This is a genomic window from Rhizobium sp. AN80A (genome assembly GCF_030053015.1).
GTDB lineage: Bacteria > Pseudomonadota > Alphaproteobacteria > Rhizobiales > Rhizobiaceae > Rhizobium > Rhizobium metallidurans.
The window spans coordinates 1,817,545-2,272,172 of record NZ_JASJPX010000003.1; the positions used below are offsets into that span (position 1 = coordinate 1,817,545).

Annotated in this window: 428 protein-coding genes, 5 tRNA genes and 20 pseudogenes (2 of these 453 only partly in view); 192 read left to right on the forward strand and 261 right to left on the reverse strand. The window is 62.3% G+C overall.

Going from position 1 to position 454,628, the window contains the following annotated elements:
• Window positions 1-465: the 5' end (the start) of a Gfo/Idh/MocA family oxidoreductase gene (locus P3R82_RS20555; protein WP_283195128.1), read on the reverse strand. The gene continues 750 nt to the left of window position 1, outside the view; the window shows 465 of its 1,215 coding nt (coding positions 1-465); the start codon lies at window positions 463-465; its stop codon lies beyond the left edge, outside the window.
• Window positions 466-468: 3 nt separating this feature from the next.
• Window positions 469-1,584, reverse strand: coding sequence for a Gfo/Idh/MocA family oxidoreductase (locus P3R82_RS20560; protein ID WP_283195129.1), 1,116 nt, complete (start codon window positions 1,582-1,584; stop codon window positions 469-471).
• 324 nt (window positions 1,585-1,908) lie between these two features.
• Between P3R82_RS20560 and iolE the strand changes: the two genes are divergently transcribed.
• A complete protein-coding gene (gene iolE, locus P3R82_RS20565) occupies window positions 1,909-2,808 on the forward strand; it encodes a myo-inosose-2 dehydratase (protein WP_283195130.1) in 900 nt (299 codons plus the stop codon).
• A gap of 92 nt (window positions 2,809-2,900) precedes the next feature.
• Here iolE and P3R82_RS20570 read toward each other — a convergent pair whose 3' ends face one another.
• Entirely contained in the window at window positions 2,901-3,518 is a 618-nt protein-coding gene (locus P3R82_RS20570; RefSeq protein ID WP_349294081.1) for a substrate-binding domain-containing protein, read from the reverse strand.
• Between the two features lie 81 nt (window positions 3,519-3,599).
• On the opposite strand from P3R82_RS20570, the gene P3R82_RS20575 reads away from it, so the two are divergent.
• From P3R82_RS20575 to P3R82_RS20585, 3 genes are read left to right on the forward strand one after another with little or no spacing between them, the layout of a single operon-like run.
• The gene (locus tag P3R82_RS20575; RefSeq protein WP_283193908.1) at window positions 3,600-4,022 is read left to right on the forward strand and encodes a transposase; all 423 of its coding nucleotides are present in this window, start codon (window positions 3,600-3,602) and stop codon (window positions 4,020-4,022) included.
• Complete coding sequence (gene tnpB / locus P3R82_RS20580) at window positions 4,003-4,356, forward strand: IS66 family insertion sequence element accessory protein TnpB (protein ID WP_076846215.1); 354 nt, start codon at window positions 4,003-4,005, stop codon at window positions 4,354-4,356. Before P3R82_RS20575 ends, tnpB begins: the two co-directional genes overlap by 20 nt.
• A gap of 51 nt (window positions 4,357-4,407) precedes the next feature.
• The gene (locus P3R82_RS20585) at window positions 4,408-5,994 is read left to right on the forward strand and encodes an IS66 family transposase (RefSeq protein WP_283193606.1); all 1,587 of its coding nucleotides are present in this window, start codon (window positions 4,408-4,410) and stop codon (window positions 5,992-5,994) included.
• A 15-nt stretch (window positions 5,995-6,009) separates the two neighbouring features.
• Here the strand turns inward: P3R82_RS20585 and P3R82_RS20590 are convergent, their stop codons facing one another.
• Window positions 6,010-6,477, reverse strand: coding sequence for a LacI family DNA-binding transcriptional regulator (locus tag P3R82_RS20590; protein WP_283195132.1), 468 nt, complete (start codon window positions 6,475-6,477; stop codon window positions 6,010-6,012).
• 441 nt (window positions 6,478-6,918) lie between these two features.
• Here P3R82_RS20590 and P3R82_RS20595 point away from each other — a divergent pair, with 441 nt between their 5' ends.
• Together P3R82_RS20595 and P3R82_RS20600 are read left to right on the forward strand one after the other, a co-directional pair.
• Window positions 6,919-8,838 (forward strand): PQQ-binding-like beta-propeller repeat protein, encoded by a 1,920-nt coding sequence (locus P3R82_RS20595; protein WP_283195133.1) that lies wholly within the window; start codon window positions 6,919-6,921, stop codon window positions 8,836-8,838.
• A gap of 113 nt (window positions 8,839-8,951) precedes the next feature.
• The gene (locus tag P3R82_RS20600; protein WP_283195134.1) at window positions 8,952-9,341 is read left to right on the forward strand and encodes a hypothetical protein; all 390 of its coding nucleotides are present in this window, start codon (window positions 8,952-8,954) and stop codon (window positions 9,339-9,341) included.
• A 392-nt stretch (window positions 9,342-9,733) separates the two neighbouring features.
• On the opposite strand, the gene P3R82_RS20605 is transcribed toward P3R82_RS20600, so the two are convergent.
• A complete protein-coding gene (locus tag P3R82_RS20605; RefSeq protein ID WP_283195135.1) occupies window positions 9,734-10,255 on the reverse strand; it encodes a thermonuclease family protein in 522 nt (173 codons plus the stop codon).
• A gap of 488 nt (window positions 10,256-10,743) precedes the next feature.
• Between P3R82_RS20605 and P3R82_RS20610 the strand changes: the two genes are divergently transcribed.
• Entirely contained in the window at window positions 10,744-11,091 is a 348-nt protein-coding gene (locus P3R82_RS20610) for a hypothetical protein (RefSeq protein WP_283195136.1), read from the forward strand.
• 55 nt (window positions 11,092-11,146) lie between these two features.
• A complete protein-coding gene (locus tag P3R82_RS20615; RefSeq protein WP_283195137.1) occupies window positions 11,147-11,464 on the forward strand; it encodes a hypothetical protein in 318 nt (105 codons plus the stop codon).
• Between the two features lie 14 nt (window positions 11,465-11,478).
• Here P3R82_RS20615 and P3R82_RS20620 read toward each other — a convergent pair whose 3' ends face one another.
• The gene (locus tag P3R82_RS20620; RefSeq protein ID WP_283195138.1) at window positions 11,479-12,165 is read right to left on the reverse strand and encodes a hypothetical protein; all 687 of its coding nucleotides are present in this window, start codon (window positions 12,163-12,165) and stop codon (window positions 11,479-11,481) included.
• Between the two features lie 917 nt (window positions 12,166-13,082).
• On the opposite strand from P3R82_RS20620, the gene P3R82_RS20625 reads away from it, so the two are divergent.
• A complete protein-coding gene (locus P3R82_RS20625; RefSeq protein WP_283195139.1) occupies window positions 13,083-13,361 on the forward strand; it encodes a hypothetical protein in 279 nt (92 codons plus the stop codon).
• Window positions 13,362-13,476: 115 nt separating this feature from the next.
• On the opposite strand, the gene dcm is transcribed toward P3R82_RS20625, so the two are convergent.
• The gene (gene dcm / locus P3R82_RS20630) at window positions 13,477-14,967 is read right to left on the reverse strand and encodes a DNA (cytosine-5-)-methyltransferase (protein WP_283195140.1); all 1,491 of its coding nucleotides are present in this window, start codon (window positions 14,965-14,967) and stop codon (window positions 13,477-13,479) included.
• A 658-nt stretch (window positions 14,968-15,625) separates the two neighbouring features.
• On the opposite strand from dcm, the gene P3R82_RS20635 reads away from it, so the two are divergent.
• Window positions 15,626-16,192 carry a hypothetical protein gene (locus tag P3R82_RS20635; protein WP_283195141.1) on the forward strand — a complete coding sequence of 189 codons (567 nt, stop codon included), beginning with the start codon at window positions 15,626-15,628 and terminating at the stop codon, window positions 16,190-16,192.
• A 137-nt stretch (window positions 16,193-16,329) separates the two neighbouring features.
• On the opposite strand, the gene P3R82_RS20640 is transcribed toward P3R82_RS20635, so the two are convergent.
• Window positions 16,330-16,647 carry a hypothetical protein gene (locus P3R82_RS20640; RefSeq protein WP_283195142.1) on the reverse strand — a complete coding sequence of 106 codons (318 nt, stop codon included), beginning with the start codon at window positions 16,645-16,647 and terminating at the stop codon, window positions 16,330-16,332.
• Between the two features lie 738 nt (window positions 16,648-17,385).
• Here P3R82_RS20640 and P3R82_RS20645 point away from each other — a divergent pair.
• The 4 genes from P3R82_RS20645 to P3R82_RS20660 all read left to right on the forward strand — a co-directional run bounded on the left by P3R82_RS20645 (window position 17,386) and on the right by P3R82_RS20660 (window position 20,105).
• Window positions 17,386-17,661 carry a hypothetical protein gene (locus tag P3R82_RS20645; protein WP_283195143.1) on the forward strand — a complete coding sequence of 92 codons (276 nt, stop codon included), beginning with the start codon at window positions 17,386-17,388 and terminating at the stop codon, window positions 17,659-17,661.
• A 68-nt stretch (window positions 17,662-17,729) separates the two neighbouring features.
• Entirely contained in the window at window positions 17,730-18,833 is a 1,104-nt protein-coding gene (locus P3R82_RS20650) for a hypothetical protein (protein WP_283195144.1), read from the forward strand.
• Window positions 18,830-19,240, forward strand: a complete 411-nt coding sequence (locus P3R82_RS20655) for a type II toxin-antitoxin system VapC family toxin (RefSeq protein WP_283195145.1) — start codon at window positions 18,830-18,832, stop codon at window positions 19,238-19,240. The genes P3R82_RS20650 and P3R82_RS20655 overlap by 4 nt, the downstream gene beginning before the upstream one ends.
• Before the next feature lie 58 nt (window positions 19,241-19,298).
• Window positions 19,299-20,105 (forward strand): BglII/BstYI family type II restriction endonuclease, encoded by an 807-nt coding sequence (locus tag P3R82_RS20660; RefSeq protein ID WP_283195146.1) that lies wholly within the window; start codon window positions 19,299-19,301, stop codon window positions 20,103-20,105.
• On the opposite strand, the gene P3R82_RS20665 is transcribed toward P3R82_RS20660, so the two are convergent.
• Complete coding sequence (locus P3R82_RS20665) at window positions 20,106-20,822, reverse strand: MT-A70 family methyltransferase (RefSeq protein ID WP_283195147.1); 717 nt, start codon at window positions 20,820-20,822, stop codon at window positions 20,106-20,108.
• Window positions 20,823-21,023: 201 nt separating this feature from the next.
• Here P3R82_RS20665 and ligD point away from each other — a divergent pair, with 201 nt between their 5' ends.
• Both ligD and P3R82_RS20675 read left to right on the forward strand, forming a co-directional pair.
• Window positions 21,024-22,067, forward strand: coding sequence for a non-homologous end-joining DNA ligase (ligD, locus tag P3R82_RS20670; protein WP_283195148.1), 1,044 nt, complete (start codon window positions 21,024-21,026; stop codon window positions 22,065-22,067).
• A 55-nt stretch (window positions 22,068-22,122) separates the two neighbouring features.
• Window positions 22,123-22,232, forward strand: a tRNA-OTHER gene (locus tag P3R82_RS20675).
• A 743-nt stretch (window positions 22,233-22,975) separates the two neighbouring features.
• On the opposite strand, the gene P3R82_RS20680 is transcribed toward P3R82_RS20675, so the two are convergent.
• Window positions 22,976-23,052 (reverse strand) — tRNA-Pro (locus tag P3R82_RS20680).
• 270 nt (window positions 23,053-23,322) lie between these two features.
• Here P3R82_RS20680 and P3R82_RS20685 point away from each other — a divergent pair.
• A complete protein-coding gene (locus tag P3R82_RS20685) occupies window positions 23,323-23,739 on the forward strand; it encodes a hypothetical protein (RefSeq protein ID WP_283195149.1) in 417 nt (138 codons plus the stop codon).
• A 156-nt stretch (window positions 23,740-23,895) separates the two neighbouring features.
• Here P3R82_RS20685 and P3R82_RS20690 read toward each other — a convergent pair.
• Window positions 23,896-23,970: transfer RNA gene (locus P3R82_RS20690), tRNA-Gln, on the reverse strand.
• A 172-nt stretch (window positions 23,971-24,142) separates the two neighbouring features.
• Between P3R82_RS20690 and P3R82_RS20695 the strand changes: the two genes are divergently transcribed.
• From P3R82_RS20695 to P3R82_RS20705, 3 genes are read left to right on the forward strand one after another with little or no spacing between them, the layout of a single operon-like run.
• Window positions 24,143-24,439: a cupin domain-containing protein gene (locus P3R82_RS20695; RefSeq protein ID WP_283195150.1), complete on the forward strand. Its 297-nt coding sequence runs from the start codon at window positions 24,143-24,145 to the stop codon at window positions 24,437-24,439.
• Window positions 24,440-24,480: 41 nt separating this feature from the next.
• Window positions 24,481-25,398, forward strand: coding sequence for an MBL fold metallo-hydrolase (locus P3R82_RS20700; protein WP_283195151.1), 918 nt, complete (start codon window positions 24,481-24,483; stop codon window positions 25,396-25,398).
• Window positions 25,399-25,402: 4 nt separating this feature from the next.
• Entirely contained in the window at window positions 25,403-25,852 is a 450-nt protein-coding gene (locus tag P3R82_RS20705) for a DCC1-like thiol-disulfide oxidoreductase family protein (protein ID WP_283195152.1), read from the forward strand.
• A gap of 55 nt (window positions 25,853-25,907) precedes the next feature.
• Here P3R82_RS20705 and P3R82_RS20710 read toward each other — a convergent pair whose 3' ends face one another.
• Entirely contained in the window at window positions 25,908-26,822 is a 915-nt protein-coding gene (locus P3R82_RS20710; protein WP_283195153.1) for a DUF1499 domain-containing protein, read from the reverse strand.
• A gap of 242 nt (window positions 26,823-27,064) precedes the next feature.
• Here P3R82_RS20710 and P3R82_RS20715 point away from each other — a divergent pair, with 242 nt between their 5' ends.
• Window positions 27,065-27,451: a hypothetical protein gene (locus tag P3R82_RS20715; RefSeq protein ID WP_283195154.1), complete on the forward strand. Its 387-nt coding sequence runs from the start codon at window positions 27,065-27,067 to the stop codon at window positions 27,449-27,451.
• Between the two features lie 11 nt (window positions 27,452-27,462).
• Here P3R82_RS20715 and P3R82_RS20720 read toward each other — a convergent pair whose 3' ends face one another.
• Window positions 27,463-27,708, reverse strand: a complete 246-nt coding sequence (locus P3R82_RS20720; protein ID WP_018899034.1) for a hypothetical protein — start codon at window positions 27,706-27,708, stop codon at window positions 27,463-27,465.
• A gap of 109 nt (window positions 27,709-27,817) precedes the next feature.
• Between P3R82_RS20720 and P3R82_RS20725 the strand changes: the two genes are divergently transcribed.
• Window positions 27,818-28,015, forward strand: coding sequence for a hypothetical protein (locus tag P3R82_RS20725; RefSeq protein WP_283195155.1), 198 nt, complete (start codon window positions 27,818-27,820; stop codon window positions 28,013-28,015).
• Between the two features lie 91 nt (window positions 28,016-28,106).
• Window positions 28,107-28,382: a hypothetical protein gene (locus tag P3R82_RS20730; RefSeq protein WP_283195156.1), complete on the forward strand. Its 276-nt coding sequence runs from the start codon at window positions 28,107-28,109 to the stop codon at window positions 28,380-28,382.
• Window positions 28,383-28,398: 16 nt separating this feature from the next.
• On the opposite strand, the gene ppdK is transcribed toward P3R82_RS20730, so the two are convergent.
• From ppdK to P3R82_RS20765, 7 genes are all read right to left on the reverse strand, one after another.
• Window positions 28,399-31,062, reverse strand: coding sequence for a pyruvate, phosphate dikinase (gene ppdK, locus P3R82_RS20735; protein WP_283195157.1), 2,664 nt, complete (start codon window positions 31,060-31,062; stop codon window positions 28,399-28,401).
• A gap of 395 nt (window positions 31,063-31,457) precedes the next feature.
• Complete coding sequence (locus tag P3R82_RS20740) at window positions 31,458-34,919, reverse strand: chromosome segregation SMC family protein (RefSeq protein ID WP_283195158.1); 3,462 nt, start codon at window positions 34,917-34,919, stop codon at window positions 31,458-31,460.
• 135 nt (window positions 34,920-35,054) lie between these two features.
• Entirely contained in the window at window positions 35,055-35,747 is a 693-nt protein-coding gene (locus tag P3R82_RS20745; protein ID WP_283195159.1) for a DsbA family protein, read from the reverse strand.
• 143 nt (window positions 35,748-35,890) lie between these two features.
• A complete protein-coding gene (locus P3R82_RS20750) occupies window positions 35,891-36,160 on the reverse strand; it encodes a type II toxin-antitoxin system RelE/ParE family toxin (protein ID WP_183901029.1) in 270 nt (89 codons plus the stop codon).
• The gene (locus P3R82_RS20755; RefSeq protein ID WP_283195160.1) at window positions 36,144-36,368 is read right to left on the reverse strand and encodes a DUF6290 family protein; all 225 of its coding nucleotides are present in this window, start codon (window positions 36,366-36,368) and stop codon (window positions 36,144-36,146) included. Before P3R82_RS20755 ends, P3R82_RS20750 begins: the two co-directional genes overlap by 17 nt.
• Before the next feature lie 57 nt (window positions 36,369-36,425).
• Window positions 36,426-36,926, reverse strand: a complete 501-nt coding sequence (locus P3R82_RS20760) for a DUF721 domain-containing protein (RefSeq protein WP_283195161.1) — start codon at window positions 36,924-36,926, stop codon at window positions 36,426-36,428.
• An 18-nt stretch (window positions 36,927-36,944) separates the two neighbouring features.
• On the reverse strand, window positions 36,945-37,397 hold the full coding sequence (locus P3R82_RS20765) for a hypothetical protein (protein WP_283195162.1): 453 nt from the start codon (window positions 37,395-37,397) through the stop codon (window positions 36,945-36,947).
• Window positions 37,398-37,492: 95 nt separating this feature from the next.
• Between P3R82_RS20765 and mutY the strand changes: the two genes are divergently transcribed.
• From mutY to P3R82_RS20785, 4 genes are all read left to right on the forward strand, one after another.
• Entirely contained in the window at window positions 37,493-38,596 is a 1,104-nt protein-coding gene (gene mutY, locus P3R82_RS20770; RefSeq protein WP_283195163.1) for an A/G-specific adenine glycosylase, read from the forward strand.
• Complete coding sequence (locus P3R82_RS20775; RefSeq protein WP_283195164.1) at window positions 38,597-39,205, forward strand: HAD family phosphatase; 609 nt, start codon at window positions 38,597-38,599, stop codon at window positions 39,203-39,205.
• A gap of 2 nt (window positions 39,206-39,207) precedes the next feature.
• The gene (locus tag P3R82_RS20780; protein WP_283195165.1) at window positions 39,208-39,573 is read left to right on the forward strand and encodes a nuclear transport factor 2 family protein; all 366 of its coding nucleotides are present in this window, start codon (window positions 39,208-39,210) and stop codon (window positions 39,571-39,573) included.
• A 231-nt stretch (window positions 39,574-39,804) separates the two neighbouring features.
• Window positions 39,805-40,716 carry a hypothetical protein gene (locus tag P3R82_RS20785; protein WP_283195166.1) on the forward strand — a complete coding sequence of 304 codons (912 nt, stop codon included), beginning with the start codon at window positions 39,805-39,807 and terminating at the stop codon, window positions 40,714-40,716.
• 207 nt (window positions 40,717-40,923) lie between these two features.
• On the opposite strand, the gene P3R82_RS20790 is transcribed toward P3R82_RS20785, so the two are convergent.
• The gene (locus tag P3R82_RS20790) at window positions 40,924-42,054 is read right to left on the reverse strand and encodes a site-specific DNA-methyltransferase (protein ID WP_283195167.1); all 1,131 of its coding nucleotides are present in this window, start codon (window positions 42,052-42,054) and stop codon (window positions 40,924-40,926) included.
• A gap of 181 nt (window positions 42,055-42,235) precedes the next feature.
• Between P3R82_RS20790 and P3R82_RS20795 the strand changes: the two genes are divergently transcribed.
• Entirely contained in the window at window positions 42,236-42,421 is a 186-nt protein-coding gene (locus P3R82_RS20795; protein WP_283195168.1) for a hypothetical protein, read from the forward strand.
• On the opposite strand, the gene P3R82_RS20800 is transcribed toward P3R82_RS20795, so the two are convergent.
• Both P3R82_RS20800 and P3R82_RS20805 read right to left on the reverse strand, forming a co-directional pair.
• Window positions 42,404-42,781, reverse strand: coding sequence for an antibiotic biosynthesis monooxygenase (locus tag P3R82_RS20800; RefSeq protein ID WP_283195169.1), 378 nt, complete (start codon window positions 42,779-42,781; stop codon window positions 42,404-42,406). The two genes, P3R82_RS20795 and P3R82_RS20800, sit on opposite strands and share 18 nt — an antisense overlap.
• Window positions 42,778-43,107 (reverse strand): NIPSNAP family protein, encoded by a 330-nt coding sequence (locus P3R82_RS20805; protein WP_283195170.1) that lies wholly within the window; start codon window positions 43,105-43,107, stop codon window positions 42,778-42,780. Before P3R82_RS20805 ends, P3R82_RS20800 begins: the two co-directional genes overlap by 4 nt.
• A 102-nt stretch (window positions 43,108-43,209) precedes the next feature.
• Here P3R82_RS20805 and P3R82_RS20810 point away from each other — a divergent pair, with 102 nt between their 5' ends.
• Window positions 43,210-43,908 carry a metalloregulator ArsR/SmtB family transcription factor gene (locus P3R82_RS20810; RefSeq protein WP_283195171.1) on the forward strand — a complete coding sequence of 233 codons (699 nt, stop codon included), beginning with the start codon at window positions 43,210-43,212 and terminating at the stop codon, window positions 43,906-43,908.
• 77 nt (window positions 43,909-43,985) lie between these two features.
• Here the strand turns inward: P3R82_RS20810 and P3R82_RS20815 are convergent, their stop codons facing one another.
• The 3 genes from P3R82_RS20815 to P3R82_RS20825 all read right to left on the reverse strand — a co-directional run bounded on the left by P3R82_RS20815 (window position 43,986) and on the right by P3R82_RS20825 (window position 45,864).
• Complete coding sequence (locus P3R82_RS20815) at window positions 43,986-44,411, reverse strand: DUF1284 domain-containing protein (RefSeq protein WP_283195172.1); 426 nt, start codon at window positions 44,409-44,411, stop codon at window positions 43,986-43,988.
• A 1-nt stretch (window position 44,412) separates the two neighbouring features.
• Entirely contained in the window at window positions 44,413-44,991 is a 579-nt protein-coding gene (locus P3R82_RS20820) for a biotin transporter BioY (RefSeq protein ID WP_283195173.1), read from the reverse strand.
• A gap of 201 nt (window positions 44,992-45,192) precedes the next feature.
• Complete coding sequence (locus P3R82_RS20825) at window positions 45,193-45,864, reverse strand: GntR family transcriptional regulator (RefSeq protein ID WP_283195174.1); 672 nt, start codon at window positions 45,862-45,864, stop codon at window positions 45,193-45,195.
• 185 nt (window positions 45,865-46,049) lie between these two features.
• On the opposite strand from P3R82_RS20825, the gene P3R82_RS20830 reads away from it, so the two are divergent.
• Window positions 46,050-46,739: an HAD family hydrolase gene (locus tag P3R82_RS20830; protein ID WP_183901015.1), complete on the forward strand. Its 690-nt coding sequence runs from the start codon at window positions 46,050-46,052 to the stop codon at window positions 46,737-46,739.
• A 245-nt stretch (window positions 46,740-46,984) separates the two neighbouring features.
• On the opposite strand, the gene P3R82_RS20835 is transcribed toward P3R82_RS20830, so the two are convergent.
• The gene (locus P3R82_RS20835) at window positions 46,985-47,644 is read right to left on the reverse strand and encodes a hypothetical protein (RefSeq protein ID WP_283196390.1); all 660 of its coding nucleotides are present in this window, start codon (window positions 47,642-47,644) and stop codon (window positions 46,985-46,987) included.
• Between the two features lie 233 nt (window positions 47,645-47,877).
• Between P3R82_RS20835 and thrC the strand changes: the two genes are divergently transcribed.
• Genes thrC through P3R82_RS20855 form a run of 4 tightly spaced genes read left to right on the forward strand, consistent with a single transcriptional unit; the run spans window position 47,878 to window position 54,157 of the window.
• Window positions 47,878-49,278 carry a threonine synthase gene (gene thrC, locus P3R82_RS20840; RefSeq protein ID WP_283195175.1) on the forward strand — a complete coding sequence of 467 codons (1,401 nt, stop codon included), beginning with the start codon at window positions 47,878-47,880 and terminating at the stop codon, window positions 49,276-49,278.
• Window positions 49,279-49,305: 27 nt separating this feature from the next.
• On the forward strand, window positions 49,306-50,604 hold the full coding sequence (locus P3R82_RS20845; protein ID WP_283195176.1) for a pitrilysin family protein: 1,299 nt from the start codon (window positions 49,306-49,308) through the stop codon (window positions 50,602-50,604).
• Window positions 50,605-50,633: 29 nt separating this feature from the next.
• Window positions 50,634-51,248: a GNAT family protein gene (locus tag P3R82_RS20850; protein WP_183901012.1), complete on the forward strand. Its 615-nt coding sequence runs from the start codon at window positions 50,634-50,636 to the stop codon at window positions 51,246-51,248.
• Entirely contained in the window at window positions 51,245-54,157 is a 2,913-nt protein-coding gene (locus P3R82_RS20855) for a sensor domain-containing phosphodiesterase (protein ID WP_183901011.1), read from the forward strand. The genes P3R82_RS20850 and P3R82_RS20855 overlap by 4 nt, the downstream gene beginning before the upstream one ends.
• Before the next feature lie 21 nt (window positions 54,158-54,178).
• Here P3R82_RS20855 and P3R82_RS20860 read toward each other — a convergent pair whose 3' ends face one another.
• The 3 genes from P3R82_RS20860 to P3R82_RS20870 form a co-directional block, all read right to left on the reverse strand.
• The gene (locus tag P3R82_RS20860; protein WP_283195177.1) at window positions 54,179-55,264 is read right to left on the reverse strand and encodes a putative zinc-binding metallopeptidase; all 1,086 of its coding nucleotides are present in this window, start codon (window positions 55,262-55,264) and stop codon (window positions 54,179-54,181) included.
• Between the two features lie 80 nt (window positions 55,265-55,344).
• Window positions 55,345-55,542, reverse strand: a complete 198-nt coding sequence (locus tag P3R82_RS20865; protein ID WP_283196391.1) for a CsbD family protein — start codon at window positions 55,540-55,542, stop codon at window positions 55,345-55,347.
• A gap of 82 nt (window positions 55,543-55,624) precedes the next feature.
• Entirely contained in the window at window positions 55,625-56,230 is a 606-nt protein-coding gene (locus tag P3R82_RS20870; RefSeq protein WP_283195178.1) for a YqgE/AlgH family protein, read from the reverse strand.
• Between the two features lie 190 nt (window positions 56,231-56,420).
• Here P3R82_RS20870 and P3R82_RS20875 point away from each other — a divergent pair, with 190 nt between their 5' ends.
• Together P3R82_RS20875 and P3R82_RS20880 are read left to right on the forward strand one after the other, a co-directional pair.
• Entirely contained in the window at window positions 56,421-57,218 is a 798-nt protein-coding gene (locus tag P3R82_RS20875) for a protein-disulfide reductase DsbD domain-containing protein (protein ID WP_283195179.1), read from the forward strand.
• Window positions 57,219-57,267: 49 nt separating this feature from the next.
• The gene (locus tag P3R82_RS20880) at window positions 57,268-57,753 is read left to right on the forward strand and encodes a peroxiredoxin (protein WP_183901006.1); all 486 of its coding nucleotides are present in this window, start codon (window positions 57,268-57,270) and stop codon (window positions 57,751-57,753) included.
• 93 nt (window positions 57,754-57,846) lie between these two features.
• Here the strand turns inward: P3R82_RS20880 and P3R82_RS20885 are convergent, their stop codons facing one another.
• Entirely contained in the window at window positions 57,847-58,155 is a 309-nt protein-coding gene (locus P3R82_RS20885) for a Dabb family protein (protein WP_026283108.1), read from the reverse strand.
• Between the two features lie 244 nt (window positions 58,156-58,399).
• Here P3R82_RS20885 and fdhA point away from each other — a divergent pair, with 244 nt between their 5' ends.
• Window positions 58,400-59,590 (forward strand): formaldehyde dehydrogenase, glutathione-independent, encoded by a 1,191-nt coding sequence (fdhA, locus tag P3R82_RS20890; RefSeq protein WP_283195180.1) that lies wholly within the window; start codon window positions 58,400-58,402, stop codon window positions 59,588-59,590.
• A gap of 34 nt (window positions 59,591-59,624) precedes the next feature.
• Here fdhA and P3R82_RS20895 read toward each other — a convergent pair.
• From P3R82_RS20895 to P3R82_RS20910, 4 genes and pseudogenes are all read right to left on the reverse strand, one after another.
• Window positions 59,625-59,822, reverse strand: a pseudogene (locus P3R82_RS20895) (hypothetical protein); the annotation flags it as partial.
• Window positions 59,823-59,871: 49 nt separating this feature from the next.
• The gene (locus P3R82_RS20900) at window positions 59,872-60,375 is read right to left on the reverse strand and encodes an AAA family ATPase (RefSeq protein ID WP_283195181.1); all 504 of its coding nucleotides are present in this window, start codon (window positions 60,373-60,375) and stop codon (window positions 59,872-59,874) included.
• 157 nt (window positions 60,376-60,532) lie between these two features.
• Entirely contained in the window at window positions 60,533-61,483 is a 951-nt protein-coding gene (locus P3R82_RS20905; protein WP_283195182.1) for an IS110 family transposase, read from the reverse strand.
• A 286-nt stretch (window positions 61,484-61,769) separates the two neighbouring features.
• Window positions 61,770-62,672, reverse strand: coding sequence for a LysR substrate-binding domain-containing protein (locus P3R82_RS20910; RefSeq protein ID WP_283195183.1), 903 nt, complete (start codon window positions 62,670-62,672; stop codon window positions 61,770-61,772).
• A 100-nt stretch (window positions 62,673-62,772) separates the two neighbouring features.
• Between P3R82_RS20910 and P3R82_RS20915 the strand changes: the two genes are divergently transcribed.
• Window positions 62,773-63,711, forward strand: coding sequence for an AEC family transporter (locus P3R82_RS20915; protein ID WP_283195184.1), 939 nt, complete (start codon window positions 62,773-62,775; stop codon window positions 63,709-63,711).
• A gap of 205 nt (window positions 63,712-63,916) precedes the next feature.
• Here P3R82_RS20915 and rnhA read toward each other — a convergent pair whose 3' ends face one another.
• The 5 genes and pseudogenes from rnhA to P3R82_RS20940 form a co-directional block, all read right to left on the reverse strand.
• A complete protein-coding gene (gene rnhA / locus P3R82_RS20920; protein WP_018902017.1) occupies window positions 63,917-64,357 on the reverse strand; it encodes a ribonuclease HI in 441 nt (146 codons plus the stop codon).
• Window positions 64,354-65,319 carry a homoserine kinase gene (locus P3R82_RS20925; protein ID WP_283195185.1) on the reverse strand — a complete coding sequence of 322 codons (966 nt, stop codon included), beginning with the start codon at window positions 65,317-65,319 and terminating at the stop codon, window positions 64,354-64,356. Before P3R82_RS20925 ends, rnhA begins: the two co-directional genes overlap by 4 nt.
• Window positions 65,320-65,544: 225 nt before the next feature.
• A pseudogene (gene ispH, locus P3R82_RS20930) lies at window positions 65,545-66,550 on the reverse strand (4-hydroxy-3-methylbut-2-enyl diphosphate reductase).
• A gap of 220 nt (window positions 66,551-66,770) precedes the next feature.
• Complete coding sequence (locus tag P3R82_RS20935) at window positions 66,771-67,523, reverse strand: SURF1 family protein (protein WP_283195186.1); 753 nt, start codon at window positions 67,521-67,523, stop codon at window positions 66,771-66,773.
• Window positions 67,516-67,899 carry a DUF983 domain-containing protein gene (locus P3R82_RS20940; RefSeq protein WP_283195187.1) on the reverse strand — a complete coding sequence of 128 codons (384 nt, stop codon included), beginning with the start codon at window positions 67,897-67,899 and terminating at the stop codon, window positions 67,516-67,518. Before P3R82_RS20940 ends, P3R82_RS20935 begins: the two co-directional genes overlap by 8 nt.
• Window positions 67,900-68,020: 121 nt before the next feature.
• Here P3R82_RS20940 and P3R82_RS20945 point away from each other — a divergent pair, with 121 nt between their 5' ends.
• Window positions 68,021-68,662, forward strand: coding sequence for a chloramphenicol phosphotransferase (locus tag P3R82_RS20945; protein WP_283195188.1), 642 nt, complete (start codon window positions 68,021-68,023; stop codon window positions 68,660-68,662).
• A gap of 144 nt (window positions 68,663-68,806) precedes the next feature.
• On the opposite strand, the gene P3R82_RS20950 is transcribed toward P3R82_RS20945, so the two are convergent.
• Entirely contained in the window at window positions 68,807-69,253 is a 447-nt protein-coding gene (locus tag P3R82_RS20950; protein WP_283195189.1) for a GNAT family N-acetyltransferase, read from the reverse strand.
• Between the two features lie 176 nt (window positions 69,254-69,429).
• Between P3R82_RS20950 and P3R82_RS20955 the strand changes: the two genes are divergently transcribed.
• Entirely contained in the window at window positions 69,430-69,723 is a 294-nt protein-coding gene (locus P3R82_RS20955) for a hypothetical protein (RefSeq protein ID WP_283195190.1), read from the forward strand.
• A 538-nt stretch (window positions 69,724-70,261) separates the two neighbouring features.
• Here the strand turns inward: P3R82_RS20955 and P3R82_RS20960 are convergent.
• Window positions 70,262-71,464, reverse strand: coding sequence for an MFS transporter (locus P3R82_RS20960; RefSeq protein ID WP_283195191.1), 1,203 nt, complete (start codon window positions 71,462-71,464; stop codon window positions 70,262-70,264).
• Window positions 71,465-71,571: 107 nt separating this feature from the next.
• Between P3R82_RS20960 and P3R82_RS20965 the strand changes: the two genes are divergently transcribed.
• The 4 genes from P3R82_RS20965 (at window position 71,572) to P3R82_RS20980 (ending at window position 74,973) form a co-directional block, all read left to right on the forward strand.
• Window positions 71,572-72,513 carry an AraC family transcriptional regulator gene (locus tag P3R82_RS20965; protein WP_283195192.1) on the forward strand — a complete coding sequence of 314 codons (942 nt, stop codon included), beginning with the start codon at window positions 71,572-71,574 and terminating at the stop codon, window positions 72,511-72,513.
• Between the two features lie 39 nt (window positions 72,514-72,552).
• Window positions 72,553-72,744, forward strand: coding sequence for a hypothetical protein (locus P3R82_RS20970; protein ID WP_283195193.1), 192 nt, complete (start codon window positions 72,553-72,555; stop codon window positions 72,742-72,744).
• A gap of 162 nt (window positions 72,745-72,906) precedes the next feature.
• Window positions 72,907-73,692 (forward strand): SDR family oxidoreductase, encoded by a 786-nt coding sequence (locus P3R82_RS20975; RefSeq protein ID WP_283195194.1) that lies wholly within the window; start codon window positions 72,907-72,909, stop codon window positions 73,690-73,692.
• Window positions 73,693-74,022: 330 nt separating this feature from the next.
• Window positions 74,023-74,973 carry an IS110 family transposase gene (locus P3R82_RS20980; RefSeq protein ID WP_283195195.1) on the forward strand — a complete coding sequence of 317 codons (951 nt, stop codon included), beginning with the start codon at window positions 74,023-74,025 and terminating at the stop codon, window positions 74,971-74,973.
• Window positions 74,974-75,201: 228 nt separating this feature from the next.
• Here P3R82_RS20980 and P3R82_RS20985 read toward each other — a convergent pair whose 3' ends face one another.
• From P3R82_RS20985 to coxB, 6 genes are all read right to left on the reverse strand, one after another.
• A complete protein-coding gene (locus P3R82_RS20985) occupies window positions 75,202-76,080 on the reverse strand; it encodes a cytochrome c oxidase subunit 3 (RefSeq protein WP_283195196.1) in 879 nt (292 codons plus the stop codon).
• 57 nt (window positions 76,081-76,137) lie between these two features.
• Window positions 76,138-76,743, reverse strand: a complete 606-nt coding sequence (locus P3R82_RS20990; RefSeq protein ID WP_283195197.1) for a cytochrome c oxidase assembly protein — start codon at window positions 76,741-76,743, stop codon at window positions 76,138-76,140.
• A gap of 12 nt (window positions 76,744-76,755) precedes the next feature.
• Window positions 76,756-76,890: a hypothetical protein gene (locus tag P3R82_RS20995; protein WP_281393629.1), complete on the reverse strand. Its 135-nt coding sequence runs from the start codon at window positions 76,888-76,890 to the stop codon at window positions 76,756-76,758.
• Entirely contained in the window at window positions 76,881-77,837 is a 957-nt protein-coding gene (gene cyoE, locus P3R82_RS21000) for a heme o synthase (RefSeq protein WP_283195198.1), read from the reverse strand. Before cyoE ends, P3R82_RS20995 begins: the two co-directional genes overlap by 10 nt.
• A 73-nt stretch (window positions 77,838-77,910) precedes the next feature.
• On the reverse strand, window positions 77,911-79,605 hold the full coding sequence (ctaD, locus tag P3R82_RS21005; RefSeq protein WP_183902120.1) for a cytochrome c oxidase subunit I: 1,695 nt from the start codon (window positions 79,603-79,605) through the stop codon (window positions 77,911-77,913).
• A 17-nt stretch (window positions 79,606-79,622) separates the two neighbouring features.
• Window positions 79,623-80,516, reverse strand: a complete 894-nt coding sequence (gene coxB, locus P3R82_RS21010; protein ID WP_283195199.1) for a cytochrome c oxidase subunit II — start codon at window positions 80,514-80,516, stop codon at window positions 79,623-79,625.
• 339 nt (window positions 80,517-80,855) lie between these two features.
• Here coxB and P3R82_RS21015 point away from each other — a divergent pair, with 339 nt between their 5' ends.
• Complete coding sequence (locus tag P3R82_RS21015) at window positions 80,856-81,440, forward strand: invasion associated locus B family protein (RefSeq protein ID WP_183902122.1); 585 nt, start codon at window positions 80,856-80,858, stop codon at window positions 81,438-81,440.
• Window positions 81,441-81,563: 123 nt separating this feature from the next.
• Window positions 81,564-82,979, forward strand: a complete 1,416-nt coding sequence (gene tldD, locus P3R82_RS21020; protein WP_283195200.1) for a metalloprotease TldD — start codon at window positions 81,564-81,566, stop codon at window positions 82,977-82,979.
• A 47-nt stretch (window positions 82,980-83,026) separates the two neighbouring features.
• Here tldD and P3R82_RS21025 read toward each other — a convergent pair whose 3' ends face one another.
• Window positions 83,027-83,347: a pyrophosphatase gene (locus P3R82_RS21025; protein ID WP_283195201.1), complete on the reverse strand. Its 321-nt coding sequence runs from the start codon at window positions 83,345-83,347 to the stop codon at window positions 83,027-83,029.
• Window positions 83,348-83,418: 71 nt separating this feature from the next.
• Entirely contained in the window at window positions 83,419-84,744 is a 1,326-nt protein-coding gene (locus P3R82_RS21030; RefSeq protein WP_183902124.1) for a D-alanyl-D-alanine carboxypeptidase family protein, read from the reverse strand.
• A gap of 314 nt (window positions 84,745-85,058) precedes the next feature.
• Between P3R82_RS21030 and P3R82_RS21035 the strand changes: the two genes are divergently transcribed.
• On the forward strand, window positions 85,059-86,024 hold the full coding sequence (locus P3R82_RS21035) for a polysaccharide deacetylase family protein (protein WP_283196392.1): 966 nt from the start codon (window positions 85,059-85,061) through the stop codon (window positions 86,022-86,024).
• A gap of 208 nt (window positions 86,025-86,232) precedes the next feature.
• Here the strand turns inward: P3R82_RS21035 and pdxH are convergent, their stop codons facing one another.
• Window positions 86,233-86,853: a pyridoxamine 5'-phosphate oxidase gene (gene pdxH / locus P3R82_RS21040; protein WP_183902126.1), complete on the reverse strand. Its 621-nt coding sequence runs from the start codon at window positions 86,851-86,853 to the stop codon at window positions 86,233-86,235.
• Window positions 86,854-86,919: 66 nt separating this feature from the next.
• Here pdxH and P3R82_RS21045 point away from each other — a divergent pair, with 66 nt between their 5' ends.
• The 4 genes from P3R82_RS21045 (at window position 86,920) to P3R82_RS21060 (ending at window position 90,481) form a co-directional block, all read left to right on the forward strand.
• The gene (locus P3R82_RS21045) at window positions 86,920-87,378 is read left to right on the forward strand and encodes an RT0821/Lpp0805 family surface protein (RefSeq protein ID WP_183902127.1); all 459 of its coding nucleotides are present in this window, start codon (window positions 86,920-86,922) and stop codon (window positions 87,376-87,378) included.
• A 263-nt stretch (window positions 87,379-87,641) separates the two neighbouring features.
• Window positions 87,642-88,871 (forward strand): DnaJ C-terminal domain-containing protein, encoded by a 1,230-nt coding sequence (locus P3R82_RS21050; RefSeq protein ID WP_283195202.1) that lies wholly within the window; start codon window positions 87,642-87,644, stop codon window positions 88,869-88,871.
• A 121-nt stretch (window positions 88,872-88,992) separates the two neighbouring features.
• A complete protein-coding gene (gene fabI / locus P3R82_RS21055; protein WP_112430040.1) occupies window positions 88,993-89,811 on the forward strand; it encodes an enoyl-ACP reductase FabI in 819 nt (272 codons plus the stop codon).
• Window positions 89,812-89,890: 79 nt separating this feature from the next.
• The gene (locus tag P3R82_RS21060) at window positions 89,891-90,481 is read left to right on the forward strand and encodes a histidine phosphatase family protein (protein WP_283195203.1); all 591 of its coding nucleotides are present in this window, start codon (window positions 89,891-89,893) and stop codon (window positions 90,479-90,481) included.
• Window positions 90,482-90,499: 18 nt separating this feature from the next.
• On the opposite strand, the gene P3R82_RS21065 is transcribed toward P3R82_RS21060, so the two are convergent.
• The gene (locus P3R82_RS21065) at window positions 90,500-90,760 is read right to left on the reverse strand and encodes a DUF1344 domain-containing protein (RefSeq protein WP_018902046.1); all 261 of its coding nucleotides are present in this window, start codon (window positions 90,758-90,760) and stop codon (window positions 90,500-90,502) included.
• 285 nt (window positions 90,761-91,045) lie between these two features.
• On the opposite strand from P3R82_RS21065, the pseudogene P3R82_RS21070 reads away from it, so the two are divergent.
• The 3 genes and pseudogenes from P3R82_RS21070 to ribB all read left to right on the forward strand — a co-directional run bounded on the left by P3R82_RS21070 (window position 91,046) and on the right by ribB (window position 96,556).
• A pseudogene (locus P3R82_RS21070) lies at window positions 91,046-94,177 on the forward strand (EAL domain-containing protein).
• Between the two features lie 170 nt (window positions 94,178-94,347).
• Window positions 94,348-95,445 (forward strand): chorismate synthase, encoded by a 1,098-nt coding sequence (gene aroC / locus P3R82_RS21075; RefSeq protein ID WP_283195204.1) that lies wholly within the window; start codon window positions 94,348-94,350, stop codon window positions 95,443-95,445.
• Window positions 95,446-95,455: 10 nt separating this feature from the next.
• Window positions 95,456-96,556 carry a 3,4-dihydroxy-2-butanone-4-phosphate synthase gene (gene ribB / locus P3R82_RS21080; RefSeq protein WP_183902132.1) on the forward strand — a complete coding sequence of 367 codons (1,101 nt, stop codon included), beginning with the start codon at window positions 95,456-95,458 and terminating at the stop codon, window positions 96,554-96,556.
• Window positions 96,557-96,607: 51 nt separating this feature from the next.
• Here the strand turns inward: ribB and P3R82_RS21085 are convergent, their stop codons facing one another.
• Entirely contained in the window at window positions 96,608-96,817 is a 210-nt protein-coding gene (locus P3R82_RS21085) for a KTSC domain-containing protein (RefSeq protein ID WP_026283647.1), read from the reverse strand.
• Between the two features lie 256 nt (window positions 96,818-97,073).
• A complete protein-coding gene (locus P3R82_RS21090; RefSeq protein WP_283195205.1) occupies window positions 97,074-98,264 on the reverse strand; it encodes a winged helix-turn-helix domain-containing protein in 1,191 nt (396 codons plus the stop codon).
• A 230-nt stretch (window positions 98,265-98,494) separates the two neighbouring features.
• On the opposite strand from P3R82_RS21090, the gene P3R82_RS21095 reads away from it, so the two are divergent.
• The 3 genes from P3R82_RS21095 to P3R82_RS21105 are packed head-to-tail and all read left to right on the forward strand — an operon-like array spanning window position 98,495 to window position 100,365.
• On the forward strand, window positions 98,495-99,169 hold the full coding sequence (locus P3R82_RS21095) for an ABC transporter ATP-binding protein (protein ID WP_283195206.1): 675 nt from the start codon (window positions 98,495-98,497) through the stop codon (window positions 99,167-99,169).
• The gene (locus tag P3R82_RS21100; RefSeq protein WP_283195207.1) at window positions 99,169-99,777 is read left to right on the forward strand and encodes an energy-coupling factor transporter transmembrane protein EcfT; all 609 of its coding nucleotides are present in this window, start codon (window positions 99,169-99,171) and stop codon (window positions 99,775-99,777) included. The genes P3R82_RS21095 and P3R82_RS21100 overlap by 1 nt, the downstream gene beginning before the upstream one ends.
• Window positions 99,778-99,801: 24 nt before the next feature.
• The gene (locus P3R82_RS21105; RefSeq protein WP_283195208.1) at window positions 99,802-100,365 is read left to right on the forward strand and encodes a biotin transporter BioY; all 564 of its coding nucleotides are present in this window, start codon (window positions 99,802-99,804) and stop codon (window positions 100,363-100,365) included.
• Between the two features lie 20 nt (window positions 100,366-100,385).
• On the opposite strand, the gene P3R82_RS21110 is transcribed toward P3R82_RS21105, so the two are convergent.
• Window positions 100,386-100,787, reverse strand: a complete 402-nt coding sequence (locus P3R82_RS21110) for a thioesterase family protein (protein ID WP_047507960.1) — start codon at window positions 100,785-100,787, stop codon at window positions 100,386-100,388.
• A 171-nt stretch (window positions 100,788-100,958) separates the two neighbouring features.
• Here P3R82_RS21110 and P3R82_RS21115 point away from each other — a divergent pair, with 171 nt between their 5' ends.
• Window positions 100,959-101,894 carry a histone deacetylase family protein gene (locus P3R82_RS21115; RefSeq protein WP_283195209.1) on the forward strand — a complete coding sequence of 312 codons (936 nt, stop codon included), beginning with the start codon at window positions 100,959-100,961 and terminating at the stop codon, window positions 101,892-101,894.
• A 2-nt stretch (window positions 101,895-101,896) separates the two neighbouring features.
• Window positions 101,897-102,149 (forward strand): annotated as a pseudogene (locus tag P3R82_RS21120) (exodeoxyribonuclease VII small subunit).
• 31 nt (window positions 102,150-102,180) lie between these two features.
• On the opposite strand, the gene P3R82_RS21125 reads toward P3R82_RS21120, so the two are convergent.
• Entirely contained in the window at window positions 102,181-102,672 is a 492-nt protein-coding gene (locus P3R82_RS21125; RefSeq protein ID WP_283195210.1) for a hypothetical protein, read from the reverse strand.
• Between the two features lie 4 nt (window positions 102,673-102,676).
• On the reverse strand, window positions 102,677-103,468 hold the full coding sequence (locus P3R82_RS21130) for a hypothetical protein (RefSeq protein ID WP_283195211.1): 792 nt from the start codon (window positions 103,466-103,468) through the stop codon (window positions 102,677-102,679).
• 274 nt (window positions 103,469-103,742) lie between these two features.
• Between P3R82_RS21130 and P3R82_RS21135 the strand changes: the two genes are divergently transcribed.
• The 4 genes from P3R82_RS21135 (at window position 103,743) to dxs (ending at window position 108,080) form a co-directional block, all read left to right on the forward strand.
• On the forward strand, window positions 103,743-104,510 hold the full coding sequence (locus P3R82_RS21135) for an SDR family oxidoreductase (RefSeq protein WP_283195212.1): 768 nt from the start codon (window positions 103,743-103,745) through the stop codon (window positions 104,508-104,510).
• Window positions 104,511-104,579: 69 nt separating this feature from the next.
• Entirely contained in the window at window positions 104,580-105,077 is a 498-nt protein-coding gene (locus P3R82_RS21140; RefSeq protein WP_283195213.1) for a nucleotidyltransferase domain-containing protein, read from the forward strand.
• A gap of 30 nt (window positions 105,078-105,107) precedes the next feature.
• Window positions 105,108-106,028 carry a pirin family protein gene (locus P3R82_RS21145; RefSeq protein WP_283195214.1) on the forward strand — a complete coding sequence of 307 codons (921 nt, stop codon included), beginning with the start codon at window positions 105,108-105,110 and terminating at the stop codon, window positions 106,026-106,028.
• Between the two features lie 135 nt (window positions 106,029-106,163).
• Window positions 106,164-108,080, forward strand: coding sequence for a 1-deoxy-D-xylulose-5-phosphate synthase (gene dxs / locus P3R82_RS21150; protein ID WP_283195215.1), 1,917 nt, complete (start codon window positions 106,164-106,166; stop codon window positions 108,078-108,080).
• Window positions 108,081-108,325: 245 nt separating this feature from the next.
• Here dxs and P3R82_RS21155 read toward each other — a convergent pair whose 3' ends face one another.
• On the reverse strand, window positions 108,326-109,063 hold the full coding sequence (locus tag P3R82_RS21155) for an SDR family oxidoreductase (protein WP_283195216.1): 738 nt from the start codon (window positions 109,061-109,063) through the stop codon (window positions 108,326-108,328).
• A gap of 149 nt (window positions 109,064-109,212) precedes the next feature.
• On the opposite strand from P3R82_RS21155, the gene P3R82_RS21160 reads away from it, so the two are divergent.
• Entirely contained in the window at window positions 109,213-110,100 is an 888-nt protein-coding gene (locus tag P3R82_RS21160; RefSeq protein ID WP_283195217.1) for an AraC family transcriptional regulator, read from the forward strand.
• On the opposite strand, the gene cax is transcribed toward P3R82_RS21160, so the two are convergent.
• A complete protein-coding gene (cax, locus tag P3R82_RS21165) occupies window positions 110,097-111,173 on the reverse strand; it encodes a calcium/proton exchanger (protein WP_283196393.1) in 1,077 nt (358 codons plus the stop codon). The two genes, P3R82_RS21160 and cax, sit on opposite strands and share 4 nt — an antisense overlap.
• A 231-nt stretch (window positions 111,174-111,404) precedes the next feature.
• On the opposite strand from cax, the gene P3R82_RS21170 reads away from it, so the two are divergent.
• A complete protein-coding gene (locus P3R82_RS21170; RefSeq protein WP_283195218.1) occupies window positions 111,405-111,686 on the forward strand; it encodes a hypothetical protein in 282 nt (93 codons plus the stop codon).
• Between the two features lie 36 nt (window positions 111,687-111,722).
• Complete coding sequence (locus P3R82_RS21175; protein WP_283195219.1) at window positions 111,723-112,151, forward strand: potassium channel family protein; 429 nt, start codon at window positions 111,723-111,725, stop codon at window positions 112,149-112,151.
• Window positions 112,152-112,155: 4 nt separating this feature from the next.
• Here P3R82_RS21175 and P3R82_RS21180 read toward each other — a convergent pair whose 3' ends face one another.
• Entirely contained in the window at window positions 112,156-113,052 is an 897-nt protein-coding gene (locus P3R82_RS21180) for a DMT family transporter (protein WP_283195220.1), read from the reverse strand.
• Window positions 113,053-113,223: 171 nt separating this feature from the next.
• Here P3R82_RS21180 and P3R82_RS21185 point away from each other — a divergent pair, with 171 nt between their 5' ends.
• Complete coding sequence (locus tag P3R82_RS21185; RefSeq protein WP_283195221.1) at window positions 113,224-114,114, forward strand: LysR family transcriptional regulator; 891 nt, start codon at window positions 113,224-113,226, stop codon at window positions 114,112-114,114.
• A 69-nt stretch (window positions 114,115-114,183) separates the two neighbouring features.
• On the opposite strand, the gene P3R82_RS21190 is transcribed toward P3R82_RS21185, so the two are convergent.
• The gene (locus P3R82_RS21190) at window positions 114,184-116,118 is read right to left on the reverse strand and encodes a methyl-accepting chemotaxis protein (RefSeq protein ID WP_183902152.1); all 1,935 of its coding nucleotides are present in this window, start codon (window positions 116,116-116,118) and stop codon (window positions 114,184-114,186) included.
• Between the two features lie 84 nt (window positions 116,119-116,202).
• Between P3R82_RS21190 and P3R82_RS21195 the strand changes: the two genes are divergently transcribed.
• From P3R82_RS21195 to P3R82_RS21205, 3 genes are all read left to right on the forward strand, one after another.
• Window positions 116,203-116,343, forward strand: a complete 141-nt coding sequence (locus P3R82_RS21195; RefSeq protein ID WP_283195222.1) for a hypothetical protein — start codon at window positions 116,203-116,205, stop codon at window positions 116,341-116,343.
• Window positions 116,344-116,572: 229 nt separating this feature from the next.
• Entirely contained in the window at window positions 116,573-117,319 is a 747-nt protein-coding gene (locus P3R82_RS21200) for a TlyA family RNA methyltransferase (RefSeq protein WP_283195223.1), read from the forward strand.
• On the forward strand, window positions 117,316-118,566 hold the full coding sequence (locus P3R82_RS21205) for a class I SAM-dependent RNA methyltransferase (RefSeq protein ID WP_283195224.1): 1,251 nt from the start codon (window positions 117,316-117,318) through the stop codon (window positions 118,564-118,566). The genes P3R82_RS21200 and P3R82_RS21205 overlap by 4 nt, the downstream gene beginning before the upstream one ends.
• A gap of 27 nt (window positions 118,567-118,593) precedes the next feature.
• Here P3R82_RS21205 and P3R82_RS21210 read toward each other — a convergent pair whose 3' ends face one another.
• Window positions 118,594-119,166: a TetR/AcrR family transcriptional regulator gene (locus tag P3R82_RS21210; RefSeq protein ID WP_283196394.1), complete on the reverse strand. Its 573-nt coding sequence runs from the start codon at window positions 119,164-119,166 to the stop codon at window positions 118,594-118,596.
• Between the two features lie 224 nt (window positions 119,167-119,390).
• On the opposite strand from P3R82_RS21210, the gene P3R82_RS21215 reads away from it, so the two are divergent.
• Together P3R82_RS21215 and P3R82_RS21220 are read left to right on the forward strand one after the other, a co-directional pair.
• A complete protein-coding gene (locus P3R82_RS21215) occupies window positions 119,391-119,795 on the forward strand; it encodes a RidA family protein (protein ID WP_283195225.1) in 405 nt (134 codons plus the stop codon).
• Between the two features lie 239 nt (window positions 119,796-120,034).
• The gene (locus tag P3R82_RS21220; RefSeq protein ID WP_283195226.1) at window positions 120,035-120,250 is read left to right on the forward strand and encodes a hypothetical protein; all 216 of its coding nucleotides are present in this window, start codon (window positions 120,035-120,037) and stop codon (window positions 120,248-120,250) included.
• Window positions 120,251-120,331: 81 nt separating this feature from the next.
• Here P3R82_RS21220 and P3R82_RS21225 read toward each other — a convergent pair whose 3' ends face one another.
• The 3 genes from P3R82_RS21225 to P3R82_RS21235 all read right to left on the reverse strand — a co-directional run bounded on the left by P3R82_RS21225 (window position 120,332) and on the right by P3R82_RS21235 (window position 124,905).
• Entirely contained in the window at window positions 120,332-122,152 is a 1,821-nt protein-coding gene (locus P3R82_RS21225) for a HAMP domain-containing methyl-accepting chemotaxis protein (protein WP_283195227.1), read from the reverse strand.
• Between the two features lie 200 nt (window positions 122,153-122,352).
• Entirely contained in the window at window positions 122,353-123,105 is a 753-nt protein-coding gene (locus tag P3R82_RS21230) for a crotonase/enoyl-CoA hydratase family protein (protein WP_283195228.1), read from the reverse strand.
• A gap of 9 nt (window positions 123,106-123,114) precedes the next feature.
• A complete protein-coding gene (locus P3R82_RS21235) occupies window positions 123,115-124,905 on the reverse strand; it encodes an acyl-CoA dehydrogenase (RefSeq protein ID WP_283195229.1) in 1,791 nt (596 codons plus the stop codon).
• A 292-nt stretch (window positions 124,906-125,197) separates the two neighbouring features.
• On the opposite strand from P3R82_RS21235, the gene P3R82_RS21240 reads away from it, so the two are divergent.
• A complete protein-coding gene (locus P3R82_RS21240; protein WP_183902160.1) occupies window positions 125,198-126,193 on the forward strand; it encodes a transporter in 996 nt (331 codons plus the stop codon).
• Window positions 126,194-126,322: 129 nt separating this feature from the next.
• Here the strand turns inward: P3R82_RS21240 and P3R82_RS21245 are convergent, their stop codons facing one another.
• Window positions 126,323-126,820, reverse strand: a complete 498-nt coding sequence (locus P3R82_RS21245; RefSeq protein ID WP_283195230.1) for a BA14K family protein — start codon at window positions 126,818-126,820, stop codon at window positions 126,323-126,325.
• A 157-nt stretch (window positions 126,821-126,977) separates the two neighbouring features.
• Between P3R82_RS21245 and P3R82_RS21250 the strand changes: the two genes are divergently transcribed.
• Window positions 126,978-128,027, forward strand: a complete 1,050-nt coding sequence (locus P3R82_RS21250) for a GH25 family lysozyme (protein ID WP_283195231.1) — start codon at window positions 126,978-126,980, stop codon at window positions 128,025-128,027.
• 67 nt (window positions 128,028-128,094) lie between these two features.
• Here P3R82_RS21250 and P3R82_RS21255 read toward each other — a convergent pair whose 3' ends face one another.
• Entirely contained in the window at window positions 128,095-129,339 is a 1,245-nt protein-coding gene (locus P3R82_RS21255) for an aromatic ring-hydroxylating dioxygenase subunit alpha (protein ID WP_283195232.1), read from the reverse strand.
• A 417-nt stretch (window positions 129,340-129,756) separates the two neighbouring features.
• Here P3R82_RS21255 and P3R82_RS21260 point away from each other — a divergent pair, with 417 nt between their 5' ends.
• The 3 genes from P3R82_RS21260 to P3R82_RS21270 all read left to right on the forward strand — a co-directional run bounded on the left by P3R82_RS21260 (window position 129,757) and on the right by P3R82_RS21270 (window position 132,859).
• The gene (locus P3R82_RS21260; protein WP_283195233.1) at window positions 129,757-130,362 is read left to right on the forward strand and encodes a DUF6656 family protein; all 606 of its coding nucleotides are present in this window, start codon (window positions 129,757-129,759) and stop codon (window positions 130,360-130,362) included.
• Window positions 130,363-130,439: 77 nt separating this feature from the next.
• Complete coding sequence (locus P3R82_RS21265; RefSeq protein WP_283195234.1) at window positions 130,440-131,414, forward strand: L-threonylcarbamoyladenylate synthase; 975 nt, start codon at window positions 130,440-130,442, stop codon at window positions 131,412-131,414.
• A gap of 17 nt (window positions 131,415-131,431) precedes the next feature.
• Window positions 131,432-132,859, forward strand: coding sequence for an FAD-binding oxidoreductase (locus P3R82_RS21270; protein ID WP_283195235.1), 1,428 nt, complete (start codon window positions 131,432-131,434; stop codon window positions 132,857-132,859).
• A 5-nt stretch (window positions 132,860-132,864) separates the two neighbouring features.
• Here the strand turns inward: P3R82_RS21270 and P3R82_RS21275 are convergent, their stop codons facing one another.
• Window positions 132,865-135,612 (reverse strand): DUF1217 domain-containing protein, encoded by a 2,748-nt coding sequence (locus P3R82_RS21275; protein WP_283195236.1) that lies wholly within the window; start codon window positions 135,610-135,612, stop codon window positions 132,865-132,867.
• 299 nt (window positions 135,613-135,911) lie between these two features.
• Here P3R82_RS21275 and P3R82_RS21280 point away from each other — a divergent pair, with 299 nt between their 5' ends.
• Window positions 135,912-136,478: a DUF6101 family protein gene (locus P3R82_RS21280; protein WP_112944656.1), complete on the forward strand. Its 567-nt coding sequence runs from the start codon at window positions 135,912-135,914 to the stop codon at window positions 136,476-136,478.
• A gap of 78 nt (window positions 136,479-136,556) precedes the next feature.
• On the opposite strand, the gene ubiA is transcribed toward P3R82_RS21280, so the two are convergent.
• The 4 genes from ubiA to P3R82_RS21300 form a co-directional block, all read right to left on the reverse strand.
• Window positions 136,557-137,516: a 4-hydroxybenzoate octaprenyltransferase gene (gene ubiA / locus P3R82_RS21285; protein WP_283195237.1), complete on the reverse strand. Its 960-nt coding sequence runs from the start codon at window positions 137,514-137,516 to the stop codon at window positions 136,557-136,559.
• A 320-nt stretch (window positions 137,517-137,836) separates the two neighbouring features.
• Entirely contained in the window at window positions 137,837-138,415 is a 579-nt protein-coding gene (locus P3R82_RS21290) for a histidine phosphatase family protein (RefSeq protein ID WP_283195238.1), read from the reverse strand.
• Window positions 138,416-138,486: 71 nt separating this feature from the next.
• Window positions 138,487-139,746, reverse strand: coding sequence for a cyclopropane-fatty-acyl-phospholipid synthase family protein (locus P3R82_RS21295; protein ID WP_283195239.1), 1,260 nt, complete (start codon window positions 139,744-139,746; stop codon window positions 138,487-138,489).
• 135 nt (window positions 139,747-139,881) lie between these two features.
• Entirely contained in the window at window positions 139,882-142,191 is a 2,310-nt protein-coding gene (locus tag P3R82_RS21300) for a Tex family protein (RefSeq protein ID WP_283195240.1), read from the reverse strand.
• 266 nt (window positions 142,192-142,457) lie between these two features.
• Here P3R82_RS21300 and P3R82_RS21305 point away from each other — a divergent pair, with 266 nt between their 5' ends.
• Both P3R82_RS21305 and glyS read left to right on the forward strand, forming a co-directional pair.
• The gene (locus tag P3R82_RS21305) at window positions 142,458-143,114 is read left to right on the forward strand and encodes a transglycosylase domain-containing protein (protein WP_283195241.1); all 657 of its coding nucleotides are present in this window, start codon (window positions 142,458-142,460) and stop codon (window positions 143,112-143,114) included.
• 296 nt (window positions 143,115-143,410) lie between these two features.
• Window positions 143,411-145,588, forward strand: a complete 2,178-nt coding sequence (glyS, locus tag P3R82_RS21310) for a glycine--tRNA ligase subunit beta (RefSeq protein WP_283195242.1) — start codon at window positions 143,411-143,413, stop codon at window positions 145,586-145,588.
• Window positions 145,589-145,594: 6 nt separating this feature from the next.
• Here glyS and P3R82_RS21315 read toward each other — a convergent pair whose 3' ends face one another.
• Complete coding sequence (locus P3R82_RS21315; RefSeq protein WP_183902701.1) at window positions 145,595-146,035, reverse strand: YqaA family protein; 441 nt, start codon at window positions 146,033-146,035, stop codon at window positions 145,595-145,597.
• Window positions 146,036-146,175: 140 nt separating this feature from the next.
• Between P3R82_RS21315 and P3R82_RS21320 the strand changes: the two genes are divergently transcribed.
• On the forward strand, window positions 146,176-146,496 hold the full coding sequence (locus P3R82_RS21320; RefSeq protein ID WP_283195243.1) for a type II toxin-antitoxin system RelE/ParE family toxin: 321 nt from the start codon (window positions 146,176-146,178) through the stop codon (window positions 146,494-146,496).
• Between the two features lies 1 nt (window position 146,497).
• Window positions 146,498-146,812, forward strand: coding sequence for a transcriptional regulator (locus P3R82_RS21325; RefSeq protein ID WP_183902703.1), 315 nt, complete (start codon window positions 146,498-146,500; stop codon window positions 146,810-146,812).
• A 318-nt stretch (window positions 146,813-147,130) separates the two neighbouring features.
• Here the strand turns inward: P3R82_RS21325 and P3R82_RS21330 are convergent, their stop codons facing one another.
• The 6 genes from P3R82_RS21330 to P3R82_RS21355 form a co-directional block, all read right to left on the reverse strand.
• Window positions 147,131-148,951 (reverse strand): methyl-accepting chemotaxis protein, encoded by a 1,821-nt coding sequence (locus P3R82_RS21330; protein WP_283195244.1) that lies wholly within the window; start codon window positions 148,949-148,951, stop codon window positions 147,131-147,133.
• 331 nt (window positions 148,952-149,282) lie between these two features.
• The gene (locus P3R82_RS21335) at window positions 149,283-149,771 is read right to left on the reverse strand and encodes a plant virulence effector HPE1-like domain-containing protein (RefSeq protein WP_283195245.1); all 489 of its coding nucleotides are present in this window, start codon (window positions 149,769-149,771) and stop codon (window positions 149,283-149,285) included.
• Window positions 149,772-149,876: 105 nt separating this feature from the next.
• Window positions 149,877-151,148: a phosphoribosylamine--glycine ligase gene (purD, locus tag P3R82_RS21340; protein WP_283195246.1), complete on the reverse strand. Its 1,272-nt coding sequence runs from the start codon at window positions 151,146-151,148 to the stop codon at window positions 149,877-149,879.
• Between the two features lie 243 nt (window positions 151,149-151,391).
• Complete coding sequence (locus tag P3R82_RS21345) at window positions 151,392-153,347, reverse strand: DUF2207 domain-containing protein (RefSeq protein ID WP_283196395.1); 1,956 nt, start codon at window positions 153,345-153,347, stop codon at window positions 151,392-151,394.
• A 67-nt stretch (window positions 153,348-153,414) separates the two neighbouring features.
• Window positions 153,415-154,671, reverse strand: coding sequence for a 3-phosphoshikimate 1-carboxyvinyltransferase (locus P3R82_RS21350; protein ID WP_283196396.1), 1,257 nt, complete (start codon window positions 154,669-154,671; stop codon window positions 153,415-153,417).
• A 123-nt stretch (window positions 154,672-154,794) separates the two neighbouring features.
• Entirely contained in the window at window positions 154,795-155,346 is a 552-nt protein-coding gene (locus P3R82_RS21355; protein WP_018898637.1) for a LemA family protein, read from the reverse strand.
• 47 nt (window positions 155,347-155,393) lie between these two features.
• Here P3R82_RS21355 and P3R82_RS21360 point away from each other — a divergent pair, with 47 nt between their 5' ends.
• On the forward strand, window positions 155,394-155,693 hold the full coding sequence (locus P3R82_RS21360) for a hypothetical protein (protein ID WP_283195247.1): 300 nt from the start codon (window positions 155,394-155,396) through the stop codon (window positions 155,691-155,693).
• Between the two features lie 4 nt (window positions 155,694-155,697).
• On the opposite strand, the gene P3R82_RS21365 is transcribed toward P3R82_RS21360, so the two are convergent.
• The gene (locus P3R82_RS21365) at window positions 155,698-156,660 is read right to left on the reverse strand and encodes a glycine--tRNA ligase subunit alpha (RefSeq protein WP_183901941.1); all 963 of its coding nucleotides are present in this window, start codon (window positions 156,658-156,660) and stop codon (window positions 155,698-155,700) included.
• Between the two features lie 60 nt (window positions 156,661-156,720).
• Window positions 156,721-156,957 carry an AbrB family transcriptional regulator gene (locus tag P3R82_RS21370; RefSeq protein ID WP_183901940.1) on the reverse strand — a complete coding sequence of 79 codons (237 nt, stop codon included), beginning with the start codon at window positions 156,955-156,957 and terminating at the stop codon, window positions 156,721-156,723.
• A 148-nt stretch (window positions 156,958-157,105) separates the two neighbouring features.
• Between P3R82_RS21370 and P3R82_RS21375 the strand changes: the two genes are divergently transcribed.
• A complete protein-coding gene (locus P3R82_RS21375) occupies window positions 157,106-157,381 on the forward strand; it encodes a hypothetical protein (protein WP_283195248.1) in 276 nt (91 codons plus the stop codon).
• Window positions 157,378-157,698 (forward strand): type II toxin-antitoxin system RelE/ParE family toxin, encoded by a 321-nt coding sequence (locus P3R82_RS21380; RefSeq protein ID WP_283195249.1) that lies wholly within the window; start codon window positions 157,378-157,380, stop codon window positions 157,696-157,698. The genes P3R82_RS21375 and P3R82_RS21380 overlap by 4 nt, the downstream gene beginning before the upstream one ends.
• Window positions 157,699-157,707: 9 nt before the next feature.
• On the opposite strand, the gene P3R82_RS21385 is transcribed toward P3R82_RS21380, so the two are convergent.
• On the reverse strand, window positions 157,708-157,899 hold the full coding sequence (locus P3R82_RS21385) for a hypothetical protein (protein WP_283195250.1): 192 nt from the start codon (window positions 157,897-157,899) through the stop codon (window positions 157,708-157,710).
• A 75-nt stretch (window positions 157,900-157,974) separates the two neighbouring features.
• A complete protein-coding gene (locus tag P3R82_RS21390; RefSeq protein ID WP_283195251.1) occupies window positions 157,975-158,835 on the reverse strand; it encodes a S49 family peptidase in 861 nt (286 codons plus the stop codon).
• A gap of 187 nt (window positions 158,836-159,022) precedes the next feature.
• Between P3R82_RS21390 and P3R82_RS21395 the strand changes: the two genes are divergently transcribed.
• A complete protein-coding gene (locus P3R82_RS21395) occupies window positions 159,023-160,363 on the forward strand; it encodes an Nramp family divalent metal transporter (protein ID WP_283195252.1) in 1,341 nt (446 codons plus the stop codon).
• A gap of 1 nt (window position 160,364) precedes the next feature.
• Here the strand turns inward: P3R82_RS21395 and P3R82_RS21400 are convergent, their stop codons facing one another.
• Window positions 160,365-161,165 carry a methyltransferase gene (locus P3R82_RS21400; RefSeq protein ID WP_283195253.1) on the reverse strand — a complete coding sequence of 267 codons (801 nt, stop codon included), beginning with the start codon at window positions 161,163-161,165 and terminating at the stop codon, window positions 160,365-160,367.
• A gap of 8 nt (window positions 161,166-161,173) precedes the next feature.
• On the reverse strand, window positions 161,174-161,401 hold the full coding sequence (locus P3R82_RS21405; RefSeq protein WP_183901933.1) for a DUF2007 domain-containing protein: 228 nt from the start codon (window positions 161,399-161,401) through the stop codon (window positions 161,174-161,176).
• A 109-nt stretch (window positions 161,402-161,510) separates the two neighbouring features.
• On the opposite strand from P3R82_RS21405, the gene P3R82_RS21410 reads away from it, so the two are divergent.
• From P3R82_RS21410 to moaB, 4 genes are all read left to right on the forward strand, one after another.
• On the forward strand, window positions 161,511-162,527 hold the full coding sequence (locus tag P3R82_RS21410; RefSeq protein WP_183901932.1) for a polyprenyl synthetase family protein: 1,017 nt from the start codon (window positions 161,511-161,513) through the stop codon (window positions 162,525-162,527).
• 128 nt (window positions 162,528-162,655) lie between these two features.
• The gene (locus tag P3R82_RS21415; protein ID WP_283195254.1) at window positions 162,656-164,488 is read left to right on the forward strand and encodes a tetratricopeptide repeat protein; all 1,833 of its coding nucleotides are present in this window, start codon (window positions 162,656-162,658) and stop codon (window positions 164,486-164,488) included.
• A gap of 5 nt (window positions 164,489-164,493) precedes the next feature.
• Window positions 164,494-165,399 carry a 4-(cytidine 5'-diphospho)-2-C-methyl-D-erythritol kinase gene (locus P3R82_RS21420; RefSeq protein WP_283195255.1) on the forward strand — a complete coding sequence of 302 codons (906 nt, stop codon included), beginning with the start codon at window positions 164,494-164,496 and terminating at the stop codon, window positions 165,397-165,399.
• Window positions 165,386-165,940, forward strand: coding sequence for a molybdenum cofactor biosynthesis protein B (gene moaB, locus P3R82_RS21425; protein WP_283195256.1), 555 nt, complete (start codon window positions 165,386-165,388; stop codon window positions 165,938-165,940). Before P3R82_RS21420 ends, moaB begins: the two co-directional genes overlap by 14 nt.
• A gap of 21 nt (window positions 165,941-165,961) precedes the next feature.
• Here the strand turns inward: moaB and P3R82_RS21430 are convergent.
• Window positions 165,962-166,481: pseudogene (locus P3R82_RS21430) on the reverse strand (glycosyl transferase).
• A 141-nt stretch (window positions 166,482-166,622) separates the two neighbouring features.
• On the opposite strand from P3R82_RS21430, the pseudogene P3R82_RS21435 reads away from it, so the two are divergent.
• Window positions 166,623-167,777, forward strand: a pseudogene (locus P3R82_RS21435) (PA0069 family radical SAM protein); the annotation flags it as partial.
• A 168-nt stretch (window positions 167,778-167,945) separates the two neighbouring features.
• Window positions 167,946-168,617 (forward strand): ribonuclease HII, encoded by a 672-nt coding sequence (locus tag P3R82_RS21440; protein ID WP_283195257.1) that lies wholly within the window; start codon window positions 167,946-167,948, stop codon window positions 168,615-168,617.
• A 95-nt stretch (window positions 168,618-168,712) separates the two neighbouring features.
• On the opposite strand, the gene P3R82_RS21445 is transcribed toward P3R82_RS21440, so the two are convergent.
• The 11 genes from P3R82_RS21445 to P3R82_RS21495 form a co-directional block, all read right to left on the reverse strand.
• Window positions 168,713-169,198, reverse strand: a complete 486-nt coding sequence (locus tag P3R82_RS21445) for a F0F1 ATP synthase subunit B (protein ID WP_183901925.1) — start codon at window positions 169,196-169,198, stop codon at window positions 168,713-168,715.
• Window positions 169,199-169,200: 2 nt separating this feature from the next.
• The gene (locus P3R82_RS21450) at window positions 169,201-169,839 is read right to left on the reverse strand and encodes a F0F1 ATP synthase subunit B (RefSeq protein ID WP_183901924.1); all 639 of its coding nucleotides are present in this window, start codon (window positions 169,837-169,839) and stop codon (window positions 169,201-169,203) included.
• Between the two features lie 77 nt (window positions 169,840-169,916).
• Window positions 169,917-170,144 carry a F0F1 ATP synthase subunit C gene (locus P3R82_RS21455; RefSeq protein WP_037106138.1) on the reverse strand — a complete coding sequence of 76 codons (228 nt, stop codon included), beginning with the start codon at window positions 170,142-170,144 and terminating at the stop codon, window positions 169,917-169,919.
• A 69-nt stretch (window positions 170,145-170,213) separates the two neighbouring features.
• A complete protein-coding gene (locus P3R82_RS21460; RefSeq protein WP_283195258.1) occupies window positions 170,214-170,966 on the reverse strand; it encodes a F0F1 ATP synthase subunit A in 753 nt (250 codons plus the stop codon).
• A gap of 75 nt (window positions 170,967-171,041) precedes the next feature.
• Window positions 171,042-171,386 carry an AtpZ/AtpI family protein gene (locus tag P3R82_RS21465; RefSeq protein WP_183901922.1) on the reverse strand — a complete coding sequence of 115 codons (345 nt, stop codon included), beginning with the start codon at window positions 171,384-171,386 and terminating at the stop codon, window positions 171,042-171,044.
• Between the two features lie 281 nt (window positions 171,387-171,667).
• Complete coding sequence (locus P3R82_RS21470) at window positions 171,668-172,756, reverse strand: cell wall hydrolase (RefSeq protein WP_283195259.1); 1,089 nt, start codon at window positions 172,754-172,756, stop codon at window positions 171,668-171,670.
• Between the two features lie 289 nt (window positions 172,757-173,045).
• Entirely contained in the window at window positions 173,046-174,944 is a 1,899-nt protein-coding gene (locus P3R82_RS21475; RefSeq protein ID WP_283195260.1) for a potassium transporter Kup, read from the reverse strand.
• Between the two features lie 18 nt (window positions 174,945-174,962).
• Window positions 174,963-175,940: a magnesium transporter CorA family protein gene (locus P3R82_RS21480; protein WP_183901920.1), complete on the reverse strand. Its 978-nt coding sequence runs from the start codon at window positions 175,938-175,940 to the stop codon at window positions 174,963-174,965.
• A gap of 417 nt (window positions 175,941-176,357) precedes the next feature.
• Window positions 176,358-177,509 carry an iron-sulfur cluster carrier protein ApbC gene (gene apbC / locus P3R82_RS21485; RefSeq protein ID WP_283195261.1) on the reverse strand — a complete coding sequence of 384 codons (1,152 nt, stop codon included), beginning with the start codon at window positions 177,507-177,509 and terminating at the stop codon, window positions 176,358-176,360.
• A 548-nt stretch (window positions 177,510-178,057) separates the two neighbouring features.
• Window positions 178,058-178,789 carry an autoinducer binding domain-containing protein gene (locus P3R82_RS21490; protein WP_283195262.1) on the reverse strand — a complete coding sequence of 244 codons (732 nt, stop codon included), beginning with the start codon at window positions 178,787-178,789 and terminating at the stop codon, window positions 178,058-178,060.
• A 239-nt stretch (window positions 178,790-179,028) separates the two neighbouring features.
• The gene (locus P3R82_RS21495) at window positions 179,029-179,832 is read right to left on the reverse strand and encodes an IclR family transcriptional regulator (protein ID WP_283195263.1); all 804 of its coding nucleotides are present in this window, start codon (window positions 179,830-179,832) and stop codon (window positions 179,029-179,031) included.
• Between the two features lie 135 nt (window positions 179,833-179,967).
• Here P3R82_RS21495 and P3R82_RS21500 point away from each other — a divergent pair, with 135 nt between their 5' ends.
• The 6 genes from P3R82_RS21500 to P3R82_RS21525 all read left to right on the forward strand — a co-directional run bounded on the left by P3R82_RS21500 (window position 179,968) and on the right by P3R82_RS21525 (window position 184,540).
• On the forward strand, window positions 179,968-180,738 hold the full coding sequence (locus tag P3R82_RS21500) for an SDR family oxidoreductase (protein WP_283195264.1): 771 nt from the start codon (window positions 179,968-179,970) through the stop codon (window positions 180,736-180,738).
• Window positions 180,738-181,655: a 2-dehydro-3-deoxygalactonokinase gene (locus tag P3R82_RS21505; RefSeq protein ID WP_183901915.1), complete on the forward strand. Its 918-nt coding sequence runs from the start codon at window positions 180,738-180,740 to the stop codon at window positions 181,653-181,655. Before P3R82_RS21500 ends, P3R82_RS21505 begins: the two co-directional genes overlap by 1 nt.
• Before the next feature lie 24 nt (window positions 181,656-181,679).
• On the forward strand, window positions 181,680-182,312 hold the full coding sequence (locus P3R82_RS21510; RefSeq protein ID WP_283195265.1) for a 2-dehydro-3-deoxy-6-phosphogalactonate aldolase: 633 nt from the start codon (window positions 181,680-181,682) through the stop codon (window positions 182,310-182,312).
• Between the two features lie 4 nt (window positions 182,313-182,316).
• Window positions 182,317-183,204 (forward strand): SMP-30/gluconolactonase/LRE family protein, encoded by an 888-nt coding sequence (locus tag P3R82_RS21515; RefSeq protein ID WP_283195266.1) that lies wholly within the window; start codon window positions 182,317-182,319, stop codon window positions 183,202-183,204.
• Window positions 183,205-183,460: 256 nt separating this feature from the next.
• On the forward strand, window positions 183,461-184,066 hold the full coding sequence (locus tag P3R82_RS21520; RefSeq protein ID WP_183901912.1) for a PRC-barrel domain-containing protein: 606 nt from the start codon (window positions 183,461-183,463) through the stop codon (window positions 184,064-184,066).
• A gap of 258 nt (window positions 184,067-184,324) precedes the next feature.
• A complete protein-coding gene (locus P3R82_RS21525) occupies window positions 184,325-184,540 on the forward strand; it encodes a hypothetical protein (protein ID WP_113238589.1) in 216 nt (71 codons plus the stop codon).
• 10 nt (window positions 184,541-184,550) lie between these two features.
• Here the strand turns inward: P3R82_RS21525 and P3R82_RS21530 are convergent, their stop codons facing one another.
• Together P3R82_RS21530 and P3R82_RS21535 are read right to left on the reverse strand one after the other, a co-directional pair.
• Complete coding sequence (locus P3R82_RS21530) at window positions 184,551-185,909, reverse strand: EAL domain-containing protein (RefSeq protein ID WP_283195267.1); 1,359 nt, start codon at window positions 185,907-185,909, stop codon at window positions 184,551-184,553.
• Between the two features lie 123 nt (window positions 185,910-186,032).
• A pseudogene (locus P3R82_RS21535) lies at window positions 186,033-187,750 on the reverse strand (response regulator).
• A 179-nt stretch (window positions 187,751-187,929) separates the two neighbouring features.
• On the opposite strand from P3R82_RS21535, the gene mutL reads away from it, so the two are divergent.
• The 4 genes from mutL (at window position 187,930) to P3R82_RS21555 (ending at window position 191,211) form a co-directional block, all read left to right on the forward strand.
• Entirely contained in the window at window positions 187,930-189,792 is a 1,863-nt protein-coding gene (gene mutL, locus P3R82_RS21540) for a DNA mismatch repair endonuclease MutL (RefSeq protein ID WP_283195268.1), read from the forward strand.
• Window positions 189,793-189,862: 70 nt separating this feature from the next.
• Window positions 189,863-190,093 (forward strand): DUF2093 domain-containing protein, encoded by a 231-nt coding sequence (locus P3R82_RS21545; RefSeq protein ID WP_183901908.1) that lies wholly within the window; start codon window positions 189,863-189,865, stop codon window positions 190,091-190,093.
• Between the two features lie 61 nt (window positions 190,094-190,154).
• Window positions 190,155-190,367 (forward strand): hypothetical protein, encoded by a 213-nt coding sequence (locus P3R82_RS21550; RefSeq protein WP_283195269.1) that lies wholly within the window; start codon window positions 190,155-190,157, stop codon window positions 190,365-190,367.
• Window positions 190,368-190,464: 97 nt separating this feature from the next.
• Window positions 190,465-191,211, forward strand: a complete 747-nt coding sequence (locus tag P3R82_RS21555; RefSeq protein ID WP_283196397.1) for a phosphodiester glycosidase family protein — start codon at window positions 190,465-190,467, stop codon at window positions 191,209-191,211.
• 214 nt (window positions 191,212-191,425) lie between these two features.
• Here the strand turns inward: P3R82_RS21555 and P3R82_RS21560 are convergent, their stop codons facing one another.
• The 7 genes from P3R82_RS21560 to P3R82_RS21590 all read right to left on the reverse strand — a co-directional run bounded on the left by P3R82_RS21560 (window position 191,426) and on the right by P3R82_RS21590 (window position 198,028).
• Window positions 191,426-191,767: a YciI family protein gene (locus P3R82_RS21560; protein ID WP_283195270.1), complete on the reverse strand. Its 342-nt coding sequence runs from the start codon at window positions 191,765-191,767 to the stop codon at window positions 191,426-191,428.
• A 310-nt stretch (window positions 191,768-192,077) separates the two neighbouring features.
• The gene (gene lpxK, locus P3R82_RS21565; RefSeq protein ID WP_283195271.1) at window positions 192,078-193,121 is read right to left on the reverse strand and encodes a tetraacyldisaccharide 4'-kinase; all 1,044 of its coding nucleotides are present in this window, start codon (window positions 193,119-193,121) and stop codon (window positions 192,078-192,080) included.
• A gap of 106 nt (window positions 193,122-193,227) precedes the next feature.
• Window positions 193,228-193,941 (reverse strand): HAD family hydrolase, encoded by a 714-nt coding sequence (locus P3R82_RS21570; RefSeq protein ID WP_283195272.1) that lies wholly within the window; start codon window positions 193,939-193,941, stop codon window positions 193,228-193,230.
• A 14-nt stretch (window positions 193,942-193,955) separates the two neighbouring features.
• Entirely contained in the window at window positions 193,956-195,275 is a 1,320-nt protein-coding gene (gene waaA, locus P3R82_RS21575; RefSeq protein ID WP_283195273.1) for a lipid IV(A) 3-deoxy-D-manno-octulosonic acid transferase, read from the reverse strand.
• Between the two features lie 159 nt (window positions 195,276-195,434).
• The gene (locus tag P3R82_RS21580) at window positions 195,435-195,680 is read right to left on the reverse strand and encodes a DUF4170 domain-containing protein (protein WP_183901948.1); all 246 of its coding nucleotides are present in this window, start codon (window positions 195,678-195,680) and stop codon (window positions 195,435-195,437) included.
• Window positions 195,681-195,748: 68 nt separating this feature from the next.
• Window positions 195,749-196,543, reverse strand: coding sequence for a 3'(2'),5'-bisphosphate nucleotidase CysQ (locus P3R82_RS21585; RefSeq protein WP_283195274.1), 795 nt, complete (start codon window positions 196,541-196,543; stop codon window positions 195,749-195,751).
• A 138-nt stretch (window positions 196,544-196,681) separates the two neighbouring features.
• Entirely contained in the window at window positions 196,682-198,028 is a 1,347-nt protein-coding gene (locus P3R82_RS21590; protein ID WP_283195275.1) for a TldD/PmbA family protein, read from the reverse strand.
• 118 nt (window positions 198,029-198,146) lie between these two features.
• On the opposite strand from P3R82_RS21590, the gene P3R82_RS21595 reads away from it, so the two are divergent.
• The gene (locus P3R82_RS21595; protein WP_283195276.1) at window positions 198,147-199,955 is read left to right on the forward strand and encodes a monovalent cation:proton antiporter-2 (CPA2) family protein; all 1,809 of its coding nucleotides are present in this window, start codon (window positions 198,147-198,149) and stop codon (window positions 199,953-199,955) included.
• Window positions 199,956-199,975: 20 nt separating this feature from the next.
• On the opposite strand, the gene P3R82_RS21600 is transcribed toward P3R82_RS21595, so the two are convergent.
• Genes P3R82_RS21600 through P3R82_RS21610 form a run of 3 tightly spaced genes read right to left on the reverse strand, consistent with a single transcriptional unit; the run spans window position 199,976 to window position 203,491 of the window.
• Window positions 199,976-200,875, reverse strand: a complete 900-nt coding sequence (locus P3R82_RS21600) for a patatin-like phospholipase family protein (protein WP_283195277.1) — start codon at window positions 200,873-200,875, stop codon at window positions 199,976-199,978.
• 23 nt (window positions 200,876-200,898) lie between these two features.
• The gene (rsmD, locus tag P3R82_RS21605) at window positions 200,899-201,459 is read right to left on the reverse strand and encodes a 16S rRNA (guanine(966)-N(2))-methyltransferase RsmD (RefSeq protein ID WP_112944550.1); all 561 of its coding nucleotides are present in this window, start codon (window positions 201,457-201,459) and stop codon (window positions 200,899-200,901) included.
• Window positions 201,440-203,491: a pseudouridine synthase gene (locus tag P3R82_RS21610; protein WP_283195278.1), complete on the reverse strand. Its 2,052-nt coding sequence runs from the start codon at window positions 203,489-203,491 to the stop codon at window positions 201,440-201,442. The genes rsmD and P3R82_RS21610 overlap by 20 nt, the downstream gene beginning before the upstream one ends.
• Window positions 203,492-203,580: 89 nt before the next feature.
• Here P3R82_RS21610 and P3R82_RS21615 point away from each other — a divergent pair, with 89 nt between their 5' ends.
• Window positions 203,581-204,012 (forward strand): nucleoside deaminase, encoded by a 432-nt coding sequence (locus P3R82_RS21615; protein ID WP_283196398.1) that lies wholly within the window; start codon window positions 203,581-203,583, stop codon window positions 204,010-204,012.
• A 734-nt stretch (window positions 204,013-204,746) separates the two neighbouring features.
• Here the strand turns inward: P3R82_RS21615 and P3R82_RS21620 are convergent.
• Both P3R82_RS21620 and ileS read right to left on the reverse strand, forming a co-directional pair.
• Window positions 204,747-205,376, reverse strand: coding sequence for a hypothetical protein (locus tag P3R82_RS21620; protein WP_283195279.1), 630 nt, complete (start codon window positions 205,374-205,376; stop codon window positions 204,747-204,749).
• Window positions 205,377-205,514: 138 nt separating this feature from the next.
• On the reverse strand, window positions 205,515-208,415 hold the full coding sequence (ileS, locus tag P3R82_RS21625; RefSeq protein ID WP_283195280.1) for an isoleucine--tRNA ligase: 2,901 nt from the start codon (window positions 208,413-208,415) through the stop codon (window positions 205,515-205,517).
• A 318-nt stretch (window positions 208,416-208,733) separates the two neighbouring features.
• On the opposite strand from ileS, the gene P3R82_RS21630 reads away from it, so the two are divergent.
• Window positions 208,734-208,988 (forward strand): DUF1902 domain-containing protein, encoded by a 255-nt coding sequence (locus tag P3R82_RS21630; protein ID WP_037186714.1) that lies wholly within the window; start codon window positions 208,734-208,736, stop codon window positions 208,986-208,988.
• Entirely contained in the window at window positions 208,989-209,186 is a 198-nt protein-coding gene (locus tag P3R82_RS21635) for a type II toxin-antitoxin system HicA family toxin (protein WP_283195281.1), read from the forward strand.
• A 43-nt stretch (window positions 209,187-209,229) separates the two neighbouring features.
• Here P3R82_RS21635 and P3R82_RS21640 read toward each other — a convergent pair whose 3' ends face one another.
• The 5 genes from P3R82_RS21640 to chrA all read right to left on the reverse strand — a co-directional run bounded on the left by P3R82_RS21640 (window position 209,230) and on the right by chrA (window position 214,509).
• The gene (locus tag P3R82_RS21640; RefSeq protein ID WP_283195282.1) at window positions 209,230-210,705 is read right to left on the reverse strand and encodes a monocarboxylate uptake permease MctP; all 1,476 of its coding nucleotides are present in this window, start codon (window positions 210,703-210,705) and stop codon (window positions 209,230-209,232) included.
• Complete coding sequence (locus P3R82_RS21645; RefSeq protein ID WP_183901892.1) at window positions 210,695-210,892, reverse strand: DUF3311 domain-containing protein; 198 nt, start codon at window positions 210,890-210,892, stop codon at window positions 210,695-210,697. Before P3R82_RS21645 ends, P3R82_RS21640 begins: the two co-directional genes overlap by 11 nt.
• A gap of 172 nt (window positions 210,893-211,064) precedes the next feature.
• On the reverse strand, window positions 211,065-212,069 hold the full coding sequence (locus P3R82_RS21650; RefSeq protein WP_283196399.1) for a bifunctional riboflavin kinase/FAD synthetase: 1,005 nt from the start codon (window positions 212,067-212,069) through the stop codon (window positions 211,065-211,067).
• Window positions 212,070-212,122: 53 nt separating this feature from the next.
• Entirely contained in the window at window positions 212,123-212,971 is an 849-nt protein-coding gene (locus P3R82_RS21655; protein WP_283195283.1) for a TIGR01459 family HAD-type hydrolase, read from the reverse strand.
• A gap of 119 nt (window positions 212,972-213,090) precedes the next feature.
• Window positions 213,091-214,509: a chromate efflux transporter gene (gene chrA / locus P3R82_RS21660; protein WP_283195284.1), complete on the reverse strand. Its 1,419-nt coding sequence runs from the start codon at window positions 214,507-214,509 to the stop codon at window positions 213,091-213,093.
• Window positions 214,510-214,951: 442 nt separating this feature from the next.
• Here chrA and groES point away from each other — a divergent pair, with 442 nt between their 5' ends.
• The 3 genes from groES to P3R82_RS21675 all read left to right on the forward strand — a co-directional run bounded on the left by groES (window position 214,952) and on the right by P3R82_RS21675 (window position 218,178).
• Complete coding sequence (gene groES / locus P3R82_RS21665) at window positions 214,952-215,248, forward strand: co-chaperone GroES (protein ID WP_018898571.1); 297 nt, start codon at window positions 214,952-214,954, stop codon at window positions 215,246-215,248.
• Window positions 215,249-215,303: 55 nt separating this feature from the next.
• On the forward strand, window positions 215,304-216,944 hold the full coding sequence (gene groL, locus P3R82_RS21670) for a chaperonin GroEL (protein ID WP_283195285.1): 1,641 nt from the start codon (window positions 215,304-215,306) through the stop codon (window positions 216,942-216,944).
• A 787-nt stretch (window positions 216,945-217,731) separates the two neighbouring features.
• Window positions 217,732-218,178: a hypothetical protein gene (locus P3R82_RS21675; protein WP_283195286.1), complete on the forward strand. Its 447-nt coding sequence runs from the start codon at window positions 217,732-217,734 to the stop codon at window positions 218,176-218,178.
• A 75-nt stretch (window positions 218,179-218,253) separates the two neighbouring features.
• Here the strand turns inward: P3R82_RS21675 and P3R82_RS21680 are convergent, their stop codons facing one another.
• The gene (locus P3R82_RS21680; RefSeq protein ID WP_183901887.1) at window positions 218,254-218,964 is read right to left on the reverse strand and encodes a glutathione binding-like protein; all 711 of its coding nucleotides are present in this window, start codon (window positions 218,962-218,964) and stop codon (window positions 218,254-218,256) included.
• Between the two features lie 208 nt (window positions 218,965-219,172).
• On the opposite strand from P3R82_RS21680, the gene P3R82_RS21685 reads away from it, so the two are divergent.
• Window positions 219,173-219,619: a DoxX family protein gene (locus P3R82_RS21685; protein ID WP_183901886.1), complete on the forward strand. Its 447-nt coding sequence runs from the start codon at window positions 219,173-219,175 to the stop codon at window positions 219,617-219,619.
• A 90-nt stretch (window positions 219,620-219,709) separates the two neighbouring features.
• On the opposite strand, the gene hisG is transcribed toward P3R82_RS21685, so the two are convergent.
• The 3 genes and pseudogenes from hisG to hisS form a co-directional block, all read right to left on the reverse strand.
• Complete coding sequence (gene hisG / locus P3R82_RS21690) at window positions 219,710-220,405, reverse strand: ATP phosphoribosyltransferase (protein WP_283195287.1); 696 nt, start codon at window positions 220,403-220,405, stop codon at window positions 219,710-219,712.
• Window positions 220,405-221,523, reverse strand: a complete 1,119-nt coding sequence (locus P3R82_RS21695; RefSeq protein WP_283195288.1) for an ATP phosphoribosyltransferase regulatory subunit — start codon at window positions 221,521-221,523, stop codon at window positions 220,405-220,407. The genes hisG and P3R82_RS21695 overlap by 1 nt, the downstream gene beginning before the upstream one ends.
• Before the next feature lie 180 nt (window positions 221,524-221,703).
• Window positions 221,704-223,283: pseudogene (gene hisS / locus P3R82_RS21700) on the reverse strand (histidine--tRNA ligase).
• A 128-nt stretch (window positions 223,284-223,411) separates the two neighbouring features.
• Between hisS and P3R82_RS21705 the strand changes: the two are divergent.
• The 6 genes from P3R82_RS21705 to P3R82_RS21730 all read left to right on the forward strand — a co-directional run bounded on the left by P3R82_RS21705 (window position 223,412) and on the right by P3R82_RS21730 (window position 225,870).
• Entirely contained in the window at window positions 223,412-223,612 is a 201-nt protein-coding gene (locus tag P3R82_RS21705) for a hypothetical protein (RefSeq protein WP_283195289.1), read from the forward strand.
• Between the two features lie 12 nt (window positions 223,613-223,624).
• Entirely contained in the window at window positions 223,625-224,380 is a 756-nt protein-coding gene (locus tag P3R82_RS21710; RefSeq protein ID WP_283195290.1) for a hypothetical protein, read from the forward strand.
• A 65-nt stretch (window positions 224,381-224,445) separates the two neighbouring features.
• Window positions 224,446-224,724, forward strand: a complete 279-nt coding sequence (locus P3R82_RS21715) for a BrnT family toxin (protein ID WP_283195291.1) — start codon at window positions 224,446-224,448, stop codon at window positions 224,722-224,724.
• A complete protein-coding gene (locus tag P3R82_RS21720) occupies window positions 224,687-225,001 on the forward strand; it encodes a BrnA antitoxin family protein (protein ID WP_283195292.1) in 315 nt (104 codons plus the stop codon). The genes P3R82_RS21715 and P3R82_RS21720 overlap by 38 nt, the downstream gene beginning before the upstream one ends.
• A gap of 49 nt (window positions 225,002-225,050) precedes the next feature.
• Window positions 225,051-225,425, forward strand: a complete 375-nt coding sequence (locus P3R82_RS21725; protein WP_283195293.1) for a hypothetical protein — start codon at window positions 225,051-225,053, stop codon at window positions 225,423-225,425.
• Between the two features lie 73 nt (window positions 225,426-225,498).
• On the forward strand, window positions 225,499-225,870 hold the full coding sequence (locus P3R82_RS21730) for a DUF305 domain-containing protein (protein ID WP_283195294.1): 372 nt from the start codon (window positions 225,499-225,501) through the stop codon (window positions 225,868-225,870).
• Window positions 225,871-225,934: 64 nt separating this feature from the next.
• Here P3R82_RS21730 and P3R82_RS21735 read toward each other — a convergent pair whose 3' ends face one another.
• Window positions 225,935-226,984, reverse strand: coding sequence for an aldo/keto reductase (locus P3R82_RS21735; protein WP_283195295.1), 1,050 nt, complete (start codon window positions 226,982-226,984; stop codon window positions 225,935-225,937).
• 326 nt (window positions 226,985-227,310) lie between these two features.
• Between P3R82_RS21735 and P3R82_RS21740 the strand changes: the two genes are divergently transcribed.
• The 4 genes from P3R82_RS21740 to P3R82_RS21755 all read left to right on the forward strand — a co-directional run bounded on the left by P3R82_RS21740 (window position 227,311) and on the right by P3R82_RS21755 (window position 230,481).
• Window positions 227,311-228,654 carry a pilus assembly protein gene (locus P3R82_RS21740; RefSeq protein ID WP_283195296.1) on the forward strand — a complete coding sequence of 448 codons (1,344 nt, stop codon included), beginning with the start codon at window positions 227,311-227,313 and terminating at the stop codon, window positions 228,652-228,654.
• The gene (locus tag P3R82_RS21745) at window positions 228,654-229,184 is read left to right on the forward strand and encodes a TadE/TadG family type IV pilus assembly protein (protein WP_283195297.1); all 531 of its coding nucleotides are present in this window, start codon (window positions 228,654-228,656) and stop codon (window positions 229,182-229,184) included. The genes P3R82_RS21740 and P3R82_RS21745 overlap by 1 nt, the downstream gene beginning before the upstream one ends.
• Window positions 229,184-229,711 (forward strand): TadE/TadG family type IV pilus assembly protein, encoded by a 528-nt coding sequence (locus P3R82_RS21750; protein ID WP_283195298.1) that lies wholly within the window; start codon window positions 229,184-229,186, stop codon window positions 229,709-229,711. The genes P3R82_RS21745 and P3R82_RS21750 overlap by 1 nt, the downstream gene beginning before the upstream one ends.
• 65 nt (window positions 229,712-229,776) lie before the next feature.
• Complete coding sequence (locus P3R82_RS21755; RefSeq protein ID WP_283195299.1) at window positions 229,777-230,481, forward strand: HAD family hydrolase; 705 nt, start codon at window positions 229,777-229,779, stop codon at window positions 230,479-230,481.
• A gap of 8 nt (window positions 230,482-230,489) precedes the next feature.
• Here P3R82_RS21755 and P3R82_RS21760 read toward each other — a convergent pair whose 3' ends face one another.
• Together P3R82_RS21760 and P3R82_RS21765 are read right to left on the reverse strand one after the other, a co-directional pair.
• Window positions 230,490-230,999, reverse strand: a complete 510-nt coding sequence (locus P3R82_RS21760) for a hypothetical protein (protein ID WP_183901871.1) — start codon at window positions 230,997-230,999, stop codon at window positions 230,490-230,492.
• Window positions 230,996-231,625 (reverse strand): DNA-3-methyladenine glycosylase I, encoded by a 630-nt coding sequence (locus P3R82_RS21765; RefSeq protein ID WP_183901870.1) that lies wholly within the window; start codon window positions 231,623-231,625, stop codon window positions 230,996-230,998. The genes P3R82_RS21760 and P3R82_RS21765 overlap by 4 nt, the downstream gene beginning before the upstream one ends.
• 213 nt (window positions 231,626-231,838) lie before the next feature.
• On the opposite strand from P3R82_RS21765, the gene P3R82_RS21770 reads away from it, so the two are divergent.
• Together P3R82_RS21770 and P3R82_RS21775 are read left to right on the forward strand one after the other, a co-directional pair.
• Window positions 231,839-232,600 (forward strand): L,D-transpeptidase, encoded by a 762-nt coding sequence (locus tag P3R82_RS21770; protein ID WP_283195300.1) that lies wholly within the window; start codon window positions 231,839-231,841, stop codon window positions 232,598-232,600.
• Between the two features lie 121 nt (window positions 232,601-232,721).
• Entirely contained in the window at window positions 232,722-233,393 is a 672-nt protein-coding gene (locus P3R82_RS21775) for a L,D-transpeptidase (protein WP_183901868.1), read from the forward strand.
• A 75-nt stretch (window positions 233,394-233,468) separates the two neighbouring features.
• Here the strand turns inward: P3R82_RS21775 and P3R82_RS21780 are convergent, their stop codons facing one another.
• The 4 genes from P3R82_RS21780 to P3R82_RS21795 form a co-directional block, all read right to left on the reverse strand.
• Window positions 233,469-233,906 carry a hypothetical protein gene (locus tag P3R82_RS21780; protein WP_283195301.1) on the reverse strand — a complete coding sequence of 146 codons (438 nt, stop codon included), beginning with the start codon at window positions 233,904-233,906 and terminating at the stop codon, window positions 233,469-233,471.
• Between the two features lie 83 nt (window positions 233,907-233,989).
• Window positions 233,990-235,321 (reverse strand): glycolate oxidase subunit GlcF, encoded by a 1,332-nt coding sequence (gene glcF, locus P3R82_RS21785; protein WP_283195302.1) that lies wholly within the window; start codon window positions 235,319-235,321, stop codon window positions 233,990-233,992.
• A gap of 256 nt (window positions 235,322-235,577) precedes the next feature.
• Window positions 235,578-236,783: an FAD-binding protein gene (locus tag P3R82_RS21790; protein WP_283196400.1), complete on the reverse strand. Its 1,206-nt coding sequence runs from the start codon at window positions 236,781-236,783 to the stop codon at window positions 235,578-235,580.
• A gap of 11 nt (window positions 236,784-236,794) precedes the next feature.
• Window positions 236,795-238,234, reverse strand: a complete 1,440-nt coding sequence (locus P3R82_RS21795; RefSeq protein WP_283195303.1) for an FAD-linked oxidase C-terminal domain-containing protein — start codon at window positions 238,232-238,234, stop codon at window positions 236,795-236,797.
• 134 nt (window positions 238,235-238,368) lie between these two features.
• Here P3R82_RS21795 and P3R82_RS21800 point away from each other — a divergent pair, with 134 nt between their 5' ends.
• The 15 genes from P3R82_RS21800 to P3R82_RS21870 all read left to right on the forward strand — a co-directional run bounded on the left by P3R82_RS21800 (window position 238,369) and on the right by P3R82_RS21870 (window position 252,388).
• Window positions 238,369-239,265, forward strand: a complete 897-nt coding sequence (locus P3R82_RS21800; RefSeq protein ID WP_283195304.1) for a LysR family transcriptional regulator — start codon at window positions 238,369-238,371, stop codon at window positions 239,263-239,265.
• Between the two features lie 378 nt (window positions 239,266-239,643).
• Complete coding sequence (locus P3R82_RS21805; RefSeq protein WP_283195305.1) at window positions 239,644-240,156, forward strand: NUDIX hydrolase; 513 nt, start codon at window positions 239,644-239,646, stop codon at window positions 240,154-240,156.
• A gap of 64 nt (window positions 240,157-240,220) precedes the next feature.
• Window positions 240,221-241,720 (forward strand): inorganic phosphate transporter, encoded by a 1,500-nt coding sequence (locus tag P3R82_RS21810; RefSeq protein WP_283195306.1) that lies wholly within the window; start codon window positions 240,221-240,223, stop codon window positions 241,718-241,720.
• A 12-nt stretch (window positions 241,721-241,732) separates the two neighbouring features.
• Window positions 241,733-242,473, forward strand: coding sequence for a 16S rRNA (uracil(1498)-N(3))-methyltransferase (locus P3R82_RS21815; RefSeq protein ID WP_283195307.1), 741 nt, complete (start codon window positions 241,733-241,735; stop codon window positions 242,471-242,473).
• A 145-nt stretch (window positions 242,474-242,618) separates the two neighbouring features.
• Window positions 242,619-243,992, forward strand: a complete 1,374-nt coding sequence (locus P3R82_RS21820; RefSeq protein WP_183901860.1) for a glutamate--cysteine ligase — start codon at window positions 242,619-242,621, stop codon at window positions 243,990-243,992.
• A gap of 23 nt (window positions 243,993-244,015) precedes the next feature.
• Window positions 244,016-244,243, forward strand: coding sequence for a hypothetical protein (locus P3R82_RS21825; RefSeq protein ID WP_283195308.1), 228 nt, complete (start codon window positions 244,016-244,018; stop codon window positions 244,241-244,243).
• Window positions 244,244-244,442: 199 nt separating this feature from the next.
• Window positions 244,443-245,468: a 4-hydroxythreonine-4-phosphate dehydrogenase PdxA gene (locus P3R82_RS21830; RefSeq protein WP_283195309.1), complete on the forward strand. Its 1,026-nt coding sequence runs from the start codon at window positions 244,443-244,445 to the stop codon at window positions 245,466-245,468.
• A gap of 65 nt (window positions 245,469-245,533) precedes the next feature.
• Complete coding sequence (locus P3R82_RS21835; RefSeq protein ID WP_246400330.1) at window positions 245,534-246,523, forward strand: tripartite tricarboxylate transporter substrate-binding protein; 990 nt, start codon at window positions 245,534-245,536, stop codon at window positions 246,521-246,523.
• 72 nt (window positions 246,524-246,595) lie between these two features.
• Window positions 246,596-247,084: a tripartite tricarboxylate transporter TctB family protein gene (locus P3R82_RS21840; RefSeq protein WP_183902746.1), complete on the forward strand. Its 489-nt coding sequence runs from the start codon at window positions 246,596-246,598 to the stop codon at window positions 247,082-247,084.
• Between the two features lie 18 nt (window positions 247,085-247,102).
• Window positions 247,103-248,617, forward strand: coding sequence for a tripartite tricarboxylate transporter permease (locus P3R82_RS21845; protein WP_183902747.1), 1,515 nt, complete (start codon window positions 247,103-247,105; stop codon window positions 248,615-248,617).
• Window positions 248,618-248,670: 53 nt separating this feature from the next.
• Window positions 248,671-250,053: a flagellar biosynthesis protein FlgA gene (locus tag P3R82_RS21850; protein ID WP_283195310.1), complete on the forward strand. Its 1,383-nt coding sequence runs from the start codon at window positions 248,671-248,673 to the stop codon at window positions 250,051-250,053.
• 78 nt (window positions 250,054-250,131) lie between these two features.
• Window positions 250,132-250,894, forward strand: a protein-coding gene (locus P3R82_RS21855; protein ID WP_283192853.1) for an IS5 family transposase whose coding sequence is annotated in 2 segments (ribosomal slippage) — window positions 250,132-250,463 and window positions 250,462-250,894 — 765 coding nt in all. Because the reading frame shifts where the segments join, the coding sequence is not laid out codon by codon here.
• 131 nt (window positions 250,895-251,025) lie between these two features.
• Window positions 251,026-251,754, forward strand: a complete 729-nt coding sequence (locus P3R82_RS21860; RefSeq protein ID WP_283196401.1) for a sulfite exporter TauE/SafE family protein — start codon at window positions 251,026-251,028, stop codon at window positions 251,752-251,754.
• A 101-nt stretch (window positions 251,755-251,855) separates the two neighbouring features.
• Entirely contained in the window at window positions 251,856-252,101 is a 246-nt protein-coding gene (locus tag P3R82_RS21865) for a CopG family ribbon-helix-helix protein (RefSeq protein ID WP_183902749.1), read from the forward strand.
• On the forward strand, window positions 252,098-252,388 hold the full coding sequence (locus P3R82_RS21870; RefSeq protein WP_283195311.1) for a type II toxin-antitoxin system RelE/ParE family toxin: 291 nt from the start codon (window positions 252,098-252,100) through the stop codon (window positions 252,386-252,388). Before P3R82_RS21865 ends, P3R82_RS21870 begins: the two co-directional genes overlap by 4 nt.
• Before the next feature lie 102 nt (window positions 252,389-252,490).
• Here the strand turns inward: P3R82_RS21870 and P3R82_RS21875 are convergent, their stop codons facing one another.
• From P3R82_RS21875 to P3R82_RS21885, 3 genes are all read right to left on the reverse strand, one after another.
• The gene (locus P3R82_RS21875) at window positions 252,491-254,203 is read right to left on the reverse strand and encodes a dihydroxyacetone kinase family protein (protein WP_283195312.1); all 1,713 of its coding nucleotides are present in this window, start codon (window positions 254,201-254,203) and stop codon (window positions 252,491-252,493) included.
• A 10-nt stretch (window positions 254,204-254,213) separates the two neighbouring features.
• Window positions 254,214-255,152, reverse strand: coding sequence for a sugar phosphate isomerase/epimerase family protein (locus P3R82_RS21880; protein WP_283195313.1), 939 nt, complete (start codon window positions 255,150-255,152; stop codon window positions 254,214-254,216).
• Window positions 255,153-255,262: 110 nt separating this feature from the next.
• Window positions 255,263-256,252, reverse strand: a complete 990-nt coding sequence (locus tag P3R82_RS21885; RefSeq protein WP_283196402.1) for a 4-hydroxythreonine-4-phosphate dehydrogenase PdxA — start codon at window positions 256,250-256,252, stop codon at window positions 255,263-255,265.
• A 212-nt stretch (window positions 256,253-256,464) separates the two neighbouring features.
• On the opposite strand from P3R82_RS21885, the gene P3R82_RS21890 reads away from it, so the two are divergent.
• Together P3R82_RS21890 and P3R82_RS21895 are read left to right on the forward strand one after the other, a co-directional pair.
• On the forward strand, window positions 256,465-257,145 hold the full coding sequence (locus tag P3R82_RS21890) for a GntR family transcriptional regulator (protein WP_183902562.1): 681 nt from the start codon (window positions 256,465-256,467) through the stop codon (window positions 257,143-257,145).
• 85 nt (window positions 257,146-257,230) lie between these two features.
• The gene (locus P3R82_RS21895; protein ID WP_283195314.1) at window positions 257,231-258,106 is read left to right on the forward strand and encodes a DUF937 domain-containing protein; all 876 of its coding nucleotides are present in this window, start codon (window positions 257,231-257,233) and stop codon (window positions 258,104-258,106) included.
• A 98-nt stretch (window positions 258,107-258,204) separates the two neighbouring features.
• Here the strand turns inward: P3R82_RS21895 and P3R82_RS21900 are convergent, their stop codons facing one another.
• On the reverse strand, window positions 258,205-258,504 hold the full coding sequence (locus P3R82_RS21900) for a DUF1127 domain-containing protein (RefSeq protein ID WP_283195315.1): 300 nt from the start codon (window positions 258,502-258,504) through the stop codon (window positions 258,205-258,207).
• A gap of 201 nt (window positions 258,505-258,705) precedes the next feature.
• Between P3R82_RS21900 and P3R82_RS21905 the strand changes: the two genes are divergently transcribed.
• On the forward strand, window positions 258,706-259,662 hold the full coding sequence (locus P3R82_RS21905; protein ID WP_183902559.1) for a LysR substrate-binding domain-containing protein: 957 nt from the start codon (window positions 258,706-258,708) through the stop codon (window positions 259,660-259,662).
• A 27-nt stretch (window positions 259,663-259,689) separates the two neighbouring features.
• Here P3R82_RS21905 and P3R82_RS21910 read toward each other — a convergent pair whose 3' ends face one another.
• The 3 genes and pseudogenes from P3R82_RS21910 to P3R82_RS21920 form a co-directional block, all read right to left on the reverse strand.
• Complete coding sequence (locus tag P3R82_RS21910; protein ID WP_283195316.1) at window positions 259,690-260,337, reverse strand: TetR/AcrR family transcriptional regulator; 648 nt, start codon at window positions 260,335-260,337, stop codon at window positions 259,690-259,692.
• Window positions 260,338-260,627: 290 nt separating this feature from the next.
• Entirely contained in the window at window positions 260,628-261,050 is a 423-nt protein-coding gene (locus P3R82_RS21915) for an MAPEG family protein (protein ID WP_283196403.1), read from the reverse strand.
• Window positions 261,051-261,175: 125 nt separating this feature from the next.
• Window positions 261,176-261,950 (reverse strand): annotated as a pseudogene (locus tag P3R82_RS21920) (SDR family oxidoreductase).
• Window positions 261,951-262,047: 97 nt separating this feature from the next.
• Here P3R82_RS21920 and P3R82_RS21925 point away from each other — a divergent pair.
• Window positions 262,048-262,962, forward strand: coding sequence for a LysR family transcriptional regulator (locus P3R82_RS21925; protein ID WP_283195317.1), 915 nt, complete (start codon window positions 262,048-262,050; stop codon window positions 262,960-262,962).
• Between the two features lie 4 nt (window positions 262,963-262,966).
• Here P3R82_RS21925 and P3R82_RS21930 read toward each other — a convergent pair whose 3' ends face one another.
• The 3 genes and pseudogenes from P3R82_RS21930 to P3R82_RS21940 all read right to left on the reverse strand — a co-directional run bounded on the left by P3R82_RS21930 (window position 262,967) and on the right by P3R82_RS21940 (window position 266,462).
• The gene (locus P3R82_RS21930; protein WP_283195318.1) at window positions 262,967-263,533 is read right to left on the reverse strand and encodes a hypothetical protein; all 567 of its coding nucleotides are present in this window, start codon (window positions 263,531-263,533) and stop codon (window positions 262,967-262,969) included.
• Window positions 263,533-265,016 (reverse strand): annotated as a pseudogene (gene guaB, locus P3R82_RS21935) (IMP dehydrogenase). The gene P3R82_RS21930 and the pseudogene guaB overlap by 1 nt, the downstream one beginning before the upstream one ends.
• A 453-nt stretch (window positions 265,017-265,469) precedes the next feature.
• Entirely contained in the window at window positions 265,470-266,462 is a 993-nt protein-coding gene (locus P3R82_RS21940; RefSeq protein WP_283195319.1) for an MBL fold metallo-hydrolase, read from the reverse strand.
• Window positions 266,463-266,714: 252 nt separating this feature from the next.
• On the opposite strand from P3R82_RS21940, the gene P3R82_RS21945 reads away from it, so the two are divergent.
• Complete coding sequence (locus P3R82_RS21945; RefSeq protein ID WP_283195320.1) at window positions 266,715-268,139, forward strand: DHA2 family efflux MFS transporter permease subunit; 1,425 nt, start codon at window positions 266,715-266,717, stop codon at window positions 268,137-268,139.
• Window positions 268,140-268,149: 10 nt separating this feature from the next.
• Here P3R82_RS21945 and P3R82_RS21950 read toward each other — a convergent pair whose 3' ends face one another.
• The 3 genes from P3R82_RS21950 to P3R82_RS21960 all read right to left on the reverse strand — a co-directional run bounded on the left by P3R82_RS21950 (window position 268,150) and on the right by P3R82_RS21960 (window position 270,906).
• On the reverse strand, window positions 268,150-268,545 hold the full coding sequence (locus tag P3R82_RS21950) for a VOC family protein (protein WP_283195321.1): 396 nt from the start codon (window positions 268,543-268,545) through the stop codon (window positions 268,150-268,152).
• Window positions 268,546-268,616: 71 nt separating this feature from the next.
• On the reverse strand, window positions 268,617-269,336 hold the full coding sequence (locus P3R82_RS21955; protein ID WP_283195322.1) for an RlmE family RNA methyltransferase: 720 nt from the start codon (window positions 269,334-269,336) through the stop codon (window positions 268,617-268,619).
• A 10-nt stretch (window positions 269,337-269,346) separates the two neighbouring features.
• Window positions 269,347-270,906, reverse strand: coding sequence for a Ppx/GppA phosphatase family protein (locus tag P3R82_RS21960; protein ID WP_283195323.1), 1,560 nt, complete (start codon window positions 270,904-270,906; stop codon window positions 269,347-269,349).
• A gap of 259 nt (window positions 270,907-271,165) precedes the next feature.
• On the opposite strand from P3R82_RS21960, the gene P3R82_RS21965 reads away from it, so the two are divergent.
• The 4 genes and pseudogenes from P3R82_RS21965 (at window position 271,166) to P3R82_RS21975 (ending at window position 273,489) form a co-directional block, all read left to right on the forward strand.
• A tRNA-Gln gene (locus P3R82_RS21965) sits at window positions 271,166-271,239 on the forward strand.
• 158 nt (window positions 271,240-271,397) lie between these two features.
• Window positions 271,398-271,505: pseudogene (locus P3R82_RS30310) on the forward strand (integrase); the annotation flags it as partial.
• 60 nt (window positions 271,506-271,565) lie between these two features.
• Complete coding sequence (locus P3R82_RS21970; protein ID WP_283195324.1) at window positions 271,566-272,186, forward strand: hypothetical protein; 621 nt, start codon at window positions 271,566-271,568, stop codon at window positions 272,184-272,186.
• Between the two features lie 19 nt (window positions 272,187-272,205).
• On the forward strand, window positions 272,206-273,489 hold the full coding sequence (locus tag P3R82_RS21975) for a hypothetical protein (RefSeq protein WP_283195325.1): 1,284 nt from the start codon (window positions 272,206-272,208) through the stop codon (window positions 273,487-273,489).
• Window positions 273,490-273,510: 21 nt separating this feature from the next.
• Here P3R82_RS21975 and P3R82_RS21980 read toward each other — a convergent pair whose 3' ends face one another.
• The 8 genes from P3R82_RS21980 to P3R82_RS22015 all read right to left on the reverse strand — a co-directional run bounded on the left by P3R82_RS21980 (window position 273,511) and on the right by P3R82_RS22015 (window position 283,582).
• Complete coding sequence (locus tag P3R82_RS21980; protein ID WP_283195326.1) at window positions 273,511-275,841, reverse strand: hypothetical protein; 2,331 nt, start codon at window positions 275,839-275,841, stop codon at window positions 273,511-273,513.
• A 221-nt stretch (window positions 275,842-276,062) separates the two neighbouring features.
• Window positions 276,063-276,374, reverse strand: a complete 312-nt coding sequence (locus P3R82_RS21985; RefSeq protein WP_136883213.1) for a hypothetical protein — start codon at window positions 276,372-276,374, stop codon at window positions 276,063-276,065.
• 400 nt (window positions 276,375-276,774) lie between these two features.
• Window positions 276,775-277,701, reverse strand: a complete 927-nt coding sequence (locus P3R82_RS21990; protein WP_283195327.1) for a DUF429 domain-containing protein — start codon at window positions 277,699-277,701, stop codon at window positions 276,775-276,777.
• 26 nt (window positions 277,702-277,727) lie between these two features.
• Window positions 277,728-278,543 (reverse strand): ATP-dependent Zn protease, encoded by an 816-nt coding sequence (locus tag P3R82_RS21995; RefSeq protein ID WP_283195328.1) that lies wholly within the window; start codon window positions 278,541-278,543, stop codon window positions 277,728-277,730.
• Window positions 278,540-280,405 (reverse strand): ATP-binding protein, encoded by a 1,866-nt coding sequence (locus tag P3R82_RS22000; protein WP_283195329.1) that lies wholly within the window; start codon window positions 280,403-280,405, stop codon window positions 278,540-278,542. Before P3R82_RS22000 ends, P3R82_RS21995 begins: the two co-directional genes overlap by 4 nt.
• Window positions 280,405-280,761, reverse strand: coding sequence for a hypothetical protein (locus P3R82_RS22005; protein WP_283195330.1), 357 nt, complete (start codon window positions 280,759-280,761; stop codon window positions 280,405-280,407). The genes P3R82_RS22000 and P3R82_RS22005 overlap by 1 nt, the downstream gene beginning before the upstream one ends.
• A gap of 125 nt (window positions 280,762-280,886) precedes the next feature.
• A complete protein-coding gene (locus tag P3R82_RS22010; protein WP_283195331.1) occupies window positions 280,887-281,978 on the reverse strand; it encodes a hypothetical protein in 1,092 nt (363 codons plus the stop codon).
• A 371-nt stretch (window positions 281,979-282,349) separates the two neighbouring features.
• A complete protein-coding gene (locus P3R82_RS22015) occupies window positions 282,350-283,582 on the reverse strand; it encodes a hypothetical protein (RefSeq protein WP_283195332.1) in 1,233 nt (410 codons plus the stop codon).
• Window positions 283,583-283,835: 253 nt separating this feature from the next.
• Between P3R82_RS22015 and P3R82_RS22020 the strand changes: the two genes are divergently transcribed.
• The gene (locus P3R82_RS22020) at window positions 283,836-284,603 is read left to right on the forward strand and encodes an HNH endonuclease (RefSeq protein WP_283195333.1); all 768 of its coding nucleotides are present in this window, start codon (window positions 283,836-283,838) and stop codon (window positions 284,601-284,603) included.
• 190 nt (window positions 284,604-284,793) lie between these two features.
• Here the strand turns inward: P3R82_RS22020 and P3R82_RS22025 are convergent, their stop codons facing one another.
• The 11 genes from P3R82_RS22025 to P3R82_RS22075 all read right to left on the reverse strand — a co-directional run bounded on the left by P3R82_RS22025 (window position 284,794) and on the right by P3R82_RS22075 (window position 304,594).
• The gene (locus tag P3R82_RS22025; protein WP_283195334.1) at window positions 284,794-287,988 is read right to left on the reverse strand and encodes a type I restriction endonuclease subunit R; all 3,195 of its coding nucleotides are present in this window, start codon (window positions 287,986-287,988) and stop codon (window positions 284,794-284,796) included.
• A complete protein-coding gene (locus tag P3R82_RS22030; RefSeq protein ID WP_283195335.1) occupies window positions 287,988-288,560 on the reverse strand; it encodes a hypothetical protein in 573 nt (190 codons plus the stop codon). Before P3R82_RS22030 ends, P3R82_RS22025 begins: the two co-directional genes overlap by 1 nt.
• Window positions 288,561-288,699: 139 nt before the next feature.
• Window positions 288,700-289,596 carry an FRG domain-containing protein gene (locus P3R82_RS22035; protein ID WP_283195336.1) on the reverse strand — a complete coding sequence of 299 codons (897 nt, stop codon included), beginning with the start codon at window positions 289,594-289,596 and terminating at the stop codon, window positions 288,700-288,702.
• An 8-nt stretch (window positions 289,597-289,604) separates the two neighbouring features.
• A complete protein-coding gene (locus P3R82_RS22040; protein ID WP_283195337.1) occupies window positions 289,605-290,918 on the reverse strand; it encodes a restriction endonuclease subunit S in 1,314 nt (437 codons plus the stop codon).
• A 66-nt stretch (window positions 290,919-290,984) separates the two neighbouring features.
• A complete protein-coding gene (locus tag P3R82_RS22045; RefSeq protein WP_283195338.1) occupies window positions 290,985-292,469 on the reverse strand; it encodes a class I SAM-dependent DNA methyltransferase in 1,485 nt (494 codons plus the stop codon).
• A 221-nt stretch (window positions 292,470-292,690) separates the two neighbouring features.
• A complete protein-coding gene (locus P3R82_RS22050; protein WP_283195339.1) occupies window positions 292,691-293,995 on the reverse strand; it encodes a restriction endonuclease in 1,305 nt (434 codons plus the stop codon).
• Window positions 293,995-296,472: an AAA family ATPase gene (locus tag P3R82_RS22055; protein ID WP_283195340.1), complete on the reverse strand. Its 2,478-nt coding sequence runs from the start codon at window positions 296,470-296,472 to the stop codon at window positions 293,995-293,997. The genes P3R82_RS22050 and P3R82_RS22055 overlap by 1 nt, the downstream gene beginning before the upstream one ends.
• A 231-nt stretch (window positions 296,473-296,703) precedes the next feature.
• Entirely contained in the window at window positions 296,704-300,315 is a 3,612-nt protein-coding gene (locus P3R82_RS22060; RefSeq protein WP_283195341.1) for a DUF3427 domain-containing protein, read from the reverse strand.
• Between the two features lie 672 nt (window positions 300,316-300,987).
• A complete protein-coding gene (locus P3R82_RS22065; protein WP_283195342.1) occupies window positions 300,988-302,748 on the reverse strand; it encodes a diadenylate cyclase in 1,761 nt (586 codons plus the stop codon).
• Between the two features lie 12 nt (window positions 302,749-302,760).
• Window positions 302,761-303,648 (reverse strand): nucleotidyltransferase, encoded by an 888-nt coding sequence (locus P3R82_RS22070; RefSeq protein WP_283195343.1) that lies wholly within the window; start codon window positions 303,646-303,648, stop codon window positions 302,761-302,763.
• A gap of 10 nt (window positions 303,649-303,658) precedes the next feature.
• Complete coding sequence (locus tag P3R82_RS22075) at window positions 303,659-304,594, reverse strand: patatin-like phospholipase family protein (protein WP_283195344.1); 936 nt, start codon at window positions 304,592-304,594, stop codon at window positions 303,659-303,661.
• 659 nt (window positions 304,595-305,253) lie between these two features.
• Here P3R82_RS22075 and P3R82_RS22080 point away from each other — a divergent pair.
• Window positions 305,254-305,397 carry a hypothetical protein gene (locus P3R82_RS22080; protein WP_018898523.1) on the forward strand — a complete coding sequence of 48 codons (144 nt, stop codon included), beginning with the start codon at window positions 305,254-305,256 and terminating at the stop codon, window positions 305,395-305,397.
• The gene (locus P3R82_RS22085) at window positions 305,387-305,794 is read left to right on the forward strand and encodes a type II toxin-antitoxin system death-on-curing family toxin (protein WP_283195345.1); all 408 of its coding nucleotides are present in this window, start codon (window positions 305,387-305,389) and stop codon (window positions 305,792-305,794) included. The genes P3R82_RS22080 and P3R82_RS22085 overlap by 11 nt, the downstream gene beginning before the upstream one ends.
• Before the next feature lie 22 nt (window positions 305,795-305,816).
• On the opposite strand, the gene P3R82_RS22090 is transcribed toward P3R82_RS22085, so the two are convergent.
• The 4 genes from P3R82_RS22090 to P3R82_RS22105 form a co-directional block, all read right to left on the reverse strand.
• Complete coding sequence (locus P3R82_RS22090) at window positions 305,817-306,551, reverse strand: class I SAM-dependent methyltransferase (protein ID WP_283195346.1); 735 nt, start codon at window positions 306,549-306,551, stop codon at window positions 305,817-305,819.
• A 136-nt stretch (window positions 306,552-306,687) separates the two neighbouring features.
• Window positions 306,688-307,353, reverse strand: coding sequence for an NTP transferase domain-containing protein (locus tag P3R82_RS22095; RefSeq protein ID WP_283195347.1), 666 nt, complete (start codon window positions 307,351-307,353; stop codon window positions 306,688-306,690).
• Window positions 307,329-308,003, reverse strand: a complete 675-nt coding sequence (locus P3R82_RS22100; protein ID WP_283195348.1) for an HAD family phosphatase — start codon at window positions 308,001-308,003, stop codon at window positions 307,329-307,331. The genes P3R82_RS22095 and P3R82_RS22100 overlap by 25 nt, the downstream gene beginning before the upstream one ends.
• Before the next feature lie 2 nt (window positions 308,004-308,005).
• Window positions 308,006-309,526 (reverse strand): CDP-glycerol glycerophosphotransferase family protein, encoded by a 1,521-nt coding sequence (locus tag P3R82_RS22105; protein ID WP_283195349.1) that lies wholly within the window; start codon window positions 309,524-309,526, stop codon window positions 308,006-308,008.
• A gap of 296 nt (window positions 309,527-309,822) precedes the next feature.
• Between P3R82_RS22105 and P3R82_RS22110 the strand changes: the two are divergent.
• The 3 genes and pseudogenes from P3R82_RS22110 to pepT form a co-directional block, all read left to right on the forward strand.
• Window positions 309,823-311,790 (forward strand): annotated as a pseudogene (locus P3R82_RS22110) (DUF4118 domain-containing protein); the annotation flags it as partial.
• Window positions 311,787-312,515 carry a response regulator transcription factor gene (locus P3R82_RS22115; protein ID WP_283195350.1) on the forward strand — a complete coding sequence of 243 codons (729 nt, stop codon included), beginning with the start codon at window positions 311,787-311,789 and terminating at the stop codon, window positions 312,513-312,515. The pseudogene P3R82_RS22110 and the gene P3R82_RS22115, both read left to right, overlap by 4 nt.
• A gap of 44 nt (window positions 312,516-312,559) precedes the next feature.
• Window positions 312,560-313,792 (forward strand): peptidase T, encoded by a 1,233-nt coding sequence (gene pepT, locus P3R82_RS22120; protein WP_283195351.1) that lies wholly within the window; start codon window positions 312,560-312,562, stop codon window positions 313,790-313,792.
• A gap of 241 nt (window positions 313,793-314,033) precedes the next feature.
• On the opposite strand, the gene P3R82_RS22125 is transcribed toward pepT, so the two are convergent.
• The gene (locus tag P3R82_RS22125) at window positions 314,034-315,656 is read right to left on the reverse strand and encodes an ABC-F family ATP-binding cassette domain-containing protein (RefSeq protein ID WP_283195352.1); all 1,623 of its coding nucleotides are present in this window, start codon (window positions 315,654-315,656) and stop codon (window positions 314,034-314,036) included.
• A gap of 217 nt (window positions 315,657-315,873) precedes the next feature.
• On the opposite strand from P3R82_RS22125, the gene P3R82_RS22130 reads away from it, so the two are divergent.
• Together P3R82_RS22130 and P3R82_RS22135 are read left to right on the forward strand one after the other, a co-directional pair.
• Window positions 315,874-317,943, forward strand: coding sequence for an ATP-dependent helicase (locus P3R82_RS22130; protein ID WP_283195353.1), 2,070 nt, complete (start codon window positions 315,874-315,876; stop codon window positions 317,941-317,943).
• Between the two features lie 250 nt (window positions 317,944-318,193).
• The gene (locus P3R82_RS22135; RefSeq protein ID WP_283195354.1) at window positions 318,194-318,358 is read left to right on the forward strand and encodes a hypothetical protein; all 165 of its coding nucleotides are present in this window, start codon (window positions 318,194-318,196) and stop codon (window positions 318,356-318,358) included.
• A gap of 252 nt (window positions 318,359-318,610) precedes the next feature.
• On the opposite strand, the gene P3R82_RS22140 is transcribed toward P3R82_RS22135, so the two are convergent.
• The 3 genes from P3R82_RS22140 to P3R82_RS22150 are packed head-to-tail and all read right to left on the reverse strand — an operon-like array spanning window position 318,611 to window position 320,586.
• Window positions 318,611-319,399, reverse strand: coding sequence for an anti-sigma factor (locus tag P3R82_RS22140; RefSeq protein ID WP_283195355.1), 789 nt, complete (start codon window positions 319,397-319,399; stop codon window positions 318,611-318,613).
• Window positions 319,396-320,001 (reverse strand): RNA polymerase sigma factor, encoded by a 606-nt coding sequence (locus tag P3R82_RS22145; protein WP_283195356.1) that lies wholly within the window; start codon window positions 319,999-320,001, stop codon window positions 319,396-319,398. Before P3R82_RS22145 ends, P3R82_RS22140 begins: the two co-directional genes overlap by 4 nt.
• Before the next feature lie 39 nt (window positions 320,002-320,040).
• On the reverse strand, window positions 320,041-320,586 hold the full coding sequence (locus tag P3R82_RS22150; protein ID WP_283195357.1) for a tetratricopeptide repeat protein: 546 nt from the start codon (window positions 320,584-320,586) through the stop codon (window positions 320,041-320,043).
• Between the two features lie 200 nt (window positions 320,587-320,786).
• Here P3R82_RS22150 and P3R82_RS22155 point away from each other — a divergent pair, with 200 nt between their 5' ends.
• From P3R82_RS22155 to P3R82_RS22170, 4 genes are all read left to right on the forward strand, one after another.
• Window positions 320,787-321,836 (forward strand): type III polyketide synthase, encoded by a 1,050-nt coding sequence (locus tag P3R82_RS22155; RefSeq protein ID WP_283195358.1) that lies wholly within the window; start codon window positions 320,787-320,789, stop codon window positions 321,834-321,836.
• A gap of 2 nt (window positions 321,837-321,838) precedes the next feature.
• Window positions 321,839-322,339, forward strand: coding sequence for an isoprenylcysteine carboxylmethyltransferase family protein (locus P3R82_RS22160; RefSeq protein WP_283195359.1), 501 nt, complete (start codon window positions 321,839-321,841; stop codon window positions 322,337-322,339).
• 76 nt (window positions 322,340-322,415) lie between these two features.
• Window positions 322,416-323,663 carry an FAD-binding oxidoreductase gene (locus P3R82_RS22165; RefSeq protein ID WP_283195360.1) on the forward strand — a complete coding sequence of 416 codons (1,248 nt, stop codon included), beginning with the start codon at window positions 322,416-322,418 and terminating at the stop codon, window positions 323,661-323,663.
• Between the two features lie 132 nt (window positions 323,664-323,795).
• Window positions 323,796-325,016 carry a YeeE/YedE family protein gene (locus P3R82_RS22170; RefSeq protein WP_283195361.1) on the forward strand — a complete coding sequence of 407 codons (1,221 nt, stop codon included), beginning with the start codon at window positions 323,796-323,798 and terminating at the stop codon, window positions 325,014-325,016.
• 12 nt (window positions 325,017-325,028) lie between these two features.
• On the opposite strand, the gene P3R82_RS22175 is transcribed toward P3R82_RS22170, so the two are convergent.
• The 9 genes and pseudogenes from P3R82_RS22175 to P3R82_RS22215 all read right to left on the reverse strand — a co-directional run bounded on the left by P3R82_RS22175 (window position 325,029) and on the right by P3R82_RS22215 (window position 334,417).
• Window positions 325,029-325,986, reverse strand: a protein-coding gene (locus tag P3R82_RS22175) for an IS630 family transposase (RefSeq protein ID WP_283193551.1) whose coding sequence is annotated in 2 segments (ribosomal slippage) — window positions 325,029-325,643 and window positions 325,645-325,986 — 957 coding nt in all. Because the reading frame shifts where the segments join, the coding sequence is not laid out codon by codon here.
• Between the two features lie 77 nt (window positions 325,987-326,063).
• On the reverse strand, window positions 326,064-326,597 hold the full coding sequence (locus P3R82_RS22180) for a gluconokinase (protein ID WP_283195362.1): 534 nt from the start codon (window positions 326,595-326,597) through the stop codon (window positions 326,064-326,066).
• A gap of 52 nt (window positions 326,598-326,649) precedes the next feature.
• Entirely contained in the window at window positions 326,650-327,486 is an 837-nt protein-coding gene (locus tag P3R82_RS22185; RefSeq protein ID WP_283195363.1) for a dipeptide ABC transporter ATP-binding protein, read from the reverse strand.
• Window positions 327,483-328,331, reverse strand: coding sequence for an ABC transporter ATP-binding protein (locus P3R82_RS22190; RefSeq protein ID WP_283195364.1), 849 nt, complete (start codon window positions 328,329-328,331; stop codon window positions 327,483-327,485). The genes P3R82_RS22185 and P3R82_RS22190 overlap by 4 nt, the downstream gene beginning before the upstream one ends.
• Before the next feature lies 1 nt (window position 328,332).
• Window positions 328,333-329,220, reverse strand: a complete 888-nt coding sequence (locus P3R82_RS22195; RefSeq protein ID WP_183900317.1) for an ABC transporter permease subunit — start codon at window positions 329,218-329,220, stop codon at window positions 328,333-328,335.
• Between the two features lie 9 nt (window positions 329,221-329,229).
• Window positions 329,230-330,234 carry an ABC transporter permease subunit gene (locus tag P3R82_RS22200; protein WP_283195365.1) on the reverse strand — a complete coding sequence of 335 codons (1,005 nt, stop codon included), beginning with the start codon at window positions 330,232-330,234 and terminating at the stop codon, window positions 329,230-329,232.
• A gap of 89 nt (window positions 330,235-330,323) precedes the next feature.
• Window positions 330,324-331,920 (reverse strand): annotated as a pseudogene (locus P3R82_RS22205) (ABC transporter substrate-binding protein).
• 337 nt (window positions 331,921-332,257) lie between these two features.
• Window positions 332,258-332,740, reverse strand: coding sequence for an iron-responsive transcriptional regulator RirA (rirA, locus tag P3R82_RS22210; RefSeq protein WP_283195366.1), 483 nt, complete (start codon window positions 332,738-332,740; stop codon window positions 332,258-332,260).
• A 180-nt stretch (window positions 332,741-332,920) separates the two neighbouring features.
• Entirely contained in the window at window positions 332,921-334,417 is a 1,497-nt protein-coding gene (locus tag P3R82_RS22215; RefSeq protein ID WP_283195367.1) for a CoA-acylating methylmalonate-semialdehyde dehydrogenase, read from the reverse strand.
• Between the two features lie 120 nt (window positions 334,418-334,537).
• Between P3R82_RS22215 and P3R82_RS22220 the strand changes: the two genes are divergently transcribed.
• Window positions 334,538-335,419, forward strand: coding sequence for a LysR family transcriptional regulator (locus P3R82_RS22220; protein ID WP_283195368.1), 882 nt, complete (start codon window positions 334,538-334,540; stop codon window positions 335,417-335,419).
• Between the two features lie 53 nt (window positions 335,420-335,472).
• Here P3R82_RS22220 and P3R82_RS22225 read toward each other — a convergent pair whose 3' ends face one another.
• The 4 genes from P3R82_RS22225 to P3R82_RS22240 form a co-directional block, all read right to left on the reverse strand.
• On the reverse strand, window positions 335,473-335,631 hold the full coding sequence (locus P3R82_RS22225) for a hypothetical protein (RefSeq protein WP_283195369.1): 159 nt from the start codon (window positions 335,629-335,631) through the stop codon (window positions 335,473-335,475).
• A 42-nt stretch (window positions 335,632-335,673) separates the two neighbouring features.
• Window positions 335,674-336,129, reverse strand: a complete 456-nt coding sequence (locus P3R82_RS22230; RefSeq protein WP_283195370.1) for a DUF4174 domain-containing protein — start codon at window positions 336,127-336,129, stop codon at window positions 335,674-335,676.
• Between the two features lie 85 nt (window positions 336,130-336,214).
• On the reverse strand, window positions 336,215-336,676 hold the full coding sequence (locus tag P3R82_RS22235) for a hypothetical protein (RefSeq protein ID WP_283195371.1): 462 nt from the start codon (window positions 336,674-336,676) through the stop codon (window positions 336,215-336,217).
• Between the two features lie 210 nt (window positions 336,677-336,886).
• On the reverse strand, window positions 336,887-337,132 hold the full coding sequence (locus P3R82_RS22240; protein WP_183900308.1) for a helix-turn-helix transcriptional regulator: 246 nt from the start codon (window positions 337,130-337,132) through the stop codon (window positions 336,887-336,889).
• A gap of 365 nt (window positions 337,133-337,497) precedes the next feature.
• Between P3R82_RS22240 and P3R82_RS22245 the strand changes: the two genes are divergently transcribed.
• Entirely contained in the window at window positions 337,498-338,379 is an 882-nt protein-coding gene (locus tag P3R82_RS22245) for a universal stress protein (RefSeq protein ID WP_283195372.1), read from the forward strand.
• A gap of 55 nt (window positions 338,380-338,434) precedes the next feature.
• On the opposite strand, the gene P3R82_RS22250 is transcribed toward P3R82_RS22245, so the two are convergent.
• Together P3R82_RS22250 and P3R82_RS22255 are read right to left on the reverse strand one after the other, a co-directional pair.
• Window positions 338,435-338,511: transfer RNA gene (locus tag P3R82_RS22250), tRNA-His, on the reverse strand.
• 127 nt (window positions 338,512-338,638) lie between these two features.
• Window positions 338,639-339,082: a phasin gene (locus tag P3R82_RS22255; protein WP_283195373.1), complete on the reverse strand. Its 444-nt coding sequence runs from the start codon at window positions 339,080-339,082 to the stop codon at window positions 338,639-338,641.
• A 213-nt stretch (window positions 339,083-339,295) separates the two neighbouring features.
• On the opposite strand from P3R82_RS22255, the gene P3R82_RS22260 reads away from it, so the two are divergent.
• Window positions 339,296-343,318, forward strand: coding sequence for an ATP-binding protein (locus tag P3R82_RS22260; protein ID WP_283195374.1), 4,023 nt, complete (start codon window positions 339,296-339,298; stop codon window positions 343,316-343,318).
• 219 nt (window positions 343,319-343,537) lie between these two features.
• Here the strand turns inward: P3R82_RS22260 and P3R82_RS22265 are convergent, their stop codons facing one another.
• A complete protein-coding gene (locus P3R82_RS22265) occupies window positions 343,538-345,502 on the reverse strand; it encodes an acetoacetate--CoA ligase (RefSeq protein WP_283195375.1) in 1,965 nt (654 codons plus the stop codon).
• Between the two features lie 161 nt (window positions 345,503-345,663).
• On the opposite strand from P3R82_RS22265, the gene P3R82_RS22270 reads away from it, so the two are divergent.
• Entirely contained in the window at window positions 345,664-347,559 is a 1,896-nt protein-coding gene (locus P3R82_RS22270) for an AsmA-like C-terminal region-containing protein (RefSeq protein ID WP_283195376.1), read from the forward strand.
• Here P3R82_RS22270 and P3R82_RS22275 read toward each other — a convergent pair whose 3' ends face one another.
• The 5 genes from P3R82_RS22275 to P3R82_RS22295 form a co-directional block, all read right to left on the reverse strand.
• Complete coding sequence (locus P3R82_RS22275; RefSeq protein WP_183900302.1) at window positions 347,560-348,378, reverse strand: ABC transporter permease subunit; 819 nt, start codon at window positions 348,376-348,378, stop codon at window positions 347,560-347,562.
• Between the two features lie 3 nt (window positions 348,379-348,381).
• Complete coding sequence (locus P3R82_RS22280) at window positions 348,382-349,293, reverse strand: ABC transporter permease subunit (protein ID WP_283195377.1); 912 nt, start codon at window positions 349,291-349,293, stop codon at window positions 348,382-348,384.
• 4 nt (window positions 349,294-349,297) lie between these two features.
• Window positions 349,298-350,440, reverse strand: coding sequence for an ABC transporter ATP-binding protein (locus tag P3R82_RS22285; protein WP_283195378.1), 1,143 nt, complete (start codon window positions 350,438-350,440; stop codon window positions 349,298-349,300).
• A gap of 81 nt (window positions 350,441-350,521) precedes the next feature.
• Entirely contained in the window at window positions 350,522-351,619 is a 1,098-nt protein-coding gene (locus P3R82_RS22290) for a polyamine ABC transporter substrate-binding protein (RefSeq protein ID WP_283195379.1), read from the reverse strand.
• 143 nt (window positions 351,620-351,762) lie between these two features.
• Window positions 351,763-353,172, reverse strand: a complete 1,410-nt coding sequence (locus P3R82_RS22295; RefSeq protein WP_283195380.1) for an XRE family transcriptional regulator — start codon at window positions 353,170-353,172, stop codon at window positions 351,763-351,765.
• A 195-nt stretch (window positions 353,173-353,367) separates the two neighbouring features.
• Here P3R82_RS22295 and aceA point away from each other — a divergent pair.
• Together aceA and P3R82_RS22305 are read left to right on the forward strand one after the other, a co-directional pair.
• Window positions 353,368-354,656, forward strand: a pseudogene (aceA, locus tag P3R82_RS22300) (isocitrate lyase).
• 24 nt (window positions 354,657-354,680) lie between these two features.
• Window positions 354,681-354,917, forward strand: coding sequence for a hypothetical protein (locus tag P3R82_RS22305; protein WP_018898479.1), 237 nt, complete (start codon window positions 354,681-354,683; stop codon window positions 354,915-354,917).
• Between the two features lie 102 nt (window positions 354,918-355,019).
• On the opposite strand, the gene P3R82_RS22310 is transcribed toward P3R82_RS22305, so the two are convergent.
• The 4 genes from P3R82_RS22310 to P3R82_RS22325 form a co-directional block, all read right to left on the reverse strand.
• Window positions 355,020-356,870 carry a methyl-accepting chemotaxis protein gene (locus P3R82_RS22310; RefSeq protein WP_283195381.1) on the reverse strand — a complete coding sequence of 617 codons (1,851 nt, stop codon included), beginning with the start codon at window positions 356,868-356,870 and terminating at the stop codon, window positions 355,020-355,022.
• A 191-nt stretch (window positions 356,871-357,061) separates the two neighbouring features.
• Window positions 357,062-359,590: a methyl-accepting chemotaxis protein gene (locus P3R82_RS22315; RefSeq protein WP_283195382.1), complete on the reverse strand. Its 2,529-nt coding sequence runs from the start codon at window positions 359,588-359,590 to the stop codon at window positions 357,062-357,064.
• Between the two features lie 304 nt (window positions 359,591-359,894).
• On the reverse strand, window positions 359,895-360,038 hold the full coding sequence (locus P3R82_RS22320) for a hypothetical protein (protein ID WP_183900294.1): 144 nt from the start codon (window positions 360,036-360,038) through the stop codon (window positions 359,895-359,897).
• Between the two features lie 167 nt (window positions 360,039-360,205).
• Entirely contained in the window at window positions 360,206-361,339 is a 1,134-nt protein-coding gene (locus P3R82_RS22325; RefSeq protein WP_283196404.1) for an NAD(P)/FAD-dependent oxidoreductase, read from the reverse strand.
• Between the two features lie 174 nt (window positions 361,340-361,513).
• Here P3R82_RS22325 and P3R82_RS22330 point away from each other — a divergent pair, with 174 nt between their 5' ends.
• From P3R82_RS22330 to edd, 5 genes are all read left to right on the forward strand, one after another.
• Window positions 361,514-362,950, forward strand: coding sequence for a glutamine synthetase family protein (locus P3R82_RS22330; protein ID WP_283195383.1), 1,437 nt, complete (start codon window positions 361,514-361,516; stop codon window positions 362,948-362,950).
• A 10-nt stretch (window positions 362,951-362,960) separates the two neighbouring features.
• A complete protein-coding gene (locus tag P3R82_RS22335; RefSeq protein ID WP_283195384.1) occupies window positions 362,961-364,259 on the forward strand; it encodes an FAD-binding oxidoreductase in 1,299 nt (432 codons plus the stop codon).
• Window positions 364,260-364,393: 134 nt separating this feature from the next.
• Complete coding sequence (gene zwf, locus P3R82_RS22340; protein ID WP_183900290.1) at window positions 364,394-365,869, forward strand: glucose-6-phosphate dehydrogenase; 1,476 nt, start codon at window positions 364,394-364,396, stop codon at window positions 365,867-365,869.
• A 12-nt stretch (window positions 365,870-365,881) separates the two neighbouring features.
• Entirely contained in the window at window positions 365,882-366,580 is a 699-nt protein-coding gene (gene pgl / locus P3R82_RS22345) for a 6-phosphogluconolactonase (protein WP_283195385.1), read from the forward strand.
• 78 nt (window positions 366,581-366,658) lie between these two features.
• Window positions 366,659-368,479 carry a phosphogluconate dehydratase gene (gene edd, locus P3R82_RS22350; RefSeq protein WP_283195386.1) on the forward strand — a complete coding sequence of 607 codons (1,821 nt, stop codon included), beginning with the start codon at window positions 366,659-366,661 and terminating at the stop codon, window positions 368,477-368,479.
• Between the two features lie 83 nt (window positions 368,480-368,562).
• Here edd and P3R82_RS22355 read toward each other — a convergent pair whose 3' ends face one another.
• From P3R82_RS22355 to P3R82_RS22380, 6 genes are all read right to left on the reverse strand, one after another.
• Window positions 368,563-368,916 carry a hypothetical protein gene (locus tag P3R82_RS22355; RefSeq protein WP_183900287.1) on the reverse strand — a complete coding sequence of 118 codons (354 nt, stop codon included), beginning with the start codon at window positions 368,914-368,916 and terminating at the stop codon, window positions 368,563-368,565.
• 173 nt (window positions 368,917-369,089) lie between these two features.
• Window positions 369,090-370,181 carry a sn-glycerol-3-phosphate ABC transporter ATP-binding protein UgpC gene (gene ugpC / locus P3R82_RS22360; protein WP_283195387.1) on the reverse strand — a complete coding sequence of 364 codons (1,092 nt, stop codon included), beginning with the start codon at window positions 370,179-370,181 and terminating at the stop codon, window positions 369,090-369,092.
• 24 nt (window positions 370,182-370,205) lie between these two features.
• Entirely contained in the window at window positions 370,206-371,858 is a 1,653-nt protein-coding gene (locus P3R82_RS22365; RefSeq protein ID WP_283195388.1) for an alpha-glucosidase, read from the reverse strand.
• Window positions 371,859-371,903: 45 nt separating this feature from the next.
• Window positions 371,904-373,067, reverse strand: coding sequence for an ABC transporter permease subunit (locus P3R82_RS22370; RefSeq protein WP_283195389.1), 1,164 nt, complete (start codon window positions 373,065-373,067; stop codon window positions 371,904-371,906).
• Window position 373,068: 1 nt separating this feature from the next.
• The gene (locus P3R82_RS22375) at window positions 373,069-374,082 is read right to left on the reverse strand and encodes a sugar ABC transporter permease (RefSeq protein ID WP_183900283.1); all 1,014 of its coding nucleotides are present in this window, start codon (window positions 374,080-374,082) and stop codon (window positions 373,069-373,071) included.
• 165 nt (window positions 374,083-374,247) lie between these two features.
• Window positions 374,248-375,609 carry an ABC transporter substrate-binding protein gene (locus P3R82_RS22380; protein ID WP_183900282.1) on the reverse strand — a complete coding sequence of 454 codons (1,362 nt, stop codon included), beginning with the start codon at window positions 375,607-375,609 and terminating at the stop codon, window positions 374,248-374,250.
• Between the two features lie 273 nt (window positions 375,610-375,882).
• Here P3R82_RS22380 and P3R82_RS22385 point away from each other — a divergent pair, with 273 nt between their 5' ends.
• The gene (locus P3R82_RS22385; protein WP_283195390.1) at window positions 375,883-376,905 is read left to right on the forward strand and encodes a substrate-binding domain-containing protein; all 1,023 of its coding nucleotides are present in this window, start codon (window positions 375,883-375,885) and stop codon (window positions 376,903-376,905) included.
• A gap of 14 nt (window positions 376,906-376,919) precedes the next feature.
• Here P3R82_RS22385 and folD read toward each other — a convergent pair whose 3' ends face one another.
• The 26 genes and pseudogenes from folD to P3R82_RS22515 all read right to left on the reverse strand — a co-directional run bounded on the left by folD (window position 376,920) and on the right by P3R82_RS22515 (window position 402,244).
• Window positions 376,920-377,819, reverse strand: a complete 900-nt coding sequence (gene folD / locus P3R82_RS22390; RefSeq protein WP_283195391.1) for a bifunctional methylenetetrahydrofolate dehydrogenase/methenyltetrahydrofolate cyclohydrolase FolD — start codon at window positions 377,817-377,819, stop codon at window positions 376,920-376,922.
• A gap of 123 nt (window positions 377,820-377,942) precedes the next feature.
• Entirely contained in the window at window positions 377,943-379,409 is a 1,467-nt protein-coding gene (locus P3R82_RS22395; RefSeq protein WP_283195392.1) for a succinoglycan biosynthesis protein exop, read from the reverse strand.
• 454 nt (window positions 379,410-379,863) lie between these two features.
• A complete protein-coding gene (locus P3R82_RS22400; protein ID WP_283196405.1) occupies window positions 379,864-380,676 on the reverse strand; it encodes a WecB/TagA/CpsF family glycosyltransferase in 813 nt (270 codons plus the stop codon).
• Window positions 380,677-380,924: 248 nt separating this feature from the next.
• Entirely contained in the window at window positions 380,925-381,458 is a 534-nt protein-coding gene (locus P3R82_RS22405) for a hypothetical protein (protein WP_183900278.1), read from the reverse strand.
• Window positions 381,458-381,823, reverse strand: a complete 366-nt coding sequence (locus P3R82_RS22410) for a hypothetical protein (protein WP_183900277.1) — start codon at window positions 381,821-381,823, stop codon at window positions 381,458-381,460. The genes P3R82_RS22405 and P3R82_RS22410 overlap by 1 nt, the downstream gene beginning before the upstream one ends.
• A gap of 17 nt (window positions 381,824-381,840) precedes the next feature.
• Window positions 381,841-382,404 (reverse strand): rod-binding protein, encoded by a 564-nt coding sequence (locus tag P3R82_RS22415; RefSeq protein WP_283195393.1) that lies wholly within the window; start codon window positions 382,402-382,404, stop codon window positions 381,841-381,843.
• A 32-nt stretch (window positions 382,405-382,436) separates the two neighbouring features.
• Window positions 382,437-382,850: a hypothetical protein gene (locus P3R82_RS22420; protein WP_183900275.1), complete on the reverse strand. Its 414-nt coding sequence runs from the start codon at window positions 382,848-382,850 to the stop codon at window positions 382,437-382,439.
• Between the two features lie 4 nt (window positions 382,851-382,854).
• Window positions 382,855-383,607, reverse strand: coding sequence for a flagellar biosynthetic protein FliR (gene fliR, locus P3R82_RS22425; RefSeq protein ID WP_283195394.1), 753 nt, complete (start codon window positions 383,605-383,607; stop codon window positions 382,855-382,857).
• Complete coding sequence (gene flhA / locus P3R82_RS22430; RefSeq protein ID WP_283195395.1) at window positions 383,604-385,691, reverse strand: flagellar biosynthesis protein FlhA; 2,088 nt, start codon at window positions 385,689-385,691, stop codon at window positions 383,604-383,606. Before flhA ends, fliR begins: the two co-directional genes overlap by 4 nt.
• A gap of 88 nt (window positions 385,692-385,779) precedes the next feature.
• Window positions 385,780-386,046: a flagellar biosynthesis protein FliQ gene (gene fliQ, locus P3R82_RS22435; RefSeq protein WP_183900272.1), complete on the reverse strand. Its 267-nt coding sequence runs from the start codon at window positions 386,044-386,046 to the stop codon at window positions 385,780-385,782.
• A gap of 69 nt (window positions 386,047-386,115) precedes the next feature.
• The gene (gene flgD / locus P3R82_RS22440) at window positions 386,116-386,556 is read right to left on the reverse strand and encodes a flagellar hook assembly protein FlgD (RefSeq protein WP_183900271.1); all 441 of its coding nucleotides are present in this window, start codon (window positions 386,554-386,556) and stop codon (window positions 386,116-386,118) included.
• Entirely contained in the window at window positions 386,547-386,996 is a 450-nt protein-coding gene (flbT, locus tag P3R82_RS22445; protein ID WP_018898450.1) for a flagellar biosynthesis repressor FlbT, read from the reverse strand. Before flbT ends, flgD begins: the two co-directional genes overlap by 10 nt.
• Entirely contained in the window at window positions 386,993-387,340 is a 348-nt protein-coding gene (gene flaF / locus P3R82_RS22450) for a flagellar biosynthesis regulator FlaF (RefSeq protein ID WP_283195396.1), read from the reverse strand. Before flaF ends, flbT begins: the two co-directional genes overlap by 4 nt.
• 41 nt (window positions 387,341-387,381) lie before the next feature.
• Complete coding sequence (locus P3R82_RS22455) at window positions 387,382-388,503, reverse strand: flagellar hook-associated family protein (RefSeq protein WP_283195397.1); 1,122 nt, start codon at window positions 388,501-388,503, stop codon at window positions 387,382-387,384.
• A 3-nt stretch (window positions 388,504-388,506) separates the two neighbouring features.
• The gene (gene flgK / locus P3R82_RS22460) at window positions 388,507-389,967 is read right to left on the reverse strand and encodes a flagellar hook-associated protein FlgK (protein WP_283195398.1); all 1,461 of its coding nucleotides are present in this window, start codon (window positions 389,965-389,967) and stop codon (window positions 388,507-388,509) included.
• Window positions 389,968-389,986: 19 nt separating this feature from the next.
• Window positions 389,987-391,273 (reverse strand): flagellar hook protein FlgE, encoded by a 1,287-nt coding sequence (locus P3R82_RS22465; protein ID WP_283195399.1) that lies wholly within the window; start codon window positions 391,271-391,273, stop codon window positions 389,987-389,989.
• A 128-nt stretch (window positions 391,274-391,401) separates the two neighbouring features.
• Entirely contained in the window at window positions 391,402-392,073 is a 672-nt protein-coding gene (locus P3R82_RS22470; RefSeq protein WP_018898445.1) for a winged helix-turn-helix domain-containing protein, read from the reverse strand.
• A 282-nt stretch (window positions 392,074-392,355) separates the two neighbouring features.
• Window positions 392,356-392,940: a transglycosylase SLT domain-containing protein gene (locus P3R82_RS22475; protein ID WP_283195400.1), complete on the reverse strand. Its 585-nt coding sequence runs from the start codon at window positions 392,938-392,940 to the stop codon at window positions 392,356-392,358.
• On the reverse strand, window positions 392,861-394,282 hold the full coding sequence (locus P3R82_RS22480) for a flagellar hook-length control protein FliK (protein ID WP_283195401.1): 1,422 nt from the start codon (window positions 394,280-394,282) through the stop codon (window positions 392,861-392,863). The genes P3R82_RS22475 and P3R82_RS22480 overlap by 80 nt, the downstream gene beginning before the upstream one ends.
• Window position 394,283: 1 nt before the next feature.
• Window positions 394,284-395,711 carry a chemotaxis protein MotC gene (gene motC / locus P3R82_RS22485; protein WP_283195402.1) on the reverse strand — a complete coding sequence of 476 codons (1,428 nt, stop codon included), beginning with the start codon at window positions 395,709-395,711 and terminating at the stop codon, window positions 394,284-394,286.
• Window positions 395,712-395,714: 3 nt separating this feature from the next.
• Complete coding sequence (locus P3R82_RS22490) at window positions 395,715-396,986, reverse strand: MotB family protein (RefSeq protein WP_283195403.1); 1,272 nt, start codon at window positions 396,984-396,986, stop codon at window positions 395,715-395,717.
• Entirely contained in the window at window positions 396,983-397,615 is a 633-nt protein-coding gene (locus P3R82_RS22495; RefSeq protein WP_283195404.1) for a hypothetical protein, read from the reverse strand. The genes P3R82_RS22490 and P3R82_RS22495 overlap by 4 nt, the downstream gene beginning before the upstream one ends.
• A gap of 158 nt (window positions 397,616-397,773) precedes the next feature.
• Complete coding sequence (locus tag P3R82_RS22500) at window positions 397,774-398,739, reverse strand: flagellin (protein ID WP_283195405.1); 966 nt, start codon at window positions 398,737-398,739, stop codon at window positions 397,774-397,776.
• A 287-nt stretch (window positions 398,740-399,026) separates the two neighbouring features.
• Window positions 399,027-399,936, reverse strand: a pseudogene (locus P3R82_RS22505) (flagellin).
• 258 nt (window positions 399,937-400,194) lie between these two features.
• Window positions 400,195-401,079, reverse strand: coding sequence for a flagellin (locus P3R82_RS22510; RefSeq protein ID WP_283195406.1), 885 nt, complete (start codon window positions 401,077-401,079; stop codon window positions 400,195-400,197).
• A 274-nt stretch (window positions 401,080-401,353) separates the two neighbouring features.
• On the reverse strand, window positions 401,354-402,244 hold the full coding sequence (locus P3R82_RS22515) for a flagellin (protein WP_283195407.1): 891 nt from the start codon (window positions 402,242-402,244) through the stop codon (window positions 401,354-401,356).
• Window positions 402,245-402,622: 378 nt separating this feature from the next.
• Here P3R82_RS22515 and P3R82_RS22520 point away from each other — a divergent pair, with 378 nt between their 5' ends.
• Window positions 402,623-404,530: a glycosyl transferase gene (locus P3R82_RS22520; protein WP_283195408.1), complete on the forward strand. Its 1,908-nt coding sequence runs from the start codon at window positions 402,623-402,625 to the stop codon at window positions 404,528-404,530.
• 107 nt (window positions 404,531-404,637) lie between these two features.
• On the opposite strand, the pseudogene fliP reads toward P3R82_RS22520, so the two are convergent.
• The 13 genes and pseudogenes from fliP to flgF all read right to left on the reverse strand — a co-directional run bounded on the left by fliP (window position 404,638) and on the right by flgF (window position 413,599).
• A pseudogene (gene fliP / locus P3R82_RS22525) lies at window positions 404,638-405,374 on the reverse strand (flagellar type III secretion system pore protein FliP).
• Entirely contained in the window at window positions 405,371-405,874 is a 504-nt protein-coding gene (locus P3R82_RS22530) for a flagellar basal body-associated FliL family protein (RefSeq protein WP_283195409.1), read from the reverse strand. The pseudogene fliP and the gene P3R82_RS22530 overlap by 4 nt, the downstream one beginning before the upstream one ends.
• An 11-nt stretch (window positions 405,875-405,885) precedes the next feature.
• Entirely contained in the window at window positions 405,886-406,605 is a 720-nt protein-coding gene (flgH, locus tag P3R82_RS22535) for a flagellar basal body L-ring protein FlgH (protein ID WP_283195410.1), read from the reverse strand.
• The gene (locus P3R82_RS22540) at window positions 406,602-407,150 is read right to left on the reverse strand and encodes a MotE family protein (RefSeq protein WP_183900254.1); all 549 of its coding nucleotides are present in this window, start codon (window positions 407,148-407,150) and stop codon (window positions 406,602-406,604) included. Before P3R82_RS22540 ends, flgH begins: the two co-directional genes overlap by 4 nt.
• Complete coding sequence (locus tag P3R82_RS22545; RefSeq protein ID WP_183900253.1) at window positions 407,147-408,268, reverse strand: flagellar basal body P-ring protein FlgI; 1,122 nt, start codon at window positions 408,266-408,268, stop codon at window positions 407,147-407,149. Before P3R82_RS22545 ends, P3R82_RS22540 begins: the two co-directional genes overlap by 4 nt.
• Window positions 408,265-408,750, reverse strand: a complete 486-nt coding sequence (gene flgA, locus P3R82_RS22550; protein ID WP_183900252.1) for a flagellar basal body P-ring formation chaperone FlgA — start codon at window positions 408,748-408,750, stop codon at window positions 408,265-408,267. Before flgA ends, P3R82_RS22545 begins: the two co-directional genes overlap by 4 nt.
• 17 nt (window positions 408,751-408,767) lie before the next feature.
• A complete protein-coding gene (gene flgG, locus P3R82_RS22555) occupies window positions 408,768-409,556 on the reverse strand; it encodes a flagellar basal-body rod protein FlgG (RefSeq protein WP_283195411.1) in 789 nt (262 codons plus the stop codon).
• 20 nt (window positions 409,557-409,576) lie between these two features.
• Window positions 409,577-409,903, reverse strand: a complete 327-nt coding sequence (locus tag P3R82_RS22560; RefSeq protein WP_283195412.1) for a flagellar hook-basal body complex protein FliE — start codon at window positions 409,901-409,903, stop codon at window positions 409,577-409,579.
• A complete protein-coding gene (flgC, locus tag P3R82_RS22565; protein ID WP_183900249.1) occupies window positions 409,903-410,319 on the reverse strand; it encodes a flagellar basal body rod protein FlgC in 417 nt (138 codons plus the stop codon). Before flgC ends, P3R82_RS22560 begins: the two co-directional genes overlap by 1 nt.
• A gap of 4 nt (window positions 410,320-410,323) precedes the next feature.
• Entirely contained in the window at window positions 410,324-410,716 is a 393-nt protein-coding gene (gene flgB / locus P3R82_RS22570) for a flagellar basal body rod protein FlgB (protein ID WP_283195413.1), read from the reverse strand.
• 167 nt (window positions 410,717-410,883) lie between these two features.
• Window positions 410,884-411,429: a flagellar protein gene (locus P3R82_RS22575; RefSeq protein WP_183900247.1), complete on the reverse strand. Its 546-nt coding sequence runs from the start codon at window positions 411,427-411,429 to the stop codon at window positions 410,884-410,886.
• 27 nt (window positions 411,430-411,456) lie between these two features.
• Window positions 411,457-412,848 carry a flagellar protein export ATPase FliI gene (gene fliI / locus P3R82_RS22580; protein ID WP_183900246.1) on the reverse strand — a complete coding sequence of 464 codons (1,392 nt, stop codon included), beginning with the start codon at window positions 412,846-412,848 and terminating at the stop codon, window positions 411,457-411,459.
• A gap of 16 nt (window positions 412,849-412,864) precedes the next feature.
• On the reverse strand, window positions 412,865-413,599 hold the full coding sequence (gene flgF / locus P3R82_RS22585) for a flagellar basal-body rod protein FlgF (protein ID WP_283195414.1): 735 nt from the start codon (window positions 413,597-413,599) through the stop codon (window positions 412,865-412,867).
• 92 nt (window positions 413,600-413,691) lie between these two features.
• Between flgF and P3R82_RS22590 the strand changes: the two genes are divergently transcribed.
• From P3R82_RS22590 to P3R82_RS22615, 6 genes and pseudogenes are all read left to right on the forward strand, one after another.
• On the forward strand, window positions 413,692-413,985 hold the full coding sequence (locus P3R82_RS22590) for a hypothetical protein (protein WP_283195415.1): 294 nt from the start codon (window positions 413,692-413,694) through the stop codon (window positions 413,983-413,985).
• A gap of 37 nt (window positions 413,986-414,022) precedes the next feature.
• Window positions 414,023-414,961, forward strand: a complete 939-nt coding sequence (locus P3R82_RS22595) for a FliM/FliN family flagellar motor switch protein (RefSeq protein WP_283195416.1) — start codon at window positions 414,023-414,025, stop codon at window positions 414,959-414,961.
• A gap of 62 nt (window positions 414,962-415,023) precedes the next feature.
• Window positions 415,024-415,593, forward strand: a complete 570-nt coding sequence (fliN, locus tag P3R82_RS22600) for a flagellar motor switch protein FliN (RefSeq protein WP_283195417.1) — start codon at window positions 415,024-415,026, stop codon at window positions 415,591-415,593.
• A gap of 29 nt (window positions 415,594-415,622) precedes the next feature.
• Window positions 415,623-416,664 (forward strand): annotated as a pseudogene (fliG, locus tag P3R82_RS22605) (flagellar motor switch protein FliG).
• A 125-nt stretch (window positions 416,665-416,789) separates the two neighbouring features.
• Window positions 416,790-417,869 (forward strand): flagellar biosynthesis protein FlhB, encoded by a 1,080-nt coding sequence (flhB, locus tag P3R82_RS22610; RefSeq protein ID WP_283195418.1) that lies wholly within the window; start codon window positions 416,790-416,792, stop codon window positions 417,867-417,869.
• 4 nt (window positions 417,870-417,873) lie between these two features.
• Complete coding sequence (locus tag P3R82_RS22615; RefSeq protein WP_283195419.1) at window positions 417,874-418,314, forward strand: hypothetical protein; 441 nt, start codon at window positions 417,874-417,876, stop codon at window positions 418,312-418,314.
• 21 nt (window positions 418,315-418,335) lie between these two features.
• Here P3R82_RS22615 and P3R82_RS22620 read toward each other — a convergent pair whose 3' ends face one another.
• From P3R82_RS22620 to P3R82_RS22690, 15 genes and pseudogenes are all read right to left on the reverse strand, one after another.
• Window positions 418,336-419,085: a helix-turn-helix transcriptional regulator gene (locus tag P3R82_RS22620; protein WP_283195420.1), complete on the reverse strand. Its 750-nt coding sequence runs from the start codon at window positions 419,083-419,085 to the stop codon at window positions 418,336-418,338.
• A gap of 12 nt (window positions 419,086-419,097) precedes the next feature.
• Window positions 419,098-419,844 (reverse strand): helix-turn-helix transcriptional regulator, encoded by a 747-nt coding sequence (locus P3R82_RS22625; RefSeq protein WP_283195421.1) that lies wholly within the window; start codon window positions 419,842-419,844, stop codon window positions 419,098-419,100.
• Window positions 419,845-420,157: 313 nt separating this feature from the next.
• Window positions 420,158-421,042 carry a flagellar M-ring protein FliF C-terminal domain-containing protein gene (locus P3R82_RS22630; protein WP_349294077.1) on the reverse strand — a complete coding sequence of 295 codons (885 nt, stop codon included), beginning with the start codon at window positions 421,040-421,042 and terminating at the stop codon, window positions 420,158-420,160.
• A pseudogene (locus P3R82_RS30315) lies at window positions 420,963-421,256 on the reverse strand (flagellar M-ring protein FliF C-terminal domain-containing protein); the annotation flags it as partial. The gene P3R82_RS22630 and the pseudogene P3R82_RS30315, both read right to left, overlap by 80 nt.
• A complete protein-coding gene (locus tag P3R82_RS22640) occupies window positions 421,229-421,750 on the reverse strand; it encodes a hypothetical protein (RefSeq protein WP_283195422.1) in 522 nt (173 codons plus the stop codon). The gene P3R82_RS22640 and the pseudogene P3R82_RS30315, both read right to left, overlap by 28 nt.
• Window positions 421,751-421,956: 206 nt before the next feature.
• On the reverse strand, window positions 421,957-422,349 hold the full coding sequence (locus tag P3R82_RS22645; protein ID WP_283195423.1) for a hypothetical protein: 393 nt from the start codon (window positions 422,347-422,349) through the stop codon (window positions 421,957-421,959).
• Between the two features lie 12 nt (window positions 422,350-422,361).
• Window positions 422,362-422,915: pseudogene (gene cheD, locus P3R82_RS22650) on the reverse strand (chemoreceptor glutamine deamidase CheD).
• On the reverse strand, window positions 422,912-423,301 hold the full coding sequence (locus P3R82_RS22655; protein WP_183901567.1) for a response regulator: 390 nt from the start codon (window positions 423,299-423,301) through the stop codon (window positions 422,912-422,914). The pseudogene cheD and the gene P3R82_RS22655 overlap by 4 nt, the downstream one beginning before the upstream one ends.
• Window positions 423,301-424,341 carry a protein-glutamate O-methylesterase CheB gene (gene cheB / locus P3R82_RS22660; protein WP_283195424.1) on the reverse strand — a complete coding sequence of 347 codons (1,041 nt, stop codon included), beginning with the start codon at window positions 424,339-424,341 and terminating at the stop codon, window positions 423,301-423,303. Before cheB ends, P3R82_RS22655 begins: the two co-directional genes overlap by 1 nt.
• Window positions 424,338-425,249 carry a protein-glutamate O-methyltransferase CheR gene (gene cheR / locus P3R82_RS22665; protein WP_283195425.1) on the reverse strand — a complete coding sequence of 304 codons (912 nt, stop codon included), beginning with the start codon at window positions 425,247-425,249 and terminating at the stop codon, window positions 424,338-424,340. The genes cheB and cheR overlap by 4 nt, the downstream gene beginning before the upstream one ends.
• Entirely contained in the window at window positions 425,246-425,713 is a 468-nt protein-coding gene (locus P3R82_RS22670) for a chemotaxis protein CheW (protein WP_183901564.1), read from the reverse strand. The genes cheR and P3R82_RS22670 overlap by 4 nt, the downstream gene beginning before the upstream one ends.
• 3 nt (window positions 425,714-425,716) lie before the next feature.
• A pseudogene (locus P3R82_RS22675) lies at window positions 425,717-427,984 on the reverse strand (chemotaxis protein CheA).
• A gap of 17 nt (window positions 427,985-428,001) precedes the next feature.
• Window positions 428,002-428,367 carry a chemotaxis response regulator CheY1 gene (gene cheY1 / locus P3R82_RS22680; RefSeq protein WP_183901562.1) on the reverse strand — a complete coding sequence of 122 codons (366 nt, stop codon included), beginning with the start codon at window positions 428,365-428,367 and terminating at the stop codon, window positions 428,002-428,004.
• Entirely contained in the window at window positions 428,367-428,660 is a 294-nt protein-coding gene (locus P3R82_RS22685) for an STAS domain-containing protein (RefSeq protein ID WP_283195426.1), read from the reverse strand. The genes cheY1 and P3R82_RS22685 overlap by 1 nt, the downstream gene beginning before the upstream one ends.
• A 63-nt stretch (window positions 428,661-428,723) precedes the next feature.
• Window positions 428,724-430,337, reverse strand: a complete 1,614-nt coding sequence (locus tag P3R82_RS22690; RefSeq protein WP_283195427.1) for a globin-coupled sensor protein — start codon at window positions 430,335-430,337, stop codon at window positions 428,724-428,726.
• 647 nt (window positions 430,338-430,984) lie between these two features.
• On the opposite strand from P3R82_RS22690, the gene P3R82_RS22695 reads away from it, so the two are divergent.
• Window positions 430,985-432,409 (forward strand): glycosyltransferase family 39 protein, encoded by a 1,425-nt coding sequence (locus P3R82_RS22695; protein ID WP_283195428.1) that lies wholly within the window; start codon window positions 430,985-430,987, stop codon window positions 432,407-432,409.
• A gap of 4 nt (window positions 432,410-432,413) precedes the next feature.
• On the opposite strand, the gene P3R82_RS22700 is transcribed toward P3R82_RS22695, so the two are convergent.
• A complete protein-coding gene (locus P3R82_RS22700; protein ID WP_183901558.1) occupies window positions 432,414-432,719 on the reverse strand; it encodes a transcriptional regulator in 306 nt (101 codons plus the stop codon).
• A gap of 34 nt (window positions 432,720-432,753) precedes the next feature.
• Between P3R82_RS22700 and ybaL the strand changes: the two genes are divergently transcribed.
• The 4 genes from ybaL to P3R82_RS22720 all read left to right on the forward strand — a co-directional run bounded on the left by ybaL (window position 432,754) and on the right by P3R82_RS22720 (window position 438,554).
• Window positions 432,754-434,568, forward strand: coding sequence for a YbaL family putative K(+) efflux transporter (gene ybaL, locus P3R82_RS22705; protein ID WP_283195429.1), 1,815 nt, complete (start codon window positions 432,754-432,756; stop codon window positions 434,566-434,568).
• Between the two features lie 54 nt (window positions 434,569-434,622).
• Entirely contained in the window at window positions 434,623-434,961 is a 339-nt protein-coding gene (locus tag P3R82_RS22710; protein ID WP_283195430.1) for a hypothetical protein, read from the forward strand.
• A 142-nt stretch (window positions 434,962-435,103) separates the two neighbouring features.
• Window positions 435,104-437,644 (forward strand): protein translocase subunit SecD, encoded by a 2,541-nt coding sequence (gene secD / locus P3R82_RS22715; protein ID WP_183901555.1) that lies wholly within the window; start codon window positions 435,104-435,106, stop codon window positions 437,642-437,644.
• A 211-nt stretch (window positions 437,645-437,855) separates the two neighbouring features.
• On the forward strand, window positions 437,856-438,554 hold the full coding sequence (locus P3R82_RS22720; protein ID WP_283195431.1) for an ATP-binding protein: 699 nt from the start codon (window positions 437,856-437,858) through the stop codon (window positions 438,552-438,554).
• A gap of 4 nt (window positions 438,555-438,558) precedes the next feature.
• Here P3R82_RS22720 and P3R82_RS22725 read toward each other — a convergent pair whose 3' ends face one another.
• The 3 genes from P3R82_RS22725 to P3R82_RS22735 all read right to left on the reverse strand — a co-directional run bounded on the left by P3R82_RS22725 (window position 438,559) and on the right by P3R82_RS22735 (window position 440,494).
• The gene (locus P3R82_RS22725) at window positions 438,559-438,984 is read right to left on the reverse strand and encodes a response regulator (RefSeq protein ID WP_283196407.1); all 426 of its coding nucleotides are present in this window, start codon (window positions 438,982-438,984) and stop codon (window positions 438,559-438,561) included.
• 26 nt (window positions 438,985-439,010) lie between these two features.
• Window positions 439,011-439,715 (reverse strand): helix-turn-helix transcriptional regulator, encoded by a 705-nt coding sequence (locus tag P3R82_RS22730; RefSeq protein WP_183901553.1) that lies wholly within the window; start codon window positions 439,713-439,715, stop codon window positions 439,011-439,013.
• 377 nt (window positions 439,716-440,092) lie between these two features.
• The gene (locus tag P3R82_RS22735) at window positions 440,093-440,494 is read right to left on the reverse strand and encodes a response regulator (RefSeq protein WP_283196408.1); all 402 of its coding nucleotides are present in this window, start codon (window positions 440,492-440,494) and stop codon (window positions 440,093-440,095) included.
• A 222-nt stretch (window positions 440,495-440,716) separates the two neighbouring features.
• Here P3R82_RS22735 and P3R82_RS22740 point away from each other — a divergent pair, with 222 nt between their 5' ends.
• The 7 genes from P3R82_RS22740 to P3R82_RS22770 all read left to right on the forward strand — a co-directional run bounded on the left by P3R82_RS22740 (window position 440,717) and on the right by P3R82_RS22770 (window position 450,589).
• Entirely contained in the window at window positions 440,717-442,804 is a 2,088-nt protein-coding gene (locus P3R82_RS22740) for a PAS domain S-box protein (RefSeq protein WP_283195432.1), read from the forward strand.
• Window positions 442,791-443,216, forward strand: coding sequence for a response regulator (locus P3R82_RS22745; RefSeq protein WP_018898394.1), 426 nt, complete (start codon window positions 442,791-442,793; stop codon window positions 443,214-443,216). The genes P3R82_RS22740 and P3R82_RS22745 overlap by 14 nt, the downstream gene beginning before the upstream one ends.
• Before the next feature lie 2 nt (window positions 443,217-443,218).
• Window positions 443,219-444,832, forward strand: a complete 1,614-nt coding sequence (locus P3R82_RS22750) for a response regulator (protein ID WP_283195433.1) — start codon at window positions 443,219-443,221, stop codon at window positions 444,830-444,832.
• Window positions 444,833-444,894: 62 nt separating this feature from the next.
• Window positions 444,895-446,448 (forward strand): VOC family protein, encoded by a 1,554-nt coding sequence (locus P3R82_RS22755; RefSeq protein WP_283195434.1) that lies wholly within the window; start codon window positions 444,895-444,897, stop codon window positions 446,446-446,448.
• A 606-nt stretch (window positions 446,449-447,054) separates the two neighbouring features.
• Window positions 447,055-447,972 (forward strand): glycosyltransferase, encoded by a 918-nt coding sequence (locus P3R82_RS22760; protein WP_283195435.1) that lies wholly within the window; start codon window positions 447,055-447,057, stop codon window positions 447,970-447,972.
• A gap of 55 nt (window positions 447,973-448,027) precedes the next feature.
• On the forward strand, window positions 448,028-449,518 hold the full coding sequence (locus tag P3R82_RS22765; protein WP_183901548.1) for a lipopolysaccharide biosynthesis protein: 1,491 nt from the start codon (window positions 448,028-448,030) through the stop codon (window positions 449,516-449,518).
• A gap of 48 nt (window positions 449,519-449,566) precedes the next feature.
• Window positions 449,567-450,589, forward strand: a complete 1,023-nt coding sequence (locus tag P3R82_RS22770; protein ID WP_283195436.1) for a polysaccharide pyruvyl transferase family protein — start codon at window positions 449,567-449,569, stop codon at window positions 450,587-450,589.
• 6 nt (window positions 450,590-450,595) lie between these two features.
• Here P3R82_RS22770 and P3R82_RS22775 read toward each other — a convergent pair whose 3' ends face one another.
• Both P3R82_RS22775 and P3R82_RS22780 read right to left on the reverse strand, forming a co-directional pair.
• Window positions 450,596-451,492: a DMT family transporter gene (locus P3R82_RS22775; RefSeq protein ID WP_183901546.1), complete on the reverse strand. Its 897-nt coding sequence runs from the start codon at window positions 451,490-451,492 to the stop codon at window positions 450,596-450,598.
• Between the two features lie 157 nt (window positions 451,493-451,649).
• Complete coding sequence (locus P3R82_RS22780) at window positions 451,650-452,078, reverse strand: OsmC family protein (RefSeq protein WP_018898387.1); 429 nt, start codon at window positions 452,076-452,078, stop codon at window positions 451,650-451,652.
• A 270-nt stretch (window positions 452,079-452,348) separates the two neighbouring features.
• Between P3R82_RS22780 and P3R82_RS22785 the strand changes: the two genes are divergently transcribed.
• Window positions 452,349-452,555 carry a hypothetical protein gene (locus tag P3R82_RS22785; RefSeq protein WP_183901545.1) on the forward strand — a complete coding sequence of 69 codons (207 nt, stop codon included), beginning with the start codon at window positions 452,349-452,351 and terminating at the stop codon, window positions 452,553-452,555.
• 58 nt (window positions 452,556-452,613) lie between these two features.
• Here P3R82_RS22785 and P3R82_RS22790 read toward each other — a convergent pair whose 3' ends face one another.
• The gene (locus P3R82_RS22790; RefSeq protein WP_183901544.1) at window positions 452,614-453,018 is read right to left on the reverse strand and encodes a hypothetical protein; all 405 of its coding nucleotides are present in this window, start codon (window positions 453,016-453,018) and stop codon (window positions 452,614-452,616) included.
• Between the two features lie 229 nt (window positions 453,019-453,247).
• Between P3R82_RS22790 and P3R82_RS22795 the strand changes: the two genes are divergently transcribed.
• Complete coding sequence (locus tag P3R82_RS22795; protein WP_183901543.1) at window positions 453,248-453,496, forward strand: hypothetical protein; 249 nt, start codon at window positions 453,248-453,250, stop codon at window positions 453,494-453,496.
• Between the two features lie 23 nt (window positions 453,497-453,519).
• On the opposite strand, the gene P3R82_RS22800 is transcribed toward P3R82_RS22795, so the two are convergent.
• The gene (locus P3R82_RS22800) at window positions 453,520-453,753 is read right to left on the reverse strand and encodes a hypothetical protein (RefSeq protein WP_183901542.1); all 234 of its coding nucleotides are present in this window, start codon (window positions 453,751-453,753) and stop codon (window positions 453,520-453,522) included.
• 133 nt (window positions 453,754-453,886) lie between these two features.
• Window positions 453,887-454,156 carry a hypothetical protein gene (locus P3R82_RS22805; RefSeq protein ID WP_047507331.1) on the reverse strand — a complete coding sequence of 90 codons (270 nt, stop codon included), beginning with the start codon at window positions 454,154-454,156 and terminating at the stop codon, window positions 453,887-453,889.
• 330 nt (window positions 454,157-454,486) lie between these two features.
• Here P3R82_RS22805 and P3R82_RS22810 point away from each other — a divergent pair, with 330 nt between their 5' ends.
• Window positions 454,487-454,628, forward strand: partial view of a flagellin gene (locus tag P3R82_RS22810; protein ID WP_283195437.1) — the 5' end (the start) only. Its footprint extends 839 nt past the window's final position; the window shows 142 of its 981 coding nt (coding positions 1-142); it begins with the start codon at window positions 454,487-454,489; its stop codon lies off the right edge, out of view.

The following is a 454,628-nucleotide window of genomic DNA, read 5'->3' on the forward strand; positions in this document are numbered from 1 at the left end:
ATAGGCAGCGAAGGCGTGGGGAACAGCAAACAGGAGATCGGAATCCGCAGCCCGCTGAACCAGGTCCCTCGCGTCTTCCAACGTCGTCGTTATAGGTTTATCGCACACGACATGAATGCCGGCCTCGAGGAACGTCCTCGCGATGTCATGGTGGGTGAAATTCGGGGTGGTTATCGCCACGACCTCGATACCGTCCGGCCGATCGGCTTCCTTTCGGGCCATATCCTGATAGCTCGCGTAGCACCGTTCAGGCGATAGGAACCACTCCGCCCCTGCTCGCTGCGCCGTTTCCGGATTGGAAGACAATGCGCCCGCAACCAGCTGATAGCGATTATCCATCCGAGCCGCGATTGCATGGACGGGACCGATGAAGCCGCCGCTTCCTCCTACAATGCCCATGCGTATGGGACGGCTCGGCTTGGGAAGTTGAATGTTCGAAGTGCGTCCCCGCTTCTCCTCCTGCATGATCTACTCCACCGTCAACCAGGACTGTTCGCGCGACGAACGCTGGATCGCCTCGATTACCGTCTGAATTCTCAGGCCCGCCCGGAAGTTGAAAGGTTCGGGTCGCGCACCCGCGATTGCCTCGATGTAGCCAGCCACTTCGATGGCTTTCAGGTCATTGAAACCGAGTTGATGCCCTGGAGCGACGCAAAAGCGGCCGTAGGGTGCATGGTCAGGCCCTGCTTCGATCTTGCGAAAGCCCTGGCGTCCCTTGGCGTCCGCCGTCGAGTAGAAATGCAGCTCATTGAACCTTTCTTGTGTGAACGAAATCGCTCCCTTTGTCCCGTAGACCTCGAAATCGTGCTGCATCTTGCGGCCGGTAGCGATCCAGTTGCCCTCGATCGATCCGCTAGCGCCGTTCTCAAATCGAACGAATGCCCGCGTCACGTCGTCCGTCGTAACAGTCTTGCGGCCGCCTCGCCCGTCCGGTCGATCGTGGATCATCGTAACACAATCGCCCATAACCTTCCTGATTGGCCCGAGCAGGAACTCTGCTGTCGCCAGCGCGTGGCTACCGATATCTGCCAGCGCTCCGCCACCTGCCGGATCGTGTCGGAAAGTGAACGGGCTGCTTTCGTCGACCATGTAGTCTTCGGCATGAAGACCACGATAGCCCCGAATATCACCAAGTTCGCCAGCGGCAATCATCTGCTTTGCAAGGACGATCATCGGATTGCAAAGGTAGTTAAAGCCGACCTGTGTCTTGATCCCTGCGCGTTCTGCGGCCTCGGTCATCTCCCGCGCGTCAGCGGCTAAGGGAGCCAGCGGCTTCTCGCAGTAGACATGCTTCCCCGCCGCAATGGCCGCGAGCGCCATTTCCTTGTGAAGCGCGTTGGGAGCTGTGATATCGATGATGTCAATCGAGGGATCGTTGACGATTGTACGCCAGTCGTCTGTCGCATGGGCAAAGCCAAGGGCAGACCGGGCAGCTTCGGCCTGCGCAATACTTACGTCGGCGATACAGGCAAGTTCGACGTCATAGGGAAGCTCGAAGACCCTTTGGGCTGCGGCAAAGCCGAATACGTGGGTTTTCCCCATGAAGCCCGATCCAATGAGCCCGAGCCGAAGTTTGTTTTTCATCTGGTCAATCCTTTGATTGTAGAGCGTATCAGCCTCGTGCACGCGTATAGGCGCGGCTTAGCACCCTGCTTAGAAGCTCGGAGGTGTGATCGGATAATTTAAGGGTTTGCCGCTAATCGCGACGGCAGGTCAGCAAGATAAGGTCAAGCAAGGTTTCCTCCACCCTCCTCGTAAATTCGATTGCTGCTGTCTCGACTGATGTCGACGGTAGCTCGCAACAAGTTTGCAACATTTTTTGCAAATTTCTTGATCTGTCAATATATATTCTGTAGGAGCGGATCGCGAGGAGTTTGATCACATTGATCGCTTATTGAGGAGGGTCGCATGAAGGCTAAACTGGGAATCGCGCCAATTGCTTGGTGGAACGACGATCTCGCGGAGATCAGCAGCGATATCTCGCTTGAGGGTTGCCTAGCGGAGGCCAGCCAAGCGGGCTTTACCGGTATGGAGACTGGTCGCCGCTTTCCGATGGACCCCAAGGTACTGACGCCTATTCTCAATCAATACGGTATCAGCGTTTGCGGCGGCTGGTTTTCGGGTCTTCTTCTCGACGGCAACATCGAAGCGGAAAAAGACCGAATCGCGCAGCAGATGGAGCTGTTCAAGGCGGTGAACGCACCCTGCATCGTCTATGGCGAAACGGCCGGCACTATCCAGGGTGACCGTACCGCGCCGCTGGCCACGAAGCGAAAGCTCACGGACGATGAAGTGAAGGTCTACGGTCGCAAGATGACCGAGTTCGCGGAATGGTGCGCCGAGCAAGGGATGCCTATCTCCTACCACCACCACATGGCGGCCCCGATTGAAACCGAACATGAGCTTGATCTTCTGATGAAGCATTCGGGCGACGCTCTTCCGCTGCTGTTTGACGCCGGTCACATGGCGTTCGCTGGCGGCGATGTTCTCCGCGTAATCGACAAACATCATGGCCGCATTACCCACGTTCACACGAAGGACGTCCGCCTCGACGTAATCAACGGGCTGGATCGGACCAGAGAGAGCTTCTTGGACGCGGTGATCAAGGGAGCGTTCACGGTGCCAGGAGATGGCAGCCTGGATTTCGAGGTCATCGTGAAGCGTCTGGCGTCCTACGGCTATGAGGGATGGTTCGTCGTGGAAGCCGAGCAAGACCCGGTCAAGAACCCGCCTCTGGAAATGGCGAAGAAGGGCCACAAGGAGCTTCTGCGAGTGATGGCCGCGGCTGGCTACCAAGTCCAAGCTTAGGGCACCGGTCACGCATTGCGACGAGATTTCTGCGTCGCAATGCGTGTTACCGAGCACTCCATGAGCCTCGTGGCTAGTGCATTAGTTCGGCTCTACACCGTATCAAGGTTCGCCGCGCAGAATAGATGCAGTTCGGGTCTGCGGACGTTCGAGAAGGCAGATTTCTCAATACCGAGCCTCGCGAGCACGTCACCAAGCGCCCATTTCGCTTGCCGGAGCGGGTCCTGATCGATGACGAAGTCGAGTACGCCTTGACGCATCAGTTCGTCATGGACCTCGTTCCGCTCGTGTCCAATCCAGATTGGCTTGTCATGCAGCGTCTCCATGATTGACGCTATTTCGTCGCCAGGGTCTCCGGTTTCATAAACCGCCGCCGGCTTCCGACCTTCGGCAAGCATGGCTGCGAAGTGTTCCCGAGAAGCGCCAGGCGTCTCGTTTGTCAGGAATATTTCGACAGTTGCCAACTTATCCAGATGTCCGACAAAACCTTCGATCCGGTCACGATGTGATTGCATTGTGGAGTTCGCTTGGAGGACCAGCACGTGCCCACCGTTTGCCCGAAGCCCGAAGTTCACAAGAGAGGCCGCAGTTCTGCCCGCAGCAACGTTGTCGATGCCACTGAATGCATGTGCTGGAAGCCCCGAGATCATTGTGGAGATGCAGACCAAAATCCCTCCCTGCTCGATGAAGTCACTAAGACTTCGTTCGATCGTAAGCGCGAATTTCTATGCGCCTTTTGAAGCGGAGTGCTCTGATGCATGAAGTGTCCACCAAAAACAGGTGGACACCAAATCATGGACGATGCTCCTAAACTGCAGGTGCGGCTTGTTGGCCGCGACGGTCGCCGTCGATATGACCCTTCCTCCCGAGATCAGCTTGTCGCAGCGTGTTTAGAGCCCGGCGTTTCGGTTTCGCGTCTAGCTCTGGAGTACGGCGTCAACGCCAATCTCGTTCGCAAGTGGGTGAAGAGAGCTAAAGAAGATAGTGCATTGCCTGCGGTATCTAGGTTCGTTCCGGTTCAGATAGCTACGGATATGCACTCGTCTTCTGCCAGCGGTCCACTGACGAAGGTGGAGCCGGTGGGCAAGCGATCTCATGCATCCAAGCTGAGCGCGGTGCTGCCGAACGGGGTCAGCCTGACGCTGGAATGCAGCGATGTCGATGGTCTGGCGGCAATCATAGGAGCGTTGAGCCATGTTCAGACTGGGCGCTGATCTGAAGGTCTACCTCCATCGGGAACCCATCGACTTCCGCGCGGGCATCAACAGCCTAGCGGTCCTTGTGCAAGAGGTGATGGAGCTAGACCCGTTTGCTCCATCAGTGTTTGCCTTCTGCAATCGCAGGCGTGACCGGGTGAAGCTCTTGTTCTTTGATCGGTCCGGGTTTGTTATGGTCCTGAAGAAACTAACGGAAGACCGGTTCAGGTGGCCCCGCCGGGAAACCGCAGTGGTGACGCTGACGACAGAGCAACTCCACTGGATCCTCGATGGCATCGATATCGATGCGATGATCCGCCATCCCGTGCGGCAGTATCAGATTGCTGGCTGAGGATGGCGAATTGAGATTGACGCGCAGGGGCGGTTCAGATTCAAGAATCTGATGACGCGCACCGGCGAACCGAGCATTGCAGAACTGATGGCGCAATTAGCAGCCAACGCTGCCGAAATCGCTGCGCTCAAAGCCGAGAAGGAAGCGCTCTCGCAGCGGGTCGTCAAGCTGGAAGAAGAACTGGCACTGGCAAAGCTCCATCGCTTTGCACCCCGCAGTGAGAAGCACATTGATCGTCTCTTCAACGAGGCCGAAGAGGCTGCGGTCGAAGGTGGTCGCGAGGAAGACGATGTTGTCGAGCTTCCGGATACTGGCTTGCCTGCGGCCGAGGGCGTTACGGGCAAAAAGCGGGGACGCAGGCCTCTGCCGGCAGACCTGCCGCGCGAGCGTGTCGAATACGACCTTGCTGACGATCAGAAGGCTTGCCCGTGCTGCAAAAGCCCAATGCATCGCATGGGCGAAGCCGTTAGCGAGCAGCTCCATATCGAGGTCAAGGCAAAGGTCCTGCAAAATGTGCGGTTCAAGTACGCTTGCCGCCACTGCGATCGTACCGGGATCAACACGCCTGTGGTAATCGCACCGATGCCACCGCAACCCTTGCCGGGCAGCATCGCTACTGCTTCGACGCTGGCCTTCGCGCTCGTGCATAAATACGTCGACGGCACGCCGCTCTACCGCGTGGCGCAAACATTCGAGCGTGCTGGCGTTCCGATCAGCCGTGGCGCTCTTGCGCATTGGGTCATCGGCTCGAGCGAGAAGCATCTATACCGCATCTATGATGCTTTGAAGCTGCGACTACGATCGCATTCTCTCATCCATGGCGATGAGACGACGGTTCAGGTGTTGAAGGAAAAAGACAAGGAAGCGACCAGCACGTCGTACATGTGGGCCTATCGCAGCAGCGAGGACAGTGACGAACCAATCGTGCTTCTCGACTACCAGCCCGGCCGCGGTCAAATCCACCCACAGACCTTTCTCGGTGACTACGACGGCATATTGGTGACCGACGGCTACACAGCCTGGCGCACATTGCATGGCGCAACCCATGTCGGATGCATGGCGCATTCACGGCGGCGCTTTGTCGAGGCCCTCAAAACCAGGAAGAATGGAGGCGGACCGCCGGAGCAGGCGCTCCGGTTCTTCGAGCAGCTCTATCGGATCGAAAAGCAGGCAAGAGACAAGACCCCAGATCCAGGGGAGACAAAGGCCGATTGCATTCGCCGTTTCCGCCAGCAGCACAGCCTGCCTGTCCTGAACGCCCTAAAGACGTGGCTCGATAACATCGCGCCGAAGGTCGTACCGGATACCAAGCTCGGCGATGCTGTGTCCTACACCCTAAACCAATGGGATTATCTGACGCGCTACACCAGCGATGGCAGGATGCCGATCGATAACAACATTCTGGAACGCGAGATCAGAGTTTTTGCCACCGGAAGAAAATCGTGGCTGTTCAGCGATACCGCTGACGGAGCCAGGGCCAGCGCTGTGATTTACAGTCTGATGCTGACCTGCCGCGCCTGTGGCGTCGATCCGCTCTCTTGGCTGCGCCACGTCCTCACTGAGCTGCCCCAGCTTGACGAAGCCGACGACATCGGCGACCTGCTGCCCTTCAATTACTCCAAGACCACGGCGGCCTGATAAAGCTGGGTACTGCTACCCAGCTAAGCGCAAGTGTCCGTCAACTGCCGTCAATGCGCATTGAAAATCGCGCTTACGTTCGATCTCCGCATCTATTTCCGCCGCGACAATTAGAGCACTCTTTTTCATCTCTGCGCTCGTAATTGCGCGGATCATAGCGTCTCGATCATTCTCCGGAACGAATGTTCGATGGAGTGTGACACCTCGCGGTAGGAGCTTTTTTGCATCCTTCAGTGCAGCAGATAGCTTTTGCCAGTAAGGCGTCGGGTTTGAAGGCAAGATTGCCTCGATACGGAGGTTGCCAAAATCAGGGTTTGGCAAAACCCGCCTGAGCGCGATTTGGCTTGCGGCTTCGAGCACCTTCATTCGGGTCGTGGGCGAGACACTACCCCGTTCGTTCAGAACACGCTCGACGGTGGTCACGCTGACGCCCGCCAGTTCAGCGACGTCACGAAACCCTGGAGGCCGACTTTGTATCCCCATGTTCGCTCTTCCTAATCATCGCTGCGACACGAAGCTGATCCATCTTCCTCCTGAAAAAAGGGACGCCGTCAACGCGTCGAAATGTCAATCATTTTGATGACGTGAATCCGTCCAGCCTAGCATCGGTGGCGACTTGTCGCACCGCATATCCCGGTTCTATAGAAAGGCCTTCCTCCCAAGGAAACCTCTACTGCGAAGCAAATTCGTCGAAATCTCCCGGCCATTCGCCGGGCGGGCGTATTTGTGCGTGGTTCTAACCAGGACACTGGTTGCTGAGCCAAATGGTCCGGCAACCAACAACCGGAATCAATCGAAATGCGCGAGCGGGTCTCCACGAATGTAGATAATCGGCGAAAAGCTACCCGAAGCCGTTTGATCCCGATTGCTTGCTCGCACTGTTGGAACGCACTCCCACGTTCCTGAATCTAACGGATACTTCAGATGAAAATCTTTATTGAGTGGATACTTCGTGTCCTCGGGGTCGTTGTTGCCCTGCTGGGGCTGGGGCTGGCCGCGGGGGGCGTCAAGCTCCTGACATTGGGCGGCTCCTGGTTCTATTTCGCAGCCGGCGTCATCATGATGGCGATCGGCTATTTCGCATTCCGCCGTCAGGCCGCAGCGTTGTGGACAGCACTAGGTCTTTTGATCCTTAGCGTCGCCTGGGCGATATCCGAGGTCGGGATCGACTTCTGGCAGCTGGTGCCGCGCACTGTGACATTTCTCGTCATCGCGTTGGGAGCGGCCTTGATATCGCCGCTTCTCGCTCGCAGATCGGGAGCACCGGCGCTGACAATTCGCTCAGGCGGTCTGCTCGTCGTCGTGCTTGCCGCCGCTTTCGTCGGAACCGTGGCTGGCATGTTCCGCCCTCACCCGACGGTTGTCGCCACCAGCCATCAGCCAGCGCCCGTAATCAATGCTGATGCAGGCAAGGAAAGCGGAAACGACTGGCCAGCCTGGGGTCGAGGAACGACAGGCAATCGTTTCGTCCAGTTCGACCAGATCAACAAATCGAACGTCAAAGACCTGAAAGTCGCATGGACATACCACACCGGCGACCTCGCTGTTGACGGAAAAGAATATCAGGTCACGCCTCTCAAGATCGATGACACAGTCTATCTTTGCACACCGTCCAACATCGTGATTGCACTCGATCCAACAACCGGCAAGGAACGCTGGAAGTTCGATCCGCATGCAAAGATATCGCAAAGCACCGCTGGCTGGAGACGTTGCCGCGGTGTCGGATATGCCGATCTCACGGCATCTACCGCACCGGCGGGCGACACATCTACCCCTGACAGCGTCCAAGCGGTCGCCCCACTGCCCGAGGTTTGCCGCAAACGCATTCTGACGTCCACAACGGATGCACGGCTGCTGGCGATCGATGCAGAAACAGGTAAGCTTTGCCAAGACTTCGGCGTCAACGGCGCAGTCGACCTCAGCGTTGGTCTCACGAAAGACCCGGTTGGAGGTCAGCAAGGATCGTACAACGTGACGTCCGCACCGCTGGTCGCCGACGGCGTCGTGATGGTCGGAGGCAGGCTTAACGACAACCTCACGGTTGGCGAACCGTCTGGCGTCGTGCGCGGTTTCGATGTCCGTACGGGTAAAATTTTTTGGGCATGGGATGCCGCGCGTGGCGCAACCGACAGCACGCCCTTGCCTGAAGGTGAAACCTACGCTCCAGAGACCCCGAATTTCTGGGGCACCGCAGCTTATGATCCCGCTCTCGGATTGGCGTACTTCCCAACCGGGAACCAGACGCCTGACTTCTGGACCGGCAATCGTCACTCCTATTCCGACGAGTATAACGACGCCATCGTCGCCGTTGATATGAAGACGGGCAAGGAACGGTGGCACTTCCGCACCGCCAACGTCGACCAGTACGACTACGACGTCTCCTCGCAACCAATCCTCTACGACCTGCCTAAGGCTGACGGCACGAAGACACCCGTGCTCATCCAGTTGACCAAACGCGGGGAGATTTTCGTCCTCGACCGTCGCACCGGCGAGCCGGTTTTCCCTGTAGAGCAGCGTGGGGTTCCGACGGACGCAATGCCCGGCATGGAAGTATCGCCCACACAGCCTTTCTCCGCGATCTCGGTCGGGGCCGAAAGCCTTAAAGAGTCCGATATGTGGGGCGCGACGATCTTCGATCAGCTTTATTGCAGGATCGAATTCAAGGAAATGCGCTGGGAGGGACCGTTCACGCCTCTCTCCGACAAGAAGCGCACCTTGATTTACCCGGGCTACTATGGCGGCTTCAACTGGGGTGGCGGAGCGATCGACGCGTCGACCGGTACGCTGATCTGGCCCAATGGGGTCGCTTCATCAAGCAGGACGAGGCGAAGCGAATTGGACTGAAGCCTTCGACTGAAGGCGAATACTCCGAGCAACTCGGGACGCCCTGGGGTGTCGAGCGTTCGATGTTCGTGTCTCCACTCGGAGTGCCCTGCTTCAAACCACCGTTTGGATCAATGACCGCGATTGATCTTACTACCGGCAAGACCAAGTGGCAGGTTCCGATGGGTTCGATCCAGGACGCTCCGGTTCACGGAATCGTACCGGGCGTTCTCATTCCGCTCGGAATGCCGACAATGGGCGGTCCTCTCGTGACCAAGGGTGGGCTGACGTTCTTCCACGGCACGTTGGACTACTACACGCGCGCACTCGACAACGACACCGGCGAGGAATTGTGGAGAGGTCGACTTCCTGTAGGCGGTCAAGGTGCTCCGATGAGCTATATCGGCCACGACGGAAAACAGTATGTAGTCGTCGTCGCTGGCGGTGCCACGAGGACCGGCACCAACGATAACCGCGGCGATGACGTAATCGCCTACGCCCTCCCGAACGGGGAAACTAAGTAAAAGAACAACCCCGGCCCGCAGAGGGCCGGGTTCGCATCGCTTGTGGAAGCTAACATCCCTTTGGTTCCAAACAGAAGTATGATTCTTCGGAACCCTGGCTTCCGATAACATTCATTATCGGAATTCAACAAAACCGCTCGAAAGCGGCATTCTGGAAAAGACTAGTTCGACTCCGCTTGGAGCGAGCAATCACTAGAACGCACGCTCGACAAATCGCCGACGCCGTCGCGTGCATCAGCGCGTCGTGGACGAATTTGGCTAGGATATCTACGATGACATCGACTGATCCCGGCCCGGAGGATTGGGGCGAATGGTGGCCTGAGGCTTGGGCGCTGCGCGACCTCGACAATGCCTCGTCCGAGGCTCCGTCGGGCCTCCCTAGCGAGTGGTGGTCAGCACCACGGCTGCCGACGTCCCGTCCACGTCCTAGCAAGCCCTTCGGCTACGAGGATATCACCGAGGCTTCGACCGTCGCGGACGAGAACGCGTAACTTCCGCCCATATTTGTCCTCATCACGCCCGGGCCAAGCTCGCATTTCGAACGGCCCCTCGTTTACGAGTTCGACGAGGCGAGCCGTAGCTCTGTTGCCAAGCGCCAATTCCGATGCGCAGCGCGGTTCACTGACCTCGGGCGTGTCGATGTCGGCAACACGGATTTTCTGCCCACCGATCCAGAGTGTGTCTCCATCGACTACACAATGATATCGCACGCTGCCGGAACAGACACCGTAAGCCGTTAGAGGCTTTGCGATGGTCGCGGCCGCCTTGGCGAGCGGGATATCGCCGAGGAGGTAGTAGCCGCCCGCTCCGCCGCCGAACGCGATGACGACCGCCGCGATCACTGTCTTGGCGAAGCCGTCGGATGACTTAGCATGATGCACGCTTTGCTTTTGGAATTTCACGACGTCGCCCATTGCCCACCCCCAATACCGTAGATCGATCATACCCGGAAGGGTTGAATTCCAAGTTCATGAGTTCGGTTGCATTTTAGACGTCGCGAAATCCTGCCGGCGAAGCCGCGGCATGCCGATTGTCAGCACATCATAGTCTCAGACAACAACACAGGGAGAGATTTGATGTCTGAATTTTTTAAGCCATGGGACCTGCTTCTGCTCGCAGAAATCACTTACTCGAGAAGGCGAGCTCATGCCTCGTACTTCGAAAAGGGCAGACCTACGGCAGTTGACAAACATGTCGACATCGGCGGCGCGGGCCTGAGCCATGAATCCATTAGATGTAGCGTCTCCGATGCACTCAGCAGACTTTTTGCGAACCACACCTGCGGGATCGTTATAGACCCCGGCGTCAACGAGATGACACGGTAATCTGGGTATACGAACTGCCAGAGAAGGCTGGCACGCATCTCTGGCATGTTTCCAAGACAGTACCAGGTCTACTGCCGGTGGAAAGCGCCGACAAATGGTTGGTGAGCTTCTTCCAGACTGTTCCCGTCGCCTATTGCAAGGATGGGATCGAAGCTCGCACCGGGTTGGCCTATTATGATCGGCCGCCTTTTGCCATGCCGAAGTACCGATTAAGAGCTGCCAAGGAAGCGGTGCCACTGGATGAACTCACCGAGGATCAACATCGATCGGAGACAAGGAACCTGCTTCTCCGCAAGCTGCGCGCAGAGACGCTGATCGAGGAGTTGAAGGCTTACCAGCTCATCGAAGATATCGGCGAGGCCGACGTGTTCCATGTCCTCTCGACCGTGAGGGAATGGGCGGAGCCGGCCGAGCAAGCTGAGTGAATTGCGTCGAACCCTTTGTTCACAGGACCCCGCGATCAATGCGGGGTCTTTCTTTTTGTTCCTGCTGCATGCAGATTTCGGCACCGATCCCGTCAACCAGGATGCGCCAATGCCGCCCGAACTTAATTTTCACATCGCGGAACTTGCCGTAAAAACCAGAGCACGAAACCGCGAAGACCTCTGGAACACGGCGATCATGACGGTCATCGCCGCCGGCTTGGCGTACTGGGCGTACAGGACCGTTGCCCACGCCGCACTCTTCGGTTTCATGGCCTTCGTAGTGGTGGCGATGGGCAATCGCATTTCAGGCGAGCTGTACCGCTGGCGAACGAAGATCGAGGCTAGCAAGCTGATGGACAAGCTGGGCATGTAGGCTAGGCCCGCCGATCACGCCTTACCCCTTAGTAGGTCGATCCAGATGTCCTTGCCGAGCCAGACCAACAGTGCAGCCACGAGCACGATGGCAATTGGCCTCATTAGAGCCGTCAGAAACGCCAACATCAGGGATTTGCTCGCGCCGCCCATGAGTGCCTTGATCTTGGGTGCCTCGTGCTTGTCGCCGACACGCATCGCACTGACAAACCTCAGCCATCCGATCCGCCGTCTTTCCCACCATGTGGTCTCGGCCTCTATACTGGACACATAGGCGTAGGCCACCAGGTCGTCGAAGTCTCGCTTGAGACTGCCGAAGACCTGGTGGCCTGATCGAGGTCCGATCCCCCTGAATACGAAATCTTCTTCGGTCTTGCCAAACGTGCTTTTCGCCGGATACAGGATCGTGGCGATGTCACCCATTGCGCCAAGGGAATAAAGAAGCGACGCTCCGTCTTCGGTGGCGGTTTGCTTTCCGTCGTAGTCCTTCCGAAACATGCTTCGCCTGCCGAACCGTAGCTCCAGCCGGATGTCGTCGCGGTTATCGACGTGGAAGCCGAAGTAGGCATCAAGTGCCTCGAACCTCGGGTTGGCAGCCTTCAGCGTGTCGATCTCGGCCATCGCCAACGCCTTGAAATGCCGGAACTCAATTTCGGCATCGCGCTGACGTCTCCGGGCCTGTGCAAAGATGTTCTCGACCATTTCGGCTCCCATTGTTGTGGTGCGGAGCTAGCACAACCGAAAGCCGACAGCATCAACATTCTCGTCGGCCGATTTGTGCCGGTCCGCCGGCCGTCACACCATTGATGTCAGACACCAACGACAGGGAGAGTTTGATGTCCGAAGATTGTAAACTGAAGGTCGTCGACGACATGGCTGATAGCGTCTCCATGACCGTGACGAGGTTGTGGTATTCGAACAGTTACGGCGATGTCGAAGTCGTTGGACCTGGACCGTTGACCGATCGCTTTCGAGGGGAGACTTCGACGGTGACGATTTGCAAATAATTCACCACGCCGATGAAGCCGAACTTGCCTAAAGGAACATTTTTCTGACGCCCGTGCATTAGACGGCCCGGATATACGTGCGGAATCCGGGCTGTAGTGCAAGAACTGTAAAATCCGATCGACGTCTGCACCGGCCTCGTAACCAGTTATCTTTACAGGCTCTTAGCCGCCCCCGGATAGACCCCTCCTCGTCGAAACGAACTAGAGGAGCCGACGATTGTCTGACTTCATTTCCTTCCATGAGCGAATAGGTGCGACCCTGTAGCTCATGCCCGGATCATCGCACCGATCCGGGATCGAAAGGACTTGGCATGGCCAAGCTGAACAACCTCAACCGTCACGCACGTCGTAAGCAGAAGGCCCTCAACTGCGCTAGCTCTTACGAACTTGCAAAGTCCATCCTCGCCGACTTCCCTCCTGAATTGGAGGCGGTGCGCAATACTGCGCTCGCAATGGTCAAGCCTGGCGAGGCTGTCGCTCGCAAATTCCTCGATGAGGTTTTTGCGAACGAAGTGGATGCAATCTGCCATGTTCCGCTGTTCGCAGTTAAGCCTCACCGCTTCGCGTTCGTAGACATGACGAGATCCTCCATCGGACTTTGCGGAGACGTTCTTGGCGGAGGGGGTGCGTGCTCGCTACGTCTTCCCCATCACGCCCTTGCGCGGCATCACCTTCGGGGCGATCGCGGACATGTTCCGCTTCGACCAAGAAGGAATGCTGATGTCGCTCACCTGCCTCGCGGCGATCCTCATTCGCTCCATCGAATGCGACGATGAGGAGGAAATGGCGAAAATGGAGAAGTTCACGCTGTACTTCGTCCAGCAGGTCTTCAACCGCTTCAACGGGGCGCTTGAAGCCAACGGAGCTGCGGACCCGGCGCGTACGCACTAGATTTCGACAACCAAGGCCCCGGGTGAAACCTCGGGGCCTTTTGCGTTTTCGCCGGCCGATGGGGCTGCGCTGAATCTTGCAGATCACTTTGTCAGGCTTCCTGAAGATCAATTTCTCAGGAAGCCGCATGCCGCAGATCAGAAAAAGAGGTGTCGGGATTTCGAAGCGCGCCATCTCGGTGCAGCCGGAATCCGTAGACGATTCTGCCGGCCGTTTTCCTCTCATCGCGACGACGGCCCCCCCGTCCCCACGATGATTCCCGACCCGAACAATCCCGAGGCGATGATCGAAGTCGACGAGGTTCTCCTCGCCGAAGGTCTGGACTTCTTGAGGCTCTCAGGAAGTCCGGGTTTGGAGGTGCAAAATGAAAACCCCGAAACGTCTCGCCTGGATCGTGGTCTTCACCATCGTCGCATTCAATGTCCTGACATCCTGCACTACCACGGCCCCCAAGACCATCTTCCAGGTCGTCGAGCGGAAGGTCGAAGTCCCGAATTTCCTGCTGACCTGCGACGCCGAACCTATTGCCGGAACCGTCTGGCTCAAGGAACGCGACGTCGCGCGGTTCATGTTCAAGCTTGCTGAGGCGGGAGAGGACTGCCGAGTTAAGCTGGCGGCCGTGAAGCGCCTCTTCGACGCCAGATAGTCGCTGCAAGCGATAGAATTCGTATACCTGGTGGGCTGTCGAGCCAATAATGGCTCGCAGAACTGAGACAACGATCGAGTTACCGAATTGCCTGATCGCTTGACGCTCGCGAGGATGAAGAATGAAGTCCTCCGGAAAGCCCGAAATCCGAGCGCATTCTCGCGCAGTGAGAGTTCTCGGCTCTCCGTTCACGAGATAGACACCCGTGTTCGCGCCACCGCCTCCGCCGCCAGAGCACAGCGTTGTTCCCAAGCCCCGGGGATCGTAGACACGATATCCTTGGCCGCCGTTGCCGAACCGTCCAACACGTGCGATCCGGTTTTTCCGACCGTCGAAATCTTTTTCCGGAATAAACTCCTGGGACATCGGCTTCACGATTTCGAGGTCAAGCATATCCTCGACGCAGTACTGAATGACTGTCTTCCAAGGCCAAGAGAACCGATGCTCGAGTTTGATGTCATCGCGCAACGCAACGATGAAGATGCGTTCACGCTTCTGTGGGGACCCGTAGTCCGATGCGTCCAGGACTTTGCTGTGCACGCAATATCCGAGGTCCAGAAGGCACTGTCGCATCATTGCAAACGTCCGACCGCCATCGTGAGCTTCAAGATTTCGGACATTCTCCAAAAACATAACGCGCGGCTTGTGGTGCTTCGCAATACGAACAATCTCGAAAAAGAGCGTGCCGCGGGTATCTTCGAAGCCCAGCTTACGGCCTCCGATTGAGAAAGCCTGACACGGGAAGCCCGCGCAAAGGATGTCGTGTGCTGGAATATCCGTCTCGGAAATCTTTGTGATGTCGCCGGCTGGACGCAGGCCGTGGTTCTGCTCGTAGACATTGGCGGCACATTCATCGATTTCCGACGCGAAGACGCAGTCCGCGCCTATAGCTTTCAGGGCCAAATGAAATGCGCCGATGCCCGCAAAAAGATCGATAAATTTCCAGCCCTTGAATGACATGCTTCACCGCAAGAATGTTTCCTTATCAAAATGGTGTGTCGAAAATCTCGGGTATGCAAGTGAAGCCGAAGACATTTATTCTCAAACAATTTCCGCCGGCGGACTTGTGCAGGGCAATGGCCGACCGCACTATAAATACAGGCGATCAACGAGCAGATGTCTCCCGATATCAAGCCCGATCGATCGACTGAAACATCTTGGATGTTCGCGAGCCCGGGGTTTCTTTCCCCGGGCTTTTTCTTTGCGTAGATTAGTCGAGTCCCAGCTCGCGACCGCGCGCAAGATGTTCTGTTGAGCCGCGCCAATAATATCCGTCGGGCAAGACAATGTTGCCTGCAGGCGACTTCGGATCGCGGAAGAGAAAGGCGGGCCGTGCGGAGCGCTCGAAGACGGTCCCGTCTTCACGGCGCTTGAGGACGACGACCCTCGTCGGCGGCGCTGCGAGGGGCCGCGTTCGGACAACGTTAGCTGTCTGCTTGAGGTCTGCGAATGGGTTTGGTCGTTCAAACTTCATTGTCATTGTGATGTCTCCCTGGACCCAAATGGTCTCCGTCAATGTTGTTCCGGCCGGCGGATCGACACAAATCCGCGACCACATTTGTCAGTTGCCGCCGTTGGACAAAGACTAGGGCTGTCAACAAAGACAGGGAGACATATGATGTTTAAGGCGCTTGCGGCCGCTATAGCGAGACTTTTCAAGATTGGGGTCAGCGGTTTAAGGTGGTGCGAAAATCTCGTTCTGTCTCCATTCAAAGCGATTTTCGGCGGCGGTGGAGCTATGCCCAATCCGGAGTTCACGCCCACGATGACGAGCACGGAGCTGCTCGAGGAGTACGATGCCAACCGCAAAGCCCAGGCGACGTCTCAGCACTCCAATCGCGATAGCGTCGAATGCGTCGTCAAGTACGCAGGCGCGTCTCCAGCCGCTCGCGCTACGACCGATCTGTCGGCCGTTCCGGCGGACGCGAGGATTACGCTCCTGACTATGGACGATCTTGAACTCAAAGCTCTCGCCAACGCAGGTCCTGCAAAGGTCCGTAAGTGGCTTGAAGGCCGCAATCACGGAATTTTCGGGGTACCGACTGTGACGCCAGTAGACACGGCGAAGTCAGCTACGCCTGTGATGCCGCCGAGGGCCGTAATGACACCGCAGGAGCAGATGATCTGGCGTATACAGTCCCAACTGGGCAAGCCAGATCATTCCAAGGAATTCAGGCTCGCCTAACGCGATTGGCGGGCTTTCTCATTTGTTTTCTTCGAGAGATCGAAGCAGGACCGGAGCCAAATCTGGTCTCTCGTTGAGCAGTTCCCAGCCGAAAACCTCAGCGAGACGCTCCCATTCATCATCGGAAATCTCATGAATCATGCGCGGCGACCCTTCAGCGCGTTGAGCGCTTGCTGACGTTGCGCGCATGCGGCGCGCAGGCGCGCGTTGTCGGCCTCAAGTTCCGAGAGCATCGTCAAAGCTAGTTGAGCCAGTTCTTCCATGTCGTTTGCATGGCGGGTCGCAGACGTGAGAGCATCGTCATAACGACGCTCGTATCGGGCGCGTGCTGTTGCCGCGATTGCGTCGCCGAGCGCATTGGCAAAACCGACGCCTGCAGCGGCGAGAACCATCATCCCGCCCGCGTTGCCGATGGCCGCGCTGTATGCTGGATTCCCGAAGTTCGCCATGTCCATGCCTCCGTCGTTTCCTATCGGACCGCAGATATGCCGGGCTCGATTCCTTTCGGCAAGCCGTCCGCGAAAATATAGCGATCGACTTATTAACGGAGCCCATGTAGATCGCGCGCGTTATCTGGGGGAAAGGCGCACGACATGAAACATCCTAAGTTCATTCATGACTGGAGGAATTTTTGGGACCCGCCGAGATCATTGGGCGGCTCACCAGGCTCGGAACCAAGTCGGCCAAGCGCCGAGCGAGACACGCAAGCGACTGGAAGAAATAGAGCGTGAACGCCAGGCCGATATGCCCGCATTCTGGATGTCATACTGCCAAATAGCCGCCTGCGTCGTCCTGATCGGCTCGGTCCTCGGGGCAATCGTGTATTTCGCGTTCTAATCCCGAGGCAGGCGACCGAGGATGATGCGATTGCCCTCGGTGTTGCCGCATGCTCGGCACCGCAATCGTTTGGCGACCTCGGCAAGCACTATGCTCGACCGACCCCGCTGAAGGTCCCACCGATCCAGCCATGCCTCTCGCTCGCACTTGACGCATCGACCACCGACGCACTCCCACTCCATCATCTTTCTCAAGTCGGTCGCAACGTCTTCGAGCTCTCCGACATAAATCGGCGAGCCACGGCCACCGCGGGTCAATTCGATACCTTTCCGATGTTTCATGTTCTTTTTTTGTTCCGGATAGCAACGCGAGTCAAGCAATGATAGCTTCAAGCTCAGGTAGAACCGGGGGATGCCGTGGCCAGACCAAAGGCGAAGAAGCGCACTGTGAAGAAGAAGCGCGTTGCAACCGAACCTGTGCCGCCGCCGTCGCGTCCGCTTGAGGAAGTCTATCTGACGTTTCGACAGGGGCTTCGGGCGAAGACGCAGGGGAAACGCATCCTCTCCGACACTACGGCGGATATCTCCAAATATGCCGACGACCGCGAGCCTCAAATGCCTGGCACGACTATTCGCAATTCATTTCGGGCCTACCCTTGGCGGCCGACGCCATTCAACACGGTCAAGGGCTGACTTGTTCTTGAAGTTGTATTTTTACGATTGCCGGATAGGTTCATCGCCGAAACGGCTTGTGGAATTTGATGGCTACTAATATCCCAAATACTGACATCTGGCGGCCTGGAAGCTTCACCAAAAACTTCAGCTGGGGTAGTCCTTCGGCTGGGCTATCGGAACTTCATTCGATCATACGTCTTGGGTTCAACGACGAGATGAAGGATGTGCCAAGGCACGAATTCCGAACTCGCGTTCGGTCGGCCGGCCGGCCGGAATACATCCCAGTCAATTTCTTCCTATTCAACAAGTCCATCGGCGGCGTCGACCATCTCTGCGCCGATGAACTCGTTTTCCAGGCGCTCAATTGGGACCACTCCCCGCGCTTCGACAAGTTGGCACTGTTCGCGTTCCTGCTCAGCCTTGCCGGGCGATGGTCCCGCGCACGCAGAGAGCAACGACGACCAGCACTCTGGGCCAATGCGTATGTGCGAGAACTCATCGCCGGCAAAAGGAACTGGGAGACGAAGGGCATAAGCGCTGATGACATCGAACGCTTCGTGCGGGCTGATCCTCGGTACCAAGCTGAGACCACCCGCAAGCTCGCGACGAACCTGAACTACCTCTTCATTGGCGGCCGCCTGAAAGAGATGAACACCACCAGGATCGAACGTTGGTGGGTCGACTGCCTGTTTCTTGCCCTCGATCGGATAATCGAGGAGCGTCGCATTGATCGACTGGCTACGCCGCCGTCTGAATACGCGGACCTGCTCACCGACTACGGATTCCTGGAATTGACCGGGCCATCGACGCTCGAAAAGCGACTGGCTATCAAACATCTGGTCACGCTTTACGATGCGTGCGGCGGGCGAGGTCGCTTCTCCGAAGACGCCACCAAAGAACGGACGCTGACATTGGTCCCCGACGTCCAGTTTTTCGTGAAGAATGACCCGCGTCCTCGGGGAGCTGTTCACAGCACCAACCCCCGCGTCCTCAAGAGCATACCCGCCGCCTGCGCCATGCTCGCCAAATACGCAGGCTTCAACGATCTTTCACCCGATGACCTTGAAGAGTTCGACCTTGCTGAATTCGTAAAGCGAAACACGCAGGCAGCGCTCGACCGACTGAAGCAAGAAAACATCGAACCCAGCATGACAGCCGAGGAGCTTATGAAATTGATGAGGGGCGAATGACCACTTTCATGGACTCCAGCATCTTGATCTCCCTGATCAACACCAACGAGCCTAATCACCAGTGGTCGCTCGAGAAATTCAATGCCAGAAAGGAAGTTGGACCGGTCGTGATTTCGGACGTCGTTTACTCGGAAGTGAGCGTTTCGATGAAGGACGTCGGCGAGATCAACCAGGTTCTTACAGAACTCGGCGTCGAACGATACCCTGGCAGTGACGACGCGCTGTTTGGCGCTGGGCGTGCGTACCACACTTACAAGAAGGCCAATAAAGGCCCGAAGAAGAGCCTGCTGCCTGACTTTTTCATCGGTGCAGACGCGCATCAAGAAGGCGCGCCGTTGATGACCGACAATGCCCGAGATTTCACGAAGTACTTTCCGAACCTCGTGCTGATCGTTCCTCCTCCGTGAACAGAGACGCAACGACTGGCTGTGGTAAGATTGGGGACCGAATCACAGCGATAGATCAATGTTCGACGCACTCATAGAACGCGGCTTCCAAGTCGACATCCACAGTCACGCCCGAGCAATCCTCAGCGTCGATTTCCCGCAGGCTGTAGCCGAGCTTGAAGAGACGATTGGCTCCTTGTCGATCCCGATCGAGGAGATCGTCGGTTCCGGCGGCGGAGAGTCTCAAGGCACCCAGCGTCTTCGTCGAGCTCTTGCCGAGCGCGGCTGGGAGAAGATGAATTTCACCGTCGAAAAACGGATCAATGGCGTTGCTCGCGAGGCTATTTCGCACGAGATCGATCACGTTAAGGCGTTTGGTCCCGGCGTCATTGCGGCCGAGATAGAATGGAACAACAAAGACCCTTTTTACGACCGCGACCTCGAAAATTTCAAACGCCTTCACGCCGATGGCGCGATATCGGTCGGCGTCATCATCACCCGCGGCACGTCGATGCAAGATGAGTTGAAAGCGATGGTGCAGCGTTTCGCGACGGAGCGCGGCCTGAACTCACATGAGGCCGTCACTGCCTTCGGGATGAGCCGAACGGCGCGTCAGAACAAGGAAGTCGAGCGTCGCATGCGAGCCGGGCAATCTTACGAGGAGGCTTGGGCAAGCCAGTTCGTGTCGGACAAGTACGGACAGGCGACGACGCATTGGTCTAAGCTTGAGGATAGGGTCCACCGTGGCGTCGGAAACCCCTGCCCTCTCGTACTCATCGGGCTGCCTTCCAGCATCGTTACGTTCGACGAAAACCTTCAGCTCGAGGACATCGAGCGCGAGGAAGAAAGCCTTATCGAAGAAGGCATCGCAGACGCAGCCGACTGATTATTCGGCTGCCACTCGGTCAGTGGCGGAATTGTAGCCGTAGGTCTTCCAATCTGGCTCATATGCCTCGTCGGCCTGGTTACCCCAAGTCGCCCATCCCTTACGGACGCCGCGACCGAACATCTCGAGGTACGGCCCGGGCGAGCAAGCCTCGATCAGGGGATACTGCTCATCTGGCTTGCGAGAATGCTCACGCTTTCGAGAGGACAGGTAGTTGACCTGTGATCGGCCCGGATCGAGGGTGCGCGCGTTCTTTCCGCGAACACCGAACAGGATTAGTTCGGTGACGTTGCGGAAATAGAAACCGACGCCACGACCGTCAGAGCCGCCGTCCTTACGGATTTTGTGCCAGACGAGGTTAGACTTGTACTGGAAGCCCCACGCCTTCATGACTTCAAGGCCTTCAGGCAGAAGAGCGTTTGGTACCCAAAGATACAGGTGCGACGTCGCCGCGGCCGCCTTCGCAACAGGAAGGTCCATGATCTCGGGCAGCGCCATGGTGCCGTAGCGGGACAGGCGCTTGTGTTCGGGAGCGACCTTGCCCGTGCGATTGATGAATTGCCACGGCGGATCGGCCATAATCGTCGCGAACTTGCGACCGGCGGTGAAATCCAGGAAGTCCTGAGACGGTGTTGGAGCGGCTGGGCGGTCTAACATCAAAATCTCCTTAGAATCCCGGGAGTTTGCCAAGGCTACAGAATCGGCAAGATCGGGCATTAACATTTCCGCATCGTTAAGATCGATTACCACAGGAAGCTGGAGCGGTCCTTGTGGATATCTCACTTTCCAAGATTTTGCGGGTTCTGTTGCTAAACGATCGCGTTCCTCTTCTGTTCTCTTTTTCGAGTCGCGTCAACCCACCGAATGGAATCGCCCCCTAAACTTCGACTTAAACTTTACCTGCTGTACTCACCACAGATGGTAAAACGCCCTAGTAAACCTCTGTTGCAACACCAGGATACTTCCCTCCGGGGACGGCCTCGGCGACGTCGCGATCCCGCGCAGCCGTCCCTGCCGTTCGATCCTATGCCGGATCGCATCGAACCCTGTCTCGCGCTGCTCAAGCAGAAGCCCCCGATCGGCGATAGGTGGGCATTCGAGGTGAAATGGGATGGGTACCGCATTGCGGTCCATTTGGATCACGGCAAAGTCCGCATCCTGACCCGCGGCGGACATGACTGGACCGACCGATTTCCCGCGATCGCCGAAGCCGCCAGGAACCTTGTTGTAGAGATGGCTATCCTGGACGGCGAGGCGGTCGTCCTCGACGAACAGGGACGATCCGATTTCGGCGCGCTCCAGCAGTCGCTCGGCGGACGCGGCGGGAAGAAGACTTCCGACGCCTCGGTGCTAATGGTGTTCGATCTGCTGTACTTTGATGGGCACTCCCTGCTGAACACCGAATTGTCGGTGCGGCGTCATCTGCTCGAAGGGATCATTCCCAACGGACCCGAGGGCGCGATCCGCCTGTCCGAGGAAGTCGAAGCCAACGGTGCAGCACTTCTCGCGGCGGCGTGTGAGCACGGCCTCGAAGGCATCATAGCGAAGGACAAGGACAGTCCTTATCGATCCGGCCGAGGCGGCGATTGGGTCAAGATCAAATGCATCCAGAGCGACACGTTCGCTGTCGTTGGCTACGAGCATTCGTTGTCCGCTCGAGGTGGGATCGGCGCGCTGCTCCTGGCAGCGCGCAAGGACGGCAACCTGGTCTACGTCGGATCGGTTGGCACGGGTTTCAAAGAGGCGGCGGTATGGAAGCTGCGCGAGCAACTCGACAAGCTAGTGACGAAGAAGCCGGCGGTAAATTACAGCGGTCGACGCAAGGATGTCATTTGGGTGCGCCCTCGTCTATTCGCCGAAATCGAGTACCGGGCTTGGACGCATGATGGAAAGCTCAGGCATGCCTCGTACAAGGGGTTGCGGGATGCGGCCGATGTGGCGGATGTCTACGAGATCGGGTGATCAGATTTCCGCCGGCTATTTCGTCTGGCAAACGCGTCCGGCACCAATGCTCCGTGGTGGCAGTAGCTCAGTTGGTTAGAGCGGCCAAACGACCCGATCCTGACCTGCAGGCGGTGAGGGTCAGCATTCGCGGCAGGTCGAAGGTTCGAGTCCTTCTTGCCATCACGATGCGACTGCGGTCGCGGCGGGCTTCAGCCCTAACGTCATGGCGACCGAGGTCGCGCCCAAGGCGGCTCGTGTACGGTGGCCGACGCGGTCAAGCGCCGCCCGGAACCTGGGTTACCCGCTGGTGTACATCAGTGGTTTGACGACCCTCTCGAGCCGCCTCCATTCTCTGCCGGCGAAAATTCGAAGCTCTTTTCCAGGTCACAACATCTCTCGGTCGCCGGCTATGGCGCACAGGGAGAACAGATATGCACGACATGAGATTCCGAAATTGGGTATGGGACGAATACGGTCCCTTTCCAGACACCGACACGTTGGACGCCTTTGCCTACGATCGAGGCGACGAGCTCCAGGAGGCTTTCGATCAATGGTGTCGGGATAACGACGAGGAAGAAGAGGCAGTCTGCGGATGAGAACCTTCACCTCGACACAGATCGATGAAGCTATCGAGCTTCGCATTACGGACCTCTTTAGAGAGATCGAAGAACTTGGCGGCGACGACGTCGAGTTCGCTCAGAAGATGGAGGCGATCTATCAATTGGATCGGCTACGGTCTGACCTTTTGAACGTCGCTTGCAGGTACTAGAACTGAGAAGCCCTCTTCGGAGGGCTTCTATATTTGGCCGGAAGACGCGGCGTAAACCGGAGTTTCTGTCAGCGTTTCTGTCAGCAAGCCTCGATGACACGCCCAAAAAATCAATTAGGTTTAGCTAAAAAGCCTTTCGGGACAAGGCGTTATAGGCTGGTCGGAGTGAGAGGATTCGAACCTCCGACCCCCACGTCCCGAACGTGGTGCGCTACCAGACTGCGCTACACTCCGTGACCAGCGGCGCCTCTATAGACCGGCCCAACGGCTTGCGCAAGCACCAAAATCCAAAGCGGGTTGCATTTTTATGACGGCGGCTGCGAGAAGCGCGGCCGGGCCTGCGCGCGAGCAAAAAGCCACACCCGCCGCAAATTTCGCGATCGCTGGAAAGAGCCGATTTTCTTTTTCCGGGTTCCGCGCTAAAGCGCTCGTCAGGACAGGCTGAAACGCTGCAGGGGCAGTGATTCCCGCCGCCGAATGCGCGACAAATTCAGGGACGACATCATGAAACTCCGCACTTTCGCAGCCGCAGGGCTGGCCATTGCCCTGGCCGGCTGCACGACCATCCCGACGGCCGCCGATCCGATCTCCAGCCGCTGGGTCGGCCAGTCCGCCGGCAAGTTCTTCGCCGCCTACGGCCCGCCGCTCACCGATGCCGACACGGGCAGCGGCAACGTCTACACCTGGAAGGGCGGCTACAAGACCGTCAACGTTCCGGCGAAGTATGCCGATGGCACTGAGGGCAAGCGCGGCAAGCAGATCGCGCCCGCCCGCAAGCAGTACCTGCGCTGCCAGGTCGAGATCACCACAAACGCCGACTACACGATCCGCACCATCCGCGTTTCCGGCGACATCCCCGGCGTGAACGGCCCCTCCTACTGCGCCGAATTCCTGGCGCCTGCCCAGCCGGCCGCGCAGTAAGGCGCAGCGAGGCGAGAGACATGAGAGGCGGGACACGGGTTCCGCCTTTTTTGGTTTTTGGGCTGTGTTGCGACAACAGAGCTGGAGGCTCAGCAACGATACGTGCTGATCGGCGTGATGATGTCTTGGGATATTGCTGGCCGAGAATTACCGCGGTGGCTGGGGCGCCAGGATCCGAACCTGGGAATGCCGGTACCAAAAACCGGTGCCTTACCGCTTGGCGACGCCCCACCAGAGACTGGCAGCGAGAAACGCTTGCCAATTGCGTCGCCTGATTAGCAAAGGTCCGTTGACGTCACAATCATTAAGTTTCGGGGCGAGCATATTTCTGTGCGCCTTTTTTGTGCGCTGCTACGGGCGGCATGCTAGGTCTGTTGCGAGACAATACCGCCTCGGAGTGACAATGAGCCAGTATCGCGCCCGTCCGCCTGCCCTTGCCACGCTTCTCGTCGACGACGCCGTGGTCCGGATCACGCGCTGGGACTTCGAGCCCGGCGCCGATACCGGCGTGCATACGCATGGCATGGGCTATGTCGTCGTGCCGATGACGGACTGCCGGTTCCTGCTGGAGGAGAAGGACGGCAGCCGGCGGGTGGATATCGCGGCGGGCGCCGCCTACCGGCGCGATGCGGGCATCGAGCACAATGTCGTCAATGCCGGCGACAAGCCGATGTCCTTCATCGAGATCGAGTACAAGTAATTGGTCGGCCCCTTGCCGGGGCGCACGACCGCAGGAACGACATGGCCAATCCAGACTTCAATCTCGCCTTCGAGCCTTCTTATGGCCAAGCCGTGCCGGTGGCACCAGGCGTGCAGCGGCTTACGGTCAACAATCCGAGCGCTTTCACCTTTCACGGCACCAACAGCTATATCGTCGGCGACCGCTCCGTCGCGGTGATCGATCCCGGCCCCGATGACGACGCGCATCTCGCGGCCCTGATGGCGGCGCTCAAGGGTCGCGAGGTCACGCATATTCTCGTTTCCCACACGCATCGCGACCACTCGCCGCTCTCGCGCCGGCTCAAGGAGGCGACGGGGGCGATCGTCGTCGCCGAGGGGCCGCACCGGGCGGCGCGGCCGCTGCATGCGGGGGAGACCAATCCCTTTACCGAAAGCTCCGACATGGCGTTCCGCCCCGATATCGCGCTTGCGGATGGGCAGGCGATCGAGGGCGACGGCTGGCGGCTGACGGGTATCCACACGCCCGGACACGCCGCCAATCACATGGCCTTCGCGCTCGAGGACACCGGCATCCTGTTTTCGGCCGATCACGTCATGGCCTGGGCAACGTCTGTCGTCGCGCCGCCGGATGGATCGATGGCCGATTACATGGCCTCGCTCGACAAGCTGATCGCAAGGCGCGACCGGCTGCTCCTGCCCGGCCATGGCGGCCCGGTGCGCAAGCCGATCTCCTTCATGCGGGCTTTGAAGACGCACAGGCGGATGCGCGAGCGCGCGGTGCTGGGGCGGATCAGGGCCGGCGACACCAATATCCCCGACATGGTCAAAGTCATCTACCGCGACACCGATCCGCGCCTGCACGGCGCCGCCGCTCTTTCCGTGCTCGCGCATATCGAGGACCTGATCGAGCGCGGCGAGATCGAGACCGATGGCCCGCCGGCGCTTCTGGGGTCGTACCGGATGGCCGGGAGAGGATGAGACGATGCGGCCGGATTACAGCTATCGCCAGGATGCGGCCGTTCCCGATTTCCCCGACGACAAGCCGCTGATCGTGTTCGACGGCGAGTGCGTGTTCTGCTCGGCCTGGGTGCGGTTCGTGCTGAAACACGACAGGCGCGAGCGCTACCGTTTTGTCGCCGCGCAGACGCCGCTTGGCGCGGCGCTCTACCGCCACTACGGGCTCAACGAGCGCGACTACGAGACCAACATCCTGATCGAAGGCGGCCGCGCGTATTTCAAGTCGGATGGGACGATCCACATGGTGGCGGGGCTGGGCGCCCCCTGGTCGGCGGTGACGATATCGCGGCTTTTGCCGCGCGCGATCGCCGATCGGCTCTACGCATTCGTGGCGCGCAACCGGCTGCGGATCTCAGGGCGGCGGGCAAGCTGCTTCGTGCCGACGCCGGCGCAACGCGATCGTTTTCTCGGATGATCGACAACCCGCAGGGGCCAGCCACGCGCGCCAACCACACGGGCTGGCCAGTGCGTCAGCTGCCGGCGGCGATGCCGAGCAGCTCCGCGTCCAGCGCCTTCAGGTAATCATCCGCGATATCGGCGCTGAAGCCGAGGTCGGAGGGGCCGTAGCGCGAGGCGACGCGGACGTCGACGAACGTGGTCTCCGCCTCCTCGCGCAGGCGGATGATGACGTCGAAGCGCAGGCCGAGAACCAGCGTGCGCTTTTCGCCCTGCAGCGTCACGCCATTGGCGCGGCGGATCAGCTGGGCGACGTCGTCGTCATAGGGGCGCGGCGTCGGAACGGGAACGATATCGGGGGCCGCGTCGGGGATGGCGCCATTGTCCGCCTGCGACTTGCCCGCCGGCTTGTCCTCCGGATCGCGCGTCGGCATGCTGTCGCCCTCGGCCCTCGTGATGCGGATGCCGTTCATCCTGGCGACCTTCTTGACGGCCTCCAGTACGCGGTCGATGGCGCCGTCGTAACGGCGGCCTGTCAGTTCGGGATAGGCTTCCAGCTGCTTTTCGCGATCACCAGGCGTCACCGGCACTCGCTTCAGCCAGATCTGGTCGGCGCTGGGCGTCTTCAGCCAGTCCGGCGCGGAGACGGGATCGGTGGAGACGTCATAGATGACGGGCATGCTGAGATAGCGTTCAACCGCCAGTCCACCGATGACGAGCGGCAAGGCGGCGAAGATCAGCGCCTTCAGCGCGTCATGCCCGCCCTCGGACCCCATCAGCCACAGGCTGCGCAGGCCGGCCGCGGCCAGAACGGCGGCCAGGATGCCGAACCCGGTGGAGACGATCAGGACGAGCACGAGATAGGGCGTGGCGAGGCCGGCGAAGCGGTGACCGATCAGCGCCGCCAGGCACAAGACCAGCGCAAAGGCCGCGAACCGCCTGGAGAAGCGGGCGGCATTGGAAACGGGGCGGTCGAAACGGATTGCCATCAAACTTACCGGTTAGTCGCAAGCGGCGCGTCCCGCATGAACGCGCAAATCGCCCAAGCACTTGTTTAGTGCAAGATTCGCCTAAATTGAAACTGTTGTCTTACGCGAGCGTGTCCAATCCACGATGAAGACCAATTTCCGCGGCCAATACGGGCATGGCTTACGTGAGCATTTTCTGATATTGAGTTGATTTCCCGCAATTGCAGCATCCTCATCGGTCGCGGACGAACAGGAGAAGAGCAATGATCGCATCCGAGCTTGCAATGGAAAGCCCCATGCCGACGCTTGCCGGGGCCGATGCGAGCGATCCGCTTCTGCCGATGGAGCTTCTCGAGCTCGAGCTTTCGCTCGAAGGCTATGACGGCGACACCGACTTTTGCGATGCGGTTCGCACGGCGGCGGGAAAGAGCGGCGGCGAATTCCTGTTCGACCTGCCGGCCGAAGGACTGATGGACGATTGCAAGCGGATCGCGGTGCTGCGCATCCCTTCCGCCTCCACCGACATGCGGATCGTGCTCGCGGTGCTCGACCAGAACGGCACCGATATCCGCATGGAAAGCCCGGCGCCCGAGACCGCCCATATCGCGCAGTTCGCCGATGCCTTCATCGAGGTGCTGGAGCGGTTCTAATCTAGTCTAGTTCAATCGCGGCCGGATGCGGCTTCGGCCAGCGTGCGGAACGCGAACTTGCGGCCGCATTCGCACTTGATCACGCTGGTTTCCTGAAAATTGGTCTGGCGCTGGACGAAAAGCCCGCGCGGCAACTGGTCGATGTTGAAGCCCGGATGCTTGCGCTTCGGATCGTCCGTCTCGGAGGCTTCGGCAAAGCCGCTATTGCCGCATTGCGGGCAGGTCAGCTTTTTCGAGAATCGATCACGCAGTGCCATCAGTCGCTTCCATTTCCGTGAGGCGTCTTCATATAGCGGTTCTCGGCCGGGCGAAAGCGGGAACCAAAGCGAAGGGGCATCGTTTTCCTTGGACCAGAAGGAGACAATCATGCCCAATCGCGATCCGATCCCCGTACCGACGCCCGAGACGCCCCGCGGCCCGACGCCGACACCCGGTATTCCCGACCGCGTGCAGGAAAAGCCGCCGCGGACACCCGCCCAGGATCCCGGCGACAGCAAGAACCCGAACGACCCGACGCTCGATCCGGCGCTTCTGCCGATCGGCGATCCGGCCGGCGCCGCCTGACAAGTTTTTCGGCGGACGGAGTTTTTTGTTGACGGGTGCGCGGCGTTGGCGTCTGCTACATCAGCAAGATCAATCCGTTGAAGACAGAACGATGCGCATTCTCCCGCTGACGCTCACCATGGCCGCCATTGCGATCGGCCTTTCGGCCTGCCAGACCATGACGCCGGAAGAGCGGCGGGCGGCGGACGACCGGCAGTGCCTGAGCTATGGCTTCAAGCGCGGGACCGAAGGATTCGCCACCTGCCTGCAACGCATCGACCTCAACCGCCAGGCGCAAGCGCGGGCCGACAGCGATTACGCGATGGCGGACATGGCGTGGCGCATGGGTGGCCCGTATTACGGCGGCCCCTACTACCGGCATCGGTAGCTGTCCCTGATAACCCCTATCTTGCCTTGATCGCGGCCTGCGCCGCCGCCAATCTTGCGATCGGCACGCGGAAGGGCGAGCAGGAGACGTAGTCGAGACCGATGCCCTCGCAGAAATGAATCGAGGCCGGATCGCCGCCATGTTCGCCGCAGATGCCGAGCTTCATGTCGGCGCGGGTGCGCCTGCCGCGCTCGGTGGCGATGCGGATCAGCTCGCCCACCCCATCGAAATCCAGCGAGATGAAGGGATCATGCTCGATGATGCCCTTGCGCTGGTATGTCGGAATGAAGGCCGAGGCGTCGTCGCGCGAGATACCGAAGGTGGTCTGCGTCAGGTCGTTGGTGCCGAAGGAGAAGAATTCGGCGGCTTCCGCGATGATGTGGGCGCGCAGTGCCGCGCGCGGCAGCTCGATCATCGTGCCGACGAGATAGTCGATCCGCATGTCGGCTTCCGTCATCACGTCGCGGGCGATGGCGTCGATGCGCTCCTTGACGTAATCGAGCTCGGAGCGCAGGCCGACGAGCGGCACCATGATCTCGGGGACGACAGCAGCACCCGTCTCGCGCGCCGCTTGGACGGCTGCCTCGAAGATGGCACGCGCCTGCATCTCTACGATCTCGGGATAGGAGATCGCCAGACGGCAGCCGCGATGGCCGAGCATGGGATTGAACTCGTGCAGCGCATCGACGCGCTGGCGCAACGCGGTCGCGTCCATGTTCATGGCGGCCGCGACGTCGGCGATTTCCTCGTCCGTCTTCGGCAGGAATTCGTGCAATGGCGGATCGAGCAGGCGGATCGTCACCGGCAGGCCGTGCATGACGTTGAACAGGCTCTCGAAGTCCTCCCGCTGCATCGGCAGCAACCTGTCGAGCGCGGTGCGCCGGCCCGCCTCGTCCTCGGCCAGGATCATCTCGCGCATCACATGGATGCGCTCGCCCTCGAAGAACATGTGCTCGGTGCGGCAAAGACCGATGCCCTCGGCGCCGAAGGAGCGCGCAGCGCGCGCGTCGGCCGGCGTGTCGGCATTGGTGCGCACCGTCATGCGGCGGACGCGATCGGCCCATTCCATGATACGGCCGAAATCACCGGAGAGCGCCGGCTGCACCATCGGCACCTCGCCCTTCAGCACCTGCCCCGCCGATCCGTCGATGGTGATGATGTCGCCCTTCTTCAGCGTCACGCCCATGCCGATCAGCCGCTCGTTGCGCAGATCGATGCGCATGGTGCCGGCGCCGACGACGCAGGGGATGCCCATGCCGCGGGCAACGACGGCCGCGTGGCTGGTCATGCCGCCGCGCGTCGTCAGGATGCCTTCGGCGGCATGCATGCCGTGGATATCCTCGGGGCTGGTCTCGACGCGCAGCAGGATGACCTTGCGCCCCTCCTCTTCCGCCATGACCGCCTCTTCGGCGGTAAAGACGATCTCGCCGGATGCAGCACCGGGCGACGCCGGAAGGCCGGTGCCGATCACCTCGCGCGCGACGCGCGGGTCGATTGTCGGGTGCAGCAGCTGATCGAGCGAGGACGGCTCGATGCGCAGCACCGCCTGTTCCTCGGTGATCATCTTCTCGTCCACCATATCGACGGCGATCTTCATCGCCGCGCGGGTCGAGCGCTTGCCTGACCGCGTCTGCAGCATCCACAGCGTGCCGCGCTCGATGGTGAACTCGATATCCTGCATGTCGAGATAGTGGGCCTCGAGCCGGTCGCAGATCGCCACGAATTCCTTGAAGGCCTCGGGCATCAGCTTTTCCATCGACGGCCGGTCGGAGCCGGAGGAGATACGCGCCTCCTCGGTGATGCTCTGCGGCGTGCGGATGCCGGCGACGACATCCTCGCCCTGTGCATTGACCAGAAACTCGCCGTAGAGCGCCTTTTCGCCGGTCGACGGGTTGCGGGTGAAGGCGACGCCGGTGGCAGACGAATTGCCGAGGTTGCCGAAGACCATGGCCTGGATATTGATGGCGGTGCCCCAGCTTTCGGGGATATTGTGGAGATGGCGATAGGTGACGGCGCGGGCGCTCATCCAGCTCGAAAACACAGCGCCGACAGCGCCCCAGAGCTGCACCTGCGGGTCCTGCGGGAACTCCTCGCCGAGCTCCTCCTCCAGCACCGCCTTGTAGAGATGGACGACGTGCTGCCATTCGCTCGCGGTCATCTCGGTGTCGTATTCGTAGCCGTGGCGCGCCTTTTCGTCCTCCAGGATTTCCTCGAAGACCTCGTTGTCGAGACCCATGACGACATCGGCATACATCTGGATGAAGCGGCGGTAGCTATCCCAGGCGAAGCGCGCGTCGCCGGCATCGTGGCCGAGCGCCTGAACGGTTTCGTCGTTGAGACCGAGGTTCAGCACCGTATCCATCATGCCCGGCATCGATACGCGGGCGCCGGAGCGAACCGACAGGAGCAGCGGGCTGTTGCCCGCGCCGAAGCGCCGGCCGGTGACGGCCTCGATGCTTGCGATGCCTGACAGCACCTGCGCGCGCACCTCATCCGCTATGCGACGGCCATCGCGATAATAGGCGGAACAGGCGTCGGCGGTGATGGTCAGGCCGGGGGGAACGGGCAGGCCGAGGCTGCACATCTCGGCGAGATTGGCCCCCTTGCCGCCCAGCATCTCATGTTCGAGCGCCCGCCCCTCCGCAGCGCCGTTACCGAATGTGTAGACCCACTTGGTCATGCTCTCCCCAACACCAAAATCGGGATCAGCTTAATCCCTTGGTGTTAAAATGAAAATCGGACAAATGCGGCCAAAATGTTGCAGCGCACAACATCCGCGCATTCTAACCGTTTGAACTCTAGGGAAGAGTAATAAAGCTTTGCGGGACTGCAACAAAGTCCCGCAAAGCCTTATTTCCGTCCGGCCAGGAAAACCGGACGGGGGGTTCAGCATGCCGACACGACGAGGAGGAAGCCTCACCACATGCGCACGGCAATCTGTACGCAAAACCGGTGGCGCGATCCTCTCGGACCGCACGTACAGTTTCTTCTAATGCAGTATGAGTAAAAACGCATCACCTTATTGGGTGAGAAGCCTACTCAGAGGCGACTTTTTTTGGGTGTTTCGCCTTGACCTCAGGCGATCTCGCGCAATTGTTCAGCGGTTTGCAGGTCGACCGAAACCAGCTGCGACACGCCCTGCTCCGCCATCGTCACGCCGAAAAGGCGGTTCATGCGGGCCATGGTGATCGGATTGTGGGTGATAATGACGAAGCGCGTCTCCGTCGAAGCCGCCATCTCGTCCATCAGGTTGCAGTAGCGCTCGACGTTATGATCGTCGAGCGGCGCGTCCACTTCGTCGAGCACGCAGATCGGCGCCGGGTTGGTGAGAAACACCGCGAAGATCAGCGCCATCGCCGTCAGCGCCTGCTCGCCGCCCGACAGCAGCGTCATGGTCTGCGGCTTCTTGCCCGGCGGGCGGGCGAGGATTTCCAGGCCTGCTTCCAAAGGATCGTCGGATTCGATCAGCTGCAACTCGGCCGTGCCGCCGCCGAACAGGTGGGTAAAGAGGCGCTGGAACTGGGTGTTGACCACATCGAAGGCGGCGATCAGGCGTTCACGGCCTTCGCGGTTCAGGCTCTGGATGGCGCCGCGCAGCTTGCGGATCGCGTCGATGACGTCGTCGCGCTCCTTGATCAGCGCCGCCAGCCGGTCACTCAGTTCCTTCTGCTCTTCCTCGGCGCGCAGGTTGACGGCGCCGAGCCGTTCGCGTTCCATCTTCAGCCGCTCCAGTTCGCGCTCGACCTCGCGCAAATCGGGCATCGCCTGCATGGCATCGAGACCGGCCAGCCTGAAGGCTTCGTGCGGCGCGACGTTCAGCGCCTCGCGGATGCGCGCCTCTGTCTCCACGCGTTTTTCGCGGGCCGAGACCAGGCGCTCCTCGGCGCGGCCGCGACGCTCGCGGCTTTCGGCGAGTTCCGACAGCGCAATCGCCGCCTTGTGATCGACATCGCGCTGCGCCAGCTCGGCCTCAGCCAACAGATCGGCGGCAGCGCGGCGTGCGTCGTCGGCCTTCTGCAGTTCGTTCAACAGCCCACGGCGCTTGTCGTCGAATTCGTCGGGCGCCATTTCGAGATCGGCCGCTTCCTCGCGCGCTTCCTCCTCGCGGTCGCGCAGCGTCGCGATATGGTCCTGCGCGCTCGCCGCGCGCTGGCGCCACGTTTCGCGCTCCTGGCCGATGGCGACGATGCGGCGCTGGCGGGCGTCGTTTTCGCGGTTCAGGCTCTCGTGGCGGGCGCGCGCCTCGGCAAGGGCGCCGCGATCGGTCGCCACATCGGCCTGCTGCAGCCGCAGGCGTTCGTCGAGCGCGGAGAGATCCGGCGCGTCGTCGAGCTCGATGCGGGCGTTTTCTTCCTGGATGGCGATGTCTTCGAGCTGGCTCTGCAGCTGGCTGACGGCCTCGGCGATGACATCGCGGCGACGGATGAGATCACCCGAGGCGCGCTCGGCAGCAGCCAGCGCCTCACGGGCTTCCGCCAGCTGGCGTGCCGACATGCGCGCGGTATCGCGGGCCTCGGCCAGGCGATGCTCCTCGCCCGAGATGGCTTCGGCCGCGATCGCCAGCTGCTCTTCAGCCTCAGTGAGCACGTCGCGGGCGATGGATGCTTCGCCTTCGAGCTCGGAGAGACGGTTCTTCTGGGCGAGACGGAGTGCCGCGGCACTCGGGGCGTCGGCACCGGTGACATGGCCATCCCAGCGGTAGACGGCGCCATCGCGGGTGACGAGGCGCTGGCCGGGCTTGAGGCTCGCCATCAGGCCTTCGGCATCCGCGTCGGAGACGAGGCCGATCTGCCTGAGGCGGCGGGCAAGTGCCGCGGGCGCGCGGACATGCGTGATCAGCGGCGTGACGCCCGGTGGCAGCGCCGGATCGGCCGCGCCATCGCCGTTTTCCGACCAGTGGGCGGGCGCCTTCGGGTCGAGCGGGGATTCGAGATCGTCGCCAAGGGCAGCGCCCACGGCGGTCTCGAAACCGCGATCGACCTTGAGATCATCGGCGACAGGCGTGAATTCGCCGGCGCTGGCGCCGGATGCCAGCATGCGGGAGATGGTGCGCGCTTCGGTCTCGATGGCATTCAGCTGGGCGCGGGCCTGATCGACCGGCGCACGCGACATCGCTTCCGTCTGACGGGCAGCGGCAAGCGCCTGCTCGACCGCCTGGATGGCGGCCTCGGCCTCGGCGACGGCGCTTTCGCCGGCTTCGACGACCATGCGCTTTTCATCGGGATCGGGCAGCGTCGCGATACGCTCGCCGATACCTGACAGCTCGCGATTGGCCTCGTCCATCTGGCGCTCGAGGCGCATCTTGCGGTCGGCGAGATCGCGGATGGCGCGTTCGAGCTGGTTGCGACCGGCGGCGGCCTCGGCGCGTTCCGACGTCAGGCCGGCGAAGATGCGCTCGCTGTCGGCAAGCCTGGCGGCGGCTTCCTCGAAGGCCTCGCGGGTCTCTTCCGCGTAACGGCCGGAATCGGCGAGGATCTCGCTGATCTCGGCTTCCTCGGCGTCGAGACGCTGGAGAATCTCGGCATTGTCGGCGACCAGCCGTTCCTCGCGCCGGATGTCTTCCGAGAGCTGCGCCAGGCGGCGGGTGAGTTCATCGCGGCGGCGCAGGATGCGGTTGGCGTCTTCTTCCAGCTGGGTCTTGGCGATCTGCAGGCGCTGCAGGGCGGCAGCCGCGCGGGCCTCGCCCTCGCGCAGTTCCGGCAGCTTGAGGCTCGATATGCCTTGCGACTTCGCCGCTTCCATCTGCATCTGCGCCTTTTCGGCGACGATGGAGGTGGCCTGGTTGAGCGCGCTGTCCGCCTCGGCCTCCGCCTCCTTGGCCTGCACCCAGCGGATATGCAGGAGCATCGCCTCGCGTGCGCGGATATCGGCGGAGAGCGACTTGAAGCGATTGGCCTGACGGGCCTGGCGCTTCAGGCTCTCGATCTGGCTTTCGAGCTGCGACGTCACGTCGTCGAGACGCTCGAGATTGCTTTCGGCGGCGCGCAGGCGCAGTTCCGCCTCATGACGGCGAGAATGCAGGCCGGAAATGCCGGCGGCCTCTTCCAGCAACTGGCGGCGGGCCTGCGGCTTGGCCGAGATCAACTCGCCGATACGCCCCTGCCCGACCATCGACGGCGAGCGGGCGCCGGTGGATGCGTCGGCGAAGAGCAGCTGCACGTCCTTGGCGCGGCTTTCCTTGCCGTTGATGCGGTAGACCGAGCCCTGCTCGCGCTCGATGCGGCGCGTGACCTGGATCTCGTCGCTATCGTTGAAGCCGGCTGGTGCCGTGCGGTCGGCATTGTCGAGATAAAGCGCCACCTCGGCGGTGTTGCGGGCGGGACGATTGCCGGACCCGGAAAAGATCACGTCGTCCATGCCCGAGGCGCGCATGTTCTTGTACGAGTTCTCGCCCATCACCCAGCGCAGCGCCTCGACAAGATTGGACTTGCCGCAGCCATTCGGCCCGACGACACCGGTCAGGCCGCGCTCGATGACGAATTCAGCGGGCTCGACGAAGGATTTGAAGCCGACGAGGCGAAGTTTGTTGAATTTCATGCGGTGGACCTCGGAGCGAAGGGCCCCCTCATCCGACCCTTCGGGCCACCTTCTCCCCGTGGGGGAGAAGGGAAAAGCAACGAAAAAACGGGCGCACGGCTTCCGCCGTCGCCCGTCTTATAGGAACGGCTCAGCTTAAAGCAGGCTGTCGATAAGGGCCGACATGATGTCAACCGACATGTCTCCAGAGTAGCGCTTCCCGTTGATGAGGAAAGTCGGCGTGGCGTTGACGCCGAATTCCTTGGAACCCCGTTCCCGCGTCGCGTTCACTTCATCCAGCAGCTTCTGGTTCGTCAAGCACTTCGTGAAGCTATCCTCACTAAATCCAGCCAGTTTCGACATCTGGAGCAGAGCGGCGCGACCATCTTCGGCAGCGACCCAGGTCTGCTGCTGCTTGAAGAGCATCGAGACCATCGGGAAATACTGGTCGGCCGTGCTCATGTCTTCCGGCTTGGACGGATTGCAGCGGGCCAGCATGAACGCGGCCGCGGAACGCGGATCGAAGGGGAACTCGCGGATGATGAAGCGAGCCTTGCCGGTGTCCACGTACTTCTTCTTGATCTCGTCGAAGGTCTTGTTGTGGAAGTTGGCGCAGTGCGGGCAGGTCATCGACATGTATTCGACGATGGTGACCTTGGCATCATCCTTGCCGATCACCATTTCCGGCAGCGAGCCCGGCTTCAGCACGGCGGCCATGTCGACATCGCCGTCCGGCTTCGGAATTTCCACAGCCGCATTGGCGCTGCTGAAGACCGCCAGGCTGGCGGTCGCGACAGCGACGCCGCCCAGAAGCTGGCGCTTGGTCAGTTGCATTTCGGACATCTGCATAATTTCCTCATAAATGAGAGTAGCGGCTGTGAGTGCGATATAACGGCGCGCGGCCGCAAACAAGGCACGCATGGGGGAGTTTCTTCAAACAATTGTGACCTTGGTGGGACCAAGGGGCGTTATTGCGGGTTGCAACGTCGTAATCACCGATAGACGTCACGCCGGTTGCCCACACGAACAACTAAAATTCGAAGCACGTTGTCCTCTATACTGGCGATAATCCGGTAATCTCCCACGCGATATTTCCAGAACGCGCCAAGCTCCGGTCCTTTGAGGGCTTCGCCGATCGACCGCGGGTCGTCCAGCTTTGCAACGCGCTGATTGAGGAAACGTATAATTCGCTGGGCTGCAACATGGCCGATCTTGTCGAGTTCGCGCTCAGCGCGTTCGTCGAAATCAATCCTCCACGCCATAGCGTTCCATCAACTCAGCCAATGACACCGTGCGGGCATTGCCTTGCCGAAAGTCTTCAAGACGCTTCTCGGCCAGATAGTAGTCTTCCAGATCATCAAGGTGTTCCAGGATGGCTTCGCGTGCGTAGAAGCTCTTGCTGCGGCCCGTGCGCTTGGCAAGTTCATCAAGACGCTCTTCGATTTCAGCCGGCAATCGTATGGCAAGCATCGTCGTTCTCCTTGCTATACATGTATAGCACATTGCGAAGCCATGGCCAACGGCATGCTAACGCCCCTTCTTCCCCAACACCGCCGTGCCCAGCCGCTTCACCGCATCGCGCAGCTTCTCGTTGTCGATGCCCTCCATCATTCCCTCCAGCCGGCGGGCGGCCTCGCCTTTCAATGGCGGCGGCGTGCGGGAGCGCTTGAAAGCTTGGGAGACCGGCTTCTGGACGATGCGGATCTGGTGGACGGCGGAGAAGCCGAAGAAGCTGTTGATGCGCTGGATGAGTTCGCCCTGCGCATGCGTCAGAAACAGGGCGCGGGCGCCCTCGCAGGCGATGGTCAAGACGCCGGGGCGGAAGCTGCCGTCATCGCCGCCCCTCGCCCAGGCGATCTTTTCCGGGCGGGTGCAATCGGCGAAATCCTCGCCGGCGATCTCGTCCCAGGAGCCGAGCAGCGCCGTGTTGATGCCGGCGCGCTTGGCGAGCACGGGATCGATCAGGCCGTTGGCCAGTTCGGAGATCTGTTTTTCACCTCGTGAACGAGGCGCCTGCCCGTTAGCCACCATTGCTCCATTTCGCCTTCAGCGAACGCCCCTGCCCCTCAAGAGATCACGAAACGCCCGCCAGTCGTGTCCGCCATTTACCAGCAGCAGGCGTGCTACGACAATGCAGAAAGCAAAAAAGGCCACGCAGAGCATCTGCAGGGGGAAAACGCCCTCGTCGCGGGAATGCAGATAGGCGGTCAACAACACAGCATTGCCGCTGATAAAGACAATCACCGACAAGACGTAGAACATCACCGCGCTTGTGAACATAAAGACGAGCCGCGACCTTCTCGAGGGCTGTCCGACAGGCCTCAACTCTTTCTCGAGCCATCGCAGGACCGCGCTAACCATTGCTGGCAGACTGCCCTTCTCGGGAGAAAGCAGCCTGCCTATGCTATCGAGAGAATGCAGGATGACGTAGATACATACGACTGACGCGGCGGCCGAGGCAAAAGCCGGCGAAAGTTGGAAAAGCTCGGTCAAGTTCATGTTGCTGCTCCGCCTTGTAAAAGAGTTTCGGCAATCCCCAGCTTCAAGCGGCCAGACAGTTGCGCCGCCTGTTTCATTCCCTATCTTCGGACGGAATGAACGCACGCACATCATCGGCCATTTCGGCCCCCTCCGCAAAGCCCCTGCTCGACTGGTACGATCGCCATCACCGCGACCTGCCCTGGCGTGTTTCGCCGCCGATGGCAAAGCGCGGGATCAAGGCCGATCCGTATCATGTGTGGCTGTCGGAAGTGATGCTGCAGCAGACGACGGTGCCTGCCGTCAAAGCCTATTTCCTGAAATTCCTTTCGCGCTGGCCAACGGTTGGCGATCTTGCCGCAGCACCTAGCGAGGAGGTGATGGCCGCCTGGGCGGGGCTCGGCTATTACGCCCGTGCCCGCAACCTGAAGAAATGCGCGGAGGCCGTGGCGAACGATCATTCAGGCGTGTTTCCCGATACCGAGGACGGGCTGAGGGCACTACCCGGGATCGGCGATTATACGGCGGCTGCCGTGGCCGCGATCGCGTTCAACCGGCAGGCTGCGGTCATGGACGGCAATATCGAGCGGGTGATCTCGCGGCTTTATGCGATTTCGACGCCGCTGCCCGCAGCCAAGCCGTTGATGAAGCAGAAGGTGGCGCTGCTGACGCCATCCGACCGGCCGGGCGATTTCGCCCAGGCGATGATGGATCTCGGCGCCACGATCTGTACGCCGAAGCGGCCCGCCTGCGCGCTCTGTCCCTTCAACGGATCGTGCGAGGCCTTAGCGCTGCACGATCCAGAGCATTTCCCGGTCAAGGCCGCCAAGAAGGCGAAGCCCGTTCGCGTCGGCGCCGCCTTCGTGGCGGTGACTGATGATGGCGAAGTGCTGTTGCGGCGCAGGATCGAGAGCGGTTTGCTTGGCGGCATGACCGAGGTGCCGACGACGGGCTGGACGGCGCGCATCGACGGCGAGACCTCGGCGGACGCCGCCCCGTTTTCGGCCGACTGGCAGCCATCGGGCACCGTCACCCATGTCTTCACCCATTTCGAGCTCAGGCTGTCGATCTGGCGCGTGGCGATCCCCGGCAGGATCGACGGGGATGACGGATGGTGGGAGCCGGTTACAAATCTTGACGCGCAGGCATTGCCCACCGTCATGAAAAAAGCGATCACAGCGGCTATTCCACGCGCGTTTCAACAGTCCAAGGACGGATAAATGCCTATTGATCATATCGTTTTCGATATCGGAAAAGTTCTTATCCATTACGACCCTGATATTCCCTTCAGCCGGATCATTCCGGATGCCGCAGAACGCAAATGGTTCTTCGACAATGTCTGCACCCACGACTGGAACATCGAGCAGGACCGCGGCCGCACATGGGCGGATGCCGAGGCGCTTCTGATCGAAACGCATCCCGATCGCGAGGCGAATATCCGCGCCTTCCGCAAGCACTGGCACGAGATGGTATCGCATTCCTACGACGACAGCGTCGCGATCATGGAAGGGCTGATCGCCGAGGGCCGCGACGTGACGATGCTGACGAACTTCGCCTCCGACACCTTCCGCGAGGCGCAGGTGCGCTTTCCCTTCCTCAACACGCCGCGCGGCGTCACCGTTTCCGGCGACATCGGCCTGATCAAGCCCGACATCGCGATCTACGAAGCGCATACCAAGAGCTTCGGCCTCAATCCGGCGGCGACGATCTTCATCGACGATTCGGCGCCGAACATCGAAGGCGCCAAGAAGGCGGGATGGGACGCGGTGCTCTTCACCGGCGCCGAGCAGCTGCGCGCCGATCTCGCGGAACGCGGCGTGAGGGTCTGACCATGGCATTCGATCCAATCAAGGAAATCACCCTGTTTCACGACGCGATCAACAGGCTCGATTATCAAATGATCGAGGACTATTTCGCCGAGGATGCGACCTATGTCTCGAACGGCGTCGGCAGTCTTTCGGGCCGCGACGAGATCATGACGGCGTTCCGCAAGTATTTTGACGACTACCCCGACCAGACGGCTTTCAACACGCTGGTCGAACGCGTCAGCCCCCTTGCCGGGCGCGCCGTGTGGTCGGTGCGCGCCACCCACAGCAAGACCGGCAAGCCGCTGGTGCGCGAGGGCGAGGAAACGATTACCTTCAACGAAGAGGGACGCGTGACGCGGGTGGATGTGAAGGACTATCAGGCGTTTTAAATCCTGCGCCTCTGTCCCGACGTGAGGGAAACCGCAATTTTCCACCGCCTCAGGAACAATCAGCGCCGCTGAAGGTTTTGAGAGCACCCGCGCATCGCGGGCTCAATCAGAACAATGAATCAGCCGTGCTGACAGGAGGTTACGATGGGTAGAGGTATCTTGCTTTGGTTTCTTGGCGTTCCGATTCCGCTGATCATCCTTATCCTGCTCTTCTGGCGCTAGGAGGCGGCGATGTCCTATGCCTCGTCCACCGTCGTGACCGACGCGCCGCTGGAATCCTCGGCGTCCGCCGTGAGCTGGGGACCGATCATCGCCGGCACGCTGGCGGCGACCGCCATCTCGCTCATATTCATTCTGGTCGGCTCCGGTCTCGGGCTGACGATGGTCTCTCCATGGTCCGGTGAAAGCGCGTCGCTGACGACGCTGGGGGCCACCGCCGCCGTCTGGCTGATCGTCGTGCAGTGGGTTTCCGCGGCTCTCGGCGGCTATCTCACCGGACGGCTCCGCGCGAAGTGGGTGGGCGTCCATACCTATGAGGTGTTCTTCCGCGACACCGCGCACGGCTTCCTCGCATGGGCGCTGGCAACCGTCGTCGTCGCCGGTTTGCTGGGCTCGACGCTGTCGTCGGCGCTGGGCACCGGCACGCAGGCAGCGGCAAGCGCGGTGGGCGCCGCCGGAACCGCCGGAGCGCTGGCGACGGCAAGCGCGGCTGACAACAGGAGCGGCTTCTCGCCCGCCTACTTCACGGACGCGCTGCTGCGGCCCTCCAATCCGGCCGCCGCACCCGCAAACCAGAGCAACGAAGCCGTGAGCGCCGAGGTGTCGCGGGTGCTGGTGAACGGCATCGTTGACGGCAATCTTTCGGCCGACGACCAGACCTACCTCCAACAGGTGGTCGCCTCGCGCACCGGGCTGTCCGAAGCCGATGCCAAGGCCCGGATCGATGCCGTGCTGACGCGGATCAACGAGGCCAAGACGGCCGCGCAGAAAGCGGCGGACGACGCCCGCAAGACGGCTTCCGCCATTGCCCTGTTCGGCGCGCTGTCGCTGTTCGTCGGTGCCTTCATCGCCAGCGTCGCCGCCGCAATCGGCGGCCGCCAGCGCGACGAGGACGAAGAACGGATGGCGCTGCTGCAGCGCTGAGCCCGAAACCACGACATCGATCGACATCGAGCGCTCCGGTCAAAAGCCGGGGCGCTTTTTATCGCGCGCCTCGTCGGGCACGCGCGTCTTGACGGCGGCGCCCGAAATGAAGACGCCCGGGGTATGATCCCGGGCGCCTTTTGCCGTCTTCCGCAACTGGAGGTACAAAAACCGGTCGACGGCAGTCTCGATCGGGCCTTTCGCGGGTCAGCCCGCGTTTGCCAGATCACTGCGGATGACGGCCCTGAGATCGTCGATCGGGCGCAGGGATTGCCCATCGTCGAAGTGCCAGAATGTCCATCCGTTGCATGCGTCGAAACCCTGGACCTTGGCGCCCATCCTGTGGATCGAACCCGCCTCGCCGCCAGCCGTAACCGTGCCGTCGGCGCGCACGATCGCGCTATAGCGGCGCTTGGCGTCGGTCAGCACCTGGCCGGGCTTGATGAGGCCGCTTTCGACCAGCGTGTTGAAGGCCACGCGGACCTCCTGCTTCTTGCCGGTCATGACGGTGAGTTCCGCCTTGCCGAGCGGCTCGACCGCTTCGATGCGGGCGGACGCCGCGTCGATATAATCCTGTTCGCGCTCGATGCCGACGAAGTGGCGGCCGAGGCGCTTGGCGACGGCGCCCGTCGTGCCCGAGCCGAAGAACGGATCGAGGATGATGTCGCCGGGCTTGGACGAGGCCATGATGACGCGGGCGAGCAGCGCTTCCGGCTTCTGCGTCGGATGCACCTTCTTGCCGTCCTCGCCCTTCAGGCGCTCATGGCCATTGCAGATCGGAAACAGCCAGTCGGAGCGCATCTGCACGTCGTCATTGGCGGCCTTCATGGCATCGTAGTTGAAGGTGTAGCCCTTGGCCTTGGCGTTCGGGCTCGCCCAGATCATCGTCTCATGGGCGTTCTGGAAGCGGCGGCCCTTGAAGTTCGGCATCGGGTTGGTCTTGCGCCAGACGATGTCGTTCAAGATCCAGAAGTTCAGATCCTGCAGCGTGGCGCCGACGCGGAAGATGTTGTGATAGGAACCTATGACCCAGAGCGTGCCCGTCGGCTTCAGCACGCGGCGGCAGGCGAGCAGCCAGGCGCGGGTGAAGGCATCATAGGCTTCGAAGGAGGCGAACTGGTCCCATTCGTCGTCGACCGCATCGACCAGCGACTGATCGGGACGATGCAGGTTGCCGCCGAGCTGCAGGTTATAGGGCGGATCGGCGAAAATGACGTCTACGGAATGGGTCGGGAGGGCTTCAAGAGCGGCAACGCAATCGCCCTTGATGATCGTGTCGATCCAGGAGCCCGGCTTTGCGGAGGCCTTGAGATCGGCAAGCGGAAATACAGACGCCATCTTTTAACTCGCTCATACACATTACGCTCTTTACTGTCTGTTATGGTTACTCATCTTGGTTACCAAAGCCTGAACCGGGGTACGATTTCGGGAAAATAAAATCTCCAGAGCGCGTCACAGGCAGCTACTTGCCGGTTTGCGGGCCATTGCCGATGATTGAATTCTCAGGAGCGAACACGCGATGCGATCGACCAAGGCAGCCGAAAGCTCAGGCAAGCAACCGACCGGCAAGAGCATTCTCGCGGGAGAGTTGACCGATGAAGAAATTCGGCTAATCCGCAATGCGCGCGTTGAAACCGACGCGCCTTACGAACTTGACGATCTTGATGAGGATGGAAAGCTCAGCCCTTCAAAGCGGCCGGGCTGATCCCTTTGAAGATACCGCATCATGCACCGCCCGGCTATCCTCCGGCGCCTCCGCCCGCTCGTTCATCCCGTAATCACGGACGACATGGCCGATGCGCAGACGATAATCGGCGAAAATGCCGCCCCGGCCGGCGGCCTGGGCGGCGCGGTGGTGTTCGAGGTTGCGCCAGCGTTTGACCGCCTCCTCGTCGCGCCAGAAGGAGAGCGACAGAAGCTTGCCGCGCAGGGTCAGGCTTTCGAAGCGCTCGATGGAGATGAAGCCATCCATCTTCTCCAATTCTGCGCGCAGTTCGCCGGCGAGATCGAGATATCGATGGCGCTCGCCCGTATAGGGCAGGACTTCGAAGATGACGGCGATCATGGCAGCACCCTTGCGGCGTGGGGAAGCGAGACGTTCTTCAGGAAGATGCGGTCTTCCTTGAGGATGAAGCGCTCGCGCCTTGCGAATTCATAGTTCTCGCGGCCGAGCGGATCGGCGGCAAGGCGGGCGCGGTAGGCTTCGTAGGCGGCGAGGCTTTCGATGTTGTAGACACCGTAGGCCGTGGTCGCCGAGCCCTCGTGCGGGGCGAAATAGCCGATGAGATCGGCGCCGTTGCGCGGGATGGCCTGGCCCCAGTTGCTGGCGTATTCGGCGAAGGCATCCTTCTTGAACGGGTCGATTTCGTAGCGGATGAAGCAGGTGATCATCTCTTTGTCTCCTTGATTGCAGGATGGTTTTGCCATGTTGCGGGACGGAGATGCTTCGGCTACGGTCGAAGTATGGAAGATGCCATCCTGAGGAGGTGAGCCGTGAAGGAAGGACCTGATATCGCGCAGATCGGCGCGCTCATTGGCGACCCCGCCCGCGCCAACATGCTGGCGGCGCTGACGGGTGGTAAGGCGCTGACCGCGACCGAACTCGCCGCGGTCGGCGGCATCACGCTGCAGACGGCGAGTGCGCATCTCGCCAAGCTCGAGGCCGGCGGATTGCTCCTCCCCCGCAAGCAGGGGCGGCATCGCTATTTCAGCCTTGCCGACGAGGCGGTCGCGCGGCTGATCGAAAGCATGATGGGTTTCGCGGCCAGCCGCGGGCATCTGCGCCACCAGCCGGGGCCGAAGGAGCCGGCGCTGCGCAAGGCGCGGATCTGCTACGACCACCTGGCCGGCGATTACGGGGTGCGGATGCTGGACAGCCTCGTCGCCAAGGGCGCGATCGACGCCGTGGGCGACGGGCTGGCGCTGACCGCCAAGGGCGAGGAAACGTTTCAGTGCATCGGCATCGATGTCGCCGACCTCAAGGCATCGCGGCGGCCTCTCTGCCGCTCGTGCCTCGACTGGAGCGAGCGGCGCGCGCATCTGGCCGGCAGCCTCGGCAAGGCGTTGCTCACGAGTTTCTTCGACAAGGGCTGGGCGCGGCGCACGGCGGGCAGCCGCTCGGTGATCTTTTCGCCTGATGGAGAACGGCAGTTCCTGGCGCTGTTTCCGGTGGAGACGCCGGTCGCGGCCTGAAGCGCGGCACGCTTCAGGCGCTTGTTTTCGCGCATGTGTTTATCCCGAAACCGCGAACCGCTTTCGGGAGACATGCGTCAGCCCGGCGCGACCAGCACATCGGTAAAGCCGCGCTCGGCGACATGGCCGCAGAGCTCGCTCCACTCACATTCGTCGCAAGCCTTGCGGATCGTGCCGAGGGCGAAATTGCGACGGAGGCGTTTCAACAGCGCCGCGTCGGGATAGATGCGGGTGCCCTTCCAAACCGCGATCCCCAACAGACGGCCGACGGCTTGCGCCGCCGCCCTGTCCCGCGCCACGACGCTTTCGTTGTGGCAATGCGCCGCCGCTCCCGAGAGCAGCGGCGCGCAGATATCGTCGGGGCCATCGACCACCTCGATCTCCTCGCCCGACGACAGGCGCCAGGCAGTGCGGATGTAGTTCTCGGTGAAGGCGGGCGTGTAGCCTTCACCGACGAAGGTCAGCATGCAGAGCAGGTGGTGGGCGCGCAGATGAACGGTCACCTCAGCGGCCGGTATAGATCCTGACGCCCTTCAGCACGGCTGCCGCCAGCGCCGACTTCAGCACCGCGCCGAGGATGAAGGGGACGACGCCGAGCAGCCAGGCCTTTTCCATGCCGAGCAGGTTTGCGAGCCACAGGCCGCCGATCGCCAGGCACAGGATATTGGCGGCGAAGTGGGCGGCGAAGCTGCGGATCACGGCGTCGCCGGTCCAGCCGCGCGCGGCGAGCCAGCCGGCAAGGGCCGCGATCACGGGGAAGGATGCGAGGTAGCCCGCCGTCGGCCCCGCGAAGGGTGCCAGACCGCCGGCGCCGCCAGCCAGAACCGGGAAGCCCATGGCCGCTTCCGCAAGCCAGGCCAGAACCGTCGCCGCGCCGAGACGCCAGCCATAGAGAGCGCCGATCATCGTCACCGCGAAGGTTTGCATGGTGATCGGCACCGGCACCATCGGCACCGATATCTGCGAGGCGAGCGCCAGGATGAGCGTGCCCGCCAGCACGAAGACGGCCTTGATGGCGGCCGGGCGAGCGGCGAGACGCAACGGGTCGAAACGGAACTCCTGGGATTGATCGAACAGGGACATGAACTCTCCTTCTCAAATTATAGATAATTTTTGATTCCCATCTATTTTATGAGAGGGATTTTTGGCGATGGCAAGCGGTCGCGATACGATTGCGCAGTGGACAAACGCGATCGCGCGCCGTACCGACGGCGAAAATGGCCCGAAAAGCGTGAAATTCCAGGGAATTCACGTCGATCATGAATTATCTATAATTTTGAGAATTCAGCCGACGATGGCGAAGGCTTCGCCGTTTTCGCCACCCTTGCTGGTGGATTTCGGCGCGCGGCCGATCCACTGGACGTGGCGCTCGAGGATGCCGGCCGCCTCTTCCGCCCTGCCCTGGCGTAAAGCCACGAGGATGGCGCGGTGGTCGTGGTCGGTGCGTTTTTCCCAACCGGAACGCCAGGCGGAGAACAGGAAGCGGGCGCTGGCGGCGTGGAGATCGTCGATCGAGGCGAGCAGACGGCCCATGTTGCAGGGCGTGAGGATCAGGCGATGGAAGCGGCGGTTGGCTTCCTCCCAGGCGTGAACGTCGGCCGCCGCATCGCCCTCGCGGGTCGCCTCCTCGGCGGCATCGAGGATCGCAGGCGTCAGGTGCTTGGCGGCGTGGCGCAGCGCGAGAACCTCGAGCGCTGCCCGCATCTCGGCCACCTCGCGGACCTCCTTGATGTCGAAGGAGGCGACGCGCACCCCGCGACGCGGCTCGCTGATCGCCAGCCCCTGGGCTTCCAGCCTGCGGAAGGCTTCGCGCACGGGCACGTGGCTGGCGCCAAACTCCTCGGCGATATGGTCCTGGCGCAGACGCAAGCCGGCCGGCAGTTCGCCGCGAACGATGCGGTCGGCGAGCACGCGGCTGATGCGGCTTGCGATTGTGTCTTCCGGTTCCTTTGCCATACCCTTCCATTAGAGGGCGAACCATGGCTTGTCGAGGAGACAAGGCCCCGCATCCGCAGGCAATTCGATAGCGCGTAACCCTAGCCATCCGACGACCGCAGGCCAGCCATGACGCGCGGCCGGTTGAGATCGGCCGAGGCATCGTGTAAAGCCCGCTCATCCCCCAACGAAGGCTTGAGACTTACATGAACGGCTTCGACCTCATTCTTTTCGACTGCGACGGTGTTCTGGTCGATTCCGAAATCATCGCGGCGGACGTCGAGTCCAGGCTTCTGACGGAAGCGGGCTACCCTATCAGCATCGAGGAAATGGGCGAGCGGTTCGCCGGCATGACCTGGCAGAATATCCTGCTGCAGATCGAGCGCGAAGCGAGCATTCCGCTCTCGGCCTCCCTGCTCGACAAGTCCGAGAAGCTCCTCGACATGCGGCTCGCTTCCGAGGTGCAGGCGATCGCGGGTGTCGAGGCGGTGCTCAAGCGCATCGACCTCAAGCGCTGCATCTGCTCGAACTCGTCGAGCGCGCGGCTCGCCATGATGCTGTCCAAGGTCGGGCTCAGCCAGTTCTTCGCGCCGAACATCTTCTCGGCCAAGGATCTCGGCGCCGATCGCGTCAAGCCGAAGCCCGATATCTTCCTGCACGGCGCCACGCAGATGGGCGCTTCGCCATCGCGTTGCGTGGTGGTCGAGGATTCCGTGCACGGCGTCCACGCGGCCCGCGCCGCCGGCATGCGGGTGATCGGCTTCACCGGCGCCTCGCACACCTATCCCTCGCACGCCGACCGGCTGACGGATGCGGGCGCGGAGACGGTGATCTCGCGGATGGTCGATCTGCCGGGCGTGGTCGCGGCGCTGGCGGAATGGGAAGGCGTGGCTTGAGTTTGGATTGAGGGGTGTTGAGGGGGCGTGAGCCTTGGGCGTTTTGCCGTGCAGCCCCCTCATCCGACCCTTCGGGCCACCTTCTCCCCTATGGGGCGAAGGGAAGATGGAGCGAGCGGCCAGCTCCGAGTCTCTTCTCCCCCGCGGGGAGAAGGTGCCGGCAGGCGGATGAGGGGGCCACACGGCACCACCTCACTCTTTGAATAGCGCGACGCAATCGCAGCCGCGATCCCCTACCCCAAACCTTAGCTGGACTTCTTCTTGCCCTTGCCCTTGGCGGGCGCGCCCTGGTCGAAGCCGACGTTGACGCGGACCAGCGAGCCGGAGCCGACGGGCAGCCTGATGCCGTCCTTGCGGAACAGGACCTGGGTGGCGCCGTTCGGGTCGATCTGGGTGGCGAAATTGGTGACTTCCGAATAGAGCGCGTCCTCGCCGTCGTAGACGGAGATGCGGATCGGCAGCGTGACGTTGCCCGAGGCGCCGGCCGGTCCGGCGACGATGCGCAGCTGCGCCACGACGGTCATCACGAGATTCTGTTCGTTCAGCGTGCACTGGCGGGTGTAGTTGCCGATCGAGGCCTGGAAGGCGAGCTTGTCGGGCGCTCCGGTCTTGGCGCCGCCGGCGTAGCGGTAATAGATCGCTTCGGCGTCCTTCATGTAGATGGTCGGGCAAGCGCCCTGCACGACGGGCGCCGTGTTGCCGGACGCGGTGGTCGCCGTGCCGATCGACGGATCGTTGGAAGACGGATTGGCCGGGGCCATCGGCATCACCTGCGCGCTGCCGCCGGAGGGCGCCGACGCCGATGTCTTGCTGTCTCCACCGCCCATCCCGAGCGAGTTGCAGCCGACCAGAACAGCCGCGACGGATGCGGAAGCGATAAGACGAGAGACCTTGCCGAACACGATTATTGCACCCTCTTCACAAAGTTTTTTGCCGGGCCCGTTCAGTGAAAACAGGGCCTTTCGTGACAGTTTGCGATGGTCTATATCAGCGGCGCAAACAAAAATCGATTGGGTAAGCACTGTTTTGATGCACATTTCGGGATTGCAGCCGGCGAAGGCCAAAGCTGCGGCTTAGAGACGGCGGGACACAGGTTTTCTCTTCAATCCGGATTTTCTTCAGGCCCGGCACATCAAGGATGACGACAGTGGACTATATCTCGACCCGCGGCAAAGCCCCTGCCCTCGGTTTCTGCGATGCATTGCTGGCCGGTCTGGCGCGTGACGGCGGACTTTACGTGCCACGCGAATGGCCGCAATTCTCCAAGAAGGAAATCCGGGCGCTGCGCGGCAAGAGCTACCAGGAAATCGCCTTTACCATCCTGTCGCCGTTCACCAACGGCGAAATTCCCACCGACACCTTCCGCGCGATGATCGACGAAGCCTACGGCACCTTCCGCCATCCGGCGATCGCTCCGCTGGTGCAGACCGGCCCGAACAGCTTCGTGATGGAGCTCTTCCACGGCACGACACTGGCGTTCAAGGATGTGGCGATGCAGCTGCTGGCGCGGCTGATGGACTATGCGCTGGAGAAGCGCGGCGAGCGCGCCACCATCGTCGGCGCCACCTCGGGCGACACGGGCGGGGCCGCGATCGATGCATTCGCCGGACGCGAGCGCACCGACATCTTCATCCTCTTCCCGCATGGCAAGGTTTCGCCGGTGCAGCAGCGGCAGATGACGACATCGACGGCGTCCAACGTGCATGCGCTCGCCGTCGAGGGCAATTTCGACGATTGCCAGAATCTGGTGAAGGCGATGTTCAACGACGGCGCGTTCCGCGACAAGGTGAAGCTCTCTGGCGTCAACTCGATCAACTGGGCGCGCATCATGGCGCAGATCGTCTATTACTTCACGACGGCGATCACGCTCGGCGCGCCGGACCGCAAGGTTTCGTTCACCGTGCCGACGGGCAATTTCGGCGATATTTTCGCCGGTTACTGCGCCAAGCGCATGGGCCTGCCGATCGGCAAGCTGGTCGTCGCCACCAACGAAAACGACATCATGGCGCGCACGATCAAGACCGGCCGCTACGAGATGAAGGACGTCAAGGCGACGACCTCGCCGTCGATGGATATCCAGATCTCGTCCAATTTCGAACGGCTGCTGTTCGAGGCCTATGGACGCGACGCCTCGAAGGTCCGCTCCGCCATGGACAGCCTGAAGCAGTCGAACGGTTTCGACATTTCCGCCGATGCCATGTCCTTCATCAAGAAGGATTTCCGCGCCGGCCGCGCCAGCGAAAAGCAGGTGGCCGAGACGATCAAGACCACGCTCGAAAAGACCGGCTATCTGCTCGATCCGCATTCGGCGATCGGCGTTTTCGTGGCCGAGAAGCACGAAAACGCCAATTCGCCGATGGTGACGCTTGCCACCGCGCATCCGGCCAAGTTCCCCGCCGCCGTAAAATCCGCATCCGGTATTGACCCCGCGCTTCCGACGTGGCTTGCTGATTTGATGGACAAGGAGGAGCGCTTTCAGATCGTTAAGCCCGAGCTCAAAGAGGTAGAGACGTTTATCGACCAGCATTCCCGGGCCTAATCAGCGGAAGGCGCAGAAAGATAGCCAATGACAGTTGAGTGCACCCGGCTCAAATCCGGGCTGACAGTAGTCACACAGAACATGCCGCATCTCGAAAGTGCAGCACTCGGAGTCTGGATCAAATCAGGTTCGCGCAATGAAACGACAGACGAGCACGGCATCGCGCACCTGCTCGAACACATGGCCTTCAAGGGAACCGCGCGCCGCAGCGCCCGCGAGATCGCCGAACAGATCGAGGATGTCGGCGGCGAGGTAAACGCCGCCACCTCGACCGAAACGACCTCCTACTATGCGCGCGTCCTGAAAGACCACGTGCCGCTCGCCGTCGATATCCTGGCCGATATCCTCACCGAATCCGCCTTCGAAGAGGAAGAGCTGGAGCGTGAGAAGCAGGTCATCCTGCAGGAGATCAACGCCGCCAACGATACGCCCGACGACGTGGTGTTCGACCGGTTTTCCGAAGTCGCCTATCGCGACCAGACTCTCGGCCGCGCCATTCTCGGCACGCCGCAGACGGTGGTCTCGTTCACCCCGCAGCAGATTCGCGGCTATCTCAGCCGCAACTACACGACCGACCGCATGTTCGTGGTCGCGGCCGGCGCCGTGCAGCACGACGAATTCGTGCGCATGGTCGAGGACCGATTTTCCTCGCTGCCGACGGCGCCGAGCGCCACGCCGGTCATGGACCCCGCCAAGTATATTGGTGGCAATATCCGCGAAACCCGCGACCTGATGGACGCCCAGATCCTGCTCGGCTTCGAGGGCAAGGCCTATCACGCCCGCGACTTCTACTGTTCGCAGATCCTCGCCAACATCCTCGGTGGCGGCATGTCTTCGCGGCTGTTCCAGGAAGTGCGCGAAATCCGCGGGCTCTGCTATTCGATCTATGCCTTCCACTGGGGCTTTTCCGATACCGGCATCTTCGGCATCCATGCCGCGACCGGCGGCGAGAACCTGCCGGAGCTGGTTCCCGTCATCATCAACGAACTGCACAAGTCGGCGACCTCGATCGACCAGAAGGAAATCGAGCGCGCCCGCGCCCAGATCCGCGCGCAGTTGCTGATGGGCCAGGAAAGCCCGGCGGCGCGCGCCGGCCAGGTGGCCCGGCAGATGATGCTCTACGGGCGGCCGATCTCCAATCCTGAAATGATGGAGCGACTGGAAGGCATCACCATCGAAAGGCTGACCGACCTTGCCGGCCGGCTGTTCTTCGACACGGTACCGACACTGTCGGCGATCGGCCCGCTCGAGCATCTGGCGCCGATGGAAGACATCGCCGCGTCGCTCATCTCGCCTGCCCCGCAGGGCAAGCAAGCCGTCGTTTGAACCTGCATTCGCGGCTCCGGGAGTGATCGATGCCAAAATCGGTGTTTCGGTTCCTGTCTCGGCAGCCGGAAGCAGTTGAAATCGAAGACGCCAATTATGTGCTGCGGCTGCCGCGCTACCAGGATTTCAACCAGTGGCACAAGCTGCGCTCGGCAAGCCGCGGCTTTCTCGAGCGCTGGGAGCCGACATGGCGCCGCGACGAACTGACGGAGGGCTCCTATCGGGCCCGCGTCATTCGCGGCAAGCAGGAATACGCCTCCGGGCAGGCGGTTCCGCTGCTGCTTTTCCACCGGGACAACATGACGCTGCTTGGCGGCATCACCATCGGCTACATCAGGCGCGGGGCCGCGCAAAGCTGCATGATCGGCTACTGGATGGGCGAGGCGCATGCCGGCCAAGGCCATATGTTCGCCGCACTTCAATTGGTTATACCCTACATCTTCGCAGGCCTCGAGTTGCACCGTATCGAAGCAGCCTGTATTCCAGACAACGCTCGGAGCATCCGCCTGCTTGAAAAAGCCGGGTTTCAGCGGGAAGGCTATCTGCGCGGATACTTGAAGATCAACGGTCAGTGGCATGATCACGTGATGTTTTCACTGCTTGCCACCGATACGGATAAAGGCAGGATAACCGACAGCCGATGACCAAAAAACGCATGCTGCACTCGTCACCATCAGGACGTTTCGTCGCGGTGATCGCAGCGCTTTTCCTGTCCGCCTTCGCGCTGATGTCAGGGGCCGCGCAGGCCGCCGAGCCGGTCAAGATTTCGCGCGACGACACCGCGCTCGATCTGACCAAGACCACCGAAATCTACACCAATCAGGGCGAAGCCTTCCAGGTTTCGACCGCGGCCGGCGCCGACGGCATCCGTCGCCGCATCGAGGTGCGCTCGAGTTCCGGCAACTACCAGGGCGACTGGGCGGTCTTCGCGCTCGCCAACGTGTCCGACGAACAGCTGGAGCGCGTCATCGTCGCGCCGCATTTCCGTCTGGCGAACTCCAAGCTGTTCTGGCCGGATCTCGGCTCGCAGCGCATCACCGCGATCACGCCGAGCGAAGGCTTCGCGCTCGACCGGCAGCCGAGCGACGAGGCCGACGTCTTCCGCATCACGCTCAATCCGGGCGCCGTCATCACCTTCGTCGCCGAACTGTCGACGCCCGAATTGCCGCAGATCTATCTGTGGGAGCCCAACGCCTACAAGGATACGATCAACGCGTTCACGCTCTATCGCGGCATCGTGCTCGGCATCGCCGGCCTGCTCGCGGTGTTCCTCACCATCCTGTTCGTCGTCAAGGGCACCTCGATGTTGCCGGCGACGGCCGCGCTCGCCTGGGCGGTGCTCGGCTATATCTGCGTGGATTTCGGCTTTCTTGGAAAGCTCGTCAGCATCGCCTCGGCGGACCAGCGAATATGGCGGGCCTGCGCGGAGGTGGCGCTGGCATCGAGTTTCGTCATCTTCCTGTTCACCTATCTCAACCTCAACCGGTGGCACACGCATCTGGGCTATGTGACGCTCGCCTGGGTGCTGGGCCTGGCCCTGCTCTTCGGCGTCGCCATCTACGACCCGGCGATCGCCGCCGGCATCGCCCGCCTCTCCTTCGCGCTGACGGCGACGATGGGGTTGCTGCTCATCGTCTATCTCGGCATCAACCGCTACGACCGCGCCATCCTGCTGGTGCCGGCCTGGGCGCTGATCCTGGTGTGGATCTTCGGCGCCTGGCTGACGATCACCGGCCAGCTCGACAACGACATCATCCAGCCGGCGCTCGGCGGCGGCCTGGTGCTGATCGTGCTCCTCATCGGCTTCACGGTCATGCAGCACGCCTTCGCGGGGGGAACGTTCCAGCAGGGCCTGTTCTCGGATCTCGAGCGGCAATCGCTGGCGCTGACCGGCTCCGGCGACATGGTGTGGGACTGGGACGTGGCACGCGACCGCGTCGTCACCATCCCCGACGTCTCCGTCAAGCTCGGCCTTTCGCCCGGCACGATGCATGGCGCCGCCCGCAACTGGCTGCCGCGCCTGCACCCCGACGATCGCGACCGCTTCCGCGCCACGCTGGACGTTCTGCTGGAACATCGCCGCGGCCGGCTGAACCACGAATTCCGCATTCGCGCCGAGGACGGGCATTTCCACTGGCTTCTGATCCGCGCCCGACCGGTGCTGGATTCCAACGGCGAGGTGATCCGCTGCGTCGGCACGGTGATCGACGTGACCGAGCAGAAGAACTCGGTCGACCGTTTGCTGCAGGACGCGCTGCACGACAACCTGACCGGCCTTCCCAACCGCCAGCTTTTCCTCGACCGCCTGCAGGGCGTGCTGGCGCTGGCGCCGGGCAGCGATACGCTGCGTCCGACGGTGATGGTGATCGATATCGACCGCTACAAGCTGGTCAACGACGCGCTCGGCGTTGCGGCCGGCGACAATATCCTGATCGCGCTGACGCGCCGTCTTCGCCGGCTGCTGAAGCCGCAGGACACGCTGGCGCGCCTCTCCGGCGACCAGTTCGGCCTCATCCTGGTTTCGGAGCGCGATCCGGCCAAGATCGCCGACTTCGCGGACGCGATCAGCAAGGCGATCATGGTGCCGATCAACTTCGCCAACCGCGAGATCATCCTGACGGCGTCGATCGGCCTTGCCTCCTTCGTCGACCAGCAGGAGAACGCGACGGGGATGCTCAGCGATTCCGAGCTTGCCATGTATCGGGCCAAGCGCGCCGGCGGCAATCGCGTCGAGCCGTTCCAGCCCGCCTTCCGCGATTTCGGCGCCGACCGGCTGCAGCTGGAATCGGATCTCCGCCGTGCGCTGGAACGCAAGGAACTGTCGATGGTCTACCAGCCGATCGCCGGCCTTGAAGACGTGGAGATCGCCGGTTTCGAGGCGCTGATGCGCTGGGAGCATCCGAAGCGCGGCAACATCCCGCCGTCGGAATTCATTCCGATCGCCGAGGCTTCCGACATCATCAACATGCTCGGCGTCTTCGCCCTCGAACAGGCGACCAACGACCTGATGGCCTGGGAGAGCCAGACCGGCGAGCTGCCGATTTTCGTGTCGATCAATCTCTCCAGCGCGCAGTTGCTGAACAACGATCTTTACGACGACGTGCGCTCGGTTCTCGCCAAGACCCATTGCGATCCGACCCGGCTGAAGCTGGAACTGACCGAGACGATGGTGATGGAGAACCCGGAGCAGGCACGGCTGGTGCTTGAAAAGCTGCGCGAGGTCGGGCTTGGCCTGGCGCTCGACGATTTCGGCACCGGCTATTCCTCCCTCTCCTACCTCACGCGCTTCCCGTTCGACACGATCAAGCTCGACAAGACGCTGGTCTGCGGCGCCAGCGACCGGAAGTCGACGGTGCTGCGCTCGGTGATCTCGATGGCGCGGGAGCTCGACATGAAGGTCGTGGCCGAGGGGATCGAGTCCAACGAGGACGCGATCGAGCTGGCGAAGATGGGCTGCACCTACGGCCAGAGCTATCTCTTCGGCCCGCCGATGGCGACGGAATCGGTTCTGCGGCTGCTGAAGGAGCGGTTTCCGCTGACCAAGCGCGCCTGAGGTCTCCCGGGCCGCGAAAGGTCAGGCGGCGTGCTGGCGGGGCTCGGCGACGCGATCCTGGATCAGCCGGTGCAGGTATTCGAGCTTTGCGACGACGGCGTTCGAGAGCACGAAGGGGTAGGAATCCGGCTGCCCCATGCTGCGCTGGATGGCGTTGATCGCCACCGATAGCGGCACCCAGGCGCTGACCAGCTGCTCGGCGCTGGCGGCGCGATAGGGGTTGAAATCCACCTCTGACGCCATTTCCTCATGGCCGCGCGGATCGATCGCGATGCCGAAGCCGCGGGCTGTTTCCAGCGTATCGACGATGTGGAGATAGTGCGCGAAGCATTCGGCGAAGTCCTCCCAGGGATGAGACGTCGCGTAGGCGCTGATGTGGTCCTGCTGCCAATCCGGCGGCGCGCCGTTCTGATAATGGTTCTGCAGCGCCTGGCCGTAATCCTGCCGCTCGTCGCCGAAGACGGCGCGAAAGCCATTGAAGGCGTTCCGGTCGCGGACCAGACGGTTCCAGACGAAGTGCCCGATCTCGTGGCGGAAATGGCCGAGAAGCGTGCGATAGGGTTCGTTCATCGAGGCGCGGGCGAGCTCGCGGGTGATGTCGTCGGCTTCGGCGGCGCGGATGGCGATGACGCCTTCGTCGTGACCGGTCATGGCGGGGATGACGTTTCCGTCGACCTGCACTTCATCTTCGAGAAAGTCGAAGACCAGGCCGCCTTGCGGATCCTCGATGCGATCGGGCGGTGGCAGGCGCCAGCGCAGCAGCGAATAGAAGAGATGGCGCTGCGCCTGGCTGATACGGCGCCAGCGATCGACACCCTGCTGCGTATGAGTGTTGGGCACCAGGCGGTTGTAGCGGCAGGCGATGCAAAACGGATTTTCGTCATCCGCATTCACCAGCCAGTTGCAGATATCGAGACCGGCATTGGCGCAGAAGCGCACGGCGCGCCCGGGCTCCGACGCCATCCGCCACAGCGTTTCGTCAAGCGGTTCGAGAGCGCGCATCGAGAGATCGTCGGGCAGGAAGCCGAGGCGATGGTTGCAGCGAACGCATTGGCGATTGTCGAAATGCACGACCTGATCGCAACTGTCGCAGGCAAAAAGCCGCATGGAACGCCCCATCAAGCGGTATTGATACAAAACGACCCGCAGCGCGGATGCGCGACGGGTCATTGCCGGAATGCTGGCGATCACATGCGATCGACGGCATCCTTCAGCTTGTCCTTGGCGTTGCCCTTGGCGGTCTGCGACTTGCCCTTGGCTTCCTGGACGGCGCCCTTGGCGCGGGTCGCATTGTCGCCGGTCGCCTTGCCGACCGCCTGCTTGGTCTTGCCGGCGATCTCGTTTGCCTTGCCGGAAATCTTGTCGGTGGTGCCTACCCATCTGATGTCTCCTTTTGGAACGGGCCTCGTGCCCGGTGCGAAAAGAGAACGTCGCTTGCAGCTATTCGTTCCGCGAATTTTCTGGTCTTCAGGCGTGGCCGGCTTCGGTGGAAAGCATGGCGGCCGAGATGCCCATGCCAGCCAATGCGCGCTCGTATTTATCATCCAGGTTGGCATCGAAGATGAGGGCGTCGTTGGCCGCGCAGTTCAGCCAGCCGTTCGCGGCGATCTCGGCTTCGAGCTGGCCGGCGCCCCAACCGGCATAGCCGAGCAGCATGGTGGCGCGCTTCGGGCCCTCGCCCTTGGCGATGGCGCGGATGATGTCGAGCGTCGCCGTCATGCAGATATCGTCGCTGACGGGAATGCTGGAATCGCAGAGATAGTCGTCGGAATGCAGGACGAAGCCGCGGCCACTTTCGACCGGTCCGCCCGCCTGGATCGACAGATCGCGCGTGGGCGGCGGCATGAGGATCGCCTCGTCGCTCTTGATCATGTCGAGATGCATGAGCACGTCGGTGAACGAGAGTTCCTGCGGCCGGTTGATGATGAAACCCATGGCGCCGGCATCGGAATGGGCGCAGACGTAGATGACCGTGCGGGCGAAGTTGCTGTCCGATACGCCGGGCATGGCGATCAGGAACTGACCGTCGAAGAAGCCGCGTTCTCGTCTGTTTTTCAGGGTCGACAGGGACATGATACCTCCTGATGCCAGACCGCCCGAGGCCCCGACAAGAGAAACATGGGCCAATGTCCTGTTTCAATCAACTGAAAATGAAAATTTAATCGACCAAGGCTTCTGGCGAAGGACGCCGGATTTGAATAACCATTGTCGCATGACCTTCGCATCGCACACACAACGCCTCGCCCTTACTTTCGCAGTCGCCATGCCTCTCGGCCTTGGCTTCTCCCTGCCGGCGCTTTCCCCGGCGCAGGCCGCGACCAGCGCCTGGGCCGAGAATGCGGGCGGACGGATGCGGCTGGTGGCGCTTTCACCGGATGACAACGGCAAGATCCGCGCGGGGCTGCAGATCGAACCGAATGCCGGATGGATCACCTACTGGCGCGAACCCGGCAACACCGGCATCCCGCCGCAGATCGTCATCGCGCCCGGGACGGGGGTGACGCTCGACAAGACCAGCTACCCCATTCCCAAGCATATCAAGAGCGACGAGATCGACGACGTCGGCTACGACGCGCCGGTGACGCTGCCGCTCACCCTGTCGGCCAAGAGCGGTGTTACCGAGATCAAGGCGCAGGCTTTCATCGGCATCTGCAAGGATATCTGCGTGCCCTTCCAGGCCGACCTTACGGTCGCGCTTCCGGCGGCGGGACAATCGCAGCCGCAGGAAGAGGCCATTCTCGATGCCGCCGAGGCGCGGCTGCCGGAAGCGTCTTCCTCCGAATTCAAGGTGACGGAGCATACGCTTTCGCCCGACCGGACGGAGCTGAAGCTCGACATCACCCTGCCCGACATCGGCGACACGACACCCGACGTCATCGTTGCCGGCCCCAGCGGCTATGTGTTTACCAAGCAGCTGATGAGCAAGCGCGACGGCACGGCGCTGACGACGACGGTCGCGATCGGCAAGCTGCCCAAGAACTACGACATATCGGGCAAGAGCTGGAGCGCGCTCGTCATCGACGGGGCACGCGCCATCGAAAGCCCGCTTGCCTTCGATTGAAATCCCGCGGCCAACGCGCCGCCCGCCAACCCACCATGAGGAGACATTCATGACCATTGCGATCGGCGATACCCTGCCTTCGGCGACATTCAAGGAAAAGACGGCCGACGGCCCGGTCGAGACCACGACCGAGGCGCTGTTCAAGGGCAGGCGCGTCGTGCTGTTTGCCGTGCCCGGCGCGTTTACCCCGACCTGCTCGCTCAACCACCTGCCGGGCTATCTCGAAAACCGCGACACCATTCTCAACAAGGGCGTCGACGACATCGCCGTCGTCGCGGTCAACGACTGGCACGTGATGGGCGCCTGGGCGCAATCCTCGGGCGGCATGGGCAAGATCCACTTCCTCGCCGACTGGGACGCTTCCTTCACCAAGGCGCTCGGCCTCGACGCCGACCTTTCGGGCGGCGGCCTCGGCGTGCGCTCGAAGCGCTACTCGATGCTGGTCGAGGACGGCGTCGTCAAGTCGCTCAACGTCGAGGAGAATCCAGGCCAGGCGACGGTTTCCAGCGCCGCGACGATGATCGAGCAACTCTGAGCGAGCCTTTGACCAAAGTGGGGATCGAGCCGATCCCCACGACCTCGGCGAACGCGGGCTGACGGCCGCGAACGCTATCTCCGACCTGCGGGATCAGACCTGCAGGTCGAAGACGATCAGGCCGCCAAGGCCGCCATCCAGCGACGAGACGATGCGCTCGCCGACGGCGACATGCTCGGGATGGACGAGATAGGCGTCGCGCGCCTCGGGGCTTTCGAAGGTGACGGCAAAGCCATCGACGAAGCCGGCATGCAGGCCCTCGGGCGAGACGTTCGGGCCATACTTGATATCCAGAATGCCCGGAATGACCTGCTTCAGCGCGACGATCTGTTCGAACAGGGACTGCTTTTCTTCGCCCGTGATGGCCGATTTCAGCCGCATCAGCACCGAGTGCAGGATCATATGTCGCCTCCCAAACTATTGTTATCGGCAGAGCATAGTGGGAATGCGCCCGTGGGCAAGATGCAAAGATTGGCCCTCCCCGGTCTTCGAGCCCCTCTCCTCACTTCTCCGTTTACGACCGTTTCGGACGAAGAAACCGTCGTAAACGGGACGACGTGGCCGACATTCTCCTCTAAGCTGCGATGATGACCGCACGGGAGAGGAGCCCGCGCGGACCGCAGCATTTTCAACGGAGGAGATGAAAATGAGCAAGAACCGTGGCGTCGTCTACATGCGGCCCGGCGTTGTCGAAATCCATGACATCGACGATCCCAAGCTCGAGGCCCCCGATGGACGCCGCATCGAGCATGGCGTGATCCTGAAGGTGATCTCGACCAATATCTGCGGATCGGACCAGCACATGGTGCGCGGCCGCACCACGGCGATGCCGGGGCTGGTTCTCGGCCATGAAATCACCGGCCAGATCATCGAAAAGGGCATCGACGTCGAGATGCTCGAAGTCGGCGACATCGTCTCCGTGCCCTTCAACGTCGCCTGCGGCCGCTGCCGCTGCTGCAAGTCGCAGGACACCGGCGTGTGCCTCACCGTCAACCCGTCGCGCGCCGGCGGCGCCTATGGCTATGTCGACATGGGCGGCTGGATCGGCGGACAGGCGCGCTACGTCACCATCCCCTATGCCGACTTCAACCTCCTGAAGATTCCGGATCGCGACCGGGCGATGGAGAAGATCCGCGATCTCACCATGCTCTCCGACATCCTGCCGACCGGCTTCCATGGCGCGGTGCGCGCCGGCGTCGGCGTCGGCTCGACGGTTTATGTCGCGGGCGCCGGTCCGGTCGGGCTTGCGGCGGCCGCTTCCGCCCGCATCCTCGGTGCCGCCGTGGTGATGATCGGCGACTTCAACAAGGATCGCCTGGCGCATGCCGCCAAGGTGGGCTTCGAGCCGATCGATCTGTCAAAGAGCGACCGCCTGGGCGACATGATCGCTCAGGTGACCGGAAGCAACGAGGTGGACAGCGCCATCGACGCCGTCGGCTTCGAGGCGCGCGGCCATTCGGGCGGCGAGCAGCCGGCGATTGTGCTCAACCAGATGATGGACATCACCCGCGCCGCCGGTTCGATCGGCATTCCCGGCCTCTACGTGACCGAGGACCCCGGCGCCGTCGACAGCGCCGCCAAATCAGGCAACCTGTCGCTGCGCTTCGGGCTCGGCTGGGCGAAGGCGCAATCCTTCCACACCGGGCAGACGCCGGTGCTGAAGTATAACCGGCAGCTGATGCAGGCGATCCTCCACGACCGCCTGCCGATCGCCGATATCGTCAACGCCAAGGTGATACCGCTCGAAGAGGCCGTTCAGGGCTACGAGAGCTTCGACCACGGGGCGGCGACGAAATTCGTGCTCGACCCGCATGGGGATGTGGCGAAGGCGGCTTGAGGGCTTAGACTGAGTGGATGGAGGGGTGGGCTGGTGTTGTGCCGGTGGCCCCCTCATCTGCCTGCCGGCATCTTCTCCCCGCTGGGGAGAAGGGACTCGTGGCCGGCCGCTCGCTCCATCTTCCCTTCTCCCCAACGGGGAGAAGGTGCCCGAAGGGCGGATGAGGGGCCGCTGGCGCTGACGTTAGCCAATTTTTACCCCCCACACATGCTTCTACCCCGGCAGGGCTCATCCCCCCGGTTGATACGGCATCTGATCGGACGGGGCGCCGGATGGATGGCTCATCGGCCCAGCAGACGCATGATCTGAGAGACGCTTTCTTCCAACGACAGTTGAAAGGTATCAATCCGCAAATCCGGCACCCATCGCTCAAAGTGCAGCGCCTGGATCTCGGTCCAAGTGGGCGGGGTGAGACCTTCAACGGTGGATGACCGCGCCTCGGCGCGACGACGGTGTGTCATGCTATCCGAGCAAACGACTTCAACCTCAATGAACAAACTATCCGCTTCGATCGCTACATTTCTGAATGCGCTTCGGGTGATCTCCAGGGGATTCACGGAATCGGCGATAACAGTGTGGCCAAGCCGGAGGTTTTCGCTCGCGAGTCTGCAGAGCGTGACATATCCGCTCGGACCCACATCGTGCCCGTTGGCCAGTGGCGCTGACGTACGAATTGCCTGTTCTATCGTGTCGACCCGCAGGTAGCAGGCGCCTATCCGCGCCGCCAGGGCTTGCGCAACAGTGCTCTTCCCGGCGCCCGGCAATCCACCCAATATGATAAGCATCCAACTCCCCACCAACCAGAGCAATCTACCGTCGTTATCATCGAATGTCAGCCAACAGAGCCAAGCAGTCGAGTGTTATTGCTGGAAGACGTCCGAAGCATGATCCTACCGTGTGGCCCCCTCACCCTACCCTCTCCCCTAGGGGAGCAACCATGTCTCATCCTCTCACATATTTCGGCGTCCATTCGGTCTGTCGGGTGAGGATTGTGTTGGCGAGAATGACGAGTTTGCGGGCCACCGCGATGACCGCGCACAGGTGCTCCTTGCCGTTGCCGCGCAACCGCTTGTAGAAGGCCGCCAGATCCGGATTGTGCCGGCTGGCGGTGAAGGCGCACATGAAAAGGCTCTTGCGCAGCCGTTCGCGGCCGCCCTGGATCCGGCGCCTGCCGCGATGCTTGCCGCTGTCGTCATCATAGGGTGCGACACCGGCAAGGGCGGCGACCTCGTTGCGGCCGGCATGGCCGAGTTCGGGCATGCGGATGACGAGGCACAGCGCGCTGCGCATTCCGATCCCCTTGATGGAGACCAGAAGGTCGAGCCGCCGCGCCAGATCGGGGTCGCCGCGAACCAGCTTTTCGAGCCGAAGCATATGCGCATTGCGACAGGTCTCGAGCCTGGCGATTTCGTGGGAGTGGCGGCGCTTGACGATCTCAGGCACGGCGGTCTCGGCGAATGTCTTCACCAGCGCGATCTGCTGTTCGATCTGCTCCAGATAGGTCAGTTCGGCCGAAAGCCGGTCGAAGCGGGCATCGGGCAGCGCCGGCAGCGTCTTCAGGCTGGCGGTGAAGACGGCAATCAGCGTGGCGTCCAGCCGGTCGTTCTTGGCCCGCTGCAGCCGGCTTCTGGCGAAGTACCGCAATTGCGCCGGCTGCAGGCGCGCCGCCGGGCGCTTCTTACCCCGCAGATGCACCATCAGCCGCCATTCGTAGCCACCGGAGGCTTCGAAGCCGACCCTTTTGGCATCATGCTCTTGAAGAAAGGCGTCGAGCCGCTTCAGGCCCGCCGCGTCGTAGGTGACCCGCAGCCGCGCGTCACCGGGATGGATGGCGATGCCGAGATGGCTTTTGCCGACATCGATTCCGGCACAGATCATGCTATCATCGGTCATCTTCGTCGTCCCTGTCTTGGATACGAACCCCAAGGTTCCTGCAACCACACGGGCCTGATGAAGAGCCGGTTGCGATCCTGCTCCCCACAGCCCCTGACGGCTGAGAAGGTGACGATCCGACAACCAGCTGCCGGGCGGGTGGCCACCCGCCCGGCAGAAACAACTATCTCATATTTTGATCATCCAAGAGGGGGAGTAAGAGGCAGGCCACGATTCCCTTCTCCCCATCGGGGAGAAGATGCCGGCAGGCAGATGAGGGGCCGCTGGCGCTCAGTTAGCTGCTTAATCAAGCTCCCTCGGCGCGTCTCCCCACTCCACCCAACCTATCCGCCACCTCGAACAGCGCCGGCACCGCCGGATTGCTCGACGCAGCCGAAGCGCAGAGCACGATGTCGAACTCCGGCGCATCCATGATCGGCCGCGAGACCAGCCCTTCCGCCAGATCCGCGCACAAAGACTGCGGGATGAGCGCGATGCCCAGGCCTTCGGCGACGAGGCGGATGATGGTGTGCTGCAGGCGGGGTTCCAGCGCGAAATGCGGGACGACGCCCGGGGTGGCGCAGTAGTTGCGGATGGCGTCGCGGAGCGTCGGCGTTACGCTTGCGGGGGCGGCGATCAGGCGTTCGGGGGCGAGGTCGGCTGGGCCGGCGATGTCGAGCTCGGCCAGGCGGTGATCTCGCGGCACGATCAGGCGCAGGCGGTCGCGGGCGAGCAACGTGGTGCGCAGGTGCGTGGCCGGACTGCCGCCGAAGGTGACGGCGGCGTCGAGGCGGCCTTCGATCAGCATCTCCTCGATATCCGTCGGTATGCGCTCCTCGAGCACGAGGCGGACATCGGGGCGCTTCTCGGAGTAAAGCCGCACCAGCGCCGGGACGACGCTGTAGGCGGCGTTCATCATGAAGCCGAGCTTCAGCTCACCCTTCACGCCGGATGCGACCAGCTGCACATCGCGGCAGGCGGCGTCGAAATGGGCGAGCACCGCGCGGCACTCCTCGAGAAAATGCCGGCCCGCCGCCGTCAGCGCGACGTTGCGGGAATTGCGCTCGAAGAGACGGGCGCCGAGCGTCTTCTCGATCGAAGCGATCTGGCGGCTGAAGGGCGGCTGGCTCATGTTCATGCGCGCCGCCGCGTGGCCGAAGTGCAGCGTCTCGGCGAGCGCCACGAAATAGCGCATGTGGCGCGTGTCCATTTCATACCTCTGGAGTATCGATCAGCGACAGTATCGACATTGGATTATATTGGTCTCGGGCGCTAGACAATGGTCTTTGCAACCAGAGTTCCCTCCCCCAATGCTGACCAATCTCCTCATCGTGCTCCCCATCTTCGCGCTGATCCTGACCGGATTTATCGCCCGCAGGACCGGCGCGCTCGGCCCCAACGCGACGCGCGAGGTGAACCGGCTGGTGGTTTATCTGGCGCTGCCGGCCCTGCTCTTCGACATCATGGCCAATGCGAGGCTCGAGCAGATCTGGCAGCCGGGCTTCATCCTCGCCTTCACATCGGGCTGCGCCATCATCTTTTGCGCGACGCTCTGGTGGCGGATGGCCGGGGGGCGGCATCTGGCGGATGCGGCGATCGACAGCCTGAACGCCAGCTACGCCAATACGGGGTTCGTCGGCTTTCCGCTGGTGCTTTCTGTTGTCGGCGACAACGGCATGGCGCCGACGCTGATCGCGACGATCGTCACCGTCTGCGTGCTCTTCGCCGTCGCCATCGTGCTGATCGAGAGCGGGCTGCAATCGGAGACGCGGCGGCGCGATATCGCCGGCAAGACGTTCCTCTCGCTCGCCAAAAACCCGCTCCTGATCGCGCCGGTTCTCGGCGCTTTGTTCATGGTCTCGGGCGCTGCGCTGCCGGCGCCGGTGGATGCGTTTCTGAAGCTTCTCGGCGGCGCGGCATCGCCCTGCGCGCTGATCGCGCTCGGGCTGTTTCTGGCCGGGTCGAAGGCGGGGGCCGCGACCGAGCGGGCAGCGACGGCGGGGATTCTCGTCGGGCTGAAGCTGATCGCGCAGCCTTTGGTGACATGGGTTATCGCCGGGCCGCTCCTCAAGCTGCCGCCGGTTGCGGTGCATACCTGCGTTCTCTTGGCGGCGCTGCCGACGGGGACCGGGCCGTTCATGCTGGCGGAGTTTTATGGGCGGGAGGCGAGCTTGACGGGGCGGGTGGTGCTGGCCTCGACGGTGCTGTCGATCGGGACGATTTCGGCGTATCTGGCGGTGTCGGGGTGAGCGGCCGCCGCTGGTCCCTTCTCCCCGTTGGGGAGAAGGTGGCCCGAAGGGTCGGATGAGGGGGCTCCAGTCTCACCGTTATCTATTTGAAATCATTATACTGGACGCCGCACTTGCGGCCCCTCATCTGCCTGCCGGCATCTTCTCCCCGCTGGGGAGAAGGGACTCGTGGCGGGCCGCTCGCGCCCTCACAGACCAAGCAAGCCTACCGCTTCTTGAACGGCTCCATGCCCTTTCGCGCCAGTTCGTCGGCGCGTTCGTTTTCCGGGTGGCCGGCGTGGCCCTTGACCCAGTGCCACTTGACCTTGTGGCGCTGGTTGGCGGCGTCGAGCGCCTGCCAGAGTTCGCCGTTCTTCACCGGCTTCTTGTCGGCCGTTTTCCAGCCGTTCTTCTTCCAGCCGAAGATCCACTTGGAGATGCCGTCCATGACGTATTTGCTGTCGGTGTGGAGATCGACCTCGCAGGCGCTTTTCAGCGCCGTCAGCGCCGAGATGGCGGCAAGCAGTTCCATGCGGTTGTTGGTGGTTTCCGCCTCGCCGCCGCAGAGTTCCTTCTCGACCTCGCCATAGCGCAACACCGCGCCCCAGCCGCCGGGGCCGGGATTTCCGGAGCAGGCGCCGTCGGTATAGATGTCGACGTGCTTCATGGGGTCAGTCCGTATTCGGCGGCGGACTTGATCTGCCGGTGAAAGCGCAGCTTGCGCAGGTATTCGAGCGGGTCCTTCTTCGTCACCAGCGCGCCCTCGGGCGTCATCAGCCAGTCGTAGAGGCGGGTCAGGAAGAAGCGCAGCGCCGAGCCGCGCGCGAGGGTTGGGAGGGCGGCCAGTTCGGCGTCGCTCAGCGGCCGCACGCTGGTATAGCCTTCGAGCATCGCCATGCCCTTGGTGATGTTGTAGGCGCCGTCCTTTTCGAAGCACCAGGCGTTGAGGATGATCGAGACGTCGTAGGCGAGCAGATCGTTGCAGGCGAAATAGAAATCGATCAGGCCCGAGAGGTCGTCGCCGAGGAAGAAGACGTTGTCGGGGAAGAGATCGGCGTGGATGACGCCGGAGGGGAGATCCTTCGGCCAGTGCGCGGCGAGATAATCAAGCTCGCCACGGATTTCCGCCTGCAGGCCCTTCTCGACCTCGTCGGCGCGGGCTTGCGCCTTGTCCCACAGCACCTGCCAGCCATCGACGGAGAGCGCGTTCGGGCGCTTGAGGTCGAAACCTTCGCCGGCGATGTGCATGCGGGCCAGCGCCTTGCCGACTTCGCGGCAATGTTTGGCCTCGGGCTTGCGCAGCCACATGCCTTCGAGGAAGGAGATGAGGGCTGCGGGGCGGTCCGACAGCTGGCCGAGCAGCGCGCCATCCCTGCGCGGCAGCGGCAGCGGGCAGGACAGGCCACGGGCGGAAAGATGTTGCATGAGACCGAGGAAGAACGGCAGGTCGTTTTTCTCGACGCGCTTTTCATAGAGCGTCAGGATCAGCGGGTCCTTCGAGGTATGCAGCAGGAAGTTGCTGTTTTCGACGCCCTCGGCGATGCCCTTGTAGGACAACAGCGTGCCGGCGTCATATTCCGTCAGGAACCACTTCAGATCGTCTTCGGAGATATCGGTGTAGACTGCCAAGGCGGGCTCTCGTTTTCGGTTTGGTGCTTCGGTCGGCGCAAATGATACCCCCTCTGCCCTTCCGGGCATCTCCCCCACAAGGGGGGGAGATTGGATGGGGGGAGCGTCTTCCCCAAACAATTGTCGTTGGCGATGGCGCAGGGAGCAGGCGGCTGGCCGATCTCCCCCCTTGTGGGGGAGATGTCCGGCAGGATAGAGGGGGGTGGCCCACCCTCCGACCACCAATTACCCGTTCACGAACGCCATATCCGCCGTCGTCAGCTCGATGTCGCGCAGTTCGCGGTTGACGAGGAAGTGCTCGTTTTCCTGAACGGTCTCGGCAAGCTCGACGCGGGCATCGAACCGGGCGCGGAAGGCCTCGATGATCTCGTTGACGATGACCTCGGGCGCCGAGGCGCCGGCCGACAGGCCGAGCGTGCCGACATGGCCGATATCGTCCCAGTCGAGCTCGGAGGCGCGCTGCACCAGGATCGACTTCTTCGCCCCTGCCCTGAGCGCCACTTCGACGAGGCGCTTGGAGTTGGACGAGTTGGGCGCGCCGACGATGATGAAGAGATCGCAGCCGGGTGCCGCCTGCTTGACGACTTCCTGGCGGTTCGTCGTGGCGTAGCAGATCGAGATCGGCCGCCGGCGCGGTCAAATTCGGGAAACGCTCCCGCAGACGCGCGATGACGCCGGCGGTGTCGTCCACCGAAAGCGTGGTCTGCGTGACATAGCCGAGATTATCAGGATCGGCGGGCTCGTAGACGTCGACATCGGCGATTGTTTCGACCAGCGAGACGGCGCCTTCGGGAAGCTGGCCCATGGTGCCGATCACCTCGGGATGGCCGGCATGGCCGATCAGCACGACGTGGCGGCCGAGCTTGTTGTGGCGCATGGCCTGCTTGTGGACCTTGGAGACCAGCGGGCATGTGGCGTCGAGATAGAAGAGGTTGCGTGACGTCGCATCCTCCGGCACCGATTTCGGGACGCCGTGGGCCGAGAAGACAACCGGCTGGGCGCGATGCTCTTCGGGGATCTCGTTCAGCTCCTCGACGAAGACGGCGCCCTTGGCTTCCAGTCCTTCGACGACATAGCGGTTATGAACGATCTCGTGCCTGACATAGACGGGCGCGCCATAGGATTTCAGCGCCAGAACGACGATCTGGATCGCCCGGTCGACGCCGGCGCAGAAGCCGCGCGGCCCGCAGAGCCTGATCGTCAGTGGAGGTTTTGAAACGGCAATATTCATGTCTTTTCCGAGTTATATTCCCTCATTCCTGTGCTTGTCACAGGATCCAGCGCGCTCAAGTCATTGAGCGCAAAAGACTCTGTTCACGGCGCCGACGCGCCGTGGCTGGATTCCTGTGACGAGCACAGGAATGAGGGAGAAGAACTCCCCGCCAACGGCTATCGCGTTCGCTGCGAACTGAACGACCTCTAGCCCAATATAGGCACGAATTGAAGCGATACTATTGCGCGGGCGGATCGCCGCGCCTGCGAAGCCATGCGACCGCGACGATGGCGACGAGGGTGGCGGCCAGGCCGTACCAGGTGACGGCATATTGCAGGTGGCTGTTTGGCAGGTTGACGTCGGTGACGCCGCCGACCGGCAGGCCCTTGGGATTGGGCGTGTCGTCGGCATCGACGAAGAGAGGCACGACAGCGGCCTTGTCGAGCCCGGCGCTCGAGGCCATGACGTCGAGATCCTTCCAGTAGAAAATGTTCTTGGCGACGTCGTTGTCGGGCACGGCCCAGGAGGGCTTGCCCGGCAACCGGGCGCGGGCGAGACCGTTGACGGTCCGTTCGCCCGTCAGCTGGCCCTGCATGCGCGTCTCCGGCTCCTTGTTGTCGTAGGGAACGAAGCCGCGGTTGACGAAGAGATCACGGCCGTCCGCAAGCCTCAGCGGCGTGTAGACGTAGTAGCCGGTCAGGCCGCGCCAGGTGGCGAAGAAATGGCGTTCGCGGCTGTTGTCGTAGACGCCCGACGCGGTAACGCGGCGATACTCGATATCCTCGCCCTTCGCGGCCATCGCTTCGATCTCGGCCAGGGGCACGGCGGGGGCCGCGAGACGGGCGGCGATATCGGCGAGCAGGCCTTCCTTCCAGCGCAGGCGCTCGACCTGCCAGGTGCCGAGCGAGACGAGGATGGCGAGCGCGACGAGCACCGCCGCGGCGGTGAACACGGATGGCGCGCGGCGGGGTGCGGCTTTGGCATCAGTCACGGGAGAGACGTCCTTCACGGGCATTGTGGCGATACTGCATGGCGATCAGGATGCCCTTGCACCAGCGCAATGCCAGAAGCGAGAGGATGATCGTCAGCGGCGCGAAGAGAAGGATATGCAGCCAGATCGGCGGTGAATAGTTTGCTTCCAGCCACAGCACCGAGCCGATGACGACGAAGCCGACGATCAATATGACGAAGACGGCAGGACCATCGCCGGCGTCGGCAAAGGCATAATCGAGACCACAGGCGGCGCAGCGCGGCTTCAGCGTCAGCAAGCCGTTGAAAAGCTTGCCATTGCCGCAGCGCGGGCAGCAGCCGCGCAGACCGGTCCTCAACGGGTCCACAGGCGGGAAATGCGCGCCGTCCTCGTTCATGCTATCCTCCCGATGCGGTGAGTCACCGCCATAAAGTCACCCATAATGTAATCGAAATGCGAAGTGAAATGCCTGCGCGATTTCGCCTCACTGATCCGCGCCAAACAAAAGAAGAAAACACATGTCCGAGGAAAACCCCGCCGCTCAGATCGTCATTCTGAACGGTGCACCGCGAAGCGGAAAATCATCGATCGCCAAGGCGATCCAGGACGAATTCGACGGCCCGTGGATGAACCTCGGCGTCGATGCCTATAACGGCATGACGCCGGAGCGCTATCTGCCGGGCATCGGGCTGCGTCCCGGTGGCGAGCGGCCCGATCTCGAGGAGATGGTGCCGTTCTTTTACGCCGCACTCTACGAGACCATCGCCATCCATGTCGGCCTCGGCCTCAACGTCGTCGCCGATCTCGGGCACCACGACTTCTATTCGCAGCCGCTCGGCATCCTGACCGACTGCGCCCGCAGACTGGAAGGCTTTCCGGTTCTCTTCGTCGGCGTGCATTGTCCGCTCGACACGATCATGCGCCGCCGCGACATCCGCATGCCGGGCCGCGAGGGATTGTACGAGCAGGCAAGCGCGGAAGACCCGATCCCCGATTCGGTGCAGCGCTGGCAGGACCACGTGCACCAGCCGGGCATCTACGATCTGGAAGTGGACACGTCGCTTCTGACGCCGCTGGAATGCGCCGAGATCATCCGGCAGACGCTGGACCTCGGGATTCCCCGGCCGTCGGCCTTCGAGCGGATCGCGGAAGCGCGGTAGGGCGGCGCGTAACGAGAGACGAACACGGCCACGCCTTTGCGTCACGTTTTGACGGAGTTCAGCGATACCCCTGCCTCGGTTATCGGGGGTATCGTGCATTGCCGGAGACTTTTCGGGATGCGACGGCGGCTAGGCCAAAAGCAGTCATCTGAATCTAATGATGTGAGTGGCATTTACGGAGTTCGCGCGCGCAAAACCAAGCTTCTCATAGAGAGCCGCGGCTTCCGCCGTATCAGTAAACAGCCGAACGCCGGAGAATGAGGTTCGCGCTGAGTCCAGTAAATGGCGAGCAACGCGAGAGGCCACCCCTTGTCGGCGGATGCGTTCTAGTACGTAGAGATGGCGCAGGCGAGCAATACTTGGGTCATCTACGTAAGGATCGATGTTCAAGCCGCCCACAGCTACCAGCTGTGCATTGTGAAAAGCACACATCAGCCTCTCTCCGTGTTTGTCAAACCGGTTTGCCTGCGACTCCCACTCGTTGACAAGTTTGTCCATAAAACGGAAACCCGCGCTGGAGGCCTCGATCCGAAGAACCTCGATGTCGGGCGGCAGCTCCAGGACAGCCTTAAGTTCGATGACTAGGTCCATGAAAGTCTCGTTATCGTGGTCGCAATTGCTTTTGTATCAGCAGACCTCAATGGCCGCAAAGGGCCGGTGGCCGACCTCAAGAGTCGGCCGCTAAGCGCCAATTGCGGACGTGTCGGGCGGTCGCACCATATTAACCGATAAGAGGTATTTTCTCGACACACTCCGTGGAGGTTGAATTGGCTATCTCTTTCGAAATCATCCAGAATTCACTGATGGCACTCTTTGCACTCGGTGTGTTGGGAGGCATCATCACAAATGCACTCATCATCCAACGCACAAAAGCGCTAGCAACTCTTCCGGGAGAAGAAAAACTATCTCTGGGCGAGCGTCAGGGGCGCAAATTCAGCCGTTCGAGCGCCTTCTTCACTAGCAATCGGTTTAAAGGCCTGCGAGCAGCGATGTTTGGTAGCATTGGCCTATGTTTATCATCATTTGCGCTGCTGATTTTGGCTGATGGACTTCTTCGTTGAGGTAGCCAGACGCAATAGTGGATGCCGACGAGAAGCGGCGGATATAGGAGGCTTGTTACGATAGGCGGACTTGCCTAAGCCACACCTTATCTCATCGTTCTTGTGGGGTGCGGCGTCGTTTGGTTCGTGGTGTCGCGATACAAGTCGATTCACGATGTTCCGCGCAAGCAACTGGCATTGCTCGGACTAGGCTGGCTCGTTCTAGTTTACTTGTTTATTCTCGCCGTGTCCCAATGACCGGTTAGGGCCGATAGCCGACATCGTACGCAGGTGACCAGACAAGCCGGCTAGCCTCGACATCCGAAGCCCCCTCATCCGCCCTTCGGGCACCTTCTCCCCGCTGGGGAGAAGGGAAAAGCGGCGCCCTCCGCGGTCTCTTCCCCTCTCCCCTCGGGGAGACGGTAGCGTGAGGGGGGCACTGGTGAGACGAAGCTAAGGGCCGAAAACCCCGACAAAAATGTGGAGCCACCTAATGATGGCTCCACATTCGCATTCGCCGCGAACCTTCCGACCCGCAGTAATCAATCCATTGCTACCGTCAGCCAGCGGCGACCATCCCGCGGCGGCTGGCGACGCCGATCAGGGTGGCGCCGAGAAGGGCCGCGATGCCGGCGAAGGCGAAGACGCCTGCCGCGCCCTGGACATCCACGATCAACCCGCCAAGCACGGCGCCGCTCGAGATCGCGACCTGAAACGTCGTCAGCATGAGGGCGCCGGCGCTCTCCGCCTCGTCGGCGGCGGCCTCGGTGATGAAGCTCTGGACGCTGACAGGCAAGGCGCCGAAGGCAAAGCCCCACAGGGCTGTGGCTATGGCGGCGAGCGCCGGCGCTTCGCCTGCGAAGGCAAGCAGGAAGGCGGTGACGGCAATGCCCGTGGAAGCAAGCGTGATGGCAAGCGTCGTGCTGCGCTCGGCGATCAGGCCGCCGGCGATATTACCGACGAAGCCGCCAATACCGAAGGCGAGAAGGATGCCGGAAATCGCCTCGACGCCGAAACGCGGCACCGTTTCAAGAAACGGGCGGATGAAGGTGAAGCCCGCGAAATGACCGGCGACGACGAAGAGTATGGTGACGAGGCCGAGCCGGATGGCCGGACGGCGCAAGACCTGGGCCATCGTGCCGAGACCGGCCGACCCCGTCGGCGGCATGGCCGGAAGCGTGAACGCCTGGACAAGGAACGCGACGACGCCAAGCGCCGAGGCGATCCAGAAGGCGGCGCGCCAGCCGAACGCCTCGCCGACCCAGGCGCCGACCGGCGCCGCACAGACGGTGGCCGCCGACACGCCGGTCATGACGATTGCCATGGCGCGCGGCATCAGCCGCTCCGGCACGAGGCGCATGGCAAGCGCCAGCGACATCGCCCAGAAACCGCCAAGCCCGACGCCGAGCAGCGCGCGCGACAGGAGCAGGGTCATGAGCCCGTTTGCCGTGGCGGCGATCAGGCTCGAGATGACGAGCAGGCTGGTGAGCGCCAAAAGCGTGTAGCGGCGATCGAAGCGGGCGGTCGCGAGCACGATGCCCGGCCCCGCCAGCGCGCCGACCACGGCCGTGGCCGTCACCGATTGACCGGCCGCGCCGAGGCTGACGCCGAGGTCCTGTGACATCGGCGTCAGAAGGCTCGCGGGTAGAAATTCCGCCGTCACGAGCCCAAATACGCCAAGCGACAGCGAGACAACGCCTGCCCATGCCGCGGGTGTCTCGCCCTTCACGCCTGGATGGCTGACATCTGAGTGAATATTCATATGCATCTCCGTAAATTCTGCGGTGACGCTACGCCCAAGCATCTGGCGTTTCCATGCTGCAAAAGCTATAAAGCATAACAATTCGTCCAAACCTGCCGGAGGCCATGATGACCGATCCATTGACCGAGATGCTTCGCGGGCTTCGGCTCGATGGCGTCGAATATGGTCGCTGCCAGCCGTCGGCACCATGGGCCACGGCCTATCCCGCCCAGGCGGAAGCGCGATTTCACTTCCTGGCGGCGGGCAGCGCCTATCTGCGGGCGCCCGATGGCGCGTGGACGGAGATGCGGCCCGGCGACGCCGTGCTCTTGCCGCGCGGCGACGCGCATGTGCTGGCGAGCGAGCCGGGCATTTCGCCGACGCCGCTCGAGCAGCTGCCGCGCAAGCCGCTCTGCGATGGCATCGTCGACCTGCAATGTCCATGCACCGACAGCAACAACCTGATTTTTTTCGCGGTCATGCGCTTCAACGTCGACAAGCGGCATCCGCTCCTCAACCTGATGCCCGATGTCATGCGCACCAGCGATCTCGCCAAGGGCGAGCCGACGATACCGCCGCTTCTCGACGCCATGATGCGCGAGGTGGAGATGAACCGCGTCGGCGCGGGTGGCATCCTGTCGCGGCTTGCCGACGTGCTGACAGCCACCATCATCCGGACATGGGTGGAGCATGGCTGCGGCGACGCCAGCGGCTGGCTCGCCGCGGTGCGCAACCCGGAAGTCGGGCGGGTGCTGGCCGCCATCCACCTCGACCCTGCGCACGACTGGAGCGTGAACGAACTGGCGCGCCACATGGGCGCATCACGCTCCGGCTTTGCCCAGCGCTTCGTCAGCGTCGTCGGCGAAACGCCGGCGCGCTACGTGGCGCGGATGCGCATGCACCAGGCGCATGAATGGCTGCGCGAGGGGCAGCGGGTGGCAGCCGTCGCCGAACGGCTCGGCTACGATTCCGAGGCGTCCTTCAGCCGCGCGTTCAAACGCGTGATCGGCGCTTCGCCGAGCCATTTTCGCGAGAAGCGGAATGGTGCTACCGCGCCGATCGCCGGCTGAGGTAATCAGGTGAGCAGATTTGACGATACCGAAAACGCCTTGATCGGACGGCTGCGCGCGCTCAAGGCCAAGCCTGACGTGACGATCAACCTGCTTGATATCAACGACCGGCTGGGCGCTGATGGATATACGCCGGGGGAGATCAAAGCGGTCTTGCGGGCGCTCGAGCAGGACGGGGTGATTGCGTTCGCGACCGCGAACCGGATTTTGATTCTCAAGGCGTTGGCGTGATCGGCTGGTGATTGGGCGGTGGGGTTGCGGCACGGAGGTAAAGGCGGGAAACAGCTTCGCGCCAATAGGAGACATTGCGGCTTTTGCAGACCGCCACATTTTGCGACACCACAATAATTGGGAAATTGCGTATCGCTCTATCGGGACAAAGGAGGCCAGCCTATGACGCAAGAACCGCTGCCAAAAAGATACCCCGAAATGAATGGCAAGATTGCCCTTGTCACAGGCGGCAGCACTGGAATCGGGCTGGCGACGGCACAAGCTTTCGCTCACGAAGGCGCGACCGTCATCATCGCCAGCCGCAATGAGAGGCGGGCGAAGCATGCCCTGACCACGCTTGGGGGCGATGGGCGCGGGCGTTGGACGCAATGTGATGTGACGAACGGTCGCGACGTCGAGAGGCTCATCTCTTCGATACTGAATGAATACGGACAGATCGACTACGCCTTCAACAATGCTGGCAGCGGCGGGAAAATGTCCCCGATAGCGAGCATGAGCGAGGATGCGTGGGGCAAGACGATCAACGGTTACCTTACGTCTGTTTTCCTCTGCATGCGCTATCAGTTGCCCGCCATGCTCAAAGCCGGACGCGGCGTTATCGTCAACAATTCATCGGTCGATGGACTGCGAGGCTATCCTTTTACAGGAGGCGCCGCATATGCCGCTGCCAAGCACGGAGTTTTAGGTTTGACGCGGAGCGCGGCGCTCGAACACGCTAAGGATGGCGTGCGTATTACCGCTATTTGCCCAGGTTGGATTGGCACACCACCAATCGAGACTTTTATCAAGAAGAATGAGCAAGTCGGTGCTCAGATCATAGGGCAAGAGCCAATCGGCCGACTTGGAACGCCTCTTGAGGTCTCGAATGGGGTTCTATGGCTTTGCTCCGAGGCTTCCTCCTTTATGCTCGGCAGTCCGCTTGTACTCGATGGCGGTTACATGGCGTAGTGTCGCGAAGGTTAGTTTCGCGGCCGATTTCTACGACACTCAATTACTGGCTTGGGCCGGAAGCCGACATCGCGCGCAGGTGATCCGCAAATGCGGTTCGCCTCAGCATCCGGAGCCCCCTCATCCGCCCTTCGGGCACCTTCTTGGATGATCAAAATATGAGATAGTTGTTTCTGCCGGGCGGGTGGCCACCCGCCCGGCAGCTGGTTGTCGGATCGTCACCTTCTCAGCCGTCAGGGGCTGTGGGGAGCAGGATCGCAACCGGCTCTTCATCAGGCCCGTGTGGTTGCAGGAACCTTGGGGTTCGTATCCAAGACAGGGACGACGAAGATGACCGATGATAGCATGATCTGTGCCGGAATCGATGTCGGCAAAAGCCATCTCGACATCGCCATCCATCCCGGTGACGCGCGGCTGCGGGTCACCTACGACGCGGCGGGCCTGAAGCGGCTCGACGCCTTTCTTCAAGAGCATGATGCCAAAAGGGTCGGCTTCGAAGCCTCCGGTGGCTACGAATGGCGGCTGATGGTGCATCTGCGGGGCAAGAAGCGCCCGGCGGCGCGCCTGCAGCCGGCGCAATTGCGGTACTTCGCCAGAAGCCGATTGCAGCGGGCCAAGAACGACCGGCTGGACGCCACGCTGATTGCCGTCTTCACCGCCAGCCTGAAGACGCTGCCGGCGCTGCCCGATGCCCGCTTCGACCGGCTTTCGGCCGAACTGACCTATCTGGAGCAGATCGAACAGCAGGTCGCGCTGGTGAAGACATTCGCCGAGACCGCCGTGCCTGAGATCGTCAAGCGCCGGCACGCCCGCGAGATCGCCAGGCTCGAGACCTGCCGCAATGCGCATATGCTGCGGCTCGAAAAGCTGGTTCGCGGCGACCCCGATCTGGCGCGGCGGCTCGACCTTCTGGTCTCCATCAAGGGGATCGGAATGCGCAGCGCGCTGTGCCTCGTCATCCGCATGCCCGAACTCGGCCATGCCGGCCGCAACGAGGTCGCCGCCCTTGCCGGTGTCGCACCCTATGATGACGACAGCGGCAAGCATCGCGGCAGGCGCCGGATCCAAGGCGGTCGCGAACGGCTGCGCAAGAGCCTTTTCATGTGCGCCTTCACCGCCAGCCGGCACAATCCGGATCTGGCGGCCTTCTACACGCGGTTGCGCGGCAACGGCAAGGAGCACCTGTGCGCGGTCATCGCGGTGGCCCGCAAACTCGTCATTCTCGCCAACACAATCCTCACCCGACAGACCGAATGGACGCCGAAATATGTGAAAGGATGAGACATGGTTGCTCCCCGCAGGGGGAGAAGGGATAAGCGGCGCCCTCTGCGCGATCTTCCCCCTCTCCCCCTCGGGGAGAGGGTAGGGTGAGGGGGCCACAGGTGAGACGAAGCTGAGGGCCGCCCCCATCCCCCGAAACAAAAAATGCGGAGCCACATCTCGATGGCTCCGCATTTGCATTTGAGGCTGGTCCCACGACCCGCCTTATTCAATTCAATCCCGCGGCCCTCACCCCGCCGCGAGTGGTGCGCCCCAGCCGCCCCAGACGTAGATCGAGAAGAACAGGAAGAGCCAGACCACGTCGACGAAGTGCCAGTACCAGGCCGCCGCCTCGAAGCCGAAGTGTTGCTTGGGGGTGAAATCGCCGCGTATCGAACGGATCAGGCAGACGACCAGGAAGATCGTGCCGACGAGCACGTGGAAGCCGTGGAAGCCGGTCGCCATGAAGAAGGTGGCGCCGTAGATCGAGTTCTTGAAGGCGAACGGCGCGTTGGCGTATTCGTAGGCCTGGACGGTGGAGAACAGCACGCCGAGCAGCACCGTCAGCGTCAGGCCCTGGATGAGGCCCTTGCGGTCGTTGTGCAGCAGCGCATGGTGCGCCCAGGTGACCGTGGTGCCCGAGAGCAGCAGGATGACGGTGTTGTAGATCGGCAGGTGCCAGGGGTCGAGAACCTCGATGCCCTTGGGCGGCCACTGGCCGCCGGTGAAGGCGACGCGGGAGGCCTGGATGGCCTCGTTCGGAAACAGGCTGGCGTCGAAATAGGCCCAGAACCAGGCGACGAAGAACATCACTTCCGAGGCGATGAACATGATCATGCCGTAGCGCAGGTGCAGCGACACGACACGCGTGTGAGAGCCCTCATGGGCCTCCTTCACCGTGTCGGACCACCAGCCGAACATCACGTAGAGAATGACGGCGAGGCCGATGAAGAACAGCCAGGGATGCGCCCATTCGATGCCGAAGAGACGCAACGAGCCGCCGTTGAGGTAGCGCATGAAGCCGACGCCGCCGAAGGCCATGACGAAGGCGCCGATCGAGGCCAGCAGCGGCCACGGGCTCGGATCTATGATGTGGTAATCGTGATTTTTCTGATGCGCGTCGGCCATATGCACTCCCCCGGATCTATTCCTCTCCGCTCCGGCGTGGCCGGAACGGACCCAGTATTAAAGTTTCTTTTCCAGCTTTTGCGTTTTATCCTCGCTCGAAGCCACCGGCTTCGGTCCTTCCTTCGGATAGAACGTATAGGACAAGGTGACCGTGTGGATGTTCCTGGATTCCACGGCCTTGGTGATGTCGGCATCGATGTAGAAGACGACGGGCATGTCCAGCGTCTCGCCCGGCTTGAGCTCGGTATCGCTGAAGCAGAAGCACTGCACCTTGTTGAAGTAGACACCCGCCTCGCCCGGCGTGACATTGAACACGGCCTGGCCGCGCGAGGGCTTGCTGGATCTGTTGACGGCGGTGAAATTCACCTGGATCGTTTCGCCGATGCGCGGATTGACCTCGCGCTGGACCGGCTTGAACTCCCATTCCAGCCCGGGCGCGACATTGGCATCGAAGGTGACGCGGATCTTGCGGTCGAGGATGACGGACGAGGCCTGCTCGACGCGCTGCGTCGTGCCGCCATACCCGGTCAGCTGACAGAACATCCTATAGAGCGGCACGGCGGCATAGCTTGCCGCGCCCATGCCGAAGACGAAGGCAAGGCACATGAGGACGACGGCGCCGTTGTTGCGCGGTTTTCTCGGCGTGCCTTGCTGATCGTTCATGTCCCCGGTGTCCTACATAAACTTCACGATTGTTATGGCGTAGAAGATCACGACCAGACCGGCCAGAACCAGCCCGAGCGCGACGTTGCGGTTGCGGCGAGACTTGCGCTGGGCGTCGGTCAGCTTGACGGTATCGATCACAGCCACGAACCTCCGCCAGTCACGACATAGGCAGCCAGGCGATCGAACATCAGCGCCGAGAAGACGGCGAAGAGGTAGAAGATCGAATAGCCGAAGAGCTTCTTGGCCGGCACCATCTTCTCGTCGCCTTCGGGCATGCGCCAGCAGATGACGGACCAGTAGACGAAGCCGGCGCCAAGCAGGCCGGCGACGGCGCCGTAGCCGATGCTGGCGAAGCCGAGGAAGGTCGGCGCAACGGCGCTGACCGCGCTCAGGACGGCGTAGACGACGATCTGGTTCTTGGTGGTGCGCTCGCCCGAGACATTGGGCAGCATCGGCACGCCGACGGCCTCGTAATCGCGCATCTTGAACAGCGCCAGCGCCCAGAAATGCGCCGGCGTCCAAAGGAAGATGATCATGAAGAGCGTGACGCTCTCGATGGTGACGCTGTTGGTGACGCAGGCCCAGCCGATCATCGGCGGGAAGGCGCCGGCGGCGCCGCCGATGACGATGTTCTGCGGCGTCGAGCGCTTCAGCCACATCGTGTAGACGACGGCGTAGAAGAAGATGGTGAAGGCCAGGATCGAGGCTGCGAGCCAGTTGACGGCGAGCCCGAGGATCGACACGGAAAAACTGGCGAGCACGAGGCCGAAGGCCAGCGCCTCGTTGGGCTTGATGCGGCCGGCCGGGATCGGACGCTTGGCGGTGCGCGTCATCACGGCGTCGATATCGGCATCGTACCACATGTTGAGCGCGCCCGACGCGCCCGCGCCGACGGCGATGCAAAGGATCGCGATGATCCCGATGACGGGATTGATGTAGCCCGGCGCCACGATCAGGCCGGCGAATGCGGTGAAGACCACAAGCGACATGACGCGCGGCTTGAGGAGCTCGAAATAATCGCGTGCGCTGGCTTCCGACAGGAGAAACTCGCTGTCGTCTCCTAGGCTGCTGCGATCGTCGATAACTGTCATTTACTCTTGTCCTGCAAACTTGGAGCGCGACCGCCACGCAACTTCGGCGGCGGTCGCGATGTCTCGCACCCTTTTACTTGATGCGCGGGAGCTGTTCCCATTGGTGATAGGGCGGCGGCGAGGAAAGCTGCCACTCGAGGGTCGTAGCACCCTCGCCCCACGGATTGTTTCCGGCGACGCGCTTCTTGGCGAAGGCTTCGTAGACGCCGAAGAGGAAGATCAGAACACCGAAGGCCGAGATGTAGGAGCCGATGGAGGACACATAGTTCCAGCCGGCGAAGGCATCCGGATAGTCGATGTAGCGGCGCGGCATGCCGGCCAGCCCGAGGAAGTGCTGCGGGAAGAACACCAGGTTGACGCCGATGAACATGACCCAGAAGTGCAGCTTGCCGATGAACTCGTTGTACATGTAGCCGGTCATCTTCGGGAACCAGTAGTACCAGGCCGCGAAGATGGCGAAGACGGCGCCGAGCGACAGAACGTAGTGGAAGTGCGCCACGACGTAGTAGGTGTCATGCAGCGAACGGTCGAGACCGGCGTTCGCCAGCTGCACGCCGGTGACGCCACCGACCGTGAACAGGAAGATGAAGCCGATCGCCCAGACCATCGGCGTCGAGAAGGTGATCGAGCCACCCCACATCGTCGCGATCCAGGAGAAGATCTTCACGCCCGTCGGAACGGCGATGACCATCGTCGCGAAGACGAAGTAGCGCTGCGCGTCGAGCGACAGGCCGACCGTGTACATGTGGTGCGCCCAGACGACGAAGCCGACGGCACCGATCGCGACCATGGCGTAGGCCATGCCGAGATAACCGAAGATCGGCTTTCTCGAGAAGGTCGAGATGATGTGGCTGATGATGCCGAAGCCGGGCAGGATCAGGATGTAGACCTCGGGGTGACCGAAGAACCAGAACAGGTGCTGGTAGAGGATCGGGTCGCCGCCGCCCTCGGGCACGAAGAAGGAGGTGCCGAAGTTGCGGTCGGTCAGCATCATGGTGATGGCGCCGGCCAGAACCGGGAGCGACAGCAGAAGCAGGAAGGCGGTGATCAGCACCGACCAGGCGAAGAGCGGCATCTTGTGCAGCGTCATGCCGGGCGCGCGCATGTTGAGGATCGTGGTGATGAAGTTGATCGCGCCGAGGATCGACGACGCGCCGGCGATGTGGAGCGAGAGGATCACGAGATCCACCGCGGGGCCCGGCGTGCCGGAGCTGGAGAGCGGCGGATACATGGTCCAGCCGCCGCCGGCACCGTAGGCGCCCGCGGGCCCTTCCACGAACATCGACATGATGAGCAGGATGAAGGCCGGAACGATCAGCCAGAAGGAGATGTTGTTCAGACGCGGGAAGGCCATGTCCGGGGCGCCGATCATGATCGGCACCATCCAGTTGGCGAAACCGCCGATCATCGCCGGCATGACCATGAAGAAGATCATGATCAGCGCGTGCGCGGTCGTGAACATGTTGAACATCTGCTTGGCGCCGTCGATGGCGGCATCGCCCTCGTAGCCGTAGACCAGCGAGGCCAGGCCGTGGAAGATCTGGATGCCCGGCTCCTGCAGCTCCATGCGCATGGCGACGGAAAGCGCGCCACCGACGATGCCGGCCATGATCGCGAAGATCAGGTAGAGCGTGCCGATGTCCTTGTGGTTGGTCGAAAAGAGCCAGCGATTGACGAAACTCGGCTTGTGCGAGTGGTCATGATCGTCATGGGCGTGCGCGCCATGATCGTGGTCGTGCGAATGATCGTGTGCGGAAGGTCCAGCCATGTCCCGTTCCTTTTCCTTTACTGAGCGACGTTTTCGGCGACATCGACGGCCCGTGCGGGACCATCGGTTTCAGCCATGAGGTTCTTGTAAGCACCCGGCAGGTCGGAGGCGGCGGACGCCATCCACTGCTTGTACTTGTCCTCGGAAACGACGCGAATGGCGATCGGCATGAACGCATGGTCCTTGCCGCAAAGTTCGGAACACTGCCCGTAGAACAGACCCTCGCGCTCGGGGCGGAACCAGGTTTCGTTCAGGCGGCCGGGCACGGCATCGATCTTGATGCCGAAGGACGGCATCGCGAAGGCGTGAATGACGTCGGTCGGCGCCGCCGTCACGAGCACGCGCACCGTCTTGTTGACCGGCAGCACGAGTTCGTTGTCGACGGCCAGAAGGCGCGGATACCTGGCCTTGTCTTCCTTGCCGGCGGCGGCGCGGTCCTGATCCTTCAGGAGAAAGCTGTCGAAGGCCAGCGGATTGTCGCCCGAGCCTTCGTATTCATAGTTCCACTGCCACTGCGTCGCGGTCGCCTTGATGGTGACATCAGGGTTTTCAGGAAGCGTCAGCTGCGCGGTCAGGAGATTGAACGACGGAATCGCCAGGAAGAGCAGCACCAGGACCGGTCCCACGGTCCAGGCGATCTCGATCGCGGTGTTGTGGCTCGTCTTGGATGGCGTCGGATTGGCACCGGCGCGGAAGCGAAGACAGACGATGATAAGAAGAACGAGCACGAACAGCGTCACGGGAACAATAAACCAAAGAGTATACTGTTCGAACCAACGAATACTGCGCATGATCGGCGTCGCGGCAGGCTGCAAAGTGGTCTGCCACGGCAACGGTTGATCGGCATAACTGCCGGAAGCAAAAAGCAGACAGACCATCGCGGTCATGCCTGCATAGGCCTTCTTAATCACGTTTCATCTCCCTCGAGCGCTGACCCGCGTGCAACACCACGCAGAATCCTTGCCATCCTCATGCGCTTCAAACCACAGTTTAGCACTTGCCGCAATAATCCAAAGAGTTTGGCCATGCGGCATTTTCGCTTCGTTACACCCCTCCTCCGGGCGCATCGAAACATGCCGTGATTTTCCCTATGATACGGAAAATGTTGGCGTCGGCCAGCCACCCTTTCCAAGAATAATCAAGAAACGTCCCATTTCCGCCGTAGTCCCCCGCTTTTCAGCGGTTGGGGCTTTTCATTTTGGACGGCCCGCCCCAACTTAGCGGCACTGATTCGAACTGCAGAGGTTTTCATGGGTTTTCGTTCCCGAGTGCGGCCGTTCGTGCTGTCGGCTTGCATCACCGCCGCGGCGATCGTTCCGGCTTTCGCACAGCAGCCAGCGCCAGGGCAGCCCGCTCCCGGCGCCCCTGCCGCGCAGGCGACACCAGGACAGACGCAACCGCAGGCACCCGGCACCGTCCGCTCCAATCACGGCGCATGGTCCGTGGTCTGCGACAAGCCGGCCGGCGCTTCCGTCGAGCAATGCGCGCTGATGCAGAACGTGATCGCCGAGGACCGGCCGGAAGTGGGCCTCTCGGTGGTGGTACTGAAGACCGCCGACCGCAAATCGAAGATTCTGCGCGTTCTCGCACCGCTCGGCGTGCTTCTGCCGAACGGCCTCGGCCTCAACGTCGATGGCAAGGATATCGGCCGCGCCTACTTCGTGCGCTGCTTCGCCGACGGCTGCTACGCCGAAGTCGTGCTTGAGGACGAGCTGCTGAAGACCTTCCGCAGCGGCGCCAGCGCCACCTTCATCGTCTTCCAGACGCCTGAAGAGGGCATTGGCATTCCCGTCGACCTCAAGGGCTTCGCGGAAGGCTACGACGCGCTTCCCTGATCGCAGGGCCTGCTATCCGCTTATGGTCGCTTGTGCGATCCTTACCAATTCGACACTTGCTCGAACCGTCCCCGGGACCTACATCGGCAGGAAGCATTTCCTGCCGCAGCGGAGCATAACGCCATGAATACCGATCTCCTGACGCTTTTCGACGCCGATGAAGCGAAGATGCGTTCGCTTGTCGCCGAGGCCCTTTCCGGTTCGGACGACGGGGAGCTCTACATCGAGCACGCGCAGGCCGAATCGCTGATGTTCGACAATGGCCGCCTCAAGGGCGGCAGCTTCAACACCGAGCAGGGTTTCGGACTGCGCGCGGTGGCGGGCGAAGCCGTCGGTTACGCTCATGCGGGCGATCTCTCGGTTTCGGCGCTGAAGCGGGCGGCCGACGCGGTGGGCGCGGTGACGCGCGGCTATTCCGGCAGCTATGCGGCCGCTCCGCAAGGCACCAACAAGAAGCTCTACAGCGACGAGAACCCGATCGGCTCGCCCACCTTCGAGGAGAAGGTTAAGGTTCTGCAGGACATCGACGCCTATCTGCGCGGCAAGGACGACAAGGTCCGGCAGGTGACGGCTTCGGTCGCCGCCAGCTGGCAGGTGGTCGACATCCTGCGCGCCGACGGCCACCGGGTCCGCGATATCCGGCCGATGACGCGCATCAACATCTCCGTCATGGTCGGCCAGGGCGACCGCCAGGAAAGCGGCTCCTACGGCAGCGGCGGACGCATCGGCTTCGGCGACTTCATCGCCGAGGGCAACTGGCAGTATGGCGCCGACGAGGCGCTGCGCCAGGCTCTCGTCAATCTCGAGGCGATCGACGCGCCCGCGGGCACGATGGACGTGGTGCTCTCCTCCGGCTGGCCGGGCGTGATGCTGCACGAGGCCGTCGGCCACGGGCTGGAAGGCGACTTCAACCGCAAGAAGACGTCGGCCTTCGCCGGCCTGCTCGGCCAGATGGTCGCCGCCCCCGGCGTCACCGTGGTCGACGACGGCACGATCGACAGCCGCCGCGGCTCGATCACCATCGACGACGAGGGCACGCCTTCGGGCTACAACGTGCTGATCGAAAACGGCAAGCTCACCGGCTACATGCAGGATCGGCAGAACGCCCGGCTGATGGGCATGAAGCCGACGGGCAACGGCCGCCGGCAGGGATACGCGCATGTGCCGATGCCGCGCATGACCAACACCTACATGCTTGGTGGCGACAAGACGCCGGAAGAAATCATCGCCTCGGTGAAGAAGGGCATCTATGCCGTCTCCTTCGGCGGCGGACAGGTCGACATCACATCCGGCAAGTTCGTGTTCGGCTGCACCGAGGCCTATCTGATCGAGAACGGCAAGATCGGTCCCGCCGTCAAGGGCGCCATGCTGATCGGCAATGGTCCGGATGCGATGAAGCGGATTTCCATGGTCGGCAACGACATGAAGCTCGACACCGGCATCGGCAATTGCGGCAAGGCGGGACAGTGGGTTCCCGTTGGCGTCGGCCAGCCGCATCTGAGGATGGACCAGGTCACCGTCGGCGGCACGCAAACCTGATTACAGGAAAAAAGCAGCGCTCGTGCATGACCGGGCGGGCGCTGTCTTCAACTGTTCGCACCATAATCTTCCAATGAAAACAGCCACTTGCGCTTGATCGCGGCGGCCAGGTCGAGGTTATTCCTGTGCGCGAAGAGGAGGATGTGGCCGAGCACGTCGGCCGCCTCGTCTTCGAGGTCGCGGACCATCTCTTCGCCGGAGCGCCCCTTGGGCCGCCCTCGCCCGCTCACGCGGTTCCAGGCCTGGGTCAGCTCCCCCATCTCTTCCTGGAGTTTCAGCAAGAACCAGTCGGCATCGCGGGTGATGCCGTTTTCCTCGACATAGGCACGCGAGGCCCGCTCGAATTTCAGGGCAAGATCATCCAGCATCACGTTCTCCTTTCGTTTACGTAGGAGAACCCTGATTCATCGGCAATGTCCATGCTCTCAGGTGGGCGGGATCAGCCGCGGTCGGGAAGCAGCATGCAGTCGTAGGAGCGCTTCTTCAGCGCGTCGCAGGCGGAGGTGGCGGCGTCGCGGCTCTGGAAGCCGACGAAGCGGGCACGGTAGACCTTGTTGGCGCCGGAGCCGACGGCTTCGGTATAGGGGTTGGCCAACTTCAGCGCGGCGCCGCCTTCGGACTTGGCCTGGGCGAGAAGCGCGCGGGCGGCGTCGTCGCTCGGGGCGGCGGAGATCTGGATCTGCCAGTCGCCCGTCGAGGCGACCGATGCGGGCGGCTTCGCCGAGGGGGCAAGTCTGGCCGGCGGGGTCACGGCGTCGAGCGCGGACGGACGCTCCTGCGGAATGGTGTCGGTGAGGTAGCCGAGGGCTCTCGGCGTCAGCTCGCTGCGGGCAATCTCCGGCGCGGCCGGCGCGACATCCTCGACGCGCGGCGCCGATGCCGGAACCGGCAGGTCGCTCGCGGCTGCCGCGGAAGCGACTTCGACCGGCTGGCGCGAATTGACGCTGGCAACCAGGCGGGCGCCGCCCGAAGACGATGCGCGGCCCATGGCCTTGTCGAGCAGGCCGGCCATCTTGTCGTCGCGGCTGCGGGCGGTGCGGCCGCCCAGCACCACGCCGACCAAGCGGCGGTTGCCGTCACTGACGGCGCTGACGAGGTTGAAGCCCGAGGCGTTGGTATAGCCGGTCTTGATGCCGTCCATGCCCTGGTAACGGTACATCAGGTTGTTGTGGCCGCGGATCGTGCGGCCGCGGAAATTGAAGCTCTCGGTCGCAAACAGGCGATATTCGCGGGGATAGTTCTTCATCAGGGCGATGGCGAGCGTGGACATGTCGCGGGCCGTGGTCACCTGCTGGCGATTCGGCAGGCCCGACGCGTTGGCGAACACGGTGCGGCTCATGCCGAGCTGACGGGCTTTCTGCGTCATCAGGCGCGCGAAATTGGCTTCGGAGCCACCGAGCTTCTCGCCCATCGCACTGGCCGCGTCGTTGGCCGACTTGACGACCATGCCGAGGACCGCCTCGCGAACGGTGATCGTCGTGCCGGGCCGCACGCCGAGCTTGGTCGGCGGCCGGGAGGCGGCGTATTTCGACATGACGATCGGCGTATCCCAACTCATCTTGCCGCGATTGATGGCCTCGAAGGCCATGTAGATCGTCATCATCTTGGTGAGCGACGCGGGATAATTGAGGACATCGGCGTTTTCAGACGACAGAACCTTGCCGGTTCTCGCATCGAGGATGAGCGAAGCGTTGCCTGCCATGGCCGACAACGGCGCCGCAACGACCAACGTCGCGGTTATAATCGCGGCCAACAGCTTTCTCATGCACTTCCCCTCGATGAACGGCCGACCCTCGTCGCCCGGAATTTGTCCCGTTCTTGTACAGAAGGACACAATATGGCGCGACTTTGCGGCAACGTGGACCATTTTTGTCAAATTTTATCCTTTATGGTGAAAAAACCGTAAACCACGCGTGCGAAGTGGGTGTTCAGCAAGGCTTAACCCCCGACTTGCTAGAGTTTGCCCTTCTCACGAGCCCGCGAACGGAGCGGAGACGATGAACGCCAGAATGCTGGCAAAGCAGAATCGCGATAACAGGCGGGCTGGAGGTGGCCAACCTCCTGCGCTCGGTCGGGCTGATGCGCGGCGCGCGCGGCATGGGCGCGATCTTCACGCTGCATCACGTCCGCCCCTACGAGCCTTCCGCCTTTTCGCCGAACGCGCATCTGGAGATCACGCCGGAATTTCTCGACGCGGTGCTGACACGACTGAAGAGCGACGGCTATCGCTTCGTGTCTCTGGCCGAGGTTCCCGATGCGCTCGCGGAGCCGAAGCCCTCGCAGCCCTTCGCCGCGTTCACCCTCGACGACGGCTATCGCAACAATCTGGTCTACGCCATGCCGGTCTTCGAGCGGCACGAGGCGCCGTTCACGATCTTCGTGGCCAAGGGGCTGGTCGAGCGGACGCATACGATCTGGTGGGAGACGCTGACGGCGCTCTTGAGGCGCGAGGAGAAGATCAGCTTCGATTTCGGCGACGGCGCCGAGACGATCGACACCGCGACCCCTCAGGACAAGCACCGCGCCTTCGCCCGCTTCGCGCGCTATATTCACGCGCATGAGGAGACGGCGGCCGTATCGGCGGTGGATGCGCTGGCGCGGTCGCACGGGGTCGATCCGGTCGAGATCGTCGATGATCTGGTGATGGGCGCGCCGGAGCTCAACTTGCTCGACGCCAGTCCGCTCGCCTCGCTCGGCGCCCATACCGTCAGCCACCGCGCCGTGGCGCGGCTGTCCGACGCCGAGGTTCGCGATGAGATGGCGCACTCTTCGGATTATGTCGAGGCGATCAGCGGCCACCGCCCGGGGGCGTTCGCCTATCCTTATGGAACGCGCGAGGCGGTGACGCAGCAGCAGGCGACGATCGCCAGGGACCTCGGCTTTTCCGTCGCGGTCACGACGCAGCCCGGCGTCATCGGCCGGCAATCGCTTGCGCGCTCCACCTACCTGCCCCGCCTGTCGATCAACGGCCTTTACCAGAAACCGCGCTATGTCTCCGGCCTCGCTTCGGGGATTCCATTGAAGCTGATGGGCGATCGCGGCTGACGATCGGCCCCGCCCGACTATTATCCACCGATCACGTTATTTTGAGCTCGCGCGCCATTCGCGAGCGGCGGCGCCTCTCCGGCGGCTCGTTTTTTTCAACCTAGGATGAAAATTCGAAACGGAAGCGCCGTGGTGCACGGCACTCCTTCCTTGCGTCATCGGCGGCGACCTCCTGGTGTGCCAACGGACATCCCGCCGGACGTGGCGCTCAGGGGTACATCCGCACCTTGTCCCAGCCGCCCTCGGGCGCGGCGCGGCGGAACTCGATGCGGTCGTGGAGCCGGAACTTCTGGTCTTTCCAGAACTCGATCGAGGTCGGCCGGATGCGAAAGCCAGACCAGTGCGGCGGGCGCGGAATCTCGCCGATCGCATAGCGGGCCGTGTATTCGGCGACGGCTTTCTCCAGCGCGAAGCGGCTTTCGAGCGGGCGCGACTGCCTGGAGGCCCAGGCGCCGATGCGGCTGCCGCGGGCGCGGGTCTTGTAATAGGCGTCGGCCTCCTCGTCGCTCACCACTTCAACCGGGCCGCGCAAGCGGACCTGGCGGCGCAGCGTCTTCCAGTGAAAGCACATGGCCGCTTTTTTCTGGCCGAGGACTTCGCGGCCTTTCTGACTTTCGAAATTCGTGTAGAACACAAATCCGTCTTGATCGAATCCCTTAAGGAGAACCATGCGGACATTGGGAAGGCCGTCTTCGTCGACCGTCGCAAGCGCCACCGCATTCGGGTCATTGATCTCGGAAGCCTCGGCCTCCTTCAGCCATTCCGCGAAGAGCTGGAACGGCTCGTTTTGCTCGGTGAAGTCACTGGTTGTTAACTCATTTTCCGACATATTAGCTCAAATGCCCCGGGTTTATTCGATAATTGCCCAGCCCAAAACCACTGGACAGGACACAGGGTGGAAGTCATAGCAAAGTCAGTTCGTCATACAAAGGGCCTGATGCGCCAGTGCGCGGCCATCTGCGTTGTCGGCGTGGCCGTGCTTTCTCTCTCCGGCTGCATGGCCGGCGGGCTCGACATGCTGAGCGGCAACAAGGTCGACCGTTCGGTGGTGACCGGCACGCTGCCGCAGCCGGCGCCGACGAGCGACAGCATCTCCGACGAAATGACCGTGGGCAATGCCGTGACATCGGCGGATATTCGCGGACTTGAGGGACGGCCGCTTCCCTGGGCGAACGCCTCAACAGGCAGCGCCGGCGTGATCGACACGATCGTCGAGAACAACGACACCGGCCAGGTCTGCCGCCAGTTCAAGACGACGCGCCACTCCTATGTCGGCATCTCGAAATTCTACGGCAAGACCTGCCTCGTCGGCGGCGGCAACTGGCAGCTGCTGAGCTTCCAGCCGGAAAGCTGACCGGCCTTTTTGGGCAGGCGTTAACGGCTGCTCCGGCCTTTCCTTCAAGATTTAGCAAAAGATAACCATCCCGCGTAAAACCGTGGAGTGTCCTGGCGCCAAATAAGGACTGATTAGCAAGTTTACGGGACTGTGCTTCGCATATGTGCGCAGATTTTCCGCCCGCGAAGCGAACTTCGGCGCACCAAATGAGTTTAATCGGGGCTGCGGGGCGCTCAACGGAAACGGGCAACCCGCATTTGGACACCGGGCGGGTTTGGAACATGCGCGATCCTTATAAGATATTGGGCGTCAGGCGCGATGCGGGGCAGGACGAGATCAAGGCAGCCTGGCGCAACATGGCCAAGGTGGTGCACCCCGATCACAATCAGGGCGACCCGTTGGCCGGCGCCCGCTTCGCCGAGATCGGCCGCGCCTACGACACGCTGAAGGACCCGAGGAAGCGCAGTCTTTTCGACAGCGCCGCACGGGCGGCCGAAGCCAAGCAGAACGAAAAGCAGAACGAAAACACCATCATGGCGCAGCGCCAGGCGGCGCGCGAGGCGGCGATCCGCGCCAAGCAGGCGCAGGAAAACGCCGAGCGGGTGATGGAAGAGCTGGCGCGCGCGGCGGCGCAGAAGGCGGCCGCGGAGGCCGCCAAGCAGCCGCAACAACAGCAACAGCAACAGCAGCAGACCGGCGCCGCCGAACCGGCTGAAGAGATGATCGAACGGATCTTCGGCGCGCAGGCCCGCACCGCCAGCGGCGGCGGACGGACGCGCGGCTTTGCTTCCGGCAAGACCAAGCGTCCGGAGACCGAGGGTACCGAGGCCGACAGGCAGACGGACAAGCCAAACGAGAGCGCCAAGGCCGGCGTCGCCGGCAAGGCGACGGAAGACGAGCACGCCGAAGAGGCAGCGGCCGCCACCAGCGCCGTCCTGCAGCCGCTCAGCCTGCTCACCTCCTTCGTCCGCCGCTTTACCGGCGGCGCGGCACCGGTGCCCGAGAAGGCGCCGGATCAGCTGGCCATCGCGACCGTGACCATCGAGGATATCCTGAAGGGCGCCTGGGTGAACGTCGATCTCGGCGATGGCCGCGACGCCGGCTTCACGCTGACACCGGGCATGACGGAAGGCCAGACGGTGCGCCTCAAGGGCCAGGGCCACAAGCTGACGGGCATGCAGCGCGGCGACGCGGTCGTCAACATCCACATTGCGCCGCACCCAGACTTCACCGTCGACGGGTTCGACCTGCACACCGTCCTTCCCGTCACCATCGAGAACGCCGTGCTCGGCACCGACGCGCGCATCGACGGGCCGAACGGACCGCTGACGGTCACCGTGCCGGCATGGTCGGGATCGGACAAATCAATCCGGTTCGAAGGCCAGGGATTGCCCAAAACGGATGGCGAAAAGGGCGATCTCGTGGTCGAACTGCGCATTATCCTGTGGGAAAAACCCGACGATAAGGTCACGGATCTGATGCGAATTATGAAGAACGGGCTGTTTTTGTGAATTTTAGGTGACAATAGCACCCTTTGTTACGCTCCCTAACAGTTGATGATTGCTGCCAATCTTGAACAGGGTGGCCGGCTATGCCATAGGCAGGATCGATCAATTATTTAAGGGGCGAAACATGGCTCAGGCACAAGGCCTCATGTCAGGCAAGCGCGGCGTCATCATGGGCGTTGCCAACAATCGGTCGATTGCGTGGGGCATTGCCAAGGCTATTCATGCACAGGGCGGCGAGATTGCCTTTACTTATCAGGGCGATGCGCTGAAGAAGCGGGTCGAGCCGCTGGCAGCCGAACTCGGCGGGATTCTTGCCGGACACTGTGATGTCAGCGATGAAGCATCGATCGACGAGGTTTTCGACAATATCGAGAAGACCTGGGGCAAGATCGACTTCATCGTGCATGCGATCGGCTTTTCGGACAAGGACGAGCTTACCGGCCGTTACGTCGACACCACGGCGGACAACTTCGCCAAGACGATGCAGATCTCCGTCTATTCCTTCACCTCGGTCGCACGTCGCGCCGAGAAGCTGATGACGGATGGCGGCTCGATGCTGACGCTGACCTATTACGGCGCCGAAAAGGTCATGCCGAACTACAACGTCATGGGCGTCGCCAAGGCAGCGCTCGAAGCCAGCGTGAAGTATCTGGCGGTCGATCTCGGACCGAAGAACATCCGCGTCAACGCGATCTCGGCCGGCCCGATCAAGACGCTCGCGGCGTCCGGTATCGGCGACTTCCGCTACATTCTCAAGTGGAACGAATACAACGCGCCGCTGCGCCGTACCGTCACCATCGAAGAAGTCGGCGATGTCGGCCTCTACATGCTTTCGGACCTGTCGCGCTCGGTCACGGGCGAAGTGCATCACGCCGACAGCGGCTACCATGTTATCGGCATGAAGGCTGTGGACGCGCCGGATATTTCCGTCATAAAAGACTGATCGTACTCTCTTATGAGTCATGCTCGCGGCCCCTCCTCGCGGAAGCGATCAGGGGCCGTTTGCAATATGGAGCCGATCATTGCTTATCTACGTCATTCGTCACGGCCAGACAGATTGGAACGCGGAACGTCGCCTGCAAGGGCAAAAGGACATTCCGCTCAATGCCATAGGCCGTGAACAGGCGCGCCAGAACGGCATCAACCTGGCGGAAATCCTGAAAGTCGAAGGCATCGAATTCGACTTCATCGCAAGCCCGCTCGGGCGCACGCGCGCGACGATGGAAATCGCCCGCGAAGCGATGAACCTGCCGCCCGAGGACTACCGCACCGACGAGCGGCTGGTGGAAGTCTCGTTCGGCGACTGGGAAGGCTTCACGGTCAAGGAACTGAAGGCGACCGCGCGTGACCGGATCACGGAGCGCAATCTCAACAAGTGGGATTTCATTCCGCCGGGTGCGGATGCCGAGAGCTACGAGATCATGTCGTGGCGGGTGGCGTCCTGGCTGAACGAGGTGGACCGGCCGACGGTCTGCGTCACGCATGGCGGGGTCATTCGCAGCCTGTTCAGGACGATCGCCGACGTGCCGAAGGATGAAGCGGCCGAGGGCGAGATCCCGCAGGACCGGATTCTCAAGATCGAGACCGACACGAAGCAGATCGGCTGGATCTGAAACTGATCTCCGGCCGAATTACTGTACGATATCGAGATCGTTGATGACGCGCTTTCCGTCGACTTCCGTGTAGAAGACGATGACCTTCACACCTGCCTTCAAGCCTTCGAAATTGAACTCTTCCGACGCCTGATAGGTCTTGCCGTCATCGAGCGTGAGGCTGAGATTGCTCATGTCGATGTTCTTGATCGTCGCCTCGACGTCGGCGCTTTCGGCAAAGCCGCTGATCGGCGACAGAAAACTCGCTGTGGCCAAAAGTGTAGCAACTACGAAGCGCATAACGGCATTCCTTCGAAAACACGACTCAAACATCCAATGGCGCACAGATAACCTCCCGAATATGGCAAAAGTTGCCCTGAACCGTGACCTTTCCCGCCCAATTGATGAAGCGCATTTTAACAACAATCAAGAGGCTTCGTTAATACAGTCGCACACTTAAAACGTGTCTCCAATACTACCTGTAAGAAATCGTAAATTAACCCCCGCTACTTACAGTCATAGGGAAACAGGGAGACTGGGGTTTTGCTATTCCGCCGGAAACATAACGAGGCAACGCGGAGTGCTTTGAGGAATACCCATATCTCGTTTCTGGTTTCCTGCCTCGTCGCCGTCGTCGTCATTATTGTCGGCTTCAGCCTGGACCGCGCCAATACCGCGGCTAATCTTCGCGAACTGACGATCCGCACGGAAAACGAGACCGGCCTGATCCGCGCGCGCGTCACCGCGCAGATCAACATGGACATCACCATCGTACGCGACCTCTCCAACCTGGTCGCGATCAGCTCGAAGATAAGCTCCGAGGAGATGGAACGGCAGATCAACTGGCTGCTGATCCAGAACCCGCATTTCGTGCATATCGCCGTGGCGCCCGATTTCGTCGTGCAGTCGGTGTTCCCCTCGACGTCGGCCAAGCAGAGGCTCGGCCGCGACGTGCGCGAATTCCTCTCGGATCGCCAGTCGGTCGCGCGCACCACGGGCAGCCAGCAGGCGCGCTTCTACGGGCCGATCCGCACGCCCGATGGCAAGGATACCTTCGCGATCTTCTTCCCCGTCTTCGTCAAGGAGAATGGCCAGCGACGCGTCTGGGGCGCCGTCGAGGCGGTGATCGACGCCGACATGTTCTACGAAAACACCGGCCTGAGGCCGGCGCGCGACAGCGAGAACCGCGAAAAATATCCGCAGCTCGACCGCCTCTCCATCGCGCTGCGCGATCTCGGCACGGCCGGCGCCGCTGTCACCCCGTTCTTTGGCGCGCCAGAGGTCATGGCGCAGCGGCCGCTGACGCGCAAGATAACCTTCGCGGGCGGGCGCTGGGAGATCGCGGCGGTGCCGAAGACAGGCTGGACCGCCCCGCCGGAAAACCAGCGGACGCTGCGGTTCATCATCCTGGCCGCCGCCTGTCTCACGATCATTCCCGTCTTCTTCGCGACACTACTGCTTGGCGAGCGCAACAGGAACATCAAGCAGCTGGAAAAGCGCGAGGCAACGCTGCTGGAGCTTTCGCAGCGGCTCAACCTGGCGCTGGAAACCTCCAATATCGGCATCTGGGAGCTCAGGAACGATGGGCAGAGCCTGTTCTGGGACGGCCGGGCCGCGGCGCTGCACGGCAAGCTGCCGATCGAAGGCAGCTACCCGCTCGACGACTGGCTGGAAACGATCGTTCCCGACGACCGCAGGGTGGCGAAGATCCACCTCTTGAAGGACGGCCGGTCCGGCTCCTCCTATACGACGCAATACCGGATCGAGCTTTCCGACGGCGGCACGCGCTACCTGAGATCGGTCGGCTCGGTCTACAACGACGCGGCCGGCACCACCAGGACGATCGGCATCGTCTGGGACGTGACCGCCGATGCGGTCGCGGCCGAGACGATGCGCCGGGCAAAGGATGTCAGCGACATCAAGAACGCCGAGCTCGAACTTGCGCTCGACGAACTCTCTCATCGCGAGGCGGAACTCGCCGAACTCTCGGGCAAGCTCGATCTGGCGCTCGATTCCTACCAGTGCGGCATCTGGGACGCCACGCTCGGCAAGCCCGGCTCCTTCTGGGACGACCGGATGCACGAGCTCTACGGGCTGGAGCCGCGCGCCGGCTTCATGGACGAGGAGACCTGGCTGTCGCGCGTGCTCGAGCAGGACCGGCCGCTCGCGATCGAGAGCGCGCGATATTTCAAGAAGGTCGGCGATACCCACACCGTCGTCTGTCGCGTCCCCACCGAGGACGGGGGGATGCGGTACGTGCGCTCGACCGGCAAGGTGCACGCGACGGCGAACGGCCAGCTGAAGATCATCGGCGTTGCCTTCGACATCACCGAAGACGCGCTGATGACGGCGGAGCTGAAGGCGGCGAAGGACGAGGCGATCGGCAAGAACATCGAGCTCGAACTCGCCAATGCCAGGATCGAGCACAATTCGCTGCACGATCCGCTGACCGGGCTCGCCAACCGCCGCAAGCTCGACGTGGCGCTGGAGCAGCTGACCCAGGCCGGCCAGGACGCCAGGCAGAAATTCGCGATCCTGCACATCGACCTCGACCGCTTCAAGGAGATCAACGACACGCTGGGGCACGCGGCCGGCGACGCCATGCTCGTCCATGCGTCCCGCGTGCTCTCGCGCAGCATTCGCCCGAGCGATATCGTGGCGCGCATCGGCGGCGACGAATTCGTCATTCTGGCACTCAACGCCAACGACGCCGAGATGTCGGCGCTGGCGGGCCGGATCGTCGAGGAGATGCGCCAGCCCATCGATTTCCAGGGGTTTGCCTGCCGCTGCGGCGTGTCGATCGGGATCGCGCTGGCGAGCGGCCTGCGCGTCGATGCCCGCAAGGTGCTGATCAACGCCGATATCGCGCTCTACCGCGCCAAGAGCCAGGGCCGCAACCGCTTCCAGTTCTTCAATCACAACCTGCAGGCCGACATCATCAACAACAAGCGGCTGGCCGACGAGATCCTGTCGGGCATCGAGAACGGCGAGTTCACCACCTGGTACCAGCCGCAGTTCAGTGCCCGCACCATGCAGCTTACCGGCGTCGAGGCGCTGGTGCGCTGGCAGCACCCTTCCGCGGGCTGCTCACGCCGGACAAATTCCTGAAGATCGCGGAAGAGATCAACGTCGTGCAAACGCTCGACCGCATCGTTCTCGAAACAGCGCTCAAGGACAAGATGCGATGGGCGGCGCTCGGCGTCTGCGTTCCCAAGGTGTCGGTCAACGTTTCGGCGCGGCGCCTGCATGACGACGCGCTGGCCGATCTCGCTCCGGATGCTGCAGATCAGCCCCGGCGAAATCTCGTTCGAGCTGGTGGAATCGATCTTCCTCGACGAGAGCGAGGACGTCGCCGCCGAGAATCTCGAGAAGATCAAGGCGCTCGGCATCGACATCGAGATCGACGATTTCGGAACGGGTCACACCTCCATCGTCAGCCTGCTGAAACTGAAGCCGAAGCGGCTGAAGATCGACCGGCAGCTGGTGCAGCCGATCATCACCTCGGCGCAGGAACGCGCGCTGGTGCGGTCGATCATCGACATCGCCCGCTCGCTCGGCGTCGAGACCGTGGCCGAGGGCGTCGAAACCGTGGCGCATGCGAGCCTGCTTCTCGAACTCGGCTGCGACCTGCTGCAGGGCTACGCCTTCTCGCGCCCGCTGTCCTTCGACGATTTCACGCAAGCGGCCATCGGCACGGCCTGGCGCATCGCCTCATAGCGCCGCCGTGGGCGCTTGTTCGCGCATGAGAGGAAACACCGTTTCCCGATCGAGACGGTTTGGCGCAAAGAAAGCCTTTTGCCCTCCCGCCTTTTGGCCTATGAGTGTCGCGCCTTTTTAAAGAATGGCGCGGCCAGGCGACGCCCGGCGGCGCGATCCGGTCGGAGCCTATGTCACACAATACATTCGGTCACCTCTTCCGCGTAACCACCTGGGGCGAAAGCCACGGACCGGCGCTCGGCTGCGTCGTCGACGGCTGCCCGCCCGGCCTGCGCTTCACGCTCGCCGAGCTGCAGGTATGGCTCGACAAGCGCAAGCCCGGCCAGTCGCGCTTCGTGACGCAGCGCCGCGAGGACGACCTCGTCAAGGTTCTCTCGGGCGTTATGCTCGACGCGGACGGCGAGACGATGATCTCGACGGGTACGCCGATCTCGATGCTGATCGAGAATACCGACCAGCGCTCGAAGGACTACGGCGAGATCGCCCGCCAGTACCGGCCGGGCCATGCCGACTACACCTACGATCTGAAATACGGCATTCGCGACTATCGCGGCGGCGGGCGCTCGTCGGCGCGCGAGACGGCGGCGCGCGTGGCGGCCGGCGGCATCGCGCGGCTGGTCGTTCCCGGCGTTCGCGTGCGCGGCGCGCTGGTTCAGATCGGCAAGCACAAGATCAACCGCGACAACTGGGACTGGGATCAGGTCGACCAGAACCCGTTCTTCGCGCCCGATCCTAAGATCGTTCCAGTGTGGGAAGAGTATCTCGACGGCATCCGCAAGAAGGGCTCGTCGATCGGCGCCGTGGTCGAAGTCGTCGCCGACGGCGTTCCGGCCGGTCTCGGCGCGCCGATCTATTCGAAGCTCGACCAGGACATCGCCTCGCTTTTGATGTCGATCAACGCCGTCAAGGGCGTGGAGATCGGCAACGGCTTCGAGGCCGCCGAGATCACCGGCGAAGAGAACGCCGACGAGATGCGCATGGGCAATGACGGCCAGCCGATCTTCCTGTCCAATCACGCCGGGGGTATCCTCGGCGGCATCTCGACGGGGCAGCCTGTCATCGCGCGTTTCGCGATCAAGCCGACCTCGTCGATCCTGACGGAGCGCCAGTCGATCGACGCCGATGGGAAGAATGTCGACATCCGCACCAAGGGTCGCCACGACCCCTGCGTCGGCATTCGCGCCGTGCCGATCGGCGAGGCGATGATCGCCTGCGCCATCGCCGACCACTATCTCCGTGACCGCGGCCAGACCGGCCGGCTGAAATAGGACGCTTGCCATGGCTTATGATCAGAAGCGCGTCGTAGACGCTATCCGGGCCTTCGAGGCCGGCGAAATCGTTGTCGTCGTGGATGACGACGGCCGCGAGAACGAGGGCGATCTCATCGTCGCCGCCGTTCACTGTACGCCGGAAAAGATGGCCTTCATCGTGCGCCACACCTCCGGCATCGTCTGCACGCCGATGCCGAAGGAAGAAGCCAAGCGCCTCGGCCTCAACGCCATGGTCGCGGAAAACGATAGCGCGCATACGACGGCCTTCACCGTCACCGTCGACTTCAAGCACGGCACGACAACGGGCATTTCCGCCGACGACCGCACGCTGACGGTGCGCAACCTCGCAAACCCGAATGTCGGCGCGTCCGACTTCGTGCGCCCCGGCCACATCTTCCCGCTGGTCGCCCGCGAGGGTGGCGTGCTGATGCGCTCCGGCCATACGGAGGCCGCCGTCGACCTCTGCAAGCTCGCCGGCCTGCCGCCGATCGGCGTGATCTGCGAGCTGGTCAACGACACCGGCAGCGTCATGCGTGGCCCGCAGGTGTCGAGCTTCGCCGACGAGCACGGCCTGAAGCTGGTCTCCGTCGCCGACCTCATCGCCTACCGCCAGCGCAAGGAAACGCTGATCCAGCTGCAGGCGAGCTTCGATGTCGAAACGCCGTTCGGCAAGGCCAAGGCGCACAGCTATTCGCTGCCCTGGGACCCGATGCAGCATCTCGCCGTGGTCTTCGGCGATATTCGCGACGGCGTCGACATTCCGGTGCGCCTGCACACCGAAAGCGTCGTGGACGATCTGTTCGGCAAGCGCTCCGTCGATCACTACATGAAGAAGATCGCCGAGAAGGGTCGCGGCGTCATCGTCTATCTGCGCGAGGGTTCGGTCGGCGTCGGCCACCAGGACAACGGCCGTAAGGCTCTCGGCCAAGGCCGCGAAGCCCATGCGGAAGCGCAGAACCGTGAAAGCGAATGGCTGGAAATCGGTCTCGGCGCGCAGATCCTGAAGGATCTCGGCGTCAGCTCGATCAAGCTTTTGACCCGCAGCGAGCGCCACTATGTCGGCCTCGAAGGCTTCGGCATCAAGATCGCCGAAACGGAGATCGGCTGAGACCGATCAAATGATCAGCCGGCGGGCAAGGCTCGCCGGTTTGAACCGTCGTCAGGCGGCGATGCGCTTGAAGCGTGTCCTGACGTTCTGCATGTAATATTTTCCCGGCGATTCAGACGTCACCATGGCGATGACATGAGCCTCGGCCACGCCTTCGAACATGCGCTCCTCGCCATTGTTCAGGCAAACCCGCAATCTGCCGTCTTCCTGGCTGAAATAGACCGCGTCGATCAGGGCCGACTTGACGGTAACGGGCTTCATCCGCGCACGCTGTTCGCTGCGCGAGAGATGGAGGCCGCGGCGGCGCGCGCGTCGCGACGGTTACGCATCAGTGCTCTGACCCTGCGGGCGAGGCTGTTCCATGCCGTCCATGCGGCGTATCTGATCGCTCGTGTTTTCATGCCGCCATCGTAGAAGGGCGGTGCTTAAGAAGTTCGCGAGAAGCATGGTAAACCCCCGTCAAGATTAACAGGCGGTAATCATCTAAAATCCGAACTATCTCAACGATGACAACCGGTTAGCTGCGCCACCCCTCCAGCATCTCGACGCGTTCGACGCCGGCGAACCGGGCAACGCGATCAAGCTCGGCGGCGAGCTTTTCGAGGCGGCCGGCGGAGGGCTTTACGCCCGGTTCCAGCCACAGGCGCTTGACGTCGAGCGAGCCCTTCCTGCGGTCCGCCTTCATGTCGATGCGGCCGATCAGGCGATCGCCTTCCAAGAGCGGAAAGACGTAATAGCCATATTCGCGCTTCGGCTCGGGCACGAATATCTCGATGCGATAGAAAAAGCCGAACAGGCGTTCGGTGCGGTTGCGGTCGCGGATCATCGGATCGAAGGGGCTCAACACCCGGATGCGCGGTGGTGCCGCGGGATAGTCATCGAGCGTATCGAGGAAATCCGTAAACGCCCAAGAGGGGCGCGGCTTGCCGCCCAGTGCCGGCTCGATCAGGATCTCGGTCAGCTCATCGCGGTGGGCGGTGACCCAGCCCTTGGCCTCATCGGGCGAGACCAGCGCCCAGAAGGCCGCGATCTCGCCATGGGTGGCAAAGCCCAGCCTCGTCAGGGCGCTGCGGCAGGCCCAGTCCACGAATTCCTCGCGGCTGACCTCGGGCTCGTGGAACTCGGCCGGGATGACGCGCTCGACCAGATCATAGACCTTCTGGAAATTCGAGCGGCCCGAGATGGCGAACTTGCCGGTGCGCCAGAAATATTCGAGCGCCGTCTTGTTGGGGTGCCAGTTCCACCAGCCGCCGGAGACGTGGCCATCGGCCTTGATCTCGCGCGCCATGATCGCGCCGTCGCGGCTCACCCGCTCATAGGTTTCGTCGAAGGCGTCCTCGAAGCCCTCGCCGCGCCATTTGCGCCAGCGATCCACCAAGACTTCCTCCTCCCGCCGGAACTTGTGCTTCCAATAGCGGAAGAAGCTGCTCGGCAGGATGGAAGCGTCGTGCGTCCAGTGCTCGAACAGCGCGCCATCCTTTTCGAGTAGCGCCGTCAGGTGCTCGCGTCTGTAGGTCTGGTTGCGTGAGAAGAGGATCTGGTGATGGGCGCGCTCCACCCACTGGATGCTGTCGATCTGCACGAAGCCGAGATCGTGGATCAGCTGCAACAGGCCGGATTTGGTGAGCACGCGGTTGGGCGGGGCGCTCAGGCCCTGCTTGGCCAGGAAGATGCGGCGGGCGTCGGCATTGGAGATCAGCTTGGTCATGACAGCGATGATAATCCGGAAAATGTTCCTGAAGCGCGTTGCGCTTCAGGTCCCTGTTTTGCCGCATGCCCTTATCGCAAAACCGCTTCACACTTTTGCGCGACATGCCCTGGCCACCCGAATATGGCGGGTTCGGGCGAGGATGCAATGGGGTCAAGGTCGCGTCGCGTTTTGATCTTCCCTCCGGCGGGATTCGTTTATAGAACGGCGCTTCATCTCGGGGGGACGCAGTGAATATCCGTTTCGAAAGCGCCGGCGTCAGCTACGGGTCGCGGACAGCGCTGCAGCCGCTGACGCTGGAGCTTAATGAACAGCGCATCGCCATCATCGGGCTGAACGGCTCCGGCAAGACGACCTTCGCGCGCCTGATCAACGGCCTGACCAAGCCGACGTCAGGCCGCGTCATCGTCAACGGGCGCGACACTTCCGATGACAAGGCGGCACGCGGCGATGTCGGCTTCATCTTCCAGTCGCCGCAGAACCAGATCATCCTGCCCGTCGTACGCGACGACATCGCCTTCGGGCTGAAGAGCCGCGGGCTTTCGAAGGCTGAAATCGAGGCGAAGGTGGCGGAGGTGCTCGACCGCTTCAATGCCGGGCATCTGGCCGAGCGGCGCGCGCACGAGCTTTCCGGCGGGGAACTGCAGATGGCGGCCCTGTGCTCGGTTCTCGCCACCGGTCCCGATATCCTCATTCTCGACGAGCCGACCAACCAGCTCGACCTGCGCAACCGCGGCCTCGTCAAGGGGCTGATCGAGAGCCTGCACGAAAGCGCCATCGTCATCACCCACGATCTGGAGCTCATCGCCGATTATCCGCGCGTGCTCGTGTTTCACGAGGGGCAGCTGGCGGCCGATGCGCCGGCAGCTGCGGCGATCGCCTGCTACCGGGAGCTCGCGGCCTGATGCAATCGCTTTACGTCGAGGGCAACAGCCGGCTGCACCTGATATCGGCGCGGGTGAAGCTCATCGTGCTTGCCGTGCTCGGCATCGCGCTCTTTGCCACCGCCAACATCGCGCTCCTGGCCATCGCCGTCGCGGCCACCGGCGTCGTCTATTTCGGCATCGGCATGCCGGTTCGCTCCGCGCTCGCCCGGTTGAAGCCGATCCTGCTCACCATTGTCATCGTCGCCGTCTTCAGCCTCGCCTTCAATCCCTGGCATGGCGCGGTGGTGGCGCTGCTCAGGCTGACGGCGCTGATGCTGTTTGCCGCGAGCGTCACGGCGACCACGACGATCGCCGCCTTCATGGACGAGATCACGCTGGCCGCCCGGCCGCTGGAGCGGCTCGGGCTGGTGCGCGCCGACGATGTCGGGCTTGCCGTCGGGCTGGTCGTGCGCTTCGTGCCTGAAATTATCGGCCGCTACCACGCGATCGCCGAGGCGCACCGCGCGCGCGGGCTGAAGGTGCGGCCATCAACGGTGCTGGTGCCGCTGATCATCCTGACGCTGAAGGATGCCGATAACATCGCGGCCGCGATTGACGCGCGCGGCATTCGGCGGCATGTGAATTAGAATATGTTGAACCACGGAGCCATCATGAGCACCCGAGACCTTGTTCTTTCCGCCCTGTTTGCCGCCATCATCGTCGCGCTCGGCATCCTGCCGCCGATCACGCTCGGCTTCATTCCGGTGCCGATCACGGCGCAATCGCTGGGCGTGATGATGGCCGGCGTGGTGCTCGGCGCCCGACGCGGCACCGTGGCGGTGCTGATCGTGCTGGTGCTTGTCGCCATCGGCCTGCCTGTGCTCTCGGGCGGGCGTGGCGGGCTGGCGGCTTTCGCAGCCCCCACCACCGGCTTCCTGATCGGCTGGGTCTTCGCCGCCTTCACGACGGGCTATCTCAGCGAGCGGCTGGTGAAGCACGGCCAGGCGGCCGGCATGCAGCTGACCGGCTTCTTCTTTTCGGCCATGATGGGCGGGATCGTCGTGCTTTATGCATTCGGGATCGTCTATCTCGCCTTTGCCGCGCAGATCGGCCTCACGGCGGCGTTTACCGGATCGATGGCCTTCATTCCCGGCGACGTGATCAAGGCCTTCGTGGCGGCACTGGTCGGCCGCGCGGTCATGGCCGGCTATCCGCTGCTGCCGGTCAAAGGCTAAGGCAAGAGCCAAGCCAGAAGCTAGTTCATGAAACCGTAGAGCCAGTCCCGCGTCACCTCCGGCAGCGGGACCGGCGCCTTGTCCTCGCGGGTCTGCGCCTGCCAGACGATCTCGACCTCGGCGGCGCGCTCGTCGCCCGTGTCCACCGCGATGATGAAGCCGACGGAGCGCACGCCGATCTTGTCGACGGCGGTGGTGAACAGCACCATTTCGTCATAGCGCAAAGGACGATGCAGGATGCAGGTGATCTTGCTCGCCACATAAAGCGGCTCGTCGGCAAGCTCCGGGCGCTCGGACCAGAATTTCGCCAGCGCGGATTCGGCGTAGGAGATGTAGGAGCCGAGGAACATCTGGCCGTTCATGTCCACATCGCGGAACGGCACGTGGATCTGCACGATATTGGAGCGCATCGCGGCGTTCATCGTTTCCCCCTGCTCTGACCCCTACTCTTACTCTTGCCAACCAAGAATAACGTCGCGCTAATATTATGTAAATGAAGGCGAAAGGCGTATGACAACGCGCGATTGTTGAAATCATCGCGCCCTGTCCCATCTGCTGTGGAACATCACGAGGCAGGCAGATAGAGTGATTGCATGAGCACCCGCCTTTACGAACATCCGATCTTTCTGGAACACATCACGCCCGAGGGACACCCCGAGCGATCCGACCGGCTGCGGGCGCTGAACGTGGCGCTGGGGCATCCGCATTTCGACCGGCTGGACCGCCAGCAGGCGCCGCAGGCCTCCGAGGACGCCGTGCTTCTGGCGCATCCGGAAGAGCATCTCTTCGCCGTGATGCGGCAGGTGCCGGAGGAAGACGGCGAGATCAACCAGCTCGAGGCCGACACCTATGCCAGCCCAAAAAGCCTGCAGGCGGCGCTGACGGGGATCGGCGGCGCGATGGCGGCGGTCGACGACGTCTTCACCGGCAAGGCGGACAATGTTTTCGTCGCCTCGCGGCCACCCGGCCACCACGCCGAGAAATCCAAGGCGATGGGCTTCTGCTTCTTCAACAACGCCGCCATCGCCGCCCGCCACGCCCAGCGCCGGCATGGGGCCGAGCGCGTGGCGATCGTCGATTGGGACGTGCACCACGGCAACGGCACGCAGGACATCTTCTGGGACGATCCGTCGGTGCTGTTCTGCTCGACGCACCAGATGCCGCTCTATCCCGGCAGCGGCGCCAAGACGGAGACCGGCGCGCACGACACGATCGTCAACGCGCCATTGTCACCCAATGTCGGCAGCGAGCATTTCCGCGAGGCGTTCAAATCCCGCGTGCTGCCGGCGCTCATCGATTTCCGTCCCGACCTCATCATCATCTCGGCCGGCTTCGACGCGCATCACCGCGACCCGCTGGCGCAGATCAACCTTGTCGGCGAGGACTTCGACTGGGCGACCGGACGGCTGCTCGAAGTGGCCGACAAAAGTGCCGGCAACCGGGTCGTCAGCCTGCTGGAAGGCGGCTATGATCTCGAGGGTCTGGCCGAATCGGCCGGGCTGCACGTTTTGAGAATGATGAAGGGTTGAGTATGACCGACAACGCCAAGCCGGAGGTTTCCGGCCTCTCCTTCGAAAAGGCGGTCGCCGAACTCGAAAGCATCGTCGCGCGGCTGGAACGCGGCGACGTGGCGCTGGACGAGATCCATCGAGATCTACGAGCGCGGCGAAGCGCTGAAGAAGCATTGCGAGACGCTGCTGTCGGCCGCCGAAAACCGCATCGAGAAGATCAGGCTCGACCGCGCCGGCAAGGCGCAGGGCGTGGAGCCTTTGGACGGGGCTTGATCGGCTCGCCCCGCCCGGTTGCGAACCGGCCTCAATTGTCGAGGCTGATCATCACGTAGGCTTCGCCGCCTCTCCTGTCGTGCTGGAAAACAAAGCGCTTTCCCTTGATCGTCGCGACGAAAGGCTTTCCGGATTTGCCACCTTGCGGCGCATCCACCCCGGAGCTTGCGATGACACGAAGAAACTGCGCATAGAGCGTCGGGTCGGAACGATTTTCGCTCGTGACCGCGCATTCCTTTTTGGGTTTGACCTGAACGGACATGGAGCCGTCTTCGGTCATGCCGCCGAACTGCTGATCCGCATCCTTCACGCCATAGCGTTTCGCCTTTGCGGCGGCGGTGGCGAATGTCGGCGCCGATGCAAGGCAGACATCCTTGAAGGCGGCGATTGCGATGTCGTTGCCCTTGCTGCTCTTTGGCGCGGCCGACGCGGTTTGCGGCACGATCAGGCAAGCTACGAGAGCCAGTGCGGCACCGAACCGTGCGGGGCGGTGGGAAATGCGGTCCGTGGAGATCATCTTCATAGGTTTACTTTGCCTCAGGCTTCGGTGTTAGGGCCGACAACAGCAGGACGTAATCGGCCGTGAATTTCGTGTAGGTGATGCGTGGATAGATTTCCGGAACGTTCAGGCGGATGGCATCCTTGAATGTCTGCGGCGCCTCCGAGCCTGCCAGGCGCGCCCGCGCGCTGGTAAAGAATCCACCGCTGCTGATCTGAACGATATCAATGACGCCGGCATCGACGATCTGGCCCTTGCCGATGGTGATCGTATTGTCGCCAAACAGCGTGTTCGGCTCTTTTCCTTGAGCCCCGAACAGGCCGCCATTCCCCGTCCCCATGGATGCGGTGCTGTTGCCGTTCTCACAGGTGATCATGGTCACGGCATAACGACCGGGTTCGATGGGGCGGAAGGAGGTGCGGATATCTCGAACGCCATTCTCCTTGATCAGCGCCGGCACGTTCAGCGTCAGCATTTGCGCGGTCGTCTTGGCAAGCTTCTTAACGATCGCATCGGCACCATAAATGCCGCTGGGCTGTCCGATTTCGGTAAACGCCCCCGAACGGATCTTGCCATCGACGACGTTCTGGAGGCGAACGGTGCCGCGCAGGCAATAGCTGCCATTGAGCGAAACGCGCACGACGGCAGCGGCGCCCTTTTCCGCAACCATGGCGTCCGCCTGCCTGGCGGCATCCTTGCCGTCGGCGCCCATTTTGGTTGAGTTTGGATTGGTGGCGCAGGAGGCCAGGGTGGCGACTGTCGCCAGAAGCGCGGCGCTTTTCGCCAGCCTTCGGATTGGTCCACTTTTATTATATTGCATGTAATAATGGCTTTCAGGTTCGAATGCGCCCCTTGGTTGCATCAATCCCGGAATGAGACAAGAGCATACCAACGCCATGGAGCGGCGAAGTTCCCGTGCGGTAAAACCGCCGTTAATGGCGACCTCCAGATTGTAATTTTCGCATGGCGTCGCCTCTGACATGTTCAGGCCGGGTCGCCCGTTACCCGGGCGTCCGCTTTCGCTCGTTATCCCCCTTGGCCAGCGGTCGAATGGCGGTCTATCATCCCCGAAACACCAGAGGGGACGAGACGGCATGACGGACAGGTTGAAGGGCAAGATCGCGATTATCTCGGGCGGGGCGACCGGCATGGGCGGGGCAGCGTCGAGGCTGTTTGCCGCCGAGGGCGCGAAGGTGGCGATCATCGATCGCAATGGCGAGGCGGCGGCCGAGACCGTGAACGACATCCGGACAGCCGGCGGCGAGGCCGATTTCTGGACGGCGGATGTTTCCGACGAGACCGCGGTGAACGCGGCGGTCGCGGACATCGAGGCCCGCCATGGCGCCGTCACCGTGCTCTTCAACCATGCCGGCACGATCGTCATCAAGCCATTCCTCGAGACGACGCTCGAGGAATGGGACTGGCTGCATGCCGTCAACGTGCGCTCGATGTTCCTGATGACCAAGGCGGTGCTGCCGAAGATGATTGCTTCCGGCGGCGGGTCGATCGTCTGCACCTCGTCGATCTCGGCGGTGGCGGCGACGCCGATGGAGGTGCTCTACGACACGACCAAGGGCGCCGTGCACATGTTCGCGCGCGCGATCGCCGTCGAGTTCCGCGACCGCAACATCCGCTGCAACGCGGTCTGCCCCGGCTTCATCCGCACGCCGCACGGCCTGCGCGAAGTGGCCGACCTGCAAAAACTCGGCGTCGACGTCTCGGACGCTGCGATCGCCGCGCAGCAGGGGCGGATCGGAGAGCCGGAGGACGTGGCGCGCGCAGCCCTTTATCTGGCCAGCGATGAATCGAGCTTCGTCAACGGCGCGCATCTGTTCGTCGACAACGGGTTTACGGCGATGTGAGCGATAGGGCGACTTGGCCGATCGGGGCGGCGTCTCGACCAAGTCGCAGAGGTCGCTTATATTGGCGGCATGGACAAGGATCAGGTCATAGCGATCATTCGCAAGCATGAGGACGCGCTCAGGGCTGAGGGCGTCCTCGGTCTTTCGTTGTTCGGCTCGGTCGCCCGGGGCGAAGCGACAGCGGAGTCCGATATCGATGTCATCGTCGAGCTTACGGACGAGGTGCTGCATTCCGGCTTCGGATATTTCGGGACACTGTATCGTCTGAAAGAGAGACTTGAAGATATCACCGGCCGGCCTGTCGACGTCGTCTCGGAACCGATCGAGAAACCTCGCCTCGCCAAAGAGATCGAAAGAGACCGCCAAGTTGCCTTCTATCAAACCGTGGCTCCGTCTGGCCTGCCCGGCCATGACTGGCAAGGGATAAGGGGCATCGGCAATATCCTTCGCCACGATTATGCAAACGTCATGCTGCCGCGCATATGGGAGCTGATCGAAAAGAATATCCGCCCGCTTCTCAGAGATATAGAATTGGCGATCGAAGCTCACGATGCGGCTGACAAATAAGCTCACCGCTTTCGCCAACGGAGACACCCCATGTCCTTCTTCCCCGGCAAAGACCCCCTCCCCGGCGATGCCTTTGCCTGCGACGCCATCGAGAACCTGATCATCCCCCGTACCAGCGATATCGGCGGGTTTCAGGTCAGGCGGGCGCTGCCGACCAGGCAGCGGCGGCTGGTGGGGCCGTTCATCTTTTTCGATCGGATGGGGCCGGCGATATTGAAGCCGGACGAGGCGCTCGATGTGAAGCCGCATCCGCATATCGGGCTGTCGACCGTGACCTATCTGTTCGACGGCGAGATCCGGCATCTCGATAGCCTCGGCACCGAAAAGGTGATCCGGCCCGGCGATATCAACCTGATGACGGCGGGGCGCGGCATCGTGCATTCGGAGCGCACGCCCGACAATCTGCGCGGCCATCCGCTTTTGATGTCCGGGCTGCAGACGTGGCTGGCGCTGCCCGACGACAAGGAGGAGATCGATCCCTCCTTCGCGCATACGGAAAAGAGCCAAATGCCCGTGATCGACGAGCGCGGGGTGCGCGGGCGGGTGGTGATCGGCGCGTTCGAGGGCATGACCTCGCCGGTGAGCGTGTTTTCCGACACGCTCTATGCCGATATCAATCTCGATGCCGGCGCGAAGTTCCCGTTTTCCGCCGCGCATGAGGAGCGGGCGATCTATGTGCTGTCGGGCGAGGTGGTGATTTCGGGCGACCGATTCGCGGCCGACCAGCTGCTGGTTTTCCGTCCGGGTGACGCGATCACGCTTGAGGGCGGTACCCAAGGCTGTCATCTCATGCTGTTCGGCGGGGCGGCGCTGAACTCGAAGCGATACATCTGGTGGAACTTCGTTTCCTCGTCGAAAGAGCGGATCGAAAAGGCCAAGGAGGAGTGGCGCAGCGGGCGCTTCGACATCGTTCCGGGGGATGAAGAGGAATTCGTCCCTTTGCCGGAGTAGCGTTCTCCTCTAGAAAGGTGGCTTGCGGTTCTTGAAATCGACTTCTTTCACCGCAACTTATGGCCTAAAGGCTATGTGCCCCAAAACGCCTGGAAAAGACGACAAGAACAAGAACGACAAGAAAGAGTGCCTCCCGTGACACAACCGCCGAAGACGCCGCTGCTGGATAAGGTGACCTATCCGGCCGACCTCCGAAAGCTGGAGGATCGCGACCTGCCGCAGCTTGCGCGCGAGGTGCGCGACGAGATGATCGACGCGGTGTCGAAGACCGGCGGGCATCTGGGCGCCGGCCTCGGCGTGGTCGAATTGACGATCGCCATCCACAATGTCTTCAACACGCCGGACGACCGGCTGATCTTCGATGTCGGGCACCAGTGTTATCCGCACAAGATCCTGACCGGCCGTCGCGACCGCATCCGCACGCTGCGCCAGGAAGGCGGGCTCTCGGGCTTTACCCGCCGCGCCGAGAGCGAATACGACCCCTTTGGCGCCGCGCACTCCTCGACCTCGATCTCGGCCGGCCTCGGCATGGCCGTCGCCTCCGATCTTTCCGGCGCCAAGCGCAACGTCATCGCCGTGATCGGCGACGGCGCGATGTCGGCCGGCATGGCCTATGAGGCGCTCAACAATGCCGGCGCGCTCGATGCGCGGCTGATCGTCATCCTCAACGACAACGACATGTCGATCGCGCCGCCGACGGGTGCCATGAGCGCCTATCTGGCGCGTCTGGCCTCGGGCCGCACCTATATGGGCATGCGCGAAGTCGGCAAGAAGCTGACCAGCTATCTCGGCAAGTCGGTCGATCGCGCCATCACCCGCGCCGTCGAGCATGCGCGCGGCTACGTGACCGGCGGCACCATGTTCGAGGAGATGGGCTTCTACCATATCGGACCGATCGACGGGCACTCCTTCGAGCACCTGCTGCCGGTGCTGCGCAACGTGCGCGACAACGCGCATGGGCCGGTGCTGATCCATGTTGTCACGCAGAAGGGCAAGGGCTACGCGCCGGCGGAGGCCGCCGCCGACAAGTATCACGGCGTCAACAAGTTCGATGTCATCACCGGCGCGCAGGCGAAGGTGAAGCCGAACGCGCCGAGCTACACCGCCGTGTTCGCCGAAGCGCTGGTGCAGGAGGCCGAGCTCGACGACAAGATCGTCGGCATCACCGCCGCCATGCCGAGTGGCACCGGGCTCGACAAGCTGGCCGATGCGTTCCCGTCGCGCTGTTTCGATGTCGGCATCGCCGAACAGCATGCCGTGACCTTCGCCGCCGGACTTGCCGCCGAGGGCTACAAGCCGTTCACAGCGCTTTACTCGACCTTCCTGCAGCGCGCCTTCGACCAGGTGGTGCACGACGTGGCGATCCAGGGCCTGCCGGTGCGCTTCCCGATCGACCGCGCCGGCTTCGTCGGCGCCGACGGGCCGACGCATGCGGGCTCGTTCGACACGACCTTCCTGGCCACGCTGCCGGGCTTCGTCGTCATGGCCGCCGCCGACGAGGCGGAACTGAAGCACATGGTGCGCACCGCCGCCGCCTATGACGCCGGCCCGATCTCCTTCCGCTATCCGCGCGGTGAAGGCGTCGGCGTCGAGATGCCGGTTCGCGGCGAGATCCTGCAGATCGGCAAGGGCCGGATCGTCAAGGAGGGCACCAAGGTGGCGCTTCTCTCCTTCGGCACGCGCCTGGCGGACTGCCTGCTCGCGGCCGAAGACCTCGATGCCGCAGGGCTTTCGACCACGGTTGCCGATGCGCGGTTCGCCAAGCCGCTCGACCACGACCTGATCCGCCAGCTGGCGCGTCACCACGAGATGCTGATCACTGTCGAAGAAGGTGCGGTCGGCGGTTTCGGCAGCCATGTGCTGCAGTTCCTTTCGACCGAGGGGCTGCTCGACAACGGGCTGAAGGTGCGCTCGCTCGTGATGCCCGATCTCTGGGTTGAGCAGGCCAAGCCCGAGGTGATGAACGCACAGGCCGGGCTCGACCGGGCCGGGATCGTCGGCACCGTGTTCAGGGCGCTTGGCCGGCCGGCGGCTGTCGGGTTCGCTGGGTAAGCGGGTTGAGTGAACGCCCGGCCTTTGCGGGTTGCTCAGTAAGCTAACCCGGAGCAAGAATTACCCCCTCTGCCCTGCCGGGCATCTCCCCCACAGGTGGGGAGATTGGCTGGGCTTGCCCGCTCGCTCCACGCTCATTGTTTGGCGTAGACCTTTCAACGGGTCGATCTCCCCCCTTGTGGGGGAGATGTCCGGCAGGACAGAGGGGGGTGTCACGGGCTCAAAGCAAGCCGCTGCCCTCCCCCTCACAACCCCGCATTGGCCGTCGGGCGCACGACGATGTCGTTGACGTCCACGTCGGCGGGTTGGTCGATGGCGTAGAGGATGGCGCGGGCGATGGCGTCGGGTTTCAGCGCGACGGCGCGGTAGGCGACCATGGCTTCGGCGGCGAAGGGTTCGGTGATGGTGTCGGCGAGTTCGGATTCGACCACGCCGGGATAGACGCAGGTGACGCGCAGGATCTTGTTTTCCTGCCTCAAGCCATCCGAGACCGCCCGCACCGCATACTTCGTCGCGCAATAGACCGCCGCTGTCGGCGAGACGGCGAGGCCGCCGACGGAGGAGACGTTGATGATCTGGCCGGATTGCTGGGCGTTCATAGCGGGCAGCACGGCTGCGATGCCATAGAGCACGCCCTTGATGTTGACGTCGATCATCCGGTCCCACTCCTCGACCTTCAGCGAGGACATCAGCGACAGCGGCATGACGCCGGCATTGTTGACGAGGACATCGACGCGGCCGAACTCCGCGATGGCGGCATCGACGAAGGCCTGCATATCATTGCGGTCGGTGACATCGAGCGCTCTCGAGATGACGACACCGCCCGCGGCGCGGATTTCCCCGCTCAAAGCGTCCAGGCGGTCGGTTCGGCGCGCGCCGATGACCAGTTTCGCGCCGGCGAGGCCGAGTTCGCGGGCCGCAGCGGCGCCGATGCCGCTGCTGGCGCCAGTGATCAGCACTACCTTGTTGTTCATATCGGTCATGTCTTGCTCCTCAAGCGATCTGTTGACCGAGACAGGATCGCGCTGACTGGACCTGTCGCGGTAGACGGCTTTTCCGAAATTCTTGCACGATCCTCCGAAACGGGATGATAACCCTTGGCAAAGCGCGCGAGACGTCCGATGCTGGCGTCATGGAAACAATCACCGATCTTGCGGCCCTGATCGACCGCCATGCCCGTGTGGATGGAAACTTCGACACCTTGTTGCCGCGCGTCGGCGTTATACGATCCTCGGCGACAACAGAGCCGCTGCATACGCTCTACAAGCCCTCCTGCTGCATCGTGGCGCAGGGGCGCAAGCGGGCGACGATCGGCGATACCAGCTATGTCTACGATGCCGCGCATTATCTCGTGGTCGGCGTCGATCTGCCGGTCATCGGCGCGGTGATAGAGGCGAGCCCTGACGCGCCCTATCTCTGCCTAAGGCTGGAGTTCGACCGCACGCTTCTGAACGAGATGATCGCGGGGCAACCTGCGCGCGACGAGAACCCGGCGGCCGCGCGGGTGAGCGAGACGACACCGCGGCTGGTCGACGCGGCGGCGCGGCTGCTTGGTCTTCTCGATGCGCCCGAGGATGCGCCGGTTCTGGCGCCGCTTGTCGAGCGGGAGATCTTGCATCGGCTGATATCGGGACCGCAGGGCGGGCTGATCCGACAGATCGCCAGCGGCGAGAGCCGACTGAACCAGATCGGCCGGGCGGTGGATTATGTCTGCCGCAATTTCGGGAGCCCGTTCGCGATCGAGGAACTGGCCGATATCGCCGGCATGAGTTCGTCGTCCTTCTACGAGCATTTCCGCGCGGCGATGGCAATGAGCCCGCTTCAGTTTCGCACCCAGATCCGCCTGCAGGAGGCGCGGCGGCTGATGATCGTCGAGGGCATGACGGCGGCCGAAGCGGGGTTTCGCGTCGGATATGACAGCCCCTCGCAGTTCAACCGCGACTATGTCCGCGTGCACAAGGAAACGCCGAAGCGGGATGTGGCACGGATGCGCACGTCTGCGAACTTTGCCGGATTCTAGGAAGCGGCGGGCGGCAGCAGGAACAGGGTCAGGCCGAATATGGCATAGACGGCGAGTGCCAGAACGCCGACATACCAGGCGCCACGCCCGCCGTTGGACAATAGCGCCGCCGCCAGCATGGCGAGGAACATCATGGCCACCGCGCCCGGCCAGAACTGCAGCGACATGGGCTCGGGACCGATCACGTAGCTGAGGATCACGAGGACGGGCGCGACGAAGAGCGCTATCTGCGAGGCGCTTCCGAGCGCGATGCTGACGCTGAGATCGAGCCGATTGGCGCGGGCGGCCGAGAAAGCCGCGGTCATTTCCGCAGCCGCACCAACGAGCGCCACGACGATGAAGCCGACGAAGGCCGGCGTCATGCCCATCTTCTCGGCGGCGGCCTGTACCGAGCCGACGAAGACCTCGCTGATCAGCGCGACGAAGAGCGTCACCACGACCAGGATGATGATGCTGGTCGACATCCCCCAGCCGCCATGGTGCTCCTCGGCCTCGCCGACGCTGGCGAAGAGTTCGCGGTGGGTCTTCAGCGAAAACAGCATGCCCATGGCGTAGACGGCGATCAGGATCACGGCGAGGCCGAGGCTCAGCGCCTGGACCATCTCCGGCCCCTGGTCCGCCCGGCTGACCAGCGAGGGTACGAACAGAGCGACGGTGGCGAGAAAGAGCAGCGACGCCTGGAAGCGGGCGCTGACGCGGTTGAACTCCTGCAGGTGATGCTTGAGGCCGCCGAGCAGGAAGGAGCCGCCGAGCATGAACAGCGTGTTGGTGACGATGGCGCCGGCGATCGAGGCCTTGACCAGCAGATACTGTCCCGCCTGCAGGGCAGCGAGGGATATGACGAGTTCGGTGAGGTTTCCAAGCGTCGCGTTCAACAGGCCGCCGACGGCGTCACCCGTTCGGGCGGAGACGGCTTCGGTCGCCCGGCTGAGCAGGGCCGCGAGCGGAATGATGGCGAGGACCGAGAGGATGAAGAGCAACGTGTGCGCATCGGGTGCCGCGATATCCGTCAGGATCACGACGGGCACGAATACGAGCAGCGCCAGAAGCGGCGCGGCGCGAAGCTCGGCCATCGCCGTCGCGACCAGCCCCGAGGGCCCATGTTTGCGCTGAACGTCCTGCACGGCGGGCTCCATCCGGATTTTCGCGCGGTCGAGCATAGGAGCCTGGCGGCCGGCCTGCATTGCGCGCGATCAAGCCGCCGCGAAGATTGCCGCGTTTCGCCTGCAAGATTGATCCTGCGCAATGCGGAACGCCTGCTGGATGCTAGGCTGGCCCGGATGAAAGCGAGGGGTGTGGTCTGAATGAAGTCAGGAGCGGCGAGCGGAGCGCGGTACGACATCGTGCCGGGCCGCCATGGCCTTGTCGATGTCATCGACCGGACGACGGGCGTGCCTGCCGAGGCCGGGGTGACGGCAATCCTGCTTGAGCCGCGCGAGGCAAGGGAGCTTGTGCGCTGGCTCGTCCATCGCGTGCATATAGAGGGTGGCGGATGTGCCGAGCGGCCGGAATGCGTCCATCATGACGTGCCGTCTCGCCACCTGATGCACAGCCTGAAAGCGGCGGCGCTCGCCGGGCAATATTGACCCACGTCTTCTGCCAATCTCTCCCGGGGAGGTCCAGTGCCTGTCAACTTTCTCCTCGCCACCGCCCTGATCGCGGCCACCGTCGCCATACAGGCCGTTTTCATGGAAATCGGGCTTCGTTTCATCAGGCGCGCGGAGCCGGGATATCTCGGCCGCCATGCCACGATCGCGACCGTCGTCTGGATCAGCTATCTGCTCATCCCGATCAGTCTCGATATCTATCTGTGGGCACTTCTCTACTACCTGATCGGGGCGCTGCCGTCGCTTGACGACGCCATCTATTTCTCCACCGCCACCTTCACGACCGTCGGATATGGCGATGTCGTGCTCGGCAAGGAGTGGCGGCAGATTTCGGTATTCGAGGCCGTCAACGGCTGGATCATCTTCGGCTGGGCGACGGCGCTGATCATGGCGGTCATCCAGCGCCTGTATTTCCGCGCGGACGGGAAGGCGAACGACGCGTGAGGTATCAGCCCCGCGAGGTCATGAAGACACCGACCAGCGTGACGCCAAGACCGACGAACATCGCCACCGTCAGCGGCTCGGAAAACAGCGCCCAGGCCCATAGCATGGTGACCGGCGGGCTGAGATAGATCGCGGCGCTGACCTTGGTGACCGGGAAGAGCCGCAGGCTGGTGTAATAGACCGAATAGGCGGCGAAGGTGGCGATCAACACCAGCCAGACCATGCCGATGGCGAAGTTTTGGGTCATCGGCGGCGCGATGTCGCCCTGCAGCAGGGCGCAGATACCGAAGAGCACCGAGCCGGTCAGCGTGTGGATGCACAGGCTTTGGTGCACCGGCATGTGGCCGACGCGCCGGCGCTTGTGGAGCACGGAGGCGAGCGCGAAGATCAGCATCGAGCCGACGGTCAATCCGTAAGCCCATAGGGGTGCAGAGCCGAAGCTGAGGCTGTCGATCGACACGATCAGCACGCCCGCGACGGCGATCGCCGTGCCCAGCCACTGGCGGCCGCTCAGGCGTTCGCCCAGCACCGGCTGCGACAGGGTGGCGATGGCGAGCGGCAGCAGATCCGAGATCAGCGCCACGAGCCCCGTCGGCACCCGCTGCTCGATCGCCAGCGCGAAACCGCCCAAATAGAGAAACACCGACATGACGCCGAACCACATCTGCCCGGCCACCGCCTTCCATTGCATGCGCGGGCCGATGGTCAGGGCGAAGGGGAGCAGGATCACGCCCGACAGGAGCGTGCGCCAGAACAGCACAAGCACGACGCTTGCTTCCTCGCTGGCATAGCGGATACCGACGAAACCGGAGCTCCAGCCGATGATCAGCAACGTGGCCATCAGCGGCCACAGGAAGCGGCGTTGCTGCGCTGTGGTGGCGGTCAGTGCCTGGTCCGTCATCGTGATCCCTGTCGTGCGTGTGCCATCGAGGCAATAAGCCATCGCCGACGGCCAGGCACATGACAAATTTCGATCACCGCATGACTTTCAAGCGATATGGGTCATGGATGTTTGCAAATACTGGCCCGGCGTTGCATCCTCGTCGGCAGGCAACGAGAAGAGCAAGACGAGATGAACGACCTGAACAACCGGCGACTGGAGATCGACGCGCTGCGCGCCATCTGGGCGATCCGCCATCACGGCGGCATCACACGGGCGGCGGAAGCGCTCGGCCTGTCGCAATCGGCGGTCAGCCACAAGATCAAGCGGCTGGAAACAAGCCTTGGCTGCGAACTGTTGAACCGCAAGGCGGGCGCCACCGCCTTTACCACCGAAGGCGAGGAACTTCTCGACTATGCCGGCCGCATTCTCGGGCTGCACGACGAGGCGCTGCTCAGCCTGTCGAAGACGACGCTTGCCGGACGGATCGCGCTCGGGCTGACGGAGGACACGACCTGCTCGGCGCTCGCCCATATTCTCGGCCGCTTCCGTCGCCTGCATCCCGATGTTTCCGTGCGCACGCAGGTGCGCATGAGCCTGGTCTTGAGGGCGATGCTCGAGCAGGGCGAACTCGACGCGGCGATCGTGCAGGTGTTCTCTCACGAGGTGCGCCCGACCGATGTCGTCCTGTTTCGCGAAACGCTGCATTGGGTGAAGCATCCGGGCCTGCTCTTGCCGCAGAGCACGTCCGTGCCCTTCCTCTCCTTCCACGACGATTGCTTCTACCGCCACTGGGCGCTCGATATCGGGCAGGATGGCGGGATCATGCTGGAGACGGTGTTCGAATGCGCGAGTGCCGCGGGCATCGTCGCCGCCGTCAGCGCGGGCATGGGGGTGGCGCTGCTCAACGAACGGCATCTGCGGCCCGAGATGCAGATCATTACCGACCGTTTCCCAGATCCGCCCGGTCTCGTCTATGTGGTGCGGCGGGGCCGCAAGGTGCGCAATGCCGCACTCGACACGCTGGTGGCGGAGATCGAGAGCGAGATCAGCCGGTACGGCGGACTGGCGCTGGCGAGCTAGGCTCTGAACGCGAAAGGGGCCGCGCGATGCGCAGCCCCTTCCCTTTCCTATCGATAATCAGGCGTTCGATCAGAACTCCGACCATTCTTCCTTGACGGCCGCGGCACTGGCACCGCCACCACCGAAGGCGCGGGCAACGCTGCGCTTCAGCGCGTTGGCCGGCGAAGCGACCGGGCGCGAGGCCGGGGTTGCCGTTGCCGCGCGCGGCGCGGCACGGTCGTTGCCGAGGTTGAACTGCCGCAGCAGATCGTCCAGCGCCGTGGCCTCCTGGGCAAGCGAGTGGCTGGCGGCCGTCTGCTCCTCGACCATGGCGGCGTTCTGCTGGGTGCCCTGGTCCATGTTGTTGACGGCCGTGTTGATCTCCTGCAGGCCGATCGACTGTTCGCGCGTGGCGGTGACGATGGCGCCGACGTGGCGGTTGATCTCCTGCACGGCGCCGACGATCTCCGACAGCGCCTTGCCGGTTTCGCCGACCAGCGAGACGCCGGCATTGACCTGCGTGCCCGAGGTGTTGATCAGCGCCTTGATTTCCTTGGCGGCATTGGCGGAGCGCTGGGCGAGCTCGCGCACTTCCTGGGCGACGACGGCGAAGCCCTTGCCGGCTTCACCGGCGCGCGCGGCCTCGACGCCGGCGTTGAGCGCAAGCAGGTTGGTCTGGAAGGCGATGTCGTCGATGACGCCGATGATGTTGGAGATCTCGCCCGAGGACTTCTCGATCTCCTGCATGGCGGTGACGGCCTTGCGGACGACCTCGCCGGAGCGCTCGGCGCCGAGACGGGTGCGCTCGACGAGCTGGCCGACATCCTCGGCGCGCTTGGCGCTGTCACGGACCGTCGTGGTGACCTCTTCGAGCGCCGCAGCCGTTTCCTCGACGGCGGCGGCCTGCTGCTCGGTGCGGCGGGCCAGATCGTCGGCGGCGGTGCGGATCTCGCCGGCGCCGGCATTGATGGCGGACGCGTTGTGGCCGACGGACTGCAAGGCTGCCTGCAGCTTCTCGACGGCATGGTTGAAGTCATCGCGCAGGCGGTCGAACTGAGCCGCGAACGGGGTGGTGATGCGGATCGCGACATTGCCGTTGGCAAGGCCGGAGAGGCCATCGGCGAGGTTGTCGATGGCGAAGCGCAAGTCGCTTTCCTCACGTGCCTTCTGCTCGTCGCCCAGCTGGCGCTGGCGCTCGGCATCTCCACGCATGCGGTCGGTTTCGCCGGCCAGACGCAGCTTCTCGATCGCCGCGTTCTTGAACACCAGTACCGACTGCGCCATGCGGCCGACTTCGTCCTGGCGATCGAGCGCCGGGACATCGGTATCGTTCTGGCCACCGGCCAGGCGGCCCATGGCCGAGGTCATGCCGACGATCGGGCGCACGATGCTGCGCGACAGCATCCAGGCAAGCACGACGGCGGCAAGCGCTGCGAAAATGCCGCCGAGGAGCAGCGTCATGTTGAGCGTTGCGGTGGCGTCGGCCTTGATCGCGGAGAGGGCGGCGGATTCGTCGCGCGCGGCCTGCTTGATCTTGGCCGAGGCCTGGCGGAAGCCGTCGAGCTGACCCTTGGTTTCGTTGACGCCGATCTTGACGATCTGGTCGATCGGCATGTCGGTTTCCTTGCGCGCCTTGGCCTGCGGCACCGCGAGCTGGTTGAAGTAAAGGTCGGCGGCCTTCTGCATGCCGTCGATCTGGGCCACGAACTCGGCCTTGCCGGCAGCCGTCTGCTTGGCGGCGGCGATCGCGTTCAGCATGCGGTCGCGGTTGGCATAGAGATCGCCATAGGTGCTGTCGCTCTTGAAGAGCAGGAAGCCGCGCAGGTTGACGGCCTGCTCAAGCATGGCCTGCAGCGCGTCGTCGATCTGGTTGACCAGATGTTCCGACCGCTTTTCCTCGATGGCAGCATCCGTCACGGCGCCGGCCTTCGAGTAGACGAAGGCGGACACGGACACGAAAATGAGAATGAGAGCCGCGAAGGTCGCGGCGAGCTTACCGTTCAGGGACATGTTTCCAGCAAACATAAGTCGGTCTTTCCTGGGCGTCTGGCGCCATGGCAAATCGGGCACGCATCAGCGCGTGCGGGGGGAACATCAACGATGTGAAACATGATCGACGGTGAGATTTATTGCCTTCATGGCGAACGCGGCTTTCGGCCGCTGCAATCGACGGCGACCCTAGCCACGGAAAATTTAAAATTGTTTAAGTCGGCGCGGCAACTGGTCGCAGTTTTTAGCCGCAGCTACTGAATTCTCGGGGATTCCACCCGTTTGACGCTCTCAGGACACACGCAATCATGGCGCAGGTTGTAGGTCTCGTTTCTCTTTCCTAGAGACCTCTAATCTTCCGCAGACCTCCATGGCGCGGCGACGGGCGGGCCGGCGCGACCGGTCCCGGATACGGCGCGGGACGGACGCTTCGGCGGCGCCGGCCAACAAAAGGCTTGCAACGCGCCGTTTTGCCCGGCATGGACAGGCCATGTCCGATCAAAATACACAACGTATCGACCAGCTGCTCGTCAGCCTGGGTCTTTTCGCCAGCCGCTCGCGCGCCCGCGACGCGGTCAGCCGCGGCACCGTCAAGGTCGACGGCAAGGTGGTCACCAAGGCCGGCGCGGTCTTCGGCGAGGATGTCTCGATCGAGATCGACGACCCCGCACAGGACTACGTCTCGCGCGCGGCGCTGAAGCTTGCGGCGGCGCTGGATCACTTCAAGCTCGATCCGACCGGCCATCACTGTCTCGATGTCGGCGCGTCCACCGGCGGCTTTACCGAAGTGCTGCTCGAGCGCGGCGCCGCGCACGTGACCGCGATCGACGTCGGCCACGGCCAGATGCATCCGCGGCTTGCCGCAAACCCCGACGTGACCAATATCGAGGGGCTGAACGCGCGCAATCTGGAGGCCGAGGATATCGGCCATCCCCTCACCTTCATCGTCTCCGACGTTTCCTTCATCACGCTGAAGCTGGCGCTGGCGCCGGCGCTCGATCTGGCTGAACCGGGTGCGACCGCCGTGCTGCTGGTCAAGCCGCAGTTCGAGGCCGGCCGCGAGGCGATCGGCAAGGGCGGCATGCTGAAGGACCCGTCGACCGCGCCCGCCGTCGCCGCCGAACTGGAGCGCTGGTTCGTCGAGGACATGGGCTGGACCAGCCTCGGGCTCATCCCCTCGCCGATCTCGGGCGGCGACGGAAACCAGGAATATCTACTCGCAGGAACCAAGCCGTGAGCACTGAAACTGTCACCATCCAGAAGCTCGGCGCCCAGGGCGACGGCATCGCCAACGGCACTGATGGACCCGTCTACGTGCCCTTCACGCTGCCGGGCGAAACGGTCGCCATCGCGCGCATCAAGAGCCAGGGCACGGTGATGTCGATCACCACGCCCTCGCCGGACCGGCAGGAACCGCACTGTCGGCACTTCGGCCCCGATGGCGTCAACGGCACCTGCGGCGGCTGCACGCTGCAGCACGCGGGCGACGCGCTCTATCGCGGTTTCAAGCGGCAACTGGTGATCGATGCGCTGAAATCCAAAGGTCTTACACCCGAGGTCGGCGAACTCGTCGTCGCCCATCCCGGCGAGCGCCGGCGCGTGACATTCGCGGCGCGCAAGACCGAAAAAGAGATGTTGATCGGTTTCAACCAGGCCGAAAGCCACCACCTCGTCAATATCGAGGAATGTCCCATCTCGTCGGCAAGCCTCGTCGCCCGGCTGCCGGCGATCAAGGCGATCGGTGCGGCACTTGCCGTCAATGCCGAGGCGTTCCGTATCACCGTGCTCGAAACGGCGACGGGCCTCGACATCGCCGCCGACGGCCTCAAGACGCTTTCGGACCAGCAGCGGCGCAAGGCAACCGAAACCGTGCTTTCGATGCGCGGGATCGCGCGGGTATCGGTCAACGGCGAGATCCTGATCGAGCCGGTGAAGCCGATGCTCGATTTCGGCGGCGTCAACGTTTCGCCGCCGGCCGGAAGCTTTACACAGGCGACCAAGCCCGCCGAGGAAGCGATGGCGGAGCTGGTGCTTGCCCATGTCGGCAAAGCCAAGCGCATCGCCGACCTCTTCGCCGGCACGGGCACCTTCTCGCTCAGGCTGGCGCGGATCGGCCGGGTGCATGCGGTGGAGAGCGAAGACAAGCCGCTTGCAGCGCTCGACCACGCCGCGCGCAATACGCAGGGGATCAAGCCCGTCAGCGTCGAGCGCCGCGACCTGTTTCGCCGGCCGCTGATGACCTCGGAACTGAAGGTCTACGATGCCGTCGTCTTCGATCCGCCGCGCGCCGGCGCCGAGTTCCAGTGCAAGGAACTTGCCCGCTCCACGGTGAAGAAGATCGCCGCCGTCAGCTGCAACCCGCTGACGCTCGCGCGCGACCTCGCGATTCTCGTCGAGGGCGGCTATCGCATCACCTCAGTGACGCCGATCGACCAGTTCCTGTGGACCTCGCATGTCGAGGTGGTGGCGACGCTGGAGAAGTAATCCGGCGTCCCCGCGACCGGATAGAAATCAGCCTTCGGTCCGCAACAGGCCGCCGGCGAGATGCTTGAAGGCATCGACGACCTTTTCCAGCACCGCATGCGGATCATCGGCCGCGGCGATCCAGAGGGCCGCGTTGAGCGCCGCGCCGTTGATCAACCGCGCGGCCGCCTCGGCGTCCACGGGCTTGACGATACCATCAGCGATCAGCGCCTCGATCGTCCGCGTGGAGGTGCGCAGGCACGCGGTCTGGTTCGGCCATTGCGAGGGATCGCCGAGCACCGCGGGGCCATCGAGCAGCATGATCCGCTGGATCTCGGGCTCGAGCGCCATCTCGATATAGGCGATGCCTTCGTTGAGAAAGCCCTCCCAGGGCGTCCTGCCCTTGGCCTGCGCGGCACGCTGGCGCACCAGCATTTCGGCGTCGATCTGGTCGATGACGGCCTGCAGCAGGCCCTTCTTGTCACCGAAATTGTGATAAAGCGCGCCGCGCGTCAGCCCGGCCTCGGCTGTGAAATCATCCATCGACGAGGCGGCGTAACCCTTTGTGGCGAAAGCCTTTCGGCCGGCCTCGATGAGCTTTGCCCGGGTTTCCTCGACCATTTGCGCCCGCGTTCTTGCCGTCACCGTTGTCTCCACAAATCAACATACGCGGCGTATGCATATTGACATACGCCGCGTATGCCTCCTATATTCACATACGGGGCGTATATCATTCCCGCCCTTGATAGTGAAGAGCAGAGATCCAGGTGACCTATCAGCAACGTGTCGCGCCCCTGGCGTGGCGGCGGCGCTTGGATTTTGCCTTGTCAAAACAGGAGCATGACATGACCAAACGCAACGCGATCTTCCCGGCCGGCAGGCAGGCGCTTTATGAAATCAACAGCTATTCGGCGGCGATCCGCTCCGGCGATCTCCTTTTCGTATCCGGTCAGGTGGGTAGCCGCGAGGACGGATCGCCCGAGCCTGATTTTCCGAAGCAGGTACAGCTCGCCTTCGACAATCTCGCGGCGGTGCTGAAAGCCGCCGGCGCCGGCTTCGACGACATTATCGACGTCACCAGCTTTCATACCGATCCCGAAAACCAGTTCGCGGCGGTAGACGACGTTCGTCTGAAGGTGTTCAGCGACAAGCCCTATCCGAACTGGACGGCCGTCGGCGTGAACTGGCTGGCGGGCTTCGATTTCGAAATCAAGGTGATCGCCCGCATCCCCTCCTCCGCCGAAGCGTAAATGCGTGCGGCCGGCAACCTGGCGCCATTCGCGGACATGTGCCGTCGCGCCGAGGCGCATGTCGAGCGTTTCCGCCATGAACGAAGCTTTGCCGGCGGGTGGATATACGAATGGATGAATGCTTGGTGTATCAAGAATGAAACACCAAGCATCTCTACAACGATTCAAGATGGATGATCTATAAATTCATCTATGATAAATAATCTCCGTGTATCAATGGATAATACACGGAGGGTTATATGTTTGTTATTTCCATTGATGATCATGGCGACGAACGAAACTTCCTGGCGACATCCTTCAATATTGACAGGGGCGTCGTCATTGCCACGATATGCGGCCTGAAGCGCAAATTCGATGCAGCCGATGTCATCGATATTCTACCGGTGGAACCGCTGTCGGATCGCAATGATCGCTTCATCGCGGCGCAGCCAGAGCGCCAGCGGATGCACGGATAACCGGCTTTACCGATTTTTCCAAGTCCCCAGAAGAACGCCCGCGACATGCGCGGGCGTTTTGTCGTTCATGGCGCCGATCGGTCAGGCCGCGGCGTAGCGGCGCGTCATCGCGTGATCGCCCGGCTGCAGGTTGAACTGCCCTAGCAGATGCATCAGCTTGGCCGCTTCCTGGGCGAGGCCATGGCTTGCGGCTGTCTGCTCCTCGACCATGGCGGCATTCTGCTGAGTGCCCTGGTCCATGGTGTTGACGGCGGTGTTGATCTCGGCAAGCCCTGTCGACTGCTCACGGGTGGCGGTGACGATCGCATCGACGTGCCGGCTGATGTCCTGAACCTGACCGACGATGGTTTCCAGCGACTTGCCGGTCTCGCCGACCAGGCTGACGCCGGAGCGGACCTGGGCGTTGGAGGCCGAGATCAGGGTCTCGATCTCCTTGGCGGCGACGGCCGAGCGCTGCGCGAGCTCGCGCACTTCCTGGGCGACGACGGCGAACCCCTTGCCGGCTTCACCCGCGCGCGCCGCCTCGACGCCCGCATTGAGCGCGAGCAGGTTGGTCTGGAAGGCGATGTCGTCGATGACGCTGACGATATTGGCGATCTTCTGCGAGGATTGCTCGATCTCGGTCATGGCGGAGACGGCCTTGCGGACGATGTTGCCGGACTCCTCGGCGCCGCCACGGGTGCGCGACACCAGGCTGCCGGCCTCCTCGGCGCGGCGGGCGGTATCCTTGACCGTGGTGGTGATCTCTTCCAGCGCCGCGGCCGTCTCCTCGATCGAGGCGGCCTGCTGTTCGGTGCGGCGTGCAAGGCCATCGGCGGCGTTGCGGATTTCTCCGGCGCCGGCGTCGATGGCGTGGGCGTTGTAGCCGACCTCCTGCAGCGCTTCGCTGAGCTTGGCGACCGAGGTGTTGAAATCATTGCGCAGGCGATCGAGGTGATCGGCGAAGGGCTGCTCGATGCGGTGGGCGAGATCGCCGGCCGACAGCGCGCCCAGGGCACCCGCCAGCGCCTCGACGGCGTGACCGATGTCGGCCGCCTCGCGCGCCTTGGCGGCTTCGTTGCGGGCGCGTTCGTCGCGGGCATGCGCGCGGCTGTCCTCGGCGCTGCGTTCGAGATCGAGCCGGGCAAAGGCATTGTCGCGGAAGACGGAGACGGCGGCGGCCATGTCGCCGATCTCGTCATGGCGGCTTGAATAGGGAACAGCGGCCTCGAGATCGCCATCGGCAAGGCGGGCCATGCGCGCGGCGATGGTCGTGATCGGCCGCGAGATGCGCTTCCAGGCGAGGTAGGCGGCGGCGATGGCGGCGGCGAGAGCGACGGCGAGGCCGGCGACGATCGAGACCGTGCCGGCGTAATAGTTTCCGGCGGCCGAGACGAGAGCCGCGTCGGTCGACTGACGGTCCCTGGCGATCATGCCGTCGATCAGCGTCTGGATGTTGTTGGCCGACATCGACAGCTCGCCGCGATAGAGCGAATTGGCCTGGCTGCGCTTGTTGTCGAGGGCGAGCGCTATAATCTTGTCGGCGACGGCGGCGTCATTATTGAGCGCCTTCTGCAGCCGCCCGAAATTCTGGGTCATGTACTCGCTTTTCGGCTGCTTTTCGAAAGCATCGATGGCGGCATCAAGCCGCTGGCGGCGGGTCTTCAGCGTGGTCTCGGCATTGCGGAAATCGGTCTTTCCCGAGGCCAGGAGATAGTCGGCATAGCTGCGGCGCACGTCGTTCAGCGTGGTGACGATGGTGCTCAGACGCTCGGTATTCGGGATATTGCGGGCGCCGATCTCGCGCGTATTGGCTTCGAGACTGGTGAGCGCGACGGCGGCGATGGCGCCCTGAACCAGCGATATGGCGACGAGGGACAGGAAGAGCACCGGAAGCAGCGTCTTGATCTTCATTTTGAACATAGCGGGTCTCGAATGCGGCCGACCGACGTGTCAGCGATCGGAGAACCGATCCGCTGGCGTCCGCGCCTCTGATTGTGCCGGAAAAGGGGCCGGGCGCTGATGCCCGTGCTGCGTCATGCATTGCCGGCCACTAAACACTAGAAGTGGTAAAATTTGATTAAAAGTAATACTTTTTGAACATTTCGGCGCCATCCCGGTCATCATCTGCGCATGAAGGCCTCGAAGGCGGCGCGGGCTTCGGCGCTTTGCAGGCGGGAGGCGAAGTGGCGGGCTTCCTCGTCCATGCGGGCGATGATCTGTTCACGGTCGCCACGGATGAGGTCGCGGGAAATGCGCAGCGCTTCCGGCGGCTTGGCGGCGAGCTTGCTGGCGAGGTCAAGCGTTTGCGCCTCGACCAGATGCGGTTCCACGACCCTGAAGACAAGGCCGGCCTCCCTCGCCTCCTCGCCGGAGAAGGGTTCGCCGGCGGCGAGCATGGCGAAGGCGCGCTGGGCGCCCATGATGCGCGGCGCGAGCAAGCTGGAGGCCGCCTCGGGCACCAAAGCGAGATCGACGAAGGGGGTGCGGAACTGGCTGCGGGCGGAACAGACCGTGAGGTCGCAATGCAGGTGCATGGTGGTGCCGATGCCGATCGCCAGACCATCGACGCCAGACACGACGGGCTTTTCCGCGCGCACCAGCGCGTAGAGGAAATCGATGATCTCGCGCGGCATGCCGCCGCCCATCGACGCGGCCAGGAAGTCACCGAGATCGTTGCCCGCGGAGAAGCAGCCTTCGCCGCCGAGGAGGACGGTGGCGCGGATATCCGGGTTCCCATCGGCCGAAGTCAGCGCCTCGGTCATGACCGTATACATGGCGCGGGTGATGGCGTTCTTCTTGTCCGGGCGGTTGAAGCGGATGATCTGGACGCCTGGATGATCTTCCGGGCGCTCGACGAGAATGTGGTTGGTCATGTCATCTCCTCAGACGAGAATGGATCTGGCGGCGGCGAGGCTCGAGGCACCGTTGGCGACGCTGTCCTTCAGCGCCGTGGTCTCGGACAGCAGGTTTTCGGCGGCGAAGCGGCAAAGCGCGATGCGGTCGGCGGCCTTGCCGTCTTCGGCATCGGCAAGCGCGCCCTTGGCGAGATAGCAGCCGGTCAGCGTCAGGCCGAACAGGCGCTGATAGGGCGTGGCGCCGGCCAAGGCATCGGCGGTGTTGCCGGCCGCGAGTTGCGCCAGGAGCCAATCGGTCGCCTCTTGAAGATCGGTGATGGCGGCGTTGAGGCGGCTCTCCGTGGCGCCGAAGTTTTCAGCGTTGGATGCGCCGACGCGGCCGGCGATTTCCCGCAGCTCGGCGATCAGGCTCTTGACCTCGCCGCCATCCGACAGCGTGAGCTTGCGGGTGACGAGATCGATCGCCTGGATGCCGTTGGTGCCTTCGTAGATGGGGGCGATGCGCGCGTCGCGCAGATAGCGGGCGGCGCCGGTTTCCTCGATGAAGCCCATGCCGCCATGCACCTGGATGCCGAGCGAGGCGACATCGACGCCGATATCGGTGGCGAAGGACTTGGCGACCGGGGTCAGAAGAGCGGCGCGCTCCTGCCAGTGCTTCCCGGCATCGGCTGCGCGGTGCGCCATGTCGGTGGCGTGGGCGCAGCTATAGGCGATGGCGCGCGCGCCCTGGGTCAGCGCCTTCATCGTCAGCAGCATTCTGATGACGTCGGGATGCTCGATGATCGGGCTCATGCCTCCCGTTTGGCCGGAGCCGCTCCAGCCGGGCGCCTTGCCCTGGGTGCGCTCGCGGGCATAGGCGACGGCCTTCTGCGTGGCGGCTTCGGCAATGGCGACGCCCTGCATGCCCACGGCGAGGCGGGCGTTGTTCATCATCGTGAACATGCAGGCGAGGCCCTTGTTTTCCTCGCCGACCAGCCAGCCGATGGCACCCTTCTCCTCGCCGAAGCGACCGTCGCCGTAGATCATCGTGCAGGTGGGCGAGCCGTGGATGCCGAGCTTGTGCTCCAGCGCGTGGCAAAAGAGATCGTTGCGAGCACCGAGCGAGCCATCCTGGTTGATCAGGAATTTCGGCACGAGGAAGAGCGAGATGCCGCGCGTGCCAGCCGGCGCATCCGGGAGGCGGGCGAGCACCAGGTGGATGATGTTGTCGGCGGCGTCGTGTTCGCCCCAGGTGATGAAGATCTTCTGGCCGAAGATGCGGTAGCTGCCGTCGTCGCGGCGCTCGGCGCGAGCCTTCAGCACGCCAAGGTCGGAGCCGGCATGCGGTTCCGTCAGGTTCATCGTGCCGGTCCATTCGCCGGAAACGAGTTTCGGGAGATAGGTGTTTTTCAGCGCGTCGCTGCCGTGAGCGGCGATGGCTTCGATGGCGCCCATGGTCAGCGTCGGGCAGAGCGCGAACGCCATGGAGCCGGAGTTCCACATTTCGAGTGCCGCGACATTGAGCATATGCGGCAGCGCCTGGCCGCCGAACGTCTCCGATGCCGTCAGCCCGTTCCAGCCGCCGGCGATCCAATCGCGGTAGAGCTCGCGCCAGCCATCCGGCGTCGTCACCTTGCCGTTTTCGATCCGCGCGCCCTGGCGGTCGCCGATTTCGGCGAGTGGCGCGATCTCGTCGGAGGCGAAGCGGCCGGCTTCGGACAGGATCGCATCGACCAGATCCTCGCCGAGATCGCCCAGCAGGCCGTCATCGATCGCCCGGGCCAGACCGGCCACATGCTTGAGGGTGAATGCGATCTCCTCGACGGGCGCCTTGTACATGCTGTTCTCCTCGTATGCCTGATGGCAGGGCAGTCCTACCCTACCCTCTCCTCCGCCGGCAGAGCTAATTGATTTTTACGTAAACGTCAATTTCAAACTTGCAACGGCTGCTGTCATGAAAATGCAGGATAGCTGTCATAAGGAAGGATCAAGGCATCGCTCGAAAGGGTCTTGCCATTCGGTGCGACGCCATGTTCATGCTCTCTGCAGAGCCGCCGATCCGGCGCCGTCGGTCGTAAAGACCCAAAACGCCAGTGGAGCGCACCGCCAAATGCAAGAGGACCGGCGAAGAATGGATACACTGCCTGTTAGCATGCCGGGCTTCGTCTGGGGCTACCGCTTTCCTGAAGGCGGCGGCAAGCCGACACGTCTGGCCAACAACGCATCGCAATCGGACCTCACCGCCGACGGCGGCTTCTACTGGCTGCATCTCAACCTCGCGGATGCCCGCGTTCCAAGCCTGCTCGACAGCCTGTCGGGTCTGACCGACGACGCCAAGGCGGCGCTGATCACCCATGACACCCACTCGGCCATCACCGTGGACGAGCAGATGCTCTACGGCACGCTGGTCGATTGCCAGCGCGAATTCGACCACGAGACCGCCGACCTCGGCTGGCTGCACTTCGCCATCTCCGATCGCTTCATCATCACCACGCGGCTGCAGCCGCTGCGCAGCATCGACAGGGCACGGCAGCTGGTGGAGAAGAACCCGGCGAAATTCACCCGGCCGGTCGACCTGTTCGAACTGCTGGTCACCGAGTTTCAGCGCACGCTGATCGCCATCGTCATGGACCTGACCGAGGACCTGAACGCCATCGAGGATTTCGTCTACGACCCGGCGCCGCGCGACGAGCGGCGGCGGCTGGCGCCGGTCCGGCGCACGGTGGTGCGCATCCACCGGCATCTGCGAACGGTGCTGGCCCTGATGCGCCGCGCCGCCGCCTCCGACGACGACGAAATGCCTTTCGGCTTCGAGGATGTCGCCGGCCGGCTGACGGCGCGGCTCGAAACCGTCGATCACGATATCTACGTGCTGCAGGACCGGGCGCGGCTGCTGCACGAGGAGATCGATTCCAAGCAGTCCTCCGAGACCAACCGGCACCTCTACATCCTGTCGATCATGACCGCATTCCTGCTGCCGCCAACGCTGGTAACCGGCTTTTTCGGCATGAATACCGCCAATCTGCCGTTCACCGAGGGCGCGACGGGCACGGAATACGCCATCGTCATGATCGCCGCGTCGATCATGCTGGCATGGTTTCTGCTGAAGCGGATGAAGATTCTTTGAGGCGGATCGCGGATGGCGTGGCTTAGCCCGGCCACTGGCGTCCCTTCTCCCGAGCGGGGAGAAGCCAGAGGGCAAATGAGGGCGCCGCTAGCGCGAAGCTAACGGCACCCCTAGAAGCTGGACCAGCCCTCAATAAGGCGAGACGCACTGCTGGCGTGGGCCGTTATACGGCTGGAAGGTGTTGTCGTAGGCGCGATACGAGCGGTAGCGCTGCTCGCACCAGGCGACATGGCCGGAGCCGGCGGGCGCGACATAGCGCGGCTGGCTGGCGATCGCGCCGCCGATAATGGCGCCGGCACCGAAGGCGGCGAGCGGGTACCAATAGCCGTTATAGTGGCGATAGCCGGGACGCGCATAGGTGTAGCCGCGATACCCGCCGTACCAGCCGGGGCGATAGGCCGGGCGGTAAGCCGGGCGATAACCGGGATAGTAGCCACCCGGCCGGCCATAATAGCCCGGACCCGGTCCGCAACGACCATAGCGGCAATATTGCACGTTTTGAACATCCGCCGATTTTTCCACCTGCGGCGCCGCGGGCATCTGCACTGCCTGCGACGGTACGACGCTCGCCACCAGCGTCAGGGACGAAATGGCCGCGGCGAAAAACTGTTTGAACGACCTGGGCATGAAGACTCCAATCTCAACGGAAATGAACCCGTGATGTAACGCATGGATGGGGAAGATGTTCCTGAGCGCATCTTTTTTGCGCGACCCATCCCGATTTTTTGTTTATGCGTAAAGACTGATAAGCAATACATTAACCAGTTTTCATCACTCTCGTTACATGAAGCAACAACATGGAAGAGCCATTCTCCGTATCCTGCTTCTGGCGATCTCGGCCGGACTGTCTCATTACGCCACGGCCAGCGACACCCTCCCCTGGAAAAAGGCCGATAATGCGCTCGTCGTCGACGGCTACGAGCTGAACACGATCGACTGGGAAGCGCTCACCTCCGACAAGCGGATCGCCGGCTTCATTTCCAAGGCATCCGACGGACTTCCAGAGAGCTTCTCCTGCACGGGCGACTATGCCGGCGACACGGTGGGACACTGCAAGACGATGTGGCGCAAATACGCGGTCAGCCGCGAGTTGTTCCAGACACGGCGGCTGGTGGCGCGCGCGGCCGGCCTGTTGTGGGGCGCCTATCATCTCGGCCGCCCGGGAAACCCGGTCGACCAGGCCAACCACTTTCTCGACTACGCGACGCCGAAGGCCGACGAGATGATGATCCTCGATCTCGAGGGCATCGACCCCAAGAAATTCATGTCGCTCGAGGATGCGCAGATCTTCGTCGGACACATCAAGGCGCGGACCGGGCGCTATCCCGTGCTCTACACCAACCACGAGACGGCACGCTATATCGCCGCCTACCGCAACGACTATCCGGTGCTGGCGCGGCTGCCGATCTGGTATGCGCGCTACAAGCCCGACGTCAAGGGCGTGTTCCCGATGGGCAACTGGGACAACTACCTGCTCTGGCAGTTCTCCGCCGGCGCCAATTGCAGCAAGCGGCGCTGCCCCTACCGCGTGCCGGGCACGCTCACCGATATCGACGTCAATGTCGCCGCCATGAACAAGGCCGACCTCGCCAAGATCTGGGCGCAGGGCAACCTTCTGCCGGCGCGCGAGCCCGATCCGCCGCTTGTCCTCGCAAAGATCGAGATGGAACCGCGCCAGCCGCTGCCGCCGCCAGTGGCCGCAACACCGGGCCTGCCGCCGATCGCGCAACTGCCCGTCGCCCCGGCCTCGGTGACAGTCGCCGCGCGGGACGCGATCGTCACCTCCTCGGTGCCGCCGCGAGAGATCAACGCCCTGAACTACCAGGATTTTTGAACGCCAGATACGAAAGCGGCCCCGGCTTCGGTGAAGCGCGGGGCGGCCTTTCGATACCATCCAGACGTCAGGCGACGACCGAGAGCTTTGCCTGATCACCCTGCAAACGGTTGGTCATGAACAGCGCGTACCATTCGAGGAACTGCATGACGCCGCCCTCGTGCAGCATCGAATATGGGCCGGGCTCGTAGGCCGGCGAGTGGATGCCGAAGGCGTTTTCCTCGACGATGCGGCGGTCCTGGTCGTTGGTCTCGGTCCAGACGTGCGTCAGTTCCTCGAGATCGTAATCGACACCCTCGACGGCGTCCTTGTGGACCAGCCACTTGGTGGTCACGGCCGTCTCGTTGGCGCTGAGCGGCAGCACGCGGAAGGAGATGGCGTGATCGCCGAGAATGTGGTTCCAGGTCGTCGGATAATGGAAGAGCAGCATGGTGCCGATCCGGTCTATCGTCACGTCGTCCGAGAGCGGACGGGCGACGGCGCGCTTGCCGGACATGGTGTAGCTCTCGGCATCCTCGATCAGCGGCATGCGGGCGGTGCGGAACTGTCCGTCCGGGGAGATCTGGAACTTGCTGGGAAGGCCGGCGGCCTCGCAGCGCGCCCAGTGGCCCGCGATCTCCGGATCATCGGCGCCGCCATCGGTGCCGGTAACGCTCGGGGCCTCGGGATAGGTGCGGCAGAGTTCGGGGTGGTTGGCGGCGCAGTGGTAGCACTCGCGGTTGTTTTCCCAGACGAGCTTCCAGTTGCCCTTCTCGATGATGGTGCTCTGGAAGGCGATCTTCGCGTCCTTCAGATGATGGGGCATCATGTAGGGGGCGACCATGTCGCGAACCGGCTGGAAGTCCGGCGCCTTGTCGGCGAGGCAGATGAAGATATAGCCGCCGAAGCTCTCGCAATGAACCGGCTTCAGGCCGAAGCCGCTCTTGTCGAAATCGTCGCCCATGTGGCGGGCGAAGGCGAGCTTGCCGTCGAGATCGTAGGCCCACTGGTGATAGGGACAGACGAGGCGGACCGACGAGCCGTGATCCTTGGTGCAGACGCGCGAGCCGCGGTGGCGACAGCTGTTGTGGAAGGCGCGGATGACGTTGTCGCGGCCGCGAACGATGACGACGGGATACTGGCCGATCTGCACCGTGAAATAGGCGCCGGCCTTCGGCAGTTCGCAGTCATGGCCCATGAACAGCCAGTCGCGATAATAGATCAGCTCCATATCGAGCTTGAAGTAGTCCTCGTCGATATAGAAGGGTTGCTCGAGGCTGAAGCCCTCGCGGCGGTTCTTGAGCTGCCGTAAAACGTTGCTGCGAATATCCATCTCATATCCTCGTCTATTCGGGCTGCCACATAACGGATGGCGAAAGCCGCGGGAAGCGCTCGTCCCCTCTCCCGAAGGAGATATTGCCTATATCGCGCATTTAACCACTGCCATCGCCGCCCGCGTGGTTGCAAAGCGACATCGGCTTCGAAAATGGCGACAGTTGCGCGGGGGCCGCTATGGCGGGAATAAAAACGCGCATTCGCGCGCCGCTTCAAACAAATAGGACTATTTGCGACTTCGCCGGAATTGCCATGGATCAAGACGCACGGGACCGGGATCGCGAAGGGTGTTCCGTTTGCGACAGAGCCCGCGTCGCCCCATGCCAGCCGCCATCGCGCCCGGCCCGATTTAACACCGCATTAAGCATAACTGCCTATGCTTTCGCGAAAGAGACAGGCAGCCGGAAGCGAGACCATGGCGAAACTCCGTTACTTCGACGCCAGAGCGAACGTCGAGCAGTCGACCGCCCAGGTCGCGCCGCATTCCGAATTTCTGCGGACCGGCAAGATCACCCGCCAGCAGTCGCATTGGCTGGCCGCCGAGCGGCGCTACCTGACCCACGACGAAGTGGCGGAAAAGACCGGCCGCAAGCTGCAGAGCGCCGGCGAGAAGACGCACCAGCATATCAACGGCTTCCACCGCTCCATCCAGTTTCCGAAGATGGTGTTTCACCGCACGCTCGAGGACAGCCCGCATCTCGGCTACTGCCATGTGACCGCCGCGCGCACCAAGTTCGCGCAGTATGAAGCGGTGAGCTGGGCTTTCTACATCGCCAACTTCTACGCCGACATCAGCGACAACGACAACGTCTTCGAAAAGATCGACATGCGCTATTCGCGCATGTACTTCGCCGTCGCGATCCGGCCCGGAGAACATACGCCGGAGAAGATGACGATCGACCGCAATGTGCGCGGCAACGGCCTCCTGTTTCGGACCGACGATCCGCAGGTGGCGATCAGGAACGTGCTCCTGCTCGGCGCCCGCAACGAGCAGCTCCGCGAGATCGTTCGCCAACTCTGAGCCCATTCGCCGGCTCTGATATTGATCGCGAGGCCGCAAGGGCATAAGGACTGCCGGACAGACTATCCGGGCGGCATATGGCAGAGATCATCGACATCACCGAGAGCAGGCAGCAGGCGATCGACGCCGCATGCAAGGTGCTGGGCGACGGACTGCCGATCGCCATTCCGACCGAGACCGTCTACGGCCTTGCCGCCGACGCCACCAATCCGGCCGCCATCGCCCGTATCTACGAGACCAAGGGGCGGCCGCAGTTCAACCCGCTGATCTGCCATATGGCCGATCTAATCATGGCGGAGACCTATGCCGATTTCGATCCGCTGTCGCGGGCGCTGGCTGAGGCCTTCTGGCCCGGCCCGCTGACGATCGTCGTGCCGCTCAAGGCTGACAGCGGCATTCACGCGCTGGCGACGGCCGGGCTCGATACCGTCGGCATCCGGGTGCCGAAGGGATTTGCCGGTGAACTGATCCGCGCCTTCGGCCATCCACTGGCGGCGCCGAGCGCCAATACGTCGGGCAAGATCAGCGCCACCAGCGCCGCCCATGTGCAGGCCGATCTCGGGGAGAAGATCAACTTGATCCTCGACGCCGGGGCGAGCGATGTCGGCGTGGAATCCACCATCGTCAAGGTCGAGGACGGCAGGCTCAGACTGCTGCGGCCGGGCGGGCTGCCGGCCGACGAGATCGAGCGTGTGGCCGGCGTGAAGCTGGTGCGCCCGAAGGTGGCGTCCGCCGCGATCGAGGCGCCGGGCATGATGGCTTCGCACTATGCGCCGGGCGCGGCCGTGCGGCTCGATGCGCGGGAGGTGCGCGACGGCGAGGCGCTGATCGCCTTCGGCCCCTCTCCCATAGCGAACGCCGAGAAGGCCAAGATCGTGCTCAATCTCAGCGAGACCGGCGATCTTGCCGAGGCGGCCACCAATCTTTTCGACTACATGAAGCGCGCCGATGCCAGCGGTGCTGCGACGATCGCCTTTAGCGCCATTCCCGACGAGGGTCTCGGCGAAGCCATCAACGACCGGCTGCGGCGCGCCGCGGCCCCACGGGAATAACAGAGGATAAAAGCCCGATGAGCAGCGTTTCACCTGAGCTACTCGACCGTTTCGCAGCCATCGTCGGCGACAAGCACGCGCTGCGCGGCGAGGCCGATCTCGCGCCGCACCTGATCGAGAACCGCGGCCTCTACCACGGCTCCTCGCCGATGCTGCTGAAGCCCGCCAACGTTCAGGAAGTTTCCGCCATCCTCAAGCTCGCCAGCGAGACCGGCACATCGGTGGTGCCGCAGACCGGCAATACCGGGCTTGTCGGCGGCCAGACGCCACGCGAAGGCAAGTCCGACATCATCCTGTCGCTGGAGCGGATGAACAAGATCCGCGATGTCGATCCCGTTGCCAACGTTCTCGTGGCCGACGGCGGCGCGATCCTCGCCGACGTGCAGAAGGCGGCCGAGGCGCACGGCCGGCTGTTTCCGCTGTCGCTCGGCTCGGAAGGCTCCTGCCGGATCGGCGGCAATCTCTCGACGAATGCCGGCGGCACCGCCGTGCTTGCCTATGGCAACATGCGCCAGCTCTGCCTCGGGCTCGAAGTCGTGCTTCCGACCGGCGAGATCTGGGACGGGCTGCGCCGCCTGAAGAAGGACAATACCGGCTACGACCTGCGCGACCTCTTCATCGGCGCCGAGGGAACGCTCGGGATCATCACCGGCGCGGTGCTGAAGCTGTTTCCGCAGCCGCTCGGCAAGCAGGTGGCCTTTGCCGGACTGAACTCGGTGGAAGACGCGCTATCGCTGTTCAATCTCGCCTCCAGCCTGTGCGGTACGTCGCTGACGGGCTTCGAGCTGATGCCGCGCTTCGGCGTGGAGATCACCGCCCGCAATATCGAGGGCGTGCGCGATCCGCTCGAGAGTGAACATGCCTGGTACGTGCTGATCGACATCTCCACCTCGGATTCGGCCGAGACCGCCGAGCGGATGATGACGGCTCTGCTGGAGCAGGGTTTCGAGGCTGGGCTCGTGCAGGACGCGGCCATCGCCTCTTCCGTTGCCCAGCAGACGGCGCTGTGGCACATGCGCGAGAGCATGTCGGAAGCGCAGAAGCCGGAAGGCGGATCGATCAAGCACGACGTGTCGGTCCCGGTCTCGACCGTGCCTCAATTCATGCACGAGGCCGAGCAGGCGGTGATGGCGGCGATGCCCGGCGCGCGCATCTGCGCCTTCGGGCACATGGGCGACGGCAACATCCACTACAACATCTCGCAGCCCGTGGGCGCCGACAAGCAGGCGTTTCTCGAGCGCTGGCACGAGATGAACGAGATCGTGCACGGGCTGGTGCTTGCGCATGGCGGGTCGATTTCGGCCGAACATGGCATCGGCCAATTGAAGCGCGACGAGCTTGCCGCGATCCGTCCCGCGATCGAGATGGACCTGATGCGGCGCATCAAGAGGGCGTTCGACCCCGTTGGCATCATGAACCCCGGCAAGGTCGTCAATATCGACTAACGCGCCTAGCGCTTGCTGATCCTGTTGAGGGCCGCCGTGTTGGAGGCGTAGGAACTCATGATCGTCAGCGCCGGCGACGTATCGGTATTGTTCTGAAGATCGTACATGGCGGTGAAGCGTCGCATCAGCTTGTCGACCTTCGTCGGATCCTGAAAATCTGTGATGTTGACGAACTTCTTCAGCATGGTCGCCTGCTTGTCGACATCCATGTTCGACATGCTCGATGGCAGGCTGAAGGCGGTCGAGATCACCTGGAACAGGGCCTGATCGCCGATCAGCGAGTAGATGGATGTGATGCTCGGCGCCTTGCGGGCAAAATAGAGCGCCAGGCGGACGCCGTCGTTTGTCTCGCCCTGCTGTGTCTCGAGCGTCATCTGCAGATAGCCCTGCTGCGTCCGCTCCTCGGCACCGACGTTCTGGATCGCGCCGATCTTCGACCGTGTCAGGTTGCCCTCGGTATCGAAGTTGAAGTCGGCGACGATGTCCTTGAATTTCGTCGGCGCCGTCTTGTTCAGATAGCTGTTGGCGTCGGTCGGATCCGAGGTGAAGATCTTCTTCAGCGTCGCCTTGTCGTAATCCTTCGGCTCCAGGCCATTGGCCTTCAGAACGAAATCGGTGAGCTTGCTGTCGGCCAGGAAATCGTCGAGCGACTTCACCGTCACGATCTTCTTGGCGAAATCATCGACGTCGGCCGTCGCATCCTTGGCGGCCTTGTCTCGCAACGGGCCGGTGCTCATTCCGAGCGTGGCGAGCGAGGCGTAGCTCGTGCCATATTTCGCAAGCACGGCCGTCGATATGGCCTGAACCTCGGATGTGGCCTTGCCATCCGTGCCGAAATTGAACGCGCGCATCATGTTGGTGATGCGTTCGTCCTTCAACGAGGCGACGTAACCCTTGGGGTCGTAAGGATCGCTCTGCAACAGGGTGCGCATCATGCTGCGCGGAACATCCTGCTCCGTCAGCCCGTAGGCGCGAAGCGCCATCTGGTAGAGATCCGGAAGTTTGTCGTTGCTCCGGTCCGTGTCGGACGTGAGGTTGGTGCGCAGGAAATCGTTGACGTTCGTCACCTTGTCGTCGGCCATGCGCGTCTTGTAATTGGCGACGGCGCTATCGATCTCGGCCTGCTGCGCATTGTCGTAATTCACGGCGTAGAGCGCGTCGACGCTGGTGGTCTGCTGGCTGCTCTGCGGTCCGGACATCGCGCCGGCGGAACCATCGGCGGCGAAGCTGAAGGCGGCGTTGACGTTGCTGAAGCCGCTTGCGGCGGCAAAGCTGGAATCGGTCAGGATGCTTTTCAGATCGGCATCGCTCATGTTTGACGGCAGTGAATAGCTGCTCTTCAAGAAGCTCGTCAGCCTGGTGTCGGCGATCAGTTCGTCGACATTGGAGAGCGTGCTGATCTTGCCGCGGTAATAGTTCAGATTGTCGTCCGCGCTGTAGCCGACCTTGCGGATCTCGCTCGCCGACTGCGCGCCAGCCGACGTTACGCTGCCGTCCGCCTGGAAGTCGAAGGCATCGTACACGCCCTGAAAGCCGAGCATGCCGGCATAGGTGGAATCGGTGAGCACGCTTTTCAGGTCGGCATTGCTCAATGTCTGCGGCATGCCGTAGGCATCCTTGATGAAGGATGTCAGCTGCGGATCGGCGATCAACTGGTCGACCGTCTTGATGCCGGCGATCTTGGTCGGATAGGCGCCAGACATGTTGTTTGCGGCCGTCGTCGTCGCACTGATCTGGGCAGATGTCTGCGCGGCGTAGCCCGCCTTGGTGGTGTCGACGGTGCCGTCGCTGTTGAAATTGAAGGCGGCGTACATCGTGTCGTATCCGAGCAGGCTCGCATAGCTGGAATCGGTCAGCACCTTCTTCAACGCCGCGTCGCTGAAATCGGCGGCCGCGCCATAGGCTGCCTTGATATAGGACGTCAGCCGCTTGTCCGATATCAGCTGATCGACATTGGTGATCGAGCTGATGTTGGCGTCGAAATAGGCCCTGTTGTACTCGGCCGCCTTGGTGGTGACGATCGAAGGAACGGTGATATTGTACTGTTCCATGACCGCGTTCTTCTGCGCGGCGGTCTGTGCCGTGCCGTTGACCGTGCCGTCGGCATTGAAGCTGAACTGGGCGGCGAGCGCCTTGTACTTGGCGTTGCCGCTGGTGTTGACGAAGCTGCTCGGATCGTTGACGTCGCTGGTCAGCACCTTGGCGAGAAAGTCCTTGGACGCGTAGGTCGGATCGATCCCGAAGGCGCTCAGCACGTAGGTGCGAAGACGCTCGTTCGACGTCAGCCCGCTGACGCTCTGCACCTTGTCGATCGCCGCGCTGTAATAGGTCGATTCCTTAGCGGCATTGGTGCCCTCGTCCGCGAAGGACTGCGTGTAGAGACCGATCATATCGGTTTCCTGGCTGTCGCTTTGCGCGTCGGTCGCCGTCGTGCCGAAATTGAATGCCGCGGCGAATTCCTTGTAGCGGCTGTCCGAGAGCTTGTTGGCGAAGCTGCTGGCATCCGTCAGGTCGCTCTCGAGAACCTTCTTCATGAAGGCCTTGGCATAGGTCATGTCCTGCAGGCCATAGGCCTTCATCGCGTAGCTATAGAGCTTATAGTCGCCGAGGAAGTCGTCTACCGTTTTGACTTTATTGATGTTGTCTTCGTAATACTGCGCCTCGCGCTTCACCGTCGTCTGCGAGGCGACGCGCTCAAGGCTCTTCTGCATATCGCCCGATATTATCGTATAGCCCAACGAAGCGGAGATCATGGCGTTCTATTCCGGCAATGGCCTTGGATGAATGACAGACGGTTTTCGCCCTATTTTGCTATGAAAAGCTTACCCGAGACTTACCCGCCCGGCGTCGCGGTTTGGCACACCTTATCGTTCACCTCTCGGAAACCCTGCCACGTTCGGTTTTGATAACCATCCAGGGAGGCAAGGTCTTCTTAACCGCGATTTTTAAGCTGTCCGGAAGGGGGCGCGCCTATTGTCGGCCATAGAGGACGAAAAGTCCCGAGGAGAAGACCGGAAACCGGCTCTCAGGTAAGACAAGGGTAGAAATGAACATGAACAACACCGTTATGAAGCCCGCATGGGCTGGAGCAACACTGCGTCTCGATCCTTCCCGTTTTCCGCAGCAAGTCAGCTACGCCATCCACGATTCCACGAGCGACGTGAGCATAACGATTGACGAACGTGGCGCTATTCTGCGCAAGATCCTGCCTTCAAGCGGCCTGCCGCTCTCCATCGCGCTGCCGAAGCGGGCGTTCAAGGGCGTCGCCGCTCGCGCCATCGACCACGGCAACGGCGAAGTGACCGTCACGCTCGAACTGCACCACGAAGATCCCGATCTCTGCGTGCCGCTTCTGGTCGCGCACGACCTCTCCGACATCGCCGCCGACTGGCGCGGCTGGTCCGAAGCCTTCCGCATTCCGATGCTGATGGTCGAGGCAGACGGCATCGCCCGCCCGCTGGAAGAACATCTCGGCGAACTGCGCACCAGCCACCTGAAGCCGCGCCGCCGCCACTCCTACTTCGCCAACCGCCGCCCACGCTTTCTCGTGCGCCGCTCGACCGGCACGCTCGGCGTCGCCATGAAGATCGAAGGCAAGGAAATCATCGCCCGCAGCTGAGCGGCGACCTTATCCCGACAATACGGAAACACCCGGCCGGCGCGCCGGGTTTTTCGTTTTCCGGAGTGTGGTACGGCCTTACGGCAGAACGAACAGCAGCGACAGGAACAGGCCGGCGAAGATGATCATGCCGACGCGGTTGTTCGATTTGAACAGCACCAGGCACTGATCGGGGTCGTTGATATCCAGCGTGATGATCTGCCACGCGAACATGCCGGCTGCGACAGCCAGGCCGAGATAGGCGATGATGCCGACGCCTGACAGCAGGAAGGCCAGGAAGGTGAGGACCAGCATCAGGCCATAGAGACCGACCAGCCATGGCTTGGTGTTGTCGCCGAACAGGCGGGCGGTCGAGCGGACGCCGATGAGTTCGTCGTCTTCCTTGTCCTGGTGCGCGTAGATGGTGTCGTAGCCGATCGTCCAGACGACAGCGCCGATGTAGAGCAGGATGGGCGCCAGCGAGAGGCTGCCGAAAATGGCGGCCCAGCCCATCAGCGCACCCCAGGAAAAGGCCAGCCCGAGGAAGAATTGCGGCCAATCGGTGAAGCGCTTGGCGAAGGGATAGAGCGCGACGATGCCGAGCGATGCCACGCCGAGGATGACGGAGAACCAGTTGAGCTGGAGGACGACCAGAAGGCCCACCAGCGCCTGCAGGACAATGAAGATCTTCGCCTGCGTGCGGGTGACGCGGCCCGACGGCAGCGGGCGCGAGCGGGTGCGTGCCACTTCCATGTCGATCTTGTGGTCGACGAGGTCGTTATAGGTGCAGCCGGCACCGCGCATGGCAACGGAACCGATGAAATAAAGCACAAGATGATAGATCAGCTGGCCGCCGGAAAAGAGACCCACCTGCGCCGCCGCATTGGCCGCCATCGCCGCCGACCAGAAGCACGGCCACAGCAGCAACTGCCAGCCGATCGGCCGATCCCAGCGCGCCAGCTGCGCATAGGGCCAGAGCCATGGCGGCAGCACCCGGTAAACCCAGTTGTTGGACGGCGCATCCGCAACGCGCCCGTTGATTCCGTCGATCTGTTGCATGCGGTCATCTAGCGACGTGGGGGATGTGGGGTCAAGCGGGATGGTGGAGGTGGTGTGGGATGGTGAGGGTGGAGAGGTTGGTGGGCGTGGGTTGGAGAGGTTTGCGGGTGTAGCCCCCTCATCTCCGGTGCAGCGAGCTGCACCTGACCTGCCGGCATCTTCTCCCCGCTGGGGAGAAGGGACTTGAGGTGGCCGCTCGCTCCAACATCCCCTTCTCCCCCGCGGGGAGAAGGTGCCCGAAGAGTTCAGGTGCAACGAGTTGCACCGGGGATGAGGGGCCACCCGCACGACGTCAGCCTAGGCTATCCCCCCACAAAAACCTACCCATTCCACCGCCGGATCACCGGCTCGGTCAAATCATGCTCATAGCCCAACACGCTCACGCTCGCCGTATCCAGCACGAAATGCGCCCCGCCCTCCGGCGGCAGCCGCAGCCAGCGGGCGGCGAGCACGCGCAGGAAGTGGGAAGAGGAGAAGATCAGGATCGGGGCGTTGACAGAGCGGATCGCCGTGATGATGCGGTCGGCGCGGGTGCCGACGTCGGGGGCTTTCTCGCCATCGGGGCAGCCGTCGCGGAAGAGTTGCCAGCCGGGGCGGTTGGCCAGGATTTCCTTGGTCTTGACGCCCTCGTAGGCGCCGTAGTCCCATTCGGCGAGGTCGTCCTTGACCACCATCCGCTCGCCGAAGCCGGCAAGGCGGCAGGTGTTGCGGGCGCGCCCAGATGGGCTCGACCAGACCTCGACGACGGTCAATTCCTGAAGACGCGGCCCCAGCCGTCGGGCGGCGGCTTCGCCGTTTTCCGTCAGCGGGATATCGCTGCGGCCGGTGTGGCGGCCCGACAGGCTCCATTCCGTCTCGCCATGGCGCACCAGCGTGATCTCGGGGTAGGCACTGCTCATCTCGTAACCCTTTCAAAATGAAACAGCCGGGACGAAGAAGGCGCGGAATTCGCCGCGCCTTCTTCATGGTGTCAGAGAATGATCTTTTCGAGCGGCCGGCGCGTTGCCTCGAATTCCCTCAGCTTCGCTTCGTTCCGCGCGATATAGTCGCGATTGTTGGGGGTGGAATACTGGTTCTTGGATATCTGGATCTGCATGATGAAGAGTTCGTCCCAGCGGAAGCCTATTTCGGAGCCCGCCAGATAGAACTCCCACATGCGGAAGAAGCGTTCGTCATAGAGCGCCACGGCCTCGGCCCTGCGCGCCACGAAGCGCTCGCGCCAGTGGCGCAGCGTGTAGGCATAGTGCAGCGGCAGAACCTCGACGTCGCGCACCAGAAGGTTCGCCTTTTCGATGGCCGGCAGCGTTTCGCCGATCGAGGGGATGTAGCCCTGCGGGAAGATGTACTTCTCGATGAAGGCGTTGGTCGCGAAGCTCGGCTTCGGCCGGGCGATCGAATGCAGGACCATGACGCCGTCATCGGCCAGCAGCTCATGGACCTTGTTGAAGTATCTGGGGAAATTTCCGATGCCGACATGCTCGAACATGCCGACGGAGACGATGCGGTCGAACTTTCGTCCCTTCAGCAACCGGTAGTCCTGCAGCTCGAAGCGGACGCGGTCGGCAAGACCGCGCTTTTCAGCGCGCTCGCGGGAGATCTTCAACTGCTCCTCGCTGAGCGTGATGCCGGTGAAATCGACACCATCGGTGGATTCGGCCAGATACATGCCCATGCCGCCCCAGCCGGACCCGATCTCCAGCACGCGCTGGTTCGGCTCGAGCAGAAGCTTGGCGGCGATGTGCCGCTTCTTGGCGACCTGCGCCTCCTCCAGGCTGATGCCGGGCGGATTGTAATAGGCGCAGGAATATTGCCAGTCCTCGTCGAGAAACAGCTCGAACAGCTTTTCCGAGAGATCGTAGTGATGGGCGACGTTGCGCTTGCTGTGGTTGACGGGCAGACGGCTCTTCAGCTGCTGCAGGGCGATGCGGCCAATGAGCAGGGCCGCCATCGGGATGTCGAAGATTTCGTTGGTGGTGTTCTGTTTCACCATGGCCAGGAAATCGTAGATGTTGCCCTGTTCCAGAATGAACCGGCCATCCATGTACATTTCGCCGAGCTTGAGGGTGGGATCGCGGCGGATGAGCCGCTCCGCTTCCTCGTCGGCGACGCGGGCGACGACCAGATCTCCGGTGCCGTCCCCGATTGCATGCGTCTCGCCATTGGCGAGCGTGAGTTTCAGATTACCCTTGCGGATGATTTTCTGGACGATCGATAAGAAAGCCGACGCCATAAGGTAGGCCTCGCAATGTGACAGGATAGTCCGATCAACTTAGGCCGTCCTTCCTGCCTTACAAGCGCCGTATTTCACACCTCGGCACGATGAGCGCCGAAGTGTGACATTTCTGCAATGGCTGTTCGTAAGCCCTTATTTTCGCTTCATGGCCTCGGCAAGTGCTGCCCCGAACGCCCCCTGGCTCTCCTGCTTGGGGCTCGACGAACGCCGCTCGTTGCCGCCGCGAGGGGCTGGATTTGAACGGGTTTCGCCGCGTGGCGCGGGTGCTGCGGCGCCGTCGTCCTTGCGCATGGAAAGCGCGATGCGCTTGCGCTTGGCATCCACCTCGACGACGCGAACCTTGACCACATCGCCGGCTTTCACAACTTCGTGAGGATCTTTGACGAAGCGGTCGGCAAGCTGCGAAACGTGCACCAAACCGTCCTGATGGACGCCGATGTCGACGAAGGCGCCGAAGGCGGCGACATTGGTTACCGTTCCCTCAAGCGTCATGCCCGGCTTCAGGTCGGAAATCTCGTTGATGCCCTCGGCGAAGGTCGCGGTCTTGAAGCTCGGGCGCGGGTCGCGGCCGGGCTTTTCCAATTCCGACAGGATGTCCTTGACGGTCGGAAGGCCGAACTTGTCGTCGATGAACTGGCGCGGATCGACCGATTTCAGCACCGCGCTGTCGCCCATCAGCGTGCGCAGGTCGCGGCCGCAGGCGGCGACGATCTTCTTGGCGACGCCATAGGCTTCCGGATGGACGGAGGAGGCATCGAGCGGCTCCTTGCCATCGCGGATGCGCAGGAACCCGGCGCATTGCTCGAAGGTGCGCTGGCCAAGACGCGCGACCTTCAGGAGATCGCGGCGGGTCTCGAAGCGGCCGGTCTCGTCGCGATGCCTGACGATGGCTTCGGCGATCGAGGTTCCAAGGCCGGAGACACGAGCGAGCAGCGGCACAGAGGCCATGTTGAGATCGACGCCGACGGCATTCACCGCGTCCTCGACCACGGCATCGAGCGAACGCGACAGCTTCTGCTGGTCGACATCGTGCTGATACTGGCCGACGCCGATCGACTTCGGCTCGATCTTGACGAGCTCGGCCAGCGGATCCTGCAGGCGGCGCGCGATGGAGACGGCGCCACGCAGCGACACGTCGAGATTGGGAAATTCGGCGGCGGCGGTGGCCGACGCCGAATAGACCGAGGCGCCGGCTTCCGAGACGATGACCTTGGTGGGCTTCGCGCCCGGCAGATCGGCCAGCATGTCGGCCACCAGCTTTTCGGTTTCGCGGCTGCCGGTGCCGTTGCCGATCGAGATCAGCTCGACATTGTGCTTGCGGATCAGCGAGGCGAGCTCGATCTGGGCGCCGCGCACGTCGTTGCGGGGCTGGAAGGGATAGACGGTGGATGTCGCGACCACCTTGCCGGTGGCATCGGTGACGGCGACCTTGACGCCCGTGCGGATACCCGGATCAAGGCCCATGGTCGGGCGCGAGCCGGCGGGGGCCGCGAGCAGCAGGTCCTTGAGATTGCGGGCGAAGACGTGGATCGCCTCTTCCTCGGCGCGTTCGCGCAGTTCGCGCATCAGGTCGAGCGACAGCGACATGGAGAGCTTCACGCGCCATGTCCAGCTGGCGACCTCCATCAGCCAGCGGTCACCCGGGCGGCCGTTGCCGATCTCGTAGGCGGCAGCGATCATCCGCTCGACCGGCTTGTTCGGTGATGCTGTCTCGGCGTCGGCCTCGATCGTCAGCGTCAGCACTTCCTCGTTCCAGCCGCGCAGCATGGCGAGCGCGCGGTGGCCCGGCGCCGTCGCCCAACGTTCGGAATGGTCGAAATAGTCGGAGAATTTTTCGCCCGCCGCCTGCTTGCCATCGACCACCCTGGCCTTCAACAGGGCCGCACCGCGCATATGGGCGCGCAGCTTGCCGAGCAGGTCGGCATTTTCGGCGATGCCTTCGGCGACGATATCGCGGGCGCCTTCCAGCGCCGTCTTCACATCGGGAACGTCTGATGTGATGTAGGCTTCCGCCAGCGTTGCCGGCTCCTTGGCGCGGTCGGCGAGGATCGCTTCGGCGAGCGGACCGAGGCCGCGCTCGCGGGCGATCTCGGCACGGGTGCGGCGCTTCGGTTTGTAGGGCAGATAGAGATCCTCGAGCTCGGCCTTGGTGGCCGCGCCCTTGAGCCTTGCCATCAGCTCGTCGCTCATCTTGCCCTGGCCCGAGATGGAGTCCACGATCGTATCGCGGCGGGCTTCGAGCTCGCGCAGATAGACGAGGCGTTCGGCGAGATCGCGCAGCTGCGTATCATCCAGCCCGCCGGTCACTTCCTTGCGGTAACGCGCGATGAACGGCACGGTCGCGCCCTCATCCAGCAACTCGATCGCGGCCTTGGCCTGCTCGGGCCGGGCATTGATCTCGGAGGCGATGACTGCGGAGAGCATGCGGATATCAGCGGCCATGATGGTTCCTACGTTTTTATAGAGGTGGCGGACCATAGCGGCGAAAAGCGGCAAGGCAAGGATGGAGATGGGTTTCCACAGCGGAACTGGAATGGTCGGGGTGTCATCGGCGCAAGGCTGGGATGATTGGCGCCTACAGCGGTCATCTCAAAAAACGTGACAGATCGGCTGAAATAAACGCATGTCGTGTATCGTCCAATTTCCGCAATAATTTGGTGTCTTCTAGCTTCCAGCCCCCGCGCCATTTGATTCCAGTGAGAGATTAGATGAGACGATTTTTCAAGTTAGCTGGTTCTTTCTTGGCTCTGTTGATCGTCGGGGTCGTTCTATATGGTGGAAAGGGATACTGGGACGCCTTGGCTGACGCTCCCCATTTGCGTCAACGGGCGGACGAGCTGATAGCGCAGGGTCGAGGGGGAGCCTCCCTTGGCGCGGGACATCTGACAATCTTACTGAAGGTCGAAGATCCAAACTTCGCAAATCATGCAGGAGTCGATTTTTCGACCCCCGGTGCTGGAGCGACAACGATCACCCAATCTGCATCCAAGCGCCTCGCATTTAAAAAGTTTCATCCGGGTATCGGCAAGTTTCGACAAACTGGCTACGCGTTGGGCTTGGAACGCAAGCTTTCCAAGGAACAAATCCTTGCCCTTTGGCTTGACACTCTGGAAATGGGGAAAGGGCCGGAGGGGTGGATAACTGGGTTTCACAAGGCAAGTTCAGTAATCTACGGCCGACCACCGGCAGACCTAAGCGACACGGAGTTCATACGGCTGGTGGCGGTTCTTATCTCGCCCGGATCTTACAAGCTTGCAGAAAGCGATCCTACGCTCGACGAGCGTGTCGGCCGCATTGAACGGTTGATGGCAGGAAGTTGCGCACCCGAGCGACTCACTGATGTTTGGCTTGAAGGGTGCAAGTAGTGTTCCGATAGCTGATCAGTTTCAGCTTAAGCGCATGAAGTTGCCGTTCACGACCAAATGGTGCGGTTACCAATGACCGCAACGGGCCGATAGACGACATTGATACTCGACCCCGAGGCACAGCCTGTTTCCGAACATCAAAGGCTGCCGAAAGGCACTCCGCTTACCCAAATCCCCTCCCCTCCCGCTCCATCCCGCTTTTGCAGCTTGTAAACCTGCGCCATTCTTTGCTAGCAGAGGCGACCGTTTTCAGACCCGCAAGGTAGCGCCTTCCCCGTGGAGGCAAGGAAAGTGACATGCCCGATCTGCTGTTAGAACTCCGCTCCGAAGAGATCCCGGCCCGCCTGCAGCGCAAGGCTGCCGGCGATCTGAGGAAGCTTGTGACCGACGCGCTCGTCGAGGCGGGACTTTCCTACGAGGGCGCGCGGGAATACTGGACCCCGCGCCGGCTGACGCTCGACATTCGCGGACTGACCGCCCGCTCCGCCGATGTGCGCGAGGAACGCAAGGGCCCGCGCACCGACGCCAACGAAAAGGCGATCGAAGGGTTTTTGCGCGCGGCCGGGCTGACCTCGATCTCCGAGGCGCAGGTGCAGAGCGACCCGAAGAAGGGCGATTTCTATGTCGCGATCATCTCCAGGACCGGTCGCGGCGCCGAGGAGATCATCGCCGAGGTGATGCCCGGTATCATCCGCGATTTCCCCTGGCCGAAGCCGATGCGCTGGGGCAAGGCCTCGTCGCAGCCGGGTTCGCTGCGCTGGGTGCGGCCGCTGCAGTCGATCGTCTGCATGTTCGGTCCCGAGCATGAGGAAACGACGGTCATCCCGTTCGAGATCTCCGGCATCGTCGCCTCCAACATCACCTACGGCCACCGCTTCCATGCGCCCGAGGCGATCACCGTCAAGCGCTTCGACGATTATGTCGCGAGCCTCGAGAAGGCCAAGGTCATCCTCGACGCCGAGCGCCGCAAGGACATCATCCTGCACGACGCGCGCGACGTCGCCTTCGCGAACGGCCTCGAACTGGTCGAGGACGAAGGGCTGCTGGAAGAGGTCTCGGGCCTCGTCGAATGGCCGCAGGTGCTGATGGGAAGCTTCGAGGAAGCCTATCTGTCGATCCCGTCCGAGATCATCCGACTGACGATCAAGACCAACCAGAAATGCTTCGTCACCCGCAAACCGGGTGAAGAGACGCTTTCGAACAATTTCATCCTCGTCTCCAATATCGAAGCGACGGATGGCGGCAAGGAAATCATTCACGGCAACGGCAAGGTCGTTCGCGCCCGTCTGTCCGACGCGCTGCACTTCTGGAAGCGTGACCAGGGCGACCTGCCGGATCTGGAAACGCTGGAAGCTTCGGCCAAGAAGTTCGGCCTCGACCTGAAAAAGCCGCTCGACCAGCGCATGGCCAAGCTCGATGCGCTGAACGTCACCTTCCATGCCAAGCTCGGCACGCAGGGCGAACGGGTCGAGCGCATCCGCGCCATGGCCGCCAAGGTCGCCTTCCCCGCTGGTGCCGACTACAAGCTGGTCGATCGCGCGGTCGTTCTCGCCAAGGCGGATCTGCGCACCGAGGCCGTCGGCGAGTTCCCCGAACTGCAGGGCGTGATGGGCCGCAAGTACGCCGTTTTGCAGGGCGAAGAGGCCGTGGTCTCGACCGCGATCGAGGAACACTACAAGCCGCAGGGCCCATCCGACCAGCTGCCGCAGGACAAGGTGGCGATCACGGTGGCGCTTGCCGACAAGCTCGACACGCTGATCGGTTTCTGGGCCGTCGACGAGAAGCCGACGGGCTCGAAGGACCCCTTCGCGCTGCGCCGCGCCGCGCTCGGCGTCATCCGCATCATCCTCGAGCGCGGCGTGCACCTGACGCTTCTGCCGCGCATCGTCAGCCACATGGCGCGCATCGACATGGATATCGGCAACACCGTTGCCGCCGACGACATGTCGCGCCAGCTCGACCTCTTGTCCTTCTTCCATGACCGCCTGAAGGTCTATCTGCGCGACCAGGGCGCCCGCCACGACCTGATCGACGCTGTCCTGACGCCCGAGACCGACGATCTGCGCATGGTCGCCCGTCGCGTCGAGGCGCTCACGGCCTTCGTCAGCTCCGAGGACGGCAAGAACCTGCTTGCCGGCACCAAGCGCGCCGTGCAGCTGCTGGCCGCCGAGGAGAAGAAGGGCACCGTGGTCGCCGATGGCGTCTCCGAAGCGCTTCTGAAGCTTGACGCCGAGAAGGAGCTTTTCGCGGCGATCCAGACGGTTTCGGCCGAGGCGTCCGGCGCGATCGAGAAGGAAGACTTCCGCTCGGCGATGGCCGCTCTCTCGACGCTGCGCGCGCCTGTCGATCGCTTCTTCACCGACGTGCTCGTCAACGACGAGGACGCGGCGATCCGCGCCAACCGCCTGGCGCTGCTGCGCCTCATCCGCGAAGCCACCGGCACCGTTGCCGACTTCTCGAAGATCGCCGGCTGATCCCTCTCAGCCGACAATGCCCAGGGTGATCACCGCCAGGACCGCGTAGCGCGCGGTCTTGGCGATCGTCACCAGAAGCAGAAAGACCGGCAGCGGCTCCTTCATGACGCCGGCAACGACGGTGATGGGATCACCGATCACAGGCACCCAGCTCGCCAGCAGCGACCACTTCCCATAACGTCGATACCAGCGCTGCGCCCGATCCAGCGCCGCCTCCTTCACCGGAAACCACCGCCTGTGGCGAAAGCGCTCGATGCCGACGCCGAGGAGCCAGTTGACCAGCGAACCGAGAATATTGCCGACGCTGGCGACCACGACGAGCAGCAGCGCCGAGTATTTCCCGGAGAGAATAAGCGCCACCAGCCCCGCCTCCGACTGCGCGGGGAGGATCGTGGCGGCGACGAAGGCGATGGCGAAGAGGCCGGCATAGGCTGCGAGGGTGGTCATGTCGCGCTGGTCTCGACGATCTGCATGCTGGGCCTTTCAAATGGCGACGGTTGGCTTTTGGGCTTTCATGATCATGTTGCGAGGCTGGACGCAAGCGTTGAGGCGGTTGAAATTAGTAACATATATGATACCATATAAGCATGAAGATCCTCGAATATCTGGATGAGGATGGGTCGAGCCCTTTCGCGCTGTGGTTTGCCGGCATCGAAGCACGCGCTGCATCGAAGGTCGCCATTGCCCTGACGCGCATGCAGGCCGGCAACCTCTCGAACGTAAAGGGCGTCGGATCCGGATTACTGGAATACAGGATCGACTATGGGCCGGGCTACCGCATCTATTTCGGGCGCGATGGCGATCGGTTGATCGTTCTTCTGGCCGGCGGAACGAAGAAGCGGCAGCAGTCCGACATCGCCACGGCGCTTTCGCGTTGGGTCGATTACAAGCAAAGAAAGGGCCGTTGAGATGCCTCTGACGCGCGATTTCAAGGAAACAATCAAAGCCCGCGCAGCCGATGATGCGGCTTTCCGGGCGGCACTGCTGACGGATGCCGTGGAACTGCTGCTGTCCGGAGATGTCGAGACCGGCAAAGCCGTACTGCGCGACTTCATCAATGCCACGATCGGATTCGAGAAGCTTGGCGAACTTGTCGACACACCGGCGAAGAGCCTGATGCGGATGTTCGGCCCGAAAGGCAATCCGCGCGCCGACAATCTCTTCGGCGTGATCAGCCGCCTCCAGGAGGAGACCGGCGTCCATCTGGCGGTTGCGGCGGCTTGAGGCTGGGTCTGGCTGCATATAGCGCTGTTCTCGGCAGGCTCCATTCAAGTCGAGCCCGCCGACACGGCAGCAGATGCTCGGGACGAGCCCGAGCATGACGTCGGAGTGTGGGGCGTCGCCTTTGGCAAGCCAGGCATTCCCCGTTCTCCGACGTCATCCTCGGCCTCGTGCCGAGGATCTAAGCACGTCTCCAGGAATGCAGCGTGAATGGCTCTCACGCCAAGTCACCGCGCCACTGATCGCGGCCCTCAATAAACGCGAAACAGCCGCCGGATCGCTCCGGCGGCTGTCGTCATCCTATCGCACGTGTCGCGAGGCTTATGCCGCGCGGCGGGTCTGCGTGGCGCCGTACTCGGCCTGGGTGCCGACACGGAAGCCGCGGATCAGGTTGAGGAGATCGTCGGTGTCGCTGGCGAGCGATTCCGCCGATGCCGTGGTTTCCTCGGCCATGGCGGCGTTCTGCTGGGTGGCGGCGTCGAGCTGGTTGATCGACGAGGTGATCGCGCGCAGCGTCGTGTCCTGCTCGGAGGCGCTGTGGGCGATCTTCGAGACGATGTCGTTGGCGGCCTTGATCTGGTCGGAGATGCGCTTCAGCGCCTCGCCGGCCTCGCCGACGAAGCGGACGCCCTGTTCGACCTGACCAGAAGAGCGGGCGATCTGATCCTTGATCTCCTTGGCGGCGGCGGCCGAGCGCTGGGCCAGTTCGCGGACTTCCTGGGCAACGACGGCGAAGCCCTTGCCGCTCTCGCCGGCACGCGCGGCCTCGACACCGGCGTTGAGCGCCAGGAGGTTGGTCTGGAAGGCGATGTCGTCGATGACGCCGATGATCTTGCCGATCTCCTCGGAAGACTTCTCGATCCCGCCCATCGCTTCGATCGCCTGGGTGACTACGGCGTCGCTACGGCTCGCCTCGGTGCTGACCGAGTGGACGCGCTGGCTTGCCTCGTGGGCACCTTCGGCGGTCTGGCGCACCGCGACGCTAAGCTCGTCGAGCGCGGCCGAGGTTTCCTCCAGGCTCGCGGCCTGGCGCTCGGTGCGCTGCGACAGCTCGTTGGAAGCGCGGCGGATCTCTTCCTTGCTGACGGCGATATCGCCGCCCTTGACCGAGACCTTGGACATGGCGGCCTCGAGATGGCCGAGCGCATCGTTGAAGTTGTCGCGCAGAGCGGCGTATTTCTGGCCTAGATCAGCGCAGCGGACCGTCAGGTCGCCGCGGGCGATCTGCTCCAGCGCCTGGCCGATGGTGGAGACCACATGAGCCTGCACGGCGGTTTCGTCGCGCTGCAGACGCTGGTTGTTCTCGCGCTCGCCTTCGAGCGCCATCTGCTGGGCGGCTTCGCGCTCGGACATGGCATGGCGCTCGCGCACCTTTTCCTGCAGCGACTTGGTCGCCTTGGCCATCATGCCCACCTCGTTGTTCATGTCGGTGTGGGGGATGGCGATCGTGACGTTTTCCTCGGCAACGGCCTGGAGCGCGGTGTGGATGCGCGTCAGCGGGCCGGAAATGCTGCGAACCACGTAGAAGGCGGCGGCGGCGCCGAGAAGCAGTACAAGGAGACCGCCCGACAGCGCCTTCAGGATGTCGGCGCGCACCTGCGCGTCGAGATCGTCGAGATAGACGCCGGTCGCGACCACCACCTGCCAGGGCTCGAACGCCTTGGTGTAGACGGCCTTGCGGAACTGCGCATCGGCCGCCTCGCCCGGCTTCGGGCCGTAGAAATCGACGATACCGCCACCGGCGCGACCGACCTTGACGATCTCGTCGCGGTAGGGCTTGCCGCGGCTGTCGGGAGAGCCCTTGCTGCTCTTGCCGAGCTTCGGCGTGTCGTAGGTGATGCGCATGACGACGTCGTAGTCATAGCCGATGAAATAGCCGTTGGGCTCGAAGCGGATCGCGGAAAGCTGCTTGTATGCCAGCGCCTGCGCCTGTTCGCGCGTCAGTTCGCCGGATTTTTCGCGGTCGTAATATTGCTGGATGATGGATAGCCCGGATTCCACCTGCGTGCGCAGCATCTCGCTCCGCTCGAAATAGATCGCATCGATCGAAGAGCGTATCTGCAGGTAGGAGGCGGCGCAAAAGGCCACCATCAAGCCGGCGACGAGCAGAAACAGCTGCCTGGAAATTCTGAGATTCTTCATAAGGCCTCGCAACATGTGTCGGGTGACATCATCCGGCGCGGTATCCTACCGCGTATGCGTCGGCGACATCGCGTCGACGCTGGTACTGCTGCGAAAAACTCATGCGGCTACCGGTCGTGGCTAGAAATGGCCTGTTTTTTATAAGAAATCCTTAACCACGGGGTAGATGATCGCCCAAACTCGACATCGGCCACAGGCGGGCTGACGGCCCAGTGCCTCGCGACATAAAAAATGCGCCCCTGCTTCTCTTCAGGAGCGCATTTCATCCACCCTTTCGAGGTGGAACCCCAGATGACCAAAACCTTGGACGGGAGGGGCAGGGAACTTTAAATCAGGGCCGAAGCTTGAAATTAGAAACGTCGAGCGGGCGCGTTTGTTCCGCCTGATGCCCGGCGACGCCAGCGGCAACCGGCTTCACGTTGCCGCCGATGACCGCCGAGGTGGTGGCCATGTCGACGCCATCCGCGCCGTTAACGACAGGCGCGGCGGCAGCCACCGACAATGCCGGCGCCTTGGTCACGAAGACGACCGGCGAACCGCCCATCCAGCCTTCGGTGCGAAAGAGCTTCCTTTCACCGTCGACGTCGCGGATCTGCGACTGCTCGAGCGTGCCACTGGCGAGCGTCGGAACGATGTATTCCTTTTTCGCTTCCACGACCTGAAGCGGCGGGCATGTGGTGCAGCGCATCGTCATGATACTGCTATTGGCCGAGACCGCCTTGGCGCCGACCACGTCGATCGACGACGCCATGGCGGAACCCGCCATCAGCGCGCCAACGACACCCATCAAAACCTGACGCCCCATAAAAACCTGACGCATGGAAACACTCCGTCTAACCTTGAACACAGGTTTAGCGCGGCTTTATTTCCATCCCGTCAGAGGAAAGGGTAAAAGTTTATGGAACTGACCCGATCCGGCGCGCGATTACGCTTTTTCGCGCTTGATCGCCTGCCAGCCGATGTCGCGACGGCAAAAGCCGTTGTCCCACTCGACCTGATCGAGCAGCGCATAGGCGCGCGATTGCGCCTCGCCGACCGTCTTTCCTGTCGCCGTGACGTTCAGCACGCGGCCGCCGGTGGCGACCAGGGCGCCATCCGTCAGCGCCGTGCCGGCGTGAAACACCTTGGCGCCCTCGCCCGCTTCGGGAATGGACGTGATCGGTGTGTTCTTGTCGTAGCCGCCGGGATAGCCCTTCGACGCCATGACGACCGTCAGCGCCGGATCGTCGCTCCATTCGGCGGTGACCTTGTCCAGCGTGCCGGTGGCGGTCGCATAAAGGATGGGGAGCAGATCGCTCTTCAGGCGCATCATCAGCACCTGGCATTCCGGATCGCCGAAGCGGACGTTGTATTCGATCAGCTCCGGGCCCTTCCTGGTGATCATCAGCCCGGCGAAGAAGACGCCGGAGAAGGGATAGCCGCTTTCGGCCATGCCGCGCATGGTGGGCTCGATGATCTCCTTCATCGTGCGCTCGACCATCTCGGGGGTCATGACGGGGGCGGGAGAATAGGCGCCCATGCCGCCGGTATTCGGGCCGGTATCGCCCTCGCCCACCCGCTTGTGGTCCTGCGCGGTGGCGAGCGCCAGCGCGTGCTTGCCGTCGCTCAGGCAGAAGAAGCTTGCCTCCTCGCCATCGAGATAGGCTTCGACCACGACCTCGGCGCCGGCGGCACCGAACGCGCCTTCGAAGCAATCGTCGACGGCGGCCAGCGCCTCATCGACGGTCATGGCAACAGTCACGCCCTTGCCGGCGGCAAGACCATCGGCCTTGACGACAATCGGGGCGCCCTGCTCGCGGATATAGGCCTTGGCCTTGGGGGCGTTGTTGAAGCGCTGGTAGGCGCCGGTGGGGATATCGTAGCGGGCGCAGATGTCCTTGGTGAAACCCTTGGAGCCCTCGAGCTGGGCAGCGGCGGCGGACGGGCCGAAGACGGCGAAACCCTCGGCGCGCAGACGATCGGCAACACCCGCCACCAGCGGCGCTTCCGGGCCGACGACGACGAAGTCGATCGCATTGTCCTTGCAGAAGGCGACGACGGCGTCGTTGTCCTCGGTGTTGACGGCGACAAGCGTCGCGTGCTCGGCGATGCCCGGATTGCCGGGGGCGGCGTAGAGCCTGGTGAGTTCGGGCGATTGCGCCAGCTTCCAGGCCAATGCGTGCTCGCGTCCGCCCGATCCGATCAACAGAACCTTCATGCCCGTCCCTTTCCAGTTTGTGTGTGGCGGTTAAGCGGCTGGAGCGGAAAGGTCAAGCAGGAATGGGGTTGTGCGGTGGTTGAGGCCCCCTCATCCGACCCTTCGGGCCACCTTCTCCCCCTATGGGGCGAAGGGAAGATTGGCGCGAGCGGCCCGCTCCGAATCTCTTCTCCCCAACGGGGAGAAGGTGCCGGCAGGCGGATGAGGGGGCCACACCGACTGCCCATCCAATCCATCTTAATCCTACCAACCGCCGCCGCCGCCACCGCCGCCGCCACCGCCGGAGAACCCACCTCCCCCGCCGCCCGACGAGAAGCCGCCGCTGCCGCCGGAAAAGCCCGACGAGGTCGAGGTAACAGGCGCGGGGAGTGTCGAGGCGATGGTCGAGGCCATCGAGGAGGAGAAGCCGCCGATGCTGTCGCCGAAGCTGCCGGAATGGGTCGGATACCAGATCGGCGAATAGGCGGCCGCCGCCGCTCCCGCCGCGGCAGCCGTCGCCAGCCAGGTCTGGAAGGCATCGCTCCAGGGCTTCTCGACGCCGAGGGCCACCGCGTAGGGCAGCAGCGTTTCGAAATGTTGCGGCGACATGGCGGGCGCGCCGGCCATGTTCATGCGGTCCTTTTCGGCAACCGTCAGGTAGCGGCGCAGACCATCGATGTGATCCATCAGCCGGCTTCCGAGCGATGTCGGCGCGCCCATCAGGAAGAAAAACACCACATTGGTCATGACGATGCCGCCGACGGCGACGATCACGGGCCAGTGGTCGGCCGCGGTCAGTTGTTCGACAGCGGCGGTGACGATGCCGGCGAGGACGGACAGAAGCGTGAAGCCGAAGAAGCCACCGATGATCACACCGGCTATCTTGCTGCGCAGCGGCGCCCCTTTGCGGAAGCTGAGACCGAGGCGCGCCGACAGGATGCCTAAGAACACCGCCGAGAAAACGGTGACGGCAATGAAGCCGCTGAGATCGGCGTTGATCTCGCCAAAGGTCAGGACCGCGCCGATGAAAAGGACGCTGAGGACGATGCCGCCGACCGTGTAGAGGGTGTTGGCGTGGTAATACTTGCCGCGATGTTCGCTTTCGATCGCCTGGCGGAACTTCTGGCCGGCATCGCGCACCTTCTCGCCATTGGACTTGCTGATCGAGAAGCTCTGGCCGACGCGACCGACGAGGGACAGAAACGCGGCCTGGCCGGCCGGCAAGGCTTTCGGCGCCGGCTTGTCGGTTCGGGTGATCGAGATGCTGGAGCCGATATCGCCGAAGGTCAGGTATCCCTTGACGGCGAGGTCAATTGCATTGGCCGAGAAGGCTGGCCAGCCGGCGCCGTTGAAGCCCTTGTTGTCGATATAATTCACAAGCGCCGGCGACAGCCCTTCCGGCGGGTCCCAACGCGGCACGACGACACCGCGAGCCGGATCACGCCCGACCCTCATCCAGAAAAACACGTAATAGACGAGGACGAGAAGAAGGCCGGCAACGGCGATGACTTCGGCCATGTTGTCACGCAGCCACCAGGCGCGAAGCTGCTGCGCCGACGGCGGGTCGATGACGCCCTTCGGCACGCCGGCGACGACGGTCAGCCCTTCGCCCGGCCCGAGAATCCTGTTCGTGGCGAAGATCGCCTGGTTGCCCTCGATGCGGGACGTGGCGTGGCTCGCCGTCGAGCCGAACCGTCCGGTATAGGCTGCGAGCCTCGTCACTTCGCCTGATGGCATCGTAATGCGCGCCGAGGCCTGCTCGATGGCGAACTGCCAGCCGGTGCCGGTGACGTTCCAGTAGACCTCGTCTTGATCCGGGAAGTAGCGGATCATGCGATCGACCTTGTAGGTCAGGACATAGGTGCGCTCGCCCTCGGGCACGATGGCGTCGCTGGAGCCGGCATAGATGCGGATGCCGCCATCGATGCTTTCGGTCCTGTATGGCTCCGGCTGGCCATCGCGGGTGACGGAAAGGAGATCGAAGCCGACACGGACGGTGCGCCCCTCGCCATCCAGCATGGTCAGGGGAAAGTCGCGGAAGATGCCGCGCTTGATCCTGAGCCCTTCGGCAACGATCGAGATCGTCTCGGTCACGGTAAGGTCGCCGTTCTTGGCGACCTGGACTTCCGAATGATAGGAAGTGATGCGCTCGTTGGCGGCGGCAAGCGATGCCGCCAAGAGGAGCATGAAAGCGGCAACGAGACCGGACAACCAACGCATCAAGACATTCTCCCCACTGTCTTTTCAGAATTGTCTTTTCGGTTTGCCCGGCGAGATCTGCGGCCGGCTATTCGTCCTTGATCGCGACGCCGAGCGAAGCCAGCACCTTCCAGTAATCCGGGAAGGTCTTGCCGACGCAGTCCGGGTCGAGAATGGTGATGCCGTCGATCTTCAGGCCGGCCAGCGCGAAGCTCATGGCGATGCGGTGATCGGCGAAGGTGTCGATATCGGCAGGCAGGCGCTGGCCGGCCAAGGCCGGGTCGGAGGCGACGATCAGGTCATCGCCATCCTCGGTGGCAAGGCCCGCGCGGATGTTGTTGAGGCCGGTCGAGACCGCGTGGATGCGATCGCATTCTTTGACGCGCAGATTGGCGATGCCGACGAAGCGCACCGGCGTTTCGTTGAAGGCGGCCAGCACGGCGATGGTCGGCACCGCATCCTGCATCTGCGAGCCATCGATCTCGGCGGGAAGGTGCGGGAACTGCCGGATGACGTCGTAGGCCTTGGCGTCCGGCTGGGTGAAATCCTCGTTGGCGACGCCGAGGTCGATCGCGCCCTTGGTCAGCACTTCGGCGGCCCAGAGATAGGTGGCGGCGGAAGCATCCGGCTCGATGACGAAATCGGTGGCGGTATAGCCGGTCGGCTCGATCACCCAGGACGAGGGCGTCGGCTGGCTGACCCTGGCGCCGAAAGCGCGCATGACGGCGAGCGTCAGATCGATATAGCCGCGCGCGCCGATATCGGCGCCGGCAAGCTCGATGGTGAACGGCTCGGAGCCGCAGGCCGCCGCCATCTGCAAAGCGGAGACATACTGGCTGGAAAGGCCGGCATCGATGACGACCTTGTTGTTCGTGAAGCGACCGTTGGCGTCGATCGTGACGGGCGGGCAGCCGGTGGGCGCGTCGATCGTGACACCGAGCGACTTCAGGGCATCGACCAGCGGCTTGATCGGGCGCTTGCGCATATGCTCGTCGCCATCGACGACATAGCGGCCATGGCCGAGCGCCAGTGCCGCCGTGAGGAAGCGGGTGGCGGTGCCGGCATTGCCGAGGAAGAGCGGTGCTGTGGGAGCCTTGAGCTCTCCGGAACTGGTGACGACGAAGGTGGTCGCATCGGGCTCGTCCACCGTGACGCCCATGGCACGCAGGGCTTCGGCCATGTAACGCGTGTCGTCGCTTTTCAGCGCGCCGGTCAGCCGGCTGGTGCCCCTGGCGAGACCGGCCAGAAGCAGCGCGCGGTTGGTGATCGACTTCGAGCCGGGAGGCACGGCGCGGCCGGACAGCGGCTCGGCCGCCGGGATGATGGTGAGCTTGTCTTTACTCATGACCTTGTCTTTACTCATGACGTCTTTTCCGGCAAATGCGCGCGTCCCTATCCGGCCGCGATCTTTCCCTGCTCATAGCAGCTTTTCAGCAAAGGCAAATGCCTGTTGTCAGAACTTTTGGGTTCAGAACTTCACGCTCGGGACGGCGCGATCGGCCTCGTTGGTGATCTCGAAATACTCGCGCTTGCTGAACCCGAACTGGTTGGCGACGAGGTTCGATGGGAAGCTCTCGACCTTGACGTTGAGATCGCGCGCGGAGCCGTTGTAGTAGCGCCGGGCCATCTGGATCTCGCTTTCCATGGTTTCGAGCGAGGTCTGCAATTCACGGAAATTCTCGTTGGCCTTCAGATCCGGGTAGGCTTCGGCGAGCGCCATGACGCGGCCGAGTGCTGCACCGAGCAAACCTTCCGCCTGCGCACGGCCGGCCACGTCGCCTGCCGGAACGGTCTGCGCCTGGTTGCGGAGCTTGACCACCTCTTCGAGCGTCGTCTTTTCGTGGGTGGCGTAACCTTTTACCGTTTCGATCAGGTTGGGGATCAGATCGGCGCGACGCTTCAGCTGCACATCGATGCCCGACCAGGCCTCCTCGGCCATCTGCCGGGCGCGCACGAGGCCGTTATAGACGAAGACCGCATAGAGCGCGATCAGGACGATGAGGCCTAGAATGATATACATCGCGAATCCCCCGTTACGACGCAAAGCCGGCCGGGAGACTATGCGGCTTGGCGGCGATTGTCATCCCGCCTTCGCCATTTGCCGGCCGCCTTCGCGGTTCGGCGCGCGGGGTATCCCAAGATCTCGCGATACCGCGGTTGCCGGATAAGGCCTATCTTGACTATCGGATCGGCCGACGGCGGCGGGATCCAAACCACGTCACGAGGATCAATCAAACCATGAGCGCAGCCATCTTCCTGCTCAACATGCTTGCCATCGGATCGTTCTTCATCCTCAGGGGCGCGCCGCGTCCGGCAGCGCGCACCGTCGAGATCAAGGCCGACATTCCGGCCAATCAGCGCCGCTGACCGCTCAGGCAGCCTTGGTGGCGAGATTGACGCCGCCGGCGTCGGTCAACAGGAATGCTTCGCCGCAGGCCTTGGCGAGCGTGCGCACGCGCAGGATGTAGCTCTGGCGCTCCGTCACCGAGATCACGCCGCGCGCGTCGAGCAGGTTGAAGACGTGGCTGGCCTTGATGCACTGGTCGTAGGCCGGGAAGACGCACTTGTGCAGCTTCTGGTTATCGCTGTCTCCGGGCGCGCCGGCGGCGAGCAGCGCCTGGCATTCCTTCTCGGCATCGATGAAGTGGCGATGCAGCATCTCGGTGTTGGCGAATTCGAAGTTGTGGCGCGAATATTCCTGCTCTGCCTGCAGGAAGACATCGCCATAGCTGATCTTCTCATCACCCTCGCGGCCGTTGAAGTTCAGGTCGTAGACATTGTCGACGCCCTGGACATACATGGCGAGGCGCTCGAGGCCGTAGGTCAGCTCGCCGGCGACAGGCGAGCATTCGAGGCCGCAGACCTGCTGGAAATAGGTGAACTGCGACACTTCCATGCCATCGCACCAGCACTCCCAGCCGAGCCCCCAGGCGCCGAGCGTCGGGCTTTCCCAGTCGTCCTCGACGAAGCGGACGTCGTGCAGAAGCGGATCGAGGCCGATCGCGGCGAGCGAGCCGAGATAGAGCTCCTGCAGGTTCGGCGGGTTCGGCTTCAGGATGACCTGGTACTGGTAGTAATGCTGCAGACGGTTCGGGTTTTCACCGTAGCGGCCGTCGGACGGGCGGCGCGAGGGCTGCACGTAGGCGGCCTTCCAGGGCTTGGGGCCAAGCGCACGCAGCGTGGTCGCCGGATGGAACGTACCGGCGCCGACTTCCATGTCGTAAGGCTGCAGCACCGCGCAACCCTTGTCCGCCCAGTAGCTGTGCAGCGTCAGGATCAGCGCCTGAAACGAGCGCTTCGGGTTCATGTGGTCGGGGATGCTGGGTGCAGACATGAGGTTAGTCGCCATTCAATTGGTTCGGTGGGCGACAGGTGCCACGAGCGGCGATGAGGGTCAAGGGTTTCGGCTGTTCGCGCGGTCGCGATCAAACGTCCAATCCGACGGCAGCTGCAGCTTGAATGCCTTGATCCGTTCAAACGCCTTCGACCGGGCATCGGCCGTGACGAATTCAAGGTTGCGGTCCGTGCCCACGCGAACCGCGATGTCGTCGCCCTCCTTCAACCCGAGTGCATCCACAACCGCTTGCGGAATGCACACTCCAAGACCATCTCCGAACTTGAAAATCTGCATGGCGCGCCTCGATGTAGACTGCTGCAAGTATATCACACGGCGATGGAGCGCCAAAGCACGCCCTCCCTTCGCTTCCCCACAGTTTGCAGGGAGGACAAGCGGTGTCGGTTGTTTTATAGTAACTACAGACATTGCCTTGGAGACGATTATGAACGCCAAGAACGCCGTGATGCTATCGGATGAGGATCTTCGCTATGCGGAAGAGCTCGTCGAGGACGGTCGGTTTCCGAGCGTGTCAGACGTGATCAAAGAGGGACTGAGCCGATTACGGGCTGACGATCAAGCGACCGATGACCCGATCGCTGCGATGGCTGACGAGATCCGGCGACGGGCACAGTTGCCGAAGGATCAGTTGATTTCAATGAAGGATGACAATCTGTTCGACCGCGTTCGCCGACGCGTTGCAGACAGTCACTCGAAATGAAGCAACCGTATGAGTTGCGATACCATCCAGCCGCCGAAGACGATCTGGTTGAGATTTTCACGCTCATAAAGGACTATTCGGGCGTGGCCAGCGCCACACGCAAGCTGCAGGCGATCGAGCATGTCACTGGCAGCCTGACTGACTTTCCCTACAAGGGAACCGTTCGCGACGAAGTCCTTGCAGGGTTGCGTGCGATACCCGCCGCGGACAAGGGCGTGATCTGCTTCACCATCGACGAAGACGACCATGCGGTCGTTATCCTGACCGTAAGCTATGCAGGCTCCGATTGGGCGGCAAGGGTTCGGGACAGGCAATAGCCCTCCCCCTCACTCCTCATCCTTCTTCAAATGATACTCCCCCGTCACCGGGTCCTTGACCAGCGTGCCGACCGCGCCGGTCTGCTGCTCCCTTTGCGCACGGCGGGATTTTTCCTGCAGGCGCTTGGCTTCGGCCACGAAGCGGCGGTAGAGGAGCCAGGCGCCCAGGACGAGCACACCCATGATCACAAGCTGCAGCATGCCGTCTGTCTTCTTCCCTCTTTTCCTACCGCGATTGCGGGTGCAAAACCGCGCTGCATCCTCGCCGCAATCGCGTCAGAGCCCGTACCGGCTCCACAATGCCCTATCTTCGGCGGTCTCGACAAGACCGGCCGCGAAGCCGGAGGCGGCGCCATCCAGCGACGCGGATGATATGCCGGGAATGCGGCGTCCGAAAAGCCCCCTTGCAGGCGTTACGAGCTCGAGCCTGGTCTTAGAACCGTAGCGCTTCTTCAGTTCTTGGCGCATATCGCCGAGACCATCGATGAGGCCAAGCTCGAGGCCGCGCGTGCCGGTCCAGAAGAGACCGGAAAACACCGTCTCGTCGTCCTTCAACTTGCCGGCGCGACGCTCGCGCACCATGGCGATGAAGACCTGGTGGATCTCCAGCTGCAGGGTCTTCAGATATTCGATGTCCTTTTCCTTCTCCGGCTGGAAGGGGTCGAGGATCACCTTGTTTTCGCCGGCCGTATAGACGCGGCGCTCGACGCCGATCTTCTTCAGAAGCTCGGGGAAGCCGAAGCCGCCGGAAACGACGCCGATCGAGCCGACGATCGAGGTCGGATCGGCGATGATCTCGTCGCCCGAAAGCGCGATCATGTAGCCGCCCGAGGCCGCGACGTCCTCGGCGAAGACGATGACCTTCTTCTGCTTCTCGCGCGCCAGTTCGCGGATGCGGGTGAAGATCAGCCGCGACTGTACCGGCGAGCCGCCGGGCGAATTGATGGAGATGGCAACGGCCGGCGCATCCTTGAAACCAAAGGCCTTTTCAAGCACTTGCGCGGTCGAGGCGAGGTTCAGCGCCGGGCGGAACTGGCTGCCGCCGGTCATGATCGCGCCCTGAAGCCTGACAACCGGAATAACGATACCCTCCTTGCGGAAGCGCTTCGGCATCAGTCTTCTCAAAAATCCGGCCATTCCCATTCCTTCGTGCAAGCTGCGTGAAACGTCTCTCCCATGTATGCGTCGCAACGGCAAACGCAATGGGCAGCCTGAAACAACCGCGCCACGAAACCTCCGCGCGTCAAGTTTCTTGTTGCGAATGACTTGCATTATCATTCTAATCAGTCATAGTGCCTCTATCGACGAAACAGGCGGATGCTGCATGGACATTATGACACCGAAGGCCAAGACGGGCTGGCGTTACGAGCGCGAGGAGGCGTCGATGGCCGATGTCCATCGCTCGATCGGCACGCGCAAGCACAGTTCGCGCTGGCGCCGGGCGCTTGCCTTCGTCGGCCCCGGATATCTGGTGGCCGTCGGCTACATGGACCCCGGCAACTGGTCGACCTCGCTCGCCGGCGGTTCCAAGTTCGGTTATTCGCTGCTCGCGGTCGCCCTGTTGTCCAACCTGATGGCGATCGTGCTGCAGTCGCTATGCGCGCGCCTTGCCATTGCTTCCGGTCGCGATCTGGCGCAGGCATGCCGCGACGCCTATCCGCGTTGGGTGTCGATCCCCCTCTGGCTGTGCGCCGAAGTCGCGATCATCGCCACCGATATCGCCGAGGTGATCGGCACGGCGATCGGGCTCAACCTCTTGTTCGGCATTCCACTCGAACTCGGCGTCCTCATCACCGCGCTCGACGTCTTCCTCATCCTCTACCTGCAGAAGATCGGCTTCCGCTGGATCGAAGCCTTCGTCATCGCGCTGCTCGGGATCATCACCGTCTGCTTCGGCATCCAGATCTTCCTGGCCGACCCGCAGTGGGGAGAGGTGATCCGCGGCTTCTTCCCGACCACGGAGATCGTCTCCAATCCGGAGATGCTCTACCTGGCGCTCGGCATTCTCGGCGCCACGGTCATGCCGCACAATCTCTACCTGCATTCAGGTATCGTGCAGACCCGCGACTACGGCCACAGCCTGCCGGAAAAGCGCGAGGCGCTGACCTATGCGACGATCGATTCCACCGTGGCGCTCTGCTTCGCGCTGTTGATCAATTCCTCGATCCTGATCCTGGCGGCCGCCGCCTTCCACGCGACGGGACGGACGGACGTGGCTGAACTCGGCGAAGCGTCTTCACTGCTGGCACCGTTGCTCGGCCTCGCGATCGCACCGACGCTGTTCGGCATCGCGCTTCTGTGCTGCGGCATCAACTCGACCGTGACCGCCACCATGGCCGGGCAGATCATCATGGAGGGGTTCATCAAGATAAGGCTGCGGCCGTGGATCCGGCGGATGATCACCCGCGCCATCGCCATCGTGCCGGCCAGCATCGTCACGGTCTGGTATGGCGAAGCGGGCACCGCCGAGCTCCTGATCCTGACACAGGTCGTGCTCAGCCTGCAGCTTTCCTTCGCGGTCTTCCCGCTCGTGATGTTCACCGCCAGCAAGGCGAAGATGGGTGAGCTCGTGGCGCCGCGCTGGCTGTCGGCAATCGCCTACACGATCGCCTTCGTCATCGCCGCGCTTAACATCAACCTGCTCCTCAATTTCGTGATCGGTTAGTCTACCGCCGCGAATAGGCCGCGCGACCGTTGTTGAGGTCGTCGACGAAGGGGGAGAACCTGTGGCTCCCCTCTTCGTGCATGATCAGCGGCGCGCGCAGCGACAGGCGGGCGCGCGAGCCCTTGATCGCGGTGACCAGGATGCGCACCGCGTTTTCACCTTCTCGCGGGTGGATCGCCGTGATCTCGATGCCGCCGAAGCGACGGCCGCAGGCGTCGATGATCTCGGCGATCGATTCGGGCCGGGCGATCAGCGACAACTGGCCGCCTGGTATCATGATGGCGCCGGCCGTGCGCAGCCAGCTTTCGAACAGACCCTCCGTCATCGCGTGCGCCTCGGCCTTCAGCGCATCCGGCGTCCTGCGGTCGCCGGGATCGTTGAAGGGCGGATTGAGGATGACGTGGTGGAAGCTTTCATCGACGAGGCCGGCGTCGTTGCGCGCCCTGGCCTTCAGCGTCACGTCCGCCTCGACGACGGAGACGCGGCCCGCCATGTGGGCGTTTTCCGCGAGATCGAGGCTGCGGCGAGCATAGCCGGCCATTTCGGCGGAGCGTTCGAAGAGCACGACCTCGGTCTTCGCCAGCCGCGAGGCGACGGCAAGACCGGCGGCACCCGCGCCGGCGCCGAGATCGGCGACCCTGACCGCCCTGTCGTCGTCCACCAATGCCGCAAGCAGCATGGCATCCATGCCGGAGCGATGTCCCCTGCCCTTCGGCTGGACGACATGGAAACCACCGCGATGGAAGGCGTCGATGGTCTCGATCACGGATACCGGCTCAGGGGACGTCGGCGTGCTGGCCATGGCGTGGCTCATTTCCGCTCGCGCAGTTCGTCGCCCAGGCCGGCATCGATGAGGATGCGGCGGGCGCGATCGGCCTGTTCGTCATCGACGAGCAGGCGGCGCGGAAGCATGCCGAGCGAGCCTTCCAGAATGCTCATGCCCTGATCGGCGATAAAGCAATGGATGCCGGCATCCTTCAGCAGGCTTTCCGCGAAGGAGAGCAGAACGGGGTCGTTGGCGCGGATAAGTTCATGCATTTACCGTGAAATCCCTTTCAATTTTCCGCGACGTGGCAATTTCGCCTCTTGCCGCTCAAGCCGCCCCTTTCTATTGTCAAATCCAATGAGTGAACAGGAGTCCGGGTCGTTGGGCGTGGTCATACCGCTTGAAGAAAGCAAAAACAAACTGGCATCCGTCAAGCCTTTGGTGGATCTAACCAAGGCGGACATGGAGCGGGTCAACCAGTTGATCCTTTCCAAGGCCGGTTCAGACGTGCAGATGATCCCCGAGGTGGCGAACCATCTGATCTCGTCCGGCGGCAAGCGCCTGCGTCCGATGCTGACGCTCGCCTCCTCCGCGCTCTACGGCTACAAGGGCGAAAATCACATCAAGCTCGCGACCTCGGTCGAATTCATGCACACGGCGACGCTGCTGCACGACGACGTCGTCGATGAAAGCAATCTGCGCCGGGGCAAGTCAACGGCCCGCACGATCTGGGGCAACCAGGCCAGCGTACTCGTCGGCGACTTCCTGCTCGGCCAGGCCTTCCGCATGATGGTGGATGTCGGTTCGCTCGACGCGCTCGACGTGCTTTCTTCCGCCGCCTGCGTGATCGCCGAGGGCGAAGTGCTGCAGCTTTCGGTCGCCAAGAACATGGAAACCACCGAGGACGACTATCTCTCGGTCATCCGCGCCAAGACCGCGGCGCTGTTTGCGGCCGCCGCCGAAGTCGGCCCGATCGTGGCGGATGCCGGCAAGTCCGGCCGCAACGCCATGAAGTCCTACGGGATGAACCTCGGCCTGGCCTTCCAGCTCGTCGACGACGCGCTGGATTACGGCGGCAAGGCCGCCGATCTCGGCAAGAATGTCGGCGACGACTTCCGCGAGGGTAAGATCACGCTGCCGGTGATCCTCGCCTACCGGCGCGGCACCGAGGAAGAGCGCGCTTTCTGGCGCAAGGCGATCGAGGGCGGCGAGAGCAACGACCAGAACCTCGAAAAGGCGCTTGGCCTGATCACCAAGTACGGAACGCTGAACGATACCATCGGCCGCGCGGTCCATTATGGCACGATCGCGCGCGATGCGCTGGCGCCGCTTCCCGATACGGCATGGAAATCCGCACTGATGGAAGTCATCGACTTCTGCATCGAGCGCGTCAATTAACCGACGATCATTGGTCAAAGGCTGATTTTCTTGCGGGGTCGCTTCAAAAAAGCCATCCTGTCGTGAATCAGTCTTTTACCTGATTTTGCAGTCGACGCTGGTGGGCTGTTCTCACGAAAGGTTTTCTAATGCGGCGGAAATTTGCCATACGTCTTCTTTCGAGCGCGTCGCTTGCGGCAGTTCTGTCGCTGAGCGTGCTCGGCGGCGCCAATGCCGAAGACGCGGCCAAGAAGGACGACGCCAGCGCGACAGTGGTCTTCGATCCTGACAGCGTCAACACCTTCTCCGGCGCCCTGCTTGCCGCCCGCACCGCCGATGTCGACCACGATTACGCAACCGCGATCGAGCTTTACAAGAAAGCGCTGCAGATCGAGCCCGGCAATCCGGAGATCCGCCAGCGTCTGATGATCTCGCTGCTGCTCAACGGCAATATCAAGGACAGCGTTCGTTACGCCAACGACCTGAAGAACGATCCGAGCATCGAGCGCCTTTCGACCATCGTGCGTGGCGCCGACGCTATCCAGCGCGAGGAATACAAGACCGCCGAAACGGTGCTGAAGACCACCGGCCCGACCGATCTCGACCGGGTGATGAACGATCTCATCGCCGCCTGGGCGCGGCTGGGCGCCGGAAAGGGCAAGGAAGCGCTGTCGCAGGTCGAGAAGCTGAAGGGGCCGGACTGGCTCGGCATCTTCCAGGCCTACAACGCGGGTGCGATCGCCATCGTCAACGGCGACGTGCGCGCGGCGCGCAAGCATCTGAACGACGCCGTGCTCGACAAGGATGGCGCCGCCACCGCGCCCGACACCTTCATGCGCGCGGTCATGGCGCTCGCCCGCCTGGAGGCGGCGCAGGGCAACAAGCAGAAGGCGCTCGACACGGTTTCGGTCGGCGACAACCTCCTGCCGAACTACGCGCCGCTCAACGCGCTGCGCCAGAGCATCACCAACAACGAAAAGCAGGTGCAGCAGATCACCACGGCCAAGCAGGGCGCGGCCGGTGTGCTGTTCTCCTTTGCCGGCGCGCTGAACCGCGACGGCGCCGAAGACATCGTCTCCCTCTACCTGCAGATCGCCCGCGCGCTCGACCCTGATAGCGCCGATGCGCTGGTCATGCTCGGCGGCATCGCCGAGAAGCAGAGCCAGCTGGACCGCGCCATCGCGCTCTACAGGGAAGTGCCCGACAATTCGCCGATGAGCCGCATCTCCGAACTGCAGCTCGGTCTGGCGCTGGCCGAAGGCGGCAAGGTCGAGGAGGCCCGCAAGCATCTGCAGGGGCTGATCGAGTCGGACCCGAAAGACATTCGCAGCTACCTCGCCTATGGCAGCGTGCTGTCCGACGCCAAGGACTACCAGGCCATGGCGACGAATTACGACAAGGCCGTCGACATGATCGGGCCGCTGCCGGGCAAGAACACCTGGACGGTGTTCTTCCAGCGCGGCATTGCCTACGAGCGGCTGAAGCAGTGGGACAAGGCAGAGCCGAACTTCCGCAAGGCGCTGGAGCTGAACCCGAACCAGCCGCAGGTGCTGAACTATCTCGGCTATTCCTGGATCGACATGAACCGGAACCTCGACGAGGGTCTGGAAATGATCAAGAAGGCCGTCGATCTCAAGCCCGACGACGGCTACATCATCGATTCGCTCGGCTGGGCCTATTTCCGCCTCGGCAGGTTCGACGACGCGACCGAGGAACTGGAGCGCGCGGCGCAGATCAAGGCCGGCGACGCTACGATCAACGACCATCTGGGCGACGCCTACTGGCGCGTCGGGCGCAAGCTCGAGGCCGTGTACCAGTGGAACCGGGCGCTGAACTCGGAACCCGAGGCCGCCGAGATCCCGAAGATCAAGGACAAGATCGCCAACGGCCTGCCCGCCGTGACGGACGATGCCAAGGCCGCCGACAAGAAGATGCCCGATCCGGCCCCTGTCGATCCGAAGCCGGCCGACAAGAAGACCTGATCCGAATGGCTGGCACGGGCTTCGCCGACGGCGTTGCGATCAGCGAGGATGCCTTTGCAAAGATCAATCTGGCCCTGCACGTCACGGGCCAGCGAAGCGACGGCTATCATCTGCTCGAAATGCTGGTGACGTTCACGCGGTCGGGCGACCGGCTGGACTTCGCGCCGGCTGATACCGACGAATTCCACATCTCCGGCCGCTTCGGCGGCGCGCTCGCGAGCGATGGCGGCACCAATCTGGTGCTGAAGGCGCGGGATGCGCTGCGCCTGGCTATTGGCGATGCCGGCGGCGCGGCGCCGCCGGTGAGCATCCAGCTGTGCAAGGATCTGCCGATCGCCTCGGGCATCGGTGGCGGCTCGGCGGACGCGGCGGCGGCGCTGCGCGGGCTGATGCGCCTGTGGGGCACTCCCCTGCCCGCCGAGACCATCGATGCGATCGCCATCAAGCTCGGCGCCGACGTGCCGATGTGCCTGGCGAGCCGGCCGCTGATCGCGCGCGGGATCGGCGAGCGGATCGAGACGGTGCGCGACCTGCCGGTTTTCGCCATGGTGCTCGCCAATCCGCTGAAGGGCGTTTCTACACCCGAGGTTTTCCGCCGGCTCGCGACGAAGACGAACGGCGCGCTTGCGATCGTTCCCGGCCTGTCCTGGCTCGACGCGCTGCGCTCGATGCGCAACGATCTCGAACCGCCGGCGCGCGCGCTGCTGCCCGAGATCGCCGAGATCTCCGATATGCTGCGCGACCAGGGCGCGCTCTTCGTGCGGATGTCGGGCTCGGGCGCGACGTGCTTCGGCATATTCGCCGGCATGGCCGAAGCGCAGGCCGCGAGACAAGCACTTCTCGGCAAGCGGCCGGACTGGTATTTCGAGGCAACCGAAACATTGGCGGGAGATGATGATGACAGGCGTTGACGATACGCGTCCGTTCATTCCGGTGGGATTTGCCGTGCTGACGGTTTCAGACACGCGCACACCCGAAGACGACCGCTCCGGCGATACGCTGGCCGGCCGCATCTCGGAGGCCGGACACCGGCTGATCGCCCGGGCCATCGCGCCGGACGACAGACAAGCGATCGCAGCACAGGTGCGGGCCTGGACCGCGCAAGCCGATGTCGACGTGATCATCACGACCGGCGGCACCGGCTTTACCGGTCGCGACGTGACGCCCGAGGCGCTGGAGCCGCTGTTCGACAAGCGCATGGACGGCTTCTCCGCGGTGTTCCACCGCATTTCCCAGGACAAGATCGGCACCTCCACCGTGCAGTCGCGCGCGACGGCGGGGCTGATCGGCACCACCTTCGTCTTCGTGCTTCCGGGATCGCCCGGCGCCTGCAAGGACGCCTGGGACGGCATCCTGAAGGCGCAGTTCGACTATCGCCACATGCCGTGCAACTTCGTGGAAATCATGCCCCGGCTCGACGAGCACCTGAAGCGTGGCGCTGTAACTCCTTGAATCCACGCATCGAGCTAGCGATCAACCCCGCGCCGAACGCGCCACCCAGGACGGGATGAGCTCGGCCGAGAGCCTGCGCAGCTTCTGCCCCTTGACGAATTCCGCCAGCTGCATGCCGCTTCCGCGCCGTCGCCAGCGCATGTTTCTTCGGCAGCAACAGCCCAAGCTCCAGCGGCGCCAGGCGACGCAGGCGCTGATAGAAGGGCCTGCGGTAGCCGCGCGAGGCGGTGAAGCGGGCGGGCAGCTTGTTCAGCGCCACATATTCGGCGATCTCGTCGATCCAGCCGCTCTGCGGGCGGGCGCCGGGCTCGACGAACAACAGCCATTCGCCGCGCGCCGAACGCAATACATCCTTGATATCCCAATGCTGATGGAAGCGGCAGCCGGCGGCGTCCGCCACCTTAGACGAGCCGTCGCGCGAGCCGTGGTCGAGCACCACCACATCACTCACCAGCCCCTCCACGGCACCGGCAACCAACACCGATAATGTCTGCGCCAGTTCAGGCTCCTGATCCCGGCATTCCAATAGGACAGTCAACATTGCTCATTTATAGTGCGACGCACAAAACATTACCAGCGGCAGTTTTCCAATTTTGTTCTTGCATTGTTCTCCTTTCAACGATAGGAATTTAATCAGCAGAACGGATGGAGGCGCCGAGTCTTCCATCGACGGAGAAACCCGATGAACGAACAGTCCCTTGCAGGGCAGGCCGCATTCGCGCCTGCCAATACGGCGGATATTGCCGACGCGATGATCGTTTCTTCCGGCCTCAGGATAGAGGTCGACCGCCGGCGTGGCCGTGGCGCGGGACTGAACCCCGGCGGCCGCTTCGAACCGCAGCGCCGGGAGACCTTCGACGATGGCTGGCAGACGCTGGAAGAGCTGCCGCCGTTCAAGACCGAGGTGCAGATCGAAAAGCCGCGCACGGCGATCACCCGCAACGAATCCCCCGATATCCCCTTCGACCGTTCGATCAATCCCTATCGCGGCTGCGAGCACGGCTGCATCTATTGCTTCGCGCGGCCCACCCACGCCTATATGGGCCTCTCGGCCGGGCTCGATTTCGAGGCGCGGCTGTTCGCCAAGCCGGATGCAGCCAGGCTCCTGGAGCGCGAGCTGGCGAAACCCGGCTACAAGCCACGGGTGATCGCCATCGGCACCAACACCGACCCGTACCAGCCGATCGAGAAGGAATGGCGGATCATGCGGGAGATCCTCGAGGTGCTGGAGCGGGCGAACCATCCTGTTTCCATCGTCACCAAGTCGGCGCTCATCCTGCGCGACCTCGATATCCTGCAGCGGATGGCTGAGAAGAACCTGGTGCGCGCCTCGCTGTCGATGACGACGCTGGACCGCAAGCTGGCGCGGACGATGGAGCCGCGCGCGTCGACCCCTTCCAAACGGCTCGACGCGCTGAAGGCGCTGAGCGAGGCCGGCATCCGGACATCGGTGATGATGGCGCCGGTCATTCCGGCGCTGAACGACCACGAGATCGAGCGCGTTCTCGAGGCGGCGAATGCCGCGGGCGCCACGGAAGCGGGCTATGTGATCCTGCGGCTGCCGCTGGAAGTATCGCCGCTGTTTCGTGACTGGCTGCTGCAGCACTATCCGGATCGTTATAGGCACGTGATGTCGCTGGTGCGCTCGATGCGCGGTGGCAAGGACTACGATGCCGATTTCAGCAAGCGCATGAAAGGCGCCGGTCCCTATGCCTGGCAGATAGCCCGTCGCTTCGAGATGGCGACGAAGCGGCTCGGCATGACCCGCCGCGGCATGCCGCTGCGCGACGACCTGTTCCTGCCGCCGAACGGCAGCGGCGTGCAGCTGTCGCTGCTCTGGTTTTGCAGCATGTCGTTGTCGCAAAACCGCTGCACACTTTTGCGCGACATGCTCTGACATTCCCTTACGGACGACTGACCCTGGCCGTCCGTTCTCAAGTCCCCGGTCCGCCGCCCTGATCCGGGGACTTGCAGGAAATCGGGTTGGCGTGCGAAGTTCAGCCGCATGACACGTCGCACGCCACCCGATTCTCCCATGCTTTTCGAAGATGTCCCCCTGGTGCCGGACTTCCGGCTGGAGCTCAAGGCGCGCAAGGCCGGCCACTGGCCCGTCGCCGGCGCCGACGAGGCAGGCCGAGGACCGCTGGCGGGACCCGTCGTTGCCGCCGCCGTCATCCTCGATCCGAAGCGCATCCCCGAGGGACTGAACGATTCCAAGCAGCTTTCGGCGCAGAGGCGGGAAGAGCTGTTCGAGCAGATCCTCGCCACCGCGACCGTCGCGATCGCCTCTTCCAGCTCGCGCCGCATCGACGAGACGGATATTCGCAAGGCGAGCCTCGACGCCATGCGCCGCGCGATCCTCAGCCTATCGATCCCGGCAAGTTACGTGCTGACCGATGGGCTGGACGTGCCCCCCGGGCTCGCATGTCCCGGCCAGGCCGTCGTCAAGGGCGACGCCCGCTCGGTGTCGATCGCCGCCGCATCGATCGTCGCCAAGGTCACGCGCGACCGAATGATGACCCGCGCCGACCTGATCTTTCCCGCTTATGGCTTCGCGGCCCATGCCGGCTACGGCACCGCACGCCACCGCGCCGGCATCGACAGCCATGGCCCCTGCCCGCTGCATCGCATGAGTTTCAAGCCGCTGCGCCGGACCGAACTGCCCGACGGCGAGTAAGCAAGACGTCGGCCGGCCTTCCGGCGCCGATGCAAGATATCCCCAAACGCAAAAAGCCCCGGCGAACCGGGGCTTCGAATGCGAGAAAACCGATCTCAGTTGAGGCGGGTCTTCACCTGGCCGAGGGCATTTCCGAAGAGTTCGGACTGAACCTTGGCATCGGCCTTCTTGACGAGAACCGTTTCAGCGGCGGCGATGGCGAGGTCGACGGCGGCGGAACGAACCGCCTTCATCGCATCGGCTTCGGCCTGCTTGATCTTCGCTTCCGAAACCGCTGTGCGGTTGGCGACGAATTCCTCGGTCTTCTTCTTGGCTTCGGCGGTGAACATTTCCGCTTCGCGCTCGGCGGCCGCCAGGATCTGGGCAGCTTCCGCTTCGGCTTCCTTGCGCTTGCGCTGATATTCGGCCAGCAGATGCTGGGCCTCTTCACGCAGGCGCTTGGCTTCCGACAGCTCGTTGCGGATCTGATCGGCGCGGTCGTCGAGCGACGTCGCCATCATGCCGGGAACCTTGAGGTAGACAATCAGCGCCACGAACAGGACAAGGCTGACCAGAGCAAAGAATGTTGCGTCCAATGCCATGATCAAGCTCCCTTCTTGGCGGCGGTGACGGCGGAGGCGACTTCAGCCTTGGTGGCGGTGCCACCGACGAGCTGTTCGACAACGGCCTTGGCCGTTTCCTCGGCGATCGTGCCGACATCGGCGAAGGCCTGTGCCTTGATTTCGGCGATGCGGCCTTCGGCAGCCTTCAATTTTTCAGCCAGAGCGGCTTCGACCGCGCGGCGGTCGGCTTCGGCCTTGAGCTTGGCGGCGTCGCGCGCTGCCGTACCGATGGCGTTCGACTTGGCGCGGGCTTCGGCGAGTTCGGCTTCGTAAGCCGCGACATCGGCATCCGCCTGCGCCTTAAGGCGCGCTGCTTCGTCGAGGTCCTGAGCGATGCGCGTGTGGCGCTGCTCGAGGATGCCGCCGATGCGCGGTGCGATGACCTTCTGCATAATCACGAAGAAGGCAACGAAAGTGATCGCCAGCCACAGAAGCTGCGAAGCGTAAGTCGAGGTATCGAATGGCGGAAATATACCGCTCTTTTCTTCGCCTGGCACGCCGGTCTCGGTATTGACCTCGCCTGCGGCCGGGGCAGCAGTCGCGGCTGTACCGGTCGCCGCACCAGTTTCTGCGGTTCCCGCCGGGGCTTCTTCAGCGTAAGCCGGGGTCACAAAAAACATGCTCACCTCCAGGTGTCTGCAAATACAAAGGATCACGGCTCGCTGTCAGCAGGCCGTGATCCCTCAGTGCGCCGAAATTAAACAGCGAACAGCAGAAGGAGAGCGACGAGCAGCGAGAAGATGCCCAGAGCTTCCGTAACGGCGAAGCCGAATACCAGACGGCCGAACTGGCTGTCAGCGGCAGACGGGTTGCGCAGAGCGCCCGACAGGTAGCTGCCGAAGATGTTGCCGAGGCCGAGAGCCGTACCTGCCATACCAAGGCAAGCGAGGCCTGCGCCGATGTATTTTGCTGCTTCCGCGTCCATGTTGTACTCCTTTGAAATGGTTGTTGCGGCGAATTGACTGACGCCCTGGGGCGTCAATGTCGGTATCCTTTAGTGGCCACCCGGGTGGATCGCGTCGTTGAGGTACATGCAAGTCAGCACCGCAAAGACGTAAGCCTGGAGGAAGGCGACGAGGAACTCGAGACCCGTCAGGGCGACGGTCATGATGAGGGGAAGGATAGCGCCGCCGATACCGACCGCACCCATGGCTCCAAGCGAGGCGACGAAGCCCGCGAACACTTTAAGGGTGATGTGACCGGCCAGCATGTTGGCGAACAGACGAACGGAGAGCGAAATCGGACGCGACAGGAACGAGATGATTTCGATGGCCACGACGAGCGGCAGCAGGATGCCGGGAACGCCCTGAGGCACGAAGACATTCAGGAAGCGGAAGCCGTGCTTGTAGAAGCCGTAGACCAGAACCGTGCCGATGACGAGCAAAGCAAGAGCAAAGGTGACGACGATCTGGCTGGTAATGGTGAAGAAGTAGGGGAACATGCCGAGCAGGTTGGCCGTCAGCACGAACATGAAGAGCGAGAAGACCAGCGGGAAGAACTTCATCCCCTTGGATCCCGCGCCCTCCTTCAGCATTCCGGCGATGAACTCGTAGGACATCTCGGCGATCGACTGCGAGCGGCCGGGCACGATGGCACGGTTGGAGGTCGCGAAATAGAGGAAGCCGGCGGAAACAGCGGCGGACGCCACCATGAACAGCGACGCGTTCGTAAACGAGAAATCAATCCCGCCGAAGTCGATCGGCACAATCTTCTGGACCAGGAACTGTTGAGTCGGATCGTTAGACACCGCTTGTTCTCTCTATATCTTACACCCGCGCGAGACGGGATTATTGCATTGGATCGAACGCCTGAACGTTCCGCCCTATTTCCGGTCGCTTTCACGCCCCTCGAAGCTCGGTCTCGCGACCTTGCCCGCAGCGCGCATCACATTCAGCACGCCGGCACCAAATCCGAGAAGAAGAAGCACGATCAATCCCCAAGGCGCAGTGCCGACAAAGCGGTCGAAGAGATAACCCAGAACGGCGCCGACCACGACCGCGGAAATGAACTCGCTCGAAAGCTTCATCGCCTGGGCATAACCCCGGCGGCTTACTTCGGCGCGGGCCTCGTCGGCCTCGTCCTTCCCCGCCTCGATGCGCTTGGTCGCGAGTTCCGCTCCCAGCTGCGCACGGCGCTTTTCCAGACTCTCCTCGCGGTCATCCGCCATCATGCTCTCCTCCGCCTGCCGCCGTCCGCTACGCCGCTACCCCGGTTTACCGGACAACGACCCCAAGGCTGAAGAACCTTCCGGCCCGCTTTGAAGTCGCGCGCAACATAGTTTTAGCAAAAAGCATAGTCAAGGCGTAGGAGGTCGATGTCCAGCCTTAAAATAAGCGATCAAAAACATGCGGTTAGATCGATCTGGGCGGCTTGCTGCGGAATCGGGGGAAAGAATCCGCGCGCCGAGGGGGCAATCCGGCGCGAAAACGCGCCTTTTACACGGTTTTGTCAGCTCCAGCCGCCACCATAGGTGCGGTAGAAGACGTGCATGCCGATACGTCCGACCTTTTCCATGGTCTTGGCCCATGCCGGGCGGACATAGACGGCATGGTAGTGGGTCGCGGAGCCGACCTGCGGCAGCCAGATGCGGCCGGCGGTCACCGCCATCGCCACGTCGCGGGCGATTCTCCAGTTGGCCGGCGAGTTCACGCGGTCCTTGATGTTGTCGCAGGCGAAGGAAAACTGGCAGCGATTGCGCCAGTCCTCGTTCTGGTAGACCACGCCGCAGATGGTCTTGGGATAGGCGGGATTGCGGACTCGGTTGAGAATGACCTGGGCGACGGCCGCCTGGCCCTTCACGGTTTCGCCGCGCGCCTCGAAGTAGACGCCGGAGGCGAGACACTGCTGCTCGGCCGGGGAGAAGACGCTCGCCGGCAGGACGCTGGCGGCCCAGGCGTGATCCTTGGGCCCGATCTTCGGCACGAAGCGGCCGTCATCGGCCTTGTCCGTCAGGATGGAATCGAAAGGCGACTGGCGGGCATAATCGGGTGCGGCCGGCGCATAGGCCGTGGCGAGCACGTCCGCCTTGTTGCTCGTCACCAGATCGGCCAGCATCGGTGAAATGTCGGCGGCCGGCTTCGGCTGCTGCTTGCGGTAGAAGTTGGTGGCGATCTGGATTTCCTTGCCGCGGATCTTCGGCTTCACGAAGGCCGACCTTTCCTTGAGGTCGAGGCTCGGCTGAAACAGAAGGCGCGTGCGCTGGAGAATGGAGCCGGCGGAGAAATCCTTGGGCGGCTGCACCTGCTCGACGGCGACCACCCTGCCCTTCTTGGAGGCGCGGTTGACGCGGTCCTCGTCGGGCGTGTCCTCGCGGGCCTTTTCCTTCGATGTGAAGGCGACCTTGCGGCCATCGGGCAGCACCATTCCGGCGCCGGATGCGATCGCGCCGGTCACGGTCGGATCGGAAAAGGCGAGCTCGGCCTGGTGAATGGAGCCGGCGGGAGAATTGGTCAGCACCATGCGCCAGTTTTCGCGGCCCTGGTCGAGCCCGGCGAGAAAGGAGGCAAGATCGGCGTGCGAGGCCATGGTGGGAAACATCAGCCACGCGCAGACGCCGAACAGCGCGGGGGAACTCCAACGTTGAAGCAGCGGGCTCAGCCTGCCGAAGCGGCGCGACGCGGCTTGGGCGCTTGACTGACCCGGAACACGATTATTTCGACGCAACACCAGACTCCGGCATGGGACGCATGAACATGCCGATAAAAATGTCTCATTAACCTTGATGCTTGGTTAATACGCCGCTCCGAATTCATACAGCAAATGCTTATAGAGCCTGAAACGCAAAAGCCCGGCGCGACGGCCGGGCTCTTAACGAATGCTGTGCGCGTCAGATGATGACGTGCGAGCCGAGTTCGACGACGCGGTTGGCCGGCAGGCGGAAGTAGTCCGACGGATTGGCGGCGGCGTTGGCGAGCGCGATGTAGAGGCGGTCCTGCCAATAGGGCATTCCCGACTTCGCATCCGGCACCAGCTTGCGGCGGCCGAGATAGAAGGAGGTCGACATGATGTCGAACTTCAGTCCGGTCTTGCGCAGCGTCGCCAGCGCCTGCGAGACGTTCTGCGATTCCATGAAGCCGAACAAGAGCTCGACGCGCGAGAAGCGCTCGGAGATCTGCTCGACCTTGTAGCGGTCGGCGTTCGGCACGCGCGGCTTGTTGACCGTGCGGATCGTCAGGATCACGTTCTTGTCGTGCAGGACGTGGTTGTGCTTCAGATTGTGGAGAAGTGCCGCGGGTGCCGATTCCGGATCGCTGGTCAGGAAGATCGCGGTGCCGGGAACATGGGCCGGCGAGTGATCGCTCTTGCGTTCGATCGAGGAAATGAACGAGGCCAGCGGAATATCCGTGTGGCGGGTCTTTTCCATCAACAGCGCCGAGCCGCGACGCCATGTCCACATGATGACGACGAAGGTGGTGGCGATCAGGACCGGGATATAGCCGCCGTCGTAGATCTTGATGAGGTTGGCGCCGAGGAAGATCAGCTCCAGCATGAAAAGCGGGGCCAGCACGGCGGTCGCCGTCAGCACCGACCAGTTCCAGCGGGCGCGGACGAACTCGAAGGTCATGATCGAGGTGACGACCATGGCGCCGGTGACGGAGATGCCATAGGCCGTCGACAGCGAATCCGAGCTGCCGAAGGTGATGACCAGGAAGATCACGCCGAGGAACAGCACGAGGTTGACCGAGGGTACGAAGATCTGGCCCGTGTTGGTTTCCGAGGTGAAGAGGATTTCCATGCGCGGCAGGTAGCCGAGGTTGATGGCCTGGCGGATCAGCGAAAATGCCCCGGTGATCACGGCCTGGCTGGCGATGATGGTGGCGGCGGTGGCCAGGATGACGGCCGGCAGCAACGCCCATTTCGGGAACATCAGGTAGAAGGGATCGCTCATGGCCTGCGGATTGCCGAGCACCAGCGCGCCTTGGCCGAGATAGTTCAGCGTCAGCGCCGGGAAGACCAGCACGAACCACGCCCACTGGATGGGGCGGCGGCCGAAGTGGCCGAGGTCGGCATAGAGCGCTTCGGCGCCCGTCAGCGTCAGGAACACGGCGCCGAGCACGATGACGCCGAAGAAGCCCTCGTTCATCAGGAAGTTCACGGCGTAATAGGGGTTGAACGCGGCCAGGATGCCGAAATCGTCCGAGATGTGCGATATGCCGACAATGGCGATCACGATGAACCAGAGCGCGGTGATCGGCCCGAAATAGCGCGCCATCGTTCCGGTGCCGCGCGACTGGAAGGCGAAGAGCACGGCGAGGATGGCCACCGAGATCGGCACGATATAGCTGGTCAGCGACGGCGCGACGAGCTTCAGACCTTCGACAGCGGAAAGCACCGACAGCGCCGGCGTGATCATCGCATCGCCGAGGAAGAGTGCCGCGCCGACGAGGCCGAGCATCATCAGCATGGCGGTATGGCCGTTGGCGGTCTTCAACAGAAGCGCCAGCAGCGAGAGCGTGCCGCCCTCGCCTTCGTTATCGGCGCGCAGCAGAAGCAGCACGTATTTGATGGTGACGATAATGGTCAGCGCCCAGATCATGAGCGAGACGACGCTGATGACCTCGGAACGGGTGAGACCGTCGGCGGCGACGGGCTTCAGCGCTTCGCGGAAGGCGTAAAGCGGGCTGGTGCCGATGTCACCGTAGACGACGCCGACGGAGCCGAGCGCGAGATAGAAGAGCTTGCGCGGGCTCATGTTCTGGTCGTGTGAATGGCTGTCTGCGGACATGAAACGAAAACAGGCTCTTCAGAGCCAGCCTTTCCAACGGAAGAAGAAGAAGGGGATGATGGCGGAAATCAGCATAAGTCCGAGCGAGTAGGGATAACCCTCGGCCCAGCGCAGTTCCGGCATGGATTCAAAATTCATACCATAGATGGAGGCGACAAGCGTCGGCGGCAAGAAGACCACCGATGCGATCGAGAAGATCTTGATGATCGAGTTCTGCTCGATGTTGATCAGACCCAGCGAGGCATCGAGAAGAAAGGTGATGTTGCCGGCGATATAGGACGAATGCTCGCTCAGCGACTGGATGTCGCGCGAGACCGTGCGGCAGAGTTCCTTGGTGCCGTGATCCTGCTGCACGGCCGGAACATTGTAGAAGAAGGTCATCAGGCGCGACATCGATGCCAGGCTGTCGCGCACCTTGCTGACGAGGCGCTGGTGGGCGGCGATGTCGCGCAGTTTCTCCTCGAGATAATTCGCCGGCTTGCGGATCTTCTTGGCGCGATCGCCGAAGACGTGGGTCGACAGGACGTCGATGCGGGCGACCGAGAGCTCGAGGATCTCGGCGGTGCGGTCGATGATGGTTTCGAACAGCTTCGCAAGCAGCGAGGCGCCGGTGCGCCAGTGCGCGGGCACGCGATGGAGGGCCGCGATGAACAGCGCGAAGGACTTGGGCTGCGCGTAGCGGATGGTGATCAGCCGCTTGCCGGCGAGAATGAATGCCACATCCGTCAGAACGGGCGCATCGGTTTCCGCCTTCCAGACGAGCGAGGCGGTCATGAACACCGCATCGTCTTCCGTATAGAGGCGGGCGGAGGGCTCGATGTCCTTGAGGTCATCGCGCGTCGGCACCTCGATGCCGAGTGCCTTCTCGACATAGATTTCTTCCTCGCGCGTCGGTTCGACCATGTCGATCCAGACGATATCGTCGCGCAGGGCCTCCACCTTGGTGAGGTCAACGAGTTCGATCGACTGACAATTGGAGCAGTAGGCCGTGATCACCGGGCGCGTCTCCCGTGATCAGGGGCTGTGAGGGCCATCGCCGTTCGCATCAGAAAACCTTCCGCGAAGCGCCGGCAAAATCGGCGCCCGCGCTGCAAGTCTTCGAGACCAACGAAAGCGGCTGAAGAATGTTCATCAATATCCCGTCACAGCCGGCCGAAGCTCGGGTATGCACTATGCTCAACCGCATCGCAGTCACCAATCCTTCGATCGACAAGAGAACTCCGAACACGCAGCAGGCATTCGCCGCTGCAAGGCTGGCTATCATCGAGCATCCGTACGCGCCGTCCTCATGGCGACGGCGCGCCATATGACGGAAACCCACGCAAGAATCAAGACATCTTACGTGAACGGCGTTGTTTGATCACATTTTGCCCGCAATTGGGAGTCCAGCGACGCGGCACGAAACGGCACAAATCACTCGAATACGATCGCAGGCGCCGCGCGCTGCGGCTTTTGCTCGAGCTGCGCCCAGACCTTGGCGGCGATATCGCGATAGATGCCGGCGACGATACCATCAGGCTCGCTGGCGACCAACGGCGTGCCGGCGTCGGACGCCTCGCGGATGTTGATCGTCAGCGGCACTTCGCCGAGGAAGGGCACGCCAATACGCTCGGCCTCGGCGCGGGCGCCACCATGACCGAAGATATCGTAGCGCGCGCCGGTATCGGGGGCGATGAAGTAGCTCATGTTCTCGACGATGCCGAGAACGGGCACTTCCACCTTCTTGAACATGTTCAGCCCCTTGCGGGCATCGATAAGCGCCAGATCCTGCGGCGTCGAGACGATGACCGCGCCGGCGAGCGGCACCTGCTGGGCCATGGTCAGCTGCGCGTCACCGGTGCCTGGCGGCATATCGACGACGAGAACGTCGAGCTCGCCCCAGGCGACTTCGCGCAGCATCTGCATCAGCGCCGACTGCACCATCGGGCCGCGCCAGATCATCGCGGTTTCCTCGTCGACGAGGAAGCCCATCGACATGACCTTGAGGCCATAATTCTCCATGGGATTGATGATACGGCCATCGGTCTGCGTCGGGCGGCCGGAGATCCGCAGGAGACGCGGCATCGACGGGCCGTAGATATCGGCATCGAGGATGCCGACACGCAGGCCGTTCGCCTGCAGGCCGAGCGCGAGATTGACGGATGTGGTGGACTTGCCGACGCCGCCCTTGCCCGACGCCACTGCGACGATGGCACCGATGCCGGGAACGCCGATCTTGCCGGCGCGCTGTTGCGGCTGGGCGTGCGCGTGACCCTGATGGCCCTGCTCGGCCTGCGGCGGCGTGCGCGAGGCGGCAGCGCCCGATGGCGCGCCTTTCTTGTCCGCCGTCAGCGCGACCAGGGCGCCCTTGACGCCCGGCATTTCCTTGATGACGCGCTCGGCGGCGAGCCGCAGCGGCTCCAGCTCCTTGGCGCGTTCGGCGGGGACGGTAATGGAGAAGTAGACCTTGCCATCGGAGATGAACACATCGGAGACCATGCCGAGCTCGACAATATTATGTTCGAGATCGGGTCCGCGCACCGTTGCCAGCGTTTCCAGCACCTGTTCCTTGGTGACTTCAGTCATATCGTCCTCACACCCTGCTTTGGCTCTGTAGATAGAGGAGCACGGGGCCTTCTCCAAACAAAATCGGAGAACGGCGACTTCGGCGCGCGGCAAGCTGGCGCGGGAGCGATAATTGCAGTGATGGAGGATGGGGCTGCAAAGGAGACCGTTGAACCATCAAGTCCGCCGGGCTTTCGCCCTGATGGCGCAACGGTCACCCCAGTAGATAATGGGTTTCTAGGGCGTCCATCTCGAAAGACCAGTCAGAATTGAGGGAAAAATGCATCGGCTCACGCTTATAGAGCGGCAGGCGTATCCCAAAAACAACAAACCGCCGCTCGATATCCAGCGCGCTTGGCGACCGGGATCGAGCGGCGGAGTGAAGGTCGCGCCTTTTATACGGCGTCGTTGCCAAGTCCCCTCTGGACCGCTGACGATCAGGAAGCAGGAAGCGTGCCAGTTCGCAATGACTGTGAATCCGGCCCAACGGGCGGCGAAAGACGCCGCGATGGCCGACGCCGTGGCGCGATTTTAGGCTTGCGTGACACAAGCGCACGCTATTTGGGCAGCTACTTGATCAAGCCGACGCGCAACGCCTTGGCAACGGCCTGGGTGCGATTGACCGTGTCGAGCTTCTTGGTGGCGCGGTTGAGGTAGTGATTGACCGTGTGTTCGGACAGGCCGAGGATATCGGCGATCTCGACGCTGGTCTTGCCGGCGGCGGTCCAGTTGAGGCAGTCGATCTCGCGGTCGGTCAGGGCATCGACCACCCGGTTGTCGAGCGCGCGGATCTCGGCCAGCCTGTCGAAGACATGCGTGGAGATATAATGCAGTTCCAGCATTTCCTCGGGCGCGAAGGGATCGCGATCGCCGGAGAAGGACACGGCGCCACGGGCGCCGGACGGGTCATGCGTCGGGAAATAGGCGCAGCGCATCATTCTGAAGCGTTCGAACAGCGCCAGAACGATGTTCGACTTGCCGTCCGAGCGATCCATCTTCTCCTTCGACAGGTCGTTGAAGAACGGCACGGTCGACGAGCGCAGCTTGCCCATGACCGGACTGTTGGTCAGCAACGCTTCCTGGTCGTAAGCCGACAGAAGCTCTGCGGGCCAGTTGGTGATGACCGTGTTGCTCTGCAGATCGCGCGCGGTGGCCGAGGGAAGGTTGAGCACCATGAAGGCGCGAACGCGGTAGGCTTCCGTCAGCCTTTTCATGAAGCGAAAGATATCGAACTGGGTGTTCAACCCAGACACTTCATTTACGTATACGTTCACGGAAGTCTGTTCTGGCAAAGGGTTCATGGTGTCATCAGCTCAAAAAATCAGGAACGTCGTAAGTGGCCTGCTCAATCGCATGCCTACGGCGGCATCGCCGTCAATATGGCCTACGGCACTACACCCCAGGACTGGGGATTGACAACTGGCAATTGTGATGATTCTTCACAAAACCACAATATGCCTACACGCTGAAAATAGGCATATTTCTGTACGAAAGCTGACGCAGCACGTCCGGATTTGACGATTATCAAATCTGCGAGGCGTTATCGGCGCGGGCCGAGGCCGATGCGCATGCCGCTCATGATGCTTTCGGCGGCCTTGCGAACAGGCAAAGCCCACTCCTCCAGCCGCTCGAATGTCAGCCGATAGGCCGGGCCGGTCACGGATACGCCGCCGACGAAGGACAGATCCTCGGAATAGACGGGGGCCGCGACACAGCGGATGCCGACTTCGTGCTCCTCGCGGTCGAAGGCATTGCACGCGCGGCGGATGTCGGTGATCTCGCGGCGCAGCGTTTCCGCCGTCACCGTGTTCTCCGTAAAACGCTGGAACGACACGCTCGCGATGACCGCGTCCAGCCGATCGTCCGGCAGCGCCGAGAGCGCCGCCTTGCCGACGCCGGTGCAATAGACCGGCGAGGCATTGCCGATCTGCGAATACATCCTGACGGGCTGGCTGCCCTCGACCTTGTCGAGATAGATGACGGAAGCGCCGCGCAGGACGCCGAGATGCACGGTCTCGCCGGTCAGCTGCTGCAGGGCGTTCAGATGCGGCTCGGCGATCAGCCGGAACTCGTTGCGCGCCCAGCTGCGCGAGGCGAGGTCGAGAAGGCGCAGGCCGGGTGCATAACGGCCATCGGCCAGCACTTCCAGCAGCCCTTCCTCGGCGAGATGGCCAAGCTGGCGATGCAGCGTGCCGCGCGGCTGGCCGGCGACTGCCAGAATATCGGTGAAGCGCATCGGACCGTCGGCATGGGTGACGATATCGAGCAGCAGCATCAGCTTGCCGAGCGTACCGGTTTCGCGCTTGTCCGCGCCGGCGTCCTTGTCGGTGGCGTTTTTATCCATCGCATTCTTATCCATGATGTGGCCATCAGTCGCGCCCATGCTGGCCCTCACGCCTTGACAGAGACCCAAGGCTAATCCGATAATTCCATATAGTCAAATTGAGTTCTGAATAATGGAACTATCGGGAGGATAGTGGTGGCGGAACCTGGAGCGCAATATCCCGAATTCAGGGACCGAAGCGTGGTGGTGACGGGCGGCGGCTCCGGTATCGGCGCCGCCATCGTCGAGGGGTTCGCCCGCCAGGGCGCCAAGGTCTCCTTCATCGACATCGCCGAGGAAGAGAGCCATGCGCTGGCCTATCGCCTGTCGCGCGACAGCCTGCATCCGGTGCGCTTCCACCATGCCGACCTGCGCGATATCGAAGCGCTGCGCAAAACGGTCGAGGCGATCGTCGCCGATTGCGGACCGATCGGCGTGCTGGTCAACAACGCGGCGCGCGACGACCGGCATGATTTCGACCAGGTCACGCCCGAATACTGGGACAACAATCAGGCGACCAATCTGCGGCACGTGTTCTTCGCGGCGCAGGCGGTGGCGCCATCGATGCGCGAGGCCGGCGGCGGGGCGATCATCAACATGTCGTCCATCGCCTTCATGCTCAACATGCCCGACTTCCCGGCCTACACGACGGCGAAGGCGGCGATCATCGGGCTGACGAAGAGCCTCGCCGGCAAGCTCGGCCCGGACAATATCCGCGTCAATTGCATCCTGCCGGGCATGATCGTCACCGAGCGGCAGATGAAACTGTGGCTCACCGAAGAGGGCATCGCCGGCATGATCGAGCGGCAGTGCATCAAACACGTATTGCAGGCCGACGCCATCGTCGGTCCCTGCCTGTTTCTAGCATCCGACGGCGCCTCGGCAGTGACGGCGCAGTCCCTTATTGTCGATGGAGGCATTTTCTGATGACGACACCCCGATATATCGCGGTCGACTGGGGCACGAGCAGCTTCCGGCTGTGGCTGATCGGCAGCGATGGCAGCGTGCTCAACGAAAGCCGCAGCGACGAAGGCATGACGACGGCGGCCAAGACCGGCTTCGCCGAGGTTCTGGCCAGGCACCTCGCCACGGTCGAGGCGCCCGCCGACATCCCCGTCATCGTCTGCGGCATGGCCGGCGCCAAGCAGGGCTGGGTCGAGGCCGGTTATGTCGACGTGCCCACGTCGCTATCGGCGATCCTCACCGGCGCCGTGCCGGTGCCCGGCCAGAGCCGCGACATCCGCATCCTGCCGGGTCTCGCCCAGCGCGACCGGGCATCGCCCGACGTGATCCGAGGCGAAGAGACCCAGCTTCTCGGCGCGCTCGGGGCCGACAGCACGGGCGCGCAGGCCGTGTGCATGCCCGGCACGCATTCCAAATGGGTGCATGTGCAGGATGGCGAGGTCATCGGCTTCTCCACCTTCATGACGGGCGAGCTGTTCGACGCGATCACCAAGCACACGATCCTGTCGCATGCGGTCGCCGGCGCCGAGCAATCGCCGGCCGACAACTCCGCCTTCAAGGCATCGGTCTCGACCGCATTCCGCCAGCCACAGATGGCGACCAACCTGTTGTTCACGGCGCGCTCCGGCCAGCTGCTGCACGGCATGACCGCATCGGCGGCGCAGGCGCGGATTTCGGGCACGCTGATCGGCCTGGAGATCTCGGGCGCGCTGGCCGACGCCGCCAACGACACGCCGATCGCGCTCGTCGCCTCCGGCCGCCTGCAGAAGCTCTACGAGACCGCCTTCAAGGCGCTCTCGCTCAACGCCACGACCATCGATGCCGATACGGCGGTGCTTGCCGGCCTTTCGGCCGCCGCAAACGCCATCTGGCCCAATTAATTCCAGTCAAGAAAGAACAGAGCGATGAACCGCATCCCCTTCCCCGCCATGAAGCGCCCGCTGATCGCCATCCTGCGTGGGATCAAGCCCGAGGAAACCGAAGGCGTCGTCGGCGCGCTGATCGAGAATGGTCTGACCGCGATCGAGATCCCGCTGAACTCGCCCGAGCCGTTCAAGTCGATCGAGATCGCCGCCAAGATGGCGCCCGCCGACGTGCTGATCGGCGCCGGCACCGTTCTGAGCACCGAGGCCGTCGACAATCTGCACAATGCCGGCGGCAAGCTGCTGGTGACGCCGAATGTCGAGCCCGACGTCATCATCCGCGCCCGCGACTACGGCATGGTGACGATGCCCGGCGTCTTCACCCCCACGGAAGCGCTCGCCGCGGCGCGCGCCGGCGCCACCGGCCTGAAGTTCTTCCCGGCCAGCGTGCTCGGCCCTTCCGGCATCACGGCGATCCGCGCCATCCTGCCGCCGGAGCTGACCATCGCGGCCGTCGGCGGCGTGTCCGACAAGAATTTCGCCGAGTACACCAAGGCCGGAATCCTGGCCTTCGGGCTCGGCACGAGCATCTACAAGCCGGGAATGACTGTCGCCGAGGTTGCCGAGCGCGCCAAGGCAACCATTTACGCATACGACGCAGCAGTGGGAGCTTGAGCGTATGACCGACATTCATGAGTTCGCGGGGCGGACTTTGTCGAGCACCAATTCGGTGCTGGGCGAAGGGCCGACCTACGATCCCGATACCAATACGATCTGGTGGTTCAACATTCTCGGCAAGGAATTGCACGAGCTGAACCTCTCGAACGACGAGAAGAAGGTGCACGCGCTGCCTGTGATGGCGAGCGTGCTGGCGCGGATCGACGCCAAGCGGCAGCTGCTCGCGACCGAGCAGGGCCTGTTCGTGCGTGATATCGAAAGCGGCGGCCTGACATTTTACGCGGCACTCGAAAACGACCGGCCGGAGAACCGCTCCAATGACGGGCGCATGCATCCCTCGGGCAGCCTGTGGATCAGCACGATGAGCAAGCGCGCCGAGCCGCAGGCCGGCGCGATCTATCACGTGGCGCGCGGCAAGGTGACGAAGCTGTTCGGCGGCATCACCATTCCGAACTCGATCTGCTTCTCGCCCGATGGCTCCGTCGGCTATTTCACCGATACGCATCTCAGCCGCCTGATGCGGGTGATGGTCGATCGCGAGACCGGCCTGCCGACCGGCGAGCCGATCGTGCTCGTCGACAGCATGGAGGAAGACGGCGGGATCGACGGCTCGGTGGTCGATGCCGACGGCTATATCTGGAACGCGCGCTGGGGGGCCGGCACGGTCGATCGCTACAGCCCGGATGGCCTGCGCATCGCCCGCTACAAGGTGCCTGCCGCGCAGCCCTCCTGCCCCGCCTTCATCGGCCCGGGTGCGGACCGGCTGGCGGTGACGACGGCCTGGGAAGGCCTCGACGACGCGGCCCGCGCCAACCAGCCCGATGCCGGCGCGCTGCTCGAGCTCGGCGTCACCGTCCGCGGCGTTTTCGACGCGGCCTATATTCTCTGAAGCATCGGCCTCGATGTGTTTCGAAGGGCGTCCTTGGGGGCGCCCTTTTTCGTTGCCGGGTCCCGGCGATCGCCCGCCAGCCCGATCCCGAGGTCGCGAAGGTTCCGGAAATTTCGTCAGTTTTTGCGTGTATTTTTCTGGGAACCAATAGCCAACCCATTCATTTACTTAGCGAACCAGCCGGGCTGACACGCCTCTCGCTAGAAGAGGAAAGCACGGCTAGAGATCACCCAAGGACACTGAAAGTAGGTACGATATGACACGCAAACTTCTCACCACCGTTGCCGCTGGCGCCCTGTTTGCCACGGCCTTCGCACCGGTCGCTTTCTCGCAGGGCGCTGCCCAGCCGGCCTCGCCGAGCGCACCGTCCATGTCGGCACCGGCCGACCCGGCAGCGCCGAAGCCGGATGCCATGAAGCCGGCAGGTGATGCCGCACAGGCACCCGCTCCCGCGGCCAGCACCGACACCGCAGCGGCCGGCGGCGGCACCTATCTGACGGAGCAGGCCTCCGATCAGGTGAGCGCCAACACCTACATCGGCCAGGCCGTCTACAACGGCCAGAACGAAAGCATCGGTAACGTCAACGACCTGATCATGAAGAAGGATGGCGGCCTTGTCGCAGCCGTGATCGGTGTCGGCGGCTTCCTTGGCATCGGCGAGAAGAACGTCGCCGTGCCGATGGAAAAGGTCACCGTGGCCCAGAACACCCAGGACGGCAGCGTCAAGCTGACGACCTCGGAAACGGCCGAAACGCTGAAGGCGGCGCCGGAATTCAAGACGCTGCAGATGCAGTCGGCTGAAAAGGCACCCGCTGCTGGTACGATGGACAACACCACGACCAGCTCCACGACAGCAAAGTAAACACTGCATCGTTAGTCGCAGTGCATGCGTAACCGATGGCGTCCGAAAGGGCGCCATCGGCTTTTGTGTCCACGGTGCGCGGCCCACCACCCACTCCTCCATTGGGTGTATTGACACAATGCAATCAACCAAAGAGAAATGACGTAAAGACAACGCATTGCTCGCAATGAGCAGCTGCTGAAGGTGTTGATATTGGCGCGGAGCCCATACTTTCGCGATCATGAAGGATCATTGAAGTCAGGCAGCGGAGGTGGCACAATGGACCACATGGAAAATCGCGTCGCCAAGCTTGAAGCCATTGCCGATGATATGCGCTCGACGCTGAACACAGTGCTCGGACAGCTGGCGCGTATCGACAGCAAGCTCGATTCCAAACCCGATCAGGGCTGGATCATCAATGTGGTCTGCATCATCCTCGGTGTCGTGCTCGCGGCGATTGCCGCCACGGCAGGCCTCTTCGCGCTGATCAAGTAACGACCGCTGCTCAGGCCATCGCCCGTTCGCCGGTGTCGTATTCGTTCTCGTGCAGGAACCTCAGCGTGGCGATGCTGTCGGCGGGTTTGCCGAAATAGTAGCCCTGCCCCATGCCGCAGCCGAGCATCCGTAGCTTGGCGGCTTCGGAATAATCCTCGATGCCTTCGGCGACGACCTCGAGATCGAGGCCCTCGCACATGGTCAGGATCGCCTTGATGATGTGCTCGGAGGCACGGTCGGAATTGATGCGCGAGACGAAGGCGCGGTCGATCTTGATCTTGTCGAACATGAAATCGCGCAGGCGGCCGAGGCTGGACTGGCCGGTGCCGAAATCGTCGAGCGAGATGCGAACGCCCGCCTGGCGCAGATCGGCGATGATGCGGTTTGCGGTATCGGCCGAGCCCATTACCGCCGTCTCGGTGATCTCGAGTTCGAGCCGGTGCGGATCGAAGCCGACGCGGCCGAGGATGGAGAGCACGTTGGCGCTGGTGCCCGGATCCATCAACTGCGCGGAAGACAGGTTGAAGGACAGGAACATCTCGCGCGGCCATGAGAGCGCCGCTTCGGCGGCCTTGCGCAGCAGCGTTTCGGAAAGAGCGTCGATGAAGCCGCGCTCTTCGGCGAGCGGCACGAAGACACCCGGCGAGACGAAGCCGAGATCCGGATCGTTCCAGCGGGCCAGCGCCTCGAAACCGAGAACCTGGTTGTTGGCGAGCGAGACGATCGTCTGAAAATGCACGTCGATGGCATCGGAAATGATGGCGTTTCTCAGCGCCTGCTCGAGCTGCGTGGCGCGCTTCATCTCTTGCGCGATCTCGCGGGAGTAAACGGTGATCTGGCTGCGGCCGCGACGTTTGGACCGATAGAGCGCTGTTTCGGCGCTCTTGAGCAGCTCATCGAACTCCTCGCCCGCGAAGGGATATATGGCGAAGCCGAAGGATGCCGAGAGACGGACGTTGCGGTCGCCGAGATCGTAGGGCGCCGACAGCACCTCGCGGATCATCTGGCCGAACTTCTCGGCGCTAGCCCGTTCGAAGACCAGCGGCAGGACGAAGGCGAATTCGTCGCCGTCATGACGCGTGACGACGGCGCCATCGGGAATGCAGGCTTTCAGGCGATGCGCGACCTGACAGAGAATTTCGTCGCCGGCGGCCGAGCCGAAGAGGTCGTTGATCGGCTTGAACGAGTCGAGATTGGCGATACCGATGGTGAAAGGCGCCGGATCGGCGGCGCGTTCGGCCGAGATCTGGGCGATACGGTCGCGCATTCGATAGCGGTTTCCGAGCCCGGTCAGGGGGTCGGTGTAGGCCATCGTCTGAAGCTCGTTCTGGCTTACCGAAGCCAATGGCATATCCGCCAACATCATCATTCTGATCCAGAGCTTCCCCAATACCCGGCAGAATGGCGGGCAAGTCTTAAAAATTCGATATTCGACAACCCTGGATGATCGCGCCTTGCCTCCCAAGAATTGGGGAGTTGACGCAACCCGCGCCTAAAGCGAGGCCCGCCTGGCCTCCGGTTGCATGAATTTCTGGAACACCGTTTCGAGAATGTCGGGGCTGACGGGCTTCATGATCACGTCGTCCATGCCGGCCTTGGCGCATTCGGCGCGGTCGCGCTCGAAGGCCTGGGTGAGCACGCCGATGATGGGGGTGCGCGGGCCATCGCCTTCCACCTGGCGGATCAGCCGGGCCGCCTCGAAGCCGTTGAAGCCGGGCAGCGAAATATCCATCAGCACGATCTTCGGCCGGTACTCCGTCCACATGCGCACGGCTTCGTCGCCGCTGGAGGCGATGCGATAGTGATAGCCCAGCCCCTCGAGGATCTGCGAGAAAACGATCTGGTTGATATCGTTGTCCTCGGCGACCAGCACGTCGAGCTCGATCTCATCGTCGGATGTCGTGATCTCCCAATCGCCGTCGATCCGTTCCGCCATGCTACCGCGATTGTTGCGGTTGAAATGACGGGCGATCTGGAAGGTGAGCTCGGTGGAGATCTGGAAGCCGTCCATGACCAGCGACGGGATGCCGTACTGCTCGGCGAGCTCGAGGCAGCGCATGCCCATCTGATTGTCGATGATGACGAGATCGAGCGACAGGCCGGCCGACGTGGCGATCTCCAGAAACTGCTCCTCTTCGTCCTCGTTGCGCACCGAGCATGCCTCGAAGCCGTACTTGGCCAGCGTCCTCAGCGCCGCGGTCTCGGCGGCGATATCGCCGGTGACGACAAGGATGCGGCGACCGGAGAAATTCTCGGGCACGATGGCTTCCATGGCGGCCGGTTCGCGGCGCTCGCTGTCGCCGATCATCGGAACGTAGGCGCGGCGAAAGCTGCTCTGGGCCGATGTCGTGACGCTCGACGCCTTCTCGAATTCCTCGAGATCACCGCCCTCGCGCGGCAGGTCCTGCATGGTCGAGATCAGGAAATAGCGTCCCGGCTTGCCGATGCGGTGCTTGCGCGAGATGATTTCGCGTTCCGAGCCGTCGCGGGCGATCTGGCGCTGGCGGACCACCGACATCTCCCCGGTTTCGAGAACGTGGAGGTCGCTTTCCTCGAAGCGGGCGGCCACCTCGGGCGAGAACAGTTCGGCGCTCTTGCGGCCGAGCACCTCGTCCGCCGTCGTCTGGTACTTCTCGCAGAAGGCGACGTTGACGGCGACGTAGGTCAGGTTTCGATCCTTGACGAAGAGCGGGAACGGCAGGTTGTCGAGAATATCCTCGGTGAGCTGCACGCGCTCGAGATCGAGCCGCCACTGCTCCTCGCGCTTCTTGGCCTCCGAGATGTCGGAGATTACGCAGACGCCGTAACCGCTAGGGAGCCGGCGCTTCTGGAAGCCGACCCAGCAATCGTTGCCGTAGCGCTCGACCGCCTCGTAGCGTTCGCGCCAGTGCGAGGCAATCTTCTGCGACAACCAGTCCTCGCGGCTGAGCGCGCCCTGCTTGCCGGCCGAACGGCTGCGGATTCCGGTTTCGTAGACGGCGCTCAAAAAATCCCGCAGTCGCGTGCCGGGCTGCAGGAGATCGGCGCAGATCGGGAAGAAATCGAGAACCTGCCGGCTGCAGAAGACGATGTGATCGGTCTTGTCGTAGACGATGAAGGCCGACGACAGGCTTTCGCAGACCGCGTCGAACAACGCCGTCTGGAGGCCAGCCGCGGTTTCAACCGCGCCCTCCCGCGGGCTGTGTCCGCTTGATCGCGACCGGCACTCATACTACGCGTCCTACATCTGTCCGAATGGATTGCATTTTGCGGCGGGTATTGTCGGCAAAATGCCAGTTTTGTCTTAAGGCGTGCTTAACATTAAGCAGCCAAATATTTGCGCAGGTACAAGGCCTTATCGCGTCGCTTTCGCCCTTCCCTCGGCCTCGAGAATCCGCGAAAATGGCGGCATGTCGATCAAGCTGCTTTCCGAAACGCTCATCAACCAAATCGCCGCCGGCGAGGTCATCGAACGCCCCGCCAGCGCCGCCAAGGAACTGATCGAGAACGCGCTCGACGCAGGCGCCACGCGTATCGAGATCGCCACCTCGGGCGGCGGCAAGAGCCTGCTTCGGGTGACCGACAACGGCTCGGGCATGGACGAGCGCGATCTGGAGCTTGCCGTGCGCCGGCACTGCACCTCGAAGATCACCGATACGCTCGACGATATCCATACGCTCGGCTTTCGCGGCGAGGCGCTGCCCTCGATCGGCTCGGTGGCGCGGCTGACGATTTCGAGCCGCCGCCGCGACAGCGATGGCGGGGCGGAAATTTCGGTGGCGGGCGGCAAGCTGCAGCATCTGAGGCCATCAGCGCTCAATCCCGGCACCATCGTCGAGGTGCGCGACCTCTTCTTCGCGACGCCGGCGCGGCTGAAATTCCTGAAAACGGAGAAGGCCGAGGCCGGCGCGATCACCGAGATCGTCAAGCGCATGGCGATCGCCTTCCCGCAGGTGCGCTTCGTGCTCTCGGGCACCGACCGCACGACGCTGGAGTTTCCGGCGACCGGCGACGACCATCTGGCGCGCATGGCGCAGATCCTCGGCAAGGACTTCCGCGACAACGCAATCGAAATCAATGCCGAGCGCGAGGATGTGACGCTGACCGGCTTTGCCGGCGTGCCGACCTTCAACCGCGGCAACGCGGCGCATCAATATGCCTTCGTCAACGGCCGGCCGGTGCAGGACAAGCTGGTGCTGTCGGCGATCCGCGGCGCCTATGCCGAGACGATCCCATCGGGACGCTACGCGGTGGCGGTGCTGTCGATCGGGCTCGATCCGGCGCTGGTCGACGTCAATGTGCATCCGGCCAAGTCGGACGTACGCTTTCGCGATCCGCAACTGGTGCGCGGGCTGATCGTCGGCGCGATCCGCGAGGCGCTGGCGCGCGACGGCAGCCGGGCGGCGACCACGGGCGCCGACGGCATGCTGCGCGCCTTCCGCGCCGGCTTCCAGCCGAACGGCTACCGGCCGCAACCGCAGCAGCAATGGAGCGCCGAGACCTCGCCGTCGCGGCCTTTCTCCGCCGCCGCCGGCTACTCCCACTCCCCGCCGCGTCCGGCCGGCAACGGTTTTGGCGAGCGGCCACAGACATCGTTCGACGGGCTGACGATGCCGACGGCCCGGGCCGAGACCACGCAGACTTCGCCATGGATGGCGCCAGCGCCCGTCGCCGAGGCCGAGGTGCCGTCGCGCTTCCCGCTCGGCGCGGCGCGCGCGCAGATCCACGAGAACTACATCGTGGCGCAGACCGAAACCGGGCTTGTCATCGTCGACCAGCACGCCGCGCATGAGCGGCTGGTGTTCGAGGCGATGCGCAAGGCGCTGCACTCCAAGAGATTGGCCTCGCAGGTGCTGCTGATCCCCGAGATCATCGACCTGCCGGAAGAGGATTGCGACCGGCTGATGCAGTTTTCCTCCGAGTTCGGCGAGCTCGGGCTTGGCATCGAGCGTTTCGGGCCGGGCGCCATCGCCGTGCGCGAGACGCCGGCGATGCTCGGCGAGGTCGACGCCTCGGGGCTGATCAAGCAGCTCGCCGACGAGATCGCCGAGTGGGACACGGCATCGGGACTATCGGCAAAGCTCGAATATGTGGCGGCGACCATGGCGTGCCACGGATCGGTGCGCTCGGGACGGCGGCTGCGGCCGGAGGAGATGAACGCGCTGCTGCGGCAGATGGAGATGACGCCGGGCTCCGGACAGTGCAATCACGGCCGGCCGACCTATATCGAGCTCAAGCTTTCCGACATCGAGCGGCTGTTCGGCCGGAGCTGAAATCGCTGGCAATGGCGGCTGTTGCGGGGTATGGCAATCCTGTTACGGCCGGCTTTGAGGATTGGAGCGCATGAACTTGTTTGAAGGAAACGGAAACCGCGAAGCGAAGATACGTTATCTCGATGCGGATTTTCAGATCCTGTCGCCGGGTTCCCATGTCGTGTGCGCCATGACGGGCAAGCAGATCCCGCTCGACGAACTGCGCTACTGGAGCGTCGCCCGCCAGGAACCCTATGCCGACGCCGTGTCCTCCTTCGAGGCCGACAAGCGCGCCGGCGTGCTGCCGAACCAGAAGCGGTAGTCGCAGGCCCTTCGGCGAGACGGCGCAGCGCGAAGGCAGCGCCTCGGCCATGGAGAAAACAATGATCAAGATCATCGCATTGCTGCACAGCGCCGTCGGCCGGGATTGGCAGACTCCGCCCAAGGAGATGGGCCTGAAGACCTTGTACGAAGCCGAAGCGCAGGGCTTCGTCGAAATCCGCGGCGAATACCAGAAACGGCAATTCCGCCTGACGCCGATGGGCTTCCAGACCGTCGAGCGCGACAGGCGGCGGCTGGAAGCGCGCAAGCTTTAAAGCCGGCCCTTTCGGCGGCTCGCAGTCTCACACCGCAAAAGGACGAGAACCGGTGCCTTTCCGTTCATCCGCCCTGTTGTCCGCCGCCCTCATCGGGATGGCCATCCTGCTTGGCGCTGTCGTCGGCTCCGCCCGGCCCGTGCTTGCCGGACCCTGCGCGCGGGAAACGGTCGAGAACACCAATTACGTGATCTGCACCGTCGATCCCGCCAAGGTTGACCTGCGTCTCTTCTGGAAAGGCGACGACGGCGCGCCCTACCGCTCCTTCCCCGGTATCGCTGACGCCGTCACCGCCAAGGGCAAGACGCTCGTCTTCGCCGTCAATGCCGGGATGTATCTCGAGGATTTCTCGCCGATTGGCCTCTATGTCGAGAACGGCCGAGAGCTGCGGCCGGTGGCAAGCGTCAAGGCGCCGACGGCGAGCGGGCCGGTGCCGAACTTCTACAAGAAGCCCAACGGCGTCTTCTATATCGGCGACAAGGGCGCGGGCATCCTGCCGACCGCGACTTTCATGAAGCAACGCCCCGACGTCAGGCTGGCCACGCAGTCCGGGCCGATGCTGGTGATCGCAAACAGGATCAACCCGATCTTCATCGCCGGCTCCAGCGACCGCACGCGGCGCAGCGGCGTCGGTGTCTGCGGCAATGGGACCGTCCGTTTCGCGGTCAGCGACGATCCCGTCAACTTTCACAATTTCGCGCGGCTTTTCCGCGATCGGCTGCAATGCCCGGACGCGCTGTTTCTCGATGGCGGCGGCGGCGCGGGGTTCTATAGCGGCGAATTGGGGCGCAGTGATTTTTCCTGGCATGGCGGGTATGGGCCGGTGTTCGGAGTGGTGGAGTAGAGCCTTGGTCGAGAGGGTGGAGCCAGGATTACCCCCTCTGCCCTGCCGGGCATCTCCCCCACAAGGGGGGGAGATCGACTCGCGGTTAGGTCTTCGCCAAACGTTGAAGTAGGAGCGAGCGGGCAAGCCCAGCCAATCTCCCCACCTGTGGGGGAGATGTCCGGCAGGACAAAGGGGGGCGACACACGGCACAACGCCCATCGCATCGACAGCGCTAGTGAAAAGTCCGCACCTCGACAGGAGCCCGACAAGCGATGGCAGCCTTGCGACCCCAGGCCAGCGCCTCGTCCATGCCATCAGCCTCCAGCACCCATAAACCGCCGACATGCTCGCTGGTTTTGAGATAGGGACCGTCGCTCACCGAGACATTTCCATCGGCATCGGCGCGCAACGACTTGGCGGTGCCCGCCCGATGCAGGCCGCCGACGAAGAGCCGGATGCCGGCGGCGATCATCTCGTCGTTGAGCGCATCGATCGCACGATGCATCGCCTCATCTTCCGAGACGGCGGGGTCGTAATCATCAGGGTGGTGAATGGCTACCAGATAGCGGGGCATGACGTCTCCTCCATGTTGAACCTATCGTAGAGACGATTGGGGGCTGCGGCATCCGACATGTTTGCTCATGTGGGGGTGCGATAGGCTGGCGCGAAGTGAGGGTTGCTCAAGGCGAGCGTGGAGCGAGGGTTACCCCCTCTGCCCTGCCGGGCATCTCCCCCACAGGTGGGGAGATTGGCTGGGCGCGGCCGCTCGCTCTACCTTCATTGTTTGGATTGGGGAGCAAGCCACGAGTCGATCTCCCCCCTTGTGGGGGAGATGTCCGGCAGGACAGAGGGGGTGCTTCACGGCAGAACGCTCGTTAACGCGCTTACCCCGCCGCCGCCATCTCCTTCAGCCGTCGTTCACGGCAGGCATCGACCGCGCGGTCGATGATCAGCCCCGGCGCCAGATGGTCCTCGAAGGTCATTTCCACCTCGATCACCCGGCACTTCGAGGCCAGCGTCTCGGCCTTGCCGTGGTGACCCGCCAGCCGCACGAAGTCCTTGGAGGTGGTGACGATCTGGAGGTCGTCGCGGGCGGCGGTTTCGAGGATGTCGTCGATCTCGTCGTCGGTCAGATGCTCGTGATCGCCGAAGGAGCGGCGGGCGACGGTTTCGGCACCGATCTCATCGACCGTACGGAAAAATTTCGAGGGATCGGCGATGCCAGCGAAGGCGAGCACCCGGCGGCCCTTCAGGTCGGCGCCATCGGAGACGGTGACGGAAGCGGTGAAATAGGGCTTGGCGGCGCGCGCCGCGATGCGCACGATCTGATCGGCGGCTGCACCCGCGCCCACCTTCAGAAGCGCTGTCGCGTAGCGCAGCTGCAGCTTGATCGGCGCGCGCACCGGGCCGCCCGGAACGATATGGCCGTTGCCGAGGCCGCGCGTAGCGTCGATGACCAGCAGCGCGTAATCGATGGCGAGGCGGGCGCTCTGGAAGCCGTCATCCATGATGATCAGGTCGGCGCCTTCCTTGACGAGACGCTTGGCGCCCTCGACACGGCGGCGGGAAATGACGGTGAGCGCCTCGCGGGCGAGAAGCAGCGGTTCGTCGCCGACGGCCACGGCGCGGTGGTGGCCGGCATCGACCACGGTGGTCACATCGAGCGAGCCGCCATAACCGCGACTGAGGAAGCCGGGCGTCAGGCCCTTGGCCTTGGCGGCACGGGCGATCGCAATGGCGGTCGGCGTCTTGCCGGCGCCGCCGACTGTGAAATTGCCGACGCAGATCACAGGGACGGGCACCGAAGCACGCCTGGCGTTGACCATGCGGTAGCCCGAGATACGGCCGTAAAGAAAGGAGATCGGATAGAGCGTCCAGGCGCGCCAATCGGCTTTCGTCCACCAGAATGGTGGCGCTTCGGATACCATCTTCGCCGTCCTGCTTTTCGCACCGCCGGCATGGCGCCCGCCGATGTCATCTCCACCCGAGCGAAAAGAAAAGGCAATTTTCAAGAAAAAGCAAGCCTTTGGTCGATCAGGCGAACTGCAGGCCGGGCAGCAGCCCTTCGAGTTCGGTGATATCGTTGAGGCAATGATCGCTGGCGGCGGCGAGCGATTCACGCGATCCGGTGCCGGTCAAAACCGCGACCGTCAGCCCGACATTGGCGTTGCGGCCCATGTGCAGATCGTGGTTGTTGTCGCCGACGACGGCGACTTCCGACGGGTGAAGACCGGTTGCCGCGCAGAAGCCGAGCACCATGCCGGGCTCCGGCTTGGTGCCGTGGCCGCTGTCGTAGCCGGCGACGTAATCGATGTAATCGGCAAAGCCGAAGCGCCTCGCCGTCTGGCGGATCGAGCGCTCGTTATCGCTGGAGGCGACGCCGAGCTTGAAGCCGCGCGCATGCAGCCGGGCGAAGAAAGAAGCGAGATCGGTGACCGGCACGGAGAAATCGGCGGCATGGGAAAAGAGTTCGTCGAGCCTTACCGTCAGCTCGTCGACGGGAACCGTCGACCCGGCGGCGACGAGGCCTTCCGATATCTGCCTGGTATTGCCGGCGGCGAGCAGGCTGTCGGGAACGATATGGCCGGTCAAGGGATCCATGCCGCAGGCAAGCAGCAGGCGGTCGGCAAGCGCAGCGTCGCCCTTGGCGGCGATCAGCGCCAGCTCGCGGTTCACGGGCAGCCAGCTCTCGTCATAATCGAGGAGCGTGCCATCCTTGTCGAACAGGATACCCTTGATCACCTGCATGTCCTTGTCCGTCTCTAGCGTTGCGCCGCAGCCTTCGGCAGCAGCCTTGCCTTTACCGTCAGCGGATTGATGTAGGGCTCGAGACCCTTCATCGTCGCCGTCAGCGCACCGCGCATTTCTTGCACGGCCGCGGCGCCGGCCTCGATCATATTGCGGCGCGCCGGGTCGTTGGTCAGCAAATAATGCACGCCCTTGGCCAGCATCTCGGTATCGCGCACCATGCGGGCGCTGCCACGGCGGGCAAGCCGCTGATAGGCCTCGCGGAAATTCTGGACATTGCTGCCCGACAGCACCGCGCAGCCGAGCATGGCCGGCTCGAGCGGGTTCTGCCCGCCCTCGCCGAACAGCGAGCGGCCGACGAAGGCGACCTCGGTCATGCGCAGATAAAGCCCCATCTCGCCGATCGTATCACCGAGGAAGACGTCGACATCGGGGGTGAGCATATCCTCACGCGTGCGGCGGGCGACCTTCAGCCCCTGCTTGACCAGTTCGGCCTCGATGGCATCGGCGCGCTCGGGATGGCGCGGCACGATGATCGTCAGCTGGCCGTTGCGTTCCCTCAGCGTGCGGTGGACGATGCCGGCCGCCTTCTCCTCGCCATCGAAGGTGGAGATCGCCGCCCATGTCTTGCGGTCGCCGACCTGCTGCTGATAGCGCGCGAAGGTGGCGGGATCATAAGACGGCGCGTCGGTATCGACCTTGAGATTGCCGGACATCAGCACCTGGCGCGCGCCCAGGTCGCGGAAACGCTCGGCATCGACATCCGACTGCGCGATGACGAGCGCGAGGTTCTCGAACAGCGCCTCGGCCAGCGCCTGACGGCGGGTCCAGCGGGCGAAGGAGCGATCGGACATGCGGGCGTTGACGAGGATCTGCGGGATGCGGCGGCGGCCCAGCTCCAGCACGGTGGCCGGCCAGATCTCGGATTCGGCGATCAGCGCGCAATCGGGCTGCCAGTAATCGAGGAAACGGCTGACGGCGGGCTTCAGGTCGAGCGGCACATATTGGTGGATGACTTCCGTGCCGACGCGCTCGGCGGCGAGCTTGGCCGAGGTGACGGTGCCCGTCGTCAGGATGACGTGGACGTCGCGGCGGCGGATCTCGCGGATAAGGGGAATGACGGCGTTCATCTCGCCGACGCTCGCGGCATGAAACCAGACCAGCGGACCGGCGGGGCGATCGGCGCTGGCATAGCCGGAGCGCTCGAGCCGGCGAGCCCTGTCTTCCTTGCCCTTGGCGGCGCGATAGGTCAGATAACCGCCGACGAAGGGCGTGATCAACGTCCCGGCCGCCTGATAAGCGCCCAGCGCGAAACGCGCCATGCGGCCGCTCATATGACACGTCTCCGATCGACGATGATCGACATCAACCCATTCCCAAATATCATTGCGGCCGAAATGACCGATCAGTTTGTTCAGAATGCGTCAACAACCGCCCCTGCACCTCGATAAGACAGGCGGCTGGATAAAAACGAGGGCCACCAGGGCCGAAAATTATTTGCCGGACTTGTCTTCGGGATCAAGCAAGCGGTGCATATGGACAATGAAATAGCGCATGTGGGCATTATCGACGGTCGACTGGGCCTTGGACTTCCAGGCCGTCAGAGCGGATGCGTAATCGGGGAAGATGCCGACGATATCCAGGCCCGAGAGATCGCTGAACTGCACGTCATCGAGACTTTCCAGCTCGCCGCCGAACACGAGGTGCAACAATTGCTTCTTTTCACCGGACTTGGTCATTTCGGTCACTTCCTTCATCTGCTCCTCCGCCGTTTCATCTGAGGGATTTTGACGGAAACGTCAACTGCTCAGCGCGCCGCGATAGGGGATAGAAATTCATTCAACAGCGGCTCGGAGCCGGCGCAAAGCTCGCCGTGGCGAACATCCGCGCGGTTATAGGTCAGCGCCGTTCCATCGAGGTTGACGAGACGGCCACCCGCCCGTTCCAGAATGAGGTCGGCGGCGGCCAGATCCCAGTCGTGGGAATTGCGCTTCACGAAGGTGCCGTCGATCGCCCCATCGGCCACCATGGCGACGCGGTAGGCGAGCGAGGGCACGTGCCTGATCCGCTCGATCCTGCCGCGCAGCGGCTGGGGGAAGCCGTTCAGCACATCCTCGGCGATGGCGAAACGAACCGGCGGCTTCGGCTCCGATACGCGGATCGGCATGCCGTTTTTCAGGGCGACGCCACCGGCGACCGCCTCATAGAGTTCGTCGAGTGCCGGCGCGTTGAGCACGCCGGCAACCGGCCGCCCCTTGTGGACGACGGCGATGCTGACGCACCAGAGCTTCTGTCCGGCGAGGAAGCCGCGGGTGCCGTCGATCGGATCGATGATGAAGAGCGTGTCGCGCGACAGCCGTTCGGCGCTGTCCTCGGTCTCTTCCGACAACCAGCCGTAATCCGGCCGGGCGGCGCGCAACAGGGTTTCGAGGATTTCGTTGGCGGCGAAATCGGCGGCGCTGACCGGCGAGCGGCCCTCGTTCTTCCACCAGACCTCGGGCGACTGGTTGAAATGGCTGAGCGCCACGGCACCTGCTCGCCTTGCAGCGTCGGCGATCAGGTCCAGATCGCTCTGCCAGCGGGCATTGTCCACGTCGCTCATCCCAAGTTCCAATCCGTCAGCGGCTAGAGCATGTCGCGCAAAAGTGTGAAGCGGTTTTGCGACGAAGACATGCGGTAAAAGAAAGACCTAAAGCGCAACAAGCGAATCTGAAAGATCGCGACGCGCTTTAGCCCACGATCACCGTCCGGCCAGCGTCATTCCCTCGATCGCGATGGTCGGGGCGGCTACCCCGTACTTGCGGTCGATGTCGTTGGCCGGCGTTACCCGCATGAACATCTCCTTGAGGTTCGATGCAATGGTCACTTCCGAAACCGCGAAGGTCAATTCACCGTTTTCGATCCAGAACCCGGTGGCGCCACGGCTGTATTCGCCGGTGATCATGTTGACCCCCTGCCCGATCAGCTCGGTGATGTAAAAACCGTTGCCGACGCCACGGATCAGGTCCTCGGGCGAGATATCGCCGGGCTCGAGCGCCAGGTTGGTCGAGGCGGGCGTCACCGCATTGCCGCCGCGCACGCCACGGCCGTTGGTCTCCATGCCGATCTCGCGGGCGGTTGATGTCGAAAGGAACCAGTGCTTCAGGACGCCGTCCTCGATCATCACCATGCGCTCGCCGGAGACGCCTTCGCCATCGAAGGGGCGCGAGGCGGGGCCGCGCACTATCATCGGATCGTCGGTGATCGACAGGCCGGATTTCAGCACCTGTTCGCCCATCCTGTCGCGCAGGAAGCTGGTCTTGCGCGCAACCGAAGCACCGTTGATGGCGCCGGCGATGTGGCCGACGAAGCCGCGCGCGATACGCGGATCGAAGATCACGGTGACGTTCTTGCCGGTATCGACCTGGCGCGGCTTCAGGCGCTTGACGGCCCGTTCACCGGCGCGGCGGCCGATTTCGGCGGGATCGTCCAGTTCTGAGAAATAGATGCGGCTGTCGAAATCGTAGTCGCGCTCCATGCCGGTGCCCTCGCCGGCGATGACGCTGACGGAGCGGCCGAAGCGCGAGCCCATGTAGCTGCCTTCAAAGCCGTGCGAGGTGACGAGAACCATGCCGCCGCGACCCGACGATGCGCCGGCGCCCGAGGAATTGGTGACGCCATTGACCGCAAGGCCGGCCGCTTCCGTCGCAAGCGCCGCCTCGCGCAACTGGTCGGCGGAAACCTCGGTGCTGTCGAGCAGTTGCAGGTCGGGATAGGATCTGGCGAGCCGGCTCTCGTCCGCGAGGCACGCGAAGGGATCTTCCGGCGAGACCTTGGCCATGGCGACCGCGCGCTCGGCGAGCACCGACATGTCGAAGCCGGGATTGGCCGAGACGATGGCGACGCGCTTGCCGACGAAGACGCGCAGCGAGAAATCATCGCTTTCGGAGGATTCTGTTTCCTCCACCTTGCCGAGCCGCACGCTGACGGATTGCGATCGGGAGCGGACGACCACCGCATCGGCGGCATCGGCACCCGCCTTCCTGGCGAGGTCGATCAGCTGGCTGGCGCGGGAGAGAAGCGTCGAGGAATCAATTTCAGAGGACATGGTTTGGCCTTTCCTTCGCGTTCCATTTATTGTGCGCTACGGAAAGCATCAAGGCCGACGGCGCCGATTCTTTTTCGCGCTGCTTGCGCAATCACGACCATTGAAAGAAGCTTAGCGGATGTCCGAGCCCAACGCCCTCTTCACCGAAACGATCCTGCTGCTCGGCGGCGCGGTCGTTTCGGCCCCGATCTTCAAGCGGCTGGGGCTTGGAACGGTGCTCGGCTATCTCGCCGCCGGCGTGGTGATCGGGCCGATCTTCAACGGGCTGACTGACGGAGAGCAGATCCTGAACGTTGCCGAACTCGGCGTCGTGTTCCTGCTGTTCATCATCGGGCTGGAGCTGAAGCCGAGCCGGCTCTGGCAGATGCGGCGCGACATATTCGGGCTCGGCGCCGCACAGGTCATCCTTACCGGTCTGGCGCTCACCGCCCTGGCCTACATCTCCGGACTGCTGGACTGGCGCGGCAGCATCATCGCCGGCTTCGGGCTGGCGCTGTCCTCCACCGCGTTTGCCATGCAGATACTGGAGGACGACGGCGACGTCAGCACACGCTACGGGCAGCGCTCCTTTTCCATGCTGCTGTTCCAGGATCTCGCCATCGTGCCGCTTCTGGCGCTGATCAACATCCTCGACACCGGCAAGGGCCACGGCACGCCGATCGTCGACTTCGGGATCGCCATCGGCGCTGTCGGCGCGATGATCGTCATGGGCCGCTACCTTCTGACGCCGCTGTTCCAGATCATCGCCAGCACCGGCGCGCGCGAGGCGATGATCGCGGCGGCACTTTTCGTCGTCATGGGGTCGGCGACACTGATGCAGATGGCCGGGCTATCGATGGCGATGGGCGCGTTCCTGGCGGGCGTGATGCTGGCGGAATCCTCCTATCGACACGAGCTTGAAGCGGATATCGAGCCCTTCCGCGGCGTGCTTCTCGCCATCTTCTTCATCGCCGTCGGCCTGTCTTTGCAGCTCGACGTGCTCTGGGACAACGCACTGGTCATCCTCGTCACCGTGCCTGTCGTCATGGCGGCGAAGGCGCTGATCATCTACGCGCTCTGCCGGCTGACCGGCTCGGACCACAATGACGCGATCCGCATCGCCTTCCTGTTGCCGCAGGGCGGTGAATTCGGCTTCGTGCTGTTTTCGGCGGCCGGTGCTTCGTCGCTGATGCCATCGAGCACGGCATCCCTCCTGATCGCCATCGTGACGCTTTCCATGGCGCTGACGCCGATCGGCACCAAGCTTGCCAAAAGGTTCCAGAGCGGCGAGACGAAGGAGACGCTGGAGGAGGATTTCGAGGGCGCCGGCGCCGACGTGCTGATGATCGGCTTCTCGCGTTTCGGCCAGATCGCGTCGCAGATCCTGCTTGCCGGCGGACGCGCGGTGACCGTCATCGACACTTCCGCCGACCGCATCCGCCAGGCCTCCTCCTTCGGTTTCCGCATCTATTTCGGCGACGGCACGCGCAAGGACGTGCTGCGGGCGTCCGGCATCGACCACGCCAAGATCGTCGTCGTCTGCACGCAGAAACGGGAAGTGACCGACAAGATCGTCGAGCTGGTGCAGGCCGACTATCCCGAGGCCAAGCTTTTCGTGCGCTCCTACGACCGCGTTCACTCGATCGCGCTGCGCAACCTCAATGTCGACTACGAACTGCGCGAAACGCTGGAATCGGGCTTGCTGTTCGGCCGCCGGACACTGGAAGCGCTCGGCATCAGCGAGGCCGCCGCCTACGAGATCGGCGAAGACATCCGCCGCCGCGACGAGCAGCGACTGGAGCTGCAGGTGACCGAGGGACTACAGGCTGGCCGCGACATGCTCTACTCGCAGCCGGTCAAGCCGGAACCGCTGGTGAAGCCGAAGCGGACGATGGATTTCTCACAGGATCCGCTGGCGGGCACGGGGGATGCGGTGGCGGATGTTTAGGGCAAGACCCTAGCCCCGACTTAACCGCGCGCATGCGTCTCGATCGCGCCATCCAGAGCATATTTCAGCTCGTCCTTGACACCCTGAGACATGGCCAGCACTTCGCGGGCCTTCAAAAAATCCATGACGCCGGTGCGGCCGACGGCGGGGCGCAGGAAAATGTGGGGCGGCTGGATGCGGAGTTTGAGGGTGATCGCCGTCTGCATCATCAGCTGGCCGGAGCCGAAGATGCTTTCCATGCGGTTCGGAATATGCGTGCCGTCACCTTCAGGCGCGCCGACGACGTCGATGCCGATGACGATATCGGCGCGGTCCATCAGACATTCATAGGGGACGGGATTGCTGATGCCGCCGTCGATCATCACCCGGCCATGCAAGCGGACCGGCATGAAGACGGCGGGGATGGCGGAAGAGGCTGCGAGGGCCGGAAACAGCTGCCCCTCGCTCACCAGCACTTCCTGCTGGCCGTAATAGTCGGTGGCGGTCACCGTCATCGGGATCGGCAGGTCCTCGAAGCGATCGGGGAGATCGGCCGGGAGAAATGCTTTCAGGATACGCTCGAGGTTGAACTGGCCGATGCGCACGCCGTTCGCCACCGCGTCGCGCACGGTCTGCGGGCGCAGGCCCCAGAGGCGGCTGACGACGGCGGTCTTGTTGCCGACGGTCATCAGCGCGTGTTCGCGGATGGCCTCGCCGGTCATGCCGGCCGCCATGCCGGCGCCCATGATGGCGCCGATCGAGGAGCCCGATATCGCCACAGGGCGAATGCCGAGCTCGTCAAGCGTTTCGATGACGTGGATATGGGCGAGGCCGCGTGCACCGCCGCCGCCGAAGGCGATGGCAATACGCGGCGACGCGCCGGAGGCAACATCTTCGAGAGCAGGGAACGCGGAACTGGTCTTTTCGGCCTGCTGTGTCACCCTTCGCCCCCTGTCGCCGCTACCTATTCAGGCTGGTAGCGGTAGAAATGCACCCTGGTATCGCCGAAGATGCGGCTTTCCAGGAACAGATAGGAAGGATCGACCGAAACGGCAACGTCGGCGCGCTCCTCGAGCACGGCAATCGCGCCCGGAAACAGCCAACCACCCCTCGCGGCAGCCGCCATTGCCTTTTCGCCGAGACCCTTGCCATAGGGCGGGTCGGCGAAGAGGAACTGGAATGGCTCGAGATTGCCGACGCTGCCGAGATCGGTCGCGTCGCGCCTCAGGATGCGCGTCTTGCCGTGCAGGCCGAGCGCATCGATGTTTTCCCAGAGCAGGCCCCGGCCCTCGACGCTGTTTTCAACGAAGAGCGCATGGCGACAGCCGCGCGAGACGGCTTCAAGCCCAACCGCGCCTGTGCCGGCGAAGAGATCGAGTATCCGGGTGCCATCGACGCATTCCGGATAGGCATGGCTCAGAATATTGAACAGGCTCTCACGCGTCCGGTCGGCAGTCGGCCGGATGTCGTTGGATTTGGGCACGGCGAGCGACCGTCCGCGAAACTCACCGCCGACGATCCGCACCGCGTCCTATTCCCTTGCCTTTTGGTCCACCACGCGACGGCCTGCCCGAGGGCTTGCCACCGCCACCGGGACGATCGCCCGAAGGCTTGCCCGAAAAACTCTTCGCACCCGGCTTGGAGCCGCCAGGCTTCGCCCCGAAGCTCTTGCCGCGCGGCCCGTCACCACGCGGTTTGTCGCCGAAGGGACGATCACCTCTCGGGCGCTCGCCCTGGGGACGATCTCCACGGGGCCGATCGCCATACGAACGCTCGCCGGCCGGACGCTCGGAACGAGCCTCGCCGGAGAAACGCTTGGCGCGGGGACGCTCGTCGCCCTCTTCGCGCGGACGGCGGTCGCCGAACGGCCGGTCGCCTGTCGGACGGTCACCACGGGGAGGACGATCACCGAAAGGCCGATCGCCACGTGGCCTGTCAGCACGGGGTGGGCGGTCGCCGAAGGAGCGCGGACGGTCGCCGTCCTCGCGCGGCTTGCGTTCGCCACGCGGCTTGTCACCAAAGGGACGATCGCCTCTTGGGCGCTCGCCCTGGGGACGATCGCCACGGGGTGGGCGATCACCATAAGGCCGGTCGCCGCGAGCCGTGCGGTCGCCGCCGGAGCGGTCACCGCGATCACCAAACGAGCGGTCGCCACGGGGACGGTCACCGAAGCCGCGATCGCCACGGTCGCCGCGCTTGCGGTCGTCGTCGCGGCTCACGTCGCTGGAGCGGATCCATTCGCCCTCTTCGTCGCGGGCGCGGTTGATCTGCACGCGCGGGCCTTCGTCGTAGCTTGTCGGCTGCGGCTTGGAACGGCCGGGCTTCTCGCCACGGCGCAGCGCCGTCTGGGCGTTCTTTTCGGCCTTGGCGGCTGCCTTTTCGCCGAGCGGACGGGCGCCGGGCGCCATCCAGACATTGGCGTTGCGGCGGCTGCCGAGCGCCGGGCGCTTCGGGCCCTCATCCTTGCGGTCGCCCCCACGGCTTGGGCCACGGCCACCATCGCGATCACGATCGCCGCCACGGCGGTCGTCGCGTTTATCGTCGCGCTTGGTGTCGAGGCGGCTCAGCGCGCGTTCGCGCTTGTCTTCCGGCTTCCACGAGCGCTCGCGGCGCTCGGGCCGGGCGTCGGCTTCCTCTTCCTCGGTCACGGCGGGCGCGTTGTAGATCGGCGCGTCGAAATTGGCCTTGGCATCCTCGATCAGGCGCGGGCCGAGCTGGTCGCGCAACGTGCGTCCACGCACTTCGATCACCGCCCGCTCTGGGATGTCACCGAGCTGGAACGGGCCGTAGGAGATGCGGATCAGGCGGTTGACGTCTAGACCGAGCGCGCCGAGCACGTTCTTGATTTCGCGGTTCTTGCCTTCGCGCAGGCCCATGGTGAGCCAGACGTTGGAGCCCTGCACCTTGTCGAGCGTCGCTTCAATGGCGCCGTAGAGCACGCCGTCGACGGCGATGCCGTCCTTCAGCTTGTCGAGCGCTTCCTGGTCGATCTCGCCATGGGCGCGCACGCGGTAGCGGCGCAGCCAGCCGGTCGTCGGCAGTTCCAGCGCACGCGCCAGTCCCCCGTCGTTGGTCAAGAGCAGCAGACCTTCGGTGTTGATGTCGAGGCGGCCAATCGACATGACGCGCGGCAGATCGTCCGGCAGATTGTCGAATACGGTCGGGCGGCCTTCCGGATCGGCATTGGTGGTCACCAGACCGGCGGGCTTGTGGTAGAGCCACAGGCGCGTGCGCTCGATGCCGCGGATCGGCATGCCGTCGACTTCGATCTTGTCGGTGAGCGTGACGTTGACGACGGGCGTATCCAGCGGCTTGCCGTTCAGCGTGACGCGGCCATCGAGGATCATGCGCTCGATATCGCGACGCGAGGCAACGCCGGCGCGCGCCATCACCTTGGAGATGCGTTCCGCCTTGCTGTCGCTCGTCACGTCGGACACGGCATCCGCCTTGTCAGCCGATTTTGCGAACTTTCTTGCGGGCTTTTCGCCCGATTTCGCGCCGGTATCGCGCGGGGATGGCTTGCCACCCGGCCGTTTTGGCTTGTCTTTGAATGTCATTTGTTGTTTGCCTGCCTTTTGGGGCCTTCTATCAGTTCGCGCCCCTGCGGTTAAGTGGAAATTGTCGGATCGTGAAGACAAATCAATTTATGGAGCTGGCGCTTGAGGAGGCGCGTGCCGCGGGCGCGCGCGGCGAGGTGCCGATCGGCGCGGTCGTCGTCCTCGACGGCACCGTGATTGCCTCATCCGGCAACCGCACCCGCGCGCTCAATGACATCACCGCGCATGCCGAAGTCGCCACCATCCGCATGGCCTGCGAGGCGCTCGGCCAGGAGCGATTGACGGGCGCCGATCTCTACGTGACGCTGGAACCCTGCACGATGTGCGCGGCGGCCATCTCGTTTGCCCGCATCCGCCGGCTCTATTATGGGGCGGAGGACCCGAAGGGTGGCGGGGTGGACAGCGGTGTGCGGTTCTACGCGCAGCCGACGTGCCATCATGCGCCGGAGGTGTACTCCGGGATGAGCGAGGTGCAGGCGGCGGAGATCTTGCGGGGCTTCTTTCAGGGGAAGCGGGATTAGGGGCGCTTCCGGCCCGACAAGGCGCTGCAATGCGCCAACTTCGCAGAACCTAAAGTCGAAATATTGATTGCCTATCAATAGCTTGAGAGAATCTCGACCGGTCGTTCATCCCCGCGCTCGAAACCCGCCCCTACACTATCGGCGTCCCGTCATCGGATACACCGGCAGGCGTGCCGGCGAGGCGGGATCGGCGCTGGGTGTTTGAGGAGGACGCAAGCTCTCTCATCCGGGGTTCGCAGAAAATGGTCTCCCTCCGGTGACGGCGGGTCCTGTCGCAAGACGGGCCCGAGTTGAGCCCGGACGTGCCTGTGAGGCACACATGGTTCCGCCGCGAAGTTGGGCGGAAAGGCAGAGGGACCGGAGTTGCGCTCATAAACCGCCGAACGGGGCGCTGGGAAGCGCCATATTCTACTTACTCAATCGAGGTGATTTCCAGCGCCCCGTCCGAGTGAAGATTGCATGGTGGAGACACGGGCCTTCGGGCGGCGTGGGGTTTTTGGTGTGTCTGTGGGGATGTGGTGCGATGATAGAGAGGTCTCGCCGTGGAACACCCCTCTCTGCCCTGCCGGGCATCTCCCCCCACAGGTGGGGGAGAGGACCTCGTGGCCCGCTCACAGTCTTGGCGTCAACATCGCCACAAGTTAAGCCCTCCCCCTTGTGGGGAGGGTTGGGAGGGGTCTTTGCCCTACGCGCTCACATCGAACGTTTGTAAAAAGCTCACCGCGCCCGAAACCCTACTGCAGCAGGTTCCACCACTGCTTGCCGGAGCCGGCGACGGCGGCTTCCTTTTTCTTCTTCTTCATCTTCTTCAGCTCGGGCTCGCCGACGTCGTCGAGCTTGGCGGGATCGTCGACCTGGCGGTATTCGGTCGGGGGATCGGAGATGAAGCGGCGCTGGTCGATATAGGCGCCCTTCTGGATAGCGCGGGCTTCGCGGTAGGCCTTGGTCTGCGCATCCGTGGTGCGGCGGCCGCCTTCGATCTGGTTGTTGGCGAGCGGCGACTGGTAGTTGGACTTGTCGCTGTTCTCGTCGGCTTCCTTGACGAGACGGGCGCGGGTTTCCTCAGGCGATCCGACCCATTCCGGATTGTCCTTGCTGGCGATCGACTGCTGCGGCGCAACCAGGTTTTCCTGGCCGCCGGTCTTCGGAACCACGAGGCCCGGACGCGGATTGTATTTCACGCCCTTGTTCTTGGGCTCGGCGCCGGTCAGCGAGGTGGATTGGCCAAGGTCATCGGTCAGCTGCTGGAATGCCGTCTTGTCCGTGCCGTATCGGGGGCCACTCGTGCAGCCCGACATCATCGCAGTGCCTGCCATCGCAACAGTCAGGCATGCGCCCAAACGGAACCAACGCTTCGATAACATGAAAACCCTTCCAGCCATGCCGGTGCAGTCAACGCTTCAACCGGACATCCTCCCCCTGACGGAAAAATCCGGCCATTTTCAGGCAGCTTTTACCGGATGAACCGCGATTGCGCAATTCATCCGGCAACTTTCTTCAGCTTATGCAGCAAGTTCGCGCAGTGCCGCCGCATCGCGGGCCGAAACATCGGGGTATTGCGGATCGGAACCGACATCCGTCGTGATCCGCCACGAGCGGGCGCATTTGGCGCCTTCCGCAAGCTTCGGCTCGACGCTGACGCCGGCCACCTCGGTGAGACGGAAGGCATCGGCCGGGCCTTCGTTGGCCTCGATGGCGATGCCCGAGGTGATGCAGATCTCCTCGAAGTCCTGGCCATCAAGCGCCTTCAAAAGCTCGGCATCGGCGATGTGGACGACCGGGGCCGCCTCCAGCGAGGAGCCGATGCGCTTGTCCTTGCGCTCGATCTCAAGCGCGCCGGTCACGACCGTGCGCACGGCGCGGATCTTCTTCCACTTTTCGGCGAGCGCCTCGTTCTTCCAGTTCGCCGGGATTTCCGAGAACTGCTCGAGGTGGACGGAGACGGCATCCGGGTTGCGCGACAGCCATGCCTCTTCCGTCGTGAAGGGCAGCATCGGGGCGAGCCAGGTCACCATGCAATCGAAGATATTGCGGATGACATGCAGCGAGGCGCGGCGACGCAGGCTGGAAGGCGCGTCGCAGTAAAGCGCATCCTTGCGAACGTCGAAGTAGAAGGCCGAGAGCTCGACATTGGCGAAATCGATCAGCGCGCGGGCGATCTTCTTGAAGTCGAAGGCGTCGTAGTTTTCACGCACCAGCTGGTCGAGCTCGGCCAGACGATGGAGCATCAGCTGCTCCAGCTCCGGCATCTCGGAGACTTCGAAGGTCTCGCCCTTGTCATGCGCCAATGTGCCGAGCATCCAGCGGATGGTGTTACGCAGCTTTCTATAGGCGTCGACATTGGTCTGGATGATCGTCTTGCCGACGCGCAGGTCGTCGGCGTAGTCGGATGTCATGACCCAGAGGCGCAGGATGTCGGCGCCGGCATCCTTCATGATCTCCTGCGGCGAGGTGACGTTGCCCTTCGACTTCGACATCTTCTCGCCCTTCTCGTCCATGGTGAAGCCATGGGTGAGAACGGCGTTGTAAGGCGCGCGGCCACGGGTGGCGGCCGATTCCAGCAGCGACGAGTGGAACCAGCCGCGATGCTGGTCGGAGCCCTCGAGATAGAGATCGGCCGGCCACTTGAGATCGGGACGGTCTTCCAGCGTAAAGGTGTGGGTCGAGCCACTGTCGAACCAGACATCGAGGATGTCCATGACCTGGGTCCACTTGGCGTGGTCGTGACCGTTGCCGAGGAAGCGATCCTTGGCGCCTTCGGCGAACCAGGCATCGGCACCCTCGACGTCGAAGGCTTCGAGGATGCGATTGTTGACCTCTTCGTCCTGCAGGACGTTGCCGCCCTCATCAGCGAAGACGCAGATCGGAACGCCCCATGCGCGCTGACGCGAAAGCACCCAGTCCGGACGCTGCTCGATCATGGCACGCAGGCGGTTCTGGCCGGCAGCGGGTACAAAACGGGTATCGTCGATGGCGTTCAGAGCACGAGTGCGCAGCGTCGTGCCGTCCTTGAGGTCCTTGTCCATGTAGACGAACCACTGCGGCGTATTGCGGAAGATGATCGGCTTTTTGGAGCGCCAGGAATGCGGATAGGAATGCTTCAGGCGGCCACGGGCGAACAGCGCGTTGCGCTCGATCAGCGTCTTGATGACGCGCTCGTTGGCATCGCCCTTCTTGCCGTTGTCGTCCATGACGCGGGCGCCCTCGAAGCCGGGGGCGTCAGCTGTATAGGTGCCGCTGTCGTCGACCGGGAACGGGATGCGGGTGTCGATACCCTTGGCTTCCAGCTCCTTGGCGGAGGACATCCAGGCCTCGAAGTCCTCGCGGCCATGCGACGGGGCGGTGTGGACGAAGCCGGTACCGGCATCGTCGGTGACGTGGTCGCCGGCAAGCAGCGGTACGTCGAATTCATAGCCGCCGCCGAGGCCCTTGAGCGGGTGGGCGGTCGTGATCGATGCCATCTCGTCGGCAGAGAGGCCGCGCAGGCGCTTGAAGGTGAGCTTGGCCTTCTTTGCGGACTCTTCGGCCAGCGCGTCGGCGAAGATCAGCTTCTCGCCAGACTGCGGGCCGAAGTCGTTTTCAGCAGCCGTGATCTCATAAAGACCGTAGGCGACCTTCGGCGAGTAGGCGATGGCGCGGTTGCCGGGGATCGTCCACGGCGTTGTCGTCCAGATGACGACATGGGCATCGGCCAGCTCGCCGGCGCCTCCCACGACCGGGAACTTCACCCAGATCATATCACTCTCGACGTCGTGGTACTCGACCTCGGCTTCCGCCAGCGCCGTGCGCTCGACCACTGACCACATGATCGGCTTCGAGCCGCGATAGAGCTGGCCGCTCATGGCGATCTTCAAGAGCTCGCCGGCGATGCGGCTTTCGGCGTGGAAGTTCATCGTCAGATACGGATTGTCGAAATCACCCTCGATGCCGAGGCGCTTGAACTCGTCGCCCTGGATCTTGATCCACTTTTCGGCATAGGCGCGGCATTCCTTGCGGAACTCGATCATCGCGTCGGCCTGCTTGAGGTCGGGCTTCGCCTTGCCCTTGGCGCGGTAGTTCTCTTCCTCGATCTTCCACTCGATCGGAAGGCCGTGGCAATCCCAGCCGGGAACATAGTTGGCATCGAAGCCGCGCATCTGGAACGAGCGGTTGATGACGTCCTTCAGGATCTTGTTCAGTGCGTGGCCGATGTGGATGTTGCCGTTGGCATAGGGAGGGCCGTCGTGGAGGACGAATTTCTCGCGGCCGGCGGCGGAGGCGCGCAGCTTCTTGTAGAGACCCATCTCCTGCCAGCGGGCAACCGTTTCCGGCTCCTTCTGCGGCAGGCCGGCGCGCATCGGGAAATCGGTTTCGGGGAGATAGAGGGTCTTGGAGTAATCGATCTTTTCGGCTGTATCGGTCATGTCTGGCAATCGTCTCTTCTAGCGATCGTGCTTTACGCCTCGCAAACGGGCGCAACGGACTTGGAAATATCGTGGTGGCGGAAGCGCTCTGAGGTCGAGCGCCGAAAACCCGGACCTTCCGGCCGCTTAGCGCGCGCGGAAGGCCGGGCCGATAATTCGTATCGTGATCGCCAGCCGGAATGTGTTCATCGCGCCGGTTCATAGGCGCTTTTGGCGGGAAAAGGAAGAGGAGAATTGGTGCAGCTCCGCCCTCTGCTACCGTTGTGCGGCACCGCCGATGCTATATATTGAGACCATAGCAACACAGAGGCTCTTTCGATGGTGAAACGCACCTTTTTCATCAAGGCAATCTGGGACGAGGAGGCCAAGGTCTTCTATTCCGAGAGCGATATCGAAGGGCTCCATATCGAAACGGCCGATATAGACGCGTTCGAGGACATCATCTTCGACAGCGCCATCGACCTGATCATCGCCAATCACATGTCCTCATCCGACCTCGCCGACACGCCGCTGAAAGATCTCGTTCCGGCGATACTCTGGCAACGCCCGACCCCGCATGTCGCGGCGGCCTGAATGGCCGAGGGCTATTACAAGATCGTTTGTGAGATCATTTCCGCCCTCGGCTACGTCTACCTGAAGAACGCCAAGGGATCGCACGAGAAATGGCAGTCGCCGGACACCAGGAAAATGCTTCTTGTGCCGCGCAATCTCCAGAGCCGTCATACGGCCAACGCGATCCTGAAAGACGCCGGTTACAAGGGAAAGTTTTGAGGAGGGCCGCGGCATCACCCGCGACCCTCCCCTCACAACACGCTCAAGCCCGCGCCACGGCCTTGCCCGGCGCCACCGCATTCACCACCACCGCGACGATGATGTTCACCGCCAGCGCCAGCAGCCCGATGTAGACGGTGAACGACGTCTCTCCCATCGTCACCGGCTGCAGGGGCTTCAACCCGTTGATCCAGACCAGCAACGTGCCGCCGAAGAAGCCGACGAACCAGCCGGCGAGCAGGCCCGGAGCGCGGAACCAGTTGGTGTAGAGGCCGAAGACCAGGGCCGGGAGCGTCTGCAGGATCCAGATGCCGCCCAGAAGCTGGAGGTCGAGGGCGAACTGGGTGGGAAGGAAGACGATGACCAGCAGGGCGCCGACCTTGACCACGAGCGAGGTCATCTTCGCGACCTTGGCCTCGCCCGCCGGGTCGACCTCGGGATTGACGTAGGCCTTCCAGAAATTGCGGGTGAAGAGATTGGCGGCGCCGATACTCATCACCGCCGCCGGCACCAGCGCGCCGATGGCGATGGCGGCGAAGGCAAAGCCGGCGAACCAGCTGGGGAAGAGCGTCTGGAACAGTGCCGGCACGACGTCGTTGGCGCTGTCGAGCTTGAGGCCGGCGGCGTGGCCCATGTAGCCGAGCAGGGCCAGGAGGCCGAGCAGCAGCGTATAGGCGGGCAGCAGCACCGCGTTCTTGCGGATGGTGTTTCCGCTGTTGGAGGCGAAGATGCCTGTCAGCGTGTGCGGATACATGAAGGCGGCGAGTGCCGAGCCGAGCGCCAGCGTCGCATAGGCGACATACTGGTTCCCGCCAAGCAACAGGCTGCCGGAGCCCTTGGCCTGGAAGGCGGCGTCGGCGGAGGCGAAGACATTGGCATAGCCGCCGAGCTTCGACGGGATCAGCGCCACGGCGGCGATCACCACGATATAGATCATGATGTCCTTGACGAAGGCGATCAGCGCCGGCGCCCTGAGACCCGCCGAATAGGTGTATAGCGCGAGCACGATGAAGGCGATTGCGAGCGGCACCTCGCCATTCAGGCCGAGCGCCTTCAGCGCCGCCGTCATGCCGACGAGCTGCAGGGCGATATAGGGCATGGTGGCGATGACGCCGGTGGCGGCGACCGCGAGCTCCAGCCCGCGCGAGCCGTACTGGCCGTGGACGACGTCACCGGCCGTGACATAGCCGAAGTCCCGCGCCCGCTTCCAGAGCACCGGCATGACCATGAAGACGAAGGGATAGACGACGATCGTGTAGGGCAGCGCGAAGAAGCCGTAGGCGCCGACGGTATAGACCAGCGCCGGAACGGCGATGACGGTGTAGGCGGTGTAGAAATCGCCGCCGACCAGGAACCATGTGATCCAGGTGCCGAAGGAGCGGCCGCCGAGGCCCCACTCGTCGATATGGGCGAGCGTTTCGGGCTTGCGCCAACGCGAGGCGACGAAGCCCATGACGGTGACGAGGACGAAGAAGAAGAGGAAGACGCTGAGCGCCGTGACGTTGAGATCAGTCGTCATTGCGCATGCTCCGGTAGGCGATCCAGGTCAGGAAGGCGGTGATCGGCACCCAGAGAAGCTGATACCAGTAGAAGAAGGGGAAGCCGAAGAGAACGGGATCGCGGAAATTGTAGAAGGGGACCCAGAGCAGCCCGATATAGGGAATGATGAGCAGCCAGCAGGCCGCCGTTCCAAATCTTTTGTCCATGAGGAGAGTGCCTTTCGCGGGATCCGGCGCAGCTTATCCGCGTCTTATCAGATAGATGACATATGCCAGCCGCGCGGCGCGGCAAGCGTTGGCGCCGCGAAAAAGACACAGTTCGTCGATGGCGGCGGCAGGCACCGCTTTTCCACGATCACGGTTTCGGTGTGGAAGCGAGCTAGGCGAGGCCGCAGAGCTTGCGGTCGAGCGCGCTGATCGGCTGGAGGCCCGAAAGGACCGCCCTCGCCTCTTCCTTGTCGCGGTTCATCTGCTCGACCAGCGGTTCCAGACCATCGAACTTCAGTTCGGGGCGCAGGTAGGAGAAGAAGGAGACGGAACAGATCTGGCCATAGAGGTCGCCGGAGAAATCGAACACATAGGTCTCGAGCAGCGGCGCGCCGTTGTCGGTGACCGTCGGGCGGCGGCCATAGCTCGCCACCGCGTCGTGCATCGTGCCGTCCTCGAAGCGGAAGCGCACGGCATAGATGCCGGGCTTCAGCTCGACCTCGGCCGGAAGGCGCATGTTGGCCGTCGGGAAGCCCAGCTGGCGGCCGAGCTTTTCGCCGCCGATCACCTCGGATTCGACCGTGTAGTGATAGCCGAGCAGGCCGGCGACCTCGCTGACCTCGCCCTCCTTCAGGAGCGCTCGAATGCGGCTCGAGGACACGACGTCGGAATTCTCGTCGCGGAAGGCGTCGATCAGGGTGACGCCGAAACCGTATTTGTTGCCGGCCTCCATGAGGAAGGCCGGCCCCCCTTCGCGGCCGCGGCCGAAATGGAAATCGAAGCCGGTGACGACCTCGGAGGCACGGAGCCAATCCTTCAGGATCGAATGGATGAAATCGTCGGCCGAGCACTGCGAAAAGGCGCGGTCGAAGGGGTATTCGATGACCGCGCCGAAGCCCATGGCCTCCAGGATGCGGGCGCGCAGCGGCGCGGGCGTCAGGCGGAACACCGGCGCCTGCGGATTGAAGACCGTGCGCGGATGCGGCTCGAAGGTCAGCACGAGGGCCGGAACACCGCGCGCCTGCGCGATCTCGAGCGCACGTTCCAGCACCGACTGATGACCGCGATGCACACCGTCGAAATTGCCGATGGCGACCACGCCGCCGTGCAAGTGATCGGGCAAGGGCTCTCGGGTTTCGTTGCGGTGAAAGACGGTCATCGGGCAGACTTTACTGATGCTTCTGGCTTAGACAAGCAGGCTTTGGGCTCGCGGCGCGTTGCGCAAGAGGCTCACGCCAGACGCGGCATCCACCATTTCGGCGTTGCCTTCTCGCGTTCGAGATAGGCGGTGAGGATCGCCTCGTCGGTCTCGCCGTTCAGCGTGTATTCGGCCGCGTGGATGCCGCCGCTGATATAAAGGAGATCGAGGCCGTAATCGAGGGCGCCGCGCACGTCGGTCGGCATGCCGTCGCCGATCGCCAGGATGCGGTCCATCTTGAGGTCGCCGCGGATCTCGCGGGCAACAGAAAGCACGGCGTCATAGATCGGCTTGTGCGGCTTGCCGGCAATGCGGGTCTTGCCGCCGAGCTGATCGTAGTAGGCGGCCATGGCGCCGGCGCAGGGAATCATCTTGTGGCCACGCTCGACGATCAGGTCGGGGTTGGCGCAGATCATCGGGATGTCGCGGGCCTGGAAGGCCTTCAACATGTCGGTGTAATCCTCGGGGGTCTCGGTCTCGTCGTCGAAGAAGCCGGTGCAGACGACGCAATCGGCCTCCTCGGCGGAAACGCGGGTGACGCCGATGCCCTCGATGATGGCGATGTCGCGATCCGGGCCGAGCAGGAAGACCTTCTTCGGGCCCTCGGCGATCAGGCCTCGGGTCACATCGCCGGAGGTGACGATGCGATCATAGGCCTCGTCCTGGATGCCGATGTGGCGGAGCTGATCGACGACCAGCGGCGCGATGCGCGGTGAATTGGTGATCAGGACGACCGTCAGGCCGGCCTCGCGCGCGGCCTGCAGGGCGGCGGCGGCCTTCGGAAAGGGTGAAACGCCGTTGTGCAGCACGCCCCACACATCGCAGAACACCGCGTCATAGTGGCTGGTGATCTCTGCGAAATTCTCGATGCGCTGCGCCATTTCCAAGTCCCGGTTTTCATTCGATGAAGGCTGACATGGCAAAGCCCCGCCTGGATGGCAAGAAATTTTGCGATGCCGGAGTATGAAATTCTTGCGACCCGATGCGCTCCGACGCACCTTCAGAGCAGAAGAGCCGCCCCCTTGATGGCGAGGCCGGCGGCGGCCGATAGCCCCAACACCTTGACCATGCCCATCTTGACGTAAAACAAAAGGATGGACGCGATCACGAAGATCGCCAGCGCCGCTATATCGAGCGTTGCCCATTGCGGCCAGGCGAAGCTGACGACGGGAAGGCCCGCGCCGCGTGACAGAAGCGATATCCGGCCGACTTCGGCGAAGAGCACGTGCAGGCCGAACCAGAGCGAGAGGTTGAGGATGACGCCGACGACGGCGGCGGTTATGGCTGACAGGGCCGCGGTCAGGGCGGCATTGTTGCGCAGCTTCTCGATGTAGGGCGCGCCGGCGAAGATCCAGACGAAGCTTGGCACGAAGGTGGCCCAGGCAACCAGCGCGGCGCCAAGCGCGCCGCCCAGCAGCGGCGCCATGAAGAGCGGGTTGCGGTAGCCGGCGAGGAAGCCGACGAAACAGAGGACGAGCACCAGCGGACCGGGCGTGGTTTCGGCCAGGGCCAGACCATCCAGCATCTCACCCGGCTGCAGCCAGGCATACTGGCCGACGGCGACCTGCGCGACATAGGAGAGAACCGCATAGGCGCCGCCGAAGGTGATGACCGCCATCTTGGAGAAGAAGATGAAGAGCGCGCCGAAGACATTGGTTTCGCCGCTGAGCGTCTCGGCGATCAGATCGGCCGGAGCCTCCAGATTGCGGACGAAAAGCAGCGGCGCCTGCCAGACGAGGATCCAGAAGACGAGAACAAGGAGTGGCCGGGCGACCGTGTGGGTCGTGAAAACGGGCAAGCGGCGTTGCGATGCCCGGGCCTGGACGGCTTCAGCCGGCACTTTGCGGCTGGCGTAGCGGTGCAGCGCGAAGCCTGTGAGGCCGGCGAGGATGACGACGATGGGGAACGGCGCGTTCAGCATGAACAGCGCCAGGAACGATGCAATCGCGATGTAATAGTGCACGCGGGTCTTCAGGGCGCGGCGGGCAAGGCGCAGCAAGGCCTCGACGACGACGGCGAGAACGGCCGCCTTGAGCCCGAAGAACAGGGCGGGAAGCCAGGCGGTTTCCTGGAAGACGGCGTAAAGAGCCGAAAGCCCGAGCATCACGACGAAGCCCGGCAGGATGAAGAGCAGGCCGGCGAGGATGCCGCCGCGCACGCCATGCATCAGCCAGCCGATATAGGTGGCGAGCTGCTGCGCCTCGGGTCCCGGCAGCAGCATGCAGTAGTTCAGTGCGTGCAGGAAGCGGTCCTCGGAGATCCAGCGCTTTTCGTCGACGATGGTGCGGTGCATCAGGGCGATCTGGCCGGCGGGACCGCCGAAGCTCAGACAGCCGATCCTGGCCCAGACACGGACAGCCTCGCCAAGCGGCACCGATGCCACGCTGTCATCCGCCATCACCGCTCCGTCCACGCTCATCAATCCGCCCTCGTTTGCCGACCTGCGCCGGCTGCCCCTGTCGCTCGATATCACCCGCATCGGGGCCGGACAATCCTGGACTGGCCCCGGCCCGACGGCGCGAGCGAGCCGGCGCTGCCCGATCGCATGTCGCAAATTCCGGACACGGGTTTATGACAATGACGGATCACGATGCCGGGGTTGAGAAACGGACATCGCCCTCCCCTTTCGGGCATTAACCATCGGCGCGTTTTCCCGACCGGAAGGCGTGGGCGACAGGTTCACAACTTTGCCATCAAACGGCTATAGAGACGGGGCGTCGGAAAATTACGACCGCTTCCCTTGACTCCCCAGATGGGCGCTCCTAAATGCAGGTCGCTAGCACTCACCAGAGGAGAGTGCTAACACCCATCCGTGTGGGCCATATCGGCCTGCGAGTGTCATTTGATCGAGGGATTAGACAATGGCAAGCACCAACTTCCGCCCCCTTCACGATCGCGTCGTTGTTCGCCGCGTTGAGTCCGAAGAAAAGACCAAGGGCGGCATCATCATTCCTGACACCGCCAAGGAAAAGCCGCAGGAAGGCGAAATCGTCGCCGTCGGCACCGGCGCTCGTGACGAGTCCGGCAAGGTCGTCGCTCTCGACGTCAAGGCTGGCGACCGCGTTCTGTTCGGCAAGTGGTCCGGCACCGAAGTCAAGATCAACGGCGAAGACCTTCTGATCATGAAGGAAGCCGACATCATGGGCATCATCGGCTGATCAGCCGGTTCCCTTCATCGTAATTCGCTGACACCCCTTTTCAGGAGTTCTCAAAATGGCAGCTAAAGAAGTAAAGTTCGGCCGCTCTGCGCGCGAAAAGATGCTGCGCGGCGTCGACATCCTCGCTGACGCAGTGCAGGTAACCCTCGGCCCGAAGGGTCGTAACGTCGTTATCGACAAGTCCTTCGGCGCTCCGCGCATCACCAAGGACGGTGTATCGGTCGCCAAGGAAATCGAACTCGAAGACAAGTTCGAAAACATGGGTGCCCAGATGGTCCGCGAAGTTGCTTCGAAGACCAACGACATCGCCGGCGACGGCACCACGACGGCTACGGTTCTCGCCCGCGCTATCGTTCGCGAAGGCGCCAAGGCAGTTGCCGCCGGCATGAACCCGATGGACCTGAAGCGCGGTATCGACCTCGCTGTCGCGGAAGTCGTCAAGGATCTGCAGGCAAAGGCAAAGAAGATCTCCACCTCGGCTGAAGTCGCCCAGGTCGGCACGATCTCCGCAAACGGCGACAAGCAGGTCGGCGCTGATATCGCCGAAGCCATGCAGAAGGTCGGCAACGAAGGTGTCATCACCGTCGAAGAAGCCAAGACCGCCGAAACCGAACTCGAAGTCGTCGAAGGCATGCAGTTCGACCGCGGCTACCTGTCGCCGTACTTCGTCACCAACCCGGAAAAGATGGTCGCCGACCTCGACGACGCTTACATTCTCCTCCACGAGAAGAAGCTCTCGAACCTGCAGGCGATGCTCCCGGTTCTCGAAGCCGTCGTTCAGACCGGCAAGCCGCTCCTCATCATCGCTGAAGACGTCGAAGGCGAAGCTCTTGCGACCCTCGTCGTCAACAAGCTGCGCGGTGGCCTGAAGATCGCTGCCGTCAAGGCTCCTGGCTTCGGCGATCGCCGCAAGGCCATGCTGGAAGACATCGCCATCCTCACGGGCGGCACCGTCATTTCCGAAGACCTCGGCATCAAGCTCGAATCCGTAACGCTCGACATGCTCGGCCGTTCGAAGAAGGTTTCGATCTCCAAGGAAAACACGACGATCGTCGACGGCGCCGGCTCCAAGTCCGACATCGAAGGCCGCGTTGCGCAGATCAAGGCTCAGATCGAAGAAACCTCTTCCGATTATGACCGCGAAAAGCTGCAGGAACGTCTTGCCAAGCTCGCCGGCGGCGTTGCCGTCATCCGCGTTGGCGGTTCCACGGAAATCGAAGTCAAGGAACGCAAGGACCGCATCGACGACGCTCTGAACGCGACGCGCGCTGCTGTTCAGGAAGGCATCGTACCGGGCGGCGGCGTGGCCCTGCTCCGTTCGTCTTCCAAGATCACCGCAAAGGGCGAGAACGACGATCAGGAAGCTGGCGTCAACATCGTTCGCAAGGCTCTGCAGTCTCTGGTCCGCCAGATCGCTGACAACGCTGGTGACGAAGCTTCGATCGTGGTCGGCAAGATCCTCGAGAAGAACGAAGACAACTTCGGCTACAACGCTCAGACGTCCGAATATGGCGACATGATCGCCATGGGCATCGTCGACCCGGTCAAGGTCGTTCGTACGGCACTGCAGAACGCAGCTTCGGTTGCCTCGCTGCTGATCACGACGGAAGCCATGATCGCCGAACTGCCGAAGAAGGACGCTCCGGCCGGCATGCCTGGCGGCATGGGCGGCATGGGCGGCATGGACATGATGTGATCAGACCATAAGGTCTGATTGCAGCGGGTCCGTGAAAGCCGCCCATACACTTAAAGTGCTTCAGCGCGTCAAGCGCGCTGAAGTGGCGGCATGGACATGATGTGATCAGACCATAAGGTCATCACATCTGAGCCAACCGGTTCAGGTTACGGAAGGGCGGCCCTCGGGTCGCCCTTTTCGTTATGTGATCTGCACTCACATTCGCGCGTCGATTTTTTCAACCGACTGGTGAAACGTATAATCAGGCCAATTGCCGACCAGAGACGACGGCGAGGCTTTCGTGAAGCTTGCTCGGTGGACGATTTTTGCCGGTGCTTCAAACGCCCGAAACAAAAGAGTTTTCGATCCAATGGTTGCCGCCAGCGGCCTGAAAACGCCGCAAGTCCATCAATCGCGCATTATTTAGCAGGCTTTCATCAACCTTTCCGTTATTTTTGCTTATTTTCCGCATGGCGCACACTTGCGAGAGCGCGTGAAAAGCCGTTGCCGTTCCTGCAAAAAAAACTTATAAATTCGCGCTGCGTTCGGCGCTTCGTTCAGACGCTCCTGCCGCCGCACCGCCAACGTCGCTCAGAATTGCATTGACGCATGCACCGAGTTATTTATCCTGAATTAAATTAGAAGTTGCATATTTTGGAAAGGCTGGGCAGAGTGGGCTCAATCAACGGAGCGACCGCTCGGAACGCTATTTTCCACGCACCGAGCATGATGCCCGGCGTCGACTGAATCTGTGATGTTTGCCGGGTGTGCAGCGTGGGAGAACGCTGCGCCCAAACTGGGGAACAATGTGTTTAAGATAACAAAAGCCGCCGCATCCGCACCGCTCATGCGTGGATCGCTGGAACTCAACGACAACAATCCCGACATGCTTGCTCAGCTTTCCATTTCCGAAAGCTGGGTCGGAGACTTTTCCAGCGGCGTGATCCACCTTCAGGAACGAAGCGCCCGGCTTCATGGCCTGACCGTGGCGGAATGCGGCTTGCTCAGCCTGATGCGCTGCTATGATCCGAAGGATCGTGGTCGTATCGTCCAGATTTTCGAACAGGCCGCGGCTCTGTCCTCGTCCTTCTGTTTTTCGACCACGATCATCCTGCCGAACGGCTACCGCCAGCCGATGTTCTGCATGGGGGAATCGAACGGCTACGAAGAGGAAGGCAATGGCAGCATGATCGGCATGTTCATCTTCCCGCGCATCGAGGCCGACGCCGGCAAGGCCGCGGTCCGCCGCCAGTAATATTCGCCGCCATGACAAAAAGCCGGGGCATCGCTCCGGCTTTTGACGTTTTGGGGCCGTGTTGCCGCCGAAGGCTCAGGCCGGGCGCGCCGGGATGTTCAGCCCTTTCTCGCTGGCCGGGCGGGCGATGCAACGCTTCAGCCAGTCCATCACCGCCGGGAACTTGTCGTATTCCAGGAGTTCGCGGCCGCCATAGAAGACGTCGGCGCCGCGCACCCACGGGAATGTGGTGATGTCGGCGATCGTATAGGCGTCACCCATGATCCACTGGCGGTCCTGCAGACGCTCTTCCAGCACACCGAGCAGCCGCCTGGACTCGTCACGGTATCGTTCCACCGGATAGGAATTGTTGGCGACCTTCTCGGCGGCGAACTTATGGAAGTGGCCGAACTGGCCGAACATCGGCCCGATGCCGCCCATCTGAAAGAACACCCACTGGATCGTCTCGTAGCGGCCGGCCGCATCCGGTGGCATGAGCTTGCCGGTCTTCTCGGCGAGGTAGACGAGGATCGCACCGGATTCGAACAGGCCGATCGGCCGGCCGCCGGGGCCATTTGGATCGATGATCGCCGGAATGCGGCCGTTCGGATTGAGCGACAGGAATTCCGGAGACTTCTGATCGTTGGTGCCGAAGGAGATCAGGTGCGGCTCGTAGGGGAGTGCCAGTTCCTCCAGCGCAATCGACACTTTCACGCCGTTCGGCGTCGGCAGCGAATAGAGTTGGATGATATCGGGGTTGCTTGCCGGCCAGCGCTTGGTGATCGGGAATGCGGAAAGATCTGCCATCTGAAGTCTCCATTTGGGGCTAGATGCCGACCATAGAAGAGCGCGCGGTGCACTGGCAAGCCGCCATCATCGTTCACTATTGCTGAACGAAGTGTCAGCTTCCGTCTATCTTTCCATAGATACTAAAAAAGAGGAAAAACAGTGCATACGAGATCGACGAACGTGCCGGGGCACAGCGGTCTCAACTCATTCAACCGGAGACAGTTCCATGTCCAATAGCCAGAACGTCGTCATTCTCGTCGCCCGCATCCTCCTCTCCTTCATCTTCATCTATTCCGGCTTCGGCAAGCTGACCGACCCGACCGGCACCGCCGGCATGATCACCGGCGCCGGCCTGCCCGCCGCCACCGCGCTTGCCTACCTCGCCGGCCTGTTCGAACTCGTCACCGGTCTTGCCGTTCTCGTCGGCTTCCAGACGAAGATCGTCGGCTGGGCACTGGCCGCGTTCTGCGTCTTCACCGGCGCTGTGTTCCACTCCGGCACCGTTGCCGTTCCCGGCTGGCCGGATGCCGCTCTCGGCTGGATCAACGCTCTCAACGGCATCATGCTGATGAAGAACGTCACGCTTGCCGGCGCCTACATCCTGCTCGCCACCTTCGGCCCGGGCCTCTACTCGATCGACGCGCGCCGCGGCGCCCTGCCGGCTGCCGCATAATCGGCGCCACTTAAGCCTCCCAAGCATGAAAAGCCCGCCGTCAGTGCATCTGGCGGCGGGCTTTTTCGTGAGCAATCACGACGATAGATGTCAGAGCGCGGCGCGGACGGCTTCGATGAGGCGGGCAACGGAAGGCTCGTCGGCGTGGCTTTCCTTGCGGGCACGTACGAGGCAGGCCTCGGAGCGCAGGATGACGCCATCCGACAGGATCTTCAGGTGGTTGGCGCGCAGCGTCGAGCCCGTCGAGGTGATATCAACGATGATATCGGCCGAGCCGGATGCCGGCGCTCCCTCGGTGGCGCCCAGGCTCTCGACGATACGATAGAGCTGGATGCCATGCTGGCGCGAGAAGAACTGCTGCGTCAGCCGCCAGTATTTGGTGGCGATCGTCAGGCGGCGGCCGTGGCGGGCGCGGAAATCGGTGGCAACGTCGCCGAGATCGGCCATGCTGTCGACATCGAGCCAGATCTCCGGCACCGCGACGATGACATCGGCATGGCCGAAGCCGAGGCGGGCGCAGAACTCGACGCGCTTGTCGGCTTCCGCCAGGCCTTCACGGATCAGGTCTTCGCCGGTGACGCCGAAATCGACGGTGCCGTTGCCGATCTCCTTGGAAATCTCTGAAGCCGAGAGGAAGGCGACCTCGACATCGTCCCAGCCTTCGACGCGGCCGCGATAGGAACGGTCGTTGCCGACGGCCGTGATCTTCATGCCGGCCTTCTCGAAGATGGCCGAGGCGTCGTCCTTCATCCGGCCCTTGGAGGGCAGCGCGATGGTAATGGTCATCAGGCGGCCCTTTCCATTTCGATGCGATCCAGCCACAGCGAGAAGCCGACGGCCGGGATGCGTTCTTTCGCGCCGAGCAGCGTCATCAGCTTGTCGAAGCGGCCGCCACCGGCGAGCACGGCATCGGAACCCTCGACGCCGATCTCGAAGACGAGGCCGGTGTAATAATCCAGCGGGCGGCCGAAGGCGGCGCGATAATCGATCAGCGCGAGATCGACGCCGGCATTGGCGAGTGCCGCGACGCGACCATCGAAGCGCGACAGGGCATTGCCGAGCTTGAGGCCGGCGGCATCGGCGAAGCCGGAAAGCGCCGCCGAGGCGTTGATGAGCGGCACGTTGAGCGACAGGAACTCCTTGAGGACAAGGAAGGCCGCGTCATCGAGCCGGGTTTCCGAGAGGATCAGCTTCTCTTTCAGCCTGCGGGCGATATCCTGCGGCGAACGGCTGGCATTGGTGGAATAGCCCGTCGCCTGCATGGTGGCGTCGATATGGGCGACCAGCGCCTCCTCGTCGTCGGCGCCCAGGAGGCGCGCGATATCGTCGCTGAGGCCGGTGACGAATTGCGGGCTGACCAGGCTCGCAAGCAGCGCTTCGAGATGGGTGGTGTCGCCGAAGGCATGGATCAGCCGCTTCTGCCAGCCGAGCGGAAGGCCGAGCGCCTGGACGACGGCTTCGAAGACAGCCTGATCGCCGAGCGTGACGGCCAGTTTCTTGCCTGGCAGCAGCCGCGACAACACGCCGGCCGCATCGCCGATGGCGCGGGCGTCGGCGCTCGGGATGTTGATATCGCCGAGATCCTCGATGCCCGCCTGATAAAACTCATTGCCGCCCTCGCGGCGCTGGCGGAAGACCTCGCCCAGATAGGCATAGCGCTTCGGCGTGCCCATGGCGCTTTCGATATGGCGCAGGCAGACGGGGATGGTGAATTCCGGACGGAGACACAGGCTGGCGCCGGTTTCGCTCTCGGTCATGAAGATGCGGCGGCGAAGGTCCTCGCCGGCGATATCGAGAAACGGTTCGGCCGGCTGGATGACTGGCGTATCCACGCGCTCTGTGCGGCGGGCGGCGAATTCGGCGAGCAGGTCTTCGGAGAAGGCTGGGAGGTTGATCAGGGGCATGGGATTGCTCCCAAATAAAGGCCCCTCCCCAACCCCTCCCCCACAAGGGGGAGGGACTAAGTCGGGGTGGCAGTCGAGCAAAAACTGAAACGTAGCAGCGCCTGCCAACGATGGATTGGGCAGGCCGGTGCGGCCAAAAGCCCCTCCCCCCTGTGGGGGAGGGGGTTGGGGAGGGGTTTGTCAAACATCAGAGGCTCGCTTGCGATCTTCCGCCTGCGCCGCCAGGATTTCCTTCACCTTGGCCACGAGATCGGCTTCGGACACGGTCTCCTGCGCGACACGGGCTTCACGCCACGAGGCGTTGTCCTCGATCTCGCCGGAGAGGCGCTTGCCCTCGATCAGGTCCTTGATCTGCACGACGCCGTCGGCGCGCTCGTCACCACCCTGGATGATGGCGACGGGGCAGCCGCGGCGGTCGGCGTATTTCAGCTGGTTGCCGAATTTCTTCCAGTTGCCCTGGTACATTTCGGCGCGGATGCCGGCCTGGCGAAGCTCCTGGGTGATGCGCTGGTAGCGGCCCATGGCCTCGACATCGCCATCCATGACGGTGACGAGGACGGGTTCGACGACTTCGCTCTGGCCGAGCTTGCCGAGGTTCTTCAGCGCCGTCATCAGGCGCGAGACGCCGATGGAGAAGCCGGTTGCCGGAACCGGCTGACCCATGAAGCGGGAGACCAGACCATCATAACGACCACCGCCGCCGACGGAGCCGAAGACGACCTTTTCGCCTTTTTCGTTGGTGACGTCGAAGGTGAGTTCGGCTTCGAAGACGGGACCGGTATAGTATTCAAGACCGCGGACACAAGAAGGATCAATTTTAATGCGGCTCTCGTCATATCCTGCACTGACGACCAGTGCTCTTATAAAAGAGAGTTCGGCAACACCCTCGCCGAAGGACATATTTCCGGTTTTATTAAAATATTCATTGAATGGAAATTGCGGATGCGGCGTCAAAGCCGCTGCAGATCCATACGCCTCACCGTCGCCAGCCTTACCTTGAATGGCTATCGTGGCGTGCGTCATCGCCAGAACGAAATTGGCCTGTTCATCGTCCAAACCAGCGCCCTTGGTGAAATCGCCGGACTCATCCTTTCGGCCTGGGCCAAGCAAGAGTTTCACCCCTTCGGGACCGAACTTGTCGAGCTTGTCGATGGCGCGCAGCACGTTCAAACGCTGGGCTGCCTTGTCGTCGCCGCCGAGGCCGATCGCTTCCAGAACGCCGTCGAGAACCTTGCGGTTGTTCACCCGGATCACGTAGTCGCCGCGCTTTATCCCAAGCGCTTCGAGCGTATCAGCCATCATCATGCACATCTCGGCATCGGCCTGGACGCCTGGCGCGCCGACCGTATCCGCGTCGAACTGCATGAACTGGCGGAAACGACCGGGGCCGGGCTTTTCGTTGCGGAAGACATAGCCGGCGCGATAGGTGCGGTAGGGCAGCTGGATCTCGTTGAAGTTTTCCGCGACATGGCGTGCGAGCGGCGCCGTCAGGTCGTAGCGCAGCGACATCCACTGCTCGTCGTCGTCCTGCAGCGAGAAGACGCCTTCGTTCGGCCGGTCGGCATCCGGCAGGAACTTGCCGAGCGCATCGGTGTATTCGAAGAGCGGCGTTTCGACAGGATCGAAACCATAATGCTCATAGACTTCGCGGATCTTCGCGGTCATCTCGTTGACGGCGCGAATATCGGCCGCCGAACGATCGACGAAGCCGCGGGAAGTCTGGCTTTGAGCTTTTGTGGTTTCTTCTGCTTGTCGTTCATTTCCAACGTCTTCCGCTCGGTGTGGCAGTGGCGGTTTCCTAGCGGAAAGGGCCGGATGCGGCAAGGGTGGTGGCTGGCGAAGGCAATGCCGGACTGCTATTATCCTGGCATCAGCAAAGGATTTAACCATGGGCAAGCGTATCACCGTCGAATTGTCTGACGAATCATACCGGGTGTTGAGCGAACATGCGGCCGAAGCCGAGATGTCGGTGGAGAAGTATGCCTATGAGGTGATCGAGCAGTATCTTGAGGATATCGCCGAGATGGAAGCAGCAGAAGCCGAATACGAACTCCTGGCAAAGGACGATCCGAACTGGGGGTTGAAATAACTTCGACTGACCATGATCGCAGAAGCCCTCCTCTATGCCGCCACCCTTCCCTTCACCAGCAAGCCGCACCGCAGATATATCCGCTACTCCGTCAATCTGTGGTCCCGCGCCAATCGTTGCAGCCGGCAGTGGGCGGAGCACGAGGAGAATACGCGGCGGGCGATCCTTGTCGCCATGGCGGGTTGCAAGCAGCGGCGGACGGCCGTGGTTCTGGGGTCCGGCCTGCTGCGCGACGTGCCGATCCGGGAGCTGGCGGCCAACTTCGATACTGTCGTTCTGATCGATCTCGTGCATGTCGCGACGGTCAGGATGAAGATGCGCCGCAAGGCCTATCGCAATGTCCGGCTGATCGAGCGCGATCTCTCGGGCTATGACGCGCTTGCGGCCGGCGAACAGCCGGAGCCACTGGGCTTCCTGCGCAACGTGCCCTATCTCGACCTCGTCGTTTCGGCCAATCTGCTCTCGCAGGTCGGGCGCGGCGTTCAGCGGCGGTTCGAGGCGGGGCGCGAGCGGATGCCTGACGATACGGTGGAGCAGCTGATCGCGGCGCATATCTCCGGGCTGTCGCGCATGCCGTTCAAGAGCTGCCTCGTCACCGACATCTCCTATGCCGTGATCGACCGCAATGGGCAGACCCGTGAGGAGAGCGATCTGATGCACGGGGTCGCAGTGCCGGAGGCGCGGGCGGCATGGGCCTGGCCGGTGGTGCCGATCGGCGAGGAAAGTCCGGATTACCAGGTCGTGCATCAGGTGATTGCGGTCTGCTGAATTGCAAGATATCGTGATGCAATCAAAGATTTATTGTATCACTTTTATTTTGCGATATCGTATCGATGAAGATCGTTTGGGATGAGCCGAAACGTGTCCGCAATGCTGCGAAGCATGGGCTGGACTTTCGCGACCTGGATGAGGATTTCTTCGCGGCGGCGTTGATCCTCGACGCCAGGAGCCAGAGGCTGAAGGCCGTGGGCATCCTGATCGAGGATGTGATCGCCGTCGTTTTCGCTGTTCTCGGGAGCGAGGGCATATCGGTCATCTCGATGCGCCGGGCAAGCCGCCAGGAAAGGAGGCTCTATGAACAATTCCAGTCGAAAGATCCTCGACCTCACTGACGAGGAGGAGGCCGCGATCCAACGTGGTATCGCCGACGACCCCGACAATCCCGAGTGGACCGAAGAGGACTTCAAGAAGGCGCGCCCCTTTGCAGAGGTCTTTCCCGAGCTTGCCGAGAGCATCAGGCGTTCACGCGGCCGGCCGGCGGTGGAGAGCCCGAAGCGGCAGATATCGCTCAGGCTCGATCCCGACGTGATCGACGCCTTCAAGGCGACCGGCAAGGGCTGGCAGGGGCGGATCAACGATGCGCTGCGCAAGGCCGCCAAGCTCGATTAGCGCAACGCGACGTCTTGGCATTGGTGGCGCACTTGCTTATGTTTTGCCGATGCGCCTGCTGTCTATCGCGACGATGATGCTTGCCTGGCTGGCCTACGGAACGATGTTCGCGTGGGCCGGATGCCCCATGTGCGCGTCGATGAACCGGCCTGCCGCTGCCGATATGAGCACGGGCATGTCGCATCAAGCTATGGCCGATATGGAGATGGGGGACAGCATGAAGGTCCCGGCGTCGGCTAAGAGCCCCTGTGAGGGCGGCGGCATGACGCACATGCCGCTGTGTTCCGCCTGCCTGGTCGTGCCCGTCGACGTGATCGTTCACGACGATGGCAAGCAGGCGTTCTCCTATCCCTCGCCGGCGATCGCGCTTTCTCTTCCCGACGCAAGGCCGGCGCCACTGGCTCCCCCTCCCCGTCCGATCTGACAATCAAGACCCTGAGAAACGCGGCGCTATCGGCCGCATTGGATTTCATTGCCAGACAGAGGAAGGATATCCCATGTCTTTTAAACTACTCGTTCTCGCGACCGGGCTCGTCGCCGGCCTTTCGCTCACCGCTCTTCCCGCAGGCGCGGAAGACAAGACCATGGATATGAGCATGCCGATGGGTGACGACGGCCCGTCCAGCCGCGCCTTTTCAGAGGCCAACAACAAGATGCACAAGGGCATGATGATCGAATACAGCGGCAACGCCGATGTCGACTTCGTGCGCGGCATGATCGCCCATCACCAGGGAGCGATCGACATGGCCAAGGTGGAACTGCAATACGGCAAGGATGCCGACATGCGCAAGCTTGCCGAGGGCGTCATCAAGGCGCAGGAGGCCGAGATCACCGAGATGCAGGCATGGCTGAAGGCGAACGCTAAGTAAGGCCGCCTCATCGATGACAAGCCGGACGCCCGGTCTCCCCGGCGTCCGGCGCTTCAATCCGCGCTCAGCCCTTCGGCTCGAAAGGCTGCGGGCGGCGGCCGACGCCTTGGCGGGTCAGCATCCAGCCGGGATATTCGGGAGCCAGTTCGCTCACCTCGTCCAGCCTCTTCAGGTCGTCGGCGTCGAGCTTCAGCGCGACGGCTGCGAGGTTCTGGTCGAGCTGCTCGATGCGCTTGGCGCCGATGATGACCGATGTCACGAAGGGCTTGGCAAGCACGTAGGCGAGCGCCACGGTGGCGACGCTGACGCCCTGCTTTTCGGCGATCTCGCGCATGACGGCAACGCAGGCCCAGGCGCGGTCCTTATCGACGGGCGGAAAGTCGAAGGCAGCGCGGCGGCCTTCGCCGTTCCCAGGCGCGCCGGGGCCGTACTTACCCGAAAGCAGCCCGCCGGCCAGCGGCGACCAGACCATCAGCCCGACCTTCTCCTCGTTCATCATCGGCACGATATCGCGCTCGAGGTCACGGCCGGCGATGGAATAATAGGCCTGCACGGTCTCGAAGCGGGCAAAGCCGCGATGTTCCGATATGCCGAGCGCCTTGGCGATACGCCAGGCCTGCCAGTTGGAAACGCCGACATAGCGCACGAGCCCGCGCGAGACGAGATCGTCCATGGCCCTCAGCGTCTCGTCGATCGGGGTGACGCTGTCTGTGCCGTGGATCTGGTAGAGATCGATGTGATCGGTCTGCAGGCGCTCGAGGCTTTTTTCGACCGAATCCATGATGTGGCCGCGAGAGGCGCCGCGATCGTTCGGCTTGTCGCCCATCGCGCCATAGACCTTTGTGGCGATGACGACATCCTTGCGGGCCACGCCGAGGTTCTTCAGCGACTGGCCGAGCAGCTTCTCGGAATCGCCGAAAGAGTAGACGTCGGCGGTATCGATGAAATTGACGCCTGCAGCCAGCGACCGACCGACGATCGCATCGGCCGCCTTCTGGTCCACATCGGCGATGGCGCCCCAGGGGCTTTTGTCGTCGGCGGCGCCGAAGGTCATGGTGCCCAGGCAGATTTCAGAGACGAACAGGCCGGTATTTCCGAGCTGGTTGTAACGCATGTTGAAACGTTTCCTTGTGAGGACCGCGGCAGCGCCGGCGGACGAATTATCCCGGTTCTAGGATTTTTGGGCGGCACGGGGCTGGCATGGCGCGGCGCGGCAGGCATGAACCCATCAGACATAAGTTTCGCGCGCTCGGTTTCAACGGCTCATGCGATACGCACCGGTTGCAACAATTTAGGACGCCCGCAACTCATTGGCGCACAACCATGATTGCACTACGCAATTATCGCTCTTAGTGATTGTATTTACAGCACTTTCCCTATGGATTCATAAAATTCTAATTGATATCCACCTAAACAATCCTCGCAGATGCGGGGGCAATCATGACATCCTTGGTTCAGCTTGTGAGTTCACTGCTGCGCAACAAGCGCGGCAATGTGGCGATGATCGTCGCGCTGCTTTTCGTGCCGTTGACCCTGGCGGGCGGCGCCGGGGTCGACCTGGCGCGCTATGAAGCGGTGCGCGTCGAGATGCAGGATGGGCTTGATCGCGGCGTGCTAGCCGCGGCGTCGCTGTCGCAGAAGCAAAAGACCGCCGACGTCCTGAAAAGCTACATGAACAATCTCGCCTACGGCGCGGACGTGGTCATCAACTTCTCCGAGGCGACCGCGATGAATTCGCGCAAGATCTCGGCCAACGCCTCCTACACGATCAACACCGCCTTCATGCATCTGGCCGGCGTCAAGACGTTGACGATCAGGACGGCGTCGAGCGCCGAAGAGGCCAAGCAGAATATCGAGCTGTCGCTGATGCTCGACATGTCCGGTTCGATGGTCGGCAGCAAGATCAAGAACCTGAAGGTCGCCTCGCAGCAGTTCATCGACCAGATCCTGACCGACGATACCAAGGATTACACGACGATCAGCGTCGTGCCCTATGCGGGCCACGTCAACGTGGGGGCCGCGGTGTTCGACAAGCTCGGCGGCACGCGCCTGACCGGCCAGGCGCAGCCGACCAAGGACCCGACCTACAAGGGATCATGCTTCGAGCTCGACAATGCGGGCTACGGCAGCGATGCGATCCCGAGCTTCAAGGCCCGTTCGAACCTGCCGATCTTCACGAACTGGAACTACAACACGACGGACAAGGAAAAAAAGTGGTGGTGGTGCCCCGGCGAGGAGGACGCGATCACCTATTTCTCCAACGACGCGACCGTTCTCAAGGCCCGGCTGAACGCGCTGCAGCTCTATGACGGCACCGGCACGCAGAATGCGATGCAGTGGGGCTACATGCTGCTCAATCCCGCCTCGTCGAGCATCGTCCAGGCGGCGATCGCCAGCGGCCAGATGTCCTCGAAGTTCTCAAACCGTCCCTCCAGCTTCAGCGACGCCGATACCATGAAGGTGCTGGTCCTGATGACCGACGGCGTGATCACCGCGCAATTCCGCCCGAAGGACTACACGCGCTCGCCGGATCTCAGCCCGAGCAACAACACGATGTCCGGCGACACGGCGTCCTATCTCAGCAAGATCTGCACGACCGCGAAGTCCAAGGGCATCACCATCTTCACCATCGGCTTCGAGCTCGGCAGCGACCAGACCGCCATCAACAGCATGAAGAACTGCGCGACGAGTTCGGCGCATTTCTACCAGGCCTCCGGCGCCGGCATCGGCGACGCGTTCAAGTCGATCTCGACATCGATCCGCAAACTGAGACTGACGCAGTGATGAGAACGGGCTTTTCCATTGGGCGGCGCCGCTTTCTCGGCGACCGCAACGGGGCGGCGGCGATCGAATTCGCCATCCTGGCGCCGATCGTCTTCGCCGTGATCTTCTCGATCTTCGAGGCGGGCTTCATCATGACGCAGTCGATCATGCTCGACCGCGCCGTTAGCCGCAGTTCACGCGCGCTACAGATCAACGGCGCCAAGATGAGCTACGCCGATTTCAAGGCGTCGGTCTGCAAGGAAGCCCTGATCCTCAGCGATTGCGTCAAGTCGATCCGAATCGAGTTTACGCCGGTGACCAAGGCCGCCGATTTTCCGACGACGGGCACGCCCTGCGTCGACCGGTCCGTCGCCATCGATCCCGTCACCAGCTACAATTCCGGCCAGCCGTCGCAGATCATCTTCACCCGCGCCTGCTATGTGGTCGATCCGCTGGTGCCGGGGCTCGGCTTCGGCCTGAGTTTTCCCAAGGACAACACGGGCGCCATCCAGCTGACCTCCAGCTTTGCCTTCGTCAACGAGCCGACCTGATGTTCAAGCACGCCTTTTCCCGCCTGATCCACGAGCGCTCCGGTGCGTCGGCAATCGAATTCGCCCTTCTCGCGCCGATCCTGCTGTTTTTCTTTCTGGCCAGCATCACGGTTTTCGACTTGTACCGGACCTACCAGAACATCGTGCAGGCCAATGGCATCGTCGCCGACGTTATTTCGCGGCAGACCTCGATCGACAATGCTTTCGTGTCCAATCTCTACAGCGTCTTCACGCATCTGCAGCAGAACAGCACCGCGCCGATCGCGCTTCGGATCTCCAGCATCAAGAAGACCGCCGGGGCCTACAGGCTGGACTGGACGAAGGAGAGCGGCACGGCCGGCCTGCTGAAGGCACAGGTCCTCAACGCCTCGTCGCTGCCTGAGCTGACCGACGGAGATTCGGTGATCTATGTCGAGGGTGCGGCGAGCTATACCGCGATGACGAACATCCTCGGCTTCGGCACAATGACATTCGCGGAGACGGCGTTTTCGCGCCCGCGCTTCATCGGCGCCATCGTCTATCAGTGACGCCATCCCTTGCGGCAAGGGCGCGAGGCTCCTAATTGTTTCTGCATGAACAAGAGGGGGCGCCCATGACGACCCGCACGCTGACCACGATCGGCTTCGATGCCGACGATACGCTTTGGCAGAACGAGCAATTCTACCGGCTGACGGAAACGCATTTCACCGACCTGCTCTCTGATTACGCCGAGGGCAAGGTGGTCTCGGAGCGGTTGCTTGCCGCGGAAAAGCGCAATCTCCAGCATTACGGCTTCGGCATCAAAGGCTTCACGCTGTCGATGATCGAGACCGCGATCGAGATCACCGAGGGCAACGTGCCGGCTTCCGTCATCGCGCAGATCCTCGATACCGGCCGGGATCTCCTGTCACACCCGGTCGAGACGCTGCCTGAAGTGCGCGAGACGCTGGCCGCCCTTTCCGACCATTACCTGCTGGTGCTCATCACCAAGGGCGACCTTTTCGACCAGGAGCGCAAGCTGGCGCAATCCGGGCTCGGGGATTTCTTCCATGCCGTCGAGATCGTCTCCGACAAGACGGCCGTCACCTATCGCCGGATCTTCTCCAAGATCGGCGGCGGGCCGGAACGGGCGATGATGGTGGGCAACTCGCTGAAATCGGACATCGTGCCGGCGATCGCGGCCGGCAGCTACGGCGTGTTCGTGCCGCATGAGCTGACCTGGGTGCTCGAACATGTCGAGGAGCCGACGGAGGCGCCGCGCTTTCGCAAGATCGAACGTCTCGGCGAATTGCGCGGCGTGATCGACAGCCTCGGCTAGAGCCCGGCTTATTTGCGCAACGGGAAAAGCGGCGCCGGCTCGCTGTCTTTGGCGGGGGCTGGCGCGGGCGTTGCTGGTGCCGTGGGGGCAGGCGCGGTCGAGGCCGCCTGCGGTTCCACCAGAATGCTGTAGGGCGCGCCAAGGCCACGCCTTGGCGAGGCCTTCGAATAATAGGGGCGGATCAGCCAGGTGGCGTCCTGCTTGGCCGTCGTCTCAAAGGTCTGTCCGTTCTCGTCGGTTCCGAAGATCGCCTCGTCGTCGGGTGCCGCCAGATCGAAGATCGCCAGGAAGGCGAACTGGCTCTTCGTCGTGAAATCGATCTTCACGCGCTGGCCGGCCTTGATCGGCAAGGTGTAGACCTTGCCGTTGCCGAATTTCGTCCAGCCCTTGAGCTCCATCGTCACCGCCGGAAACTGCAGCTTTTCCAGCCTTTCGCCACGCTGCAGGTCCGGTGTCTGCGCCATCGCGGCGGGAGCGATCACCGCCACGGCGATCGTCGTTGCCATCAGTTTCTTCATGGACGTATCAATGCCTCGCGCATCGCCTCTACTTCTAAGCGGCAGTAGCAGCCCTCCAGATGATCGTTGACGAGACCCATTGCCTGCATGAATGCGTAAATTGTGGTCGGGCCGACAAAGGTCCAGCCGCGCTTCTTCAAATTCTTGGAGATCGCGACCGAGGTCGGCGTCGTCGGATTGGCCATGATGGTGGCGCGGTCGACCACCTTGGGGCGTTCGTTGTGACCGGGCTCGTAGCTCCAGAAATAGTGCGCCAGCGAGCCGAATTCGTCGCGCAACTCTATCGCGCGCCGGGCATTGTTGATCGTGGAGACGATCTTGCCGCGGTGGCGGATGATGCCGGCATCGGCCACGCAGCGCTCGATGTCCTCGTCGGTGAACAGCGCCACCTTCTCGAAATCGAAACCGGCGAAGGCGGCGCGGAAATTCTCGCGCTTGCGCAGGATGGTCAGCCAGGAGAGGCCGGACTGGAAGCCTTCGAGGCAGATCTTCTCGAACAGGCGGATATCGTCGGTGACCGGCCTGCCCCATTCCTGGTCGTGATAGCGCAGATAATCCGGCAGGTTGCCGTGCCAATGACACCGGCTCCTGCCGTCCTCACCGATCGTTATGCCTGTGTCGCTCATCACGTCCCATTCGTTTCAGTGCCCCGCGAATCCGGCTTTACCATTTGCAAACCCTGTTTCCAAACCGAACGATAACCCTGATGAAAAGTTTATGGTCCGGTTCGGCTTTTAATGAATGCGAATTTACCATTCGCTGGCGGGCACGGTGGCAGCATGATCGGCAGGTGGCGGATGCCGCCCGTCCATTTTCGGCCATTGTAGAGAGTTCGTCCGATGATGAAATCCGTTTTGCTCGCCGCAGCTCTGCTCGGCGTCCTTTCCACGGCCGCCCTTGGCGACGACCGTTACGTTTCCCGTCCGCCTGTGGTGCTGAGCCCCGATCTCGCCGCACCGTGGATCATGCAGCTCAACGGCGGCAATGTTCGCCCCGTCGTCTACCAGCGTCCGGTCGCCTACCAGCGTCCCGTCGTCGTGCAGCAGCCGCGCGGGCTGTTTGCCCCGCGCGCCGTGCGCCGTGCGCCCGCCGCGCAGCCGGCGTCGGCCGCCACCTCCGGTATTCCGGTGATCCGCAGCCAGCTACAGCCGCAGTTCCTGCCGCAGATCGTCGACTACCAGACGAAGGAGGCGCCCGGCAACATCGTCATCGATACCAACAACCGCTTCCTCTATCTGGTCATGACGGATGGCAAGGCGCGACGCTACGGCGTCGGCGTCGGCAAGCCGGGCTTTGAGTGGGCGGGCGTGCAGAAGGTCAGCCGCAAGGCCGAGTGGCCGAACTGGACGCCGCCATCCGACATGATCTCGCGCGAGGCGGCGAAGGGACGCTACCTGCCGGCGCGCATGGACGGCGGACCGGAAAATCCGCTCGGCGCACGCGCCATGTATCTCGGCTCCACGCTCTATCGTATCCATGGCACCAATGCCCCATGGACGATCGGGGTCGCCGTCTCCTCGGGCTGCATTCGCCTGCGCAATGAAGACATCGTCGATCTCTACGAGCGCGTCAAAGTCGGCGCCCGGGTCGTCGTGATGTAAGTGACCGTGGACGGCGGGGAGCCTCCTTCCCGCCGCCCCGGCATCTTCAGGGGTTCCAAGCTTGAAATCCCGGTCGATTCCATTAGCCTTGGCGGCGATCGTGCCTTGGAGGGGAATCGATATGAAGACAATATCTCTGCTCGCGGCGGCCGTGGCCGTCGCGTTGTCGGGCATGGTGGCCGTTGCCAGCGCCGAGCCCGTGATGACGGCAACCGATGCCGTGCGTGGCGTCAAGCAAAGCCAGCAGATCAAGCCGCAATACAAGAAGCGCGTGGTTCGCCTCATCACCGACGAAGCGCCCGGCACCGTGATCGTCGATACCGTCAACAAATATCTCTATCTCGTCGAAGGCCGCAACCGGGCCACGCGCTACGGCATCGGCGTCGGCCGCGAAGGCTTCGGCTGGTCGGGCGTGGTGAAGGTCGGGCGCAAGGCGGAATGGCCGACCTGGACGCCGCCGGCGGAAATGCGCGCCCGCGAGGCCCGCGCCGGAAACAAGCTGCCCGCCGTGCAGCCGGGTGGTCCCGACAATCCGCTCGGCGCGCGCGCGATGTATCTCTACCAGGGCGGCCGCGACACGATTTTCCGCATTCACGGCACCAACCAGCCCTGGACGATCGGCCTCAACCTGTCGTCGGGCTGCATCCGCATGGTCAACAAGGATGTCGAGCAGCTTTACGAGCGGGTTCCCGTCGGCACCAAGGTGATCGTCGTCGGTCCCGGCAACAAGCAGGGCAACGTCGCCTTCGACGACCGCGGCGTCGACGTGCTCAGAACGCTGTTCGGCGGCTGAACACGCGTGCAGTGCTCGCGATGATCAGGACAGGTGGCCAGCCGGCCGCCTGTTTCCCTCGTGGTCGAGGAAATGCTATTTCGCGCCGCAGCTTACCTTGCCGTTAAACGCGATCGGCTTTTCGCCGCCATAGACCGCCATGTCGTAGACGCCCTGAAACGCCGTTGCGCCATTCGGCTGCTCGGCGGAGATGGTGAGATTGACGCTCTGTCCGCCCGCCGCCTTTCCGCCATCGTAGAGCACTTCCAGACGCAGTTCGCCATTGTGCGACCAGCGATTGCTCAGGCTATCGGAATCGAGCGTGACGCGGCCAAGCGGCTGCGGCGCGGTTTCGTTCTTGAGGATGAATGCGCCCCTGAAATGATTGAGCTCATGACCCGGCTCGTCCTTGAACCCGCTTTCGATCGTGAAGCGGACATTCTTGTCGTCGGCGGAACAGAAGAAACGGCTGTTGGCCTGTGCGACCTCGGTGGCGCCGAGAAGAGCGGCGAACGCCAGGATGAAACGATGCATGCTTGAGCTCCAGATGCCGCCGGACGATCCGGCCGCCCGAGGCTAGCCCGAAACCCTTAAATTTTTCTGGCTGCTAAATTTGCTTACCGTGAACTTTGCCGGCCACGCGTTTTGGCCAACAGCTTTTCCGGCATGTCACCGCCATAGGCCCAGTCGAGCAGTTCGATGGTGTGCAGGATGGGAACGGCGGTGCCTGACGCGATCTGGGTGATGCAGCCGATATTTCCGGTCGCGATGATATCGGGCTTCGTCGCTTCGATATTCTTCACCTTGCGGGCCTTGAGCGCATCGGAAATATCCGGCTGCATGATGTTGTAGGTGCCGGCCGAGCCGCAGCAGAGGTGGCCTTCGGCCGGATCGCGCACCGTGAAGCCCGCCGCCTTCAGGAGCTGCTTCGGCGCCAGCGTGATCTTCTGGCCGTGCTGCATCGAACAGGCGGAATGATAGGCGACCGTCAGCCCCCTCGGCATGTGCGAGGGAAGGTCGAGCGTCGCCAGGTATTCGGTGACGTCTCGTGCAAGCGCTGAGATGCGGGCGGCTTTTTCGGCATACAGAGGATCGAGCCGCAGTATGTGGCCGTAATCCTTGATCGTCGTGCCGCAGCCGGACGCGGTGATGATGATGGCGTCGAGCCCGCCCTCTTCGATCTCGCGGGTCCAGACGTCGACATTGGCGCGGGCGCTTGCCAGCGCCTGTTCCTCGCGGCCCATGTGATGGACCAGCGAGCCGCAGCAGACTTCTCCCCTGGGCACCACCACCTCGACGCCGAGACGAGTGAGAAGCCGGATGGTCGCTGCGTTGATGGCGGGGTCGAGCACCTGTTGTGCGCAGCCGGTGAGGATCGCGACGCGTCCTCGCTTCTCGCCCTGCTTCGCCCTGTGTGTTGCCGGCGTCGCCAGATGCGAGGGTGCGGGCAGACTGCGCGGGGCAAGCGCCAGCATGGCGGCGAAGGGTTTCAGCGCCTGATGGCGACGAAACAGGCCTTCGAACGGCCTGCCGACGCGGGCAAGCCGAAGCGCCAGGCGGAAACGGCCAGGATAAGGCAGAACGGCGGCGAGGATGGCGCGCGTCAGCCGGTTCATGAGGGGGCGCTTGTAGGTCTTTTCGATATGGGCGCGGGCGTGATCGACGAGGTGCATGTAATCGACGCCCGAGGGACAGGTCGTCACGCAGGCGAGGCATGAGAGACAGCGGTCGATATGGGTGACCACCTCGGCATCGGCCGGCCGGTCATTTTCCAGCATGTCCTTGATGAGATAGATGCGGCCGCGCGGGCTGTCGAGCTCGTTGCCAAGCGTGACGTAGGTGGGACAGGTGGCGGTGCAGAAGCCGCAATGGACGCATTTGCGCAAAATCTGCTCGGAGGCCGCGACATGGGGGTCGGAAAGCTGGGCGGGGGTAAAGTTGGTTTGCATGTCAGGCTAACGGCCCCCTGTTATCGTGCGCGTCGCGGGGCGATGAAGACCCCTCAGATAAAACACCCCTCCCCAACCCCCTCCCCCACAAGGGGGGAGGGGCTAACCTGGGGGATTTGCCTTGCTTCATTCTCTCGCTAGCGGGCGTTGAGAGGTCGCGATCTATGGCCAGGACGTCGCGCCCATCAAGCCCCTCCCCCTTGTGGGGAGGGGGTTGGGGAGGGGTTTTTCCCGCACATAGCTGGAGACCACACCATCACCATCCTCCCATTTTCCCCGGACTGAAAATGCCCACAGGATCGAACTTCTCCTTCACCCGCGCCGAGAGCCGCGCCACGGCATCGACCTGCGGCTCGAATGCCGAGGTCGCGGCGCGCATCGCATCAGGCGCGCGCATCAGTGTGGCGTGGCCGCCGCCGAGTATGTGCATGAAACGGCGCAGCAGACCGGCTTCGGCGTCGGCTTCCATGCGCATCCAGACGAGACCGCCCTGCCAGTCGTAGAAGGCGTCGACGCCGGTCTCCAACCGGAGGGCTGCGACAAGCTGGTGGCCGACCGAAGGCGCCACGGAGACGCGCCAGACGGGGCGCGGGCCGCCATCGGCGTAGGGTTTCACGTCGCGGATCTCGCGCCAGAGGATGGCGCTGTCATCGCGACCTAGGCGCGCGACCGGGCCGAAGGCGGCCATGGCGGCAGCGAGCTTTTCGGCTCTCGTGGTAACGGAGGCCGGCAGGCCCTCGATGCGCAGCACGGTCGCCTCGCCCTCGGGCAGCCGGTTGCCGAGGAAGGTCCAGGCGACGGTCATGGGCAGGTGGGCGGCGCCCGAGACCTCGACCGGCATGGCCATTGCCGCGGCCATGGCATTGGCGGCCTCGGCGTCGTTGAGGCCCGAGATCACGATCGTCTCTTCCGACTTGGGCTTGGGCGGCACACGGAAGGTGACCTCGGTGATGAGGCCGAGCGTGCCGTGCGAACCGGCCATCAGCTTGACGAGATCGAGACCAGTGACGTTCTTCATCACCCGCCCGCCGGCCTTGATCGCCTCGCCGCGCCCATTGACGAAGCGGACGCCGAGCAGGCTGTCGCGGGCGGCGCCCGATATCAGGCGGCGCGGGCCGGAAACATTGGCCGCGAAGATGCCGCCAATGGTCGGCTCGCCGGATGTGCCCATCAGCGGGCGGTGATCCATCGGCTCGAAGGCCATGGTCTGGCCGCTCTTGGCCAACGCCGCCTCGATCTCGGCAAGCGGCGTGCCGGCACGGGCGGTGAGCACCATCTCGCCGGGATTGTAGGCGACGATCCCTGAGAGTGCGGTCGAGCGCAGGCGGTGTTCGACTGTCACAGCATTGCCGAAGCCGGAGCGGGTGTTGCCGCCTGCGATGCTCAGCGGCGTGCCCGCCTGCGCATGGGCGCGGATGATCTCGGCGGCTTCCTCCTCCGTGGTCGGACACAGGTCAATTATGCCGGGATCGATCATTGGGGCTGGCGCCCTTCGAGCGGGAAGACCTTGGAGGGATTGAGCAGCCAGCCGGGATCGAAGGCGGCGCGGACGGCCATCTGCTGAAAGAGATCGGCATCGGAATATTGATGACGCATCAGATCGCGCTTCTCGATGCCGACGCCGTGTTCGCCGGTGAGACAGCCGCCGGCATCGACGCAGAGCTTGAGGATCTCCATGCCGGCCGCCTCGGCGCGGGCGGCGTCCTCGGGATCATTGGCGTTGAAAAGGATGAGCGGGTGCATGTTGCCGTCACCGGCGTGAAAGACATTGGCGACGCGCAGGCCGTGGCGCTCGATGATCTCGGAGGTCTTGTTCAGCACGTAGGAGAGCTGGCTGAGCGGCACGGTACCATCCATGCAGATATAATCGGCAATGCGGCCGGTGGCTCCGAAGGCGGATTTTCGGCCCTTCCAGATGAGCGCTGCTTCCGTGGCCGACTGGCATTCGCGCACGGTGCTGACGCCATGGCGGCGAGCGATGTCGACGATATCCTTCAGCATGACGTCCATCTCGGCTTCCGATCCCTCGACCTCGACGATCAGAAGCGCACCGACATCGAGCGGATAGCCGGCCTTGGCGAAGGCTTCGCAGATCTCGATGGCCGGCTTGTCCATGAACTCGATGGCGACGGGGATGATGCCGGATGCGATGATATCGGCGACGCAGGAACCCGCCTCCTCCGAGGTCGGGAAGCCGAAGAGCACCGGGCGCGCACCTTCCGGCTTGGCGATCAGCCGCACCGTCGCTTCCGTCACGATGCCGAGCTGGCCCTCGTGACCGCATACGAGGCCGAGAAGATCGTAGCCGCCGGCATCCAGCCCCTTGCCGCCGAGATCGATGATCGTGCCATCGACCAGCACCATTTTCACGCCGAGCAGATTGTTGGTGGTGACGCCGTATTTCAGACAGTGGGCGCCGCCGGAGTTCATGCCGATATTGCCGCCGATGGTGCAGGCGAGCTGCGAGCTCGGATCGGGCGCGTAGAAGAAGCCATCGGCGGAGACGGCTTCGGAAATGTTGAGATTGGTCACGCCCGCCTCGACCACCGCGGCGCGATTGAAAAGGTCGATCTCGATGATGCGGTTCATCTTCGAGACGCAGACGACGACCGCATCCTCCTGCGGGATGGCACCGCCCGAGAGCGAGGTTCCGGCGCCGCGCGGGACGACGGGGATGCCGTAGCGATGGCAATATTTCATCACCGCCGCGACTTCGGCCGTGCTGCGTGGCAGCGCGACGGCCAGCGGCATGCGGCGGTAGGAGACGAAGGCGTCGGTCTCGAACGGCATCAGCTCGCGCGGCTCGGAAACCAGGCATTCCGGCGGCAGGAGATCGGCCAGATCGGCAACGATCTGCCGGCGGCGCGCCATGACATCGGCGCGCGGGGCGAGAAACGAAATGGCGTCGGACATGCCTTTCCTCCCTTCGCCATCCAGGGCGAAACCGGCCGTATCCTCCATACTGCCAAGGCTTCGGGCTTAACACTTTCCCCAATCTGGCGCAAATGCTAAGCACTTATGACAAAATAAGAAATTATCGGGGCGACATGACCAATCTGGGGGATCTCGAAATCTTCGCCAAGGTGGCGGCGACGGGCAGCATGTCGCTTGCCGGGCGGGCGCTCGGCTTCTCGCCGGCGGTGGTGTCCAAGCGTATCAAGCGGCTAGAGGACCGGCTGGGAACGCGGCTCCTCCAGCGCACGACGCGGCAGATCTCGCTCACCGAAGCCGGCCAGGGTTTCTACGATCGGGTGCTCGGCATCCTAGCCGGGCTCGAGGAGGCGGAGTTCTATATTTCCGGACGCTCGGCGCAGATGCACGGGACGCTGAAGGTCTCGGCGCCGACCTCCTTCGGGCGCATGCACATCGCGCCGCACCTGAAAAACTTCATGGACGCCCACCCCGATCTTGCCATCAACCTCGTGCTCTCCGACGAATTCAGCGATATCGTCGGCGGCGGGTTCGATCTGGCCATCCGCATCGCGGAGCTCACCGATTCCAGCCTCGTCGCCCGCCGACTGGCGCCGGTGCGCCGGGTGCTTTGCGCGTCGCCCGACTATCTCAAGGCCAATGGCACGCCCGAGAGCATCGACGATCTCAAGCGCCACCGCTGCCTGCCGGCACACAATAACGACGTCTGGCGGCTCGAAGGGCCGGATGGCGCGCTGTCGATCCGGCCGGAGGGGATGCTCATCACCAACTCCAGCGAGGTGATCCGCGAGGCCGTCATCGCCGGCCTCGGTATCGCGCTGCGCTCGACCTGGGATATCGGCGCGGAGCTCAAATCCGGGCAGCTCATACAGGTGCTGCCGGCCCATGAGGGATCGCGCAACGTGGCGCTGTCAGCCGTCTATCCGAGCCGCCAGTTCCTGCCGGCCAAGGTGCGGCTGTTCATCGATTATCTCGCCGAGCTTTATGGCCCGGTGCCCTACTGGGAGCGGTGACGAGACCATGCCGACTCATTGCGCCATACACGCTGCCGGAACAGGCCTTCGGCAACCGAGATCCTCCTATAAGGACGTTAGCCGGGCAATGTTTTCTGTGGAGAACCGACGCAGAATTGCCAATGTTTGGGCCTATCGGCATGCGTCGTTACGTCTTCGTTGATTATGACGAAAGTCAATATCATATTAAGTGGCACTCGACGTGACGGAAATAGAGCATTCAATGGCGGTTTCTTGAAACCGAAACCAAAACGAAAGGCTCTATTGATAGATATAAAGCCTGAACCGAAAGCAAACCACGCACATGGATCGCGCAAGCTTTCCATGAGACACTAATATTCGCACATGTGCACATAACCGATAAAGGTGACCCGACCGTTGAGCCTTCTTACCCGCCTCGCCTCCGATGTTCAGCTGATGTTCCGGCGCCCACCGCGCCAGCAATATGCTGCGCTCTGCTATCGGCTGAAGGGCAAGACCGGCGCGCTCGAGGTGCTGCTTCTGACCAGCCGTGATACGGGCCGCTGGGTGATCCCCAAGGGATGGCCGATGGAGGGCAAGACCTCCTATGAGGTCGCCGCCCAGGAGGCTTACGAAGAAGCCGGCGTGCGCGGGACGGTCGAGAGCCAGACGATCGGCTGCTATCACTATCCAAAGGTGCTGAAGAACGGGCTGAAGGTGACCTGCAAGGTTCAGGTCTACGTGCTCGAAGTCTCGACGATCGCCAAGAGTTTCAAGGAAAAGGGCGAGCGGCGCTTCGAGTGGGTGTCCTGCGACGAGGCCGCAAAGCGCGTCAACGAACCCGAGCTGCGCGATCTCTTTCTGCTCTTCAAGCGCCGCATGGCCGCGCAGCGCGAGCCGATGGCGCTGAAGCAGATTCCGGCTGAATGATTCCCGCCATCTTGCGCTGCTAGAATTAGCGGCGCAAAAGCAGGCCTCAATCACAAGGAGCAGCATGGCCGACCGCCCCACCGTCCTCACCAAACGAACGCTCGACAAGGATCTCGACAAGCTCACGCAGGTCGAGGACGCCTCGAAATACGTCTCGCGCAAGCTGGTGGCGCCGGGGATCGGCTTCGTCTTTCTCGGCCTCGCCATGCTGTTCGCCGCGATCTACGTCTTCGACCGCCCCGGCGCCGGGCTGGTAATCGCGGGTGCGGCGCTCGCGGCCTACATGGCCATGAACATCGGCGCGAACGACGTGACGAACAATGTCGGCGCGGCGGTCGGCGCGCGGGCCATGACAATGGGCCAGGCGCTCGTCATCGCCGCGATCTTCGAGATCCTCGGCGCCACGATATCGGGCGGCGCGGTGGTGAAGACGATCTCATCGAGCATCGTTGACGCGTCGCAGATCCCGCCCGACATGCTCTCCTGGATCATGATGGCGGCGCTGATGGCGGCGGCGCTCTGGATCAACCTCGCGACATGGCTGAACGCGCCGGTTTCGACCACCCACTCGATCGTCGGCGCGGTGATCGGCGCCGGCATCGGGGCGCTCGGGCCGGCGCCGGTCAACTGGCACGTCATGCTTGAGATCACGTCCAGCTGGATGACCTCGCCGCTGATCGCCGGGGTGATCGCCGCCGGCATGCTCTACCTGGTGAAGACGCTGATCATCTACCAGGTGGACAAGATCACCGCGGCCAAGCGATGGGTGCCCGTCCTGATCGCGATGATGGTCGGCAGCTTCACCGCCTACATGATCCTTCAACTTCAGTCCGCCGGAACGTTTTCCGCGCTCACGATCATCCTGCTCGGCATCGCCACGGGCCTGGCCGGCTGGCTGGTGTCGCGGCCGCTGGTGCATATACGGGCGCAGGGACTGGAGAACCGCAACAGTTCGCTGCGGGTGCTGTTCCAGATGCCGCTCATCGGCGCGGCGGCGCTTCTGTCCTTTGCCCACGGCGCCAACGACGTGTCAAACGCCGTCGGTCCGCTCTCGGCCATCGTGCGCGTTGCCCTCGGCCAGCCACTCGGCCAGGGCGCCGGCCCGCCGCTCTGGGTTATGCTGATCGGGGCCCTCGGCATCTCCATCGGCCTCCTGCTGTTCGGGCCGCGCCTGATCCGGCTCGTCGGCGAGCAGATCACCAAGCTCAACCCGATGCGCGCCTATTGCGTGGCCATGGCGACGGCGTTCACGGTCATCGTCGCCTCCTGGCTCGGCCTGCCGGTCAGCACCACGCATATCGCGGTGGGTGCCGTGTTCGGCGTCGGTTTCTTCCGCGAATGGTACACCCGCAACTCCAGGCGCCGGATCGAATACATGCGCCGCAAGGCCGAGGTCTGGATGCTGGAAGAGCCCGACGACCCCAATACTCACGAGGTTCGCCGGCGCCGGCTGGTGCGACGTTCGCATCTGATGACGATCATCGCCGCCTGGGTCATCACCGTTCCGGCATCCGCCGTGCTTGCGGCCATGCTCTATTGGGCTATGGTCGCGCTGTTTGTTTAGACAGGACTTTCGATGCGCGCCAATTTCAGAATGCAACGGCTGTTCGTCGCCGCTCCCCTCTCGCAAGGCGTGGCGGCGGAGGCGACGGCGGACCAGTACAATTACCTCGCCAACGTGCTGCGGATGGGCGACGGCGCGGAGATCCTTGTTTTCAACGGTCGCGACGGCGAATGGAAGGCGCGGCTTTCGCTGCCGACCCGCAAGCGCATCATGATCGTGCCCGAGGCGCAGACCCGGCCGCAGCCGGAGCCTTCCGACCTGCACTATCTCTTCGCGCCGCTGAAGGTCGGGCGGCTGGATTATCTGGTGCAGAAGGCGGTTGAGATGGGCGCCGGCGTGCTGCGCCCCGTGATGACGCAGCATGTGCAGGGCAAGATCACCAATCTCGACAAGCTCCGGGCCAACGTCATCGAGGCGGCCGAGCAATGCGGCATTCTCGGCATTCCCGAGGTGGCCGAGCCGGTGCGGCTTTCCGAGATGCTCGACGGCTGGCCGAGCGAGCGGCGGATCATCTATTGCGACGAGGGCGATGCCGGGCAAAACCCCCTGCCGATCCTGAACGCGGTGAAGGAGCGGAAACTGGCGCTGCTGGTCGGGCCCGAGGGCGGCTTTTCAGAGGAGGAGCGCGCGCGGCTCAAGGGCCTCGATTTCGTGACCGCCATCCCGCTCGGACCGAGAATATTGCGCGCCGATACCGCCGCCGTCGCGGCGATGGCAGTGATCCAGGCGGCGCTTGGCGACTGGACCCGGTAGGCGCGTCGGCAACAGGCCACGGATGTTGGTATTTTTTGATGGGTCGATGAAACAATTTCACTTGCAACATGCGGGCCAGCGGTCCTAATCACCCTTTCCTACTGTCCGGATACGTCCGGGTGTTTCCCGAATACAGGTTACTTGAATGGCTCGCGATACCACCGACCAGACCCCGCTCTCTTCGGTTCAGGAGCTGACCGACTATCTTGCGGCGGGAAACAAGCCGGAAGACAAGTTCCGCATCGGCACCGAACATGAGAAGTTCGCCTTCTTCCGCGCGGACAACAGCCCTGTCCCGTATTCGGGTGAGAACAGCATTTCGGCTCTCTTGAAGGGTCTCGGTCAGACGGACGGCTGGGAGCCGATTCTCGACGGTGAGAACATCATCGGTCTCGCCGAACAATCGGGCATGGGCGCGATCTCGATCGAGCCGGGCGGGCAGTTCGAACTCTCGGGCGCGCCACTCGAAAACATCCATCAGACCTGCAAGGAATCCAACGCGCATCTGGCGACGCTGCGCCAGATCGCCGAGCCGATGGGCATCCGCTTCCTGGGGATCGGCGGCAGCCCGAAGTGGACGCTGGCCGAAACGCCGGTCATGCCGAAATCGCGTTACGGCATCATGAGCCGCTACATGCCGAAGGTCGGCACGCAGGGCCTCGACATGATGTACCGGACCTGCACCATCCAGGTGAACCTCGACTTCTCGTCGGAAGCCGACATGCGCAAGAAGATGCGCGTATCGATGAAGCTGCAGTCGCTGGCAACCGCGCTGTTTGCCTCCTCCCCCTTTACCGAAGGCAAGCTCAACGGGCTGCAGTCCTGGCGCGGGGATATCTGGCGCGACACCGACAACAACCGTTCGGGCCTGCTCGACTTCACCTTCCGCGACGATTTCGGTTTCCACGACTATGTGGAATGGGCGCTGGACGTGCCGATGTACTTCATCGTCCGCGACGGCCGCTACAAGGACTGCACCCACATCACCTTCCGGCAGTTCATGAACGGCGCGCTGAAGGGCGAGATCGCCGCCTGGGAGCCGACGATGGGCGACTGGACCAACCATCTCTCGACGCTCTTCCCCGACGTCAGATTGAAGCGCTTCCTCGAAATGCGCGGTGCCGATGGCGGACCGTGGCGGCGGATCTGCGCGCTTCCGGCCTTCTGGGTCGGGCTACTCTACGAAGCATCCGCGCTCGAAGCGGCCGACCAGCTCACCAAGGACTGGAGCTTCGACGAGGTCAACGCATTGCGCAACGCGGTGCCGGCCGAGGGACTGAAGAGCGCGTTCCGCGGACACGCGCTGTTCGACACGGCGCGCGAGGTGCTGGCCATTTCCAAGGCCGGGCTCAAGGCGCGCGGCAAGCTCAACGGCGACGGCCAGGACGAGACGATCTTCCTGTCGCCGCTCGACGAGGTGATGGCCAAGAAGGCGACGCTGGCCGAGGATCTGCTGGCGCTCTATAACGGCCGCTGGAACGGCTCGGTCGAGCCGGTGTTCGAAGAGTACCAATACTAGAGCTTGTAACAGGCTTCGGCGGAATGGGTATTTGGTGGCGGCTGATCTGGCCGCCGCTTCCCGACATGCCGCGCGGCATGGGCACTGCCGACGATCGCCGCGCAATCGAGAACCTCTCTCCTATATTGAACGGCGGATCGTATCGCGCGATGTTTGCCGCGCACGACTTGCGCGAACTCAAGCACGTCCATCCACCTCATTACAACCGCTTTGATTTTCGCGCGCGAGGCCCGTTCTCGTTGCGAACATAGCCGCTTGAACGCATATTGCGTGACGGACTATCCGTCCCCGCGCAAGCCGGTGTCTTCGCCAATCCAACTCCCAGCGCACAAGCCTTCTGCCCGCAAGGCGTGGTTCAATTTTGACCCACAGAATTTTGTATGCAGCATTCAAAAGACTTGATGTGGGAATTTGGATGGCGTATGACGGTCGTGAGGATGGAGGAAAAGCATGAATTCTAGCATCGGCCAGACGCGCCCCGTCATCGCCCTCGCCATGGGCGATCCCGCAGGCATCAGTCCCGAACTGACGGCAAGCCTTCTTGCCCTTGAGGACATCAAGGCCAAGGCGCACATCATCGTCATCGGCGACCGCCGCATTCTCGACAAGGGTGCCAGCGAAGCCGGCGTCGTGCTTGATCTCGCATCCGCGTCGCTGGAAGACGCCGCCGGCACCGACCGCGCCCGCCACGTCTTCGTCGATCTCGCCCATCTCGCGCCCGAAGACGTCGCGCGCGGCGAGGCGACTCTGGCCGGCGGCACCTTCGCCACCCGAAATTTCCGTGCGGCGCTCGAATTCGCGCATGCAGGAAAGGCGGATGCCGTCTGCTTCACGCCCTTCAACAAGAAGGCGATGCGCTACGCCTATCCCGGCTATGACGACGAGATCCGCTTCGTCTGCGACGTGCTGTCGTTCAAGGGCAAGGTCCGGGAATTCAACGTTCTGGAGAAGGTCTGGAATGCGCGCGTCAGCTCGCATATCCCGCTGAAGGACGTGGCCGCCCATCTTTCGGTCGACGGCATCCTGTCCGAACTGGAACTGACGCTTTCTTGCCTGAAGGCATCGGGCATCGCATCGCCCAAGGTCGCGGTCGCCGGCCTCAATCCGCATGCGGGCGATGGCGGCAGTTTCGGCATGGAAGAGATCGACATCATCGAGCCGGCGGTCGCGGCCGCCAAGGCGCGCGGCCTCGATGTCGAAGGTCCGTTCCCGGCTGATACGGTGTTTCTGCGGGCGCTTAAGGAAGGCTTCAACGCGGTGCTGACGATGTACCACGACCAGGGCCAGATCGCCATGAAGCTGATGGGCTTCGACAAGGGCGTGACGATGATGGGCGGCCTGCCGTTCCCGCTCTGCACGCCTGCGCATGGCACGGCCTACGATATCGCCGGCAAGGGCATCGCCGATGTCGGCGCCAGCCGCGAAGCCATCCTGCTTGCCGCACGCATGGCAGGAAGGGCAAGGCCCGCCGCCTAGCAAGTTTTCACGTGCATACCGGCGTGCGGAGGTTGCGCCGGCTTTCATCTCAAAGGAGGAACAGGATGAAGAAACTATCTGCAGGTATGGTTCTTGCCGCGACGCTGGCGGTTGCCGGCCAGGCAATGGCCTTCGAGCCGACGCGCCCGGTGGAATTCGTGGTGGCGTCCGGCCCCGGCGGCGGCACCGACAACTTCGCCCGCACCATTCAGTCGATCATCACCAAGCGCAATCTGATGAGCAAGCCGATGGTCATTCTCAACAAGGGCGGCGGCAGCGGCGCGGAGGCGTTTCTCTACGCCAAGAAGAACGAGGGCGACGCCAACAAGCTTTATTTCGGCACCAACAACGCCTATCTCCTGCCCCGCGTCGCCAAGATGGCCTATTCGATGAAGGATCTGCAGCCGGTTTCCGCGCTCGCCTTCGACGAATTCCTGATCTGGGTGAAGGCTGATTCCGCTTACAAGACGCCGAAAGAGCTGATAGATGCCGGCAAGGCGGAACCCGGCAAGGTGGCGTTCGCCGGCAGCCAGTCCAAGGACACCGACGAAACCCTGGTCGCCCTGATCAAGCAGACGACGGGCGCCAAGTTCAAGTACCTGCCGTTCAACGGCGGCGGCGAGGTCGGCGTTCAGCTGGCCGGCGGCCATGTCGCGGCCAACGTCAACAACCCGAACGAAAACCTCGGCCAGTGGCAGGCCGGCGCCGTCAAGCCGCTCTGCGTCTTCTCGCCGACGCCGATGGCCAAGGGCGAGCCGGTCTATGACGGCAAGGGCTGGGGCGACATTCCGACCTGCGTTTCGCAAGGCGTTCCGATCGATAACTACAAGATGCCGCGCACGGTCTGGGCCGCCGCCGGCACGCCACCCGATGCCATCGCCTACTATGCCGAGGTGATGAAGAAGGTCAGCGAAACCCCGGAATGGGCCGACTACATCAAGAAGACATCGCAGACCGGCGACTATCTCGGCCCGGACAAGCTGCAGGAGTTCATTTCCAGCAGCGAAACGAACGCCGTGAAGGTGTTCAAGGAAGAAGGCTGGCTGGTTCAGTAATCGCGTCGCGAAGCATCAAGCGCCAACGGGTCCGGCAGCTTCTGCCGGACCCTTCGACGAAGGAAAGCGATCATGCATATCAAGCGCCTCCATATGGAGATCATCACCGCCAGCTGCCTGGCGATCGTCGGCGTACTCGGCGCGAGCGGCGCCCTGGAGCTCGGCGTCGCCTGGGGTGATTCAGGCCCGAAGCCCGGCTATTTTCCCTTCTATGTCGGCCTGATCGTGGCCGCGGCCGGCATCGGCTGCGCCATCCAGGCACTCATCAAGGCGAAGAGCTCGGAACAGCAGGAGACATTCCTGGAGTCCGAGCAAACGCTGCGGCTCCTCTCCTTCTTCCTGCCGATGGCGGCCTATGTCGTCGTGACCATCTTCCTCGGCTTCTACGTCGCGACCACACTCTACCTGTTCTACGTCGCCTGGCGGCAGGGCAAGTACAAGCCGCACATGGCGCTGCTTGTCGGTGTCGTCTTCTCGATCGTTCTCTATCTGGTTTTCGAGACCGCCTTCCAGGTGCCGCTGCACAAGGGACCGCTCGAAGACATGCTCGGCATCTATTAAGGAAGGCGGCGCATTCCAATGGCCAATTTCGAACTGCTCATGCAAGGCTTCGGCATCGCGCTGACCCCCACCCATATCCTGCTGATGGTGGTCGGCGTCCTGCTTGGCCTCATCGTCGGCGTTCTGCCGGGTCTCGGCGCGCCGAACGGCGTCTCGCTCCTGATCCCGCTGACATTCTCGATGGATCCGGTTTCGGCCATCATCCTGCTGGCATCGATGTACTGGGGAGCGCTGTTCGGCGGCTCCACGACCTCCATCCTGTTCAATATACCGGGGGAGCCGAGTTCGGTGGCAACGACATTCGACGGCTATCCGCTCGCCCGGACCGGGCAATCGACCCGGGCGCTCACCTTCGCCTTCGTGTCCGCCGGCATGGGCGCTCTGATCGGCGTCATCGTCATTACGCTTCTGTCGTCCTGGGCCGCCAATTTTGCCCTGAGATTCGGCGCACCGGAATATTTCGCCGTCTATTTCCTCGCCTTTTGCGCCTTCATCGGCATGGGCAGCGCCGCGCCGCTGAAAACGGTCGTGTCGCTCGGGCTTGGCCTTCTGCTTTCGACCGTGGGCATGGATACCGTGACCGGGTCGCTCCGCCTGACCTTCGGCTTCGACGAACTGATCAGCGGCATCAGCTTCCTCGTCGTCGTCATCGGCCTGTTCGGCATCGGCGAATTGCTTGCGACCGTGCAGGACGGCCTGCGTTTTCGCGGCGTCTCGTCCCGCATCGACCCGCGCGACGTGTTCAAGACGATCTGCGAAATGCCGCGATACTATGCAACGGTGATCCGCTCGGCTCTGGTCGGCATCTGGATGGGCATCACGCCCGGCGGCCCGACCGCCGCGTCGTTCATGAGCTACGGCCTTGCCCGGCAATGGTCGAAGCCCGGCGCCAAGTTCGGCACCGGCCGTCCGGAAGGCATCATCGCGCCCGAGACCGCCGACCACTCCGCCGGCACCTGCGCCATGCTGCCGATGCTGGCGCTCGGCGTGCCGAGTTCGGCGACGGCGGCCGTCATGATGGGCGGCCTGATGATCTGGGGCCTGACACCCGGCCCGATGCTGTTCACCACCAAGCCCGATTTCGTCTGGGGCCTGATCGCCAGCATGTATGTGGCCAACATCGTCGGCGTGATTCTCGTGCTCCTCACCGTGCCGATGTTCGCCGCCCTGCTGCGCATCCCATTCACCATCATCGGCCCGATGATCATCGCCATCTGCTTCGTCGGCGGATACACGGTCGCGAACTCGACCTTCGACCTGTGGGTCGTGCTGATCTTCGGGGTCGTCGGCTTCATCTTCAACAAGCTGGAATTCCCGCTGGCGCCGCTGGTGCTCGCCATGGTGCTCGGCGACAAGGCGGAGGAGTCGTTCTACCAGTCGATGATCGTTTCGGATGGATCGCTTGGCGTGTTCTTCTCCAACTATCTTGTCGGCGGGATCATGGTGGTGGCGCTTGGCCTCCTCGTCGTGCCGCAGCTGTCCAAACTGATCTCCCATATCAAGCGACGCGAGAAGGTGGACTCGGCCGCCTGAGGCCGGGTCCATTTTTCACTGCCGACACGCCCGCGGGCATGCGAGGGAAACCCATGAATTACCATAGCCATTTCGGCACACAGGCCGAACCCGTGGAATGCTGCATCGTCGGTACCGGCGGCTTCGGCCGCAGCTTTCTCGCCCAGAGCCTGAAGACGCCGCTGATCAGCACCCGCGTCGCCGTCGACCTGAAGGCCGAGACCGCGGCGGATGTTCTGCGCGGCCTCGGCATCGACGCCGCCCGGATCGCCGTCTGCGTCACGGCGGAAGAAACGAAGGCGGCCTGGGAAAACGGCTTCTTCATCGCCGCCGGGGATATCGCCATCGTGCTCGGTCTTCCGGTCTCCGTCGTGGTCGAGGCGACCGGTCACCCGGAAGCCGGCGCCCGGCATTGCCGGCTGGCGATCGACGCCGGCAAGCATGTGGCGCTGGTTTCAAAGGAGGTCGACAGCGTCGTCGGCCCCGGCCTGTCGCTGCGCGCGCGTCAGAATAACGTGATCGTCACGCCCGTCGACGGCGACCAACCGAGCCTGCTGATGGGGCTGATCACCTGGGCGGAAGTGCTGGGGCTCGACATCGTCGCCGCCGGCAAGGCCAGCGAATACGACTTCGTGTTCGACCCGGAAAACGAGACCCTGACATCGAACGGCAAAACCGCCGCCGTTCCCGGCTTCGGCGAGTTGATCGAGCCGACGACTGTCGCTCTCACCGAGATCGCCGCCCGGCGCGGCGCGATCGCCGAGAGCTTTGCGCAGCGCGCCGTGCCTGATCTGTGCGAAATGACGCTGGTCGCCAATGCCAACGGCTTCACCGTCGACCGGCCGGCGCTGCATGCGCCGATCGCCAGGATCACCGAGGTCGCCGACTTCTTCTCGCCGCGCGCCAGCGGCGGGCTGCTCGACACACCGAGGAGCCTGGACGTCTTTCACTGCCTCAGGCTTCCCGGCGAGGTGAGCTTTGCCGGCGGCGTCTTCGTCACGGTCCGCTGCGACGATGCCGAGACCTGGGCGATGCTTGCCGAGAAAGGCCATGTCGTCAGCCGCAAGGGCGACGTCGCCATGCTCTACATCCCCCGCCATCTGCTGGGCGTCGAGGCGGCGACCAGCATTCTCGAAGTGGGTCTCAGGGGCGTTTCGAGCGGTGCCGTGGAACCGAAGCCCGTCATCGATCTCGTCGCTCACGCGGATGCAGACATCGCCGCCGGCACGGTGCTGACCGCAAGCGGCCACCACCATTCGATCGTTGACGTCTCCGCGCGGATGGTACCCGCAGGCAAGCTTGGCGACGACGTTCCGGTGCCTTTCTATCTGGCGGCCAACCGCAAGCTCAAAAGAGCGGTCAGGGCGGGTCAGCCGATCCTGTGCGGCGACGTCGAACTCGATGAAGCCTCCGAGCTGCTCAGCCTGCGCCGGCAGCAGGACAAGGCTTTCTTCTAGGCTGTGGTGACAAATTAACGATCCGGGATTCCATTCGAGTCGCAAATCAGATTCAAGGCTGACTTTTGGAGGTCGGCGATGGATGGTGAGGTTCTTCGAGATGACCAGTGGGAGCGGCTGAAGCCGTTTGTGCCCGGTGGTCGTAAAGGCAGGCGCGGTCCTCGCAGTGATGGGCGCCGGTTCTTCGACGCGATACTGTGGCTTGCCCGGTCCGGAGCGCGCTGGCGTGATCTGCCGGAAGACCGTTTCGGCCCCTATCAGACGGTCAAACGGCGCTATTACCGTTGGATCGAGCAGGGCATATTCGACCGGATTTTCGAAGCAGTTTCTGTCGATCCGGACATGGAGTGGTTGTCCATCGACGCCACGGTTATCCGGGCGCAGGCCCAAGCCGCCGGCGGGCGGCGAAAAAGGGGGAGCGCAAGCCCAGGCTCTCGGCCGCTCCCGAGGTGGATTTGGCAGCAAAATCCATGCGGTAGTCGATGCACTGGGATTGCCGGTTCGCTTTCAACTCGGCCCTGGTCAACAAAACGACATGGCACCGGCTTGCGACCTTATCCGCGCTCTGCCAGCCAAACAGGTGCTCGCGGATCGCGCCTATGATGCCGACAACTTGCATGACATCATTCTTGATCAAGGCGGCGAGCCAGTCATTCCGCCACGCCGACATCGCAAGCACCAACATGCCTATGATCGCCTTGCCTACAAGCAGCGATGGGGCATTGAGAGCTTCTTCGCCAAGCTCAAACAATGGCGGCGTATCGCAACGCGCTACGACAAGCTCGCCGACAACTTCCTCGGCTTCATAAAGCTCGCAAGCATCATGCTATGGATCAAATAGTTAATTTGTCACCACAGCCTAAGGCGTGTCGCGATCCTTCGGATTCGCGCGTCACGTTTTAAGTCTTTGTTTCATCGCATGTCGGTGCAGCAAAACCGCTGCGCACTTTTGACATGCTCGAGGGCAGCCTGGTGATTTCCTATCTCATCGTCTGCGCCATCGGCTTTCTCGCCGGCGGCCTCAGCGGCATTGTCGGAACGGGCGCCAGCCTGCTTCTTCTGCCGGTCCTGGTGCCGATGTTCGATCCGAGCCGCGCCATTCCGGTCATGGCAATCGCCGGGCTGATGGCGAACGCGGCGCGCGTCATGGCTTGGCACCGAGAGGTCGACTGGAAGGCGGTGCTTGCCTATGCGATCCCGGGCATTCCGGCCGCCTCGCTCGGCGCCATCAGCCTCGTCAACCTGCCGGCCGAAATCAGTGGCACGCTGCTTGGCCTCTTCATCTTGACGCTGGTGCCGCTGCGGCGCTTTCTCAAGAAACAGAACCTGACGATCGGGCTGGCGGGGCTCGCGGTCGCTGGCGCGATCGTCGGCTTCCTGACCGGGCTATTCCTGTCGACCGGCCCGCTCAGCATCCCGGCCTTCCTCGCCTTCGGCCTCACCCGAGGCGCCTTCCTTTCCACGGAAGCGGCGTCATCGATCTTCGTCCAAGCCGCCAAGATCCTCACCTTCCGCGAAACCGGCGTGCTCACCGACGATCTCATGATCAGCGGCCTCATCATCGGTTCCTCGCTGATGGCCGGCACGTTCTTCGCAAAGCGCTACGTCGTCAGCATGTCGGAAAAGACCTTCCGCATCATGATGGACGCCATCACGCTGGCATCCGGCCTGTGGCTGACGGGTGTGGGCTTGTTCGGGTAGGGCAGCTGGCCGATCGTCTCGGCTCCCCACACAGCGAAGAACCTTGACGAACCAACGTGGTTCAACCCACAATCACCTTGAACCAGCAGGAGTGAGATGCGATGGCTGCCTTTACCGTAAGGGTTTCCGAAGAAACCGCCAGCAAACTTGAAAAGATCGCGGAAAAGCGCGATCGCTCCCGCGCTTACATGGCAGCTCAGGCCATTGAGGATTATGTTGCCCGCGAGGAATGGCAGTTGGCCGAGATCGAGGCCGGGCTCGCGGAGGCCAACCGCGGTGAGTTCGCGACAGACCAGGATGTGGCAAAGGTTATCAGCAAATACGTCAAATCCGCTGACCGATCATGAGCGGCAAGCGTATTCGCTGGACGGTAAGAGCGTTGCGCCGGCTCGATGAAATCGGCGGATATATCGAAAAGGACGACCCGGACGCGGCGGCGCGCGTCGTTGCCCGCATCGTTTCCGCCGTTGATATGCTTGAAGGCCTACCAGCATTAGGCCGGCCGGGACGCATCAACGGCACTCGTGAAGTCGTCTTGGCCGATGCCCCTTACATCATTGCCTATCGCGTTTCGCGCGACATAGAAATCATCACCATCATGCACGCGCATCAGCAATGGCCAAAGGCATTTTGACGATCCGCGCAACATAAGGCGGCAACGCCAATTTTCAGTCGGCACATATGCCAGAACGTCCGGACCGCGCGCGTCGCTCCGGACATAGGCGCTCCGTTCAGCTTACCGCCCCCTGCCGATAAAGCCGGCCACCAGCTGCGCCACCATGGCGAGCGAGACGGCGCCGGCGTCGGGGTGGCCGATGCTCTTTTCGGCGAGCGGGCGGGCGCGGCCGAGGCGTGGGGTCAGCGACGAGGTCGCCTTGGCGGCGGCATCCGCCGCGTTGGCGGCCGATGTCCAGGCGTCCAGAAGCGGCTTTCCCTTCCCGGCTTCCGCCTTCAGTGTTTCGACGAAGGGCACCAGCGCATCGACCAGCGTCTTGTCGCCGACGCGGGCCCGACCGAGGCGGGTGACGCCGTCGAGCGCCAGTTGCGCGCCTTCGGTGACGGCCTTGTCGTCGGGCGCTTCGCTATCGCTGAAGGCGTTGCTCCAGGAGCGCAGCAGCAGGCCCCAGATGGCGCCTGAGGTGCCGCCGGCGCGGTCGGCCCAGGCGTCGCCGCCGAGCGCCAGCGTGGTCTGCGCGCCGGCACCGGCGTCCACGGCCGCCGCCATCGCCTTCGCCGCGGCTTCGGCGCCACGCCGCATGCCCTGCCCGTGGTCGCCATCGCCTGCGACGGCGTCGATACGGCCGAGTTCGGCTTCCTGGTTCTTCAGCAGCGCGGCGATCTCGGCGAAGAGGTCGCGGATGCAGATGGCGGTGCGGCGGGAGATTTCGGTGGCAGCCGGAATGTTGGGCGCTGCTTCCTCATCCGTGATCGTGTCGGTGCGGAGATCGGCGGCGACGGTGCGGCCCTTGCGGAAGGCCGGCGCGTCGCAGGGTGCCGTCCAGTAGCGCTCCAGCTCATCCGTCAGCCAGGTCAGCGTCAGCGAGCAGCCCTGCATGTCGAGGCTGGTGACATATTCGCCGGCTTCCGGCTGAACCAGATCCAGGCCGACGGCCTTCAGCTTCTTCTCGACCGCCGTCCACAGGACGAAGAGTTCTTCATACTTGGTCGAGCCAAGGCCGTTCAGCACGGCGGCGACGCGGGTGCAGTCGGCGGGCTTCTCGGCGAGCAGCTTGTCGGCCAGGAGGGCGGCGAGATCACTGGCGCTGGCGATGTCCTGTTCGCTGATGCCCGGCTCGCCATGGATGCCGAGGCCGAGCGCCATGCGGCCCTTGGGCACGGTAAACAGCGGCTCCCTGGCACCCGGCAGCGTGCAGCCGGCGAAGGCGACACCGAAGGAGACGGTGCGGTCGTTGGCAAGCCGCGCGACGCGCTCCACCTCGTCGAGCGAGAGCCCCGCCTCGGCGGCGGCACCGGCGATCTTGAAGACCACCAGGTCGCCGGCAATGCCGCGGCGCATGGCATGCGAGGCGGCCGGCGCGCTGGCGACGTCGTCGGTGACCGCGACGATGCGCACATCGATGCCCTCGGCACGCAGCCGCTCGGCCGCGACGCCGAAGTTCAGGACATCGCCCGCGTAGTTGCCGAAGCCGAGAATGATGCCGCCGCCATGATGGGCGTGGCGGCAGACGCGCGCGACCGCCGCGGTCGACGGCGAGGCGAAGACGTCGCCGGCAACCGCGGCATCGGCCAGGCCGGGGCCGACATAGCCGGCGAAAGCGGGATAGTGGCCCGAGCCGCCGCCGACGACGACGGAGACCTTGCCCTTCGGCACGGTGGTGGCGCGTACGACGCCATTGGTGACCAGGCGCACATGGTTCGGGTAGATCCGGCAGAAGCCGGCGAGCGCGGTTGCGGCAAACTCTTCGGGAGCATCAAAGATCGTCGTCATGAAACGGTCCTCAGTTACGCGGCAGGATACGCCGGAGATAATCGCGGTTGGTGGCGCTGACGGAGAGACCGTCGCCGCCGTAATGCTCACAGAGGAAGGCGCTGGCGAAACCGTGCTCGAGCGCCAGTCTGATCGCCGTCCGGTAGTTGATCAGCCCGGATTCGAGCGGCACCGGATGGGTGGCGATCAGGCCGGCATGCTCGTCCTCGATGCGCATGTAGTTCTTGACGTGCCAGTATTTCGCGTAGGGCGCAACCTTGGTCATCATCTGCAGCCAATGTTCGACCGGACGGTGGAGACGGATGAGATTGCCGAGATCGGCATTGATGCCGACATTGCCGAGCCCGACCTCCTCGACGAAGCGCACGGAGCTGTCCGCCGTTCCAAGATAGGTGTCCTCGTACATTTCGAGCGAAACCTCGATCCCGAGTTCGGCGGCGTGGCGGCCAAGCTCCGAAATGCGGGCGACGGCTTTTTTCCAGACGGCGGGATCGTCGGGGTTTTTCGCGCCCTGTTCGGTCCAGAACCAGAGGGCTTTCTTCTGCGTCTCCGTGAGCGGCTCGAAGAAGCCGAAGGACACGCTGGCGGCGCCGATTTCGGCGGCGGTGTCGATGACGCGGTGGCTGTAGGCCAGGTATTCGTCACCGTTGCCAGCGTCGATAACGCTGCGCCGGGAGGTGGAAATGGCCGGGATGGTCATGCCGTGCGAGGCGACGACGTCGAGAAATTCGGCGCGCCGCCCGGGCGAGAGATCGGCGACGCGCAGCCAGCTGTCGGTCGGGTCGATCTCGGTAAAGCCGGCATCGGCGACCTCGCCGACGGTCCGCGACCACTCCTCGGCGCCCTGATCCTGAACCGAGCGGCCATCGGCCAGCATGTTCGGGTACTGGATCATTGCCGCGGCGATCGGCCAGTTGTCGCGCGTCCATTTGCGGGTTGCGCCGGTCATTGCAATCCTCCCATTGTTCCATCGGAAAGCCCGCATCCTCTCGCGGGCCTCATGCAGCCGGCGGTTACCCCGCCGGCTGCGAAATCATGTGGCTCTCTCGTGCCGTCCTATCAGGCGGCCTTGGCTGCCTGGCGCTTTTGCGATGCCATGCGTGCGGCAAGCAGGATGGCTTCGCGGCTGGCGCCGACATCGGCGATGCCCTTGCCGGCGATATCGTAGGCCGTGCCATGCGCAGGCGTGCAGAGCGGGAACGGCAGGCCGCCCATCATCGTCACGCCCTTGTCGAAGCCCATCAGCTTCATGGCGATCTGGCCCTGGTCGTGGTACATCGTCAGCACCGCGTTGAAGCCTTCCTTAAGCGCCCGCAGAAACACCGTATCAGCCGGGAACGGACCTTCGACATCGAGGCCGCGCGCCTTGGCGGCCGCGACCGCCGGCTCGATGATGTCGATCTCTTCCATGCCGAAACTGCCGCCATCGCCCGCATGCGGATTGAGGCCGGCGACCGCGACCTTGGGCGATGCGATGCCCGATGCCTTCAGGCAAGAAAGCGTCAGTTCCAGTTCGGACAGGATGCCATCGACCGAAAGATGGGCGGCCACGTCCTTCAGCGGGATATGCGAGCTGACACGCGCATTCCAGACCTTTTCCAGAACGTTGAATTCCCGGACCTTGCCCTTGAACGACAGCACGTCGCAGACGAAGCGGATCTCGTCGTCATAGCCGGGATAGGCGTAGCGCATCGCCTTCTTGTTGAAGGGCGTGAAGCAGACGGCATCCGCCTTACCTGCATGCGCGAATTCGAGCGCCGCACGGAAATTTCGGGTGGCGAAGGTGCCGCCGGCCAGCGTCGCCTCGCCGCGCGCGACGTCTTCAGGCGCGAGATGCGCGAGATCGACGAAGACGTGGCGGGCGCGGTCGGTGCCGGCGGCGTCTTCCAGCGACGCGGATGCAAGATCAAGCACGACGCCGGCTTCGCTGGCGCCCTTGTCGAGAATGCGGCGGTCGCCGATGACGATGATGTGCGCCTTGGCCTTGATGTCCTCAAGGGCAAGAAGGCTTGCCGTCAGTTCCGGGCTGATGCCGGCGGGATCGCCCATGGCGAGGGCGATGACGGGGCGTTCGTCTGCATGCGCGGTGATGTCCACGATTTATGTTCTCCTACCAAGATTGGCACCTTGTAGGGCATCCGCATTGCGAGAACAAGTCTTTTGCATTTTGTATGCAGCATTTTTGAGTTTGAACTGGCGCCGATCTCGTGTAACCCTAGAATCCAGTATTCGGCCCTACAGCAAAGCGACCCGACCTTCGAATGAGCGAACCATCGTCCGACCTGCCCACGTCCAATAGCGGGCCCATCCAGCGCACCGCACTGCACGACACCCTGGTCGGCCGGCTACGCGACATGATCATCGAGGGAGAACTCGCGCCGGGATCGCGGATGCACGAGAGCCAACTCGGCGAACAACTCGGCGTTTCCCGCACGCCGCTGCGCGAGGCGATCAAGTATCTGGCGAGCGAAGGGCTGGTGGAACTCGTTCCGAGCCGCGGCGCGGTCGTCAAGCGCTTCACAGGCAAGGACGTGCACGACATGATCATCGTGCTGAAGAGCCTGGAGGAGCTGGCCGGCAACCTCGCCTGCGTCACGGCGACGGACCAGGAGATCGCCCGGGTCAGGCGCATCCACGACGAGATGCTGCAATGCTACGAGGCCAAGGACCGGCTGCGCTATTACAAGCTGAACCAGGCCATCCACACGGAAATCAGCCAGCTGACGCACAACGAGGCGCTGGCCAGCATGCAGGCGCTGTTGCAGTCGCGGCTGAAGCGCATCCGCTTCATCGGCCACGAAGGGCCGGACAAATGGGCGGCCGCGGTGGCCGAACATGAGGAAATGATCACGGCACTTGAGGCGCGCGACGGCAAGGCGCTGTCGGAAGTTCTCGGCCGCCATCTGCTGAAAGCCTGGGAACGGGTCAAGGACTCCATCTAACCCCTTCTCCAAAAAGCGGTTTGCGCATTTCTTTTTCCGGCTATAGTGGCGCGATCATGCGTCGCGAACCGGGAAAGGGCTTTCCATGCTGCCACTCTTCGACATGATGATGCAGGCGCAGAACGGCGCGGCGATGGACGCGATCTCCAAGCAGTTCAACCTGGCGCAGGAACAGGCGACGCAGGCGATGGCCGCCCTGATGCCGGCTTTTTCGGCCGGGCTGAAGCGCAGCAGCAGCAACCCCTACGATTTCATGGGCCTGATGCAGGCGGTCTCCTCCGGAAACTATGCCAAGTATTTCGAGGATATGAGCAAGGCCTTCACGCCGCAGGGGATTTCCGACGGCAACGATATCCTGGCGCAGCTCTTCGGCTCCAAGGAGGTGTCGCGGGCGGTGGCGGCGCAGGCGGCGCAGATGACCGGAATCGGCCAGGAGATCTACAAGCAGATGCTGCCGATCATGGCCGGCACGCTGATGGGCGGGCTGTTCAAGCAATCGATGGGACAGATGAACGCGCCGGTGAACCCCTTCGTCAACACGGCGATGGGCGAGAGCATCCAGCAGTGGCTGGAGGCGACCGGTTTCGCGCCGAAGCAGACGCCGACGCCGCAGCCGAGCATTTTCGACAATCCGTTCACGCAGGCGATGCAGCTGATGTTCAGCGCGCCGAAGCCGGAGCCCGAAAAGGCGCCGCCGGCCAATCCCTTCCTCGACAACCCCTTCACCAAGGCATTCCAGGAGATGATGGGAAGCTTCGCCCAGCCTGCGCCGCAGCAGCCGGCGGAAGCGCCGAAAGGCGGCGACAAGGCGGCGAAGGCACCCGATACCTCGAGCTACATGGACATGCTGAACACCATGTTCGACAGCGGGCTCGAGGTGCAGAAGGGCTACCAGAAGAACATGGAAGCGATCTTCGAAAGCTATATGCCGAAGACGCCACCCGCCTCCCCCAAACCTTGAAGCCGGCATAAAAAAAACCCGGAGACGACTGGGAGGTCGCCACCGGGCAAGAGGCAGGGCTATTGGCTATCACCCTGCGGGGAAAACTGGTTTCGGCTCTAATCCTGATTGAGCCGGTGGAGCGAATTTCGGCTTTGCTTGCGCGCCGATCGCGTCAGGATATCCGACGGGTCCTCGAAGAAGGTCGAGGCCAGAAAGGCCGCGTCGAGATCGGCCCGGGAAAGGCCGATATCCTTCAGCTGCTTGTCGTCGAGCTCGTGCAGCGCGTTGATCTCCATACGGTTGCGAAACACGCGCAGTACGGATGCCAGCATTGCGAAGCCTGCGACGAGACGCTGCGAGACGGTCCTGGTCGCGGGGTTGCAGTCGAGTTCCAATATCCGGTCTGTCGTGCGCATGGGAGATCCTTTCACTGGCGCGCAACAACCCGCCCTTTCCGCGCGATCAGGCACGGAGAGGCAAGTTGATTTTCGAGCGGACAGGCCGATTGCCTGACCATCACTTTGATTGATTTGCACGGCCAAGATGCCAAAGGCCTATTGATCAGTCCAACGAATGTTTCTAATGATTAGCATCAGAGATGTTTATAGGTGAAAATCATGGCCGCGCCTCTCGATATTGACCAGCTGCAGACCTTCATCGCCATCATCGATTCCGGCAGCTTCACCAAGGCCGCCGACCGGGTCTACAAGACGCAATCGGCCGTTTCGATGCAGATGCGCCGGCTCGAGGAGCGGATCGGCAAGCAGCTGTTCATCAAGGACGGCCGCGGCAACCGGCTGACCGTCGAGGGTGAAAAGCTGCTCAACTACGCCCGCCGCATCATCCGCCTGAACAACGAGGCGATCGCCGCATTCGACGACAACCGGCTGGAAGGGACGCTCCGGATCGGCACGCCCGACGACTATGCCGAACGCTACATGCCCGAGATCATCGGCCGCTTCGCCAAGACGCATCCGAATGTCGAGCTCTATATCGTCTGCGAGCCTTCGGTGGATCTCGCCGAGCGCATGCACCGGGGCGAACTCGACATCGCGCTGGTGACGCATAACCCGCGCGTGCGCATGTCCGACGTGGTGCGGACCGAACCGCTCTGCTGGGTGGGCTCGGCCAACCATCCGATCCGCGACGACGCACCGGTGCCGCTCGCCGTCGGGCGCCGCGACTGCCCCTGGCGGCAGGCGGCAAGCGCCGCCCTCGACGCGGTCGGGCGCGAACACCAGATCCTGTTCACCAGTTGGTCGTGCACCGTCATCGCGGCGGCGGTTCTTTCGGGGCTCGCCGTTTCGACCATGCCGGAATCGGCGCTGCGCACGGGCATGAAGGTTCTGACCCAGGCGGACGGTTTCCCCGCGCTCCCGCCGGTGCAGATCGGCATCATGAAGCGGCCCGGCGTGTCGATCTCGCTGATGAACGCGATCACCGCGCACATCACCGCCTGCCTCGACAACATCACGCCCGCCGTGGTGGAGGACAATCTCGATGCCGAGGTGAAGGGCGCTTACGTGCGCGCCCAGCCGCGCCTGAAGGTCGCGAACACGGTCACCAGCTGGTAAGCGGACCATAGCCCGCTTGCCGCCCTTTCAGCCGCCAGCCAGTTCTGCCGGCATCGGCGTGAAGAAGGATGTGCGCACGAGGCACTTGCACTCCTGCAGGATGCGGGCGGCGAAGAAGGGATCGCTCGTCACGGCAAGCCTGACCGACGAGCCGATCAGATGGCTGAACAGATAGGTGCGCGCCTCGGTGTCGACATCGCTCAGCTCGGGCGCGATGCGCTGCGCGGTCTCGCGGAAGATCCTGGCGATGCGGCTATTGTGCTCCACATTGAGCCGCGAGAGGTCTTGGTCGGTCTCCGTGCCGAGCCAGATGCCGAGGCTCGCGGCATCATTGCGATAGTCCTCGTAGTGCCAGTCGATGGTCGCCTCGAGCACATCGAGCGCTTCCGGCACGGATTGCACCGACGCGAAGGCTTCGGCGACCTTCGCGCGGATGGCCAGCGAGTGACGGTCGAACAAGGCTTTGACGATCGCCGCCTTCTCGGGAAAATACTGGTAGACCGAGCCGATCGGCACATTGGCGGCAACCGCGAGTTCGGTCATGCGCATGGCGCCGACACCCTTGCTCGCGATCAGCTGCGAGGCGGCGGACAGGATCAGGTCCAGCCTCTGAATACTGCGTTCCTGTTTCGGCTTCCTGCGGAGGCCAATGCGATCGAAGCTCCCGACGTTCATGTCGTTCCCCATCCCTCTTTTTCGCAGACCGGACATTGCCCAAACCGGCCCTTTTGGCCGATATGACATGCAGGTCTTCATGAGGCGTAAACAGGATAGATTGTATTTTACCGACAGGCAAAAGCTCAACCAAACCGGGGTGATACGCCCTGATTTGGTCGGTTTCGGAGGGTAAATTTACGCTGTTTCGGCCGACTGGCCCCTGATCGCGGCGAGCTTTCTACCGTGCCGCTCGCCGGCAGCCGTCCACTCAGGCGATCTCGCCCTATACGACGATCAATCCCGATCGTTCAGCCGTTCGGAAACATCATCCAGACCGCAAGCCAGACCCACATGGCGCCGAGCACGACATAGCCGGCGGCAAACAGCGGGCTGCGGTAGCGCAGGTCGTTGCTGGTGACGTGGACGAAGGCGTGGACATAGCGCAAGGCGACGAAGATCCAGGCGAGCACGAGCGCGATCAGGTTGTCGGCTTCGGTCATGTAGAGCAGGATGCAGCAGGCATAGAACAGCACCGGGAGTTCGTACTGGTTGGCAAGACTGTTCTTGACGATCAGGCTTTCGGTCGGCTCGCCGCGATTCTCGCGATAATCGGATGCACGCACCTTGCCCGACTTCAGCATCTTCTGGCGGCGGTAGCCGAGCAGCATGTAGAGCAGGTAGACCAGCGCCGCTTGGGCGATGATGGGCCAGAACATCTCGTAGCCTGTCATTCCGGTCATCGGGTCGTCTCCTATGCTACTTCTCTATCAAAGTCAGAGCTTTAGCGGAAACGGGCCGAGCTTTCCAGTGCCGCGCCCGCCACGATGACGCGGCGGACGCGGGTGACCATGCGACCTTAAACCTGGGCCTGGCCGCCGTCGGCGAAGAGTTCGATGCCGTTGACGAAGCTCGATCTCGTCGGAGGCGAGGAACAGGGCGGCGTTGGCGATCTCGGCGGGATCGGCGACACGGCCGAGCGGCACGACGCTCGCCATGTAGTCGAGCAGGCCCTGCTGCTGCGCCTTGTCGTCGCCGGCCAGTTCGACCAGGCCGGGTGTTTCCGTCGGGCCGGGGCTCAGCGTGTTGACGCGGACGCCGCGATCCTTCAGGTCGAGGATCCAGTTGCGGGCAAAGTTGCGAATGGCGGCCTTGGAGGCGGAATAGACGCTGAAGGCGGGCGTGCCCTTGATGCTCGTCGTCGAGCCGGTGAGGATGACGGAGGCGCCTTTGGCCAGAAGCGGCAGCGCCGTCTGAACGGTGAACAGCACGCCCTTTACGTTGCGGTCGAAGGTATCGTCGAAATGCTCCTCGGTGATCTGACCGAGCGGCGCGAAAGAGCCGCCGCCGGCGTTGACGAAGAGAACGTCGATGCGGCCGGCTTCTTCCTTGACGCGGGCAAACAGGCGATCGAGATCGCTCTGGCTGGCGGAATCGGCGCGGATGCCGGTAACGTTGCCGCCGATCGCGGCGACGGCCGCATCGAGCGCTTCGGCACGGCGGCCGGTGATGAAGAGGCGCGCACCCTCGGCGGCGAAACGCTTTGCGGTGGCAAGGCCAATGCCCGATGTGGCGCCGGTGATGACGGCGACCTTGCCGTTCAGTCTCTGGGCGGAATTCAGTGTGTCAGTCATGTCCGTGTTGTCCTGTTGTTCGATGACCAGAACATATGGACGGCGCGAACTTTTCGAAATAGAAATGAATGAAAACTATCATTGCAGGAATGAAACAATGAAACTGCCCGATTTCGAGGGTCTGGCAATGTTCGCCAAGGTGGCGGAAGAGCGTTCCTTCGCGCGGGCGGCCAAGGCGCTCGGCGTTTCCGTTCCCACGGTGTCGCGCGGCGTGGCGCGGCTCGAGGAGCGCTTCGGTGCCCGCTTGTTCAACCGGACATCGCGGCAGCTCGCGCTGACCGAATTCGGCCTGAAGCTCGCCGACCGCGCCTCGCGCATCTACTGCGACGCCGAGGATATCGAGAACGCGGCGCGGGAATTGTCCAGCCGCCCGCGCGGCTTGATCCGGTTGGCGACGCCGATGACCTTCGGCGTGCACTGGATCGCGCCGATCCTGCCGGAGTTCTTCAAGCTCTATCCCGACATCAGCGTCGACCTGCATATGAGCGACGCCGTCGTCGATCTGGTCGCCGACGGCTTCGACGCGGCGCTCAGGATCGCGGTGCTGCCTGATTCCTCGCTGGTGGCGCGGCGGCTGGCGCCTGTCTCGCCGTTCATTCTCGCCTCGCCCGACTATCTCGCGCAACACGGCACGCCGCAGCATCCACGCGAGCTTCCGGCGCATCATTGCCTCGGCTATGCCTATCGGCCGCGCCAGGACATCTGGCGGCTGACCAGCAAGACTGGCGAGGAATATGTGGTGACACCCGGCGGGCCGTTGCGCGTGACCAATTCCGAGGCGCTGGTGCCGATGGCCCTGGCGGGGCTCGGGATCTGCGAACTGCCGGAGTTCATGGCCAGCGAATATATGGCCGACGGGCGGCTGAAGGCGCTGCTGCCGGATTGGAGCCTGCCGAAGGGCGCGCTTTACTTTGTGACGCCTTCGGCGAGGACACGGCCGGTGAAGGTGGAGGTGCTGGCGGATTTCGTGGCGGCGAAGCTTTCCAATCCGCCATGGCGATGGCCGCGCTGAGGCTCTAAGATCCCGCGTGATCGGCAGGCGGCGCCAGGCGGTAGACCAGGAAGCGCAGGAGGACGATGACGCAGACGGTCAGGCTCGCGAACTTGATGCTCGAGGCCCAGGGCAACAGCTTTGCGGCGAAGCTCCATTCGGAACCGCCGGAAAAGATGTTGTCGGTCAAGATGTTCTCGGCGTAGTCGGAAAAGCCGTAGACGAAGGGCAGCGCGTAGATCGCGGCTATCATGACCGGATGCATCGGGCGGTTGAAGTAGCGGCCGGCGGGGCGGAGCCTGGTGACAATAGCAAACAGCAGGGCCGTCAGCACGAAGGGCAGGACCAGATCGGGCCCGCGATGCATGGCGACGAGCACGTCGCGTGCTTCCGGCTTTCGCTCGAGCAAACCGCGCATGGCGTCGATATCGCTCGCATCATAGGGGCCCAGCCGCGCTTCGAGCATGGCGGCGCGCGTCATGTCCTGAAACGGCAGGACGTAGCCGAGCACCATCCAGACAAGGACGCCCAGCACGATGGCCGCGAGCAGCGCGACGACGATGGTCGGAATGCGGCTGCTCGCGTCTTTCATCAGGCGCCGGAACCCGGATAGTTCGGGCTTTCGCGGGTGATGGTCACGTCATGCGGATGGCTTTCGCGCAGGCCGGCACCGGAGATGCGAACGAAGGTGGCGCGCTCCTGGAAGTCCTTGAGGTCCTTGCCGCCGACGTAGCCCATGGCGGCTTTCAGACCGCCGGCCAGCTGGTGCAGAACGCCGGAGACCGGGCCCTTGTAGGGAACCTGACCTTCAATGCCCTCGGGAACGAGCTTGAGGGTGTCGCGCACTTCCGCCTGGAAGTAGCGGTCCGCCGAGCCGCGGCCATGGCGCCGACGGAGCCCATGCCGCGATAGGCTTTGAAGGAGCGGCCCTGGTAGAGGTAGACTTCGCCCGGGCTTTCATCGGTGCCGGCGAGCAGCGAGCCGATCATGACGGCCGATGCGCCCGACGCGATCGCCTTGGCGACGTCGCCGGAGAACTTGATGCCGCCATCGGCGATGACGGGGATGTCCTGGGCGCGGGCCGCTTCGACCGCCGACATGATGGCGGCGAGCTGCGGAACGCCGACGCCGGCGACGATGCGGGTGGTGCAGATCGAGCCCGGACCGATACCGACCTTGACGGCATCCGCGCCGGCATCGATCAGCGCCTTGGTGCCATCCGAAGTGGCGACGTTGCCGGCCATGACGCGGACGGAGTTGGAGAGCTTCTTGACGCGCGCGACGGCGTTCAGCACGCCCTGCGAATGGCCATGGGCGGTATCGACGACGAGCAGGTCGACGCCAGCCTCGATCAGGCGCTCGGCGCGCTCGAAGCCATCGTCACCAACGCCAACGGCGGCAGCGGCGCGAAGGCGGCCCTGCGCGTCCTTGGAGGCGTTCGGGTTGAGCTGCGACTTCTCGATATCCTTGACGGTGATGAGACCGACGCAACGGCCTTCGCCATCAACGACAAGCAGCTTTTCGATGCGGTGGGCGTGCAGCAGACGCTTGGCTTCCTGCTGGTCGACGGTTTCCTTGACGGTGACGAGGCCCTCGCGGGTCATCAGCTCATAGATCTTCTGGGCCGGATCGGAGGCGAAGCGGACGTCGCGGTTCGTCAGGATGCCGACGAGGCGGCCGGACTTCTCGACGACGGGGATGCCGGAGATGCTGTGGATCTTCATCAGCGCCAGCGCATCGGCAAGCGTGGCGTCCGGGCCGATGGTGACAGGGTTGACGACCATGCCGCTTTCGAACTTCTTGACCTGGCGGACCTGCTCGGCCTGTTCGACGGGCGTCAGGTTCTTGTGAATGACGCCGAGGCCGCCTGCCTGCGCCATGGCGATCGCCAGCCGGCTTTCGGTGACCGTGTCCATGGCGGACGAGATGATCGGGATGTTGAGCTCGAAATCGGTGGCGATGCGGGTCGCGACGCTGGTCTGGCCAGGAAGGACATCGGAATGACCAGGCTGCAGCAGCACGTCATCGAAGGTGAGTGCGTCTAAACCGGTCGGCGTTTCAATGATGCGAGCCATGGCCAATTCCTTATAAAAGAAAAATGCACCCTCACCCGGAACGACTTATCCGCACCGGCGATGTGTAAGGTTGCTTTGGAAGTTGGCGAGGGCTGGTACCACGTCTATGGCGTCAAGGGAATAGTAAAAAACGTGGCCGGCCGCGGGTGGCGTGAGCGAGACGAGAGAGCAACCGGCATGTGCTCTCTTGCGCCGAAAGCACGTCGGCTAAGGTTCCGCGCTGCCCTCCCCGCATCCTCATCCCTGTGCTCGTCACAGGGATCCAGCGCGCTCAAGTCCTTGAGCGCAATAGACTCTTCTCGCCGCGCCGACGCGCGTCGGCTGGATTCCTGTGACGAGCACAGGAATGAGGGTGGAGAGAGACTGGCGCGCTTTCCCGCAGAGAAACGCACGCCAAAAACAAGATAAGCCCGGCGCGGTGGCCGGGCTTGGTATGTCTGCCATGCAGCAGGATCAGAGGTCGAACTGGTAGGTCTTGGGAACGAAGCGGTAGCCGCTTTCGTAAACCTCGGCGTAGCCAACCGATGGGAACGGCATGTGGTAACCGAGGAAGGGCACCTTGTCGGTCGCGATCATGTCGAACACCTTCTTGCGGGTGGCGGCGGCCTGGGCCTTGTCCATGTCGAAGCGGACTTCCCAGGTCGGGTTCTGCAGCGACAGGATATAGTGGTTGGCGGTATCGCCGGTGGCGATCAGGCGCTTTCCATCCGACTCGATGTTGAAGATCATGTGGCCCGGCGTGTGCCCTGTCGCCAGCATCGCGGTGATGCCGGATGCGACCGTGTCGCCTTCGCCGATGAAGGTCATCTTTTCGGCCAGCGGCACGACATTGGCGAGAACCGCCTTGTGGCCGCCTTCGGCAGGGGTTCCCTGACGGGCCTTGTCGGTCCAGAAATCGTATTCGGCCTTGCCGGCGACGTAGCGGGCCTTGGCGAAGGCCGGCTTGCCGCCTTCCATCAGTCCGCCGATATGATCGCCGTGCATGTGGGTGAGCGCCACCACGGTGATGTCGTCGGTCGAATAGCCGGCGGCCTTGAGGCCGGCGGCGAGCTGGCCGTTGCCCTTGGCGCGGCCGCCTTCACCGAAGCCGGTATCAACAAGGATCACGTCGGAGCCGGTATCGACCACGAAGGGCGCGAAGGTGTTGACGAACTTGTCCGATGGCAGGAAGTTCCTGGCCAGCAGCGCCTGAACGGTCTCCGGCGTCTGGTCTGTGCCGAAGGTTTCATTCGGCTTTTCGCCAACAACGCCACCGTCCTTCACGACGGTGAACTTGAAGGAGCCGAGCTTGAACTGATTGAACTGGGGCTGCGTCGTCGCATCCATCTTGGTGTTGTCTCCGCTTGCGGCCATTACGGCCGTCTCTTTCAAAATCATCGGCGCGGCCAGCATGCCAACGCCCGCCGCTACGAAAGCGCGCCTGTTCATCCCCAACGAAATCGCCATATCCCATCCTTCCGATAACGCGCGGCGCATCGCCACGCTGCCCCCGTCGTCATGGCGGACCACCGTTTATCGCAATCCGCCGAAACGAACATATGTCAATTCTGGCCGTTGAAATCCCCGAACCTGCGGTCTCACGCAGACGTGATGCATTCGCATTTGCTAAGATGATTGCGCACTTGGCAGATGCCGGCGCGAGGACTAAAGAGCAATGGCTTTCAAAGCGCCTTCGCAAGACCCCCAAGGCATTCGCGCATGAACCGCATCGTTCCCCTGATCCTTGCCGTCGCGCTCTTCATGGAGCAGATGGATTCCACCGTCATTTCGACCGCGCTGCCGGCGATCGCCAACGACCTCAATGTCGGGCCGATCACGCTGAAGCTGGCGTTGACCTCCTACATGGTGGCGCTGGCGGTGTTCATTCCGGTCAGCGGCTGGATGGCGGACCGGTTCGGCGCCAAGCGCATCTTTCGCCTCGCCATCTGCGTCTTCGTCGTCGGCTCGATCCTCTGCGCGATTTCGTCGGGCCTGATCGAATTCGTCGCCGCCCGCTTCCTGCAGGGCATGGGCGGGGCGATGATGACGCCGGTCGGCCGCCTGGTGCTCTTGCGCACGACCAAGCGCAGCGACCTCGTCTCGGCCATGGCGCTGCTGACCATTCCGGCGCTGGTCGGGCCGCTGGCCGGGCCGCCGCTCGGCGGCTTCATCACCACCTATTTCACCTGGCACTGGATCTTCCTGATCAACGTGCCCGTCGGCATCATCGGCGTCTGGCTGGCGACGATCTTCCTGCCCGAGGTGGAGGCGACCGCGCCGCCGAAGCTCGACGTCACCGGCTTCGTGCTCACCTCGTTCGCGGCGGCCGGCGTGGTCTTCGGCCTCTCCGTCGTCAGCCTGCCGGCCCTGCCGCCGATCATCGGCATCGCCGCGACCGCAATCGGCGTCGTCTGCGGCGTGCTCTATGTGCGCCATGCCAAGCGGCACCCAGCGCCGATCCTCAATCTGCAACTCTTCAAGAACCCGACCTTCCGGGCGTCGACAACGGGGGGAACGCTGTTTCGCATCTGCATCGGCGCCATGCCGTTTTTGACGCCGCTGATGCTGCAGCTCGGCTTCGGGCTGACGCCGTTCCAATCCGGCCTGATCACATTCGCCGGCGCGATCGGCGCGATCACCACGAAATTCTTGGCCAGGCGGGTGTTCGCGGCGGTGGGCTTCCGCACCACGCTGTTGACGGCGGCGGGCGTGACAACTGTGGTCACCGTGGTTACCGGCTTCTTCACGCCGACGACGCCGCATCTCGTCATCATTCTCGTGCTTCTGATCGGCGGTTTCTCGCGTTCCTTCTTCTTTACCGGCGTCAACGCGCTTGCCTATGCCGATATCGACGACGCGCAGGCGAGCCAGGCGACCTCGATGAGCTCGGTCATGCAGCAGATCAGCCTGGCGCTCGGCGTGGCCGTGGCCGCGGCGATCCTGGAGACCTCGATCTTCATTCGCGGCGAAGCGCTGCAGGTGGAGGATTTCCACGTCGCCTTCTACGTGATCGCGCTATTGACCGTACTGGCAACGATCCCCTTCATCCGCATGGACAAGCATGCCGGCGCGCTGGTTTCCGGCCATCGCGCCAAGCCGATCGCGGCAAGCGTGCTGGAAGCGGAACAGCAGGCCGTGAAGTGAGGCTGCGCGCTTATTCGGCTGCCGGCTCCGGCGCCTCGCAGACGGCGCTCAGCTTGTTGCCGTCGGGATCGCGCACGTAAGCCGCATGGAAATTGGCGTGGAAGGGGCGCAGGCCCGGTTCGCCCTCGCTGACACCGCCGGCTGATATCGCCGCGCGATAGAAGGCATCGACGTCAGCCCTGGTTTCGGCCGCGAGCGCCACCATGCCGCCATTGCCATTCGAGGCGCGGCGGCGGTTGAAGGGGGTGACGATCCAGAGCCGGCAGCGGATATCGCCATCGGCGGCATAGCCGATCTCCTCTTCCGAGTAGCGCTGGCGCCGGTAGCCCAGCACGGGCAGCACGACATCATAGAAGTGCCGGGCCTGATCGATATCGTTGGTTCCGAGGGTGACGTAAAGCAGCATCGATATCCGCGGTCATTCCGGTCTTGGGACAGTCTTCTAACTGTCATACTCCACCCGGAAGGACCTCAAGATCAAGCCTCCGTTTCGTCGGCCTCAGCTTTGCGGCCCTTGAAGCCCTTGGCAAGCAGGAACATTTCGACCGATTCGGCGCGCGACGATGCCGGCTTGACGTGGACGACCTGCTTGAAATTCTGCTTCAGCAGATTGAGCAGGTCCTTTTCCGTGCCGCCCTGGAAGGTCTTGGCCAGGAAGTGGCCGCCCTCGCCCAGCACCTCGATGGCGAAATGCGCGGCCACTTCGCACAGATGCATGGTGCGCAGGTGGTCCGTTCTGTGGTGGCCCGTGGTCGGCGCCGCCATGTCGGAGACGACGAGATCGGGCGTGCCGCCGACGGCTTCCATCAGCTGGTCGGGCGCCGTCGGATCCAGGAAGTCGAGCTGCAGGATCCTGACGCCGGGAAGCTGCGCCATCTCCAGGAAGTCGATGGCCGCGACGCGCACGTCCTCATCCGTCGAGCCGGTGACCTTGGCGGCGATCTGCGACCAGCTGCCGGGCGCGGCCCCCAGATCGATGATGCGGCGCGCGCCCTTGAGGATGCCGTGCTTCTCGTCGATCTCCAAGAGCTTGAAGGCGGCGCGGGCGCGGTAGCCCTCGAGCTGGGCGCGCTGCACATAGGGATCGTTGATATGGCGCTGCAGCCACTGGCGCGAGGACGCCTTCATCTTCTTGTTCTTGACGCGCTGGCCGAGCTTGCGGCCGGTGCGGTTGCCCGCAATGGTTGGCTTGGTCATAGCTGATCCCCTATTTGCCGCGTTGGCCGCGGCGGTGGCGATGGCGCCGCCAGACGCCGTCATCCGCCATCATGTCGGTGAGAAGGCCTTCCCTCAAGCCACGATCGGCAACGCGCATGCGCGGGCTCGGCCAGCGGCGACGAATGGCCTCGAGAATGGCGCAGCCCGCCAGCACCAGATCGGCGCGATCCGGCCCGATGCAGGGATTGGCGGCGCGGCTGGCGAAATCCCACGACAGAAGCTTGGCCTGCATGGCCGAGACCTCGTCGTCGGACAGCCAGATGCCATCGACCTTGCGCCGGTCGTAGCGCGGCAGATCGAGATGGACGCCGGCAAGCGTGGTGACCGTGCCCGAGGTGCCGATAAGGTGAAAATCGCCGAGATTTCCGTCGATGACGGGGCAATCGAAATGCGAGAGCATGCCCTGGACTTCCAGCACCATGCCTTCGAAGACATCGGGCGTGACATCGCGGCCGCCATGGCGCTCGGACAATGTCACGACGCCGACGGGAAGCGAGGTCCAGTGGGTGATGTGATTGGCAAGCCGGCTGAAGCGGCTGTCGCCGATGTGGATGACGGCGATCTCCGACGAGCCGCCGCCGATATCGAAGAGTACGACGGAGCGCGTTTCGCGGCCGACCAGCGAGGAGCAGCCGGAGACGGCGAGCCGCGCCTCGGTCTCGCGATCGATGATCTCAAGCTCGAGCCCCGTCTCGGCGACGACACGCTTGAGGAATTCCTCGCCGTTGCTTGCCTGTCGGCAGGCCTCGGTGGCGATCAGTCGCATGCGGCGGATCTCGCGGTTCTTCAGCTTGCCGGCGCAGACGCGCAGCGCGTCGACGGCGCGGTCCATGGCATCGTCGGACAGACGCCCACTCGCCGCCAGCCCCTCGCCGAGGCGCACGATGCGCGAGAAGGCATCGACGACGCGGAACTGGCCCGGACGGGTCGGCTGCGCGATCAGGAGGCGGCAATTGTTGGTGCCGAGGTCGAGTGCTGCGTAAAGCTCATCCGGCCAGGGGTGGGCGGAGGCCGGCCGTTCGCCGCGCTCCTGGTGACGCTGGACGCGATTGTCGTTTTCGCCACGCGCTTCCTGCGCGGGACCACGGCCGACATTGGGCTGATTTGCAGGCTGCTGCGCCGGCTGATGGCCCGACGGCTTTGCCTGCGCCAGCGGCCGGCCCTGCAGGCCGCGCTTGCCGCGATGCTTGCGACGGCCACGCTTGCCCGAAGCCGCATCATCATCATGCGCACCCGCGCGATTGGCGGATGCTGCCTGTTCACCATGTTGCTGCTGTCTTGGAGCACCCTCGCCCGACGCGCCGGAGCCGCGCCGGCGGCGCTTGCGCTTGCGGGCCGATGTCTCGGCCGCAATGTCCGTTGGACGTGCATCCATTGGGCGCGCTGCCTCGCCGGCGATGCCGGAGGGGGCATGCGAAGCGGCCTGAGCTGCATTGCGGGATTGCCCGCCACGCTTGCCCTTGCGGCGCCTGGATTTCTTGCCATCCTTGCGCGCTGCCGCCGACGCCCCGTCAGATTGCGGCTTAAAGCCGCCTTCGGGGTCTTCCACGTTGTTTTTCCACCGCGCCGCGCAAGTCCCAAAGGATGAACTCCTTGAGGTATGCTGCTGGCGCTCATTCGATTTTGCGTTGGCGCGAAGATACCAGCGCTCGGCCAAAACGACAAATTCTTTTTCCCAACCCTCAAGAATCGGCCTTTTCCAACACTCCACAAGGCCGTTCAAATTTTTTTCAAACAGCTATTTGCATTCCGCGATGATTTGGTTATAAGCGCCGCACAGCAGCCAAGCACGCTTCGGCAGCGACTGCTGGGGAATAGTTCAATGGTAGAACGACGGACTCTGACTCCGTTAATCTTGGTTCGAGTCCAGGTTCCCCAGCCAATTCTCTCTAAATCCCCTTAATTCCTTGATTTTCCAGTCGTGCCGGATATCGTTTTGGCATCATCGGCGACCTGATGCCCAGAACTGTAGCCCACAGGTGATGCCCACGCGGAAGAAGCGTGGCGGCGTCGCCGGTGGCAGGCAAGGGCAGCAACCTCATGGCGGTCCGCCACGACGTCGAAAACCTCACCCGCCGCGGCAATATCTTCTATTGGCGCGCACGCGTCCCAAGCGCCTTCGGGCAGTGCCGACCAGGCAGCCGGCTTTCACTGAGCCTTCACTGTTCTGATCATAAGAAAGCGCAGGCGATCGGCCGCAAGCTGAACATGCTGCTCGCCGAACTGAAGTTGAAGCAGAAGGAACCCATGTCCAAGGCGCAGCTCCAAAAGCTTTGCGAACACGAACGAGACATGATGCTCATGCATCTGGAAGACGTCTCGATGGTGGCGCGGCGCTATGGCCGGCCCGCTGACATTTCAGAGCTGGAAATGGATGTCGAAAATGGATGGGCCTATCGACTGCTCGGCATGTTCGGCATCACCCATCACCTGACGCTAAAAGACAATTGCCGAGGCTTGGCCTACCTCAGGCAAAACGGGGTTCCCGCCTCCCATATCTTCGCGATCGGCTCCAATTATTTTGAACTGCTTCAAGAGGCGAACACGCGCGGCTTCAAGGCAGGCATTCGAAGATTGATGCACCTCTTCGAAATCAGCCCAAATCCTCTCAACGAGGAAAAGGCCATGAAGGCCTATTTCAGTGGCAGGGCAGACGCTCTCTTCGACGTCGCGGAACGGCATCCACTCGCTGATCGTGACCTGAGCGAACTCACGGGTGGTTCGGCTTCGACACCACAGCCTGCCTTCATCGAAGTTGCGCCCTTGGAAACGACGACGCCATTATCGGAGATTGCAGCTCCCGTCGATGACGTTATCGAGTCCCCCTAGGCTCGAAGCTCGGCCGATCTTGACACTCGATCTCGATCCTTCGCCGCGCGCGGCCGCGATCAATAAGCCGGTTGAGGAAGAGACGCGGCCCGTCATTCCCCTCGCGGATTTCGAAGCTGCGTGCGAGGAGCTCGTCGAAAATATGAAGGATGCTTGGGACGACACCACCGCACGTGACGCACGCGCTCTCGTTCGCATGTTCAAGGGCGTACTCGAAGAACACGGTGTTGAGCACACCGGCCAAATTACCCAGTACCATATCGGCAGGCTTCGCAAGCACTTCAACGATATTCCCGCTCGCTGGGGACAGAGCGCCAGAATGAGGGCGATGTCGGCACCCGAGCTTCGCGCTGAGGGCGAGAGGTTGCGCGAGAAGGCCGGGACGGAGGGCAAAGAGGCGGCCGTGGGCCTTAAAGCAGGCACCATTCGCAAACACCTTGGAAACTTGAACCACTTTCTGAACCATGTCCGCGGCCACGGATCCGAAATCGACGATTGGACCTTCGAAGGCTTGAGGCCGAAAAAGCCGAAACTTGGCAGTATTCGCAAACAGCAGCACAAGCCGACGCCCGACGAGATCAAACCCATTTTCTCCAGCCCGATCTATACAGGCTCGCTAAACCACGACCGGGGCCGCAAAAAGCCGGGACCGCACGTCTTTCATGACGCCGCCTATTTCTTGCCGATCATGTTCTCATACCTCGGGGCCCGGCGGCGCGAGTTTGCAGGGCTTGCATTAGACGATATTGCCGAAGACGATGGCGGTCTCGTGCTGATCCTGCGGACAAACAAATTTCGGCGGCTGAAGACCGAGCAATCAGAGCGGCTGCTGCCGCTCCCGCAAGAGCTGGTTCGCTTGGGCTTCATGGACTATTGCGCTGCGCTCCAGAACCTGGGGTACGAGGCCGTGTTCCCTGACCTCTTCTCCGATAAGACCGTGAACGATCCGGGCGACCGCTTCTACGACGTCTTCCTCCCGATCATGAAGCAGTCCCTCGAAGAGAAGATGTGGGATCGCGCTTTCCATGCGCTACGCCACGGAATGGCAGATACCCTCCTTCAAGCAGGCGTCCCCCCGTTGGTCATCGACGACATCTCGGGACGACTCAGTCAGGGCGGTGAGACCAGCCTTCGCTACACGAACCCTGCTGGTCTGCCGTTGATGCGCGATGCTCTCAGCAAGTATCCGATCATCACCGCCGGCATCGAACCGAAGCCGATCAAACTGCTGCCATGGATCGAAAAGCGGCTGCCGCCACCGTGGGCACGCGAGGCAAAGAACGAAGCGAGACGTCGGAAATAATTTCCGACGCCTCCTTCTTCGTTAAGCAGCTTCCCAAACCTGGTTCAGGATACGCGCCGCAAGTGCCGCCTTGTCCTGCGGGAGAAAGCGCCCATAGTGCTTGGCGACCATTTCGGCGGTGTCCTGTATGGCGTAGCTCGCCTGCTCATACGAGCCAGTCTGCTTCAAAATGTGGGTCGCCAGCACGTCACGGACATTATGGGGCCCGTGCGGTAGCAGCCCCTTGATCGCGCCTCGTCCGGTATAGGGGTTGTAGATGCCGTAGCGCTGAATGGTGTGACGCCAGGCCTCGTAGAAACTGGTCGTGTCGTAGGCCGCGTTTGTGCTGGTCGTCTTGACAGTCTTGACGAAGAACGTGCCGGGATCCGCGGCCGACCGTAAGAGCACCGCGCGGTGCCGATCGACATAGGCGTCGATGGACTTGTAGAGATCCAAAAGGTCTGGAAGCACGAGCCGAAACGGCTTGTCGCCAAAGAAAGACGAGTGTGCGTTTTTGAAGGCGACCGCAGGAATGAAGACCTCCCAGCCGCCTTCCCGATCACTCCACCGGATTTCGCCGCGCTTCGTCTTTTCCAGCGCGCGTTCCGAGCGCGGCATCGAGCCTTTCGGATTGAGCATCAGTTGCCTGAGGTTCTTCTGGCGAAGCCCAAGATGCAATCCCAACCTCAACATCAGAAATGATCGCACCGCTTCGGCAGCCGGCCGAGGATAACGATGCTCATCCGGCATCAGGCGAATGATCTCCTCGGTGATCTTGCGATACTCTCCAACGGGGCTCGCCGCCTCGAGGACCGGCATGATCGGCTCGAACGGATCGCGATGAACGCGAGCGATCCTTTGGATTTCCTTGACGCGGTGGGCAGCGTGCTTGTGGAAGTCGTCGCAGGCACCGTGCCAGTCCGCATTCGCGTAGTCGATCTCGTTTTGCGAAACGAGGCCGGCAATCGGTTGAACCCGCGCCAGAAGCTCCGGATGCTGCCGAAGCCATCCGGTCACCTCCTTGGTGATCGCCAAGGCGATCCGCAACATGTCGACTTCCCATGCAGTGAAGAAACCACGGCGCGTCTCCCGCCACTGCAGATACCAATCCCAAACGCCGGGGAAAATGAGGAGCCCGAACGTCAACTGCCGGACCGGCACCCCGTAGCCCTTCACCTCTCCATCTCTGGATGCTGCAAGGGCACCGAACATCAGCCCGAGATGCTCGATCTTCTGCGAGGCGGTTTCTTCGCCCCAAACCCCGTTTCGCTGAAAGCCGACCGACGTCAGAGCCGACGTCTTGAAGCGTACCAGGTCGGCCATTTCCATGGCGAGTGACGGTGGCGCTTCTATCACGCCTGACAGCAAGTCAGGATCCTCGACCCAAGTCTGCTCATAGTTCGCAGGGACAAAGATTTTACCGTCCCGTGGCGCCCGGCCGCCGTAGGAGACGCCGGGGAAACGGATGGCGTAGCGTTGCTTAGCGGCGGCTGCTTGGTACTTCCGGTAGTCCGTCGTGCCGCTGATAATAACCCGCCGTACCCAATCGACGATCTCCTCTCTCTTCTGGAAGGACAGCGTGTTGAAATCCTCAGGCAGATGCCAGGCGATGCGACGCCGTTCGGCGGGCTCTATGCCGGACAGCTCAAACCCTGACGCCGATCGTGAAGGGTGTGGAAGCTTGGCTTTGAAGTAGCCAGCAGGAAGCCGGTACCGTCGCTCGATCCGTGACAAGATCTCGAAACTCTCGATACTCCGCGGCACTTTCCGGCCTTCGACCCAGCTTAAAAGCGTATTCTTGTCTGTGACGTCATCTGGACCGGTGATGGCACGATGGAGCGTCCAGTACGTTTCTCCATGGCGCCGGAGCTGGAGCTGTAACGCCTCGGAAAAGTCCGTCGGATCTTCGCTGACGTCGAACAACGGTTCTGGGAATTCGAGACCTGTGCGTGGACTTGCTGCTGTAGCGCCCGATGCTGGTTTGGGCTGGTTCTGGGGTGGGCGGGCTGGTCGGGGACTTGTGGGCACCGCCTTCGTCCTTAGCGTCTTTCGTGCTCGAGGGACTTCGGGGTCTGCTGCCGTGGCTAAGAGGCGCGTGTCCCGGATCCACCGACTAATGGCGTCAAAGGCTGGATCGATCTGACGCGCGTTGCCCGCAAGCAGATTGGTGTCCAGGCCGCAAGCTGCCGCGACAACGTGCCAGTCTGTCCTGCCGCTGGTTCTTGGCGCCGGTCTCCTCGTCTGAATGAGCGTGTGCAAATACCACTTCAGCCGGGGAAGTTCGTCGTCCTTGAAAAGCGGCGCCAGCCGCAGTTGGCAGAAGGCGTCGATCTTGCGTTGAAAGGCTTTGGCAGAAAATTGGTTCATTTCCATTCACGTAGCTGTTGTTGATCGTCCCCGCAGATGCGGGGCACGCGAGCTATGCGAATGGAGTTAACCTCCGGTAACCAAGGGTTTCCGTAGGGGAATGGCTTCATAAAAACGATTCAGTTGCAAACGGCGTTTCACGAAGTAACGGGGGGACGAAGTCCCCGAATGTGAACGCCGTTTGCACAAATAGTTGGTGATCAGGCAGAGCAGATGGCCAGAAATCGTCAGCCCCGCAGGTGAACCTTGCGGCGGAAAGGTTGGTCATCGCTAGCGTAGCGATCGACGAGATCATCGAAAACTTCGTCGGCTGCCCGCTCGTCGAAGCCTTGGTCGACGAGAACCCCAACCACGGCGTCGGCCAGCTCTTCTATCCAGTCCTGCCGTCCCTGGTCGAGATAGCTGCTGATCGTCCAGAACAGCATGGCCCGCGCGACGTCGTCACGATCCGGACGCCGCTCTGCCCGATGCCGGTCCCTCAGCCGCTGCTGCCGCTCCCTCTGCTTGGCGTTGCGCTCCTCCAAGGTCTGTCGCGCCATGTCATCTTCCCCCTGTTTTCGTTGATGGCACTCTTATGGTCAGAGGACCGGCGGCACAGCGCAAGGCGTTTGTCACCGAAACGGAATCATCGTGTCGTGAATCGGAATTTTCGAGTTTGGAATCGAATGAGCGCAATTTGTTTCAGGTTGCGGGCACGTCGAGACAAGTTGCCGGCAATCTCGCGGCTATGTTGACGGCGCCGGGCGCACAAGGTGCGACCATTCCGATTTCGGGTGAATCGTAAATCTGGACGATCGAAACGTTTGCCCAGAGCTTGGAAACGTTGCCCTCGACTTTCGAATCGTTCGCCCGGAAGTTCGAATCGAATGAGCGCAATTTGTTTCGAGTTGCCGGCGACCTGCATCAGCTCTTTCTAAGATAGATCAACGTGCGGGAGACTTAAGCCTGCTGACCGAGGATCCAGCCTTCCCACGTTTTGACATCATCAGCTTCCGGTACCCCTTCGCCCCGTCGGCCATCGACGACGTCGATCATGCCAAGCAGGCCGACTGTCGCGTCGAACCGGTCTTCACCGTCCTTGCCGTTTCCGAAACCGTCGCTGATCAGAGTTTGGAGTCCGCTCCCGTCGACGTGTGGCCTGTTCTCCAGCCACCGCATCAGATGACTTGCCACGGACCGGCGTCCGTCTTGCTGTCGCTTACTCCACACAGGGCGTCGGGGAATTCCAAGCTGGCCATAGACGTCACCGGGATAGGTCTCGGCGACAACAGTGGCGCCCGGCATCATCAGTTCACGGAGCGGCCCGTCGAACGGCCAAAGCGATAGCTCCCCGAGGTTCGGGAGGATAATCTCACGCCAGCCGGCCAAGGCGGCCTTGCCCACCTGGTTGCCGCCGAGCGTCCAGAACAACATACAGGCGTCGCCGCGATCAGGTGTCGCCCGCTCGCAGCGGCGCAGAAGATCCTTACCGCTCAGCCCTAAAGCGTCGAAAAGGTGCTGACGCTGCGTGCCCCCAGGCCGCATCGGATAGAAGGGTCGGTCGATGGAGATTTCGCTGTGATGCTCCGCGACGTCGAACCAACGCGCAAAGCGTGCGTCCCCGAATGACCGCAAAAAAGAAGGGAAGTCAGGTGTCCCTAGAGTTCTGCCGTAGGCGGCAGGAAGACCGATCGGGAAGTCGAAACCCATCAGCACTGCGGCGTCTGCTCCTATCCGCCGCCGCAGCCGATGTGTAAGGTTCTGCGTGTCGCCGACGGGTTCCGGCGCCGAAAGGGCCCACGTCTCGCCCTGCCGAACCGCCACGCACATCCATCGCTTCTTGGCTTCGATACTCCAGTCGCAATGTGCGACGACAGTTACAGACATCCCGTCCTCCATCCCTCGCTCTGGATTTACGAGGCACCGGCCAGGATGTCCATGACCGCTGCCCCATCGAGCGCCTGGGCGTCGAAGAGCGCGCGCACCAGCCCGTCGAAGGCCTGCCGGTTTTCGAGGATGACATCCGTCGCCCGTGCCTGCGCGAACTCCAGCCGCCGATGCACCCGCTCTGCCAGCTCGGCGTCGCGGCTGAGGATCGCGGTCGGATCCTTGTGTCCGAGGTAGAGCAGCGGATGACGGCCACCGAAGCCGAGTGCCTGTTCCATATCCAACGCGACACGAGTTGCGCGCGCCAGGTCGCTCTCTTCGGCGCCGCCGGAGCCCGCCGATACGGCCTTGAGCGCGACGAGTTCAGCCGCGCGGCCAGCCATCAGCATTGCCAGCAGCCGCCCATACCAAGCTTCGGTATCGGGTGCGTTGGTCGCAAAGGTCACTGCATTGTGGCCGCCGTCCTTGGCGTCGATCGTCAGCCCCTTGATCGACCCGAGACGTAGAGCGTGATGCACGACCGCATGGCCGGACTCGTGGATCGCGAAACGCCATCGGACATCATACGGGACCGGCGGGCGGTGACCGCGGATGCCAGCTTCGACATCGGCATAAGTGAGGCGGCGCTTTTCTCGGCGAGCTTTCAATCGAGCTTCGCGGACGATCCGTTCAATGTCGGCGCCAGTCAGGCCCATTGCTCGTGTTGCCAGACGTCGCAACGCCTGAAGCACTGGGGTGTCCTGCTCGGCCGTCTCTGGCCTGTCGATGCCGCGCTCGCCGTCATCCTCCAGGATGACCTCGATCTCGTCCATCGAGCCGCCAATTTTGGTGTTTCCCGTCATGGCTGACCTCCGATTTGGGTGTCCGACATGGCGACGGCATCGAGGTCGCTGCCCAGATGATGGGCGAGAATGCCTGCGAGGGTCGGAATATCGGGGCGCGGGATCTCGATTTGCGTTTCCAGCCGCCCCGAGCGGCGGATCGCCTCATCGATTTCGGTCGGCCGGTTCGTGGCGCCAACGACGATGACGCCGTCGGTTTTCAGCGCGCCGTCGAGAAGCTCCAACAGCTTGTTGACGCAGGCGTTCCAGTAGTCGGCGTAGGGTCGCGACGCCGAGGCACGCTGACCGATGCCGTCGATCTCGTCGATGAACAGGATGGACGGCGCCTGACGTCGGGCTTCCGCGAACGTGTTTGCCATGCGGTCCAGCACATCATGTAGATACTCGCCCTGTAGCCAGGTCGAGACAGAGGTGACGACCAGTGGAACCTGCAGCGTGTTGCAAAGCGCCCGTGCAAAAGTTGTCTTGCCAGTCCCCGGCGGTCCGGAGAGAAGCAGCTTCGTGCTCATGTGCGACCAAGCGAGGCCTCCCGTCAGATAATCCGCGAGATCGACTTTCAGGCCAAGCGCCCAATCTTTTGCTGCACCATAGCCCGTCAGCGTCTCAACGCGCAGCACGGACGGCACAGCCGGCCTCGATGCCTCATCGAAGGGCTCCGGCTGGATCACCTCGGCGCCGGTTGGCTTGCTTTTCGATTTCGCCTTGCCCTTGGATGAGGCGGTCGACGTCGATGCCGCGCGATTGCCGGTGTTGCCGCCATCCCGCGACGTCTGCTCTCTTCGCTCGCTTGGGCTCTGCGTGATCAGCCGCCGCGAGGCATCAGCCTTGTCTCCGTTCTTGTCATCTTCCTTGTCCTCGCGATTCAGCGCCGCCAGACCAGCGAGCGCATCGAGGCTTGAGAGGATTGGGCGGCCCGGCCTGATTGCAATTGCGAGATCGTCGAGCGTCAGCACACCGGCATCAATCCTCGCGATGCTGCTGTCATGACGCATGACCGCTTCACTGCCGTAGATAGCTTCCAGCAGATCGGCGATCAGCAGGCGATCGATCCCGGCACCCGTCAGCCTGATATCGCAGGTCAGATCCACCTGATCGGGAATGCCAGTGTGTTTCTCGGAGACCGCGAGAACCGGCGTGCCATCCGCAAGCGCCCGCAGCAATTGCCCGCGCAGGGCCGCCCGGCTCGGGCGGTTCGTCTCTCCAGCCGGGACCTGCAAGAAGACGCGCCGGGTCTCCCTGTCTACCCACTTCCATAGATCGTCGGTGAAAGCAAAATCCGCCGCCACGCCGGTGTAAGGCCCGTACGGCACGATGCCGGTGTCTTCGATGAGCTGCGACTGGGCCCGCTCAAAGCCATCGGCGAGGACAGCTACGGAGAAGACGGGTGCGGGCTGCCGTAGGATCGCGACCAGATCGCGCAGTGTGACGCCCGATTGCTCCAGTGCCGCGGCAAGCAGCAGCAGGGTAGCCATATGCTTGATGCTCGGATTATACCCGGCTTCCGCAACGACTCGAACCGCGTAGGCATGTGCAGCCGTGTCAGCAGCCTCAATGTTTGCCGGATGCCGCCTGAGGTGATCTGGCCACACCGGCACGGCTGGTACGAGAACGGGGCGACCGTGTCCGTCCTGCGGTGCTTCGATCAGGAAGCCGGCGAGATGAGCCCGCACCCACTGACTGTCCCGCTCGACATCGCCGCTGAGATGGGATTGATCGAAGACGGGACTGAAGCGGCCGATGACATGACCGTCGACAATGGCGGTCGTCATCGTCAGAAGACCGTTGCGGACCGCGAAATGCCGAACGGCCCGGCGTTCGACATGGGCGAGACGTCGAAGGAGGAAGGAAGCCAGACGATCCATCAGCATTCCTCCTGGATTGCCGGATGAGCGGAAACAATTTCCGGCGGCACGCCCTGACGAGCGAACGTCCGATGATTGGCGCCTGCCCTCCTGTTGAGGCAGTCGAGAACCAGCCGGCAGGCGGGATCACCGGATTCTGCCAGGCGGCGGAGTGTTTCCAGCACCACGGAGGGAATCTCGCGCATGTTCGGTGACCCCTGCCGGGCAAACGCAAGAGCGAGGCCGATGATCAGAGCCGGGTCGTCCTGCGGAGACGGCGCTACAGGAGGCTGATTGGTCTTGAAAGCTCGCAAGCTGCCCCGGTTGAGGCGGGCAGATGTCGATGATGATGGTTCGGGCATGATGTCTGCGGACATACAGGGTCTCCTAGCCGGTCCGGCTTTGATGGACGGCGTCTTCAGAGAATAATGGGAACGGGAAGAGGCTGCCGCGGCGTCACGCGCCGCAGCCATAGCCTCATCCGAGCGAAGGCTCTGTAGCGTCAGGCGTCGAGCAGACGCCGGGCAAAGCCGATGCGGACATGCTCGGGCGGCCATGAGACGGTGTCATCCGCCAGCGCCTCCGGATCATCGCGGCCATCGTCGTCATCATCGAAGCTTGGATCTTCACAGGAGCCGCAACGGCATCCGGATCCGTGATCCCCGATGTTATCCGTCGCATCCTCGCAGACCATGGCACGGGGGATTGCCCGCAGCGTCCCAAAGCGGCGCGTATAGAGCGACGTCGTGGAGGCATCAGCGGCGAGCACTGGGGCCGACATCACCATTGGCGTCTCCGGGAGACCGAGCGCTCGACGCGCCTCGACCTCGAGAAGCTGTTGCACGCGGCGCCCGAAGCGCAGGCGCAGTTCCGCCATGCAAGCTGCGGCGCCATCGATCTCGAGAAGATCGTCGATCTCCGACAGCGCCCAGACGCCCGCCGCGTGGTCGCTCGGACGGCTGGCGCCATCGATGATGGCGACGCCGACCGTCTCGATCATCATCCGCTTCTGGGTCTTGTACAGCCAGTCCGGCACGATCATTGCCGATGCCAGCATCTTGAGCTTTAGCTCCTCAAGCCGGCTGGTGTCGCCGTAGGACGCGAGCGAGCGCTTCAGGTCCAACACGAAGGCGGCCCGCTTGGCGCGGTTCACGATGATCAGATCCGGCGTGTAGCTCCCCTTGGCCGGTGCCTCGCAATCAAGCCGTACACGCTCGAGCTGGCGCCAATCATTGCCGGCGACCGCTTCGATCGCCGCCTTCACCAACGGCAGTTTGATCGACTGCATCAGCACGACCAAATCGGGATTGACTTTGGCCAGCCGCTCGACGGCCTGCTCCAGGAGCTTGCCTTCACGGAAGCTTACGGCACGGACGAGCGAGGCGACGGCGACATAGTGGCCGAGAATCTCGTCTTCGACCGGCTCGCCTTCCGAGATGGCGCCGATGGCTTTGTCGATCAGCGCGTCGAAGTCGGCCTCGACGTCGGGATAGCGCACCAGATGCGTATGACGACGCAGCGCCGGCGGTTCGGCGTGAACAGCGGAGCGCTCACCGAACTGGCGACGCGACGCCGAGCCGGCGACAAAAGACATGTTGGAGGATGCCGTTGATGCGGCGCGCAGAACTTCCCCAGTGTGGGTTGAAGCGTGTAGGTTGGTCAAAGCCCGATTCCTTTCGATAGAAGGCTTGAGGGTCAGGCCCATGTCGGTGTTCCACCACCGGCTTGGGCCGCTTGCTCCATCTCGTGGAGCCACCCAGTCCTGACAGGACCCCGACCGGATCTCAAGGACCCGATCGGCAAAAAGAGAACAGATCCTGAACGAGGTTAACGGCGGGCTCACGTCCGAATTCTGTCCACGCGCGATGGTAAACGATCGGTGAAGCGCGATGAGGTTGCGCTGAGCACGGCGCCAAACGCACAGCCGGAATCAAGAAAGGGGCCCCAAAAGCCCCTTTCTTAAGTTCAGTCCGCCGACGCCTCGGCGGGTTTGCGCGTGAGCGCCTTCGGCTTCCTTAGTCCAGACAGCCCTTCGGTCGAGCCGAAAGAAAGGACGTTGGAACCGGCGGTCTCAGATGCTCCACCCCTCCGGGTGAATATCGCTGGCGGTACGTAGTCCTCGAGCGTTTCATCCTCGTCCTCGGACGGATCGAGACTCGGCGCGTCGACCCGCACGACGCCACCCAGCGCCTCCAACCCACGGCGCATCACCTGGTCGGGTGAGTTCGAGGCAACAGTGGCCTCGAGCGGCCACTCAGGCTGCTTCGCTCTCGAGGTTGCCCAATCGAGGAGCGGCAGCAGCTCCTGGCTCAGCCACAGTTCGAGCTCCTTCGCCTCAGGCCAGGCCTCTCGATCACCCACATCGTCGAGCGTCTCGAACACTTTGTGCCAGCGGCTTCCGGGAGCGAGCTCGGTCGCAGAGAGCTTGCGGACGTCGATGTCGCCTGGCGCATCGAGAAGTAGGACGTTGCCCAGGCTGCGCTTGGCAAGTCGGCCCAAAGGCTCAAGCACCGGAACGAGTGCTTTCTTCTGAAGACGCTTGCCCCGAGGTTTGCGTTCGAGAATGTCCTCGACAGTCTTGGCAAGCATTGCCGCATTCTCAACGAAAGCGGCAAGACCGCTCTTCGTCTTGATGTCGATCAGCGCCCGCAGCCCGGAGAGACCGCCGACTTCGGCAAGCTCAGTGCTTGTGACCTCTTCGGACACGTTTTCGGCGCCGTCCGCCAGCAGAGCTTTCACCTCACTGACGCGAATGCCGTCGTTCTCCTCCGCAAAACCCAGAGCAGCCTCGACCTTTTCGTCCGGCGCGGACGCCAGATGAAAAAGAACCGTGGGGCTGATGGCCAGCTCGACCGCACGAGTTCGGTACGGAGCTAGATTGCGAGCAACAGACCGATAGTTGCGCGCGGTCTTCGAGGAGATGTCGCATCGCTGCGATACCCATTTCTCGAAGGTGCCGGGCTCAACGAGCTCGGACGCCTGCTCCAGCAGGTCACCCAGTTCGAAGGCCTGCTCCGTAGACCGGCGCCCCAAAGCCTGGATGTTGGAGGCTGTCGCTTCCAACGCCTTCATGCTCTGCGCGTCGATGGCGGCCGCGTCGTAGTCAAAGCGGCCGGATCCCGCTTCGTTCGTTTTCTTCGTCATGTCAAAGATCCTTGCGTGTTGCAAAAGCATCAACTGCACCTGCGCAATTGACATGTAAATTATCCCTTGGATTTAAAAGTAACTCAAGACGTATCAAAAGTTGTCTATCCAATTTTTACTTAGCAATTTCGGGATATTGCATGCATTAATACTTAACGTACTTCATTTTTAGCGCATTTGAATTTTTCTTACTTTGACTTGGCCAAAGTAACAAAACACAACTACAGGGTGCGCCACCTTGCAGGCCCGTGCATGTTTTCGCAGACCCGCCGACCTGGTAACCGAGACAGTTCATAGAGGTGCCACGATGTCAAAAGCGGTCCTAACGACAAAAGTCGATCCGACCTACGACGATCTTCCGGAGCAGCGCTACCACTTCCCGCGAACCTATCTGCGTCAGATCGAGGCTGTGCGGCGAGACTGGATCGTCTACTATCAGCCACGGCGGCCGAGCGGCGATCTGATGAAAACGGGCGGCAAGCAGGGATATTACGCGACAGGCAGGATCACCGATATCATCGTGGATCCGTCGAGGGCCGACCATTTCTATGCGCTGATTGATGACTTCCTGCTCTTCGACCACGCTGTGCCCTTCAAGGACGTCGACCACTACTACGAAAGCGGTCTGCGGAAGGAGGACGGCTCTGCGAACAAGGGCGCCTTCGGGCGCGCTGTCCGCAACATCTCAGATGAAGAATACGACCTGATCCTCGCCGCTGGCTTCGCACATGTACTAGGCAAGCGGGATCGGGAACGCCCGGCGCCAGATCCGGCTGAGGAGGCGCGCCTCGGGCTGGGCGACAATCCACAGATGCCCTACGAGGTCGACAGCATCGACCGCCGGATCGTCTCTCAGGTGGTGCAGCGACCCTTTCGCGACAGGGCGTTTTCCGTGGCGATCAAGGCAGCCTATCAGGACATCTGCGCTGTCACCGGCCTCAAGCTGATAAATGGCGGCGGGCGATCGGAGGTTCAGGCGGCACACATCCGGCCTGTAGCTGACCGCGGGCCGGATAGTGTTCGCAACGGCCTCGCGCTCTCCGGGACCGTGCACTGGATGTTTGATACGGTCTGATTTCAGTCGATGACGATTACAGCATGCTGGTCGCAAACGCGGCGTGCCGGAGGCGATCTCGCGGCTGATGCATCCGGAGCGACGCCTGCTTGTGCCGTCACGCCCAGACGAGGGGCCACATTCACAGTTTCTGCAATATCACCGCGAGAAGGTGTTTAAGGGGTGATGAGGCGGAAATAATTTCCGCGTCTCACTTTCCGTGGCTGGAGGATATTTCCTTCAAAAGGAGCTCCGCCTGGGCGAGCACCATCTGCACAGCCTCCTGCTCCAGGTCCGGCGGATATCCGAACTTCTTGAGAATGCGCTTCACCAGGATGCGCATCCTCGCGCGGGCGCTTGCCTTGTGTTGCCAATCAACGGTGACTGAGCCCCGCATATTCTCGACCAACTCATGGGCGATGACGCGCAACTGTTCGCTGCCCATGACCTCGACAGCCGTCTCGTTGCCAGCCAGCGCATCATAGAAGGCGATCTCTTCCGGTGAGAGCCCCAGCTCATCCCCACGTGCGGTCGCCGCCTGCATCTCTTTGGCCAATGCGATCAGTTCCTGGATCATTTCGACTGTAGAAATCGCGTTGGCATGATAACGGGCAACAGCCTCTTCAAGGCGCCGCGAAAAGGTCTTGGATTGGACCACGTTGGTTTTGGAGCGACTCTTGATCTCCCCGTTCAGCAGCTTCTTCAGGGCTTCCAAGGCGAGGTTCTTTTTCTCCATTTTCTGCACATCCATCAGAAACTGGTCAGAGAGAACGGAGATGTCAGGTGATTGCAGGCCCGCTGCCTTTAGGATGTCCACGATCTCGGCATTGGCGACTGCCTGATTGAGAAGCTGTTCCACCGCCAGGGACTTCGCCTTGTCAGACATTTTGCCGGTGGCCGTCGTCTTCACAAGGGCCGCGCGAACGGCCTGGAAAAAACCGACCTCATCGCGGATTTCGGTTGCCGCATCGCTGGCGGAAGCAAGGGCATAGGCCTTGCTCAACTCCAGAACCGCATCCTGATAGCGGCGGTGCGCCTGCTTCTTGGCCTCCAGACTTTGGACCTTGGCAGCTTCCGCCTGCTGCCACTTCAAGATCCAGTCGATGCCGTCTGCCAGCGCCTTCAGCCGTTCGACCGGATTGCCCGTGACACCCAGGCTGTAGTCATGCCCGGTGAACATGCCCCGGACGATCTCGTATCTCTCCAGGAGGACGGCCACGGCCTCCTCCTCATCAATACCCGTCTTGTCGCGGTCGGATTGGGAATACTGGGCAAGCGCCTTTTTCAGGTTGGTGGCGATGCCGATGTAATCCACGACGAGGCCGCCTGGCTTATCCTTGAAGACACGGTTGACGCGGGCGATAGCCTGCATCAACCCATGACCGCGCATCGGCTTGTCGATATACATCGTGTGCATGCAGGGCGCATCGAATCCCGTCAGCCACATGTCGCGCACGATGACCAGCTTCAGCGGATCATCCACCTTTCGCGCCCGCTTGGCGAGGTCGTCACGGCGCTTCTTGTTGCCGATATGCTTTTGCCACTCGAGCGGATCGGATGCCGAGCCGGTCATGACGATCTTGATCGCACCCTTGTCGTCATCATCCGAATGCCATTCGGGCCGAAGTGCCACGATCTCGTTGTAGAGATCGACGCAGATGCGGCGGCTCATGCAGACTGCCATCGCCTTGCCGGGCAGACCTTCGATGCGCTTTTCAAGATGCTCCACCAGATCAGCAGCGACCTGAGTCAGTCGCTTCTTCGAGCCGACCAACCTCTCAACCGTCGTCCATTGCGCTTTTTGTTTTTCCTGTTCCGTCAGGCCTTCATCTTCGAGCATGGCCTCGATCTCGGCGTCGATCTTTGGCTTCTCATCCTCATTCAGTTCGATCCGAGCGAGACGACTCTCGTAGTAGATCGGAACGGTCGCCCCATCTTCCACCGCGCGACTAATGTCGTAGATATCGATATATTTGCCGAAGATGGCAGGCGTGTTCACATCCGCCGCTTCAATCGGCGTTCCCGTGAAGCCCATAAAGGAGGCGTTCGGCAGCGCCTGACGGATGTAATGGGCATAGCCATAGCGACGCTCACCGGTCTCCCGGTTCAGCTTGGCGTCAAAACCGTACTGGCTGCGGTGCGCTTCGTCGGCCATGACGATGACGTTGTGGCGCTCCGTCAGCACCGGAAACACCTCCTCACCCTTTTCTGGCGAGAATTTCTGCACGGTCGTGAAGATCACGCCGCCGGAGGCCCGGTTTAAAAGCTTGCGCAGATCATCGCGACTATCGGCTTGTTCCGGCGTCTGGCGGATCAAATCCTTGCACAGGCTGAAGGTACCGAAGAGCTGATCGTCCAGATCGTTGCGATCGGTCAGCACGATCAGAGTGGGATTTTCCAGCTCGCGCGAGCGCACGATCAGGCCGCCGAGGAACGCCATTAGCAAGCTCTTGCCGGAGCCCTGGGTGTGCCAGATCACGCCGACCCGGCGATCCCCCTCAGGCTTCACCGCCTCAATGGCACTGGTGATGGCCTTGCGGGCGCCGTGGAACTGGTGATAACCGCCAAGGATCTTGAACGGCCCTTCGCCCAGATCGCCAAACACGGTAAAGTCACGGATCAAGGCGAGAAAGCGCTCCTTGTCGAAGACGCCCCTGAGCAGCGTGTCCATCTCGTAGGGGCCGTGGGGCGTGAAATCCCCCTCCACGCCGGTCACGGACCGCCAGGGCATGAAGCGCTCTTCGTCTGCCGTCAATGAGCCAATCCGCGCCAGCATACCGTCAGACGCCACGATCACCGCATTGGTACGAAACAGCGAGGGGATCTGCTCCTTGTAGGTCTGAAGCTGGTTATAGGCTTCATGGATCGTGGCATTCTCGCTTGCCGCGTTCTTCAGCTCGATGATGCCGAGCGGCAAGCCGTTGACGAAGATCATGACATCCGGGCGTCTTGTATATTTACCCTCGGCCACGGTGAACTGGTTGGTCACCCAGAAGTCGTTGTTCTCCGGGTGCTCGAAGTCGATCAGCCACAGCTTGTCTCCCTTCACTTCCCCATCGCCGATGCCGAATTCGACATCGACGCCTTCGGTGAGCAGGCGGTGGATACGGCGGTTTTCCTCGACCAGAGACGGCGTTTCGCTGATCAAAAGCTGGCGGATCGCCTGTTGGCGCGCGTCAGCCGGAATGTTTGGGTTCAGACGTTCGACTGCGGTGGCGAGCACATCCGACAGCAGCACATCGACATAGGCTAGACGGGCGGGAGCGGTCCCGTCCGGAGAGATGAGCTGCGAGGGATGGTAGAGGTAGCCAAGCGCCTCGAACGTCGCGAGAACAACCTCTTCGACAAGGCCTTCGGAGAAGCCCCCGTATCTTGCCTCATCTTGCCTGAAGTCGAAATTTGCCATCAGCTTGCCTCGTTACTCTCCGCTGAAGGCCGAGCTGCCGCAAAGAAGTCGTGGCTTTGCTTTCCCTTACCTTCGAAATTCAGATTGTTCGTATTTCGATACTCGGCATCAAAAATCTCTACAAGCTGCTCCGCCAGCCTGCTGGCCAGATTGCCGGCTCCGAGGAGGGTTAACTGACGTGACAGACCCTTCTTCACATTTGCCCTGGTAGATTCCTTCCGGACCCAGTCGACACTCTCGAGCTTGGCATAGTTTTGAATAATCTTTTTTGCCCACTCTACCGCGTCGATGTCCGCGCCGATGAACCCAGCTTGCAGGGAAATTGCGTGTGTAACCTGTTCTTCCAATGTTGTGCCGGCCGCGGCTTCAGATGCCAGCTCTGCCTCTTTAACCGCGTTTTCGGCCCTTTCGGCGCTTCGTGACGCCTTAGCCTCGGCTTCAGCGGCGATTTTAGCGCTTTCAGTAAACTTCCGCTCGTCGTCATCCTCCTTGATCTTCCTAAGAAGCCAGTCATTGCAATACTGAGCTGCTCCAAAAGGATCAGGGAAAAGGCTGCCATGATGAATGTTCATTTTTCGGAGCATCGCAAGGCATTCAAGGCGTCGCTCGTTTGGAATGTGAATCTTGCAGATATAGGGCGCAAGCTTCCGGGCAATGTCATTCGCGGGAAATTCGAATCCATTTTCCGGCGTAGGAAGATCTTCAAAGCCATCAAAATCGATGGCGGAATTTTCCTGAAGCGCATTGATAATGTAAGATTCTGAAGTTTTCGCTGCCTGAAGGTGTAAGCGTGAAAAGTCCAGCCTGGCTCACAAGTCTTGCGTTATCGTTGGAACGAGGCTCGACAAAAAGCTCTGGTAAGGCCACCTTCAACCGCGTCATGTCCAGACAGAAGATCGCCCTACTATGATTGTCGGCGTTTTCAGGATCTGGCTCTGCAAAAGCAAAATAAAGCGAGACGAATGGAGATTTCGACCAGTCCAGAAGCGGAGTTGCGAGGCCGACGTGCTGACCATAGGCCCATACGTCCTCATCCTCCATCGAGGTAAGGTCAGGCCCACGACCACGCATGGCGAGACGGAAGTACATCAGCAGCGCATCTCGATCTTCGTCTCGTATGCTCCCGTCCGAAAACTGCCGCGTTAGTGTTGAGGCTAACGGCCAATTGTAACCACGCTGCCCACGATAGATGATTTCATGCCGAGCGCGATTTTGATCAGGATCACGCATGACTTCGACGAAATGCTCCCAGCCATGCACACGACACGTCGGCAAGAGCCCGTCAATCGGGTTATTTGGAGCAGCGAACTCAGGCCAAATAGGTAGGGACAAGTAGTACGGACGGCTTTTGACGGCGGAGATTCGCCAATCTTCTAGCAGCCGATGTAGCTCACTCTCCTCCAGGTCAGGTTTACTCATGCGGCTATTCAGCTCTGTTGCCACAAAATTGGCCAGCTCACCGAGATCGGCGTCTCCGTCCATAAGAAGCCTGCCGCGCTCCCCCAGTGACGCGACGACATGCGCAAACTCTCCTCCCGTGGCTGCTTTCAATGCTTCGGGAGCGCATTCCATCAAATATTCTAAGACACCTTGGCGCAGTTCGTTCATGCTGCTGCTTAGCTTGCTGCAGTAAGGCGGACCTCGCCTGACATCAATTCCGGGAGGAGGAGGTCACGGGTGGCTGCGAGGGTGCGGTTTTCAAAAAGCTTGCCGACAATCAGATCGAAGATGGGAGTGATGACATCCTCAAAGGCCGCCTCCACCGGGCCCGGCGCTACGGCAATCTCCAATCGCTTCATGTCTTCCTTGGTCACATGCCCAAGCCCGGTGGTCTGCCTGTTTCGCGCCAATTCGGCAAACTGCGGCATCAGGGCTTTGAGAAGCACATAAAGTGCTGCTCTTGAGCGGGTGCCATTTTCCCTGACCGCGAATATGTGCTGGTTGAGCCATGCGTCGCCGCCGATCCACACAAACGCATCGATTGACGTATCTGGATTGCCTGACCACGAAAAGAGCAGTTCACCGTCGGAGATCCGATACCTTTCTCCCAGCGCTGTATTGGTGCGTTTGGTGCTAGTGGTAACACCGTTTTTGAGCTCGGCGATTTTCACTACAGGAAGCGCATCAAGATCATCGGAGAAGTGCATGTTCTTGTACGCTGCACCGTTGACCCAGTTTGCCTGATCCAGGAGAGGCTTGCTTTCCCACCCCTCCGGCAGCCCATCATCCCCAAGCGCGGCTGGGAACAGATCGGCAAGGGCTTGCGCCCGTTCGGTGCCCTGGACGAGGCCGCCCATGATGGTGAGGGGATCGGTTGCGCCTTCCAGCTTGCGGCGGGTGGGGCCGAAATCCACAAACCAATCGCGGAAGATCGCTTGCGCCATCAACTCCAGCGTCTCATTCATCTGCCGGTTCAGTTCGATCTTTTCGTCCAAATGGTCAAGAAGGCTAGAAATACCCATCTGCTGCTCTGGAGGCGGCAAGCGAACGGATATCTTGTTCAGAGTTCCTACCGTCAAGTAGGGTAAGGCGGAACCCGCTGAGACAGTATTGAAATCAATCGTCTGGAGAAGGTGATAAAGGAAGCTCTGATTTAAATCCTTACTAATCGTAGAGGCCGACATCATATTGTTGTCCAATAATGTCGGACGAATAACGCGCCGCCGTCTGTTGTAAGTTAAGGCAACGCCAATTTTGGCAAAGGCAACAGCTCCGGGTTCGTGAATTGTGGCTTTGAGCGCCTTTGCGGCTGAAACTGATAGCCAGTTTTCAGCGCCATAAAGATCTTTCCAATTTTCGGCTCGGTTCATATCACTCACCTTGACAAAAGGTAGATCACCGAATGCCAATCCTTGTGCTTCCTTCGGAAATACGGAACCTCCCTTGAATTTCACCACGTCGCCGAGAACAAAGTCACGCCAGTTAATCACCTAAATTGACCCCCGAGAGTGCATCCCCAATACGCCTTTCTAACAATTTAGCTGCGTTGAACTGCGTCATAAGAGTCTCTCGTAATACTTCAAACTTCTCCGCAAACGAGATTCCATCATCCTCGGCATCCGCGCCCCCACATAACGCCCCGGCACCAGCACATGACCGTGCCCCCGCACCTCTTCCAACCTGGCGGATTTGCAGAAACCCGGCTCGTCCGCATAGTCTGTCCAGCCGTTCTTCGCCCGCGTTTCCGGCTTCGAGCGCCAGCGGTGATAGGTATCAGCGATTTTTTTGACATCCTCTGCGGTGAACTCACGGCGGACACGGTCCACCATGAAGCCGAGTTTGCGAGCATCAATGAAGAGGATTTCGCCGCGCCGGTCGCGGTGACCATTGGCGCTCTTGTCGCGAGCAAGGATCCAGAGGCAGGCGGGGATCTGGGTGGAATAGAAGAGCTGGCCCGGCAGGGCCACCATGCAATCTACCTGATCCGCCTCGATCATCGCCTTGCGGATCTCTCCTTCGCCGGATTGTTGCGAGGACATGGAGCCGTTGGCCAAGACCACGCCAGCCGTGCCGCGCGGGGCAAGATGATGGATAATATGCTGAAGCCAGCCGAAATTGGCGTTGCCGTTCGGGGGTCTGCCAAACTTCCAGCGGGCATCTTCCGCCAGCCGCTCTCCGCCCCAATCGGAAATGTTGAAGGGCGGGTTGGCAAGGATGAAATCGGCCTTCAGGTCTGGCAGTTCGTCGCGGTGAAAACTGCCCTCGTTGTTCCAGCGGATATCGGCATCGATGCCTTGCACGGCGAGGTTCATCTTGGCCAAGCGCCAGGTGGTGTGGTTGATCTCCTGACCATATACGGCAATGTCATTACGCCGCCCACCATGCTCCTCGATGAACTTTTCCGACTGCACGAACATGCCGCCTGAGCCGCAGCAGGGGTCATAGACACGGCCCTTATAGGGCTCCAGCATCTCAACCAAGGTGCGCACCACGGAACGGGGCGTGAAGAACTCGCCACCGCGCTTGCCTTCGGAGCTCGCAAAGCCGGAGAGGAAGTATTCGTAGACCCGACCCAACAGATCCTTGGCCGTGTCCTTGCTGTCATGCAGGCCGATGTTGGAGAAGAGGTCGATGAGCTCGCCCAGCATAGTCTTGTTCAGCGTAGGGCGGGCATAGTTCTTCGGCAGAACGCCCTTTAGCCCTTCGTTCGACGGGAAGCGCTCGATGGCCTCCATTGCTTCATCGATCAGCTTGCCGATTTCGGGCCGCTTGGCATTCGCCTGAAGGTGCCCCCAGCGGGCCCCCTTCGGTACCCAGAAGACGTTTTCCGCGAGGTATTCCTCCGGGTCTTCCGCATCGGCATATTTGTCTGCTTCCAGCTTGGCATGGAGGCCGTCGAAGGCGTCCGATATGTATTTCAGGAAGATGAGCCCAAGCGCCACATGCTTGTATTCCGAGGGCTCGAGATTGCCTCTAAGTTTATCAGCAGCCTTAAAAAGCTCGGCCGTGAAGCCGAGGTCACCATTATTATCTTTTGCCACTACGGCCGTCCCCTCAAATCAGTTCCCATGGAACTTAGGATGGTTGGGTTCGAGCTGTAAAGCTCAGAAAGCTATCCTGGGTTGCCCAAGATGTATCCGTCGCCCCAGCCGAAGACCGGAAATTATTTCCCATGTGGGACGCACGGTAATTGACGCAATGTCATCGACGCGTCTATCCGTCGCGTTCGAGGATGGCTGATGATGTTGGCTGGGGACCCTGTTCACCTGCCTCCGAAAACGTTTGGAAAGAACTTGTCTCTCAGGCGCGCCGCAAGATCCTTCCCGTTTGCCACGTCGACGCTGCCGGTCTCGACTACCGTCTCCTGACCTGTGATCCGGAACTGCGCCTGGACACCCTCATTGGCGCCAAGCCCATCGTGATGGGGATAGAGCAGAGTCAGCTTAGGTGACTTGTAGAGATGAGCGTAGGCCATCATCTGGTAAACATCACCCTGAGAAACACCCAGCTTCGGATCATCAATCCGCGCGGATATCCGTTTCCATTTCGTGTCGATGACATGGGCTACCTGTCCATCCCGCCAGATCAGGATGTCGGGCTTGGTTTGAAACAAGGCGCGGTCGTTCTCGACAGAGGTGAGGCAGAAGAGCCGCCCACCTTGTAGCGTAACGCGGAACTCGGTCCCGGCGAGAGCGCGCGTGACCAGTCGTCCGACATACTCCTCAAAAAGGGCGTTCATCTCGAATAGGAGGGCACTCCCTTGTCCCGAGCCACTGCTAGTCGTCTGGTATCGACTACGCAAGAACAGTTGTGCCATGCCGAACAGATCCTGCCAGGCGCGATTTGTCCGGTCGATGATGACCTCTCGCCATTTCAGGGCTGGCACCGGAACATCTGATATATAGGCATAAACAAAGGCCAATTCGCGAAGGCGCTGCTGATTGGCCGGACTCCGTGACAACCTTGACACATGCGCTACGGCGGCTCTCATAATCTGGTTCAGCGCGATGTCTTGCGATAAGTCATCGAAGCGACAAGCGAGGCGTCCGGGGTTCAAGGCATGACGAGTAAATTGACGCGGCACATCCAGCGTGCCGCGTAGCGCGGAAAGATCGTCCTCATGATCGAGATAACGCCTAGGCATACCGCGACGGATCGCTTCGGTCAGCTTGTCACAGAATATCCGGATCAGGATCTCAAGAAGGGTCTCGCGCTGCCAGTCGAGGTCTGTAATCCGCCCTATTTCGATATTCAGATCCAAGGCGACCGCGAGCATATGGACGAGACGCTTGCGGATAGCAGCGTTCTGCCGCTCCGCCCCTTCTGCTTGCATAACGTCGATCTTTGGGAGGATTTCAAGGCTGCAACCCTGCGCAGCAATTACACCCACGACACCTCGGGCCCGTAGCTCGTGCCGCCGATCCTCCAGCACACCACCCCCGCCCCGGCCGGCTAAAGGCGAGGTCTTGGTCAGAGCAACCAGCCGGCTAGCAAGATGTGCTGGAATGGAGCCCTCCACGTCGCCATGGGGCAGCGTATCCCACTCCCGCACAGTGTAGGACGGCATCAGACCTCAAACTCCGAGAAATCGAACGAGTCTTTAACGCGCCAACGTAGCTTTTCACCGGAGAGGTCGTCTTCGGCAATGCTCGCAAGAGCGGCGAGTCGCCGTGCTTCCAGAAACCGCGGCTTGCCTTGCCCGGTGTCGCCCAGAACGGCGGCAACCTTGGACCAGTCCTCGTAGAAATACTCCGCCAACAATGGGATTACTTTGTGGCGCATTACCTCCTCGACATCGCCACGTGTCGCGCAGCCGGTAAAATAGGCGTGGCCAATCTGATGCTCCCGGTCGAAGAGAAACTCGACCCGGTCGTTGATCGTGGTCAGGAGCTTCCGCAGATCAATCCCGCCCGTATTTGTGGGAAGGACCAACGGGTTCGGCATCAGCTCACGGAACGTGAACCGGCGGCGCAATGCGGTATCGAGAAGCGCAATGGAGCGGTCGGCCGTGTTCATGGTGCCGATGATGTGGAGGTTCGCTGGAACCGCGAAGGGTTTCTTCGAATATGGCAACACGAGGCGGATTTCGTTCGGCATACCCAGCCGCTTGTCGGGCTCCAAAAGCGTAATCAACTCGCCAAAAACCTTTGAGATGTTTGCTCGATTGATCTCATCGATGATTAAAACATGATCCCGTGCCGACTGATTTGCACGAGGTGTTTCATCACCGAAAACAATTGCTTCCAGGGCGTCCCAATCCACCAGTGACTGATTGAGCTTGTAAACTGAATGACGTCTGAAACCTCTGGCGTAAAAGCGGCTTCGTTCTGCTCCGGCGTCTTCTCGCCAAAGCCACTCTACATGCCGGCGATGCGGATGGAATGCTGCCTCGGGGTCGTAGAAATATTCACCAGTGACCCTGCCAAACGCCTGCATTCGATCACGTCCATCAGAGACCACGACATAATCACCAACCTGCATGTCCGCTCTGAAAGAGAAGGTGATTACGATGTTTCCATCGTGGCCGGTCGCGTCGGGATCCTTCTTTGCTCTCCATTCAGATTGTATTTCATCGAAGTCGTCGAAACGTTCATCCGACCAGTCAATGTCACTGCCCCAGCCCACATGGATGAGGTTGTTGTCTAGGCCAAATCGAATCCGGTAACGGTCCTGCTCAATTTGCCGATTCCCGAGTGCGACCTTGAACACGCGTGCAGAGCGGTCAAGCCTGCGCGGGGATCCTTCAGAGACTTGGTCGAGCCGTGCGCGCTCGCTGACTCGCTTGAATACGCCGTCGTGGGATTTCAAACGAAAACCGGTGCTGACTTCGACATCCTCGGGCCCCTCGCCGGCTTCATCGCCGGTGCTTGGCCGAAGGCCTTCGATAAATTCCTCGTAAGACATGGACTGGTGGAAGGTGACGAACTCGATCCTTCCCTCGCTGACTAAGCGTCGATACTCGACCATCAGCGCGTTGCGCTTCTCGCCCCCCTGAAGCGCCGCTGCTACCTGTTCCCCAAGACAAAGCCGAACGGCCTCCCACGCGGTGCGGTAGGTCTTGCCTGTGCCAGGTGGCCCATAGAGAATCAAGTTGGTCGCTGAACGCGTTGAGGCTGTACTTTCTTCTGTCACGGTGGCCGCCTTCGCTTGTGATGCGAGCTTGTAGGTGAAGATGGTGGAGCTGCTGGGGTTCGGTTCGGTATGTGTTGGCTGTGGCACCTGAGCCAATTGCTGAAACTTCTCGCCTCCGAGAGCTTGGCAGATATTAGGAAACGCATCTTGCAGGCCCATGGTCGCGGCGAGATCGCCAGCTCGAACGGAAACCTCAGTCGCGCCCTGTTCCCGTGCCGGCTCGATGAAGTAGTTCAGCGCACAAAGCCGTATACGGTCGGCGCCTCGCAGCACATGTTCTTCCTTTGGTATTTCAGAGGGCGTGTCATCACTGTCGACAATGATGAAACCGCTGTTATGCAGTAGTGAAACCGGGCCGCTCGGCTGGTTCCAGCCACCGTGAATATCGGTCGTGCCCAAGAGAAACGCCACAACGGGCTTTGTGGGGTAGAGGCGGTTCTCGCGACCGCGGGTAGAACGCACCCAATAATCTCGCGGCTCACCAAAAGCACTGAAGATATCCGCATGGGCACCGCGGCTCCGAAATGCTTCGAATGCATCGCAAGCTGCTTCTATGGCAGCGCGTGAGAAATGACTTGGCTGCTCGTTAGTGCCGCCCTCCGGCGGAATTCCTAATTGCCGAGCGATCTCTGGATCGAGCTCGTACCGAACGAGTTTCTGAGCCCCAAACGTGAGGTAGTTGACGGAGCCACCCGAGAACGCCTGGCAGCGAGCCGCAAGCCCATCGATCAACATAGCGCGCGCTACTTCCAGCCAATGTTCTGTGTGAATGGCTTCGTCGGCCCGATTGCTGGCGCCCTTCGGCTTTATTTTGAAGATCGATCTTCCTGTTCCACCATCCCGGACGGGTCGATACGGCAGCCCTTCGCGATCGTAAAAAACGAGCCGTCTGTCTGGGGTGAGCAAGGTCATCTATGGGTCTCCAAAAGCACGCGGCGTGTTTACCAGACTTATCTGCTCGTTTGCATTACCTTTCACCTCGCGGAGCCTCCGTGGTCCGAAAGTAGAGCCGGCCAATGAAACAGGGAACTGATGCCGCGCCATATCTCCTCTGCCATTGAAGCGGTGATGGAGACAGGAAAGGCCCCTCTCATTACCCTGACGCACCCATTTTGTCTGACTGAACTGGAACGGCGCGATCGTTCACACCTTCACTTGTGACAGAAGCATCGATGGCACCGCCTCACGTAGTCGCCATGTCACCGTAACGGGCATCTCGCCTGTCCAGGTTACGAAGTCCACCTCGCCACAGTAGATGAATGGTGCCGGCTTGGGTCCGATCTTCTTCGTCTTGCGAACCAGCAGATGGATGTGAAGGCCGAGCGCGTGATGGTCGCGGATCATCTCACCATGCTTGGACGCTTGCTTGGTCCTGTTTTGGCTTTGCCATGAAAATTCCGTGGCAGAGATGAAGTGATCGGCATAGCGGTGCTCGTCGAGCATCCCCTCCTTCTCTAAGGTGACCAGCAGGAAGATATGAGGCGGTTTTGGCACGAAGCCCGCGTTCCACGTCGCCTGATCGAAGGTCAAGCCGAAGGCTGGAGGGATGGCTTCGCGTGAATACCGCTCCCAAAGCTGAAGGCCGGCTTGTGCCTGGCCTTGGGCACTCATTGGCTCTATACGCCACGTATTGTTTTGGAAATGGAGCCGGACACGATCGCCTTTCCCAGGCAGCCCGGCATCGTCGCCGAACCATCCGCGCAAGATCGTAGGCAACTGGTTGGACGGCTCGCCGGCTCTTCGCACAACGTTGATTGCAATCTTGCCAACCGTCGCCACCATCGGCTGACCACCGACGACGACATCCAAGGGACCTTCTGCTAACTGGGCCACACCGGACGTCGTTGGGAGGAACAGGATAGGCAGTCCGCTCGCGTTTCGCGCGACGCGGCAGACGGCGTCCGCCAGCTCGTTGTGACCTCCAATTCTGCTCAGATATTGCGCGAGACGCCAATCGAGGATTTCCTGCAGCAGATGGCTAAAGGTCTCCCTGCTACTCGGCGCTCTCGCGAACCCGAATAACTCTCCTTCCAGAACGAAATAGGGCGTGCCGTTGCTGTCCCGCAGCTTCGTCAGAACATCTATCGGAAATTTGAGTAGCACCGCTCTAAGCGCTTTCCGATCCGCGAGATCGACAGAGAAATCCTGCTGGAGCTTGTGAATGCGTAAGGCCAGGCGCGCAACGCGCCCGACAATCTCATCAACGGTGCAGCGATCCTGCACGGTCTCCCCGTCGAACAGTGCCAACATCGTCATGAGCTTGTAGCTCCGGGTCAGTTCGGTTTTCTCCATTTCCCGGAAGAAATCCTCATGCTCCAACCAGGTCGCTCGCTCCAGATCGTCCAACCCGCGCATTCGTACCACGAAGCCGAGCCAGGAGCGTTCGCTGCTGCTTCTCGGATTGCTGCCGGAATGAAAAACCTCCGACGCTGTGGGCCGGACGCCATGCCGCTCCAAGAAGTCGCGGTAGAAATCTTCCAGCGCATTCTCGGTACTGGCCGGTTTTACCAGCGTGCGCAATATGTCGATCGTCGCGAGATCGTAGGTCACTTCGCAACCGGTTGGCAGACTAATCTGATCGCCTTGGAGCTTTTCCAGAAGCTCCCGGATGTGGCCGCTGGACGACGCATCAACATTCGCAATCGAGGCGATCGCGCGGAGCTTCGTGAGGAAGATGCGATGATTGCCGATATAGTCGATGACGACCAGACGGTCCTTGTTCGCAGACTTTCGCAACCCACGTCCGAGCTGTTGCAGCCAGATGATGGTCGATTCCGTCGGGCGTAGCATCAATACGGTGTCGATGCTCGGGACGTCGACGCCTTCGTTGAACATGTCTACGGCAAACACCACGTCCAGTTCGCCCGCTTCCAGTCTCTGCAGCGAAGTAGCCCGCGGTGCAGAATTTCCGCCGGCGTGAACGGCAACAGCGGAGACGCCCTGCTGGTTGAAGAAGTCGGCCATGAAATCGGCATGCGTTTGGGAACAGCAGAAACCGATGCACTTCGTCCCACCTCGCAAGCGATACTGTTCGAGCGCGTTCTGCGCGCGCGTTTCTGTAGCGACGGCGGCAGTAAGCTCGGTTAGGTCGAACTGGGCACTACGCCAGGGGATATTCCGGTAATCGACATTGTCCGGGACACCGAAGTAATGAAAGGGGCAGAGATGCCCGGCTTCAATCCCTAGATGGACACCGGCCTGGAAGACGAGGTTCTCCTGGCAAAGACCGAGGAGATCAGCTCCATCGCTCCGTTCGGGCGTCGCGGTTAGACCGAGGAGAAACTGTGGTTCGAAGTAATCGATGATGCGGCGGTAGGTCGTCGCTGCTGCATGATGGAACTCATCGATGACGACATAGTCAAAGGTGTCCGGTCGAAATTGCTTGATCTGGTTTACCTTGCCGAGAGTTTGAACGGAGGCGAAAAGGAGATCGGCATCCGTGTCCTTGTAATCGCCCGACAACCTTCCGATCCGAGCTGTCGGTCGCACACGTCGAAATGTCTCGATCGCCTGATTGAGTATTTCCTCGCGATGGGCGACGAAGAGGATGCGACGATATTCGAGGCGATTGCTGTCAAAGGCCGCCAGCCAAGTCTTGCCAAGACCGGTAGCGAGCACAACAAGGCCCGCAGTAAACGCGTCCTGCCGCGTGTGCTCGAGCGCTGCGAGGGCCTGCCGTTGGATGGCGTGGGGTTCGGGAGGGGGCAGCGGCAGCTCGTATGCCAAGCCAGCATCTTTGAAGCCTAGCGGATTTCTCCGGCTTTCATAGCGGTTGATCCACTCCGAGGTGACGGAGACGGCACTATAGGAATCAAACAGGTCTTCGAAGCCATTGGTGATCTGGGGGAAGGCCGATCGGTCGTGGCTGGAGATGACCTTGTAGTTCCACTCGATGGATGTGGTCAGCGCCGCCTCCGACAGGTTCGAACTGCCGACGAATGCCACGCCCTCCTTGCCCGACAAAAAGATATAGGTCTTGAGGTGAAATCCTTGTGCCGCAGCCTCGAAGACCCGGAAAGTCAGATCCCCATCGAGATCGGCTAACCGCCGCAGCGCCATCGGCTCCGTTACGTCCATGTAGTCGCCGACGAGAATTCGGGCTCTTCCGCCACGGGCTAAAAAATCTTTCAGATGTTCGACGATCAGTCTGGCCCCGCTGTCAAGCAGAAATGCTACTGCGATGTCGCAGGCTTTTGCCTCGTCCATATGCATGATCAGATGGGGCAGAAGGTGGTCGCTTCCCCCAGTGATCAAGCGCTTCAACGCTCGGGTGCTGCTCACTTCCTGGTCAAGGTAGTCGGCCTTGTGCGGGATAACGTGCCTGACGCCGCCTCTCGGATCGTCGACGTCACCCCTGTAGCGCGGAATGACGTGCAGGTGAAAATGGGAGACCGTCTGCCCTGCAGCTTCAGCTAGATTGAACCCGACGTTGTACCCGTCTGGCTTATGCTTTCGTTCGATCTCAATTTTTGCCCTGTCGATGTTCTGCCAGATCGACTGCTTCTCGTCCGCTGAAAGATCGTCCCATGTCTCCGCATGCCGTCGTGGAACGACGAGTAAATGTCCTGGCGACACCGGGAAGGCGTCCCACCGGGCGACGACGTGATCGTCCATAAAGGCGGTGCGGCTCAGTTCGACGGTGCAGAACGGGCATTGGATCATCGGCAAACTATGGGCCGCATCGCCGAAGCATCCCAGGATCGCTGAAGCTTTTCCACACAATGATTTTTGAGAACCCGCTGCGTTTTTAGGCACCTGGCTCAGGCGCCATTCAATGTGAAACCGTGAGGTGGAAGCGCGTTCAACCAAAGGAAGAGAATTGGGGCGGCTTCGACTCAAATTACTACGCGCAAACTTGCCGACGCGCTGATCACTTCTGAGACGCGGCCGGAATGCAAGCTGTGAAGGGAATGAGCGGTCGTTAACAAGGTGACGGCCAGACAACAACTTTGCCCCAAGAGCGGAAATTATTGCCGGTATACCCCTCCTGTTGACTGAGGCCCAAAGCCAGGGCACAAAGGTCGCATCCACGGTCGCTCGCGGCAGTAAAACAGAGGGAATTTCAAGACTTTTTAGTTACGTCATTGAAATCATGTGAGAATCCAGGTTCCCTGAGGCGGGCGTTTTTAGACCGATATTCCGACCCAAATTTGCGACCGATTTCCACACGAAAAAGCGACGCCTTCTCAAAAGCTTGGGCAACTCTGGGCCGCCTATTCAAGGCGAACCCTGGTGGTCAAACAAGTCTTACAAAGTTGGCTGAGGACCCGCGATTAATGACTGCAACGGGGCCGTTTCCAGACAGTCCGGTTTCGGAGCCCGGGCATCGATAAGCTGGCACTAGGCATGCCACTACCACCTTCTTCCAACCCCAATTCGTCAGTTTGCACGTCACTCGCGCGACGGCCGCTCGTGCCTCCCGACAGCTCAGTTTTTCAGGTAGCTCTCGTTGAACGCGGGGTGCGGCTTGAACCGTGGGGTCACAATAGTGACTTTGCCCATCTCAGTCGGCTCCGCCTCGATACGGTCGAGAGCCTCGTTGACCGTCAGGCATTGCTCCTCATTGAGGTAGAAACGATGGTCATCGAGGAAGGCTCGAAATTTGTGATAGGTGGCCTTGGTCGCGCTCGCGATGCCCGCAACTGCCTGCTCGATTTTGCTCCGCTCGACACTCGGTCGCAGAAGCGGCACGACGTCGAGCGTGCGGTCCTCGGAAATGACGAACGCCATGCGCGGAATTGAGGTCGCCGCGACGTACCGAACCGCCGAGTTATAGCGCGACCCACGCGACGGCGTGCTCTCGACCGACGCAGGGCCATCAAGGATCACGCCGATCGCATGGCAAACGCTATTCTTGTCAGCGAGGATCGTCCCGTCGATCAGCGTTGCACGCTCGATCAGCGCCCTGCTCAGTGGCGTGGGGCTGATGACGGTCCCCTGGCGCTCGAGGCGCTTGGCCTCACTGGCTGCATCACTCGCTATCACCAGCGAGCCGCCGTGAGGAAGCTGCGCCAAGATATCGAGGACAGTGCGGAACCTGCCGATCGCGGCTTCGTCGATCGAATCAAAGACGCGACGCATATTGTCAATGAAGCGTTCTTTGCCGATCGTCTCCTGCGGCAGGCGCGCCTCACCAAAGCGGCAACGCATGAGCACCTGCTCGCCTCGCCGGAGATCCCACTGATCGTGACCTAAAAAATCCACAGAAAAGGGCGGCGTGCTGACGTCGGATAGGTCTCCAATCCCAACGATGGTGTTGTAGTCGGCTATGAGCGCCGCCTCCGATGTTGCCATTTGCAATAGCTTTCGTGCCCAGCGCGTCTGCGTCAGCGCCGCCGGGCGATCAAACTTCAGCACGAAGCTCAGATTAGGATCCTCCGCGGCCGCAAAAATCAGTCTTCCCGCTCCCGCTTTCCCCTCATAATGCGTCTGCGAAATGGCGTTGATGGCATCAAACATATCGCAATTTGCGAACCTGCCTTCGATGAACGGCGTCCGCATGAAACTGGCAGCAGCGCGCCTGATCACCTCTGGTGCGGAACGCATCGCATCATCGCCAATTTGCCGCCCCGGTTCTGGTCGCATGAGGCCATGCCGACCCTCTTCAAGAATTTGGCTAATGCAGGAGTGGACGAGGCTCGCCTCATTGGGCTCTCGGTTCCAAATCGCCTCGAATGAGGGATGCTGTCGGAACAAGTGCTCCGGCACCTGCAGAGCACAAACGACGTCATAGTCGCCGACGCGGTAAGGCGTGCCGCAGAATGTGCGGCGGCCCTGCTTACGTCCCTCGACATCAAGCCGACTCTGCACCTGCTTTGCAATCGTCAGGCGCCGGATATTATCCGGCTTTTCTCGCATGGATATGTCATCACCATAATACACGCGGTGCATGGGATGATCAGTGAGGGCCTCGTTCACCTCGTCCGTGATCCGCTCGAACAGCGCCAACGGCCATTCACCGTTCTCGGGCTCGATGCAGACGGGGTGCCCGGTCGGGAGCTCAGGTCGCCTCAGACCCACCAGCAACGCCTTGGGCTCAATATCGGCGCCAATCAACTCGAAGACGCGTTTGGCCAGGTATTCGAGGCTGAACCGAAAATGGGATTGGTACCCCCACATGAAGAGATTGATAGTGTCCCGCTTCACTTCTTCTCCTAAAAAACCAGGCCACTGCTTCAGCAGACCCACTTCCAAAAACCGTCAGTAATTGTTCCAGAAAAGTCTGAGGCTGGTGCGGAAGGTTTCATAGTTCGCGATCGACCAGCAAACGTCCTGGTAATCGCGCACAAGCCAGTGAAGCTCGTTCGCGCACGTCAGATCATCCTTTTTAGAGTTTTGAATGAAATTGAGGCAGTTGGTCACCGACATCAGGTGGCTGTAGCCGTACTGATTGTTCGGGACGTTATAGAGAAGGCCTTCGATGAAGTACGAGGGCGCTACCCCGGCACCCAGATAGCCTTCCTCGATCATGCGGTTTCGCATGTTCTTGAAGACTCGGACTATCCTCTTCACCCAAGAACCCGTCGCTTGGTTCTTGTTCGACAGGTTCTCCCGGTGCTGACGCGGGTAATTGACGATGCGACGGCCGCTTGTGGTCTCGAATACAATGCCTTCCTTATACTGCGGCCCCATGAACCCCGAATATGACGTGTAGTGCCGGTGCTCGGCTGAAACGAGCACATCCGCATCCCGACGGTTGCCGCTTCCCGGAACGAAAATCGCCTTATTGCCTACCGTGACACCGCCATAGTGCCGGCTAAGCCAAGCGGCAACGTCTCTCTTGAAGTCTGACAGTTCGTAGTCAGCGGGAACGCGGTCGCGTTGGTATGCCGACTGCTCGCTCGACTGAAGATCTCCGGTATTGTGGTAAAACGTCGAGGTGAGGCGGATTACGATATCGACGTCGCTGTCCGCATAGATGTTCGTGTCATTCGCGTACGACCCCTGAAGGAAGTCGTCGAACGATCTAAGGTAATACGGCGACTCGGGGCTGTTCAGAACAGCTCTGATAGCGTCGTGGGTAGCTTTGGACTGCGTAACGGATCCGTGATGGGACCACGTCTGAAGCTGCTCGTCTGATATAGGCATGAGGTCTCCGCTAAAGCAGAAGCTTCCTGATGGCTGTTTCCTGCTTGCCGAATGACTCCCGGCCGCGGGTGTGAATCAGGTCGAGCTTGGACAGGTCGTATTCGAAAAGGTCGGTCTCCATTGACGGTTCGGTGAATGCCTCGCTGACGCGGACGGTATCGACGTCGGGAAAGAGGATGCGGCGAAGCTGCTCCATCGACTGGGCATTGAAGTTGAAGGTTTTCTGAATCAGCTCGGCTTCCTCCGCCCAAGAGATGAACCATGCCTTCGTGAACTTCTTCACGCGTGGAACAGGATAATCGCCCACGCCGACGTTCAAGACCTTGATGCGGTCGTGGGGCACCTTGTACGCGCGGACGGCATCTGCGATCGCGTACAGCGTCGGGTTGTTCGCGCAGAACCCACCATCCAGCAGCAGAAGCTCATCGCCGTTGATTTTGAGCTGCCGTCTCGTGAAGAAGGGGTAGGCAGAACAGGACGCCTGCACTGCGTCGCTCAGGGTGCAGCCGAAACCGGGAACGAAGCTCGCCGCGCGGCCGTGAGCCTGTTTTGGGTTGGACTTGAAAATAATGGGTGTTTCCATCACCCACTTGGTCGCGACCACACCCAAGCCGGTCTTCACCGCGTTGAACTTCCGCTTCTTGAAAATCGCATCGCCCAGCTCTTTCAAGGCCGCCGACCGACGCGCCTTGTCCTTGGGGCGCATTACGTCCGGCACGTGTTCCCGATAAAGTTCGTGGATTTTCGAGACCGGCGTACCGATGGCTAGGAGCGTGCCGATGATCGCGCCGGTACTGGTTCCGAAAATGAGGTCGAACGCCTCATGAATCGGCTTGCCTAGCATGGCCTCGACTTCGTGAAGCACGCCCAAGGTGTAGAAGCCCTTCGCTCCACCTCCATCCAAGGTCAGGACGCGAAAGTATTTATCGGTAGCTAGGTCCTCCACGGATGCCCCCAAAGGAAATCAACCTCTGATCTATAGAAGCCCATGCTGGATAGCAAAAGGGCGTCAGCTAATCCTGGGTTACTTTGTCCCAGACATTTTCTGCCGCACTGCACAAAGGAAAGCCTCAAGAATAAAGGCGCTCATTGCGACAACGTTCACCTCTAAGACTGACAGGAAGGCGCAAAGCAGTCACTTGCATGCTTCAGCCGGAGAGTCCGCTTTAGAAGCGCGGAGCCGCTTTCCTGTATGTCCGCGATGAGGGCGCAAAGCTGCCGGTCGCTGTAAGGCTGCCTCACCGCAAACTTGAGGTCCGAAGCGGAAATTATCGCCGTTAGACCGTCTAGTTGACTGATGCCCAGAGCCAGGGCACAAAGGTGGCATCCACGGTCGCTCGCGATTGGAAAACAGAGGGAATTTCAAGGCTTTTAAACTAAGCTATTGAAATCATGTGAGAATCCAGGTTCCCCAGCCAAATTTTTCTCACCAATAAATTCATACACTTAGCGCGGATTATAAGTGCTAGATTTTGCCGTGACCGCACGGCTTCACCAAGGCGATAGCGGAACCGCTACCGCATCCGGCGGTCTATCGTCACGGTGAATCATTTGCATCGCTCTGATGCCGATGGTAAAAGGGTGTGAGCAAGAAAGGGCGAAACCATGAGCGCCGTAAAAGTCACCAAGACCAACGAGACTCGGAAGACGTTTGACGTGCGTCCTTCGCAGGCTCCGGTTGACTACGACAAGCTCATTTCGACGGCTATGACACGCTTCCCGAAGGTTCACGCGATCCTTGCGAAGTGAACCTATTTGGCTACCCGCCGAAATCATCGTAAGAATTAATCTCGCAAATACCATAGACACGGGTGAAAACCACGCGTTGCTGTTTCCCGACAGGTTGGAGGGTGCGCTGATGCGTCCTCGAAATCTATGGGCTTACGAAGAACCTGATGCCTTGATGCTTGCCGTCTCGTACATGCAGGGCATTGCGATGGCTCATGCATTCGAGCAAGGGAACAAACGCACCGGATTCGATGCCGGATTTCTGTTCTTGAACGCAAACGGATGGGATATTCATCCAGACGCCGATCATGAACTCATGGCGGTCGTGTTCCTTGAGCTTGTCGAGCGGGACCGAACAACCCGCGAGTTTGAGACCTATCTCGCCGACTACATTATTCCAGCACCCGGCATGGAATAACACGTCGGACTGAAGTCTCCCCTCACCCCCGCCGCAGCGTAAAATACCGCTGCGCCGTCTCCGCCCTGTTCCGCAGAGCCGGCGGGAACGCATACTCGCCGCAGACCTCGAACGCGAACCCCGCCTCCACCAGCGTGTCAGCCATCACCTCGGTCAGTTCCGCCGTCGTACGGTAGATGGCGTTGTAGACTTCGTCGAGTTCTTCGGAGAAATGCTCCTTCAGCGTCAGGCGGACGTCGAGTTCGGAGAGGGATTCGCGGAGGTAGATCGTGGCGTTCGGGGCCGCGAGCTTGGCGATCATCTTGAAGGTGTCGTGGACGGCTTCGTCGTTGAGGTAGATAAAGAGGCCGGTGATCAGGAAGAAATCGAAGGGCGGTTGCAGCTGGAAGTCCTCGACCGCGATCCGGGGGATTTCGACGACCTGGAACTGGACGTTCTCGTCGTCGCCGATCTCGGCCTTGGCGCGGGCGATCAGTTCCTCGGAGAAATCGAAGCCGAGATACTGGTTGCCGTTGTTGTTGTAGAAGGTGGCGAGGCGGCCGGCGCCGCAGCCGAGTTCGAGGATCTTCGACGGGCGCTCGAGGCGCGGCAGGAGGTGGGTCTTCTCGTGGATGTCGCGGTCGACGGCGATCGTCGAACCCTCGGATTGCAGCATCACGGCGTTGACGGCATTGCCTTCCTTCCTGGCGCGACCATTGAAGAAATCGCGGACCTTGAGGACGTCGATGCTTTCCTGATCCTTGTATATGCGGCTCATGCTCGGTTCCGTTTCGTGACTGTTTGCCTGAAGGGTGTCGCGATCCGCAAGGATCGGCTCGTCCCGCTTCAAGCCCTTGTTTGTTTTATCGCATGTCGGTGGCGCAAGACCGCTGCTCGCTTTTGCGCGACATGCCTCAGCCGGCCAGCGCCTGCAGATTGAAGTAGTGGAGATTGTCCCGCGCCAGCGCCAGATCCTGCTCGCTGTCGATCTCGTAGGCGATCACTTCATGGGTGCGGATCGGCAGGAACTGCCTCAGATGCTCATAGACCGCCGTGTTGCCGATATCGGCGAAGTAATCGACCGGCAGCCAGGCGATGTTGGCCCATTCATATTCGGTCGGGTCGTCGCGGCGGAAGCTTACGGCATGGCCATCCTCGCGCGTCAGGAACACGGCGTCGCGGGTCTTGGTCCTGGTGATGCCGAGCTGCGCCACGCCGGGTTCGCACGATGCAAGGAAGGCTGCGAAACTTTCCGGCTCGACCAGCATGTCGCCATCCATGAACAGGCAATCGCCCTTGATGTAGCGGCCGCCGAGCTCATAGCTGTGCAGCGTGGTGGTGCTGCGGAAGCCGGGGTTGCGCACGACGAGCACATCCGGGCGGATGGCGCGGATCGCCGCGATGACTGCCTTTTCCTCGAAGCCGACGATGACACGAACATCCTCGACATCCTTCAGCAGCGACAGCAGGTGCTTGATGATCTTGACGCCTTCGATCTCGACCAGGCACTTCGGCTTGCCATGGCCCAGCCGCGAGCCGAGGCCGGCCGCCGCGATTACAGCGTGTTTAACAGACGGCATAGCGACTTCCCATCGAGAGCGACATAGTTGGAAACGGAGACCAGCGCGTCGGGCGCGCCATGCAGGCCGGTGAAGGCGATGCCGATATCGGCGACGTCGAAGAGCGGCACGTCGTTGAAGCCGTCGCCGATGGCGACGAGGCGGTCGAACTCCTCCTTGAGTTCCAGGCCGGCGACGTTCTTGCGCATGACCGTGTCGAGGCAGGTGATCCAGCCGTCCTTGTCGGTCGTGGCGGTGGAGGTGTAGAAGCGGCAGCCGAGGCGCTCGACCAGCGGCGCGATCCAGAGGTCGAGATTGCCCGTGACGACGAAGCAGCGATCTCGGTTTTGGCGGATGAACTGCTCGATATCGGGATCGAACTCGACCTCGGAGACGATCGACTGGATGCGGTCGAGACCGGCGCTGCGCAGGATGGCGAAGCGCAGACGGAAGGAATCCTCGAAGGGGATCAGCCCGGACATGGTGAGCTCGGTCAAAAGCCGCATCTCGGCCTCGAGGCCCAGCTCGGAGGCGATCATCGGCAGGAGCTCGGCGCGGGTGATCGTGCCATCGAGATCGAAGGCGAAGCCGGTGCCCCGCTTGTGGCCGGGAAGTGCGGCCGTGTCGGTCGCGGCGGATGGTGTCAACGCATGTTGTTGCGCGCGGTACATGCTCAGGACCTCGACGTCTGGATATCGGCTGCGATGGAATCGAGAATGATGCTGGAGGCCGGCTCGGCGTGCGGAAGCAGCACCTTCAAAAGCTCCTCGCGCTCCTTCACCAGCTGCCAGGGCTTGCCGTCCTTGTAGTCAAGCGCCACCTGGCGCAGCTGGTTAAAGGTCTCGACGCGGTGGGCGGCGCGTTCGGCCAGCCGGCCCAGCGCGTTGAAGGCGGCGTGGACGCCGGAATCGATGAAGATCAGCGGTTTCTCGAAGAGATGATATTCGGTCAGGAAGGAGACGCCGTCGGTGATCATCAGATCGGACGCCTCGAACAGCTCGCCATAGGTGCCTTCGCGAATGGCGCAGTTGGGCAGCGCCGACCAGGCATCGAGATAGCGTTGATAGGAATTATCGCGGAAAAGGCCGCTCTGCTCGGCGCCGAAGGCCAGCGCGGGATGCGGCTTCAGCACGAAATGGATGTCCTTGGCCGACTTGGCCCAATCCAGCATCTGCTTGTATATCTTATGGAAAACGCCGAAGCCCTCGCCATGGACGGCCAGCGAGTGATGCGGCGCCCAGATGACGCGGAAGGCGCGGCCGTTCGGCTCGGCGATAGGCCACTCACCCTTGCCTTTCGCTTCCATCAGCTTGTTGTGCTTGGGGTAGCCCGAAAGCACGAACTTATCGGGATCGGAATGGGCGAAGGAGCGGTAGTAGGACTGCGTCATCTCCGTCTCGCAGAAGATCTTCCAGGCGAGGCGGTGATACTGCTGGTCGTAATTGTCGGCGTAGGCTTCGTCGTCCTCACCCTTCGCATCCGGATTGGCGAGCACGCCCATGCCATAGGGCACGACGCAGATGCGGGCGAAGGTGATCTCCATCGTTCGCAGACCATGCGGCACGGGAGAGTCCCACTGCTGCTGGCGAAACACCACGTCGGGCATCAGGTTGCGCAGGATGTCGAGCGCATCGAAGGAATGCATGTCGAGGCGGATGTGCGGGACGCCGAGCGCGTTCAGCCCGGCATGCACTTCGTCCTCGCCGCTGAATTCGCCCCGTCCGAGCTGGCTGTTGTCGATCGACACGACCATCGGGTGGTAGCGATCATCCTGGGTCATCGCCCAATAGACGTCGGCCAGCGCATCCCACATCGGGATCGACTGGACGATGAACACGCATCGGATCTTCGGCGTCGCGGGGCCAAGTCGGCGCAGCGTCAGCTGGCTCACCTGCTTCAGGACATGCAGGTTCACGCCCATGCCGCCAAGCCTGGAATCGAACTTGGTCAGGACTTCCTTGGTGAGCGGCACCTTGTCGTGGTTGTTGACCTCGATCGCCGTCCTGACGATCTCGCTCATCTGCTGCGGCAGGGCCGTGAGCTGGGAATGGAATGTCTGCAGCAGCTTGGCGATTTCGAACTGGACCGAGCCCTGGGTGTCGATGCGCTGCGTCAGCTCTTCGACTTGCGCCTTCAACGATGCCAATTCGGCAAGGGTCTTGGCCGAAGAATTGCTTGGCTCGGTCGTGGGCATTCAGATCGCCTTCGTACATTCAAGAACGGCATTCAGCCGAACGCGCAACTGTGTCTTTATCCGCGAACTCTATGGCTGGAAGCTTTCGCCAAACTGGCCAGCAAGACCCGCGCGATCCCGGCTGACGAACGGCCGATGCCGCGGCGTTGAATGACACGCTCGATGCTTCTATGAGTGAGAAAACGCGGGCATCCGAGCCGGACCCATTGCCGCGATTGTTGCCGGGAAAACAGCGAGCCGAAGTGGACGACCATGTGCTGAACGATCAGGATGCGCCCGCCACAGCCGAACCTCGGTCAGGCGGCCGCTTGCTGGTATCGGTCGATCACCATCCGGCCTCGGCGTCGCTGCTGCGTGATGGCGCCGAGATGGCCGCGCGACTGAAAGCGCCCTGGGTGGCCGTCTATGTCGAGACCAACCGCTCGATCAACCTCGGCGAGGCCGAACGCGATACGCTCGCCGCCAATCTTCGGCTGGCGGAACAGCTCGGCGGCGAGGCAATCACCATTGCCGGCCGCGAGACGGCGCAGGAGCTGATCCGTTATTCCGTCTCGAACGCCATAACCCACATCGTCATCGGCGCGCCGAAGCAGCGGGCGTGGTTCTCGCCGTCGGTGGCCGATCGCCTGGTGCGCAGGGCGGGTGATATCAGCGTTCACGTCATTGCGGGCGACGAGCGCAAGGATATCGCGCGTCGCGGCGTCAAGGCGGCCGTGGCGCGGCCGGCCTTCGATCTCAAGGCGTATCTGCTGGCGATCGTCTATGTGCTGATCGCGCTTCTGGCCGGCATCGTGCTCGACCAGGTCCTCGACGTGCGCAATCTGGCGCTGGTGTTCCTGATGGCGGTGCTGACCTCGGCGGTGCTGCATGGGCTGCGGCCGGCGCTGTTTTCCTGCCTGCTTGGGGCGCTTGCCTTCAACTTCTTCTTCCTGCCGCCGCGCTACACGATGACGATCAACGACCCGGAAAGCGTGCTGGCGTTCTTCTTCTTTCTCGGCGTCGCGATCATCGCCAGCAACCTGACGGCGACGGTGCAGCGGCAGGCGACGGCGGCGCGGCAGCGGGCGCGCGACACCGAGGATCTCTATCTCTTTTCGAGGAAGCTCGCCGCCACCGGCACGCTCGGCGACGTACTCTCGGCCACGGTCTCTCAGTTGGCCTCGATGCTTCAGGTACGGGTCGTGGTGCTTTTGCCGGAGAACGGCACCATCGCGGCAAAGGCCGATTATCCGCCCGGCGACAGGCTCGACGAGGCCGATATCGCCGCTGCTCGTTGGGCCCTGGAGAACAACCAAGCCGCCGGGCGCGGCGCCGATACGATACCGGGCGCCAGGCGGCTTTATGTGCCGCTGCGCACCGGGCGCGCCACCGTCGGCGTGATCGGGCTCGACAGCGACAGCCGCGACGGGCCGCTCCTGACGCCGGGAGAACAACGATTGCTTGATGCGCTGGCGGACCAGGCGGCGCTGGCGATCGAGCGCATCCAGCTGGTCGATGATATCGACCGGGCGAAGCTCGCCGCCGAGGCCGACCGGCTGCGCTCGGCGCTGCTGACCTCGATCTCGCACGATCTGAAGACGCCGCTTGCCGCCGTGCTCGGCGCGTCCACCACGCTGCGCGACTATTTCGCCTCGATGAGCGAGGAGGATCGCGCGGATCTGCTTTCCACCGTGGTCGACGAATCCGAACGGCTGAACCGCTTCATCGCCAACCTGCTCGACATGACCCGGATCGAATCCGGGGCGATGGAACCGAATTCGGCGCTGAACGATGTCGGCGACATCGTCGGAAGCGCGCTGCGCCGCGCGGCGAAGATCCTTTCGCATCACCGCGCGCAGGTGACCATTCCGGCGGACCTGCCGACTGTCAGGCTCGATCCCGTTCTCTTCGAGCAGGTGCTGTTCAACCTTCTCGACAATGCCGCGAAATATGCGCCCGAGGGCTCCGCCGTCGAGATCAAGGGCTGGGCCGGGACTGGGATCGGCACCGGCGACGTCATGGTTCAGGTCTCGGACAGCGGGCCGGGCATTCCCAGCGATGATCTCGACCGCGTATTCGACAGTTTCTACCGGGTACGCAAGGGCGACCGGGTGCGGGCCGGCACCGGGCTTGGCCTTTCCATCTGCCGCGGCTTCGTCGAGGCGATGGGCGGCACCATCACCGCCGCGAACCGGCCCGACCGGTCAGGCGCCGTCTTCACCATCAGGCTGCCGCGCCCGCAAGAGATCACGAATGACATCACGAAGCTGGAAGACATGACATGAGCGGCTCGCCCGTGAAAATCCTCGTCGTCGATGACGAGCCCCCTATCCGCAAGCTGCTCCGCGTTGGCCTGACGGCGCAGGGGTACGAGGTGCATGAGGCGCCGGACGCGGCGACAGCGCGCGCCCGTGTCGGCGATGTCAGCCCCGATCTCATCGTGCTCGATCTCGGACTTCCCGACACGCCGGGCCACGCCCTGCTTGGCGAATGGCGCGAACAGGGGCTGGCGACACCCGTCGTGATCCTCTCCAGCCGCACGGATGAAGGCGGGATCGTCAAGGCGCTGGAGACGGGCGCGGACGACTACGTGACCAAGCCGTTCGGCATGAACGAGCTCGGCGCCCGCATCCGCGTGGCGCTGCGCCACCGGCTGCAGCAGCAGGGCGAAAAGGCGGTGTTTCGCACCGGCGGGCTGTCGATCGACCTCGTCAAACGGATCGTCAAGGTGGACGAGCGCGAGATCAAACTGTCGCCGAAGGAATACGACATCCTGCGGGTGCTGGCGCAATATTCCGGCAAGGTGCTGACGCATCAGTTCATGCTGAAGCAGATCTGGGGACCGGCGGCGGATGTGCAGTATCTGCGCGTCTATGTGCGCCAGTTGAGGCAGAAGATCGAGGCGACACCCGACCAACCGCACTACATCACCACCGAAACCGGCGTCGGCTACCGGCTGCGCGAGGCCGACCTGCCTGACAGCGAAAGTGCTTCACCAGAGGGCCGATGAGGGATAGAGCAGTGATCGGTTGAAAAAGACGAATGGACCGCATCATGACCGATACCGTTACCGACCGCTTCCTGCGCTATGTCGTCATCGACACCCAATCCGACCCGCAATCGCCGAGCCAGCCCTCCACCGAAAAGCAGAGGAATCTCGGGCGCGTGCTGGTCGAGGAATTGCTGGCGATCGGGCTTTCGGACGCGCATCTCGACGAGCGCGGCTATATCTACGCGACCATTCCCGGGAATACCGACAAGCAGGTGCCCGTCATCTGCTTCTGCTCGCATATGGACACGGCGCCCGATTTCAGCGGCACCAACGTCAAGCCACGGATCCTGCGCAACTACGAAGGCGGCGATATAAGGCTGACCGGCGATCAGCAGCAGGTGATCCGGGTGAGCGAGCATCCGGAACTGAAGAACCAGATCGGCAACGACATCATCACCACCGACGGAACGACGCTGCTCGGCGCCGACGACAAGGCGGGGATCGCCGAGATCATGACGGCGGCTGCGTTCCTCATCGCCAACCCCGATATCAAGCACGGCACGATCAAGATCCTGTTCACGCCGGACGAAGAGATCGGCCGCGGTGTCGACAAGGTCGACCTAGAGAAGCTTGGCGCCGATTTCGCCTACACGATGGACGGTTCGACGGCCGGGCATATCGAGGACGAGACGTTTTCGGCAGACGGCGTCGAGATCACCATCCAGGGCGTGGCGATCCATCCTGGTTTCGCCAAGGGCAAGATGGAAAACGCCATCAGGATCGCCGGCGCGATCATCGACCGGCTGCCGAGGGATATCGGCCCCGAGACGACATCGGGCCGGCAGGGCTTCATCCATCCGACCGGCGTGACCGGCTCGATGGAGAAGGCCGAGATCGGGCTGATCATCCGCGATTTCGACAATGCGGGGCTGACGGCCAAGGAAGAGATGCTGGAAGCGATCGTCAGGCAAGTGATGGCCGGCTATCCGGGCTCGACCTACACGTTCGAGGTCAAACAGCAGTATCGCAACATGAAGGAAGTGGTCGACCGGCACCCCGACATCGTCGAAAACGCCATCGAGGGCATCCGCCGTGCCGGGATGGAACCGAAGCGCGGCAGCATTCGTGGCGGCACCGACGGCTCGCGCCTCTCCTTCATGGGCCTGCCCTGCCCCAACATCTTCGCCGGCGGCCACGCGTTTCATTCGCCGCTCGAATGGGTGAGCCGTCAGGACATGGAGCGGGCGGCCAAGACGATCGTGGAGATTGCCAGGGTTTGGGAGGAGCGGGCGTAAGCGCCCGCGCATAACAGGAACGTTTCCGCTTCCGTTCGGTCTCTAGTGGCGATAGGGCGGCCCCACTCTCCGCCCTCATTCCTGTGCCCAGACTTCGTCCGGGCGATGTCACAGGAATCCAGCCACGGCGCGTCTGCGCCGTGAAAAGACTCTTCTCGGCCCAAGGACTTGGGCCGGCTGGATCCCGGCACAAGGCCGGGATGAGGGAGAGTGAGGAGGACGTACCGCCCCACCCCTTCCATTATCCTCGCAGACCCGGCGCTTCTTGCCCGGTGCGTTCGACGTATTCAGTGTAGCCGCCGCCGTACTGATGGATGCCATCGGGTGTCAGTTCCAGCACGCGGTTGGACAGCGCCGCCAGGAAATGACGGTCGTGGCTGACGAAGAGCATGGTGCCCTCGTATTGCGACAGCGCCTTGATCAGCATTTCCTTGGTGTCGAGATCCAGGTGGTTGGTTGGCTCGTCGAGGACGAGCAGGTTGGGCGGGTCGAACAGCATCTTGGCCATGACGAGACGTGCCTTTTCGCCACCCGACAGAACCCGGCACTTCTTTTCGACGTCGTCGCCGGAAAAGCCGAAGCAGCCGGCAAGCGCCCGCAGCGGCGCCTGGCCCGCCAGCGGGAAACTATCCTCCAGCCATTCCAAAACCGTGCGTTCACCATCGAGCAGGTCCATGGCGTGCTGGGCGAAATAGCCGAGCTTGACGCTGGCGCCGAGCGCAACCGTGCCCTGATCCGGCTCGGTGGAGCCCGTGACCAGCTTCAGCAGCGTCGACTTGCCGGCGCCATTGATGCCCATGATGCACCAGCGTTCCTTACGGCGAACCATGAAGTCGAGGCCTTCATAGATCGTGCGGCTGCCGTACTTCTTGTGGACGTTCTTCAGGTTGATAACGTCTTCGCCGGAGCGCGGCGCGGGAAGGAATTCGAAGGCGACCGACTGGCGGCGCTTGGGCGGCTCGACACGGTCGATCTTTTCCAGCTTCTTGACGCGGCTCTGCACCTGCGACGCGTGGCTGGCGCGCGCCTTGAAGCGTTCGATGAACTTGATTTCCTTGGCAAGCATGGCCTGCTGGCGCTCGAACTGCGCCTGCTGCTGCTTCTCGTTCTGGGCGCGCTGCTGCTCGTAGAAGGCATAGTCGCCGGAATAGGAGGTGAGCTGGCCGCCATCGATCTCGATGATCTTGCCGACGATGCGGTTCATGAACTCGCGGTCGTGCGATGTCATCAAAAGCGCGCCGTCATAGTTCTTCAGGAACTCTTCCAGCCAGATCAGGCTTTCGAGATCCAGATGGTTGCTCGGCTCGTCGAGCAGCATGACGTCGGGGCGCATCAACAGGATGCGGGCGAGCGCCACGCGCATCTTCCAGCCGCCGGAGAGGCCGCCGACATCGCCGTCCATCATTTCCTGGGTGAAGCTCAGACCATCGAGCACTTCGCGGGCGCGGCCCTCGAGCGCGTAGCCGTCCAGCTCCTCGTAGCGCGCCTGCACCTCGCCGTAGCGCTCGATGATGCGGTCCATCTCGTCGAGCTTGTCGGGATCGACCATCTCGGCTTCGAGTTCGCGCAGCTCGGCGGCGACAACGCTGACGGGGCCTGCCCCCTCCATGACCTCGGCCACGGCGCTGCGGCCCGACATTTCGCCGACATCCTGGTTGAAATAGCCGATCGTGAGGCCCTTTTCACCGGCGACATTGCCCTCGTCGGGCTGCTCCTCGCCGGTGATCATGCGGAAGAGCGTCGTCTTGCCGGCGCCGTTGGGGCCGACGAGGCCGATCTTCTCGCCCTTGTTGAGCGCCGCCGAGGCCTCGATGAAGAGGATGCGGTGGCTGTTCTGCTTGCTGATATTTTCGATGCGGATCATGGGAAGCGTGGTCCAAAACAGGTTTTCGGCGCCCTTATGCCACGCAAGACCTGATATGTCGCCCGTTTTCCGCAGTGCACCAAATGTTCGGTCGAGTCCGTTTCCCTGTGGTGACAGCCAGGCGGGACTTCCAAACATCAGGGAGCACTGATACGTTCCATATTTGTTCCCGAGTCGCGTTTCCATCGCGGCGCGTATGCTAGAGGCTTAAGAATAGATGCAGGCGGCGGCCTATCTCGAGAAACTGAACGATCGGCAGCGCCTTGCCGTGGAGCATGGGGTCGGTCAGGGACCGGATACGACGGGCGGTCCGCTGCTGATCATCGCCGGCGCCGGATCGGGCAAGACCAACACGCTGGCGCACCGGGTGGCGCATCTGATCGTCAACGGCGCCGATCCGCGCCGCATCCTGTTGATGACCTTCTCGCGCAGGGCGGCGTCGGAGATGGCGCGGCGCGTCGAGCGCATCTGCCGGCAGGTGCTCGGCGCCAATTCCGCCGTGATGACCGACGCGCTGACCTGGGCCGGCACCTTCCATGGGATCGGCGCGCGATTGCTACGCATCTATGCCGAGCAGATCGGCCTCAATGTCGATTTCACGATTCACGACCGGGAAGACAGCGCCGACCTGATGAACCTCATCCGGCATGAGCTCGGCTTCTCGAAGACCGAAAGCCGGTTTCCGACCAAGGGGACGTGTCTCGCGATCTATTCGCGCACCGTCAATTCCGAGACGCCGCTCTCCGAGGTCCTGAAGACCTGGTATCCGTGGGTGGCGACCTGGGAAGAGCAGCTGCGCGAGCTGTTTGCCTGTTATGTCGAGGCCAAGCAGGCGCAGAACGTGCTCGATTACGACGACCTCCTGCTCTACTGGGCGCAGATGGTGAGCGATCCGGAACTGGCTGAAGATATCGGCGGGCGCTTCGATCATGTGATGGTGGACGAGTACCAGGATACCAACCGGCTGCAATCCTCGGTGCTGATGGCGCTGAAGCCCGGTGGGCGCGGGCTGACCGTTGTCGGCGACGACGCGCAGTCCATTTACTCTTTCCGCGCCGCGACGATCCGCAACATTCTCGATTTCCCCAAGACCTTCGAGCCGCCGGCCGATATCATCACTCTCGACCGCAACTATCGTTCGACGACGACGATCCTTGCGGCCGCCAATGGTGTCATCGAACTGGCGCGCGAGCGCTTCACCAAGAACCTCTGGACCGACCGGCAATCCGAGGAGCGGCCGAAGCTGCTGACCGTCAAGGACGAGAACGACCAGGCGAACTACATCGTCGAGCAGGTGCTCGCCAATCGCGAAATCGGGATGACGCTGAAGCAGCAGGCGGTGCTGTTTCGCACCTCCTCGCACAGCGGCGCGCTCGAAGTGGAGCTGACGCGACGCAACATTCCCTTCGTGAAATTTGGCGGGCTGAAATTCCTGGATTCGGCGCATGTGAAGGACATGCTGGCGATCCTGCGCTTCGCGCAGAACCCGCGCGACCGGGTCTCCGGCTTCCGCCTGTTGAAGATGCTGCCGGGGATCGGACCGCAGACGGCGGGCAAGATCCTCGACACGATCGCCGCCGACCCCGAGCCGCTGATGGCGCTCGCCGAAATCCCGCCGCCGGCCAAGACCGGTGAAAACTGGCCGGCGCTGGTGCAGCTGCTGGAGGGGCTGCGCAAGGCGAACGGGCCATGGCCGGCCGAGATCGCACAGGCGCGCGAATGGTACGAACCGCATCTCGACCGCATCCACGAAGACGCCGACACCCGCAAGGCCGACCTCCTGCAGCTCGAGCAGATTGCCTCCGGCTATGCCAACCGCGAGCGCTTCCTCACCGAGCTGACGCTGGACCCACCCGACGCCACCAGCGATCAGGCAGGCGTGCCGCTGCTCGACGAGGATTATCTCATCCTCTCCACCATCCATTCGGCCAAGGGGCAGGAGTGGCGGGCGGTGTTCATGCTCAACGTCGTCGACGGCTGCATCCCCTCCGACCTCGCCGTCGGCACGACGCAGGAGATCGAGGAGGAACGCCGGCTTCTCTATGTCGGCATGACGCGGGCCAAGGACAGCCTGACGCTGATCACCCCGCAACGCTTCTTCACCAGCGGCCAGCACGGCCAGGGCGACCGGCATGTCTATGCATCGCGCACGCGGTTCATTCCGGTGACGCTTCTGCAGTATTTCGAGACCGCGGCATGGCCGGTGGTGGCGGCGACGCCTTCGGAGCGGAGCACGCAGCAGATAAGGGTGGATGTCGCGGCGCGGATGCGGACGATGTGGCGGTAGGGTGTGTTTGGGGGACAGTTGACGTTGTGCGGTTGGCCCCCTCATCCGCCTGCCGGCACCTTCTTGGATGATCAAAATATGAGATAGTTGTTTCTGCCGGGCGGGTGGCCACCCGCCCGGCAGCTGGTTGTCGGATCGTCACCTTCTCAGCCGTCAGGGGCTGTGGGGAGCAGGATCGCAACCGGCTCTTCATCAGGCCCGTGTGGTTGCAGGAACCTTGGGGTTCGTATCCAAGACAGGGACGACGAAGATGACCGATGATAGCATGATCTGTGCCGGAATCGATGTCGGCAAAAGCCATCTCGACATCGCCATCCATCCCGGTGACGCGCGGCTGCGGGTCACCTACGACGCGGCGGGCCTGAAGCGGCTCGACGCCTTTCTTCAAGAGCATGATGTCAAAAGCGTCGGATGAGGGGGCCTCGGGCGCTGAGTCTGCCAGCTAATTATTTGATGTCTCTTAGATTTGGCGTTTTGCCGCGGGGCGCGCCCTTCTGCCCTGCCGGGCATCGCCCCCACAGGTGGGGAGATTGGCTGGGCTTAACCGCTCGCATCCACCTCAACGTTTGGCGTAAACCTCTCCGCGAGTCGATCTCCCCCCTTGTGGGGGAGATGTCCGGCAGGACAGAGGGGGTGCCACGCGGCACAACGCCCAACACCGTCCCCCTCAAGCAGCCAACTGCATCCTCACATCCCCCGCCAACACCTTCATCCGTTCCAGCGACGCATGGCCAATCAGCATGAAGGCATGCGTCTTATCCGACCAGTAGATGACGTTCATGCCCTTGCGGGCTTCGACGTTGGGCGGTCTGGCGCCATCGTCGGAGCGGACGATGCAGAGTGCCAGGGGGCCTGTCTCGGGGTCGAGATAGGCAAGCTGGGCGAGCGGCTTGTCGTCATATTGCAGAAGCATCGCCCGCTTGAAATCGATGCCCGATAGCGCCACGGCTTCCGGCGAAAGGCTGAGCCCGAGCCTTGCTTCGACCGCCGCCAGCTGCGCTTGCTGCGACGCAAGCGACGGCACCGGGCCGGCCAGCGTTTCCGGCGTGTAGAGCGCGATGTATTCGGCGACCGTGGCGCGCCATTCGCTGTTTTCATCGGTAGCAGCGAGTTGTCGGCTCACGCCGATGAAGGCGCGGTCGGCTATGACGCCGGCAACCAAGCAGGCGGCGAGCGCGCCGATAAAGCGACGGCGGCTGGGGGCCGGCGTTGCCACTGGTGTGGCGGAGAGACGCGAGAGGATGGCTTCGAGCTCGGTCTTCGGCGCCTGCGACAGCAGCGGATCGAAGGCCTGCGCGAAGGGCAGGCTGGCGCGCGACAGGAATTCAAGGCGGGCGGCCAGCTCGGCGTCCGTTTCCAGGAGTGCTTCGAGGCGCGCGGCCTCGGTGGGTGGCAGTTCGCCATCGAGATAGGCGGTCAGCTCTTCGTCAGAGGGGATCGTGGTCTTGTCGGTCATCGTCCGCCCTCCTCTTTCAGATTGCCGGCCAGCGCGGCGCGGGCGGCGGCGAGCCGGCTCATGACGGTGCCGATCGGAATATCGAGCACAGCGGCCACCTCCTTGTAAGACAGGCCCTCGACATAGGCCAGGAAGACCGCGGCACGCTGCGCGTCGGGCAGCGCGCCGACGAGACGAAGCACCTGCGCGGCCATGACATGCGTCTCCGTTTCACGCGCGCCATCGACGACGAGCGCCTGCTCGGCATCGACGAAGCCCTGCCCTTGCCGGACCCGCCGCGAGCGGATTTCATTGAGCCAGATCGAATGCAGAATGGCAAACAGCCAGCGGTCGAGCCGGGTGCCCGCCTGAAACTGCGCGGCCCTCTCGAGAGCGCGCACGCAGGTCTGCTGCACCAGATCGTCGGCGACATCGCGGCGATGCGAGAGCACGAGACCGTAGCGCCAGAGCCGCGACAGGTTTTCCGTCAGACCGCTCCTGATATCGGATTCGCTTGCGATGGCCGCCTCCGCCACGGGGTTTGCCGAAGACCGCGCCGGGCGAGCCGGCGCGGTCTTGTTGGCGTGACTATAGGCAGGAAATGTCGTGTAGGCGACGACCATCGGCATGTTCCTCGTCACATTATCGGGCGTTCCCGCTCCTCAGATCTTCGACGGATTAGTGATCGCTTCGTTGAGATCGCGATATTCCTCGCAACTCGTGCCGCACAGCGTCTTGATGGTGCCGAGCTGCTCCTTGGCGAGATCGATGCGACCCTTGATGACATAGGCTTCGCCGAGATATTCGCGGACCTTGGCATATTGCGGATCGAGCTGGACCGACTTCAGATAGTAGCCGATGCCCTCATCCGTGCGTCCAAGCTTACGCGTCGCGTAGCCGCGATAGTTCAGGGCCTCGGCGGTGTTCTGGTCCTTCAGCGTGTCGAGCATGGCCAGCGCCTCGTCGTAACGGCCGGCCTTGGCCAGCGAATAGGCGTATTCGGTGCGGTTCTCGTCGGTGATGTTGGCGCCCGACTGCTTGACGCATTTCTGCGTCTTCTTGTCATAGACCTCACCCTTCTTGCAGGTGGGCGTGGTGGAGCCGCCGCTATCGTCGCCGCCGGCGGCGAACACAGGCGCGGTGAACGCGAAGGTCGCGATCGCGCCGCTGATCAGGACGGATGCAATCCGAGAGGTTGCTGAGGTCATGGAATATCTCCTTCGGGACAATGTCTGAGACACGGTTGGTCTTGAGGACAGGGTTGCGGCGAATGAACACCGCAGCCGGCGGGTTTATTCGGCGGGTGTCCCGATTTTTCCGATCACCGTTTCGTGAGAGCGATTGGCGAATAAAGCCCGGCCTGGCGTGTTTGCTCCGCGTGCGCCGGGGGACGAACAGGAGCATTTTCGTGAACGACACCGTCAAACTACTCAGCCTCGCCACCGCGGCGCCACTGCATGTCATCACGCAGGAGGAAGCCGCGGAGACGTCGGCACGGCTGTTTTCCAGCCGGCTCAAAGACTTCGCGCATCTCGCGCCCGTTTTTACCAATGCCGGCATCCGCACCCGTCATGCCGCGCGGCCGCTTGCATGGTTCACCGAGCCGCACGGCTGGGAAGATCGGATGCAGGCCTATCAGGAGGAGGCACGCAGCCTGTTTCGGCTGACCGTGACGGCGGCGCTCGATAAGGCTGGCCTCGGCGGAGCCGATGTGGACTGCATCGTCACGGTCTCCTCGACCGGCATCGCGACCCCCAGCCTCGATGCGCAGCTGGCCTCCGAGATCGGGTTTCGGACGGATGTGGAGCGCCTACCGGTGTTCGGCCTCGGCTGCGCGGCCGGCGTTTCCGGCTTCGCGATCGCGGCGCGGCTCGCCAAGGCGCGGCCCGGCGCGACCGTGCTCTTTGTCTCTATCGAGCTCTGCACGCTGGCCTTCCGGCTGGACGAGCTGACGCGGGCGAATATCATCGCCACGGCGCTGTTCGGCGATGGTGCGGCGGCCTGCGTCTTGCGGGCTGGACCGGAGGGGCTTGCCGCGGTCGAATCCACCGGAGAGCATCTGTTTCCCGATACGCTCGGCATCATGGGCTGGAAGATCGACGATACCGGCTTCGGCATCGTGCTGGCGCAATCGCTTCCGCCCTTCGCGGAGAAGGAGCTGGGTCCGGCGATCGACGGCATTCTTGATCGCAACGGGCTGAGGCGCGCGGATATCGACCGCTTCATCTGCCATCCCGGCGGGGCACGCGTTCTGGCGGCGCTGGAGACCGCTTTGTCGATCCCATCCTCGGCGCTCGACCATGAGCGGGCGGTGCTTGAGGAATATGGCAACATGTCGTCTCCGACGGTGCTTTTCGTGCTCGAGCGGGTGCTGCGCCAGGGATTGCCCGAGCGGGCGGCCATGATCGCGATGGGGCCGGGTTTTTCGGCCAGCTGCGTGACGTTGACGAGGGCCTGACGATGTGGCCCTCGATCCTCATCCTCGGCTTCGTGACGCTGCAACGGCTGGCGGAGCTCATCATCGCGCGGCGCAATACTCGCGCGCTCATGGCGCGCGGTGCCCGCGAGATCGGCGCCGACCACTATCCGGTCATGGTGGCACTGCATGCGAGCTGGCTTGCCGGGCTCTGGTTCTTGGCGCCCGGCCATCCGGTCCAGCCGATATGGTTCATGCTCTTCGTCCTGCTGCAGCTTGGCCGGCTCTGGGTTCTGGCCACGCTCAAGGGGCGGTGGACGACGCGGATCATCGTGCTGCCGGGGGCGCCGCTGGTGCGCAAGGGACCGTATCGGCTGTTCCCGCACCCGAACTACGCGGTCGTGATCGGCGAGATCGCGGTGCTGCCGCTTGCGTTCGGGATGCCGCTCTTCGCCGCCATTTTCTCCGTCTTGAACGGGCTGATGCTGTGGCTTCGCATCTCGGTGGAGAACCGTGCCCTGAAGACGGCAATGTTTTTGAAATGAATGCGATTTTTCATTTGCACGCGGCTTGGCGGAGGGGCATTTTTGATCGCGATAATATCGTGGGTTTCGTGGGAAAATGACGAAGAACGTAATCGTGCTTGGAGCCGGCATCGTCGGCGTATCGACGGCCATTCATCTGCAGCGGCGCGGACGGCAGGTGACATTGATCGATCGCAAGCCGCCGGGCAACGGCACATCCTTCGGCAATGCCGGATTGATCCAGCGCGAGGGCGTGGTGCCCTACGGCTTTCCGCAGCAGCTCGGCCTTCTCGTCCGCTACGCCTTCAACAACCGTATCGACGCGCATTACCACCTGAAGGCGCTGCCGGGCCAGCTGTCGTTTCTGGCGCGCTACTGGTGGCATTCGAACACCAAGCGTCATCAGATGATCTCCAAGGCCTATGCGCCGCTGATCGCGCATTCGATCTCCGAACATAACGACCTGATCGAGGCGGCGGGCGCCGAGCATCTGATCCGCAAGAACGGCTGGATCGAGGTGTTTCGCACCGGTGAGAAGCGCGACGCGGAATTCGCCGAGGCCGAACGGCTGCAGCGGGAATTCGGCGTCGGCTTCGACAAGCTGGATACCGGCGATCTGGCGCGGCTGGAGCCGGATCTCAATCTCGGCTTCGTCGGCGCGTTGAAGTGGCGCGACCCGTGGTCGGTCATCAATCCGCAGGCACTGACGGCAAGCTATCTGCGCTATTTCGAAAGCATCGGCGGTCGCTTTATCACCGGGGATGCGAACTCCTTCGGCAAGTTCGGCGCCGGCTGGAAGATCGCGACCGTCGAGGGTCCCGTGGAGGCCGACGAGGCGGTGATGGCGCTCGGACCATGGGCGGCGGTCGCGACGAAGAGGCTTGGCTACGCCTTCCCGCTCGGGGTCAAGCGCGGCTATCACATGCATTATTCGGCGAAGGGCAACGCCGTGCTCAACAACACCGTGGCCGACACGGAGCTCGGCTATCTGATGGCGCCCATGGAAAACGGCATCCGCCTGACGACGGGCGCGGAGTTCGCGGCGATCGATGCGCCAAAGACGCCGGTGCAGCTCGACCGCGCCGAAACGGTGGCGCGCGGCGTGTTTCCGCTCGGCGAGCGGCTCGACCCGGAACCCTGGATGGGCGCCCGCCCCTGCACGCCCGACATGAAGCCGGTTATTGGCAAGGCGCCGCGCCACGAGGGCCTGTGGTTCGCCTTCGGCCACGCCCATCACGGGCTGACGCTCGGGCCGGTGACCGGCAGGGCGCTGGCGGAGCAGATGACGGGCGAAAGGCCGTTCGTCGATATCTCCGCCTATTCGCCGCAGCGGTTTAATCCGTAGAGATCATTGCTTTTCGCATTTTAGCCCACGGAGAGGACAGGAATCCGCCCCGGCGGCGGATGACGCAACGTGATTCCTACACGACTGGCGGGATAATCCTTAAAACGAGCGGGAAACGTTAGGAAATTTCTCATGTCCATTGCCTCCACCTCCGTTCTCGAAACCCGCGAGCCCTCGCTCGGCACGCCGGGCCTCGGCTCCCCGCTCGTTCTCGTTCTCGGGACGCTGCTGCTCGGCTATTATTACGGCCCGGCGCAGGGTGCGCTGTTTCTCGTCGGCGGCGCGCTCGGTATCGCGCTTTATCACGCCGCCTTCGGCTTCACCTCCGCCTGGCGCGTCTTCATCATGGATGGACGCGGGCGCGGATTACGCGTGCAGATGATCCTGCTTGCCATCGCCGTCGTTTTGTTCTTCCCATTTCTCGCCAGCGGTACGCTGTTCGGCAATGAGGTGCGGGGCTCGGTAGCGCCGGCAGGCATCGGTGTCATCGTCGGCGCCTTCATGTTCGGTATCGGCATGCAGCTCGGTGGCGGTTGCGCTTCCGGCACGCTGTTCACGGCGGGCGGCGGCAATGCACGCATGCTGGTGACGCTGTTCTTCTTCGTCGTCGGATCGCTGCTCGGCACCGTCAACTTCGACTGGTGGGTGAGCCTGCCATCGCTGCCGCCGACATCGCTGGTGACGAGCTTCGGCGCCGCGGGCGGCATCGCGGTTTCGCTGCTCATCTTCGCCGCCATTGCCGGCCTGACTATATTGGTCGAGAAGCGCTGGCATGGATCGCTGGAAGTGGCCGCCCCCTCGCCACGCCGAGGCATTTCCCGCTTCCTGCGCGGCCCCTGGCCGCTGGTGCTCGGCGCCGTCGCATTGGCGCTGCTCAACTTCGCGACGCTGTCGATCGCCGGACGTCCCTGGGGTGTCACCTCGGCATTTGCGCTGTGGGGCGCCAAGGGCGCGCAGCTTATCGGCATCGATCCGACCGCCTGGTCATACTGGCAGACGCCCGCCAACGCCAAGGCGCTCTCCGACAGCGTATTCGCCGACATCACCTCGGTGATGAATTTCGGCATCATCGCCGGCGCCATGCTCGCTTCATCGCTGGCCGGTCGCTTCGCGCCGAGCTGGGATATCCCGCTGCGCTCGCTGCTGGCCGCCGTCATCGGCGGGCTGCTGCTCGGATACGGCGCGCGCATCGCCTATGGCTGCAACGTCGGCGCCTATTTCTCCGGCATCGCGTCGGGCAGCCTGCATGGCTATCTCTGGGCAGTGGCGGCCTTCGCGGGCAACATCATCGGCGTCCGCCTGCGGCCCTACTTCTTCTTCGAGAAGAAGATCCTGCTCAGGAACGACGGCTAGAGCCTCGGGCGATTAATGTGCAACGCATCCGGCCTGGCGGAAATAGTTCCAGCACTCTTGCGGCGTGAATAGGTCGCAAACCTTTCCGACGGCTTTCCAGAGATCGTCATAAGTCCTTGCTTTCATTTTTCGCAAGAGTGCCTTGAGCTTCGAAAAGGCCATTTCAATCGGATTGTTGTCTGGCGAATATCGCGGCAGGAAGAGTATCCATGCCTTCCGCTCAGCGATGGCCGCCGCTGCTCGGGGGCTCTTGTGGACGTTGAGGTTATCCCAGATCACCACGTCGCCTGGTTCAAGCGTCGGTGCGAGTTGAGTTCGCACATAGGTGTCGAACTTGGCTCCATCCATGGCCCCATCGACGACAAAGGGTGCCGTGATGCCATCGCAGCGCAGACCGGCGACAAAGGTTTGGGTGTGCCATTTGCCGAAAGGCGCATCCGCCTGAAGGCGCTTGCCCTTGATGCTACGGCCACGCAGTGGTGTCATGTTGGTCTTGACCGAAGTCTCATCTACGAAGACGAGACGTCCGGGGCTCTGTTGCATAGCGGGTTGGCGACGTTTGCGCCACTCATCGCGCTCCCGGCGCACATCGGCGCGTGCGCGTTCCGATGCCAGCAGTGTTTTTTTTAAAGCTGAAGCCCGCCCGGCAAAGAAGCTTCGACAGGTTCGAAGGATCAGCTTTCACACCATGATGCTCTACCAGCCAAGTCGCCAGGTCGGGCATGGTTATATCCGGTTGCGCCTCTACCTTGGCGATAATGGCATCCCGGACCGGGCCCAATTTGCCGCTGCCGCTGGGCCGACCGCGCCGGGAGGGCTCGACCGAGCCCGTTCGATCCGCCCGCTGCTTAAGCCGAACAGCCGTGGCGGGCGAGACTTTGAAAGCAGCAGCGGCTGCCCGACGCGTTTGGCCTTGCGTGATCGCATCAACAATCCGTTGGCGAAGGTCCGAAGAATAGGCGCGAGACATGGCAAGTCCTCCTGCCATGTTGAATCATAAAATCGAAGCCAGGGGAATCGTCAGATTCAAAGAAACTGCCCGACGCTCTAGGAAATCACCAAAGCCTTGAGATCGCGGAGCGCCGTCTTCGCGATCTCGTCGATCGTCCCATCGATATCGACGGTGACCACGCCGGGTTCTCCGGTCGGGACTTCCAGCGTCGCCAGCTGGTTTTCGAGCAGGGAGAGCGGCATGAAGTGGCCCTTTCGGGCGCCCATGCGCTCGGTCAAAAGCTCCCTGGAGCCGTGCAGGTAGACGAAGAACAGGTTGCCGTCGACGGCGGCGCGCAGGCGGTCGCGGTAGCTCTTCCTCAGCGCCGAACAGGACAGGACGATGCCCTCGCCGCGGTCGAGCGCCGCCTTCATGGTCTTGCCGATGATATCGAGCCAGGGCATGCGGTCATCGTCGGTGAGCGGGATGCCCTTCGACATCTTCTCCACATTGGACGCCGGATGCAGCGCATCGCCTTCGGTGAATTCGACGGCGAGCGCTTCCGCCATCGCCTCGCCCACGGACGACTTGCCGGAGCCGCTGACCCCCATGACGATGATGGCATGGGGGCGCGTGTTTTGTCCTGACATTCCGGAATCTCTCCTCACCTCGGCATGATCCGCCGTGTCGGGAGACCCAAGCTTACGACGCGATGGCCGCATTCTTGCGGGCGAGACGTGCCCTGATGGTGTCGACGTCGGCGCGCGGCGTCGCCGCGAACAATGTCTTGGTATAGCTGTGCTGCGGGTCGTTGAAAACCTGGTCGCGCGATCCGTATTCGACGGCCTCGCCGTAATACATGACCATGACGTCATCGGCCATGTAGCGGACGACCGAGAGGTCGTGGCTGATGAAGACGTAGGTCAGGTTCAGCTCGTCCTGCAGGTCGGCGAGCAGGTTCAGCACCTGTGCCTGGACCGAAAGGTCGAGCGCCGAGACCGGCTCGTCCAAGACCAGAAGCCGCGGCTTCAGCATCAGCGCGCGGGCAATCGCGATACGCTGGCGCTGACCGCCGGAGAACATGTGCGGATAGCGGTTGAAGTGGACCTCCTGCAGGCCGACCTTCTTCAGCATCGACATCGCCAGTTCGCGGCGTTCGGCGGCGGGCGTGTTGGTGTTGATGATCAGCGGCTCCATCAGGATGTCGCCGATCTTCTTGCGCGGGTTCAGCGAACCATAGGGGTTCTGGAAGACGATCTGCACCTTGCGGCGCATCTCGGGCGTCAGATCGCCGGCGGCGATATCCACCTTCTTGCCGTCGATGAACAGTTCGCCGCCGCTTGCCGGATCGATCATGGTGATGATGCGGGCGAGTGTGGACTTGCCGCAGCCGCTCTCACCGACGATGGCGAGCGTCTTGCCCTCATCGACCTTGAAGTTCACGCCCTTGACGGCGTGGACGGTCTTTTCCTTCTTGAACAGGCCGCCCGGCAGAAAGTAGTTGCGGACGATGTTCTTGCCTTCGAGGACTGGCGTCATTGGGCCGCTCCCTCACTCGTCTGTTTGAAAATCTCGCCGATGGTCGGCAGGCGGTCGCCGGTGGCGTTGTCGGGCAGAGCCGCCAAAAGCGCACGGGTGTAATCGCTCTTCGGTGCTTCGAACAGCGACAGCACGTCGGCCTCTTCCATCTTGCGACCCTTGTACTGCACGATCACACGATCGGCGGTCTCGGCGACGACACCCATGTTGTGGGTGATCATGATGAGGCCCATGCCGTGTTCCGTCTGCAGGCGCATCAGCAGATCGAGGATCTGCTTCTGGATCGTGACGTCGAGTGCTGTGGTCGGCTCGTCGGCGATCAGGAGCTTCGGGTTGCAGGCGATCGCGATGGCGATCATCACGCGCTGGCACTGGCCGCCCGACATCTGGTGCGGGAAATGGCCGAGGCGCTCGGCCGGGTTCGGAATTCCGACGGCCTCGAAGAGCTCGATGGCGCGCTTGCGGCGTTCCGCCTTGCCGAGGCCGAGGTGAATGCGCAGCACTTCCTCGATCTGGAAGCCGACCGTGAAGCACGGGTTGAGGCTGGCGATCGGTTCCTGGAAGATCATCGACATGTCCTTGCCGATGATCTTGCGGCGCTCGGTTCCGGACATGCCGAGCAGGTTGCGGCCGTCGAAGACCAGCTTGTCGGCCGTGACCTTGGCGGTCCAGGGCAGAAGCCCCATGGCCGCCAGCATGGAGACGGACTTGCCGGAGCCGGATTCGCCGACGATGGCCAGGACTTCGCCGGCCGAGACCTTCATCGACACGCCATCGACGGCGCGGAAGGTGCCGGTCGAGGTCTGGAACTCGACGACGAGATTTTCGATTTCGAGAAGTGCCATATCAGGACCTCTTCAGTTTGGGATCGAGCGCATCGCGCAGACCGTCGCCCATCAGGTTGATGGCAAGAACGGTGATGAGGATGCACAGGCCCGGGAAAGTGACGAGCGACGGCGAGCTCTGGAAGAACTCGCGGGCGTCGGCGAGCATCGTGCCCCACTCGGCTGTCGGCGGCTGGGCGCCCATGCCGAGGAAGCCGAGGGCCGCCGCGTCGAGGATAGCCGCCGAAAAGGCGAGCGTTGCCTGGACGATCAGGGGTGCCACGCAGTTCGGCAGGATGGTCTTGAACATCAGACGCAGCGTGCCGGCCCCGGCAACGCGCGATGCCACGACATATTCCTTCTCGCGCTCGCTGATGACGGCGGCGCGGGTAAGGCGGACGAAGTGGGGCTGGTTGACGATCGAGATCGCGATCATGGCGTTCAACAGGCCGGGGCCGAGAACGGCGACCAGCACGAGAGCGAGCAGCAGCGACGGGAATGCCAGGATGATATCCATGACGCGCATGATGACCGTATCGGTGCGGCCACGGAAGTAACCGGCGATGAGGCCGAGCAGGACGCCGGCGACGGCCGACAGCGAGGCGACGACGAGGCCGATGAACAGCGAGAAGCGGGTGCCGAAGATCAGACGCGAGAGCATGTCGCGACCAACCGCATCGGTGCCGAGCAGGAACTGGCTGTTGCCGCCTTCCGCCCAAGCCGGCGGCACGCGCTGCATGCCCGAAGGCACGTTCGGATCATGTGGTGCGACCCACGGCGCGAAGATGGCCAGGAGCAGCACGAAGACGAAGATGACGAGGCCGATGACCGCGCCCTTGTTGCGGGAGAAGTAGTACCAGAACTCCGAAAGGCCGGAGGGCTGGGCAGACGTGGTGTTTGTCGTGCTCATGAGCCGCTCCTAGTGTCTGATGCGTGGGTTGATGAGACCGTACATGAGATCGACGATCAGATTGACGAGCATGATGATGGCAGCGATCAGCAGCAGACCGCCCTGGACCACGGCGTAATCGCGCTTGAAGACCGCATCGACCATCCATTTGCCGATACCCGGCCAGGAGAAGATGGTTTCCGTCAGGATGGCGCCGCCAAGCAGAACGCCGACCTGCAGGCCGATCGAGGTGACAACAGGGATCATGGCGTTGCGCAGCGCATGCACGCCGACAACCCGAAGAGGCGCGAGGCCCTTGGAGCGGGCGGTGCGAACGTAATCCTCGCCGAGAACCTCGAGCATGGCCGAGCGGGTCTGGCGGGCGATGACGGCGAGCGGGATGGTGCCGAGAACGATGGTCGGCAGGATCAGCGACCGGAAGGCCGACTTGAAGGCGCCGGCCTGACCGGACAGCAGACTGTCGATCAGCATGAAGCCGGTGACCGGCTTGAAGAAGTACATCAACGAGATACGGCCGGAGACGGGCGTCCACTGCAGCGTATTCGAGAAGAGAACGATGAGGAGCAGGCCCCACCAGAAGATCGGCATCGAATAGCCGACAAGCGCCACGCCCATGACACCCTGGTCGAACCATGTCCCCCTCTTCACGGCGGCGAAGATGCCGGCCGGGATGCCGAGGATGATGGCGAACAGGATGGCGCAGAGCGCCAGCTCCATCGTGGCCGGAAACAGCGAAATGAATTCCTGCAGGACCGGACGCTTGGTGACGATGGACGAGCCGAAATCGCCCTGCACGAGATTACCGAGGTAATCGATGTACTGGACGTAGAGCGGCCGGTCGAGGCCAAGGTCGCTCATGATCTGGGTATAGCGCTCCGGCGCCATGACGCGCTCGCCCGACATCAGCATGACGGGATCTCCCGGCAACAGGCGGATGAACGAGAAGGCGATGATGGAAACACCGAGGAAGGTGGGAATCAGGACCGCTAGGCGCCCGATGAAAAAACGAAACATATCACATGTCCATATTAGTCCGGCGGTCAGGTATCAAACCTGACCGCCGGCCAAGCCCGATCTTGTCGGGCATCTTTGCATAGTTTTGGTTATTCGGCGATATCAACGCCATCGAAGCGGTGAACACCGACCGGATCCTGCACATAGCCGGAAACCTTGGCGCTCATCGGAACGAATTCCGTCGAGTGATCGATCGTTGCCCAGGGCGCTTCTTTCTTGAAGATGACCTGAGCTTCTTCGTAGAGCTTGGTGCGCTCGGCAACGTCGGCGGTCGTCTTGGCCTTCTTCACGAGGGCGTCGAAGTCCTTGTTGCACCACTGAGCGCGGTTGTTGCCGCCGACGGCTTCGCAGCCGAGCAGCGTGTCGAGGAAGTTGTCCGGATCACCATTGTCACCGGTCCAGCCGAGGATGGCGGCGCCGTCGCGCTTAACGTCCTTGGAGAGCTTCAGGTATTCGGCCCATTCGTAGCTGACGATCTCGACCTTGACGCCGACCTTTGCGAGGTCAGCCTGCATCAGCTCGGCGGCGCGACGTGCGTTCAGCATGTACGGACGCGAAACCGGCATGGCCCAGATCTTCATCGAAAGATCCTTGACGCCAGCCGCTTCGAGAGCCTTCTTGGCTTCGTCGGGGTTGTAGGCGTCGTCCTTGATGGCGTCGTTGTAGGACCACATCGTCGGCGGGATCGGGTTCTTGGCAACCTGGCCGGCGCCCTGGAAGACGGCATCGACGATCGCCTGCTTGTTGATCGCCATGTTGAGCGCCTTGCGGACCTCAGGCTTGTCGAACGGTGCCTGCTGCGTGTTGTAGGCGAGGTAGGAAACGTTCAGGCCCGGCTGTTCCAGAACCTTGAGGTTCAGAATCGGCCTTGAGGTCCTTGATGTCGGCGGCGTTCGGGTAAGGCATGATCTGGCATTCGCCGGCCTTCAGCTTCTGAGCGCGAACCGAAGCGTCACGGGTGATCGCGAAAACGAGATCGTCGATCTTTTCCTTGCCCTTGAAGTAGGTTTCGTTGGCCTTGTAGCGGATGACGGCATCCGGCTGGTAGGCGACGAAAGTGAACGGACCGGTGCCGAGCGGCATCTGGTTCATCTGCTCCATCTTGCCATCGGCCTGCAGCTTGTCGGCGTATTCCTTGGAAACGACCGAGGCGAAGTCCATCGCGAGGTCGGCGAGGAACGGTGCTTCCGGACGGTTCAGCGTGAACTTGACGGTGAGGTCATCGACCTTCTCGACCGACTTGATCAGCTCGGGGAAGCCCATGCCGGCCGCGTATTCGTAGGAAACGCCGGCGACGTACTTGGCCCAGGGGTGATCTGCCTTCAGCTGGCGCTCGAACGAAAATACGACGTCCTCGGCGGTCAGATCGCGGGTCGGCGTGAAGAACTCGGTGGTCTGGAACTTGACGCCCGGACGCAGCTTGAAGGTATAGGTCAGGCCGTCATCGGAAACGGTCCAGCTCTCGGCGAGGCCCGGCTCGATTTCGGTCTTGCCTTTCTGGAACTCGACCAGGCGGCTGTAGACGGTACGCGACGAGGCGTCGAAAGTGGTGCCTGCCGTGTAGATCGAGGGATCGAAGCCTTCCGGCGATCCTTCCGAGCAATACACCAGCGTCTTGGACCAAGCGGCCGACGCCATGGCAGAGGCCAAAACAGTCGCTGCCAGAAGGACAGAGATCTTTTTCATGATTTCGTTTCCCAGGTTTGTTCTTTTATACGTTTTTCTGATCCCAGAGCGCTCCTCCGGATCGAGCGCCGATGGAACGATATTTATTTGCTGAAATCAACGACCCCGGTGGAAAATTTTTCCAGTCGGACAACTTTAGTAATTTTCCGCCGAAAATAGGCCGCATTTAGAAATATTCGCGCTGGATAACCCTTGTTTTCGTCGCATTTGGTATAATTTCGCGTCGGAGACGACATATTACGACACGCTCAACGAGCGCTTTCGAGCTATTTTTGAAAACAAAACAACCGCGGCCATGCTCGATGACCGCGGTTGCGCTATATTCACGATTGCTACTTCAGGCAGCCGGCGCGACGGCCCGCGGCTTGCCGTGATGATGATCGCCGTCAAGGCCGAGCAGGAAGTTGATCTGCGGACGCGCCTTGACCAGATCGTCGATCGAGTATTGCGTCAGCACGTCGAAGAAGGCGTTGAGCGCCTTGCGAAGCGCCGAGTTCAGGCCGCAGCTATCGACCAGCGGGCAATCGACGTCGCCATCGTCTTCAAAGCACTCCGCCATGGCGAAGCTGTCTTCGGTGACGCGCACGACATCGAAAAGGCTGATCTTGTCCGCAGGCTTGCCCAGGCGCACGCCACCGTTGCGGCCGCGCACGGTTTCTACGAGGCCGGCCTTGTTCAGCGGCTGAAGGATCTTGAACAGAAAGAGCTCGGAAACGCCGTATGCCTTGGCAATTTCCGGAATCCGGCTGAGACTGCCTTCATTGGCAGCGCAGTACATCAACATGCGAACAGCATAGTTGGTCTGCTTGGTCAAACGCATGCCGATCTCCAGATTCGTTCGTGTCAGACGCTGTATATAGTGCCTTTGATAGTTTTGAACAATTCCAAAATAGAAAAAGATGAAAAAATGAATCACGTTATAAAGGCGGGCACCGCCAGGTCCTGAACGAAAACGGGCCCCTTACGGAGCCCGCTTCCAAAACGTAATCTTTACAAACACTTACTTCATCGTCGGCATGACGAACTCGGCGCCGTCCTTGATGCCGGATGGCCAGCGGGCGGTAATCGTCTTGGTCTTCGTCCAGAACTTGATCGAGTCCGTGCCGTGCTGGTTGAGGTCGCCGAAGCTCGAAGCCTTCCAGCCGCCAAACGAGTGGTAGGCAAGCGGAACCGGGATCGGAACGTTGATGCCGATCATGCCGATATTGATGCGGGAGGCGAAGTCGCGGGCAGCATCGCCGTCACGGGTGTAGATCGCGACGCCGTTGCCGTATTCGTGCTTCATCGGCAGCTCGAGGGCTTCCTCGTAGTTCTTGGCGCGAACGACGGAGAGGACCGGCCCGAAGATTTCGGTCTTGTAGATGTCCATGTCCGGCGTGACGTTGTCGAACAGGGTGCCGCCGACGAAGTAGCCGTCCTCATAGCCCTGCAGCTTGAAGCCGCGACCATCGACGACGAGCTTGGCGCCCTCTTCGACGCCCTTGTCGATCAGACCGGAGACACGGGCCTGTGCTTCCTTGGTGACGAGCGGACCGAGGTCGGCCTTGTCGTCTGTGTAAGGACCGATGCGCAGCGCCTCGATCTTCGGCGTCAGCTTCTCGACCAGGCGGTTTGCGGTTTCCTCACCGACCGGGACGGCGACGGAGATCGCCATGCAGCGCTCGCCGGCCGAACCGTAGCCAGCGCCCATCAGCGCGTTGACGGCCTGATCCATGTCGGCGTCGGGCATGATGATCATGTGGTTCTTGGCGCCGCCGAAGCACTGCGCGCGCTTGCCGTTCATCGCCGCCGTGCCGTAGACATAGCGGGCGATCGGCGTCGAGCCGACGAAGGAAACGGCGCCGATATCCGGGTCCGTGAGGATCGCGTCGACGGCGGTCTTGTCGCCATTGACGACGTTGAGGATGCCCGCCGGCAGGCCGGCCTCGATCATCAGTTCAGCCAGACGCATCGGCACGGACGGATCGCGCTCGGAGGGCTTCAGGATGAAGGCGTTGCCGCAGGCGATGGCGGGCGCGAACATCCACATCGGGATCATGGCCGGGAAGTTGAACGGGGTGATGCCGGCGCCGACGCCGACGGCCTGGCGCATCGAGTACATGTCGATCGCCGGACCGGCGCCCTCGGTGAACTCGCCCTTCTGCAAGTGCGGAATGCCGCAGACGAATTCGCAGACTTCGAGACCGCGAACGATGTCACCCTTGGAATCTTCGATCGTCTTGCCGTGCTCCCTGGAGAGCATGACGGCCAGTTCGTCCATATGCTTGTTCAAGAGCTCGACGAACTTGAAGAAGACGCGCGCGCGGCGCTGCGGGTTGGTGGCCGCCCACTTCGGCTGCGCGGCCTTGGCGTTTTCGACGGCGGCGCGCATCTCTTCGATGCTGGCGAGCGCGACCGTCGCCTGAACTTCGCCCGTTGCCGGGTTGTAGACGTTGCTCGAACGGCCGCTCGAGCCGACGACGTGCCTGCCGCCGATGAAATGACCAATCTCATGCATGGGTGTGCCTCCTCTGGTTTCACAGTCTTTGTTTGATGAACCAGCATCGCACTTCAATTTGCACAGATCAATGAACAGGTTTAAGCAACCGCTGTGCAAAAATTAAAGCCGGAGGCCGATTTGGACTGGGATGATGTGCGAATGTTCCTGGCCGTGGCGCGAACCGGGCAAATCCTCTCCGCCTCCAAGCGACTCGGCGTCAACCACGCCACGCTGAGCCGGCGGGTGACGACGCTGGAGGAGCGGCTGAAGACGCGGCTGCTCGTTCGGCGCACCAATGGCTGCGAGCTTACGGCCGAGGGCGAGACGTTTCTCCATGCCGCCGAGCGGATGGAGACCGAGATGCTGCGCGCGCAGGCAAGCCTCGGCCATCTCGACAGCAGCATCGCCGGCACGGTGAGGATCGGCGCGCCCGACGGCTTTGGCGTCGCGTTTCTGGCGCCGCGGCTGGGCCGGCTGATCAAGCGGCATCCGGAACTGCGGATACAGCTGGTGCCGGTTCCCCGCTCCTTCTCGCTGTCGCAGCGCGAGGCCGATATCGCGATCACGCTCGAGCGGCCGGAACAGGGCCGGCTCGTCTCCGCGAAGCTGACGGACTACACGCTCGGGCTCTACGCCTCGAGGGACTATCTTCAAGCGAACGGCGCCCCCGATGATGTCGAGGCGCTCAAGGAACACCCCCGCATCGGCTATGTCGAGGATCTGGTTTTCACCGCATCGCTGAACTTCTCGTCGGCGGTGATGCGCAGCTGGGATGCCGGCTTCGAGATTTCGACCGCGACCGGCCAGACGGAGGCCGTTCGCTCCGGTGCCGGCATCGGCATCCTGCACGATTACATCGCCCGGCAATATCCCGAGTTGATCCGCATCCTGCCGGATGTCTCGATCGAGCGCGCCTACTGGACGACGTATCACGAAAGCGCACGCGATCTCCTGCGCGTGCGCACCGTGGTCGACTTCCTGCAGGAGCTGGTGTCGGACGACCGGCGGATGTTCCTGTAGCTTGCGCCCCGCACGCCTTGCTCCCGGCCTGCTTTCGCGGGGCGTTGCCAGGCTCACGCGTGCTTCGCGGGCTCGTCGTTTTCATCCGGATTGGGGTTGGGCAGCTCGTCGGGTAGGGCGTCGGGCTCCGGTTCGTGGATCGGGGGGTGCGGCGCCCAATCGGGTCCCGGCATCGGCGGCGTGCCGGGCAAGGGTTCGTTTGGCACGGACATGATCCGCTCCTTTCATGCATGTGTGGGTCAGGGTGGCCGGCGCTAGTTTCGAGCGGTTTCGCCCGCGCGCATCGGCATGGCATCGATGATGGCGAAAAGCTCGGCGGCCGTGATCGGCTGGCCAATCGTGAGCTTCACCGTCCCATCCTTGCCGACAAGGAAGGCCATGAATTCTCCCGGTGGCGGGGCGGCGAGATCCCGGGCCAGTTCACCGGCAAGCGCTTGCTCCTTCATATCCTCCGCGGCACCGAGAAGCGGGCGCACGCTCTCGCCACTGACCTTCAAGACGACCACGTCGCGCTCCTGCAGGCCCGGGCGGGCCGCCATCAGCTGGTTTTCCTGCCGGGCGGTTCGGGAATTGTCCTTGTCGGGAAAGATCACGACGACGCGGCTGTTCCAGCGGAATTGGCCAAGGCTCGCGATAACGGGCCTGTCGCGACCGTCCTCACGGCCCTTCGCTGCGCCTTCTGTCTGAAGAATAGACGGGGGTTCCAACATGCACGCGCTCCTCTCAGACAAGGAAAACGTGTGCCGATGGCCGGAGTTCCACGATCAGCGGGAAAGGATCGGTATTGTCGGGCGATCAGGTCCGCCAGGACCGGCGCAACTGCCATGTGCCGCCGAACAGCAGAACGAAGAGCGGCACGCTGCCGTAGGACAGGTGAAATCCGGCCAGCGGCGCCGTCGCAAGGCCGCCGTTATCCACGGCACCGGCAAGCGGAACCCAGCCAAGCATGTAGACGGCGCGCGAGATGGCAACGGCGGTCATGATCAGGCCGCCGAGATCGATGAAGCGCATATGCTCGCGCACGGAACGCGTGAAGACGCCGAAGAAACCGGCGGTATAGGCCAAAAGCAGAAGATAGGTAGCCGCGCCGAACAGGCGGGCATCATGCAAGCGGATATCGTCGGTCGTATCGGAAAGACTGGTGCCGAGAATGGGGAGCACGACGGCCAGAGCCGCGCACGCGAGCAGCATGCCGCGTTCCAGGAATTCCCCGCCATCGACCAATCGATCGCCGATGCGAAATGCACGTCGTTCCATGATGCCATCCCCACGATATCGTCCGGCTGCCGCTCAACACGATGTAGCGCCCGGCTCAACATTCGCCCTCAGGTTGCCAATATATCCTATATGGGGAGAGGTAAAACTACCTCTGGCATCGGCCCGTCCCTGCGGTTCGGGCAACACGGTTAAGGAACCGTTAAGTCGGCGGGACCGGCGACATGCCGCCAGTCCCGCAAGACAACTGGATTATTCGAGGCCGAGCGAGGTCAGCGGCAGCTGCAAGGCTGCGGCGATCCGCTTGATCTTGGCCGAATCCGTATCTTCGCCGCTCTCGACTTCCTCGATTTCCGCGACGAGCAAACCACACGTCACGGCGAGATCATCAACGCTGTAGCCAATGGTCTCGCGTGCCGTTCTCAGAACCGCGGCTGCGTTGACCGGAGGGATTGGCTGGGCGTTGGATTTATCCAGATTGCTGAGCGAAATGGACATATAAGTCTCCTTCTAAAATCACTCTGAATTAACCCCCGGCGGGAAAATGGCATTCTCAATCACATTTTGCAACGCAATATGACACGGGGGGCTCCGAGCATCGCGATGATATTGATTAGCAAGGCCTTTTATACAAGGGCCAGCCGCGAAAAAATGCCGGTCCGCTGTGCGTGCGGGGATTGGCGGGTGTTTGCGGGCGCCATTTGGGGAACGCGGCGTTTCGCCGGACCATGCGATTTTCTCGCTGCGGAGTTTGTTGCAGAGCGTCATCCGCAGGCGTAAAATCACGTCGTTGGCGCCTGCGGTGCGGCCGCCCCGATGCGGTCATTGTTTGCCCGGCAGCGCCCTTTGGAGCGCGTACGGCCATGTTCACAAGCGATCGAAAAGAAGCCGATCAGGATCTCGAAAGTTACAGTCCGCTGTGCCGATCGCATGGCGGCGCGGAGGTTCTGGCGCTGCTGCCGGACCCGATGACCGCCCGGCTCTGCCTCGACCTTGCCGAGGACGCGGCGCATGCCATCCATGGCTGCATGGCCGCGGCCCACATCGGATCGGAACCGATGACGCTGGTCTTTTCCGCCGAGGAGATCGATCTGATACAGTTGCGCGACCACGCCGAGGGCTCGTCCCGGCAGCGTTTCGAGCAGGTGAACCAGGCATTCGTGACCTGGCGCCGGCGCGACCCGCAACGACGCACGGTCTTTCTCGACGATTGCCGCGGCGATGTCGCCCGCTGCGTCGCGACCGAATGCGTTGCAAGCGAGCTCGTGGTGACATCGAGCCATGGGAACGCCGACGCGCAGGACGCCTTTCGCAGCGTTGTGTTCAGCCAGCACAAGCTGGTGCTGATGCCGCCCACGCGAGATTACTACCAGGGCAATCTTTTCGGCCATGTGGTGATCGGTTGGAGACAGCACGGACACGCCGAAGACACGCTGGTCGCCGCCAGGCGCTGGCTGTCGGCCGCCGCGCGGATCACCGTGCTCTGCGTCGATGATACAGACGGCAAGGCCAAGGTCAGCGCCGAAGCGCTGCTTGCGCGCCTTGCGCTGAAAGGACAGGTGGTCGCTATAGCCTCGGGCGGCGGTTCGATCGGCAAAGCGATCGTCGACTTCGCCCGGACGGAGAAAGCCACCTGCCTGCTCATCGGTGCCTTCAGACACGGCTATGTTCTGGAACTGCTCTTCGGCCGGATCACCCGCTACGTGCTTTCGCACGCGACCATGCCCGTGATGATGAAGCATTGAGGCCACGTCTCGACAGAGACCCAGGCCGGCTTCCTAATCTTGTCATGGTGGGGAATGGTACGGTTGGGGGGTCTCGAACCTCCGACCTCAGGTGCCACAAACCTGCGCTCTAACCAACTGAGCTACAACCGCACAAACGTCGCTTGGCGCGACGGGGCTCACATACGGGGACTTGAAATTTAATTCAAGCCCTATCTGTCCTTAATATACAAAAAGGCCGGACAAAGGGTCCAGCCTTTTCGTTTGTCGGTGACAAAAATCAGGCGGCCTTGAAGGAGGCCATGACCTTTTCGGCCGCTTCCTTCGACGGCTTGGCAACATTTTCGGCAACCTTCTTGGAGGTTTCCTGCATGGCCTTTGCCTGCTCGATCGTCAGTTCCGCCTGCTTGCGCAGGAAGGAGGTCTGCAGCTCGAAGAATTCGGCGACGGACTTGACCGAGAGAAGCGCGTCCATGTGGCTCAGCGAGTTCTCAGCGTTGGTGCGCAGCGCGCCGATGGCCTGATGGCCGATCTCGGCGGCACCGGCCTGGGCCGTCTGGACGGTGGATTCAAGCGTCTTGCCGGCTTCTTCGCCGGCGGCCTTCATCTTGGCATAGGCTTCGCGCGACTGCTGCGAACCCTTTTCGGCGAAATCGCGAAACGAGTCAGCGAACTTCGCGGGGTCAAAAGAGGAGATAGAAAATACGTCTTCCATTTTCGCCATTGGTGCTTGCTCCTTGGGTCTCGGCATCGTGAAAGCCTCGTTTGTTAGATGGACATCATATAGCGCATTTTATTGTGCAGTGCAACATGATTGTGCGACGCAACCGACGTTAACCTTTTCGGCCGAAAGCCATTGGTCGCGCTGGACCGGTTTGCGACCTGTCGTTATTAATAGACCGTTAATTTGCCAGGCCCGAAGACTAAAGGTCCGCTGATGCCCGCAGTCCAGTATCCGTTCATCGACATCGCCGTGCATCCGCGAGTGCGTGAGCACTTTGCCCGTGGCGAAGCGCTGGTGCTTTTCTCGGCGGACCTTTCGCGCGCGCTCTGGGCAAACGGCTCGGGCGCCGAGCTTTTCGGCCATCCGGCCGTCTATGATCTCCTCGATCAGGGCGTCAATCGCGGCGACATCACCTACCGCCAGCTGGAAGTCACCGCCCGACAGCTTTCACGGATCGGCGATAGCAGGAATTTCATGATCCGCATCGCGCAGGGCTTCCAGCGCGTCGCCGTGCAGGCAGCCGTTGAACTGATTGACGTTTCGGGCGAAGCGGCGGTGCTCGTGTCGCTGCCGGTCGCGACCCGCGCGCTGTCGACGGAGCAATCGGCCGCGCAGATGCTGAAGGGGCTCGACGATCCGGATACGCATATGGCCGTGATTGGCGGCGAAGGCGAGATCGTTGCCGCCTCCCCCGGCTTTCCTTCGCTCGGCGTGACGCAGCCCACCGCCAAGGCGCTGGCGACGATGGCCGGCGCGCATCCGCATGGACTGATCAAGCGACCGGTCGCCACAGGCAAGGGTTACCTGCCTGCCGCCGTCGGGCGAATCAGTGTCGAGCCGGCGCTTTACCTGCTCTTCGCGGTGGAGACCGTGCTCGGGCGTCTCGACCCGACCGATGCCCCCGACTTATCCACAAGCCCCGTTAACCATATCGCCGCCCCTGCCGCGACATTCGCCGATGCGATCGACGCCGTCGCCGATATCGAGGATATCGAGGACGCGCCGGACGAGAGCATTGCTGAGGATACCGACGTCAGTGAGGCTTCGGCGGTTGCGGCAGAGGCTTTCGAGGCGGAGACGGTGCCGGCCGATGAAGAAGCGTTCGAGGCCGGCGCGATCGAGCCTGACTTGGGGCCTAGCATGGGGGCCGGCGTGGGGCCTGGCATGGGCGAGGAAACGGCCGGGTTCAGCGATGCAGAGAACCTCGCGGATTCCGATCCCGAGCCCGAAACATTGATTGCCGAGGACAACGCCTCCGACGACATCGAGGAGTCTTTGATTGTCGAGGAGGCAATGGCGGCCGATGATGGCGAGCCGGACGAGGCGTTCCATCCGGGCGAGACGGTTGCCGATGACGACATCGCGGCTTTCGAGCCCGATGATGTGAACGCGCAAGCCGAACAGCCTCCTGAGGCTATCGAGCTCGCCGACGACGAGGCGGTGGCCGATCCAGCACAGGCCGACATAGCCGATCCGGAGACCGATGCCGTCGGTCCTGATGATGAGGCGGAAGTGGTAGCGGCCGGAGCGGAGGCAATTTCCGACGTCCTGCAAGGGGCCGAGAACGGCCGCTTCGTCTTCAAGCCGAACAGCCGGGCGACCCGTTTTGTCTGGAAGATCGACGCCGAGGGGCATTTCAGCGAGGTCTCCAGCGAGTTCGCGGAGGCTGTCGGCCCGCATGCGGCGGACATTGTCGGCATCGCCTTCAGCGATGTGTCGGCGCTGTTCAATCTCGATCCCGAGGGCAAGATTTCCGAGGCGCTGGCGCGCCGCGACACATGGTCGGGCAAGACCATTCATTGGCCGATCGAGGGAACGAGCCTCGCCGTGCCGGTCGACCTGGCGGCACTGCCGACCTATACGCGCAGCCGCGAATTCGATGGCTTCCGTGGCTTCGGCGTCGTGCGCCTCTCCGACGCAGCGGAAGATCCGCTGGCGCTCGGCCTGACATTCGGCCCTGATGGCATTGCTTATGACGACGCGCTCGATCAGCTGAACGACGAGACCGTGGCGGATGAGCTCGCGGAAGAGACGCTTGCCGAGGACGATATCGACGCAGCGCCCGCTTCCGTGGCGACGACGGACGCTGCCGATGCGGGCATGGACTCGCTCGCTGACGAGGAAGAGCATTCCACCGAAGACGATACGCCTGCTCCGGCGCCAACGCAGAGCGTGGAAACACCGCGCGCCGAACCGCCGGTTTTGCGCATCGTCGAAACGCCGAACGGCCGACTGACCGACAAGATCGTTCAGCTGCATGGCGTCGGCCCCGGCCTGACAAACGCCGAGCAGGCGAATTTCCGCGAGATCGCCAAGCGTCTTGAGGCTTTTGGCGTGAATACGTCGAACGAGGATGGCGAGACGAAGCCAGCGGCTGACGAGGCGCAGAAGGCGATCGACGAGGCACCTCGAACGGACCTTATCAATGACAACGCATCGCAAGGCGATGAGGTCGTTGCCGAGACGACGGATCAGCACGAGGACAGCGCCGAGGTCTCTGAATCGGATGAGGCTGAGCAGCAGGTAGCCAGCGACACCGCAGACAACGACGCTGTACTCAGTGACGCCGAGGTCCCCTCCTCTTCCGAGCAGTCGCCGGACGAACCGCTCAGCAAAACGCCGGATACGGCGAACGACGACAGCGACGACGTGACCGAAGGTCTCGAAGAGACCGTCAGCCAGATGGATATCCTGGCGAGCTTCATTCCGCCCCGGGTGAAGATGACCGATGGCTTCTCGGCCGGGATGATCGATCAGCTGCCGGTCGCCGTGCTCATTCATGCCGGGGACCAGCTCATCCATGCCAACCCCGAGTTCATGCGCCTGACGGGCTACAATTCGCTGCAGGATCTGGCCGATGTCGGTGGTATCGATGCGCTGCTCCAGCGCGACGACATCGCCGACGCCAGCGCGCGTCATGACGGCATGATGCTCGTCACCATGGATGACGACCTCGTGCCGGTGTCGGCACGGCTGCAGTCGATCCGCTGGGAAGACAGCACGGCATTGATGCTGGCGCTGATGCCTGTCGTCAGCGAGCGGCCGGCGCCTGCCCCGGACGTCGCTCCGCCCGCAGACGGGCGCGCTGCCGACCGCATGATCGAAAAGGTCGCCAAGCTGCAGGTGGAAGTCGAGGAACTGCGCTCGATCCTCGAGACCGCGACCGATGGCGTCGTGGTGATCGGCGCCGATGGCGACATCCGGTCGATGAACCGATCCGCCAGCGCGCTCTTCAACTACGACGAGGACGATACGCGCGGCAAACCTTTCGTGATGCTGTTCGCGCATGAGAGCCAGAAGGCCGTGCTCGACTATATCAACGGCATTTCCAGCCATGGAGTCGCGAGCGTCCTCAATGACGGACGCGAGGTGATCGGCCGCGAGGCATCGGGCGGCTTCGTACCGCTGTTCATGACGCTCGGACGCCTGACCTCCTCCAGCGGCTACTGCGCCGTGATCCGCGACATCACCCAGTGGAAGCGCACCGAGGACGAATTGCGCGGCGCCAAGAGTGCCGCCGAGACGGCCAACGCCCACAAGACCGATTTCCTTGCCCGCGTCAGCCACGAGATCCGCACGCCGCTCAATGCCATCATCGGCTTCTCCGACATGATGGCCGGCGAGCGGTTCGGGCCGATCGGCCACCCGCGCTACGTCGAATATGCCAACGACATCGGCCGCTCCGGCCGGCATGTGCTCGATATCGTCAACGACCTGCTCGATATTTCCAAGATCGAAGCGGGAGAGATGGATCTCGATTTCGACGCGATCAATCTCAACGAAGCGATCTCGGAAGCCGTGGCGCTGCTGCAGCCGCAGGCAAACAGCCAGCGGGTGATCATCCGCACTGCGCTTTCGCATGCCGTTCCCGATGTGGTCGCCGATCTGCGCTCGATCAAGCAGATCGCGCTCAACATCCTGTCCAACGCCATCCGTTTCACGCCATCGGGCGGGCAGATCGTCGTGTCGACCTCCTACGAGGCGAATGGCAGCGTCGTGCTTCGCATTCGCGACACCGGCGTGGGGATGACCCGCAGCGAACTCGACCAGGCGATGAAGCCTTTCCGGCAGGTCTCGACGCAATCGCGCCATCGCGGAGAAGGCACGGGCCTCGGCCTGCCGCTCACCAAGGCCATGGTCGATGCCAACAGGGCGATCTTCGCGATCAGCTCGACACCCAATGAAGGGACGCTCGTCGAGATCGCGTTTCCGTCGCAGCGGGTTCTGGCAAGCTAAGAAAAAAGGCAGCCAAAGGGCTGCCTGAAATTTGGGTGCTGTTCAACAAGGGCTTAGGCGGTCTAACATCATGTTGCGGGAGCGAAGGCTCCAAGCTGCCTCGTTCATATGCAGCCCCAAGTTACATTTACCTTTGACAAGGCTTTCTTAACGAAAGGTTGCCGGAGCCACGAAGCTCTGCACGGTCATATATTGTAGTTTCGCTATCATTTTAATGAATCAGACGCGCAGCTCTTCTATTTTAGAAAACAAATCAAGAGCTTCCGGATTTGCGAGTGCTTCCTTGTTCTTCACGGGCCGGCCGTGCACGATCTCGCGAACGGCGAGCTCGACGATCTTTCCGGACTTGGTGCGCGGAATATCAGCAACCGCGATGATCTTGGCGGGGACGTGGCGTGGCGACGCGCCGCTGCGGACTCGCGCTTTGATTGACTTGACCAGCTCATCGGTCAGCGTCACGCCGGATGCCAGACGAACGAAGAGAACGACCCTGACATCGTCATCCCAGTCCTGGCCGATGCAGAGCGCTTCGGCGACCTCGGGCATCTGCTCGACCTGATTGTAGATCTCCGCGGTGCCGATACGCACACCACCCGGATTGAGCGTCGCGTCCGAGCGGCCGTGGATGATGATGCCGTCATGCTCCGTCCATTCGGCGAAATCGCCGTGGCACCAGATATTGTCGAAGCGCTCGAAATAGGCCGCGCGATATTTGGCGCCATCGCTGTCGTTCCAGAACATGACCGGCATCGACGGGAATGCCTTGGTGCAGACCAGCTCGCCCTTTTCGCCGCGCACCGGATGGCCGTCGTCGTCCCATACGTCCATGGCAAGGCCGAGCCCCGGCCCCTGGATTTCGCCGCGCCAGACCGGCTGCATGGGATTGCCCAGCACGAAGCAGGAGACGATGTCGGTGCCGCCGGAGATGGAGGCAAGCTGAATGTCTTCCTTGATGCCCTCATACACGAAGGTGAAGCCTTCGGGTGACAGCGGCGATCCGGTCGAGGTCATCAGACGCAGGCTGGCGAGATCATGTGAACTGCGCGGCGTCAGGCCGCTCTTGCGCACGGCATCGATATATTTCGCCGAGGTGCCGAAGACCGCGAACCGTTCTGCCTGCGCGTAATCGAAGAGCACGTTGCCATCGGGCGCGAAGGGGGAGCCGTCGAACAGGCAGAGCGTGGCGCCGACCGCAAGCCCGGATACCAGCCAGTTCCACATCATCCAGCCGCAGGTGGTGAAATAGAAGAGCTTCTCGCCGGCGCCAAGACCGCAGTGCAGACGATGCTCCTTGAGGTGCTGCAGCAGCGTGCCGCCGGCCGAGTGCACGATGCACTTGGGAACGCCGGTGGTGCCCGAGGAAAACAGGATGTAGAGCGGATGCGAGAACGGAAGGCGGGTAAATTCGACCGGGCGGGCGGTATGGCCCTCGACGAAGGCGTCCAGCGTTCGAGCGCCCGATACGGCGCTGGCGACATCCTCCGCATCGCCGGCATAGTGCACGACGACGGTGGGAACGCCGAGCTTGGCTGCGACCGCGGCCACCTTCTCCCTGATGTCCTGCAGCTTGCCGCCGTACCAGTAGGCATCGCAGGTGACGAAAAGCTTCGGCTCGATCTGGCCGAAACGATCAAGCACGCCCTGCTCGCCGAAATCGGGAGAGCAGGACGACCAGATCGCGCCGATCGAGGCGGCGGCGAGCATGAAGGCCACCGTCTCGGGCATGTTCGGCATCATCGCCGCCACGCGATCGCCCGGGCCTATGCCGTCGGCGCGCATTGCCTGCTGCAGCCTCGAAACCAGCGCACGCAGCCTGTCCCAGCTCCAGCGGTCCTGCGCCTTGTCCTCTCCGCGAAAGATGATCGCCTCAGCTGTTCCATCCCCGGCTCCCTCGCCCGAGAGCAGGTTTTCGGCGAAGTTCAGCGTCGCGTCGGGAAAGAAGCGGGCGTCGAGCATGACCGCGTCGTCGACAAGCACGCGCTCGCCGCGCTCTCCCTTGACAGCGCAAAACTCCCAGACCGCCGTCCAGAATCCGCCGCGATCGGCGACCGACCATGCATGCAACTCGCCATAACTGGACAGGGAAAGACCAAAGTCCCGGTTGCACTTCTGCATGAACGCGAAGATGGGGCTGGCTTCGACCGAGGCTCGCGAAGGGATCCAGAGTGGCTTATCGTCACGCATGCAGAACTCCTCTTGTTACCAACCTATATAACACGCCATGAAGACGGATAAAGGTGGCGGCCAGCCGGGCCGCCCGGCTATATATTTGCAACCGCCCGGCATTTGATATATCCGGAATTTCAGTACATTAACGGGCAGACGTCGAAAGACTGGCGAAACGCATGGGTACGTCCCGACCACCGCCATGGCGGATAAAAATCAGGCCCGTCAACCGCTGGCTGCCGGGTGTCGCCCGCGTCGCGACGATCTCGCTGCTGGTCTTCCTCGCCGTCTTCGTTTCTCTGCGCGTGGCGGGACCTTATGTGATCTCGACCGGTCTGGTGCGCTCCGGCATGGAGGATTCGCTGTCGCGATGGACGGGCTACAGCGCCGAGATTTCCGGGCGCCCGGTGATCGAGTTCTGGCCGACACCGCGCATCACCATCAACAAGATCACCGTTCGCCAGAAGGATGGCGACAACAAGCTTTTCGGCACGATCGAAAGCATCTCGGCGGAGTTCAGCCTGATCGATGCCTTCAGGGGCAAGGCGAGCTTCCACGATTTCAATATACTGCGGCCCAACCTGCTTTTGACGCGCGAGCGCGATGGCACCATCGACTGGACGGATGAAGGCCAACTGGCCCAGGCAATCATCGGCGCAAGGGAGCAGAACGGCGAGGAAACGCTCGACGCGGCGCTCGACGCCGACATCGGAACGATCACTGTCGAGGATGGCACCCTTGACGTGGCCGATGTCGCCAGCGGCAAGACCTACCGCTTCGACAGCGTCACCGCCGATATCGGCTGGCCGCGCCTGTCGAGCCCGCTCACCGCGGTTCTGATCGCCAGAATGAACGGCCTCGACATCAAGCTGGACTTTTCCTCGCGCAGCCCGCTGCTGGCGTTCGGTGGCAAGAACGCGCCGCTGAAGGCCGCGCTGACCTCGACGCTGGTAACAGCCAAGTTCGATGGCGTGGCGAACATCGCTCGGCTGTTCAACCTGCAGGGCAGCATGTCTCTCGGCATTCCGGACCTTCCGGCATTGCTGACATGGGCCGGGCGAGCGCTGCCGGATGCCGCGACGCTGAAGGCGTTTTCGATCGATAGCGACGTGATCTCGGCGGCAAATGGCTTCCGTTTCGACAATGTCAGCCTGGGCATGAATGGTTCAAGCGCCCGTGGCGCGATGGATGTGAGCTTTATGCCTGGCAAGCGCCCCAAGCTCGGCGGTACGCTGGCCTTCGACCAGATCAACTTCAAATCCCTGTTCGACGCGTTTGTGGTCCGGCTTGCCGCCGGCGAGGACCGTGGCGCGCCCGAGGGCGGAGCGTTGCAGGCTCTCGACATCGACCTGCGGCTTTCCGCCAGGCAAGCCGATCTCGTGCCCTTCAAGCTCTCCAACGTCGGCGCCAGTATTATCGTCTCCAGCAACGAAGCACGGTTCGACATCGGCGACAGCCAGTTCGAAGGCGGGGCGCTGACCGCCTATATCGCGGCCAAGCGCGGTGACTTCGACGGTGGCGGCAAGCTGCAGATGTCGATCCGGGGCGCGGATTTCGCCGGCCTTATCGAACGCCTGAACCTGCAGGGTCCGTTGCCGCTGACAACAGGTTCGCTCGATCTCGCAGTCAGCACCGCGCTGCCTATCTGGAAAGCGGGGCCGGCCGACGTGACCGGCAATATCCGTTTCCGCGCACAGGCGGGCTCGTTGCCCGGGTTCGATTCCGATGCGGTGCGCAGCGAAGCGGCGAAGGCGGATTTCTTCTCGCTGAATGCCGTCTCGCATCGGGCCTTCGCGTTCGATCGCTTCGACATCGAGGCCGATCTCGATGATGGGGCGGCGCAAATCCGGCGCGGCCTGATCGAAGGGCCGAAGGAAACGATCACGCTGTCGGGCGTCATTCCCTACAAATCGGGCGGGCTCGCGCTCTCCGGCAAGATCGCCGCGACCGACCCCGCCAACGATGCGGCCTTTCCGGCCCTGCCGTTCTTCGTCGGTGGTTCCTGGCCCGATCCGGTTCTTTCGGCACTGCCGGGCAACCAACAAAAGCAGCAGCAGCAGGGCGCCACCAAATAATCACGGCGCGTTCGCCGCTGCCCGCTCATCCCGTTCGCGCTGCACTTCGCGCCGCTTGGTGATGACGGATGCGCAGATGACACCGACCGCGACGATGCCGATCAGGATGGTGCAGACCGCGTTGATCTCGGGCGTAACGCCGAGACGCACCTGGCTGTAGATTTTCATCGGCAGCGTGGTGGCGCCCGGTCCCGACGTGAAGCTCGCGATGACGAGATCGTCGAGCGACAGGGTGAAGGCGAGAATCCAGCCCGATGCTACGGCGGGCGCTATGATCGGCAGCGTGATCTCGAAGAAGGTGCGGACCGGCGGCGAGCCGAGATCAAGCGCCGCTTCCTCGATCGACCGGTCGAAGCTCAGCAGGCGCGACTGCACGACGACGGCGACGAAGCACATGGTGAGCGTCGTATGCGCCAGCGCGATGGTCCAGAAGCCGCGGTCGAAACCAATCGCCACGAAGAGCAGCAGCAGCGACAGGCCGGTGATGACCTCGGGCATGACGAGCGGCGCGTAGACCATGCCGGAAAACAGCATGCGGCCACGAAAGCGGGTGTAGCGCACCAGCGTGATGGCGGCGAGCGTGCCCAGGACGGTCGCGGCGGTGGCCGAGAGAACGCCGACCCTGAGCGTCACCCAGGCGGCATCGAGCAGCGCCTGGTTATTGAAGAGCGAGACGTACCACTTGGTCGAGAAGCCGCCCCACACGGTGACGAGCTTGGATTCGTTGAACGAGAAGATGACGAGCAGCACGATCGGCAGATAGAGGAAGGCGAAGCCGAGAACGACCGAGACGACGTTGAAGCGGGTCCATTTCATCATGGCCTATCTCCCCTGCTCGTCGGCCTTGGCCTGTACATTCTGGAAGAACACGATGGGGATCACCAGAATGAGGAGCAGGATGGTGGCCACGGCCGAGGATACCGGCCAGTCGCGGTTGGAATTGAACTCGTTCCACAGCGTCTTGCCGATCATCAGCGTCTGCGATCCGCCGAGCAGATCGGGGATGACGAACTCGCCGACGGCGGGAATGAAGACCAGCATGCAGCCGGCGACGACACCCGGCAGCGACAGCGGGAAAGTGACGCGCCAGAACGCCGATATGGGCGGGCAGCCGAGATCCTGCGCCGCCTCGATCAGCGTGCCGTCCATCTTCTCCAGCGAGGAATAGAGCGGCAGCACCATGAAGGGCAGATAGGAATAGACGATGCCGATATAGACCGCGATGTTGGTATTGAGGATGATCAGCGGACTGTCGATGATGTTCAGCGAGATCAGCAGCTGGTTCAGCAGCCCTTCCGGTTTCAGGATGGCGATCCAGGCGTAGACGCGGATCAGGAAGCTAGTCCAGAACGGCAGGATGACCAGCATCAGCAGCGTCGGCCGGATGCTGCGCGGCGCATTCGCCATGCCGTAGGCGATCGGATAGGCGATCAGCAGCGTCAGCAGCGTCGAGATCCCGGCGATGGTGACGCTGGAGACATAGGCGTTGAAATAGAGCGGGTCGTCGATCAGGTAGCTGTAATTATCGAAGGAGAAGCTGGCGATCTTGTCCCATACGTCCGCCCAGCTGTCGGAGAATGAGAAGGCCGGATCATAGGGTGGCATGGCGATCGCCGTCGTCGACAGCGAAATGCGGAAAACGATGAAGAACGGCGCCAGAAAGAACAGCAGCAGCCAGACGTACGGAATGATGATGACGAGGCGGTTGTAGACCGATGATCCGAGCTTGCCCATGGCATCAATCCTTCAACAGAACGCCGGCGTCCTCGGCGAAGGTGACCCAGACTTCCTGATCGTAGACGAAGGGATCATCGACAGCGCGCTGTGCGTTCAGCGACGACGCCTTGACGACCTTGCCGCTTTTCAGCTTCACATGGAAGACGGTCATGTCGCCGAGATAGCCGATGTCCCAGAGCTCGCCCGAGGCGGCGTTGATGCGGGGATTGGCCGGCGGCGTGCGGCTGACCCTCAGCTTTTCGGGGCGGATGGCGAACCCGGCGGTGCTGTCGACGACCAGGGGCTCGGCGCCCGACAGCCTGATGGTCAGGTCCTCGTCGACCGATATCTCGACGCCGTTGGCATCGGAGGTCGTGACCTTGCCGTCGAAAATGTTCACGTCGCCGATGAAATCGGCCACGAAGCGGCAGTTGGGCGCCTCGTAGATCTCGGCCGGCGTCGCCACCTGGACGACCTTGCCGTGGCTCATGACCGCGATACGGTCGGCCATGGTCATCGCCTCCTCCTGGTCGTGGGTGACGACGACGAAGGTGAGGCCGAGGTTCTGCTGCAGGTCCATCAGCTCGAACTGGGTTTCCTCGCGCAGCTTCTTGTCGAGCGCGCCAAGCGGTTCGTCGAGGAGAAGCACCTTCGGGCGCTTGGCCAGCGAGCGGGCGAGCGCCACGCGCTGGCGCTGGCCGCCGGAAAGCTGGTTCGGCTTGCGGGAGGCGAATTTCTCCAGCTTCACCATCTTCAGCATCTGCAGCACGCGCTCGCCGATCTCGTCCTTGGCCATGCCATCCTGGCGCAGGCCGAAGGCGATGTTCTTTTCGACCGTCATGTGCGGGAAGAGCGCGTAGGACTGGAACATCATGTTGACGGGCCGCTTGTAGGGCGGGGTTCCGGCGAGATCCGTGCCGTCGAGGATGATCTCGCCCGATGTCGGCTGCTCGAAACCGGCCAGCATGCGCAGCAGCGTGGACTTGCCGCAGCCGGAAGCGCCGAGCAGCGCGAAGAACTCACGGTGGTAGATATTAAGCGACAGGTCGTCGACGGCGGTGAAATCACCGAAGCGCTTGGTGACGTTCTTGACCGAGATGAACGGCTTGGCGGCCGGATCGGCCCAAGGCGCAAAGGAACGGCGAATATTGCCGAGTGACTTCATGATTTTTCCCCGAAAACTGACCTGATCCGATGCGCCACGAAAAGAAATGCCCGAACCTGATGGTTCGGGCAGATCAGTGCATTACTGACCGGTGACGACTGTCGTCCACAGTCGCGTCACGGCACGCTGCGCTTTCGCATCGAGCGGCGGGACGGTGAAGAGCTTCGCCATGACCTCGGGCGTCGGATAGATCGCCGTGTCGTCGATCACTGCCTTGTCCAGGAGCGGCTGCGAGGCCTTGTTGCCGTTGGCGTAGAAGACGTAGTTCGATGCCTTGGCGGCAACCTCGGGCTTCATCATGTAGTTGATGAAAGCGTGCGCTTCCTCGACATGCTGCGCATCCTTCGGGATACCGAAGACGTCGAAGAAGATCTGCGCGCCCTGGTTCGGCACCGAGTAATCGACCTTGACGCCGGCATTGGCTTCGGTGGCGCGGTCGCGGGCCTGGAAGACGTCGCCGGAGAAGCCGAGAGCGATGCAGATGTCGCCATTGGCAAGCGCGCTGATGTATTCCGACGAGTGGAACTTGCGCACGTAGGGGCGAACGGACAGCAGCACTTCCTGCGCCTTCTTCAGGTCTTCGGTCTTCGTGCTGTTCGGATCGAGGCCGAGATAGGCGAGCACGGAGGGGATGACGTCGGTCGGAGAGTCCAGCATGTAGATGCCGCAGTCCTTGAGCTTGGCGGCCTTGGCGGGATCGAAGAGCGCATCCCAGTTGGGCTTCTCATCGGTGCCGAGCGCGGCCTTAACCTTGTCGACATTGTAGCCGATACCCGTGGTGCCCCACATGTAATCGACGCTGTACTCATTGCCCGGATCGAAGGAAGCGACGCCCTTCATCACCACGTCCCACATGTTGACGAGGTTCGGCAGCTTCGACTTGTCGAGCTTCTGATAGACACCGGCGGCGATCTGGCGCTGCATGAAGGAGACGGTCGGCACCACGACGTCGTAGCCCGTGCCGCCGGCCAGAAGCTTGGCTTCCAGCGTCTCGTTGCTGTCGAAGGTGTCGTAGACCACCTTGATGCCGGTTTCCTTGGTGAAATCCTCGAGGATGGAACTGTCGATGTAATCGGACCAGTTGTAGACGTTGACGACGCGATCATCGGCAACGGACGGCGTGACCGAAAGCCCCGCCACGAGAGCTGTGGCCGCGAGCTTAACGAGAATTGACCTCATGCTATCTCCTGCTTTTTTGTTTGGGCATCGTTTTCCGCGGCTGCCCTCCCTCTGGTTTTGGTTGCAGACTAGAAAGGATTTCCGAAGCCGACAAGCGCAAAATCCTGCACTCTCAATGATTTCGCCCTGACGAGACACAGTAGCTAGACGTCGAAGCTGCTGAGGCCCGAGACCATCTCATCGAGCCCCAGCGGCCTCGTGACGGGCGGCTCGGCGCGCGAGAGACAGCCGCGCCTTTCGCAAAGACGACAGCCGGAGCCCGCCGTGATCGCCTTTTGCGTGGAGACCGCCTGACCGTAGACCGTTCCCTCACCGGCCGAGGCATCACAACCGACGAGAAGCGCGGTGCGGCGGACGCGCTCCCCGAACGGGGCGTTCGGTCCCTCCAGCGTTCGCGATATGGTGAGATAGCGGGTACCGTCCGGCATCTCGACCGTCTCGGCCAGGATCTGCCCGGGCTGGAGGAGCGCGACATGAACGTTGAGCTTCGGACAGTCGCCGCCGAAGCGCCGATGCGGGAAACCATGCGCTCCCGCCCGCCGCAGCCGATGGCCGGCACCGTCGATTTCCATGGTGAAGAAGGAGACCGCCGAGGCGCCAGGGCGCTGCAGCATCGTCAACCGGGTTGCGGCCTGCGCGAAGGAGACGTTGAAGCGGACGCGCAGGATATCGATATCGTAGGAAGCCGCCTGGGCAGCGGCGAGGAAGGGCGCGTAGGGCATGGTCAGCGCCAGTGCCGCATAGCGCGCGAGCTCGAAGCGGGCGATGCGCCTCGCCTCCTCGGTGGACAGCATCAGGCCTTCGAGCTCGCTCAGGATCGCCTCGCGTAGCGCCAGCGTCGCGACTTCGATGGCGATCTCCTGCGCCTGATCGGCCGGCGACAGGCGCTCGGAAATGAACAGCCGCATGGAGTGACGATCGAAACGGCGGCGCAGATCCGGCATGACGTGGATGGGCAGAACGCGAACGCCGATGCCACGCTCGGCGCGCAGCCACTCCTTGAACGTCGAGATGATATCGCGGGGATCGGCGAGCGCATGCAGGAACGCCTCGGCCGCCGTCTCGATGCGCGGGAAATAGGCCGAGCGGCGTTCCAGCACATCGCGCACCTCATCGGCCGGCAGCCGCGCGCCCGACAGCGGCACCTGCCCCTCCCCTGCACTCAGAAGCGTGAGATCGGAGAGACGCGCCGCCTGCTCCTTGTAGGCGCGGTAGAGCTTGATGACGCCACTTGCCGCATTGGGTGCTGCTTCCGCGACCTCGACCAGTTCCTGATCGCCCGGCAACTCGCCGGATAACAGCGGATCGGCGAAGACTTCCTTCAACTGACCAAGGCTGCCGCCGCTTTCGGCGCGCAGCTCCTCCAGATCGACCTTGTAGACCGCCGCGAGCTTCAGGAGCAGCTGCACCGTCAGCGGGCGCTGGTTGCGCTCGATCAGGTTGAGATAGGACGGCGAGATCTCCAGCTCCGCGGCCATCGCCGCCTGCGTGACGCCGAGGCCGTTTCGGATACGGCGGACCCTGGGACCGGCAAACATCTTGCGCTCAGCCATGTGACAAACCCTTACAGAATATCCGGGTCGCAGAATTTACAAAACTTGACAAATTTACTGCCGAAACTTGTCACGTTCTTTGCATGACGACCTCTATTTCATCGCACTTCTCCAGATAACTCTGGCCATTTCCTGCTGGCTTGTAAATCCTGTCAATCAGCCAGACCGGCCATGATGTTATGCAGGGAGGAAGACATGACAGATTTTGACAAGCTCCACCGGAATATTCCCGCCAACCGCTTCGCCGGCATCGAACGTCCTTATTCGGCCGATGATGTGAGACGGCTGCGCGGATCGGTCGAGCTTCGTTACTCGCTGGCCGAAATGGGCGCCAACCGCCTCTGGCAGCTGCTGCACCAGGACGACTTCGTGAACGCGCTCGGCGCGCTTTCCGGCAACCAGGCCATGCAGATGGTCCGCGCCGGGCTGAAGGCGATCTATCTCTCGGGGTGGCAGGTCGCGGCCGATGCCAACACGGCGTCGGCGATGTATCCCGATCAATCGCTCTACCCCGCCAATGCCGGGCCGGAGCTTGCAAAGCGGATCAACAAAACGCTGCAGCGCGCCGACCAGATCGAGACCTCGGAAGACAAGGGGCTCTCGGTCGAGACATGGTTCGCGCCTATTGTCGCCGATGCGGAAGCCGGGTTCGGCGGGCCGCTGAACGCCTTCGAGATCATGAAGGCCTATATCGAGGCCGGTGCCGCGGGGTCCATTTCGAGGACCAGCTGGCGTCGGAAAAGAAGTGCGGCCATCTCGGCGGCAAGGTTCTGATCCCGACCGCCGCCCATATCCGCAATCTCGACGCCGCACGCCTTGCCGCCGACGTCATGGGGGTGCCGACGCTCGTCATCGCCCGCACCGACGCGGAAGCCGCCAAGCTGTTGACCTCCGATATCGACGAGCGCGACAAGCCCTTCGTCGACTACGAGGCCGGTCGCACGGTCGAGGGCTTCCATCAGGTGCGCAACGGGCTGGAGCCCTGCATCGCGCGTGCCGTCGCCTACGCACCGCATTGCGATCTGATCTGGTGCGAGACCTCGAAGCCGGATCTGGAGCAGGCAAGGCGGTTCGCCGAGGGCGTGCACAAGGTGCATCCGGGCAAATTGCTCGCCTACAACTGCTCGCCGTCGTTCAACTGGAAAAAGAACCTCGACGACGCGACGATCGCCAGGTTTCAGCGCGAGCTTGGAGCCATGGGCTACAAGTTCCAGTTCATCACGCTGGCAGGCTTCCACCAGCTGAACTTCGGCATGTATGAGCTCGCTCGTGGCTACAGGGACCGGCAGATGGCCGCCTATTCGGAGCTGCAGCAGGCGGAATTCGCGGCCGAAGTAAACGGCTACACGGCGACCAAGCACCAGCGCGAAGTCGGCACCGGCTATTTCGACGCCGTGTCGATGGCAATATCAGGCGGCCGGTCCTCGACCACCGCGATGCGGGAATCCACCGAACACGCACAGTTCAAGCCAGCAGCCGAGTAACGTCAACCGAAGGAGGAGAAGACCATGCCTACGCTTGCACGCGTCAAGGAACGCGCAGAGGAACAATCCACCAGCATGACGCCGGATCAGCAAGGCATGATCCGCATGCTCGCCAACGACCTGCATCGGCTGAACCAGTCGGTCATGAAGGCGGTCGATGCCGGCGTTTCGGTCGAGATCGTCCGATCGGCCCGCCATCACGGCGGCGATGGCAACTGGGGGGATCTGTTGATCCCGGTCATCGTCGCGGGCCGGAGCTGAGCCCTCAAATCCGATCCTGCAACACGGCGCCACAGCTACTCCGAACGAAAAAGGGCCGCACGACGGGCGACCCTTCGATGATGAAACCTGACGGCAAGGCGATCAGGCGGCGTCGCGCATGCGGACCTGGCCCGGGGCCGACGACGCATCGATGCGGAACTGCTGGATCAGCGACATGAGCGCGTCGGCTTCGCTTGCCAGCTGGCGGCTCTGGCCGGTCGTATCTTCAACCATCGCCGCGTTCTTCTGCGTCATCTGATCCATCGCGTTGACGGAGCTGTTGACTTCCTGCAGGGCCGCCGACTGGTCGGCGCTGGCGGTGGCGATGGTTTCGACGTGCTTGCTGATCGCGATGATCTCGCTGCTGATCGAGGCGAGAACCGCCCCTGTCTTCTGGACGAGACCGGAGCCAGCCGCAACTTCCCTGGTCGAGGTCTCGATCAGGCTCTTGATCTCACGCGCGGCATCGGCCGAGCGCTGAGCGAGTTCGCGAACTTCCATGGCGACGACGGCAAAGCCCTTGCCGGCCTCACCGGCACGTGCCGCCTCGATGCCCGCGTTCAACGCCAGCAGGTTGGTCTGGAAGGCGATGTCGTCGATTACCTCGATGATCTGCTCGATCTGCTTGGAGGCTGCTTCGATGCGGTCCATGGCGGCGACGGTATCGCCGACCACGACACTCGAGCTGTCCGCCGTCTTCTTGGTGACGATGACGGCGCTGTTTGCCTCGCGGGCGCGTTCGGCCGACGAGCGGACGGTGACGGTGATTTCCTCGACGGCTGCGGCGGTTTCCTCCAGGCTGGCGGCCTGCGCCTCGGTGCGCTTGGAAAGCTCGTCAGCCGATGAGAGCATGGAGCCGGAATTGCGGTGGATGGTCGCCGCGTTGTCGCGGATGCGCGAGAGCGTATCCTGCAGGCGTTCGAGCGAGGCGTTGAAATCCACCCGCAGCTGCTCGAGCCGGCCGACGAACGGGGTGCTGATCATTTCCGAGACGTCGCCACGCGACAGGCGGCCGAGGCCGGCAGCGAGTTCACTGACGGCAAACTGGATCTGATCGTCGAGCGTGCGCTTTTCGGCGTCGTTGCGGCTGCGTTCCTCGTCGCTCAGGGCGCGCTGCTCGGCCGCCTGCGTTTCCAGCGTGAGCCGGGCGCGAGCGCCATCCTGGAACAGGGCCAGCGCCTTGCCGATCGCGCCGAACTCGTTCTCCTTGTCGGTGCAGGGAATCTTCGTGTCGAGATTGCCCGAGGAGATCGTGTTGATGGCGCCTGTCAGGGTCTCGAGCGGGCGGATCGTGGCGCGGATCGCGACATAGGCGATGATGCCGACGATCAGGAGGACGGCGAGACCAACGCCGACCACCAGGGTCAGGAGCTGCTGCAGGCTGCTGTAGTAGACCTCCATCGGGATGCCGATGAAGAGGACGCCGACCGTGGAGCCCGCGCTGCTCTTGACCGGGAAATAGCCGGTCATGAACTTCTGGCCGAAGAGATCGGCCTGGCCGTAATAGGCTTCACCCTTGGCAAGAGCCGCCTGCGCCGGATGATCGGCAGCAAGCTTGGTGCCAACGGCGCGCTCGCCGTTTTCCTTCTTCACGTTCGTCGAGATGCGTACATAGTCGCCGCCCTGGCGTTCGAACACCGTGGCGTAGCCGGCGACGGAGGCGGCGGTGCGATCGACAAGGGCGTGGTCGCCGAGCGACGATGGCAGCTTCTCTTCGCTGACGGCGACGAGCTTGTTGTCGCGAACATCGACCTTCGCCGCCGGATCGCCGGCCGCGTAGAGTACCGCCATGGCGCGGCTGGCGTCCTTGGCGTCGGTGACCGCGCTGGTCATGACATACGCGCTAAGATTGTAGTATGTCACAGAAACAATCGAAACCGTGCTGAAGACAAGAAGAGCAATCGTAATCGCGACGATTTGCCGGACAATAGAAGCTGAGAAGAAATGAAGCATAGAAAGACCCCTGACGTATAATCCGGGCCGAAATTAATCGGAAAGTTTTAAGATAAATTGCAGCGAAACTGACGAATATCATGTTTCAAGCAGCAAGAATGCACGGGTAATTTCCTGCACCGCACACTGAACGACATGCAAATGGCCCCGTTTCCGGAGCCATCGCATGTTTTCGAATATGCCGGTCGCGATCAGGCGGCGCGGTAGACCCGCTCCTGGCTGCCGCTATCGATCTTGAACTGCCTGACGAGCTGGAGCAGGGCGTCGGCCTCGTTGGCAAGCTCACGGCTGGCGGCCGTGGTCTCCTCGACCATCGCGGCGTTCTGCTGCGTCATCTGGTCCATCTGGTTGACGGTCGTGTTGACCTCCTGCAGCGCGCCGGACTGATCGTGGCTGGCGCGGGCGATGACTTCGACATGCTCGCTGATGGCGACGATCTGGGTGCTGATCTTCGCCAGGACCGTGCCGGTCTGCTGCACGAACTGCGAACCGGAGTTCACCTCGTTGGTCGACTTGTTGATCAGCCCCTTGATCTCCTGGGCGGCGGCGGCGGAGCGCTGCGCCAGTTCGCGGACTTCCATGGCGACCACGGCGAAGCCCTTGCCGGCTTCACCGGCGCGCGCGGCCTCGATGCCGGCATTCAACGCCAGAAGGTTGGTCTGGAAGGCGATCTCGTCGATGACGCCGATGATCTGCTCGATCTGGTGCGAGGCTTCCTCGATGCGGCCCATCGCGTCGATCGCGTTGCTGACGACGGTGGCGGAGTCATCGGCGCTGCGCTTGGCCTGGCGCACGACCTGATCGGCCTCCTTCGCACGCTCGGCGGACGAGCGCACCGTGACGGTGATCTGATCGACGGCGGCGGCAGTCTCTTCCAACGAGGCGGCCTGGTTTTCGGTACGCTTGGCGAGATCCTCGGCCGACTGGGCCATCTGGTTGCCGTTGCCCTGGATCATCTCGACGTTGTCGCGGATCTGGCTCATGGTTGCCTGAAGGCGCATCATCGAGCCGTTGAAATCCTGGCGAAGCCGTTCGAGACGGCCGATGAAGGGCGTGTCGATCGTGGTCGAGATGTCGCCCTGCGACATGCGCTCGAGACCAGATGCAAGCGCGTTGACGGCGAATTCGATCTGGCGGTCCATCTCGCGCTTTTCGGCGTCGTTGCGCTGGCGCTCGTGCTCGGATGCGGCGCGTTCCTCGTCGCTCTGCTCCTCGATACGGATCTTGGAGATGGCGTTTTCCTTGAAGATGCCGAGCGCGCGGGCCATGTCGCCGATTTCGTCATGACGCTGCTCGCCGCTGATGCTGGTGTCGAGCGCGCCATCGGCGATGCGGCGCATGGCCGACGTGATCTGGCCGATCGGCCGCTGCAGGGTCAGCACCAGCGCGATGCCGCCGACGACGGACAGCAGGATGCCAAGACCGGTGGTGAGAACGGAGATGCCGTTGGCCTGGGTGCGTTCGGCGCCGGCGGTCTGCTTCTGCAGTTCGGCGAAGGCGGTGAGTTCGCCCCAGACGGCGTTCAGCTGCTGGCGGGCGGAGGCATAGTCGGCGACGCGCTGGTCGATGGTGGCGACGAGGCTCTCGGCATCCTTGGCCATGGAGGCAAGCGCCGGCGACATCGCCGCGACGATGTCCTCGGCGAAATTCATGCCCTTGGCGCTGGCGAGCAACGTGTTGAGGTTGGTGCCGAGCGTGGCGATTTCCTGCTGCAGGCGAACGCGGTTGTCCTTGTCGGGCTTGGCGGCGAATTCGCCGAGCACCAGCTGCAGCGAATAGATCGCGCTTTCGAGGCGTCGCGTATCTTCCAGCACGGAGTTGGTCTGGGCGATGCGGCTGTCGAGTTCGACGAAGGTGGTGGTGGCGGCACGCATCATCTGCGTCGCCGTCAGCTGGGTGTAGGTCGACATCTGGCGGAAGCGCGAGACCAGACGTCCGAGATTGGCGATTGCCTCATCGGTGCCGGCGTCGGCGGCGGTCGCCTGCGCCTTCACGTCGCTGATCGTCTGCGACAGCGACTGCGTCATGCTCTTCTGGTTCTGCGGAACGGAAATCTCGATCAGACGCTGGGCTTTCAGGATGCCGGGGAGCGCGTCGGTGACGACCTTGAGCTTGTCGGCCGGCAGCTGCGCCTTGCCGAAATCGGCCATCACGGCGGCCAGAGCGTCGCCGCCCTTCAGGAGCCGATCGGCGGCGCGCAGCGTCGCGGTGGCGTTGCCTTCGTCGTTGCGGATATTTTCCTGCAGCTGCTGGGCGTCGTAATTGACGTTGAAGCGGCTGGAGATCATCACCTTCTGGGCTTCGTCGATGGACTTGCGCAGGGCGACTTCCTGTTCGTGCAGGGTCCAGAGCTTGCCGACGGTGTCGGAGATACCGGAGGTGCCATCGGTCGCGGCCTGCAAATTGGCGCGGCCGGCATTGTCGCCGATCTGCTTCAGCGTGGCGTTCAGCGTCGCATGCTGGGTGGCGACATCGGCGTAGAGCTTGTCGCGCGCTTCCTCATTGGTCACACGTAGAAAGTCGTCCATGGAACCGAAGAGATCCTTGAAGCCGCTCAGCGACTGAAGGACGCTGTTGGAGATCTCCATTCGGCCCTGAAGCAGGCCGGACGCGTAAAGGCCGGTGAAGCCAACTGCGGAAATACTTAAAACAAACGGCAAGACGAAGATAAGGACCTTGGTCTTGATCCTGAAACGGGAAAGAATCCTGTCAATAAACATGGGGGTTCCGGCCTTCCATACACCACTCCTCCCACCGGCGGCGACATCGCGCGTCGGCTGAGTGCATCGAACATTTTGGAACAATGGGGAATCGCGAGCGCATGCTCGGACGGCAATCATTGCCTGTCACGCTCCGCAAGTGCGAAGCGCCCATAAGTCATACTTTAGAGCTTTGCAGAAGATGCGTTAATTTTTATATAAGCTTAAATGGCTGGATATTGCCGCAAGCCATAACGTTCGCGCGCGTTTGAAGATGCAAGCGCATCGGCGCACGGCAAGGTCTCGTCCTATTGCGAGGAGGGCCTTAGAGCATCCGCGGCAGGAGCAGCGCCATGACGGCGGCGGCGGCGCTGGCGGCCAGCACGACGTAGCGGATTGCGACAAGCCGTGTATCCGGCTGGGCCTTGGCAATTGCGATGGCGCGGGCGCGTCGTGTGTTCTTGTTCATCTGCAGAACCTCACTTCTTCTTCTATGACACAACAATCCAACAAAAGACTGTGCTCGTAAAGCCTTATTTAGGAAGCAATCCGGGCACGTCATCGAGACAGGATGGCGCACCCTGCTTAAGAACTCTTGAATCCTGCAACTGGTTTCACCTCTACGAAGAATAGGCGTCAGAGGCTGTCGCCGGCCGCAACGCCCGATGCCCAGGCCCACTGGAAATTGTAGCCGCCGAGCCAGCCGGTCACGTCGACGCATTCGCCGATGAAATGGAGGCCGGGTACGGACTTGGCCTGCATGCTGCGGGAATCGAGCGCCGCGGTATCGACGCCACCGAGTGTAACTTCGGCCGTGCGATAGCCCTCGGAGCCCGAAGGCTTGATCGTCCAGTTCTGCGCGGCATCGACCAGCCGCGCCAGCACCTTGTCGGACATGTCGGCCATGTTGCCGGTGACGCCGGCGCGCTCGGTCAGATATTGCGCCAGGCGCTTGGGTAGAACATCGCCGAGCGCGGTCTGCGCCGACTGGCGACCGTTCGCCTGCTTTGCCGCCTTCAGGTGCGCGAGGAGATCGACGTCCGGTTCGATATCGACGGTGATCTCGTCGCCCTCGCGCCAGTAGGAGGAGATCTGCAGGATGGCCGGGCCGCTCAGGCCGCGATGGGTGAAGAGCAGCGCCTCGCGAAACGCCGTCTTGCCATGCCTGAGTTCGGCGGGGGCCGCGATGCCCGACAGCGGAGCGACGCTTTCGAGCAGTTGCGGGTCGAGCGTCAGCGGCACGAGGCCGGGACGGGTTTCGATCATGGGCAGGCCGAACTGTTCGGCGATGCGATAGGCGAAACCGGTCGCGCCCATTTTCGGGATCGACTTGCCGCCGGTGGCGATCACCAGCGACGTTGCGAGATACTCGCCCTCGGAGGTCGACACGCGAAAGCCGTCTTCGGTCTTTTCGACAGCGACGATCTCGGTGCGCAGCTCGAGCCTCGCGCCAGCCGCAAGCATCTCGTCGAGCAGCATGCGGATGATGTCCTTGGCGCTGTCATCGCAAAACAGCTGCCCCAACGTCTTTTCGTGCCAGGCGATCCTGTGGCGATCGACCATGGCGACGAAGTCCGATGGCGTGAAGCGGGCGAGCGCCGACTTCATGAAATGCGGATTGGCCGACAGGAAATTCTTCGGAGAGGCGTGAATATTGGTGAAGTTGCAGCGACCGCCGCCGGAAATGCGGATCTTGTCGCCGGGCGCCTTGGCGTGATCGAGCACGACCACCGAGCGGCCGCGCTGGCCGGCGCGGATGGCGCACATCATGCCGGCGGCGCCCGCGCCTATGACGATTACATCGCTTCTTCGCTGCACGGCCGTTTCCTTCGTCGAAAGGCGCCTTCTTTTTCCATCAATAGGCGAAAGTCAACGTGCGTCCCCCCTCGCCAATTGCCAAACTCCGGTTATTATGGCTGCAAGATCAACGTAAACCGGTGTGTCATGTCCCCAAAAAAGACGACGCTGAAACCTGCCAAGAACGTTCCCGCCTCGAAGAAATCTCCCCCGGACCCTGGATATCTTCGCGGCGTGGCCTCCTGGAAGGAAGCAGCGCAGTTCTTGCGGGCACGCGGGATCGAAGACATCGAATGCATCACGCCCGATCTCGCCGGCGTGCCGCGCGGCAAGATGATGCCGAGCTCGAAATTCACCTCCAACACATCGCTGGCGCTGCCGTCCGCGATCTACCGGCACACGATTTCGGGCGAATATCCCGAGGAGACAGAAAGCTTCCGCTACGAACCGCGCGACAGCGATCTCAAGCTGGTGCCCGACCTTTCGACGCTGTCCGTCGTGCCGTGGGAGACGGACCCGACCGCGCAGGTGATCTGCGACGTCGTCAGCGCCGATGGCCAGGAAGTGCCCTATACGCCGCGCAACGTGCTGAAGCAGGTGCTGAAGCTCTATCACGACCGCGGCTGGAAGCCGGTGGTGGCGCCTGAGATCGAGTTCTATCTCGTTGCCAAGAACGACGACCCCGACTATCCGCTGCATCCGCCGAAAGGCCGTTCGGGCCGCGCCATTCTGGGCGGTCAGGGGTATTCGATCGCCGGGATCAACGAGTTCGACGAACTGATCGACGACATCTACCACTTCTCCGAAAAGCAGGGGCTGGAGATCGACACGCTGATCCACGAGGAAGGCCCGGCGCAGCTCGAGATCAACCTGCGCCACGGCAATCCGATCGAGCTTGCCGACCAGGTCTTCATGTTCAAGCGCACGATCCGCGAGGCGGCGATGAAGCACGGCATCTACGCCACCTTCATGGCCAAGCCGATGCAGGGCCAGGCCGGATCGGCGATGCACATCCACCAGTCCGTCATCCACGAGGACACGGGCAAGAACGTATTCTCCAACCCCGACGGCTCGCCCTCCAGGGAGTTCTTCCACTTCATCGGCGGGATGCAGAAATACGTGCCGAGCGCGCTCTGCATGCTCGCCCCATACGTCAACTCCTACCGCCGCCTGACGCCCGACATGTCGTGCCCTGTCAACAACGCATGGGGCTACGACAACCGCACGACGGCGTTCCGGGTTCCTGTCTCGGATCCGCAGGCGCGGCGCGTCGAGAACCGGCTGCCGAGTTCCGACGCCAACCCCTATCTGGCGCTGGCGGCTTCACTTGCCTGCGGTCTGCTCGGGATCATGAAGGAGATCGAGCCGACAGCGCCGACCGAGGATTCGGCCAACGAAGGCTCGATCGACCTGCCGCGCGGACTGCTGGAAGCCGTAGCCCTGATGGAGGACGAGCCGGCCTTCGAGGAGGTGTTCGGCCGCGAGTTCATCGGGCTCTATGCCGGGGTCAAGCGCGGCGAGTTCGAGACCTTCATGCAGGTGATCAGCCCGTGGGAACGCGAATTCCTCCTGCTCAACGTGTGAGGATCGCGTCATGACATCCGAGCAGAAATGGCAGAGCCCGATCGCGCCCGGCATTTCGTGGTATCAAGCCACAGTGGGCGAGCGGCCCACCTATCCTGAACTTGACGGATCGAAGACATGCGACGTCGCCATTATCGGCGGCGGCTATACCGGGCTGCAGGCGGCCTATCATCTCGCCAAGGCGGGCGTGTCGGTGGTGCTCATCGAGGCCTGCCGGTTCGGCGATGGCGCGTCGGGCCGCAACGGCGGGCAGCTCGGCACCGGCCAGCGCTCGTGGCCGGAGGAACTGGAAGAAGAGATCGGCTTCGAGCGCTCGAAGGCGCTGTTCGATCTTGCCGAGGACGCCAAGAAGCATCTGCTTGATTTTGCGACCGAGCACCAGATCGATATCGATTTCATGCCGGGCCAGATGAACGTGGCGCACAAGGCGAGCTACGAGAAGGACTTTCGCGCAAATGCGGAGATCGCCGCCAGCCGCTACGGCTACCCGCACGCCACCTTCATGGACAGAGCGGAAACGCAGGAGCGGCTGGGGTCGACGCGCTATTTCTGCGGTGTGCGCGACACCGGCACAGGCCACATCCACCCGTTGAAGCTCCTGGTCGGGCTGGCGCGGGCGGCGGCGGCTTCCGGCGCTGAAGTCTTCGAAATGACCAAGGCGACGGCGATCCGCCAGGGTGGCGGCAAAGTGACGATCGACACGCCGCGAGGGCGGATCACCGCCGACAAGGCGCTGATCGCCTGCAACGGCTATATCGAAAATCTCGAGCCGATCACCGCAAGCCATGTCATGCCGATCCGCTCCTTCATCGGCGCGACCGTGCCGCTTGGCGAGACATCCTCGGTCATTCCGGGCGGCGAGGCCGTCGCCGATCCGCGTTTCGTCGTGCGCTACTTCAGAAAATCCAAGGACGGGCGGCTGCTGTTTGGAGGGCGTGAGGCCTATACGGCCGACAATCCGCGCGATATTTCCGAGCATATCCGCCGCCAGATCGCCGAGATCTATCCCGAACTCGGCAATGTCGAGATCACCCATGCCTGGGGAGGATCGGTCGCGATCACCATGCCGAGGCAGCCTTTCGTGCGCGAGGTTATGCCCGGCGTCACCTCGATCGGCGGCTATTCAGGCCACGGCGTGATGCTTGCCAACTATTGCGGACGGCTCTACGCCGAGACCGTGATCGGGAAATCCGGCGATCTCGAGCTCTTCAAGGCACTTAAAATCCCGGCCTTCCCCGGTGGTCGGGCGATGCGCGCTCCCCTGCTCTTCCTGGCACTTTCCTGGTTTGCCCTGCGCGACAAGTTTTAGTCAGATTGCGGATTTCCTCACGCGGCTTTTCGATCTAAAACCAGTGCCGGACAAATTCGTTGCAGCGCACACTGGCTTTTTTAAATCGATTAGATTAAAGAGGCCATGAACCAGTCTGATTGAGAGATAGCCTCATGAGCAGCCAAATCATTCCCGTTGAACCTTTCGATTACGTCGTCTTTGGCGGCAGTGGCGACCTTGCCGAGCGCAAGTTGCTGCCGGCCCTCTATCATCGTCAGATCGAAGGCCAGTTCTCCGAGCCGACCCGCATCATCGGCGCTTCCAGAAGCGCGCTGACCCACGAAGAATACCGCAAGTTCGCGCAGGACGCGCTCAAGGAGCACCTGAAGAAGGGCGAGTACAACGAGGCCGAAGTCGCCAAGTTCTGCGAGCGCCTGTACTACGTGCCCGTCGATGCCCGCTCCGACGCCGGCTGGGACCAGCTGAAGAAGCTGCTCGACGAGGGCAAGGACCGCGTGCGCGCCTTCTACCTGGCCGTCGCACCCGGCATCTTCGGCGACATCTCGCAGAAGATCCACGACCACAAGCTGATCACCAAGTCGACCCGCATCGTCGTCGAGAAGCCGATCGGTCGCGACCTCGCTTCCGCGCTGCAGCTCAACGACACGATCGGCAAGGTCTTCAAGGAAGAGCAGATTTTCCGCATCGACCACTATCTCGGCAAGGAGACGGTGCAGAACCTGATGGCGCTGCGCTTCGCCAACGCCCTCTATGAGCCGCTGTGGAACGCCAACCATATCGACCATGTGCAGATCACGGTTGCCGAATCCGTCGGCCTCGAAGGCCGTGCGGGCTACTACGACACCGCCGGCGCGCTGCGCGACATGGTGCAGAACCACATCATGCAGCTGGTCTGCCTAGTCGCCATGGAAGTCCCGTCCTCGATGGATTCCGAAGCGGTTCGCGACGAGAAGCTGAAGGTGCTACGCGCACTGAAGCCGATCGACGCGTCGAATGTCGAGCAGACCACCGTGCGCGGCCAGTATCGTGCCGGCGCTTCGGCGGGCGGCCCGGTCAAGGGTTACCTCGAAGAGCTCGAAGGCGGCGTCTCCAACACCGAGACCTTCGTCGCCATCAAGGCCGAGATCAACAACTGGCGCTGGGCTGGCGTTCCCTTCTACATCCGCACCGGCAAGCGTCTTGCCGGCCGCATGTCGGAAATCGTCATCACCTTCAAGTCGATCCCGCACTCGGTCTTCGACCAGTCGGCCGGCCGCATCAACCAGAACCAGCTGATCATCCGCCTGCAGCCCGACGAAGGCGTCAAGCAGTCGCTGATGATCAAGGATCCTGGTCCGGGCGGCATGCGCCTGCGCGAGGTTTCGCTCGACATGAGCTTCGCCGATTCCTTCCAGGTTCGTAACCCCGACGCCTACGAGCGCCTGCTGATGGACGTCATCCGTTCGAACCAGACGCTGTTCATGCGCCGCGACGAAGTGGAAGCGGCGTGGCAGTGGGTCGACCCGATCCTCAAGGGTTGGGAATCCACCGGCCAGAAGGTTCAGGGCTACACGGCCGGCACATGGGGCCCGAGCCAGTCGATCGCGCTCATCGAGCGTGACGGCCGCACCTGGCACGACAACCTCTAAGGATCGAGAGAGATGGCAGCGACCATGCACAATTTTGCCAACGCCGCCGAACTGGCGCGCAACCTTGCCGACAAGGTCGCTGCATCGCTTTCGACGGCCATCGCCAAGAAGGGAACGGCCGAGATCGCCGTTTCCGGCGGCTCGACGCCGAAGGCGTTCTTCCAGGAACTGTCGACGCGCGATCTCGAGTGGACGAAGGTGACGATCACGCTCGTCGACGAGCGTTTCGTGCCCGCCGACAATCCACGCTCGAACCATCTGCTCGTCATCGGCAACCTGTTGCAGAACAAGGCGAAGGCGGCAAAGTTCCAGCCGCTCTACCAGCCGGCGGCAACGGTCGAGGAAGCCGCAAGGCTTTCGACTGTGGCCACGGCTTCGATCGGCAATCCGTTCGACGTCGTCATTTTAGGCATGGGCGGCGACGGCCACACGGCCTCGTTCTTCCCTGGTGGCAGCAATCTTGCTGTCGCGCTCGACCCGAAAACGCCACGCGGCATCATTACCATGGACGCGGAAGGCGCGGGCGAACCACGCCTGACCTTCACCTTCTCCAGCCTGCAGGATGCGGGGCTGCTTGTTCTTCATATCGAAGGCGACGGCAAGAAGGACGTTCTGGCCAAGGCCGAGGGTGCCGGCGACGAAGCGGAGATGCCGATCCGGGCAATCCTGCGCCGCGCCGCGACGCCGGTCGACATATACTGGGCTCCATAAGCCGACAGGCCCTCGTGGCCGATACGGCCTGAAGCCGCGAACAGACAATCGAATACCAGCAAACGACAAGGATTTCCCATGTCCGCTCATTCGCGCGTTGCCGCCATCACAAACCGTATCGTCGAACGGTCGAAACCGTCACGAGAGCTCTATCTCGAGCGATTGCGAAACGCGGTGGGCAAGAGCGTCGTTCGCTCCTCGCTCGGCTGCGCGAACCTGGCACACGGCTTCGCGGTCTGTTCCGCCGCCGAGAAGGAAGCACTGGCTGGCGACCATGTTTCCAATCTCGGCATCATCACCTCCTATAACGACATGCTCTCGGCGCACCAGCCGTTCGAGACCTATCCCGCGATCATTCGCGAGGCTGCCGCCGAGGCCGGCGGTATCGCGCAGGTGGCGGGCGCGGTTCCGGCCATGTGCGATGGCGTGACACAGGGCCAGCCGGGCATGGAGCTCTCGCTCTTCTCGCGCGACCTGATCGCCATGGCTGCGGGTGTCGGCCTGTCGCACAACATGTTCGACGCAGCGCTCTATCTCGGCGTCTGCGACAAGATCGTGCCGGGCCTGACAATCGCCGCGCTGACCTTCGGGCATCTGCCGTCGATCTTCGTTCCGGCCGGGCCGATGACATCGGGCCTGCCGAACGACGAGAAGTCGCGCGTGCGCCAGCTTTACGCCGAGGGCAAGGTCGGCCGCGCCGAACTGCTGGAGGCCGAATCCAAGTCCTACCACGGACCGGGCACCTGCACCTTCTACGGCACGGCGAACTCCAACCAGATGCTGATGGAGATCATGGGCTTCCACATGCCCGGCTCGTCCTTCATCAATCCGGGCACGCCGCTCCGCGAAGCGTTCACGCGCGAAGCCACCAAGCGGGCGCTCGCGATCACCGCGCAGGGCAACGAGTTCACGCCCGCGGGCGAGATGATCGACGAGCGCTCGATCGTCAACGGCGTCGTCGGCCTGCATGCCACCGGCGGCTCGACCAACCACACGCTGCACCTCGTCGCCATGGCGCGCGCCGCCGGCATCGAGCTCACATGGCAGGATATCGCCGAGCTCTCCGAGGTGGTGCCGCTGCTCGCCCGCGTCTATCCGAACGGCCTTGCCGACGTGAACCATTTCCACGCGGCCGGCGGCATGGGCTTCCTGATCAAGGAACTGTTGAAGCACGGCCTGGTGCACGATGACGTGCGCACCGTGTTCGGTCACGGACTGCAGGCCTACACGATCGATCCGCGCCTTGGCGAGGATGGCGGCATCGTGCGCGAGCCCTCCCCTGAAAAGAGTGTCGATCCGAAGGTGCTCGCGAACATCGAAACGCCGTTCCAGGCGAATGGCGGCCTGAAGATGCTGCGCGGCAATCTCGGAAAGGGCGTGATCAAGATCTCGGCCGTGAAGCCCGACCGCCACGTCATCGAGGCGCCGGCGATCGTCTTCCACAGCCAGCAGGAGCTTCAGGAGGCCTTCAAGGAAGGCAAGCTCAACCGCGACTTCATCGCCGTCGTCCGCTTCCAGGGACCGAAGGCCAACGGGATGCCGGAGCTGCACAAGCTGACGCCGCCGCTCGGCGTGCTGCAGGACCGCGGCTTCCGCGTGGCGCTTCTGACCGACGGGCGCATGTCCGGCGCATCGGGCAAGGTTCCGGCGGCGATCCATGTGACGCCGGAGGCCGTCGATGGCGGACCGATCGCGCGCATCATGGACGGCGACATCATCCGTCTCGACGCGATCGCCGGAACGCTCGAAGTGCTTGTGGACGCGGCCACGCTCGCCGACCGCAAGCCTGCCGACGCCGATCTCTCGGACAACGAATTCGGCATGGGCCGCGAGCTTTTCGCCCCCTTCCGCCGCGCCGTCGGCGCATCCGACAAGGGCGCCAGCGTGCTCTTCCACTGAGCAGCGCCGCGATCTGCCGCTGAAAACGACAAGGCCCGCGAGACGATCTCGCGGGCCTTGTCGTTCATATCTGCAAGCAGCGATCAGCCGCGAATGTCGAGCACGCGGTCGCGATGGGCCGGATGGGTGCTGTAGACGAAGATCTTGTTCAGTTCCTTGTCGGTCAACATGCGCAGGAAGCGGACTTCCACGGTGTTGTTGGCGTTGACGCGGGTCAGCATGCAGCCGATCTTGCTGATGCGGGCATCGGGAAGATCGAGATAGAACTGACGCGGGAGATTGAACTGCGTGAGGATCGCCAGGACGGCGCTGCTCTTGGAAATGCGGATGATGTCGCAACGGCGCGAGGCCATGTTCATGACGCCCTTCTCGGTATACTCGAGACGCGCCGCGTTCATCGTGTCCTCCATCTTGAACCGCACTTCGCGGTCGTACATGAAGGATTCTTCCTTGTTTAGAAAATGTCCCGATGACTGGGGGCTCGGTGTCGCCACTGTAGTAATCCTCAAAATGCGCAATCAGGAAAGACTACCAAGCGATCTTTAACAGAAGGTTCGAACAGCATAGCGCCGGGCCGCATTATTCACACGGCCCGGGAGCGATTTACAACTTACTTGCGATAGGTGCGACCTTCCGCATCGAAGAGGTGCAGTTTCGAGCGATCGGCGGAGAAATGCATCTTCTGGCCGCGCTTCACATCGTAGATGCCAGGCAGCTTGACGATGATCGGCTCGTTCTGGACCAGACCCTCGATGTAGAGCAGCGTCACCTCGCCGAGCGCCTCGACGATCGATACTTCGCCCTCGAAGAGATATTCGTCGGCCGGCGCGGCGATGCGCAGGTCTTCGGGGCGAACGCCGAAGCTGGCGGTCTTACCTTTCTCGGACGCAGCCGTGGGAATGTCGAGCGTGACGGACTTGCCGCCGGTCAGCGTGACCGTGGTCGTGTTGCCGGCTTCGGCGATCGTGGCCGGGATGACGTTCATGGCGGGCGAGCCGATGAACTTGGCGACGAAGAGATTGGCCGGACGCTCGTAAAGCTCGAGCGGCGCGCCGACCTGTTCGATATTGCCGGCGGACAGCACGACGATGCGATCGGCCAGCGTCATCGCCTCGACCTGGTCGTGGGTGACGTAGATCATCGTCGTGTCGGCCATCTGCTCGTTGAGGCGGGCGATCTCGATGCGGGTGGCAACGCGCAGCGCCGCGTCGAGGTTCGACAGCGGCTCGTCGAAGAGGAAGACCTTCGGGTTGCGGCAAATGGCGCGGCCGATGGCGACGCGCTGGCGCTGGCCGCCGGACAGTGCCTTTGGCAGGCGGTCCAGATACTTGGTGAGCTGCAGGCTTTCGGCGGCCGCGCGCACGCGACGATCGATTTCCTGCTTGTTCTCGCCGGCGATCTTCATGCCGAAGGCCATGTTGTCGTAGACGGTCATATGCGGATAGAGCGCGTAGGACTGGAACACCATGGCGATGCCGCGCTTGGAAGGCGGGACGTCGTTGACCAGCTGCCCGTCGATATACATGTCGCCGCCGGTGATGTTCTCCAGACCGGCGATCATGCGCAGCAGCGTGGACTTGCCGCAGCCCGACGGACCGACGAAGACAACGAATTCGCCCTCCTTGATCTCAAGATCGATGCCATGAAGCACGTCCACGGCACCGTAGGATTTGCGAATGTCCTTGAGTGTCAGTCCAGTCATCGAGTTCTCCTCCTCCAGAAGTCTCTAGGCGAGACGAGCGAAATACGCGCCCCAGGCGGGTATATCGATCTTGTCGCCATAGTTATTGCTGACGAAACCATGGCCCGTCAACGCCTGCCAGTTGCCTTCAGGTAGAGCGGCCAAGGCTTCGGTCGCGCTCATGTTGAAGACGCAGAGCAGCTTTTCGTTGCCGTATTCGCGCTCGAAAATCAGCATGTCGCCCTGCGGCTCCATGAATTTGATCTCGCCCTTGGCAAAGGCCGGGTGCTGCTTGCGGAAGGCGATGAAGCGGCGATAGTGCTCCAGCACCGAGGTCTCGTCGCCCTGCTGGACGCTGACGGCGCGCAGGATATGTTCGACCGGCACCGGCAGCCATGGCTTGACGGTGGAGAAGCCACCCTGGGCGACCTGGCTGTCCCAGACCATCGGCGTGCGGCAGCCGTCGCGGCCCTTGAACTCCGGCCAGAACTGGATGCCGTAAGGGTCCTGCAGGTCCTCGTAGGCGAGATCGGCTTCCGTCAGACCGAGCTCCTCGCCCTGGTAGAGGCAGACGGAGCCGCGCATGGTCATCAGCATCGCCGCATATTGCTTGGCGAAGGCGTCGCGATCGGCAACGAGCGAGCCCCAACGGGTCACATGGCGCACGACATCGTGATTGGAGAGCGCCCAGCAGGCCCAGCCATCGGGGGCGGCGGCGGCGAAATCGTTCATCACGTCTTCGATGCGCTCCGGCGACAGCGGGTCCGGCGACAGGAACTCGAAGGCGTAACACATGTGCATCTTGTCGTCGCCGGACGTATATTCGCCGACGATCTCGAGACCGCGCTGGCTATCGCCGACTTCGCCGACCGCGGCGATGTCCTGGAACTCCTCGAGCACCGCGCGGAAGCGCTTCAGGAAGGCGATATTCTCCGGGCGGTTCTTGTCGTAGATGTGTTCCTGGAAATTGTAGGGATTGACCGCCGGCGCCGTCGAGGCGTTACGCCGCTCCGGCGCCAGGGCCGGATTGTCGCGCAGTTCCTTGTCGTGGAAATAGAAATTGATCGTGTCGAGGCGGAAGCCGTCGACGCCGCGCTTCAGCCAGAAGCGGACGACATCCAGCAGGCGATCCTGGACCTGAGGATTATGCAGGTTGAGATCCGGCTGCGAGGTCAGGAAGTTGTGCATGTAATATTGCATGCGGGTCGGGTCCCACGCCCAAGCGGAACCGCCGAAGATCGACAGCCAGTTGTTGGGCGGGGTGCCATCCGGCTTCGAGTCGCTCCAGACATACCAGTCGGCCTTGGCGTTGGTGCGGCTGGACCGGCTCTCGACGAACCAGGGATGCTGATCGGAAGAGTGCGAGATGACGAGATCGATCATCACGCGGATGCCGAGGCGGTGTGCCTCGGCGATCAGGGAATCGAAATCAACCAGCGTGCCGAAGATCGAGTCGACGTTCTCGTAGTCGGAGACGTCGTAGCCGAAGTCGCGCATCGGCGAGGTAAAGAAGGGCGAGATCCATATGGCGTCGGCGCCAAGGGCGGCCACATGCGGCAATCTCGCGGTGATGCCCTTGAGATCGCCGATGCCGTCGCCGTTGCTGTCCTGATAGGAGCGCGGATAGATCTGGTAGATCACCGCGCCGCGCCACCAGTCCTTGTCAGCCGTCAGGTTGGATTGAGATGCCATGCTCATATGTGGTCCTGTTGGATATTGTCTTCTGAGTGTCCTGGGAAATGACTAGCCGCCCTTGACCGAACCCGAGAGCAGACCACGCACGAGATAGCGCTGCAATGCGAAGAAGACGAGCAGCGGTACTATGATCGTGATGAATGCCGAGGCCGTCAGGATTTCCCAGTTGCCGCCGCGCGAGCCGAGCAACGCGTTGAGCGCACCCGTCAGCACGAGGTGTTCCCTGTCCGTGCCGAGGAAGACCATGGCGACGAGCAGGTCGTTCCAGACCCACAGGAACTGGAAGATCGAGAAGGAGGCGAGCGCCGGGAAGGACAGGGGCAGAACGATGCGGGTGAAGATCTCGAAATCGCTGGCGCCATCGACGCGGGCGGATTCGATGATCTCCCTGGGCAGGCCCGCGATGTAGGATCGCAGGAGATAGATGGCGAGCGGCATGCCGAAGGCGGTGTGCGCCAGCCAGATGCCGGGATAGGTCTTGGACGGCGTATCGAGGAGCATGCCGACCTGATTGTAGAGCCGCAAAAGCGGGATCAGCGACATCTGCAGCGGCACGACGATGAGACCGACGACCAGCGCGATCAGCAGCGCGCGACCGGGGAATTCCATCCAGCTCAGCGCATAGGCGGCGAAGGCGGCGATCAGGATCGGGATGATCGTGGCCGGGATGGTGACCGTCAGCGAGTTGATGAAGGACTGGCCGATCCCCTCGCCCGTCAGCACCGTGCGATAGTTCTGCAGGGTGAATTCCGGCGGCGTGGCGACGGAGATATAGACGCGGCGGCCGCCATCGTCCGGCCCGAAGGCGGCGTTCTTGGCGTAGCGATAGGTGCCGTCCTCGTTGACGACAAGCGAGAGACCATCGCCGAGATCGGCGGTCTCGCCGGCCTTGTAGGCCGAGGGCTGAGCGACGCGGGTGCCGAAGGCATTGATCGAACGTCCCTCCTGGCCTTCGAGCACATTGCCTGAAATGACATAGGCCGGGCCATCCTGCTTCTGCTGGTCGACCTGACCGAGGCGGACGGCGACGGTGCGCGACGAGCCGGAGAAGGCGGTCCACCAGCCGGAAACGACGATCTGGTCCTTGTCGCGCAACGCGCTGACGAAGATGCCGAGCGTCGGGATCAACCAGATGATGACGATCAAGAGGACGGCAGCGTGGACGAACAGACGGGCCGGGCCGATCTTGAAGAAATCGCGGGTCAGGGTCATCTCACTTGCCTCCCAGTTCGCGATTGGCGCGGCGGACGTTCCACACCATGATCGGCGTGACGGCCAGCATGATGATCAGCGCGATGACGGCGCTTCGGCCGCTGTCGCCGCCGCCGCGGAACATCCAGTTGAACATGAGATTGGCGAGAACCATCGTGTCCCACTGACCGTTGGTCATGGTGAGCACGATATCGAAGACCTTGAGGACGAGGATGGTGATGGTGGTCCAGACGACCGCGATCGTGCCCCAGACCTGCGGCACCATGATGCGCCAGAAGATCTGCCAGCCATTGGCGCCATCGATGACGGCGGCCTCGATGGTCTCTTCCGGGATGCCGCGGAGCGCCGCCGACAGGATGACCATGGCAAAGCCGGTCTGGATCCAGATGAGGATGATCATCAGGAAGAAGCTGTTCCAGAAGGGCACCGAGATCCACACCTGCGGCGTGCCACCGAAGAGCTGGACGATGGCGTTCAGGAGGCCGATCTGCGTGGCGTTGCCGCCGCGATACTCGTAGATGAATTTCCAGATGACGGAGGCCCCGACGAAGGAGATCGCCATCGGCATGAAGACGATGCTTTTCGCGATATTGCCCCACCAGATGCGGTCGGTCATGACGGCGATGACGAGGCCGAAGAAGGTGCAGGCAGCGGGCACGACGGCGAGCCAGAGGATGTTGTTGAAGATCGACTGGCGGAATTCGCGGTCGGTAAAGGCCCACTGGTAATTGCTGAAGCCGACGAACTGGACGCCGGAGCGATCGTAGAAGGACAGGATAACGGTCGCGATCACGGGATAGACGAGATAGACGACCAGCAGGAAGAGCGCCGGGAACAGGAACAGCCACGGCCGGATGACGGCACGGCGGTTGAGGTTTCGCGAGGCGGCGGTGATGTCGCCGTCCCTCACCGGGAGCGCCATATCCAGGAACTTGTTCGAGAAATAGAAATAGGCCGCGCAAGCGAATACGGCGACGACCACGACCCCCAAAGCGGAAACCAGCTGCGATAGCATTCATCCCTCCCCTGATGTCTACGTCTTCTTGAAATCACGCCGCCTGACGACCGGGCACGCTGGCAGCGGGCGCAAGGGGCGGCGATGGCCGGACGCTTGTGACGGCGTCCGGCCAGACATTCACATCCACGCCGCCCGAGCAGGCGGCATGGAGATCAGGCGATGTTACTTGATGCCATCCCAGGCGCTCTGGATTTCCTTGGCGGTATCCTGAGCCGACTTGCCGCCGACGAAATCGACCATGCCGGTCCAGAAGGCGCCGGCGCCGATCTTGCCGGGCATCAGGTCGGAACCATCGAAGCGGAAGGTGGTCGCCGTCGTCAGGATTTCGCCTTCGCGCTTCATCTGCTCGTTGGCGTAGGCGGCCGTGTTGACGCCTTTGTAGGGGGTCAGGAAGCTCGACTGCGCCATCCAGACTTCATGCGCGATCGGCGTCTTCAGGAATTCCACGAAAGCGCGTGCCGGCTTGGAATCCTTGGCGATCGTGACCAGCGTGCCAGCACCCAGAACCGGCTTGCCGAGTTCAGGCTTCGACGCGAAGGTCGGCATGTAGAAGAAGTCGGCATCCTGGCCGAGCTTCGTTCCCTCGGGGAAGAAGGACGGGATGAAGGACGCCTGGTGGTGCATGTAGCACTTCGGCGGCACGGCGAAGAGGCCCTTCGGGCTGTCGCGGAAGTCGGTCGAGGCAACAGCCTTGACGCCACCATCGACATAGGCCTCGTTCTTGGCGAACTTGCCGAACTCGTCGATGACGGAGACGACGGCGGGATCATCGAACTTCAGTTCGTTGGTGGTCCACTTGTCGTAGGCTTCCGGCGGCTGCATGCGCAGCATCAGGTCTTCGATCCAGTCGGTCGCCGGCCAGCCGGTGGCGCCGCCGGAACCGAGACCTATGCACCACGGAACGCCGCCGTCCTTGACGATCTGCTCGGACAGAGCCTGCAGCTCTTCCATCGTCGTCGGGACCTTGTAGCCCGCTTCCTTGAAGTTTTCAGGCACGTACCAGACCAGCGACTTCACGTCGGCCTTGTAGGGGAAGGCGTAGAAGGCTTCCTTGCCGTCTTTGCCCTTGTAGGTGCCGTAGCCGACCCAGCTGTCGCCGGCGCCGTAATTGTCCTTGACCCACTTGGAGTTCTCATCGCCGAGCGGCGCCAGGAAGCCCTTGCCGGCCAGATCGGCCAGAAGGCCCGGCTGCGGCAGGATCGCGATATTCGGCGGCGAACCGGCCTGCGTGTCGATGACGATCTGCTGTTCGTAGTTTTCCGAGGACGAATATTTGGCGTCGATGCCCGTCGCTTCGGTGAAATAGGCGAGAATGCTGCGGAACAGCGCCTCGTCCTCGCCGCGCCACGGCCCGAAGATCGTCAGCTCCTGGCCCTTAAGGTCGGCATTGGCCGCCTTGAAGTCCTCGTAACTCTTCCAGTTGAACTTGCTGTCCTCGCCCGGCGCGAATTTCAGATCGGCCGCGGACGCGCCGCCGGCCAGAAGCGCCGCCATGGCAACGCCCATCAAAAATGACTTTTTCATGTGATCAACCTCCCATCACAATCCCAATCACGCCTTGCAATCGAAATTCCAAAGCGCTTTGACAACGAACTCATTTCACTTTCGGCACAAAAGAGTCAAGGCAATTCGCAAAACCTGCCTTGGAGCCGCGAATTATGGCGATGCAGCAAGGCTTGAACGGAAATATGGAGCGATTTTTCTTGAGTCAAGCTTGACAGCTGCTACATTAACAAAAGCGCTTTGGATGCCATTTGGGAGAGATGACCTCCAGGGCGTGTGGAGGAAGTTTAACACGTGAATCTGAAACAGCTATCGGAAATGCTGGGCCTGTCCCAGACGACGGTGAGCCGTGCGCTGAACGGTTATCCCGAGGTCAACGAGGCGACACGCGAGCGGGTGCTGCGCGCCGTGCAGGAGACCGGCTACCGGCCGAACAAGGCCGCGCAGCGGCTGGCGACCGGCAAGGCGGGCTCGATCGGCCTCGTCATGCCCACCGCGCCCGGGCATTATTCCGACGTGCATTTCGGCGAATTCCTGACCGGGCTCGGCGAGGAAGCGGTAAGGCACGACTTTCATTTCGTCATCATGCCGGCCGATCCAGACGATGAGGTGGGCGCGCTCAGGCGGCTCGCGATCAGCGGCAATGTGGATGCGCTGTTCGTCGCCTACATGCGCGGGCACGATCCCCGGCTGCCGCTCCTGAAATCGCTGTCCATGCCGTTTCTGGTGCATGGCCGCTCGTTCGGCACCGAGCCAGATTATCCCTATCTCGACATCGACAACGAGGGTGCCTTCTATGACGCGACGCGGCTGTTGCTGCAGCTCGGGCATAGGCATTTCTGCCTGCTAAACGGGCCGGAGCATCTGGATTTCGCGATCCGCCGCAAGAAGGGCGTCGTCGCGGCGCTCGCCGAACGTGGGCTGGAACTGCCCGAGAGCTGCGTCAGCCACATGTCGATGACCGACGAGCACGGGCAATTCGCGATGGAGCGCTTCCTGCAGCTGCCGGAGCCGCCGACCGCCATTCTCTGTTCCAGCACGGTTCTGGCGCTCGGCGCCATCCGCGCGGTGACGCAGGCGGGGCTGAAGCTCGGCGAGGATATTTCGCTGATCGCCCATGACGACGTGCTGCCGCATCTGAAGCCGGAGAATTTCTCCGTGCCGCTGACGACGACGCGCTCATCGCTGCGCGCGGCGGGTGTCCGGATCGCCGAGCGGCTGATCGGGACCGTCAAGCAGGACGGCCCCTTCCCGGAACAGGAACTCTGGAAGACGGAGCTGATCGTGCGGGCGTCGACGGGCGCGGCGCCGCGCTAAAGCGTGTCTCTCGATCAAAACTTCGGCGGCGTCTGGCCGGCGGTGCGATGCGCGGCGATGACGGTGTTGGCCATCAGCATGGCAATGGTCATGGGACCGACGCCACCCGGCACGGGCGTGATGACATCAGCGACTTCGGCGGCCTCGGCGAAGGCGACGTCGCCCACCAGGCGTGTTTTCCCCTCACCCTTTTCGGGTGCGGCGATGCGGTTGATGCCGACGTCGATGACGGTGGCGCCCCGCTTGACCCAATCAGCCTTCACCATCTCAGGACGACCGACGGCGGCAACCAGAATATCGGCGTTGCGGCAGACCGACGGGAGATCCTTGGTTCTCGAATGCGCGATGGTCACCGTGGCGTTGGCGTTGAGCAGCAGCTGCGCCATCGGCTTGCCGAACAGATTGGAACGGCCGACGACGACGGCGTTGAGGCCGGAGAGATCCTCGCCGTGGGTGCGGCGCACGAAGACCATGGCCCCGGCCGGCGTGCAGGAAACCAGACCCGTCTGCAGATCGCCCACCGCCAACTTGCCGGCGTTGACGACGTGAAGACCGTCGACATCCTTCTCGGGCAGGATCGACTGGATGATCGGCTCGGAATTCAGGTGCCTGGGCAGCGGCAATTGCACGAGGATGCCGTGGATCGTGTCATCGGCGTTGAGCGAGGCCACGAGCGCGGCCAGCTCTTCCTGCGTCGTCTCAATCGGCAGCGTGTGCTGCACGGATATGAAACCGCATTCCTTGGCCATCTTGCTCTTCGAGTTCACATAGGCGTGGCTTGCCGGATCGTCGCCGACGATGATGACCGCGAGACCGGTCTGAACACCGCTCTGCTTTTCCAATGCAGCGGTCGCCGCCTTCACCGTGTCGATGACCGAAGCTGCAACCTGTTTGCCGTCGATTACTGTCGCCAAGACCGTCTCCCTGCCACTACGCCGCCATTCTAGTCGGCGGCATCAGACACAATTTGCCTGTCCACGCCCTATCCTGCCTGAAACGAGAAATGCAAGTACAATCATGCCGCAGGTGGGTGACGATCAGGCCGTCGCGGCGTAGGAGCGCAGGCGGTCGCGCATGGCGGCGATCTCGGCGCGGAGGATTTGGACCTCGTCGGCGGCGTGCTCGGCCACGGGCTCCGACACAGGCTGACGCGGGATATCGACCGACGGCTCGATCGTGGCGACCGGCTCGCTGTGCGCGATGGTCTTGCCCGCATCCACGCGTCGCCTGAAGCCCGCAAGACCGAAGGCAAGGCCAGCCAGCGCGCCGAGTGCCGGGGCCAGCCACGGGCCTCGGCCGGGTTCGACGGCCGTTACGACGGGCGCCTTGATGACCCGCACCGGCGGGCCATCGGCGCCGATCGCGCCGGTGCTGAGCTGATCTTCAAGACGCTGGCGCGCCGCGGCCGATTTTTCGCGCAGTTCCGTCAGCTTGGCGAGATCGACGCCGGTGTCGCGGCTTTGCGCGATCAGCGTGTTTCTCTGGTCGCCAAGCTGCCTGACAGCGTCGACCGCCGACTTGACTTCGTCGGCGGCATCGCGCGACAGCCTGCCTAGCTCCTGTCCGATGCTGTCGTGCAGGCCATCCACCTCGGCCTGCTGGGCGATCAGACGCGGATGCCGGGGACCGAGGCTGGCGGCAAGCTGCGCGAGCGTCGACTTGGCCAGCGCATAGCGGCCACGGCGCTCGTCCAGCGCCGGCGAGGTGATTTCGGCGGCGAGCGCGCCGGTCAGGGCATCGTCGGCGGTCGCGGTCTTCAGCAGGTCGGCGCGCGCCTTTGCCGCCACGATCCTCTGCTGCGCGTCCTGCAGGGCGCCGTTGGCCTCGACAAGCTGCTGCTGCAGCCGGGTTGCAACCTCGACATTGCCCTGGCCGTTCGTCTTGGTGAAAGCATCCAGTTCGGCGTCGGCCTGCGCGCTTGCGTTCTTCGCCGCGCTGTCGCTGACGATCGCGGTCGACGCGGGATTGGCTACGGTCGAGACGAGATAGGACGCGATGCGCGCGGATTTCGCAGCACTCGATGTCGTGACGCTGAAACCGACCGTTCCGGATTTCGGATCCGCCGAGGCGCGAATGGCGGTGGCGAGAGACGCCTCGGCGCGCGAGACCGGATCGGCGGCAACGCCGCTCGCGGACAGGATATCGACGACGACATTGAATGCGCTGCCGCTGGCGCCGGCGAACTCAGCGTCGCGGTCGAGCCTCAATCTGGCCACGGCGGTCGCGACTGTTTTCTGCGAGAGCAAGGCATCGTGCGCCGCTGTGACAAGGGCCGGCCGGTCCTTGGCGGCCCCCTCGACGCCGAGCAGGCTTTGCGCCCGAAAGCCGGATGGCTCGCCCGGGATCATCGCTCCTGCAAGAGCGCCCAGCGCGGAAAGCGCGCCGGCGGCGATCAGCGACCGGCGGCTGCGGCGGAATGCCGGCGCCGGATGCTCGATCTCCGGGTGCGCTGCCGATTCGACGCAAAATTCCTGCGCAGCCAGATCGTCTATCAGATCGTCCATCGCCGCGGCGTCAGGGGCAGCGGCGTGCGGGGCACCGGCGTCAGGGACGGCGGCATTCGGCGCGGCGTTGTCGAGCGGCGGCTTCGGCGGGGTGGCGCCATCATTGGCAGCCTCGAGCCTCTTGCCGAGAATGGTTTCGATGCGGCTGACGAGAAGTGGGGTGACGTCCGCGGCGCAGGCTCTTCCGGTTGTGGCATTCGCTGCGCCTGAAGGGCCCGTTCGATGACCCGCAGCAACTCCGCTTCAGGCACGGCCAATTCTAGCGGGGAGTGGTCCGCGTCAAGACGGTTCGAGCCGGCTTCATCTCTCGGCGCGGATGGCCATGAATGGGTGGGACGTCTCGAATGATTTTCGCGCATCACCAAGTCTCGTGCATGGAACGATCGAACCCATCGCAGTCGCGTGTGGTTAATCGAGCCTAAACAGGCTTGGCAAACAAAAGGTTAATTTTCGCTCAATCTCGACTGACGTCGCCGATTTCCGAGCGCTTCAGGATGACCTTGCGGCGGCTGAACCGATACTTGGCGACCTGATAAAGAAAGGCGGGGATGCCGAGCGCATAACGACGCCAGAGGCGGCCCGGCTCCTGGACGAGCCTGTAGGCCCATTCCAGGCGCATCGAGCGCACCAGCTTCGGGGCGCGCGGCACCGAGCCGGAGACAAAATCGAACAGGGCGCCGACGGTCAGCACCAGGCGCGCGTGATCGGCGCGAATGTGCTTGTGCGCCCACTTCTCCTGCAACGGCGTGCCCATGCCGACGATGACAATGTCGAGATCCTGCGCGGCGACCTCGGCAAGGACGGCGGACGGCTCGTTCTTGTCGAAGAAGCCGTCGGAAATCACGATGAATTCATGCCAGGGCGCATGCCGGCGGAAATTCACCGCCGCCCGCTCGACCACGGCGCGCGTGCCGCCGATCAGGCCGATGCGGCGCGGCTGCTCCATGAAGGTCAGCAGCGCGGGCACGAAATCGGTGCCGTTCAGGTTGGCCGGGAAAGGCGATCCGTGCGCGATCTTCGACGCGATGTTGAGACCGATGCCATCCGGCAGGACGAGGTTCTGCGAGAGGATGTCGCGATATTCCTCGTCACGCAGCGCCAGAAGCATGTTGTGCGCGTTGACGAAGGAGATGGACGTCTGGCCGACGGGCATCGACAGTAGCTCGTTGATGAAGACGAGCGCATCGTCCCAACCCAGATCGCAGACAGGCAGATCGAAAATGGCGCGACGAGAGGCGAGGACCGCGAAATTCGCGATCAGGTTCATACCCGCTTCCTGACGATAATGCTTCATGGCTCGGAGATCCCGGGAACACTGAGGTCTGCCTGGATCGGACGCCGGCTTCCAAATCCGGAAGGCGGCGCGCATGTCGGCCCATCGCGGGACGGTATAACAGGCCGCCGTCAAACAACCTTTAGGAAAACCGGTCTATTTTTCCCGGCGATATCAGGGATTTGTTAACCACGACGGACGGCTGGTCGCGGTGACGCGGGCACCGCGACGAAAAGCGGTCGTCAGCCGCCGGCGGCAGCGTCCTTGACGGGCTCGGGCGGGACGACATTGACCGGCTTGCCTGTTTTCTTCGGCTGGCCGGAAGCGTTGGCGGCGACCTCTTCCTTGGAGAGATAGTCGAGCTGCTCGAGCAATACCTGATCGATGTACTCGCCGCCCAGGCTGGTGTTGAGGTCTTTCTTGACCATATCGCGGAAGGCAATCGGATCGAACGACTTCATGTTGGCGATATCGACCATCTTGTTGCCGACGAGCAGCGAGAAGAGCGCGTCGGTGGTCATTTCGGTGAGCGGCAGGGTCGCGCCCTTCACCATCTCCTTGTTGACCATGAAGGATAGCTTTCCGAGGAAATAGCCGCTGACGGCGCCATCCTTGACGACAGGAATGGTGATCGACTCGCCCTTTACAAGCTCGACGAGACTCTGCTTCGACTGATCGGGGGCGGGAGCCGGCGCCGTTGCCAGCGTCACCGACATATAGACCGCCGCCAGCGTGATCACGCAGACCCAGACGCCTGTAAGAACGAGTTTAATCATCAGTGTTCACGCGCCAGGAACTGTTCCTGCGAATAGGTGCCGTCGGCGTCCGCGTCCTGAACCGCATTCTTCAGCAGGTCGGCGACCGTGCGCACGGCTTCGAGATGAGCCTCGACGCGACGGGCGTTCAGCGCCAGCTTTTCCTTCAGTCCATGCAACTGTTCGAGGTGGGAAGCGGCGAGCTCCTTGGGATCGGTATCGCTGAAGAGCATCGACAGCTCATACAGGCAGCGGCTCTTGTGCGCATTCGACACCTTGAGATCGAACTGCGGATCGCTGCCGATGCGAGCGTTCTCGTTGTCGATGATCATTTCCAGGCGTCCAAGAACCGATTTGATACGGTATTCGTTCGAGATTATTTCCATTGTTTTCCTCGATTCCCTCAGGCGTCGTTTGCGGACTTGTTGTCCGTCGATGTCACGCCAAACGTCTGGCGCTGTATTTCATTGATCATGTTGACCGCGGCACTGCGATCGTTCTGGTCGGTGGAGGCGTTGACCCTACCTTCCTGCTTCTTCAAAGCGTCCTGATAAAGCTGCTTGGCAACGCCGATGCCATCGCCCTTTGCGATGGTGTTGCCGAGCTGTTCGGCCATCATGCCCTTCCAGATGTCACCGGTGGCGCCCTTGCCGTAGACCTCTTCGCTCTCGCTGGGCAGCATGCTCTTGATGAAGTTCTGCAGCACCATCGCTTCGAACTTGCGATAGGACTCGGGGATTTGCGTCGTGTTGTCGGTGCGATTGTTGACGTCGCCGAGGCCGGCCTTGCTGGAGGCGCGATCGAGTATGTCCACCGCCGAGGTGAAGCCCTTGCCCGCTTCGGCAAGGCTATTGGCCGCGAAAGCAGCCTGGTTTGCCTTCAGTTTTTCCTGAGCGGCCTGGACCTCCATGGGGTCGGCTGCCCTGACAACGTCCAGAACCAGATCACTCGGGGGTGAAATAGCCACGTCATAATCCTCTTGATTTCAGATCGAAGCGATTATGATTTTTGAAGCTTGCTGGAGGCTGGCGTACCGTATTTTTGATCGATGATATCATAGACCGCGTTGTCGTCGGCCTCGCGGCGCTCGTCATCGAGTGCCTCGCGCATGCCGTCTTCCAGCCGGTCTCCCTTGGCGCGCTCCTGCTGGACGCGCATCTGGTGAACTTCCTGCATGCCGGTCAGCTGCTTGTCCTTGATGCCGAGGCGGCTGAAGCGGTCGGCATAGCCTTGCGAAAAAGCGTGATGAACCGGATCCATGGAGCCGAGCGCATGGATGACGCTGTCCATCTCCTCGCTGACCTCGGCGCGCTGGCGCGTCGTTTCGGCGAGATCGAACTCCGCCATCTGCTCCAGATGCCGCTGGACCGCGACGAGGCGCCTGAGCTTGTCCGAGCGCGTCTTTTCCGCCATCGGCCTACTGCCCCATGAACACGGTGGTGAAGGACTGGCCGAACTGGCTGATCATCGCCGCAACGGAGAAGTAGAAGAGAAAGAGGCCACCGAAGAGCAGGTAAGGCGTCGAGATGAAGTAGACCGGGATCTGCGGGGCCAGCTTGTTGATGAAGCCGATGGCGACGTTGAACAACAATCCGTAGATGAGGAACGGGCTCGAAAGCCGCAGCATGATGGAGAACGTCGTCGATAGCGTATCGGTGAACGAAATCAGCGTGCTGCGCATCTGCATGACGCCGCCGAACGGCATCGAGGTGTAGGAATCGATCAGCCCTCTGAAGACGAGGTGGTGAAAATCCAACATGAACAGGATCATCATGCCGGCGAAGATGATGAAGCCGGAAAGCGCGCTTTCCTGGCCGTCTTCAAAGATATCGGACGCACTCGGCTGCGTGTAGCCGATCATCATGGCGACGATGCTGGCGGCGAACTGCATGCCCAGCGTATAGAGCCGGGCCAGCATTCCGAACATCACGCCGATCAGCGATTCGCTGAAGATGAAACCGATATAGGTCGCGTTCGAGGTGCGAACCGCCGGGTAGACCGTGTCCCAGAGCACCGGCATGATCGACAGCGAAAGCGCGGCTGAGATGAAAACGCGGAGAACCGCAGGGACACGCGCCGACGAAAAGCCCGGCATCGTCAGCACGCAACCCCCGATCCTGCAGAAGATCAGAAAGAGTGCCAACACGGTCCCTTGCGGGTCAGTTATCATGAAATAGAGCCTAGAATCTTTATCTCGATGCCCTTCGCCAGTTCCACATGCGAAAGAACCGGGAGCGTGGCGAACAGACGCTCGATGATCATGCGCACATAGGACCGTGTTTCCGGCGAGGTGACAAGGGCGAAAGGCAGGCCGCGGTCCATGAATTCACGGATTACTTTGCTCGCCTGTTCGCTGAATTCCTCAAGCATGCGCGGATCGATATCGAATTCGACGACTTCGCCCTTGTTGTCGCGCTTCAGGGCCTGGTGGAACGCGAGGTCCCACTTGCTGCCGAGGCGCAACACGCGAAGCACGCCGTTGTCGGCAAGGTCGCCGCAGAGCTGCTGCGACATGCGCACGCGGACATGCTCGACGATCTGCTCGGTCTTGCGCACGTGCGGGGCAAGTTCCGCCACGGCTTCCAAGATGAGATGCAGATTGCGGATCGAGACGCGTTCGGCCAGAAGCAGCTTCAGCACGGCCTGCAGACCAGAGTAGGACATGTGCGAGGAGCAGATCTCGTCGGCAAGCTTCTTGTACTCGGGATCGAGACGATCGATCAGAACCTTGAGGTCCTTGTAGGAGAGCAGCGCCGGCAGGTTGTTGCGAATGACCTCGCTCATGTGGGTCAGGACGACGGAGACGTTGTCGATCGGCTGGAAGCCTTCGCGCTTGAGATCCTCGGTGAATGCCTCGAGCACCGAGACGGCGGGCATGCCGAAAGCGGGTTCGCGGATGTCATCGCCGGGCACGCGCGGCTTGCGGCCGGAGCCGGTGACGACGAGCACTTCGCCGACACGCAGCTCGTTGGAGGCAACGGTCGTGCCGTGGATGCGGATCTGGTAGGACTTCTCGGTGATGCCGATATCGTCGGTGACCTTGATCTCGGGAACGACGAAGCCGTACTGCGTCGCGAACTTCTTGCGCATCTTGCCGACGCGGAAGGCGAGTTCCTGGTGGGCGCCGAGAAGGCGCGAGGAGACCATCTTGCCGAGCGCCAGTTCGATTTCCGACGTGCGCAATACCGACTTGACCGAGTCCTTCTCCAGTTCCTTGTTCTGGACGACCTTCTTTTCCTCTTCCTCGCGCAGAACCTTGTTTTCCGCATCGACCTGGCGCGGGATGAACCAGGCGCCGAAGGCGAGAACGCCGCCGAGGAACATGAACGGAATGAACGGCAGGCCGGGCATCAGGCCAAGGATGATCATCAGCACGGCGGAGACCGAGAGCGCGCGCGGATAACCGCTCAGCTGGCCGATGACGGCCTTGTCGGTCGAACCGACGGTGCCGCCGCGCGAGACGAGAAGGCCGGCGGCCAGAGAGATGATCAGCGCCGGCATCTGCGACACCAGACCGTCGCCGACCGAGAGCTTGACGTAAACGTCGGCCGCTTCGCCGATCGGCATGCCGTGGCGGAAGTAGCCGATGATGATGCCGCCGAAGACGTTGATGGCGGTGATCAGAAGGCCGGCGATGGCGTCGCCGCGCACGAACTTGGATGCACCGTCCATGGCGCCGAAGAAGGAGCTCTCCTCTTCGAGCTCCTTGCGGCGGCGCTGCGCCTCGCGCTCGTCGATGATGCCGGCCGACAGGTCGGCGTCGATCGACATCTGCTTGCCGGGGATGGCATCAAGGGTGAAGCGGGCGCCGACTTCCGCGATACGGGTCGCGCCCTTGGTGATAACGATGAAGTTGATGGTGATCAGGATCAGGAAGACGATCAAACCGATCACGAAGTCGCCCGACATGACAAGGCTCGCGAAGCCGGCGATAACGCCTCCAGCCGCTTCCTCGCCCTTGTTTCCGTTCGAGAGAATGACGCGCGTCGTCGCGATGTTGAGTGACAGGCGCGTCATCGTGGCGATCAGAAGGATGGTCGGGAAGGACGAGAACTCGAGTGGCTTCTCGATCCACAGCGCGACCATCAGGATGAGAACCGACAGCGCGATCGAAAATGCCAGACCCATGTCGATGAGAAACGGCGGGATCGGCAGGAACAGCACGCAGATGATGAGGACGATGCCAAGGGCAAAGCCGACGTCGCGTATGCTGGGACCGGATTTCGGAAGGGGGAGTGCGGGTGGTTGCGCCATATCGATTCCATCTCTTCATGAGAGGTGCGGGCATGATGCCCACCAATTCGGATCGACAGTTAAATGGCGAAGCTTGCGCGAGGGTGGCTCAGAAGCCGGATTGAATGCGCGAGAAGACGAGATTGGTGAAGATGGAAATCTGCGAACCGACGAAGGGAGCGGAGAGGCCAATCGTCACCAGAACGGCGACGATCTTCGGGACGAAGGTGAGCGTTGCTTCCTGGATCTGGGTGAGCGCCTGAAACAGAGCGATGACGAGACCGATGATCATCGCCGCGGCCACGGCCGGTCCGGAGGCAACGAGAACGGTCCAGATCGCCGCCTGGAACAGATCGAGTGCGTCAGCTTCATTCATCCAGGCAACCTCATATCGCCTTTCGGTCCGTCCACGTGGTGGCCGGACCGTCGTTCAGTTTCTTGTCGATCAGCTGCCGGTCGTCTTCGGCGGCGGCGCCTGATCAGCGAGAGTGATTCCCGCCTGAACAAGAATACTCTTTCCATCGGAGGTCGTCGCGATAATTCCGTCGGAATAGACTTTTACCGACGCGACGGTGCCGGCGACGGTGCCATCGGCGCTGGTCATGTACTTGCCGATATAGCTGCTTGCCTGCGTCAGGCTCGAGCTCGACAGAAGCGTATCCAGCTTGGTGTTCGTCTGGATCGTCTGCTCGACCTGCGAGAAGCTCGCGAGCTGGGCCATCTGCTGGCTGGCATCGACCGGGCTGGTCGGATCCTGGTTCTTCAGCTGGGCGATGAGGAGCTGCAGGAAGTTGTCGTAGTTGAGCGACGCCTTCTTCTGGGCCGAGGACGTCGTTGTCGTCGTGTTCTGCGTGGACGTCGCGGAACCTGTTGCGCCTACCGCCATGGTGCGATCTCCTTGCGAATCTGCTCAACCATCGCAGGGTGCATTTCCTGGTTGTTCAGAATGTTGTCTTCGATGACGTAGAGACCGCGGATGGCCTTCAAGGCGTCGAAAGCGCGACCGGTCGAAACGAGACCGTCGATGCGCTTCAGCTCGGCCAGGACTTCCTCGTTCTTGAAGCAGGTGAGGAGCATCGTCACCGACTTGCGGAACATCGCCGTCGACTGATCCTTGCCCTCCGGGTTGATCAGGATCATCTGCGCGATGAAGTAGAGCTGGCGCAGAGGCGTGGTCGCGTCTTCCGGCTGAAGGACGTGGTTTTCGAGAAGGAACGTGACATCATTCAGGAATTCCAGCGCGACCTTGCGGTCGACGCGCAAAACCGCGCCGTTGATGAAGATTTTTTCCCCGGCTTTTAGCGAGATGCGAAGCGTGCTTTTCATTTAAGTCCATCCCTGATGATGGTGGTAATGTCAATAATGCCCTGAAAGTTGGTCGACTGCCGTTTCCGGATCCGGTCGCTCTCTTTCAGTATCCAGATCGCGATCGAAATCAGATTGGCGCGCAACTGAACTTCGAGCTGATTATCCGGATGCTTGAGGTCTTCGATAAAACTCACCCAAACCCGTCGGGTGTAAAACAATGCATCGATGGCCTCCCGGCCATACTTCTCTCTGTCCCGTGCAATCGCGAGAAGCTCGATGGACCGGTCGAGAACTTGACGCTCCCGCTCCTTCGCATCGGCCACCGAGTCTTGCATGACCTCGGCATAAGAGAACTGATACATTCATGCATCCTTCTTTGTACTTGTACTTCTGCCTCTGATCATCAGAGGTAGTTCACGAGGCTCAACTGCTGAATTTTTGAAACGATCGTGTATGCGGTTTCGAGCTGCGTCTGCAGCGTGTTCACGCGCGTCGACGCCTCCGACTGGTCGACGCCCTGAAGGTCGACAAGCTTGTTCTGAATGATGCTGGACTGCGCATCGAGAGCGTCGTTCGCCTTCGTAACGCGCTCCTGCGACAGACCGAGCTGGCTCGCCTGGGTGACGATACCGGTCGTTCCCTGCGCGGCGAAGCCGATCGCCTTCGATGTCGTCATCGCCAGCGCGTCGCCGCTGAGGCCGACGCCGGCAAGGGCCGATACGGTCATGGAAGCCAGCGCGAAGTAGCGCATGCCTTCGGAATTGGAATTGGTCGACGACGTGACGGTTTCGGAGTTGCTGATCCGGCTCGTCATGTTCTGGTTGGACGCGCTCGACCAGTCAGCCCATGCCGGCGGCGTCACATAGGCCAGCGGCGGCGTGGGGGCTCCAACGCCGATCGGCGGGAACGGCAGCGGCGTCGATGTCGCGTTCAGCGTATCCTGCGAGAACATCGGCTCGACGAAGTTGGAGATGAACGTGTCCATCTCGTCGCCGGTCAGTTCCGACTTGGTCTTGCCCAGGCTGCTTGCCCAGGCATCGAGATTCGCCTGGATCGCGGCGGTCGCGGTGGTCGACTGATCCGTCAGCGGCTGAACATCGGTGTTGATGCCGGAGAACAGATACTCTCCGTTCAGCATCGAGTTTCCGGTGTCCATCAGCGAGGAAAGCGCGTCGCCGGCCGACTGCATCGCGACGGTGATGCTGGTCTTGTCCTGGCTGCCCTGCAGCGCGGTCAGCTTGGAGACGAGCGCGTCGCCCGCCGTCTTCATGCTGGTCAACCCGAGCTGAGAGGCTTCAAGACGACCCGAGACGACGGAGTTGCTGCCCTGCAGTGCCTTGATACGGGTGACTTCGGTGCTGAAGTTCACGCTTTTCGCGGCGCCGGAGCCGAGCGAGGCACCGATGTCGGCGTAAACGCCGGTTGTCGCTTCAAGCGAGGATTTGACGAGTTGGGTCTGCGATTCGCGAATGGTCAATCGCATCGCGTTTTGAATAGCCGAACTAGAAATAAATGAACTTTTCATGGCTTACCTCGCTATGTCCAGCAGCGACTGGTACATCTCGTTGACAGCATTGAGTATCTTGGTTGCCGCCTTGTAAGACTGCTCAATATCAAGCAGCAGTGTCAGTTCCTCGTCAAGGTTGACGCCTGTCTCATTTGAGTACGCTTCGGTTGAGCGCGACAGGGCAGCGCTTGTATTTTCCGATGCCGTCGTTGCGTCGCTTCGCAGCTGTTCGAGCCAGCCGACCGAGTTCTGCGCGTAGCTGATGACGCTGACATTCGAGGAGATGCCGGCATCCGACGAGAACGTCTGCGCCGAGCCCAGCGCGGCATACAAGGCGTCGAGATTGTCGGAGAAGCCGCTGGCGTTGTCCGTGTTGAGATTGGTCAACCCGGTGATCGAGCCATCACGCAGCTTCATCGGATCACCACCCTGGCTGGTGATTACCGCTGTGTTTACCGTAATCGTACCGGCGATGCCGTTGATGACATCAGGGGTCGTCGGCGTGTCGCCGTCAAGCCCGGTCGACGTCTTCCAGACGAACAGGCCCGGCTGCGTCGTCGTGCCATCGGTTTCCGAGAACGTCGTCACCAGGGACTTGGCGATTTCGTCGAGCTGCGCCTGGAAAGTGGGCGCGACCTCGTCGCGGATCTGCAGCAGGGCCTGAAGGCTGCCCTTGGCCGTCGTCGTGGACCCCTGCCCGCTGGTCAGCGCCACGCCGTCGATGTAGACGCCGTTGCCCTTGGTTCCCGTCGTGTAGGTATCCTGCGAGACGAACGTGACCGCACGCGGGATGGTGTCGAAGACGACCGTTCCGTCATTGGTATAGAGCGCCATGTCGCCATTGGCGCGATCGGCGGTCTTGACGCCGACGATCGAGGAAATCTGCTTCAGCAGCTTGTCGCGTTCGTCGAGTGCGTCCGCCGTGTTGCCGCCGGTGGCGGTCGCGCCCTTGACGGCGTCGTTCGCCGTCTTGAACTGCGCCAGCAACGTGTTCAGCGTATCGACCTGGGTGGCGATGTCCTTGTCCGCGTCCCGGCGAATGACCTGGACCGACTTGGTGGCGCTGTTCAGCGAATTGGCGACGTCCTGCGCGGCCGTGACCGCGCTCTGCGCCGCGATCACGCTGCTCGGCGAGGTGCGGAATGCCTGGAGCTTCTGCTCGAAGGTCGAAAGATAGGTGGCCGGCGACGTCTCGTAGTCATTGCCGCCGAGCACCGACTTCAGGTCGGTCAGGCCGCTCAGCAAGGTCTGCTGGGCGCTGTCTCCCGCGCTGGCCGACAGCCACTGCCGCATCAGGGCGTCTTCCTGAGCCCTGCTGATCTTTACAACCTGCGCTCCATTCAGCGACGTCGTGACCATCGCCTGACGGCGCACGTAATCGCTGTTGCTGGAATTCGAGATATTGTTCGACGCGACACTGCTCTGAGTGCCGGTGTTATTGAATATGCTCTGCGCGGTATTAAGTGCGGACGTGAGCGACATGGCTGACCCGTTACCCTACTTATCTCTTGAGGTTGACGAGGACGTCCATGATGTCGGACCCCGTCTGGAACACCTTGGAATTGGCAGTGTAGCTGCGCTGCGATTCGATCATCTTGGTCAGTTCGCCGGCGAGGTCGACGTTCGAGCTTTCGATCGCACCGGCCTGGATGGAGCCGAAGCCGCTGGTCTGCGGGAAGCCGGTGACCGTAACGCCCGAGCTGCCATTGGCGCTGTAGACGTTGCCGCTCATGAGCGTCATGTTGTCCGGGCTTGCGACCGTTGCGAGGGGAATCCGGTACAGTGGCTTGGACGTTCCATCCGCGTACTTGGCGGAAACAGTGCCATCCTTGCCGATCGACACGGTGTCAACAGGGCTCGCGGCCTGGCCGTTCGGCGTGCCCTTGCCGGCGAAATCGGAGCCAAGCTGCGTGAAGCCGGAGAGATCCATCTGGATCTGGCCTGTCGTGACCGGATCGTCGATGAGGAGCGTGCCGCCGGTAATAAGCTTGCCTTCCGCGTCGAACTCCATCGTGCCGCTACCAACGGCGTCCGACGAATAGGGGAAGGACGTGGTGCCGCCGGTCGCGGCGTCCCCATTGCGGTATACCGTGACATCCCAGGTGCTCGCGGCGCCGGTTGCAGGCGGCGGCGTGGTGACGCCCGTCTTCGTGAAGTAGAAGTCGTATTGCACCGTGTTGCCGAGCTTGTCGTAGCCGACCATCGAAATCTGCTTGGTATCGGTGGTCATGGGCAGCACGTTGTCGGCCGGCAGGTTGCCTGTCGCGATCGCTGCGCCGGAATTGAGGTTGCCCGAGAAGGTGCCCGCCGTGGAGGCGATCGCCGTCAGCCCGGACTGGGCGACGTTGACCGGAACCAGGCCGGAGAAGCCGTTGACGACGACTGCCGGCGCGCCGGAATCGTAGGAATAGCCCATCAGCTTGAAGCCGGCCGAATTGACGAGGTTGCCGTCCGGATCCTTCGTGAAGTCGCCGGCGCGGGTCAGGACCGGAACACCATCGGGGCTCTCGACGATGAAGAAGCCGTCGCCGGAGATGGCGAGGTCGTAGCCCGAGGTGGTGAAAGAGATATCGCCCTGCGCGGAGACAGACTGGCGAACCGACGTCTGTACGCCGCCCGAATTGTAGTTGCCCGAGCTCGAAGGCAGAACAAGCGACGAGAAGGCGGTCGACACCGACTTGTAGCCCGACGTGTTTACGTTGGCGATGTTGTCGGCCACGGTGCTCAGGCGGTTCGCCTGCGCGTTCATGCCGGACACCGCCGTCTTCATGCTGCCGAAAATGCTCATCTGAAAACCTCGATTTCCTTAGTAGGCTTGAGAGTATCCGGCGGGCCTTGCGTGAAGCTGTCTGGCTTTTACGTGATCCGAAAAAGATCCGAAGCTAGACCGCCGGCCGGTAACGGGCATTAAAAAAACTATTCCCAATCAATGCAGTAGCCGAGGAAGCGCTTGGAATCGACCGGATCCACGCCGAGCTTCTTGCGCAGCTTCTTGCGCAGCTTGGAAATGTGGCTTTCAACGACGTTCTCTTCGACTTCCTCGTCGAAGATTCCGTAGATGGCGTTGAAGATCTGGGTCTTGGTGACGCGACGACCGCGGTTGGCGATCAGATATTCGAGAATGCGGCGCTCGCGGCGCGGCAGCGCGAAGACTTCGCCGTGGATCTCGGGATCGCGGCCATCGGAGAAGACGCGGATGGCGCCGATATCCGTGTGCGTGGAAATCGCCTTCAGGCGGCGGCGAATGGCCGCTGCGCGGGCGAGAATTTCGCGGGGGTGAACCGGCTTGCGAACGACGTCGTCGACGCCGCAATCAAAAAGTGCAAGCGTGTTTTCGAGCGACGGCTGGTCGCTGACCGCGATGACGGGCGCCATCGACCGATCGCGAATGGCGCGCGGCAGCTCGAACGTCTGCTGTCCCTGGCCAATCAGAAACGCCTCGACCGCCGCGATATCCGAATCGGCAGCCGTCTGCACCCACTCTCCAAACTCGTTTGGATCAAAACCGGTCGAAGGAATGCCTTCTCGACCAAAAAGGGAAGTGTAGCCATCCTTCACGAGCTCACGCTCATCAACCACTACGATCATTCGTCCGCCTCCGAATCACTTGTGGCACATCGATGACCTATGGGTACGAATCGCACGATTCTGGGACAAGCTGTAGGAACTCACTGGCGGAAATTAATAGTTGATTAAGATTTGCCCCCCGATTTGCTCTACATTTAGTGGGTACACTCGATTATACACACAAAAGTTTCGTGGAAAAGTTAACATGTCCTAAATTGTGACTTGCCTTGCCACATTGGGCCGGATTCCCGCCACATTATGACACATTTCCGATTTGTTCTTTTTTCGCTATCTTTGGGCGAGTCAGCCGCGGCAGAAATTGCTCGCATTGGGAGTCCATTTCCCATAGCCCGTGGCCACCAGGTTGGCGATGACACGGCAGACATATTGCTTCTGCGCGGGGTCATTGTTGGGGCCGGCGTGGTATCGCGCAACCGCCATGGTCCACGTTTCGTGACGGTTGCGCAGGTTCTTGAGGAACTTCGCCGCGTACTCGACGTTTGAACGCGGGTCGAGCATGTCCTCCACCGAGCGGAAATTCTCGCCGTGGTAGAACTGGTTGATCTGCATGCAGCCCACGTCGATCAGCTTCGCGCCCGACCTCAGAGCCGTGTCGAACTGCGTCAGGGCATCGCGCTGCGAGCGCGGATAGAAGGGCTTGCCCTCTATGTTCAAGGCGTACGCGTAGAGCGAGCCCTTGCGGCCGGTTTCGGTCAAACCGACCGAATAGAGGATACCCTCAGGGACACCGTATTTCAGTGCCGCCGACTGGATCTCCCGCTCGCAGGCGCCATCGGAGGCTCGCGCGTCAGAGGTATACGTCGCCAGTACCGCTGCTGCCAGAGGAGCCAGAAGAAGCGCCCGTAGCGTCGCCCTCACCTGTGACATTGAAACCTCCGGCACTGCGTTGACCCATTTGATTCTGACGCTCGCGCGCTTCTCCGCCCTGCCCCTGGGCGAAGTTCTGACCGGCGCCGCTCTGCGTGTTCGCCTGGCTGCTGGTATCCGTGTTGACGACAGGCGCAATGCTGATGCTCACGCCGTCGATGGCGTAGCCCTGACTGCGCAGCGACTCGAGAATCTTGGTGTTATCGTCCTTGAGCTGCCGGTAGGCGGCGGCCGTCTCGACCTTGAGATCCACGCTCAACGCATCGCCCTGAAGCCGCAGCGTGGCGGTGACAAGGCCGAGATCGATCGGGTTCATCTGGATCTTGAGCGTATTGACGACCTTGCCGGTGCTGCTCAAGGTCGCGGCGTTCGACAGGGACGACGTCGCCTGCATCGCATGCGCCCATTCCTGGTCGCCGGCGATTGCCGCCGTCACGGCGGCGGAGTTCGTATTCTGCGCTAGGCCAAGATATCGCCGGGAATCGACAACCGTGACGGTCTCGATATTTGCCTTGCCGCCGACTTCGCCGGCATCCTTTTCGGCGCCAATATACATGTCCATGGACCTTCCGCGGCTATCCGCGCGCGTCAGCCGGAAGGTCTGACCGACCGTATCGCTGGAGGAGGTCGCACCGGGCATGTCCACGTCGGACGTGGTATCCGTAGCCGACTTCAGGGTGCCAGCCACATCGGCGACCGCGTCATCCTTGGACTTCGCCTTGCCCGAAGACTTGTCCTTGGCATCGGCGGCCACGGCTTCCGTCGTCTTCTGTGCGAACAATCCCGCGGCGGCGACGGACGCGCCATCCACCGGCGTCTTTTCGAGCATGCTCAAGACATCCGAGACGGCATTGTCGTCCGTGGATGCGGGCTTCGTCTCGGTCTTGACCGGCTTGCCGGTCTTTTCGTCCTTCGATGTCGGTACTGCAATCTTGTCGGCGACGTCGGCCACGGTTTCGTCGGCTGCCGCGTCGTCGATCTGCTTGCCAAGCGCTTTGATATCGATCCGGCCGGCCTTCTGGGTGTCCTTGCCGGCATTGGCCGTCGTCGCATCCGCTTCCGCCTGCGCCAGTACGGCTGTGTTGCCAAGATCGATGATGGTTTTCGGTTTCGAGCGCGGCGGCGCCGAGGTCACGGCTCCGTTGCCGTTATCGGCCGTTTCCGAAGATTGCTTGCCGTCGGCCTTGGTGCCCTGGTTGCGGTCGGAACCGGCATTGGCCTTGTTCAGAACGTCGGCGAAGCCGCCGCTGCCTTCGGTGTCCGCACCCTTGCCGGCCGGCCGGCCGGCTTTTGCTCCCGCGGCGGCATCCGCGGCTCCGGCCGGAACGCTGATATCCATCATATCAATTGCTTTCCTTGTTCAAAAGGCCGTCGATCTCATCCAACTGAGAGCGGCTCGAGGTCACAAATGAGCTGAATGCGGGGTCGGCGTTCTGTGGATCCGCTGATTGCGACCCAATCGCCGGCACGGCGTCGGGAACCGCCCCCTCTGCGGCCGATCCTCCCCCGGCGGCCTGTTCAGAGCTAGCTTCTTGACCATTTGGTGTATTAGCAGAGCCTTGCGTCAGGCTTGCAGCGTCTGGTTGCCGAAGCACCTGCTCCGCGACCGACCGCGCGGCAGCCCGCAAGATCTGGTCACGCGGCGAAAGCGCCTTGTCGGCGATGTTCGAAATATTGCGCGCCGCGGTATCGATCTTGTCCGTCGGGATCGACGCCATGCCACCGTAGAAGTCGGCAAGCGCGCCGAACGCATTGTTCGCATTGCCCGACAGGGACTGCGCTCGGCCGGCAGCCATGCGGGCGAGTTCGCCCTTTCCGGCAATCGCCGCGGCCCGCGCGATGCGCAGATAGATTTCCCGCTGGCGCGCCTCGTCCATGAAGGAGAGGATGCCGACGACGTCGTCGGGCTTGACGTTGCGGTCCTGATCGACCAGCAGCTTCACGAAGAGATCGGCGAACTGGCTGGCATAGGGCGAGTAAAGGAAGCGGCGGACATAGCGCTGCGAATACTTCAACCCTTGATCGACGAGCCCCTTGTCGACGGAGATCGCCACGGAGCGGCGTAGCGCCGCCTCCTCGATGATCGTGCCGGGCGCGTTCAACCGCGCGAGGTCGTAGAGCTTGAGGGCCTCTTCCGGGCTCTTGGCAAGCGTGACGTTGCCGCCAACCAGCGCGAGGTAGGGACCGATCTTCTTGTCCTTGTACTCCTGCGACATCTCCACCAAGGTCTTGGCGACGAGCAGACCCTTGCCGCTCAGATATTTGCGCAGGATGTCGGTCACGCGGTTGTCGAAATAGCCGTTGACGTCGCGCGCCACCAGATATTCCAGCGTCTGCGGATTGCCGCCGCTCATGGCGTAGATCAGGGCGGCGTCGACGTTGCGGTCGTCATCGAAGACGGTGGGATCGACAGCGCGCAGGCGCTTGTCGATCGTGCCGAGCATGAAGCGCTGCATCTCGTTGGCGGAACTGTCGCCGAGCACGACGGAATCCTGAATGAACTGCAGCGAGCGCAGCATCTTGTAGGGTGCCGTGTCGCCACCGTCGTCCGCCGGCGCGACAGGCAACGCCTCGGCGGCGGCCGTTGTGGCGGCCGGTGGTTGTGCCTGCTTGGATTCGGGTGCCTCGGCACCGCCCGCCTGTGTCTCGGCAGTTCCGGCCGGCGGCGCCGCCGCGGGCGACGCTGCGTCTTCCGCGCGCGCGACACCGGTCGCCGCCAGCGCGATGCTGAATGCGAGAGGCAGGAGATGCCTGTGCTGCCGGCGCTTCATCGGTTACCCCTCATCGGCCTGGAGGAGAATTTCGATACGCCGGTTGGAGGCGTTGTACGGATCGGCGGTGTCCTTGAGCCTGCGATCGGCGAAGCCTGAAACCTGGGAGACGCGCTTCTCGTCGAGGCCGCCGCGCACCATCATGTAATAGGCGGCCTGGGCGCGATCCATCGAAAGGCGCCAGTTCGCGTTCTCGCCCTTGTACTGACGACCGTCGGTGTGGCCACGGATCGCCACGACGCCATTCTTCGCCTTGAGCACCTCGCCGATCTTCTGCATCGCAAGGACCATCTCCTTGCGCGGCACGGCGGAACCGACGTTGAACATGGAATCGTCGCTCTGGTCGGAGATGCTGACCAGCAGGCCACCCTCCGCCGGCGTCACCGTCAGCCCTTCCGCGAGCTTGCCCGCGACACCGCCGATCTGCTTGGCGATCTCCTGCTGGAGTTCCTTGGCTTGCTGTTCCTGCTCGACTGCCTTTTCCGCCGGCGTCTGCGTCAGCGGCGCTACGCCATCCTTGTCGGCGGTCTTGTCGGCGGTCTGGTCACTGGTCTTGTCGCTGGCCTTGGCGGTCGCCTCGGGGGTCTGCGCGACGACGGGCTGGATGTCGACCTGCTGCGCCTTGGCGTCTTCCGCCTTGGCGAGTTCGATCGCCTGCTTGGCCGGATCGTCGGGCTGGGTCTTGTCCGCGCGCGTCACCTCGATCTGCTTCGTCCAGAAGTCGGGATCGAAAGGATCGCGGTAAGCCTCGCCGCCATCGGCGCCGGTTGCCGGGCCGGAATCGGCCGCACCGCCCTCGCCCTTGGCGCTGACATTGGCCTGCTGGCCAACCTCCTGGGCGATTTCGGCCAGAACCGAATACGGATTCTCGAAGAAATCCGCTTCGGAATAGTTCTGCTGGTCGCCCGATGTCGAGGTCTGGTCCTCGCCGCTGGCCGCCGCAGCGCCCTGGTTCGGCTGGTCCTGCTTTTCCTTCGACTTGTCGGCCTTCTCCTCCCCGTCAGCCTGCTCGACCGGCTTCTTCAAGCCTTTTTCCGTGGGCTTTTCGTCCGAAAGCTTGATCGGGTTGAAATAGGTGGCGACGGAGGCCTTGGTCTCCTCGTTGGCGGCATTGACCAGCCACATGACGAGAAAGAACGCCATCAACGCGGTCATGAAGTCGGCATAGGCGATTTTCCAGGCGCCACCATGGGCGCCGTCGTGATCGCCACCACCATGTCGCTTGACGATGATGATCTCGTTCTTGCCGTGGTGGTGATTTTCGCTGTCGCTCATTCCAGAACTTTCTTGACGCTCGCCGCCCAGGCAGACATGCGGGTTACGAGTACCGAGTCATCAAACTCGGCGATCAAATCGATATCGTCGCTCTCGTGATGGCGCAGAACTGCTGCCTTTTCGCCGAGTTCGTTCTTCAAGATATTGAAAAGCGTTTCCGGACCCTTGACCGTGATCGTGCCGGTCTCTCCCTCCAGAACGGCATCGCGCAGCTGCGCCGCCAACTCGACGGCCGCCTTTTCGGCCAACGCCTCGGTCAAGACGGGAGCCAGCGTTCGCGCGACCGTAGCGCTTACGAGATCCGCGACCGTCCTGGAGATCACGTCTATCCTTGAGGCGATAAGCTCGGCGATCTCGGTCTCGTATCTGTTGCGAAGCTCTTCGATCTCGCGTTGGTGAACAAGCGCGACCGTCTGCGCCTCGGCCTCGAACTTCTCGGTAAGCTCGGCGGTCGCCTTCGCTTCGCCGATAGCATTGGCGTCGCGGCGCTCGGCCTCGATATCGACGACAGGCTCGGAGACAATGTCGTCGAAGCCGCCGAAGTCGTCGGAAAACGAAGTTTCAGCTACGGCAGGTGCGATGACGGCGGGTTCGCCGAAGTCTTTCAGACGAGACAGCAGCGCGCTCACTCAACCCACCTCTTATCAGCAGAAGCCTGCGACATGCCGCGCCTCACATTGCACCAAACAAATCCCTGGCGCGGTTTTTCACCACGCCTGTTGTTTCCGACCGTAGGAGGCCAAACTTGTGCGAAGATGAATGGCCGCCACCGACGGCGATCTTACGATCACTGCAACAGGAGAAGGACCTTGCTGGCGGCGGTATTGAGGATGGAGACCGCCTGCACGCCCATCTTCTGCTGCGTCTCCAGTGCCTTCTGGCGCACGGACGCCTCGTCCATGTCCGTATCGACAAGCGCGCCGACATTCTTCTTGATCACGTCCGCCATGTCTGCGGTGTAGTCGATGCGGTCGTTGATGCGCGCGCTCATGATGCCGAGACCGGCGGCGGTCGTGGTCAGCGTCGACAGAAGGTTGTCGACCACGGCCATCATATCATCGACCTGCTCGGACGTGGTGTTGCTGTCGAGCTTGATCTCGTCTCCTTCGGCGCCGGTGATCGATCCCGCATTGATCAGGTAGTAATTGCGCGGCGCGGTGGAACCGGTCAGGTTCAAGGTGCTGGCATCGACGGTCTTGGTCAGCAGGCCGCGATCGGCTTTGTTGGTATCGATCATGACCGTCTGGTCGGCCGGGAAGCTGATGTTCTGCGGCTGATATTCGCCCGTGGGCGCCCGGGTGAAGCCGCCGATGACCGAACGTGACGTGGTCAGCGTGGGATCCTGGTTGAACAGCCAGTTCTCGCCGGCGATGCTCGTCGCCTGAACCGTCGTCTGCATCTGCTGCTTGAGCTGATCCAGCGTGGTGTTGAGCTTTTCCTTGTCGACGCCGACTTCCTTGGCGCTGACAAGCGTTGCACGGATGCTGCTCAACTGATCGATGAGGCCATCCATCGCCGTGTAGGCGGTATCGACCTTCGAGGCGCCGACGCCGAGCGCGTCGTTGATGTTGGCCATGGAGCTGCCGTCGGAGCGCAGAACGCTGGCGAAGGACCAGTAGGTCGCGTCGTCCGCCGCCGTTTCCACGCGCTTGCCCGATGATACCTGCTGCTGGGTCGTCGCTGCTTCATTGTTGATGATCCGCAATGCGGCGAGAGCGTTTACCTGTGCGGAGCTGGTGATTCGATAGGTCATTTTTGGAGCTCTATGGTAGAGGAAAGGATAGACCGGATCGCCGGCAGCGACAGGCTTGGCTTCATGCCGCCAACCGGATTTTCCCGATCGGCTCGTCGCTCAACAAATCAATTCTTAAGAGAAGGTAACCAAGGGATACAGCCAGCGCAAGTAGCCGACAAACGGTCCGGCAAGCCTCGCGCAACCTTGATTCTCTTTTCAAAAACAAAGAGAAAGCCGCGTCTTTCGAGACGGCTTTCAATGCTTTGGCAATGTATTTCGAGGCGTTTTCCACGCCGGCGGACCGCTTAGTTCTGGAACAGCGTGAGCACGTTCTGGGCGCTCGAGTTGGCGATCGACAGCGACTGGATGGCCAGCTGCTGCTGGGTCTGCAGCGCGGTCAGCTTGCTCGATTCCTCTTCCATGTTCGCATCGACCAGACGGCCCACGCCCGAGATCGATCGAGTCGCTGAGGTTGGACACGAAGGTGTCCTGGAGATCGATGCGGGTCGAGATCGAACCAAGTTGCGATGCTGCCTTGGTCAGCGCGCTCAACCCGGCTTCGACGTTGCTGAGCGTGGTGTTCAGGTCCGTGACGCTCAGCTGCGAGATATCCATGTTGTAGATGGAGCCGTAGGTGCCGTATTCGGTGCCAATGATGCCGGTTGTGGTGTCGAGTTCGCCGTCGACCTGCATGCCGAAGAGAACGTTGCCGTCGGGATTGTCGTCGAGATTGTAGTCGGTGGTCTGGACCGAAACCTCGCCGTTCGCGCCGCGAACGAAGGAGGAGACGACGCTCTTCGTGCCGTTGCCGGCAACCCAGTTCTCGCCTGAGAAGGACGCCGACTGCGCGACGCTGAGGAGCTGCTGCTGAAGCTGCTGGATTTCGTTCTGGATCTTCGTCTTGTCGACGCCGTTTTCGGTGGCCGCGACCACCTTGGCCTTGATCTCGCTGACGATGTTGATGGCGTTGTCCATGGCGGCGTATGCGGTATCGACCTTGGCGGCACCCAGGCCGAGCGCGTCGGAGACGGCCGAAAGGGCCTTGTTGTCCGAGCGCATCGTGGTCGCGATCGACCAGTAGGCGGCATTGTCCTTGGCTTCGGCGACGCGATAGCCCGAGGACACGTTGCCCTGCGTCGTCTCGAGATTGGTGTTGATGCCGCGCAGTGTCTGAAGCGCGGCCATCGCCGCGACGTTGGTCAAAATGCTTGTCATGAAAAGAGCGCCCCTTGTTGGCAAATTCTAAAAAAGGGACATCCCGATCTACCGCGGGAACGGTTCATCAGCCTCATGCCTGCTAACCGCTTCTTAAGCTTGGTTAACATACCGTTTAATGATCGCCACAAGACATGAGTTTGGTTAACAAAAAGTTAACGCCAACAAAAAAGCCGCGCTCGGGGAGCGCGGCCTTCGAAAACCATCCGCCGAAGCGGCGGGGTATTCCCGTGCTGGCGCCTGACGGCGCCGGCGATCTTAGCGGAACAGCGAGAGGATGTTCTGCGAGGAGGAGTTCGCGATCGACAGCGACTGAACAGCGAGCTGCTGCTGGGTCTGCAGAGCCGAAAGCTTGCTGGATTCCTCTTCCATGTTGGCGTCGACGAGACGGCCAACGCCGGAGTTGATCGAGTCGCTGAGCTTGGAGACGAAGTCCGTCTGCAGGTCGATACCCTTCTGCAGCGAGCCAAGCTTGGAGCCGAGCGAGGTCATGCTCTTCAGCGCGGTTTCAGTGTCGGTGATCAGCTGATCGATCGTGCCCTTGGTGTCGGTCGTGGCGATCGAGAATTCGGCGATCGATGCGTTGGAGGCCGTACCGGTGCGGTCCAGAATGCCCGACGTCGCGTCGCTGAAGAGAAGATCGTCGGCCTGGGCGGAGTAGCCCGAAGTGCTGACGCTGACGCCACCGGCGGTGCGGATGAAGGACGAAACGACCGACATCGTCTTGTTTTCGGCGTTGGAAACCCAGTTTTCGCCGTTGAACGAAGCCGAAGCCGAGATGCTCTTCAGCTGCTGCTGCAGCTGCTTGATTTCGTCGTTGATCTTGGCCTTGTCAACGCCGTCTTCGGTGGCGGCGACGAGCTTGGCCTTGATTTCGGACACGACGTCGATCGAGCTCTGAACGGCGGTGTAAGCCGTGTCAACCTTGGCGGCGCCCATGCCCAATGCGTCGGAAACGGCCGAGAGAGCGCCGTTGTCGGACTTCATGGTCGTGGCGATCGACCAGTAAGCAGCGTTGTCGGCAGCCTTGCCAACGCGCAGACCGGAGGACACAGCGCTCTGGGTGTCCGAGAGGTTGTTGTTCACGCTGCGCAGCGTCTGCAGCGCTGCCATTGCGGAATTGTTCGTCAGAATGCTGGTCATTTAAAAAGCCCCTTTTCGGCAATTTTTCATACGAAGGGACATTCCGGATTCTTACCGGAAACGGCGGTCAGCGTCATGCCTGTTGACCCTGCGTGTGCTGATCAACTCACCGTTTCGATGAACCCATATGACTGCAACATGGTTAAGAAAGACTAAAGCCGGCGAGAGGAAATTTAAGAAATACCGGGCACTTACGGCGGGCGGCGCGCAGGCACGAAAAAATGCGGCCGGGCAATGCCCGGCCGCACCGATTTCTGATTTTCGCTTCGCGCTCTTAGCGGAAGAGCGACAGGATGTTCTGCGAAGAGGAGTTCGCGATCGACAGCGACTGGATGGCCAGCTGCTGCTGCGTCTGCAGAGCCGAAAGCTTGCTGGACTCTTCTTCCATGTTGGCGTCGACGAGACGGCCAACACCGGAGTTGATCGAGTCGCTGAGCTTGGAGACGAAGTCGCTCTGAAGGTCGATGCCCTTCTGCAGCGAGCCGAGCTTGGAGCCGAGCGAGGTCATGCTCTTCAGCGCGGTTTCAGCGTCGGAGATCAGGCCGTCGATGTCAGCCTTGGAGTTCGTCGAGCTGATCGAGAAGGTCGAGAGCGAGGCAGTGATGTTGCCCGTGCCGTCGCGGTCCAGGATGCCCGTGTCGTTGGCGAACAGGTAGTCGTCGGCGGTCGAGGTGTAACCAGCCGTCGAGACGCTGACGCCGCCAGCGGTGCGGATGAAGGAGGAAACAACCGACATGGTCTTGCCTGCCGCGCCCGTGGTGGAAACCCAGTTTTCGCCGTTGAAGGAAGCCGACGACGCAATGCTCGTCAGCTGCTGCTGCAGCTGCTTGATTTCGTCGTTGATCTTGCCCTTGTCAACGCCGTCTTCGGTCGCAGCAACGAGCTTGGCCTTGATTTCCGATACGACGTCGATCGAGCTCTGAACGGCGGTGTAAGCCGTGTCGACCTTGGCGGCGCCCATGCCGAGTGCGTCGGAAACAGCCGAAAGTGCGCTGTTGTCGGACTTCATGGTGGTTGCGATCGACCAGTAAGCGGCATTGTCGGCAGCCTTGCCAACGCGCAGACCAGACGACACAGCAGCCTGCGTGTCGGAAAGGTTGTTGTTCACGCTACGCAGCGTCTGAAGCGCTGCCATTGCGGAATTGTTGGTGTTGATGCTTGTCATGGATACGTCCCCGAAATTCGATACCAATGGAGGACATTACCGGACTTATGTACCGGCAATGACGGTTCGGCTTCATGCCACTTGGTCATTCTGCATTGGGACCAAACCCGTCATGTCGAGGATGACTTTCGCAGCAAAACCTTGCGGACTAATTAATGTCGCCTCGCCATTTCTCAAACGGATCCAAATGGTTAACTACTAGTTAAATCGGATCACAAAAAGTTTAACGCCATCTGCCGGCTCGGTCACGGCGATCGTCTCTTCCTGCCTGAGGCAAGGTTCGCGTGCCATTCTGCGTCACAATGGCCTCATTGGGTCCGCGCCGAACCGGCCCGCGGAACCCTGTGCGCCGCGTAAAGAACTGAACGAGGTTTGATCGTGAATCGTGTGGTTTCGTTTGCCGCAGCATCAAAAGACTACCAGAGCGGGCGCTATACCAAGTCGCTCGAGACGCTGAATGCGTTGCTCGAGACACAGCAGGACGCGAAGACCTACGCCTTGCTGGCCCGCACGCTGTCGCAGCTGGGAATGAAGGCGGATGCGGCGATGGCCTTTGCGGTGGCCGGCGAAAAGGCGGGCCAGAGCGGGGCGGAGTTTTCCCGCAAGGCGGCGCTTCTGTACTTCGAAGTCGGCAACCATGACGAGACGATCCGGCTCGGCCTGCGCTATATGCTCAACCAGAGCCTGGACGCCGAACTCGCCTTCGCGCTGGCCTCGATCTACAAAAAGCGCGGTCAGGACGAGCTGCTCAGTCCTTTCGTCAAGGTCCTCGCGGAAAGCAGCAACACCGATCACACCTTGCTTGCAATCAGGCTGCTCAAGAACGATCCCAACGACGAAACCCAGGCCTTGCTGATCCGCAACCTGTTCAAGCGCTACCCCAAGTTGGTGCCGCTGCGCTTCCTGTATCTGATGTTCGCCAGGCACGTATGCGATCTGACCGGCATCAAGCTTCACAAGCAGATCATCGACGAGTTGATTGCGAGCGGCGAGACCTCGTTCCTGCATCACGAGAGCGAGTTCTACAATCTGCAATGGTGCGGGGATGAAGCGCTCAATCGCATGACGTCGAGCATGAACAAGGCGGTGACGGCGGAGCAGACGATCGCGCGCAGGACGAGGGCCCACCCGTGGGCGGACAAGATCCGCGTCGGCTACCTTTCCAACGACCTCTTCGAGCAGCATGCGACCATGAAGCTGATGGGCCGCGTCCTGGAGTTGCACGACCGGGAGCGCTTCGAGATCACGCTCTACTGCCACTCGCGCGCTTCAAACCTGGAACACAATACTTTCGACCGGAGCCTCTGGGGCCGGGTCGTCGAGGTGGGCGACCTCAGCGACGAGGCGATGGCCGAACGCATGCGGGCCGACCAGATCGATATTCTGGTCGATCTCAAGGGACCGACATACGAAACGCGCTATCACGTTCTCAACAAGGGCCCGGCGCCGATCCAGATTTCCTGGCTCGGCTTTCCGGGCAGCGCGACGAACACCGATGTCGACTACGTCATCGGCGACAAGTTCGTGCTCCCCGACACCTCGAAGCCGCATTACCACGAAAAGTTCATCCGCCTGCCGGACAGTTACCAGCCGAACGATCCTTTCCACCGGCCGACGCCCGGCTTCGTGGAACGTGGCGAATTCGGACTGCCCGACGACAAGTTCGTATTTGCCTCGTTCAACGCCAGCCGCAAGATCACGCCCGAAACGGTCGATGTCTGGTGCAACGTGCTTCGCCGGGCGCCGAACAGCGTGCTGTGGATGATGGCGGTGTCCAAGCAGACGGAAGCCAATCTCCGCGACTACTTCAAAAGCCGGGGGATCCCCGCCAAGCGTCTCGTCTTCTGCGGGCACGCGGATTATCACAGCCATATCGACAGGCAGCAGGCGGCCGATCTCGCGCTCGATACCTGGCCCTATAACGGCCACACCACGACGTCGGAGCAGCTGTGGGGCGGCCTGCCGGTTCTGACGCTGAAGGGCACCAATTTCGCCTCACGCGTGACCGAGAGCCTGCTGAACGCGATCGGGCTTCCCGAACTGGTGGCCAACGACGCACAGGCCTACGAGGACATGGCGGTCGCTCTCTACGAGAACCCCGCGCGGATCGCCGACTTCAAGCAGACGATCGAAGAGAACAAGATGATCAAGCCACTGTTCGACGCGGAACGCTTCTGCCACCACCTCGAGACGGCTTACGAGATGACTGTCGCGCGCGCCAAGAAGGGGCTGGAGCCGGATCACCTCGACGTGCCCGCCCTGCCCGCCAGAACCATGCCGTTCTGACCCGGGCCGCGACAGGTCGCGACCCCAGAAACAAACGAAGAAGCCGGCGGATCGATCGCCGGCTTCTTCGTTCTTGACTGATGGTGCTTCTGTCCGCGTGTCGCGCGTCAGTTGAAGGATCGAACCAGACTGCCGACCAGCAGGTTCCAGCCGTCGATCAGGACGAAGAACAGATCTTGAACGGCAGGGAGATCAATGTCGGCGGCAGCATCATCATGCCCATGGCCATGGTGATGGTCGCGACGATCAGGTCGATGACGAGGAAGGGAAGGACGACAAGGAAGCCGATTTCAAAGCCGCGCCGGATCTCCGAGATCATGAAGGCAGGAACGAGGACGCGATAGTCGATCTTCTCGCCCGCATCGACCGTCTGGCCGCGCTCACGGGCGAGATCGACGAAGAGCTTCAAATCCTTTTCGCGGGTGTTGCGCGTCATGAAGGCGCGGAACGGCTCGGCAACGCGCTCGACCGCCTGCTGCTCGTCGATCTGGTTGGCCAGCAGCGGCTGGACACCATCGCGCCACGCCTGATCGAAGGTCGGTTGCATGACGTAGAACGTCATGAACAGCGACAGCGACAGCAAGATCATGTTCGAGGGGGCGGAAGCGAGGCCGAGGCCTGTCCGGAGAATCGAGAAAGCGATGACGAAGCGCGGGAAGCTCGTCACCATCATCAGGATGCCGGGCGCCACCGAGAGAACGGTGAGGAGACCGAAGGTGCGAATGATCCATGCCGCGACCGAGCCGTCCACCGGCAGGTTGAGCAGGTTCGACGGGAGCTGCTGCGCATGCGCCAGCTCCGGGACCGCCATCATGGCAGCCAAGATCACTAGGAATCGAATCATTCGATGACGAAGGTCCTGAACATGACTTTCGATACGCGTCCCTGCGCCCGAAGGTCAACACGCTCCTGGATGTCATCCCTAAGATATTCAAAGCCGCGAGGGCCCTCGATCTGCTGCAGCGAAACTGTCCGGATGTAGGCCAGGATGTCCTGGTTGATCTCCTCGGCGAGCTTAACGTCGGGCTTCTCGGAAAACAGCAGCGCCACTTCGAGGCGAACCCAGTTTTCCGAGGGGTAGGCCAGGTTCGACGTGATCGGTTCCAGCTGAACGACGTTGTTGGCTTCGGTCGAGATTTTCTGCAATCCCGCCTCGGCCGGCTTAGCCGCCGCCGCGGTTGCCTGCTCGGCCTGCTTCGCGGACTTCACGCCGGGTGCGATCATGCCGCCGACGACCCAGCCACCGCCACCGCCAAGGAGGGTCAGGACGGCGACGCCGATGATCGTCATCATCGTCGCCGACTTCTTCTTCGACTGGCCCTCGGTGCCTTCTGCGTCTGCCATTTTACCGGACCTTAGAGCGGTGAAAGGATGTCTACGGCCTGCTGGCCGCGCGGGGGCTGCTGCACTTCCATCAGGCGACCGCGGCCGCCGTAGGAGATGCGCGCTTCGGCGATCCTGTCGTAGGAAATCTCGTTTTCGGCGGTGACGTCCTGCGGACGCACGATACCGGCGACGTTGAGGATACGCAGTTCCTGGTTCAGCCGCACTTCCTGCGAGCCGCTGACGACCAGGTTGCCGTTCTCGAGGATGCCGGTCACGACCGCCGCGACCATCAGGTTCAGCTTGTCGGTGCGCTCGATCTTGCCCTTGCCGTCCGTGCTCGTATCGGAACCGTAGCTGACGTCGGTTTTCGACGACGGGTTCCAGCCGAGAATGTTGGCCTGCGCGTCCCAGTTCAGGCCGCTGCTATTGGTACGGCTGCGGTTCGTATTGTTTTCGAACGAGCCCTTGTCGTTGATCGAGATGTTGACCGTCAGGATGTCGCCGACGTTGAGCGCGCGCGCGTCCTTGAACAGCGTCGCCTGAGAGTCGCTCCAGAGCGAATAGCCCTGCGCGACCTGGCGCGGCTGCTTCGGATACATCGACATCTGCTGCGTCTGGCCATAGGCGAGACCGCTGCCGATCGGACTCATGGCCGGCGCGCGGCCGATCTCCTTGATCGCCTGCGGAGACTGGCAGCCGGCGGCCAGAACGGCCACGGCGGCGATCGCGAGCGGGAAACGCTTCTTCATGAGGGATCCTTCGAGGTATTGGGGTCGGACGCGCTGGCGATGATGTTGGCGATGACCGCGGCCTTTTGCGGCTCCATCTCGTTCAGGATCAGGCTCGACTGCGTGGCGTTCAACCGCATGATCACGGCGGCCGCCACTTCGACCTTCACTTCCTGAAGCTGCTGCGCGGCGGCATCCGGCTTCATTTTCTTATAGATATCCGTCAGGCCTGCTTCCGCCTGCTTCAGAAAGTCGTCGCGGCGCTTCAGCCAGTCCTGATACTCGTCGCGCCGCTTCGTCATCTCGGCGATGCGGCTGTCGACATCGGCCCTGAGCTTGTCGAGCTCCTGCTTCTGCAGCAGGTAGCGCTGGTCGCGCGCGGGGTCGGCAATGTTGCTGCAGAACTGCTTGATTTCCTCCTCGGAGGTCAGCTCGCCGCCCGCAGAGGTGCGGGCTTCCTGGGCGAAGGCGCCGGGGATGGTCAGCATGACGACGGCCGCCGCCGGCAGGATCAACCGCCGCGTCAGTTCCGACACCGTCATGTTCGCGAGAGAGATAGCCGTCATTGCAGGACAAGCTCCGCTTGCAGCGCACCGGCCGACTTGATGCCCTGCAGAATGGCGATGATGCCATCCGGCTTGACGCCGATGTTGTTGAGGCCGGCCACCAGGGTCTTCAGGTCAGGCCCGTCGAGCAGCGCGACATTGCCGCCAGTCTGCTGGGCGATGATATCCGTTTGCGGCTGAACCGCGGTGACGCCACGCGAGAAGGGCTCCGGCTGGATGACCTGAGGCGTCTCGGTGACCTGCACGGTGAGCGTGCCGTAGCTGACGGCGACCGGCGAGACGCGAACGTCCGCACCGATGACGATCGTTCCCGTGCGCTCGTTGATGACGACCTTGGCCGGCGTGTCGGTTGCGACTGCGAGATTTTCGATGTCGGCCATCAGACGCGTGAGGTCGGCTTCGCGGGGCTTCTGGACGATGACTTCCTGCGCATCCTTCGCCTCCGCGACGGGGCCGCCGAAGCGTACGCGCGCATAACCATTGACCACGTCGGCGATGCGCACGGCGGTCGAGAAATCCGGGTTGCGCAGCTGCAGGACGAGATTGACCGAGTCCTTGAAACGCGACGGCAGTTCACGCTCGATGATGGCGCCGCTCGGCACGCGGCCCGCCGTCGTGACGCCTTCGGTAACGGTCGAGGCCTGACCCTGCGCGGTAAAGCCGGAGACGACCACCGAGCCCTGGGCGACGGCGTAGATCTGGCCATCGGCGCCTGATAATGACGTCATGATCAGCGTTCCGCCGCGCAGCGACGTGGCGTCGCCCAGCGAGCTGACGTTGACGTCGAGGCGGCTGCCGGGGCTTGCGAAAGGCGGCAGGTTGGCGGTGACCATGACGGCGGCGGTGTTCTTGGCATTCGACTGCCCGCCCTGGGTGGAAATCCCGAGGTTCTGCAGCATGGCGCGCATCGACTGCTCGGTGAACGGCGATGAACGGAAACCATCGCCGGTCCCCTGGAGACCGACGATGAGGCCGTAGCCGATGAGCTGGTTGTCGCGACCCGCCTGCAGCGAGGCAATGTCCTTGATGCGCGAGTTCAGCGCCGAGGCCGGCGTGACGGCCAGGACGTTCGGCGCGAGCAGCGCAAGTGCTATGAAAAGACGAGACAGGATCTTCATTTTGCAGCCACGTGTATGGTGCCGTTCGCGAGCACGGTGCCGCTGACGATCACTCCGGAGTCCATGTTGCGGACGCGGACCAGCTGGCCGGTCATGCCGTCTTCGAGCGGCGAGCCGGCGGCGGAGATCGCCATCGGCCCGACGGTGAAGATCAGGCGGATGGAGGAGCCGCGCGTCACGGTGTAGGGCTCGCGCAAAGCGGAGATGGAAATCGACTGGCCGGGAAGCAACGTGCGCTTGGAAATCATGCCGTCCACCTGCCCGATGGTCTTGGCGTAGTCTCCCTGCAGGTTGGGGTTTGTGACCTCGACTTCCTGCAATTGCGCGCTGGATATCGTTTCGCCGGGATAGATGATGGTGGTCGGAATGACTGCGTACCCCAAGTCGGCGGCGGCATAGGCCGACGGCGCCGCAAGGGTGATGGCCGCGATGACCGCGGCTTTCGCCCATCCACGAAGATGTTCTACCCGGCAAAACGTCATGTTTCGGCCCTTCCCTGTTACTTCAGGTTCTTGCTGACGATGGAGGCCATTTCGTCGGCGGTGGTGATGACTTTCGAGTTCATTTCGTAAGCGCGCTGCGCCGAGATCAGCTCGGTGATTTCCTTCACCGGATCGACGTTGGACGATTCCAGGTAGCTCTGCTTGAGGTAGCCGTAGCCCGGATCGTCGGGCGTACCGACGACCGGCTGGCCGGAAGCCGGCGTTTCCTGGAAGAGGTTGTCGCCGAGCGGCTTGAGACCCGCTTCGTTGACGAAATCCGCGATCTGCAGCTGGCCGAGCGTGGTGGGCGCCGTCGTCCCCGGCAACACCGCAGTCACTTCGCCGGAGCGGCTGATGGTGAGCTCCTTCGAACCGACGGGAATGGTGATGTTCGGCGCAACGGTGTAACCGTCGATGGTCACGATCTGGCCGGTCTCGTTCTTGTTGAACGCACCGGCGCGGGTGTAGAGCGTCGTGCCGTCTGGAGCCTGGATCTGGAAGAAGCCGCGACCGATCAGCGCCACGTCGAGATCGTTGCCGGTCTGAGAGAGTTCGCCCTGGATGTGCAGGTTGCGGACAGCGGAGGTCTGCACACCGAGACCGATGTTGGCGCCCTCTGGCACGATTGCCTGGTTGGCGCGGTTGGAAACGCCCTGCGCGCGCTCGGTCTGGTAGAGCAGGTCCGTGAATTCCGCGCGGGCGCGCTTGAAGCCTGTGGTGTTGATGTTCGCGATGTTGTTCGCGATAACTTCAAGGTTGGTCTGCTGGGCATCCATGCCCGTTGCTGCGATGGCAAGCGCTCTCATGGCTCAATCCTCAAAATCAACTACATCTGCATCTTGGTCACTTCGAGGAAGGCGGAAACGACCTTATCTCGAATGGCAATGGCGGTCTGAAGGGTCTGTTGCGCCTGCATCACGGCATCGACGACTTCGCGCGTCGTCGCTGTACCGTTGATGCCCTGGAACGACATGTTTTCCGCGCCCTTGATGGAATTGACGGCGTTGGTGGCCGCATTGCCAAGGACGGATGCGAAGCTGGCGTCGTTGGTGGCGCTCTGCGCCGACGACGAGGCCTGGGATTTGCCGAGATCGACGCCGCTGAGATCGCGCGTGATCGACAGGGAGCTGAGGCTGTTTATGGCGTTAATCATTATTGGCTCTTCAGAAGGTCGATCGTCGACGAAACGAGATCGCGCGTTTGCTTGATAACCTGCAGGTTGGCGTCATAGGAGCGGTTGGCCTCGCGCATGTCGGCCATCTCGACCAGCATGTTGACGTTGGGCAACTTCACCACGCCCCTGGCGTCGGCCGCCGGGTTGTTCGGATCGTATTCGGTGCTGAACTTCGATTCGTCGACGCCGAGCTTCTTGACGCCGACCGTCGCCAAGCCGTTGGCGCGATCCATGGCCTCGCCGAAGGTGATGGTCTTGCGACGATAAGGATCGGAGCCGGGCGTATCACCCGTCGAGCGGGAGTTGGCGATGTTTTCGGAGACGATGCGAAGACGCGTCGATTGCGCCTCGAGGCCCGAAGATGCGATTTTGGAAGCGGCTGACAAAGGATCCATGATATTAGCTCTTCACCGTCATAAGCATCATTCGATTGAAAGACCCCACCAGCGAGGTGTTCAGCTCGTACTGGCGCTTGATTTCGCCGGACTTGGAGAGCTCCTTGGCCAGACCGACCGTATTGCCCGATTCCTGCACACCCATTTCCTGATTCAACTCGGCATCCCTGACGTTGATGTCGTTCTTGGTGTTCAGATTGTTGCCGCTCAGATGCGCGGCATTGGTGCGCGCCATCGTGATGTCCGAACGGTCGAGAACGGCCTGAAAAGGGGTAATGTCCTGGGCGCGATACTTTGGCGTGTTCGCGTTCGCGATGTTGCCGGCAACGACTTCCTGACGAATGGTCAGCCATTCCGCCTGCCGCGAGGCCAAGTCGAACAGTTGAATCGGTTGCATGGAACTCTCCTTCTTACTGAGCCGAACCTAGGCGGGTAATCTTGCGTCAGACTTACGGAGAATGCGTTCTTGCTCCATAAGAGCAGGCTTGGATCGCGCGGGACGAAAAAGGCTCCACCGCAGCGCGGAGGAGCCTTGAAAAACTGGGCTTGGGCGCAGCCGACGCGTCAGTAGACCTCGCCCTTGGAGGTTACGATGACCCACTTTCCGTCGCGCTGTTCCAATGCGGCAAGACGACTTTCATCCGGCAGGATGGAACCGATGCGAACAACGTACATGCCGGAAGTGGCCTCGATCAACGCTCTGCCGTTGGCGACATACAGGAGGCGGAAAGGGGACTTTCCGGGCAAAGGCTGATCTTCAAGCGGAGCGCCCCGGTCGTCCTCCTTGCCGATCGACGAAACCGTCGCCGTCGTCAACGGGTCGACGGGAATGTCGGGCTTGGTTTCCGGAGGGTTCTTATTGGCCATCGCCAGCGGCGAAACGCTGAAAACGTTGCGCGCGGGCCAGTCCGGCAGATCGCGCGTGCGGTCGCCCGCGGCGACATCGATGCCGAACTTGCTTTCGTTGAAGAACACGTACCACGGAAAGATCGCCGATGCGCCGGCGAGCAGCAGGCCGATGATCGTCAGCGCGCGATCGTTGAAGGTCGATCTGCGACCGCCCTGCGGCGCCAGCGGGGGAATCTTTTCGTCGTCGTCGAAATCGGTCACGTGGTTTCTTTCCATCTTCTAGCTCGGCTATCTGCGTACGTTCGGCTGATTGCCGATACCGGCCGCCGCCTTCAAGGCTCCCGCCAGATCGGCAAAGGAATCGGGGGATGGCGGATCGCCCGGCGATTGCTTCAGTACGTCGTAAATGATCGGCACCTGCTTGACCGCCATGTCCAGATCGGGATCGGCGCCCTGCCGATAACCACCGATCAGGCGAAGGTCGCGGGTCTCCTCGTAGCGGTGAACCAGCGCCTTGAGGCGCGAGACAAGCTTCTCCTGGTCCGGCGTCCACGCCTTGCGCGCCAGACGCGAGATCGACGCGAGCGGATCGATGGGGGGATAGCGTCCCTCGTCGGCGAGACTGCGCTGGAGAACGAGGTGGCCGTCGAGAATGCCGCGGGTGGAGTCGGCGATCGGATCGTTGTGATTGTCGCCGTCGACCAGGATCGAGATGATCGCCGTGATGGTGCCGGTTCCCTCGGGGCCGGGGCCGGCGCGTTCGAGAAGGCGCGGCAACTCGGTGAACACGGATGCCGGATAGCCGCGCGCGATCGGCGGCTCGCCCGAGGCGGTCGCGACTTCGCGGATGGCATGGGCAAAGCGCGTCACGCTATCGACGATCAGGAGCACGTTGTCGCCCTGGTCGCGGAAATGCTCGGCGATGGTGATCGCGGTCAGCGGCGCCATCTTGCGCAACATCGGGCTTTCATCGCTGGTCGCAACGACGACGACGGATTTCTGCATGTCGGCGCCGAGCGTGTCCTCGATGAATTCGCGCACCTCGCGACCACGTTCGCCGACAAGCGCGATCACGACCTTGTCGAAGGCCGCAGCGCGCGCGAGCATCGACAGCAGCGTGGATTTGCCGACGCCGGAGCCCGCGAAGATGCCGAGGCGCTGGCCGAGACAAAGCGGAGAGAAGATGTCGATGGCGCGGACACCGGTCTTGAAGCCCTTTTCGACACGCTGACGGGTCATCGACGGTGGCGCGGTGTTGGAGATCGACCGACGCTTCAGCCCCTCGACGATCGGGCCGTTGCCATCGATCGGCTCGCAGAGCGAACTGATGGTTCGCCCGCACCAGCTGTCCGACGGCGCGATGCGGAAGGCGCCCTTGCGGATGACGGTATCGTGAATCCCGATCGGTTCGCCGGGCTCGATAGGGCATACATAGGCAAGATCCGGCTCGACGCGCACGACTTCGCCGAGATGCACACCGGTCGGCGACCTGTGCGCGACGAACTCGCCCAGGCGGAGATGGCGCGAAAGACCGGTGACCGTGTAGTGGCCGGTCGCGATCGTCTGCACATGGCCGCCCGGCGCGATCATGAAATCGGGCTTGGCATAGCGTGCGGCAAGCGCCTCGAGATGGGTGAGCTTCGGAGAGAGAGCCGCCTCGGTCAGCAATTCGTTACCCATGGATCAAACCTTCCGCTTAGCGGCTGCCGCCAAGGGTCCTGATGGCTTCGCCGAAGGAGGATTCACTGTCCTTGGTGAGCGAGGTCATGCTTTCGAACGCACGATTGACCTCGATCAGCTGGGTGATTTCGCGCATGGCGTTGACGTTGGAGTTTTCGAGATAGCCCTGCCGGACGCCGACGTTGAAGCGGTCGGTGACCGCTACCGGTGCCTGCGTGGGCATGATGCCGCTGTTTTCGTAGCGCAGGTAACCCTTCGAGATATCCGCTTCGAATAGCCCCAGCGAACCGACCTGCCGGTCGTTCTGGTAGATCATGCCGTCGGCGCCGACCTTCGGCTCTCCGGCGGTCTTGTCGAGTATGATGGGCGCGCCGCCGGCGTCGAGCACCGAATATCCGCGCACGGACACCAGCTCCCCGGTGTCGGTCAGCGTGAAGCGGCCGTCCTTGGTCAGAACCTTGCCGGCAGGAGTATTGAGCGAGAACCACGCATCGCCCCTGATCGCGAAATCAAGCATGTTGCCGGTCTGGTTCATTTCGCCACTCTCGGCCGACAGGTAGTCGTTGCCCTGGGAAACGTATGCGATCTTCGCGTTGATCTTGTTCTCTGTCTCGCCGATCAGCTGATTGAACTTGACCTCGGTGCCACGAAATCCCGTCGTGTTCACGTTCGCCAGGTTGTCCGCGATCGTGTCGAGGCGACGCATAAGTGCCATCTGCGACGACAGCGAAACATAGAGACCGGATTGCATCGGGATAGGCTCCTGGCATTGGCGATGAACGTTACGAAACCCGGGTGTTGTGGTGTGTTGGACCCCGATTCCGCTGAGGCGGCATCTCAGACATGGGCATGGTGGCCCACTCGTCAGCAACAGACTGTCACCAAATCCTTGCGCGAAGCTGGCATCCGGAAAGCCTGGAAAGAAGCTTGATGCGCAAGGCCAGGATCAGCCTCACGCAAGCCAGCGATCCTATCCCTTCGGTTGAAAAGGAAGTTCAGGCTGGACTGACGATGAATATCATTATCGGGTTTGTCATTATCTGCGGCTGTATCATCGGCAGCTTCATGGCGAATACGGCCGCAAGACGATCTCGGCTTACGCACGTCCTTCAATCGACGCGGTCGAGCAAGACATGATGAACCCCGGTGGTGAGAACAAGGCGGCCTGACGGACATGAACGCGCAACTTCAAAAACCCCTCATGGACGATGCACTGCTCGCGAAGCTGACGGGCAGGCTGGGCGACAAGGCAACGGTGGAGAAACTCTGCGCGGCGTTCGGCGACGTCTACCGCGTCTTTCTTCCTGACGTCATCAAGAGCGAGACAAACCTCGACGTGCAGGTCAATTATCTCGGCTGTCAGGCGGGCTACAAGCATGACCTGGTCGCCGATCTCGGCGACAGCATCACCCTCGTCGACGGATCGCTTCGCAACTGGTCGCAGGATATCACGCTTTCCTGCGGCAACGGCTTCATCATCACGCTGATGGAACACCTGCTTGGCGCGTCGCCCGAGACCGTCGAACAGCCTGCCGATCGCCAGCTCTCGATCATCGAACTGGAACTTGCCGTCACGGTCTTCGAGAAGATCGCCAACGTATTGCGTTCCGCCGTCAACGCGCCGGGTGGTTTCGAGCCCATGCTCGAGGCGCCTCACGCAGCCGAGACCCGGCCCAAGGCGCCGGACGACAAGCCGGACGAATTCGCGGCCGCGATCAACATGTCGATCACGCTCTCGGGGATTACATCGGAGTTCTCGCTCATCGCTCCCCAGGCGGCGCTGCTGAAGACGACCGTCGTTGCCCCGCGCGCGAAGAATGCATCAGCCAACTCGTCGGAGTGGACGGAACAGATCAGCGAACAGGTTCGCCGTTCGCAGGTAACGCTAGAAGCAAAGATCCGCCTTCAGGAGCTGACGCTGCGCACCATCTCCAAGCTCGCGGCCGGCGACGTCATTCCTTTCCTCGACAGCGGTGATGTCCGCGTCGATGTCAGTGCCAACAGCAAAGAGCTTTACGTGTGTGAGTTTGGACGCTCGGGCGAGAATTATACCGTCAGGGTGAAGGATACGATCAACTCGGATGACGACCTCATCCGCTACTTAATGAATTAACGCATTTCGGCCCCTGACCCCCAAGGCAGGTTGAGGCAAGTTTCAACTGGAATAGTGATTTCATGGCGACGAAAAAAACAAAGAGCACCGATCTCGAGCAACCAGGCAACGAAGCCGAGCTTGATCAGGCTATCGATGATCTGCGTGGCGTTTTGAAAACCGACGCGGAAGGCGGCATGCCCGATTTCGGCGGCGATGATCTCGACGCGTTTGGCGGCGGTACCGATCTGTCGGCATTCGGCGGCGATCTCGATGCCGGTACGGACACGGATTTCGGCGGCGGTGATTTCGGCGGCACGTCGGACTTCGGCGGCGTTTCCGATTTTGGCGACACCTCGGCGAGCCCCGGTGTCGCGGCCCCGCTCGGCAGCGCGATGCAGTCGAACATGGATCTGATCATGGACATCCCGATCGATGTCCAGATCATGCTCGGCAGCAGCCGTATGCAGGTATCCGGCCTGATGAATCTCAACGAGGGCGCGACGATCGCCCTCGACAAGAAGATCGGCGAGCCGGTCGAAATCATGGTGAACGGCCGCAAGATCGCGCGCGGCGAGATCACCGTTCTTGAAAATGACGACACGCGCTTTGGCGTGAAACTGATAGAAGTTTTAGGTACTAAGAAAGCCTGATCCCGCTGTAGGGACGGAGAGGTTAGACCATGATGGACTTTGACGATTTCGGCGGCGCTCTTGCCGAGAAACCGTTGACCCAGGCTGAGAAAGCAGCGGCCGTTCTCCTCGCGATGGGGAAAGGGGTCGCTGGCAGACTGTTGAAGTATTTCACGCAGGCCGAACTGCAGACGATCATCGGATCTGCGCAGGCCTTGCGCGCGATCCCGCCGGACGAACTGCTCGGCCTCGTGGCCGAGTTCGAGGATCTGTTCACCGAAGGCGCCGGTCTCATGGACAACGCCAAGGCGATCGAAAGCATCCTTGAAGAAGGGTTGACGCCCGACGAAGTCGACAGCCTGCTTGGCCGTCGCACGGCGTTCCAGGCCTATGAAACCTCGATCTGGGACCGGCTGGGCGAAGGCGATCCCGCCTTCATCGGCAAGTTCCTGCTGCGCGAACACCCGCAGACGGTTGCCTACATCCTGTCCATGATGCCCTCCTCCTTCGGCGCCAAGGTGCTGATGCAGATCCCGGACGGCCGGCGCGCCGACATCATGAACCGTACCGTCAACCTGAAATCCGTCAGCCCGAAGGCCGCGCAGATCATCGAGAAGCAGGTGATGACGCTGCTCGCCGAGATCGACGCCGAGAAGAATTCGATCGGCTCGACGAAGGTTGCCGAACTGATGAACGAGATGGAAAAGCCGCAGGTCGATACCTTGCTGACATCGCTCGAATCGATCAGCCGCAGAATCGGTCAACAAGGTCCGTCCGAAGATCTTCCTGTTCGAAGACATGCTGGTCATGCCGCAGCGCAGCCGCGTGATGCTGCTGAACGACATTTCCGCGGACATCCTGACCATGGCGCTGCGTGGCGCGTCGTCGGAGATGAAGGAATCCGTTCTGGCCTCGATCAGTCCGCGTCAGCGCCGCATGATCGAATCCGACCTGCAGAGCGGCACGACGGGTATCAACCCGCGCGAAATCGCGATCGCCCGCCGCGCCATCGCCCAGGAAGCGATTCGCCTGGCCAATTCCGGCCAGATCCAGCTCAAGGAAGGCGAAGCCGAGGGCGCGGCCGCGGCCTAAGCCGCTGTTGCTGTGTACAGATAGACCCGAGACGAACGCCGCGATTGATCACGGCAGCCGCGGGGACTACAAAAGCAAAGGTCGCGCGCTGGCGCGGCCTTTTTTTTTGAGTAGGAGTCGCGACCGTGGCGGACGACGACAAGGACAGTAAAACAGAAGACCCTACCGCGAAAAAGCAAAGCGACGCGGCAGAAAAAGGCAATACACCGTTCTCGCGCGAACTGCCCCTCTTCGCGACGGTTCTCGCCACCTACATCTACCTGATCTTCTTCCTGCCGGACGGCCTGATCACCGCCGGCGCATCCCTCAAGGATATTTTCGAGCAGCCGGATCAGTGGAAGCTCAACACCGGGACCGACGTATTGTCGCTCTTCGTCCATCTCGGCTGGGTCAGTGCGCAGCTGCTCGCGCCCGCGATGATCCTCATCATGACCTTCGGCGTCGTCGCTTCGATCGGACAGACCCTGCCCGTGCCGGTGCTCGAGCGCATAAGGCCGCAGTGGTCGCGCATCTCGCCGGCTCAGGGATGGTCGCGGCTGTTCAGCATGCAGGGCCTCATCGAGTTCGCCAAATCGCTGACCAAGATCGTGATCGTCGGTATCGTGGTGGTGCTGCTCTTGCGGAGCGATTACTTCGGGGCGATCGACGCGATGTTTTCCGATCCGCAGACGATTTTCTCCCGCATGATGTCGAGCATGCGGAAGATCACGCTGGTGGTGCTCATCGCGACCGCGCTCGTGGCGGTCGTCGACTTCTTCTGGACCCGCTATCACTGGTTCACCGAACTGAAGATGTCGCCGCAGGAAATCAAGGAAGAAAACAAGCAATCGCAGGGCGACCCCTTCGTGAAGGGCCGGCAACGCGCGCTGATGCGCGACCGGGCAAGACGCCGCATGATCGCCAACGTGCCGCGCGCGACCATGGTGATCGCCAACCCGACCCACTTTGCCGTTGCCTTGCGCTATGTGCGCGAGGAAAACGACGCGCCTATCGTCGTCGCCAAGGGCCAGGACCTAATTGCTTTGAAAATCAGAGAGATCGCCGAGACGAACGGAATACCGGTTTTCGAAGATCCGCCGCTTGCGCGCTCCATGTTTGCGCAAGTCTCGGTGGATAGTGTCATCCCGTCAGTATTCTACAAGGCCGTCGCGGAGCTCATTCATCGGGTGTACGCGGCGCAGGCCCAGAACAACCGGGTAAGATAAACGAATGAAGAAATGCCCCTACTCTGCCCAGCGCGAGAAGATTCTCGCCGAAGCGCTCAGCCCCGTCGCGACCGAATTGCGGCTGCTGGATGCTTCGGACCTGATTTCGATCCTGCGATTTGAGTATTACGGCAATCTTTCGGACCTCGTTTCCTCCGCCGCCGAGATGTTCTTTCATCCGGCTACCGTCAACTTCGGCCATGGCGGCAGCTATACGCTCGAGTGGGGCGGCAAGCCGGAGGTCGTCATCGACCTGGAAATCAAGCCGCGCGGCGTGACCATCTACGCGCAGCTGACGCTTGCCGACGAGCATGCGGGTATCGAGATCAACCACATCGCCTTCGAGAACCCTTCGTCGAACCCGCACGAAAATACGGCGTTTCTCGAGCACAGCCTCAACCAGGCGCGCTACAACGTGCCGCCGCTTCAGGCGCTCGCGAGCTGATTATCCAACAAGAAGCACAGGTCAGCTGATGTAGCCGAGCCGGATCGCCTTGGCGATCGCCTGGATGCGATTGACCGAATCGAGCTTGATCGTCGCCGAACCGAGATAGGCGTTGACGGTGTGCACCGACAGGCCCAGCTTGTCGGCGATTTCCTCACTGATACGGCCGTCACCGGCGAGCTGCAGGCAGGCGATCTCGCGTTCGCTGAGCGCTTCGGCGGCGGCGACCCGCCGCTCGTCGAGCGACAGCAGGTCGATCATCACCTGGCAGGCGCGACCGTGCAATTCGACGACCATGTCGTTCGGCGGATCGAGGTCATCGCCCGTAAAGACGACGAAGCCGTTGCCGATCGCGCCGAGGCGGACGGGAAAAGCAAGCCCGGAGAACGGCACGAGACCATCGGGCAGCCGCACCACGAATGGCGCCATGCCGATGGCGCCGGGGAAGCTGCGATCGTGGCTGCCGGCCCAGGCCAGCGGCAACAGCGATTTCTCCACGTGCTCGATCAGCGCGTCGCCATAGGCATCGACAAAGCTCTTGTGCAGCGCGGCATTGGCAGAACCCCAGTTCTCCAGCTCGCAGATCAGGCGCTGCTTGGCCGGCAGGCCGGAGCCCGACATGCGATAGACAGCGAAGTTCTGCGCGTCGGCCAGCTTCTGCATGGCGACCAGGCGAGGAAATAGATCAGATCGGCTGCTGACCCTGCTGGCGCGCGCCGAGCGCCCGGCAGTGTCTGCGTTGCTGATCGAGCGGCCCGATGCGTATCCCATGAGCGCGTCCCCTTACACCAGATTGTTTCTGACCGCGAAAGCGATGGCTTCGGAACGCGTCTTCGTCGCTGTTTTGCGCATGACGCTGGTGATGTAGTTGTTGATGGTGTTGCGCGATATGCCGAGGATCATCGCGATTTCGTCGCTGGTCTTGCCTTCGGCGATCCAGAAGAGACATTCGAGTTCGCGATCGGTCAGTTCGAAATCGCGATCCGTCTTCGTGCCGCTATATTGCAGCAGGCTCGTGTAATAGGCGGTGAGCAGACCGACATCCCTCAGGCGCTCCTGCGAGAGAATGAAGCCGTCGTCGAACAGGAACATCAGCGCAAGGCGCGAACGCCCGATATTGAACATCAGCGAGCAATATTGACGGCTGGCGCCATCGGGAACATCGGCCGTTTCAGGCAGGACGGCGAAGTGCGGCTGGAACAGCTGCATGCACTTCTCAAGCTCGGTGGCACGACCGAAACCGCCCACGAACGCCTCGGCGAGATTGGTGACGAGATCGAAGGGCCAGTCGGACGAAACCACGAAATCGAGGCCTGCTTCCTGCAGCAGATCGGCGCGCGCCAGGAGATAGTGCGAAGCCCCCACATAGTCGGTCAGGATGCGCAAACCAGGCTGCAACCTTCCCGTGCCCGCTATCTCACAAAGCTGGGCGATGAGTTCCGAGCGCGACGACAGGTTGGCCGTGGCAATCCCGACGAAGTTTCCTGTCCTCGTCTCGCTCTTGAGAGCTTGCAAAATATGCATGTCCATTGGCAATTCCTGAGGCTGAGAACCTATCACGAAAAAAGCTTGATCACGTCTGTCAGCAAAGAAATGCACCTTCTCCGCGAATCATCCAAGGGTACGCAAACAGATGCAAATCACCATCTCCGAGTTCTGGGGATTTACTTTGTCCGCAAACTGTGCGCTGATTCGCACAAGGAAATCATCTCTTAGAAGTTATAGTAAGCTAAGATGATTCGAGGGCCTATTGCAATACGATTCGCGTCAAACGCGAGTCATGCACTGATTTCGTGCGTGCGATGTGTGCAAAAGAAAAAGGGCCGGTTTCCCGGCCCTTGTCTTACGCGGCGTTGTCGACCGCCCATTTCCTGAGGATTTTCGCTGCGCGTTCCTCGTTGATCTCGACCATGCGGGCGAGCTTGCGCTCCGGCCCTTCCTTGACGCGGCGGTTGAAGCTGCCGTCGTCGTCGCCGAGGCTGAGGAGATCTTCCGTGCTGTCGAAGCCGAAGTCGGAGCCGAAGCCGTCCATGAGGGCTCCGCCGCCGGCATCGCCCGCCGGGGCGAAATCCGGAAGCTCGAGGCCGGCGCTTTCGAGCGAGGTGTCGCCGGCGATCGCCGTACCGCCGCCGGTCATGCTGCGGACCATCGGACGGACACCCATCCAGATGACAAGGAAGGCGACGACCACAAAGGCAAGCGAGTTGATGATGCCGGCCAGATTGCGGCTCAGCATGTCCATGATGCGGATGCCCGAACCGGTTTCCTCCAGAAGCTGGTTTTCGAGGAAGTCCATCGCCGTGACCGTGACGACGTCTCCGCGGGCGGTGTTGGCGCCGGCCGCCGAGGCGACGATCTTCTGCATTTCAGCGAGATAGGCGTCGATCTTGGCCTGGTCTGCGGGTTCGCCGACCATCTTGGCGATGCGACCCTTGTTGACCACAACGGCAATCGAGAGCTTTTCGACCTTGTAGCTGTTGCGCGTGGTCGCCGTGGTCTTGCTGTTGATCTCGTAGTTGGTCTGCTCGTCCCTCTTGTCGGACTTATCCTGCGAGTCCGGGCCGTTTGAGCCACCGGTCGGGGGGAGCGGCCTGCGGAACGTTCTGCTGAACGGTCGTGGCGTTGTCGTTTGATTTCTGCTGCGACTGCGACGCTTCCTTCGTCGAGCGGACGGAGCGTTCGACCTTGGATTCCGGATCGTAGACGGTTTCCTGGATCTGCTGGGCATCCGTATTGAGATCGGCGGTAACGCTGGAGCGGAAGTTGTCCATGCCCAGGAACGGGGAAAGCGCCTTGTCGATGTTCGCTTCCATCTCGGACTGAACGTTCTGGACGATGCCGAGCGAGCGATTGAAGTTGCCGTTGGTGGCGTCGTCGCCCGAGGCGAGCAGCTGTCCGGCGGAATCGAGAACGGTCACGTCAGCGACATCAAGCCCCGGCACGGCCGAGGCGACGAGGTGACGGATGGAGGTTGCGCGGCGCGGCCGGTCGAGGCACTCGCTCGAAGCATGACGGATGCCGTCGGCTTCTGCTCGGCCCGGCGGAAGTTGCCGACCTCCGGCATGACGATGTGGACGCGTGCCGCCGATACGCCCGAGATGGATTGGATCGTGCGGCCAATCTCACCCTCCAGCGCGCGGACGCGGGTGACTTCCTGCATGAAGGAAGTGAGGCCGAGCGAGCCGACCTTGTCGAAGAGTTCGTAGCCGGCGTTGTTGCTGTTCGGCAGACCCTTTTCGGCGAGCAGCAGGCGCGACTTGCCGGTCATGCCGGCCGGCACGGTGATGCTCGCGCCGTCTGCACCAACCTGAAATGCAATGTTAGCCTCGGCGAGCGCGATGCTGATCTGGTTCAGATCGGACGATTCGAGCCCGACATAGAGCGTTTCTTGAGCAGGCTTGTTGACGAGTAGAGCGGCGCCGAGAATGAGCGCCACGGAAACAACCCCGACGCCGGCCAATGCCAGCAGGCGATTCCGCCCAAGGGAACTAAAGTTCCTAACAACCTGAAGTAATTGATTTAACAGATTCATTCTGTTCTCGCACGATCTTTACAGACAAAGCAGGCCTATCGCCTAATTTGACCTATAGAAGCCGAAACTTGTGCGAGCGTTTCGTATTGACGTGTAAGTAAGAGGGCCGGCTAGAAGAAATCGAAGTCGCCGGCAGCCTTGTTGAGCGGCTTGGAATGGCCGTGGCGCATGCCGCCACCACCCAGCGCACGCTGCATTTCGCTGAGCTTCACAAGGCTGAGCGCGGTAGCGACGTCGACCATCCAGTCATTGGAGATCTCGCCCGTTATCGTGTCGATGAATTCGGCGATACCGCGCGCCTTCTGCACGGCAAGGTCGATCCCCTGCAAGACCTTCATGCTTTCCGGTGCGTTCAGCAGATTTTCTCCACCGATCTCCAGAAGCTGGGGTTCGATGCGCTCAATCAGATAGGCGACATCGTGCAGTTCGGACACAACCCGCATCAGGATATCGGGCAGCGCTTCGACCGGCGACGGGTGATCGGCCTGTGCATTCACGTTCATTGGGACCTCGGCTCAGAAGAATTCGATACTGGTTTCAACTGGCTTCTGCGGAGCAACCGGACGCTGCTCGAGCGCGACGGTCTTCTGTGTTTCGGCACCGGTGAGCGGATACTGCCGAGCGCGGCCGGAGACCGGCCAGAACTCGAGCTTGCGTCCGTGATCGCCGCCGGTGCTGGAACCGACGATGGGGATGCCCTCATCCTTCAGAAACTGCGTGGCAAAAGCGGCATTCTGCTCCCCGACATTCGAGAATGTCGAGATCGTCTTCGCTCCTCCGAAGATCTTGGCTTCCAGGCGGTCGCGACGCGCGCCCTGCTTCAGGAGACCGTTGATCAGCAGTTCCATGAGATGCACGCCATAGCGCGTCGCGTCTCCCCCGTCATGGGCGTCGTGGCATTGCCCGGCAGAAGGAAGTGGTTCATCCCCCCCACGCCGGCCACGGGATCCCGTAGGCATGCAGCCACGCACGAGCCAAGTATGGTCGTCAGAACCGCGTTCGGATCATTCAGGACCTTCCATTCGCCCTGAATGATATGAACACGGCGGGCCGCAACCTCGGTCGTCATTTCAGCGCTCCAAATACGGCTTCGATCGCCGCCTTCATCTTTTCGATGGTGAAGGGCTTGGCCAGAACGTTGTTCGCTCCGAGCGCGGCCGCCTTGGTCACCAGCGCGCGGTCGCCCTGCGCGGTCAGGATGATAAAGGCCGCCTTCTTGGTCGTCGGATTGCTGCGCACCGCCTGCAGCAGGCCCAGGCCATCCATCTTCGGCATGTTGAAGTCGGAGATGACGAGGTGGTGCGGCTGCTGGGCCATGATCTTCATGCCCTGTTCACCGTCGCCTGCCGACGTGATCTGCTTGAAGCCGAGCTGGGTCAACGCATCGCTGAGCAGCAGGCGGCTGGTGACCTGATCGTCGACGATCAGAACTTTGATTTTTTCCGCGAGTGACATTAGTCAGTTCCTTCCTTTCGGGCGGTCATCTTTAAAATTTCTTCGCCAATAGCATTGAGTGGCAACTGTTGTTCGACAGCGCCGAGTTCGAAGGCTACCCTCGGCATCCCGTAGACCACCGAGGTCTTTTCGTTCTGTCCAAGGGTACGTGCGCCTGCATGGCGCATTTTCAGGAGACCGGCGGCGCCGTCGCGCCCCATGCCGGTCAGGATCACGCCGACAGCATTGCGACCCGCAAGCTCGGCGACGGAATCAAAGAGAACGTCGACCGAGGGCCGATGCCCATTGACGGGCTCGCGTTCCAGAAGGCGGCAGCAGGGCGCCGATGCATTGACCACCTGCAGGTGCCGTTCACCGCCGGGCGCCAGGTAGATCTTGCCGATTTCGAGGCGCGCGCCATCCGTCGCTTCCTGCACGACCGGCGCGCAGAGGCGGTTCAGTCGCTCCGCGAAGCTCTTGGTGAAGGTCGACGGCATGTGCTGCGTGATGACGGTTGGCGGGCAGTTGGCCGGGAATTTCTGCAGCACGGCAATCAGCGCTTCCACGCCGCCGGTCGACGAACCGATCGCGACAACCTTGCGACCGACACGATAATCGGCAACCGCCGGCGGCGGCGCGACGGGCTGCGGCGCCATGACCGGGCGGCGCTGCGAGCGGGCGGCGGCCTTCACCTTTTCGGCGAGGTCGGCGAACGGACGAACATCACCCGGCTGCGGCTTGCTGACGCAATCGAACGCGCCGATCTCCAGCGCCGCCAGGGTCGCGTTGGTGCCGCGATGGGTCAGCGTCGACACCATGATCACAGGCATCGGGCGAAGACGCATGATCTTTTCGAGGAAATCGAGCCCGTTCATGTTCGGCATCTCGATATCGAGCGTCACGACATCGGGATTGAGCTTCTTGATCGCCTCGCGCGCTTCCATGGCATCACCCGCCTGGCCGATGACGTCGACCTCAGGATCGGATTGCAGCACGGCGGTGATGAGACCGCGCATGGTCGGAGAATCGTCAACAACGAGAACGCGTGCCGCCATGCTCATCCCCTCCTCCCAAGGCCCTTGGTCGTATACCGGTACGTGGTGATGCCGATATTGTCGAAGACATGCTTGGAATCGCCGGATACGCGTTCGGAATGGCCGATATAGAGATGGCCGCCCTCGGGCAGGAGCTCGGCGAAGCGCGACCAGATCTTCATCTGCGTCGGCTCGTCGAAATAGATCACGACGTTGCGGCAGAAGATGACGTCGAACTTGCCCTTGAACGGCCACTGGGCCATCAGGTTCAGCTCGTTATAGGTGATGAGCCGCTTGACGCGATCATCGACCTGGAACTTGCGCCGGCCATCGACATTGACTTCGCTGAACCACTGCTTGCGCATCGCGGGCGACACGGTTTCGAGCGCGTTTTCGTCGTAGGCCCCGGCACGGGCAATGGCGAGGATCTTCGGATCGATGTCGGTCGCCAGGATCTTGAAATCGTAGTCGGCGATATTCGGCATCATCGACAGCACGGTCAGCGCGATCGAATAGGGCTCCTGGCCGTCGGACGAGGCAGCCGACCAGATGCGCACGCGACCGCCCGACTTGGCACGCTGCAGGAGCTCCGGCAGAACGTGGTCGCGCAGATGCTCGAAATGGTGGTTCTCGCGGAAGAAGCGCGTGAAATTGGTGGTCAGATGCGACAGCATTTCGCGACGCGGCGCCGCGCCCGCCGGCGAAGATACCAACGAACAGTATTCCCGGAAGCCTGACAGGCCGAGATTGCGAATGTGCTTGGAAAGACGCGAATAGACCAGCGATGCCTTGGTCTCGTTGAGGAAGATGCCCGCATCCGAGTAGATCATCGCGGCGATCTCCGTGAGGTCGCGGCGCGTCAACGGGTATTCGCCGCTCGCCAGAACCTCATCGGGGCTCCCCGGTCTTACATCTTTGGCACTCAAGACACTCATGCAGCTTCGCTTTCCGCGTCAGGGAATATGGCTTCAAGTTCCAACAGGCAGATCAGACGTTTTTCGATCGCCATGATCCCGCGCGCGAACTGACGCTGCAGTTCGGACGCGATCTCTGGAGTTGGCTGTACGTTGTCTTCACTAACAGTCAGTATATCCGACACCGCATCTACGAGCAGACCGACCACTTTTCGGTGAACTTGCGCCACAATAATCACATGGCGCTGCGTCGGCTCGGTCGGCTTCATGCCGAGACGGGCAGAGAGATCGATGATCGGCAGCACCGCGCCACGCAGGTTGATGACCCCTTTCATGTAGGAAGGCGAGTGCGGCATGGCCATTGCTGGCGTCCAACCGCGGATCTCGCGAACCGACATGACATTGACGCAAAACTCCTGATCGCCGACGCGGAACGCGATCAGCTCGCGGTCCCCTTCGTTCAGACTTTTCACGGTGTAGGACATGGTTTAACCCGCCGCCGCCAAGGATACTTCCTGTCTCAGCGCCTGGCCGCGCGAGGCGCCCACGACTGCGTCGACATCGAGAATGAGGGCTACGCGACCGTCGCCCAGGATGGTTGCCGCGGCGATGCCGGGAACGTGGGTGTAGTTCGCCTCGAGGCTCTTGATGACGACCTGACGCTGACCCTGGATCGCATCGACCATCAGCGCGCGCTGACCGCCGCCTTCGGATTCGACGAGCAGGGCGACACCTTCGACCGGATTGGCCTGGGTGGCGCGGAAGTTCAGGATGCGACCGACATCGACCAGCGGGCAGAAGGAGTTGCGGATCGAGATCAGGCGATGATTGGCGCCGAAGGAATGGATGGCCGAAGCCTCCGGCTGCAGCGTTTCGACGATCGCGGTCAGCGGAACGACGAGCGTCTGGCCGGCGACCGTGACCACCATGCCGTCAAGGACGGCGAGCGTCAGCGGCAGGCTCATGGTGAAGACGGAGCCCTGGCCGGGCTTCGAGGTGATGTTGATGCGGCCGCCGAGCGCCTGGATCGAGCGCTTGACGACGTCCATGCCGACGCCGCGACCGGAAATGTCGGAGATCTTGTCGGCCGTGGAGAAGCCCGGCGCGAAGATCAGGTTGTCGATTTCCTCGTCCGTCAGGTTGGCGTCCGGCGAGATCAGGTCATTGTCGATGGCCTTCTGCTTGACGCGCTCGCGGTTGATACCAGCGCCATCGTCCTGCAGCTCGATCAGGATGCGGCCCGAACGATGCTTGGCGGTGAGCTTGATCGTGCCCTCGGGATCCTTGCCGGCGGCGGTGCGCTTTTCCGGGCTTTCGATGCCGTGGTCGACGGCATTGCGGATCATGTGGGTCAGCGGTTCGGCGAGCTTGTCGATAACCGTCTTGTCGACTTCGGTGTTTTCACCTTCGGTCACGAGGCGGATCGACTTGCCGACCATGTCGGCGACTTCGCGGACGATACGCGACATGCGCTGGAAGACCGGCTTCACCGGCTGGGCGCGGATCGCCATGACCGAGATCCTGGATCTCGCGGGTGAGCTGCTGCAACTCCTCGAGGCCCATGTTGATGGAGGACGTGCCGGTCGTGTCGTTTTCGATGACGCTCTGGGAGAGCATCGCCTGGTTGATGACAAGTTCGCCGACGAGGTTGATCAGGCGATCAACGCGATCGAGATCGACGCGGATGGTCTGGCCCGCGGCGTTGGCGGCGGCATTGTTCTGGGCGCGGCAGCGGCAGCGGCAGCATTGGCGGCGGCAGCATTGGCGGCGGCAGCCGATTCCTTCTTCTCGACGCGGGCGGCGGCGGATGCGATCTGCGTCACATTCGAGGCCGTTTCCGCGGCGGCGACAGCGGCCGAGGCATCGCTTTTTTCCTGAGCCGGCGCCTCGGGGCCGTCATCCAGCGCCGAGAGGTCGAAGGGAACGGGCACCATCGGCAATTCCTCGGCCGGAGCGGCCTCGGTTTCGGCGGCGACCGCGGTAATGGTCAGATCGCAGTCCCACTCGGCGAATTCGAAGACCGTGCGGATCGCATCCTCGCCCTTGTCGGTCTTGAGCGTGATGACCCAGTAGAAATAGGCGGCTTCGGGGTCGAGCTCGTCGAGGGCCGGCAGCGCATCCATATTGCAATAGATGCTCATCTCGCCAAGGCGGCTGAGGTCGCGCAACAGCAATGTCGCGTCGTTGCCCTTGGAGTAGAGTTCGAAGCGTGGCTTGAAGGTGATCTCGAAGGTCTCGTCGTCACTGAAGTCGTCGAACGAGAACGGGATCGGCGCAAAGCCACTTTCGTCGGTCGGCTTGACGGGTGCGGCGGCAACCGGCGCGGGGGCGGCGGGCGCAGGGGCTTCGGAAGCGGCCGACGGCGATGGGAGTTCGCCGTTCGCAAGCGCTTCCAGCTCCTTGACGAGGCCACGGCTGCGGCTCTCGTCGACGCTGCCGCCATCGCGGGCGGCATTCGTCAGGTCCGCGAGCACGTCGGCCGACTTGAGCATGACCTTCAGGACATCCTGGGTCGGCTCTAGCTTGTTGGAACGAACGCAATCAAGTGTGGTCTCGAACACATGGGCGAAAGCGACAAGATCGTCCAGACCGAAGGCGCCAGCGCCGCCCTTGATCGAGTGAACGGCGCGAAATACCGCGTTGACGGTTTCCGGATCACGATCGCCATCATTCATTTTCAGAAGACCGGATTCCAGTTCCGCGAGCTGTTCCTCGCATTCCTGGAAAAAGATCTCTTTGATTTCGTTCATATCCATAAAAGAAATTCCTGAGTTTAAGCGGTTACGCGCTCAATGGCATCGATCAGCTTGGCAGGGTCGAAAGGCTTGACGATCCAGCCGGTGGCACCGGCCTGGCGTGCGCGATTCTTCTTCTCGGCATCGCTTTCGGTCGTCAGAACCAGGATCGGAATGGCACGGTACTTGTCGTTGCGGCGAACGCCTTCGATGAAGCCGAAGCCGTCCAGACGCGGCATGTTGATGTCGGTGACGATGACGTCGGGATTGGAGCTTTCCAGAACCTCGAGACCTTCGACGCCGTCTTCCGCCTGGATCGTCTCGAAGCCCGCATTGTTGAGGGTCACGAGCAGCATGTTCCGGATCGTCCGTGAATCATCCACGGTCAGCACTCTTTTCTTCATTACTTAATCTCCTTGGCGAGCAGCGGGTGAACGTCCACACCGATCAGCTGCATGGTTTTTTGAAACGCGTCCGAAACCTTGGTGAAGGTGAACGCAAGGTTGTCCTGGTCCCAGGTCTTGGCGGCGGACATCAGCACCTGCGCGCCGAGAGCGCCGACGCGCTCGACCGCGGATGCGTCGATCGACACAGCGCTGCCACGCATCGACAGGAACTTGTCGCGCAGGGCCGAGGCTTCGTTGAGGTCAATGGTCGCCGCCAGATTCAGCGTCTTCCCACTCTTTTTTGCTGCCATCAGACTTTCCCTATTTGCTGATTGGCGCCCAGCGAATGTGAGCCGCCGTCATTCTTCATTGCTTCAGTATGCATTTCGCCCACCTCCGAGACTTGCGAGCGGAGGGCCGAAATCGAAAGCCGCGTCGTTTTCCTCGACAGCCCACCGGGCGGGCTGCACATCGACGGCGCGAGCGGGCCTGATATCAGCCTGCTCGGCACGACCGCGGGCAATGCGGAACTCGCGGACCGTGCGGCCAAGCTCGACGATGACGGTGTGGAGATCGTCGGCGCCATCGGCCGAATGCGATGCGGCGCCGGCGCTTTCGGCGACGCGCGCGCCAAGGCCCTTGACGTCGGTGGTGACCGCGTCGAGCACGGAAGCGTTGTCGCTGGTCTGGCTGGCGACCGAGGCGATGGCGGCATTGATATCGGTGACCTGGCGCACGATGCTGCCGATCGAATCCTGCGTGCGGCCGACCATCTGCACGCCTGCGTCCACCTGCGACTTGGTGGTGGTGACCAGCGTCTTGATCTCGCGGGCGGCGTCGGCGGAGCGTTGCGCCAGAGCGCGCACTTCCTGCGCCACGACCGCGAAGCCACGGCCGGAATCACCGGCGCGCGCGGCCTCGATGCCGGCGTTGAGCGCCAGGAGGTTGGTCTGGAAGGCGATTTCGTCGATTGCACCGATGATCTGGCCGATGCGCTCAGCGGATTGCTCGATATCGGCCATGGCGGAGATGGCACGGCCGACGACCTCGCCGCTTGCTTCGGCCGCCGCGCGCGTCGATGCCGCGGCATCTTCGGCCGCACGGCTGCCCGCGGCGCTGCGGCGCACGTTTTCGGACAGATCGGCGAGTGTCGCGGCGGAAGCCAGCAGCCGCTCGGCATGACCCGAGGCGTGGCCGGAAAGGTCGCGGGCGGACTGGCCGAGCACCTGCACCGATGCCTCGGCCTTCAAGGTACGCTCGCTGATCGCGCCGAATTCGGCCTGAAGCGCTTCAAGCGCGCCGTTCAACGCCAGGGCGACATCATTGTGCGGGCCATCCTCGGTGACGACGGCGCGGGCCGTCAGGTCGCGGGCGGCGAGACCTTCGATGACATCCGAAAAGACGCGCGCAACCTCGGCCCTGTCGCTGTTTCGCTGATCGGCGATCTGGCGCTGCTGGGCGGCACGCAACGCGTTGAAGCGCAGCGACACGGCAATCTCGACATCGACCATGACAAGGCGGATGAGCGCGGTCATGAGATCGGCGATTTCGCGTTTGCGACGCTTGACGCTGGGCAGGAAGGAAGAGCCGGCGAGCTCATCGGCAAGGCCGGCAACGATATGCTCGAGGACGACGCCGTGGCCGGCGACATGCCAGCGAGGGTCCAGTCCCATCTTGCTTTCGGAATCGGACAGGACCTTGACGCGCTCGGCGTAGAGGCTGTCGAAGCGCGCATCGGTCAGCACATCCCAGTGCGACGTCTGCAGATCATGGAGCCGATCAACCTGACGCTCGCTCTCGAAATTGCGGGCGGCATCGGGGAACGACTGGAAACGCTGGAAGAGATCGCGAAGGCCCGAAGTCAGGTGCTGCTGGAGCGCCGGGCGGTAGCGCCGCACCATCTCGCACTGCTCGGCATCGAGGCCGGCAAAGCGCAGGCGGTCACGCAGGCTGCCCGCCTGTGCTCCACGATCCTGATCCGATGGCATGTTCTGCCGCAACGCCTGTCCCCAACCAATGCCCGGGCACGCGGCCCGAAGAGAACTCAAGCCTCCAGACACCAACACACATGCGACCGGGCCTGACGCGGGCTAACGCCAGCGTTCGGACCTGTGCCGAGCAGTGCGGACTATCGTAGAGCTACCTGAGAGATCGATACCGGATTGAGCCGGTACGGCGGTTCGGCGTCATGCCTGCTAGGAACGCTAAAATTTTCCCATTCCGACGTGTAGTGCAATGTTTATGGTTAATTCCTTGCCTGAAGGTTAATACCGATTTTATGAATGTCGGCTTTCGGAGCAACGCGAATAACCATCTATGAAATACTGGTGTAGCGTTGCGCCGCTGCTACAAGTTCGAAGCAAGCTTCGTGCTATATCCCCCGCAAATCACGACATGACGTCATAGGGATTGAGCAATGATTGTTCTGGGTTTGGGTGCATGTTTTCTTGCCGTGGCTGTTCTCACGGCCGTCGCACTTCTCGACCGTATTGAAGCGGGCCGCATCGCCATGCCTGTGCGGGTGCTTTGAATTCCCGTCATAAAACGACAGCAATGAACGTGTTTAACCATTAAGCCGGCGAAGCGTTTACGCATCGGCCGGCGACGATTTTTTTAGCATACGGAAGTCAGACGAATGTCCCCACGCCTCGGTATTCTCATCATTATCGGCGTGACGCTTTGGCGCGTCGTCACATTGGGCTTCGACAACACCGACCTGTTCGTCGACGGATCTCAATACTGGTTCTGGTCGCAGAACTTCGACTTCGGCTTCTTCTCGAAGCCACCGATGATCGCCTGGGTGATCCGCGCGGTGACCGAGCTTTCGGGATCGAGCGCGATCTTCTGGATCAGGGTCTCCGGTCCGCTCGTTCACATGGCGACCGCGCTTGTCCTGATGATGATCGCGAAACGCTTCGTCAGCCGCGATATCGTGGGCTGGATCGGGGTTACCTATATCACCCTGCCCGGCGTCGCCCTGTCTTCCGTCTTCTTCTCGACCGACGTCATCCTCCTGTTCTTCCTGGCGGTCGCTCTGTTTGCCTATTTCGGCCTGACGAAGCAGCGTTCGATCGGCCTGGCGCTCCTGATGGGCGTGGCCTTCGGCTGCGCTTTCCTGTCGAAATACGCGATCCTTTTCGTCGTTCCCGGCGGCCTGATCGCATTGCTGCTTCTGCCGATGGCGCGGATCGGCTGGCGCGACTTCTTCATTTCGGTCGCGGCCGCGATCGTTGTGGCGGCGCCGAACGTCTGGTGGAACGTCACCCATGACGGCACGACGATCAAGCACACCACGAGCATCGCCCGCTGGGGCGAGATGAGCCTCAACTTCGGACAGGGAATCGAGTTCTTCGCCGCGCAGTTCGGCGTCGTCGGGCCAATCGTGTTCTTCGCGATGCTCTGGGCGGTCTACCGTGTCCTGAAGGGGCAAGGCAGCGCGATCGAGAAACTGCTCATCTGGCTTTCGGTTCCGGTCGTGCTCCTGATCACGCTCCAGGCGCTGATCGGCAAGGCCTATGCCAACTGGGCCGTGACCGCCTATGTCGCCGGCACGATCCTGGCCGTCTGGCTGCTGCATCGCGTCTGGCCCAAGGGACTGCGCGTGTCTTTCGCCATCAACGGCACCGCCAGCCTGCTGTTTCCGCTTGCCGCCATCTTCGCGAACCAGCTAGTGCTGCCGAACGGCACCGAAGTGATGAAGCGCTATCTCGGCCGCAGCGCGGTCAGCCGCGAAGCCGCCGATCTGGCGCGTCAGGCGGGTACCGGAATCCTCGTCAGCGACAACCGCGACATGCTGGCGGACATGTATTACACGCTCAGAGACGAACCGCTGAAGATTTACGCGCGGCCGCCGGCGGGGGCACCCGACAACTACTATGAGCAGACCTTCGCCTTGCCCGCCGATGTCAGCGAAGACGTGCTGTTCGTGACCACACAGCCCTTCGATTGCGCCGAAACGCCACAGACCATCAAGTCGTGGCAGCCAAGCGGCGGCTATTATCGCGGAAAAGTGATCTACGCCTACAAGGCCAAGGCAAGCTGCGTGGCGGCCCGCGAATAACGTCTCATTCGGTTGCGGACTGGAGGCAGATGCAGGTGCCCTTGCCTTCGACCTCGATGAAGGCAACGCCCCCGTTTTCAAAGGCCAAGCGCAGTTGCGCCTCCGTCGCGCGATGCAGTTCGTGGTGCATTCCCTCGTAGTCGCGGATCGTGCTGCGGGAGACGGCGGCATGATCGGCGAGGTCGACCTGCGTCCAGTCCAGCAACCCCCTGGCAGCGCGGCATAAAGCGGGAGTTAGAATTGTTTCTTTCGCGCCTTGACCCATAATGTCAAACCACCCATATTGGTTGATATAAGCCATATATGTCATAATTAAAACGGAATTTCCAGCCGGGAGAATACGGATGCCAGAAGCGACACCTTTGATTTCCACGATTGTCGGGGGTCTTGTGCTCGCGTTCATCCTCGGTGCCCTGGCTAACCGGCTGAAGATGCCGCCTCTGGTCGGCTATCTCATTGCCGGCGTTCTCGTTGGGCCATACACGCCCGGCTACGTGGCGGACCAGAACCTCGCGCCCGAGCTCGCCGAGATCGGCGTCATCCTCCTGATGTTCGGTGTCGGCCTGCACTTTTCGCTCAAGGATCTTCTGTCGGTGCGCGGCATCGCGGTACCGGGCGCGATCGTGCAGATCGGTTTCGCCACCCTGCTCGGCTGGGGACTGGGCGCGATGATGGGATGGTCAACGGGCGGAAGCCTCGTCTTCGGCCTCGCTCTTTCCGTCGCGTCGACCGTCGTGCTCCTGAAGGCATTGCAGGAGCGGCGGCTGATCGAGACGGAACGCGGCAAGATCGCGGTCGGCTGGCTGATCGTTGAAGACCTTGCCATGGTGCTCGCGCTCGTCCTCATCCCGGCGGCGGCCAGCATCGGCAGCGAACAGGGGACCGTCGAGCCCTTGTCGGCTGCGATCAACCGTATATTCGGCCTGGACATGGGCATCGGCGGCATCATCGGCATGACGCTGGTCAAGGTGGCGCTCTTCGTCGGCGTGATGCTGGTCTTTGGTCGGCGTCTCATTCCGTGGACGATGCACCGCATCGCCCACACCGGTTCCCGCGAACTGTTCCGCCTCGGCGTCCTGGCGATCGCGCTTGGCGTCGCCTTCGGCGCAGCCAAGCTGTTCGGCGTCTCGATCGCGCTCGGCGCCTTCTTCGCCGGCATGGTTCTGGCCGAAAGCGAGCTCAGCCATCGGGCGGCGCAGGAAAGTCTGCCGCTGCGCGACGCCTTCGCGGTTCTGTTCTTCGTTTCGGTCGGCATGCTGTTCGATCCGAACATCCTGGTCGAACAGCCGATCCCGCTGCTGGCCACCGTCTTCATCATCGTCATCGGCAAGTCGCTGGCCGCCTTCCTCATCGTGCTGCTGTTCCGCAAGCCGGTGGGCACCGCGTTGACGATTTCGGCCAGCCTGGGCCAGATCGGTGAATTCTCCTTCATTCTCGCGGCACTCGGCGTGGCGCTCGGACTGCTGCCGGAAGAAGGCCGCGACCTGATCCTCGCCGGCGCCATCATCTCGATCATCCTCAACCCGTTGCTCTTCTACGTCTGCGACAAAATTCGGCCGCTGCTGGAGGCGAAGCGCGAGGAGCATCACGCCGAGCCAACGACCGCGGAAGCCGCGAGCGAAGCGACGGAAGAGCCCCTGATCGTTCAGGACGAGGTGCATGCGACCAAGCTTTCGGGCCACGCCATCCTCGTCGGCTATGGCCGGGTCGGCAGCATCGTCGGGCAGAACCTGAAATCCTCCGGCACGCCCTTCGTCGTCATCGAAGATTCAGACAACCGGATCACCGCGCTTCGCGAGCAGGGTATCGAGGTGGTCAGCGGCAACGCCGTGACGCGCGAAGTGCTCGATCTCGCCAATCTCCAGGGCGCACGAAGCCTGGTCATCGCCATTCCCAACGCTTTCGAGGCATGCCGCGTGGCCGAGCAGGGCCGTGCGGTCAATCCCGGCGTGCTGATCGTGGCGCGCGCGCATTCCGACGCCGAGGTCGAAGAGCTGAAGCAATACGGCGCGGACACGGTGATCATGGGCGAACGCGAAATCGCCATGGGCATGCTTGACCGGCTATCCCAAGTGCATCATGACAGTGCACCCTATGAAGTCGAGACCGAGGCTGGTATAAGCGCGGCTGAGGAAACGCCTTCCCCAGAGAAACAATGAGAGAACTTTGCGCCGTTGAGCCGGTTCGAGATTGAAAATCCGCAGGATGACCAGATGAGGTTCGATACGCGCCGCATGAGCGGTCGCGTTGCCGTCTCGCTGGTCGTCGCGGTCTTCGCCTATCTCGGCCTGCTGTTCGGCGGCAATCTCGCGCTTGGTCCCGCACGTGGTCCCAACGCCGTCTCGTCCTCGAGCAGGGATGGTCAACCGCAAGAGGTCAGCGCCCACGAAATCGTGCGCGGCATGCTGGCCGGCGGAGCGCAAGGCCGCCCAGAGATACGCGACCTTTGCGTCGGGCGATGCGGCGACGGTGGATCAGCCGCCCATCAAGCGCGCGGTTCTCGTTTCACTCCCGCTTTCGCAATCAACGTCCTCGGCCTTTCGCGCGCCTGACGCGAAGCCTTACGATTCGCACGGTCCGCCTCGGCTCGCGGCCTGACGACACGCGCCTAGCCCGGCGCCCTCCATTGCATTTTCGACACGCCCGCCTGCGCTCGAAGCGCAGGCTCAAGCGTTATCAAGGATAGACAACACAATGCGCACCTCACCATGGCTGGTGGCCACCTATACGGTGATCATTCTCCTCGGCATTCTGATCGCCCTGCCGAATGCCCTGCCGCAATCCACCTTGCAGAGCCTTCCCTCGTGGCTCCCGCGCCAGCAGGTTTCGCTCGGCCTCGATCTTCGCGGCGGCTCGCACCTCGTTCTCGAGGTCGATGAAGCCGACTTGACGCGCGAGCGTCTGCAATCGCTGCTGCAGGACGCGCGCCGCGTTCTGCGCGAGAAGAACATCCAGACGAAATCCGTCGTTCGCAACCAGAACCAGATCGTCGTGGCGCTGAACGACCCGTCGCAGACCAACGACGCCATCACCCAGCTCAAGACGCTCGGCAACACGATCGCGACCGGCCTTTCCGCCGGCCAGTCCGATCTCGCGGTCACGACCAGCGGCGGCAACATCATCGTCGCCTTCTCGCAAGCCGGTATCTCCAGCAACGTCGACAGCGCCGTCCAGCAGAGCCTTGAAGTCATTCGCCAGCGCGTCGACCAGGTCGGCGTGGCCGAACCGACGATCCAGCGTGTCGGCGGCAACCGCGTTCTCGTGCAGCTGCCGGGTGCGCAGGATCCGACCCGCCTTCGCCAGCTTCTCGGCTCGACCGCCAAGATGTCCTTCCATATGCTTGCGCCGAACAATGCTCCCGGCCCCGGCGTATCGATGCTGAAGGATGACGAAGGCAACACCTATCCGGTTCTCGACCGTGTCGAAATCTCCGGCGATCGCCTCTCCGACGCCCGCGTCAGCTTCGACCAGAGCCAGCAGCCCGTCGTCAGCTTCCGCTTCGACAGCGCCGGCGCGACCCGCTTCGCCGAAATCACCCGCCAGAACGTCGGCAATCCCTTCGCCATCGTTCTTGACGACAAGGTGTTGAGCGCGCCTGTCATCCGCGAACCGATCACCGGCGGCTCCGGCCAGATTTCCGGCAACTTCTCGGCCGAGACGGCCAACACGCTTGCCGCCATGCTGCGCGCCGGCGCGCTCCCGGCCAAGCTCACCGTCATCGAGGAGCGCACCGTCGGCGCCGACCTCGGCGCCGATGCGATCCAGATGGGTATCTATTCCGGTATCGTCGGCTTCATCCTCGTCGCGGCCTTCATCTTCCTGCTCTATGGAACCTGGGGCATTCTCGCCAACGTCGCTCTGCTCATCCACACGATCCTGACCTTCTCGGCCCTGACGCTCGTCGGCGCCACGCTGACGCTGCCCGGCATCGCCGGCGTCGTGCTCGGCATCGGTCTCGCGGTCGATGCGAACGTTCTGATCAATGAGCGCATCCGTGAAGAAACCCGCAAGGGCAAGGGCGCGTTCGCGGCCATCGACACCGGCTTCCGCCGCGCCTACTCGACCATCATCGACGGCAACATGACGGCGCTTATCGCCGCCGCCATCCTGTTCTGGTTCGGCTCCGGCCCGGTTCGCGGCTTCGCGGTCACCATGGCGCTCGGCCTGATCATCTCGATGTTCACGTCGGTCGCCTTCGTTCGCGTCTCGATGATCGAGATCACCCGCCGCTTCAAGCTGAAGACCATCAACATCAAGCCGCTGCTGCCGGTCTTCTACCCTTACGACAAGCACATCCAGTTCATGAAGGCGCGCTTCTTCGGCGTGACCGTCTCCGCGCTGCTGTCGCTCGCATCGGTCGTGCTGTTCATCACTCCGGGCCTCAACTATGGCGTCGACTTCCGCGGCGGCATCCAGATGTCCGTGAAGACGCAGGACGCGACCGATCTCGGCCGGTTCCGCGAAAGCCTGAACAGCCTCGGCCTCGGCGAGGTTTCGCTGCAGTCCTATGGTGACAACAACACCATGGCCGTGCGTGCCCAGCGCCAGGACGGTGGTGAAGAGGCGCAGACCGCGGCCGTCACCAAGCTCAAGGAAGAGATCGTCAAGATCGACCCTTCGGCAACGGTGCTTGGAACCGATGTCATCGGTCCGAAGGTCAGCGGCGAGCTTGCATGGGCGGGTATCCTGTCCGTCGTGATCGCCAGCCTCGCGATGCTGCTCTACATCTGGTACCGCTTCGAGTGGCCGTTCGCGGTCGGCGCCATCGTGACGCTCATTCTCGACGTGACGAAGTGCATCGGCTTCTTCGCGCTCACCGGGCTCGACTTCAACCTGACCGCCATCGCGGCGATCCTCACGCTGGTCGGCTACTCGGTGAACGACAAGGTCGTCGTCTACGACCGCATGCGTGAAAACATGCGCCTCTACAAGTCGATGCCGCTGCGCGAGCTGATCGACAAGTCGATCAACGAGACGCTGGCCCGAAGCATCTACACCAACGTCACCGCCTTCCTCGCCCTGCTGCCGATGGCAATCTGGGGCGGCAGCGCGGTGTCGAGCTTCGCGATCCCGATGGTCTTCGGCATCGTCGTCGCGGCGGCATCGTCGGTGTTCATCGCGGCGCCGATCCTGCTGTTCCTCGGCGACTGGCGTACGCGCCACCGCGCCGCGGTTTCGACCAACGACGACAAGGTCGACATCATTCCGCCGAGCTCGCGCAAGTCGGCAGGCTGAGCCAACGATCGACCTTTTCAGGTTGCTTCCGTGAAATTGATGCGGGCGCCGGTTGCAGAACCGGCGCCCGCTTTCTATTCTCCGCCCGGGCTGAAGCGCGTTGCGATCCCCCGGATTCGCGTCACGATTCAAGTCCGGTTTTGTCGCATGTCGTTGCCGCAAAGCCGCTGCACACTTTGCGCGACATGCTTTAGGGCGGGCGAGGCGATATATGTCATCATCGACGACAGAGACCGACGAAACGCGCATCAAGCGCTTCCTCGCCATTGCCTCGCACGACCTGCAATCGCCGCTGCGCCACATCGCGATGTACGCGGAGATCCTTCTCGACGAGATCGGCGACAGGGTCGATGGCGAACACCTGGAATATCTGAGGACCATTCTCGCCAAGACGCAGGCCGCGCAGGAGCTGACGAAGGGGCTGATCGGCTTCGCATCGGGTACGCCCAGGCTTACGATCAGGGATGTCGATACCAGGCTGCTCGTCGGGCAGATCTGGGCGGAACTGCGCTTCGAGGTCGATGCGCCGAAGGCGACGATCGAGATGGGGGACCTGCCCGGCGTGCGAACCGATGCGGGCATCCTGGGACTGGTGCTGAAGAACGTGATGGCGAACGGGCTCATGCACCGTGCCGATGCGGATGAGGCCTGTCGGCTGACGATCGAGGCGGAGGCCGATGCCTCGCAATGGGCGATCCATATCGCCGACAATGGGCCGGGCATCGCGCGGGAGCATCAGGAGAACATATTCACCGCCTTCTGGAGCCTGCAGCCGGAGGGTGCCGCGAGGCGGCCGGGCCTCGGGCTGGCGGCCGCGCGTGAACTTGTCACCGCGCTCGGCGGCTCGATCTCGCTGCAGACCTCGGCCGAGACGGGAAGCCGCTTTACCATCCGCCTGCCGGTACAGTGACGCGTCAGATGTTGTAATCGTCCTTCCAGACGTCTGGCATGTCGTAGCGAACATATTCGCGGATGATGTATTGCAGCGTCTCGACGTCGAGCTCGTCCTTGCCGATGCGAAAGTCGACGCCGTAGTCCTGGAACTGCTGGAAGTAGCTGTCGGACACATCCATCGATATGACGCCGATCGGGCCGGTATAGCTGGCGGCACGCAGTTTCGGCACCGTCTGGCGAAAATCCGCGTTCGGCAGCAGCCGGTTGTCGAGCAGAATCAGGTCGAACCTGTCGCTGCCGATCTTTGCCAGCGCATCGCGGACCGACTGCGCGTAATCCAGCTCGACCATCGGCTCGGTGACCGCTGACAACGTCTTCTTAAGGGCGCGGAACTCGATGAACTCGTCATCGATGAAAAGGATCCTGACGGTCTCGCCGCGCGCCATGTCTTGCGTCAATCCGGCGTTCTCGCTCACGAAACGAGCCCCATGCGCAATGCCATCGCGACCATATGCACGCGATTGACCGCACCGAGCTTCCTGACCGACGCCGCGATATGCGAATTGACGGTGTGCTCCGACAGGCCGAGGATGATGGCGATCTCCGCCGATGTCTTGCCTTCACTGGTCCAGCGAACCACTTCACTCTCCCGTTGGGTCAAACGCCCGGACATTTCGTTGACCAGTATTTCCTCGTAGAACTTGTCGAATATCCGCATCGTGTCGAGCAGGATATCGGCGACCTCGCCCTGGTCCGGCTGCTGACGCTTGCCACTGAAGGCGACGCAATAGCGCCGGCCCTCGGGCGTGAAAAGCGGGATGAGCAGAAAGCTGTTGGTGTCGAACTCGTTGAGAACCAGATCGGGCGGATAGCCCTCCAGATTGTTGGCCCTGCCGCTCACGGGGGTCGCCAGGAACTGCGCGGCCTTGGACTTGATGAAGCCGAGCGCACGGGCCATGGCGTAGACAAAGAAGCCGGTCTGGCGTTCGGCGACATTGGTGATGATGATATCGCGGGCGCCGAAGGGCTGCGACGCCTCGGAGATGCGGGCGAGCGCGAAGCTGTCGAAGGCGTAGTGATGCGCGGCCGCCTTCAGAAGCCGAAAGAAATCCGTGCGGTTGATCGCCCGCCCCAGTTCCGGGCCAGCGTGAAATGGAAGTGCCATCGCGCTACTCATTCCGCATTCTTGCCTCCAGCCTGCCTTCGCGACCAGTCTCAGCAGCATCCCCTGAATTCTGGAGACACGCGCCAGACTGGTACAGTTAACAACCGAGTGTGGGCTTTCGAGGGAACCGGCACTTGAGGTCGATCACAAAATCGGCATGCGCCCCCGTTTTAGCCCGACACCTCGGTATTCGCCCTTTTCTACGCCATACGCTGCGCGTTTCGCGCGTCAGCGAGACGGCAGAATTCAGTCACAGGTTTTCCGAGGTTGTTATGGCCAACAAAGTCAAACGGCCCTCCCCGGCATCGTCTCACACTGGTCTATGCGTATAGTGTGAAATGTAGCCAAAGTCGTGTCAATCAGACTTGCAACCATTGCGTCATAAATACCTAATAAAGTCCGCTGTCTTCGGCGGACGAAGAGCCGATATGCATGAGGACAGTGAGATCGACCGGTTTCTCGACGTATAGATCCGCGCCGCACGCCAATGCACGCTCCCGATCCGCCGTGGCGTCCGACCCCGAACACACGGCGATTCGCATGGACGAGAACCGCCGGTCGGCGCGCAAACGGGTGATCAGGCCAATACCGCTGTCGAGAGGCATGTATAGATCGACGATGAGCAGCGCGGGCAGCGCCAGACCCTCCGCCACGGAAGCATGGAGCGCGTCAAAGGCGGCGTCGCTGGTCGCAAAGCAGGAAAGGTCGATGTCGTCGCGCGCTCTGCGACAGACATATTGCGCGTAGAACAGGTCGTCGCGGCTGTCGTCCACATAATATACCGCCGGCATCGCCACCTCCTGCTCTCGCCCCGGTGCGCCGTTCGACGACAAGGCAAAGCATACGGGTCCAGCATATTGCCGCGCACGCCGATGCGGCAACTATCGCGGCGGATGTATATTGAATAATTTTCAATTCTGGAAATAGTAACCCCGCGGACGGGAGAGCAACGCGTGGTGAAACCGATCATTGGTCGAAGGACGAGTACGCCCTGGCGCCAGGAACGACACCGCTTGACCACGATCGTGCTCGGCCTGCTCATGCTCCTGCTCGGCGTGACGATCCTATTCGCCTGGGTGTGGCAGATCGAGCCGGTCCTCTTCCTGATACCCGGCGCGCCGGCGATGGCGATCAACACGGCGATCTGCTTCTGTCTCGCCGGGATTGCGCTCGTCATCTCCGTTTACAACGGCGCCAGCGCGCGGCTCGCCGCTTTCCTCCTGTTTTCGCTCGGCGCGGCGATGAGCGGCATACGGCTGATCGAACTGACCTTCGTCGGGCACCAGCCGCAGATCATGGAGCGCTTCCTGGCCGGCATCTTCGTCGATCCGGCATTTTTTGGCCGCGTCGGCGGCGGCATGGCGCTGAATACGGCCGTGATCATGTTCTTCTCCAACCTCTCGCTGGCACTGACACCACCGGACCGGAAGGGCAAGGCGAGGCTGTTCCAGGAATTGATCGGCTATGTGGTGATCGGCCTCGGCATCTCGGCGCTTGCCGGATACGCCATGCAGACCGAACATATCTATCGCTGGGGGTCGAATATCGGCATGGCGGTGCATACCGCCGTCGGCGTGACACTGCTCGGCTCGGCGATGCTGGTGCGATCCTGGTGGCTGCAGCCGGACCATTATGGCGGCATGCCCGTCTGGCTGCCCGGCGCGATCTGCTTCGTCGGGCTGATGATCGATCTCTACACCCCGCTCGGCGTCGTCAACGGCATGATCTATGTGCCGCTGATCCTCACCTCGCTGTGGTTCAGCAGCCGTACCGCGCCGTTCAACCTGGCATTCGTCTGCTCCATCCTGATCCTGCTCGGCTTTCTCGCCGTCGATCGACATGGCGGGAGCTATGGCTATGAGGCGACGAACCGCGCCATAACCGTCGCCATGCTCTGGCTGGTGGCGACCTTCGTGTTCTTCTTCCAGCGCAAGAGCGATAGCCTCGATGCCGAGCGCATCCGTTTCGATGCCGTGACGCGCAACACGCCGAACGCGATCGTCGCCATGGACCCGCAGGGCAATATCTCGCTGTTCAACCCGGCGGCGGAAGAGATGTTCGGCCAGACATCGAAGGAAGCGATCGGCCAGAGCGTGCACATGTTGCTGCCGGAGACCTATCACGCGGGGCTCGACGACTATTTCCGGCGGTCGCTGCTCTTGAGCGAGGAAGGCGGTACCGGGACAACCGGGACCATCTCCGGCATCAGGCGCAACGGAGAGACATTCCCGCTCGATGTCTCGCTGAGCGCCTTCAGGACCGGGGCGACGGTCACCTTCGTCGCCATTCTCAGGGATATCAGCCTGCGGGTGCAGCAGGAGGAACAGCTGCGGACGATGTTTCGCCAGCTCCAGGCCTATACCGACGACCTGGAGCGCAGCAATTCCGACCTCGACGAGTTCGCCTACATCGCCTCGCATGACCTCAAGGAGCCGTTGCGGGGGATGCACAATCATTCCCGCTTCCTGCTGGAGGATTACGAGACCGTACTCGATGAGGACGGCGTGCGGCGCCTCAACCGCATCGTCCGGCTCAGCCAGCGCATGGAGAAGCTGGTCAACGACCTTCTCTACTTCTCGCGGATCGGCCGGCAGCAGCTGGCGGTCAAGCGCACCGATGTTCATGCCGTGGTCAAGGACGTGGTCGCGACCATGGAGCTCTATCTGGAAGAGCGGCGGGCGAAGGTTGTCATCGAGGGCGCGCTTCCCGAGGTCGTCTGCGATTCGCTGCGGCTGACCGAGGTCTACCGCAACCTGATCACCAATGCGGTGAAGTACAACGACAAGGCCGAGCCGGTCGTGACCGTCGGTCACGTCGCCGCGTTTGTCGGCGACGATGGTCGCCTGGCCAGTGACGTCTATTTCGTGCGGGACAACGGCAAGGGCATTCCGCGCGAGTTTCACGAGGATATCTTCCGCATCTTCAAACGGCTGGAGAAGACGCAGGAGGCGGACGACGGCACCGGCGCGGGACTGACCTTCGTGCGCAAGATCATCGGCCGTCACGAGGGCGACGTCTGGCTGGAGTCAGAGGTTGGCCAGGGCACAACCTTCTATTTTACATTGGGTCACAAGCGCGAGGGGCAGCATGCAGCACCGTGAATCACAGCCGATCCTGATCGTCGAGGACAGCGAGGACGACTACGAAGCGACGATCCGCGCCTTCAAGCGCGCCAAGCTCAAGAACCCGGTGCAATGGGCGCCATCGGGTCAGCAGGCGCTGGATCTGCTGGCTACGATGGAGACGCGCCCGGGCCTCATCCTGCTCGACCTCAACATGCCGGGGCTCGATGGCCGCAAGACGCTGGAGGCGATCAAGTCCAACCCGGCCTGGCGTAAAATCCCGGTGGTCATCCTGACCACATCTGACGACGAGCGCGATATCGAGGGCTGCTACGCACTCGGCGCCAACACCTACGTCCAGAAGCCTGTCGATCTCGACGGTCTGTTCGCCGCGATCCAGAGGCTGAAGGAATACTGGTTCGAGATCGCCATATTGCCTCTGGAGGGGTGAGTATGGCCGAGGGCAGCGCGGTACTTGTTATCGACGACAATATCGACGACCGCGAGGTTTACCGGCGGATGCTGGCGCGCGTGCCGGGCGCGAGCTATGTGGTTTTCGAAGCGGAAAACGGCGACGAGGGCATAGCGCTCAACGCACAGAAGCGGCCGGATTGCGTGTTGCTCGACTACTCGCTGCCGGGCCGCGACGGCGTTGGCGTGCTCGAGGAGATATTGAAGCTCGATCCCTCCGCCAACGTGATCATGCTGACGGGCCAGGGAAGCGAGACGATCGCCGTCGAGGTGATGAAGGGTGGCGCGCGGGACTACCTCACCAAGGACACGCTTTCGCCGGAGACGCTGCACCGCTGCATCCAGAGCGCCATCATGCATGGCGATCTCGCCGCCAGGCTCGAACAAAAGCAGCAATCGCTCGAGATCTTCACCCGCGCCATGGCCCATGACCTGAAGGAACCGCTGAGGACGATCAAGTCGTTCAGCAGGCTGCTGCAGGCCTCGCCATCGCTGGCGCATGACGATCACGACCTGCTCGGCTACGTGCTCAGCGCCGCCGACCACATGGAGGAGCTGATCGTCAAGGTATCTGGCTTCTCGAAGCTCGAGGCTTCCGGCGATCTGGAGGTGAAGCCGGTATCGCTGTCGGCGATCGTCGATCAGGTGGAGCGCAATCTGCGCGAACAGATCAGCAGCCGCGGCGCGGCGATCGAGCGTGGCCCGCTGCCCGAGGTGATGGGCGACGGGACGCTTCTGGTGCAGATGCTGCAGAACATCATCTCCAACGCCATCAAATATTGCGAGACCGAGGAGCCGCGCGTGCGGATCTCGGCGCAACGCGAAGATGCGCTCTGCCGGATCGCCATCAGCGACAACGGGCCCGGCATCGCGCGCGATCATCGCGAGCTGATCTTCCAGCCTTTCAAGCGGCTCGTTGGCCGCGGCATCGAGGGCACGGGGCTCGGGCTTGCGATCTGCCGGCGGATCGCCCAGCTGCATGGCGGCGCGATCTGGTGCGAGGACGCGGAGGGGGGCGGCACGACCTTCATCGTGGAGCTGCCGCTGGCATTGCCGGAGACGGACAAGGCGCCCGCCGGCGCGGCAAGCCGACGGCAAGAAGAGCAGCGTGCGGATAGGATCGGCCGCGTGGCCGAGGTGTTGCTGGTCGAGGACAGTCCAGCCGACGTGCAGCTTCTGAAGATCAAGCTGATGAAGCGGGAAAAAGTGACGTTCAACCTGCATGTCGCCTCGAACGGCCGCGAGGCGATGCAGCTTCTCGAAGAGCGATCGGCCGGTGGTCACGATCCTTTGATCGACCTCATCCTGCTCGATATCAACATGCCGATCATGGACGGATTCGAGGTTCTGGAGGCGCTTTCGCGCGATAAAAGGTTGAGCGGGATACCGGCCTTCATCCTCAGCACATCAAGCGATGAGGATGATATGGAGCGTGCCAAGGCGCTTGGCGCGCAGGCCTACATGGTCAAGCCGCCAACGCGGCAGCAGCTGGAACTCGCGCTGCGGGATGTGCGGACTTTGGATTTGCAGCCTTGCGGAGATGCCCTAATTCTTTATGCAGAGCAAACAAGGCACCAAACACACGCAACGATATGACCGTTATCATCACCTTCATCTCCGCGCTCCTCCTGTCCCCAATGCAATCCGGGCTCTCGTCAATGACTTCAGGCATCCACCACATCACGCTTCTCACCAGAAAGGTGCAGGCGAACGTCGATTTCTATGCCGGTTTTCTCGGCATGCGACTGGTCAAGCAGACGGCCGGTTTCGAAGACGCGACGCAGCTGCACCTCTTCTACGGTGACGCCGTGGGGACGCCCGGGTCGCTCGTGACGTTTCTGGTGTGGGAGGATGGCGCGCCCGGCCGCGCCGGCTTCGGCCAGCTCAGCGAACTGGCGTTGGCGATCAACCCTTCGAGCATCGGTTACTGGCTGACGCGGGCGATGAGCTACGGCATCCGCGCCGAGGGACCGGCGGACGAATTCGGCGAGCCGGTGCTGCGCCTGAAGGACCCCGACAACATCATCGTCAAGCTCGCCGGCGCCTCGACGGTGACGTCACCGACGCCGTGGCACGGCGCGGATGTTCCCGCCGAACATGCCGTGCAGCGCGTGCGCGGGACGACCATGCTGACCGAGGAGCCGGAGAAAAGCCGCGCCTTCGTGGAAAACCATTTCGGCTACCGCTTCCAGGAGAACCGGGGCAACATCGACCGGCTGGTCTCGCAGTCCGGCGACATCGTCGATATCAGAAACGCCAAGGGCTTCTGGTCCGGCGCGCCGGGGACGGGCACGTTCGACCATGTCGCCTTCCGCGCCAGCGATGACGCGGCGCTGTCGAAGACGCATGACGCGCTGAAGAAGGAAGGCTCCTCCGAGGTCAACGTGCACGACCGCAAGTATTTCCGTTCGCTCTATGTGCGCGAACCGGGCGGCACGCTGATCGAGCTGGCGACGGACAAGCCCGGCATGACGGTGAACGAGCCGCCGGCGACGCTTGGCCAAAAGCTGTTCCTTCCCAAGGACCCGATCACCGATCTGAAGGACCTGAAAGTGGTTCTGCCGCAGTTCTCGATGCCCGGCGAACCCAGGGTCAACTATCGCGATCTGCCCTTCGTGCACCGCTTCTATACGCCGCCGAACCCCGATGGCACCGTTTTCGTCCTGCTGCACGGTTCTGGGGGCAACGAGACGACGCTGATGCCGCTCCTGAACAAGGTGGCGCCGCGCGCGACGCTGCTCGGCGTGCGCGGGCGGGCGACGGAGGAAGGCATTCCTCGCTGGTACAAGCGCATCACGCCGTTTTCTTTCGATCAGCAGGATATCAAGAACGAGGCCGAGGCTTTCGCCGCCTTTATCGAGGGGGCGGTCAAATCCTATGGGCTCGATCCGAAGAAGCTTGTCTATGTCGGCTATTCCAACGGCGCCAATCTGTTGAACTCGCTTCTCTACCTGCACCCCAACCTGGTTCACAAAGCGGTTCTGCTCCGTTCCATGCCGGTTCTGAGCGAATATCCGCGCGCTGACCTGAAGGGAACCGATCTGCTCGTTATCAGCGGCAAGACGGATGCCTATGGCAAATATGCAAGCGACCTTGAGACACGGCTGAAGGCTTCCGGCGCAACCGTCGATTCGACAGTCATCCCCACAGGGCACTTGCTTGGAGATGCCGATATTCCTGTTATCCAGAAGTGGCTGACCAATGACGAATAGCGCACCAGCGGGCGCAACCGTGTCGTTGCCTGCGCCGGGTGGGTCGGTCATTACCGGTTGATCCACCGCTTTCAGGGACACACCCGCTGGTCGCATTATTGAAATTTTACTCGGGGCCGTCGTATTCCCTCAAGTCCTGCGGCGGGCCTTTTCTTGCGTTTATCTTTCAATTTCGCCGGCTTTCTTGATCGATATTGGTCCGCCGAGAACACTTCTCATTTGCTTCCAAACCATTTCGCCGATGCGAAGAAGCATGATACGACGGACAAAATCATACGCAAGAAACCACAGCGCTCCTTCATATATTTATCTATTTTACAACACGATATAAATAGAACAATCGCGATCAATGAAAGAAAGTAAACAGAATTACGACTTACATAATATTAAACAAACACGAATTATTACAATTACCGTTCCCGTTTGTCGAAATAATATCCGGTTAATATCAACCTCCCGCGATTAATAATATACCGGCAAGAAATCACCACATTGTTTTGGTTTTTCGGCAAACTGTATTGGTTTGCTGCAACGCAAAATGTTTCTTGCCGAGGCTGTGGGAGCGCCCTACCCTTCCCTCGACATCGACTGCAGAAGGGAACCCGAATGCCTCCTCAGCCCGTGGACATCAGCCTGATCATCTCATCGAGAAATCGGGCTTATGGACTGACGAACTGCCTGGAAGCCGTTTCGAATGCCGCACGCCAGGCCGATCATCTCAGCCTGGAACTCGTCTTCGTCGACAATGGTTCCACCGACAACACCTCCGCGATCGTCAGCGAATGGGCAGGAACCGCGCCGATCAGCACCAATCTCGTGCATGAAGCGAAGCCGGGCCTTTCCGTCGCGCGCAATAGCGGGCTGGCTGCGGCCAAGGGCAGGATCATCGCCTTCACGGATGACGACTGCGAAGTGTTTCCCGATTATTTTACCGTGATTGCCGCGCTGTTTGCCGCCGACACCGACATCGTGATGCGCGGCGGACGCATCGAGCTTGGCGACGCACGCGATCTGCCCGTCACGATCAAGCCCGAGCTGGAGCCCGCCGTTCTGACAAGCGAGCTGCATGCCGGCGGGTTCATCCATGGCGCCAACATGGCGTTTCCCCGCGCCCTGACCGACAAGGTCGGCCTGTTCGACACCCGCTTTGGCGCCGGCTCTCCCTTTCGCTCGGGCGAGGATACCGATTATGTGCACCGCGCCTTCAATTCCGGCATCCGCGTCGAATATCTTCCGGATTTCGCGGTGAAGCATTTCCATGGGCGCCGGGAGCTCGGCGACGTGAAGAAGCTGCAGAGCGGATATGCCTTCGGCAACGGGGCGCTTTACGCCAAATATCTCTTCGACCGCCGCTCGAACATGCGCGGCATGCTGCGCTGGGACATCCGCCAGGCAGTGCTGGAGGCGATCGGCCGCCGCAAGCTCAGCGACGAACTGGGGCTGACCTATCGCAGCCAGCTCAGAGACAATTTCACCGGGATGGTCGCCTACTGGCGCGGCCAGAAGACGGGCCGGGCCGCTTGAGCCGTCCCAGACCCCGGAAGCATTGCGCCTGCGCATCTAATCGATTGGACACTGAATGACAGATACGGCAATTGGCCACGCCGAGCTGAAGAAAAAGACCGCGCTTTCCGTCCTCTGGTCGGTCATTCGCGTTGCGTGGAGCACGGTTGCGACATTCGTGATCTTCGTCATTCTGGCCCGCATTCTCGGCCCCGGCGATTTCGGCACCTTCGCGCTCGCGAGCCTGTTCGTCGAGATAGGCAGGGTGCTTGCCTATGCCGGGCTCGGCGACGCGGTGACGCGCCAGCTCGACCTCGACGAGGAGCTTGCGGATACCGCCTTCTGGGCAACCATTGCCTTCAGCGCCATCGTCGCGGCCGTCGTCTTCGTCTTCGCGCCTTACTATGGCGATCTGGTCCGCGACCCGAAAGTCTCCGAAATCCTCCGCTGGCTGGCGCCGCTGCTGCCGGTCTCGTCGCTTGCCGTGATCCACAATGCGCGGCTGGCCCGCGAATTCGGCCACAAGAACCTCGCGGCCCAAGCGATCGCCGCCAGCATGCTTTCCGGCATCACCGCCGTCGCCTGCGCCTTCATGGGCTGGGGCGTCTGGGCGCTGGTCGCCCAGACCGCCGTCAACGCCGTCGTCACCGTGCTGCTCGGCTGGGTCGCCTATCCCTGGATGCCGAAGTTCCGTTTCAACGTGCCTTTGTTCCGCTCGGTCTTCCTGTTCAGCATCAGCCTTGTCGTGACGCAGCTGATGTGGATGCTGCTTGCCCGCGTGCAGGATATCTTCATCTCGCGCTGGTACGGCCCGGTCGAGGTCGGCCGCTATCGTATTGCCTGGCGCCTGATCGAGCTGATCGGACAGGCCGTGCTGGCGCCGATCGGCAGTGTCGCGCTGGTGACGCTGTCGCGGCTGCAGAACGACCACATCGCCTTCCGCAACGCCTATAACAAGATCGTCGGCGCCGCCGCACTCGGCACCATCCCGCTGCTGCTCGGCTTCGGCGCGCTGTCCAACGACATGATCGCCATGCTGTTCGGCGACAAGTGGGGCAATGCCGGCGACATCGCCACGGTTCTTGTGCTGATGGCCGTGCCCTTCGTGATGAACTTCTTCGCCTCGTCGGCGCTGTCGGCGGTCAACCGGGCGGAATCGATCCTCTCGGTCGCCGCCCTGCAGCTTGCCGCGACGCTGGTGCTGACCTGGCTGCTGGTGCCCTACGGCGTGGTTGCGGTTGCGGCGGGCTATACGCTGCGCGCCTGGCTGACGCTACCCTATCAGCAGTACGTGCTGGCGCGCTTCGCCAATATCGATGCAATGAGCACGCTGAAGGCCGTGGCGCTGCCGCTGTGCGGCTCGCTGCTGATGGCCGTCTGCGTCTGGTTCGCCCACCCCGTCATCGTCGCGCATGTCGAGAACCGCTGGCTGTCGCTCGGCCTCAGCATCGGCCTTGGCGCGGTGATCTACCTCGCCTTCCTGCCGATCTTCGGCCGTTCCGTCATCCGCCCGTACATCGCGCTTGCAATGTCACTCAATCCGTTTCGCAAACACGCGCGGGCCTGAGGTCCGCGCTTACTTCGGACCTCTTGTCCCTAAAACAAGGAGCCTTCAATGGAATCCAACCTGACGATCATCAACCGCCTGCAGGGCGTGATCGAGAAGAACCTGTCTGATGTCTTCGACCCCTCGGAGCGCTACGCACTGCTGGACTTCCCGAACCACTACAATATCGGCGACAGCGCCATCTGGCTCGGCGAGCTTGCCTATTTCGACAAGAAGCGCTCGCGTCCGTCCTATGTGACCGAAATCCCGACCTTCGACGAGGACCGCATGCTTGGCGCCATCGGCGACGGCCGGATCTTCCTGCATGGCGGCGGCAATTTCGGCGACATCTGGGCGGGCTACCGGCAGTTTCGCGAAAACATGCTGGAGCGGCACAAGGGACGGCCGATCGTGCAGCTGCCGCAGACCATCCACTTCAAGGATCAGGCCAACGTCGACAGCACCGCGCGGGCGATCGAAAAGCACGGCCAGTTCACGCTCCTGGTGCGCGACAAGAAGAGCCTTGCCTTCGCGCAACGCTGGTTCCAGTGCGAGACGCGGCTTTGCCCCGACATGGCCTTCTGCATCGGGCCGGTCGCAAAGCCGGTGCCGCAGCACGAGCTGCTCTTGAACCTGCGCGAGGACCAGGAGGTCGGCACGCCGCAGGACCTGACGGCGGCGACGCAGCGTCCGGGCACCGTGAAATCGGACTGGCCGGACGAGCCCGCCGATTTCCAGAAGCAGACCAAGCACGCGGCCATTCTGAAGGGGCTGCTGTCAGGCAAGATCGGTGGACGCGCCCGCATGACGGAACTTGCCTACCGCGAGCGCGCGCAGCAGCGCTTCGACCGCGGCGTGGCGCTTCTGGGTTCGGCGCGACAGGTCATCACCGACCGCATGCACGGCCATATCATGTGCGTGCTGATCGGCGCCGACCATTGCGTGCTCGACAACAGCTACGGAAAGACCAGCAGCTTCATCGAGGCCTGGAACACCTGCAATACGGAAAAGGCGGAGCTGGCGGCCACCGTCGACGAGGCGCTGGCCATTCTCGACGCACGCCGCATGCAGAAGCAGGCAGCCGTCGCCTGATGACAATCAACCTCGCCGGGCGATCATGATCCCGGCGAGGACCACGAGGCCACCGACGGCCTGCATCGAGCCGATCGGCTCGCTGAGCAGTATCCATGCGAGGATCGCGGCCACGACCGGCTGCAGGAGCAGGGTCAGCGAGGAGAAGGCCGCAGGCAGGTAGGCCAGCGCATAGGTGATCGCCACCTGGCCGGTGGCGTGGCTGATGAAGGCGAGGCCGAAGACCATTGCCCAGCCATAAATGGTCGTGGGGAAGAGCTGGCCTTCCAGAAAGAAGCCGAACGGCAGCAGGCAGACAGCCGCGGACGCCGTGCTCCACAGCATGATACGCACCGTATCGAAGCGCGCGCGCAGCTTGCCGATGGCGAGGATGTAGAGCGCGTAGCAGATCGCGGCGATAATGGCACCGCCGTCGCCCAGCGGATCGCCCTCGCCCAGCGCCGCCGGACCACCCTTGAGAATAACGACGCCGGCGATCGCCAGCAGCAGCCCCACCACGAAAACGCGCGTGACGGCCACGCCCATGAACAGCACGCCGATAATGGTGACGAAAACAGGCGCGAGGTTGGCAAGCAGCGTCGCGTTGGCAACGGATGTGATCGTTATCGACAGATGCCAGGTGATCAGGTCGGCGGCCAGAATGACGCCGGGCAGGACGAGCAGGCCGCGATCCGACCATGTCTCGGGCTTTGGACCCGTAGGCCCACCCTTGATCAGCGAGAAGATGTAGATCGGGAAGAACGCCAGCGCCACGCGCCAGAAGCCGGTGGCCATGGGCCCCACTTCGGACAGCCGAACGAAGATCGGCGAGCCGCCGATCGCGGCACCGCCGAGGATCAGAGCAGCGAGCGCGAACCGGCTCGAGGGAGCGGACCGAGGGAGAGCGGAGGAGACTTGCGACATGGCGTACCGTGTTTACGGCGTCGCGTGCGATCGAGCGGCGCCATCATGTATCGCAAGTAGCAGAAGCGTCGAGCCGAGAATAGCCCGGGAACGACAGGCGCGGTCGATATCGGCATTGGCGTGCCCAGACCGCGCAAATGCCGGTTTCGGTGTCGGATCAGCCGGAAATAACGGTCGAGAATTCCGGATTGCCGCGGATCGTGTTGCTCACCGTGCAGATCTCGTCCTCGGCGGCGTGGGCGATCTTCTGGCGGGTCTCCTCGTCGATGTCGCCCTTGATGGAGAAGACGATGTTGAAGGTCTTCACCCGCGACAGACCCTCGGTCGCCTTCTCGCCGGTTACGTCGGCCTTGAGCTCGGTGATGCGATCGAGAACGCCGAGCTGGCTCGCCGCCATGCGGGCACTCAAGACCAGGCACGCCGACAGCGACGAATAAAGGAGATCCAGCGGGTTGAAGCCCGGCTGCGATGGGCTGGTGACGATATCGATCTCGCCGCCCGTGGCGGAGGTGACATGCGGGAAGCCGGTGCGGCCGAGAACGGCGCTGGCGCCAACGGGACGAGTGCGAACCTTTAGGTCGGCCATGAGTTATTCCTTTGAGATGATTCCTATCAGTAGATAGGAGCTTCGATTGGCTGGTGCAATGCGCTCTTGTCGCCGCTGCAATCGCAATCCGCAAGGGGCGGCACGCTGCAACCAAGGAAGGAAATCAGCATGCATGACCGATTCGGGACACCCTGCGACGATGATCGTCAAGCTGAGTTTGCCATCCCCATTTCTAGGGGATAGCCCCGCATCAGCCTCGCAATGCAATATGATGTCGCACTAAAACAGAAATGACTATCGGAGTGATCCATGCGAGAACTTGAGACAGTTGCTGTTGCACCAAACGTCGTCTTCGAAACCGCGCCGTTCGGTTACGTCCGCAAGGTCTATGTCGATGACGAGGCCTGCTGGGGCCTGTTCGATCAGGACGGCGATGTGATCTTCGTCGGCGATGCGCCGATCGACTGCCATTCCTACGCCGCCAAGGAGCATATTCGCGTTCAGGTCGTCCATTGAGCGACCTCCACGGCGCCCGCCCCCAAGAACGCGCGCCGAAAAGGTTAAACGGAAGACTTCAGCGATAGGACGGCGTCGATGGTGTCATGGCCACCTGTTCGCTGGAGAAAATCACGAAGGCGAACAGCAGGACGCCGACGAACGTAACGATCGAGGCAACCGCGACGACGGGCTCCATAGCGGTGTTGCCGAGCAACATCAGGTAGAGGCTCGGAACCATCAACGTTACGCCTGCTGTATAGATGCCGTACTGGATCGTCGCGATGCGGCGTTCGGCCTTGCGCGGGTTGAGCGCGTAATACACGCCGAAGAGCGCCATCGTGACCCATCCCAGAAGATTGCAGTGCGCATGAGCGCCGATCACGCTGTAGTCCTGCGAGATCGCCATTTTCAGCCCCATTCCAATACCGACGATCAGGAACAGAATGGCCGTCTTGAAATATAGATGCGAGATGCGTGGCATGTTGATCTCCCCTCTTTTTGGCGAGAGTAGTATTACCACCTGATGGAGGCGTTGAGAACGACGCCCTTATCATTAGGTTACAGTGTGCGCGACGAGACAACTTCAACCATCTCCATGGGAAAACGGACGCGACGCGAATTTCCGCCCAGATTGCCCGCTATCGTTATGAATACTTCGTTAAAGCCTGTGGTCTAGCATGGCTCGTGCGAATGATTTGCGGAGAGCTGTGATGCGGGAGATCTACAGGCCATTTGTCACCAGTGACGATCCCGATCGGGAGGTGCGCTGCCAGGACGCGATGCAGTTCGCGTTCGAGGACCTGGCCCAGGCCTGTGTCGCGTCCGGATGGAGCGAACGCGAAAGCATGGAAGCGATCATCAGCCTCGCGGAAGAGCGCCTGCGGGTGATCGGCGCCAACGACGACGCCAAGCAGCTTCTCGATGTTCTGAAAAAGATGATCCAGGCGCCGGCGGCCTGAGCGCTTTCGCCGAACGCCTGCGTTCAGGCGGATTTCGCCAGCGGCACGTCGACGCTGTCGGCCAGGATCTGAGCCTGAACGACCGACAGGTTATGCGACGCCATCAAGAGCAGGCAGAGCGACACGGCACGCGGCACATCCTGCTCTCCCGTCGCCCAGTGGCGGCTGGTGATCTGATCGACACCAAAGAGATTTTCCACTCCAGCAGTGGTCAATCCCAGGACCGCCAGAGCGGCTCTGTATTCCAACGCTTTCATGTTTGCTGTTCCCGGCGCGCTTTGCGCGCACTTATCTTTCGGAGTGGCCCACTTTAGTTTCGGTTTGTTTTAAAGGGCCTCCACAAGCGACATTTGCCAGCCTGAATGCGACGGTCACGACAGTGTCACGGCATCAATGAACCGAAGGCTCGTCCGCATCGTCAAGGAATGTACGGATGCCGTCGCGCTCGACGGTGGCCAGAAATTCATCGAAAGCGTCGCGGTCGGTCTCGAATCCCTCTTCCCATTCGATCAGGTCGTCGTCCTGTGTGACGACTTCCATTTTCCAGTCGCCATTGGTCCCCGCCGGGCGGAAGATATCGACCAGAACGGTCACGCCATCGTCGGTGAACTCGCCGGCGAGTTCGGAATGTTCGAGCTTCGGTTCTTTCGTCTTGGCCATGCGACTCTCTGCTGTCCTGCGGGATAAGACCGCTGTATCAGCCCGATCCTTTGCCGCCAAATCAAAAGATGGATCGCACGTGAGAGGCGGACTACCGGCGATGGCTGACAGACCAGTGACACGTTCTCAAATTCATATGTGGTGTTTCTTGATGGTTTTACATGCTGTCAACGAGGTTGCGATCACCATATTCGGCACGAATTGGCTAAAATCCATCTGTCTCGATAGGCAGTTTATTAACCAGCATAGCTATACTTCAACATCCATAACGTGCGCAGATCGCAAGAAATCCTTCAATATAAATCTGAAGTTTCAATTTTCGAGTTACTCATGACTTCGATCGTCACCAATACATCCGCCAGTATCGCGCTGCAGACGCTTCGTTCGGTCAACTCAAGCCTGAGCGAGACCCAGAGGCAGGTGTCGAGCGGACTGCGCGTCGGCAAGGCCGCCGACAATGCCGCCTATTGGT

Bases quoted from the DNA above. Each gene is read 5' to 3' on its own strand.
- P3R82_RS20560 (WP_283195129.1), bottom strand. From the start codon at position 1,584: ATGAAAAACAAACTTCGGCTCGGGCTCATTGGATCGGGCTTCATGGGG.
- iolE (WP_283195130.1), top strand. From the start codon at position 1,909: ATGAAGGCTAAACTGGGAATCGCGCCAATTGCTTGGTGGAACGACGAT.
- tnpB (WP_076846215.1), top strand. From the start codon at position 4,003: ATGTTCAGACTGGGCGCTGATCTGAAGGTCTACCTCCATCGGGAACCC.
- P3R82_RS20585 (WP_283193606.1), top strand. From the start codon at position 4,408: ATGACGCGCACCGGCGAACCGAGCATTGCAGAACTGATGGCGCAATTA.
- P3R82_RS20590 (WP_283195132.1), bottom strand. From the start codon at position 6,477: ATGGGGATACAAAGTCGGCCTCCAGGGTTTCGTGACGTCGCTGAACTG.
- P3R82_RS20595 (WP_283195133.1), top strand. From the start codon at position 6,919: ATGAAAATCTTTATTGAGTGGATACTTCGTGTCCTCGGGGTCGTTGTT.
- P3R82_RS20600 (WP_283195134.1), top strand. From the start codon at position 8,952: ATGACCGCGATTGATCTTACTACCGGCAAGACCAAGTGGCAGGTTCCG.
- P3R82_RS20605 (WP_283195135.1), bottom strand. From the start codon at position 10,255: ATGGGCGACGTCGTGAAATTCCAAAAGCAAAGCGTGCATCATGCTAAG.
- P3R82_RS20620 (WP_283195138.1), bottom strand. From the start codon at position 12,165: ATGGTCGAGAACATCTTTGCACAGGCCCGGAGACGTCAGCGCGATGCC.
- dcm (WP_283195140.1), bottom strand. From the start codon at position 14,967: ATGTCATTCAAGGGCTGGAAATTTATCGATCTTTTTGCGGGCATCGGC.
- P3R82_RS20635 (WP_283195141.1), top strand. From the start codon at position 15,626: ATGTTTAAGGCGCTTGCGGCCGCTATAGCGAGACTTTTCAAGATTGGG.
- P3R82_RS20640 (WP_283195142.1), bottom strand. From the start codon at position 16,647: ATGGACATGGCGAACTTCGGGAATCCAGCATACAGCGCGGCCATCGGC.
- P3R82_RS20650 (WP_283195144.1), top strand. From the start codon at position 17,730: ATGGCTACTAATATCCCAAATACTGACATCTGGCGGCCTGGAAGCTTC.
- P3R82_RS20655 (WP_283195145.1), top strand. From the start codon at position 18,830: ATGACCACTTTCATGGACTCCAGCATCTTGATCTCCCTGATCAACACC.
- P3R82_RS20660 (WP_283195146.1), top strand. From the start codon at position 19,299: ATGTTCGACGCACTCATAGAACGCGGCTTCCAAGTCGACATCCACAGT.
- P3R82_RS20665 (WP_283195147.1), bottom strand. From the start codon at position 20,822: ATGCCCGATCTTGCCGATTCTGTAGCCTTGGCAAACTCCCGGGATTCT.
- ligD (WP_283195148.1), top strand. From the start codon at position 21,024: ATGGTAAAACGCCCTAGTAAACCTCTGTTGCAACACCAGGATACTTCC.
- P3R82_RS20685 (WP_283195149.1), top strand. From the start codon at position 23,323: ATGAAACTCCGCACTTTCGCAGCCGCAGGGCTGGCCATTGCCCTGGCC.
- P3R82_RS20695 (WP_283195150.1), top strand. From the start codon at position 24,143: ATGAGCCAGTATCGCGCCCGTCCGCCTGCCCTTGCCACGCTTCTCGTC.
- P3R82_RS20700 (WP_283195151.1), top strand. From the start codon at position 24,481: ATGGCCAATCCAGACTTCAATCTCGCCTTCGAGCCTTCTTATGGCCAA.
- P3R82_RS20705 (WP_283195152.1), top strand. From the start codon at position 25,403: ATGCGGCCGGATTACAGCTATCGCCAGGATGCGGCCGTTCCCGATTTC.
- P3R82_RS20710 (WP_283195153.1), bottom strand. From the start codon at position 26,822: ATGGCAATCCGTTTCGACCGCCCCGTTTCCAATGCCGCCCGCTTCTCC.
- P3R82_RS20715 (WP_283195154.1), top strand. From the start codon at position 27,065: ATGATCGCATCCGAGCTTGCAATGGAAAGCCCCATGCCGACGCTTGCC.
- P3R82_RS20720 (WP_018899034.1), bottom strand. From the start codon at position 27,708: ATGGCACTGCGTGATCGATTCTCGAAAAAGCTGACCTGCCCGCAATGC.
- P3R82_RS20725 (WP_283195155.1), top strand. From the start codon at position 27,818: ATGCCCAATCGCGATCCGATCCCCGTACCGACGCCCGAGACGCCCCGC.
- P3R82_RS20730 (WP_283195156.1), top strand. From the start codon at position 28,107: ATGCGCATTCTCCCGCTGACGCTCACCATGGCCGCCATTGCGATCGGC.
- ppdK (WP_283195157.1), bottom strand. From the start codon at position 31,062: ATGACCAAGTGGGTCTACACATTCGGTAACGGCGCTGCGGAGGGGCGG.
- P3R82_RS20740 (WP_283195158.1), bottom strand. From the start codon at position 34,919: ATGAAATTCAACAAACTTCGCCTCGTCGGCTTCAAATCCTTCGTCGAG.
- P3R82_RS20745 (WP_283195159.1), bottom strand. From the start codon at position 35,747: ATGCAGATGTCCGAAATGCAACTGACCAAGCGCCAGCTTCTGGGCGGC.
- P3R82_RS20750 (WP_183901029.1), bottom strand. From the start codon at position 36,160: ATGGCGTGGAGGATTGATTTCGACGAACGCGCTGAGCGCGAACTCGAC.
- P3R82_RS20755 (WP_283195160.1), bottom strand. From the start codon at position 36,368: ATGCTTGCCATACGATTGCCGGCTGAAATCGAAGAGCGTCTTGATGAA.
- P3R82_RS20765 (WP_283195162.1), bottom strand. From the start codon at position 37,397: ATGAACTTGACCGAGCTTTTCCAACTTTCGCCGGCTTTTGCCTCGGCC.
- mutY (WP_283195163.1), top strand. From the start codon at position 37,493: ATGAACGCACGCACATCATCGGCCATTTCGGCCCCCTCCGCAAAGCCC.
- P3R82_RS20775 (WP_283195164.1), top strand. From the start codon at position 38,597: ATGCCTATTGATCATATCGTTTTCGATATCGGAAAAGTTCTTATCCAT.
- P3R82_RS20780 (WP_283195165.1), top strand. From the start codon at position 39,208: ATGGCATTCGATCCAATCAAGGAAATCACCCTGTTTCACGACGCGATC.
- P3R82_RS20785 (WP_283195166.1), top strand. From the start codon at position 39,805: ATGTCCTATGCCTCGTCCACCGTCGTGACCGACGCGCCGCTGGAATCC.
- P3R82_RS20790 (WP_283195167.1), bottom strand. From the start codon at position 42,054: ATGGCGTCTGTATTTCCGCTTGCCGATCTCAAGGCCTCCGCAAAGCCG.
- P3R82_RS20795 (WP_283195168.1), top strand. From the start codon at position 42,236: ATGCGATCGACCAAGGCAGCCGAAAGCTCAGGCAAGCAACCGACCGGC.
- P3R82_RS20800 (WP_283195169.1), bottom strand. From the start codon at position 42,781: ATGATCGCCGTCATCTTCGAAGTCCTGCCCTATACGGGCGAGCGCCAT.
- P3R82_RS20805 (WP_283195170.1), bottom strand. From the start codon at position 43,107: ATGATCACCTGCTTCATCCGCTACGAAATCGACCCGTTCAAGAAGGAT.
- P3R82_RS20820 (WP_283195173.1), bottom strand. From the start codon at position 44,991: ATGTCCCTGTTCGATCAATCCCAGGAGTTCCGTTTCGACCCGTTGCGT.
- P3R82_RS20825 (WP_283195174.1), bottom strand. From the start codon at position 45,864: ATGGCAAAGGAACCGGAAGACACAATCGCAAGCCGCATCAGCCGCGTG.
- P3R82_RS20830 (WP_183901015.1), top strand. From the start codon at position 46,050: ATGAACGGCTTCGACCTCATTCTTTTCGACTGCGACGGTGTTCTGGTC.
- thrC (WP_283195175.1), top strand. From the start codon at position 47,878: ATGACGACAGTGGACTATATCTCGACCCGCGGCAAAGCCCCTGCCCTC.
- P3R82_RS20845 (WP_283195176.1), top strand. From the start codon at position 49,306: ATGACAGTTGAGTGCACCCGGCTCAAATCCGGGCTGACAGTAGTCACA.
- P3R82_RS20850 (WP_183901012.1), top strand. From the start codon at position 50,634: ATGCCAAAATCGGTGTTTCGGTTCCTGTCTCGGCAGCCGGAAGCAGTT.
- P3R82_RS20855 (WP_183901011.1), top strand. From the start codon at position 51,245: ATGACCAAAAAACGCATGCTGCACTCGTCACCATCAGGACGTTTCGTC.
- P3R82_RS20860 (WP_283195177.1), bottom strand. From the start codon at position 55,264: ATGCGGCTTTTTGCCTGCGACAGTTGCGATCAGGTCGTGCATTTCGAC.
- P3R82_RS20870 (WP_283195178.1), bottom strand. From the start codon at position 56,230: ATGTCCCTGTCGACCCTGAAAAACAGACGAGAACGCGGCTTCTTCGAC.
- P3R82_RS20875 (WP_283195179.1), top strand. From the start codon at position 56,421: ATGCCTCTCGGCCTTGGCTTCTCCCTGCCGGCGCTTTCCCCGGCGCAG.
- P3R82_RS20880 (WP_183901006.1), top strand. From the start codon at position 57,268: ATGACCATTGCGATCGGCGATACCCTGCCTTCGGCGACATTCAAGGAA.
- P3R82_RS20885 (WP_026283108.1), bottom strand. From the start codon at position 58,155: ATGATCCTGCACTCGGTGCTGATGCGGCTGAAATCGGCCATCACGGGC.
- fdhA (WP_283195180.1), top strand. From the start codon at position 58,400: ATGAGCAAGAACCGTGGCGTCGTCTACATGCGGCCCGGCGTTGTCGAA.
- P3R82_RS20900 (WP_283195181.1), bottom strand. From the start codon at position 60,375: ATGCTTATCATATTGGGTGGATTGCCGGGCGCCGGGAAGAGCACTGTT.
- P3R82_RS20905 (WP_283195182.1), bottom strand. From the start codon at position 61,483: ATGACCGATGATAGCATGATCTGTGCCGGAATCGATGTCGGCAAAAGC.
- P3R82_RS20910 (WP_283195183.1), bottom strand. From the start codon at position 62,672: ATGGACACGCGCCACATGCGCTATTTCGTGGCGCTCGCCGAGACGCTG.
- P3R82_RS20915 (WP_283195184.1), top strand. From the start codon at position 62,773: ATGCTGACCAATCTCCTCATCGTGCTCCCCATCTTCGCGCTGATCCTG.
- rnhA (WP_018902017.1), bottom strand. From the start codon at position 64,357: ATGAAGCACGTCGACATCTATACCGACGGCGCCTGCTCCGGAAATCCC.
- P3R82_RS20940 (WP_283195187.1), bottom strand. From the start codon at position 67,899: ATGAACGAGGACGGCGCGCATTTCCCGCCTGTGGACCCGTTGAGGACC.
- P3R82_RS20945 (WP_283195188.1), top strand. From the start codon at position 68,021: ATGTCCGAGGAAAACCCCGCCGCTCAGATCGTCATTCTGAACGGTGCA.
- P3R82_RS20950 (WP_283195189.1), bottom strand. From the start codon at position 69,253: ATGGACCTAGTCATCGAACTTAAGGCTGTCCTGGAGCTGCCGCCCGAC.
- P3R82_RS20960 (WP_283195191.1), bottom strand. From the start codon at position 71,464: ATGAATATTCACTCAGATGTCAGCCATCCAGGCGTGAAGGGCGAGACA.
- P3R82_RS20965 (WP_283195192.1), top strand. From the start codon at position 71,572: ATGACCGATCCATTGACCGAGATGCTTCGCGGGCTTCGGCTCGATGGC.
- P3R82_RS20975 (WP_283195194.1), top strand. From the start codon at position 72,907: ATGACGCAAGAACCGCTGCCAAAAAGATACCCCGAAATGAATGGCAAG.
- P3R82_RS20980 (WP_283195195.1), top strand. From the start codon at position 74,023: ATGACCGATGATAGCATGATCTGTGCCGGAATCGATGTCGGCAAAAGC.
- P3R82_RS20985 (WP_283195196.1), bottom strand. From the start codon at position 76,080: ATGGCCGACGCGCATCAGAAAAATCACGATTACCACATCATAGATCCG.
- P3R82_RS20990 (WP_283195197.1), bottom strand. From the start codon at position 76,743: ATGAACGATCAGCAAGGCACGCCGAGAAAACCGCGCAACAACGGCGCC.
- cyoE (WP_283195198.1), bottom strand. From the start codon at position 77,837: ATGACAGTTATCGACGATCGCAGCAGCCTAGGAGACGACAGCGAGTTT.
- ctaD (WP_183902120.1), bottom strand. From the start codon at position 79,605: ATGGCTGGACCTTCCGCACACGATCATTCGCACGACCACGATCATGGC.
- P3R82_RS21015 (WP_183902122.1), top strand. From the start codon at position 80,856: ATGGGTTTTCGTTCCCGAGTGCGGCCGTTCGTGCTGTCGGCTTGCATC.
- tldD (WP_283195200.1), top strand. From the start codon at position 81,564: ATGAATACCGATCTCCTGACGCTTTTCGACGCCGATGAAGCGAAGATG.
- P3R82_RS21025 (WP_283195201.1), bottom strand. From the start codon at position 83,347: ATGCTGGATGATCTTGCCCTGAAATTCGAGCGGGCCTCGCGTGCCTAT.
- P3R82_RS21030 (WP_183902124.1), bottom strand. From the start codon at position 84,744: ATGAGAAAGCTGTTGGCCGCGATTATAACCGCGACGTTGGTCGTTGCG.
- P3R82_RS21035 (WP_283196392.1), top strand. From the start codon at position 85,059: ATGCGCGGCGCGCGCGGCATGGGCGCGATCTTCACGCTGCATCACGTC.
- pdxH (WP_183902126.1), bottom strand. From the start codon at position 86,853: ATGTCGGAAAATGAGTTAACAACCAGTGACTTCACCGAGCAAAACGAG.
- P3R82_RS21050 (WP_283195202.1), top strand. From the start codon at position 87,642: ATGCGCGATCCTTATAAGATATTGGGCGTCAGGCGCGATGCGGGGCAG.
- fabI (WP_112430040.1), top strand. From the start codon at position 88,993: ATGGCTCAGGCACAAGGCCTCATGTCAGGCAAGCGCGGCGTCATCATG.
- P3R82_RS21065 (WP_018902046.1), bottom strand. From the start codon at position 90,760: ATGCGCTTCGTAGTTGCTACACTTTTGGCCACAGCGAGTTTTCTGTCG.
- aroC (WP_283195204.1), top strand. From the start codon at position 94,348: ATGTCACACAATACATTCGGTCACCTCTTCCGCGTAACCACCTGGGGC.
- ribB (WP_183902132.1), top strand. From the start codon at position 95,456: ATGGCTTATGATCAGAAGCGCGTCGTAGACGCTATCCGGGCCTTCGAG.
- P3R82_RS21085 (WP_026283647.1), bottom strand. From the start codon at position 96,817: ATGAAGCCCGTTACCGTCAAGTCGGCCCTGATCGACGCGGTCTATTTC.
- P3R82_RS21090 (WP_283195205.1), bottom strand. From the start codon at position 98,264: ATGACCAAGCTGATCTCCAATGCCGACGCCCGCCGCATCTTCCTGGCC.
- P3R82_RS21100 (WP_283195207.1), top strand. From the start codon at position 99,169: ATGCAATCGCTTTACGTCGAGGGCAACAGCCGGCTGCACCTGATATCG.
- P3R82_RS21105 (WP_283195208.1), top strand. From the start codon at position 99,802: ATGAGCACCCGAGACCTTGTTCTTTCCGCCCTGTTTGCCGCCATCATC.
- P3R82_RS21110 (WP_047507960.1), bottom strand. From the start codon at position 100,787: ATGAACGCCGCGATGCGCTCCAATATCGTGCAGATCCACGTGCCGTTC.
- P3R82_RS21115 (WP_283195209.1), top strand. From the start codon at position 100,959: ATGAGCACCCGCCTTTACGAACATCCGATCTTTCTGGAACACATCACG.
- P3R82_RS21125 (WP_283195210.1), bottom strand. From the start codon at position 102,672: ATGAAGATGATCTCCACGGACCGCATTTCCCACCGCCCCGCACGGTTC.
- P3R82_RS21130 (WP_283195211.1), bottom strand. From the start codon at position 103,468: ATGCAATATAATAAAAGTGGACCAATCCGAAGGCTGGCGAAAAGCGCC.
- P3R82_RS21135 (WP_283195212.1), top strand. From the start codon at position 103,743: ATGACGGACAGGTTGAAGGGCAAGATCGCGATTATCTCGGGCGGGGCG.
- P3R82_RS21140 (WP_283195213.1), top strand. From the start codon at position 104,580: ATGGACAAGGATCAGGTCATAGCGATCATTCGCAAGCATGAGGACGCG.
- P3R82_RS21145 (WP_283195214.1), top strand. From the start codon at position 105,108: ATGTCCTTCTTCCCCGGCAAAGACCCCCTCCCCGGCGATGCCTTTGCC.
- P3R82_RS21155 (WP_283195216.1), bottom strand. From the start codon at position 109,063: ATGACCGATATGAACAACAAGGTAGTGCTGATCACTGGCGCCAGCAGC.
- P3R82_RS21160 (WP_283195217.1), top strand. From the start codon at position 109,213: ATGGAAACAATCACCGATCTTGCGGCCCTGATCGACCGCCATGCCCGT.
- cax (WP_283196393.1), bottom strand. From the start codon at position 111,173: ATGGCCGAGCTTCGCGCCGCGCCGCTTCTGGCGCTGCTCGTATTCGTG.
- P3R82_RS21170 (WP_283195218.1), top strand. From the start codon at position 111,405: ATGAAGTCAGGAGCGGCGAGCGGAGCGCGGTACGACATCGTGCCGGGC.
- P3R82_RS21180 (WP_283195220.1), bottom strand. From the start codon at position 113,052: ATGACGGACCAGGCACTGACCGCCACCACAGCGCAGCAACGCCGCTTC.
- P3R82_RS21185 (WP_283195221.1), top strand. From the start codon at position 113,224: ATGAACGACCTGAACAACCGGCGACTGGAGATCGACGCGCTGCGCGCC.
- P3R82_RS21190 (WP_183902152.1), bottom strand. From the start codon at position 116,118: ATGTTTGCTGGAAACATGTCCCTGAACGGTAAGCTCGCCGCGACCTTC.
- P3R82_RS21195 (WP_283195222.1), top strand. From the start codon at position 116,203: ATGATCGACGGTGAGATTTATTGCCTTCATGGCGAACGCGGCTTTCGG.
- P3R82_RS21200 (WP_283195223.1), top strand. From the start codon at position 116,573: ATGTCCGATCAAAATACACAACGTATCGACCAGCTGCTCGTCAGCCTG.
- P3R82_RS21210 (WP_283196394.1), bottom strand. From the start codon at position 119,166: ATGGTCGAGGAAACCCGGGCAAAGCTCATCGAGGCCGGCCGAAAGGCT.
- P3R82_RS21215 (WP_283195225.1), top strand. From the start codon at position 119,391: ATGACCAAACGCAACGCGATCTTCCCGGCCGGCAGGCAGGCGCTTTAT.
- P3R82_RS21220 (WP_283195226.1), top strand. From the start codon at position 120,035: ATGTTTGTTATTTCCATTGATGATCATGGCGACGAACGAAACTTCCTG.
- P3R82_RS21225 (WP_283195227.1), bottom strand. From the start codon at position 122,152: ATGTTCAAAATGAAGATCAAGACGCTGCTTCCGGTGCTCTTCCTGTCC.
- P3R82_RS21230 (WP_283195228.1), bottom strand. From the start codon at position 123,105: ATGACCAACCACATTCTCGTCGAGCGCCCGGAAGATCATCCAGGCGTC.
- P3R82_RS21235 (WP_283195229.1), bottom strand. From the start codon at position 124,905: ATGTACAAGGCGCCCGTCGAGGAGATCGCATTCACCCTCAAGCATGTG.
- P3R82_RS21240 (WP_183902160.1), top strand. From the start codon at position 125,198: ATGGATACACTGCCTGTTAGCATGCCGGGCTTCGTCTGGGGCTACCGC.
- P3R82_RS21245 (WP_283195230.1), bottom strand. From the start codon at position 126,820: ATGCCCAGGTCGTTCAAACAGTTTTTCGCCGCGGCCATTTCGTCCCTG.
- P3R82_RS21250 (WP_283195231.1), top strand. From the start codon at position 126,978: ATGAAGCAACAACATGGAAGAGCCATTCTCCGTATCCTGCTTCTGGCG.
- P3R82_RS21255 (WP_283195232.1), bottom strand. From the start codon at position 129,339: ATGGATATTCGCAGCAACGTTTTACGGCAGCTCAAGAACCGCCGCGAG.
- P3R82_RS21260 (WP_283195233.1), top strand. From the start codon at position 129,757: ATGGCGAAACTCCGTTACTTCGACGCCAGAGCGAACGTCGAGCAGTCG.
- P3R82_RS21265 (WP_283195234.1), top strand. From the start codon at position 130,440: ATGGCAGAGATCATCGACATCACCGAGAGCAGGCAGCAGGCGATCGAC.
- P3R82_RS21270 (WP_283195235.1), top strand. From the start codon at position 131,432: ATGAGCAGCGTTTCACCTGAGCTACTCGACCGTTTCGCAGCCATCGTC.
- P3R82_RS21275 (WP_283195236.1), bottom strand. From the start codon at position 135,612: ATGATCTCCGCTTCGTTGGGCTATACGATAATATCGGGCGATATGCAG.
- P3R82_RS21280 (WP_112944656.1), top strand. From the start codon at position 135,912: ATGAACAACACCGTTATGAAGCCCGCATGGGCTGGAGCAACACTGCGT.
- ubiA (WP_283195237.1), bottom strand. From the start codon at position 137,516: ATGCAACAGATCGACGGAATCAACGGGCGCGTTGCGGATGCGCCGTCC.
- P3R82_RS21290 (WP_283195238.1), bottom strand. From the start codon at position 138,415: ATGAGCAGTGCCTACCCCGAGATCACGCTGGTGCGCCATGGCGAGACG.
- P3R82_RS21295 (WP_283195239.1), bottom strand. From the start codon at position 139,746: ATGGCGTCGGCTTTCTTATCGATCGTCCAGAAAATCATCCGCAAGGGT.
- P3R82_RS21300 (WP_283195240.1), bottom strand. From the start codon at position 142,191: ATGGCCGCTGATATCCGCATGCTCTCCGCAGTCATCGCCTCCGAGATC.
- P3R82_RS21305 (WP_283195241.1), top strand. From the start codon at position 142,458: ATGAGACGATTTTTCAAGTTAGCTGGTTCTTTCTTGGCTCTGTTGATC.
- glyS (WP_283195242.1), top strand. From the start codon at position 143,411: ATGCCCGATCTGCTGTTAGAACTCCGCTCCGAAGAGATCCCGGCCCGC.
- P3R82_RS21315 (WP_183902701.1), bottom strand. From the start codon at position 146,035: ATGACCACCCTCGCAGCCTATGCCGGCCTCTTCGCCATCGCCTTCGTC.
- P3R82_RS21320 (WP_283195243.1), top strand. From the start codon at position 146,176: ATGAAGATCCTCGAATATCTGGATGAGGATGGGTCGAGCCCTTTCGCG.
- P3R82_RS21325 (WP_183902703.1), top strand. From the start codon at position 146,498: ATGCCTCTGACGCGCGATTTCAAGGAAACAATCAAAGCCCGCGCAGCC.
- P3R82_RS21330 (WP_283195244.1), bottom strand. From the start codon at position 148,951: ATGAAGAATCTCAGAATTTCCAGGCAGCTGTTTCTGCTCGTCGCCGGC.
- P3R82_RS21335 (WP_283195245.1), bottom strand. From the start codon at position 149,771: ATGCGTCAGGTTTTTATGGGGCGTCAGGTTTTGATGGGTGTCGTTGGC.
- purD (WP_283195246.1), bottom strand. From the start codon at position 151,148: ATGAAGGTTCTGTTGATCGGATCGGGCGGACGCGAGCACGCATTGGCC.
- P3R82_RS21345 (WP_283196395.1), bottom strand. From the start codon at position 153,347: ATGCGTTGGTTGTCCGGTCTCGTTGCCGCTTTCATGCTCCTCTTGGCG.
- P3R82_RS21350 (WP_283196396.1), bottom strand. From the start codon at position 154,671: ATGAGTAAAGACAAGCTCACCATCATCCCGGCGGCCGAGCCGCTGTCC.
- P3R82_RS21355 (WP_018898637.1), bottom strand. From the start codon at position 155,346: ATGTATATCATTCTAGGCCTCATCGTCCTGATCGCGCTCTATGCGGTC.
- P3R82_RS21365 (WP_183901941.1), bottom strand. From the start codon at position 156,660: ATGTCTGCACCCAGCATCCCCGACCACATGAACCCGAAGCGCTCGTTT.
- P3R82_RS21370 (WP_183901940.1), bottom strand. From the start codon at position 156,957: ATGCAGATTTTCAAGTTCGGAGATGGTCTTGGAGTGTGCATTCCGCAA.
- P3R82_RS21375 (WP_283195248.1), top strand. From the start codon at position 157,106: ATGAACGCCAAGAACGCCGTGATGCTATCGGATGAGGATCTTCGCTAT.
- P3R82_RS21380 (WP_283195249.1), top strand. From the start codon at position 157,378: ATGAAGCAACCGTATGAGTTGCGATACCATCCAGCCGCCGAAGACGAT.
- P3R82_RS21385 (WP_283195250.1), bottom strand. From the start codon at position 157,899: ATGCTGCAGCTTGTGATCATGGGTGTGCTCGTCCTGGGCGCCTGGCTC.
- P3R82_RS21390 (WP_283195251.1), bottom strand. From the start codon at position 158,835: ATGGCCGGATTTTTGAGAAGACTGATGCCGAAGCGCTTCCGCAAGGAG.
- P3R82_RS21395 (WP_283195252.1), top strand. From the start codon at position 159,023: ATGGACATTATGACACCGAAGGCCAAGACGGGCTGGCGTTACGAGCGC.
- P3R82_RS21400 (WP_283195253.1), bottom strand. From the start codon at position 161,165: ATGGCCAGCACGCCGACGTCCCCTGAGCCGGTATCCGTGATCGAGACC.
- P3R82_RS21405 (WP_183901933.1), bottom strand. From the start codon at position 161,401: ATGCATGAACTTATCCGCGCCAACGACCCCGTTCTGCTCTCCTTCGCG.
- P3R82_RS21415 (WP_283195254.1), top strand. From the start codon at position 162,656: ATGCGGCGGAAATTTGCCATACGTCTTCTTTCGAGCGCGTCGCTTGCG.
- P3R82_RS21420 (WP_283195255.1), top strand. From the start codon at position 164,494: ATGGCTGGCACGGGCTTCGCCGACGGCGTTGCGATCAGCGAGGATGCC.
- moaB (WP_283195256.1), top strand. From the start codon at position 165,386: ATGACAGGCGTTGACGATACGCGTCCGTTCATTCCGGTGGGATTTGCC.
- P3R82_RS21440 (WP_283195257.1), top strand. From the start codon at position 167,946: ATGACACGTCGCACGCCACCCGATTCTCCCATGCTTTTCGAAGATGTC.
- P3R82_RS21445 (WP_183901925.1), bottom strand. From the start codon at position 169,198: ATGGCATTGGACGCAACATTCTTTGCTCTGGTCAGCCTTGTCCTGTTC.
- P3R82_RS21450 (WP_183901924.1), bottom strand. From the start codon at position 169,839: ATGTTTTTTGTGACCCCGGCTTACGCTGAAGAAGCCCCGGCGGGAACC.
- P3R82_RS21455 (WP_037106138.1), bottom strand. From the start codon at position 170,144: ATGGACGCGGAAGCAGCAAAATACATCGGCGCAGGCCTCGCTTGCCTT.
- P3R82_RS21465 (WP_183901922.1), bottom strand. From the start codon at position 171,386: ATGGCGGATGACCGCGAGGAGAGTCTGGAAAAGCGCCGTGCGCAGCTG.
- P3R82_RS21470 (WP_283195259.1), bottom strand. From the start codon at position 172,756: ATGTTTCCCACCATGGCCTCGCACGCCGATCTTGCCTCCTTTCTCGCC.
- P3R82_RS21475 (WP_283195260.1), bottom strand. From the start codon at position 174,944: ATGTCCGCAGACAGCCATTCACACGACCAGAACATGAGCCCGCGCAAG.
- apbC (WP_283195261.1), bottom strand. From the start codon at position 177,509: ATGACTGAAGTCACCAAGGAACAGGTGCTGGAAACGCTGGCAACGGTG.
- P3R82_RS21490 (WP_283195262.1), bottom strand. From the start codon at position 178,789: ATGAACCCTTTGCCAGAACAGACTTCCGTGAACGTATACGTAAATGAA.
- P3R82_RS21495 (WP_283195263.1), bottom strand. From the start codon at position 179,832: ATGGATAAAAACGCCACCGACAAGGACGCCGGCGCGGACAAGCGCGAA.
- P3R82_RS21505 (WP_183901915.1), top strand. From the start codon at position 180,738: ATGACGACACCCCGATATATCGCGGTCGACTGGGGCACGAGCAGCTTC.
- P3R82_RS21510 (WP_283195265.1), top strand. From the start codon at position 181,680: ATGAACCGCATCCCCTTCCCCGCCATGAAGCGCCCGCTGATCGCCATC.
- P3R82_RS21515 (WP_283195266.1), top strand. From the start codon at position 182,317: ATGACCGACATTCATGAGTTCGCGGGGCGGACTTTGTCGAGCACCAAT.
- P3R82_RS21520 (WP_183901912.1), top strand. From the start codon at position 183,461: ATGACACGCAAACTTCTCACCACCGTTGCCGCTGGCGCCCTGTTTGCC.
- P3R82_RS21525 (WP_113238589.1), top strand. From the start codon at position 184,325: ATGGACCACATGGAAAATCGCGTCGCCAAGCTTGAAGCCATTGCCGAT.
- P3R82_RS21530 (WP_283195267.1), bottom strand. From the start codon at position 185,909: ATGATGATGTTGGCGGATATGCCATTGGCTTCGGTAAGCCAGAACGAG.
- mutL (WP_283195268.1), top strand. From the start codon at position 187,930: ATGTCGATCAAGCTGCTTTCCGAAACGCTCATCAACCAAATCGCCGCC.
- P3R82_RS21545 (WP_183901908.1), top strand. From the start codon at position 189,863: ATGAACTTGTTTGAAGGAAACGGAAACCGCGAAGCGAAGATACGTTAT.
- P3R82_RS21550 (WP_283195269.1), top strand. From the start codon at position 190,155: ATGATCAAGATCATCGCATTGCTGCACAGCGCCGTCGGCCGGGATTGG.
- P3R82_RS21555 (WP_283196397.1), top strand. From the start codon at position 190,465: ATGGCCATCCTGCTTGGCGCTGTCGTCGGCTCCGCCCGGCCCGTGCTT.
- P3R82_RS21560 (WP_283195270.1), bottom strand. From the start codon at position 191,767: ATGCCCCGCTATCTGGTAGCCATTCACCACCCTGATGATTACGACCCC.
- lpxK (WP_283195271.1), bottom strand. From the start codon at position 193,121: ATGGTATCCGAAGCGCCACCATTCTGGTGGACGAAAGCCGATTGGCGC.
- P3R82_RS21570 (WP_283195272.1), bottom strand. From the start codon at position 193,941: ATGCAGGTGATCAAGGGTATCCTGTTCGACAAGGATGGCACGCTCCTC.
- waaA (WP_283195273.1), bottom strand. From the start codon at position 195,275: ATGAGCGGCCGCATGGCGCGTTTCGCGCTGGGCGCTTATCAGGCGGCC.
- P3R82_RS21580 (WP_183901948.1), bottom strand. From the start codon at position 195,680: ATGACCAAGTCCGGTGAAAAGAAGCAATTGTTGCACCTCGTGTTCGGC.
- P3R82_RS21585 (WP_283195274.1), bottom strand. From the start codon at position 196,543: ATGAGCGACGTGGACAATGCCCGCTGGCAGAGCGATCTGGACCTGATC.
- P3R82_RS21590 (WP_283195275.1), bottom strand. From the start codon at position 198,028: ATGTCCTCTGAAATTGATTCCTCGACGCTTCTCTCCCGCGCCAGCCAG.
- P3R82_RS21595 (WP_283195276.1), top strand. From the start codon at position 198,147: ATGTCCGAGCCCAACGCCCTCTTCACCGAAACGATCCTGCTGCTCGGC.
- P3R82_RS21610 (WP_283195278.1), bottom strand. From the start codon at position 203,491: ATGACATTCAAAGACAAGCCAAAACGGCCGGGTGGCAAGCCATCCCCG.
- P3R82_RS21615 (WP_283196398.1), top strand. From the start codon at position 203,581: ATGGAGCTGGCGCTTGAGGAGGCGCGTGCCGCGGGCGCGCGCGGCGAG.
- P3R82_RS21620 (WP_283195279.1), bottom strand. From the start codon at position 205,376: ATGTTATCGAAGCGTTGGTTCCGTTTGGGCGCATGCCTGACTGTTGCG.
- ileS (WP_283195280.1), bottom strand. From the start codon at position 208,415: ATGACCGATACAGCCGAAAAGATCGATTACTCCAAGACCCTCTATCTC.
- P3R82_RS21630 (WP_037186714.1), top strand. From the start codon at position 208,734: ATGGTGAAACGCACCTTTTTCATCAAGGCAATCTGGGACGAGGAGGCC.
- P3R82_RS21635 (WP_283195281.1), top strand. From the start codon at position 208,989: ATGGCCGAGGGCTATTACAAGATCGTTTGTGAGATCATTTCCGCCCTC.
- P3R82_RS21640 (WP_283195282.1), bottom strand. From the start codon at position 210,705: ATGACGACTGATCTCAACGTCACGGCGCTCAGCGTCTTCCTCTTCTTC.
- P3R82_RS21645 (WP_183901892.1), bottom strand. From the start codon at position 210,892: ATGGACAAAAGATTTGGAACGGCGGCCTGCTGGCTGCTCATCATTCCC.
- P3R82_RS21655 (WP_283195283.1), bottom strand. From the start codon at position 212,971: ATGGCGCAGCGCATCGAGAATTTCGCAGAGATCACCAGCCACTATGAC.
- chrA (WP_283195284.1), bottom strand. From the start codon at position 214,509: ATGAGCGTGGACGGAGCGGTGATGGCGGATGACAGCGTGGCATCGGTG.
- groES (WP_018898571.1), top strand. From the start codon at position 214,952: ATGGCAAGCACCAACTTCCGCCCCCTTCACGATCGCGTCGTTGTTCGC.
- groL (WP_283195285.1), top strand. From the start codon at position 215,304: ATGGCAGCTAAAGAAGTAAAGTTCGGCCGCTCTGCGCGCGAAAAGATG.
- P3R82_RS21680 (WP_183901887.1), bottom strand. From the start codon at position 218,964: ATGGCAGATCTTTCCGCATTCCCGATCACCAAGCGCTGGCCGGCAAGC.
- P3R82_RS21685 (WP_183901886.1), top strand. From the start codon at position 219,173: ATGTCCAATAGCCAGAACGTCGTCATTCTCGTCGCCCGCATCCTCCTC.
- hisG (WP_283195287.1), bottom strand. From the start codon at position 220,405: ATGACCATTACCATCGCGCTGCCCTCCAAGGGCCGGATGAAGGACGAC.
- P3R82_RS21695 (WP_283195288.1), bottom strand. From the start codon at position 221,523: ATGCCCCTGATCAACCTCCCAGCCTTCTCCGAAGACCTGCTCGCCGAA.
- P3R82_RS21705 (WP_283195289.1), top strand. From the start codon at position 223,412: ATGGGCAAGCGTATCACCGTCGAATTGTCTGACGAATCATACCGGGTG.
- P3R82_RS21710 (WP_283195290.1), top strand. From the start codon at position 223,625: ATGATCGCAGAAGCCCTCCTCTATGCCGCCACCCTTCCCTTCACCAGC.
- P3R82_RS21715 (WP_283195291.1), top strand. From the start codon at position 224,446: ATGAAGATCGTTTGGGATGAGCCGAAACGTGTCCGCAATGCTGCGAAG.
- P3R82_RS21720 (WP_283195292.1), top strand. From the start codon at position 224,687: ATGAACAATTCCAGTCGAAAGATCCTCGACCTCACTGACGAGGAGGAG.
- P3R82_RS21725 (WP_283195293.1), top strand. From the start codon at position 225,051: ATGCGCCTGCTGTCTATCGCGACGATGATGCTTGCCTGGCTGGCCTAC.
- P3R82_RS21730 (WP_283195294.1), top strand. From the start codon at position 225,499: ATGTCTTTTAAACTACTCGTTCTCGCGACCGGGCTCGTCGCCGGCCTT.
- P3R82_RS21735 (WP_283195295.1), bottom strand. From the start codon at position 226,984: ATGCGTTACAACCAGCTCGGAAATACCGGCCTGTTCGTCTCTGAAATC.
- P3R82_RS21740 (WP_283195296.1), top strand. From the start codon at position 227,311: ATGACATCCTTGGTTCAGCTTGTGAGTTCACTGCTGCGCAACAAGCGC.
- P3R82_RS21745 (WP_283195297.1), top strand. From the start codon at position 228,654: ATGAGAACGGGCTTTTCCATTGGGCGGCGCCGCTTTCTCGGCGACCGC.
- P3R82_RS21750 (WP_283195298.1), top strand. From the start codon at position 229,184: ATGTTCAAGCACGCCTTTTCCCGCCTGATCCACGAGCGCTCCGGTGCG.
- P3R82_RS21755 (WP_283195299.1), top strand. From the start codon at position 229,777: ATGACGACCCGCACGCTGACCACGATCGGCTTCGATGCCGACGATACG.
- P3R82_RS21760 (WP_183901871.1), bottom strand. From the start codon at position 230,999: ATGAAGAAACTGATGGCAACGACGATCGCCGTGGCGGTGATCGCTCCC.
- P3R82_RS21765 (WP_183901870.1), bottom strand. From the start codon at position 231,625: ATGAGCGACACAGGCATAACGATCGGTGAGGACGGCAGGAGCCGGTGT.
- P3R82_RS21770 (WP_283195300.1), top strand. From the start codon at position 231,839: ATGATGAAATCCGTTTTGCTCGCCGCAGCTCTGCTCGGCGTCCTTTCC.
- P3R82_RS21775 (WP_183901868.1), top strand. From the start codon at position 232,722: ATGAAGACAATATCTCTGCTCGCGGCGGCCGTGGCCGTCGCGTTGTCG.
- P3R82_RS21780 (WP_283195301.1), bottom strand. From the start codon at position 233,906: ATGCATCGTTTCATCCTGGCGTTCGCCGCTCTTCTCGGCGCCACCGAG.
- glcF (WP_283195302.1), bottom strand. From the start codon at position 235,321: ATGCAAACCAACTTTACCCCCGCCCAGCTTTCCGACCCCCATGTCGCG.
- P3R82_RS21795 (WP_283195303.1), bottom strand. From the start codon at position 238,234: ATGTCCGACGCCATTTCGTTTCTCGCCCCGCGCGCCGATGTCATGGCG.
- P3R82_RS21800 (WP_283195304.1), top strand. From the start codon at position 238,369: ATGACCAATCTGGGGGATCTCGAAATCTTCGCCAAGGTGGCGGCGACG.
- P3R82_RS21810 (WP_283195306.1), top strand. From the start codon at position 240,221: ATGGCCGACCGCCCCACCGTCCTCACCAAACGAACGCTCGACAAGGAT.
- P3R82_RS21815 (WP_283195307.1), top strand. From the start codon at position 241,733: ATGCGCGCCAATTTCAGAATGCAACGGCTGTTCGTCGCCGCTCCCCTC.
- P3R82_RS21820 (WP_183901860.1), top strand. From the start codon at position 242,619: ATGGCTCGCGATACCACCGACCAGACCCCGCTCTCTTCGGTTCAGGAG.
- P3R82_RS21825 (WP_283195308.1), top strand. From the start codon at position 244,016: ATGGGTATTTGGTGGCGGCTGATCTGGCCGCCGCTTCCCGACATGCCG.
- P3R82_RS21830 (WP_283195309.1), top strand. From the start codon at position 244,443: ATGAATTCTAGCATCGGCCAGACGCGCCCCGTCATCGCCCTCGCCATG.
- P3R82_RS21835 (WP_246400330.1), top strand. From the start codon at position 245,534: ATGAAGAAACTATCTGCAGGTATGGTTCTTGCCGCGACGCTGGCGGTT.
- P3R82_RS21840 (WP_183902746.1), top strand. From the start codon at position 246,596: ATGCATATCAAGCGCCTCCATATGGAGATCATCACCGCCAGCTGCCTG.
- P3R82_RS21845 (WP_183902747.1), top strand. From the start codon at position 247,103: ATGGCCAATTTCGAACTGCTCATGCAAGGCTTCGGCATCGCGCTGACC.
- P3R82_RS21850 (WP_283195310.1), top strand. From the start codon at position 248,671: ATGAATTACCATAGCCATTTCGGCACACAGGCCGAACCCGTGGAATGC.
- P3R82_RS21865 (WP_183902749.1), top strand. From the start codon at position 251,856: ATGGCTGCCTTTACCGTAAGGGTTTCCGAAGAAACCGCCAGCAAACTT.
- P3R82_RS21870 (WP_283195311.1), top strand. From the start codon at position 252,098: ATGAGCGGCAAGCGTATTCGCTGGACGGTAAGAGCGTTGCGCCGGCTC.
- P3R82_RS21875 (WP_283195312.1), bottom strand. From the start codon at position 254,203: ATGACGACGATCTTTGATGCTCCCGAAGAGTTTGCCGCAACCGCGCTC.
- P3R82_RS21880 (WP_283195313.1), bottom strand. From the start codon at position 255,152: ATGACCGGCGCAACCCGCAAATGGACGCGCGACAACTGGCCGATCGCC.
- P3R82_RS21885 (WP_283196402.1), bottom strand. From the start codon at position 256,252: ATGGGCGATCCCGCCGGCATCAGCCCGGAACTGACGGCAAGCCTTCTT.
- P3R82_RS21890 (WP_183902562.1), top strand. From the start codon at position 256,465: ATGAGCGAACCATCGTCCGACCTGCCCACGTCCAATAGCGGGCCCATC.
- P3R82_RS21895 (WP_283195314.1), top strand. From the start codon at position 257,231: ATGCTGCCACTCTTCGACATGATGATGCAGGCGCAGAACGGCGCGGCG.
- P3R82_RS21900 (WP_283195315.1), bottom strand. From the start codon at position 258,504: ATGCGCACGACAGACCGGATATTGGAACTCGACTGCAACCCCGCGACC.
- P3R82_RS21905 (WP_183902559.1), top strand. From the start codon at position 258,706: ATGGCCGCGCCTCTCGATATTGACCAGCTGCAGACCTTCATCGCCATC.
- P3R82_RS21910 (WP_283195316.1), bottom strand. From the start codon at position 260,337: ATGAACGTCGGGAGCTTCGATCGCATTGGCCTCCGCAGGAAGCCGAAA.
- P3R82_RS21915 (WP_283196403.1), bottom strand. From the start codon at position 261,050: ATGACAGGCTACGAGATGTTCTGGCCCATCATCGCCCAAGCGGCGCTG.
- P3R82_RS21925 (WP_283195317.1), top strand. From the start codon at position 262,048: ATGAAACTGCCCGATTTCGAGGGTCTGGCAATGTTCGCCAAGGTGGCG.
- P3R82_RS21930 (WP_283195318.1), bottom strand. From the start codon at position 263,533: ATGAAAGACGCGAGCAGCCGCATTCCGACCATCGTCGTCGCGCTGCTC.
- P3R82_RS21940 (WP_283195319.1), bottom strand. From the start codon at position 266,462: ATGGCGATTTCGTTGGGGATGAACAGGCGCGCTTTCGTAGCGGCGGGC.
- P3R82_RS21945 (WP_283195320.1), top strand. From the start codon at position 266,715: ATGAACCGCATCGTTCCCCTGATCCTTGCCGTCGCGCTCTTCATGGAG.
- P3R82_RS21950 (WP_283195321.1), bottom strand. From the start codon at position 268,545: ATGCTGCTTTACGTCACCCTCGGAACCAACGATATCGATCAGGCCCGG.
- P3R82_RS21955 (WP_283195322.1), bottom strand. From the start codon at position 269,336: ATGACCAAGCCAACCATTGCGGGCAACCGCACCGGCCGCAAGCTCGGC.
- P3R82_RS21970 (WP_283195324.1), top strand. From the start codon at position 271,566: ATGCTGCTCGCCGAACTGAAGTTGAAGCAGAAGGAACCCATGTCCAAG.
- P3R82_RS21980 (WP_283195326.1), bottom strand. From the start codon at position 275,841: ATGGAAATGAACCAATTTTCTGCCAAAGCCTTTCAACGCAAGATCGAC.
- P3R82_RS21985 (WP_136883213.1), bottom strand. From the start codon at position 276,374: ATGGCGCGACAGACCTTGGAGGAGCGCAACGCCAAGCAGAGGGAGCGG.
- P3R82_RS21990 (WP_283195327.1), bottom strand. From the start codon at position 277,701: ATGTCTGTAACTGTCGTCGCACATTGCGACTGGAGTATCGAAGCCAAG.
- P3R82_RS21995 (WP_283195328.1), bottom strand. From the start codon at position 278,543: ATGACGGGAAACACCAAAATTGGCGGCTCGATGGACGAGATCGAGGTC.
- P3R82_RS22000 (WP_283195329.1), bottom strand. From the start codon at position 280,405: ATGGATCGTCTGGCTTCCTTCCTCCTTCGACGTCTCGCCCATGTCGAA.
- P3R82_RS22005 (WP_283195330.1), bottom strand. From the start codon at position 280,761: ATGTCCGCAGACATCATGCCCGAACCATCATCATCGACATCTGCCCGC.
- P3R82_RS22010 (WP_283195331.1), bottom strand. From the start codon at position 281,978: ATGTCTTTTGTCGCCGGCTCGGCGTCGCGTCGCCAGTTCGGTGAGCGC.
- P3R82_RS22015 (WP_283195332.1), bottom strand. From the start codon at position 283,582: ATGTCAATTGCGCAGGTGCAGTTGATGCTTTTGCAACACGCAAGGATC.
- P3R82_RS22020 (WP_283195333.1), top strand. From the start codon at position 283,836: ATGTCAAAAGCGGTCCTAACGACAAAAGTCGATCCGACCTACGACGAT.
- P3R82_RS22025 (WP_283195334.1), bottom strand. From the start codon at position 287,988: ATGGCAAATTTCGACTTCAGGCAAGATGAGGCAAGATACGGGGGCTTC.
- P3R82_RS22030 (WP_283195335.1), bottom strand. From the start codon at position 288,560: ATGAACATTCATCATGGCAGCCTTTTCCCTGATCCTTTTGGAGCAGCT.
- P3R82_RS22035 (WP_283195336.1), bottom strand. From the start codon at position 289,596: ATGAACGAACTGCGCCAAGGTGTCTTAGAATATTTGATGGAATGCGCT.
- P3R82_RS22050 (WP_283195339.1), bottom strand. From the start codon at position 293,995: ATGCCGTCCTACACTGTGCGGGAGTGGGATACGCTGCCCCATGGCGAC.
- P3R82_RS22055 (WP_283195340.1), bottom strand. From the start codon at position 296,472: ATGACCTTGCTCACCCCAGACAGACGGCTCGTTTTTTACGATCGCGAA.
- P3R82_RS22070 (WP_283195343.1), bottom strand. From the start codon at position 303,648: ATGCCTATATCAGACGAGCAGCTTCAGACGTGGTCCCATCACGGATCC.
- P3R82_RS22080 (WP_018898523.1), top strand. From the start codon at position 305,254: ATGAGCGCCGTAAAAGTCACCAAGACCAACGAGACTCGGAAGACGTTT.
- P3R82_RS22090 (WP_283195346.1), bottom strand. From the start codon at position 306,551: ATGAGCCGCATATACAAGGATCAGGAAAGCATCGACGTCCTCAAGGTC.
- P3R82_RS22095 (WP_283195347.1), bottom strand. From the start codon at position 307,353: ATGCCGTCTGTTAAACACGCTGTAATCGCGGCGGCCGGCCTCGGCTCG.
- P3R82_RS22100 (WP_283195348.1), bottom strand. From the start codon at position 308,003: ATGTACCGCGCGCAACAACATGCGTTGACACCATCCGCCGCGACCGAC.
- P3R82_RS22105 (WP_283195349.1), bottom strand. From the start codon at position 309,526: ATGCCCACGACCGAGCCAAGCAATTCTTCGGCCAAGACCCTTGCCGAA.
- P3R82_RS22115 (WP_283195350.1), top strand. From the start codon at position 311,787: ATGAGCGGCTCGCCCGTGAAAATCCTCGTCGTCGATGACGAGCCCCCT.
- pepT (WP_283195351.1), top strand. From the start codon at position 312,560: ATGACCGATACCGTTACCGACCGCTTCCTGCGCTATGTCGTCATCGAC.
- P3R82_RS22125 (WP_283195352.1), bottom strand. From the start codon at position 315,656: ATGATCCGCATCGAAAATATCAGCAAGCAGAACAGCCACCGCATCCTC.
- P3R82_RS22130 (WP_283195353.1), top strand. From the start codon at position 315,874: ATGCAGGCGGCGGCCTATCTCGAGAAACTGAACGATCGGCAGCGCCTT.
- P3R82_RS22135 (WP_283195354.1), top strand. From the start codon at position 318,194: ATGACCGATGATAGCATGATCTGTGCCGGAATCGATGTCGGCAAAAGC.
- P3R82_RS22140 (WP_283195355.1), bottom strand. From the start codon at position 319,399: ATGACCGACAAGACCACGATCCCCTCTGACGAAGAGCTGACCGCCTAT.
- P3R82_RS22145 (WP_283195356.1), bottom strand. From the start codon at position 320,001: ATGGTCGTCGCCTACACGACATTTCCTGCCTATAGTCACGCCAACAAG.
- P3R82_RS22150 (WP_283195357.1), bottom strand. From the start codon at position 320,586: ATGACCTCAGCAACCTCTCGGATTGCATCCGTCCTGATCAGCGGCGCG.
- P3R82_RS22160 (WP_283195359.1), top strand. From the start codon at position 321,839: ATGTGGCCCTCGATCCTCATCCTCGGCTTCGTGACGCTGCAACGGCTG.
- P3R82_RS22165 (WP_283195360.1), top strand. From the start codon at position 322,416: ATGACGAAGAACGTAATCGTGCTTGGAGCCGGCATCGTCGGCGTATCG.
- P3R82_RS22170 (WP_283195361.1), top strand. From the start codon at position 323,796: ATGTCCATTGCCTCCACCTCCGTTCTCGAAACCCGCGAGCCCTCGCTC.
- P3R82_RS22180 (WP_283195362.1), bottom strand. From the start codon at position 326,597: ATGTCAGGACAAAACACGCGCCCCCATGCCATCATCGTCATGGGGGTC.
- P3R82_RS22185 (WP_283195363.1), bottom strand. From the start codon at position 327,486: ATGACGCCAGTCCTCGAAGGCAAGAACATCGTCCGCAACTACTTTCTG.
- P3R82_RS22190 (WP_283195364.1), bottom strand. From the start codon at position 328,331: ATGGCACTTCTCGAAATCGAAAATCTCGTCGTCGAGTTCCAGACCTCG.
- P3R82_RS22195 (WP_183900317.1), bottom strand. From the start codon at position 329,220: ATGAGCACGACAAACACCACGTCTGCCCAGCCCTCCGGCCTTTCGGAG.
- P3R82_RS22200 (WP_283195365.1), bottom strand. From the start codon at position 330,234: ATGTTTCGTTTTTTCATCGGGCGCCTAGCGGTCCTGATTCCCACCTTC.
- rirA (WP_283195366.1), bottom strand. From the start codon at position 332,740: ATGCGTTTGACCAAGCAGACCAACTATGCTGTTCGCATGTTGATGTAC.
- P3R82_RS22215 (WP_283195367.1), bottom strand. From the start codon at position 334,417: ATGCATGAGATTGGTCATTTCATCGGCGGCAGGCACGTCGTCGGCTCG.
- P3R82_RS22225 (WP_283195369.1), bottom strand. From the start codon at position 335,631: ATGTCCGTGCCAAACGAACCCTTGCCCGGCACGCCGCCGATGCCGGGA.
- P3R82_RS22230 (WP_283195370.1), bottom strand. From the start codon at position 336,129: ATGTTGGAACCCCCGTCTATTCTTCAGACAGAAGGCGCAGCGAAGGGC.
- P3R82_RS22235 (WP_283195371.1), bottom strand. From the start codon at position 336,676: ATGGAACGACGTGCATTTCGCATCGGCGATCGATTGGTCGATGGCGGG.
- P3R82_RS22240 (WP_183900308.1), bottom strand. From the start codon at position 337,132: ATGTCCATTTCGCTCAGCAATCTGGATAAATCCAACGCCCAGCCAATC.
- P3R82_RS22245 (WP_283195372.1), top strand. From the start codon at position 337,498: ATGTTCACAAGCGATCGAAAAGAAGCCGATCAGGATCTCGAAAGTTAC.
- P3R82_RS22255 (WP_283195373.1), bottom strand. From the start codon at position 339,082: ATGGCGAAAATGGAAGACGTATTTTCTATCTCCTCTTTTGACCCCGCG.
- P3R82_RS22260 (WP_283195374.1), top strand. From the start codon at position 339,296: ATGCCCGCAGTCCAGTATCCGTTCATCGACATCGCCGTGCATCCGCGA.
- P3R82_RS22265 (WP_283195375.1), bottom strand. From the start codon at position 345,502: ATGCGTGACGATAAGCCACTCTGGATCCCTTCGCGAGCCTCGGTCGAA.
- P3R82_RS22270 (WP_283195376.1), top strand. From the start codon at position 345,664: ATGGGTACGTCCCGACCACCGCCATGGCGGATAAAAATCAGGCCCGTC.
- P3R82_RS22275 (WP_183900302.1), bottom strand. From the start codon at position 348,378: ATGATGAAATGGACCCGCTTCAACGTCGTCTCGGTCGTTCTCGGCTTC.
- P3R82_RS22280 (WP_283195377.1), bottom strand. From the start codon at position 349,293: ATGGGCAAGCTCGGATCATCGGTCTACAACCGCCTCGTCATCATCATT.
- P3R82_RS22285 (WP_283195378.1), bottom strand. From the start codon at position 350,440: ATGAAGTCACTCGGCAATATTCGCCGTTCCTTTGCGCCTTGGGCCGAT.
- P3R82_RS22290 (WP_283195379.1), bottom strand. From the start codon at position 351,619: ATGAGGTCAATTCTCGTTAAGCTCGCGGCCACAGCTCTCGTGGCGGGG.
- P3R82_RS22295 (WP_283195380.1), bottom strand. From the start codon at position 353,172: ATGGCTGAGCGCAAGATGTTTGCCGGTCCCAGGGTCCGCCGTATCCGA.
- P3R82_RS22305 (WP_018898479.1), top strand. From the start codon at position 354,681: ATGCCTACGCTTGCACGCGTCAAGGAACGCGCAGAGGAACAATCCACC.
- P3R82_RS22310 (WP_283195381.1), bottom strand. From the start codon at position 356,870: ATGCTTCATTTCTTCTCAGCTTCTATTGTCCGGCAAATCGTCGCGATT.
- P3R82_RS22315 (WP_283195382.1), bottom strand. From the start codon at position 359,590: ATGTTTATTGACAGGATTCTTTCCCGTTTCAGGATCAAGACCAAGGTC.
- P3R82_RS22320 (WP_183900294.1), bottom strand. From the start codon at position 360,038: ATGAACAAGAACACACGACGCGCCCGCGCCATCGCAATTGCCAAGGCC.
- P3R82_RS22325 (WP_283196404.1), bottom strand. From the start codon at position 361,339: ATGATGTGCGCCATCCGCGCCGGCCAGCGCGGCCGCTCGGTGGTCGTG.
- P3R82_RS22330 (WP_283195383.1), top strand. From the start codon at position 361,514: ATGTCCCCAAAAAAGACGACGCTGAAACCTGCCAAGAACGTTCCCGCC.
- P3R82_RS22335 (WP_283195384.1), top strand. From the start codon at position 362,961: ATGACATCCGAGCAGAAATGGCAGAGCCCGATCGCGCCCGGCATTTCG.
- zwf (WP_183900290.1), top strand. From the start codon at position 364,394: ATGAGCAGCCAAATCATTCCCGTTGAACCTTTCGATTACGTCGTCTTT.
- pgl (WP_283195385.1), top strand. From the start codon at position 365,882: ATGGCAGCGACCATGCACAATTTTGCCAACGCCGCCGAACTGGCGCGC.
- edd (WP_283195386.1), top strand. From the start codon at position 366,659: ATGTCCGCTCATTCGCGCGTTGCCGCCATCACAAACCGTATCGTCGAA.
- P3R82_RS22355 (WP_183900287.1), bottom strand. From the start codon at position 368,916: ATGTACGACCGCGAAGTGCGGTTCAAGATGGAGGACACGATGAACGCG.
- ugpC (WP_283195387.1), bottom strand. From the start codon at position 370,181: ATGACTGGACTGACACTCAAGGACATTCGCAAATCCTACGGTGCCGTG.
- P3R82_RS22365 (WP_283195388.1), bottom strand. From the start codon at position 371,858: ATGAGCATGGCATCTCAATCCAACCTGACGGCTGACAAGGACTGGTGG.
- P3R82_RS22370 (WP_283195389.1), bottom strand. From the start codon at position 373,067: ATGACCCTGACCCGCGATTTCTTCAAGATCGGCCCGGCCCGTCTGTTC.
- P3R82_RS22375 (WP_183900283.1), bottom strand. From the start codon at position 374,082: ATGCTATCGCAGCTGGTTTCCGCTTTGGGGGTCGTGGTCGTCGCCGTA.
- P3R82_RS22380 (WP_183900282.1), bottom strand. From the start codon at position 375,609: ATGAAAAAGTCATTTTTGATGGGCGTTGCCATGGCGGCGCTTCTGGCC.
- P3R82_RS22395 (WP_283195392.1), bottom strand. From the start codon at position 379,409: ATGGACGATCTGATAGACGATCTGGCTGCGCAGGAATTTTGCGTCGAA.
- P3R82_RS22400 (WP_283196405.1), bottom strand. From the start codon at position 380,676: ATGAACCTGATCGCGAATTTCGCGGTCCTCGCCTCTCGTCGCGCCATT.
- P3R82_RS22405 (WP_183900278.1), bottom strand. From the start codon at position 381,458: ATGATTAAACTCGTTCTTACAGGCGTCTGGGTCTGCGTGATCACGCTG.
- P3R82_RS22410 (WP_183900277.1), bottom strand. From the start codon at position 381,823: ATGGAAATAATCTCGAACGAATACCGTATCAAATCGGTTCTTGGACGC.
- P3R82_RS22420 (WP_183900275.1), bottom strand. From the start codon at position 382,850: ATGGCGGAAAAGACGCGCTCGGACAAGCTCAGGCGCCTCGTCGCGGTC.
- fliR (WP_283195394.1), bottom strand. From the start codon at position 383,607: ATGATAACTGACCCGCAAGGGACCGTGTTGGCACTCTTTCTGATCTTC.
- flhA (WP_283195395.1), bottom strand. From the start codon at position 385,691: ATGGCGCAACCACCCGCACTCCCCCTTCCGAAATCCGGTCCCAGCATA.
- fliQ (WP_183900272.1), bottom strand. From the start codon at position 386,046: ATGAATGAAGCTGACGCACTCGATCTGTTCCAGGCGGCGATCTGGACC.
- flgD (WP_183900271.1), bottom strand. From the start codon at position 386,556: ATGGCGGTAGGCGCAACAGGTTCCGCGACGTCCACGCAGAACACGACG.
- flbT (WP_018898450.1), bottom strand. From the start codon at position 386,996: ATGAAAAGCACGCTTCGCATCTCGCTAAAAGCCGGGGAAAAAATCTTC.
- flaF (WP_283195396.1), bottom strand. From the start codon at position 387,340: ATGTATCAGTTCTCTTATGCCGAGGTCATGCAAGACTCGGTGGCCGAT.
- P3R82_RS22455 (WP_283195397.1), bottom strand. From the start codon at position 388,503: ATGAAAAGTTCATTTATTTCTAGTTCGGCTATTCAAAACGCGATGCGA.
- flgK (WP_283195398.1), bottom strand. From the start codon at position 389,967: ATGTCGCTCACGTCCGCACTTAATACCGCGCAGAGCATATTCAATAAC.
- P3R82_RS22465 (WP_283195399.1), bottom strand. From the start codon at position 391,273: ATGAGCATTTTCGGCAGCATGAAGACGGCGGTGTCCGGCATGAACGCG.
- P3R82_RS22470 (WP_018898445.1), bottom strand. From the start codon at position 392,073: ATGATCGTAGTGGTTGATGAGCGTGAGCTCGTGAAGGATGGCTACACT.
- P3R82_RS22475 (WP_283195400.1), bottom strand. From the start codon at position 392,940: ATGTCACAGGTGAGGGCGACGCTACGGGCGCTTCTTCTGGCTCCTCTG.
- P3R82_RS22480 (WP_283195401.1), bottom strand. From the start codon at position 394,282: ATGATGGATATCAGCGTTCCGGCCGGAGCCGCGGATGCCGCCGCGGGA.
- motC (WP_283195402.1), bottom strand. From the start codon at position 395,711: ATGAAGCGCCGGCAGCACAGGCATCTCCTGCCTCTCGCATTCAGCATC.
- P3R82_RS22490 (WP_283195403.1), bottom strand. From the start codon at position 396,986: ATGAGCGACAGCGAAAATCACCACCACGGCAAGAACGAGATCATCATC.
- P3R82_RS22500 (WP_283195405.1), bottom strand. From the start codon at position 398,739: ATGACCTATCGAATCACCAGCTCCGCACAGGTAAACGCTCTCGCCGCA.
- P3R82_RS22510 (WP_283195406.1), bottom strand. From the start codon at position 401,079: ATGACCAGCATTCTGACGAACAATTCCGCAATGGCAGCGCTGCAGACG.
- P3R82_RS22515 (WP_283195407.1), bottom strand. From the start codon at position 402,244: ATGACAAGCATCAACACCAACAATTCCGCAATGGCAGCGCTTCAGACG.
- P3R82_RS22530 (WP_283195409.1), bottom strand. From the start codon at position 405,874: ATGGCAGACGCAGAAGGCACCGAGGGCCAGTCGAAGAAGAAGTCGGCG.
- flgH (WP_283195410.1), bottom strand. From the start codon at position 406,605: ATGAAGAAGCGTTTCCCGCTCGCGATCGCCGCCGTGGCCGTTCTGGCC.
- P3R82_RS22540 (WP_183900254.1), bottom strand. From the start codon at position 407,150: ATGACGGCTATCTCTCTCGCGAACATGACGGTGTCGGAACTGACGCGG.
- P3R82_RS22545 (WP_183900253.1), bottom strand. From the start codon at position 408,268: ATGAAGATCCTGTCTCGTCTTTTCATAGCACTTGCGCTGCTCGCGCCG.
- flgA (WP_183900252.1), bottom strand. From the start codon at position 408,750: ATGACGTTTTGCCGGGTAGAACATCTTCGTGGATGGGCGAAAGCCGCG.
- flgG (WP_283195411.1), bottom strand. From the start codon at position 409,556: ATGAGAGCGCTTGCCATCGCAGCAACGGGCATGGATGCCCAGCAGACC.
- P3R82_RS22560 (WP_283195412.1), bottom strand. From the start codon at position 409,903: ATGATTAACGCCATAAACAGCCTCAGCTCCCTGTCGATCACGCGCGAT.
- flgC (WP_183900249.1), bottom strand. From the start codon at position 410,319: ATGGATCCTTTGTCAGCCGCTTCCAAAATCGCATCTTCGGGCCTCGAG.
- flgB (WP_283195413.1), bottom strand. From the start codon at position 410,716: ATGCAACCGATTCAACTGTTCGACTTGGCCTCGCGGCAGGCGGAATGG.
- fliI (WP_183900246.1), bottom strand. From the start codon at position 412,848: ATGGGTAACGAATTGCTGACCGAGGCGGCTCTCTCTCCGAAGCTCACC.
- flgF (WP_283195414.1), bottom strand. From the start codon at position 413,599: ATGCAATCCGGTCTCTATGTTTCGCTGTCGTCGCAGATGGCACTTATG.
- P3R82_RS22590 (WP_283195415.1), top strand. From the start codon at position 413,692: ATGGGCATGGTGGCCCACTCGTCAGCAACAGACTGTCACCAAATCCTT.
- P3R82_RS22595 (WP_283195416.1), top strand. From the start codon at position 414,023: ATGAACGCGCAACTTCAAAAACCCCTCATGGACGATGCACTGCTCGCG.
- fliN (WP_283195417.1), top strand. From the start codon at position 415,024: ATGGCGACGAAAAAAACAAAGAGCACCGATCTCGAGCAACCAGGCAAC.
- P3R82_RS22615 (WP_283195419.1), top strand. From the start codon at position 417,874: ATGAAGAAATGCCCCTACTCTGCCCAGCGCGAGAAGATTCTCGCCGAA.
- P3R82_RS22620 (WP_283195420.1), bottom strand. From the start codon at position 419,085: ATGGGATACGCATCGGGCCGCTCGATCAGCAACGCAGACACTGCCGGG.
- P3R82_RS22625 (WP_283195421.1), bottom strand. From the start codon at position 419,844: ATGGACATGCATATTTTGCAAGCTCTCAAGAGCGAGACGAGGACAGGA.
- P3R82_RS22630 (WP_349294077.1), bottom strand. From the start codon at position 421,042: ATGCCCAGCAGATCCAGGAAACCGTCTACGATCCGGAATCCAAGGTCG.
- P3R82_RS22645 (WP_283195423.1), bottom strand. From the start codon at position 422,349: ATGAACGTGAATGCACAGGCCGATCACCCGTCGCCGGTCGAAGCGCTG.
- P3R82_RS22655 (WP_183901567.1), bottom strand. From the start codon at position 423,301: ATGTCACTCGCGGAAAAAATCAAAGTTCTGATCGTCGACGATCAGGTC.
- cheB (WP_283195424.1), bottom strand. From the start codon at position 424,341: ATGAGCATGGCGGCACGCGTTCTCGTTGTTGACGATTCTCCGACCATG.
- cheR (WP_283195425.1), bottom strand. From the start codon at position 425,249: ATGAGTGTCTTGAGTGCCAAAGATGTAAGACCGGGGAGCCCCGATGAG.
- P3R82_RS22670 (WP_183901564.1), bottom strand. From the start codon at position 425,713: ATGTCCTACACCGTGAAAAGTCTGAACGAAGGGGACCGCGAGCTGATC.
- cheY1 (WP_183901562.1), bottom strand. From the start codon at position 428,367: ATGAAGAAAAGAGTGCTGACCGTGGATGATTCACGGACGATCCGGAAC.
- P3R82_RS22685 (WP_283195426.1), bottom strand. From the start codon at position 428,660: ATGGCAGCAAAAAAGAGTGGGAAGACGCTGAATCTGGCGGCGACCATT.
- P3R82_RS22690 (WP_283195427.1), bottom strand. From the start codon at position 430,337: ATGCCATCGGATCAGGATCGTGGAGCACAGGCGGGCAGCCTGCGTGAC.
- P3R82_RS22695 (WP_283195428.1), top strand. From the start codon at position 430,985: ATGTCCCCACGCCTCGGTATTCTCATCATTATCGGCGTGACGCTTTGG.
- P3R82_RS22700 (WP_183901558.1), bottom strand. From the start codon at position 432,719: ATGACATATATGGCTTATATCAACCAATATGGGTGGTTTGACATTATG.
- ybaL (WP_283195429.1), top strand. From the start codon at position 432,754: ATGCCAGAAGCGACACCTTTGATTTCCACGATTGTCGGGGGTCTTGTG.
- P3R82_RS22710 (WP_283195430.1), top strand. From the start codon at position 434,623: ATGAGGTTCGATACGCGCCGCATGAGCGGTCGCGTTGCCGTCTCGCTG.
- secD (WP_183901555.1), top strand. From the start codon at position 435,104: ATGCGCACCTCACCATGGCTGGTGGCCACCTATACGGTGATCATTCTC.
- P3R82_RS22720 (WP_283195431.1), top strand. From the start codon at position 437,856: ATGTCATCATCGACGACAGAGACCGACGAAACGCGCATCAAGCGCTTC.
- P3R82_RS22725 (WP_283196407.1), bottom strand. From the start codon at position 438,984: ATGGCGCGCGGCGAGACCGTCAGGATCCTTTTCATCGATGACGAGTTC.
- P3R82_RS22730 (WP_183901553.1), bottom strand. From the start codon at position 439,715: ATGAGTAGCGCGATGGCACTTCCATTTCACGCTGGCCCGGAACTGGGG.
- P3R82_RS22735 (WP_283196408.1), bottom strand. From the start codon at position 440,494: ATGCCGGCGGTATATTATGTGGACGACAGCCGCGACGACCTGTTCTAC.
- P3R82_RS22745 (WP_018898394.1), top strand. From the start codon at position 442,791: ATGCAGCACCGTGAATCACAGCCGATCCTGATCGTCGAGGACAGCGAG.
- P3R82_RS22750 (WP_283195433.1), top strand. From the start codon at position 443,219: ATGGCCGAGGGCAGCGCGGTACTTGTTATCGACGACAATATCGACGAC.
- P3R82_RS22755 (WP_283195434.1), top strand. From the start codon at position 444,895: ATGACTTCAGGCATCCACCACATCACGCTTCTCACCAGAAAGGTGCAG.
- P3R82_RS22760 (WP_283195435.1), top strand. From the start codon at position 447,055: ATGCCTCCTCAGCCCGTGGACATCAGCCTGATCATCTCATCGAGAAAT.
- P3R82_RS22765 (WP_183901548.1), top strand. From the start codon at position 448,028: ATGACAGATACGGCAATTGGCCACGCCGAGCTGAAGAAAAAGACCGCG.
- P3R82_RS22770 (WP_283195436.1), top strand. From the start codon at position 449,567: ATGGAATCCAACCTGACGATCATCAACCGCCTGCAGGGCGTGATCGAG.
- P3R82_RS22775 (WP_183901546.1), bottom strand. From the start codon at position 451,492: ATGTCGCAAGTCTCCTCCGCTCTCCCTCGGTCCGCTCCCTCGAGCCGG.
- P3R82_RS22780 (WP_018898387.1), bottom strand. From the start codon at position 452,078: ATGGCCGACCTAAAGGTTCGCACTCGTCCCGTTGGCGCCAGCGCCGTT.
- P3R82_RS22785 (WP_183901545.1), top strand. From the start codon at position 452,349: ATGCGAGAACTTGAGACAGTTGCTGTTGCACCAAACGTCGTCTTCGAA.
- P3R82_RS22790 (WP_183901544.1), bottom strand. From the start codon at position 453,018: ATGCCACGCATCTCGCATCTATATTTCAAGACGGCCATTCTGTTCCTG.
- P3R82_RS22795 (WP_183901543.1), top strand. From the start codon at position 453,248: ATGCGGGAGATCTACAGGCCATTTGTCACCAGTGACGATCCCGATCGG.
- P3R82_RS22800 (WP_183901542.1), bottom strand. From the start codon at position 453,753: ATGAAAGCGTTGGAATACAGAGCCGCTCTGGCGGTCCTGGGATTGACC.
- P3R82_RS22805 (WP_047507331.1), bottom strand. From the start codon at position 454,156: ATGGCCAAGACGAAAGAACCGAAGCTCGAACATTCCGAACTCGCCGGC.